Genomic DNA, 385155 nt, shown 5'->3' on the forward strand with positions numbered 1-385155 from the left:
TATCAGGCTTTTTTTGTTAGGAAGGTTTTTTAAAGCTTAGAAAGAATTATTTATGGATAAAGGAGAGATTTGAGATGAATATACGTAAACTGTCAGTAAATGAAACACCTCCGTTAACACTGCTGCTGTCTGCAGATCCTTCTTCTAGTCATATCCATGATTATTTAAGCAGAGGACAATGTTTTGTGGCAGACAGTAATAACACAATAGCAGGTGTATATGTTCTTCTGCCAACACGACCTAAAGTTGTGGAATTAGTGAATATTGCAGTCGCTGAAGCGATGCAAGGACGCGGTATCGGAAAGCTGCTTGTGCATGATGCCATTAATTGGGCAAGACAGCAAGGATTCAGGCAGATAGACGTTGGCACAGGCAACTCGAGTATCGGTCAGCTGGCATTTTATCAGAAATGCGGGTTCCGTATTGTTGGTATCGATTTTGATTTCTTTAAAGATTATGAGGAAGAAATCATTGAAAACGGGATTATATGCAGAGACATGATTCGGCTTTCGCTGGAACTGTAGCAAAAACATACTTGCAAGAAAATTAAGTTGTTCGTCTAGAAAATCTCCTGTTGTTCGGCACATTTGCCCTCCATTTTCATACAATGAATTAGGCTTAAGCTTTAATTTATCAGCTTCAAAAATTATCGCACACTAGTCTCCTATCCCGCATAGGATGAAATGAAAATGAATGAGGAGGTTTCGCTCGAAAATGGGAGAATATAGAGAGATTATTACAAAGGCAGTCGTTGCGAAAGGACGTAAATTTACAAAATCCAACCATACGATCTGCCCAGACAACAGCCCTTCCAGCATTTTAGGGTGCTGGATCATCAACCATACGTACGAAGCGGAAAAGAATGGCAAGACAGTAGAAATAAGCGGTTACTACGATATCAACGTTTGGTATTCCTATAACGACAACACACAAACAGAAGTCGTAACTGAACGGGTTGAATATACAGATATCGTGAAATTAAAATATCGTGATCCAGATTGCCTTGATGATCATGATGTGATTGCACGTGTGCTTCAGCAACCGAACTGCATTGAAGCAGTTATCTCACCAAACGGCAACAAAATCATCGTTCATGTGGAAAGAGAATTTTTAGTGGAAGTAATCGGGGAAACAAAAGTAGTTGTTGAAGTGTTCCCAGAGCATAAAGAACATGATGGCGATGATGTATGGGGCTTGGATGTTGAGGATGAAGAGTTTGAAGATTTGAACCCTGATTTCCTTGTAGGCTCAGAAGAAGAATAGAACTAGGAGGTTCTCCTAGTTCTTATTTTTTAAAAAACAGTCTGCTTTAAGCAATTGCTTAAAGCAGACTGTTTTTTTTCTGGCAGAAGGAACCACCTGAAACAAAGTGTCCCGATATGCTATAATGGTAGAATAATAAATTTGAATTAATGTGAGCAACATCTTTTTGGAGGATTTTATGACAACGTACACGCCCATGATACAACAATATTTACAAGTAAAGGCAGATTATCAGGATGCCTTTTTATTTTTCCGTTTAGGCGATTTTTACGAAATGTTTTTTGATGATGCAATTAAAGCATCACAAGAATTGGAAATCACGCTGACGAGCAGGGAAGGCGGGGGAAATGAACGGATTCCAATGTGCGGAGTTCCCCACCATTCAGCGAAGAACTATATCGAGCAGCTCGTTGAGCGCGGCTATAAGGTGGCAATATGCGAGCAGACAGAAGACCCGAAGCAGGCAAAGGGAGTTGTCCGCAGGGAAGTTGTTCAGCTGATTACACCTGGAACGATGATGGAAGGGCGAAACCTTTCCGATAAGGAAAATAACTATATTGCCACAATCACGGTATTGGATAACCATACATATGGTTTTGCCTATAGTGATCTGTCAACAGGTGAGTGTAAAGCGACTAAAACAACGGGTTTTGATACAGCTTTAAATGAATTGTCCTTGTCAGGAGCAAAGGAGGTCATCATCAGCCCAGATTTTCCAGAAGACAGCAAAAAACGCATGCAGGAGCGTGCTCATTTAACTTTGTCCTATGAAAACGATGCTGCTGTTTTCGAGCAGTATGGTGTGTTGTTGGCTGAAGTCCATGATGAAGCACTGCAATCTACTGTGAGCCGATTGTTTGCTTATCTTTACCGAACACAAAAACGAAGCCTTGATCACTTGCAGCCCGTGTCTGTATATGTGATTGATGACTTTATGAAAATTGATTATTTCTCAAAACGCAATCTTGAACTGACAGAAACAATCCGCTCGAAAGGGAAAAAAGGCTCTTTGCTGTGGCTGTTGGATGAGACGAAAACAGCAATGGGAGGCAGGCTCTTAAAGCAATGGATTGACCGTCCGCTCTTGAACAGAGATAAAATCGCTGAAAGACAAAACATGGTAGAGGTCATGATCAGCCATTATTTCGAAAGAATGGACTTGCGCGAAAAGCTGAAGGAAGTGTACGACCTAGAAAGACTTGCCGGAAGAGTTGCTTTCGGGAATGTGAATGCACGGGATCTTGTGCAGTTGAAGAAATCGCTGCAGCAAATTCCGGCAATTCAAGAGCTTGTCGCTCAATTCGGCACTAATGAAGCAAACTTGCTTGCAAGTGAACTGGACCCTTGTGAAGAGGTTACAGATTTGCTGGAAACAGCGATTGTGGAAAATCCGCCGCTATCTGTCAAGGAAGGCAATATCATTCTTGATGGTTATAATGAAGAGCTTGACAAATACAGAGATGCGAGCCGCAACGGTAAAACCTGGATTGCCCAGCTAGAACGGCAAGAGCGGGAAAAAACAGGGATTAAGTCGTTAAAAATCGGTTATAACCGTGTGTTTGGCTACTATATAGAAGTGACGAGAGCAAATGTGCATTTGCTGCAGGAAGGCCAATACGAGCGAAAACAAACATTGGCAAATGCAGAACGTTATATAACACCAGAGCTGAAGGAAAAAGAGAGCCTGATTTTACAGGCAGAAGAAAAAATAGTAGAGCTGGAATACGACTTGTTCACAATCATCCGTGAAACGGTGAAAGACTATATTCCAAGACTGCAGATGTTAGCGAAAACCGTCAGCGCACTAGATGTGCTCCAATGCTTCGCAACCGTCAGCGAAGACCGCCGTTATGTGAAACCTGCTTTTTCTTCTGAAAGAGTGCTGCACATTCAAAATGGACGCCATCCTGTTGTCGAGAAGGTGATGAATTCACAAAGCTATGTGGCTAATGGCTGTTTAATGGATGCTGACAGAGAGCTGCTGCTCATTACAGGTCCGAATATGTCTGGTAAAAGCACGTATATGAGGCAAGTGGCTTTAACTAGCATTCTTGCACAAATCGGCTGCTTTGTCCCGGCAGAGGAAGCGACATTGCCAATCTTTGACCAAGTTTTCACTAGAATCGGGGCAGCAGATGATTTGATTTCTGGACAAAGTACCTTTATGGTAGAAATGCTAGAAGCTCGCAATGCCTTGCTGCATGCAACAAAGGACAGTTTGATTTTATTTGATGAAATTGGCAGGGGGACAAGCACCTATGATGGCATGGCCCTTGCTCAAGCAATAATTGAGCATATTCATGATATAGTCGGTGCGAAAACATTATTCTCTACCCATTATCATGAGCTCACAGTGCTCGATCAAGAGCTTGCCCGCCTAAGCAATGTTCATGTAAGTGCCATGGAGCAAAACGGCAAAGTCGTCTTCCTTCATAAGATTAAAGAAGGAGCGGCAGACAAGAGCTACGGAATTCATGTCGCACAATTGGCAGAGCTTCCGCCAGAGCTGATTGACAGGGCACAGGAACTTCTGTTGTCACTTGAGCAGAAAGAAGATGGCAAGCAACCTGCTGCACAAGTGATTGTGAAGGAGGAAACTCCAGCAGTTGAGAGTAATGGAGATGCCCAGCTGTCATTCTTTGATGAAATGCAAAACCAAAAACCTGCTGCTAAATTGGCAGGAAAGGAAAAACAAATTCTTCAGAAAATCAAATCACTCGATATTTTAGATATGACACCAATGCAGGCATTAAACACATTATATGAACTGCATAAAAAGATAAAAAACGATTAAGTTCACATAAAAGAAGAGGTGAAGACAGTGGCAAAGATATTTCAACTCGATGATGCACTTTCCAATAAAATCGCTGCAGGAGAAGTAGTCGAAAGGCCAGCCTCTGTTGTTAAAGAATTAGTAGAGAACAGCATTGATGCAAACAGCACCAATATCGAAATCTTTATCGAGGAAGCAGGCCTGCAAAGCATCCGCATTCTCGATAATGGCGCAGGCATTGAGGAAGAGGATGTGCTGACTGCCTTCTCCCGTCATGCTACAAGTAAAATTAAGGATGAAAACGATCTTTTCCGCATCCGCACATTAGGTTTCAGAGGCGAGGCTTTGCCAAGTATCGCTTCTGTCTCCCATGTAGTACTGACAACATCAACTGGAGAAAAAGGTACAATGGTCGAGCTTGAAGGCGGTCATCTTAAGAAGCAAGAGAGCGCTCCAGGACGAAAAGGCACGGAAATCACTGTTTCTAATCTATTCTTTAATACACCGGCACGTTTGAAATACATGAAATCCATTCATACAGAGCTTGGCAATATCACAGATATCGTTAACAGGCTTGCATTATCGCACCCTGAGATCAGCTTCCGCCTTGTTCATAATGACAGGAAGCTGCTTCATACGAACGGAAACGGCGATGTTAGGCAAGTTTTGGCAAGTATTTATGGGTTAAATATAGCGAAAAAGATGATTCCGATAACAGGAAAGTCACTGGACTTTACCCTTTCAGGCTTTATGGCGCTCCCTGAAATAACGAGAGCCTCCCGCAATTATATTTCAACGATGATTAACGGCAGGTTTATTAAGAACTACTCCCTTGTGCGCAGTATTCAAGAAGGCTATCATACATTGCTGCCAATTGGCCGATTTCCAATCGTTCTTTTGAATGTGGAAATGGATCCGATGCTAGTCGATGTTAACGTCCATCCATCTAAAATGGAGGTTCGCTTCAGCAAGGAGCAAGAGCTCAATGAACTGGTGAGTGAGAGTATTAAAGCAGCGTTCAAAAAGAAGGAATTAATTCCAGCCGGCTTTATCCGTGAAAAAGCGAAAGCACCGAAGGACGAGCAAACAGCGTTCTCCTTTGACCAAGCCAGGGAAAATCGTCAGGAAATGCCGAAACAGCAGGCACAGCCATTTGCTTTCTCCAATACAAGCATTGATTATGCACCAGTAGACACAGCTCCGCTCCAAAATGCAGAGCGGCCAGAACTGTTTTCAATGAAAGAGCCTCCGGTTGAGGAGCCACTATACACAGAAGAAACTGCTTTTCCAAATGTTCCAGAACCAGTAGTGGATACCAGCGAAGACACGTGGGAAGAGGAAGTGCTCGAAGATGTGGCAGCGGAAAACCGCGTTCCGCCATTATACCCAATTGGGCAAATGCATGGCACCTATATTTTCGCTCAAAACGAAAGAGGCTTGTACATTATCGACCAGCATGCCGCCCAAGAGCGCATCAAATACGAATTTTACCGCGAAAAAGTCGGTGAAGTTCATAACGAGCTGCAAGAGCTGCTGATTCCACTTACATTGGAATACTCATTAGATGAATGGATGAAGATAGAGGAAAACAAAGCAGAACTAGAAAAAGTCGGCGTCTTCCTCGAGCCATTCGGCCAGCAAAGCTATCTCGTCCGCTCCCATCCGCAATGGTTTCCAAAGGACGAAGAAATAGAAACAATTGAAGAAATGATCGAACAAGTCCTTGCCATGAAAAAAGTCGACATCAAGCTGCTCCGGGAAGAAGCAGCCATCATGATGAGCTGCAAAGGCTCCATCAAAGCAAACCGCCATCTCCGCAATGACGAGATTGAAAGTTTGCTTGAAGAGCTCCGCCACACATCAGATCCTTTCACTTGCCCACATGGCAGGCCGATTATTGTTCATTATTCTTCTTATGAGATGGAGAAGATGTTTAAGAGGGTGATGTAGGAGAACCCCTTGTTAAATATTTTAAAAAAGCCTTTAGTAAAATTCTATTTATAGGTCTTTTTACTTGGAATTAGGAATTTTTTACTATATAATAAATATTGCTGATTAAGTTCAAGTATTATTGCAGACCTTATTCTTATGTAAACTTTACGGGTAAGGTCTTTTTTTTACTTAGTATGTTAAAAGCCCCTAATTAGAGGGGCTTTTTGCAATTACATATCCTATTGATTTAAGGGAAAATACTCAGGCGGAGTTGGCCGGGACTTCGTTATCAAGTGATGGCTAAACCTTGCTGTAAGTAGGGGTTTATATTTCTTTTTTATAAGGGGATATCTTTAAAAAGGAAAGCCAGTTATAGCTTTCTTTACTATTTATTAGAAATAATCTTAATGTGAGTAATAAGATATTAATTTCTGTGTGTTATTCTTCAGATTAGCAAAAAAATTGATGAGCTTAATAACCTTCATTTTCATCCTTCTTTATTCATCACTTATCTTCTTCAAATCTATCGGGACTTTTAGCATAGCGTGCTCCATTAAATTTAGTTATCTTTAATGCAGTTACTTCAGTAATTTTCCGGTCATATTCCAGTACAGATAGTAAAAATAAACTCAAAGAAGAATCTATATAGATTCTTCTTTTGAATACAGCTGTTAATGAGATTACTTTGGTTATATGTTTTCTACTAAACTATCCAATTCCGGCTGCAATTTATTACGCAGAACATACAGCATAAAGGCACCAACAAGAAATGCGACGGCATCTGCAATGACAATCGACCAAACGACCCCTTCAAATCCATATAAATGATTGGCAATAAACAATACAGGAATCAGCGTAATTCCTTGAATAATGGACATAATAAATGCGGCAGTTCCTTGTGCTGTTGCTTGGAAGATGCCTGTAAATAGTGTGGTCATTCCTGTAATGAACAAGGATAGAAACGTTACATGTAAAATATAGCTGCCCATTTCAATTAATTGCGGGTCAGTTGTAAATAAACCGATTAAGTGGTCGGATACAAAGTAAACGGCGATGCCGAACACGACTGCTAATGTCACAATTGCTTTAATCGTAAATCCAATCGTAGTTTTCATACGTAATTTATTTGCTGTGAAAGCGAAGGCAATTAATGGCACGACTCCTTCACATAAGCCCATTACAATAAACTCAGGAAATTGCAATAAACGAGATGAAATTCCGTATGCCGCTACAGCCTGTTCCCCGTAATCGACAAGAAAATGGTTAAAGATAAGCGACATTGCACCTAAAAAGATGCTCATGATAAAGATTGGAATTCCAACTTTACTTACATTGCTCAAAATCTCTTTGGAGGCTTTAAACCATTTTAAAGAGATCGTTAAAAATGGGCTCTTTTTTCCTATATGGTAGGCGAAATAGGCACTCGCAGCCAAGTTAGAAATAACTGTAGCAGTTGCAACACCAATCACGTCCCAATGGAATACGAAGATGACTAAAGCATCAAGAATAATATTTAAAACAACACTGAGAATCATCCCAATCATCGATGTAATTGCTGCACCCTCTGAGCGTACGATATTCTCCAGTGTGAAAAACAATATAACGAATGGGGAACCAATAATCATAACTGTTACATATTCTTTTGTGAATATAAAGGAGTCTGACATTGCTCCCAAGCCATGAACAATTGAATCAATCAACGGAAGACCTACGACTATCATAATAAGACCGAGAATTAAACTGCTGTAAAAGGCAAATGAAGACACATGCAAGACATCATTATATTTTTTCTCTCCTAGCAAACGGGAAATAAATGTACCGCTGCCCATGCCCACTAAATTGCCAAATGCCATTATGATTGCGAATAACGGCAATGTTAATGCGAGTGCAGTTAACATGGCAGTATTATGGAGTGTTCCAAGGAAATAAGCATTAAGAAGGGAATATATAACATTCATTGATGAACCAATCATCATTGGTACTGCAAAGTGAGCTACAGCTTTTGCGACAGGTGCTTTTTCAAAATAATAGAGGTTTTCTGCATCCATGTTTAATCACTACTTTCTTTATAATTAATAAAAAAATTTAAATACTATACAATGACAACTTTTATCCAACAATTTAATAAACGCGTTTTAGTAGGGTTTCTATCTAACAGTGTAAGGTTGCCTCTTACAGTGTTAGATGATATCATCCTTTTATGAACCTGTAAAGCATAAACTTACACTGTTAGATAAAAGGGTGGATAATGATGAAAAAGCAGCAGCCTCAGATTTCAGAGGATAAAATTATAGAAACGTCGTGGGAGCTTCTTGGAGAGGATGGGATAGAAAAATTTAGTATGAGACGCTTGGCCAACCGGCTTGGGATACAGGCTCCATCACTGTATTGGTATTTTAAAAGCAAGCAGAAACTCTATCAACGGCTAGCAAACCATGTATCGAAGGTAATTATGGAAGAGTTCCACTCCGATGGAGACTGGAAGGAGCAACTGACAGCACTTGCGGTAACAACACGGAGCGTGCTCAGCAGATATCCATGTTCCACACAGATGATGATGATGACACTGCCCCATGAACCGGATATCATTCGCTTCACTAACCGCATGCTGCTCTGTGTTGAATCGACGCCACTTGAGCAAGGGCAGAAAATGCAAGTCGTTACGACGCTTGTAAACTATGTTTTTTACTTTGTCCTAGATGATTATCAGCATGAGCGGAATGTTTCCGTTGCCCTTAAGGAACAGGAAACACTTCCAGGTGATGAGCTGATACAACTTCTGGACAGTATGAGCGAAACAGACGCTGGATTGTTTAAGAGAATGTTCACTGGCGGGCTGTTCGAGTTGATGGGAACCGACGGAGCTTTTGAGTTCGGCGTGAAGGTGATAATATTGGGAATTGAGCAAGTAATAAAGGAACAGGAAAAATAATAGGCAAAACCCGCTCATCAGTTATCACGATGGGCGGGTTTAGTTAGGTTTACCATTTATGGGGGAGAAGAATAGCCTTGTTCTTTTCTGTCTAAGACAAGGACTTGCTTTGTCTTAAACTTTGTTGTTATTAATCTAACACTCGTTCATAATAATGTCTTTTTGACTTCACAGTTACAATAAAATGTATGATGATCCCCAATACTAAAAAACTGAAGGATCCTATTATATATACACCACGAAGTTCAAATATTTCAGCAAATAAGCCGATTGTTATCGTAAATAATAGGATTAAACCAGCTTCGAAAATCCTTAAGATACTAGAGAATCTTCCCATAATATCTACGGGTACATTGTTTTGATAGAAAGTTAAAAATCCTATATTGGCGAATGATAAGAAAAAAGTTAATGTAAAGAACCCAATAGATGCCCATATGAAATTAGGTGAAAAAGCAAAGATTATGTAGCCAATAGGGGTAAAGATGGCACCAAGTCCAATTAGAATGTTTAGATTCAATTTGTTGGCAAATAACGCATTTACTAGTGAACCACCAATAATCCCAACTCCTGCAATACTGACTAGAAATCCATATTTGCTTTCAGATAGCGCTAATACTTCTGTGGCAAAAGCTGCTTCTAAGGAATCTAAGGCAGTCATAAACACTGTAATCATACTAAATAGAACATAAACTAGCGTCACATAAATATTTTTTCTACTGAAATTAATGATATTTTTCCAGTCATTTAAGATTAATGTTATATTAATCCGCTGAATTATGATTTCCTCATTCTTTATCTCCACATTTGGAAGTAGCAAAATGACGATTGCTGATAAGGCTAATGCAAAGGAATTCGCAAATATAGCTAGGTAAGGTGACCCAACAATAAAAAGGAACCCAGCAACAGATGGCCCGATTATAAATCCGCATGAATGGATGAAGTTTCTCATTGCATTAAATTTCTGCCTACTTGTTTTAGGAATTAACTTTGTCATGTAAACCATTGAAGTAGGTTCAAAGATTGAACTGGCTATATTAATCATAAAGACTGCCACATAAATCAGAAAAAGAGAATCTACAAAAGGCAAGGTGAAAATTAATATGGCTCTAATTAAGTCTAAAATAATCATTAGATTCCTTTTGTTAAAGCGGTCAATGACAGTTCCAGACCAAAAATTTGTAACTAAGGTGGCAAGAGGTAGAAGTATATATAGTATTGATACGGCTAACGGTGACTTCGTCATATTTAAAATAATTAAGTTTAAAGCGATTAAATAAACCCATGCACCTATATTAGAAATTCCAATACCAAATAACAGTAAACTCGGGTTTTTCCATTTCATTTCAGTAACTCCTAAATATAAGATTAATAAATAAAAAAAATCTCACCTCCAAGGATAATATCCTTGGGGACGAGACTCCTTACAAGTTTAGAAGTTCGTGGTACCACCCCAGTTTATTTCTGTGTTACCATAGAAACCTTTCAAGTACAACACAGCCATTAAATGGAATGTTTATACTATTCTCTTTAACGGGAGAAAACCGGCACATAATCAATATCAGAACGAAATATCCTATATGCTGCTCTAAGGCTTGTTTCAGTGTACCATTACATCCTCCATTTCCAGCAACTGGAGTTCTCTGTTATGCTTTTGCACACTTACTCTTCTCTTCAATGCATTTATTAATGGAGATTATACATTAATTAACAGTATAAAAAAAGCAATTCTTGAAAACAATGGAAATTTTTTTGTTTGAATAAGGAAAGAGTATTTCTAGTAACAAACCGTGCTGGATAGCTAGCGGTAAAAACTTATTGGAGATTCTGCGGAGAGTTTGGCATAAAAATAGCTGCCAAAGGGCAGCCAAAATTGGTATTAATACTTACTGTCGTCATCTTCTTTTAATTTACCTGTTGTTTCCTGTAATTTACCTTTGACTTTATCTTTTTTACCATCAGCTTGCATACTCTTATCGCCTTTCGCGTTACCTATCTGATCCTTCGCTTCCCCTTTAACTTTAGATACACCACTTTTTACTTTATCTGCTATACTTTGTTTATTTTCTGCCATGATTATGCACTCCTTTTTAGTACTTTTTAGTTATATTATTTAGTACCCAGTTCATATTTTTGTTAAACGTTACTATAATCGAATGAGCTATAACGGGTAGTTTACATAGAATTTCTTACTATGTATAACTTATATTAAAATATTGATGCATTCTAATAAGGCGATGAAAGATAGTTTTACCGCTCTGGTACAATAGTAGTAGCTTTCATAGAATAGATTTAAAATAAATGGATAAGGAACAAATCGGGCAGGATTGTCCAAGAAGGTTTTTATCTAATTGGTGAAGAATTCTTTTATTCATATAGTGCAATATATGGGAGGACTAATCATGATTAAAGGAATATATGAAGCACATTTACCTGTCAGTAATTTAATAACATCTATTGAGTTTTATAAAAAATTTGACTTAGAAATAGCCTATCAAAAAGAAAAATTAGCATTTTTTTGGATTGAGAAGGGAAGAAGCTGGTTAGGATTATGGGAAACAGATATGGTAAATACACCTTACCATCCTTCTTTAAGGCATATTGCTTTCCAAATTGATAGAGATAATATGCAGGATATTAAAGAATGGTTAAAAGAAAGAAACATAGATGTCTCAACAAATTTTGGCTTTCCACCTGAAAAACAGCCATTAGTATTACCAAATAATCCACAAGCACATGCCGCAATCTATTTTAAAGATCCAGATGGAAATAGTATTGAATTGATTTCTCCGTTAAGATTGGATTATGAAGAAGAGTTTAAAATGATGACATTAGAAGAATGGTATAAATTCAAATAAATTATCCTTTTTTAATAGTCGAATCTAATAACAGAGATTAAAGCTGAGATTGAATAATAAATTGAGAAGATGTGGAATAATTCTAATAGATATAAACAGAAAGTTAGTAGGATAAACGATTTATGAATGAATACCTCGCTTTTAATAATGAAATACGCAGCAATACTTAATTTTCACTTAGTTATTGCTACGTATTTTTTTGAAGATTGAGGAGAAATTTATTTCTCAAATTCGCAAATAGCCAGACATAAAGCATCTTCGTTTAATTGGTCAGAAACTTTTTGTATATAATCTCCAATAAGGAGCAAATAGCATTATTAACTTGTACTAAAAGACGTATAAGATTGTATGTGTTCTTGTTCACTCCATTAAATAATTGATGAAGTGAATCTATGATATTGGTGGAGTAGAAGAATGTTTGAGCGAATAGAAAATAGGAATTTAAAATGATTATTACCCTCATCTGAAAAGATATGGTATATTAAGAACAAAACTTATTAAACATGTTTAATAAGTTTTGTTCTTAATAGAGAGATTTAACTTCTACAAGGACCCGTACTTTAATGGTGGAAGGATAAAACTACTGGAGGTCAAAGTATGACTATTAAGCTCATAGCAGTTGATATGGATGGTACTTTTCTAAATAATCAAATGGAATATGATAAAGAGCGATTTTTTAAGCAATATAAAAAGATGAAAGAGCTAGGAATACGATTTGTTGTTGCAAGTGGAAATCAATATTACCAGTTGAAATCATTTTTTGATGATATACAAGATGAAATTAGTTATGTTTCTGAAAATGGTGCTTTTATAGTCGATCAAGGTGAAGAAGTATTCTCTGTTGACATTCCAAAAAGCCACGTGAAGGTAATCCTAGAAGAATTGGGGTCACATAATAAATTTACAACTGTGTTATGTGGCAAAGAAAGTGCCTATGTTCTAGAAGAGGTTTCTGATACGTTTTTTAATACGATGAATAAGTATTATCACCGCTTGAAGAGGATTCCAAGTTTTGATAATGTAAATGATCAAATTTTAAAATTTGTCTTATCTTGTCCAGAGGATGAGACGCTTCCGTTAAGAGACTTGCTTCATAGTAGCATTGGGAATTTAGTATCACCTGTTTCTAGTGGGCATGGAAGCATTGACTTAATTGTGCCTGCTTTTCATAAAGCCTCTGGAATTCAATTGTTACAAGAAAAGTGGAATATAAAAGACAATGAAACGATGGCTTTTGGTGATGGTGGAAATGATATGGAAATGTTAAAGCATGTAGAGTATGGGTTTGCTATGGAAAACGGAAGCGCTGAGGTAAAACATATAGCAAAATATTTAGCGCCATCTAATAATAATAATGGGGTATTGGATATCATAGATCAATACTTCGCTAAGCAAGGGCCATTTACATCATAAATATTGTATCGACACTATAGTGGAGCATTTTCTTTAGAAGGAATGCTCTTTTTTGTCTCAACTGTAGTATATTCAGTTTCAATTATTCCATTTAACCATCCAATTTCATATAACGTGTCTTTTTCTGATAAGCCTGAAAGGATTTGTAGATTTGAAAATAAAACTAATCATCGTGAAGAATCGACGATTTTGATAGAATAATATCCAATTTTTATGGAATCTACTAGTACTAAGCTATACAATTTTAATAGGCAAGTAATACTGGTAAATATTAAATTGACAACAAGAAATTACCTATGCTAGACTTACCTCAAGGATTGTTACCGCTTTATTGTGGGCTATACCTAATGTTTGCTTTGATTAATGAATGGCTTTAATTAATGAATTTTAAGATGAATAGGGACTATCGATGAATGTTTATAAAGTAATTAATAATAATATCGTATTGTCAAGAAATCATGATAATCATGAAATTGTCGTAATGGGAAGCGGTATCGGCTTTAAGAAAAAAGTCGGCGACGGTATTGATGAAACTCGAATTGAGAATATTTATCTCAGTTCAAAGGAGTGGAGTGTCAATAAGTTAACCCAGTTGCTTTCTTCCATCCCACTCGAACATATTCAGGTTGCCAATGAAATCATTAGCTTTGCGAAGGTTTCACTTGGAAAAAAATTAAGTGAAAACATCTTCTTAACATTGACTGATCATATTAGTTATGCAATTGAGCGCTATGAGAATGGGATGGAAATTAAAAATGCTCTTCTTTGGGAGATTAAGAGGTTTTATAACCATGAGTTCTTAATTGGCAAAGAAGCGTTATCAATTGTAAGAAACCGGCTTGGGGTTGATTTACCGGAAGATGAAGCTGGATTTATTGCCTTACATATTGTAAATGCAGAACTGGATATGGGACAAATAAGTCGCGTTTCAGAAATAGCGAAGGTTATCCAAAATATTCTAAGTATTATAAAGTTTCACTTCAAAATTGAGTTGGACGAGTATTCCCTTTATTACGAACGATTTATCACGCACTTGAAATTTTTCTTTCAACGTTTGTATAGTGATGTGAAATTGGATGATGCAGGGACAACGAGTTTTATTTTTATGTTGAAGGAAAAATATACAAACGAGTATGCCTGTGCATTGAAAATTAGGGAATATATAAAAAAGGAACTTGGAAAAGATTTAGAAGAAGATGAGTTAATCTATTTAACGATACACATAAAAAGAATAACAAATGACTAGGATTGTTACTGTTTGCAGGCTATACCTAAATGGACCCTCTGTGTTTTGAGGAATTCATTTAGGTATTTTTTTATTCATTTTTTCTAAAACGGAGGATGATAGAGATGAACTATCAAGAGTTAGCGAAATTAATCATCGACAAAGTTGGTGGTGAAGGAAATGTTAAAAGTTTGAATCACTGTGCTACACGCTTGCGTTTCAATTTAAAAGACGACACAAAAACGGATGAACAAGCGTTAAAAAACACATCCGGTATAATGGGAGTAGTAAACAAAGGTGGTCAGTACCAAGTTATTATTGGAAGCGATGTAGGAAATGTTTATAAAGAGATAACTAAGCAAACCAATATTTCAAATGAAGGGGAAGAGGCTAAAGGAGAAGATAAACGTTCTACTTTTGCAAAAGTGATTGATACAATTACAGGTATCTTCACACCGATTCTTCCAGCCATAACAGCGGCAGGGATGCTAAAAGCAGTTTTATCTGTTTTAGTTGTATTTAAGGTTTTAACAACGGAAAGCCAAAGTTATCAAGTTATTAATTTCATGGCAGATGCTGCATTCTACTTTTTGCCTATTTTGCTAGCAGCATCTTCTGCACAAAAATTTAAGACAAATATGTATTTAGCTATAATGGTTGGAGGAATCTTACTACATCCATCTTTTGTTACGATGGTAAATACAGTAAAAGAGTCTGGAGGTAGCATTCATCTTTTGGGACTGCCGATTTCAGCAGTATCTTATTCTTCTTCTGTAATACCAATTATTCTTTCTGTATGGTTTATGTCTTATATTGAACCTATTGCAGATAAACTTTCTCCAAAGGCAATTAAGTTTTTTAGTAAACCATTGATTACGATTTTTATTGTAGGAACAGTTAGTCTTGTGGTATTAGGACCTATTGGTTATTTGATTAGTGATGCTATATCAAATGGAATAACAGCTTTAGAATCTGTTAGTCCATGGATCGTGCCATTGTTGGTTGGTACATTCACTCCATTACTTGTAGCAACAGGTACTCATTATGGTCTAGTTCCAATTGGAATTAACAATCGGATGACAACAGGTTATGATACAGTGATTTATCCTGGAATGCTTGCTTCCAATGTAAGCCAAGGTGCTGCTGCTATTGGGGTTGGTATTAAATCTAAGGATACTAAGATTAAACAATTAGCTTATTCTGCTGGTTTGACTGGTCTATTTGGTATTACAGAACCTGCTTTATATGGTGTTAATTTACGCTTTAAAACACCACTTTACGCGGCAATGATTGGCGGTGGAGTAGGTGGGTTATTCATGGGGATTTTTAGAGTAAGAAACTTTTCTGGTGGCTCACCAGGTCTGCTAACATTACCTAGTTATATTGGAGACAACACATTAAGTTTCTTCTATTTTGCATGTATAGGGGCAGTTATCAGTATTGTAGTAACGTTTATTGCAACATTAATACTTTATAAAGATCCAGTAGAATCAGTAGTTGATGGAGCATCTGAACCAAAAAAACCGGCAGCAAAGGAGAAGCAGCATATAAATGGTGCAACAGTTTTATCTCCGATGCAAGGCACTTTACACGGTTTAAAGCACGTAGATGATGGCATGTTTTCAGAAGAAATATTAGGGCAAGGTGTTGCAATTGAACCATCAGAAGGTACGGTTGTTTCACCGATAAATGGTACAGTAAGCGCCGTGTTTGATTCAAAACATGCAATAGGTCTTACGAGTGAAGATGGTATAGAACTTTTAATCCATATTGGAATAGATACAGTTCAACTAAATGGCGAAGGATATGAGTATCTTATTCAGAAAGGACAAGAAGTTCGAATAGGAGATAAGTTGATTCAGTTTGACCTTGAGGGAATTAAATCAAAAGGATATAAGACAATTACTCCGATTGTGATTACAAATTCGGCAGAAGTTGGAGAAATACTAACAGCAAATGATAACGCAATTAAGTTTGGAGAAGAAATAATTAAAATAATGAAATAGGAGGAAGAATAATGGGATTTAGAAAAGATTTTTTATGGGGCGGAGCTACGGCTGCAAATCAATGTGAAGGCGGATTCGATCAAGGTGGAAGAGGTTTAGCAAATGTAGATGTTATTCCAACAGGTAGTGATCGTAGAAGTATTATTACAGGTAAAAAGAGAATGTTTGAATTTGAAGAAGGGTATTATTATCCTGCTAAAGAAGCGATTGATATGTACCATCATTTCAAAGAAGACATTAGGTTATTCGGTGAAATGGGCTTTAAAACGTATCGTTTATCGATTGCATGGAGTCGCATTTTTCCAAAGGGCGATGAACTGGAGCCAAATGAAGAAGGTTTAAAATTTTATGAAGACCTATTTAAAGAATGCCATAAATATGGAATTGAGCCTTTAGTGACAATCACCCACTTCGATTGTCCAATGCCTTTGATTGAAAATTATGGTGGTTGGCGAAATCGGCAGTTGATAGAATTTTATAAACGCTTATGTACTGTATTGTTTACTCGATACAAGGGTCTAGTAAAATACTGGCTTACTTTCAATGAAATTAATATGATTCTACATGCACCATTTCTTGGAGCAGGAATCTGTTTTGAAGAAGGCGAAAATGAGGAGCAAGTAAAATATCAAGCAGCACATCATGAACTTGTTGCAAGTGCAGAAGCAACTAGAATTGCTCACGAGATTGATCCTGAAAATAAAGTAGGATGCATGTTAGCAGCTGCTAGTTATTATCCTTACAGCTGTCGACCAGAAGATGTGTGGGAAGCAAAGAAAAACGATCGAGGGAATTACTTTTTCATTGACGTGCAATCAAAAGGAGCCTATCCAGCGTATGCGCTAAAAGAATTAGCTAGGAACAATATATCCATTGATATGAAGCCTGAGGATCTTGAAATCCTAAAGAAACACACTGTGGACTTTATTTCGTTTTCTTATTATGCTTCCCGTGTAGCAGCAGCTGAAGATTCTAATGTTGAAAAAACGGCAGGTAATCTATTCCCTACTATAAAAAATCCGTACCTCCATGCAAGTGAATGGGGATGGCAGATTGATCCTTTAGGTTTACGTATTACTATGAATGATTTATATGATCGTTATGAAAAACCTTTATTTATCGTTGAAAATGGCCTTGGTGCTGTAGATATACCAGATGAATCGGGGTATGTAGAAGATGATTATCGAATCGAATATCTAGCGGCACATATTCAGGCTATGAAAGAAGCTGTAGACGAGGATGGAGTGGACCTTCTTGGTTATACTAGCTGGGGGTGCATTGATTTAGTGTCAGCAGGTACTGGTGAAATGAAAAAAAGATATGGTTTTATCTATGTAGACCGAGACAATAATGGTAATGGTACCTTAAACAGAACGAAGAAAAAGTCATTTAACTGGTATAAGAAGGTAATTCAAACAAATGGCGAAGACTTATCGAATTAAAAGTATGATTAAATGGTAAATGAGAATAGATAGTAATATTTGCAGAAGGAGCTACTTAAAAAGTACCTCCTTCTTTATGTTTCCATCAAAAATACTCCGAATTAATCCATACTAACAGCATATTTATTATCCAAAAAAATCCCACTCATTAACAATACCCAATTTGCTCATTAAAGTCTCTAAATCAATAGACATATTGTTTTCTAGCCACCAATTTAACACCCCGAGAATGGCTCCAATATAGGCTTCTGTTCTAATGTGAAGTTCAATCGAATTTTCTTCCATAGCATAGTTTTCAACCAAGTATTTTCTTATCCCTTCTCCCATATCTCTTCGTAATATATTGCTTAGAGAATCCCTCTCTTTATTTAAAAGTTGCGAAAATAACTTATGATGTTTAGTTGCTACCGACAATATCTCTTGAAAGCTTTCAGATGGGGAAAGAGTTTTACCAGCAAGAGGTAACTCTTCTTCGGCAATCTGTCTTATAGCACTGGAAAGTAAATCATATTTATCCTGAAAATGAGTATAGAAAGTGGTTCGATGAACCATGGCTAAATCACATATCTGCTTAACTGAAATAGTTTCAAAGGCTTGTTTTTCCATAAGCTCTAATAAAGCATGGAACAGTAGCTTGCGGGTTCTTCTTATTCGGAGGTCATCTTGTTTCATTTTATCCATACAATTTCCTCTTTCTGTATAGTTATTCAACAGAACGATCATTTCATCGGTTGATGTCTTTAATTATACAACTTAACATATAAACTACAAACGGAAATTAAATATACATGTGTAGAAAAAGGGGAGATATTAATGGTCCATTTAATGACAAATAAAAAGCTCACAGCAATGGAACAGCAGCTATTGGAGAATGCAACGGAGTTAGTTCCGTATCTTCAGCAATTTGGCAGAAGAATCGATGAGGAGAGACATATTCCGGATGAGGTCATTAAAAAAGTATCAGATGCTGGATTATTTAAGCTAGGGACACTAAAAAAATACGGAGGTTATGAAGTTAGTATCCGTGCCATGGTAGAAATTATTTCTGAAGTGGCTAAGGGGAATGGTTCAGTCGGCTGGGTGGTTCAAATAATAAACGGAAATAATTATACAGCTTCTCTGTCTTTACCCACTGAAGTATTAAATACTGTCTTTAATCAAGAAGAGGAAGTGCGTTTTTGTTCTGTCTTGCAAGCAAGAAAGGCAGATATAAAAAAAGTAGAGGGAGGCTATTTAGTAGAGAACGGATTTTGGGGATTTGGTTCAGGATCTAAGCATGCCACTCATGCATTATTAAATTTAAACGACATTAGGACCATACAGCAAGGCAAGGCAATGCAAATGAAGTTGGCAGTTGTTCCGATGAATGACATTAAAATAGTAGATGATTGGTATACGATGAGCCTAAAAGGTTCAGCAAGTAATAGTTTAGAGATGAAAAATGTATTCATACCTGAAAAATACGTCACCGTCCAGGATATGTCCCAAATTATTTCTATAGAAAACCTAGAAGGACGCGACAAATATAGACCTTATGTACAAGTTATCACTAGTATAACTACAGGAATCAGCGCAATCCTTGGACTTGCAAGAGGGGCTATTGAATATTTTGTTGAAAAAGCGCCTAATAAGCCAATTACCATGACAGTTCACACTTCTCAGGCAGAAGTAGGCCATATTCAGTATAAAGTAGGGCTTGCGGCTATGAAGGTTGAATCTGCTCATCTTCATATCAGTCGTACGATTGATAATTTAGAGAATAAAGTACAAACAGGAGAAAAATTCAGTATAAAAGAATTGGCACAACTTCAAATAGATATGACATATGCTTCGATGTTGTGCTGGGAGGCAGTGGATATGCTAATGGCAGAAAGCGGTGGTGGAGTCATAGCTGATTCGAATCGACTGTCGCAGATATTCCGAGATATCCGAGGCGGTTCTAATCATGCGCTTACTACTGCATCCACTGGTCTTGAACTTTACGGAAGGGTCCTTATGGGTATACCTCCACAGCATATCATGACATTAGGTGCAGCATCCATTTTAAAAAAAGATGAATTGATTGGAAATCATTCGTAAAAGTTAGCAAGAATATATCATAAAAAAGAGGGAGCAATGTTTAAAATGGATGATAAACAATTTCGCACAGCAATGGGGAAATTTGCTACAGGGGTAACAGTTATTGCTACAGAAGTAGAGGGCGAAGTACACGGAATGACAGCTAATGCTTTTATGTCAGTATCTCTTGATCCAAAATTGATTGTTATTTCTGTACGGAAACAAGCAAGTATTCTAGCAAAATTGCAATCGAGTCAAACCTTTTCAGTGAATATTTTGGGCGAAGATCAGCAGGAAGTATCCATGATTTTTGCAGGACAACTAAAGGACAAACAAGTTGATTTTAACCGTCTTGATGGGAAACCAGTAATTCCAGGATCAATTGCGCAGATTGCCTGTGAAGTCAGTGGAGAGCATATCGAGGGAGATCATATATTATTCATTGGTAAAGTAACCGATATTTATGTAGAAGATAAGGCGCCGCTTATTTACTATAACGGGAAGTACGGTTCTTTGAAAGAAGAGATGATAGATTAACGGAAAATTGATATACGGATATCATTTAACTTTTTTATTCTAATCACACAAGAAATGCTCTCCCTCTATTAAAGGGAGAGCATTTCTTGTGTGATGAACATGGCAGCTTTTTTATTCAAAAAGAATATTTAAAAATACCAGTTAATAAACGTTTTTTGGTCACATATAACAGCTTCACCATTCATCGTTTGAACAATTTGTTCGATATTTTTATCTTTCGTAAAGAACAAGGTTGTAAAGGATTCATACAAGCTCATAAAAGCGAAATCCATATTTTCATCCGTCACAATTAACTCTTTATCACATAGATTGCATATATCTAAAGGGGTAGCATCATTTATATTTAATATCCCCCTGTTTTCTAAGATTGGGTCTAAATAATATAGTTTGCTAGCACCTCTTGAGCCAAGAACTTTCAGTAAGCTATGTAACAAGAATACAGATGTACTATCATCTGTTGGAAAATAAAGATCTGATTTTAGGTTTGAATTTAACTTGTTAGATAAGTCCACTTCTTTATATTCTTTTTTAAGAGCATAAATAGAGGTTAACAAAGCTAAGGCTAAAGCATTATAAGAATCTAGCCCGCTATAAGACATAATTTCCCGCCAAGAAACAGGCTTTCCAATAGTAAGGGCGTCATTATTACTTGGATAGATATGTTCGCAAGGGGTTTTTCTCATAGATTCCTCCCACCCTAAAGGCATTTGGACAAAAGGGTGTAGTAATATGGCAGCAGATTTAAAGTTGCTTGGAAGTTGTTTTAGAACAGGTGATTGGTCATCAAACCAAATATAATCTAACAAGTATTCTCCTCCTTTAAGCACTAAATTTAGACAAACATTGTCTTTTTACAGAATATATTTACACAGCTGCAGATGATGATAATAAAAGGTAGAATCAATCCTTACTTCAAGGCTTTTCATAGAGTATATATAACTATTAGTTTAAAGTTAATGTATACTATTGGAAAGTAATTCATTCTAAAAAAACATTTTTAGAAATTACATAAACAGTAAAAGGGGATTTTGCAGTGAATCAAAAAGTATTGCTTGTTGAAGATGAAGAGGATATTTCTAATTTATTGGAGATTTATTTGAAGGATCAAGGATATGCAGTGGATACTTTTCATAATGGGCAGGATGCATTAGAGCGTATAAAAACAACAGAATATGATTTAGCGATCTTGGATGTTATGTTACCGGGCATAAATGGATTTGAATTATGCAAAAAAATTCGGGAGCAATATTTTTATCCAATTATTATGTTAACAGCTAAGATTGAGGATATTGATAAAATTACTGGATTAACAATTGGAGCAGATGATTATATAACAAAGCCTTTTAATCCACTTGAGGTAGTGGCAAGAGTGAAAACTCAATTGCGCAGATATAAACGTTACAACGAACAGGCAGGAAGTGTAAAGGATGTAGAGGAGTACGATATTAGAGGATTAAAAATTAATAAATCCACACATCGCTGTTCCTTATTTGAGGAACCAATCGAGTTAACGCCGATCGAGTTCTCTATTTTATGGCACTTATCTGAAAACCAAGGAAAAGTTATTTCAGCTGAGGAGCTATTTGAGAAGGTATGGGGAGAAAAATATATTGAGAATAACAATACAGTGATGGCTCATATTGCTAGATTGCGTGAAAAGCTGAAGGAGCCTGTGAAAAAGCCGAGGTTTATTAAAACTGTTTGGGGAGTGGGGTATAAGATTGAATAAGAAAGCTAAGCAAATCTCCAACTATTTAGCACTGCGCTTTTTCATCATGACCTTATCTTGTTTTGTTATTATTTTTCTTTTGTCTTTTATTCTAGTAAGTGTTAATGATTCACAAGCGTTATCGGGTGTTATAGGAGATGCTGTTAAATGGACAAGTAACCGTTTATTGTTGCTGGCACCAAGTGTATTTATTGCTTGCGTATTTATTATTTTAATCATTCAACGAAGACAGCTGATAACGTATTTAGTTACATTATCAGCAAACCTAGAAACGATCACGATTGAAGAGAAACACGACTTACAGCTTCCGCCTATCTTAAAGGATGCAGAGGAGGGGATGGAAAGACTGCGGTATGAGCTGAAGGAAAAAGAGCGTGCAGCAAAGGAAGCGGAGCAGCGGAAAAATGATTTAATTGTGTATTTGGCACATGATTTGAAAACACCGATTTCCTCGATTATCGGTTACTTAACATTACTGCGAGATGAGAAAAATCTCTCAGACGAGATGTATCAAAAATTTATCCATGTAACAATGTCTAATGCAGAGCGCTTAGATGATTTAATTAATGAGTTTTTTGAGATAACGCGCTTTAATTTATCGGCCATCTCCTTACATTACAGCAAAGTGAATCTGTCATTTATGCTGGAGCAGCTCTTGTTTGAGTTTCAGCCCATATTAAGAGCTAAAAATTTAACATATCGTATCGAAGACTCGCAACATATCGAAATTGCTTGTGATGCAGAGAAAATTCAAAGAGTATTTGATAACTTAGTTAGCAATGCTGTGCATTATAGCTTTGAGGATAGTGAAATTGTTATTTCTATTACGCAGGATGAGGACAGTGCGGTGATTCAATTCAGTAATGAAGGATATCCGATTGAACGTGACAAGCTGGATCGCCTGTTTGAACAATTTTATCGCTTAGATGCAGCGAGATCGACTCGAAGCGGCGGTGCTGGGATTGGATTGGCTATTGCTAAGCAAATTATGGAACAGCATCATGGCACGATAACAGCGAGTTCAAATGGGCAAAAGATTAACTTTACTGTGAAGCTGCCGTTATCGTAAGAATTTTGTAAGATTTTACGCAGAAAAAAAGCAGATAATTGTTATAGAACGCAAATAAAGAAAGCTTTTGGTTTCAGTATGATTAAAGTACTGAAAGCAAAGGCTTTTTTTATTTTTCGGAGGGATAAGTATGGAAATTTTAAAGGTGCAAAATGTAAAAAAGGTTTATCAGTCTCACAAAGGTGCAAAGGTTGAGGCATTGGTTGATATTAACTTCACTGTAAATAAAGGAGAATATATTGCCATTATGGGAGAGTCAGGCTCAGGCAAATCAACACTCTTAAATATTTTAGCTTCTTTAGATGACGTTACAAGAGGGGAAGTACTGCTGGAGGGTGTGAACTACAAACAAATTCAAAATGATGAATTGGCAGCATTTCGCCGGCAGCACTTAGGATTTGTGTTTCAGGATTTTAACTTATTAGATCAATTCACCTTAAAGGATAATATTTTTTTACCGCTAGTCCTTGCTGATCACTCTGTAAAGGAGATGAATGCAAAAATAAAGGATTTAGCAAGCATATTGGAAATTGATCATCTTTTAGAAAAATATCCGTACGAAGTTTCAGGAGGCCAGCAGCAGCGAGCTGCAGTTGCACGGGCGTTAATCACAGCCCCGAGCTTAATTTTAGCTGATGAACCGACTGGCGCACTCGATTCTCGTTCTGCACAGGAGCTGTTGAATTTGTTTGCAAGATTTCATCAAGCGGGCCAAACCATCATTATGGTGACACATAGTGTGTATGCAGCAAGTAAAGCAAGCCGTGTGCTGTTTATTAAAGACGGAAAAATCAACAGTGAGATCCATAAAAGAGATAAGAATGAAGATATCACCCAACAAATTTTTGACATGCAATCAGCAGCAATTGCACAAAGGAGCCGCAGCCTATGAATAAAAAATGGTATGTGAAATTAGCGGTAACGAACATCAAAACCAATGGCTTAATGTTTCGGCCCTATCTATTTACTTGCATGGTCATTATAGCCCTGTTTTATACCATTAACAGCCTGGTCAATGCTCATGCGCTGAAATCCATTTCAGGCGGGAACTTTACCATCGACGTGATGAAGTTTGGCAGTTTATTGTTTACCGTACTATCTCTGTTCTTTTTGATGTATGCCAACAGCTTTATATTTAAGAAACGAAAGAAGGAAATGGGTTTATATAATTTATTAGGTTTGGAGAAAAAGCATATTCGAAAAATATTAATACTAGAAACTGCGCTTATTGCACTATTCACAATGATAGGTGGCATTGCAGTTGGTCTAGTATTAAATCAAGCTGTCGGCATAGCTATGTCCGCCATGATGAAGGTCCCGTTAACAGTCAGTATGATTTCTATACCTGCCTTATTAAAAACGATTGGCATATTCATAATGGTCTTTTCCATTATCCTGGTCTTTAACTTAAAGCAGATTCACTCTGTTTCAGTGATTGAATTAATGAAAGGGGCCAAAATAGGGGAGCGGGAACCGAAGGCGAAGCTTGTGCTGGCAGTGCTTGGTGGTGTCCTCTTATTCACAGGATATCTTCTATCATTTACTGTTAAAGACCCAAAATTAGATATAAATGCGATGATTACAGCAATAGTCCTTGTTGTGGCAGCAACGTACTTGCTTTTTATTGCGGCAAGTATTGTTCTCCTTAAAATGCTGCGCAAAAAGAATAGCATTTATTATAACAAAAACAATTTTACCCTCATTTCAACCATGATTTTTCGGATGAAACAAAATGCGGTCGGATTAGCAAATATTGCTGTGTTAAGCACGGCGACCTTAATTGTTATGACAACTACCATTTCCTTATATTTAGGTGTTAATACGATGCTGAACAATAGCTTTCAGTTCGATGTATCCATTACAAATCCGGCAGAAAACATCCCTGAGCAGCAGCTGCTGCAAACATTTATCGATAACAATAAAAATCGTTATGATGTTGATACTACATCTGCTGCATCATACCGCGGGGGACAGTTTGCTGCTGATTTAACAGGAGATGGAAAGGAAGACTTCTTTCTTATTTTGCCGTTAGAAGATTTTAATACACTAACAAACGAGGATATTTCGCTAGCTGCAGATGAAGTAATGCTTTTAATAGATAAAGAGACTGCAGGATTACAAAGCATCAACCTAAACGAAGAATCATTTAAAGTGAAAAGTATGGTTGAAGATTTGCCAATTGATACAGCCCTTGCTGACAGTGTTGATCGCAATTGGATTTACGTCATTGCTCCGTTAACTGGTGAATTTGCGCAAACACTAGATTTGGAAAACTCACTTACTATGTATCAAGACTTTAACTTACAGGGGGATGCAGACGCAGTGAATGATTTTTCCCATGCGATTGCAGAGGAGGCCGACAAAATTGGCTATTTGGATGTAGAAGCAAAGTCAATTTACAAAGAATCACTGTTAGTTCGTTTTGGCGGATTGCTGTTTTTAGGAATTTTTATTAGTGCGGTTTTAGTTGCCGAGACAGCGTTAATGATTTTCTATAAGCAAATTTCAGAAGGCTATGACGATCGAAATCGCTTTGCCATTATGAAAAAAGTAGGCATGAGTGAAGCAGAAATTATGAAAACCATTAGAAAGCAAACGCTGATTATGTTTTTTGCCCCACTCACCGTAGCACTACTTCATTTAGGAGCCGGTTTGCCGCTTGTAACGAAAATCATTGGTATCGCTGCAATGGATAATTGGCTTGTTGTGTTAGGCAGCGGATTATTTGCAGCAATCATTTTTACAGTCATTTATGGTGCAACCTATCTATTCACCGAAAAAAGCTATAAAAAAATCATTAAGCACTAAAGGAGAATGAAAGTGAAAAAAATAAAAACAGCTTGGATTATTATTGGTGTAATTATTCTATTCCTACTTGGCACTATCTGGAGCAATTCACATGTAACAGTAGACAAAGTGACAATTGCTCATAATCGTTTACCAGCAGCATTTGATAACTTTAAAATTTTGCAGATATCTGATTTAAAAGGAAAGGAATTTGGAAACAATCAAAAAAAACTAGTGAATGTAATAAAAAAACAGCAGTATGATGCAGTTGTTTTCACAGGAGACTATATTTCCGAAGAAGAAGAGAATTTGCAGCCGCTTGAAAGCTTATTAAAGGGAATGCCGAAAAATAACGACATGTATTATATTTTAGGTGATAAGGATGGAGATAACAGTACGGCTGCATTGAAAAAGGGTGACCGTTTTTATGATTTGTTTACAAAATATAATGTCAAGCCACTCTATCCAGGGATGGAGATTAAGAAGGGAGGAGACTCGATTTGGTTAAAAACAAATCCGTATGTTGGCATGAATGAAGTAGGAGCAGGTGATATTTCAAGTCAATTGTTAGAAGAAAAAGAAGAGTTTGAAGCTCGACTTAAGGAGCAGCAAGACCCGTTTACGGTTGAAATCTCCCACCGTGCCACAGAAATTGATTATGAAGATCCGTATCTGCATGAATATCGGACAACAACATTAAATGATGCAGACAAAGAATGGAGACAATGGGATGTCAGTCTTAACGGTCATACGCTTGGAGGACAATTCAAATTGCCGATTATCGGTCCGCTGTATGCTCCGAATTTTGGCTTATTTCCTGGTAAAGTGAACGTAACAGGTGTGCATACGGTTGATAATCATACCCAATATATAAATAACGGATTAGGTGTAAGTGGACCTTGGTTTGCACAATTTCGTCTGTTTAATACACCGAGCATTGGGTTAATCACTTTAAAAGCAAAGTAACCTATAAAAGCTGGTAATTTGGAGTGCAAAGTCCATCTTTTCATTAAAAAAAATAAGAGGGAAACTCCTCTTATTTTTTTATTTTTTCCAGGGCTTAAATATGAGTGCCAGGACGATAATAAGCAAAATCAAAAAATACAGCAAGTTTGGCAGGAATTTTAACAGCCAAATACTAACCATTAATGTCGAAAATGTTAAGAGCTCTAAGTACCGTTTTCTGCCTAATTTTTTCTTATTAGCCATTACAATGAAATAGGCAATTGGCGGTAATATAAAGCACAGCACAAACAATACTTTTTCTTTCAGATACCAAGGCAGTTTATTATCAGTCATCTTTGTATGATTAGTCTCTTTTCCATTTTTCCTCATAATGTGCCCAAGCACTCATCGCAATAGCTGCGATGATCTCCCCCACAAACCGAAACAAACTGAGTGCTAATTCCATTAATATCCACTCCTTTGATTTTAATATTACAAAAAATAGGAACTTATCACAAGTTATATTATTGTCCTATTTATATGCATGAAGAAAAGGATTACACTAGAAAAAACAGGCATAATGGGGAGGAATAAAGATGCATTTAATAGAAATAAGACGGCCGCTCGAGACAGACCGAAAAGAACTGCAGCATTTTTTTGATATCATGCTCAAAAGCACGTTTGATAAGAATGGTATTGCCAATCTTGTCGAGGACAGACAAACGGAGCTTCAAGAAAAGCTGGACCAGCTTAACGAAGATTTTGCGAGCGGCGGAAAGAAGCGATATTTTTTATTGGCAACTGATAAAGCTACTGGAGACTTGCTCGGCTGCATTGCATATGGCCCTGTAAGTGCATTAATAGTAAGAGAAACAAAGGGAGAATTCACTGATATGTTGGAGGTGGGCACAGCGTTTGTTCATCCAGATCATCAGAACAAAGGAATTGGCACACTGCTTTTGCAGGCCATCCTCGAAGTCTTAAAAAGCAAGGGAATAAAAGAATATTGCTTGGACAGCGGCTATCAGCTCGCTCAAAAAGTATGGACGAAAAAACTTGGCAGTCCATACTTATTGTTAGAAGATTATTGGGGAGAGGGAGCGCATCATATGATTTGGCGCAGGCAAATGGATAAGTGAATGGTCTTTTCTGTCTATTTACTAAAATTATCATTAGGTGTGAGTTTAGATGAACTTTGAAGAGCGAGTACATATGTTTGATTATAAGCTTAATGATACGGATGACCAAATAATAGAGTATATTCTTCAGCATAAAAAAGATTTTATCCATCATTCAATTCAAACCTCTGCAGCTGCTTTGTACACTGTTCCTAATACGATTACACGGTTATCTAAAAAGCTTGGCTATGACAGCTTTTCTCATATGAAAAACAGCATGAAGGATGAGCTGCAAGCGGCACAGTCAGAGGAGCATCTTTCATTCGCTTTTATAAAAAAGACATATGATCTTCTTGATGCAGAGTTGCTTGGAAAACTGGCGCGGAAACTTGTTTCTGCTAAAACTATCTTATTTTACGGTGCTGGTGACTCTGCTGATTTTTGTGAAATGATGGTAAGAAATCTTAGAGTAGTCGGCAAAAGCTCTGTCTATTTAAGTCACAGACATGAGCTAATGCATATGCTTAAATCGATGACAAAGCAAGATGTGCTGTTTACAATCAGTCTTTCAGGAGAAACACCGCTTGTTCTTGAAATCGCCCAATTAGCAATAGAGCAGAACATCCAAACGATATCTTTGACTCATTTTAGTCATAATTCACTACAAAAACTAACAGATTACAATTTATACTGTTATTCCCCTAAAAGGTTGAAAAATGGTTATAACATTACAGATAAAACACCTGTTATGATTGTACTTCAAGCGTTGTCAGAACAGTATTGGAGCATAAATTAAGTGAAAAATACACAAAAATTCCATAAACAATTTTTATTTGTGTAAAAACAAGAAGAAAAGCTGCTCTTCTTGTTTTTTTTGTTAGTATTAAACCGAAAAAATGAAATCGATTTCAAAAAAGGAGGTTAGTTCTATGAAGTTAAGAGACTTAACATCTGTCCGCTTATTGTGTACCGACAAAAATTTTGCAACGAAGCAGCAGGCAATTGAGTTTTTGACGAATTTGCTCTACAAGGAAGGAAAGCTATATTCTGAACAAGAATTTCTTAATTCTGTGCTGGAGCGGGAACAATTGTCACCGACAGGTTTTGAGGGGGGCATTGCAATCCCGCACGGAAAATCAACAGCTGTAAAAGAAGCAGCTTTTGCAATTGCTACAGTTAAAGTGCCGTTATTGGATTGGGAAAGTGTCAATCCAGACAATGAAGTAAAATTGGTTATTATGCTGGCGATTCCAGAAGATAAAGCAGGTTCTACTCATCTAACATTACTTTCTGAGTTTATGAAACGTTTATTTGATAACGACTATAAACACCGGTTATTGAATGCGGCAAGCCCTGTTGAGTTATGGCAGCAGCTTGATAACACGGACGAGCAAAAATCTTTTGAACTACCGGGGACTAGCAAAACGATTTTAGCGGTTACTGCGTGTCCAGCAGGCATGGCTCATACGTATATGGCAGCAGAGGCATTAATACAGGCAGGCAAGGAGCTGGGTGTTGCTGTGCTGGTTGAGAAGCAAGGTGCCAATGGTGTGGAAGACATGCATACGAATGCTCATTTAAATAGAGCAGATGCGGTGATTTTTGCAAACGATGTGGCTATTAAAGACGAGCAGCGATACAGCCATTTGCCTAAAGTGAAGACAAATGTTGCTGCACCTCTGAAAAATGCCTCTGCAATCATCACTAAAGCCATTAACATAGCAGAACGGCAGCCAGCAGAAAAAAATAGTTATGCGCAGACAGACGACAGTGATAGCTCAGATAACAAATCCTTTAAAACAGAGGTAAAAGACTCCATCCTGACAGGTATTTCTTATATCATACCTGTTATTGTCGCAGGAGGAATGACCTTGGCTGCTGCTGTATTAATAGCACAAGCATTTGGATTACAGGATGTATATGAGCTTGAAGGCTCATGGCTGTGGCTGTTAAGGCAGCTTGGCGGCGGAATGCTCGGGCAGCTGATGATTCCGATTTTATCAGCGTATATGGCCTATTCTATCGCGGATAAACCGGGACTTGCCCCAGGCTTTGCTGCGGGAATTGCAGCTAATTTAATTGGCAGCGGGTTTTTAGGCGGGATGCTGGGCGGATTTCTGGCAGGATTTTTGCTCAAATGGTTTAAGCACAGATTTAAAACGAATGGAATATTTGCTGGCTTTATTAGTTTTTGGGTTTATCCAGTTGCAGGAACATTAATCGTTGGCGCTGTCATGCTGTTTGTAGTTGGCGAGCCTTTAGCATGGCTGAATCAAGCTCTCAATGCTTGGCTGGAAGATTTATCTGGCGCAAATGCCATTATTTTAGGGGCCATCATTGGTGCGATGGTTTCGTTTGATCTGGGAGGTCCTGTCAATAAAGCTGCTTACACATTTTGTATTGGTGCGATGGCAAGTGGCAACTTTATTCCTTATGCAGCGTTTGCTTCCGTTAAAATGGTTTCTGCCTTCGCTGTAACGGCAGCTACTATTATTGGCAAGAAATTCTTTAATCAGCAAGAACGGGAAATCGGCAAACAAACATGGCTCCTTGGATTAGCAGGGATTACAGAAGGAGCGATTCCGTTTATGATGAACGATCCTCTTCGGGTTATCCCGTCCTTAATCGCTGGTTCCGCAGTTACCGGCGCCGTTGTACAGCTCGCAAATTGGCTTGAACGTCCCTGGAGCAGGGATTTTCTCTCTAGCCTTATTGCAAGGAAAATCAATCTTTATGGCTGGTTTTATTTGGCTTGGCGCAGCATGTGTTGGAGCATGTATTTCAACAGCACTTTTAATCATCAGCAGGCAAAGAAAACTCAGCAAAGAAACAGGAGGGGAAAGATGAAGAAAGTACATATTATCCCACATATGCACTGGGATCGAGAGTGGTATTTCTCAACAGAAGAATCGCGGATCTTGCTTGTAAACAACATGGAGGAAATTTTCGAAATGCTCGAAAACAACCCAGATTATCCAGCATTTCTGCTAGATGGCCAAACAGCTATTTTAGAAGATTATTTAGCAGCAAAACCAGAAAACCGCAACAGAATAACAACGCTTGTGCAAAAGGGGAAGCTGTTCATTGGACCTTGGTATACACAAACAGATGAAATGATTGTTGGAGCAGAGTCGATTGTCCGTAATTTACTTTACGGCTTAAAGGATTGTGCTGCCTTTGGCCAGGCAATGATGATCGGTTATTTGCCTGATTCCTTTGGCCAGTCATCGCAAATGCCGCAGCTATTAAATGGCTTTGATATGAAGCATTTTATTTTTTGGAGAGGAGCTTCTGAACGGCACGGAACGGATAAAACTGAATTTTACTGGGAAAGTGATGAAGGCTCCAAAGTACTTGTTCAGCTGCTGCCGTTAGGATATGCAATCGGCAAATATTTGCCAGAAAACAAGGTGGCACTCCGCGAAAGAATGGATAAATATTTGCCAATATTGGACAAAGGCAGCACGAATGGGAGTGTTATTTTGCCAAATGGCCATGACCAGATGCCAATCCAGAAAAATATCTTTCAAGTTATCGAGAACTTGAAAGAAATCTATCCAGATCGACAGTTTTTATTAAGCAGCTATCAAGATAGTTTTGCAGATTTAGCGCAGCATTTGCCGACTATAAAAGGTGAGTTGCTTGATGGCAAATACATGCGAGTTCATCGCAGCATTTATTCAAGCAGAATGGATATAAAGGCAGCCAATACCCGAATTGAAAATAAGCTAGTCGATATTCTTGAGCCATTAGCAGCTATCGCTTATTCTTTAGGATTTGAATATCATCATGGCTTAATCGAGTTGATTTGGAAAGAAATCCTGAAAAATCATGCTCATGACAGTATTGGCTGCTGCTGTTCTGACAAAGTTCATGCCGAAATAAAAAATCGTTTTTTGCTGGCAGAAGAAAAGACAGACAGATTGATAGAGTTCTATAAGCGGAAAATTACTGATTCTATTGATACAGACCGAGAGGAGGATTTGCTCACAGCCTTTAATCTTCTTCCTTATAGCAGACATGATACGGTAAATGCAGTGATTACAACGATACATCGCTCCTTTATTTTAGAAGATGCAGATGGTTATGAGGTGCCGTTTGAAATGATAGCTAAAGAAATGGTGGACCCTGGCTTGATTGACAGGCAGCTTGTTCATTACGGAAACTATGAACCCTTTTGGCGTTATCATATTCAATTTAAGTCAACTATTCCGTCTATGGGCTACAAAACTTTTTTTGTTGTACCAATGGACAAAGAAAAAGAAGTATCCTTCGTTGAGAAGGATACTGTTGAAACACCATTTTATCGAATTACCGTTAATCTCAATGGGACGTTGACTATTTATGATAAGAGTATGGACAGAACATTTTGTAATGTGCTGCTTTTAGAAACGTCCGGCGATGATGGAGATGAGTATGATTATTCTCCTGTGTTTGCAGAGGAGCCTGTTGTTCATCATCATGCTGTCACTTCTTATGCGATTTCCCAAAATGACTTAGAAGCGCGAATAGATATGAAAGTCAAAATCGCTGTTCCAAAAGACGCTGAGGACAGAAAAAAGCATATAAACAGCTCACTCACAGAGATAACTTGGAAAATAATCATCCCTACTGATCAGCAAATAATCAAAGTGTCTGGAGAAATTAATAATCAGGCAAAGGATTATCGTTTACGGACGTTAATTCCTACAAAGATTGCTGCTGCTTTTTCTGTTGCAGATAATCAGTTTGGGTCTATTAAAAGAGGTGTTAGCGATCCAGCGATGCACAGCTGGGAGGAAGAAGATTGGGATGAGCGGCCTGATGCGATTTATCCAATGCTGTCCTATGTAAGCCTGTATGATAAGCATTATACGGTTAGCGCTATTACAAACAGCATTAGAGAATATGAAATTATAGGAGACCATTTTGACACGATTGCTTTAACGCTCTTACGCAGTGTTGGTTACCTTGGCAAGGAGAATTTAGTAAGAAGGCCAGGACGCCCTTCAGGAATCAAGCTTCCTACACCTGATTCGCAAATGCAAGGCATTCTTAACGTCGAATTTGCTATTTCCATCAGTAAAGGCACACAATATACAGCAAGAATCTCTAAAGAATTCAGAACCCCTATTGAAACATATAATAAAATTCCTTATCATGCGATGAAGCTTAACTCGTCACACAAGCAAACGCCATTATGCTTCAGTTTGCTTCAGGAAAAGGGAACTGGAACGGAGGTGTTAAGTACATTAAAAAAAGCAGAAAACTGCGACGGTTTCATAGTGCGGATGTATAACCCTGCTGCAACCGAAGGCGAAATTTCTGTCAGCTTCAACGCCGCTAGCCTGAAACAAGCCTGGCTCTGTCAATTAAATGAAAATATTGAATCTTTGCTTCCTATATATGACAATAGTTTCTCTCTCTCTATCCGTTCTAACCAAGCTAAAACTGTATTAATAGAAAAATAATCTGAAAAGTCTTGCAGATTTCCCGGGCAATGGCGCAATCGTAGGAAATACACAAAAAACGCCTCGTTTAGGAGGCGTTTTCTTCCCGCTCTTTCACCTTGCCATCTTTGTTATAGATAAATTAGAACAGCGACTACAGTCGTCATGATATTCACCAATTGATAAAGTGTTCATACCTTTTGCTTAAAGCAAAAAAAAGTCCAGCACCGACAATTAAGTTTGTCACTAAGTAAAGAGACAATTTTTATATGTAAAATAGAAGGTAAAAACTGTGCCGACAAGGATAGCCAGTCAAAATGCGATATTTTCTTTAATTATCCACCACTGACAGCGCTTTGTTGTTTGGAAAATACCGGTTAGTACTAAGGAATAGACATTGTATCACCTATAGAAGTGTGGAGAGTATATTGGAGGGAAATAGGACTTGGCGGGATTTGAACCCGCAAAATACGCTAAGCTGTTCTCATGTTAGAACAACCTGGTCGCTCTATCCGTTGAGCTACAAGTCCTGTTTATAGTATGGGCTGATTTTCGTAATTTTATTCTTTTTTTAAAAGCTTGATTCATTTCACCAATTCCTGCTTCTTAGATTGGCCCTTTTTTAGGTTGCTCAGAGAGAAATTTCTCGTTTTCTTTATAGACGATACGGATAAGTCTTCGCCTTTTTATTTCCTGTTTAAGCATTATTGTAAATGCTGGATCAAGCTGTAAACGAAGGGCATGCCGATAGGCGAGAAGCAAGGATTGATTACTTAAGAGTCTCAAGGAAGACATATTAACACCTCTCATAAGTATCATTTATCCCATTTTTCCCTAGCGCCGGCCCCACTAAACATTGTTTTCTACTAATTTTTTGTAAAAAAAAAGAGCTTATAAAGGCTCTGTATTTTTAAGGATGCTTTCTAAGTTTTCCGCAAGTTTTGCATCTATCATTATAATAGTCGAATTTGTGATACCTGCGCATATAGCAAATAAAAGATTTAATCATAGAAATCCTCCTTAAAAATATTTTAAGCATGTCTATGTTTGTATTTTTATTGTAGCTCTTATGAAAGTAGTTGCTAAGGTATTTTTTTCCTGTATTACAAAAAAATGTTATGGGTTTAAAGTACTAAAAAATGATGGAAGAAAAAAAGATACTTTTGCGAAAAAAAAAGGAAATGAATAGCAAATGTCGAAGTGAATATATAGGAGGTGTTTAAATGTTAAAAGAAGACTCTTTTATCAACGAAATGAAGTTATTGGCTAAAGCCCAATTTGAAACAAAGGCCAAGTCGATTTTAATTATAAAACAGCTCCAGCATGATTCAACCAACAAGAGCCTGCAGCAAGAATTAGCCAAACTGAGATTGGAAAGTTATGAACTGCACAATGAGGAAAAGGATTTACGCGTTTTTTTTAGAGAGTATATAAGCGTTATGGGCATTCGTTAAGATGCTCTTTTTTTTTGCATAAATTAGGAAAAGGGAGCTGACATCAGCTCCCTTTTTACACTTAATGAGACATTCTTTTACAGCTAGGGCAAGAAATTTCATGCTCCTGCTTAAATTCAATCCGTTTAAAATCACGTTTTTCAAGTGTTGCATATGGATTATACTTAGAACCGCACATGCAATACTGCCTATCTTTCACGATATGTCGAAGGCTGGTTTTTTCATTAAGAACAGTTGGATAAAACATACTTCTCCTCTTTTCTAATTTATTAAGGCAAATTAGACAGGAAGTGTCGTTCTTTAATAGGCTGCGTAATCAGGGATTTCTATCCTTAATTTTCGCGGCCTCACATTCTTTATCTGCAACCCGGCTGCCATTGCTTTTGCTTTAGGCCCGTGGCTTTGCGTCTTTTACTTTCGTAAAATTTGCCCAAGTCGATTCTATCATTATACGAAGAAATGTCAAGGAAAACGCATGCAGCTCCTGGATTCCTAAGGGGTGACTTTTATCACATATTAATTTTTTGTAAATGTTTTTTTCTTCAACTGAGAAATTATACTCATTTTTAAGTTGGTGCATGTTTTTCTGCTTTTGCTTCCAAACGGCAAATAAATTTGTAGTATTTGACTACGATGATGAGCAGAAAAGGATCTAACAAAATGGAGTACCATATCTTCCACCAGCCATAATGAAAATAGCCCCAAGGCTCTGGCAGCAATGTTACTAGTTCATACAAGACTATGGCACAAGCCCAAACTGCAATGTAAACAGCTTTTGATTTTAGCTTTTTTTTGAATGGATAATAATTCAAAAAAATAATATTAACAGGAGGCACCAATAAAAATAGCTGGGGAATTGCCAGCCAGTCAATCCCTTTTGACAAATACCAATAGGCATGGTATTTCAAATCAATATATACATCAAAAATCAACTGGAACACGATGGTAAACATCCATATATGCAAAATTTGGTTCCAGGTTAAACGCTTTTTTATAAAATAGACGACAGCATTAAAAAGAATAATGGCAGCTAGCATACCAATCATAAATGACTCCTTGTGTAGATGAAGATATTCTTATATTTTCCTATTTCTAGAAGAATATCCATTAGAGGTCATGATGATTATTCATCGTCTTTGAGCAGTTCACTTAGCATCCTTTCTCGGTGCTGTAAAAAATACTTTGTTAACTGGTAATGGTCTGTGTCTTCATACTGTATTTCTTTTATTTCGCCATCGTCGAAGCTTAGGATGGATGCGTTTGGGTATCCAAGCAGGATAGGGGAGTGTGTAGCAATGATAAACTGACAATCTTCATACTCAGCCAAATCATAAAGAATACGGATAAAGGCTAATTGTCTTTGCGGTGAAAGCGCAGCTTCGGGCTCATCGAGTAAATAGATGGCCTGCCCGTTAAAGCGGTTTTGAAAAAGAGCTAAAAAGGATTCGCCATGTGATTGCTCAAGCAAAGATTTGCCGCCGTAAGCTCGGTAGTTAGTACGCGTTAATTTGTCACTTTCCAGTTCATCTTGATATGTCGCGAAATGGTAAAAGGATTCAGCGCGCAGAAAAAAGCCGTTTGTAATTTTAGGCATCCAAGATAACCGAATATAGTCACCTAAATCAGAGTTAGCAGAATGCACTTCATAATAATTGTTTTTCCCACCTCCTGCTGTATGAAAGCCGCATTTATCGGCGATCGCTTCGAGCAATGTCGATTTGCCTGAGCCATTCTCGCCGATAAAGAAGGTTACTTTATTGGTTAATTTCAATTCCCGTAAATTTTTAAGGGCTGGGATGGAAAAGGGATAGCTGCTTTTTGGCATGCTGTCTGCCAGAAGTGAGATTTTTTTTAGGAACATAGCAAGGGTACCTCCTTTTAAAGACTTTGCCATTTTGTTATTTTCGCTGAGCGAACAGGCAATTCCTTTATTTTATATGGCCGCCAAGAAGCTTGGCTCGATGTTTGGCAGTCCCGCCAGAGGTGTAGGAAACAGCACGCAGCAGGGAGGCAGGACCGTAACGGTTGCGGATACTGTCAACCACATAGCCGATTTTTCTCTTTTTCCAGCTGTTTGTATCAAATAAATCGAGCTGAACCTCTGTATCCTTCTCGAGCTTTCCGAGAGAAAGGGAGATTTGCCGCACAGTCTGGCCATTATAGTTCTCCCGCATCAGCTCCAAGCAGACACGGTATATATCCATCGTGATATTAGTCGGCTTGTCAATTGTCCGCGACCGATGGAATCCGCCGCCGAACTCCTCTTTGCTGTAGGCCAGGCTAAAGCTGATAGTTCTTCCTGCATGGTGGTGTGCCCTCGCTCTTTTTGCCACCTCTTCACATATTTCCAGAATGACCGATTTAATTTCGCTCTCATCCTTATAGTCGCGCAGCAGAACTTGGCTTTTTCCGTAGCTGATCTGGCCCTGCATAATCGGTGCACCGACTTCGGATAAATCAATTCCCCAAGCATGGTGGTAGAGCTGATTGCCCATTATGCCAAATTTTTTCTCCAACAAGGCCAAATCATAGCGGGCAAGCTGACCGACAGAAAATATCCCCATACTGTGCAGTGTTTTTTCCACACGGCTGCCAATGCCCCACATTTCCCGGAGCGGGGAAACAGGCCACAGCTTTTCCGGAATGTCTTCATACGTCCAGCTTGCAATGCCGTTCGCTGTCTTTTTTGCAGACAAATCAAGGCAAAGCTTTGCCATCAGCATGTTAGGGCCGATGCCAATCGTTGACGGCAAGCCGAAATCTAAAAGGATATCCTGCTGGATTTGCCTCGCTATTTCCTCTGGTGTGCCCCAAATTTTCTCAAGGCCGGTTACATCCAGAAAGCTTTCGTCCACAGAGTATGTATGAACGGCTGATGGCGGAACATATCGGAAGAACAGCTTCGTAATCTCTGTTGATACACGGACAAACAAGCCCATGCGCGGATTAAAAATTTTAATTTTTGGATCGTCAGGTATCTCGAAAAGCCTGGAGCCGGTTTTAATTTTGAAATCTCGTTTCATGGCAGGAGATGCTGCGAGGACGACACTGCCTGTGCGATCTGTATTGCCGACAACTGCAAGATGGCAGGTGAGGGGGTCCAAGCCTTCATGAACGGCGATAATGCTTGCGTAAAAGCTTTTCATATCCACGCACAGAATCGAGCGGTTTGGAAATTGAGTATAATCAAACACACGAAAGCATCTCCTTTTTTAATCTTTTTGAATGTTTACTAAGCTGCGGAAAGGAATCGGATGAATATTGTCTGAATCATCCTGAATGCGAATTTCCTGTTTCAGATGATCAATATATACGACATGGCCGCTGACATGCCGGATTTCACCATTTTTGAAAACCTCACAATGAAGGCTCCAGCCGTGTTCCATGCTTTCAAGGATAAGCAGCTCCATTTCGCGGATCTGGTCCTCGTCAAGGATAGGCTGGGTTAGTTTCTTATCTTCTGCCAGCGCTTCTTTAACGCTTTGGACATGCTCTGGCAGCATCATTGCTGTCCATTTAATCGCCCCTCTGTCTCGTATCATGAAAATCATCTCCTTATAGTGTTTAATATATCAGAACAAACGTTCGTAATCAAGAAGGCTTCTAAAAAAGTCTTACATGTAATATTAGGAAAGCAGCAGAAATCATGCTGGAAAAGGAAGGAAGCAGCTTGAAAATAATTTTACGCATTCAATGACTAATAAAAGACAGCATCAAAAAAGTTTGCAGCAAAGGTTTCAAAAAAGGAAGTTAACTTCTATAAATAAGCAATTGTTTGTCAAATGGAAAACGAAGGAATGGATAAGCCAGTAATTCACGCCAATTGCTATTAGAAAAGCTGAAGCGTGCTTTCCGTGCCGCTTCCGATGTTAAACAGGTGGAAATTCGTACAGCAGAGGTGAAAAGCCAGCAATATATTTTTTTACCGATTATTGTAAAAACAGGAAGATGTGTTATAATCTTATTAACCGATGGTCAATAAAAGGAGCAGCATATGTCGCCCAGAAAAGCAAGAACACAAGAATTAACGAGGGATATTATCGTGCAAAAGGCAAGGAGTCTGTTTGTGGAAAAAGGTTATCAAGAAGTTTCCATGCGCAGCATTGCAAAGGAGCTTGCCTGCAGTCACGGTGCTATCTACTATCATTTTAAAAATAAGGCAGCGCTTTTTTATGCAATAGTCGATGAAGGGTTTGCTGTATTAAATCAGCTTATTGAGGAAACGTTACATGGAAAGGAACAAGATATGAAAAAGCTGCACAAGCTGATGCTCAGATTTATTGAATTTGGCCTCGACAATCAAAGTCAATATGAAATGATGTTTATGCAGCGGGAGAGGGAAGTGGACAGTTTATCACGGGAAGCTGCCAATCTTTCTTATGAAAAGTTTGCTAAGGCTATTCAAGCTCTTTCAGCCAACAGGCTAAAGTTGAGCGGGATCTGGTCTGTATTTTTGTCACTTCATGGCTTTGTTTCCCATTATCACGGTGTTGTCGGTGGATTTGCAGAAGCAAAAACGGCTGCAGAATATCATGTGCAATTCCTTATACAAGGATTGGAAAGTCATGCATAGTTTTAGCTCTTCCATGAGCTAAAACAATTTTTTTACTTTTAATTGACCAGTGGTTAATAAAACGGTTAAGGGAGAGAAGGGCATGAAAAAAGCGTTAGTAGCAGGAGCAACAGGTGGAATGGGGTATGCACTCGTACAAGAGCTTAGACGCAGAAATATTGAAGTAATTGCCTTTGCCAGAGGCGAGCAAAAGCTTAAAGAACTATTTAACAATATGCCAGGTGTAGCGGTGCGAGCAGGGGATGCTTTATTGGAGAAAGATATCATTCATGCAGCAGACGGTGCTGATGTGTTGTTCCATGCTATTAGCTTCCCTTATCAAGAATGGGAGACGACACATCCGCTCGCACTAAAAAACATGCTGAGAGCAGCAAAAGGTCAAGAAGCTAAATTTGCACTTGTTGATAACATCTACGCTTACGGCAGGCAAACAGACAGTCCGATAGATGAGGCTGCGAAAAAAGAACCGCATACGAAAAAAGGCAGTATTCGTCTGGAGATGGAGAATGTAATCAAGACGAGCGGTGTGCCATATCTGATCGTTCATATGCCGGATTTCTACGGACCAAATGCGGGAAATACAGTGCTTAATGAAACATTAAAAAACGTTGCCTTAAATAAAACCGCCAATTTTATCGGCTCTCCTTCACTAGCAAAGGAATTTCTGTTTACAGAAGACGGGGCAAAGGCAATGATAGAGCTTGCCTTACGGGAGAATGCTTACAATCAGAATTGGAATATTCCCGGCGTGTCCCCAATAACAGGCAATGAAATGAAAGAACTCCTACAAACGGAATGGAATTACAGCAAAAATTTTAGAACTGTATCAAAAACAATGATTAAGTTCATGGCTTTGTTTAATCCGTTCATGAAGGAATTGATTGAAATGATGTATCTGTACGAACAGCCAGTACTATTAAGCGGTAAAAAATATGAAGAACAAATTGGCCCGCTTGCGAGAACCTCTTACAAACAGGGCATAAAAATAACGTTGGACTACATGAAAAGCAATCGTTAACAAGCTAGAAAGGGGCTAAAAAGAGTTTTTCGCACAGCTTTTTTTGCAGTCCCTTTTTTATAAGTTTAATACCACAAAAAATGGCTCTTTCTTTGAAACTTCGACAAGAAATAAAGGCAGAGCACCAGATAATTGTAAACATTTAGTAGCAAGTCAGTGTTTTTTTGCCAGATTTGCTGGAAAAATGGCGGAAAGATTGCGATAAAAGCATATTGACGCTCAAAAAAGAAAGCGTTATCATTAACTCAACATAAAGCCCTTACCCACAAGAAATTACTCATCTTAGTCTCATGTAAGTTCATGCCTCTTCTCTTTTTTCAATTCGTGTACGTTCACAATTTTAACCTTCACTTTATTCACGTTCTCTGTTACCTATCATTTTTTTTGAAAGTATGTTATTAGCACTGGTGATTGTATATGTAGAATGGACATGGTTTTTCGTGTACGTTCACATTTTACATATAAATATTAATCTTAAAAAAGGAGGTAAAAACATAGAACCGCTTTAGCTGTTTGTTCAAACGCCAAAAAATTTATTAGTGGGGGAAAACAAGATGAAAAGATTAGGGTATGGTTTTCTTGCAGCATCACTTGCCGCTCTTGTTTTAGCAGGCTGTTCAAACAAAGAGGAAGAAGCAGCCGTCACAAAGGATGGGAAGCCGCAGCTTACAGCACTTATAACAAAGCATCCATTAACACAGGATGTGAATAAAATTGAATGGCTTCAAGATGTTGAAGAACGCCTCGGTATTGATATTAAATGGCAGGAAGTAACAGCAGATTGGGATCAGAAGAAGGGCGCACTGCTTGCCGGCGGTGATGTACCCGACTTGATCATCGGTCCTAATGCAATTACAGACGCTGATTATGTTCAATTTCCAGGATTGTTTGAGGACTTATCTGATGACGTTGACTCCAGTCTGCCGAACGTAAAGGCAATGTTTGATGCAAAGCCGGAAACAAAAGCGATAGCGACACAGCTTGACGGGCAAATTTACGGACTTCCAAAATATCAGCGATTCTGGCCGGGAACTGCGACAAGGCAATTCATCAACCAAGATTGGCTCGATAATCTCGGCTTGGAAATGCCGACAAATTGGGATGAATTATATATAGTCCTAAAAGCATTCAAAGATGAAGATGCGAACGGTAATGGCGACAAAAACGATGAAATCCCGTTAGACTTTTCACCTACAGGTACAACTGGATTTGGATTCTTTCAGCCGACAGTCCTCTTAGGAAGCTTTGGCATTACACTGACAGATGCCAGCGGTGCAGGCTACTATGCAGAAGACGGCAAAGTGAAGAACTTCCTGACAGACGAGCGCTATAGGGAGCTTGTTGAGTTTTTGCATAAATGCTATGCAGAAGGCTTAATCAACAAAGAAGTATTCACACAAGACTATACGAAATACCAATCTGTTGCCCGAGGCGATAAAGAGACAGCTAGAGTTGGATATACGTTTGGCTGGGAAGTGACAGACAGATTCGGAAATGAGCTGGCACCACAGTATGCTTCTATGGCGCCATTGCAGGTAACAGCAGATGCTAATGAGCAAGTGTCATGGGATTACGACTATAACGGTCTTAATTACGGTGTTAACATGATTACTTTATCTTCCCAGTCGAAGAATAAAGAAGCTGCATTGAAATTTATTAATGAGCTGTACGATCCTAAAGTGAGCATGCAGGTTCTGTTCGGTTCACTCGGAACTAATATTGAGGAAAATGCAGACGGAAGCTACAAAGTTTTGCCGCCTAAGGATGCGAACATGGATCCAGGCACTTGGAAATGGACAACAACATGGGCAGACAACGGACCAATGTATGTGGCAGATGATATTAAGCTGGAGCTTGGCACAGATATGCAGTCAGTCGGCAAGCAAACAGAGCCTCTGCAGCCGGCACTTGATGCTATTGATGTGGAAAATGATGTTCTTCCTAGCATGTTTATTAAATACAGCAAAGAAGACAACTCCAAGCTAAGTCTTAACAATACAAACCTAATGAATCTAGCGATGGCGAAATATTCGCAATGGATTACAAAAGGCGGAATTGAAAAAGAGTGGGACGCTTATTTAGAAAATGTGGAAAAAACAGGCTTGCCGGAAAATCTTGAAATCATGCAGAAATATTATGATGACTACAAAAAGAATCAATAATCACCTATAAAAGAGGAAGGATGCAGATTGCATCCTTCTATAAAGGAGGTACAGCTTGTGGCCGTAGTTAATCCGGAAGCAAAAAAAGCAGCGCCAGGCTTCCAATCGAAGCCGACAAAAAAACGGAATATCTTGCAGAGCTTGAAGCGAGATTACCAATTGTGGATTATGATTCTGCCTGCTATAGTCATCATTTTCATCTTTAATTATATCCCTATGTACGGCGTGCAATTGGCATTCAGAGAATATGACTTTACGAAGGGAATCACTGGCGGTGAGTGGGTCGGTCTTCATTACTTCAAGGAATTTATCAACAGTTACATGTTTGCTGACTTGATGAAAAACACTGTTGTAATCAGTCTTGCGACCATCATCCTTGGATTTCCTGCACCGATTATTCTTGCTCTTATTATCAATCAAGTGATTTGGAAAAGATGGAAGAAAGCAATTCAAACGACCGTTTATTTGCCTCACTTCATTTCCCTTGTAGTTATGGTCGGCCTGCTTAATGTGCTATTGTCGCCAAACTCTGGAGTGGTCGGCCATATTTTGGCGACCTTCGGCTGGGACATTAACCTCCTCGCTTCTGAAAAGGCGTTCGTGCCTGTATATGTTCTTTCTGATATTTGGCAGCATGCAGGCTGGAACAGCATCATTTACTTAGCAGCCCTGGCAAGTGTTGATCCGCAGCTCTATGATTCTGCTAAAATCGACGGAGCCAGCAGATGGCAGACAATCAGATATGTAGATTTGCCGGCGATTGTGCCAACCATGATTATCTTGTTCATCTTAAGTATGGGGAATATTCTTAACACCGGATTTGAGAAAATATTTTTAATGCAGAACCCTCTTAACCTCCCAGTCTCGGAAGTTATTGCGACATATGTATACAAAATCGGGATTATCTCGAATCAGTTCAGCTATTCAGCAGCGATTGGGCTTTTTAATACGCTCATCAATTTCGTATTCTTAATCGCCATGAACTATATCGCCAAGAGATTTTCCAATATAAGCTTATGGTAGGAGGGAAGTCATGAAGTTATTCAGCACAAAAGGCAAAACGAAGAGTGATATCGTTTTTGATACGATCATTTTGATTTTATGTGTATTTATCTTCTTACTTGTCGCTTATCCATTGTATTTTGTTGTCATCGCCTCTGTGAGTGATTCAACCTTAGTTGCCACAGGACAAGTGACTCTATATCCGAAAGGCTTCAGCTTATTCGGTTATCAAGAGATATTTAATGATTCAAGAATATGGATCGGCTACAAAAATACGATTATCTATACGGTTGTAGGAACATTTGTAAATCTCCTGTTTACATTGCCTGCAGCATACGTGCTCTCACGGCAGGATTTCAAGGCAAGACGTTTTTTAATGTTTGTGTTTGTTGTGACGATGTTCTTTAATGGCGGACTTATCCCAACATACTTATTGATGAAGGAGTTAAGTTTAATCAACAATATGTGGGTATTCATCCTGCCGTTTTCAGTCAATGTGTTCAACCTGATTATTACAAGAACCTTCTTTGAAAGCTCACTGCCGAAAGAACTGTTTGAAGCAGCACAAATGGATGGCTGTACACATTTTCAGTTTTTCGGGAAGATAGCGCTGCCGCTTTCAAAAGCAGTTATTTCTGTTGTAGGTCTTTACTATTTGGTTGGCCATTGGAATGATTTCTTCACAGGCTTAATTTATATAAGAGATTATAGTCTGCAGCCGCTCCAAATCGTCTTAAGAGATATTCTCCTATCAAATCAGGTATTTGCCGAAGGAGCAGGCTCAGGCGGTGCTGCCGGCGGCTATGCACAGAAATATGCAGATCAGATTAAATATGGTGTCATAATCGTGTCCACACTGCCAATCTTAATTATCTACCCATTTATTCAAAAATATTTTGAAAAAGGGGTTATGATTGGTTCTGTGAAAGGCTGATAGAGGCAGTTGTTCATGACGATCACTAATAATAAAGATAAGGAGAAATGTAATGGAATTATATGTATAATAGAATGATATAAAAGACAATTATTTGCATAGTTTCCGAGTATGCCAGGCATTCCTTCTAACAGAATGCCTAGGCTGCAAGGAGATAAAATGGAGGCATTATGAGGGTTACTATCAAGGATATCGCCAAGCATTGCGGGGTGTCTTCAGGCACTGTGGACCGGGCATTAAACAATCGTCCGGGTATAAAAGAGAAAACAAAGCAAAAGGTGTTACAGGCAGCAAAGGAATTGAAATATCGTCCAGACTTCACAGCGCGAAGCCTTGTAAAGGGGCGGACAATGACACTTGGGATAGTGCTGTTTGATTTGTACAACCGCTCGTTTGCACAGCTGTTAAACGCAGTCGAACTGAGGGCAAGGCAATATGGTTATTTTTTATACATAGCACTCACAGATAAGGATATGGAAAATGAAAAGCAATGCATTGAGTATTTGGCCAATCATAAAGTCGACGGTATCATCCTTTTCTCGGTCAATAAAGGTAAGGAGTTCGAGGAGTATCTGCAGGGACTGTCGATTCCGATTGTTACGATTTTTAATTACCTGTCGGCAGATTGGGAATATATCGGCATACCAGAGCGGGCAGCGATGAGAAATGGTGTCAGTCACATTATCAGTAAAGGCTATAAGCAGTTTATGTATATCTCGCCTCCTTTAAAATACGCAGGGCTGACTAATATTTACACACAAGAAGAGCGGCTCCAAGGCTTCCTTGAGGCATTGTCTGCGGAAAATCTGACAGAAGCAGAAATTATTAGACATAATGATTATCTTGCAGACTTAGATACAATTGATTTTCGCAGTCAGGCCAAGACAGCGATCGTTTGCTCCTGTGATTTATACGCGCTAGAAGTGATGCGTTTCTTAAAAAAGAAAGGCTACCAGATTCCTGAAGATGTAGGAGTAATGGGCTTTGATAATATTGATGTGCTCAAATATATTACACCGTCGCTCACGACGATTGAATATCCTGTGGAGGATATCGGTTATAAAGCAGTCGAGAGCATTGTTCATAAAATCGAAAATGGCAGTTACATAGGCACAGAGACAACAGAGCTATCGTACAGATTTATCGCCGGAGAATCAACCTAAAGCAAAATTCAAAGAAAAGAGGCTGTTGCTATGAATATTATCGACAGTAAATTTTATGGTGTAATTGATAAACTATCGAATCTCTTCATCCTCAATCTTTTCTGGCTTTTGTCCTGCATCCCGATCATTACAATCGCACCGGCTACGAGCGCTATGTACAGTGTCGTCAGGCAGTGGAAAGTCAACGAAGATAATAGTGTTGTCCGCAATTATTTTCATTATTTTAAAGAGAACTTCAAGCAAAGCATCTCGATTGGTGCCATTATGGCCGTTTTGCTAAGCATTTTGTTTTTTAACTTCTTTTATTTAAACCAAGATGCTACCTTTATGAAAATAGTAATGACCGTTCCAGTATTATTGGTCAGCTTCCTCTTTTTAGCGACATTTTTCTATATCTTTCCGCTGATTTCTCATTATCGCTTGCCGATAAAGGCGGCTTTAAGAAATTCCTTGCTGCTGTCGATGATGAATATTCATATAACTGTCTTGATTCTGGCGATGTTCGGTTTATGCAGTGTTATTCTCTTTTATATTCCGTTTACAGGCATCATCCTCTTCAGCACCGCCGCACTCTTGCATTACAGCTTATGCCACAAAGTGTTTGCGAGGATGGATGAAACGAAAATATTATCATAACATAATGTTTATTTGGGGAGAGGTGACTCTCTCTTTTTTGCATTTTAAGCGTTATAAGCAAATAAGTTTTTTTCAGTTGGGGAAATTGTTACTATAATATAGAATCTATTGTCAGAAAGGATTATTACAATGTCTAACATAAATATACCAGTCTCTGTCTTGAACTTGGCGCCAATTCGCCTTGGGCAGGGAGAAAAAGAAGCAATTGACGCAATGGTTGATTTAGCACAAGCAACAGAAGAAATGGGCTATTCACGCTACTGGATCGCAGAGCATCATAACTCGCCAACATTAGTGAGCTCTGCCACGTCTCTTTTAATTAAACATACATTAGAACACACGAAGAAAATCAGAGTTGGGTCTGGGGGCATTATGCTACCAAACCATTCTCCGCTCGTTGTTGCAGAGCAGTTTGGCACAATGGCTGTTCTTTACCCAGACAGACTGGACTTAGGTCTTGGCCGGGCACCGGGCACTGATATGAAAACAGCCAGTGCATTAAGAAGGTCCGCTCATGATTCTGTCTATACCTTCCCAGATGATGTGCAGGCATTGCTGACATATTTCGGTCCTGAAGAAGAGCAAGGCTATGTGCGCGCATACCCAGGAGCAAATAAAAATATTCCAATTTACATTCTTGGTTCATCCACTGATTCTGCCTACCTTGCTGCACAATTAGGATTGCCATATGTATTTGCATCCCATTTTGCACCAAGACAGATGGAAGAAGCGATTTCCATTTACAGAAGAAGATTCCAGCCATCTGCCTATTTAGCTGAACCATATATGATGGTTTGTTTAAATGTTATTGCTGCAGAAACAGACGAGGAAGCAAAAAAAGAAGCAACAACGATGCAGCAATTTTTCTTAAATGTTGTCAGAGGAACACGGACACCGTTAAGCCCGCCTGTGGAAAGCATGGACGCAATCTGGAGCCAAATGGAAAGAGAAATGGCAACCTCCATGTCCAGCATGGCATTTATCGGCAGCAAAGAATCCGTCAAGGAACAGCTTGAAAGCTTCCAAGAGAAGTATAATGTTAATGAGATTATGGCCGTTTCTTACATGTATGATCTTAAAAAGCAAATCCGCTCCTACGAAATCTTTAAAGAAATCGTGGACGGACGCTAATAAAAAAAAGCAGACCTTCAAGTTAATGAAGGTTTGCTTTTTTTACTTGTTAAACCAAAGCGGTTCTTTATCATCCACATCGCCATTATAATTAATTAATATTTCTTCTCCTGCTGTAATATCCTTATAAGCAAAGAAATCAAATGTATGCTCGTCAAAATTAATTTCATAAATAGCATTTGGTTCATAAGAATGGTTAAACAGCATGCCATAGCCAAGTAATATCGCAGTATGATTTATTCCATATTCAAAGGCATAATCGGCAAGCAGTGTTTTTTCAATATGCTCATGCTGTTCATTCGGATAAGAAATGACGGGAGCCTTATGGATTAGCTCACCTTTTTTGATGTTTTCCGTAGCGAAAACACCTCTGTTGAATTCCCCATCACTTAATGGAGATACTTTTACTTCAATCATAATTGTCTATTGCTCCTTTACAGTTGTCACTTAACTGTACCATTTATTGCTGCTAAAAGAAATCAAGAACGCAAGTAGTGGAGTAATTTTATTCAAAAATGAACAATCCTAGTCCAGATAGATGAACAAATTCTATAATTGCGGTATAAGAATATAATAGTATCAATTAAAAGAAAAACCGTTGATATAAAGGGATTTTACTTCATTTGTAATGAGTGGGAAAAGTGGGAAGATAGATGGATTGTTACCTCAAAAACTAACAGTAGGCTACCCTTCACTTTTAAATTTTAAGAGAAAGATAGCCTACTGTTAAAATTTATGTTTAATCTTGAGATAAATAATTCAAAGAACCTTCTGTTATTTTTTCTAGATTAATAGGATTTTCAGCCATGTTCTCTATTATCCATTGGTAAATAGGAATATTATCTTTCATACAATTCTCTTTCAAATAGTCTTCAGAAAAAGCACTTAATTCTTTTGAAATAAAGAATTCTACTTTATGATTAACTGCTGGCTTAAATTCAATCATAGTACTAGCAAGGAACAGCAACTCTTCCTTTTCTTCAGCAGATATATTTTCATATGTAATGACTCTCGCCACAATTAAATTACGAAAATCATCCCAATCCTCTAAAAAAACAGGATTTAAGAATTCGAAGTCTTTTGGGGTACCGGCTCTTTTCAAATCTTCAAGATATAAATACCCTATTAATCGACCACATCCTTTTTTCTCCTCGTTGATTGCAAAAATTATATGTTGACTCATATTTAATTCTAGCTGAAGATAATATCGTTTATTAAGCAAAAAAAATCCTCCTTTTTAAATCAATAATAAGAATGCTCCCCAAGCTGCAATCGAGCTAGTCGCAAATATAACTAATCCTACCACTGCTACAAATATACCAATAGCAATAATTATATCGGTTGTCTTTTTTAAATTTAGTTTCTTTGATTTTATTTGGGATTTTGCCTTTTGGATTTTTTTGCATCTTCTTGCCCCTTCTTATAATCTTTCAATCCTTTTACCTTTTTTTGGACACTATTTGGAATACCAGAAGAACTCATTGTTTTTTTATGGGATTTTGTACCCAATACGCTTTCTGCCCCTTTAACTCCCTTATTGTTCTCCACATGAACATGAGGTAATCCCTCTCCAGTATGCGGCTTATCTACTCTGGCTCTCCAGCCTCCTCCTAAGTTATGCGTCTGTCCATATCCTCTAGCTAAAGCCATACTTTCATAATCTTCAAGAGTAAAGTATGATGCTGCATCTATACCTAATTTTGCAAGCTCAGTTTCGAGTACTGCAACATCCTCTTCTGAAATGTCTTCTTGATTAACTATACTACTAATATTAATTAATGCTAACTGTTCATCTGTTATTGTAACAGTTGCATACGACCTAGTTGGAGATAAGGCACCTCCAATTGATAGTACAACAAGTAATACTATTACCAATTTTCTAACTCTTTTCATCATAATTTTTCTCTCTCCCTCTTTAAACTTTTCGTAAAAAATTTAATTTACGTGCTTTTGCGAGCGAAAGAGAACTACCTAAACCATTGAATGAGCGTGTTAAATTATTGGAACTCTCCTTTATAGACTGGGAACAGGAAGTAAATGTAAAAATCACACATGTCTATCAAGAGAATAGAACACTCAAAATGGTTATAAATAGCTTAGAAAAGCGATTAGTACAACTAGAGGAACAGCCTAAGCGTAAAGGGTTATTTGGACGGAAAAATTGAGAACGACAAGCCCACAGATTTGGGGCGAGTGCTAAACACAGAGCCCCAAAATCTGTGGGAAGCGTAGGCGGTCGAAAATTTTTCAACACCACCCTCTAACACTAGGTGGAATCTCCTGTAAATGTTGGTTTACAGCAAGTGAGTTTTTGTAAAAACTAAGAAATTAAAAAATGAAAAGGGGGTGATATAAATTGCAACACGAAAAGGATTAATTGCGGTTGTCGATTGGCTACAAATTCAAACAGTTGGAATGGAGCTTAAAAATATTGCTCGCAATATTTTGGGTATACCAGAAGAATATTTCAAGCTTGAAAAAGGGAGGTTGCAACATTACAACTATGACTGTTGCTATCGGTTCGGGGATATTCGTATCTACGATTACCTTGAGGAAGTATATACAGATAAAATGATTGTTCTTAGTGGTAGTGCCTGTGAGTTTCTTCGGGAGGTATGGTTGAAACAAAAAAAGCTATCTTTCAAAACATTCATGAAAAATCTACTAATCTTTGAAGATAGGGTGACTATAACACGAATTGATGTAGCCATAGATGACTTCAATCAAACACCATTTTTTACACCTATACAACTCACTAGAATTTGCAAAAAGAAACAATTCGTTTATGGAAGAAGTACAAGTTACCTCCCTTACGGAGATAAACAAACAGGATCTACTCTATATTTGAAGCCACCAAGTGCCGATGACCGTTTGAAGTTCTACGACAAACAAGCAAAGCTTGCAAAAAAGCAAGGGATAAGAAAGAAGGATTTATCACCACAGATACGAACAGAAACCTTATTCAGACGCGAAAAAGCGCATCACTTCTTTCTAACATATGTGAACGGTGAAAAATCTTTACTTGAATTGTTCCAAGGCTATCTAAAAGTGAAACATCAAAGGTATCATTTGAGTTATTTGTAGAAAATGTTGTTCTTCCTCATTTTAAGCGAGGTTTAAAAAAAGGAACTTATCAGCAAAAAAAAGGTCATTGTCGTCATATAAAAAGATATTTTAAGGGAAAAACGTTTCAAGAGATAGAACAAAAAGATATTGCGAATTTCCGAAGCTACTTGATGGATTTGAAGAATTCACATGGAGAACCATTATCCTCTATGTATCTCAATCTAGTATTAAGTACATTAGGGCAGATTTATGATTTAGCATGTGAACATGATGTAGTGAAGGAGAATATCGCCCAAATATCAAGGGGTTGCGGCAAATAACAAAAAAAAAAGTTCAATATTGGACATATGAAGAGTTTCAACGCTTTCTGTCTGTTATTGAGGGGAATAGCTATCTTGGTTGTTTAAAAAGAACAGGATTCTACTTTTTATTTTTCACTGGTTTACGGATAGGAGAAATGATGGCAAGAAAATGGACGGATATTGATTGGGATAATCAGTCTATTTATGTAGATAGCACTCTCTATTACCGAAATAAGGAAAACTGGTCGGCAAGTACAAAAGATGGAACAAAAACAGCTAGTAGTACAGGTTGGGTCAAATTAACCCCGAAAATTATAGAAATGTTGAAAGAATGGCGTGAAAAACAACGTGATATATTTGGAGACATACCCTATATATTTATGTGTGATGGGACGATGTATACACCGACAAGATGGAATTGTTGGAAAACAACTTTAGTAAAGAAGTGGAATAAGACAGCGAAAGAAAACGAGGTATTAGAAAACATTAGAGTACATGATTTGCGAGATAGTCATGGAATGTGGCTACTAAGCCAAGGGATAGATATTAAAACGATTCAAAAGCGATTGTGTCATGCGAAGGCGACAACAACCATGAATTATTATTTGGATAGGTTACCCGAAAATGAAGAAAAGGTACTCCAAGGATTTAAAAAGTAGATGGTTACTCTTTTTGTTACCTCGTAAGGGGATAGAATCCTTCTAATCATTGGTATTCAAGGATTATTGCGGAAATCGTTAAAATTGCGGTATAATATTATTCGTCTTAGCAATGATTTAGCATTGCTTGAAAGAAGAAATTTACTAAAAAAACGCTTATAGGCATTGATGTGCCGCCCAGAAGTTATCTATAATAGATAATGGATGGAAAAACCAGAAAGAGAGTGTTCAAAATGGGTCGTAAATGGAATAACATTAAAGAGAAAAAAGCATCAAAAGATGCAAATACTAGCCGTATATATGCAAAGTTCGGCCGTGAAATTTATGTAGCAGCAAAACAAGGCGAGCCAGATCCAGAATCAAACCAAGCGTTAAAGGTAGTTCTAGAGCGCGCAAAAACATATAGTGTACCAAAAAACATCATTGATCGTGCCATTGAAAAAGCGAAGGGCGGATCAGAAGAAACATATGATGAGCTTCGCTATGAAGGATTTGGTCCGAACGGATCGATGGTAATCGTTGATGCTCTTACAAACAATGTAAACAGAACAGCTTCAGATGTTCGTGCCGCATTCGGTAAAAACGGCGGAAACATGGGTGTGAGCGGATCTGTTGCTTATATGTTTGACGCAACAGCGGTTATTGGTGTTGAGGACAAAACAGAAGAAGAAGTATTAGAGTTATTGATGGAAGCTGATGTAGATGTTCGTGACATTATTGCAGAAGAAGACTCTGTTATCGTTTATGCAGAGCCAGACCAATTCCATGCTGTGCAAGAAGCATTTAAGACTGCAGGTGTAACAGAGTTTACTGTAGCAGAATTAACAATGCTTGCGCAAAGTGATGTAACGCTTGATGAAGAAGCACAGGCAAAATTTGAAAAAATGATAGATGCTCTAGAAGATTTAGAGGATGTTCGCCAAGTTTATCACAATGTTGACTTAGGAGAATAACAACTTAAGCCTTTCTCGTTATAAGAGAAAGGCTTTTTTATTGCTGCGGCATGCAGCAGTAGTGCATGTAACAATTTGAACTTTCTGTCATTATCGCTAAAGAGATACAAAAAATTTAAGACCATTAAGCAGGCTTTTAAGAGGGAGAGTGAAAATAGTGAACCGTCATTTTTTTGCTTTCGGAAGCGGACCGCCTTTTACAGACAAATTGGCTGAAAAGTATATCGAGCTGACTAGCGGGGGACCGATTGCTATTATTTTAGTAGAACGGGAAGATTGGCAATCTTTTATGCCTAACTATACGAAGCGACTAATAGCAAGTGGTCATGACAGATTTTCCTATATTCCGCTGCCAACTATTCAAGAGAAACAAGCAGTAGCAGAAATCAAAAAAAGCGGAGGTATCATTCTGTGCGGCGGAGAGACTGACCGTTATGCAGACTATATTGTCGATACAGCAATAGGTGCCGCTATTAAAGCAGTGTATGACCAAGGAGTACCAGTTGCGGGATTTTCAGCAGGAGCTTTAATCAGTCCACAACAAACAAGCATATCAGCTAAAGACAATAGAGAGAATGCCTTTGTCGAAAGAAAGGGCATCGGACTATTAGAAAATATTTTTTTAGCAGTTCATTTTTCAGAGTGGGATGAGGAAAGCCATTTACAGCAACTAGCAGCAAAGCATCCATCCTCTATTCATTACGGAATCGATGAAAACACAGGGGTGTATTTTCATAATGGCAGATTGGCGACAACCGAAGGCAGGGGAGTTTATCAAATGGTAGACGGCAAATGCAGGAAGCTGCCTGGATAAAAAAATAGAGAGTACGAATGTACTCTCTAACGATTCTTACTTTTCAGCTGCTTCATTGACCATTTCCAATAATTCATCATAGCTGTTGCCTTCAAATTTTACTCCATTAACATAAATGGATGGCGTGCCGGTAATGTTCAAGCTTTTCACATCATCCATATCATCTTGGAGAGAACTTTTGTATGTTTCATTTTGGAAGGCCTCTGTTACTTTCGTAGCGTCTTCATCAGATGCACCAGCATCCTTCAAACGGTCTGTTAAGAATTCTTCCGTATACGTTTCGACTGTTTCATTGTCAGGCTGATTAGCGTAGACAGAATCATGGAATTTCCAGAATATCTCATCACCAAGTTCATTAAAAACAGTTTCGCCGTACAAGGCAGCAGTCGTAGAATCTGCATGAATAAACGGATAGTTCATGTAATAGAATTTAGCTTTTCCAGTGTCGATCAAGTTTTCCTTTAAAACTGGGAAAAAGGACTCGTTAAAGTTTTTGCAGACAGGACAGCGGTAGTCCCCAAATTCAACGATGCTCACGCTCGCTGATTCTTCACCTATAACAGGCTGATTGTCATAATCAAAATCAAAGCCTTCTTCAGGCAAATTTGCTAAGATGATAAGCCCTGCGATACATGCGACAACGATGCCGATGATCCAATAAATGAAACTAGAAGGCTTGTTTTTTTTAGATTGCATGTTATTTTGTTTTTTCTTCGTTTTTGCCACAATGACTTCTCCTTTTATTTACCAAGCTTTTTAAACATTCTGTTCTTTCCTCTTACTAGATAGTATAACATTTTCTACAGCATATGCCTGTTCTTTATTTAAAACTAATAGCAGAGACATTGCAAGCAAAGCCAAATCGAATTCATATCCGCCGACAAATCCATTTTGCAGATTAACTGTTGCAATTGCGACTACCATGATAGCAGCAAATAATGCAGCAATGATTCTTGTAGCAAGACCAAGAATAATAAGAGCACCGCCGATTAATTCTATACCAGCGACAATGTAAGCAGAGAAGCCTGGTAAACCTAAACTGCTGAAGAAGCCAGCTGTATTTTCCAGTCCTCCTTGGAATTTAGACAGTCCATGAGCGAAAAATATCGCACCTAAAACTACTCGAATAATAGCGATTCCGATATTTGCGTTTTTCATTTTTATTTGCCTCCTTATAATTATTGTATATAAAACACCACAACAGCAGTGTGTATATTAAATAGATTAGATACACTACATTGTGTAGTGTAATAACTTAAAAAAAATTAGTAGCGCAGCAATTGTGCGAAGATTGCATTAAGCAGGACGAAAATAGATAGGGATGCAGCAGCATTTAATAGCGGCCATTTAATTCGATTGCTAGTATTTGGCTCAATCATGTTTTGAATACGGTAGTTTACAGAGCCATCTGCAAAGGAAACAAAACTTGCCGGTTTTAGTTGCGTACTGTTAATCATTTTCAAAAGGGCGCTTGATATATGCAGGCGCTGTCCGCTTTTTTCAATAGCATAATTATCTGCGAGTACTTCTCGAACAATTGAAAATTGCTGTGCCAGCCATTTCAAGATAGGAAGGAACCAAAGCACCTTCGCAAAAAGCTCCATAATAAAGGTTTTTCCTGGGTCTAACTGATTTAAGTGATGAAATTCATGATAAATCACAGACTCAATCTCTTCATCAGATAGAATTTCCCATAAGCCGGTTGACAAGACAATCTTTGGCTTAAAAAACCCAATTGTAATCGCAAAAGGCTGTTCAGATTGGATGACTTGAATACGGTCTGTCTCATACCGATTATTCCATTTACGGCTTAACTCTTCTATTGCCAATCCACTCATTTTCTTTTTAAGGTTGTGCAGCTTTTTTATCTGTATGGTGCAGAACCACAGAGAATGCAGGATGGTAAATAAGACAAATGCAAGGAGAATATACTCTAGAAATGGAACGCCAAACATTTCAAACAGCGCTTGGCAAGCTTGGAACAAGTTAAAACCAACGTCAAAATTACTTGTGAGCGAATAAATATACCAAATCATCTGAATAAGAATACTGCTGCTAATCATTATGCTGATCAGCAGCAGGCCAATAGCATAATTTCTCGTCATCTTATCGATCCTTTTTTAAATCTTTTATTTTTTGTTCCAGTTTTGCTACTAAACCTTCATCGACATTTTGCAGTGCATCAAGCATATGGTTGACAACGACACTAGATCCGAACTCATCCATCAGCTCATGTGTAAGCTCCTTTGATTGCTTATTTAAGAAGTCATCTCTAGTGAGAATCGGCGAATAGAGGGATGTTCTCCCTTCATGGCGCTTTTGCAAAAATCCTTTGTCTGTTAAACGGTTCATGACCGTCATGACGGTATTAAAGCTTACAGTCTTGTCAGGTTCTAAGTATAATTGCACCTTTTTTATGGAAAGCTCATCTTTTTCCCAAAGCAATTCCATAATTTTGGCTTCTAAAGGGCCAAAAAAACGATTTAATCCTTTTTCATGCACTTTGAATTTATTAATTCTCATGATAGTTGCACCTCACACTACATATTGTAGTGCAGTAAATTATGCATAGTCAAGGAATCAGGTGCAGTGTAACAAAACAGTAAATAAATCGTAATAACTAAAAACCTTAAAAGAGCACACCATCAGCAGTGTTTAACAAGATGTGTGCTCATCCTATAGAAGTGATTTACAAAACAAGCTGGAAAAGTGCCTCATCTTGTTCGATGTCTTCTGAATAATTAATTCCTAAGTAAGAGAAGCCAATTCTGCCTAGAACATTTAAAGCATGTCTATTTTCAACACTTGCTTTGGCGATGATACTTTTTGGTTCATACACTTCTGCTGCATATTGAATACAAGCAACAGCTGCTTCAGCTCCGTATCCTTGCCCCCAAACATCTTTAATAAAATGGAAGATAAGCTCGATGTCCTCTGATTTTGCTTCTAAATCAAAACCTGCTGCACCGATGATTCGTCCTGTCGCTAATTCTTCTACAGCATATACAGAAACACCGAAATCCTGGTGTGTTTGTTCATAGAAATGAATAACTTGCGGCAGTAAGGCTGCCTCAATGCTTCCACCTGTATAAGCCATAACTTCTTCACTGCCCCAAAATGACTCGCATGCTTTTAGGTCCTCATCAGTCAAAAAGCGGAAGCCAAGCCTTTCACTTGTATATAGATAACTCATATTTAATACTCCTTCAAACAATAAATGGGATATACATAGAGTAGCAGAAGTCGAACCATTCGTCCAAAGGAAAAGGGCAACCTTAAAGTCAGTAATTTTGGAGGTGGTGAAAAAGAAAAAAATATGTTAGCATTTTGCAGTATGCTCAAGTATCTTATCAGCCAATTCGGTTATGTCGCCTTCATACATGTGAAATTGAAGGGAGGCTTGAATATATTCATTTTGTTTCACTTCGTCATCGCTTAGCTGTAACTCTGCAGACCAATGGATGGTTGGAATTGCTACTATAACTCGTCCATCTTCCGTACGGGTTATATAAAGCTCCGTATCTTTCTGGCCTAAATTTGTGTCTAATACAATAGCCATAGGATTACCTCCTTTTGGGATTACAGACAATTATACGCTTCTTTAAATACCATATCTTGCATATTTGGCAAATTTAATCAAATTGTAAAGGAATTTGCCGAAATATAATAAAACCGATATATTATCCATGTTTATTTTTGCCTGTTTAACAGGTAAAGAGGGAGCAGACAATAAAGTGCTAAAAGATTTGGCCGAAACACCATAACCTAGGCTTTTAGCGGTATCCGGTTGGCGGAGCCGGCCATATAAATATGAAAAAGGTGATAGCTTATAAAAAATTTATGGAAGTTACTTTCTTTTGCCGGAACGGTGTTACTGGTCGGTTTCTTGTTATATGAACTCGAAATTTTTCATGCAATCAGAAACGGGAAGCTGGAGGAATTTACAGCTTATTATCGAAATAACGAGATTTATGCACTTATTTTAAGTTTAATTATCATGATTGTACAAAATAGCTTTACAATCATACCGTTAATTCTTGTCATTACCATTAATTACTATGCCTTTGGCTTTTTTTATGGATTTCTTTGGAGCTGGGTATCAAGTATTATTGCGGCAGTTGTTGTATTTATAGCTGTACGCTATTGGTTTCAGGATTTTGTCCAAAAAAAAGCGCATGGCGAAGCACTTAAGAAGATCGAGGATAAAGGTGGTCATTATGTGTTTTATGCACGGATATTTCCGCTTTTCCCTACAAGCATATTAAATATATTGGCTGCAGTAACAACTATCTCTCTTAAAGGGTTTGTAACAGGAACAGCTATCGGTAACTTTTTGTACTTTTTTGTTTTGTCTTTAATACCATACGGCTTTTTGTCAACCGATATTAATCCGATTTTAATCGTACTGATCATCGTAGTAATTACAGCCGGCCTTTATTTCGTGCAAAAGCAAAGGAAAAATAAAGTAAAAACTTCATCTAATCCAAAATAAGTAAAAGCTGCCGGAAAATTTTCAGGCAGCTTTTTACATTTTTGGTGAAAAAGTTGAAACTATATGAACAGTTAATCCGTATAACAATAAAAGGAGGCTGAAAATTATGTATATTGTTATCTTGTTAGTCATTATTCTGTCAGTTATATCTCTATTTACGAACAGCTCAAAGGCATCCAAGCGTTCCCGATCTTCTCATGCAAGCTATACGCCTTGGGACTTACCTAATAATGGTTTCCATGATGGAGGACATAGCTTTCATTCTTCCAATGATTGTGGTCCATCTTTCGGAGATGGTGGCAGCTGTGGCGGTGACGGCGGCGGAGGAAGCTCGTAATTTACGAAAAAGTCCAGTTTTTACTGGGCTTTTTTTGTTTTTATAAATCCTGTTATTAAATAAGGGGAGGAAAAAGGAACAGCAATAAAGAAGTGTAGTAAGATTACAATCTGTTAGCGGAAAGCAAGAAAAAACAGGCAGGGAAATACCAGAAAAAGCTAATATAAAATAAAAGGATGTGATGTAAGTGACATGGCTGGAAGGATTGCAAAAGGCGCTTGATTATATCGAGGATCATCTTGATGAAGAGCTTTCGACAGCAGCAATTGCTAAGCAGGCTTGTCTGTCTTCATTCCACTTTCAGCGGACGTTCTCTGTACTGACAGACACAACTGTCGGAGAGTATATCCGGAGAAGGCGGTTGTCTGCTGCCGGGCAGGAGTTGATGAATAAAGATTTAAGAGTGATTGATGCAGCAATCAAATATGGTTATGAGTCTCCTGAGGCATTTACGAAGGCTTTTCGCAAGCAGCACGGAATAACACCAAGCGCTATCCGCAGCGGAAAGGGGAAGCTTACGATTTACAATCCTTTTGCTATACAAATCGTTTTGAAGGGAGCAGAACCAATGAATGTAAAGATTGTCCATAAGGATGAGTTTCAAGCAATTGGGAAAAAGCAGTCCTATTCGTATAAAGAGGGAGAGAACCTGAAGGGAATTCCGCTTTTTTGGGAGGAAGCTAATCGTGATGGCACGATTGATTCCCTTGCAGAATGGAATGATGGTTGTGTTAAAGGGATACTGGGAATTTGTGCGGAGATTACTAGCTCAACTAAAGATATGGATTACTGGATTGCAGTAGCCACAACGAAAGACAAGGCAGAAGGATTTGAAACCATCACTATTCCACAATCAAAGTGGGCTGTGTTTGAGGTACATGGACCAATGCCTCATAGTATGCAAAACACGTGGAAGCAAATATATGCAGAGTGGTTCCCGAAAAGCGGCTATATCCAAACAAACTCGCCACAGCTTGAAGTGTATGGAGAAGGAAAGCCGGATAGTGAAGATTATTATTCAGAAATATGGATTCCAGTTGACAGATCATAAACTTTAGAGGAAAAGAAAGGAGAACAGATGTATTCATTATTCCAATATAATTGGCAAGTGCGAGATGAATGGCTGAAGTGGTGTGAAACCTTGCCGGAAGCAGAGCTCCTCCAGAAAAGAACGGGAGGAGTGCAAGGAATTCTCGTAACACTCGTTCATATTATCGATGTAGAATATAGCTGGATAGCAGCTCTTAGCGGCAAGAATGCAGATGAGTTTACGCTGGTTGACTATAACAGTCTTTTGAAGGTAAAGACATTATCGGATAGAATGAAGCAGGAGATAGAGGAGATACTGACAACACAGCTTGCTAAAGACCTGCATGAGCATATTAAAGTACCATGGAATAAGGAGACATTTACAAGAGGCGAAATTATTAACCATTGTATCGCCCACGAGATTCATCATATCGGCCAGTTGTCTGTGTGGGCCCGTGAAATAGGAATAGCGCCAGTTAATCCTAATTTTATCGGCAGAGGATTATTCTAAAATAAAAAGTTAAGTAAAAATTAAGACTCTTAACTCATAATGAACCTACATTATGAATTAGGAGAGAAAATAAATGAAAAAACTACAACATTTCGCCGTAATTGCCGCTATGCTATTATTGCTTGCACAATCAGTACTAGGAATCACATCTTACTTCAGCTCAGGATCTGTTCCAGATGGAGCACAGATGGGAGGACAAGCACCAAGTATGCAAATGAATGGAAGCAGTACCGACACGTCAAGTACTAATACAGCACAAAGCACAGATACAAGCACAACAGATACAGAAGCTTCTACTGACAGCACAACTTCTGGTTTTGATCCAAGTCAGGGAGGAAATATGCCTGCCATGAATGGCACAAATGGTCCTGGAGCAGCAGGTGAGAAGAATATCGGAGAATTAGTACTGAGTATTGCCGGAATAATCTTTTCTGTCGGCGGCTTAAGCATAACTGTGCTTGGGTGGAGAAAGCCGAAAAATATAGCACAAGCACCAATTGTCTAAACAAAAAAGCATTTCGTTCTATATACGAAATGCTTTTTTGTTATGGATTAATGGCGATAATACGGTGGATAGTAAGGATAATAATGGTAAAATGGGTTTGGACTCATATAGGCAGGAAACTGCTTATATGGATAGATAATAGTTGGATTACCTGCACTGAAGCCTGATGTTGGTGCCACAAAGCCAGTCAATGCTCCAGGCGTGTGTGCGGCTACGGGTGCAACATGTACACCTGCTACTACAGGTGCGCCCCCATGCAATCTTGTTGTACGATACACTGTCATTTTCCCCTCCTTTACCGATACTTTATGAAGGTGGTGGATAATGGGTGATAGGTTATCAGATAGAACTTATACTAAGGGAGGGGAAGCCGAATGAGCAATTTTGAAGAATATGAAAATCCTGAACGATACGACGCGGAAAATGAAGCATATAAACCAGAGCTGCCGCTATTATCGGAATATGCCAAGCTTGTCTGTGGTCCAATAACTGATCTTGCATGCGGAACAGGACGAACTGCCATTCCTCTGGCAGAATTAGGGTTTTCGGTGACAGGCATTGATATCCAAAAGAATATGCTAAACCGCGCCAAGGAGAAAGGCGCTCAGCGGAATGTATCAATTAATTGGCTGCATGCAGATTTAACGGACTTTAAACTAGCAGAAAAAAGCAAGCTTCTGTACATGGTCGGCAATTCCTTTCAGCATTTTTTGACAAATGAAGATCAGGATAACTTGCTCAAATGTGTCACAGCTTCCCTCCAAGAAGGAGGCTATTTCATCTTTGATACCAGATTTCCATGCAAAGAAGAATTGCTTCAGCCTGTTACAGAGGAATATTGGAAAACATATAAAGAACACAAAAGCGGTCTGTCCGTCCAGCTTTCTACCATCAGCCATTATGATGATGTAAGACAAATTCAGCATTATGTAACAATCCGTAAATTTATCAAGGAAAACGGGGAAGTGCAAAAAGAAAGCAGAACGAATATTAAGCTCCGCTATGTGTACCCGCAGGAGCTGAAACGACTGTTAGCTAGTCATCAGCTTGAAATGGTTGCTATATATGAGGATTGGAACAAAACCCCTTTAAAAAACGGCAGCCAGAACATGATTTGTATTTGCAGGAAATAACAAGAGGACAGCAACACTGCTGTCCGCCCCTTTTAAAAGTCAGGATTGTTTTGCTTAAAACCAGCCCAAACTTTCGCTGTTTGTTCATCATTTTCTTTAATGGTTGCATGAAGGCGATCAGCAGCTCCTCCGTAAGCAATTTCAGTTAAGCCCAATTCTAATCCTTCAAAAATTCCATTCGCAAAATCGTCAAGCGGAGCACCGAATGTATGAAGTCCCGCCCCTCCTAAATCTGTATTGACAGCTGGCGGCAGCACTTCGATTACTTCAACACCAGCGTCTTCGAATTGAAGGCGCAACGACTTTGTGAAGGACCGTAAACCTGCTTTTGTAGCACTGTATATCGGCACCCATACACCTGGAGTAAGAGACAGTCCAGAAGTGACATTCATGATTGCTGCATTGTCTTTTCTGATTAAATGGTCTGCAAGCAGCAGTGTCAAATGAATCGGAGCGTTTAAATTAGAAGTGATTTCTTTTTCATAATAGCTCCATGACTCTGCTGCATTTTTTAAATTTACTCGCTGCTGGATACCCGCATTGTTCACTAAAACATTCAAAGACGGGTATTCTGTAAGAACCCATTGAGCCAAATCAATCCGGGACTGCTCATCCGTCAAGTCGCAGGATTTCGTTATAAGTACTGGATACGCTTTTTTTGCTTCCTCTAATTTTGCTTCATTTCTGCCCACAATAATGACTGTATTGTCTCGTTTCAGAAAGCGCTCGGCAAAGGCAAGTCCTATACCTGAGCCTCCTCCTGTAAGCAGGATTGTATTACCAGTCAGCTTCATATCCCCCAGACTCCTTTTACAAAAAAATGTTTTCAAAATATACTATACAGCTTTTCCTATATACAGCAAAAATAATTGCTTAGAAGAACTTTTATTTGATCCGATGAATGATAGCGTCGCATGTTACAAGAATAATCGATTTTGTCACGATATCTTGTATTTCCCACAAGCCATTGCCGTGATCATAAAAAAAGTAATGAATTTTATGTTTGTATATTACTTTTTGCCCTAGTTGCATATCCATCACCTGATTCTAAAGAATGTAGTTACTACAAGCTTACTGCAAATATTGGCTATTTTTTAAGGGAGGAAATTACTAATTTGTGACAGTTATGTGACTGTTAATGCAAAAAATAGATGTTATTTAAATCTGCGTTTTAAAAATAAACTTTTTGGCAAAAATGGTCATGATGAATTATTCACAAAACAGACACATTTTTAATGTGAAGCGCTTTATAATTCTGTTAAGATAAAAAGGACTTATTACTATTCGCATAGTGTTTAGTTACCAGCACTTGTGAAAAAAAGAACAAAAGGAGTTAAAAGCATGATACATACGAAAAGAAAGCTAACGGCGTTTTTAGTCGCGTTTGCGGCAGTTTTCTTCATTGCACTTCCAGCGAGCGCACATGTTACCGTAAAACCTACTTCTTCTACAACAGAGGCATGGGAAACGTATACGGTTAAAATACCTGTTGAAAAGGATATTAATACAAATAAAGTTGCTATCAAGATTCCTGATACTGTAGATTTTAAAATGTATGAGCCTGTTGAGGGTTGGAATGTAACTACAGAGACTAATGATGATGATAAAGTAACTACTGTTACATGGGAGGCTGCAAATGATGATGCAGCGATTAAACCGGGCGAATACCGCCAATTCAGCTTTACTGCGCAAAATCCTGCTGAAGCAGGGGACGTTGCATGGGATGCATTCCAATACTATACAGATGGAAGCATCGTTGAATGGACTGGGGATGAGGATGCAGACCTACCGCACTCTGTGACAGAAATTGCTGCTTCAACAGCAACAACAGACAGCCACGGACACACACATGAAGATGAAGCTGAAACGGATGAAGCAGATGCAGGTGATGAGGACCAAGCTGGCTCTTCGACTAGCACAATCTTATCCATTGCTGCGATTGTTATATCAGTGATCGCCATTATCATGACATTTATGAGAAGAAAATAAGCCATCACTTAAAGGGAGCAGACAACTGCTCCCTTTTCTTTAGGTTACTCTTCTTTTACTTGAACAGGCAAAGGGGAGAGAGCCTGCGTTTTATCTACATGAATAAAGCTGTCGTAACGTTCGGAAATGCTGGAGGGCACATAGTTGCCGTATTTTTCATATTCAGGATGATACACGACACCAACTGCTCGATGTCCGACTCGTTCTTCAAAAAGATGCTTGTTTTCATCTGTGAAAATTAGGAATTTATCATGCGCACCTGCCCGATGCAGCAGCTCTTCCCAGCTGCCGCGCATTGCTTTTGGCAACGGCATGATTTCAAAGGGGGCTCCCCATTTTTCGGCAGCAATCACCGTTCCAGTATATGTCCCAAACCCGACTGAAAAGATGTTTTCCTTGCCAAATTTTTCACGAGTGATTTGACCGACATTTTCTAAGCCTTCTAACTCCATGGTTGTTGCCCGGGCATCACCAATATGGGTATTATGCTCCCAGATAATTCCTTTTGCTTCACTGCCATAAAATTTGCTGATGTTTGATAATGCTTCAACCATATGATGATCTCGGATATTCCATGATTCCTGGTCATCTGTAATCATTGTTTTATAATAGTTTTCGGCATTTTTGGAAACTAATGAATTGATTTCAAGACTTAGCTGCTCCTCTGAATGTGACTCACTGTGCTTGCGGATGGATTGCAGCACGTCAAGCACTTCCTGTCGGCAGCTTTCCCCTAAAAGAGCAGCTGACATTCCGTATGTTTGTGGTTTCCGATTATACGGCTCAAAGCATTCAATCGCTTTTAAAGCTTTATCAATATGTGGCGAATTTGTTTTTTGCAGATATTGAATAATGGCCTCCATAGATTCCCACAGACTGTAGACATCCAAGCCATAAAAACCTGCCATTTTGTCTGAATCTTGCTTGCTATTGTAGTTTTTGAGCCATTCAAGGAGTGGGATGATTTCTTGATTGGCCCACATCCAAGTCGGCCAGCGGTTAAAATGGCCTAGCACATCTTCTGCCCGATCGGCTGTTGAACGATTCTTAATATAACTATTAGCCTCAAAGCAAGAGGGCCAGTCTCCTTCAACAGCAACAAAAGAAAAACCGTGGTCTTCAATCAGTTTTTTCGTAATTTCAGCTCGAAGGGAATAAAACTCTGACGTGCCGTGTGTTGCTTCTCCAAGCAAGACATATTTTGCTTTTCCTGCTTCTTTAATTAGTGGGGCGAGATCATCAATAGTGTGAAAAGGTTTACTATGCTTTTGAATATTTTCAATCTGCTTGTTGATTTTTATCAGCATTTCTAACTCCTCCGTATAAGTAATGGTATAGAAATAGCTTGTTCTTTCCTATCAGATGTATGCAATAGGATAGAAACCGAAAATAAAAATAGAAAAAACGGAAAAAAACTGCAAAATTCGCGAAAAAATGAAAGGGTTTTCACTGCGTGAAAGAGAATAATACCATTGTTTGGCATTAAAAAGGGAGGGAGGATGTCCGTACAGATTTACAACGCTTTTCATTTTGAGAAAAGAGGGGATAACGATGAAAAGGAAAGGGAAAAAATTTTCGTTTAAAATTGCTTTACTTGTCCTTGTTGCTTGCTTCTCTACCACTAGCTCAGCGTCAGCCAGCTTTTGGAATTTAACAGGAGATTTGCAAATACATGATCCGTCTATCATAAAAGAAGGCAACACATGGTATACATTTGGAACTGGAAGCCCAAATGGCATTAGAGTGCTTCGTTCAGATAACGGCACAAACTGGTATCAAGCGCCGACGATTTTCCCGACTGCTCCAGCATGGTGGGCTAATTATGTGCCTAACTATGAGAAAAACCAATGGGCACCAGATATCAGCTACTATAATGGAAGATACTGGCTGTATTATTCTGTATCTTCCTTTGGTTCTAACACATCGTTAATCGGATTGCTTTCCACACCAAGTATCTCGTCCGGACAATGGCGCGATGATGGTCTTGTTATCCGTTCCACTTCGTCGAATAATTATAACGCAATCGACGGCGATCTTGTCATTGACAAAGATGGAAATCCATGGATGTCATTCGGATCATTTTGGAGTGGCATCAAGCTGACTCGTCTTGACAAGACAACGATGAAGCCGACAGGCAGTTTGTATTCCATTGCATCAAGGCCGAATAATAATGGTGCAGTTGAAGCGCCAAATATCGTTTACCGTAACGGTTATTACTATTTATTTGTATCCTTTGACAGCTGCTGTCAAGGTGTGAACAGCACATATAAAATGGCGGTTGGCCGTTCTACATCAATTACTGGACCTTATGTAGATAAGAATGGTGTCAATATGTTAAATGGTGGCGGTACAATTTTTGATACAGGCAATGACCGTTGGAAAGGGCCGGGTCATTCTGATATTTTGAACAATAACATCATTGTCCGTCATTCCTATGATGCACTGAACAATGGTATGCCGACAATGCTGATCAATGATTTGTATTGGGATTCAAGCGGTTGGCCAACCTATTAGCGATAATATAACAATATAAAAAGCAGCGGGTTTTGGACAATTGTTTGAAAACCGCTGCTTTTTATAGTATGTTTCCTATTATTGTTGTTGTTTTTAGAGTGAGCATAAAGTATTGACTTATAATTATTGATGTGAAATAATACTAACGAACGGTCGGTAGGTGATTTTGTGAAGGAGGAACAGCAATGAATCGACATTGGATAATGGTGCTTGCCGCAGGCTTAATGGAGGTTGTGTGGGTGTCCGGCTTAAAGCATGCCAACAGCGTAATAGAGTGGGCAGGCACTATTGCTGCAATTATCATCAGCTTTGTCGTGCTAATATATGCGACAAGATATCTGCCAGTAGGAACGGTATATGCTGTATTTACAGGCCTAGGCACAATGGGGACGGTCATTGCGGAAATGGTCTTTTTCGGTGAACCATTCCGCATCATAAAGCTCGTGCTTGTTGTTGTATTACTTGTAGGAGTCGTCGGCTTAAAGCTAGTCACAGACGAAAACAGCACAGAAGGGGAAGGATCATAATGGCTTGGTTAGCATTGGTTGGAGCAGGATTATTTGAAGTGTTCGGTGTCGTGAACATGAAAAGGGCAGCCATGAAAAAATGGGATGCAGTGGTTTTGCTGATTATCGGTTTTGCATGCAGCTTTTCTCTGCTATCATATGCTATGAACACTATTCCGATGGGAACTGCCTACGGTGTTTGGACAGGAATCGGCACAGTCGGTTCAGCACTGCTCGGCATGTTCCTATACGGAGAACCGCGCGAAGCAAAAAGGCTGTTATTCATCGGACTTATTTTAGCAGCGGCAATCGGCTTAAAGTTAATTGGCTAAAGGAGGAGTACGGTGAAAAAAGACGATTTAAAGGTAGCAGCCCTCAAGCATTTCACACAGTCTGGCTATGAAGGAGCTTCCCTTTCGAAAATTGCCGAAGAGGTCGGTATAAAAAAATCTTCCATTTATTCACACTTCAGCAGTAAGGACGCTTTGTTTCTTGAGGTACTTAGAGAGGCGAAAGCAGCTGAAATTGAGATGAAGCAAGCTTATTTCAGCGAGACGGAAAATAGTAGTCCGAAAACATTTTTATATAGCTATTTAGTAGCAGTTAAGCAAATGTTTGAAGAAAACCAAAGCTTGAAGTTTTGGCTGCGCATGAGCTTCTTTCCGCCAAGCCATCTATATGAAACGATTTTAGATGAGGTGCTTGAGGTAGAAGTACTCCAAGAAAACATGCTTGAGCAATCTTTCAGAAAATGGCTGGACGAAGATTTAATTACAGGACCTGACGCAAGGTCGTTGACTATTGCTTATACAGGTATTCTAATGAGTATTATGGTTGAGCTCGTTTATGATCACACAGAAAAAAAAGCAGAAGAAAAGCTCGAGGCTTGCTGGAAGATTTATTGGCAGGCATTGGACAAGAGAGAGGGAATCGCCTGAAAAAGCGACCCTCTCTTTTTATTTTACTGCAAGTGCTTCAACTGTTTCCATAAAGGCTTCCACATGAGCAGGTTTTGTTTGTCTGCCGAATGAAATGCGAATAAATTCTTTTGCACTTCCATCACATAGCCCCATTGCCTTCATTGTTTTGGAAGGAGCTTGTTGTCCTGTTTGACATGCGCTTCCTGTTGAAATCGCAAATCCCCTCCTGTTGCATTCAAGCATTGTCCATTGGCCTTCTAATCCATGAATCCTCATCCCAATAATCGACGGAAGCTGGTGTTCACACTGAAATACAGTTAATGAAATATTGTGTTTTGCCCGTTTTTGCACCATCTCTCTTAATCCTTGATAATGCGCCCTTTCTGCTGCTAATGTACGTACAGATTTTTGTGCGGCTGTCGTCATTGCAGCAATCCCGGCAATGTTCACCGTTCCTGCCCTAAAGCCCTTTTCATGAGTAGAGCCAGGAAGAAAGCCAGTCCATGGAATCAAGGGGGAGACATACGCTAAACCAATTCCCTTTGGTCCATAAAACTTATGGCTTGAAATCGACAAGGCATCCACTGTATTAGAAATGGAGCTTATATCTAATTTCCCAAAGCTTTGAACCATATCACTATGAAAATAGATATCTTTTTCTTTTAAGATTTTGCCGATTGCTGCGATCGGCTGAATTGCCCCAATCTCTGCATTAACATGCTGAATCGACACAAGCACTGTTTCCGGCTTAATAGCAGCTTGCAGCAAATCGGCATCAACCATCCCTTGAGGTGATAGTGGCAAATACGTAATCTCGTATCCTTGCTTTTCCAGCCATTTCATCGTTCCGTGAATAGAAGAATGTTCACTTTCTGTTGTAATAATATGATTGCCTGCCTTTTTTTTCACAGACAAAAGGGCATGGATTGCGAGAAAATTACTTTCTGTTCCGCCGCTTGTAAAGTATATGCCTACTCTTTCAACGCTAAGCAAGCGTGCCATTTCCTCCCGGCAGCTTTCCAATAAATCAGTTGCTTTTCCGCCGATAGAGTGGAGGCTGCTGCTGTTTCCAAAATAGTCGCTTGCTGCCTCGATATAGGTCTTGCCAGCATCTGCATCAAGGGGACATGTTGCTGCATAATCCAAGTAAATCATTTCCTCACCCTTCCAAGACTTTTCTAAAAAAAACTCTTGTCAATAGTGTAAATCTATGTAAATATATGTGTCAAGACACCTGTTGAAACAGGAGGGTTAAAGATGAGGGTAAATGTATTAATAATTGGCAGTGGAATGGCTAGCTTACAGCTGGCACGGAAGCTTTCTCCACATTTAAATGTGATGATTCTCACAAAAGGCACCATTTTCAGCAGCAATTCTTACTTAGCGCAAGGTGGAATTGCCGCAAGCATAAGTGCTGACGATAGTTTTCAGCTGCACTCCCTTGACACCTTGGAAGCAGGCAGATTCCACAACCATGCCGATGCTGTCAAAAAGGTAACCAGCGCGGCACCAATTCTTCTCCATGATTTGGCGGCAGCGGGCTGTCAATTTGATCAAGATGTCACAGGGAGCTGGAATCTCGGCATGGAAGGAGCTCATTCGAAAAAACGAATTGTCCATAGCGGAGGAGATGAGACAGGGAAAAAGGTAATGGAGTTCCTCGCAGCAACGATGCAGCCGCATGTAAAGGTGACGGAAAACGTGTTAGTTCATGAGCTGATTCTGTCAGAATGCGGCAGCTGCATCGGTGCAAAAGGCATTCTGGATGATGGTACAGAGAAAAGCTTTTATGCAGACCAGACAATTATTGCCACGGGAGGCTGCGGCCAGGTTTATGAATATACCTCAAATGCCCAAACTATTACAGGCGACGGCATAGCGCTCGCTTATTTGGCAGGAGCGAATATCGCAGACATGGAGTTTATTCAATTCCATCCGACCTTGCTGTATTTGAATGGCAAAACCGCAGGGCTTGTCTCTGAAGCGGTCAGAGGAGAAGGTGCAGTGCTTGTAAATGAAAAGGGAGTTCGGATTATGGAGGGAGTCCATCCTTTAGGCGACTTAGCTCCAAGACATATCGTTTCACAGGAGATTTATCGATACTTACAAGCAGGGAAATCTGTTTATTTAGATATTTCGACTGTACCAAACTTTACAGCCCGTTTCCCCGCCATCTCCTCTTTATGTCAGCAGCATGGCGTTGATTTGCGACGAAACAGAATTCCGGTTGCTCCAGGCTGCCATTTCCTAATGGGCGGAATTGAAACAGATTTAGGGGGCAGAACATCGATTAACGGCCTTTATGCAATTGGCGAAGCAGCCTGCACTGGCTTGCACGGTGCTAACCGTTTAGCCAGCAATTCTTTGCTTGAAGGACTGTATATGGGCAGCGAGCTGGCGAACCGGCTGAATGAACAGCCCTGTATAACTTCTGCCTGGAAGGAAGCGGCTTCCCGCCAGCACTATGTGACTAAGCTTCCCAGCAGAAAGGAACTGCAAAAAAGAACGATGGAAGCAGTCGGGATTGTGAGGACAGAGCAAAAACTGCAAGACCATTTATTTTGGTTAGAGTCTTTGCTGCGCGGGGAAAAAGGAGAAGAGCATACAACCAATTACACCAAGGAAGAGTATGAGACATACTTCATGGTGCTGACAGCACAGTTAATCACAAAGGCATCTTTGCAAAGGACAGAAAGCAGAGGCGGTCACTATCGCAGTGATTATCCACAAGAATCAGACAGCTGGAGAAAGAAAACAATCATTTTAAATCGATACGAAGAAAAGGGTGTGGCAAATGAATCAGCTAAAATTGCGACAGCAACTTGAACAATTTTTTATGGAGGATATTGGCGATCGGGACTTAACAACAGACATCATTTTTCCAAAGAAACAAACAGGAGAAATTATATTCCTGTCCAAAGCAAGTGGCATTTTTTGCGGAACAGACATAATTGAACAAGGTTTTCTTATTCTTGATAACTCAATCAAGATCCAACTGCATGTAGAAGACGGTCAAAAACTGGAGCCTGGTCAGCCAATTGCAACCGTTAGTGGCGCTGTTGTCCATTTGCTGAAAGGAGAGCGAGTTATTCTTAATCTGATTCAGAGAATGAGCGGTATAGCTACCATTACAAACAAGGCAGTTGAAGCACTTAACAGCGGCTATACAAAAATATGCGATACAAGAAAAACGACACCAGGCCTAAGAATGCTTGAAAAATACGCCGTCACAGTCGGGGGCGGATTTAATCACCGGTTTGGTTTATACGATGCCGTCATGATAAAGGATAACCATATTGCTTTTGCTGGCAGTATTACGGAGGCCGTTCGGGCAGTCAAAAATTCTATTGGCCATATGGTTAAGGTGGAAGTAGAGACAGAATCTTTTGCACAAATGACAGAGGCACTTGCAGCAGGAGCAGATGTAATCATGTTTGACAACCGCACACCTGCTGAAATAGCAGATTGGATTACACATGTTCCGGAAACAGTGACAACAGAAGCGTCTGGCGGCATAACATTAGCCAATTTAGCTTCCTATAAAGATTGTGGTGTTGATTATATTTCACTAGGCTTTTTAACACATTCTGCACAAGCACTAGATATTAGCGTCCAAGTAAAACTGGACTAGAGAAGAAATAGGAGGGGGAGATAGCTTATGAACTTACTAGAGAGCCTTCAGGCAAACAAAAGACAAATACCAGAACATTATTTAACCATGAACGTTACAGAACTGGAAGAAAGAGCCTGGGCTGTAAAACGGAAGCTTGGTGACCGATTGTTTGTTCCAGGACATCATTATCAGAAAGATGAGGTTATCCAGTTTTCCGACGCAACAGGAGACAGTCTCCAACTAGCTCAAGTGGCTGCCGCAAACCGAAAGGCTGAATTTATCGTCTTTTGCGGTGTCCACTTTATGGCAGAAACAGCCGATATTTTGACAACGAATGAGCAAAAGGTGTATTTGCCTGACATGAGAGCAGGCTGCTCAATGGCTGATATGGCAGACATCCATCAAACAAATCGGGCGTGGGAGGCGCTACAGGCCCAATTTGGCGATACGATTATCCCATTAACATACGTCAATTCAACAGCCGCCATTAAAGCATTTGTCGGAGAACACGGCGGTGCGACAGTAACCTCCTCCAATGCCGAAAAGATGGTAGAGTGGGCTCTAACCCAAAAGGAAAGGCTCTTGTTTTTGCCAGACCAGCATTTAGGCAGAAACACAGCATATAAGCTCGGCATCCCCCTTGATAGCATGGCTGTTTGGGACCCGATTCAAAGCAGCTTACAATATGAGGGCGACATAGAAAAAGTAAAGGTAATCCTGTGGAAAGGGCATTGCTCTGTGCATGAAAACTTCACGACAAAAAATATCGAGCAAGTAAGAAAACAGCATCCTGACATGAAAATAATTGTTCATCCAGAATGCAGCCGTGAAGTCGTTGCCCTTTCCGATATGGCAGGCTCAACCAATTACATTATCACCGAAATAGAAAAAGCGGCACCAGGCAGCTCCTTTGCGGTTGGCACAGAAATGAACCTAGTGAACAGAATCATGCACCAACATCCTGACAAGCATATTATCAGCTTAAATCCATATATGTGCGCATGCCTGACCATGAATCGTATTGACTTGCCGCATTTTGTGTGGTGTCTTGAGTCAGTTGAGGACGGATTTGAGAGCAATCGTATTGTTGTGGAAGAAGGGGTTGCAAAACTGGCAAAGCTAGCATTAGACAGAATGCTGAAAATCTAAAAATATCATTCTTCCTAACTGTTTTCCTTCATGCGCGAGGAAAACAGTTTTTTATTTAAAATGTCACAATTTAATGACTTTTCTTTAACCTCCCTATAAAATGGTAATGATGGAATTCTATACAAAACTATCGTTTTAAGAGTTGGAATTGTTTAATAGAAAGGGAGTAGTGGATTGGCGAGTATGAATAAAAAGCAGGCAGAGATCACTTTCCTATATCAAGAGCTTGAAATAATTGCAAGAATGGTGGCGGATGAGGAAGCGGAAGCTGCCTTTTTAATAGAAGAAACAAAAAAGGAAGCAAGAAACGCTCTTTTTCCCATCACGTCTGAACTAACACTGCTAAAACTGTTCTGCAAACAATTAGAAAATACACCATATAAACAGAAAGACCATGATAGGGAATATAGAAAAAACAAGCCTTTGTCCCTGAGTTTGCAGAAAGTGGACAAACCAGCAAGATTGCTGCTCGTGCTGTATTATTATAAAGGTTTTAATATCCGGCAACTTGCGAAAATTATGGGTTGCTCTGAAAAAGAAGGGAAGCAGCAACTAATGACTGTGCTGCCAATTTGGAAGTCTTCTTCGTTTGCAATTGAAAATTCTCAAAATTTGCAGCAACAGTGGCGAAATGAATGGAGAGATATAGAGATATCCTCTTTAAATAATGACGAACAAAAGCATGCTTTCAAGAAAAAACGGCTGCTGTCAGTGGCTGCTGTGCTTTTGTTTCTGTTTCTTGGTGGTACAGTTAATGAGACGCTTAAAGCGGAAGCAGAGGTTAAGCCTGGTCTCGATTTAATGAAGTTATATAACGAGTCAAGCAGAATAACAGAAATAGAAAATGAAATTGCTGAGATAATTAGTGAAGCTGGTTATGAAAATGTGAGTTTTTACATAGATAGTCAGGTCGAATATGCTTATTTGGACATAGAAGGGAAAGAAAACGAAGCGAAGCAAAAGGATATTATCACAATGGTTGAAAATGAAATGAAAGAAAGAAACCTTTCCTATTATTTAGAACCACAATTTTACGTAATGGAGGAAGCGGACATAGAGGAGGTTGACGCAGAGGCAGACGAAGAAACAGACATTTCATCTGAAATAACGGACAAGCTATTAAATAAAATCGATGTAGAAATGGGGGGCTATGGTTCTTGGGTCTTTTGGACAGCTGACGCCTGGTATATCCATATTCCGACGGAACTAGAAGCAGACAAAAAACAAAAAGTTAAAAATATTGCTGAAACTGTGCTGGAGGAGTACGAAGATAAGCGGAAACTAATTTTCGAAGAATACAGCTATAAGGAACAAGAAAAACAAGGCCGCTGGAATAATGTCGGATACTTTATAAACACAGCTTTTCTTATGGAAGAAGAATACTTATTCCAAAATATCAACATATATTCTACTGGCGGAATAATGAAAATAGAAATAAATCTGCAATTGACTAATGCTGACAAGGACAGAGAGAAAATTGCCCGAGAAGTAAAAAGAAGTATTGCTATATTTTTGGAAAACAAAAAAATAAAAGAAGTCACTGGTGATGACCCTTATAAAATTGTTATTCTTGGAACAAATAATAAAGAAATTATCACAGATTAAGCCTCAAATCTTGGTATATTTCCGCAAAACCCAGGCAATAATGGTTAGATGTTAAACTATGGCAAGCATTTATGGTACAATAAACAAAGTCAAGATTACTTGTGCTAAAAAGTTAAAAAAGGCAGTTGAATGGTTTGACAGATAAGGAAAAAATAATCGTATTAATTGGTCCAACAGCTGTTGGGAAAACGAACTTAAGCATTGAATTGGCTAAAAGATTCAATGGAGAAATCATCAGCGGCGATTCGATGCAAATCTATAAAGGAATGGATATCGGAACAGCCAAGATTACAGAGGAAGAAATGGAAGGTATTCCTCACCATCTGATTGATATTGTCAATCCAGATGAAGCCTTTTCTGTAGCTGAGTTTCAAACACTAGTCCGCAGCAAGATTGAGGAAATTAAAAGCCGCGGAAAGCTTCCCTTTATTGTCGGCGGCACAGGCCTATATATTCAATCGGTGCTGTATGACTATCAATTTCAAGAAGCGCCTACAGATTTAGACTATCGGAAATCATTAGAAGCACTTGCCGAACAAAAAGGCACTTTAGAGGTACATAATATGCTCGAACAGGTCGATCCGGCAACAGCAGCAAGCATCCATCATCATAATGTCCGCAGGGTCATTAGAGCGCTGGAAGTTTATCATGTTACAGGCAAACCTGTCTCAGAGCTTCAAGAAAACCAAAGCCCGGAAATGCTTTATGATGCAGCCATTATTGGCTTAACGATGGACAGAGAGCTCCTATACGAAAGAATTAACAGCCGTGTTGATAAAATGATGGCTGAAGGGCTGCTCGCTGAGGTGAAGCATTTTTATGATGCAGGCCTTAAAGATTGCCAATCCATCCAAGCGATCGGGTATAAGGAAATATATAAGTACTTAGAAGATAGATCAACATTGGAAGATGCAATCGCTGAATTAAAGCAAAATTCGCGAAGATATGCCAAAAGGCAATTGACTTGGTTTCGCAATAAAATGAGTGTAAAATGGTTTGATATGACAGATAGTGTCATTTCAAATGACATTTCTAAAAAAATAATGGAAATTTCGCACTATGTAGAAGGAATGCTAAAAAAATAAGCGAATACATAATAACAGAGAGAAAAGAGGAGGATTTTCATGAAGCAATCAGTAAATATCCAAGATCAATTTTTAAATCAATTACGTAAAGATGGTACTAGTGTAACAGTGTTCTTACTAAACGGTTTTCAAATTCGCGGACTTATAAAAGGCTTCGACAACTTCACTGTTTTATTTGAATCTGAAGGAAAGCAACAGTTAGTATACAAGCATGCTATTTCAACTTTTGCACCGCAAAAGAACGTCCAGATTGATCTGGAAGGCACACAAGCATAAGAAAATTCCAGGCGTAAAGCCTGGAATTTTTTTTAAAAAAGCTTGCAGTAATTGTCTTCGCTGTCTCATTTGTGTAAATAGGAGTCTCACTATCCCTTCCCTTCACTCGTCTTTTTCCCCTTAACTTTAGTAAATATCTAAAATTTCACTAATGAATGAGTCAACTCATGAATATATATTACTTATGGAGTAAAAGAAACAGGCGAACATGCCTTATGCCAATTAGGCATATCCACGTTAGGAGGTGTGGCTTTTGGAGCATCCGATCCGGATGAAGAATAATGGACAGATAAGTGTTGTGATCAATTCGCAGAAAAAGAAGGTTCTTCCAAAGGAATTGCCAGAAGCTGAATCGATACCGAAAAAAATGACTAGTGAGCATAGCGCACTTAAGGAAATAGAAGAAGAGTTAAGCAGTCTTGTCGGCATGGACGAAATGAAAAAAATGATTAAAGAAATATATGCCTGGATTTATGTAAATAAAAAAAGAGAGGAGCATGGTCTGAAGGCAGGCAAGCAAGCTCTTCATATGATGTTCAAAGGAAACCCCGGCACCGGCAAAACGACAGTCGCCCGCTTGATTGGCAAGTTGTTTCAAAAAATGAATGTTCTGTCTAAGGGACATTTAATTGAAGCAGAACGAGCCGATCTTGTCGGAGAATACATTGGTCATACCGCCCAAAAAACAAGAGATCTTGTAAAAAAGGCCCTTGGCGGCATCTTGTTTATTGATGAAGCGTACTCCTTAGGCAGGGGTGGGGAAAAAGATTTTGGCAAGGAAGCAATCGATACACTTGTTAAGCATATGGAAGATAAACAGCATGACTTTATTTTAATTCTGGCAGGATACTCACGGGAAATGGACTTCTTTTTATCATTGAACCCGGGACTTCACTCTCGTTTTCCTTTAGTCATTGATTTCCCAGATTACTCGACAGACCAGCTGATGGAAATCGGCAAAAGAATGCTGGTTGAGCGGGAGTATACATTGAGCCATGAAGCAGAAAAATCATTGAAAACACACTTGACCTATGTACGAACTGTGCAAAATGGACGGAGCTTCTCAAACGGCAGGTATATCCGCAATGTTTTAGAAAAGTCTATCCGTGCTCAAAGCATGCGCTTGCTTATGCAGGGCAACTATGACAAGCATGAGCTTATGACATTGAGAAGCAATGATCTTATTTACGAAGGAGCAGCCATTCAAAAAGAAGAGATGCCCTTCATGAATAACGGCTTCTAAACAAGGCTAAAAACAGGAACAGGAAACTTAATGTTCCTGTTTTTCTTATATATATTCGTATTTTTATGTCTGTTTTAATAGGAATAGTTAGGCTGTGAAAAAATGCTGTTTTTCTGACAAGTAATATGCTACTGTAAAGGAATGCGAGTGGCGAAGCGTGTTTATTAAAGGAGAAATAATCGCATACTACTAGTTGCAGGAACAGGAAAGTAAGCGTTATTTTTGCTATAATAATCTTAAAAGGTAGAAAGAGGGTTTTCTTTTGAACGAAACAAAAGAATCGACAGAAAAAGTTATTCTTGTTGGCTGTCAAACGACAGATGACACAGCAAGATTTGAATATTCAATGGAAGAACTCGCTTCCTTGACGGAAACCGCACACGGTGAAGTTGTCGCTTCCTTGACACAAAATCGAGACAGGATTCATCCTTCAACATACATAGGTAAAGGGAAAGTCGAAGAATTGGAGACATTGGCTGAAGAGTTGGATGCAGATATCATTATTTTTAATGATGAACTGTCCCCAAGCCAAGTCCGCAATCTTTCAAAAAACATTGAAGCACGTATCATAGACAGAACCCAATTAATTTTGGACATTTTCGCAGGCAGAGCCCGTTCAAAGGAAGGTAAGCTGCAAGTCGAGCTTGCGCAGCTGCAATATTTGCTGCCGCGCCTTGGCGGACAAGGACTCCAGCTTTCCAGACTCGGTGCCGGTATCGGTACGAGAGGTCCTGGTGAAACAAAACTCGAATCAGACAGACGGCATATCCGCCGCAGAATTGATGATATTAAAAGCCAATTAAATGTCATTGTTGAGCATCGTGACAGATACCGGGAAAGAAGAAAACGCAACAGAACCTTCCAAATTGCGCTTGTCGGCTATACAAACGCTGGTAAATCAACACTGTTTAACCGCGTGGCAGAAGCTGATTCCTTTGAAGAGAATATTCTGTTTGCGACACTTGATCCAATGACAAGGAAGCTGATCTTGCCGAGCGGCTTCAGCGCGCTTATTACTGATACAGTTGGTTTTATTCAAGACTTGCCAACAACGCTTGTCGCTGCCTTCCGCTCCACATTAGAGGAAGTAAGAGAAGCAGATTTGCTACTGCATGTTGTCGACATGTCGAATGAAGAATATTATCAGCATGAAGAAACAGTGCATAAACTGCTTGCAGACTTGGAAATTCCGGCAATTCCGCAAATTACTGTTTACAATAAGCGTGATCTTGTTCATTCAGATTTCGTGCCAAGCTCTAAGCTCGACAGCATTGAAATCAGCGCTTTGAATGCTGACGACAGAATGAGTCTGAAACAGAGAATTGAAGACACGATGATCAAGAATATGGAATATTATGAAGTTGTCGTTCCAGCAAGCAACGGCAAGCTGCTGGCACAGCTGAAAAATGAGACTATCCTAAGAAGCCTTGCCTTTGAAGAAGAGGAGCAGCAATACTCATGTAAAGGCTATTGTTTACATGACAGCAGCTTGTCAGGACAGTTAAAAGCTTATAAAGCAACACGATAGGAGAACAGAAATGTACGATCAATTAACATTTGGCGATAAACTCCGAGTACTTGTCGGAGAGGTAGAGGAACAAGTTAAAGAGGTTCATAAAAAAATCGATGAGCGCATTGATGAAAATCAATTTAGAGTTCTGCAAAGCTTCCAAAATAACAGAGTGAGTGAATCTCATTTCATCCCGTCTACAGGCTACGGCTATGATGATCTTGGCAGAGACACACTTGAAAGAATCTATGCAGAAGTGTTCGGCGGTGAAGCAGGACTTGTCCGTCCTCAAATTATCTCGGGCACTCATGCAATCAGCATTGCCTTGTTCGGTGTGCTTCGTCCTGGGGATGAACTGCTTTATATTACAGGAAAACCTTATGATACTTTAGAGGAAATCGTCGGAATCAGAGGAAATGGCACAGGGTCATTAAAGGAATTCGGCATTTCGTATAACAGCGTTGACTTGAAAGAGGACGGCCGCCCGGATTTTGAGAGTATTGCAGCAAGCATTAAAAGCAATACGAAGATGATCGGCATCCAGCGTTCAAAAGGCTATGCAACAAGACCGTCATTCACGATTGCAGAAATTAAGGAAATGATTGCTTTTGTTAAAGAGCTTAAATCAGATGTAGTCGTATTCGTGGACAATTGCTACGGTGAATTCGTAGAAGCTCTAGAGCCTTGCCATGTTGGCGCTGATTTGATGGCAGGATCGTTAATTAAGAACCCAGGTGGCGGCATTGCCAAAACAGGCGGTTATATCGTCGGGAAAGAGAAGTTTGTAGAAGCCTGCTCTTACCGTATGACATCACCGGGAATCGGAGCGGAGGCAGGAGCCTCTCTATACAGCCTGCAGGAAATGTACCAAGGATTCTTCCTTGCGCCCCATGTTGTCGGCCAAAGCTTAAAGGGTGCCGTGTTTACAGCGGCAATCTTAGAAAAACTCGGCATGAATTCATCGCCGAAATGGAATGTACCGCGCACAGATTTAATTCAAGCTGTGCAATTTGATGATAAGGATAAAATGGTCGCATTCTGCCAGGCCGTGCAGTTCGCATCTCCTGTAAACTCCCATGTTACGCCATATCCTAACTATATGCCAGGATATGAAGACGATGTAATCATGGCAGCAGGAACATTCATTCAAGGTGCGAGCATTGAGCTTACTGCTGATGGTCCAATCAGACCACCATATGTTGCTTATGTGCAGGGTGGATTGACATATTCGCATGTGAAAATCGCTGTTTGTATGGCAGTAAACAGACTGCTTGAACAAAAGCTAATAACAATTTAAAAAAAGAGCTGCATCCAGAGGTTAGAAATTGTAACATTTGTTGACAATAAATCTCTCGAAAACTATAATGAAATTGGGTAAATTTAATCTAAAGGAGCCGAATCGCTATGTCTGGTAGTCAAATTCGTCGGTCGATGCCTCTATTCCCAATTAGTATTGTCATGCAGTTAACGGAGCTGTCCGCTCGACAAATTCGCTACTACGAAGAACACGAATTAATTGCTCCAGCAAGAACGGATGGCAACAGAAGACTTTTTTCCTTAACGGATATTGACAAACTATTGGAAATTAAGGATCTAATCGATCAAGGTGTTAACCTCGCTGGAATTAAACAAATATTCTCAGTGAAGGAAAAGCAAGTACTTACAGAAGATGTAAAGAAAGAAGCTGAAAAGGCTCGCAGAGAGCTTACAGATGAAGACTTGCGTAAACTTTTGCGCAAGGAGCTGTTGAATGCTGGACGTTTTAATAATGGCGGCAATTCAATGGGACAGGGAGGATCTCGATTTTTTCAGAGATAGATATTAAAGGGACTAAGAGGAGGAAATAGCCGTGGCAAAGAACTATACGAAAGAGGATATCAAACGTTTTGCACAAGAAAGCAATGTAAAATTCATTCGACTTCAATTTACGGATATTTTAGGAACTATCAAGAATGTTGAGATTCCAATCAGCCAGCTTGATAAAGCCCTTGATAACAAAATGATGTTTGATGGCTCTTCCATCGAAGGATTTGTAAGAATCGAAGAATCAGACATGTATCTGTATCCAGATTTGAACACATGGGTAGTTTTCCCATGGACAGCAGAAAAAGGAAAAGTTGCACGACTAATCTGTGATATTTACAATCCAGACGGTACACCATTCGAAGGGGACCCGCGCAACAACTTGCGCCGCGTACTTAAAGAAATGGAAGACCTCGGCTTTACTGATTTCAACTTAGGGCCTGAACCAGAATTCTTCCTGTTTAAATTGGATGAAAAAGGGCAACCATCCCTTGAATTAAACGATAACGGAGGCTATTTCGACCTTGCGCCAACAGACCTTGGTGAAAACTGCCGCCGCGATATCGTGCTTGAGCTTGAAGAAATGGGCTTCGAAATTGAAGCATCTCACCATGAAGTAGCTCCAGGACAACACGAAATCGATTTCAAATACGCGGATGCCATCACAGCATGTGACCAAATCCAAACATTTAAATTGGTTGTAAAAACAATCGCACGCAAACACGGATTGCATGCAACATTCATGCCAAAACCATTGTTCGGCGTAAACGGATCAGGAATGCACTGTAACCTTTCCCTATTCAAGAACGGTCAAAACGCATTCTACGATCCAAACACAGAATTAGAAATGAGCGAAACAGCTCTTCAATTCATCGCTGGAATCAATAAGCATGCAACAAGCTTCACAGCTATCACCAACCCAACAGTAAACTCTTACAAGCGTTTGGTGCCAGGCTACGAAGCACCATGCTATGTTGCATGGTCAGCACGCAACCGTTCACCATTAATGCGTATTCCAGCATCACGCGGTCTAAGCACACGCGTAGAAGTGCGCAGCGTAGACCCAGCAGCAAACCCATACCTAGCTATGGCAGCATTGCTGACAGCAGGCCTTGACGGAATCAAAAACGAATTGACTCCGCCAGCACCAGTAGACCGCAACATTTACATCATGAGCAAAGAAGAACGCCTTGCAGAAGGCATCGTTGATTTGCCATCAACACTTGCAGACGCATTAACAGAACTAAAGCAAAATCCAACAATGATTGACGCTTTAGGAGAGCATATTTTCGTACACTTTGTAGAAGCTAAAGAGATTGAGTGGGATATGTTCCGCACACAAGTGCATCCATGGGAACGTGATCAATACATGGAAATGTATTAAGAAAAAAAAGCCTTGACGTTATAGGCGTCAGGGCTTTTTTTAAAGGGGGCATTACAATTAAAGTTAACACGGCATTTAATCAATGCCCCTTTTTTGCCCCCAAATATATTTTTTTATATTAGAAGTATGTATTTATTCTTTTTTTAATTCCCAAATAAATATATATGTCATGTAAAAAAAAAAAATTAATCTCCTGTAGACAATTCTACTGTTATTAATTAGATTCTCTACTTAAGGTTATTACTATTATCTTTAAATTACAGGAGGATATTTTTGTGGCTCATGTGAATACGCCTCGATTGAATGAACGTGTATTAAAGTTAGATGAATGTTTTAATTCTAGTAAAATGGAGTTCTCTTGGAAAAAGTATGTTAAGACTGGTATGAGAGGGCAATCAATCCTGGATTTACATGATTATTTTGATTTTCATAGACATAAAACACAGATATTGCGAAGTATAAGCAAACAAATTAATGAAGGCATATATAGGCCTAAACCACATTATGAAATCATAGTAGAGAAAAAACTAGGGATTTGCAGACATCAATTAATACCATCTCCAGAAGATGCAGTAGTATTACAAACTATTGTTGAGAGTATATCACCAATTATTAAAAACGCTCAACCCTCAGATAGAGCATTTTATAGTCGTAGTCATGGTGGGCCAAAATCCGAGGCTGACATAGATGAGAGTTTTCCTTATGCTTGGTGGGAATTATGGCCAAAATTCCAAGAAAAAATATACGAGTTTTCTCAAACTTTTCCATACATAGTAGTAACGGATATTTCAAATTACTTTGATAATATCATTTTTCGACAACTTAGGAATATATTAGCAAGCTATGGGAAAATTGAAGAAAGTCTTCTGGATTTTTTATTTTTTATGCTTGAGAATTTTGTATGGAGACCGGATTATTTGCCTTTATCGGGATCAGGATTACCGCAGCTAAATTATGATGCCCCCAGGTTACTAGGACATTCCTTTTTGTTTGAAATTGATAAATATTTAGAAGAACAAACAGGAGGGAATTTTGTTAGGTGGATGGATGATATTGACTTTGGAGTAAATGAAATTCACCAGGCAAAAGTAATACTAAGAGGTTTAGATGAATTGTTGCTTACTAGGGGTATAAGGCTTAATATGGGGAAAACAAAGATTTTAAGTATGAGAGATGCCGAAAATTATTTTTTACCTAATGAAAACAGGTATTTGACAATAATGTCCAAGAGGATAAAAAGGCTGCTTGAGGCTGGTATTTCTATTGATACTGAAAAAAAACAAATTAAAAACAGGTTTAGGAAGTTTTTAAAGAAACCTAAGGTTGGAAGATGGGAGAAAATATTAGGGAGATATTTCTCAATTTCCTCATTAACTGGAGATAAATTTTTACAAGATAGGGTTCCGTCTATTCTAAAAGAACAACCAGGTCTAAGAGATCAAGTTTTCCGATATTATAAGAAATTAGGACCTAATAAGAAAAGTTTTAAACAGTTATCTGAATTTTTAGTGAGCATGGATTGTTTTGATGACCCTTCAATATTTGGTGTTGCAAAACTTCTTATTGATTGGAGAATTACACCTGGAAGTAGCATGAGAAATCAAATTGTTAGTTTGGCTTTAAGTACTGCTCATAAATCGCCTACAAATTTTTTAGCAAGTCTGTGGATGATGACCAAATATGCTAATTCAAATGATTTAATTCAGTTTGTCAAAACATATACAAATGTATGGCGTTTTTCTAGTTTTCTTGCTCGGCAGGTTGCAGCAGTTTTACCGAGGATAAAAAATCAATCCAATGACTATAATACAATTAAAACGTTAATAAGTGATTCTGGTCAATTAGATGCATTGAGAGTAATAAGTCATCTTGATGAATTAAGTACTATAACTTCATTAAGTACTGCGGATAGGATGTATGTTCTCCATGGGAATAACAATATAGATGTATATCCACTTCAAAAATATTTAATCGCTTATGAAATATTAAATTCACAACATTTGAATACAGTCTATCGAAAAAATCTTAGAAATGACTTGGTAGCAAGGATAAAGGATCCAATTTATGTCCAAGAACTAAATTCAATTCATATTCCATAATGAATAAAAAAAGCCTTGACTAGTAATTGTCAAGGCTTTTTTCTAGTATATTATTTTTCTAGTAAGTTAGTTCGTAATTTTGCGTACTTCTATCCCAGATATAATATTTTTCGTATGGTTTTCAAAACGCTCAATTGCATCTGTTTCAATCTTTTTACTTACATGTGTGTAAATATCCGAGGTAATTTGCATAGAACCATGCCCTAATGCTTCTTGTATATATTTCATTTCAACATTTGATTCCAAAAGGAGTACTGCGTGTGTATGACGTAAAGTATGTATACTTAGAGCAGGAAGCTCAGCCTTTTTAAGTATTCTACGAAAAGCATTAAATAAAGTGGACTTTGGTAGTGGTGTACCGTTTTCTCTGCAAAAGACCAAGTCTAATTGATCATTATAAGCTTTCTTTAATCGAAAGATATTATCGTTTTGTCTTACCTTGTGTGAACGTAGATCCATAGCTAAACGATTAGTAATAGGTATTTCTCTCACAGAATGGTAAGTTTTTGTATCACTGAATAACTCCTCGTCTGACTCTGCTTCATAATCTAAAGATTGAGCGATACGGATACGATTAGAGTTGAGATCTACGTTACTCCACTGAAGGGCAAGAGCTTCTCCTTTTCTTACACCAGTTTCTATTAAGAAACGAAAGAAAATATAGTATGTATAGTTATCGGAAAGTGCAGCATCTAAAAAAGATTCAATCTTGTCATAAGGGATAAATTTAATTGTTGCTTTATTTTCCTTTTCTCTTTTTTCTTTTGCTGAGTAGATAGACACATCTGTACATGGATTATCATATATCTTCTTTAATATCTTTGCTTTTTGCATTGCACCATACATAGTCCCATGTATTATTTCAACAGTTCTTTTGCTATAGCTACTTTTAATTAATTGGTTAATAAATTGTTGATATAATTTATGGCTTAGTTCATCTAGTTGAATGTTCTGGAAGTAGGGGACTATATGATTTTTTATATTACGTTCATGTAATCTAAAGGTGTTCTTAGAAATTTTTCCTTCCTTATATTCTTTTAACCAATATTCCAGAAATTCAGCAAGCGTCTCATTAGATACTGAGTCAAAACCTAATTGTATATTACGCTTTAATTCTTCATAGGACTTTTCCGCCATAACTTTTGTTTGAAACCCTCGCCTTTTAACTTCTCGTTGTTCTCCAGTAATTTTATCTTTGTATTTGTACCTAAAAGACCAATTACCAGGAGATATTCTTTTAAAACTTGCCATTTTTCTCCCTCCTTTATTTAATTCATATGATATATAGGAATAAGTAACAAATACATCTATTAGAAGGTACTTCTTAGCTTTTTCTAAGAACTTTTGACGCTATGATAATTTAATCTAATGATTTAAACCTTTTCTTATTTGAATTAATCTTTCTTCACATAGCTCTGGAGTAACTTTAAATAGACTTACCATATGTTCTATAACATTTTCATCCTTTAAGGGAATATATGAAATCATATGGTGTGGTATTGCAGCATATTTCGTGAAGTGTTTTGTGTCCCATTCTTGAAGCTCCCTAAATGCTTTATTCATTGTTCCTTGGTTTCCAGAATGCCTTAAAATATGACAAAGCTCATGAAAAAATGTCTCTCTTTGTTTATCTTTTGGTTCCCTAACATCAATTGTAATGCCGGAATATTTACCAACTACTTGAAAGAATGGAGCTATTTTTTTTCTGTGAAGAAAGATTCTTTGCTCTCTTGCAATATAATCTACATTTATATCTTCAGGTATATGAATGTTCATTTTAATATAAAAGTTAGTAACCCAATCTTCTAACGCTGTAGTTTGATAATAAGTCATTTGAGTAATCATAGTGTTGTCCTCCTTTAGACCCATTATACAAACGTATGTTCTTGTTTACAATAAAAAAAATGCTCCTAGGAGACATTTTTTAAGAGATTTAAAATTAAAGATGTAATAATTCTTTAAAAAATTTTACTTTTTGGTATTCTCTGGGTGAATCCATTTTAAACTTCCCATAATAGGTTTTTCTAAATACTTTGATGTAATTGTATACTCAATGTTAAAATCTGTTTCCGCGTGAACAAGTAAGAAGCTTGGAAGTGCCATTCGTCTTGAAGGGTTTAATGATTTAAATTCGTATTGTACGATATCTTGTCCGTTTTCACTGAAATGTTCATAGTAAAATTGTGATTTTAAATGGTCAATGAAATCTTTAGGTGTGTAACTAACGGTTTCAAAAGGTAATTGTATTTTTTTGAATACAGGTAACTTAAAAGAAATTCCTTCATATTCCATTAGACCAGAATCTCTACTCGGAATTAAAAGGTTATTAAATACATTATCATCATGGATAAAATCCTCAATAAATGTATCGAATGGAGCTTTCATTAATTCTGGTGTCACAATTTGTGCTGACTTAGGAAATTTTAGTGTCAGTTGGATTTCTTCATCTGCTAATGTCCCGATGTTTTTTAGGATTATGGGAAGCGGGTAACATTTTTTTAAGTATCTATTATATTCGAGCAAAGTCTGATAACTAAGTAAATAATAATATGCATCTTCCATTGCTAAATATTTTTCTTTTTCATCTTCTGTTCCAATTAAATTATTCTTTGATCCAGTATTTAATAAGTTATCTATAGCTCTTTTTTCAAGACCACCAAAAAAGAAGTCTTCATCAGTTAATTCAATGCCAAGAATATTTTTGCTTAGATTTTTAAAATCTATGATATCTTCCTCAGGCATAGTTACTTTTATGTAACCACTAATAGAGGTGATACTTTTTAATAAATTGCTAATTTCTTCATTTACTTTTGATAAGTCTTGGAGTTTTTTGCTAAGGTTAGGATCAACTGAATTATTATTAGCTTTTGGTTTTTCTGTCTCAATTGTACTTTTAACAATTGGAGGGGAGGGCTTAATTACTATTGCTTTATGTAAGAGTGCTTTTGCCTTGTCTCTATATTCACTAAGTAGGGGAAGTTTATCTAAATTAATACCTACCATTTTGTCACTCTCAGTTACTTTTCCTTTTTCGTAAAATGCTATTGTTAGTTGGGATAAATGATTATTAATGGATTTGACGTTATAAAAACTATTATTTATATGCTTATTTATCAACTGTGAAAATAATATTTTAGGCATTTCTCTTCCACTAAGTGAAAAAGCGAATAATTCATTTACCAATTCACTACAAAGTGTTTTAATGTTTTCAAATTTAGTTTCTTTTCCAATACGTGATAAATATTCTTGCATACGAGTATATGATAATGCCTGTAAGGACTCGAAATCGAAATTAAGTTTATTTACTTTTACGTTTGAGAGATGATTCTTTATTTCCTTTAGTGGATCATCATCTTGAATTTTTGGAATAAGTCTACCTCCATGCAAGTCAGAAATCCATTTATCTGCATTGCGGTCTGTAGTTCCAATTAAAGTAAGCTTATAAATGATAGGGATATTAAAAATACCATATGAAGTTTGGGCATCCTTTACTAATTGAATTACCCATTTTATTAAACTTCCTCTTTCAAAATTATTGATACTAGATTTTACTTGTACAGCATGAATTGATTCAGCATAGACCCACTGGATATCCACTTTATCTTCTTTAGTTGAAGGTTCAATCCTAACACTAATCCATGAATCATCACTTACACTCTCTAATAATGCAGCTAATACTTGATAATAATAACCCCGAATTCCATCATTTCCACTCATAAATTTTTCCTTTCTGCATTTAAATTTTAACAGCTAATCAGAAAGCTAATATTGATAACATAGTCATAATATTAAAATTAATACTCACTTAGGTGTCAAGGATGTTTATTGTTTATCTTGTTCTCGTTCCTTTGCCTTTTGCGTTACCCATTCAAAGTGTCTTCTTAATTCATCGATATCTTCTGGTCTTAGTTTTTTCCATTGTTCAATATCGAAAAATCCAAAGTCTTCAATACCAAATTCCTTTACTAATTTATTTATTTCGGAAAGTGAATCGAAAGTTTTTGTAGGTACATTTATTTCAGGAGCTCTACCAAGTAAATAATCGGTGGAAACTTCCAATATTTTTGATATTTTAACTATTTCATTATCTGTTAAAGGTCTAGTACCTTTTTCAATACGATTCATAACACTTGTATTTATATCTGCTTTTTCAGCTAACTCTTTCTGCTTCATACCTTTATTTTCTCTTAGAAAAGCAATGCGTTCACCAATATTCATTAACTCACCATCTTTCCGTATTAGCAACTAAATTTTATCATCTTTCTATATTAGAAAAAAAAAAATTTCTAAATTAGCAATATATTTGTTGGGTATTGTTGACATTTCTGTTTTAGCAATTTATTATATGGTATATAAGTTGCTAAAACAGAAATTTACTAGGTGGGGTAAAATTGAATGAATTAAACTTAATATTTATTAAAAAGCAAAGGTTAAACTTAGATCTTACATTGCAGGAGATGGCTAATTTCTTAGGATTTAAAAATGCGTCAACATATTTAAAATATGAAAATGGTGACTATTTGTTTAAAGCACAACATTTGCCAACACTAGCTGAAGTGCTAAATTGTAAAATTGATAATTTCTTTTGAGATTGAAATTGCTGAAATAGAAATATATATAAAGTTAACAAAAAAAAAGTAACAATTCTAAAGTGATTTTGTGGCAATAAGTTGATTATTTAATAAAGAACAAAATATGTTGTCTAGCAAAAAGAATAGGGGGAAATGAGATGGCCATTGGCGACTTATTATCAAAAGCAAGGAAACGCCAGGGCATGACGCAAGAAGATTTAGCAGCCGATGTAAATTACAGCCGTGAAGCGATTGCCAAATATGAAACAGGTGCAAGAAAATTGCCGAAGGAGCTTTATCAAGAAGTGACACTATCGGTTGATGACCCACAATTTTATTTTGAAACATGGGAGGCTGCTAGTGGTGTAGTAAGTATCCCATACTTTGATGGTGATTACATAGATCCACATCCTGCTAGTATGCATTACTTAGTAAGAAAAGAAACAATTGAAGCATTGGAACAACTTAATAGTGTGTGTTGGGTAAAACCAGCGAGTGTCCGAACAGAAGATGAAAGAGAGGAAATGAAAAAAGTACTAATGGAAGTTTTAGATGCTGCAGCAAGCATGATTAACTTAGTGGCTTGTGTTTGTAAAGAGTATCGTTTTTCAATGAAAGATATTTTTCGAGCTTGGAACGTAACAATGAAGATTAGAAAATTTAATAAGTAGTGAGGGAGAAAAAATGCTAAGTATTCAAATTGATCAGGAAGAAGTTAAGCAAATGTATATGGAGAAACTAAAAGAAAAAATATCAGAGGTTGATGCTGAACTAGTTTACTGGGATGCCAATGAATTAAAAAGGAGAACTTGTATGTGCTGGAATACAATTCAAAAAGAATTTTTTTTTGATCCAAGATTTCCTAAATATAAAGTTGGGAACAAATGGTATTTTCCTGCTGATAAAGCTAAGCAGTTTTTATTGCAATGGATTTCAGAACGCTAATAGGAGGACATTATGTAACAGTCAATTTTTCTATTTCAAAAACAGAAATCAATGTTAATTAGAGCTATGAATTATAATCGTTCGACCTTACAGGGCATGAATAAAAAGTTATTTGATATTGCTTTTAATAAAGTTAATCAAGAGAATAATCTAGTGGAATTAGACGGAATGGAAATGATTTTAGTTTCTCAGTCATTACATAAATACGGGAAGTTTTTGAGTAATTCTAATCAAATAATAGAATCCAAGCAATTTCGTATTTATGGAGAGATTTTTGAGAAAATACGGACGGATTTTCAAAAGCAGAATGGGCCGAAATTAAAAAAGTTAACAACAGCTTAAACTAAAATTCATTTATAAAAGTTACTCAATTACATTTTACGTAAATATCAGTTTGACAAGTACTTATCGGGCTTGTCGTAATGGCTAGAAAAATGATTATATTTTATTCTTTCTAACTATTACGGTGCGCGCCGATCTACTAAAGAGGAGGGAATTATGCTTTATCAGGTTGATTTTGTAATAAGAATAAAAGAATCATTTCTAGAAATATATCAAGCTATTATATTCGGTCTAAGTATAAGCGAAGTAAAAGACCAAGCCAATGATTTGAAAAGAGAAATACCAGGACAATTAAATCCTCAGCAAATCCAAATTTATATTTGTGAGCTTTAATAGATAATTTGGTTAGTGCTGGACAGTATGAGGGGAGCAAATTTAGGTGGCTAGCAAAACAAAAAAGGCGATTATAAAAGAAGAACTAGTCGAGCTAACTGGGGATTTTAAGCTTGCTATTGTTCTAAATCAAATGATTTATTGGTCTGAACGAAAAGAAGATTCTGAGGTATTTATAAAAGAAGAAATGGCCAGATTACAAAAGTATTCTGATGATGTTAAGGATACAGAGGAATTAGCAGTAAATATATTAGAAAGTTCTGGTTGGATCTATAAGAAAGCAGAAGATTTGTCTGTTGAGACGATGATAAATGTTAAGCCAAAAGCCATGCGAGAATATTTAAAAGTACTTGTTGCTAATGGATGGCTAGATGAAAGACGTAATCCGAAATTAAAAATGGATCGTACACTACAATACCGAGTTAATATCCTTAAAATACAATTGGATTTATATAATTTAGGATACAGCTTAGAAGGTTATCCATTACCAGTAGTATATAGAGAAAAGGAAAATACGTATTTTCTTAAAGAAAATACGATAAGTGAAAAAGAAAATTCAAATGGTGCAAAAGAAAATAGAAAGGTCGAAAAGGAATCTAGAAAGGGCGAAAAAGAAAGAGCAATACCAGAGATTACTTCAGAGACTACTACAGAAATTACTTCAGATAATTTTGAAGAAGAAAAAGAAAGCTTGCCAGATGGAAACCCATTTAATTTTTACGAGCAAAATGGATTTGGAACGATTGGCAGTCATATATCCCAAAAGATTATGCATTGGTGTGGTGATTTAAATACTGAATTGGTACTAAAAGCAATGGAGATTGCAGTTGAACGTGGTGCTAAGTCATTTGCTTACGTAGAACGCATCCTTCGTAACTGGGCAGATAAAAATATTACTTCGGTACAACAAGCTGATGCTTTTATTCAAAAGTACAAGGAGCAGCAAACTAAGCAAAGAACAAGTGGTAACAATCGAAAGCATACTAGAACTGAAAAAATCCCTGACTGGTTTGGTAACACGCAAAACACAGAAGCTGATATGTCTGTAGAAGAGGAAAAAGTACTGTTGTTGGATTTGCAAGAAGAGATTAAAAATCTAAGAAGCTAGGAGTTGTTATTATGGAAAGGCAATTATTAATTAAAGAAGAAAGAAAAGAGTTTGTTATCAGTGAGTTGATCTACTTTGAAGTTACTAAATTGGCAGATGGTAGACAACTATACGAAGCATCACTAGCAGAGTTGGAACTATTGCATATTAGGGAAAAGATTAAACTGGCTAGAAAAGTGACGGTGGAACAGATCATATGACTGTATTAACTTTAGGTCAACTTTACTATTTAGCAAGATATTCAAATGACTATCGGCATCGAGCGCTTGATGAGTTATTCCGGAGGATAAACCATGTTATATAGCCAATGTAGTGGCTGTGGTAAAACGTTTGATGTGAAGGATAATAATTATTTGTTTTGCTCAAATTCTTGTGAAAAAAATCATGATATCTTTCAAATGAATATTACACAAACCTATCTCCTAAAAAGAAAAAAAGCCGAAGCTAGTGCCCGACCATACGTTGTTTGAACCTACCATCATTATAACAAAAATGGAGTGTTCAATGTGAAAAGAACTAAAGAAATTGCTGTTAATCCTGATATGTCCATCCAAGAAATTATAGAACCAGGGAAAGTTAAAGTTCTTGTACTGGACGGTAATAAGGGTACAGCCTCCTACTGTGAAGCTGTACGTCATGGAGAAACGATTATAGAGACGGTTGATGGGAAAAGCCGTCGGATTCACTTCAGGGAAAGTGAATTAATTTAATTAAGTTTTAATTAAGTAATTATCAACTAAAAATAATAATATAAGATATCTTGTACCAATTATAGAGGGTGATTGGTACAAGTAATTAGTTTGAAAGATTCAGTTTTGACTTAAACTAATAAAATTGAATTTTTAGCAACTACTTTGATGGAATAGTTATTTAATGATATGTAATTTTATAATAAATTAAATGTTAATTAACAATAGTATGATTTAGTATCTTATTTATAATATAATTATAATAGTAAAAAAATTAAATAATCATTAAATTAATAATTAGAAGGTTGTGATTTAGATAGAATTGTCAATTGAACAAATAGACCAAGGTAGAAAAATTATATTGAAAACTGTTGAAGAGTTATTGGAAGATGCTATCTTACTTTTCAAAAATGAAAGATTTGCCAGAGCATATACGATTAGTCATTTAGCATTTGAGGAAATTGCCAAAATCTTGATGCTTGCACAAGCTGCAGAAAAGATTAATCAAGAACCGGATTACAACTGGGATAGAGTATTAGAGGAATTAAGGAATCATCGACCAAAATTATTACAATCAATAAATTTTAATCCAGAGCATGAAAGAGCATTTGAAAAATTAACAGGCTTTAAGTTTAATCAGGTAAATAGGATAACAACGAGTATGAACAGAATGAAAAACGAAAGTTTATACACATCCATTAAAAATGGTGTATTTAATTCTCCCTCTCAAGTAATAAGTAAAGAAAAAGCGAATATTATGTATGAAATCGCAAAGTTAACATATGACTTTATTAAATCGTATGAGAAAAATGTAAAAGACAATTACGCATATAATATAAGTGATGAAGAGTTTTTTGAGTTTCTACAACATATGGAATATTTAGATGTGTATGAATTACTTGATGAACATAATTAAAACTATATAAGTCCAAGACCGAAAGCGTGAGGACACTGATATAAACAGCATTAGTTTGTTGTTTTATCGGTGTCCTTTTTTGTTCTTTACTTTGTTCATCTGTTTGGAAACTATAACACCTTCTTATTAAAGGAAATGGAATATTGAATTGAGGAGGAAATCAAGTGGAATTACTGTCTGAAAAATCTTTTCAAAATGATTTAATAGAGCAATATAAAAAATCTCTTTACTCTATTTTAATAAAAAGAAAAGAGATAAAAAGAGGGTTAGAAACTTTAAAGATTGAAGTAGATAACGATAAGCGAATCCTCTTGCAAAATATAACTGAAAAAAGATCAAGTAACATTAATAAAGAGCAAAAGTTAAAAGCGGAAGATAAAATCTATTCTGGAATTCAAGGTGATTTAGAATATGTAATTTCCTGGTTGAAATATGGCCATGCGCCAGGGGTGATTAGAGGAATAGAAAGAAGGGCTGTATACGAAAGAGAAAAACCCTTTGATCCATTAATTATGCAACGTTTCTTTAGAAGCGAGGAAAACGAATATCAATGGGATAAAGAAGAAAAGGAAAGTGTTTTAGGTCTAAATGATAAGACAAGAATTAAAGAAGCTCTTTCAGTTTTGTCTGAAAGAGAAAAGGAAATCTACATTATGGCAAAAGGAAATTCAATTTCTTATGGCCAAATTGCTAAAATTTTAAATATAACCAAATCAACTGTTTCTTCTCACATTTATCGTGCTGAAAAGAAAATAGGTATATATATTGCTGAAGAAAAAGAAGGGCTGGACATATGAAGGTAGTCCAACCAATAAGAGATCTTAATAAATTAGCAGATATTTTAGAATATCTAGAGGCAACAAACAAAAGAAATTTTATTATGTTTATGTTGGGAATACATACAGGATTACGTATCTCCGATATCTTAAAATTAAGGGTATGTGATGTTAAGGGGACACATATTAGTTTAAGAGAAACTAAGAGAAAGAAGAACAATCGACTTCTTATTGTTGATGAGTTGAAAAAAGCATTGAAGAACTATACATCTGCAAAGTTAGATGAAGAGTATTTAATTAAAAGTAGAAAAGGGAAGAACCAACCTATTAGAAGAGAAACAGCTTACCAAATATTAAGGGAAGTAGCCAAGCAATTTAGTCTAAAAGAAATTGGAACGCACACTCTAAGGAAAACCTTTGGTTATCATTTTTACCATGACTCAAAAGATATAGCAGCACTACAAGATATACTTAATCATACAGATCCAGATTATACATTAAGATACATTGGAGTAAATCAAGACGGTAGGGATTTCGCTATGCGTCGTTTTAAGTACAAATTGCGTTCTAAGTAACATAATTTAGCGTATATGTGATTGAAATTAATAAAAATGTTAAAGCTAGTGATAACAATGGTTTCAGAGTATCTTGGAATCTAACAGAATGTGTAATATAAAAGATTCAGAGAAAAAAATAAAAATCTTGTCGTACGATTGCCCACAATAAGTGAGAAGTAAAAATACAAATAACCATAAAAAGCCCAACAAATGCTGTTGTATCAACGTTTGTGAGGCTTTTTGTTTTATTTGAATTAATTTACAACCAACGTAGGTTCTTTGGAGTTTTTAAAACTCCTACGGGTGCTATCGAGCCAAAAACGGTTCTAGTTTCTGGCCAAAATAGTCGATTTCGTTTTCTCATTCGAAAATCTTGGGAAATAATTTTGGAAGGAGGAGAAAACCTTGCCACGTAAGGAATCAGATAATATTCCAAAAGTAGTAACAACAGCTGAAATTAGCGAAATACTAGGTGTTTCTAAGCGAAGAATTCAGCAATTCGCAGACGAAGGGGCCCTGGTTCGGCTGAACAGAGGGTACTATGATTTGGCTGCCTCGATAAATAAGTTTATTGAATATCAAATTTCCAAAGCTTTACCAAACGATTCTAAAATAGATAAAGAAGAAGAAATGGCACTGTGGACAAGAGCAAAAAAAGAAAAGACACAATTAGAAGTTCAAATTATAAAAGGAGAGCTACATCGTTCAGAAGATGTGAAAAGAATTATGAACGATATGCTTATTGCTTTTAGGCAAAAAACTCTTTCTCTTCCATCCAAAATGGCTCCTCAATTAATTATGGTGGAAGATCTTCAAGTGATTAAAGATCTTCTGAAGAATTCCGTTATTGAATTACTAACGGAATTAAAAGATTATGATCCGAGCGTTTTTTATGAAATTAGTAAAGATAAGATGTTCTTGAATGGAGAGGACGAGGACGAAGATGACGAAATGAGTGATCACCGTGTCAACCAGCTCAGATTATAAAAAGACACTAGCGCTCTTTCAACAATTGGCATCAGACATATTAGAACCTCCTCCAGAATTAACAGTCAGCCAATGGGCAGACGCATACAGAAAATTATCAAGTGAAGGATCTGCAGAACCAGGACAATGGAGAACAGACAGAGCACCTTATCAAAGAGGGATTATGGATTCCATTAGTGATCCTGATTGTGAAAAAGTTGTGATAATGTCATCAGCTCAGGTAGGTAAAACAGAATTTCTTCTAAATATGACTGGTTATCATATAGATCAAGATCCATCACCAATCTTAATTATGCAACCGACAGAAAAATTGGCAAAAAGTTTTTCCAAGCAACGGTTAGCTCCGATGATTAGAGACACTCCTGCTATTCGAGGAAAGGTTGCAGATGTAAAAACAAGAAATGGTGGAAACACAACGTTAGAAAAATCATTTCCTGGCGGTTATATAGCTTTGGTTGGTGCAAATGCTCCTGGTGATTTGGCTGGTCGCTCTATTCGAATATTCTTAGCGGATGAAGTAGATCGTTTTCCTGTTTCTGCTGGTGCAGAAGGAGATCCACTATCTCTTGCTGAGAAGCGAACAAACAACTTTCTTAACCGAAAAAAGGTTTTTGTTTCTACTCCGACAAACAAAGGCAGCTCCAGAATTGAGGCTGAGTTTGAATTTAGCACGAAAGAATATTATCACTTACCATGTCCATCATGTGAAGGGCTGCAGCCGTTAAGCTGGGCACAAATCGTGTTTGATAAAAATGATTTAAGCCAGCCTATAACACATGCTTGTAAAGAATGTGGAGCGATGCATTCAGAATATGAATGGAAAAGGCAAATCGGTTTTTGGATTGCGAATGAACCTGAGGCTAATTACAGGGGATTTCATTTAAACGAACTATTAAGCCCGTGGAGAAAATGGAAAGAAATTGTGGATGACTTTCTTAAAGCGAAGGAGAAAGGACCAGAAGCAATGAAAGTTTGGGTGAATACGAGTTTAGGTGAAACGTGGGAGGAAGAAGGGCAGCAACTCGAAGATGACGATTTAATGAAACGTGTTGAAGACTATGGAGAAGGAATTGAGGTCCCTGAAGATGTGAAAATCTTAACTGCCTCAGTCGATACGCAGGATGATCGCTTTGAGATTGAAGTGGTCGGATGGGGAAAAGGAAAGGAAAATTGGGGAATTCAATATCATGTTATATATGGGGATTTAAAACAACAGGATATTTGGGATGAACTAGATGCTTTCTTATTAAGGACATGGAGTAAAGAAAACGGAAAGCAATTTGGCATTATGTGTACTTGTATGGATAGTGGTGGACATTATACACAAGAAGTTTACAAGTTTACTAAGCAAAGAGAAGCAAGAAGGATTTATGCCATTAAAGGGAAATCGACTGGAAAAGGTGAGTATGATCCTTTAGTTGCTGGGACAAGTAGACAAAAACCATCAAAGACTTTGCTAGTACATTTAGGAGTTAATGAAGGAAAATCAAGAGTAATGTCCAGCCTCCAGATTGAAGAATTTGGTCCTAACTATTGTCATTTTCCAAAAGGAAGAGGATATAACGCTGATTATTTCAGGGGGCTAACAGCTGAGAAGCTAGTGACAAGATACGAGCAAGGAGTACCATACCAAGTATGGAAGAAAGTTAGAGCACGAAATGAGCCTTTGGATTTAAGGGTGTATAACACAGCTGCTTTAGAAATTATTAATCCTAATTTGGAGAAAGAATATGCAGCAGGTAATATCGGCAGTAGCAAGAAACGGAAACGAAGAACAGCGTCGAAAGGAGTGCAACTATGATTGATTTAGATAGGGCAAAAACACATCTTAATGCTTGGTTAGAAGCTGAATTGGCTGTTTCATCAGGACAAAGTTATAGCATTGGCACTAGGTCTTTAACAAGAGCTAATCTAAAAGAAATTAGAGAAACTATAACCTATTGGGAAAATAGAGTCTCCAAGTTGCAAGGCAATAAAAGAAAAGCCAGGCGTTATATTCCAAGAGACTTATAAAGGGTGAGGATATGAATTTAATTGATAAAACAATTGCCTTTTTTAGTCCTAAAACTGCATTAAATAGAGTTCGTTCTAGAAAAGAACTGGATATTATAAACAGCGGTTATGATAATCACGGAGCAAGTAGTAAAAAGAAAGCCATGCAAGGCTGGACTGTTGGTTCTGGATCTGTCTTAGAAGATATTGAGATGAATATTCCTACTCTAAGAGAACGCTCACGAGATTTATACATGGGTGCCCCTTTAGCAACTGGTGCAATTAAAACCATGAGGACTAATATTGTCGGAGCAGGATTAAGATTAAATTCTCAAATCGATGCAGATTATTTGATTATGACTACAGAAGAGGCAGATGCTTGGGAAACAAACGTGGAAAGAGAGTTTTCTTTATGGGCTGATTCTATAAGTTGTGATGCTCAGAGAATGAATAATTTTTACGAATTACAACAGTTAGCACAACTTTCTTGGTTGCAAAGCGGTGATGTATTTACCTTGTTGCCAGTTATGCCAAGAATGGGAATGCCATACGATTTAAGGGTGAAAATTATTGAAGCAGATAGAGTGTGCAACCCCTATAACACTACAGTAATTGACTTAGATGGAAAATTAGTTAATGGTGTAGAAATAAACAACTTTGGAGAGGTTATTGCTTATCACGTTGCTGATGAACATCCAAATTCAACAGCATTAACAACAGTGAATAAATGGAAAAGAATTCCGAAATTCGGAGCTAACTCTGGACGCTTAAATGTTATTCATTTGATGGAAAGTGAAAGACCAGAACAAAGAAGAGGGGTTCCAATTCTGGCTCCAGTTATCGAGAGTTTAAAACAAATTGCCCGGTATTCTGAAGCAGAATTAATGGCTGCTGTTATTAACGGTATGTATGCCGTGTTTGTTACAACAGAAACAAAAGAAAACGGCAGTGGATTCTCCAGTATTTCCGAAGAGGAAGAGATTGATGGGAACGACGATTCCAGCATTGAGATTGGAAATGGAACGGTCCACTTTTTAGAGGAGAATGAAAAGATACAAGAGTCTAATCCTGGTAGACCGAATCCAAACTTTGATGGATTTGTAACATCTATCTGCAGACAAATTGGTGCTGCTTTAGAAATTCCATATGAATTATTATTAAAACATTTTACAGCATCCTATTCTGCTTCTAGAGGAGCCCTTTTGGAAGCTTGGAAAATGTTTAAAATGCGTAGAGATTGGCTGGCAAATGATTTTTGCCAGCCTATTTATGAGGAATTTTTAGCAGAAGCCATTGCGAAAGGACGAATATATGCACCAGGATTCTTTACTGATCCAATGGCACGTAAAGCATATTGTGGAGCAGAGTGGAATGGACCATCTCAAGGCCAATTAGATCCTTTGAAGGAGGTGAATGCAGCAGAGAAGCGTGTAGAAAATGGATTCTCCACACGTTCTCAAGAAACGGTGGCTATGGGTAACGGTGATTACTTTAAAAACCACCGATTACGCACCTTAGAGGAAAAGGTAAGGCGGGAGGATGGGTTAGTACCTGAAGCTAAGCAACCAGCAGAAACCAACTCGAAGGAACAGGAAGAAGAGGAGGTGAAAGATGAATGAAATTAAGTATACGCGGACCCATTATTCCAAGTGATAACCAATGGATATATGATCTATTTCGTATGGATGCTGTAAGCCCTAAAAAGGTACAGGATTTTTTGGATAATATTGATCCAAGCAATAACGAAGAAATTGTCCTCGAAATTAACAGTGGTGGTGGCTCTGTTTTTGCTGCATCTGAAATATATGCACTTTTAAAGGAACATCCTAACAATGTAACCAGTAAAGTGTTGGGCCTTGCAGCAAGCGCAGCGTCCTTTCTTATGCTGGCTTCTAATAGGATACTAATGACTCCTACAGGTCAAGTTATGATTCACAATGCCGCATCAATGGCAAGTGGAGATTATCGAGATATGGATCATGCTTCTAATATTCTAAAAAATACAAACATGGCCATAGCGAATGCTTATAAGCTGAAAACTGGTAAGTCCCATGATGAATTATTATCCATGATGGATAACGAAACCTGGTTAACTGCTCAACAAGCTAAACAGATTGGATTAATCGATGAAATTATGTTTGATAACGGGGATATTGCCAATAGTATTGTAGCAAGCTCAAATACATCATTTAACGATGGCATAATTCCACAGGAGATTATCGATAAACTTCGTAACGACATGTTAGGAATGCAAAATCCAAACGGTCCAGAAGCATCTCAACTTACTAATCTAGTAACCAATCAAACTAATATGAATCCAGGACCACAACAACAAAAGGAGGAGCCAAAGAATATGGATTTAGAAACACTAAAAAATGATCATCCGCATTTATTTGAACAAGTAAAAAACCTCGGTTATCAAGAGGGAGTCACTGCAGAAAACAAACGAATTCAAGAGATTGAAGATTTGCAACTGCCTGGCAATGAGGAATTGATCAATAAAGCAAAATTTGAAGATAAGATGGAAGCCAGTGCGCTTGCAGTGGAAATTATTAAAGCGGAGAAAGCTAGAGGTACCAACTATTTAAGCAATGTAAATAAAGATGCTGCTGTTATTAATCAGGTACCAGGTAGTAATGCTCCGACAGATCAAAATAAAGATGCGCAACAAGCAAATGCATTGGATCAAGCATTGAATAACACTCCAACAGAAGGAGACAACGCGTTGAGTAATGCTTTAGAGGGGGCATTAAGATGAACTTAAATGGACAAGTAGGGGAATTTAAATACGATAATCTTTTTGCAGGATCTTCAGTTCCCGTAGATCTTAAAGCTGTGAGATTGAAAAGTGGCCAGGGTTTGTTGGTAAAAGGCACTGTGTTAGGCATAACAAACGATGGTTTAGCAGTCAAAGTAAATAGTGCTGCAACAGATGGAAGTGAAAATGCAGACTGTATTTTAACAGATGATGTAGAGACAACAACAGAAGTAGTTCACACTGCGTATATCTCAGGGTTATTTAACAGACTAGCATTAGTTTTTGGTGGTACTGATACAGCTGCGACACATGAAAAGACATTAAGAACGCTTAATATAATCTTGAAGGATATCTTAGACTAGGAGGGATTTTTGTGAATTTAGATTTGTATAAAACAACTACGATGTTACCAGCAATTAGGAAAATGAACATTCCAACTTCTTTTCTTAAAAGAACGTTCTTTCCGGATGGAGACACCTTTGTAACAGATGAAGTCCTATTGGATTTTCAAAAAGGAAAAAGAAAAATGGCTCCATTTGTAGCACCAAGGGTTGGAGGGATTACCCAAGAGCGGGATGGATTCAAAACAGAGAAGTATCTTGCTCCAAAAATTGCACCTCAACGAATTATTACTATTGATGATCTTGTAACACGTGGCTTAGGAGAGAACGTGATAAGCGATAAAACTCCTGCTCAGCGCCAAGTAGAACTGTTAGCAAAAGACATCCGAGAATTAAATGACCAAATTACCAGAAGACAAGAGTGGATGTGTGCTCAAGCCCTTAGACATGGAAAAATCATTATGAAGGGTTACATTGACCAACGTGATACAAACTATGTGGAGCAAGTTTTAGATTTTGGATTTACAAACAAGGAAGTTTTAGAGGGTACAGATCGCTGGGGACAAGGTGGCAATATTTACGAGGATCTTGAAAACTGGAAATTGGAAGTTACAAAGAAAACGGATGCTATGGTAGATATGGCAATGCTCGGCCGTGGGGCATTGAAGGCCTTTAGAAATGATGAAAAGATTCAAAAATACATGGATATTCGCAACATGAATAATATTGAATATAAACCGCAGTATAAAGGCGATGGTGTTAGCTATATTGGTAGAATTGCAGAGTTAAATCTAGATATTTACACGTATGATTCCTGGTATTTGGATGATGACAAAGTGATGCAACCATACATTCCGGATGATACAGTGATTCTTGCTAAAGCTAATTTAGGTGAAACTTTGTATGGTGCTATTACACAATTGGAAAAGAACGAACAGTTTGTTACCTATGAAGGGAAAATTATCCCTAGATCATGGGTTGATATGAACGCAGAGGCTAGAATGTTACGTTTAGCAAGCAGACCAGTTCCAAAACCAAACGATGCGGACGAATGGTTCGTTGCACAGGTGGTGTAATAATGTTAATCGAGTTTAAATTAAAAAGCAGATATAACGGCAAACGATTTAATCCTGGTGATCTAGCAAATATTACTGAAGATGTAGCAAAGCGTTTAGTGAAATGCGGAGCTGCTTTTTTTATTGAGAAAAAAGAAGTCGTTGATCTTAACGATGGTAAGGAAGTTGAGCAGCTGGGACCTCCTTTAGATCCAGAATTGGATGATCTTGATGATGATAGCAAGGATTATCATAAACTTTTGTATAACAAATTCTATAAAGACATCTTAAAGGAAGCTGCTATGGAAGTAGGTATTTTAGTTCCAGCAATCGAGCAGAAGAAAGATGATCTTATTGCTTTAATCATTGCAGAAGGAAAAGCAGAGGAAGTATTAGCACTTCCAGCAAACTTTAATGAGTAATTTTAAAGATTTCCTTGCAAAAGATGTGAAAAACACTTTCTTTAATGAGAATGAATTTGCTCAGAAACTAGCTGTTAATGGTAAGGAAGTAACCGTAATCTTGGACAATGAACAACTGCAACAAAAACAATTTGGGAATGGTGGAGAGGGACTCGAAAAGGCGGAGGTCCTTTTTTCTGTGCCAAAAATGGAGTTGGATTACAGACCGAGAAACGGGGAAATCATGCAGCTAGGAGGGAAGAAATACCGTGTAATAAGCGTTTCTAGTGATGACGAAATGTATGTCATCACGTTAGGGAGGAATCAATAATGCCTTTAACAGTCGATATTGACCGTGCCTTATTAAACAATGTTCAAAATCGTCTTGGTCCTTTTCCCAAAAAAGCTCCCGATATCATAAGCAGAGCATTAAACAGAGCAATGACTAATGTTGCTGCAAGTGTTTCACGGGAAGTAAGACAGGAATACAACATAAAAGCTAGTGACGTAAAAAACACCTTGAGTAAAACAAGAGCGTCTAAGTCTAGATTGTCTGCCATTGTAACATCTAGGGGGCAAGTAATTCCTATTGACCGTTTTAAAGTGTCTCCTAAAACTGTGCAACCAAGAAGGAAAAAACCAATCAAAATGGCTGTTAAGAAAGGCAGTAGTTTGGTAGCCGTTAAAGGTCCTTTCGTTGTAAATATCAATGGAATTAAGGTATTTAGAAGGGAAGGAGAGAAACGATTACCTGTTAAAAGAGTGATGGGGCCTTCTGTTCCACAAATGATTGGTAATCAAGAGGTTGTTAATAAGATTAATCAATCTGGCTATGAAACATTTTTAAGCCGTATGGATTATGAGATTAATAGAGCCTTAGGAAGAGGATAAGGATTAACATGATACCAGAGAATTTACAGAGCGAGTTAATCAAACGATTCGAAAAAGCATTTAAAGGGCAACTTTTTAAAGGTCCTGACGGAAAAAAAGTTCCTGTTAAAGTTTATGAGCAACATTTGCCCATACCGAAACGAAACGAAAACCCACATGATGAATTTGCAGAAGATGATGATAACTCATCTTTTTATCCTGCAATCGTTGTGCAATTATTTGAAGGCATCCAAGAACAGTGGGATTCTAAACAGATTGTAACTGTTAATGTCATTGTTGGAGTACATGATGATTCTGAAAGTAGAAGTGGATATAAGGATGTAACAGCTATTCTTAGAAAAATCACAATGGATTTAGCGAAGAATCGCCAAATGAAAAAACAGTATTCCTTACCTGTTCCTCCAAGATGGAAAATTCATGACGAGGATACACATCCCTTTTATTTCGGAGCAATGTTATTGGAATTTGAAGAAGCCATACAAATATTAGATGAGGAAGTGAATAAGTTAACATGACGACACGTAAAAAACCTGAAGTTGATGAAACAATTACGTCTGGTGCCGAAGTTCAAGAAACAAAACAATCCATTGTAGAGAAAGAAATTCCACAAGTACAAAAGGTTGTGGCTGTACCACACAAGGCTCATGTGGATATACATGAAATTAGAAAGGCAGAAACGGTTCAGACGCTTATTTATATTGGCCCAAGCCTGCCTGGTAATACATTACCGCAGTATTCTACTTTCACAGATGGATTTCCTATCCAAGTAAAAGCAGAGATGGAGAAATGCCCTTTTATTCAGGAATTAATAGTGCCGGTAAGTAATCTTTCAAAGGTAAATGCCAATTTAGGAATAAAGGGAACAAAAGATCAAGTGATGTATGAAAATACGTTAGCTTTTTACAAGGAGGCTTCTAAATAATGGCATATGAACATGGAATTAATATAAAAGAAAATAGTACGTCCGTAACGCCTCCTGTGCAGAATATAGGAGGCGTTTTAATTGCAGTGGGAACTGCCCCAATTCACTTAGCAGCAGATCCATTAGCAGTAACCAATGTTCCAGTTTTGGCCAACACTTTTGGAGACGCAGAATCTAAACTTGGTTATAGCGAAAATTTTAGTAAATACACACTTTGTGAAGCTATGTATGCAGCCCTTCAAGTCTCTTCTGTTGGTCCTGTAGTATTTATTAATGTTCTTGATCCAACAGTCCATAAAACAGCCGTTACAGATGCAGCGCTAACTATAGCAAAGGGAGCAGCTGTTATCAATGATGAAGGTGTTTTGTTGAGTACTGTAAAAATTAAAAGCTCAGATGGCACTAAAACATATGTTAAAGATACGGATTATACGATCAGTTTTAACGCAGCTGATAAACCAGTAATTACAGTTTTAACAGGAGGCACTATTGGGGCTGCTGCAGCGGCCAAAGTGACATATGACAAAGTAGACGCTTCTAAAGTAACGAAGGCCGATATCATTGGAGGATATGACAGTGCTGCAGGTAAATATAAAGGTCTTGAACTAATCCAACAAGTTTATCCAAGATTAGGAGTTGTTCCAGGCCTATTAATTGCTCCTGGCTTTTCTCAGTATCCAGATGTTTATGCGGTAATGGTGGCGAAAGTACAAAAAATTAATGGCAGTTTTAATGCTGATGTAGCAGCAGATATTGATACCACAGTGGTTACTAAATATGAGGAAGTACCAACTTGGAAAAATGATAATGGCTATACAAACGCACGGAGTGTAGCGTTATGGCCTAAAACAAAAATCGGGACAAGGATTTTACACGCTAGTTCCGTTTATGCTGCTTCTTTGAAAGCACTAGATTCAACAACTGAAGATGTACCAGCAAATTCACCATCTAATAGGGCAATTGCTATTAGTGGCGCTTGTCTAGCGAATGGGACTGAGATTTATTTAGATCCTGTTCAAGCTAACTATTTAAATGGACAAGGCATTGTAACCTTCATTAATTGGGGCGGCTGGAAAGTATGGGGGAACAATACTGCAGCGTATCCAGGTACAACAGATCCTAAAGACAGATTCATTAACTTACGTAGATTAATGAACTGGTGGGGAAATAGCTTTGTTGTTACCTTCTGGAACGACATTGACGATTTAACAAGCACTCGATTAATAGAGGGCATTGTTGACAGTGAAAATATTCGAGCAAATGGATTAGTTGCTGCAGGGTATATTGCCGGAGCTAGTATTGAGTTTAGAGAGGAAGATAACCCTCAAACAGATATCTTGAACGGTAAAATCCAATTCCTGACTAAAATTGGTGGATATACTCCAGCCGAACAAATCGTTAATACTTTAGAATTTGATCCAACATTTATGGTTAATAGTCTATTTGGAGGTGCCTAAACATGATAATACCGGATAAAGTGGCCAATTTTAACGTTTATGATGATAAGAGCAAATTAATAGGAATATCAGGTGAAATAACACTACCTACCTTAGAGGCCATCACTTCTACTGTCAGTGGTGCTGGCGTATTAGGGGAAATTGAAACGCCTAATGTTGGCCATTTTGGAAGTATGTCTATTGAAATTCCTTGGAGAACATTGTTAGATACAACATTTAATTTTGCTTCTCATGCAGGACGATCTTTGGTGCTAAGAGGAGCCATTCAACAAGTTGACTCCAACAATGGTGCCTTATCCTATCTTGGTGTGAAAATTACCATGAAGTATATGTCTAAAGGGCTTGATCTTGGTAAATTATCGCAAAACTCTGGAATGGAATCTAAGAATACATTAGAGGTATTTTATATCAAAGTGGAAATTGGCAGCAAAACAACATTGGAACTAGATAAATTAAACGCTGTTTATAAATTAAACGGCAAAGATCAATTAGCAGCAATCAATAAATTAATCTAAGAAAAGAGGAAATCAACATGACACAATTAGAAAAAACAACAAATAGTGAAGCAACAGCAACAGCAACAGAAGCAAACGTGAAAGGTCTAGTTAAATTTAACAAGCCTTTTTCTTTTGAAGGAGAAGTCCATGCGGAAATTGATTTGAGTGGTATTGAGAATTTAACTGGTCAGGACTTGGATGATGCGGAAAACATGCTGATGCGTGTAAATAAGCCATCTATGGTGCCGGAGATGAGCATGACTTATTTGTTCTTCCTTGCTTCTAAAGCAACAGGAAAACCACAAGAGTTCTTTTTCCAGCTACCTGCAAAAGATAGCTTAAAAGTTAAAAGAACGGTGACAAGTTTTTTGAACTCAGCGGAGTAATTAGCTTTAAAGATGGTAAGTTCAAGAAGAATTATGACCGAAAAACCTTAAATAAAGTCTACATCAAGCTATCTATAGCAACGAAAACACCTAAAACATACTTCCGAAATCTTACTTTTTTAAATCTTTTAAGAGAAATAGAAGATGTTAAAGAGGTGTTAGATGACAAATGAATAACGAAAGAGCCTTTCAAATTGCTTTTCAGCTTGGTGGAAATATTGATCCTTCTTTCCGCCAGGCTTTTTCTACTGCGAATGAAGCTTTAGGAAACACCGAGCAAAGAACCGAATCACTAAGCCATAGCACTGAAAATCTTCAAACTGGTATGAGCCTTTCAACCAAAGCTGCTATTGCTGCTGGTGGAGCCATCGCTGCAGTCGGCGTGGGTTTAGGTGCTGCGGTTATTTCTGCTGACCAATATTCTAATGCCATGAAACAGGTGGAAGCTGGAACAGGTGCAACAGCCGAGGAAATGAAGGAGATAAAGGAGATATCCAAAAACCTTTATAACAAAAACCTTGGAGAAGATTGGAACGATTTAGCACAAGCGATCCAATCAGTTAAGTCAGTTACTGATCTATCAGGCAAGTCCTTAGAAACAGCAACCAAATATGCCATTCAATATAGGGATGTTTTTGGAGAGGATATTGCAGAATCCATAAAAGCCAGTGATACCATGATGAAAAACTTTGGTATTACTGCCGAACAATCCTATAACCTTTTAGCGCAAGGGGCACATGAAGGGCTCAATAAGTCTCAAGAGCTTTTGGATAGTGCCAATGAATATTCCGTTTATTTCAAAACCCTGGGTTACGATGCAAATCAGATGTTCGACATCTTCAATGCCGGATTGGAAAATGGAGCCTTTAATCTTGATAAAGTTGGCGACTTAGTTAAAGAGTTTGGTATCCGGATTAAAGACGGAAGTACAGCAACATCCGACGCGTTAAGCTATCTGTTCCAAGCAGATGGATTCAACGATTACATGACAAAACTCCAAAATGGAGGAGCTTCAACCAAGCAATTCATGGAGCTTTCTGCCAAGGTTGGAAAGGAAAATGCTGCTGCACTACTAAAAGATTTACAGAGTACCGGAAAAGCCTCCGAAAAGGCATATAAAGACATTGAATATACAATGGGCGGAGCAGGTCAATTCCTGGATGCTCTTTCTTCTGGTGCATTAGAAGGTAAAGATGCGATGCAACAGGTTATCCAGAAAATCTCTGAAATTGGGGACACTAGTGTCCAGTCTCAAATGGCTGTGGCGCTTTTTGGTACGCAAGCAGAGGATTTGGAAATGAAAACATTGTTATCCCTTGGTAATGTACAAGAATCCTTTGATATGACCAAGCAAACGATGGAGGAAGTAGGAAAAATTAAATACGATACCATAGGGAATGCCATTAGAGGTATAGGGAGGCAATTTGAAACAGAGTTTCTCATTCCAATTGCTGAAAAAATACTCCCTCATTTAAATGTATTTTCTAACTATATGGCCAATGATTTATCAGACTCTATTAAAAGCTTTAAAGATGCCATGAGCGTCATTGGGCCCATCGTTTTAGGGTTATCTACATCTATCCTGGTTTACAAGGGAACTTTAATGGGCGTTGCTGCATCGCAAGTTGCATTTAATGCTATCCAGAAAGCAAGCATTGTTTTATACCGAGCTCATCGGGCTGCCATGATTGCCTATGCTCTTTATGGTGGAGGATTAAAAGGTATTATTGCCGGTATGAGAGCCGCAATGATCGGTTTAAATGGAGCGATGCTAATCAATCCATTTGTTTTGGTTGCAGCTGCTATTGCAGGTTTAGTGGTGGCTTTTGTCGCTGCTTATAAAATGTCTGATACTTTTAGAAATAAAGTAGATAGTGCTTTTGCGAGTGTAAAAGCAATTGTTGCATCTTCAGTTGCATATGTAACAACAATGGCACCTCAATTATGGCAAGGTTTCCTAGATTTCACGGTGGCTACATTTGCTCAAATCCAATCAGCATACAATCAAACTGCTGATTATATTGGATCTAAAACAAGCGCTGTTGCTCAATGGTTTAATGGATTACAAGGTCCAGCCAAACAAGTAGTGGATTATATAAAGAGCTCCTTTTCAACAATCGGAAACACGTTTGCAACGCTTTCCCCATTGATTGCTAGATTTGGATTGTCCTTTTTAGGAGTAACCGGTCCAATAGGTTGGGTGATTGCCAGTGTAATTTCAATTGGAGCATTTTTATACAAGCTGATCAAGACAAATGATGAAGTACGAGGATCTCTGGTAGGTGCATGGGAATCGATTAAAAGTGCTGTTGCTCCAATTGTTCAGCTATTTGGCGTGTTTGGCCAAACATTACTTTCCATGTTAATGCCTGCTGTTTCAGAAATAGCCACTTCCTTTGCAGCATTAGGTCCTGAATTCCAAAAAACAGGACAAATAATCGTGGATAGCTTTGTTCCACTAGGTCCGGCCTTTGCTGAATTAGGAACAGCATTTGGTCAGTTATTTCAAGCAGTTGGAGGTTTATTTGGTGAATTTGCGCAGTCTTTAATTCCTTTACTCATAGATGGGGTAACGACTTTACTTCCTATTTTGGTTGGTCTTTTCACAACATGGTTTTCTTTAACATCTGAAATAGCCAGCATTATGTTACCGTTGTTGTTAAGTGCAGTTCAACAAATTTTCCCGTTGATTGTCTTATTTATTCAATCAAGTATGCCTTTAATTGTAGAATTACTTGGTTTATTAATACCTGTAATTGTTGAAATTGCAACATCCATTTTGCCACTCCTTTTACAAGGGGCACAGTTGATTTTTCCAGTGATTTTGGCAATTATTCAGGCTGTTTTACCAATAGCAATTCAGCTAATCGGTGCATTGGTTCCTGTTATTCTTTTGATAGCGCAAACTGCTCTGCCTTTGATACTACAAGTGGTCCAAATGGCGTTTCCTTTAATTTTGGCAATTATCCAGTCGGTTATTCCAATAATTACCATGTTGCTTCAAGGAGTGGCAATGTTTTTAACAAATATTGTCGTGCCAGCCATTCAGTTGCTGCTGAAAATAGTCCAATTTGTTTTTCCGTTTATTTCCACAGCAATTAATAATTCGCTAACGTTTATTACTGGCATCCTGAAAACTTTCACTTCCCTGATCCAAGGCGACTGGTCTGGGGCATGGGAAAATATAAAGGAAACAGCCAAAAATATCATGAATAACATTATTGATTTCTTTAAAGCAATCAACCTGTATGATACAGGAAAAGCCATTCTAAATGGTCTGATTGATGGAATAAAGTCGATGGCAAATGCCACGATGAATGCTATTGGTGGAATAGTTAATGGAATTATAAAAGGAATCAATTGGGTGTTGGATAAAGTAGGCGTAGAAGTCTCCTTAAATCAATGGGAAGTGCCGCAATATGCGAAAGGTACTGGAGCCCATCCTGGTGGATTAGCGATCCTTGGAGATGGTGGCGGTCCAGAATTATTCCGTACTCCATCTGGATTTGTTGGTTTAAGTCCTGGAACGGATACTCTTATGAACTTGCCTAAAGGAACACAGGTTATTCCACACACGCAAACACAGCAGATCATGAACAATTACAATGTCCCTGCTTATAAAGAAGGAACGGGCGTGACTGATGCTCTTAAAACTGGCTGGGGTTGGGTGAAAGACAAAAGTTCTGCAGCGTGGGATTGGACAAAGGAAAAGGGCTCTGAAATAAAAGATGCTGCACTTGATGTGTGGAGCTATGTTTCTGATCCTGCTAAACTCATGGATAAAGTTTTAGAACAATTTGGAGTGAGTGCTCCTAACCTTTCTGGAATATTTAACGATGTAATTGGCGGTTCCTTTAAGCTGATCAAAGGCAAAGCGGTGGAATTCGTCAAAGAAAAAATTGAGGGATTCGGCAGCTGGAGCGGTGGAGGTGCTGCCGCATCTGGTGATGTGACAAAGTGGTTAGCAGCCGCAATTAACATTACTGGCGTTCCAATGTCTTGGTTAGGGCCATTACAAACAATGGCCATGAAGGAATCAGGAGGGAATCCTAAAGCCATTAACTTATGGGATAGTAACGCCAAAAGGGGTACTCCTTCCAAGGGACTTATGCAAACCATTGATCCAACATTTAATGCCTATAAGTTGTCAGGGATGGACGATATTTGGAATCCAATTCATAATGCTGTAGCGTCCATTCGTTACACGCAATCAAGATATGGTTCCATTTTCAACACTCCTGGTATTGCTTCGATGGCAAGTGGTGGAGGATATAAAGGTTATTATCAAGGAGGAACCACTCCAAATACCGATTATTATTGGGCTGGAGAGCGTGGTCCAGAGCTTATAAAACTACCTGGAGCAACACAAATTAACTCCAATTCTTCTAGCAGATCCATCCTGGATGGATTACTAAGAAGCTTCATGAGTTTTGGTAGTGATAAATCTAATATTGTTTCTGGCGGAAATGGCGGAGGAAATAAATTTGATATTACCTTTGCTCCGGTCATTCATGTTAATGGCCAAAGTGGTAATTTGTATGAGGAAGTTTTGGAAGCATTGAGAACAGCAAAAGGAGAATTGAAAGAAATGTTAATTCGTTTGCTGCTTGAGATTGAAAATGATAAAGATCGGACGAGTTTATCATGAGTACGTACGTAACAGTGAGTGGAGATACATGGGACAAAATAGCATATGAGCAATTGGGAAGTGAATATCTCTTCCCTTTGCTCCTTACTGCTAATCCTAAATATCGGTTAACCGTTACATTTACAAGTGGAATTGAGTTAATAATTCCTGAATTTGAAATAGAAGAAACTTATGAATCTCAAAGGCCAGCATGGTTGGATGAGGATTTAGATGATGTAACAGAAGAAGAGGAAACATTAGAGTATGCGAGTGAGGAGGATTCGTAATGACAGATGGGAGACGTATCAGTTATGACTTAAAATACAACGGTAAAGATTTCAATTCTGATATCGATCCTTTTGTTACGAGTCTTTCTTATACCGATAATTTCACCGGTTCTGCTGACGATGTAACCATTAATTTAGCGGATAAAAGCAATATCTGGATAGGAGATTGGATGCCTGAAAAGGGTGCTACTATTACGGCGAAATTGATTATTCCGCCTGGTTGGGGAAATGAAAATACGACTAAACGTGATTTAGGCTATTACGAAATAGACGAATCAAGCGGCGGCGGCCCTCCTACAACGGTAAGTATAAAAGCAACGTCCATCCCTCAACAGTCTTCTTTAAAAGGAGAAAAAAAGTCGAGATCATGGGAAAAGACGACGTTAAAAAAAGTACTAACAGACGTAGCGAAAAAGAATGGATTAGGCATTTACTATGATGCCGCAGACAATCCTAGTTTTGATCGATTGGACCAAGAATATGAGTCAGATGGAGCTTTTCTTTATCGACTCTGCAATGAAAATGGATTGGCATTAAAATTGGCCAATAAAAAAGTATATGCCATTGATGAGGAACAATTAGAATCAGAGGATTTCGTCACCACAATTAATCGTACAGATCAATTAATTAAGTCGTGGAGTTATAAAGATACTTTGAATGGCAGCTATAAATCTTGCAAAGTAACTATAAGCTCACTGGTCAATTTTACGCTGGAGAGGGGGATTAAGATGGCATTAACAACAACAGCTCATACTAAGACAAAAAACTTTTTTAAGAGTCTGGTAAAGGAAGGGCGTTATGTAATTGGAGGAGTGTCCTATCCTACGCCTATCTTTCAAACGATACAAAGCGGAGATCAAATAACCTTTTATCTTTATTTCGATGACTCTATATCTGGTTCTATTACGAAATTCCAACTAATTGATGTAGATGGAGATGTATTTGACGATCAGCCAGACAGCGTTTCAAAGAAAGACATAACTGGCGTTTTAGTAGCGTTCCGATATTCATTAAAAAAACTTTAAAGGAGTGACATAAATGGCTCAAAACTATAAACAGGTCGGATGGAAAGACCATGTAAAGGACGGCACCACTGGAGCAGTATTGCAGCAAGGAACTCCTGTAAGTGCAAGCAATTTAAATAAAATGGATGCTGGAATTGAACTTGCTCATCAAAAGCTTGAGGGAGCAAATAGACAGGTTCAAAGCATTGGCCAGGGCATGCAGGTTTTAAATGGTGATGTAAATGCTCCCGTATCCATTCAAATGGACGGACGTACTCTTGTCTCATTACAGAATACAGAGCTGGATGCTTCTAAATTTTACGTCCTTGCGGATAAGAGGACAAAGGTGAAATTTAGTGATAGCTTAATTGTACAAGGCGTTAACAAATTCCAAGGTGTTAATGCGAAACCGCAAATTATCACCAGAATTGCTAACTATGAGAATAAATCTGCTGGTAGTAATACGGATAATCCGCACATCGCAAAGAGTAATAGCCAAAGCGGAGGGACTTGGAACGTTTTGCAAGCACCTTCAGCATTTCAATCTGAATTTAGTGGTGCTTATTCTACTGTTAGCAAGTTAGACGGAGCCTTTACTCAACTAATTCAAACTGTTGCTGGTAATATGGCACAAGGATTATTGTCTTATAACGTAGTGGAAGAAATAGAAAGAAACGTTGGAAGAATTCCACGAAACACTTTTGCCGAAAAAGTTCAATGGATTAAAGAAAATGTTGCTAAAATTATTTGTAATTTACATGGTTATGGGAAAGGACCGTCAGGCTACAAAATTAGCCTCCAAAGATGGACCAGTGGAGCTTGGACAGATTCAACTTCATCCGTTCATACTAGCAGCTCTGTTGCAAAAGTTGCGCAAGGAGCGTCAGATTCTCCTTCCGTAAATACTTTAGTACAATCGGATGGATTTGTGCATTTCATTGCCTTTGCAGAAGCAGCAGATGCTACTTCCCAATCACAAGTTAATATTGATTATGTGGAATTGGAGATTGAATTGAAATCTACAGCTGTTTTACATGCTCCACGAATTCCTTTATATGAGGTATCAAAAGAGCAATATGACAATATTTTAGTTAACTGGAATGAAGAAGAAGTAATTCGCCGTTATCCAATGGTGGAAGGATATCAGCATGTGCAAAACCCTTTCATTATTGCAGAGGGTGATAACTTAATTCCTACCTTTAACGAAGCAAGTCTAAGCATAATTAGCTCTGATTTTGTTATTAAAGGAGATTATGAGATTGATCTTCAAACTACTGGTCCACAAACAAATACAATCGAATGGATTATTAAAGTAATACCGGGACAAAAATATAGTTTCTTTGTAGAGGAAATACAAAAAGGAACTGGTGGTGCTGTAGTTATACGTAGTCAGGATTTAGCCACAACCATTGTATGGCAAACACCTGTTGCTTCGATACAAAATAAACTTACTTTTACAGTACCAGCAGGTATTACAAGAATTTCAGTGCGATTATTCAATAGTAATCAAGTGGCTAATGTGGCCGTTACTTTAAAAAATCCTATGTTAGTGGTAGGAGAAAACATTAAGCCTTTTGTTCCTAGAAATCCATCCTATTTATTTGTGGAGGCAAAGCTTGGTTCCATTGGAAACTATCGTGATTTGCTACTTGAAGAAGATGGCAAAATGATGATGAGAAAGATAATTGAAAAGGATTATGTGGCTGATGGGACATTAGGCTGGTTTTATCGTCCATCTGAAAGTGGAACTGGCTTTAAAACTTTCGGTGGTCCTATCAGTGATGTTGCCAATGTAGCCTATGCTCAATTCATTAAATACAATGGAGCATTACTACGATATACAAGTGCTAATGCTGGCTTTGTAGGCGCTGATATTGGCTATGTTAATAACATAAAAGAATTTAAAGTATCTGTTAGTAATGCAGAAACTGGTTTTGCTGAAACCTATGCTCCAGCTGTTGACGAAATAAAAGCATATTTTAATGGATGGAAAGTTAAAACGTACGATACTACCACTTTAAAGCCTACTGCTTGGACAAGTTTGGTAGACGGTACAGATGCTCCAACACAAACACTGGCTTATGTAGCTGCTAATAAGTCTAATGGTTATATTCCTTATAAGATTTCTTACATGTTAAATAATTTGGTCCTTGTTGAATTAAGATCAGAGGGAGCTATCTCAGTAAATGGCCTTACTCAAGTAGAGGTGGGAAGCGGAAGCATTATTCGTGAGAAAGTTCGAGCCCTACACAACGCGGCTGATAGTTTAACCTATATAAACGCTCTATTTAGCGCAAGTACAGCTCAATTGAAAAATCCTGCTATTGCTATCCTGGCTGTTTATAAAGGGAATATGTTGGAATCAGATTGGAATATACAATCATCGATTAACGCTAATGGAAAAGTCTATGCTTCAAAGAAGACAAGCCTAGTAGATACAAATGCAGAATACTTTGTTTCTTATATAATCTATGACAAAAGCAAATTTTCAACAAATGTTATTGGTGGCTTTGCTACTTTTGCCAATAATATACGCACAGCATTGGATGATAATATCAAGCGTACAGAGGATAACAAACGAGATATCTCTGTGAATACTTTGTTTATTTATGACATGTTAAAAAGATTACAGGCAGGTGGATTGTAAGATGGATAAACAAATTATGGAGCAACTGCTGGAACAGACTCTCCAAAAGATTGGGAAGACTAGAGCAGATTTTGATAAAGAAGTAGAGGAATTGAAAGAGAGCTCAAGTATTGAAGTAATGGGAAACTTAGTTTCCCTAATGATGGAAAGCATGGATGCTACGGCAAACATGCTTTCTTTAGTTATGTTGCAATACGCAGAACTACAAGAAGAAGTTAACCAACTTAAAGGGGGAAACATAAATGCTTAACATGTTATGTACTGCAGTCAGACTTGGATATATGTCTATCGATAAAATTCCTTCTGCATTTCAAGCCGACGTTAAAAAGGAACTAGGAATCCAGGATGTTGTGGAGGAGCAACCTGCTGAAACGGTGGAACAGACTCCAGAACAACCGGTTGGAGAGTCTCCAGTTGAAGAATCACCATTGGAAACAACGCCAGTTGAGGAAACAACCGAACAACCCACTTTAGGCGGAAAATAAGGGGAACAAAGCGTTGCTAATAAGTAGCGCTATTTTATATTAGGGAGAGAATAGCAGTGTTTTCATATAAAGAGATATTTAACATTAGCGAACTATTTAATGTCAAAATCGGTGCCGCAGCATTTCTAGCGAGTGGAGTTGGTGGTTTTTTGACTTGGCTGTATGGGGGAACAACTTACAATTTACTATGCATGGCTGCCTTAACGCTTATTATTGCATTTGATTGGATTAGTGGTTCCGTTGCTTCTAAGAAAGATGGTAGCTATGCCAGTGTTTATGGATTACAGGGGTTAACAAGAACCTTAGTAATGCTTTTATTACCTGTCTTTGGTGTTCTAATGGACCAAATCTTTTCTATGCCTAATCTGATTTTCTTCTTGTTTTGGGGAGGTCTTATGTACCACACATTAAATTCCATGACAGCAAATTTCACAAGGGCAGGATGGGATAAGCTGATTCCAAATTGGGCTATTGATTATGTTGCAAGTGAAATCGAATCCAAAATTAAGCGAGCTAATTCTAGGGTAACAATCCCTGAAAAAACGGAAGATGATTCAATTAAATAAGGAGTGAAGGAACATGCTACAAACATTAAAGAAAATGGACAAAGGCACTGTCATTCGGACAGTGCTTCTTTTAATTGCTTTTGCTAACCAAGGATTAATTATTTTCGGAAAAGAAGCTTTGCCACTCAGCGATGACCAAGTTTCAAGCCTCATTGAAATGATTTACTATGTTGGGAGTTTTATTCTTACTGCAGTTGTTGCTCTGGTTGCTTGGTTTAAAAACAACTATGTGACAGCAAAAGGACAGCGACAGAAGGAAGTCTTAAAAGCAAACAACTTAACAAATGCAAAATAGGGCGCCTGCAGAGGTGCCTTTTTCTATGGAGGTGTCTGCAGTGGTAAAAAAAATTATTTGGTTTTTCAGCAAGGTTGATGCAGTTGAGCAAGACATTTTGTTAAATGAAAAATACTAATTAATTGGAGGAATTAAAAATGAGTGTGGAAATTTTAAAAAACAAAGCTATTAGTCGAATGGGTTCTGGAATGAATGCTGTTGTAAAAGAAAAGGTGTTAGATATCATTGAAAAAGCACACAAAGAAGGCATTTATGTTCTAATTACTTCTGGGTACCGTTCAGTCGCAGCGCAAAACAAGTTATTCGCAAAAGGACGTACAACTGCCAAATTACGCGCATTAGGAATAACAGGAATTGCTGGTGAGCCAAACGCTGACAAAGTAACAAACGCATATGGAACACAATCAAACCATACAAAAGGAATTGCTGTTGACTACTGCCTTACAAATGAAAAAGGAACTAGTGCTTATTGGAAAGTAAATAGTGATTGGAAACGGGTTGCTGCCATTGCTAAATCAATGGGATTTGAATGGGGTGGAGATTGGAAAGGTTTTGTTGATAATCCGCATTTAGAATACACAGGGAAAATCACAGTTTTGCCAGACAAAACGGAGGTTGGTTCTGTAATTGTAACTAACCCTAACAAGCCAGATACTAACGGGGATACTAATATTAAGAAATTTCAAGAATTCCTTAACGGTTATACAAAAAAAGCAAAAGTAACAAAATTAGTTGTAGATGGATATGCTGGCCCCAAAACGCTAACAGCTGCTGTTCGTGTCTTCCAATATTTCGCTAAGGTTACTATTGATGGCGAATTTGGACGGAAATCAAAAGCTGCTTGCCCTGTAGTAGTTCCAGGAACAACATGGAGCAAATGGACAAGATTAGTACAGGGGTTGCTTTACTTCCATGGGTATAATGCAAACGGCTTTGACGGTATTTATGGAAAAGGGTGTACAGATGCAGTAAAGGCATTCCAGAAAGCTAATGGATTAACAGCTGATGGAGAAGCCGGTCCGAATACATTTGCTAAGTTCTTTAATTAAGCGTATAACCCTCCCTTATTGAATCAAAAAGGGAGGGCTATTATTAAAATCTAGCACTAAAGTACAATCCCTTAGTGAGGTTCATAGAGAATTTATACTTTATTACCTAAATAAATATGTTTATTATGGAAATGAACATATTTTTGGGCTATTGGATGTTTTAATATGATTGGTTTGTTATGAAGAGGATTGTTCGGATTTACGTGTACAACTCTCTTCTTTTTCAGGTCAATAGTTATAGCGCCTCTATCAAACAAAGCATGTTCATTTGGACAAAGAACAATCATATTATCTTCTATATCAGGGCCGTTATGAATACCCAATGGATGAATATGATGTACTTCAGAAATGTATTGCCCAATGCTGACTTCTATTTGCTTTTGACATATTTGACAGGTGTGATTATAGATTGTTTTTAATTTTGAGACAAGATTTTGTTTCCTCTTAGTTAGTTGAATCTCCCTTTTCACTTTTTCTGGATTTTCATCGCCTTGTTTCCTATAGTTTTTCGAATAAGATTTTGTAGAAGAATTGGTTTCTTTCTTTTCTATTGGTATTGTTGAACCGACAGGTATCCTTTTTAGATCTATTTCAGGTAAAGATTTGGCTTTTTGTATGAGTTCTGTAGTTGGAGGTATATTTTCAGCAATATCTTCAGTTGCCTGTAATAGACTTTTGTTTATAATAGATTCTGGTTTTATTTCTATTTCTTTACTCAAACCTATAAAATCATTAATTGTAGTATTGAGTGGAATTCTTAAATATTCTTTATTACGCATAAAAGTAAAGTGAACTTTTTCTTGTTCAACTAATGGATGAACAAATTCTTTTAACTCTTCCATTGTGCTATATTTTCTTAATAAAGAACTTACTTGTTTTAATTTAAGTTTAACAGATTTTGTTGGCCTTTTTTCGTAATTATATTCAAACATAAGATGCCCGTTTATGAGAGTCTTAGACTGTTGTTGTTCTGTTATATTTGAAGTTTTAAAGTCACCCTTTTTTTTTTCAGGAACATATAATGAGCTAATTTCATAGACGATTTTCCCCTCAAAACTAACAATTGGTAAGTGTTTATAATTTTTTGGATTTTTATAGTAACTATTTAATTTGCCTCTAACCATAGGCATTTCTTTTGGGTCAGGAACAGGCTGTGTTTCTCCATTATAAAGTACATGAGGTAATTTTCTAAATAGTAATGGCCCAAAGGATACATCCTTAAATAATCGATCTACAACTTTTTTTTGTTTGGTTTTTAAATGCTTAGGGCTAATTCTAATATTCTTTCCTGGTATTTTTATCTTTCTATTAATATCCATTATTAGTTCCTTCTTTATGAAATATTTACTTATATTATATTTATAAAAAATCATTTTTCAATCTTTTATATATGTTTTTACTGCTGATACATAAAAAAAATCTCATATAAAAGATCAGTGGCTAGATAGTAAGTTAAATGAATACAACTATATCTTGTACTACTACTTTCTAAATAGCTCTTCAATTCCTTTTCTTTAAAAGACAAATTTTTTATAAGCTTGGCTAGATGCATCCGTTTCATAAGGCATTTTATCTTCTAAAACATTATTATCCTGTGGATGTATTGTAGAGGCCTGTCCCTTTTATTATAGTCTTACGAAAGAAAGCAGTTACTCATCTTTCTTGAAAATAACCATTTTGTATAATAAATAGTTGTGAAACAAAATAGACAGGAGAAATTTTAAATGAACACGTTTCTTGTATTTCAAAATAAAAGTTACAAAGAAGAACGAAGGGGAGGCTATTTGTGGGCGCCTCAAAAAAATAATGCTGGACAAACGTTTCATCATTGGACGGATATGAAATTGATTAAAAAAAATGATATCATTTTTAATAGTTACAATGGGAAATTAGTGTCTGTTTTAATTGCAAAAGAGAATTGTAAAGAACATGAAAGGCCGACTGGATTAGACCAATTAGACCTTTGGGAAAAAGATGGTTGGTTGGTTAATGCCAAATACATTGATTTACAGGAACCTATTACATACAAGGATTACATGGGGGATATTCTAAAGATTCAAGACAAAAAATATGCTCCATTTAATAAATCTGGACGAGGGAACACCGGTTATCTTTTTAGGGTATCTAAGGATCTTGCAGGCTTTTTCTTTGAACTAATTGAAAAGAAAAATGGTGTTTCACTAAAAATGTTTCAGATAGAGAACGAACTACAAAAAGAAATTGTAAATGAAATAGAAAAAGGTTTAACTGAAGCAATTACTTTAGATAAAACAGAAAAAGAAACAATTATTAAGTCTAGAATTGGTCATTCGGCTTTTAAAAAAGCTCTTTTTGTAACTGAACAAAAATGTAGAATATGCGGTATGAAAGATGAGCGATTTCTAATTGCAAGCCATATCAAACCGTGGAGTGAATCAAATAATCAAGAAAGGTTAGATGTCCATAATGGATTGTTATTATGTCCTAATCACGATGCTTTATTTGACAAAATGTATATTACATTTGATGAAACAGGAAATATTATGGTTAAGCAAAGTTTAGATGAGGCAACGAAAATACTTCTTAATATTAATGAAAGAATGCATATTAATATGAATGAACAACAACAAAATTATATGAACTGGCATAGGGAAAAGTTTTTGGCCAATTAAGAGTATGTCCTTTAATATCTTTTTTAAGAAAGTTTAGTGTTTTTAGTATTTAATATATTTAATATAAATTAAGGTAACCCCCTATTAACGGAGGCTATATTGATGAAAGAGAGTTATTCTTGGTCTAAACCAAAGGAAGTTCTAAACATAATTGGAAGAAAGCATGTTGATTGGTCCATTTTTGAAGGTGGATCTACTATACCTAGTGAATTTCATGAGGACTTTGACAAAGCAAATGGTATCCATGTGAAACGTGGAGAAAAAAGAGAACTTAAATTAATCTATAAGGGTCGAACTTATCAAGCGATATTTCTAAATCTAAATAGAAAAAACATTAAATCTGAAACATATCAAATTAGATATGATAGTAATAAGAAGTTAAAAGAATTATTAACTGAAATTTATTTTTTTAGCTACAAGTATCTAAATGCTGCACGTGAGAAAGCTCGATTAGAAGGTAAAAAGAAAGTTTTTGCTATTGTTCCAAATGAGCAAGCCGAATTTATTGACTTTTGTAGTACAGGTAGACCGTTTGAATATGAAATTATTCTTCACCCTTTTACTGGGGGAATTTTATATGATGAAAACTATCAAGAAGAAATTGAAACTTCTTTTCATAATAAATTAGTAGAATATTTGGATATCCCCAAAAATAAAATTAGTAAAAGATTTTCTAATTCATGTTCTTACAAAAGAGATAAGGTTGTAGGTAGAAATGCAATAATATCGGCTAATTTTCTATGCGAAGTTAATAACAGTCATGAAGATTTTATTTCTAAGGTTACAGGTAAGAACTATGTGGAAGCACATCATCTAATACCAATTGAGTTTCAAGGAAACTTCGAAGTAAGTATAGATGTTGAAGCAAATGTGGTTTCATTATGTTCAAAATGCCATAAGAAATTGCACCATGCTATATTTAATGAAAAACAAAGGATTTTAGGAAACTTGTTTGAACAGAGAAAAGAACGTCTTAAGCTTTGTGGAATTTCATTAAGTGAGGAATTACTTCTTAGTTATTACAGATAAAAACTATACTTCAATTCCTATGCTTTTTAATTTGTATTAACTGGAATTTCTTCTTTGCCTGCCGGATTGTATAACAACTTAACATTAGGCTTGTTTTACGATTTTTTGTTTTATAAAAGTTATTAAAAATGATATTATGTAAAATCAAAATCAAATTCTATTTGTTCCGTACTAAAGTCCAGTTTGTCGAAAGGTAACTTTTACTTTATGTTACAAACAGAGCAAGATGGTGGAAAAGGGAATGTTTGTAACATAAACTAAACAAATACCTAAATAAGGAAAAATCGCTAGAAACATGTATAGTTCAATAATCAAGAGGTAAGGAAATATTTTCTTGTAGGTATGAAAGGTGAAGTTAATATGAGTGAATCAATGCAACGAATTAATCGATTTAGAGATGAGCGCAACTGGAGGCAATTCCATAATGAAAAAGATCTGGCCATTTCAATCTCTTTAGAAGCAAATGAATTATTAGAATTATTTCAGTGGAAAACACCAGAGGAATCTAAGGGAAACCCTGAGCGACTCAAAGAGGAACTGGCAGATGTGCTGATTTATTCTTATATGATGGCCGATAATCTAGGATTTGATATTGATGAAATTATCGCAGAAAAATTGATGAAAAATGCCCAGAAATACCCAGTACCCAAAAACATTGGTCAAAAAAAGAAATATAATGAATTGGATGAGGCGGATTAAGAATGGCTAAGTACAACTGTATAACATTGAAAGTAAAAGATGGAGAATTGGACGGTTTCAATAAACTTCGCCAGCCTGAACAAAATATTCTTAAAAATGGCAATGTCGTTTATATCTACAAAGGCACGAAGTCGAAAAAGGTTTACATCGGACAAACGAAACACTTTACCGAGCGAAATAGGCAGCATTACAATGGTCAAGAGGGAAAATTTAATATAGCAGATTTCGACCAAGTAATTATTCTTATTTCATCCTATTTTAACGGTTCAGCCTTAGATGATGTCGAAAGCCAACTGATAACCTACTTTATGGCGGACAATCCAAAAGCTAAAAAGCAGCTGGTTCAATATGATAATGATGAGATCATTAATCGGACCAATGGCAACAGTGTTAACGACTACCGAGAACGAGAAAGTGTTGCTACAGAAGTCATCTTGCCATTTTGGGAAAAAGAGTTATACCCTAAAGGATGGGTGAGCACACCGACTATAGAGAAGATACGCAATGAAGCACTGGTCAAATATAGCCCAATCAAAGAAATAACAAAACAGCAAATGGACTATATTATAGAGATTGAATCAAATCCTGATAAAAGCTTTGTGATTAATGGTGATGCAGGAACTGGTAAAACGGTTTTGCTGACTCATTTGGTCGCTAAGCTGTTGAATGACAAACCTGATCAACGAATAGGAGTCGTTTTGCAACCTAATTGGATTCAAACGGGAAAAGATATCTTTAGAGTATATGGAATGAACAACAGTAACCTGACACTTGCAACCTCGACACAGCTGATTAACGGCGATGAAAACTATGATGTTGTAATTGTTGACGAATCTCATAAGCTATCCAGAAAATTTTCCAAGCAAATGGCATCTTTTAACAGTGTATATAAAGGAAGATTTAGCCAGGATGATAACCACTTGGAGGCTTTTAAAAAAATAGGTCGCCAAATTGTGTTAATGTATGACGTATTACAAGCTATTCGCCCTGCCAATATTACACGTGCACAATTCAATAAAGCAACTAAAGAATTTGAAAAGAGATACTTAACAACTCAATTTAGAATCCAAGCCCCAGAAGGAAAGAATTATACATCAGAAGATTTTGTAAACGGAATTAAATATCTTTTGTATAAGGATACAGGTCTATTAAAACAAACGAATTTTGACTCGGAATTTGACAGAGCAGTGTTCCATGATAATGATGCGGATGCTTACTTTGGATATTTTGAAACAAAACCTTTAAAGAATTTGATTGATTGGGTAGACGAAGACAGAAATTTTAATCCTGAACACATAAACCGCGTGCTAGGTGGATTAGTTGAACCTTGGAAGCAGGCTGATGGCAAAGATCCATCAATCACTCATTGGCATGAAGGAGATATCAAAAAAAGATGGAATTCCACTCAAGAAAATTGGATTAATTCAGATGATGACGATGCTGAGGAGCAGATTGGCTCCGTCTTTGCAGTTCAGGGGATCGACTTGAATAAAGTTGGTGTTCTAGTCGGCAATGATCTTCAAGTTGATACAAAGGGTCGTTTATTCGGCAATCCAGAGAATTTTCATAATGTAAACGGCAAGTTCTCCAAAGAAGATGAAAGCCCGGAAAATGCACAAGAATTTACCTTGTTTGTGTTGAATATTTACTATATTCTGATGACTAGAGGAATTGACGGGATTCGGCTGGGATTCTGGAAAAACGATGCATTTAAAAGGTATATGAAGGAAATATTGGAGATTAAATAGGTACCTGAAACTTTGCATGCATTAATTTTTAACAAATCTCTACTCGTATCCTCAGGACTTGTCTTCTAGGCTTAGCTGATATTTGACTATGAAATTTATAAAGGGATATTTAAAATTAAACTTCCTTCAAAAAAGCTTAAGAACATGATAAAGTGTAGTCGAGAGCAGTAGTTTAGCATAAAAACAAATAAGCCAAGTCTGTCTACCATAATAACCCTATAGTCACTATACAAGCCCTGCTCTAGTAGAGGAGGGCTTAGTTCTATTTAAATTTAATTGCAAAAAATATTTTACAAGTATTATCTTGGAGACATGGCACCGCCTAAGTAGGTTTTCGGAAAATAAAAGTCCTTACAACCATTATTCTTCGAAACGGTTTGTTTGTGTCTGTAACACTTACTTAGTGATGCGTTATAACTATTACAATGCCCACATCTTTTAAATGAAGTATCATTAGCAATCCATATTTTCGGAGTTGAGAGAACTTTATTCTCCTTAACTATATTTTTTCCTTTTTCACTTTTTTCTTCCTTCCATATTACCTGTTGTTCATTGTTATTAGTTTTTTTGTTTTGAGTATTATAATTTTCTTTCATAAGATAGTTTATTCTATTTTGTTTAATCATTTGTTTTTTTTCTTGCTTTGCTTTCTTACGTTGTTTCTTTTCAGTAGGAGATATAATTTTTTTAGAATTTTTCTTAGAATTGTTTTTTAGGTCAATTACCGAATAAGGAAACTCATATTTTATACCAAAATTAATATCTACAATAGACAATATATAGCTGTGTAAGGTATTTTCTAGTTCATTTATATGAAAGTCCTTTGAGTAACGTATTATGTAACCGTCATGGTTTTTAGATAACGTAGTATGTTTGTTAATTTTAACTGTATTATTTGTATTAATGTTATTAGAAATTCTCAATTCTAACCTTTTAGGAATTAATATCTTAACTAGTATGTGGTGATTGGAATTGTTTCTTTGTTTGCGATTTAATAAAAGTTTATAGTGATCTGGTTCGTTTACCAATTCCTCTATCCTAATTTTACTAATTCTTAAACTGAATCTAAGTATACTATTTGGTAAACTTTTAATCTTTTTATCCATTTCAATGCGCATTATGTGTATACTCCTTTTTTAAAATCTAACAAATTTATGTAAATTATCCCATTTTCTATAAAAAAATATATCATTTTTTGTGTATTTTGTGAACTTGTAGGAATATAAGATTATAAAAAGACTCTTTCCTAATAATGGGGAAGGGGTAATATACCTATAATGTATACTACACGTCAAGTTGCTAATGACAATAAAATTTACTGTAGGCTTGGAAAAAAGTTAAGATCATATGAGAACGTAAAAATCAACACTTTTCATTCTATTATCCATGATAGTTGCGAAGCAATCTAAAATAGACACAGGAAGAGTCAATAAGTTCACCAAGAAGAAATCCGAGTGGTTCCTAGAGTTAGAGATAACTAATTAAAGTGATCTCACCTAAAATAAAAACTCAAAAACTTCTTTGTAATACTCCGCAGATTAGTATTAAAGAAATTTTGAATTATCATGATATCCACGGACATCATCTCTAAATAACTACTGTCAAGCCATAAAGAGTGTGATAAAATTGGTCTTAATATATAAAGAATGGAGTGCACTTTTCGTATGGAATACAAAATAAAGTGGGATAAATTATTAAATGAAACAAGGGAAAAATATAAACATAAAAAGCAAACACCTGAGGAAATTGAACAAGATAAAAATAAAAAAGATACAGATCCTAATGATATAGATGAACATCGTAATCAATTTGAACGTGATTATGATCGTGTAATGAGTTCTTCTTCTTTACGCAGGTTACAAGATAAAGCTCAAGTGTTTCCCTTGCAAGAAAGCGACTTTATCAGAACAAGACTGACCCATTCAATGGAAGTATCAGCTATTGCACGTTCTTTTGGAACATGGTTAGATAAGTGGCTAGTAACTATAAACCAATTAAAGCCAGAACATCTTGGGAAAATCCCAGCAATATTGGCAACTGCTGGATTAGTTCATGATATTGGGAATCCACCTTTCGGTCACTACGGTGAAGATGTGATTAAAAAGTGGTTCAAATCTTATTTTGAAGAAAAAGAAACGTTAAAATTAACTGAAAAACAAAAAAATGATTTTCTTAGTTTTGATGGTAATGCACAGGGAATTAGAGTACTATCAAGACTACAATTTCTAAATGATCAGTATGGAATTAACTTTACATACGGAACTTTGTCTGTTCTGATCAAATACCCTTGGGACTCTTCAGATGATATTGCCAAGAAGAAAAATAAATTTGGGTATTTTCATGAAGATCTTGAATTTGCTAAAGGGATTTTAGAATCAACTGTAGGGATTGATAAATGCAGGAATCCTTTAACTTATTTTTTAGAGGCATCTGATGATATTGCATATTTAGGAGCGGACGTGGAAGATGGTGTAAAGAAAAGAATTATCCCCTGGGAAAAAGTTTTTGAACAAGAAATCTGTGGAAATGCAGCAATTTATGATGCTTATAAAGAGGATATAGAAGATTTAAAACAGAAACATGAAAATGCTAAGAACAATAATTTTCCTGATTATCTTTTAACTAGTGTACAAAACTTTAAAGTATGGGCACAAGGTAAGATGATTCGTGAGGTTAAACAAGTCTTTATAGATAACTATAAGACTATTATGAATGGTGAATTTGGAACAGAAGAGCTACTCGAAAAAACAAAAAATGCAAGCTTGTTACAAAAATTATTTAAAGATCTACTATTCACTTACTGTTTTCCAGATAAAGAAGTTCTTTCTCTTGAATTAATTGGTGACACTATAATAACTGACCTCTTAGATATTTTTGTAAAAGACTGTATTATGGATGAGAGTTATCTCGATGAAGAGAAAAAGAAGTATTCTTTAGAATCCTCCCGTGCAAAATCAGGAAAATTATTCAAAATGATTTCACCTAACTTTGTATTTGTCCATTGCTTGCGAGAAGATAAAGGTGAGTTAAATAAGGGGAACTATAAAAGTATCAAGGAATTAAATCATTATTCAAGATTATTGTTGGTTACTGATTTTATCTCAGGGATGACAGATTCATACGCGGTAGATTTGCATCAAAAGTTAAAAGGTGTTAAAATGCCTTAAATAAGCAAAGGAGTTGATTAGAAATGAATAAGATACCAGAAATTCGAAATAATTTTCTTTCCTTCTTATCTAATCATCCGCAGGCTAAAGAGTTTGTTTTTTATCTGGAACAAAATGCAGACTTAATTTTATTTGGTGGATGCATCCGTGATTATATGGAACATAGATTCACAGAACCCCCTCGAGACTTTGATATTGTTTTAAATAACAATAACCTTGATTTAGAAACTCTTATTTATTCTTCACTAGGTTCTTTAGACTATAGTATATGCAAGAATAAATTTGGTGGTTATAAAATTCATATATCCGATTTAAAGTTTGATATTTGGGAAATTCAAAAAACATGGGCTTTCCAAGAAAAAAAAGTCAGTTATAGTTCTTTTGAAGACCTAAACAAAACTGTGTTTCTAAATATTGATAGTTTATTCTATAATTTAAGCACAGGTATTTTATATGATGAAGGTTATCGAGAAGCTTTAACACGAAGTGAATTAGACATCATATTACAAGAAAATCCATATCCTGAATTAAATTTGGCCAGAGCATTTAGATTTAAATCCAAGTATGGGTTAGATTTTTCTAGTAAATTGAAGGACTTTTTTTATAGCTGGTTAGGTAACTTTGAAAGTGATAAAACTGCACTTAACATTCTTAAAGAAATAGAAATCAAGAGATATAACTCCTCGTTGGTGGAAGATGAATGGGAAACTATTAAAAATAATAATTATACTACTAGTAAAGAGCTAGTAGAATTGTTCTAAATTGTGGTATATCTTAATATAAAGTAAACATTAGATAGTCCATACCTAACAATAGGTATGGACTATAATTTTATGGTTTTCTATATTTTTTATATTTTTTATAACTGAATCGATATCATAATCCAGAGCCATTTTGGACAAAGTTTTTCAGAAATTAAAGAATCAATTGTGCCATTCTCTTAACTGTTATTACGATAATCTTAAATTTTAAACGAGCAGAAATAAAAAAAGTTATGGCCCGTTATTACAAAGATTCTGTTCAGCAGGAAATACAAAAAGGATAGAAATTTTATATTAAGTTAAGATTGTTATACTTGTTTATGTTGTTAAATATTATATTTTTAATTTGTATAATATTAACTAAATAGATGTTTTGTGAACCTCATTAAAAACTGACGAATTTGTTATACGGCTATTTTACTGTTTATAGAAGCTACTATTATAATAAATAGAATGAATGGTTTTTATTAAAATTTATTTTTTTAGATTTTAGTATAAGGATGATGAGTGTGAGTTTAGTAGGTGCTAAGTTAAAAGTAAAAGATATAATTAAGATATCAAATCAGAATACCTTGGATAACAATATGTTAGACGAATTATTATGTGATCTAGAGAAGTTCGTACGAAATATTGGGTATAAGAAAAAGTATAAAGACGATACAAAAGCTCAACGTATGGCATGGGAGAAACAAATTAAATTCTTAGCAGAAAAATTTGAAAGATGGAAGTTGAATACCGAACTCTTTGTTCTATTTGAGTATATGTTGCCAAAAGAAAATACAAAAAGGCCAGATGTTATACTCCTTTTTGAAAGTAAAATAATTTCTTTAGAGTTTAAGACATCGGGTAATTATGTTGATGATAGTTATGCTTTGCAATTTGTAGAGTATGGGAAAATTCTTCAAGAATATCATCAATATAATATTTTAAATAATGTAAAGGTTGAATCATTTTTAATAATGAGTTCAGTTAATAAAGTAGATATAAATTTTGAAACAAGAGTGTTAGATAATTATATCCCAAAGGATTTGGATAGAGTACTTGGTAAAGATTCTTTGGATAATTTATTTGAGTCATTAGCCCAAGAAAATATTATGACTGAAGTTGAAGTGAATAATTGGATTCGCAGTGAACGTGGTAGATCACGCAAAATTTGGGATGAGGCAACAATAATTAAAGATGCTTTAATAAGCGGTGAAAAAGGCGCGTTAAGTAAATTAAATGGGATAGCATATGAATATCTTAAGGAAACAGATGAATTTATTGAAAGTATTACTAAAAATAATAAAAGCAAAAATCTTATATTCGTAAGTGGTGTTCCAGGTGCAGGCAAGACATTAATCGCACTGCTACAATTATTTAGAAATATCGGACAAGGAATAGCATCTAGATATTATACTGGTAATGGTGCGCTTATCAGTGTACTTAAGGGCATAACAGGGTCAAATGATATTGATTATTTTACTGGTTTTAGAAATGATTACATAATTAAAAACGGGATTGTTAATGAAAAAGTAGTTATTTTCGATGAGGCACAGAGATTCTGGACAGCAGAAAAGGCAGAAACGTCTAGAAGTGATGCAAAAGGAATTATAGAAGCAAATTACAGTGACAATATAACTCTAATTGCCTTAATCGGAGATGGGCAGAAACCTTTATATGGCGAAGCGGGAATTGAATCTTGGATAAATGAACTTCGAGATGATAACTCATGGCAAATATATGCACCGACTAATTATAAAGAAAAATTTATAGTAGCAGAGGAAAAAATATCTTTTCATGAAGAATTGTATCTAAGTACATCAGTAAGAGCTGGTTTTACCGATATTTCTAATTTTATTGAGTCTGTTCTAAAGGCAGATCTAATTGAAGCAAGCAAACAATATGATAAAATAAAAAAGAATGGAACTATGGGAGTTGATATAAAAATTTGTCGAGAATTGAATTCTTTATATGAAAAAAAGAACGATTTGACGTATTTAGAAAGATTAAAACAGCGAGGCGAGAAGAATACAGATAACAAATATGTATACGGCATTTTGTGTTCATCAAAAGTTGAAAAAAGTAATTTAATTAAGTATTCTAAAGAGTTAATCAAAGAATCTTATCAAAAAAATAGTCAAGCTTACAGATGGTATACTGAAAAGTGTTGCGATGTTAAAAATATTACAGTGGGAACGGAGACTTTTTGTCAAGGATTGGAATTAGATTTACCAATCGTTTTATTCGCAGGAGATTATTATTTAGAGAAAAAAGATAATTTATTAAAATGGAAAAGCAATCCATCAAAATATAAAAAGAGAAATATCCCTAATGATGAAGAAGAAGAAATAATGAGAGATACTTATAGAATATTATTAACACGTGTTACGAAAGAAATGATGATTATTATTCCAAATGATATAAAATTTAATGAAACCTATAATTTCTTTAAGAAAGTAGGATTAGAGGAATGGCATAGTGATCCTACTACCTCTATTTTATATAATAAGCCACTATCAACACACACCACATTGTGAAGCTGTTGCGTGGTTGGAGTTGTTAAATTATAAAAAAAACTTATTAAATAAATACTTAAGTCGAAGCTAGAGGCTAAATAAGTTTGAGGAAGTTTAACTTCTTTATACAATCTTTGCCCTAAATTGTGCCCCAATTGTGCCCCCAATTGGTGAAAAAGTATGAAATAAAATAAAATAAGGATTGTAATATCTATAGGATATTAAGGTATTTTATAAAGGAATACAAAGCATTTAAAAGACAAAGCATGTTCCGCACACAAGTGCATCCATGGGAGAGAGATCAATACATGGAAATGTATTAAAAGGAAGAAGCCTTGACACTGTTGGTGTCAGGGCTTTTCTTATTTATAAAGTTGTTTTTTGAGCAATTGCTAATATCCTAACCCTGAATATCCAATAAACTAGTGGTCATGAGATGAATACATTTTCAAATCTGTTGAATTTTATCACTTTATTATTCAATATTATCTACAAAATAAATTGGATCGTCACTTTCTAGTAGGATAGTTTTTATTAGTTTCAGAGTAGTAATATCTCTTACTGTAATTATTGTTTTATCATTTACGTATGAACGTGTATATACTTCGGGTTTTGAGTCATCAACATTTAATATTTGTTCATCTGTATTACTAGAAATGATTTGCATCGTAGGTGTAGCTTTATCAAAGTTTAATTTAGCTAGATAGGACTTATCTTCATCATTTAGTTTAAAGTTTATTAGTATTGTGTTATTGTCTATGCTAACATTTTTATTATAAGTTATAATCTTAGGGTTACCAGAAAAGGGAGCGAAAGAATAGAATGGAAATTTTTTGATATTTAAGTCGCTGTCTATACTAACTATATCTCCATTGAACATAAATAAATAAAGTTTTTCATCTGGACTAGTATAAGTAAAATAATTAGGCATATTATCCAAGTGTATTTCTTCTAAAGGTTTAAAGTTACTATCCATTTTTTTAATTTGTAAGATACCTTTTTGATCATTAATTGCAGATTTGTTTATACCTACCGCAATTACATAATTTTCTAGTACGGTTATATCATGTGTTCTGAATGCTTCTGATAAGTAATTGCATTTTTTTAAAGTAATATCGCAATATTCATTCTGATTATTGGAATCAAGAATAGTTATTATATATTCAGAATTACTTTTTTTAAAATACTTTTCTATATATTTTTTTTGTTTTGTTTCTATCAAACTCATTTTCTTTGTTTGGGGATTATAATTAATAACTTTATTGTCATTTGAATATGCACCGCTGGCAAAATAAAAATTGTTATCAAATTTAAATACATCTGAAGGAGCGAAGAGTGAATCTTCTATATTGTACTTTTGAATTTCATTTCCATTTAAGTCAATCTGTTTTATATATCCATCTTGGGTAAAAGGTGTATGGAAATGAAATAGCAAATAACCGTTATTTTTTTCTAAAGAAAACTTTCTTATATCAGTTACAGTTTTTTCTGACTGTATACAGCTACTAAGTGTCAATACAAGTAAAATTAAGCGGAAAAACTTCATATCATTCTCCTCAATTAGGATAATATACAAATACATTTATACAGATAATCGTGTACAGTTATTGCACACGATTATCAAGGTTACTTAGTATGGATTTTTTTTATATGAAACGGTGTCATAATCTGCAGCAATATCGTAAGGTAAAACAGTTATTAATTTTGGTTCACCACCTCCAATACTGTATCCAGCAGACTTCCAAGCTTTATAAACTAATTTAGAGCAATACCACTGTGATTCATTACCTATCGTAGTTTTCAGTTTATAAGGGTCACCTACTTGTTTCATCGCATAATTTACAGCATTGATATATGCTTTATCAGGTGCATTTTTCACATAATATTGTTGTTCATCAGGAACAGTTGACCAATACTTTGAGGCAGATTGATGTACCACTCCTGGTTTAGGGAGAGCTTCAATTACTTTATCTTTCGTAGTACTTAATATCCCTGCATGTCCATGAGCAAAACCACCTGTTTTAGCCCTAAAACTTATCAGGATATCTCCTTTCCCACTCCAACCGCTTATGGCTCTTGAAGCACCTACTTTAGATTCATTAACGAACTCAGTATTTCCTTTTTGGTTTGCAACATCATATAAAAGACTGTCAATTTCATTTAAACTATTAATCATAGTAGAGGTTTTTTCTGCAACCAAATCAGGGTCATTTGCTAAAAATTCTTCAACAATGTCTGTACCTTGTAAACTAAAGTTTTGTTTTTCGTCCTTTGTAATCTGTTTATCGTTCTTTATCTGCTCTTTAATTGAATCAAGTTGTAACATCACTTGATCATAGGATAAATTTTGTTCCTTAGCATTACTGCTTATTGGATTAAAGCTACTTCCAATAATGAATGCAGCTAAGGTAAAAGTAGATATTTTTTTAAACACATTATTTCCCCTCCAACATTAAAAATGTCTAATGAACCGGTTCATGGGAATATTACCATATTATTCAGTTAATTAATTTGGTTTTTGGTTTTTGTTAAAAAGAATTCAAAAATAGAATTATAATACTATTTACATAAATCTATTTAATAATTTTATCTCAGTTAGATAGGTGAAGTGAGAGAGAATTAGGATTAATAGTAAAGTATTGTCAGTTGTTTTGTAACTGGAGAGATTAATAAGTCGATGTGGGAGGAGTCTTTTTCTAAGGCTGGTGTACTAAAGAATAAGGGATATAAGATAATAGATATTGCTGAGGAACAGGGAATTGACCCTGTTCTTTTTGCGTCCATAGCTTTTCTTGAAATAGCACGGGGAACGTCTAAAGCTGTAATAGAAAAGAATAATCCCGGCGGCTTAATGTCCAGTAATGGTTTATTTGTCTTTGTTAGTTTAGATGAAGGGTTAGAAGCAATGGGAGTTACGCTTCATAATCGAATCTTAGTCGACGGTAAAAGTACATTTGAATTGTTAGGACAAGTGTACGCGCCGATTGGGGCAGAGAAGGATCCAACAGGATTAAATGTTCATTGGGTTCCAACAGTATTGGAGATAGTCGGAAAGTTAGGGGGACTAACAAAAAACTGTGATTCATCCAGTTTGGGAACAGGAAGCTATATCGTGCCTGTAGATAATCCCGTTGTTACTTCTGGGTTTGGCATTAGATGGGGAACGCTTCATAAGGGTATTGATTTGGACATCCAATTGGTAGACCAGTAAAAGCAGCTGATGCAGGAACGGTTACAGTTGCGAACACTCGTGTAGTGCCAGGGTATAGTGGCTATGGACATGTTATTCAAGTTCAGCATGGAAGTGAATGGACACTATATGCACATTTAAGTGAAGTGCATGTAATAAAAGTTGGTCAGAAAGTTAAACAAGGTGTGATCATCGGTGAGGTATGGAATACGGGCAAATTGCACAGGTCCTCACTTGCATTTTTTATATTAGTAAAAGGTACTAGGTGGACAAATACATCCTGCACCTTTTATGAGATATTGTAATGAATAACGAAGTTTTAAATATGAACATTAGAAAACGGATGGACATGTAGAACTATAGTATAAGCTAAAGAATATTATATTGTGATGTAATACTATTAATCTGTATAATAAAAAAGAAGAGCCATTTTTTCTTATTGTGATGGTGCAAATAGGATATAAATAAGTTTATCTTAAATACATTATTGTATCTTGATATTTAAACCATTTCGTTTCATGAAAAATTGAACGATAACCCAGCATTAATCTCTGTTAACATCCCGAGATTTACAGAATTATTATAGGAGAGTACTAAAATAAAAATGAACTATTTAATCTTACTTTTAACGACCATCTTTCTTGTTGGATGTACCAACGTAGAAGATGTGTCCATTACAGATGAAAAGACAGATTCACAAGAAGTAACCACAGTTAATACAGATAAAACTAGTGAAAAAGAAGAAGCTGATACTGCGTTGGTTAATGAACCAGTGGAAGAGGAAACACCAACCGAAACAAATAAGGAACTGTTCTCAGGGTACAAACTTATTGAAGTGGATGGTGGTGATTTGTCTGGATATCGTGAACCTAATGTCGTCGTTGACATTGGTTATGGGGACCGTAAATATTGGGCATTTACTAATGAATACGGGCAGCTAGTTCGTGTTATTGCTGATGAAATCACTCTTCAAGATGACGAGAACGAACCTGTATTATCGTCTGGCAGATATTACTCTGATGAGGCAAAGGTTCCTGGTGTCGAAAGTGACGTTTTAGATGAAGGACATATCATTGCTGATTCTCTGGGAGGGGTATCGAATGCTTACAATATTACTCCACAAGATAGTACGCTTAACCGACATGGTGATCAAGCTTATATGGAAGACGCAATCCGTAGAGCAGGTGGAGCCACTAATTTTGAAGCAATAATCACATATCCGGATACGAAAACGCAGATTCCTTCAAGTTATCAGTATACCTATACTTTAATGGGGAACGAGATTGTAGATACATTTGACAATGTGAACCCTGATGAAGTGAACGCATCTCTCGGTTTAACAGGCAGTAAGCCTTCTGATTCAACTAGTTCAAACACAGATGGTGATATTTCTAGTGTTGATACAGACGGTAATGGACAGGTGACGATTAAAGAAGCAAAAGCAGCAGGGTTCAGTATGCCAATAACGAGTGACCATTGGTTATACCCCTATATGCACGATGCTGATAAGGACGGTTTGGTAGGAGAGTAAGCCCTAGAATTATGAGGCAAAATAATATAGGAATGAGAGAACATTTAACTCGTTGGAAGTTTTATAACAATTTGCGAATGGATGTTTGTATATGAACAACTGAAATCAATGGTTGTATCATCTAGATTTGTATGGTTATTATTTTTCGTTAACAAGAGCATCTATCCAAAAAGGATGAATGCTCTTGTTTCTTATGTCTAATATCTCAAAAATAGAAAATAAATGAAACGTTGTTTTGGAATTTATGGTAAAATGTGGATGTTGACTAATTTTGAGGATGGGTGACGTAATGGAATTAGCGGTTTTTAGACCTGTTTTTATTACCATGATTTCGGTTTTGTTATTGTTACTGATTTTAATTCAATTTAAAGAGAAATGGAAGCAACTCAATGGATTTACTGTTATAAGTATTTCATTAGTATGTTTAATAGTGGGTGCTATTAATATCTGGCAAGAAGGTATCGTTGTAGATGAATTTAATTTAGTAGGAGATGCTGTATCATTTGTAATGTTTCTTGTTATTGTAGTTCTATCTTTCCTTAATCCTGTATTGTTTAGTATTAAGAGATAATAATTTTTATTGCTGTTTCTAGATAAGGTGAAATCAGAGTTGAAAAAATCGAAACGAAAAAATCCAACTATTATATACAGAGGTGGATTTTCAACAGCATATAATTTACACCCAACAAAATACAGGTAAAAAGCGTAAAAAAATGTAAGGGTAGTTTTGGAGAAAGAAAAAAATGCATCCCATTAAGAATACATTTTTTATGTAGATTTATCCTTTTAGGTCAATAGAATTACCTAATGTTGGATGTGGAGCTTGAAGCATTTCCATCATTTGTGTTGCAGTTTGCTGAGTATTATCCATAGACATTTTAGTTAATGCTAAGCTTACACTTTGACTAAGTGAAGCTTGGTGCATGCTAACTGATAAAGCTGGAATATCCAAGAAACTCACCTCCCTTATTATTATCGGCAAAATATAAAAAATCTAAATTACTGTATAGAATGAAATGCAGATTGATGTGGAAGGGAAGAGCTAAAAAATGTAATGGATGATTAGCATTTGTCCAGTTAGACGGAAAACTTCTACAAATTCACATCTCCTTTAAGCTAAAATTCAGCCAATTGAGGTGAAGATTTAGGTAGTAATGTAATTGGACAATGAGTATGCTGAGCGAGATAAAATTCCTACAGATTTAACCCATTTGGAATAAAGTAAATGGCTTTAAATCAAGAAAAAAGGGTCTTGGTCAATGGAGTAGACATTTCTACAAATATACTAAATATATTAAAAATGTTAAAAAAAGGTGGTGTTGAAGTGAAGAGATATTCTGCTGCACTTTCTATTGTCTTTACGTTTATAGGTATTAGCCCGTTATTTATCTATGACATTGGCGAATGGTTTTTACAAATATTAATCGTTTCCATGGCAATATCCTTAATATTTGCCTTGTGTGCTGAAAAAAATATTTGGAGAAAGATTGCTCTTTGGTTTCTTGGCTTAGTGTTTCTTGTACTCGTACTATTTTTTCTTGCAATGACTATACTTTGGGATGAACCTTAATTTATAGGAGACGGAAATCGATTGTTAAACTAAATTAACTTATATAAACAATAATAAATTAGTAAGTACATAAACTGACTATTTTAGAAGTATGTAAAAATTCTCCCCCAATAGTTAACATAACTTATTTTGTCTGTCTGCCTTATGGGGGAATATACTATTAGTTGTTATAGGTGTTTCCAGAGTAATCTAACCTTTGGGTAATCTTTAGGGAGGATTACTCTTTCTGCATGTTTAAATGATGGGTATTGTATGTGTCTCAATCGATATTTTTCTATTGTTGAAGTACACCAGCAAAAAGGGAAGAAACCCAGTAATATAGAATAATTAAGGTGAAAATTGTAGCAGGAGGAATTACTACGGCTGTTATTTTGATATAATCCCACCAACTAATGAAAACTTTACCTTTTCTGACGATATGCATCCACATTAAAGTGGCTAGTGTTCCCATCGGCAGCAGTAATGCTCCCATGTCGCTGCCTATTACGTTAGCCAAGTAAGCAACCTTCAATTCAAGCAAACTAAGATCCATATGTGTCAAGGTAAGGGTACCCACCATTAAGGCAGGGTGGTTATTGAAAATATTGGAAAGAACTGTTAGCAGTGTACCCATTAATACACTCGCTTGAAGCAGACTTCCTGAAACGACAGGCTCCATAAAACCAATCAGCCAGTTAGTCAAGCCAATATTATTGAGGCCGTAGATGATGGTATACATACTAAAGGCGAAGACGATGATATACCACGGGGTTTTCTTTAGCATATCAGCAGGGGATATTTTTAAATATATCCATCTCCAGGCTAAAAGAACGAGTGATCCGATGACAGCCATCACAGAAATCGGAATGTGAAGATAGGAGGCAAGAAACAAGCTACAGCGGACAGCAAGAACAAATAATAAAATATTTCTCATAAATTTTGAACGAGCTTTTTCTGATTCGTGTTGGATGACGGATTTTAATGGGTGATAGGAAGATCTAGACAGACCAGAAACTTGTACTGGAATTTTTTCGGGCAGGACTTTTTTAAACCGCAGAAACAGCAGGAAGGTCAAAAATAATAATCCAATACTTGATGGTACAAACATCATCGCTGTATGGAGCCATAAGTCCATATGGACAATTTTTAATGCAATTAGATTGACGATATTGCTTACACCAATTGGAGCACTTGAAGCAGTTGCAATTAGCGCCCCAGATAGTAAATAGGGGATTTTTTGATGATTTTTTAAGCGCATGTTGTTTAACAGCATGAGGAGAATCGGTGTTGTAATGAGTATGCTACCATCATTATTAAAAAATAGTGTCATTAGGAAACATAATAAATTGACATACCAGAATAAACGAATTCCTGATCCTTTTGCCATAGCTGCCAGTTTTTCTGCCACCCAATTAAAAAAACCAAAGCTTTCTAAAACAATTGCCATAACAATTGTTGCCATGATTGTAATAGCGGCGCCGCTGATTGTGTTCAATATGATGCCTAAATCGGAGAATGATACACTGCCGCAAAGCACAACAATAACTGCACCAACAGCTGCAGGCACTGCTTCATTCAATCCTTTAGGTCTCCAAAGTATTAACCCGAGGGTAACCAAAAAAGTGGCAATGGTTATCCAAACGGTGAAGTCGGCCATAAAAATACTCCTTTCATGTGATGAATAGTATGAATCTTTTTTGAAACGAAAGGGCATTTTCTCCGTTTGTAAGTAAATCCACTAATGTCTCTCCGTTTCATTTATCCCTCATGTGGTGCTGTACTATATCTATATGTATCACGATTAAGACAGGCCTTAGGTTTGTACCCTTTTTTCAATAAATCCACTAGAGTCTAAAAAATTCTACTCAATTACACAGAAGTTAACTGATACAAATGTAAAGGATGGAGTTGATGGGTGGTTTTGTTTGTGATTTCATTATGGAGAGATTTTTCTTAGATAAAGAAAAATCAGAAAGAGCATATATGATTGCTTCCTTCATTCTTTAATTTTTTATCTTGAAATTATTAAAAGGTAGAATTAGCTCAATGAGTTGGACAGAAAGTATTAGGGCTTGGAAATGGTAAGTCTATCTTGTTGATATATAATTAAAATCTTATTGGATTTATCTATCACGGATTATATAAATAAGAGTTTCCTTATGTAGTAAATATAGGCTTACAAATAGCAATCTAAATAAGCATGTTAGATGAGAAGGCGAATGGAAGAAAGAATATTTTTTTATCACAACAAATATTGGCCGAGTACTAGTTTTAGCAAAAGGCAGTATTGATGCGAATAATTTATGGAGTGATTATAGAAAGAAGCAAGCTGAAGAGGAGGGAATTTTTTTGAAGATATCCAATAGTTGTTGGCTGATGAAATATGAACTTTTAAAATTAAATTAATGCAAGCATTCGAATAATCTGGTGTTTTTGTTTTAGAAAAAATTTTCAGTCTCACCTTTTTTATGCTCCTGAATAATATGCCTTGAGTTTAAAAAAAGGGGAGATTGGGTATGGAAAACGTTAGAGATTTTGATGAGTCCTCAAGTCAACAGCACCATAAAATGAGTCATCATCATGAGCATCATAAACACAAGCATCATCAAAAATGCCATAAACTTTTATTTCAGTTTGTTCAAATTGAGACAAGAGACGATGAGATTCACCAAGGTATTCTTCACAGTTATGATGATGAGAATGTTTATATATTAGTATCAAACCAAAGTGGGAATGATAACAATCGCTTATTTATTCCATTTGGAGGGTTTGGTCTGTTTGGATTCCCGTTTTATGGTATCAGAAGATTTGGACCTTTTTATCCTATTTGGTGGTAAAAGCTTGCTCACATAGAATAGAGTGAAGCTAATACATTTAATGAAAAAGCCGGATATCTATTTTTAAGATAAAGCATGGCTATATAGAAATTGAAAATCCCTGATGCAGAATCAGGGATTTTTTCAATTTCTAGAAAGGTTTATGACCATAACTGAATTTACTTAAATTCGAATTTCCTATAAAAAATCTCCACCCCAATATCCTTTTGCAAATAGAAATGATATCATAAACAAATGGAAAGAGAGGTGTCTATAGATTTGGTTAAATAGAAGTTAATATGGAATTGTGGGCAATAATAATACAGTATTTTTAACTTTTGCCAAGTCTATTTAGTTATGCAATTTATGGATAAATACTCTGACTTAGTGTTTTTCATTATAGCTGTTTTTTACTTTTATATGCGTGTTGTAAGAGATATAACATTTAACAGCTGGATACAAGTTTTTGTAGATGTAATTATGATTATTGGTGCTGTTATGTTTGCTATTTCTGTGACTCTTACTATCCTCAGACGATTAAGGGAACGAAAAAACAATAAGGTAGGCTGAACAATTACTAGAAACGGAAGCATTCCACAACAACTGTGGATGCTTTTTCTTTTGCTGAATTCTTTATACTTTTTTTATACTTTTCTAGTCTAATTATTTATACCTCTCACTTATTCTAATAACATCTACAATGAAGGGATGAAATTTATGGCAGAAACAATTCTTAAAGCTGCAAATGTTTCGAAGGTATATGGCAAGCATAAAGCGCTTGATAAAGTATCAATTGAAATTAAGCGCGGGATGATCTATGGCTTGATTGGCGAAAATGGTGCAGGTAAATCGACTTTTATGCGGACGGTAATGGGATTGATATCTATTGATAGTGGGGAAATGGAACTATTTGGGCAATCAGGTGTAAAAGGCTTGCAGCGGGCACGAAGGAAGATGGGGCAATCTATTGAAACGCCTGCTCTTTATCCTGAGTTAACGGCACGGGAGAACTTGCGTGTTCAAGCGGCAAATGGCGGTGTGAGTGAACGTGAAATGGATGCTTTGCTGCAGTTAATGAATTTAAGTAATACAGGCAAGAAAAGAGCAAAAAATTTCTCATTGGGAATGCGCCAGCGTTTGGCGATTGCGTCAACACTTATTACTAATCCTGAGTTTCTCATTTTAGATGAACCGACAAATGGATTAGATCCGTCAGGAATTGTGGAAATGCGTGAGATTATTCAACGGTTGGTAACAGAACGAGGGATTACTGTGTTGCTTTCTAGTCATTTGCTTGATGAGCTTTCCCAAGTTGCGACCCATTACGGTATCTTGCATGATGGCAAACTGATTAGTGAATTTTCGCGGGAAGAGCTTGCGAAAGAAACTCGTCAATATATTGAATTAGAAACAACAGAGGTCGAAAAAGCTATTGTCGTTTTAGATGAATTAGGAATAAAGGATTATACAGTTATGAATAGGACAGAGATTAATATTTATGAACAGCTCGATGAAGTTGCTACTATAAATCGTTCATTAGTGCTGGCAAATGTAAATGTTTCACGAATTGGCACAACGAGACAAAAGCTCGAAGATTATTTCTTGCAGTTAACGGGAGGAAATGAAAATGCTTAATCTTTTAACAGCAGAAAAGATAAAATTAGTACGCAGTAAAAAGCTATGGATTGTTCTAGGCATACTTTCCATACTTCCTGTCATGCAAGCTATAAATAGTAAAATGATGGTCCATTATGGTACAGAACTCGTTCAAGCGATTGATACTGTAGTAAATGGTGCATCCAGTGTTTTGATGATCGAGAAAAATGCTTTAACTATTTTGCTTGTTATGAGTGCCTTTATCAGCTTCTTTATCGGCGAAGAATTTCAAAATGGTACGATTCGAAATGCATTATCTTTAGGGCGCAGCCGGACGCATTATTATTTGTCTAAGTTAATTGTAGCAGCACTGCTAGGCGTTATTGGAGTGCTGGCAATGACTGGGTTTGGCATAATCAGCTTTTCAGCTGTATTTGGCTTTGGTGAGCTTGGAGGTATTAGCAATTACAGCGAATACGCCTTTAAGGCTTTTAGTATACTGTACTTATTAATTCTGGCTAATGTGTCTATTTATGTTATGATTACGTTTATGACAAAAAACAGTGGGATTTCCTTGATTTGGAGTTTCCTTTATACGATGGCTACAGGTTTTGGTGCAGGGATTTTTCAGCAAACAACGCACTTTAAACAAGTAACGTTTTGGTTTACAGAATCCTTTCTGTTTTATTCAGATTTCGCCAGCAAAACAGATATCGCAAAATTTCCTGAGATGATATTGGTGAGTCTTATTACAATAATGTTATCATCAGCTATAGGAATCCTTCTGTTTAATCGAACAGATATAAAGTAGGTAGATTAGTGTGGCAGTAATATTAATTATAGAAGATGACACCGCCGTTCATTCTTTGATAAAAGAAACGATGGAAATAAATGGATTTAATACACTAAGTGCTTATTCAGGCACAGAAGGTAAAATGTTAGTCGAAAATAACCAAGCAGATGTCATTCTTTTAGATTTGATGCTTCCTGGTATGAATGGTGAGGAATTTCTACAACATATTAGAAGTACTTCTAGCATTCCTGTCATTGTCATTTCTGCAAAGATTGACCAGCCTTCTAAGTTGCAATTGTTAACGAACGGTGCAGATGATTACATCACGAAGCCCTTTGATGTAAAAGAGCTGCTTGCCCGAATTGATATTCAACTGCGCCATGCAGCAAAGGTTACAGCTGAGCATCGGCAAGAAATTCATTATAAAAATATCAGCCTTAATTTAGATACCCGTGAAGTAAAGCAAAGTGATCGGGCACTACACCTTACTGGTCGTGAATTTGCAATCCTTCAATTACTTATGGAGAATCCCCAAAAAGTTTTCAGTCGTGCTAATATATATGAAAGTGTCTGGAACGAACCTTTTTTCGATAATGATAAAACGATTAACATGCACATAAGTAATTTACGAAATAAGCTTAATAGTAATGGGACCAACTATATTAAAACTGTCTGGGGCATCGGCTTTAAATTTGATTAATGAAAGGGCGTGAATGTTATGTGGATATTGTTCTTCTTCTTAGCATTGGCGCTGCTTGTTTATATATTTTTCTTAAAACGAGAACTGCGAAAATTAACAAGGGAAGTAAAAGAACTATCAACCCGCGCGAGCTTCGGAAGCAGGCTGTATCTTGATTTCCGCGAGAAGGCATTAATTCAATTAGTTGATGAACTAAACCAAATGATAGATGAATTTGAGCATAGGAATCACCAAGCTAAACAGATGGAAGAGAATGTGAAGTTATCAATTGCCGGGCTTTCCCATGATTTGCGAACACCGCTTACTTCCATCAATGGCTATGTGCAACTCTTAAATGTAGCTGCAGATGAAGCTAAGAAAGCCCAATATATTAGTATTATCGAACATTCCGTTCAGCGTTTAATTGAAATGACAGATCAATTTTATGACTTAGCACGAATGGAAACAAACCAAAAAGACATAGAATTAACTACGCTTTCGCTTGTCACTATAGTCGAGGACATCTTTTTGTCTTTTTATGAGCAGCTAGAAGAAAGGAAGATTGAACTTCAATTCTCTGAACATAAACAGGATAATAGGATAATTGCAGATAAATTAATGTTAATACGTGTCATTCAAAATATTGTGCAAAATATCCTTCGTTATGCCAGTAGTCATGCAGTGATTAGCTATCGAATGGAAAAGGAGTATTTTCTATTAACGGTGAAAAATGATATAAAACCAGATAGTAAAATAGCGATTGATAAAGTATTTTCGCGTTTTTATACTGAGGTCTCTAGTCGAACAAATACAGAATCAAGCGGGCTAGGTCTTTATCTTTCGAAAAAGCTCGTGGAAAAAATGAATGGGAAAATGGAGGCGGAGCTTAAAGGGAATTGGTTTATTCTTACCATACAGCTTCCAGTACATAGAACGAATATTAATACTGTTTAGTAGTTTATTATGGAAAAAAGCAAACGATTCTTCTTTGAGGAGAATCGTTTTTTGTATTCTATAATACCTAATTCTTATAATCGTTAACCAAACTTAGGGGTTGTGCCTTCTCATAGATTTAATAACTAGAGTTAGTAGACCTAAATATTATAGGTTTATCCATTATTTTGAAAATGTACTATCAAAGCAGAGGTATGCGCATAAACGGTTTTTTGATTGCTTCATACAATACCTTTGTATTCTAGTTTTTTACAGAAAGGAGAATGAGAATGAGTTTACTAAATTTAATTGGGAACAGTGGTTTTGAAACAGGCGATCTAAGCAGCTGGATTTCAGAGAATGCCTCTGTGACTACCCAGTATTCCCATTCAGGTGCATACTCAGCACTTCTTGAACAAGGAGAAGGATCGACTTATTTAGGGCAGTTTGTTTCAGCATCTGCAGGAGAAAATCTTGAGCTAATTATATCGTTAGCTAAGCTTGATGATCTTCCAGCACCAGCAATGCTGTTACAATTGTTCTTTTTTGATGAGAATTTCCAGCTTCTTAATACAGGATTGTCCAACTATATCCCTCCTGGTAGATTACCAGATGCGGGAGTCAGTATTTGGAAGGAAGTCTACTTGACTGCAAGCAGTGCACCGAGTGAAACACGCCAAGCATATTTATTAATCAGCGTTATTCCTTCGGAGGGAACTTCAAATGTGCTAGTAGATGATGTAGCTCTTCTAACAGCAACCGGCATTATAGGCCCAACCGGACCGACTGGACCAGCGGGAGCAACAGGAGCAACAGGCCCAACAGGTCCAGTGGGAGCAACAGGAGCGACAGGCCCAATCGGTCCAGCGGGGGCAACAGGAGCGACAGGTCCAATCGGTCCAGCGGGAGAAGTAGGTCCAACAGGCCCAGCCGGTCCAGCAGGAGAAGTAGGTCCGACAGGAGCAACAGGCCCAGCCGGTCCAGCAGGAGAAGTAGGTCCGACAGGAGCAACGGGCCCAGCAGGAGAAGTAGGTCCGACAGGAGCAACAGGCCCAGCTGGCCCAACAGGAGAAGTAGGCCCGACAGGAGCAACGGGTCCAGTGGGAGAAGCCGGTCCAACAGGAGCAACAGGTCCAGCGGGAGAAGCCGGTCCGACAGGAGCAACGGGTCCAGCGGGAGAAGTAGGTCCAACAGGAGCAACGGGCCCAGCAGGAGAAGTAGGTCCAACAGGCCCAGCCGGTCCAGCGGGAGAAGTAGGTCCAACAGGCCCAGCCGGTCCAGCGGGAGAAGTAGGCCCAACAGGAGCAACGGGCCCAGCGGGAGAAGCCGGTCCAACAGGAGCAACAGGTCCAGCGGGAGAAGCCGGTCCGACAGGAGCAACGGGCCCAGCGGGAGAAGTAGGTCCGACAGGAGCAACAGGCCCAGCAGGAGAAGTAGGTCCAACAGGCCCAGCCGGTCCAGCGGGAGAAGTAGGCCCAACAGGCCCAGCCGGTCCAGCGGGAGAAGTAGGCCCAACAGGAGCAACAGGCCCAGCGGGAGAAGCCGGTCCAACAGGAGCAACAGGTCCAGCGGGAGAAGCCGGTCCAACAGGAGCAACAGGCCCAGCGGGAGCAACAGGCCCAACAGGTCCAGCCGGCCCAGCGGGAGAAGCGGGTCCAACGGGTCCAGCCGGTCCAGCGGGAGAAGCCGGTCCAACAGGAGCAACAGGCCCAGCAGGAGAAGCCGGTCCAACAGGTCCAACAGGTCCAGCGGGAGAAATAGGCCCGACAGGAGCAACGGGTCCAGCAGGCGAAGTAGGCCCAACAGGCCCAGCCGGTCCAGCAGGCGAAGTAGGCCCAACAGGCCCAGCCGGTCCAGCAGGCGAAGTAGGCCCAACAGGAGCAACAGGCCCAGCGGGAGAAGCCGGTCCAACAGGAGCAACAGGTCCAGCGGGAGAAGTAGGCCCAACAGGAGCAACGGGTCCAGCAGGAGAAGTAGGCCCAACAGGAGCAACGGGTCCAGCGGGAGAAGCCGGTCCAACAGGAGCAACAGGCCCAGCAGGAGAAGCCGGTCCAACAGGTCCAACAGGAGCAACAGGTCCAGCGGGAGAAATAGGCCCGACAGGAGCAACAGGCCCAGCGGGAGAAGCCGGTCCGACAGGAGCAACAGGCCCAGCCGGTCCAGCAGGAGAAGTAGGTCCGACAGGAGCAACGGGTCCAGCGGGAGAAGCGGGTCCAACGGGTCCAGCCGGTCCAGCAGGAGAAGTAGGCCCAACAGGAGCAACGGGTCCAGCCGGTCCAACAGGACCGACAGGCCCAAGCGGTGATCCTTCTGTTTCTGCATTGTTCTTCGACCAAGCTGCCGCAGCATTGGCTTTATCTTTAGATGCGGCAACTGTTGTGAATACTGTTGCTGTTCCTGTCACTGCTGGTAATGAGGTGAAAATTGATACGTCACAGCAGCTGGATTTTGTTACTGCTGCGGATTGGGGTATAGATTTTAATGTAAACATCAGCAGAGATGGAACGGTGATTGATACGCAAGGAATTAGCCGGGACGGAGCAGCTGCCGGGACGCAGCGGTTTATTGCTTCTGTTACTGTTGTCGATGTTCCAGCGGAAACGGGGACAGCTACGTATACGGTAACGATTGAACCAATTACAGCTACAAATGTTACTGCAGCCACTTCGGAAAATCGAAAGACAAATATCATTCGCTTTGTATAAGGATATGTATTTGAAAAAGGAGTAGGTTCGCCTACTCCTTTTTTTATTTGGGCAAGAAAAAGGATGCACTGTTTTGGATTGCATCCTTAAAAGTCTTACTATACATTTATTTTACTAATGTGATGCCTTCAAATATTGACTGCCATAGATGATCGTTTCCGTCCCAAATTTCATCATTTGGTAATTCAAGTACACAGACATTGCTGATGCCCCAGTCCTGCTCGATGATTTCTTTTACTGGTGCATGGTTGACGATTAACAGGCTATAAGAGTTTTTAACTAGTTGGGATAATTCATTATTTAACTCAGTCGCTCCTTCTAATGTTGCTTCTGTTCTAATAAATAATAGGTTTGGGGATGCGGACAAAGCTTCCATGAAACGATTGATTCGTTTTTGATATTTTTCTTGAACTTGCGGCAAACTTCCCAGGTGCTCCAATGTGTTAACATCTTTTTTAAAATCATGATTAAAGCCAATATTATATAGTTTATCATGTACAAGTATGTCATCCTCATTAACATACTGCAGCGGCTCTAGGTTTTCTTCTTTAAGAAAATCGGCGAAATTTGATTGAAATAAGATGATAATCTTAAATAAATTCGGTGTGCCTACCCAATCGAATGGTCCAGCTTGTTGTCTCAAATTAAATTTCCTCAATTTCAAAGCAGGAATGCAGTTTTCTCCTAAACTAAAAATTTGATTATATTCTCCTTTAATATCAGCAAGTTTCATTCGTTTTTCCCCTACGTTCAAATTTTTATAGTTTGTAAACATTTACTTTATACTATATTAAATGGTTATTTTTACAAAAGGCTAAGCTATATGTGGATAATTTTTAAAAAGGGCAATCATCACTAACAACTGGATAAATATGGACAGTTTTTTCTTCTTAAATAGGGGAATGTTTATAAGGAGGTGATAGTGATGGATGAAAAGAAAAAGTCAGGCCTAAATAATGCTCATACAAATATGGACAACCCTGAACAATATCCTACCGAAAACGAAAGCCTATTTGATAAGTTTGAAAGTGAACAAACAGTGGATTCATTGCCGATGGAAGATATAAAAGAAGAATATCGGGAAGAAAAAGCAAAGCATGATACGAAGAATACATCTTCTAGTGAAAAGAAATATAAAACAGGAATGTAATGAAGATAGCAATAGCAGCTGTATGTTTTAACAGCTGTTTTTTTTATTAATAGGAATATAAAAAAGACTCGGCATAATATTGCCGAGTCTAAAGTACGTTATGGCTTAAGTATGACTTTAATTACTTCATCCTGATGATCATTAAACATTTGATAGGCATTGCTGGCGTCATCAAGGGAAATTCGATGTGTAATGATTTCTGTCGGGTCAATTTCTCCTGTTGTTATCTTATCAAACAGCATTGGCATATAGTGAATAACAGGGGCTTGACCAGTTTTTATGTTAATATTTCGTTCAAATATTTGTCCTAATGGGAACATATTGTATTTAGAGCCGTAAACACCTGTTAATTGCATCGTTCCGAATTTACGAACAGCATTTAGTCCGATTTCTATAGCGCTTAATGTCCCGCCCTGGATTTTCAATTTTTGTCCGATTGCTTCCATTGTTGATTTTTTTCCATCCATTCCAACACAGTCAATCACGACATCTGCTCCACCGGCGGTTATTTCTTTGATGAAATTTCCTGCATCCTCATGTTCGTCAAAATTAATTGTTTCGACTTTATTCATGTTTTTGGCATGGTTTAAGCGGTAGGGGATATTATCAACAGCAATGACGCGCTTTGCACCTTTCATCCAGGCGAATTTTTGGGTCATTAAGCCGATAGGTCCGCAACCTAATACGACCACTGTGTCTCCTTTTTTTACTCCAGAGTTTTCGATACTCCAGTACGCTGTTGGCAGTACGTCAGACATAAACAGCAATGCTTCGTCTTCCAATTCGCAGCTTTCAGGAATTACAAATGGCATAAAGTTTCCGTATGGCACACGCAATAATTCTGCTTGGCCGCCTTGATAATCGCCGTAACGTTCTGTGAAGCCAAAGTATGCACCAGTATCGGTAATTTGCTTGTTTGGGTTAGAGTTATCACATTGACTTTCCATATCATGTTCACAATAATAACAATGGCCGCATGAAATATTAAATGGAAGTACAACGCGGTCTCCTTTTTTGACTTTTGTTACCTCAGATCCTACTTCTTCGACTATTCCCATTGGTTCATGCCCAATTACATAGTCCTTCTCAGCAGGAATAGCGCCTTGATAGATATGCAAATCAGATCCGCAAATCGCTGTCGAAGTAATTCTGACAATAATATCGTCCTTTTTATGAAGCTTCGGATCTGCGACCTGCTTTACTTGTACATCTTTTGTTCCTTGAAACGTCACTGCTTTCATGTCAAAGTATCCTCCTCTTTAGTAGGTGTTACTTACTACTTACCCAAACTTTTATATGGCAAACTATTTTACTATAGAAATAGTCTTTATCAAGGAGGACGAAAAAACTGTCCTGTATGCAGGACAGTTTAAATCATTGTTTAAATTCATTCAATCTTTCATATGTTTCCAGCAAAAAGTCATAAAATAATTCCTCTGTTGGCAAAAGCTTTCTTTGCGTCGGATAGATGACACCAACCGTTCTGGTCAGATTGCTGTCTGCAATCGGAATAATAACGGTAGAGCGGGGCGTATTGTCGACCAGCGTCATCTCAGGCATTAATGCAACCCCTAAACCAGCGGACACTAACCCTTTTAATGCATCAATATCCTTGCCTTCAAAGGCAATACTCGGTGAGAAGTGAGCGTCCTTGCATGCTTGTACGACTTGTTCTCGAAAGACGAAACCTTCTGGCAGCACACAAAAGGGCTCATCCTTTAAGTCACGAAGTCTTATAGAGGCTCTGTTTGCTAATGGATGATGGTTTGGAACTAATGCAACAATATTTTCCGTGAAGAGGGTAGCTCCTTTAATCTTCGGCTCTTTTTCCTGATTTGGCATTGGCGCCATCATGGCTAAATTGAAATCACCTTTGATAACACCGTCGATTAAATCATAATAAAGAGCATTGCTCATTTGAAATTTAGCCTCAGGGTATCTTGTCCTAAATGCATAGATGATCGATGGCAATGTGTGTGCTGCCATGCTGATTGGAAAGGCAATTCTGACGGTTCCTTTTTCAGGGTCTAAATATTCCTTTACCTCTCTTTTGGCATCCTCCATCATGTTCCACACCTGTTTCATTCGTTCAAAAAAGATTTTTCCTAAAGGTGTCAGCTTTACACGGCGGCCTTCGCGGATGAACAACTCGATTCCTAATTCCTCTTCTAAATTGAATATTTGCCTGCTGACAGAGGATTGCGCAATATGCAAAGCATCTGCTGCTTCTGTTACATGTTCTCGTTTTGCGACTTCTAAAAAGTATTGAATTTGCCTTGTTTCCATGTTTTCAACTCTCCTAATGCGTTTAACGCATGAATCTCATCCGAAATTAGTATTGGAACTATCAATTATAAAATTATAAAATGAAACCACATTTAAGAAAAGGGAATTTTCTAAAACTTAAAACATCTTTAGGAGCTGAGTTCGAATGAAAGTGGTGGAATATATGGAAGTAGCACAAACAAATGAAGTTGAAATCGCAAAAGACTATGTTAATCATTTATATAAACAGGTAGTGGAGCGTAATCCCCATGAAATAGAATTCCACCAAGCGGTAAAGGAAGTACTGGACTCTTTAATTTCTGTTCTTGCGAAAAACCCTGAATATATAAAAAAATCTGTGCTGGACAGAATCGCAGAACCTGAACGGATGATTAGCTTTAGAGTGCCGTGGGTTGATGATAATGGTAATATCATGGTGAACAGAGGATTCCGCGTACAGTTTAACAGTGCGATTGGTCCTTACAAAGGCGGACTGCGTTTCCATCCGTCTGTTAATGCAAGTATTATTAAATTTCTAGGGTTTGAGCAAATTTTCAAAAACTCTCTAACTGGCCAGCCTATCGGCGGGGGGAAGGGCGGCTCTGATTTTGATCCAAAAGGAAAATCAGATATGGAAATTATGCGCTTTTGCCAAAGCTTTATGACAGAGCTAGCAAGACATATTGGCCCAGATACAGATGTGCCTGCTGGAGATATTGGTGTCGGAGCAAGAGAAATTGGTTATATGTTCGGCCAATATAAAAAACTGAAAGGCAGCTTTGAAGCAGGAGTGCTGACAGGAAAAGGCATCGGTTATGGAGGAAGTCTTGGCAGGAAAGAAGCAACTGGTTACGGTCTAGTTTATTTTGTCGAAGAGATGCTTAACAATAAAGGCTTAGGTTTTAAAGACAGCACTGTAGTCGTATCTGGTTCTGGAAATGTAAGCATATATGCAATGGAAAAGGCCATGCAGCTAGGCGCAAAAGTTGTAGCTTGCAGTGATTCAAGCGGCTATATTTACGACCCAAACGGAATTGACTTAAATACAGTAAAGCAATTAAAAGAAGCAGAATCTAAACGGATTTCAGAATATGTTAACGAGCATCCAAGCGCTACCTATTCTGAAGGCTGTGCAGGAATTTGGCAAGTCCCTTGTGATATTGCTTTGCCAAGTGCTACGCAAAATGAGCTGGACAAGGAAGCTGCCAATATCTTACTAAGTAATGGAGTAAAGGCAGTCGGTGAAGGTGCCAATATGCCGTCCACACAAGAGGCAGTCGATCTTTTTATTGAAAACAATGTTTTATTTGGACCAGCAAAAGCAGCGAATGCTGGCGGAGTTGCTGTGTCAGCATTGGAAATGGCACAAAATAGTGCAAGGCTTTCTTGGACTCAGGAAGAAGTCGATCAAAAGCTCCAAGTAATTATGAAAGATATCTATAGTAAGAGTATGCAAGCTTCTGAAGAATATGATGTACCAGGCAATCTTGTAGTAGGTGCTAATATTGCAGGCTTTAAAAAAGTGGCTGATGCTATGCTCGAACAAGGTGTTATTTAAGTAAAAGTACAGAGATAAAAAAAAGCAGGTCACTTTAAAAATGACCTGCTTTTAGTTATAGGAGGAGAATAACCTGTTCATTGAATTACTGGGAAATTACGGTTCCTCATTAATGTGGAAGAGCAGCTTATAAAGCTTTATTTAAGTTAATAACAGGAGTTTAAATATTAAGATTGAATCAAATAATAACCTTTTATCTTACGAGAAATAATATATTAGAATAGTATTTTTTAAAAGGGTTATGTTTGTTTAGATAGGTTATGGTGTATGCGGTTTTAATAAAATATATTCTTTTTGCATAGAATGTAAGGAAGGAACGTACAAATTGCATTTTTTATGAACGAAGCATATTGACTGATAGAGGAAGGAAAGAGTGCTTTATATAGGGATTTTTTCTTAAATGGCAGGTAGAATTAGAACTTATCCTTTTTAAAATGATGTAAATAGTATATAATTATCAGATAAAAGAAGATATTTTTATCTGTAAATAATTATAATAGATAACAAGAGTGTCATAATGAAAGACAGAAATGGTGTGTTCATATCGAGCGCCAGCATCCTTTCTGCGAATACAATAATGTAAAGGGAAGGTTAATATGAGCGAAAGAGAAACTAACACAGATGTTTTCTTAATTGGTACTGGAATTATGAGCGCAACATTGGGGACACTTCTGAAAGAATTAGTACCTGACTGGAAGATTACAGTATTTGAGAAGCTTGCTAACACTGGAGAGGAAAGTTCAAACGAATGGAACAACGCGGGAACAGGGCATGCGGCACTTTGTGAGCTGAACTATACGGTTGAAAAGCCAGATGGCTCCATCGATATTAGCAAAGCAATTAACATTAACGAACAGTTCCAATTATCCATGCAGTTTTGGTCTTATTTAGTAAACAGTAAGCGCATACATAACCCGAAAGACTTTATTATGCCATTACCGCATATGAGCTTAGTGGAAGGGAAAGAGAATGTAGAATTCTTAAGGAAAAGATTTAAAGCGCTGTCAAACAATCCCTTATTTCAAGGCATGGAGTATTCTGAAGATCCGCAAAAACTGAAAGAATGGATTCCCCTCATCATGCAGGGAAGGAATATAGAAGAACCGATAGCAGCAACTAAAATTGATTCTGGAACAGATGTTAACTTCGGGGCATTAACAAGGATGTTATTTGATCATTTAGGCAGCAATGGTGTAAAGATTAAATACAAACATAGTGTTAATGATATAAAAAGGACTCGTGATGGCTTATGGGAGCTAACAGTCAGAAATCTTGAGCGAGGAACGGTCGAACGCCATAAGGCTAAGTTTGTCTTTATCGGAGGCGGAGGCGGAAGCTTGCATCTTCTTCAAAAAACCGGTATCCCTGAAAGCAAGCATATTGGAGGATTCCCGGTAAGCGGAATTTTTATGGTGTGCAACAATCCAGCTATCGTTGAGCAGCATCATGCAAAAGTTTACGGCAAGGCAAAGGTTGGCGCACCGCCAATGTCTGTTCCTCATCTAGATACAAGATTTATTGATAATAAAAAATCGCTGTTATTCGGACCTTTTGCCGGCTTTTCACCAAAGTTTTTGAAAACTGGTTCTATGTTTGATTTAATCACCTCTGTGAAGCCAGACAACATTATCACAATGTTATCAGCAGGTGCAAAAAATATGGGATTGACTAAATACTTAATTCAGCAAGTTATGTTATCAAAAGAGCAGCGCATGGAAGAACTGCGAGAATTTATTCCGAATGCAAAACTAGAAGATTGGGATTTAGTAGTAGCAGGGCAGCGCGTGCAAGTGATTAAAGATACCGAGGATGGCGGCAAAGGAACACTGCAATTCGGCACAGAAGTTATCACTGCCTCCGATGGTTCGATTGCAGCATTGCTCGGTGCATCACCAGGTGCTTCAACAGCTGTTCATGTCATGCTTGAAGTAATCCAAAAATGTTTTCCGCAGCATTTTAACGAGTGGGAGTCAAAAATTAAGGAAATGATCCCATCCTACGGTCTATCCTTAATGGAAAACCCTATCCTTTTAGAAGAGGTACATCATGCAACAGCAGAGGCACTTCTATCGAGTGCAAAAGAACCTATTCTATAGTTGAAAAGCTAGTAGAGATGCTTTCTATCAGGAAAGCATCTTTTTAGTGGAGTTAAGTACTATTCTGGTATATAATGGAATTCTGATATCAGAAAAGATTATGCCAAGGGAAGTTTGGGTAAAGGATTATAAGCTGCAAAGAAACAAAACATTTCATTGGAGGTTAGAGAGATGCCAAAACTTACAGTTGATACAGTCAATAATGCACCAGTTGTTTTAAATTATGAAGACCATGGAAGCGGAAAACCGATTATTTTAATCCATGGGTGGCCGCTGAGTCTCCGTTCATGGGAACTGCAAGTGCCTGCCCTGATTGAAGCAGGGTATCGTGTTATTGCATATGACCGCAGAGGTTTCGGAGGGTCATCTCAACCTTATGAAGGCTATGACTATGATACTTTTGCTAAAGATTTGCATAAATTAATTGAACATCTAGATCTTCAGGATGTTACACTTGTCGGCTTTTCAATGGGCGGCGGGGAAGTGGTCCGCTATATTAGTACATACGGCGTGGAACGTGTGAAAAAGGCTGTATTAGCAGGTGCGGTGCCTCCTTATCTGTATAAAACAGAAGGTAATCCAGAGGGTGCTCTTGATGATGCAACAATTGAAGAGTTTTTGAATGGTGTGCAAAAAGACCGTATCGCTTTCCTTGATAACTTTACACATAACTTCTTTTCTGCAGGAGAAAGAGATGGCCTTGTTAGTGAACCATTCCGTCTTTATAATCGTGATATTGCCGCGTTCGCATCACCGAAAGGTACGCTTGAATGTATTAAAGCATTCTCCTATACCGATTTCCGTGAGGATGTAGCAAAAATCAACATCCCGACTTTAATCATTCATGGCGATTCAGACAATGTCGTTCCATTCGAAGCAAGCGGAAAGCTGTCCCATGATATGATTGAAGGCTCTGAACTTGCCGTCATTGAAGGTGCCCCGCACGGTTTTAATGCGACACATGCAGAGCAGTTTAATAAAGAATTACTTCAGTTCCTTGCTAAATATAATTAATAGTTAAGACAGCAGATACGTTTATCTGCTGTCTTTTTTTTGCCGCTAGTTAGAAAGCATTCCTGAGCTTTAAGAAATAAACTACAGCAAAAATAAGCTGTGCAAAAGGAGTTTATATATAAAAATATCTAATCAAAAACAAAGATAAAGCGGCAATATCCTTTTAACAACCTACTACTTATCAAAGATATTCAAGAGCTGATAAAGATACAAACATCCTTAATAAAAAGCAGCTAAAATGTTCAGCAATCAGATTAGAGCAGATTATCACCAACTTTGCTAGTGAAAGAAGAATTGGTTCATCAAATTAGCATCTTGCTAAAAGAAATGAAAAGTTAACTTACATAATATAAGACGAAAGAGAGGCATATACTTAAAAATCTGCCTCTCTTTCGTCTTGTTTACCAAATAATCTTGATTTTTTATGTAATTGGAAAAAGAGAATTCTTTCCTAGCAGGATGTAGTGTTTAATTTATTTGCTGTGATGTGTGGGGCAATTGTTAGAGCGGGCTGGTCAGTGATGCTGTTTTTCTTTTCCACATCTTACACATCTGTCGGAGTAATAGCTGTATTTATGGTTTCTTTTAAAAAAGCAAATAATGGACATTAGCTTCACATTAATCACCTGCCCTTTAGCTAGTTTAGTTTCATTCTATGCGGAGAATATGAACAACTTGTTAATGATTCGTTAATAAATTATAAAAAGACAAGAACTAAAAAACAGAGCAATATATTGCAATAAGGTTGCTTTGTTCCTTTGTGCATATATTGAGGGTTTTGAGAGCAGGTTAAAAGATAATATGTTTATCGGGAGGGACCATGGATGTTAAAGGGAGAGAAATGTGAAGGCCTTGCATGTAAAGTGCGTGGCGCTGATAAGCTTTTCCCCTTTACTTCATGGGATAAGCCAGATAAAGTTTATTGGTTTTGCAGTGAACATCTTAAAGCAGCTGCAGCATTTAGTAATAAAGAGAAACAGGCATTTATGCACTATTACTCCGATCCAGAAAAACGAAAATGGCTTCCGGAAAAGTCACGGCAGCTTTATGAAAAATATAGTAAAAATATGTAATCGTCGCGCCTTTTGTTCCTTAAAAATACTCAAAACTGTTTAGTACGATACTTTACGGGTATTTAATGAACAAAAAGGAGTTTTAAGGATGAAACTGAAAAGCAATCGTTCCTATTACGCAGTAGCTGGTATTTCTACGGCCATCGTTATAATAGCTGTATTAACTTTATCCTCTAACTCTACTCCAAAAACAACGGCAGAGTCAGTTTATAAAGAGCCGGAAATTATTACAGAAAATAATAGGAAAGTAATAGAAGATAATGATGAAGCAAAACAAACAATCTCTGCAACAATTATCAGCAAAACACAGGATGGGCAACATTTTTCAGCAGTAAATAATTATGATGAAAAGGATATTGTTCTTATTGATAAAACAGAAGCCTTCCAACAAGGTGATAAAGTATACATCACATTTAAGGAAGAGAAAGTGGATAATATAAAGCTCATTAAACGAGCACCTTAAAATCAGTTCAGCCGATGAGCTGATTTTTCTTTTTACTCTCAAACAAAAAGCATCTTGATATAATAGGAAATATCCACTTAAAGGAGATTAGTATGATGGAAAAGTCTATTATTATTGCAAGAGGCGGAGAACAGCAAAGCAGGCTGGAGACTTACTTTCAGAAGCTAGGAGCAAAGACAATGTCCTTCCCTATTTTGAAAAGCACGGAGCAAGAGTTACCTATTGAGGTATTTTCATTGATTGCGAAGAAACATCGGTTGATTTTTTTAAATCCAACAAGCATCCAAATCTTTTTCAGGCAATATACAAAGAGCGGCATAACAGCAAACCTTCCAGAGCAAATCGAATATTTATCAGAGAAATCAAGAAAGGTATTAGAGGCAAGAGGAATAAAAGCAAATCTTGCTTCCTATCAGAAGGAGCAACACGCTGTTCTCCTTGGGCATGATTATCAGCACAGCAATGTATACTCCGAAGATGATTTACTTATACATACACATCATATCGGACTAGACTTTTCTTTTGAAAAAGAAATGAGTAAAACGCTGAACGAAACAGATTGGCAAACAGTCATTTTCCCTAATATGCTGTCTATTGATTTCTTTGTAAAGTATTGTAAGACGGTAGCAGATTTTGATTATACGCAGCTTGCACTTGCTACAGTTGGGAAAAAGGTGCAGGAGTATGCTTTTGTGCACGGTTTTAGCAAAATTGATTCAGAAATACAGGCTGAACTCTTAAAAGGTGACTGGAAAAATCTATAACAAAAAATGCCCTAGTCTTAAATAGACCGGGGCATTTTTCGCTTACTTCTAATTAGCCTAGATAAGATACACCGATGATGATCAAAAGAATAAATAGAACAACGATTAGTGCAAAGCTGTTGTTATACCCTCCACCATTTTCTTCATAACCTCTTGACATGCCTCTCACCTCCGAACATCAGGTATACAACATCATATGAAGTTCTGTAAAAGAGGAAATGGACAAGAATACAGATTAGGATGAAAAGGAGAAAAATGAGCATTCTAACTAGTAGAACAAAGAGAAATGTGGAATGGAGGTGAACATACTTTGAATTCGGAGCAATCGATAAAAACATTAAATAAGTTTCTACAAGGACAATTCATGGGAATTCATGCATATGAGCATTTTATTGAGAACTTAGAAGATACGTCCTTAAAGCAGTCCTTTTCAGACATATTAACAGAACATACGAAAAATGCCCATATCATTTCAGACAGAATTCACCAACTAGGAGGAGAACCAGTCACGAATGAAGGGGTAGTCGGCAAGGCAGAAAGCTTTATCGGCAATTTATTTGATCCAGACAATGGGGATGAAGTGATTATTAAACATGCCATTAAGGGTGAAAATTTGTACGGAATAAAAATGTCTGAACAGCTTGTTCGCAATAAACTTGATGAGGACAGCCTTCAAATAGTTCATCAAGTTTTAAATAAGGACCGTGAACATGTTGATTATTTAAAATCATTAATACATTAAGCTCTTAAAGAAACACTAGAAGGCAGCGAACTGCATTTTAGTGTTTCTCCTGTTTTACAGTGAAATTTTTATCAAGGAATATTTGGAAGCCATAGTTCAGCATAGAATAAGCAAAGGCCGTATAAAACAAAAATATTGGTTTCACTTTTTTTAGTTTATATAATCCGATTTTATCCAGAAAATAATGTAAAGGATAAGCAAACAGTAAATCAAACACTAAGTTGAAAATGGTATAGATCCAAAACCTTCCGTAAGTAAAATGAAACGTCCATAAATTTGCTGCGAAAAATGGACCGAGAATAAACGTCAAGGCATTGTTCGTTGCTGATTTTTTCCCGCCTTTTACCTTCCACAATTTATATGTTCGGCCAATCATGTCTTCAATTAACAGGACGGCAGTAGAAAAAATCGTTACTGGCAAAAATTTAAGAAAAGATTTTCTTGGCAAAAAAAAGATTGTTGACCATGACAAGAGTATCATGCCGCATCTTATAAATAGCGTGACCATATGAAAGACTCCTTTTTTCACAAAAAATGTATAATTAATTTGGTAAAAAATCCATCTTCTAAGCATTAGCTTTTGTCAGCACGTCCTTCTTTATGTAAATTATGAAGGTTTTTTGTAAAAATAGTGATAGCTGTTCCTAATCACCTCATAACATTTTATAATAAGAGAGGAAGAGTCCGTTTATTAAGTAAGGGGGAATTTATGATGAAAAGAGTAGCAGTGTTTTGTGGTTCAAGCAATGGCAGTTCTCCTATTTACGTACAAGCAGCAAAAGAATTAGGAATGGAGCTAGCCAAAAGAAAGATAGAGCTAGTTTATGGAGGTTCAAGCATCGGATTAATGGGCAGTGTTGCTGACGCTGTATTAGAAGCAGGAGGTACAGTGATTGGCGTGCTTCCTGAGTTTCTTGAAAACAGAGAAATTGCACATAAAGGATTAACCGAATTGATTACTGTGCAATCGATGCATGAGAGAAAAGCAAAAATGACCGAGCTGGCGGATGGATTTATCACATTGCCAGGCGGTGCTGGAACAATGGAGGAGTTTTTTGAAATTTTCACATGGGCACAGCTTGGATTGCACCAAAAACCATGCGGCATTTTGAATACGAATCATTATTATGATCCATTAGTCAAGCTTATTAACCATATGGCTGATGCGGAGTTTCTGCAGGAGAAATACAGAAGTATCACTATAGTCGAAGAGGACCCTGCTGTAATAATTGACAGGTTTCTTACATATAATCCCCCTAGTATTAAGACATATATTACGGAAAAACAAACTTGAATTCAGCAGTTAAGAGGTGAAATAATGACAGATTTACGATATCCAATTGGACAATTTACTTGGAATGATGAATACACAGAAGATGTGATTGCCTCCTGGCTTGATGATATCGAGCAGTTGCCTGCACAATTGCATCAAGCTGTAATTGACCTTACTGATGAGCAATTAAATACACCGTATCGTGAAGGAGGCTGGACAATACGGCAAGTTGTCCATCATGTTGCAGACAGTCATTTAAACGCATATACTCGCTTTAAGCTTGCTGTAACAGAGGATAGACCGGTCATTAAACCGTATGCCGAGGATAAATGGGCTGAAACGCCTGATTCATTTTTGCCGGTTGATATTTCCTTACAATTACTAGCTTCCTTGCATTTGCGGTTAATACAATTACTTCGGTCTTTATCACAAGATCAGTTAGACAGAGCCTTTCTTCATCCAGAGTCTGGCGAAGTAACATTAAAAAGAAATATCGGAATTTATGCATGGCACGGTAAGCACCATCTTGCCCATATCACAAGCCTAAAGAAGCGGCTAGGCTGGTAAATGAAAAAAGGATGCAAAAGCCATGAGCTTTTGCATCCTTTCTATATTTTTTTATCTGTTGTCCACTTTTTCTGGATACAGATCGTGGTTCATAAGACGGTGTGTAGCCATTTCTTCAAACTTCGTGCCAGGCTTGCCGTAATTGCAGTATGGATCGATTGACAATCCACCTCTTGGTGTGAATTTGCCCCATACTTCGATATATCTAGGATCTAATAATTTAATTAGATCGTTCATAATAATATTAACACAGTCTTCGTGGAAGTCACCATGATTGCGGAAGCTGAACAAATACAGCTTCAATGATTTACTTTCCACGATTTTTTTGTCCGGAATATAGCTGATATACATTGTAGCGAAATCCGGCTGTCCAGTAATTGGCTCTGCGATAAAACGCAGGTGGACTATATCATATACATATATTCTTACGGTCGAATATAAGCATCCTCGCGCTTCCATCCTGATTGGATGTACTCTACTTCCTTCTTCAAGCAGTACTTTTACCCGATTCCTGTTTGAATGGTTTCGATAGTCTCTGCACCTTCCTCTAGTTTTTAGAGGCTTGGCTCAGGATTAGAATTTCCTTCCTTCCCTGAGTTCACGAGGTTTAAGCGACAGTGTTTCCACTGAAGTGTGCCCTTATTGACACAAGCTAGTAAATTCTGGACAGTTGAACTTAACGAAATAATCTCTGTTGACATGCAAGTTGTCTACAGACTCTAATATTTCTGGATTGTATTCGTAAAGATAGGTTGTTCCTTGGTTACCAAGTAAAGTTAAATCCTCAAGACCTTCTTCATGTTTTCTGCCTGACATTTTTCATCTCTCCATTTCATTTATGCGTTACACTCGAGAATAGCAATCTATAGATATGGCCGGTTTTTTAAGCAAAATAAAAGCCACATCCTTATGGACATGGCAAGCTCACCTGTATCCATAGTTTTTTATAGAGGGTATCTGCTATGAACCTCTTGGATTATCATGTACAGCCATATATTATAGCAAAATCACAATAACGTCAATATAACTGCCGAAACACTGCATGAAGCAAAATCAAACTCCATTTTATTAATTTTTTCAGTAAATTGTTCATATACATTAGTGACTAGATGGGTAGAGACGTACAAATTACTGCCTTTTCTTAAAGGAGGTATAAAATACTTGCATATAATTGGAAAGAGCGTATTGCGTAAGGAATCGAAAAGCAAAGTCACCGGTTATGCCCACTATACTGCTGATACAACAACAGGAGAAGCGTTGTTCGTAAAGCTTGTCAAAAGTAAATATGCACATGCCAATATATTAAAAATAGATGAAACGAAAGCGTTGCAGCAAAAAGGAGTGCGTGCAATAGTCTTGGGAAAAGGCTTGCCTTATGTCGGAGAGGAAGTCCGAGACAGGCCGCCGCTTGCGTACAGCAAGGTTCGTTACGCTGGTGAAGTGGTTGCCCTAATTGTTGCTGATTCGTATGACGCAGCAAATAATGCTGAGGTGCTGCTTGATATTAAGTATGAGCCGCTTACAGTCGTAAATTCGCCGCTCACAGCCATTCAAGCAGATGCTCCGCTCATTCATGAGGGCATAGATAAATACGATAAAGATCCAGGAATATATCCAATTACAGGGACAAATATCATTAATAAAACGAAAATCCGCAAAGGCAATATGGAAAAAGGCTGGGCCGATTGTAGTGAAATAGTGGAAGCGTCTTTTTCTATCCCAATTTCAGACCATAGTGCGATGGAAACAAGAAGCGCCACTTGTGAAATTATGCCTGACGGAGACGTACGGATTATGACGAGTTCCCAGGCACCGTATATGGTCAAAAAAATCCTCAGCAGAGACTTTCATATCCCAACAGGAAAAATTGTTGTGCAAACTCCATTTGTCGGGGGCGGCTATGGGGGCAAGGCCTCGGTGCAGCTTGAAATATTTGCTTATCTTGCAAGCAAAGCAGTTGGTGGCAGGCTCGTTAAGTTAGTTAATACAAGAGAAGATGATTTTCTTGTATCTCCTGTTCATATCGGTTTAGAAGCAAAAGTAAAACTTGGCTGTTCTGCAGACGGGAAGCTGCAAGCGGCCGAGCTTGAATATATTTTTGATGGCGGAGCTTACGGAGATAAATCTCCTCATTTGACAACGGCAGGGGCAGTTGACTGCACTGGGCCGTATAAAATAGACAATATATTTTGTGACAGCTTATGTGTGTACACAAACCATCCATATGCAGCACCATTTCGCGGTTTTTCACATGGTGAGGTTCATTTTGCCTTCGAGCGGGGAATGGAATTACTGGCGAAAAAGCTGAAGATGGACCCACTGATGTTCAGGCAGATTAATGCGATTCGCCCAGGAGATCAAACGCCAACAAGAGTGGTGTTAAACAGAAGTACTGTCGGCAATGTGGAAGCATGTATTAGTCGCTTGAGACCATTGATTGGCTGGGAAAAGGGGCAGGTTGAACGAATAGGGGAGCATGTGCTTAGAGTAAAAGGAATCAGCTGCAGCTGGAAAAACTCCACTATTGGTCCTGATGCAGCATCAGGTGTTGTGCTTACCTTTAACTCTGACGGCAGCATTAACCTTATGTCAGGTATAGTAGAGATTGGCACAGGCACGAAAACGGTGCTGGCACAAATACTGGCAGAAGTGATGAAGATGGATATAAATGATATATATGTGCGAATGACAATTGATACACAAACAGAACCAGAGCATTGGAAGACAGTGGCAAGCAGAGGAACATTGATGGCAGGCAGAGCAGTGCTAGCTGCTGCAAATGATGCTATTCAACAGTTGAAATCCATTGCTGCAACAGTAATGCGTGTGCCTGCAGATGATCTCGAGGTCGGTTATAAAAAGGTGTATCTGCGAGATAATCCTGATTCCTTCTTGGATTTCAAAGATATTGTGTACGGTTATGTTTATCCGAATGGCAATGCAATCGGCGGGCAAATTGTAGCAAGAGGAAAATATATTTTGAGAGGCTTAACAAATTTAGATCCAGAGACTGGGGCAGGAAACCCGGGCCCTGAATGGGCAGTTGCAGCTCATGGAGTCGAAGTGGATTTTAATACGAGAGAGTGTACATATCGAATTCGCAAGGCTGTAACTGTAATGGATATTGGTGAAGTTCTAAATTTCAAGGCCGCAGTCGGCCAAGTAAAGGGAGCCATGAGTATGGGGCTGTCATGGGCAGCCAGGGAGGCATTTTATTTTGACAAAAACGGCAGGATTCTTAATCCCCAATTGCGGACATATCGGCCCATCCGGTTTGGTGAACATCCAGAATATATCGCTGACTTTGTCAAAACTCCTCATTTAGAAGCACCATTTGGAGCAAGGGGAGCAGGCGAGCATGGACTTATTGGCATTCCTGCAGCTTTAGCTAATGCGCTGTCATTGGCTGCAGGAGTAGAGCTAGTTAGACTTCCGCTCATTCCTGAGGAAATTTGGAGAACAAAAAGGGAGACTGCCAAAAATGATCTTTGATTATTTCAGACCAGAGCGATTGCTGGAGGCGACGGAATATTTCACAGAAAGGCGGAAGGAAGGAGGAATTCCGCTGTTTTTTGGGGGCGGCACAGAAATAATAACGATGCAGCGCCTGCATGAGATAACACTTGACACAGCGATAGATATTAAAGCTATAGATGCTGTCAACATCCATGATATAGTGGAAGGCTATGTTGCGATTGGGGCGGCAGTGACACTGACAGAAATTCAGAACAAAAACCTTTTCCCTCTGCTGACAGAGGTCAGCAAAGAGGTTGCAGACAGAACAGCACGCAATAAAATTACGCTCGGCGGCAATATTTGCGGCAATATCTTTTATCGGGAAGCTGTACTTCCCCTTCTTTTAGCAGACAGTCTGATTGTAACAGCAAAAGAGCGGGACATTAGGATGGAATATATTTCGGCAAAATTTAAGCAGAAAATGCTATTAGAGGAAGGGGAAGTCTTTGTCCAAGCCTTTGTGGAAGAAAAGTATCGAAAGCAGCCGTTTTATACTAGAAAGAAACGACAGCAATGGGAAACTGGTTATCCGTTGATTACAGCTGCAGCATTAAAGGTCGACCAAAAAATACGGGTTGCTTTCAGTGGATTATGTGCATTTCCATTTCGTTCAAATGAAATGGAGGCTGCACTAAATGAAGCAGAATTAAGTGCAGAGCAAAAAATAAATAAAGCAATTCAAACTGTGCCAGGCGAAATTCTCGATGATGTGGAAGGTTCTCGTGAATACCGGTTATTTGTGCTTAGAAATCTGCTCGAGGAAATCTTACAAAGCTTGGAGAGGATGTAGCATGCATATACCAGCAAAAAAAACATTAATAAAGCTGTTTGTTAATGGGGAGGAAAAACAGGTCGCTATTGTTCCAAATAAAACACTTTTGATGGTGATCAGAGAGGAGCTTCATTTAACAGGCAGCAAACCAGGCTGTTTAAATGGTGATTGTGGTGCATGTACGATGCTTGTCGACAATGAGCCTATGAAATCATGTCTTATGCTTGGAGTTGAAGCAATCGGCAAGGAAGTTGTAACAGTAGAGGGTCTGCATGAAGCTCCTATCCAAAAAACCTTTATGGAGCAATTCGCCTTTCAATGCGGTTATTGCACCACAGGGTTTATTATGAATGCCCATGCCCTGACACTTGTGCCTGATCCTTCAAAAGAGCAGATACGTGAATGGCTGTCATCCAATATTTGCCGTTGTACGAGCTACGAGGAAATAGAGCAGGCAGTTATTCGAGCGATGAACATAACAAGGGGAGGGCAGTAGCCCTCCCTTGTTTTTATGGAAGTCCGATCTCATTTAGCGGATATATGCGCAAAACAACCTTGCCAATAACAGATTTGTCACTTATAAAGCCGAAATCTCTGCTGTCTTTACTTTTAAGCCGGTTATCTCCGAGCACAAACAGACTGTTGTTCGGAACAGTTTTCTCACCAGTTTCCTCTTCAAGTGTAAAGTCGCCAGTCAGCTTTGCTGTGGTTGCTCCTAGCTTATTTTCCTTTAAATAGAATTCTGTGTATGCCTTGCCGTTAATGTATAAAACGTCGTCTTTCATTGACACCGTGTCTCCTGGAAGGCCGATAACCCTTTTGATGTAATTTGCATCCTGGTCAGGTGCATGAAATACTATCATATCAAAATGCTCAATATCACTGATTTTGCTCAAGATAACTTTATTGCCGTCCTCGAAAGTCGGAGACATGCTTTCACCATGAACTACACTTGGACTAAACAGAAAGTTCCTGCAAATTACTACAATAATAAAGGCAAAAACAAAGCACTTTAGCAAAGAATAGAGTTCTTGCTGCCATCGTTTTTTCATCTATATTCTCCTAATATTTGTTATATATATATTCTAACTAGAAAAGAATTGGAAATCAATGATATGATAAAGAGTAATGATAACAATAAAGATTGGACGAGCGTGTTATGACAGAAGAATGGTTGAAAGTATTTGACGAGAACTATGCAGCAAAGGGGGTAGCAACAAGAACAGATATTCATACGCAAGGACTATGGCATGAAACGGTTCATTTCTGGCTGATGACGAAAATCAACAGCAAACATTATGTATTTCTGCAAAAGAGAAGCAAAAGCAAAAAGGATTATCCTAATCTTTATGATATTACAGCTGCTGGACATTTATTAGCAACAGAAAGCCCGGCAAATGGAGTGCGCGAGCTTCAAGAGGAATTAGGCTTTTTTAGTGTAAATAAGGATCAGTTACATAAGCTCGGAATTGTCAAGAATATCATTCATACAGACCGATTAACAGATAATGAATTTAGTCATATTTATGTATATTTCGTGAATGATAATATTTCTTTCCATTTACAAGAAGAGGAAGTTTCAGAAATGGTAATAACCGAGTTTGAATGCTTTTATAATTTTTGTACAGGTACAAGAGCAGAAATGGAAATTTACCCTTGGCAAGCTGGAGCAACTAAAAGCAAGGAGAGTTTAAAAATAGGGAAAGACAAGTTTGTTCCCCATCAAGATTCTTATTTTAAGGAAATTGCAGCATTGCTTAAGGGGTATTTACACAAATAAAAGGTCAGCTTACAGCTGACCTAAAGGGAAGAATTGTTAAGATTGCAGCATTTCTCTACCTTTATCACGGAAGGAAGGATCTGCAGTATGTTCCACTGTAAACTTCCCATTTTCATAGGAAACTACAGACACACAGCAATTATCATGATGTGGGAAGGTTTCTAATTTTGCAACAGACATGATAAAGTAACCAATTGTCACACCATGAGAAAATAGCAGGATGTTACCGCCTGTGTCCTTATGTTTTGCAATGATTTCTTCTACCGCGGCTTTTGTTCTTGTTAATAAATCGGTAAATGATTCTCCTTTTGGTACTCTGAAGTCAATATCAGACATAGAGAATATTCTCTCTAATATATTGCCGTGCTCTGAAATGATCTCTTCCTCTAACAATGATTCGAGAACACCGAAATTCATTTCCTTCAGACGTGCATCTGTTGATACAGAAAGCTCTCTTTCACCTAATGCAAATTTAGCTGTGTCAAGCACTCGCTGGCTTTCACTCGCATAGACCGCTTTAAAATCAATGGAAGCAAGACCGGCACCTACTGCTTTCGCCTGCTGTATACCTTTGTCGGTTAAAGGGGAATCACAAAACCCTTGCATTCTTTTTTCGATATTGTATTGTGTTTCTCCGTGACGTACGAAGTACAGAGTTAATTTAGTCATTTAGTATGTATTCTCCTATCATTATATTTCAAACATAATCTTACTGTTCATATATTCTTTATATCAGAGCAGAATACCTTCCATTACCGAAATATTTGCAGCAAAAAAACAAGAGTTCTATAAAAAATGGAGATAGAACTCTTGTTTTTAACAGGTCTTATTTGTCTTTTTTATGAAGCATATCCTCTTCTTTTGTTTCCAGCATACCCCATAAGCCATTTATTTCTTGCTCATCCATATCAACGCCTAATTCTGCTTGCTGTCTCGCCAGTTTTTGTTTTAATTCTTCATTTTGGCTGTTATTGTTGTTTTCCAAAACAAATCACCTCGATTGTAGGATGCCAGCTTTTTATCATTTATATGCACTCGCTATGTGCTGTCTTTTAAGCTCTGGATTAGCTCCTTTTTTATCCCTAAAAATAATAGTCGTAAAAATATGCCGAGGAAGATAAAGCCGAAAAAAGAATAGCTATGTTTCCAGACAGGTCCAAGCATAAACATTTTCCAAGCAACAAATAACGGTTCAAATATGTATGAAAACAAGACAGCCCAAATGATGGTACCCGCAATAAACGTTTTCCATTTATTTGTATACTGATATACAAGCATAGCAGTAATCGGAATCATCACAAGATCCGCTGGTATTAATGGCGGTATCCATGGGAGTAGCTTGTCCGGATAGCTCCAAAGCATCATTTCAGTCCCAATAATATCTAAGACAATAGAAAAGAACCCGCATAAAAGCCCATATGTGAAAATTTCGTAAAAACGGTTTTTATTCACTAATTTCCACCAAATAAAATAGGGAAGTATGGTGGCACAAACAAGTATCCACCACTGAATAGAAAATAGATCATGGTGAAGCCAATGGTTTAATGTCATATCGGCGAGATTTTTTTTCGCCTCATTAATCTCTGTATGTGTCGGCATGTCATGAATAAGGAATATCATGTTCACTCACCACTCATATAGTTTAGTAAGCCAGCTTATCAGTTACCAGGAAAATTAAATTAGGCGTGTTAAGCCAATTTACAGCGTGAATATTTTTTTATTATTGCTCTTACCTCTGTAAATTATGATTCTAATTGGGAAAAACCTTTTTACTGCATATAAGAATATGGCATTGGAAAAGATATGCAAAAAAGGGAGTGAACGAAATGAAACTTGGAAAACAGATGAAGACCTATCTGCAAGGTGCATTTTTTCTAATGTTTATGGGCTCCATTGTTATTCTCAGCTACGTAATCGGTTTTAAAGATTTTAAGGAAGTGCTTGGTTTATAGACTAAGCACTGATATCTCTAGTCTGTAATGAGATAAGTCACCTGCTAATATGATGGAATATAGGAGGTGAGAGTCATGGGTATCATTAATTCGACATCTGCAGATATTGATTTGCTTGCAAGACTTCTCAGGGCAAAAAGCAGAATGCGAAAATATCTACAATACTTTTGTTTGAAATAGAAAGAGCGGAGCCAATTGCCGGCTGCGCTTTTTTTATATAGAAGTTTGACGTTTGAAAAAAAGGGGCACAGAATGGTATATTTGAATTTATTGATAAATGAAAAAACTTTGGGGGATTTATATGTCATTAGAGAATGTTGTAACACACTTTGCAAAGTGGGAGAAAGAAAAGGAAATCATGGAATTTCAAACATCAAGCGCAACCGTGCAAGAGGCAGCAGATACTTTAAATGTAGAGCCTGCCAGAATTGCTAAAACACTTTCCTTTCGAAAAGGAGAAGAGGGTGTGCTTATTGTAGCTGCAGGTGACGCTAAAATTGATAATAAAAAATTCAAGGCTGCTTTTTTAGAAAAACCTCGCATGCTCACAGCTGATGAAGTGTTCCAAAAAACAGGCCATATGATTGGCGGTGTCTGTCCGTTTGGACTGACAACAAACATGGACGTTTACTTAGATGAATCATTACAGCGTTTCTCTTCCGTATTCCCTGCGTGTGGCAGCAGCAATTCGGCAATTGAACTGACATGTGATGAGTTGTTCCTGTATGGAAACGGGAAAGGCTGGGTAGATGTCTGCAAAGGTTGGAGAGAAGAATGAGAGAGATAATAATGAACAAGCTGAAAGAGCTCGAACAAGAGCATGCTATTAAAATTTTGTACGCCGTGGAAGCTGGCAGCAGAACACAGGGTTCATTTTCTTCTGACAGCGATTATGATGTTCGGTTTATCTATATGCACAAGAAGGAATGGTACTTGTCATTAGACAAAAAAAGGGACAGTCTGGAAGATAAGACTGGAAATTTGGATATAAGCGGCTGGGAGCTGGCTAAAACTTTAAGACTTTTGCGCAAATCAAATATATCACTTGCTGAGTGGCTTCAATCGGATATCGTGTATATAAGAGATAATCAATTTGAAAGCGAGCTGCTGGATTTATACAAAAAGGCATTTAATACAAAAACAGCCTTTTATCATTATCTCCAGCTCGCAAAGAATAACCGGAAAGACCTTGAACAAAAGCCGGGGACAATAAAGCTTTATTATTATTGCTTGAAATCAATTCTTGCATGCAAGTGGATTGACAGAAATAAAGAAATGCCTCCAAATGATATCCAGCAACTGCTCTTAGAGGTTAACGACAATGGCGTACTTCATTCTGAAATCACTAAGCTGATTAATAAGAAAGCCAGTGGAGATAAGCAAGAAGTTATTTATCCCATTCTTAATCATTTTATAGCAGAAGAATTAAAGCTTCTTCAATTAACAGCAGATACAATGCCTGTAAGCATCTATAATGAAAGAGAAATCACTTTAACACTGGACAGCTTCTTTCGAAAAATACTCAACATCCATGATTGGCATTAATAAAAATTAAAGGAGACTATTCATAAATTAGTAATTAGAAATAGTCTCCCAAATAATATCCTTGTGCCTGCTAAACAAGGCTCAGTATTACAGGCAGCTCTATTTTTACAGCCTTTTAACACACTATGGAAAAAAGATTGAGGGTCTTAACAGTCACTTTAGACTAGTTTATATAACAGCAGGCAGGACAGAAATCAACAAGAGGATATCGGACAGTATCAGCTTTTTGACTGTGGGGTTATTACAGACAAGATATTCGCGGTTCAAATGCTGCAGCTCTTTAACGAACATCCTAATCTCTAAATCATGCATTACATCACCTTTTATCATTTGATAGTAGAAATTTACCCCCATTTACAGAGAGTAAACACTAATCAGCGGGAACATATCCAATAAAAAGAGATGTCGACCACTAAGGACGACATCTCTTTTTATTGGATATGGCGGTATACGCCAATAACTTTTCCAAGGATGCTTACATGACGAAGGACAATTGGCTCCATCGTAGAGTTTTCCGGCTGAAGACGAATCGAATCTTTTTCTTTAAAGAAGCGCTTGACTGTCGCCTCGTCATCTTCTGTCATTGCGACAACAATTTCTCCGTTATTAGCGGAATTCTGTTGCCTTACAATTACATAGTCACCGTCAAGTATCCCTGCTTCAATCATACTTTCTCCCATAATTTCCAACATAAATACTTGTTCATCACTTGGAGCAAGTCTTTCAGGAAGAGGAAAATACTCTTCTACATTCTCAATCGCTGTGATTGGTAAACCTGCAGTTACCTTACCGACAACAGGAACATTGATAATGTTGTATTTTGGTATATTGTTTTCTTCCAAGTCTAGTATTTCAATTGCACGTGGCTTTGTAGGGTCTCTTCTGATTAGGCCTTTGCTTTCCAATCTTGCCAAGTGCCCGTGTACAGTTGAACTTGAAGCAAGTCCGACAGCTTCCGCAATTTCTCTTACGGATGGCGGATAGCCTTTGAGGCGGACTTCTTCTTTTATGTATTCCAATATATCTAGTTGTCTTTTAGATAGCTTTTGCATTGTATGCACCTCGACTATTATTTCTTACAGCTAGTATAACATGGAATAAATATCGATACAAACATAAGTTCTGATTTTTTTGTTGACACAAAACATCTGTTCGTATTAAAATGCAAATATAAGCGAACGTACATTCTAAATAAAGGGTGATTTACAATGGTCGAAAAAATTTGGAGAAAACATTCATACTCTATCATACTTATAATATTCAGCTTAGTGACATGCTTTATCATCGCATTAAAGTCCAGTCATGCAGATACAGATAAATACATAAAGGTAACAGTTAGCAAAGGGGATTCCCTATGGGAGATTTCTGATCAATATGAGGGTTTATACAGCATGCCAAAAAAACAGTTTATCAAATGGGTGGAAGACCATAATGACATTGCCAGTAATCAGATTCAAACAGGAGAAGAGCTGGTTATTCCAGTCCTGCTAGAAAAGCAGAACACAATGCTTGCAGCAGACTAAAGCAGTAATAAACAATATTATGTTAATATGGATTGCAGATGCCGCTTGCTTATAAATTGCAGGCGGCATCTGTGTATTAAAAACTTGTTAATGGTGGTTATAAAATGGACGTTGTAATATATTGCAGAGTATCTACAGACAAAGAGGAACAGGCAACCTCTTTAGTAAGACAGGAAGAAGAGCTCCTCCAGCTCGCCAAAGAAAAGAATTTTCGTGTCTGTCATATCATTAAAGAACAGGCAAGCGGTTTCGACCTCGAAAGAGATGGCCTGCTAGAGCTGCTTGAAATCATAAAGGAAGAGAATATCGCAGCCGTCTTGATACAGGATGAGACAAGACTGGGGAGGGGGAATGCAAAGATTGCTATACTGCACTGCATCTTGCGTGAAAAGGTAAAGCTTTACAGCATATCACATGCAGGTGAGCTGGTTTTATCTGATGCAGACTCCATGGTGCTGCAAATCGTTAGTCTTGTGGAAGAATACCAAAGAAAGATACATAATATTAAGATTAAAAGAGGTATGAACAGAGCGATTGAAAACGGCTATAAGCCAGCAGAAAACCTGAGGAATCAAGGTGTTCATTCAGGAAGAAGCCGCTTGGAAGTTCCAGTAGAAGAAGTGGTTAAGTTGAAGAAGAACGGACTAACCTTCGCAGAGATTGCGTCTACCCTTCGTGGTTTAGGCTATGAATTTTCGAAAGCGACGATTCATAGAAGATATCAAGAGTTTATGGATGAGAACAAAGACGCTGCCAAATAATGCTGATAAATGTAAAGCTGCACTTCTTTATGTTATAATGAATTTTTCATAAATAACTTAACTATGTTTCCATATATATTTCGGGGATTTCCGTAATGGAAGAAGGAAAGGAGAAAATGCAGATGATTTCAAATGAAAAGCTTAATCGCATAAACGAGTTGGCAAAAAAGAAAAAAGAACAAGGCTTAACTGAAGCAGAAGCAAAAGAACAAACTGCATTAAGAGCTGAATACTTAAAAACATTCCGTTCTAACATGCTTACAACACTAGAAGGTGTTAAAATCTATGACCCAAATGGTGATGATGTAACTCCTCAAAAAATTAAAGACATTCAAGAAAAGAAAAAATTGCACTAAAAAATCATGGCTTAGTTTGCCATGATTTTTTTTATTTCTGACGATTAACGGAATTTGTTAAAAAGTTGAAGATTTCACTTTCAATAAAAGATGGTTAATGGAATCACAAGAGGTGAGAATGGAATGGATCAAACAGAAATCAAGGTGTACTTTAAAATCTACGCAGATGATTTTCCATTGGAGCAGGTTACAAAACGCTTGGATATATACCCAACAAAAATTTATAAAAAAGGTGACTTCATTAGAAAGATAAATGAAACGAAAAACTTAACTAGAAGCTATACATCTTGGGAACTCAGTACCGGGTATCAAGAATCTCTTGATACAGGAGAACTGATATCGCAAATTATAAGACAATTACAGGGGAAAACTACTGTTATAAATGATCTTAGAGAGGAATTTGGCTTAGAATGCAGTTTCGTTATCGTGATAAAAATTAATGATGGATATTCACCAAGTTTGCATTTAGATAGCCATTTAGTAGAATTCGCTTCCAAAATTGAAGCAGATTTTGATATCGATTTATATGCCAATCCTTACTAGAAAACATAAAATTTCTTTGTATGAAATTCAAAAAAATTTTAGGATTTTTTGTGAATTTGGTTAAGATATAATGAAAGAATTGGTAAACAGGGAGATTAAATAGTCATCATGGTATTTTTTTTTACCGAAATTGGGTTTATACTATAAAAGTCAGACATCTTATAATCTAATGAGTTGTGTTATAAAGCCGAGACATTTATTATAAGTATGTACGATTTATAAATGAGAGGATGTTAGTGAATGACAGAAACAATTGATAACTTAGCTATTAGTTCAATCCGCACATTAGCGATTGATAGTATTGAAAAAGCTAATTCCGGCCATCCTGGAATGCCAATGGGTGCAGCTCCGATGGCATATAAATTATGGACTTCTTTCATGAACCATAATCCAAAAAATCCAACTTGGTTTAACCGCGATCGCTTTGTTCTTTCTGCAGGCCACGGTTCTGCATTGCTATACAGCATGCTGCATTTATCCGGTTATGATTTATCAATCGAAGATTTAAAGCAATTCCGCCAATGGGGAAGCAAAACTCCTGGACATCCAGAATACAAGCACACAGCTGGTGTTGATGCAACAACAGGTCCACTAGGTCAAGGTATTGCAATGGCTGTTGGTATGGCAATGGCTGAAAGACATTTGGCTTCTGTTTATAACAGAGATTCATATCAAGTGGTAGATCACTTTACATACGGCATTTGCGGCGACGGCGACTTAATGGAAGGTGTTTCTGCAGAAGCAGCTTCACTTGCAGGTCACTTAAAGCTTGGAAGACTAGTTGTTCTTTATGATTCAAACGATATCTCATTGGACGGAGACTTGGACAAGTCCTTCTCTGAAAGTGTAGAACAACGCTTTAAGTCTTATGGATGGCAATACTTGCGTGTTGAAGATGGAAACGATCTTGCAGAATTGACAACTGCTTTGGAAGCAGCTAAATCAGATGAAAACCATCCAACATTGATTGAAGTGAAAACAGTTATCGGATTCGGTTCTCCAAACAAATCTGGTAAATCTGCTTCACATGGTGCTCCACTTGGTGCAGACGAAATCAAATTGACGAAAGAAGCATACAAATGGACTTTCGAAGAGGATTTCTATGTTCCTGAAGAGGTTTACGAGCATTTCAAAAAAACAATCGCTGAAAATGGTGCGAAAAAAGAGCAAGAGTGGACAGAACTTCTTAAACAATATGAAGGTGAATATCCAGAGCTTGCTAAACAATTCAAGCTTGCAATCGATGATAAATTGCCAGAAGGCTGGGATAAAGATATTCCTGTTTATGAAGAAGGCAAGAGCCTTGCAAGCCGTGCTTCTTCTGGAGAAGTGCTTAACGGTATCGCTAAAAACGTTCCTTCCTTCATTGGCGGTTCTGCTGACTTGGCAGGAAGCAACAATACAATGATTAAAGGAGAAAAAGATTTCACTCCTGAAAACTTTGCAGGCAGAAACATCTGGTTCGGAGTAAGGGAATTCGCAATGGGTGCTGCTATGAATGGTATCGCTCTTCACGGCGGATTAAGAATATTTGGAGGAACGTTCTTCGTATTCTCTGATTACCTTAAACCAGCAATCAGACTTGCAGCAATCATGGGCTTGCCTGTAACTTATGTCTTTACACATGACAGTATTGCAGTAGGTGAGGATGGTCCTACACATGAGCCGGTTGAACAGCTTGCTGGTTTGCGTGCATTGCCAAACCTTTCCGTAATTCGTCCAGCTGATGGTAATGAGACAGCAGCTGCTTGGAAGCTTTCTTTAGAATCAACGGACAAACCAACTGCTTTAGTATTGACTCGTCAAAACTTGCCGACTATTAAAGGGACGGATGTTAACGCATACGAAGGCGTTTCTAAAGGTGCATATGTCATTTCACCTGCAAGCAAAGAAACTCCAGATGCACTTCTAGTAGCAGCTGGTTCAGAGGTAGGACTTGCGGTTGAAGCACAAAAGGCATTAGAAACAGAAGGTATTTCTGTATCTGTTGTCAGCATGCCATCATGGGATCGCTTCGAACAGCAATCTGCTGAGTATAAAAACAGCGTTCTTCCAAAAACAGTGAAAAAACGTCTTGCAATTGAGATGGGTAGCTCACTAGGCTGGCATAGATATGCTGGAGACGAAGGCGAAGTATTGGCAATCGATACTTTCGGAGCTTCTGCACCAGGAAATAAAATTCTAGCAGAATATGGCTTTACAGTAGAAAATGTTGTAGCACGTCTAAAAGCAGTGCTTGATAACAACTAATATATACAGAAAAAAGAAGAGCAGATTGCTCTTCTTTTTTTTGAACATAATCTCTCGAATATGCCAATAAATTTCGAATTCGACAAAACTAGTCTGTTTTTTTAACAGCTTGAGACACAACTTGTATATTTGCTTCCTTATAATAGAAGAAAAGAATGCAAATAGGCGGGTGTGCAAAGGGTATGAGAAAATATTATTTGTATTTGATTAAAGAGGATATAGCAACTGATTATCTTGGGAAAGAAAGAATGTTTTACAAATTATTTTCTGAGCATACTAAAACAGATGATTCCTTGCTTAAATTAGAGACGGCAAAGCAAATCGACTATATCACACTTCCTATATCTGTGTGGAGACTCCAGAAGCTATTGTTTGGCGATCTGCAAAAAAACAAAAGCTTCAAGCAGCAGGACAGCCATACATATTACATAGAAAACGGCAATTTAAGCAGTGCGCAGCTGAGGCTCACCAAACAATACATAGTTATTGAAGCAGAAGGATATTATGATGCTGAGTCGATTTTCTTTGAAATTTTGCGAAAAAATGAACCGTCCTTTTTGGCGATTGACGTGGAAAATGCCCGATTTGGCTGGTTAAAACCAATAAAAGAAAGAAATTTGATATGAACATGAGAAATTATTGGACAAATATTGTATAATATTCTTTGGTCTAGTACACTAAGTAATAGACAACATGAAGGAGGAAAAGATATATGCTATGGCTTTATATTCTAATTGGTGTTTTGGCACTGATTGCTGGACTAGCTATTGGGTTCTTCATCGCGCGTAGATACATGATGACTTACTTGAAGAACAACCCGCCAATTAACGAGCAAATGCTTAAAATGATGATGATGCAAATGGGAATGAAACCATCCCAAAAGAAAATCAATCAAATGATGGCTGCAATGAACAAACAACAAGGGAAATAAACCTTTGTGGTTGTAGGTTCTACGCTGTTACATAGCGTTTAATAGATAAAGGTTTCCCTAAAAATGCCTTGTAGAGTGAATCTTTCATCTAGAATTTACATCGCATTTGGTTTAACCTTCTGGTGTAACTTTCATCAAACTAATTTAAAACCACTTTTCCTGTGAAAACATAATCATAGGGAAAGTGGTTTTTTCATTGGAATTTGAAGATGTATTAAACGAGTATTTATATCATTGTGAAGCAATGGGTTTTACCCCATAGACCATGGTAAATAAACGTCAAGAGTACAAACAACTCAAACAGTACTAATGAAAAGCGTGGAATTGAACAATTAGAAAACATAACAATATTTGATTTAAAGTCCTATGTACGGCTAAAACAGAAGGATGGATTAAAGCCACAGAGTATAGTGTCTATGTTTAAGATGGTATCAGCTTTCTTTAGTTGGTGTGAGAAAGAAGGTTATATAAAGGAGAATATTGCGAAAAAAAGTCGCTACTCCTAAAGTACCTAAAAAGTTAATACAAGGGTTTTCTGTAACTGAAGTACAAGCAATGATAGATGCTTTCAGTTATAAGAACAATCTTGAGACGAGAAATAAGGCAATTGTGGCTATGCTTGCAGATTGTGGTTTGAGATCAATTGAGATACGTGGATTATTAAGTGAAAATGTAAATGGCATTACTATCTTGGTCAATGGTAAAGGGAATAGAGAGGAATGTTTTCATATCCCCAGCACTGAAAAGGATATTAAATGACTTTTCAAATGTTGCACAATCAAAAATAGATAAATTGAATGTTGTTCCTAGTAAGTATCATATTCACCATGCAATTACAGAATTTATTGAGTATATCGATACGCTTCAGGCTAAAACTTTAGAAGAGTGCATTACTTTATATCATACTAATAGGAGACATAGAGAAAGAATAGAAGCAATATTATGATGTACAAGATTCAGTTGCTGATATGCACGACGATATGAGATCAATGAGCAATGAAATGCGTGATATTGAAAGAAACTTCAGATATTAAATAAATACATAAAATACAACCTTCAATTTTAATTGGGTGTTTTATTGATAAATACAGACTTTTTATTAGTAATAATATAAGTGAAATTGAACACTAATAATAGGAATGGTATAATTTTTACTTGTACTGTATTAAGAGGGAGATGTAATAACCATCATGGATGTCATAATTGTTGATCTAGAAAATCAAATTACATTCAACAAAGGGGAAAAACAATACATTATAGAGATTGGAGCTGCAAAAGTTAGAAACTCCAAAGTCATTTCTACTTTCAGGCGCATTGTTTTACCAAAGACAGGACACATAAGAAAATCATCTAGAAAAATGATCGGTATTACAGAGGCTGAAATGCGCAAGGGAATCCCTTTGGCTATAGCGATGAAGGAGTTTGAAAAGTGGATAGGTGAAGATGATTACTATATATGTACGTGGAGTCCATCTGACCTCAATATATTAATTAATAATTATTCAATTGACGCATATCCTATTTCCTGGTTAAAAAACTACACTGACATACAAAAACCAATTTCTAAAGTATTAGGAAGTCATCATCCTGTTAGCTTAAAAAAGGCTTTAGAATTTGCAAATATTAATCATGAAGGAAAGTTACATTCTGGACTGGATGATTCTATAAATACTGCACACTTATTTATTAAGTATGAAAATAAGATTCACTTATTTGAAAATAATATCAATGAATTATTAGTAAGTAATCTATATAAGAAGTGTCGAGAATGTGGGAAAATCGTATACCATAACGAAATTGAAAAAGGCAAATGTAAGCATTGTAGTAGTAAAGTAAGAAAATAGGTGACTTTATAAAACAGGGAATTTAAAATGAAATTAGCCCATTATAGGGCTTTTTATTTTATAATAATGTAAAAGTAAATGGGGATTATTATGATTACAGAAAAGTATAACTTAAATCAATCAACGTTGGATTTTTTAATGGAATACACTAAATTGGTTAAATCAGGTGTAGTTATTAGTAATCAGGAACTTATAGATATATTCAAAACGTCTAAGTTTTATAGTGAAGAAGTGGAAACATATTATCCAACTGCAATTAGTAAGTCATTATGGTATGCAATACATAGAAGTGACCAGTGGTTAAAGTTAGGGAAAGGTAAATACAAGCGAATGGAAGTACAGTAATGGGCTTTTTATTTTGGATAAGCGTATAAAATAAAAAGCCTTCACTTGTCCTTAGTGAAGGTTAGATCGGTGTATAACTTACTTCGCTTAATTATGTAAGTTACAGTAAAGTATATTATGGGATTTTATGGTATGTAAACGAAGAACAAACACTATTTTTATTAATTCTTTTGTAAATAAACAGAGATTTAAAAAAAGGGACATCGTTAGCTATTGAAACTGTTTATACATGACAGAAGGTGAGAAGTTTATCTACTATTGGTGGCTTTGGCTTTCTATTATTTTTGTTGGTGTGATTATAGTGGGAATATTTGAGTTTAGAAAAGAGAGACGATGAATAGTGAGTATGAATGAAATGGTTTGTGAACTATTGGCTAAAAAGATTTAAGCTTGTAATTGAAGATATAGCTAATCTACTTAATAAGGCGAGAATACCGCCAAGTTATAAAATTTTTAGTAAGGTGTTCGTTATTAAGAAGGAATTGTTTGTTATATCACCGAATACTAATAATAGTGGAGGTGTATTCAATATGAAAGAATATATTGTTTATTTTACTTATGGAAATGATGAAAAAAGAAGCTTGGTTATTCGGCACAATCATTTAAGCAATGCTACAGGCTTTATTTTAAAGAATCAGTGGATTCAGGATTCAGTTACAGGAGAATATTTTAATTTTGATAAAGTGTTAAGCTTCTCTGTTGAAGAAGCACCTAATGATTTTACGAGAGAGATGTATTAAGATAGAAAATTAGTACAAGGCATCCTGTTGGATGTCTTTTTTATATATAAAGATTATTAGCAATGGTGAAAAACCAATAAATTTGTCGTTTTTTGCGATTGCCGGGGGAATAATTGAATATATTATTCCTCAAGAAAATCCCCCTCTTTTCATAAAGTGGGGGATTTTTTATTTAGAAACTTTTTTGGGATTAGCGGTAGTTTCCATTAATTTATTTATAAGTATATCTAGTTCCTGACTGCAGCTGATTACAATGGGTGAAGCAAAACCATGTTCTTTTGCAGCTTCAACTAATTTTTGTCTTTTTATTTCTATTAAGTAAACCAATTGCTGATTTGACATGGTATTAGTCCTTTCTAGCTTTATGATTCGTCGAACATCCTTGTTACTTAAATCATGTACATGCCGCCGAAATCTTATGCATCAAAAGTGTTATCTATTTCTTAAGCTATTAAAAAACTTTTACTATGCATGTCTATATCTTGATTATAGCGATTTATGGAATTTAATGCAAAAAATCTGTAAATATCATATTAAGGAAAGCTTGTCATATAGTATATGGATGGACATAAACAGGAGGGATTTGATGAGTGATATTAATTTGTTTATATCCTTAGGAGCAGGCTTCTTAAGCTTTCTATCTCCATGCTGTCTTCCGCTTTATCCGGCATTTCTCTCCTATATTACAGGAATGTCTGTTGGCAGTATGAAAAATAATGCTGTACTTCTACAAAGAACAAGCATTTTGCATACAATCTTTTTCCTGATAGGGTTTTCTTCGATTTTTTTTGCTTTAGCATTTAGCACTACGTTAATAGGGACATTATTTGAAGAGCATATGGAGTTGTTGAGAAAGGCAGGATCGATTATTATCATTGTTTTTGGTTTGTTTATATTAGAAATAATCAGACCGAAACTTTTAATGAAGGAACGGAGAATCACATTCCGTGAAAGGCCAGCTGGTTTTTTTGGTTCCTTTTTAATCGGAATAAGTTTTGCAGCAGGCTGGACACCATGCTCTGGACCAATTATAGGTGCTGTTCTTTACTTAGCGAGCACAAATCCAGCCTCGAGCATTCTCTATATGTTTGCCTATATTTTAGGGTTTGCGATTCCCTTTTTGCTGCTTTCCTTTTTCATTGGGAGTATGCCTGTCATTCAACGATACAGCAGGTCTTTTATGAGAATAGGAGGAGTTTTTATGATAATTATGGGAATTATTTTGTATTTTAATGGGCTAAATGTCATAATTCGAGCTCTTTCGCCAATCTTTGGAGGCTTCAAAGGCTTTTAAATTTTTTACTTTCCTGTATAATAATAGGTAAGGGAAATGCCCGCAAACTTATCAAAAAATAGTGATTGAAAAGATCACAAAGATTCGATATATTGTTTAAGGTGCTAATTTATAGATGGAAAAGTATTTGTCCGTTTTTTGTTGAGGAGGAACAACTATGGCAAGAATATTAATAGTAGACGATGCAAAATTTATGAGATTGACACTCTTTAACATACTAACCAAAGCAAACCATGAAGTGGTTGGTGAAGGAGAAAACGGGAAAGATGCTATTCGCCTGTATAGGGAATTAGATCCAGATCTAGTCACTATGGACATTACAATGCCAGAAATGAGTGGACTTGAAGCAGTCAAAGAAATAAAAAAAGAATTCCCAAATGCTAAAGTTGTTATGTGTTCAGCAATGGGACAGCAAAAAATGGTAGTAGAAGCAATTGAAGCAGGAGCAAAGGATTTTATTGTTAAGCCGTTTGATGAAAACAGAGTTTTAGATGCTGTCAATAGAGTATTGAGCTAATGTATAATGGAGTTTTTAGGGTATGATGCAAATCATATCCGTTTTTTAATTCTTTTAAAAAAAGCTAAATTTTGTTACTATATAATAGGATTAAATGATAATAGCCAATCGGCTGGCTTAAATAAAAAGGAGAGATGAGCAATGACATCAGTCATTCTATCATCAATTGTAGCTATTTTCATGGGGACATTTTTTATGGTCGTCCGAATGAAAGCGGCAAAAAAACCAGTATCAGCAAAAAAAATTATCTTGCCTCCAGTCATGATGAGCACAGGCGCGCTCATGTTCGTTTTTCCAATGTTTGCGGTAACGACAACGGAGATATTGGAATCTTGTATTATAGGTATGCTTTTTTCTATCTTGTTGATTAAAACCTCAAGTTTTGAGATAAAGGAAAATGATATATACTTGAAAAAGTCGAAAGCCTTTATTTTTATTTTATTTGGACTTCTTGCTGTTCGGATTGTCGCTAAATTAATCTTAAGCAGCTCCATAGATGTGGGAGCACTAAGCGGAATGTTCTGGATTCTTGCTTTTTCGATGATTGTACCTTGGAGAATAGCGATGTTAGTTAACTATAAAAAACTAGAAGCACAGCTTAAAGCTAGTTAAAGCCTTATCCTTTTTGGATAAGGTTTTTTATTATAGCAGGCTTTTCAAAAAAAAGACGAGAACTAATACTAGGAAAGGGAGGGCGATGCAGGTGGATGGAGTATATTATGTTTATCATCTAGTTACAAGAAAGAAAATGGCGCTTGGCCAAGTTCTGAACTTTGATAAGAATGAAGCTAATAATCTTTATCGATTCTTTTTCGAAAGAGACTGGAAAAATTCTCAAGGAGAAGACTTTATGAGAATTTTCTATAATAACTTTTCAGCAGATGAACTGAACTTAAAGGACGAAGATGCAAAAGTTGCCTTTGAATATGTTGGCCAAACCGTTCGCGCTATTAGAGAAGTAATTGTAGAAATGGTAAGGCTTCAAGAATTTCCCGAATATCCTTCACGATTGTCTTGTTTGTATGCTGCCAAAAGCTATGAAGATGCATTAAAGTGGAAAGTATTATTTGATTCTTTTAACCGCAATGTTTTGCAAATTGTTAAATTAAAGGTTATAGGCAGTTGTTTTGAAGGTGATGGCAGTCTTCTGCCAAAAGAAGATGGGGCAACATTTGCACATAAGATCAAGGAAGCAAGAGAATATTGGAAAGAAAATATAGGAAATGAGCTTCCAGAACTTTTAATAAACGGCAGGATAGAAGTGGTAGAAATAGTAGATGATTATACATCCGAAGCATAGCTGCATAAAAATTTTTATAGTAGCAAATTACATGTTTTCCTCTATGGTTTGTGTGTTAGTAAAAACACCTCCCATTTCTGCAAAACAGGAGGTGTATTAAATCCTTCTAGTGAGGATAGTTATTCCGATTTTTCCAATCTTCATAGAAATTCTTCAATGTGCCGTGGATGCCATGTAAAGCTAATAATATTAAGTACAGCATCATAACAGTAGCAATCTCTCTTGTGATAAATGCAATCGCAGCAATTAACAGAGTGGAAAAAGTAAATAGCAATTTGTTATTCATCGTTTACCTCAAAAAGTATATGTATTTGAACACTAAGCGTGAACTAATTCATTTTAACATAATATTTACCATATAAGTCTAAGATTCTCATGACTTTTTTATATCTTATAGAAGTAAGCTGAAGTATAATGAAAGCGTATACTTATAATTGGGAAAATAGGAGGTAAATGGAATATGGGTAATTTGCTTCTCGATGAAAAGTTTGAAAATACAAAGTTGAACAGCTTGCTTCAGTGGCGGTGTGAGCCGCGAAAATGGTACGTCGATGAAAAAAGCTCGCAATTAGTGTTAGAAACAGATCAGGAAACAGATTATTGGCAAAAAACACATTATGGCTTTCAAGCAGACAATGGGCACTTTCTGTTTATAGAAACAGATAAGAACTTCAGGATGACAACAAAGGTAAAAACATACCCAAAATCAAAGTATGATCATGCAGGTTTGATGATTCGCTATTCACAAGATGTCTGGGTTAAAACTTCTTTAGAATATATCACAGATGAGCTCAGTAAATTAGGAGCTGTCGTTACTAATCAAGGGTACTCGGACTGGTCGACTCAAAAAGCGGAATCTAATGAGACAAATCTGTACTTCCGAATATCGAGAATAGCTCAAAACTGCTATGTTGACTTTTCGTGGAATGGTAATGACTGGTCGCAAATACGTTTAGCTCATTTGGATATTCCCAATGACGCACCAATTTCTGCTGGAGTATTCGCATGCAGTCCTCAAGGAAAGGAACAAACTGTGCAATTTGAATTTTTGACAATAGAAGAGCTTTCAGCAGATCCGAACGAAGCTTACCTTTAAAAGTTGCCAATAGGCAGCTCTTTTTTTTACTTACATCCAGTCTGCTATTAGACTTTTACCTCCATCGTTTTTCTTTTTTCTATGAATCTTAATCCTTCATCTATTACAAAAAATAAAATAGAGCTGATTAATGAAAATAACGTAAAAAACCATAATAGAAAGAAGGGAAGGAAACCAAATAAAATATGTAATCCAAAGGTAAATGCCATTCTTCCTTCAGGAAGTTTGTTTGCTATTTTTTCGATAAGGATGGAAACAGGGAGACCGTAAAGCAATAATCCTAACCCTATATAAACGGAATACATAAATAAATCACCAATAAAGTCTGATTGCATTTCCATTTCAGAAAACCATAAATTTGCAGGCAATAATATTGTAATGAATGAAAGAGATAAAAGGAAGGTAAACATGCAAGCAAGTAATTTTCTTTTTAACATAGTTTCTGCTCCTTATATTTCTGAAAAGATATTTCTTTTGTATTTGTTTTAGAAAATTATACCATATCCATATACACTTTATTCCACTTTCTGTTAAAGTAACAATAAATACAAAAGGAGGAGGTCTATATGAAACAAGTTCCCCGCTTTACAGATTATTATGATAATCAACTTCTCGAAATTGATGAACAAATTTGTTCTTTATTACAACAACGTAAAATCCTTTCCAACGATAATCCAGGTGTACCACCTGAAGAAATTCTTTCTAGCTGGGCAAATCAGTACGAACTTTATCCGAACTTTTTATATCAATTATTTGGAGCAATGAATTATGATCACATATTTAAATCGACAATAGAACCAGTTGGTTTCAGAAAACAGATTGCTGTGCAAAAAGTAAAGGAGATAGCTGGCCGTTTTTATTCCTTAACCGTTATTCGCCAGTATGAGAATACTAGTGTCATAAAGCTTCATGTTGACTGGGAAGAGTCTGAAGAGACGCCAATTATGACCAGAATCAAGAAACAAAATCCTACCTACGCTTTAAATATTACCGACAAGCAATATGAGTGCCGAAACAATCGATCAGGCGGTTCAATAGGACATTATACATATAGTTTTATTGTTTCTCCAGCCCTACCAGATGATGTTTCAGGCATTCGTTTAGTATTTAAAGAATATAGAGATTTTTTAATGGATGAACCAACAGGGCTTGAAATAAAAATGAATCTATAGAACTGTGAAGGTGCTTATCAGCAGAGCCTTACTGTATCTTCGTTTACCAAAATTAGGGGAGGCAGAGCTTGTATCAAGTGTGATATGGAAATATCAGATAGCGGTAAGGCGATGAAATACTATAAGTTGTATTTCTTGCGTTTCACCATTAATGAACAAATAATAAGCTCACTAGTTCCTTTCTTCACCAATAACAAGAAAAAAGAAAACCAGTAAAGGGGTTTAATAATGGCTAATAATACGCTCATAATTTCCATGATTGTTAATTTATTTCTGCAATTAATACCTATTATCATTATAGGAGCTATCGCTTGGATTAGTCTTTCCCGAATAGCCAAAAGACTCGAACAAAAAGCGGAGGAAAGACTAATGCTAGAAAGGGAAAATTCAGCAAGAATAAACCAAAGATTAGATGAATTGAATCAAAGATTAGTAGTTATAGAGAAGATGCTTAAAGAAGTTGAATAACTTAAGAAATGATGACAAACAGCTTCCTAATCCTGGGAAGTTGTTTTTCATCATATTTTACAAGGTAAGAAGAGGGATTGAGGTGCGCTTATGAAACTCGGGTTGAGAAGAAATGAAGTGAAACTAAGTCAGTATTCGATGCAATGGGATAAAGAATACATAAAAATAAAGCAGGCTATTCTGCATGTGCTTCCACAATTAAGGAATAGAGTGGAGCATATTGGCAGTACAGCAATCAAAGGAATGACAGCTAAACCAGTACTGGATTTAGCAGTAGGAATAGATGATTTAACAAAAGTTGACCAAAAATTTTGTTATACATTAAAAAAATTAGGTTTTTTCAGGCTGCGTGTTGAAAGGCCGGAGGAAATCGTACTAGCAAAATTTACAGACGATACCTTTGAAGAAAAAACTCATTATCTCCATCTTGTTGAATATAATAAAGACCTTTGGAATAATTTCATCTTTTTTAGGGATTATTTAAATTCAAATAAAACAGCACGAGACATGTATACAAACCTTAAGACTAGTTTTATAGAGAAATATCCTACTGCCGGTATTGATAAATATACGGACTATAAGGCGCAATTTGTAGAAGATATTTATAAACGGAGAAAGGATTAATCGGTGCATGAACACTATTGTTGGAGGCGATTATGTCAAAAATAATAAAGCTCAAAGCGGCATTGAAATTAAGGATTATGATGAAAAATGGGAAGAGAGTTTTGGTCTTATTAAGCATGTTATAAAATCAGCTCTTGGTGACCTTATACTCTGTGTGGAGCATGTCGGAAGTACAGCAGTAAGAGGGCTTGGAGCGAAACCGATTTTAGATATTGATATCGTCATCGAAGATTATCGTATTCTTCCTGCTGTAGTCAAAGGACTGGAGGAAATAGGCTATTATCATCAGCAAGAATGGAGCTTTGAAGGCAGAGAAGCGTTTGGGAGAAGAGATTGTTTCGTTCCATGGGATAATCATTGTACAGATTGGCTGGAACATCATTTGTATGTATGTGATAAAGGAAGTGAAGAATTAGCTAGGCATCTTGCCTTTCGCAACTACCTTCGTAAGAATGCAGAAGCAGCAGCCGAATATACTAAATTAAAAAAAGACCTTGCAAGAACGGCAAAAGACAGGCAAGCATATACAAATTGCAAAACGGAATTTATCAGAGACATATTAAATAAAGAATGAAAGTGGAAAGGACTGTAAAAAAGGTCTAGTAGTAGTTTTTACAGTAAATTAATAACGTTTTAGAAACTTTTCCCAAATGAGTCCGTAAAGATACATGTAATAATTCAGGAGGTGTCTATATGAAAGAAAATAGAAGGGTCACACCAGAAGAATTCGCACATAAATTTTTAGATGGAGATTTTTTAAGCATTTATTCTCAAACAACAGAAGAATTTAAACAGGAAGTATCATTTGAACAATTAAAGGAACTCGGAGAATCCTTCAATAGCGGAGTAGACTGCTTTTCCTTAGAAATGAAAACAAATTTGAATAGAGATTTAACACAATATTTGTGGTTAGACAGCAGCCGAGACAAGGCTATGGTGGTTTTCTTTGCCCCGGATAATGTCATACATGGAATAAGACTTGCCCCCTTTATTTCCTATCCAGAAAGTGACCGTCAATTTAGCCGAAATGCTTATATAATGCCAATTAAAGAAGAATGGTTTGTTTTTTGGGGCGGCACTAATCAATTTATTAACTATCATTATCCTTATGAAAATCAAAGATATGCATATGATTTAGTCATTATGAAGGATGGTCTATCCTACCATGATTCTAGAAACAATCTGAGTAATTATTATGCCTTTAATAAAGAAATAACTGCACCAGCAGATGGCAAGATTTTAAAAATTGTAGATGGTATGAAAGACAATGCTATAGGTGAATTGAATTCGGAATATCCTGAAGGAAATTGCGTAATCATGGAACACCGCAATAATGAGTTTAGTATGCTTGCCCATTTAAAACAGGATTCCATTGTTGTAAAAGAGGGAGATTCAATAACGAAAGGTCAATTAATTGCTTTATGCGGTAATTCAGGTAATTCAACAGAACCTCATTTGCATTTTCAAGTTATGAATTCATCAAACTACCGAGAGGGTTCATCCATTCGTATTCGGTTTGAGAAAGGGTTAGATCCTATCCAAGGAGATTTTATTAGTCCTGCTTTCTTTTCCTAAAATAGAAAATGTTAATTGCTGCAATACAGCCATTTTTGTATTACGCCTAGTACGTTATTCGGTCGGAGGAGAAAATAATGAATTTAGGGAATCCAATAGCTACAGGCAATACAGCCAATCTATATTTATTGGACAGTAAAATAATGAAAGTTTTTAAAGATTTTTTACCGCAGGGTGAAGCTTATTATGAAGCTGAAAAACAACAGTATGCTTATTCTAAAGGGCTTAATGCTCCTAAAGTACTGGAAGTGAAAAATATAAATGACAGTCAGGCAATCGTTATGGAGTATATTTACGGGGAAACATTGGGGCAGCAATTATTAAATGATTTAGAGCATGCGGAGCGATACATGAAGCTTTTAATTAACGTACAAACATCCATTCATGCAGTTATAGTTGAAGCCGATGCATTAGAGCCTCTGCCAGAAAGACTCAAATCTAAGCTTCAAGCGGTTTCTTGTTTAAATGACATACAAAAGCAAGCCTTGCTTCTAAAATTGAAGAGTTTAAAGCATGAACACAGACTTTGTCATGGAGATCTTCATCCGTTTAATCTAATTGCAACAGACAAGGAAGTTTATATCATTGATTGGGTGGATGCTAGTGCTGGTGATAGGCAGGCAGATATATGCCGAACTTATTTATTGTTTTTGTCATTTTCTATAGAGTTAGCCGAGCTTTATATAGATATGTATTGTAAACATACAACCATTCTTAAAGGTGAATTACTCGAGTGGTTGCCAATAATCGCAGGCGCAAGGTTATATGAAAATGTATCTGCGGAAGAAAACAAACTATTGATGAAAATGGTAAACGAATACTGCAGCAGATAAAGCTGATTTTTACAGGATATACGTAAAAAATAAACTTAGAAATGGAGGATAATGGTGAGTGAAAAACTAATAAGAGTAGGCACAACTTATATCCCAGTTACTAATGTAGACCTTTCTGCAGAATGGTATGTACGGAATTCAGGTGCGGAGTTGAGTTATAAGGATGCTGATAAGGCTATCCTAAACCTGGCAAACCAAAGCTTATTTTTAGTTGCATCCCAACCTAACCAAACTGCAAACTTTTTGGATATATATGGTCAAGAACATTTCTCCATGACATTCGAAGTTAATGGATTACGCGAATTAGAAGCATTACATAACGAGTTTGTTTATAAAAAAATCCAAGTTGGTGACATAGAAGATAGAGGACACTCAGGACGTAACTTTGTATTTTCAGATATTGATGGCAATAAATTTGATGTTTGGAGTGAATGTAGTCCCAGTTTTAATATTTAGGTGAGTAGTTGAAATGTTAAGGCTGCAGTCTAGCAAATAAGAGATTAACAGCGCATATCGTTTATGATAATGAGTATATTTGTGGTCTATTAGATGATGGTCTTTTTAATGAAGGGCATGTTGAGGATATCGATGAGCTTAATACAAATACAGCAAATTCTGTCATACAAGCTTCTAGATTATTTGCACAAGCTCTTAAAAAGCTTTACCAGCCGGATTGTATAACGAGATGCCAAAATCGCGGCATCTTTAGCGAGTTATCTCATTTTCATATGCATGTTGTACCACGCTATAAGCATCAATCTTTTGCAGATTTTTACTTGGATACCTATCACAATAGCCATTTACAGAGAAGATTAGCAGAAACAAAGGAGAAACTAAAAGAAACCATTAAAAAATAGAGAAGGAAGATTTATGGCCCAATACTTTATAGATAGAAAATGCGAAGCAGAGAACTGTGATTCAAGGGGAAATCGTCCATTGAAAAATTGGGAAGGAACAGCATTAAACTGGTATTGTGAGGAGCACTTAAAAGTATATTGGCTGCGAAGAAACACTATGTTAGAAGCATTCATTCAATTAAATAGAGATATCGAGAAACGGAAAACGCTCAGTGAGAGGCATTTAAAACTATATAAATTATATACAGAGGAAAAGTCTTAAAAGTTGCTAGAAGGACAGATAATTAAATAGGTCGGTACCTTTCTATCCCAGTTGGATACTCCGATCAAAAATCAATAAATATTAGTCTAACTAGATGAAGGGTGATTAACATAAAACGGATAGCTAAAAAGGGTCACTGGCTTTTGTTCATATATGTTTGTTTTTCTTTTTTGAAAGATATTACTTCTGCTGTAAACATATCGGTAAAAATACTTTCAGGTCTATGTTTATTGGCAGGATTATTTGTTGTATTAGTTATAGAAAAAGGATAGTTAAGGAATAAAAAATTTGTTGTGCTTAAAACGCAAAATGAAAGGCAGGTGCGCACCTCCCCTTAAGGGATGCTTTGCACCAGCCTTTTTTATATATAAAAGATGTTTAATATCATCTGAATGGGTTGTGTTGAATGATTTGATGTCCTAATACAGCTACACCTGTTACTAATACTCCATTTATGATGGCTGAAAGGTTAAATCCATAAGCAAAAGTTCCAAGAATGATGGAGAATGCTAGTAAAATCCAAATAATTAGCCAATTAGGGATTTTGGGTGTTTGTTTAAGTGCATATCCAATCACCCATAGAACTGGTATGAAAACATAATAATTTTCGTTTATAAATGCCTTTAGTAGCTCCAATTCCATGTAGGTTCCCTCCTTTAATCCTCTTATGCTTCCATTCTATGAAAAAATCCTTTCTTTCGTTTGTTTGCATACCTATGAATAAAATATTTATAAAAATAACGGTGCATTCCCCCTGTCCTTTTTAGCACCATATGTCTATATAGAAAGGGAAAGGAGGTGATGTTAATCATGGCACAAATTGTGTTGAAAGAAACTAGTATTAAGCTGCATTTTCAAAACGGTGTTAAGGAAAATGGTGACCCCCAGTTAATCAGCAAAACCTTTAATCTCGTCAAGCCAACTGCTTCTGCTGATCAGATTCTGCAGGCAGCCGACTCTATTGAAACGATTGTGAGTTTCCCTGTTTATTCTGTAACAAAGCATGAAAGCTATGATATTTCAAGATAAAGAAATCTTGCATAGAAAGGTGGTGAAAAGAATGGCGAAAACACTTGAATTGACCTTTAGCGCCGCAAATGGCAAACAGTCTAAACTAACTTTAGGTGAGCCGCAGGAGCCAATAGATTTGGAAGCTATGAAAACGGCAATGGACAGCATTATTGCAGCCGACGTTTTTACTACAGCTAATGGTGATTTAATTTCCCCGAAAGGTGCACGGGTAATTGAACGAAATGTTACCGAGTATGAACTGTAGCAGAAGAAGGGGCAGTTTTTTTCCTGTCCCTTTTTAACTAAAAGAAGAGGTGAAGGCAATGACTGAATGGATGGCAGTAATCAGTGAAGCTGGCTTTCCAATCGCTGTCAGTATGTATTTACTGTACAGGATTGAAATAAGATTAGACTCGATGATTCAGTCAATTGATAGTCTGCCAGATAGGATGAAATAATAGTAATAAAATTTCTGGGGTAATTATCTGAAAAATGAAAGGGTTTTCTATTGACAATAATAACTAAAAATGTTAAATTTACATTAACCGTTAGTTAACGTATTTACGTGTTACAGCCTTTTTTTCATAGTTTTAAAGATTGGCATTCGTAATAAAAATGCGGGATAAAATGGTAATTTTAAGGGAAGCTTTTTAGCTAATAGGAGGATATTTTCATGAACAACGGCAAAGTAAAATGGTTTAATGCAGAAAAAGGTTTCGGATTTATTGAACAAGAAAACGGAAACGACGTATTTGTACACTATTCTGCTATTCAAACAGAAGGCTTCAAGTCTTTAGAAGAAGGACAAGAAGTTGAATTTGAAGTAGTAGAAGGCGCACGTGGCCCTCAAGCTGCTAATGTTAATAAAAAATAATATACTAACATAAATATATTAGGGGATGCTTCCACAAGAAGCATCCCCTAATTTGTATTGTCAAAAAATCTCATAAACTGCAAAACTCAATTGTTTGCTATAATGAAGGATAGTCTCCATAGTAATACTAGATAACGAAATTTTAATATATATAGTTTTTTGAGGTGATAGATTTGAAATTCATTCATACTGCAGATTGGCATTTAGGAAAGCTTGTTCATGGTTTGTATATGACAGAGGACCAAAGGCATATGCTTAATCAATTTGTTGAGCTTGCGAAGGAAGAACAGCCGGATGGCATTATTATTGCCGGGGATTTATATGATCGCTCCATACCTCCTACAGAAGCAGTGAACCTGCTTGATGAGGTGTTATATACCATTAACGTTGAATTGAATATTCCGATTCTAGCTGTTTCTGGCAATCATGACAGTGCAGAACGATTGTCTTTCGGAAGCTCATGGTATAAACAAAACAAATTTTTCTTAAACGGCAAAATCGAAAATAGCCTTGCGCCAATTCATATGAAAGGCGTTAACTTTTATTTAGTTCCTTATTGTGAGCCGGTAACTGTAAGAGAATTTCTCGGAGATTCTTCCATCGTTAATCACCATGATGCAATGAAAGCAATCGTCGGCAAAATAGAAGCTCAATTGAATGCGAGCGAACCGAATATCCTTATAGGACATAGCTTCGTTCTAGGCGGGAAAACAACAGACTCAGAAAGAGTCCTGTCTGTTGGTGGTTCAGGCTGTGTCGGTGCAGAAGTGTTCGCGCCTTTTTCGTACACTGCTTTAGGCCATCTTCACAGTCCAGATGCTTTAAATCATCAATCAGTTAAATATTCAGGCAGTTTAATGAAGTATTCCTTTTCAGAAGCAAAACAGCGTAAATCTGTATCTATTATCGAAATGGATGATAAAGGCAACTTCACAGAGCGTTTCCATACCTTTACACCAAAAAAAGACATGCGAGAATTAGAGGGATATATGGAAGAATTGCTCGATCCAAGCTTTTATGGGCAGCAAAAAATAGATGATTATTTAAAAATAACGATTTTAGATGAAGGAGCCATTTTGGATCCTATTCAAAAGCTGAGACAGGTGTACCCAAACGTTCTTCATCTTGAACGTAAATTAGAAAATATTGATAAAAAGAAAAAGTCATCTTTAACAGAAAAAGACCAGAAGCGAAAAACAGAGCTTGATTTATTTATGTCCTTTTATGAAGAGATGACAACAGCTGAGTTTACAGAAGAAAAGCGCCAGATGATTAGTGATGTCATCAATCAGGTCAGAAGGGAGGAAGCGTTGAAATGAGGCCTCTAAAATTGACAATGCAGGCCTTTGGGCCGTATGCAAAAACAGAAGTAATCGATTTTACTAAGCTTGGAACTCGGACAATGTTCGTTATTTCAGGCAAAACAGGTGCAGGGAAAACGACGATTTTTGATGGCATAAGCTATGCTATCTATGGAAAAGCAAGCGGAGAAGACCGGAATGGCCCTGAATTGCGAAGCCAATTTGCAAGTGACTCTTTATCAACAGAAGTGAGCCTTGATTTTAAATTAAGGGATAAACGGTATCTTATCACAAGGTCACCACAGCAGGAGAAGAAGAAAGAAAGAGGCGACGGCTTCACAACAATTGGCGCAAAAGCAGAGTTATATGTGTATGACGAAAATGGGGAATTAAAGAATATTGCGTCTTCCATTCGTGATGTTGAGGAAAAAATTAAAGAGATAATGCAAATTGACAGCAATCAATTTCGCCAAATTCTTATGATACCACAAGGAGAGTTCAGAAAGCTTCTCACTTCAGACAGCAAGGAGAAGGAAGCGATTCTTCAGCGTCTCTTCCATACCGAAATATATAAATATATGGAGGAAAAGCTGAAGGAAAAATCCTCTCATCTAAAGAAGAATGTGGAGCAGCAACTGTTAATGCGCGCATCTGCTCTTTCCAATATTACTAGCCTATTTGTAGATGAATTGAAAGAATTGCTTCTGCAAGGTAATGATAATGATGTTGTCCTAATGCCGCTTCTTCAAAAGGAATTACAAGCAATGGCGCAAACAGCAGTTCAGTTAAAAACAGAATTGGAAGCAAAGCATAAAGAACGGGATGACCTTAACAATAAAGTGTTTGAGGCAGAAGCTGTTTTAAAGCAAATGAAGCTAAGGGAAGAATTGAAAGAGCAAAAAGATAAGCTCGAACAACAGCGCGAAGCTGTCGAAACGAACGAAAAGACAGCATTATTGGCCCAAAAGGCTGCATTGCTTACCCAACAGGAGGAAATTTGCCATCATTTAAAAAGACAGCTGGACAGATGTGAGCAACAAAAAAATGATTTGACTGCTATTCTTGAAAAAATTTCCGAAAATATAATCCAAGCAGAAAAAGCTTTTCACCAGGAAGTGGATAAAGAGCCGGAACGAAAAAAGCTGTCTGAATATATTGCTTATCTAAAAACAATCCAGCATGATGTGGAGCAGTTTTCTAAATTAGAAGAAGCCGTAGTCAAGGCGTCTGCGCAAATAAGCCAGCAAGAAGCAAACAAGCAGTTTCTAGTAAAAGAAAAAGCCCAGCACGAAAAAGACGTTCAAGCATTAAAAGCAAACAAGCAAGAACTTGAAAAAAATAAACTTACCCTTTTGGAAAACAAAGGAATATTAGCAGATAAAAGATACTTATTGGAAAAGCTTGAAAAGCTTATATCCGTTGAAAATAAAATTGCAGAACGCACAGTAGAAGTCCAAAACAAAACGAAATTGGCAGCCCATAATACGGCCCGCTTCGAGGATGCTAAAGCGCTTGTTGAGAAACTAGAGGAGAACTGGCTTGCAGCACAAAGCTACCATTTAGCTCAAACACTTGAACAAGACAAGCCATGTCCTGTCTGTGGCAGCACGCATCACCCTAACCCTAAAAACAACCATGGAACAATGCCGACACAGGAAGATATTAAAAGTGCGAAAGCAGATTTAGCTGTCATTGAGAAGGAAAAGATTGCTGCAGAAAATGACTTGCTGCAGACAAATTCGCAAATTAGCTTCCTAGAAGAGCAGAAGACGGCAACAAGAGTGGAACTAGAAGAGGTTAGACAGGATGCTGTAAGTAAATCTGCTGCAGACATGAAGCAAATAGTACTACAGGAAACAGAAGAATTAGAGCGTGAGCAGCGCAAGTTAGAGCATTCTGCAAGCAAGCTCGAAAAGCTTAATAGTACGATTACAGAGCTGGAAAAGGCAATGGATGTAAATACTGCTCGTATGGAAAAGACAACAGAGCAAATTCATCTGTTAACCTTAAAAAAGACAGAATCAGAATCAGCCCTTAATACAATGAGGAATGCAGTCCCAGAAAATCTGCGGAACAGTGCTAGCTTTAAACAGGAGCTCTCAGCCTCTGAGTCTAAGCTTGCTCTTCTGGAGGAAGCATACAGCAAATCACAGGCTGCCTTGCAGGAAATGAAAACGAAACAGCAAAAAGAACTTGGCATTATGGAAAGCTTGGACAAGCAGCATAAGGATATTGCTGCGAACCTGCAAACAGAACGGAAAATTTTCTTGGATAAGATGACAGGAGAAGGTTTTTCCACATACGGACAATTTCATCAAGCGAAGCTGCCTGCAAGTGAGATTGAAGCATTGCTGGTTAGCATACAGCAATATAAGGAACAATACCGTTCAATTAGGGATCGCTATCATGATTTGGACGAAATACTTCGGGATGTGAAAACACCTGATATGGAATCACTGTTGGCAAGACGGAAAGACTTGGATGAAGTCATCAGCCAGAAGCAGCAGGAGCATACAAATCTGCTCATAAAAGAAAATGATAATAAAGAAATTATGAGCAAGGTGGAGAAAATCAATCAAGAAATTAAAGAACTAGAAGAGAGCTATAAGCTTATCGGTCATTTATATGATATTACAAGAGGGCAGAACACATACAGAATGACGTTTGAGCGTTATGTATTGGCGGCATTCCTTGATGATATATTAAAAGAGGCCAACAGCAGGCTTGTGAAGATGACAAGCGGAAGATATCAGCTCATGAGAAAGAAGGACAGATCGAAAGGAAATGTTCAAAGTGGGCTTGAGCTGCTTGTCTTTGACCAATATACTGGACAAGAACGGCATGTTAAAACTTTATCAGGCGGAGAAAGCTTTAAAGCTGCCTTGTCGTTAGCATTGGGACTTGCAGATGTTGTTCAAGCATATGCTGGCGGTGTTTCTTTGGAAACCATGTTCATTGATGAAGGATTTGGAACATTAGATCCTGAATCATTAGATCAAGCAATTGAAACATTGATGGAAATTCAAAGCTCCGGCAGATTGGTTGGAATTATTTCTCATGTGCCTGAGTTAAAGGAAAGAATTGATGTACAATTAGAAGTTATTGCAGGACAAAGCGGAAGCACCACTCAGTTCCATCATTTGTTTTAATAGACAGATAAAGTAGCAATACACTAGGGATATACTCCTAGTGTATTGCTTTTTTTGCTTTGCGCTTTCTTTCTTTTATATGGTAATACAGTAATCATCCGGAAAAATACTAGGCTTAATATACTGTTTTCTGTGAACGTTTATAGTATTTTTATACTTGCTGCTGCAAAAAAGGAAATGAACACCAAAACATCCAGCTTTTACGCATAGGAATCTAGCAGGTTAGTTATTAGAATAAAAGTCAGATAGACAACAACACACCAAAAGGAGAATGCTGCTACATGAAAAAACAGCTGCTAACTGTTTGTGCAACAGCGACTATATTTTTTGCCGGATTTCAAACAAATGCAAGTGCTCATGAAAAGAAGTATGTAGTAAAATCAGGAGATACATTATGGAAGATTTCTGCTGCCAATAATGTTTCTGTTGCGAATCTTACTGCTTATAATAATTTAAATGGTTCTATTATTAAGGTAGGACAAGAGCTGACATTGCTTCCGACTCATATTCATTACACGGTGAAAAGCGGTGATGCATTGTCTAAAATTGCTGTCACGTATAATACGACAGCAGCAAAGATTAAAGAATGGAACGGTTTGACAAGCGATATCATTAAAGTTGGTCAATCATTAATGATCGTCACGTCTCAAGGTACAGCTACGAATACTACTGAAACAGCTTCAACAGTGACAACGTACAAGGTTGCCAGCGGAGACTCGTTATGGTCGATTGCAACAAAGTTTAAGATTACAGTCGATCAATTAAAAACGTGGAATAAGTTAAGCACAGACACCATTTATGTTGGACAAGCCTTAAATGTTAAGGCACCTGCATCTGGCGAGTCAACTGCTCCCACTCAAAACACAGCTAGTAAAGCTGATGCATTAATTGCTGAAGCACAAAAATATATTGGTGTTCCGTACGTATGGGGCGGAAGTACACCATCTGGTTTTGACTGCAGCGGGTTCATTAATTATGTTTTCTCAAAAGTAGGTCTTTCTATTCCTAGAACAGTTGCAACAATTTGGAATGCTGGAACTCAAGTTTCAACACCTGAAGTAGGCGATATCGTGTTTTATGAGACAACTTCTGGTCCATCACATGCTGGTATTTATATGGGGAATAATAAATTTATTCATGCTGGATCTTCAACAGGTGTTACAATTACAGATATGAGCAATTCATACTGGAAACCACGTTATTTAGGCGTAAAATCATATTTCTAATAAATAGAGAACTCCTTTCTATATCAGTATTGCTCGGAAATCTCGAGGAGCTTTAATTGCTAATAAAGAAAGAGGCTTTCTAAGATAATTAGGGCATGGCTTTTTATCACAAAAGTGATTTTTAGCACATGTCCTTTTTGGTTGTCCTGCTATAATGGACGGTGAATAAGCGTCCTATATTTTTTTTATTATTTGACTTCTGAATAATAAGAAAAATAAAAAAATACAACGAAATGGAAAATTTGTAGTACTATTTTGATAAAAAGCGACTTAAACATAGTTTCAAAATAGATTTTTAGTTAGTACACATGTTTAATTAGTATATAGGACAGTTGCGAATAGCTGCAAAATCTGGCCATTATTAGTAAAATGGAAAAAGGGGCATAATGCATGAGATTTTTTTTAGTAGATGATGATGGAGCAATCCGATCTGTAATGAGGCATATCATTGAGGGTGAAAAGCTTGGCTCTGTTATTGGAGAAGCGGAAACAGGCTGTAAAGTGACAAGCAATGTATTGCAATTTAATGATATCGACATTGTCATCATGGATTTACTGATGCCAGAGCGTGATGGTATTGAAACAATAAAGTCCTGGAACAGAGAGTTTAAAGGCAAAGTTATCATGCTTTCTCAAGTTGAAACAAAAGAATTAATCGGCGATGCCTATGCTGAAGGCGTTGATTATTATGTGACAAAACCAATTAACAAAAAGGAATTAGTTGCTGTTATAAATAAAGTGATTCAATCCATTCAGCTGGAGAAAACCGTTAATGATATTCGCTGTTCACTTAACAGTTTATTGACTTCAAATGGGAAAAACACCGCAGACGGTACAGCAGTTGCTCAAGCAAGTGTAAAAATTGTCGAATCAGCAGAGTTTTTGCTGTCAGAACTTGGTATCATCGGGGAAAACGGCAGTAAAGATTTACTGGAAATGGTTCAATATTTATATGAACATGAAATAAATGATGGGTTTGATCTTCATTTTCCTTCTTTAAAGGAGCTGTTTGAAAAGCTGTCATTTATGAGACTTGGCGAAGCAGCATCACCACTTGAGCTGAACAGAGAGACGAAAGCTAGTGAACAGCGGGTGCGGAGGGCCATTTATCAATCGATTACCCATTGGGCGAACATTGGTTTAAGTGCGTCAACTAATGCAAAATTTGAAAATTACGCGACAAAGTTTTTTGATTTTTCAACTATAAGGTGTAAGATGACAGAGCTCAGCAATGAACAGGAAGTTTCACCAAAGCAAGTGAAAATTCACACGAAAAAGTTTATCCAAGTGCTTTATTTTGAGGCGAAAAAGTTAAGCAGCAGCAGGTGATATAAATATGTGTTGCTATTTGTTAACTAAGCAATAATATTATAGAAGAAACAAGGAGAGAATTATTGAAAAAAACAAATAAAAGAAAGAGCAGGAATATTGCCAGCTTCCTTTTAGTTTGTCTGATTTTATGTCTATTTGTTGTTGTGTACTGGCAGGAAAAGCAGCCTGTAAAAAAAGAAAATGTTCCAATGCCGACAGAACTAAATGAGACCGTTGCTAAAAAAAGAGATGAGCTAATAAGCTTAGCAGCAGACAAAGGAATCAATGTGGTTATAACGGCAGATTTCAGAAGCGCAGAGGAACAGGATGAACTGTATGCCCAAGGCAGGACTGCAGATGGAGATATTGTGACAAATGCTAAGGGCGGCGAATCCTATCATAACTATGGATTGGCAATCGATTTTGCCTTAATGAATATAAATGGGGAAGTCATTTGGGATATGGAATATGACGGAAACGGCAATTCAAAAGATGACTGGTCGGAGGTTGTCGAAATAGCTAAATCCTTAGGATTTGAGTGGGGCGGCGATTGGATCAGCTTTAAGGATTATCCACATTTTCAAATGGACTTCGGTTTATCGATTGAAGACTTGCAAAATGGGGAACGTCCATAAAAAAACAGCAGCAAAATGACATTGCCGCTGTTTTTTTTTATGAATAATTTAAGTTATTTAACCATTTCACTCCATACATAAGCATAAATTAAGTTTGCCGTTGCCTCAATCGAGGAAAAATGCGTTCTTTCATACGCATGAGATGAATCAATTCCAGGACCAATTAATCCATGTATAATATCATGTCCTGATCGGATGGCAGCAGAAGCATCGGAGCCGTAATAGGGGTAAATATCAAGCTGGTATGGAATACTGTTATCTTCTGCGAGCTTCACCAGCTTTTTACGGAGCCCTAAATGATAAGGACCGCTTGCATCTTTTACGCAAATGGAAACAGTATACTCATCTGTTGATTGGCCATCACCCATTGCACCCATATCAACTGCCAAATACTCAACCGTTTCTGCTGGTATATTGGAATTTCCGCCATAGCCAATTTCTTCGTTATTGGAAATAAGGAAATGAGTTGTATAGGGTAGAGTATCTGTTGCAGCTTGCAGTTTCTTTATAATATGCAAAAGAATTGCAACACTAGCTTTATCGTCTAAGTGACGAGATTTAATAAAGCCTGATTTAGTCATTTCTACCCTTGGATAAAACGATACAAAATCACCTACAGCAATTCCTAATTTTTTAACATCCTCTGCAGTAGAGACACGTTCGTCGATTCTGACTTCCATGTTTGCCTGGTTTCTTTCGGCCTTGGCTGCATCTTTATATACATGAACAGATGCTTGATGAAGCAGAATGGTTCCTGTGTATACATCGCCTGTTGCCGTTTCGATGCGGCAGTTTTCTCCTTCAATGCTGTTGTAGGTGAAGCCGCCTATTAAGTCAAGACGAAGCCTTCCATTTGCTTTAATTTCCTTCACCATTGCTCCTAGTGTATCGACATGTGCAGTCAGCATCCTATGTTTGTCTGAGCTTTTACCACCAATGGTTGCAATCAAGCCGCCTTTATTATTTCTTTTCGTGCTGATTCCGTCAGCTTGCAGCTGATGTTCTATGTATTCAATAATGGTATCGGTATTGCCAGAAGGGCTGCTTATATTTAATAAGCCCTCTAGTGTCTCAAAGAACTCCTCTTTGTTCCAGTTATTCATGCTAATTCCTCCTGCTAAAGTATCTATTTTATTATACTTGAAAAATTCTGGAAGATATAGTTTAAAGAAATCCCTGAAATAGGAGGGAAAAATTAATTTGATTAACGAAGTATTTTGATTCTTTTTACTTATAGTATTTCACTAGCATTTTTTTTGTAATTAATGTAAGATGGGTTTAATTTGAAGAATTTATATGCTTTTTGTAAACACTATGTGAAGGATATTAGTGGAAAAGAAGGCATATTTATTTATTTCTCTTTGAATCATCCTGTGTTATAATTTTAAACGGTATTTTGATGTAAAGGCAAAACACATCTCGATTAAGGCTGAACATAGGCTTTTACTAATTGTATTAGGATTAGACAATAAAATTTACAAAAAAAAGGCTAAGTAAGAAGCCGATGAAATCAGTATTGGATTTTTTGCTACAAACTTGAATTGAGGTGAATATGATTGAAAGGTACAGCGGAATTAATGAAGAAATTTTTCTCTAAACATTCTTCTTTCTTTTTAATCGCCATTATTTTATTTTGGATGAAAACGTATATTGCTTATAAGGTTGAGTTCAGCCTTGGAGTCGAAGGTGCACTGCAGCAATTCCTTCTGTTCTTAAACCCGTTAAGCTCTGCTTTATTCTTTATAGGACTTGCTTTGTTTATTAAAGGAAAAGCACAATCAATCATGATAGTTGTCATAAGTGGAATCATGTCTGCATTGCTTTATGCAAATATCGTGTACTACCGATTCTTTACAGACTTTATCACCGTTCCTGTTGTTATGCAGGTGAAGGTGAACGGTGGCCAGCTCAGCGACAGCATCAACTCGCTGATGAGCATATTTGATATCCTGTATTTCCTGGATGTGATTATACTAATAGTATTGCTGGCAACGAAAGTTTATAAACCTAAAGTTCAAAAAAATAGAAGAACTGCCAAATCTGTGTTTGCTCTTGCAATCTTGGTGTTTATCATCAACTTAGGTCTTGCAGAAGCAGATCGTCCACAGCTTTTAAGCAGATCATTTGACCGAAACTATTTGGTGAAATATTTGGGCGCATATAACTTTACGATTTATGATGTCGTGCAGAATGCCCGCTCAGAAAGCCAAAGAGCTCTTGCTGACAGCAGTGATATAACGGAAGTGCAAAACTATATCAACGCTAACTTCGCAGAGCCGAATTCCGTTTATTATGGAAAAGCGGAAGGCAAAAACGTCGTTTATATTTCTCTTGAATCACTGCAAAGCTTTATTATTAACTACAAGCTTAACGGAGAAGAAGTTACGCCGTTCTTGAATTCTCTTGTTGGTAACCAAAACACATTCTATTTCGAAAACTTCTTCCATCAAACAGGCCAGGGGAAAACCTCTGACGCTGAGTTCATGATGGATAACTCTTTGTATGGAATGAGCCAAGGCTCAGTGTTCGTGAACAAAGCGCAAAACACATTGCAGTCTGCTCCAGCTATCCTGAAGACAAAAGGCTATGTTTCTGCGGCGTTCCACGGTAACTACAAGACTTTCTGGAACAGAAATGAAATGTACAAATCAATTGGTTATGATTATTTCTTTGATGCAGAATACTATGATATGTCCGAAGAAAATACAAAGAACTACGGTATGAAGGATATTCCTTTCTTTAAGGAAAGCATGCCGCTCTTAAAATCATTGCAACAGCCGTTCTATACAAAATTCATCACATTGTCTAACCACCATCCTTTTGAAATGGATGAAGGAGATACGGACTTCCCTGCTGGTGATTTTGGCGATTCTGTTGTAAACGACTATTTCCAATCTGCTCATTATCTTGATGAGTCGATTAAAGAATTCTTCAGCTACTTGAAAGAGGAAGGTTTATATGACGACACAATGGTTGTCATGTACGGAGACCATTATGGTATTTCTGAAAACCATAATACTGCAATGGCAAAGGTTATGGGTGTTGATGAAATTACACCGTTAATGAATGCGCAGCTGCAACGTGTCCCATTATTCATTCACGTTCCTGGTGCTGAAGGAAAAGTTGTCAGCGAGTATGGCGGCGACGTTGATGTTATGCCGACAGTGCTTCATTTATTAGGCGTAGACACAAAGGATTATCTGCAAATCGGATCTGATTTGCTGTCAAAAGATCATCGTGAAACAATACCGTTCCGTAACGGAGACTATGTGTCACCGACCGTAACAAAAATCGGAGACAATTGTTATGATACGAATAGTGGTGATTTATTAGACAGCAAAGAATGTGCACAGCAAGCAGAAAGTGCAGCAGCAGAGCTGCAAACATCTGATGCTATCGTAAATAAAGATTTGCTGCGTTTCTATACGCCAAAAGGGTTCACGCCAATTAATCGAGATGATTACAGCTATGTAAAAAATGGTGAAGATTCAACAGAGTCTGAAACAGAAACAAATGCAACAACAGATAGTGGCGAATAAAAGTAAAGCCGTTTATCCAATTGGATAAACGGCTTTTTTATTTGCAAACAACAGCTTTTATTCCTTTTATATAAGCTTTATAAAAATTGTACTTTTATTTCTCAAAAAGTACTTGTAACAGCGATAGGATGGGAGTATTATTACTAGTGGAAAAGTTCAGAATTCGAAATAAATTTTGATAGGAAAAACTATTCGATAAAAGGATGGATTCAATAATGGATGAGCATGAACAGGTGAATAGCGCTAATGAAAAATGGAGTATTAAAAACGGGATTTATACTACTCTCATTCTTAATATCTCTAATAATTATTTTCCTCTTTTCGCTATTAGTGTTCTTGGTGTTAGTAACTATGAGCTTGGACTGATCGGCTCATTGCCGCAATTTGTTGGAATGTTTGCGATGATTATAGGTTCCGTCATCATGAACAGGCTTCAAAGTAAAAAAATGTTTACAGTATATTCCTTTATGATGGCGCGTATCTTTCTAATTGGGATGGCATTAGTTGTTTTCCTGCCAGAGACAATGCAAAGCTGGACATTTATTCTCCTTGTCGCTTTGATGAATCTGCCTTTTTCCTTTGCTAATTTATCATGGCAGGCTTTAATTGCTGATATCGTTTCAGAAACGAGGCGAAATATATTTTTTAGCACGCGCAATAAGGTTATGACAATTGTAGCAATGATATCAAACTTTCCTTGTCGGTTTGTTTCTGCAGCTGTTTGATTCAAGCAATCCGTTGCCATACCAGCTGTTATTTATCGCTGCCTTCCTTTGCGGGATAGTTGAAATTATCTATTTAAAAAGACATGTCGAACCGATAAAAGAAAAACCAAAAACAGCTGTTAAAAAATCATTGTTTGGTTTAACAGTTTTTAAGCATAAACCTTTTTTATATTTTCTGCTATGCAGTTTGTTTTTTAATTTTGCATGGCAAATGTGCTGGTCATTATTCAGCATCTATCAAATAAAGTACGCTGGAGCTACTGGTTTATGGATCAGTTTGTTTGCTGTCGCCAACTCCATCGGACAAATTGTCAGCTTTAAATGGTGGGGCAGGATGGCTGAAAAGCATTCCCATTCTAAAATGCTTGTCCTTGTATCGTTAGGGATGGCAACAACTCCATTTATGACGGTGCTATCCACTAATTTACCTTATATAGTTGCTGTTAATCTCCTTGCTGGACTATTCGTGTCAGGAACGGTTCTGCTATTGTTTAATCAGCTGCTGGACAGCACCAATGAAGAAACAAGAAGTCAAAGTATATCAAATTATAATATCCTTTTGGCACTTGTTGCATTTGTAGCACCCCAAGCAGGTGTAGTGCTGCTGGAAATGACGAATATATACAGTGCGATGAATATATCATCTGTTTTGAGAGCGTTAAGCGGTGTATTTTTCTTTGCTTATTACGTATACTTAAAGAGAAAAGATACGCTTCTTTTGAAAAGAACCGCGGCGAAGATTTAAAAAATGAAAACGCAAAAAATCCCATGCTTCTTATTAGCATGGGATGATTTCTATAGATATGTAAAGAAAATTATGATATACTTGAAAAGTTATAAATAACAACATATAAAAATATTTATAACTATCTAATATTATATTATCATAAAAAATCCTGCTTGTCAAATAGTAAAGTACAAGGAGTGGTAGAAAAAATGAGCAAAAAGGATATAGAAGAAATCTCAACAGAGCAACAAAGAGCAGATATGGTAATACAGGAAATCGGCAAAAAAATAAATAAATTAGAAGCAAACAGAAAAGAAGTTGGCGGTGATGCAGGACACCTTCGTGAAACTTTTTGGGAAGATGTCACGGTTAACCTTGACGAGCCTGATGACGTCTTAGAGACGCATATCAGTCTTAGACAGCAGGCAGAACTGTTGGGTGAAAGAGAGCGAAGCATCGGCCAAATACATAAGCAGCTAAAGACATTAGAGAAACTGCAGTACTCACCATACTTTGGCCGAATTGATTTTAAGGAAGAAGGCGAAGAAGCAGAAGCCATTTATATTGGCATTACTTCCTTGATGGACCAAAACGAAGAAAATTTCTTAATATATGATTGGAGAGCGCCTATTTCCAGTGTCTATTATGATTATTCGCCAGGTGCGGCTGCATATATGACACCAGAAGGAGAAATTGGCGGAGAGCTTTTATTAAAAAGGCAATTTCTGATTCGTGATGGAAAAATTCTAAATCTTTTTGATACTGGCGTAACGATCGGTGACGAATTGCTCCTTGAGGTGCTCGGCACTAATGCAAGCTCGATGATGAAAAGCATTGTCGCCACCATTCAAAAGGAGCAGAACAAAATCATCCGCAATGAAACGAGCAAATATTTAATCGTTCAAGGCGTCGCAGGCAGCGGCAAAACTTCGGCTGCACTGCAGCGTGTCGCATTTCTCCTTTACAGGCACCGTAAGACACTTAAATCGGATAATATCATGCTGTTTTCACCCAATCCGTTATTTAACAGCTATGTCTCCACCGTTCTTCCTGAATTAGGAGAGGAGAATATGCAGCAGACAACTTGGCATGAGTATATTGTCAATCGTGTTGGAAAATCATTAGAAGTGGAAGATCCCTTTTCCCAGCTGGAAGCTCTTCTTTCCGATGAGGATGTGCAAAGCCATAAGCTCCGTCTTGCAGGGATTCAATATAAGAGCAGTCTTTCCTTTAAAAATGAGCTTGATAAATATGTAGAAGGATTAATGCAGGAAGGGATTGTTTTTAAAGATATCTCTTTCCGAAAGAAAGTCCTGATTTCTAAGGAAGAATTAGAACGGAAATTTTATGAGTCCGAAGAGCATATCACTATACCTAATAGAATGCAGCTTCTAAAGGACTGGGCACAAGCAGAAATGCGCAAGCATGCGAAAACAGAAAGAAAACAGAGCTGGGTCGATGAGGAAATGATGCTTCTGGATAAAGAAGATTATTTAAATGCCTTTAAAGAAGCACAGAAAAAAAATAATGACTTAGATGAGTTTACTTATTTTGACAAAGAAGAAGTTGTTCTTCGCAGGGTAATTGTGAACAAACGGTTTAAATCAATTTATAAAAGGATAAAAAATCTCCGGTTTATCGATTACAGCCAAATATACAAAAACGCATTAAGGGAGATTACGCCAACGCCAGCAGAGCTGTCAAACACAGACTGGGACAAAATTATCACTGATACATCGGAGAATCTAGAAAAGAGATTGCTTTGGAATGAAGATGGAACACCTTACTCCTATTTGAAGGATAAGCTTGAAGGGAAAAAAGCAAGCACAAGCATCAGGCAAGTGTTTATCGATGAGGCACAAGACTATTCCGCTTTCCAAATCAGCTATATAAAAGAGCTTTTCCCGTACAGTAAAATGACATTTTTAGGTGACTTAAACCAGGCTATCTTTGCACATGGAAATGATGAATTTATACGGGATGGCAATGAAGACGTCGAGAAAATTACTCTAACGAAAAGTTATCGTTCCACGAAAGAAATCATCGAGTTTACTAGAAGTTTAACTCATAATGGGGATGACATTGAGCCATTTAACCGTCATGGAAATAAGCCAGTCGTTAAGGAAGCTGCTGATAAAGCAGTAATCTTGGCTAATTTGCAAGGAGATTTGCAGACATTAAAAGAGGCGGGTCATAAAACAATTGCAGTCATCTGTAAAACACAAAAGGAAAGTACAGAAGTATATGACTCCTTAAAAGGATTAGGCGGTGTCCGCTTATTAGAAAAGGGAACTATTTCTTACGAAAAGGGTATTTCTGTTGTTCCTGCCTACTTGGCAAAAGGAATTGAATTTGACGCTGTTATCCTTTATAACAGCTCAGCATATGTGAATGAGCTCGAAAAAGAACTTTTTTATACTGCCTGCACAAGAGCAATGCATGAATTGTATGTTTATAAAGAAAAAGATAAACCTAGTCCATTCCTAAATAATATTGCGGAAGATACTTACACATATATAAAAATTTCAAATTAATCTTAATCGCTGCTTAGACATAAACCTAAGCGGCTTTTTTATTACTTTTGTGCATAATATTGAAATATCGTATTAAATAATGTAAAATTACACATTATGTACAAAATGATCATAAGGGGTTAATAGAAATGACAGAAAATCCATTTTTGACTAAGCTTGCACTGCTTAAATCGCGTGGATACATACGGGAACAAACGTATGATGAAGTGTTAGGCGGCTATACCAGCTATGTTGATGATGAAAAATTAGCAGCAGCAGAAAAGGCTAAAACGGCGGTTTCAACCTATACAGAGAAACAAGTAAACTCCAAGCCGGTTCAACCGAAAAAACCAAAAAAAATCCGCAGCAAAGAAGAAATACGCGAAAGAAATATTTCGTATCTTTTGTATATCGGCGTCTTTCTGCTTATAATTGGCGGGCTATTTGTTGCTACAAGCAATTGGAGCACAATGGCAGATTGGATGAAGGCTGCGAGCATCTTCTTTGTGTCTATTTTGTTTTTCGGCTTTGGCTATGTAGCCAAAGTATTTGTGAAGATTGAAAAAACTGCTTTTGCCTTTACTGTGCTAGGCGGTTTGTTTTTACCAATTGGATTTCTGTCAGTCAGCTATTTTCGCTTGGCAGGCCTGTATCTTTCAGTCACCGGGGATGGCAAATATTTATTTGGTGTCATGGCAGGAATTATCCTTGTTCCTGTCTATCATAAATGTGCACAAATAACAGAATCGCTCATTTTTCGCATATTAGTATTAATCGCTGTCTCAGCAGCTTTTGCCTTTGCGTTTGCAGCATTGTATGTGCCGCTTGATGTATTTGTCTTGCTGATGGTTATTTTTTATTTAGCAGTCATTCTGTTTATGGGAATAAAGAAGAAATACAAATGGGCTTCAAGCTACTATCGTTTGCTTCCAGTATATTTGCTTGTTCATATGGCAGTTACAACCCTTTTTCTAAGCTTTTTCTATGAATCTGCTGTTTTTCAAGGTTGGAACTTTTTGTTAATGAGTGCAGTTTATTTCTTATTTTTATTACAAACGAAAAAAAAGGACTATCATTTTTTTGTTACAGTGACCGCTGTTGCCGGGACATATCAGCTTTTTTCAAATGATCTTATTTTCAATTTCCAGCCATTAGCCTTTGCTGCTTTAGGAGCTGTATTCCTTTTGCTCAAATTGGTGAGGAATGACTTGTACTTAGGGAAAACATGGGAATACACAAGTATTGCTGTCGGCTTGGCGTCACTGCTGTATAGTGCTGTTTTTCATTTAGAACTATTTTGGTATGGTTCTCTTATAGTTTCCTGTACGTTTTTACTGCTTGGAGCACAATTTGTTTATTTATCTCGATTCTATCATGGCATCATTGCCTATTTCCCAGCAGTACTTTGGGGAAGCAGTCTGTGGCAGCTTGCAGTAAAATGGGATTTTGTCACCAATTTAAACAGTTTTTTAGTGACTTGCTATGTCATTGCCTTTTTCCTTTTGCTAGTTTTAGGGATATTTAATAAGTTTTCCATGCTTCAGTTAATTAAAAGAAGTTCAACAAATATCTCCATTTGGGCACTTGCTGTTTGCGCATATGGAAGCGGGATGTTTTTCTTTGGAGGATGGGAAGTAGTATTTATGCTTATCCTTCTTGGAGTAATATTATTGTATATCCAATATAAAAAGGTAGATATGATTGGTTTTTCATTACTGGACATTGTTATTCCTATTGTCGGATATTTTGCGTTTGCAGCATTATACACAGCTGTCCCAGTCATTAGAGAGCTTGGGATAGCATGTCCAACTGCACTTGGCAGTATCACATTATTAGCGGTGTGCAAATGGTATTCTAATAAAAATCAAAAACTAGGCATAAATGGTTTTTATATTAGCCAAATCATGTATATGGTCTCAATCTTGCTGACTGTTACATCACCATCTACTCATGATTTCGCACGAACAGCAGTATATGCTGCAGGCATCTTTGTCTTTTACCTGTTTTATAGGAAAAAACGGGAAAAACCATTGGCTTGGCTTGTATCAGCAGTAGCTTGTTTTACTTATTTTTCGGCCATTGACCTATTATTTGATTCATCTGACTGGTTATTTGAAAAAGCAGCACTATATGGCTGGATATTCCTAATGACTGCCGCCGTGCTTATAAAAAACAAAGACTTTAAAATGCCTTTAAGTTTTATTGGTCATTTGTATTTGCCATTTGCATTACTATTGGATGTTTGGTTTAACCATAGTGACGCAAGCATTCATTTTGTTTTTAGCTTTTTTGCTTATGCGGCAAGTGCTTATTTTGTTAAACAGAAGTATTTTAACGTGCTGCTGCAATATGGGGCTTATCTATCTTTCTTTTTATTTTTTACTTTAGAAAAGCTGCTTGTAATTGACAGTGTCCCTGCCGTATCACAAGCCTTTATATTTACAAGTATACTTTTGCTCCTGCACAGAGTTGTTTTAAGCGCGAGCAGCAGATCATTGCTCCTGTTTTTTATCCCATTTAGCATCATTGGAATCATTTCGTGGCAAGTGCTTACAGTATTTTCTTATTCAGTCTTTTTTGCCACACTGTTTTATCTGATTATATACTTAGTTATTACGCATCTGGACAGGAAGCATTTTCTTGTCGCACCTGCAATGCTGCTCCTGTTCATTAGTGCAGAACGGTTAATATACGCAAAAGGGTTTCTGCCAACAGACCGCTTTATTCTCTACACTTTAATTGGTGTCGCACTTGTCTGTATTGGTATGTATCTTTATAAAAAAATCCTTCTCATTGAAAATGGAAAAGTGTTATCCATTGATTTCTACACTATCAGTGGCTTTATAGCCTTCCTTTTCTTGGTGTTTTCGCACGTGGATGTATGGTGGATGAAGGCAGTGCCTGGATTGCTTATGGCATTAACTGCATACATCCAGAAGGGAAGAGTTAGCATTAAATTTACGTGGACAGTAAAAATGCTTGCTTTGCTGTTGTTGCTGCAGCCATATTATATATTGCTCCATGAATGGCAGATATCAGTTTATTATCGAATGGAGCTTCTGCTTTTCCCATGGTTTTTACTATTTTGGGCAAGCAAAAAAATCATGGCGCCATTTAAGCAATTCATCATACGAGCAGAATGGGGCTTCCTGCTTATTGCTGCCGTTAGTTTATGTGTTGACGGATTAAGAACCTCTGCTATAACAGATGCTATCATTTTAGGGACACTTTCCTTACTGTCTGTTATCGGCGGATTTTATTTCCGGTATAAATCCTACTTTTTCATCGGCATAGGGGTGCTTCTATTAAATGTACTTCTGCAAACAAGACCATTTTGGGGTGTTATGCCATGGTGGGCGTACTTGCTTATCGCAGGCACAATCTTAATTGCGTCTGCCAGCCTGTATGAAATGCAAAAGCAAAAAAGCGGAAGAAATATTAGTTTATATTTAAAAGAATGGAAAAATAAACTAGCGGCCATTTTAACGAAATGGAATTAAAAACCATGCATTTGCATGGTTTTTTGCTTGGATAAAGGATATTTTGCTTATATCAAGAATATAAACAAAGGATAAAAAAGGTGAGGGAGGCTTAAGGATGAAAACAGAATTACGGAAGGTATTCGATGCTTTATCCACTATTTATGAAACACAAGTGGATAGTTCTAGTTATTATAATGCAGAATACGAAAGACCGGGAATGCTTGCTGAAATCGCGGAGAACCTAAGCGATAAGAGCATACTGGATGCCGGTTGTGCAGCAGGCTGGTATACAAATGAACTGCTTGTTAGAGGCGCTAGCGTAACTGCGATTGACATCAGCCCGCAAATGGTTGAAGCGGCACGAAGGAGAATTGGTGAAAGGGGTAAAATTTACTGTGTGGATTTAGAGCAAGCACTGCCATTTGCGGATGCTTCCTTTGATATCATTGTCAGCTCTTTAACCCTCCATTATATCCGAGATTGGAGCAGCACATTTAAAGAGTTTAACAGGATATTAAAAAAGGGTGGTGAGATAATCTATTCTGTTCATCATCCATTTATGGATATAAAGAATGCAGGCGAACAAGGCTATTTTGAAACGGAAGCTTATGTAGATTCTTGGCATAAAGACGGACAAAAATTTGAGGTTCCGATGTACCGCAGGCCGCTGCATGCTATTATTAATGAAACAACAAAAGCATTCAAGCTAAATGCAGTAAAAGAGCTAAAGCCTACAGAGCAGCTAAAAGAATTGGCTAGGGGAAGTTATGATTACTTGATGAGTCATCCGCATTTTCTTGTTGTAAAAGGAACGAAAGAATAGCCAAGATAGTAGCATCTTGGCTTATTTATTTATTTCCTGTTTTATTAAATCTGCCGTTAAAATATACCGATCAGGCGCATCGCCTATATAGGAAAAAGGGAAACAAGTCGTTAACGTTAAAATCGGTCTGCTTTTAGGTGTTAATATATTATCAGCCGAAGCAGAAACAATATCGGTTTTTCGGATACGGTAGGTGAAAATCCCTTTTTTTGTTTGGATAATAATTTTATCATTTTTTGATACATCCTTCAAAAAACGGAAGTACGTATCACGATGTCCTGATATAATTGTATTATCACTGTGTTCAGGAGAAGCGCTGGCTGAATAATGACCAGCCCCTTTCGATAAAATATCGCTGCTTGTGCCTTCATAAATGGGCACCTTTTTATTTTGGCTCGGTGCAATTAAAACACCGAACCATTCGCCTTCTTTTAATGGTAGATCCTTTTTATCGAAAGAGGGAATGTCTGTGCTGTCCTGTACAGGTATCTGCTCATGTGTTCTTAACAGAATAATGGAATTAAACACGATGAATGTCATTCCAATAATCACTAGGAAGTAGGCAAGTAAAGATAGGCTATTGACAGCTTTACTTTTCATAAAGCTTTTTGCTCTTTTTACCAAGAAGGATAAAGCAGCCGATTAATACAAGCAAATAGCCGATAAATAAGTATAACGGGACTTTTGACGCTGTGTTTGGCAGCTGAGACTCATAAAGGGTTGTTAAGTTACCGCTTAATTCAGCAAGATTTACGACTTTGTCAGCAGCGGCAACAGCAAAGTTGCTTGTTAATTTCTCTGGAGAAATGACAGTATCGACAAGCAAGTCGTTATTGTTGTCGAATACTTCAAGAGCGACAGTGTCATACTGCGGTGCTTGGAGAAACTCATCTAAAGCAATTTTTTCCCGCTTGCCATTGTCATCAACAGAGTAGAAAACAGGTGTCAATTCGAGCTGTTCACTGACACTTTTCCACATCGACAGCAATGTCTCTTTGCTAGAAGCAGATAATTGCTCTTCCTGATCCATCGCAGCGAATCCTTGCAGTAATTCCTTCCAGGCTGAAATATTTTCGGCAAGTGTTTGTTTATCCAGCTTTTTAAAATGGTGGTAAAGATTTGCCGTTTCTTCTTCCGTCATTCCTGCATTGAGAAGGAATACCTCTAGACTTTGCATTTGCTCTTCGTGATTCTGGTAAAAATCAATCGCAACGTCTAAATCCTCAATAAACCAGTAATCTTGAACATTTTCATTAAATCCTGTCAGAAGAATATCAAGTTCTTCCCTTGTCATATTATAGTTTTTTAATAAGGCATCTAAGTTATTTGGCGTAATTGGTGTGCCGAGATAATCCTTCAATTCCTTAATGGAATCAAACTCCTCTACAGAGAGCTCTTTATCGCTTAAGTAGTTTTCTAAATCATCAACTGTCCAGCCGAGGGAGTCGGCAAGCTGACTGACTTCTTCACCAGTAGGAGCAGCAAACGCATCGAGCGGGTACATAACAAACAAACAGCAGGCAAGCAGTGCAAGAGTATAACCTTTAAACATAGGAAAGACCTCCAATAACTCTAATTATTGGTATTATTTGTCGTTACGAGAAAAAAATACAGTCTTTCCAAAAAAAGTGCTTAAAGTTGATTTTTTCCTTGTATTTATTCAGACAGGAAGATGAAGAAGAGAAGGGTTTTAATTGACAATGATAATCTTTATCAATAAAATATATGTATATATAAGTTGGAAAGGGGATAGAGTTATGTTTGTTGTTACACGAAATATGGTCGTAAAGGAAGGAACATCACATCTTGTTGTGGACAGGTTCAGTAAAGGGGGAATAATTGAGGAGCAGGAAGGCTTTGTCGACATTAGCGTATATGTAAAAAAAGTCCGCCGCGGTGACGAAGAAGTGCTGATATTAATCAGATGGGAATCAGAAGAAGCATGGAAAAATTGGGAAAAGAGCCCGGCACATATTGAAGGACACCGCAAAAATCTTGGTAAGCCAAAGCCGGATCATATAATCTCTGTCACTGTCGGCAAATATGAATTAAAAGCAGTTAAAAAAGGGAAGCAATCTACAGAAGCAAATTAATAAAAAATGGGGCTGATTGGTTTTAAACACACAAAGAGCCCAAATTATGTACAGTTAAAAATTAGTGATAGAACTGTCGGTGCAAACAATCGTTAGTGTCGCATTTTTCGGGAGGGGCTCTGCTGCTCTCGTGGCGACATCAAGATCATTATTCACTGCTAGTAATGTTGCACCTAAAGAAAACACACCAAGTGCAGCGTCTTTATATGTAATCCATTCTGGCTTGGCTTTTATTTGATGCCAGTCAGAGCCTCTTTCATTTGACAGAAGATCATTAAACAGAGTCGCACTTCCAGAATGCAGACATTCTCTGGAAAATAGCAGCCCGACAGATTCATAGGAATAAATGAAACGTTCTACATTCGCATGTTTAAAACGCTCCTTATGTGCTGCTTTACGAATTTCAACAGTAGTATGCATATTTACATGATAAGCACTGGATAAATCCTCAACGCCTAATGCAATCAGCGCAGTTGTTCCATCCGCTGCTAAATCATCCTCTATCCTTTCATCTGAGAAGATAAACACCCGTTCAGCCACAGGCAAATTTGCTTTCAGTAATGTTTTATCTTCGGCTGGATTTCCACTTATAAAGAAAACATAATCATTATCATATGGGTTTTTGGCAAGCTTGCTGTCAATCAGCACAATTGCCATCTCAGGGCTGGCGTTTTTTATCTCTTTCAGCGCTATCATTGTCTTTTTTCCATAACCAATAAAAATAATATGACCTGATTTTTTGTAGTCCAGCTTTCCTTCCTCCTTTAATCTTTTATAGTCAGAAAGCATTTGCTGCATTTTTCCGATAAAAACAGTCAATGTCATAATACCGTATAAGAAAAAGACCATTGCAAATAAGCGGCCTGGCACACTTTGAGGATAATAGTCTCCATAACCAACGGTTGTAGAAGTGACCATTGTAAACCACAAGCTATCAAAATAGGTTGGGAATGTAGCAGGCTCTAAAAAGTGAAACACCCATGCAGCACTTATTAGAACAATAATGGTAACGAGCAGTATCGCTGAAAAGCTGAAGCTGATGATCACTTTCCAAATTCGGCCAAAGAAATACATGCAAAGCCTCCTTTCTTCAAATAAAAAAACTATCAAATAATGAATATTCCCGCGAATGGCCGTTTATCCATTCCTTGCGAAAAATATATCATTAATGATAGTTTTTTAAATTAATTAGTTTTGATTAGACCATTCTTCCACATTCCAAACCTTTGTAACCCAATCTTCATAGAAATCAGGTTCATGGCAAACAAGAACAACAGTGCCTTTATAAGCTTTCAGCGCTCGTTTTAATTCTTCTTTTGCCGTCACATCTAAGTGATTCGTAGGCTCGTCAAACAATAGCCAGTTGCTTTCTTCCATCAATAGCTTGCATAGGCGCACCTTTGCTTGCTCGCCTCCGCTCAGCTGGTTTAATGGTCTTGAGATATGCTCGTTTTTCAACCCGCAACGTGCAAGGGCAGCACGTACTTGGTGCTGATCCATGCTTGGAAATGCATTCCAAACATCCTCGATTGGTGTTAAGTTTCCTGCTTTAACCTCTTGTTCAAAGTAAGAAGGGTACAGGAAGTCACCTCGTTCAATTTTTCCGCTTAACGGCTGTATTTTACCAAGCATTGTTTTCAGCAACGTAGATTTTCCGACACCATTACAGCCGACTACAGCAATCTTTTCGCCGCGCTCAATTGTAATGGACATTTTCGGCAATAGCGGAGATCCATAGCCAATTTCAAAATCTGACCCTTCAAAAACATAACGGCTGCTGCCGCGTGATTCTTTAAAGTCAAATGTCGGCTTTAAGGCAGTTTCCGGACGGTCAATGCGCTCCATGCGGTCCAATTGCTTTTGACGGCTTTTTGCACGTCCTGTTGTTGAGTATCTCGCTTTGTTTTTCGCGATGAAATCCTCTTGTTTTTTAATAAATTCCTTTTGCTTTTCGTAAGCATTCAAATGCTGGTTTTTATTAATTTCAGCAAGCTCAAGGAATTTATCATAGCTTGCAGTATATCTCGTCAGCTTCGAGAATTCGAGATGGAAGATAACATTTGATACTTGGTTCATAAACTCTGTATCATGAGAAATCAAGATAAAAGCATATGGATATTCTTTTAAATAAGAAGCAAGCCATTTAATATGCTCTACATCCAGATAGTTCGTTGGCTCATCAAGCAATAGCACTTGCGGCTGTTCAAGGAGTAATTTTGCGAGTAAAACTTTTGTTCTCTGTCCACCGCTTAGTGCTGTTACGTCACGGTCTAGTCCGATTGCATCAAGACCAAGCCCGCGCGCTGCTTCTTCAATTTTTATATCAAGTGTATAAAAGCCGCCGGCATCAAGTTTATCTTGAATAACTCCCATTTCATCAAGCAGAGCTTCCAGCTCTTCTGGAGTGGCATCGCCCATTTTCGCCGTTACTTCATTCAGCTTCTCTTCTTCCTTAAATAGAGGAAGGAATGCGTCCTTTAATGCATCGCGAATTGTTTTTCCAGGTGTAAGAACTGTATGCTGATCTAAATAGCCGTAATGAACAGAAGGAATCCACTCTACTTTGCCTGAGTCATGAATCAGCTGTCCTGTAATAATATTCATCAGTGTTGATTTTCCAACCCCGTTTGCACCAACAAGACCGACATGATCTTCCGCTAATAAACGGAAAGACACATCTTTAAATAGGGTGCGGTCTCCAAATGTATGGCTTAAATTTTCCACATTCAATAACATATTTTTGTATCCTCACTTCATTATAAAGTACATGTAAGATGACAGTTTGCTATTTCTAAAATCAATAAATAGCAGTATCCATTTCTTCATAATACTAAAATAATGAACAGAAAACTAGACTAGTTCCTTCATTTCTATTATTTTCATCTTAAATCCATTGAAATCGTTCGTCCTAGCGAGAATTTTGTCTTTGCATCAAGTGGATTTTCCTTGCCCGTTATCGTTGTTGGGTAAAGTTTATAAATGGCTGTTTTGCTGCCTAAAGAAGACCGATATTTTTCTAAATGAGACGAAGCAAGAGGTTTGTTATAGTAATCTGGTACATATTTGTTCAGCATTTCCTGCATGATATTCCTAGCTTCCTCCATTTCACTTACCTTCTTTATTTCTCCGAATGCCATGATACTCCAATAAGCAGTATCCGTTTTTGCAGGAACAGGATTGCTCATTGTGCCAAGCTCTTCGCAAATGGTGAAGCAGCCTGCGGGGTTTGCTTCGATAATGCGCACCTTTCTGCCTTCATCAGCACCGTGAAAGTAAATGGCCTTGTTATACCAAACATAATTAAGGGGAATAACATAAGGTTCAGTGCCATCACTCAAGCCAAGATAACCGGTGCGGCAACTTGTTAAACAGCTGTTGATTTGTTCATCATCGGTCCATTCCATTTTTTTCTGTCTCATTTGTTCCATCCTATCCATCTCCTTCAGTGTTATGTTAGAATCATTGTAAAAAAATAGTGTCATAGAAAAAAGTGCCAGTTTGCGAAAAAAACATTGGGACAGAATGGAGAGGGAAGATGGTTTCCTGTTTTATTGAAAAAGACAAAAAAACACCAATTTATAAACAGCTGTACGATTTCTACAAAGAAGAAATGCTCAATGGGAACATAAAAGAAGGCACAAAACTTCCTTCTGTCAGATCCCTTTCTCAAACGTTAAGCATAAGTAAAAATACAGTAAATGAAGCATATCAGCAGCTTTTGGCAGAAGGATTTATTGAAAGCAGAGTCAAAAAAGGGTATTGGGTTGTCCCTAATCTTGAATATTTACCTGATACAAAGCAGGAAGTACTTCAAGAGGAGAATAAAACTATTGCAGCGAAGGAATTTACCATTGACTTTCAATACGGAGATATTGATCTAGAGCATTTCCCAATGAAAACCTGGAAAAAATGCTTACAAGACAGCTTACAGGAAAATGATAAAGAAATCCTGCTATACGGAAATAAATTAGGCAGCATTTCATTGCGAAAACAGATAGCCACATATCTTTACAAATCGCGGGGAATTCATTGCACATATGAAGATATCGTAATATCAGCAGGAACAAATCAGCTTGTCAGAACAGTTATTTCCCTTCTTCAAAAGGATAAACTAGCTGTTGCCATGGAGAGCCCTGGCTATGATGGGGTAAAAAATACTTTCTTAACAGAAGGCTGTATGATTGTTGACATACCTGTTACAGCAGACGATGGGTACGATGTCCAAGCATTAAAAAGCAGTGGCTGCAATGCCGCGTATATCACACCATCCCATCAATTCCCCCTCGGATGTATCATGCCAGCTGCCAAAAGGTTGGAGCTGTTAAAATGGGCTGAAGAGACAAATGCTTATATTATTGAAGATGATTATGACAGTGAGTTTCGTTATGAAGGGGCACCGGTTGCAAGTTTAAAAGGCTTAGACCGGCAGGACAGAGTTATTTATGCAGGGACTTTCTCAAAATCATTTTTGCCTTCTGTTCGGATTAGCTATATGGTATTGCCAAAAAAATTATTGGAGAATCTGCATGAAGGGTTCATTGATTCCCAAAATGCTTCACCCATTTTTCAGCATGCATTAGCACTATTTATGGAAAGAGAACACTATGAGAGGCATCTAAGAAAAATGAGGAAAATCTATAAAGAAAAACATGAGATGCTGCTGTCATCCCTAAATGAGTATATGGGGGGATTTGTTAACATAATCGGTGAAAAGGCCGGATTGCATCTGCTTATAAATGTTGAAAATAAGCAGCATTCCCAATTGATTGAGGCAGCAGCACACCAGTCTATTGGCATATATTCTACTGCAAGCTATTATTCCAATAAATCAGTAGATGATTGTCCAATCATATTAGGGTTTGGAGGATTAACACTGCATAAAATAGACGAATACATAAAGCAGCTTGCGAAAGTTTGGTTTAATTAGAAGAGAAGAGGGTGGGTGCTTTTGACAGTTATATATGTAACAGCAATCATTATGCTTACAGCGATTCTATTTTTACGATTACTTGCTTATCATTTCGAAAAAAAATCACGGAGCAGCAAGTGGATAGAAACGTATTTGCGGCTTAGAAAACATAACCCGTATTATGGCTATATTTATGCCCTTGCTAATAAGGATGACAAAGCTGTTATTGCCAATTATCGCAGAGCTGTGAAACGCCCTAATCTCAGAAAGTATTATCCGCTTTTGACCATTCTATTTTGCTTTTATTTTCACAGTACGAAAGGAGTGAATGAAGAAATAGCAAAACTTAGCAGTGATAACAATAAAAAATTTTTTATGCAGTGGTTAAAAATCAGACAAAACAACGATGAATTTAATGATTCAAGCTTAGCGTCCGATCATAAATGGATGGAATATACGATCGCTGCATTAGATTATCAAGAGCAGGGGAAATGTGATTCAGCAAATAAGCAGTTGATGAAGGCGTGCAACCATTCAAACGGAATCATATACTATATATTAGAGAAAGAACGATTAACACTGAAGTATTCCTAATTTTTAAAGATTTTTACTTCTAAAATATTGTCGGTAAAGGCGGAAGTAATAGCATTATTTTCAATTTTTTGAGGGAAATAAACTGTCCTTGATTTAATGTGATTGTCTAAAGTACGAACCCTTACAGTCAGGTAGTTGTCTTTTACAAAGATCTCCATACTATTAGGAGAGATGTATGGCAGAAGGCTTTCAGCTAAATAGTAAGAATCTGCTTCATATAAATCGACAGGAAATTCTGTTTCATCTAAATAGCTGCTAATAGAGTTATATCCTTCCATCAAGGGAAATAATTGCTCATCACTCATTGTGAATTGCTCCTTTTTGATGACAAGATATTCGCAGCTGCCGTAACCTGTGCATAGAAAATTTTTTAGCAGGCTGATGATATATCATCAGCCTGTGTTTATCTATTTATTAAAAGTCGTGTCCGCTGTTGTGCTTCTGTCTAGTATGGTTGCGGTTTTTCACTTTTTTGCTCCCGCTGAGAGGCTCAGGCTGTCCGCCGTGATGGCCTTTCGGTGAATTTTTGCGCATATCTTTACCGTCGTTTTTATTCAAGACCTTCATCTCCTTTGCCATTTGAAAAGCAGTTTGCTCTTCACTGTTTAGAATGGGAGAAATATCTCTTGTTTATACAGAATATTTTTTTGTGTCTTTGAGCAATTTAACTGTAGGATTTCTTTCCTGCTTACAACCACGATTCTTATGCAAAAATAGATAGGAGGAAATACAGTGTTTTATCACAGCAATAAACAAGAAGCTTTCCAAGCTGCCCAAAATAACATGCGTGAAACGCAGACATTATATGAAGATATTGTAAAGGATTCTGCAAGCTACGGTCATCAGCTGAAGCATCTGAAACAAGAAATTAACGAAACATATGAACAAATCGAAAATGCTTTAGAAACTGCGTCTGAACATCAGCGCAAACAGCTAGAGACATTCCAGCAAGATTTAAAAACGATTGTCAGTGAGGTAAATGATCTTTCGTAACTTTAATAGCTGCACCTTTTCTTTTGGAAAGGGTGCTTTTTTAATTAGGTCATAAGTAGCGCTTATTATAAATGATAACTTTCTTATTATTTACTTATCAAAGCTACTGTATTAAAATGAATGAGGAAATAAAAGACTAAAAAGATAGAAAGTACGAAATATTCGACTATTTTTCTATTTTTGGTATATGATTACATGGAGGGGGTAATACATATGGCAAAAGATACTTACAATGCACGTAAATCATTCGAGGTTGATGGGAAGCGTTATCATTATTATCAATTGGATGCATTGGAAAAAGCGGGAATCGGCAATGTTTCCAAATTGCCGTACTCTATCAAAGTTCTATTGGAATCTGTATTAAGACAAATGGATGGTTTTGTCATTAAAGACGAACATGTGGAAAACCTTGCAAAATGGGGAACAGATGAACTGAAAGAAATTGATGTGCCATTTAAGCCTTCAAGGGTTATCCTACAGGACTTCACAGGAGTTCCTGCAGTTGTTGACTTGGCTTCATTAAGAAAAGCCATGGCTGATCTTGGCGGAGATCCAAGCAAAATTAACCCGGAAAAACCGGTCGATCTTGTTATTGACCACAGTGTGCAGGTTGACAAATATGGTACGCCAGATGCGTTGACTGCAAATATGGATCTTGAGTTTGAACGAAACGCAGAGCGTTACCAATTTTTGAGCTGGGCTCAAAAAGCTTTTGATAATTATCGTGCCGTTCCGCCTGCTACAGGAATCGTACACCAAGTAAATTTAGAATATTTAGCAAATGTTGTGCAAGTAGTCGAAAATGAAGATGGAGAGTTAGAAACTTTCCCTGATACATTAGTAGGAACAGACTCACATACGACGATGATCAACGGAATCGGCGTACTTGGATGGGGTGTCGGCGGTATCGAGGCAGAGGCTGGCATGCTTGGACAACCATCATATTTCCCAGTTCCAGAAGTTGTGGGTGTGAAGCTTATTGGTGATATGCCTAACGGTTCAACAGCAACAGACCTTGCTTTAAAAGTTACACAAGTGTTGAGAGGTGAAGGGGTAGTAGGCAAGTTCGTTGAATTCTTCGGACCTGGTATCTCCCAATTGCCGCTAGCTGACCGTGCGACAATCGCTAACATGGCTCCAGAATACGGAGCAACTTGCGGATTCTTCCCAGTTGATGAGGAATCATTGGCTTATATGAGATTAACAGGCAGATCAGAAGAGCAAATCAAAGTGGTAGAAGAATATTCTAAACTTAATGGACTGTTCTTTGATCCTAGTATTGAGCCAGTTTATACAAAAGTAATTGAAATTAATCTTTCAGATATTGAAGCAAACCTGTCTGGACCAAAACGTCCGCAAGACTTGATTCCATTATCGCAGCTGCAAAAAGCATTTGTTGATTCTGTGACTGCACCTGAAGGAAATCAAGGCTTCGGCTTGAAGAAAGATGAGTTTGATAAATCAGTAGATATCAAGTTTGCTAACGGGGACTCAACGACAATGAGGACAGGTTCTGTTGCAATCGCTGCTATCACTAGCTGTACAAATACATCCAACCCGTATGTGCTTGTTGGTGCTGGCCTTGTTGCCAAAAAAGCAGTGGAACTTGGCATGGAAGTGCCTAAATTCGTTAAAACTTCTTTGGCGCCAGGTTCAAAAGTAGTAACTGGTTATTTAAGAGATTCCGGCTTGCTGCCATACTTGGAACAAATCGGCTTTAACCTTGTTGGTTACGGCTGTACGACTTGTATCGGAAACTCTGGTCCATTGCGTGATGAAATCGAAATGGCAGTTGCTGATTCTGATTTGCTTGTTACTAGTGTGCTTTCCGGTAACAGAAACTTTGAAGGTCGTATTCATCCGCTTGTAAAAGCAAACTACTTGGCATCACCGCCGTTAGTTGTGGCTTATGCACTTGCGGGAACTGTTGATATTGACCTGCAAAACGAGTCAATCGGCAAGGATAAGGATGGCAACGATGTATTCTTCAAGGATATTTGGCCATCAACTGAAGAGGTTAATGAAGTGGTAAACCGCACTGTAACTCCTGAACTGTTTAAGAAGGAGTATGAGCGTGTGTTCGACGACAACGAGCGCTGGAATGAAATTCAGACTAGCAGCGATTCATTATACACATTCGATGATTCAAGCACTTATATTCAAAACCCTCCATTCTTTGAAGGGCTGAAGCCTGATCCTGAGAAGGTGCTTCCGATTAAAGGGCTTAAAATTGTCGGCAAGTTTGGCGACTCTGTTACAACAGACCATATTTCACCAGCCGGAGCAATCGGTGTCAACACTCCTGCAGGTAAATATTTAAAAGCAAACGGAGTAGAGGTTCGCGATTTCAACTCTTACGGTTCTCGCCGCGGTAACCACGAGGTCATGATGAGAGGAACATTTGCGAATATCCGTATCCGTAATCAGATTGCTCCTGGTACAGAGGGCGGGTTTACGACATACTGGCCGACAGGTGAAGTGACATCCATTTATGATGCTTGTATGCAATATAAACAAGATGGAACTGGCCTAATGGTTCTTGCCGGCAAAGATTATGGCATGGGATCTTCTCGTGACTGGGCAGCAAAAGGTACGAATCTCCTTGGAATTAAAACAGTTCTTGCTGAAAGCTTTGAGAGAATCCACCGCTCTAACCTTGTGTTAATGGGTGTGCTTCCATTGCAATTCAAGGATGGAGACAGCGCAGAATCTCTTGGTTTAACAGGTAAAGAGACGTTTAACATATATGTCGATGAAACAGTTAAACCTCGTGATTTCATTGAAGTTACTGCGACAGATGAGGATGGAAACAAGAAGACATTTGAAGTGCTTGTACGCTTTGATTCTGAAGTAGAGATAGACTACTACCGTCACGGTGGAATCTTACCGATGGTGCTTCGAGATAAATTGAAGAACTAATGATAGAAAGAGACTAATGAGTGACTAATGACTCATTAGTCTCTTTTTCTTTTAGTGAGCGTACATTCTGCTAGGTAATTAAGGAAAAGTTTGCTACTATAGATATGTAGGAAATTACCATGAAGGAGTGATTGGAATGGCGTTGACATTCGGAAAATTATTAGAAGAAGCAAGAAACAATGTGAAAGGCATCTCATCAATTGAAGCAAAAAAACAAATGGAAGACAAACCTAATACATATGTAATTGATGTGCAGGATGCTGAGGATGCAGGAGCTTGCGGATTAATTCCAAGCAGTGTAAACATTTCACTAGGCATGCTGCCGATTCGTGCTGATTTGGAGCTTCCTGAAGAGCTTCGCAATCCAGAATTAGCTGATCGCAACAGACCGATTCTAGTAACATGCGGTTTAGGCGGACAAGCTGCTCTTGGCGCTTATTTGCTTAAACAAATGGGATTTGCTGATGTAGCTTTCATTGAAGGCGGAACAACAGCTTGGAAACAAGAAGGCTACGAAACAGTTTAATATCGAAGGAAAAGAGGAGCGCTAAATGGTCGCTCCTCTTTATATTTTAATAGCCAAGCTCTTTATTAACCAAATTAAGTAGCTCTTTGCCTTCTTTAAATCTAGTGACATTCTCTAAAAATATATCCATATAACGATCCATGCTTTTCGGAGAATAATAGGCATTATGGGGAGATATTATGACATTCTCCAATGCCCAGAAGGGGGACTCGCTTGGTAACGGCTCCACCTCAAATACATCAAGAGCAGCACCTTTAATTCGCTGAGCTGTTAACACTTCCAGCAAATCAGCTTCTGCAATTGTATTGCCTCTGCCGATATTAATCAAGTAAGCAGATGGTTTCATAAGCTTTAGCTTCTCTTTATTTATGAATTGGTACGTTTCCTTTGTTGAAGGCAAAGCGAGAACAAGAAAATCAGCATTTTTAATGACATCATCGACTTGTTCAAGTCCAACCACCTCATCTGCAGGATCATTACTTGTTGTAATGGAAGGTCTCTTTCGGCAGCCGACTACATGCATGCCAAGAGCTTTGCATCTTTTCGCAATCTCTTTGCCAATCTCTCCATATCCGATAATTCCTATAGTGGCGCCGTCTAAGTCTTGAATATCCGTATTGCTCCAGATTCGCTTGTTTTGATTACGCAGCATGGTTGGCAGCCCTCTTGCAAACCCAGAAATCATGGCAACAGTATGTTCGGCAATCGGTATAGAAGTGCAGCCCTTTGTATTGGTAATCAGTAGATTACTTTTAATTGTTTCCTCATGAAGCAGAGCATCCAGTCCAACACTTAATGATTGTACCCATTTAAGCTTTGGGGCGTTGTTCCTAATGGTAAGAGGGTCCATTAAACCTAAGGTAAGGATAATATCACACTCACTTAAATCGAAGTTCACTGCTGGTTCTTCTTTACCAAATTGCCAAGGATCAAACAAAACGGTTGCACCTAAGGCTTTTATTTTTTCGATATACTTTTTTGGTATATTGTACCTAACATAAATGACAGGGGATGATGAATCCATCAGTTAGCTTCCTCCATCGGCAAGGTGCGGATATATTGGAAGTAAGTATCCGCAAGCCGTTTAATCGCCTCTTTAATTTTCTCCTCACTACAGTATGTGAAACAAAGTCTCATTGTGTTAAAGCCTTCGTCTTCAAGGAAGAAATGCTGTCCATCCAAATAGGAGACACCAGCAATCATTGCAGCTTCCACAAAGTCGCTTGTATTTATGCCAGCAGGGAATGTGAGCCAGAGAAAGAAGCCTCCTTCTGGTGAAACAAAGCTGACCTCGTCGCCGAAATGCTCGTTAATGGCTTCAACCATTGCCTCTTTTCTTGATTTATACGTATTGCTTAAATACTTGATATGTTCTTCGATATCCAGCTGGTCTAACACATTGTGAACAACTTCCTGTACATAAACGCTAGTCAGCCCGTCTGTTTTCAAAATACGCATCTTAGTGATAATCTCACTTAATCCAATTGCCCAGCCTAAACGGATCCCAGGTGCAATTACTTTAGAAAAGGTGCTTAAATAGATGACGCGCTCAGGACCGAAGGAGTGGATAGAAGGGAGATAAGTGCCATCAAAGGAAAGCTCCACATAAGCATCATCTTCCAAAATGAAGAAATTATATTCATAAGCAAGCTCTGCGAGTTTCCTTCGTCTGTCTACAGAGAGATTGACACCGCCTGGATTATGGTAATTGGGCATGATGTACAGAAGCTTCGGAATTGGCTTTTGCTGAAGAGTGGCTTCTAATAACGCTTTTTCCACATAGTCAACCATTATTCCATTCTCATCAATCGGAAATGACCGTAATTTTACCTGCGCCAAATTAAATGTCCGAATTGCACCAAAAAAACAAGGAGCTTCAATCCAAATTTCGTCACCAGGGTCAGTGAGTGTTCGTGCCACTAAATCGATTGCCTGCATGCTCCCGGCAGTTACAAGGATTTGGTCCTCTTTTGCATGTACGTCACGGAGCTTTGATCGTTCGAGAATCCAGTTAACAATATGACTTGTGCCTGTTCCGCCGCTATAAGACATAGCACCAAACCCTTGCGTTTTCATGGCAGCTTGTGTTGCAGCTACCATCGTTTCTAATGGAAAAGACTCTGGAGCAGGAAAACCATAAGACAATGGAATAACATGGTCTAGTGAACCGGCGAAGGAGGAGCCGATAATCGGCATGTTCGGAAATCTTTTACTAAATGTAAATTGCTTTAATGAATTCATACTATAAACACCATCCTCTTAAAAAATAATTTATTTTAAAAATTAACACTATTCAAATAATTTATAAAGTAATTTATTTCAAAAACTGCTTTTAGTAGAAAAGGATTGCTTGTTAAAGGCTAATCATAAATCCTTGATTCACTACCTCCATGTACTGTTTTGCAAATTCCTGATTTATCTTCCATGAATTGCTAATAAGCGAAGAAAATCTGACAAGATTAATGGTGCAGACATTCCTAATGGGAAAAGAAGCTGCCGATAGCAAAACTGCATGAAGCCAAGCCAGTTTGCTCCTTTCGTCAGTAAAACGTTTGGAGAATTACTGAATATAGAGCCAACTATATGCTATTTATTTCGAATATGGAAATATTAAAAGACGGCGAAAAAACGAGCATTCAAAAGAAAATAAGCAGTTAATTTCATTTTTTACAGAATTTTCGGATTTTTATAAAAAATAAACCAAACATAAATACAAAAGGATGTAAACGCTATCTTATAAAATATTTAAAAAATTTTAAAAAAGATATTGTATAACTATAAATAATTTCTTATAATGAATTCAAGTTAGATAATAGAACATGAATTGTGAGGTAAATTGACATGGCTGAAATTACATTAGAACAGATTCAAAGTATCATTAAAGAAAAAAATGTAGAATTATTGCATATGCAATTTGTAGATATTGAAGGGATTTTGAAAAATATCACAATTACAGCAGCTCAATTAGATGATGCAGTAGAAGGGAAAATCATGATTGATGGTTCTTCCATCAAAGGTTTCTCACCTATCAATAAATCAGATTCTTATTTAGCCCCAGATTTAAACACATTTGTTGTGTTGCCTTGGACAGAAGAAGAAGGATATTCAGAAGCACGCTTCCTTTGCTCTGTAACAAATCCAGATGGTACATTATTTGAAGGTGACACACGTAATGTTCTTAAGAAGACAGTGGCACGTGCAGCAGAACAAGGATATACGATTTCTGTAGGTCCTGAATTGGAATTCTTCTTGTTTGAAACAGATGCACAAGGTTACCCAACGACAGTCCTAGGTGACAGAGGCGGATACTTTGAGCCATCTCCTAAAGACTTAGGTGAAAAGGTTCGTGTTGAAATCTTCAAAACTTTGCGAGCAATGGGCTTTACAATTGAAGCATTGCACCATGAAGTAGCAGAAGGCCAGCATGAAATTAACTTTAAATATGCAGATGCTCTAGGAGCTGCAGACCTTGCGACTACTTACAAATGGGTAGTTAAAACAATCGCAGCACAATATGGCTTGCATGCAACATTTATGCCAAAGCCAGTATTCGGCATCAACGGTTCAGGAATGCATGTTAACATGTCGTTCTTCAAGGATGGCGAAAACATTTTCTTCGATCCGTCTGATGAACTGCAGCTTTCAAGTGAAGCTTACTCTTTCATCGCTGGTATCCTTGATAATGTTAAGAGTTTCGTAGCTGTTACAAACCCGCTAGTAAACTCTTACAAACGTCTAGTACCTGGCTATGAAGCACCAGTATATCTTGCTTGGTCTGCTTCAAACCGTTCAGCTTTAATCCGTATTCCAGCTAAAAAAGGCATGGCAACTCGCGTAGAATTGCGTTGTCCAGATCCAGCATCAAATCCATATTTGACATTTGCAGTAATAGCATCTGCTGGTCTTGATGGAGTGGAAAAAGGATTGCAAGCTCCAGCACCTGTTAACGAAGATATCTTCCACATGACAGATGCACGCCGCGAAGAGTTGGGCATCGACAGCCTACCAGGTGGCCTAGAAGCAGCTATCGCTGAACTAGAAGCAGGAGAAATCGGTCTTAAAACACTTGGCGAGCACGTATTCTATGAGTATGTTGCAGCGAAAAAAGAAGAGTGGGATAACTACCGTACACAAATCCATGCTTGGGAAATTGAAAACTACCAATTTAAATTCTAATAGTTTGATAGATAGGAGAGGGCATCAGCCCTCTTTTTTTTGTTGTGCTATCTTAGTAGTTTATGTCAAATGCTTCTTCGCAAAAATACAATTCCGATAAAATAAGAAGGAGATTTTGTCTATCGATTATTTATTTTTGCTAGCGATATGATACAATAAATACATTGGATAACAAGTGCATCCTTGTTTATCTATGTCAATAATTTCAGTTACAAGGAGAATTAAAGAATGGGAAAAGTTTTAGTTTTTGGTCACAAAAATCCTGATACGGATACGATTTGTTCTGCTATCGCTTATGCAGAATTGAAAAAAGCTTTAGGTGTAGAAGCGGAAGCTGTTCGCCTGGGAGAAATCAATGGCGAAACAAAGTTCGCTCTAGATTACTTCAAAGCTGAAGCTCCAAGATACATACAAAAGGCGTCAGAGGAAACAGATTCTGTAATTCTTGTAGATCACAACGAATTCCAGCAAAGTGTGGAAGACATTAAAGAGGTTTCTATTCTGGAAGTTATCGACCACCACCGTATTGCTAACTTTGAAACAAGCGATCCTTTATATTATCGCGCTGAGCCTGTTGGCTGTACTGCTACAATTCTTAACAAGCTTTACAAAGAGAACAATGTTGAAATCAAAAAAGACATTGCAGGTTTAATGGTTTCTGCAATTATTTCCGATTCATTATTGTTTAAATCTCCAACTTGCACAGATCAGGATGTTAAAGCAGCACAAGAGCTTGCTGAAATTGCTGGCATTAATTTGGACCAATATGGTTTGGACATGCTTAAAGCTGGTGCAGATTTAAGCGACAAAACAGTAGAGCAACTAATCAGCCTTGATGCAAAAGAATTTCCAATGGGGTCATATAAAGTGGAAGTTGCTCAAGTTAATGCAGTGGATACAAATGATGTACTTGCTAAACAAGGCGAACTGGAAGATGCATTAAATAAAGTGATTGCTGACAAAGGGCTTGATTTATTCTTGCTTGTTGTAACAGATATCTTAAACAATGATTCTGTTGCCCTCGCACTTGGAACGAAAACTAGTGCAGTGGAAGCGGCATTTGGCGTAAAACTTGAAAATAACACAGCCTTGCTTAAAGGTGTTGTATCACGCAAAAAACAAATCGTTCCTGTATTAACAGAGGAATTATCAAAATAATCCATAATAGTAAAAAGAACTTGCTTGTGTAAGTTGATCATAAAGATCACTTATTCAAAGGCAAGTTCTTTTTTTATGTGCGTGTTTACGATAATATCAAAGTAAAGATATGACTAAAAAACATTTCCCCCAGAGATGTAATAGGGAGCTGAGGAAGTTTGCCAAAGGATAAAATTCTTGTTATTGAAGATGAACAAAAAATCGCAAGAATCATTACGATGGAGCTCGAATACGAAGGTTATGAAGTTCACGCAGAGCATTCCGGTGTTAAAGGTTTAGAGAAAGTGCTTGAGGGAGGCTGGAGTCTTGTCTTGCTTGATGTAATGCTGCCAGAATTAAGCGGTTTAGAGGTCTTAAGAAGAATCCGCAATGCAGCTGTGCATGTTCCGGTTATTCTTTTGACTGCAAGAGATTCTATTCCAGACAAAGTAGCAGGCCTTGATTTAGGGGCAAACGACTATATGACAAAGCCATTCCAAATAGAGGAGCTGCTTGCCCGAATTCGGGCAAGCCTTCGCGTCAGCAAGATGCAATGGAAACAAGAGCAGGAAAAAGTGCTAGAAGTGGATGATTTAAAAGTATTTGTCAAATCTTATTCCGTAAAGCGTGCAGACATCGATATTGAACTGACACCAAGGGAATTTGAGCTGCTTCTTTATTTAATGGAAAATAAAAATATTGTGTTAAGCAGAGAACAAATTATGAATCATGTTTGGGGTTATGATTTTATGGCAGATACAAATGTGGTGGATGTTTATATAAGATATTTACGCAAGAAAATCGATTATCAATTTGATAGACAGCTGATTCAAACAATTCGCGGGGTTGGCTATGTCATTAAGGAATCTTCTATATGAGAGTCAGAACGCGCATCCAAGTTTTTTCAACATTGCTGCTAATCATAATGATGGTTTGTCTTAATACGACCATTTACTTCGTTTTTCAAAAGGAAATCCTTAAAAATGAAGTGAACGAAACAGCAGGCAAGTTGATGCAGGCAGCAGGAAATCTTGACAGTGCAACAACAGAAATGACGAGAAATTCCCTCCTGCGTGCCTTCGTCCCGGCAAATGGAATGATTCGTGCAATTGACGAAAATAATGCAGTGATTTTTACAAGCACGAAAGAATCAAGCTATGCTGATATAGACCATTCCTTTTCAGCTGGCCAATCGGAAAACGTTCTAAAACAAGATGGAAGCTCGTTTGCCGTTGCTTCACTGCCAGTCATCTGGAATGACGGCAGTGTAGTAAAGCTGGAGATGGCTGAAAATATCGACAGCTCACTGCGTATATTGGATGTATTAAGACTGATTCTGATAATCGGGACTGTTCTCGTTATATTGCCGACTTTTTTGGCTGGAAGATTGCTATCAAGTTTCATATTGACACCAATTCAGTCTCTTATAAAAACAATGGAGGAGATCCAGTCAAAGGGCAGTTTTCAAAAGCTTGAATTGCAAGACAGAAGTAAGGATGAATTGTATCAGCTTGGGAACACCTTTAACAAAATGATATCTATATTAGAATTGCAATATGATAAGCAAAAACAATTTGTCTATGATGCCTCGCATGAATTGAAAACTCCGCTTACTGTAATTGAAAGCTATGCCAGCATGCTGAAGCGCTGGGGAAAGAATAAGCCCGATGCTTTAGAGGAAGGAATAGATGCCATTTTATCAGAGGCGGTGCGTATGAAGGAAATGACAAATGAAATGCTTGAGCTGGCAAAAGCCGATGATCATCTTGTCTTGCATTTGGAAGACTTTGAGCTGAATAAGCTTTGCATCAAGACTGCGAAGAATATGGAAATGGCGACAGGACGGATCGTGTTAGTTGAAAAGGCAAGCACGCCAGTCATTCTGTATGGTGATAAGCAAAAAATAAAGCAGCTTCTTCTTATTCTCCTTGATAATGCCTTTAAGTATGGAGCAAATACAGTGAAATTGGCAGTGAACACTACACAAGAGAATATTATTTTAAAGGTTGAAGATGATGGCATCGGTATTGATAAAAAAAAGCAGCCGTTAATATTTGACCGCTTTTACCGTGCTGATATGTCGAGAAATCGGGGAAACGGCGGTGTTGGGCTAGGACTGTCGATCGCAAAACTTATCATGACTGCTCATGATGGTATGATTGAAGTGGAAAGTGAGTTAGATAAAGGAACAACGTTTACATGTATGTTCCCTGCAGGACAAAAGGCGGTGGACAAATGATGAACAAGAAGAAACTTCTCCTCATTAGCAGCTTCCTCCTGATTATTGTCCTATTGGTTTTAGGGTATTTTATCTTCTTCGCCGATGAAAGCAGTACTTTAACAGAGGATGCGGCAAAAGATTTTGTCTTGTCTAATTATGGAGGCACAGTAAGTAGTGTTTCACAAAGGGATGGAGAATCAGGACCTTCTTATCAAATCATTTTTGAAACAGACAGTGGTGTATACAATATAGTGCTTAACAAAAAGACAGGCAAAGTGGAGACCTTAATTCAACAATCTGTGAAGGATACTACCGACAAAGCTAGTCTCATCCAAGAAGAAGAGGCAAAAACGTTGATACAAGAGCAGATAAAAGGTGATTTATTGACAATTGAAGAAACAAACCAAGATAGTATTTCCTATTATTCTTTTATTATCAAAACAGAAGCTAAAGACACAGCCTATTTGCTAGACAGGGAAACTGGAGAAATTAAAGAAGATGCGGCAGACGGAACTACAGAATATATCTCAAAGGAAAAAGCAGAGGAAATAGCTTTACAGGAAATCGCAGGAACTGTTTCAGAAATCGATATGGAAGAGGATGAAGATTTCGGTCTCGTTTATGAATTGGAAATAGAAGCGGAAGGCGATAAAGAAGTAAAAATGTATATTAATGCCTATACAGGTGCCATTGAATCAATTAATTGGGACAATGATTAAAACGCTCCGATGAATTCTCATCAATTTCTCATATTTCTGCTAAAGTCTTATCATTTTCTCAGGATAGGATAGAAGTATAAGAAAAAGGAGGAATTTAAAATGAATACAATAAAAAAAGCGTGGAGCAAAATTATACAAACTAAATGGTTAAAATACGGTATCGGTGCAGCAATCATCGGTTTTGGCGGAGCAGCTGCATATGACCTGATTGATGACAGAGATGTCTATGCAAACGGTGGTATTGTAAAAAGCTTTACAGCAGAAACGGCGGCTGTATCAAAACAAGAGGCTGCTGAAATTGCTTCAAAAGAAAAGAATAGTGCTGTAGAAGAGGTAGAGCAAGAGTATACGGAAACTGGAGCAGGTGTATACCAAGTAGAATTCGCTGATGACCAAGATGATATATATGTCGATTCAGAAGACGGCACCATCATTACAAAGGAAATGCTTGCTGATAAAATTAAAGTAACAGAAGAGCAAGCGAAAGAAATAGCATTAAAAGAAGCAGATGGCACCATTACAGAATTTGAGTTAGATGATGATAACGCTCAATTCATTTATGACCTAGAAGTAACAGCAAAGGATGGCATGGAAACAGAGCTGAGCATTTCAGCAGAAACAGGAAAAATATTAAGTAAAGAGCAAGACAGGTTTTAATCTGACTATAAGAAGCAGCCTCATTTAGGCTGTTTTTTTATTTTAATCCTAATTTATGACAATATTCGCAACATTTATTATATCCTATATATTTTTCTGTCTATACCTGATAAGGTGTAAGGGACAGGAAACAAATGAGTTTTAAATGACGACGTGTCAGGCATGAAATATTTTGCTGATTTTACTCATTCCTATAACCTTATAATTTTACGCATTCAGCGTCCCTTCCAAAAATAAACATCGTAATTAAAATAAAAATGGAAAACTTAAATGTAAGAAATGATTATAGGAGTGGTCTTGATGAAAAAAATAATCGTATTTTTATGTATCCTTGTTAGTGTAAGCCTTTTACTTGTTGATATACAAAAAGCTTCTGCCGAAGGCACTGGAAAAAATATTGGAGTGAATATTGGAAATATCGCGCCTGACTTTATTTTGAAGGATATGAAAGGGCAAAAAGTGCGGCTTTCTGATTTAAAAGGTAAAAAAGTAATGATCAATTTCTGGGCAACATGGTGTCCGCCATGCAGACAGGAGATGCCGGAAATCGAGAAGTTTTTTCAAGAACAAAAGGGAGATATAGAGATACTGGCAATAAATATTGATGGCGGAGCTCCCAAAAACGTTGCTGATTATATAAAAAAAATGAAGCTTACTTTTCCTGTCGTGCTGGATGAACAAGATAAGGTAAATGAAATGTATAAGGTAATCACTATTCCCACTACTTTTTTAATTGATGAGAAAGGAGTTATTGTCAATAAATACTATTCTGTCATGTCATTAGAGATAATGAGGGAGTTAATAAGGAAGAAATAATTTCTGAAAGCGCTTTACAACTATATGGACATCACGTATAATGAGAGCGTATCAAAAGTATACATATGAGTATTGTTTTCAGAAAACAATGACTTTTCAAACTTTTAAAAGAATTTCTTCAAATGCGTATTAAAAACAGGCAATTTTGGGAATTATGAAAATATAAAAGGATAAAGGAGATAAAAGAGATGAGAAAACCTCGTAAACGGTCATTTCAGGAACTAGTGTCAGAAAATAAACTGCAATTGCTTCGAGACAGAGAAGCAATTGAGAAAATTGAAGAGCGCATTGAAAAAAAACATTTGAAAAAAGCAAGATAATCAATTAGTGAAAAATTTTGCCACACATCATCCATTCCTTTATAGTGCAAACTTTATATAAAGGAGGGGATGAATGATGAGCAATCCAAAAAAAGACAGCAAGCATTTTGTGCCTAGCCATATTGGAACTAAATCGAGAGGTTTCGGCGGCAATAAAGGCAAAAAAATGCAGGATACTTCAGGTCAGCATGCCCAAGTGATCCAAACAAAAGGTGAATAAACTTTTTAGCTTCTGTACATATGTGCAGAAGCTTTTTGTATGTATAAACGAAGGAAAACAGCTTAAATCATTAACGAATATTCACGATTATGATACTATAAGAAGATGTAAATAAACTTATATGTAAGTGAAGTGAAAGTAGATAATGGAAAAGAAATTCGAAAATACAGTCAGTCAAACAATTGCTTCTCTTGAAGAGGAATTTAAGAATACAGGTACTATTAACAACGAAAAAGCAGTTTTGTCTGCGATACAATCATTAAATGAAGCCGAGAAGCCAGAGATTGTCTCCCGATTGCTAACAATGGCGGCAATCTCCCGATTAAAAGCAAATGAAAAGGATTCAATTGCAACAGCATGGCTTAAAAAGGCGAAAGATTTAGATTCAAGTAATAAAGAGGCAAATAAATACCTTTCCCAAAACGACTGGAAAAACTATGAAGGCCTGTTGGACATGCTTAATTTCCCTGCGATTAGAGAGACAGATAACCGGACAGCGAAAAGGAAAATTGCTGAACAGTATATTAATAACTGCCGGAAGTTTCTTGATATGATTGATGATGAAAACGATAAATTAACAGAAAACAGTGCAGCAGCATCTATTTTTAATAATACACTTGCTGTGACTAAGTACAAAGAAATTATTACATTGCTGGATGAAGTAACGCAAAAAACATCTCAGCTTCTGCAATCATCTGAAGAATATGAAGAATCCATAAGCGGTGTTTTTCATACATCTATTTATTATGACAGTGTTAAAAAGCTGATTGAAGAGCTTAATGAGTTAAAGGCTGCTTGGTTGAACATTTTTAAAGAGGAAGACTCAAGCGAGGCAAAAGCGGAAACAACCTCAGCCTTAGAACAGCTTCAACAAATGATTGGCTTAGAGAAAGTTAAAAATAGAGTAAAGGATTTTTATCAATTCTTAAAGTATCAAAACTCAAGGAAAAAGCTCGGTTTCACCATTCAGGATGAATTAAGTCTTAATATGATTTTTACAGGAAATCCTGGTACAGGAAAAACGACATTGGCACGGTTAATGGCTAAAATTTATTATGAATTAGGTGTGCTGCCTAGTCAGGAGGTTGTTGAAACAGACCGATCCCAGCTAGTCGGAGGCTATATGGGGCAGACAGAGGAAAATGTGCGCAATGTTGTAAAGCAATCTCTTGGCGGTGTGCTGTTTATTGATGAAGCCTACAGCTTAAACAGAGATGGACAAGGCAATGATTACGGACAAACAGCGATTGACACATTGGTTTCCTTAATGACTAGTTCTGAATTCGGCGGGAAGTTTGCTGTTATATTAGCAGGCTATCCGGAAGAGATGAGACAGTTCCTTGACGGCAATCATGGATTAAGCAGCCGTTTTCCATCATCTAACTTTATTCATTTACCTAATTATTCTGCAGAGGAACTTGTTGCTATCGGAGAAAAAATTGCCAATGACAATGATTATGTCATCAGTGAAGAAGGCAAACAGCAATTAGAGCTGCGCCTTGAAAAGGAACAGGTTGATGAAAGCTTCGGCAATGCCCGTGCAGTTAAAAATATTGTCCTAGATGCGATTTTTAACAAAGGTTCTCAAGCACAATCAAACAAGCAGTTCCTCACATATACCTTGCTTGACGGCAATGATTTTGCTGCGTCAGAGGAGGAGGCTTCAGAAAATCCAGCGGAAGAACTTGATTCTATGATTGGTCTGACAAAGGTAAAGGATGAAATGAAAAAAATTATTTCATTCGTTAAAGTTCAGCAAGTCAGACGAACGAATTCTAAAAAGAACTTGCCTATCCAGCTTCATGCTGTATTTACGGGAAATCCAGGTACAGGAAAAACGACAGTTGCTAAGCTTTATGCCCAGTTCTTAAAGGATTGCGGGATTTTAAAGCGTGGGCATCTCGTAGTAGCAAGCAGAGCGGATTTTATAGCAGGATTTGTGGGCCAAACGGCGATTAAAACGAAAAAGAAGATCAGAGAAGCATTAGGCGGCGTTCTATTCATTGATGAAGCATATTCTCTATTGTCAGGATCTAATCAAGATTTCGGCAAAGAAGCTATCGACACACTTGTGATGGAAATGACAAAGCATAATGAAAATCTTGTTGTCGTCTTGGCCGGTTATCCTGATGAAACAAAGGCATTGCTTGAAAGCAATCCAGGTTTAACATCACGCTTCAAGAAGTTTATCCATTTCGAGGATTATAATAGTGAAGAATTGATTCAAATAATGGAAGGTTATGCGGCAAAATATGACTATCAGTTAGAAAATAATGCAAAGCTTGCCCTTCAGACAAAGCTTGCTTCATTTAACTCAAATGGAAATGGACGATTTGCGACTAATCTTGTAGATGAAGCTGTCCAGATGCAAGCATTGCGAATCATGGAAGCTAATGATGATAGCCTTGATTATTCTATTCTTACAGAAGCAGATATGCTTCATGCACTAGATTCCTTCAGCAACAGTGCAAACACAAAGCAATCATAATAGTAAACAAAAGGGGCTGTCTTTACAGCCGCTTTTTTATATAAAAAAGGACTATCCCATAAGGATAGTCAAAATCAGCAGTTTTTATCTCAGGTGTGTAGTTTATGTGAAAAACTGCAGACTTTATTGTACTTTTTTTAAAAGCAAATAACAAAGGTAATTTAAACCAACAACTGTTGGTGGTGTGGGGATTAGCGTTGTTTATATCATGTTTTGAGAGGTTAAAAATGCACTGTATGAGGTCTGACTAATAGTGAATGCTAACATTTTCACAAATTCAGCTTATTTTTGCTCCAATAGTTCACCGAAGAAATAAATCTCATCTGTTATTTTGCTTTTTATCTCGTAATCTTCACATTTTTTACACTCATTCACTAGAAAATATATATGTCTAATGAATAAAAGCATTTCATCATCTTTAATCATCATTCTAACTCCTTGTAGATAGATAGTACCAAAAATAACGATATAACCTATAAAATATTGTTTTTTATTTCCATTAAGTGGGTATTTATAATTATAACAAAATAAACTACTAGGAGTAAAGAATTATGGGTCTCATTGAAAAGCTGCAGAAGAAAATAGTAGAAACAGATTGGACAGAGCTAGTTGCAGAAGGGAAAGTGGAAGATGAGAAAAGAGAGGAAAACAGCAAAGAAAAAAGTGGAGAAGCTCCCTAATACTTAAAGCTTTACATAATAGTGCGAGCTAAGGTATATTCGGGAAATAAAAAACACCATTTTGGTGTTTTTTATTTCGAATTATTAAGGTAATATTAATAAGTAAAAATGTCAAACGTATCTACATAAAAATCGTATGAAGCTTATAAAAAAAATAGGTGAAAGAAATCATTACAGCTGTCTAAGAGAACTTAAAACTATCTAAGTTCGATGGACTTCTCTCCATTAAAATATGGTAAAATGGATAAATATAACATTTGTCCATGGGGAAAGAGTTCGTTTTTTTGAGAAAAAGATTGACGCTATGTATCGTATTTAGCTGTACATTATTATTATTATATGGAAACAGCGTAAAGGATAGTAATAGTAATAGTAATAGTAATGTCGAACGGCGAGAACTGGATACTGTAAATGTTTCTGACACTGAATTATTGTCTGTTGCTGAAATAAAAGATATTAGCGAGAAATCGTATAAGCTGGCAGAATTGGCCAAAGACTATGCAGAACAGAATCAGCACCTTAATATGGAACCCTTTAAACAGGCATTGCAGCCTTACTTTACGGAAGCTTTCATAAGTAAGCTTAATTCAGTAGAATTTACTGTCCCTACAGGTGGTAATTTCCCAGCAGATTTTGATTATCAGCAGCATTTCATCGTGAAAGATCATTCGAAAAATAAGATTATCGTGGAGACGGCACAAACGTCATACAATAATATGCCCCTAATCTATACAATAGAGGCAGAAAAAGAGCAAGGTCAATGGAAGATTAACAATCTTGACTATATGGAACATACAGATTCTTCTAGTAAGGCAATGAATACTGCAAAAATCACAGAGAAAGAAGCAGGTAAATTAGTTGGCGGTTATTTGCTGGGAGACGAATATATAATTGAATCAGTCAAGCGGGGAAAAGAGAATGTTTTTTACATTAATGCATTTGTAGAAGTAAGTTCTACACAAATGATTGGGGTTTCACTGAAAATGGATAGACTTACTGGAAAGATAACAAGCTTGATGGCAGTAAATACATAACAAGCTATGCTGTTTAAAACGCTTAACATGAATACATATTAATAACTGTAGAAACAAGGTAGATAGATTTGATTAGTTATATGGAGGGGAATATGACTGATTTAGATACAGAGTATAAGCTCTTGCAAATGGAGATTAAAAAGCTTTCCATTCAGATGGAGAACATGCCTGTAATGGCAAAAGGATATAAAGAGCTGTTGCGGAAAGAAGTAAAATTGACAAAAAAAATGCAAGAGCTCATTAATAGGATGGTTGCGGAGTAATGTTGAAGGTGGCACTTTCCTTGATTAGTTGCTGAATTAACCATAATATTAATAAGGAAGAAATAATACAAAGGAAGTGCAAGCAGATTTGGAATACGTACATAAACTAGATTTAAAGATCGATTATGCAGATACCGACATGATGGGTGTCGTGTATCATGCGAATTACTTAAAGTTTTTTGAGCGCGGCAGAACAGCGCTGATAGAGGATATTGGATATAGCTATGTAGCGATGGAGGATGCTGGGTACTTCGCTCCTGTCTATGATGTACAGGCTACGTATAAGAAGCCGTTAAGATACGGAGAAAAAGCGTATGTGAAAACATGGATAGACTTAAATGATGGCATTAAAACGGTTTATGGATATCAGATTGTAAATGAGCAAGGAGATCTTTGTGTAGAGGGTACGACTACCCATATCATTGTCAGTAAAGATAGCTTCCGCCCTAAATCATTTAAAAAGACCTTTCCGGAATGGTTCCAAAAGTATGAGGAGCTAAAAAAGAAATAACCGTTTTTTAAGGAGACTAATACTATGGCGTTTGGCATCAACCGAAAGGAATTGGCAGACTGGAAAAGAAAAATAGATGAAGGCCAGATTGCTTTTTTGACTCATTATTGGCTTGATGACCGCTTTCCAGGCTGCAAGACAGTCACGAAGGTTGGCTGTGCGGATTTGAAAAGGCTCGAGCAATGGGGAGCGAAGTATGGATTAAAAAAAGAGTGGATACATAAAAGGAAAGATGGCTATTCTCATTTTGATCTTCTTGGCGATACCCAAAAAAATATTTTGGAGAAGGAAGGAATCGATATTCTTCTCAAGTAAAAAGCAGGCTAATTAAGCCTGCTTTTCTGTGTAATGATATTCCGGTTCCTGTGCAGCTTCATTGAAGTTTGCGTATAAATCATTGTTATCAAAATACCAAAGATCTTTTTCTTCAATATAATAACGGATGCCGTCTTTTTCTGTGCTAACTGCTGAGTTCACAGGCTTTTCGTTAGAAATTCCTAGTGAAAATCCCTGTTGGACAGTGCTGCATCCTCCGTATCGGGCGAAAAATCGCACATAATCTCCTTCGTTTAGAAGCATTTCATCTTTATACCATTCTGCTGCTTTATCGCTAACTACTATTTTCATTTCAAGCACCTCTTTTTTGAGATTAGATTAACCCTCACTTTTATTATAAAGGATAAACATATACTATGCACATAATTAAACTGTCTGTAAGTTTATTTAGGCTGCACATTTTTCAGCATATGTGTCATGATCTCCTTATAGCTTTCCTCACTGTCAGGCATTCCAAGACTACCAGCTTCTTCTAGAGGAACCATTTTATAGTCTTTATCATTTTTACTGTAGACATATGTTGGGTAAAAGGATGGAACCTCTATTTTTTTCGTCACTTTACCGCCCAGTTCAGTTTTTGTCACTTTGACAGTGGCCATTCCACCAATATCTCGATAATCATCTGCTTGTCCTGACAGGAAATTGCCGAGAGAATAGACGACTAAGGACTTTTCTCCGTTTTTGTCATACATCCATTCCATTGGCTGCAGAACATGTGGATGTCCTCCGAAAATAATGTCGACACCTTCATTAACGAGATATTGGGCGAGAGTTTTTTGTTCCACATTTGGCTTCCGTTCATATTCTGTGCCCCAATGTATGCCCATTACCACAAAGTCAGCTTGTTTTTTTGCCTGCGCTATCTCTTTTTGCATTTTTTCCTTATCAATAAGATTGACGATATAGTCGTCCTTTTTGGGAACAGTAATACCATTCAAACCATATGTGTAAGAAAGATAAGCAATTTTTATGCCGTCATGCTCCATTATGCGGAGCTTTTGTTGGTCTTCTTTATTTTCAAATGTACCAACATAAGGAAGCTTGATTTTTTTTAAGTACGCAAGAGACTGCTTTTGGGCATCAACACCTCTGTCTAAAGAATGATTATTAGCAGTTGTCACAATGTCGACACCTGCATCAATTAGCGCATCTGCGACTTCATGTGGACTATTGAAAGCAGGATAGCTGGATAAACCAATTTTCTCGCCTGCCACAATGGTTTCCTGATTAGCCAGAAGGATGTCCGGCTTTTGTAAGATTGGCTTCACTTCTTCAAGCATAGGCCTAAAGTCAAAACCGTCTTTTACTTTTGCTTCATTATATACCCTATCGTGAATTAGAATATCCCCGACAGCACCTAAAGTGACTTCTTTGCCAATGCTTTTTGTGCTGAGTTGTGTTTTTTTTGAGGGCTGATTGCTGCTTGTATTGCTGTTTTGCTTGATTAATGTTGCTTCATCAAGCTTAAAAATAAAAAAGGCTGTGATCGAAATACCGATAAAAGCAAGCAATAGATAGAGCTGGATTTTTTTCATTATTCATTCCTGCCTTTAATTGCGTTTTCCTAAAAAAGATAAGTTCCTTTATAGGATAACAAAAAAGCACGGTCGATTCGACTAATTTCGCAAAATGGAAAAATAATGAAATTTCTGATAAAGGATGACAGAATTGCTTAACAGATAGGCAGTTTTACAATAAATTCTGTTCCTGCGTCAAGTTCGGAGTGAACAGTGATTTGACCGTTAGCTTCATGAATAATTGATTGACATATGCTCAAACCTAGTCCTGTTCCAGTCCGTTTTGTTGTGAAATAAGGTGTAAATAGCATGTCTAAAGCTTCTGGCGGAATACCAGGTCCATTATCCTTAATGGAAATAATGCCAAATTGTCTTTCTGTGTAGGCACTAATAGTAATCCTGCCATTTGCTCTGCTTGCTTCAATGGCATTTTTTAAAATGTTTGCAAGCACCTGTGCCAGCTGCTGTTTTGGTATTTGTACATTAAAGTTGCCCGCAAAAAATGTTTCAAGCTGAAGGTTTTTAAATTGAATGGCTTGCTCAAAAAGAAGGGTAGTTTTCGTAATCGCTTCCTTCATATTAGTTGTTTCCTGCCTGTTAGCTGGTGGATTGTTGTGCACCATTTCATAGAGCAGACCATTTGCTCTGTCGAGTTCTTCTATGGCGATTTCTGTATATAGAGATCTTTTTAATGCAGGTAAATCTGGATTGGCAAGAAGCTGAAGAAGGCCGCGGACTGCGGTTATTGGATTTTTGATTTCATGAGCATAGCCAGCCGCTGTTTTGTGAGGATTGTTTAGAAGTTTGTGGTTATCTGACATAAAGTTCAACCGTCCTTTTCGCATTAGTTAGTAAACTTTATGACGAAATTAAGCTATATATGTCAAAAAACCAAAAAAACCATCGCAAGGATGGTTTTAATTATTTACAGCCAAGTAATTTTCGGCTCTGTCTTATTTATGATTCGTTTAATATTTGCCCGATGTCTATATACAACAAATATAGTTAGAATAGCAAGGATGGCAATCAGAAGCTTGTCATCCCAAAGGATAATTGAATAAACCAACCCGGCAGCTCCTGCAATCATGGATGACAGAGAAACATACTTTGATAAGTATAGTGCCAGGAAAAAGACAGCAATAATTATAATAAATAACAGCGGTTCATGCCCTAGCAGAATACCGGCAGATGTTGCGACTGCTTTACCGCCTTTAAAGCCTGCAAATATTGGATACATATGGCCGATTACCGCAACTACTCCGAAAATTAAGGGACTTACACTGACATCTATATCTGTGAACAGACCAAGCAAAACAGGCAGGCATGTTGCCAGCGTTCCTTTTAAAATATCAGAAAATGTCACGACAAAGCCCGCTTTTTTGCCAAGCACCCGAAACGAATTCGTTCCGCCTAAGTTTCCGCTTCCGTGTTCTCGTATATCTATTTTATAAAAAGCCTTACCAATAATTAACCCGGAAGGAATGGATCCTATCAGGTAGGCTAAAATAATTAAAATGGCAATGATCAATGCTAACTCTCCTTCGTTCTATGTATATGGATATTGTACCACGTATTTATAAATTCTCACTCTTTTTTCGAAAAAATCTTCTAGTCATTAAGTTTATCGCTTCCTGCATAAAGGGAAAAAGATTATTATTATTTTTTTGTAAACTTGGGGGAAATGAAATGAGAATAACAAAAAAGTTAGCAGCAAATATACTTGTCGTATATTTCGCCGTCTACATAAGCGTAATAGTATATCATACACTTAAACCATTGCCTCAAGGGCTGTCATATGAAGGTGAGATACATTTAGTAGAGGATAAAGATATTGAGTTTGTGGAGGATACAACCTATAAGGATAAGAAGGGCAACCAACATTTGAATCAGGAAATAATTGCCCGAATGCTTGATGAGGTAGATAAAGCAGAGCAATTTATTGTGATAGACATGTTTTTATTTAACAGCGATACGAACGATGATCAAACATATCCAAAAATTACAGAAAAGTTCTTGGACAAGCTTGTGAAGAAGAAACAAAAGAATCCTGATTTAAAGCTTATCTTTATAACAGATCCTGTAAATACCACGTATCATTCCTACCCGTCTCCTGAGCTCGAAAAACTTAAATCTATCGGCGCGCAAGTGGTGGAAACGAATATGGAAAGCCTGCGTGATTCGAACCCACTGTATTCTGCTTTCTGGAGGATGTCGATGAAATGGTTCGGACACGGTAAGGATGGTCATCTTCCTAATCTTTTAGCTGATAGCGGACCAGATGTGACATTGAGGTCTTATTTAGATTTGCTGAATGTTAAGGCAAATCATCGCAAGGTGTTAATTACGGAAAAATCAGCCATCGTTTCATCAGGTAATATTCATGATGCGAGCGGATATCATTCTAATATTGCCTATACAGTTAAAGGAAATATTATTAACGATTTGTTAGAAACGGAGGAGAGTGTTTATCAATTAATGGATAAGACTACTTTTCCTGTCGCCAAAAAAACAGAGGAAAAAGGCGATATTAAACTACAGCTTTTGACAGAAGGAAAAATAGCCAAACATGTTATACGAGAGATTCACAATACAGCTGCCGGTGATACTATTTGGATTGGTATGCTTTATCTTGCCGACAGACCAGTAATGGAAGAGCTGATAGCTGCATCAGCAAGGGATGTTAATATCCGGCTGATTCTTGACCCTAATCAAAACTCCTTCGGAAATAAGAAGGCAGGCCTTCCCAATGTTCCAACTTCTGCTGAGTTGATGAAAAAAGGCAATGGTCATATTGCGATAAGATGGTATAACACTGGGATGGAGCAGTACCATTCTAAGCTGATGCTTATAGAAAGAGATAAGGAAAATGTCATAATAGCAGGATCGGCCAACTATACAAGAAGAAATCTTCATGATTTAAATTTAGAAACAAATATAAAAATAGCAGCTGCTCCAGACAAAGATATAATGAAAGAAACAAAAAGTTATTTTGATAAACTTTGGTCTAATAAAGACGGAGAATATACAAAAAATTACAGCACAGAAGCGGAACTTCCTGCATTTCGTTATTTGCTGTACCGCCTGCAGCGCCTGCTTTGGTTTACAACTTATTGAAAGGTTCTTCGGTCGGGCAGTTTCATATACAAGTAACAAAGAGTCCTTTATAATAAAAAGGAGAGAGTCAGACAGTATATAACAAGAACTTTTAGTGCGGGAGATGAAAAAAGGTGACTGCGAATTTTTCACAGATGAAGGAACTTGGCGAAAGACTGGAAGCAATGGAAAGGTTGGCAGTTAAGTTTTCAGAAAGAGCAAGGGAAGTGGATGAAAATGGAACTTTCCCATATGAAAATATTAGCGAACTTCAAAAGAGCGGTTATACATATTTAACAGTGCCAAGTGAATATGGCGGCAAGGAGATATCTGTTTATGAAATGGTACGGCTGCAGGAGGCAATTGCCATCGGTGATGGCTCAACAGCCTTATCCATTGGCTGGCATATGGGCGTTATCCGCAATATGTACGAAAATAACTGGGAGCCGTCGCTTCTTGAAGAAATGTATACAGCAATTAAGGGTGGAGCACTTATAAATAGTGCTGCTACCGAGCCTCAGACTGGGAGTCCAACTAGGGGAGGGAAACCTCAAACGACAGCAGAGCAAAACGGAGATACTTGGGTAATTAATGGACGCAAATCCTTTACATCCATGTCACCGATGCTTGATTACTTCATTGTCAGTGCATCTATTAAGGATTCAGACGAGGTAGCCAACTTTTTAATTGCAAAGGATAACCCAGGCTTAAAAATTGAAGAAACTTGGGACAGCATCGCTTTAAGAGGAACAGGCAGTCATGATGTGTACTTCGAAAATGCAATCATAGAGAAGCGTTTTTTAGTGGAGAAACTAGGGGGAGCAAGAAAGATTAATCCATGGCTGCTTCATATCCCTGCTTGTTATTTAGGGATTGCTGGGGCAGCTCAAAAAGAAGCGGTCAGATTTGCAAAAAGCCACTCGCCCAACAGCATAACAGGAACAATCAGCGACCTTCCGAATGTGCGCACGAAAATCGGCGAAATGGAGTTGAAAATGCAGACTGCCAAGCATTTCCTTTATTCCGTCAGCAAAAAATGGGATGCTGCACCAAAGGAGGAGCAGCAAGCTTTAGTTCCTGAAATGAGCGCTGCCAAGCATTTTGTAACAAACACAGCGATTGAAGTAGTCGACTTGGCTATGCGTATTGCAGGAGCACGAAGTCTGTCAGCAAGCAGCTCGCTGCAACGATATTACCGCGATGTGCGGGCAGGACTTCATAATCCTCCGATGGATGATATGACAATTTCTCAGCTAGCAGAGAAATCATTAAGAGAGATTTAACATAAAAAAAGACCCAAGGTTTTCTTGGGTTTATTTGTATTAGACTTAGGCTGCATGGTTCTCTGGCCGTTTTTTTCTGCGTAGAAGAGACATTCTCTGTTTCAGAAACAACTCCCATCTTGCTGGTCCATGTAAATAGCGCTTTACACTAAAAATAATGGTTTCCTCCAATAAAAAGAAAAAAAGCAATCCCCAAAGCAAATATTTAATGATAAGCCCTCCCTTGTTGGCTACATAAATCACCTAAGCTTTGTAAATATGTTATTTATTTAATTATCTGTAATATATATCCATTGTATCATGAAATAGTAAATTTATGTTTAAAAGAACCTAAACCTAAATTTACCATTTCAATTATTTTAGGAACGATTTATGCTAAATTAGATAAAATATAAAAAACTGATGCAAAACTATTGAAAACAGACAAAAAATGACGCATAATCTATTCTTGTAACTTTCAATGAAGTACCAAAAAATTTTTTTGTTAAAGGGAGATGGAAGATGAAAATAAGAGTTTCTGCCGTGCAGTATATGCTGAAAAACATTAAGTCATTTGAAGATTTTGCAAAGCAATGTGAACACTATGTCCGAACGGCACAAGAATTTGGCGCTGAGTTTGTTTTGTTTCCTGAATTTTTTACAACACAATTATTGTCAATGGGCGATGGTCAAAATCCGTTAACCATTAATGAGTTGCCTGGGTTTACAGAACAGTACCAAAATCTGTTCCGCACATTTGCTGTACAAACTGGCATGCATATTATCGGTGGAACTCATGTTATCCGCAGGGATGACAAATTATTTAACGTCGCCCATTTATTTTATCCAGATGGAAAAATAGAGGAGCAGGCTAAGCTTCATATTACTCCAACAGAAATTGATGAGTGGAATATGGAAAAAGGCGACAGCTTCCGTATTTTTGAAACAGATAAAGGGAAAATTGCAATTTTGACATGCTATGATATAGAATTTCCGGAAATTGTCCGGATGGCAAAAGCAAAAGGTGCTGATGTTATCTTTTGTCCTTCTTGTACAGATGATCGTCACGGTTTTCATCGTGTTCGTTACACTTGCCATGCAAGAGCAATTGAAAACCAAGTGTATGTAGTCGTAACAGGAACGGTCGGCTCCTTAACTAATGTTGACTTCATGCGTGCGAATTTTGGCCAGGCGGCTGTCATTACTCCAAATGATATCCCATTTCCTCCAAAAGGGATCATGGCAGAAGGCGAGCTTAATGATGATATAATCATCACAGCAGATCTTGATCTATCTCTATTATACGAGGTGCGTGCTAAAGGTTCTGTGACAACTTGGAGAGACAGACGTACTGATATGTATACAGATTGGGAAACAATAGAGGGCTGATATGTATTACAGCAGCAGCTTTTATATATATGAAGGAAATAAATTGAAAAAATGCAGGGTCCGTAATTATCAGGAAGCAGATTTTGCTGAATTGATCAAAATTCAGGAAGAATGCTTCCCACCTCCGTTTCCGTCAGAGCTTTGGTGGACGAAGGAGCAATTGGCGAGTCATATAGCTATTTTTTCTGATGGAGCCATTTGTGTGGAAGTTGACGGAATATTAGCTGGTTCCATTACCTCTTTATGTGTGGATTATGACGAAAAGCATCCGCATCATACTTGGAGTGAACTGACAGATGACGGAAATATTACTACACATAATCCAAATGGGAATGCTATTTATATTGTGGATATAAGTATCAGGCCAGCTTTTCGCTCTCTAGGATTAGGGAAAATTATGATGCAAAGCATGTACCAGATAGTTATTGAAAAAAATCTCGATCGACTTCTTGGCGGCGGCAGAATGCCAGGTTATCGAAAATGGGCAGATCAGCTTACTCCTGAAGCTTATATAAAGGATGTTATTGCAGGTGAAAAGAAGGACCCTGTCATTTCCTTTTTGCTGAGATGTGAAAGGACTCCTGTAGCTGTATTGCAGGACTATTTGGAAGATGAGGATTCTTTAAACTATGCTTTGCTGATGGAATGGAGAAATCCGTTTAAACATAATTAGCTAAACCTCTGTTAAGTATACAGAGGTTTTTTTTTGGCATGATAACAAAGGGAAAATGCACTTGTATTTCGCAAAGCAAAATACTTTATTCCCAGGACATATTATGAGAAAATAGCAGCGTACATATTAGGAGGGATTAGGGATGAATTTACAGTCAACGGTAAAGTTAAATAATGGTGTGGAAATGCCTAGATTCGGTTTAGGTGTTTTTAAAGTGGAAGAAGGTCAAGAGGTTATCGATTCTGTAAAATCAGCCATTAAAGCAGGTTACATAAGCATTGATACAGCGGCTGTATATAAGAACGAAGAAGGTGTTGGCCAAGGCATTAAAGAGTCTGGCGCCAACAGAGAAGATTTGTTTATTACGACAAAAGTATGGAATGCAGACCAAGGCTATGAGTCTACATTAGCAGCATTTGAAACGAGTATTCAAAAGCTTGGCCTTGATTATATTGATTTATATCTTGTGCACTGGCCAGTAAAGGGCAAGTATAAGGAAACGTGGAAAGCACTTGAGAAATTATATAAAGATGGAAAAGTGAAAGTAATCGGTGTCAGCAACTTCCATCAACATCATTTAGAGGATCTGTTGGAAGAGGCAGAAATCGTGCCAATGGTGAACCAAATTGAGCTTCATCCATTGTTAAGCCAAGTAGAGCTACGTGATTTCTGTAAGGAAAAAGGCATTGTTGTAGAAGCATGGTCTCCGCTTGCACAAGGAAAGCTGCTTGATAATCCTGTTCTTGCTGAAATTGCTGGGAAATACAATAAGTCTACCGCGCAAATTATCTTAAGATGGGATCTGCAAAATGATATTGTGACAATACCGAAATCCATTAAAGAACACAGAATCATTGAAAATGCTGACATTTTTGATTTTGAATTAACGAATGAGGACATCGACAAGATCAATGCCCTTAACAAGAATGAACGAGTAGGTCCAGATCCTGATAACTTCAACTTTTAATTTTTAGAACAGGGAGTATTGCTCCCTGTTTTTTGCTGTTTGAAAGGATAAATGCATCATTTTACTAAAATTAGGCGAATGCATTTAGCTCTTTTAGTTGTACTTGCTATAATAAATAGTATACTTTTTAAAATTTAACCGCATCAGCAGCAGTGATGGACAGAAAGCAGGGGTAATAAATGAAAATCATCTGTTTTGGGGACAGTCTGACTAGAGGCGTGACCTTTGTAAAAGGAAGACCGCGCATACTCAAGGATAATTATCCTTCTATCCTCAACAGTCTCTTACAGGCAAATGGTCATACTGCAGAGGAGCTGCTTGTTCTTAATAAAGGGGTCTTTAATGACGACTCCACTTCTCTGATGAACCGTCTCGATAAAGATGTTCTTTATGAAAAACCGGACATTTGTATAATTGGGGTAGGCGGAAATGATTGCAACTTTAAATGGGAAGAGGTTGCTGAGTTTCCTGAACTCGAACATATACCAATTGTACCACTTCATGATTACACGGAAAATGTAAAAGCAATTGTCCTTAAAGTGAAAGAATACAATATCATACCTGTAATCTTGACATTGCCGCCATTGGAACCAGTTAAATACTATAAGTTTCTTGCAAGCAAATATGGAAACTCCATTGGCCATTGGATAAGCCTGTGCGGCGGAATTGAACATTGGCATGGACTGTATAACAATCAGCTTCAGAAACTGGCGAAGAAACTTGACGTTTTTACAATTGATGTCCGGACTAATTTAGAAAAGGCAGGGGATGTTTCTGATTTTATGAGTGACGACGGTATCCATTTGAACGCAGATGGCTATAAGGAGATGGCAGCCACTGTGTTCTTAGAGTTGAACAAGCTAATAAACGGTGAGTAGGCAGAGATAAATAAATGTATGAATTTTAATGTTGGCAACTACCATACTTTTGTTATACTAGAAAGAGAGTTTTCCCAGAAGGAATATGTCATAAAAATCTAGCGAGGAATTAGTAATGGGCAATATGTATGAAAAAATCATTGAGGTTTTGGAAGAGAATGGTCCAATACCAATCAGCACCATTTATGAAAAGATGGTGTCATCAACTAATATTTCAGCTGATAACAATAAGGAAATTCAACTTTCTTCTGTTAAATCAGTGATCAGCCGCAAAAAAGACTTATTTTCCGTCCATAATAATATTGTTTCCATCCATCCTGAGAAAGAAATAAGCCAAATTACATTGGATGTAAAAAAAGGAAATCATTTTTATCGGCTGAAGGTAGACTTTCTTTTTGAAATTTATCATATTCAGTCATGGACGTTATTTTCTGATAATCAAGGCTTTACTCCTAAGAATGTCTTATTTCCGTATTTCTCTTATTCAGATTTGAAAAAGGATCTCTATAAATTAAAAATTTGGGATTGGGAAAGCGACGAGGGAGCGTATGGCAGAGAGAGCCTCTATACGATTCAGCTTAAAACAACGAACAAAAGCTATGTATACAGTTTTATTGATATAAAGGCAAAAGAATGGAAGCAAATGACGAAGACATTATCGAAATACATGGATCTAAGTAACATCTTTCTAGACTAAAAAGACGATCTCCTTATGCTTTACTGGAGGTCGTCTTTATTTATTGAAGTTACCGATGCATCGCCCATAAACCTATCTCATTAAACCCGATTTTTGTATAAATTCTGCCTGCATCAGGATTATCATAAAAAAGACAGACACTCTGCTTTTCCTGAAGTAAAATGTTAATCATTTCCGACAGCAATCCAGTAGCATAACCTTTGCCCCGATAATCCTTATGTGTGCAAACAGCAACAATCATAGCAGAATCAGAGGTTTCTGCTGTGGTAGAAGCCGAGCAGACGATTTCTCCAAAATTATTCTCGAGATAAAAGCTGCGGCCAGTATTTGTTGCGATCGCTTTATAAAGCATGTCACGGCTGTTCTTACTTTGCTTAAATTCGGATATGCCGTAACGCAAGTCCATAATTCTGTCTACGTCTGCTGTTGTTGCTTGTTTAATCGGCAATGTGTTTGTCTTCATCTTAACTGAGTTCGTACATTCTGCAAAAAATTGTACGTTTTTGGATGCAAGTCTGCCTCCAAGCTTGTCTTCAAGCTTAGCGACAATATTCGCCTTGCCAGACAGCTTGATGATGCTATCAGTGGATGTTAACAAGCTAGCAAAAGCATCCGCATCATAAGCTTCATCTTGAGCGGTGATTATATAGCTGTCATAGAACTTCAGTAGAATAGCTTTAAGGATTGAATTAGTAAATTCGCCCCATAAAGATTGAAAGGAAGTCTCATATCCGAACCCTTCTATATCACCAATAATGAAAAGGTTTAGAGAAGGGTCTTGATTTAAAAACTTCATCACTTGTTGGTGGTCTTTAACCGTAAGCTGCCGAAGCATCAGCATACCCTCCTTTACAGGTTTGTAGATGGCAAAAAATTCAGGACATGTAAGTCCTGAATTTTTTTATTAAATATAATGAAGTTCTACTGTTTTCTTTAATGCAGCTTCAAAGTCTGCAATTAAATCCTGTGGATTTTCTAAGCCTACTGACAGGCGAAGTAAGGCGTCGCTTATTCCTCTTTCTTGACGGGCTACTGGATCCATTGCCGCATGCGACATTTTAGCAGGGTAGGAGAGGATGGACTCGACAGCTCCTAAGCTTACTGCAAACACTGGAAGCTCTACATTTTTTACAAAAGTTCGCATCGCTTCTTCACTGTGAAGCTCAAACGAGAATACCGCGCCAGGGCTTGTAGCCTGCTCTTGTTGGATATCATATTGCGGATGATCTGCAAACCCTGGATAATAGACTTTTTTAATGGCCGGATGATTGTTAAGATAGGTAGCAATCGTTTCGGCAGCCTCACTAGAATGCTTCATGCGCACATGTAGTGTTTTAAGTCCTCTCATTAACAGCCAGCAATCTTGAACTCCAAGTACTGCTCCAAAGGAATTTTGGATGGAGCCGAGCAGTTTGCCAAGCTCTTCATCTTTGACAACTGCAAGACCGGCAATAACATCACTATGGCCAGACAAGAATTTAGTGGCGCTGTGCAGAACAATATCTGCACCAAGATTTAACGGTTTTTGCAAAGCAGGTGTTAAGAAGGTATTATCAACAAACGTCCAAGCATCGTTTTGTTTTGCCAATGTGCTGACTGCCTTGATATCCGTAACCTTCATAAGCGGATTAGATGGAGTCTCGATATAAAAAACCTTCGTATTAGGCTTCACGGCATTTTGAACTGCAGCAAGATCGGTCATATCGACAAAAGTATGTTCAATACCGAATCTATTGAGCACTGTTGTTACCATGCGATAAGTTCCGCCATAGACATCCTCAGAAATTAACACATGATCTCCTTGGGAAAGGAGGAGGAAGGCGCTAGAGATAGCGGCCATTCCTGATGCAAATGCAAAGCCTTTTGTACCATCCTCTAAATCTGCAATAATCTCTTCCAGTGCTTCTCTTGTAGGATTAAGACTTCTTGCATAATCATATTTTCCAAAACTATCAATCTCCTGTTGATGGAAAGTAGAAGCATGCTGAATCGGCACACTTACTGCACCTGTGGCAGGGTCGAATTTATGTTTGTTGTGAAGCAGTTTCGTTTCAAAGGAATATCGTTCGCTCATTTTATTACCTCCTTGGCAATCGTAAAGGCTTTATCCAAATCTTTAATTAAGTCTTCAATGTTTTCAATGCCGACAGAGAAGCGAAGCAGACGGTTGCAGACACCTGTTTCCAGTCTGATTTTTTCTGGAATATCTGCATGTGTTTGAGTAGCAGGGTATGTAATAAAGCTCTCAACACCGCCTAAGCTTTCAGCAAATGAAATTAATGTAAGGTTTTGCAAGAATGGATTTACCCATGCTTCATCATGGACTCTAAATGAAATCATTCCACCTCTGCCTGGATACAGGACATCAAGCACTGCATCATGACCTTGCAGGAATGTTTGAAGTGCTTTCGCATTTTCTTCATGCTTTTCCATTCTAAGGGCTAATGTTTTCATTCCACGCATTAACAGCCAAGAATCAAATGGGCTCAAGACAGCTCCTGCAGCATTATGATGCAGAGCAAGCTCCTGGCAGATTTCCGCGCCTTTTGCTACGATCAGCCCTGCAAGCACATCATTATGACCACCAAGATACTTAGTGGCACTATGAATGACAATGTCTGCGCCAAGGCGTATCGGCTGCTGGATAAGAGGAGTATAGAAAGTGTTATCCACAATCAGCAAAATATTATGCTTTTTAGCAAGCTCTGCTGCTTTGGCAATATCTGCTGTTTCCATTAGAGGATTAGTAGGTGTTTCGATGAAAATAGCTTTTGTGTTTTCCGTAATGGCTGCTTCAATGTCCTCAATGTTTGAAGTATTTACATAACAACATCGAAGGCCCCATTTTTTAAACCCTTGTTCAAGCAAACGATAAGTTCCGCCGTACAAATCTTTCGATATAATCCATTCATCGCCGCTTTGGAATAAAGCTAAAATCGTTTGAATAGCAGCCATACCTGAGCTGCAGGCAAAACCGCGGTCGCCCTCTTCCAAGTCAGCAATTGCCTGCTCAAGGATTTCTCTAGTCGGGTTGCCTGTGCGTGTATAATCATATCCAGTAGATTCGCCGATTCCTGTATGTCTGAAAGCCGTTGAAAAATATACGGGCGGATTGACTGTTCCTGTTGTTTTTTCACTTCTGTTGCCGATTTGGGCTAATTTAGTTTCTACATCATACATATTGATACACTCCTTCTTGTTTCACGGACAATTTGAAATATATAGTCTATTTTTAATAGTTTGATATTGTCCGAGAGTATTATCTTTCAAGGAATAGAAGGAAGGCGAAGTGAATTTTAGCAATAAAAAAGTCCTCTTCCTAAAAATAAGAAGAAGACGTAATGTGTTATCATTATGGCCATTCTTCTTATCTTTCAAGCATTCATTGCTTGATGGAATTAGCACCTTTTCAGTCTTGGTATACAAGCTGAAGGTTGCTGAGGTTTCTTCGGGCCATTCCCTCTACCTCTCTTGATAAGAAAATACTTATGTAATTTGAATTTAATTTACTATACCTTTCCATAAATTGCAACATTTTTTTTGGTTTTTCACTATTTTTTGAATAAAAAGGTATTTATTGCTCTTCAATAAGTTGCAGCACATCTACTTCTAATTCTTGGTCTGGATTGTTCTTCGTATAAATTCTTGCTGTTCTTGCATCCTCATCGACATTTTGAATGAAAATCTGTTCTCCTTTATAGCTTACATGCACTATTTCACCAGCATTCATAATTTCAATAGCTCTTCCAACATTCATCTTATATCCTCCTAATCCTTGCTAGCTTATCCTTTTTTAGCTCACCCCAATTGGTTCGATTAGTAGCTTTCGTAGTTTTAAAAAAAATATTCAGCTGAAAACGCGTTCTAATGTTTTTTTAATGTTTCTCTCATTGGATTTTTTGAATAGGGGTGTAATTTAACAATAAGAAAAACAAATGCAACTTGGAAATAGGGTTAATCATTAACCTACACTACGGATTAAAGGAGGAAAAGTGATGGTATTTCGATATGCGATGATTATTTTTTCATCCTTAACTGCTGCTTCATTGTTCGGAGTTCAAATTGTGGGCATAACACACGCTATAAAAGACACATTTATGTATAGAAAAAACAAATGATAATATAATGAATGAGGCGGGGTGGGACACATCCCGCTCCTTCTTTTTGTATACAATAGATCTGCACACTTTTTGTCTTTATACATTGCATGATAAACTAGAAGTATGCTTAATTTGGGATGTGAGTGGTGTAAATGAAGAGAATTCTTATTATTGAAGATGAAAAAAATCTTGCTCGGTTTATTGAGCTGGAATTAAATTATGAAGGCTATCATACAGAAGTTTGTGCAGATGGAAGAAGCGGCTTGAATAAAGCGATCGCAGAGCAATGGGATGTTATTCTTCTTGACCTAATGCTGCCAGAACTGAACGGGATGGAAGTTTGCAGAAGAATTAGGCAAGTGAAAAATACGCCGATTTTAATGATTACAGCAAGAGATAATGTTCTTGACAGAGTATCAGGTTTGGATAGCGGAGCAGATGATTATTTGGTTAAACCGTTTGCAATTGAAGAGCTTTTGGCAAGATTGCGAGCATTGTTCAGAAGAATAGATACTATATCGAGTGAACAAGCAGAGCCGGCACCAAAAATGACTGTTCTTACATATAAGGACATAGTACTTGAGCTAGAATCACATATAGCCAAAAAAGGAAATGAGGTTATTGCTTTAACAAAAAGAGAATATGATCTTCTCAGCATGTTTATGAGCAATATCAATATTGTACTGACTAGGGATGTGCTCTTAAATAAAATTTGGGGTTATGAGTCAGAAGTCGAAACGAATGTTATTGACGTTTATGTTCGCTATTTACGCAATAAATTGGATCCGACGGGGCAGGAGCAATATATTGAAACAGTAAGAGGAATAGGGTATGTGATGAGATGAATATCGTAAAAAGACTATCTCTCCTTCCTTGGAAATGGAAGCTAACACTCGGGTTGTCAACCAGCATTTTTTTGACTTACAGTATTTTTACATTTTTTGAATTCCATACTGTCTCTACTTGGCTGATGAACCAGGAGGAAAATGACGTCAGACAAACGATGGATGAGTTTGTTGCCTATTTGGAATCAGAAGATAAGTCAATTACGGAAAAGGATGTTAAAAACAGTCTTTCGACATTAGAAAAGCTGAACACAAAGAATCAGCTGATTCGTGTCGTTGACGATAACGGAAATGTGATTATATCTCATCTTAACGGTGATTTTCCCATACTTGAACCTGACATAATCGACAGTAAACAAGAGCTGAAATACATTTCCATTGGCGAGGAGCAATCATTAGTATACAGTTACCCGATAAAGGGAAAGGCATTTTCGGGAGAAATAGAAATTATCAGGCTGCTTGATTCCTATAAACTCGTAATGAAGCATCTGGCCTTTGCGATGATGCTTTTTGCAATTGCGGCCATCTTAATCAGCGCGATTATCGGCTACTTATTATCAAGAGAACTGTTAAAGCCACTGAGCATTATGACAAACACAATGAAGAAAATAAAAAGTGCAGGCTTTAAAGAAAGAATGCCTGTGTACCCGCAAAAGGACGAAATTTCCGAACTGTCGACGATATTTAATCATATGATGGATCGGATAGAGCTATCCTTTCAAGCACAAAAGCAATTTGTAGAGGATGCTTCTCATGAACTGCGCACCCCGATTTCTATATTGGAAGGTCATCTTTCCATGCTGAACAGATGGGGTAAGCATAACCCGGAAATATTAGAAGAATCTTTAAAGGCATCCCTTGATGAAACAGAAAAACTAAAAAAACTTGTTCTCAATTTGCTGGATTTGACAAGATTGGATCAGCAGCGGCTTGAAAATGATATGTCACCAGACAAGGTGGAGGAGATTATTAGCGGGGCCGTTAAGGACTTCCAAATGCTTCACCGTGAGTTTAAGTTTCATGTTAATCTGCAGTCTAATGAGCTTTACGGTGTAGCTGAACAGCATTTCCAACAAATACTGACAATATTAATAGACAATGCTATTAAATACTCAGGAGCTGTTAAAGAAATTTCCATTTCCACAGCAAAAAAGGACAAGCAGTTCTGCTTAGAAATAAGTGATAAAGGGATAGGAATTCCCCATGATGAGCTCGATAAAGTTTTTGACCGCTTTTACAGAGTAGATAAAGCACGCAGCAGAGAGCGGGGCGGCACAGGACTCGGTTTGGCCATCGCTAAAAAAATCGTTGATTATTATTCTGGAACAATCGAAATTAAAAGCAAGCTTGGCGAGGGTACAAAAGTAATAATTACATTGCCTGATCCAAAGACTTTAATAGAAAAATCTGCTGCCCCCTTTTAAAAAGAGTAGTGGCAATGAATTAAGGAAAACCCAAAATATCATATACATGATTACATTCTAAACTGCTTTTATAAGGCAGTTTTTTTTATAATTTAATCCATTTTTCAATAATAAAATTAATGTACATTATCCGAAAATCCCTGGCATATTTATTAATATAAAAGGTTTTTAGCCCAATTAAAAACAATGTGAAAAAAATTTACAATATTTTTACTATTAAAACGGGGAAATCTTTTGTAACGAAGGCAATACCGTGTTAAAATAGAAATGTAAACGTTTTATTTTTTATCAGACAAGCGCCTAGAAAAGTGTAAAAGGCGAGCATATGGGGAATATAGTTGTTACTAATTATGGTGGAGGGAAATTTTCATGGGAAAGCCAGCTAGTGGTAAAAGCTCCTATCAGCCAGCATTTTATGGACCAAATCTCGGGGTCGCAATGGAGCTGTACGACAAATACTTAGAAAATCCTGATTCTGTTGATGAGGAAATGCGAGATTTTTTCGCAACATGGGGTTCACCAATAGAGCAGGAAGTCACAGAACGAAAACCAGCAGTAACCTCAACTAACCAAATGGACATTGAAAAAGTCATTGCAGCAGTCACATTAGTGAATAAAATCAGAGCTTATGGCCATTTAGCTGCAGATATTTACCCTTTGGGAGATGTACATAGGCAAGAGGAATTGTTCGATTTGTCCCGCTATCAGCTAACAAAAGAAGATCTAGAAAAAATGGATGCATCATTGCTTTGTCAAGATGCACCAAGCACAGTTAAAAACGCCTATGAAGTTGTTAATTACTTAAAGGATGTTTACATGAAGAAAATCGCTTTTGAATTTTATCATGTAAACGATATTAACGAAAAAAACTGGCTCCAAAAAAAGGTAGAATCAGGAAGCCTCAAACCTGCTTGCAATAAAGAGCTGAAAAAGAAGCTGTTAAAGCGAGTAGTAGAGGTTGAAGAGTTTGAAAATTACTTACATAAAACTTTTGTCGGCCAAAAGCGTTTCTCGATTGAAGGACTAGATACAATGGTGCCATTGCTTGATGAGATTATTTCCCAGTCTGTTGTTAATGGTGCAAAAAATGTACATATCGGGATGGCGCATAGAGGAAGGCTGAACGTATTGGCGCATGTCCTTGAAAAGCCATATGAGATGATTTTTGCTGAATTTCAGCATGCTCCAAATAAGAATCTTGTTCCATCAGAAGGATCAATCGGAATCAGCTTCGGCTGGACTGGTGATGTGAAATATCATTTAGGCTTGAACAGGCAAATAAAGAAAAGCAGCACGTCAAATGTACGGTTGACACTAGCCAATAATCCAAGTCATCTTGAGTTTGTCGGCTCCGTTGTCGAAGGATTTACACGTGCATCTCAAGATGATAGAACGGCACCAGGCTTTCCAGAAGAAAACCATCAATCAGCACAGGCCATTCTCATCCATGGCGATGCAGCATTCCCAGGCCAAGGAATTGTTGCAGAAACACTTAATCTGACTGGGCTGAAAGGCTACCGGACAGGTGGAACAATTCATATCATTGCCAATAATACAATTGGCTTTACGACTGAATCAAGCGATTCTAGATCTACAAGATATGCAAGTGACCTGGCTAAAGGCTTTGAAATACCGATTATACATGTAAATGCAGATGATCCAGAGTCTGTCATCCAGGCTGCTAAGCTAGCTTGTGAATACAGAGCAGCTTTTAACAAGGATTTCTTGATTGATTTAATCGGCTATAGAAGATACGGTCATAATGAAATGGATGAGCCGATGACAACCAATCCATTAATGTATAAGAATATTAAAGAGCATCCTACGATTACAGCAAGCTATTTCCGCCAATTACAAGCAGAAGGAGTATTGTCTGAAATAGAATTCCATGGGTTCAAAAACGAAGTAGTTGCCAAGTTGAAGCAGGCGTATGAAAAGGTGCCAACAAAAGAGGAAATGGACGAAGAAGCACTGCCGCCAAACTCTGTGGAAAGAGATTTGCCATTGATTGATACAACTATTTCAGCTGAAAGACTGAAAGAAATCAATCATGAACTTATTTCGTTCCCAGACAACTTTCAAATTTTCGATAAACTCGGGAAAATTTTAAAACGGCGTGAAGCTGCAATTGAAGATGGCAAAATTGACTGGGGAATGGCAGAAACCTTAGCATTTGCCAGCATAATTCAAGATGGAACGCCAATTCGCTTGTCAGGACAGGATTCAGAACGAGGCACGTTTGCTCACAGAAATATTGTCCTTCATGATAGTGAAACAGGAAGGGTTTATTCACCGCTTCATTTGCTGTCAACTGCCCAAGCATCATTCGCTGTCCATAACAGCCCCCTTTCTGAAGGTGCCGTTCTTGGCTTTGAATACGGATATAATGTGTTTGCACCAGAAACACTCGTTCTGTGGGAGGCACAGTTTGGTGATTTCGCGAATGCTGCACAAGTAATTTTTGACCAATTCATCTCTGCTGGTAGAGCAAAATGGGGTCAAAAATCCGGTTTGGTTATGCTGTTGCCTCATGCATATGAGGGGCAAGGTCCAGAGCATTCCAGCGGCCGAATGGAGCGTTTCTTGTCTTCTGCTGCCGAGAACAACTGGACGGTTGCAAATCTTACGACATCTGCACAATATTTCCATATTCTGCGCAGGCAGGCAGCTATCCTGAATAAGGAAGAAGTCAGACCGTTAGTAATCATGACACCTAAGAGTCTACTGCGAAATGCTGATGTGGCATCTAGCACTACTGCATTTAGCAATGAAACATTTCAATCAGTGGTAGAGGATGAACTTACTGGCAAAAATCCGCAAGCCGTTAAAAGGATTGTTTTATCTACAGGTAAAATAGCGATTGACCTTCATCAAGGAATTAAGCAGCTCGAGGATTCTGATTGGGTGCATAGTGTGCGCATAGAAGAACTTTATCCTTTCCCTTCGAATAAATTGAAGGAAATCATAATAAAATATCCTAATTTAGAAGAAATCAGATGGGTGCAAGAAGAACCGCAAAATATGGGAGCATGGAGCTTTATGGAACCACGTGTGAAAAAGCTGCTCCAAGATTCTGTGTCCTTCGATTATATCGGACGCCGCAGAAGATCGAGTCCTGCAGAAGGGGATCCAATTGTTCACCGCAAAAATCAAGCAAAAATTATTAATAAAGCATTGACATGGACTGAATAGAGGGGGATTTTTAAGATGGGTGAGATTAAAATACCAGAACTAGCAGAATCAATCACAGAAGGAACCGTGGCACAGTGGCTTAAGAAAACAGGTGAATATGTAGAAAAAGGCGACTACATAGTAGAATTGGAAACAGATAAAGTAAATGTTGAAATCATCTCTGAAGAAAGCGGCATCCTGCAGGAACTCAAGGCAAATGAAGGCGATACAGTTCAGGTAGGGGAAACAATCGCAATCGTTTCTGAAAATGCTGCACCAAGCAGCAAACCAGCTGAAGGTCCAGCAGCTGTAATCGAAACAGAAGCAACAAAGGAAGCACCGCCTGTTAAAGAACAGCCGCAAGTAAAACCAGAAGCAAAAGGCTATCCAATTGCTTCACCATCTGCCAGAAAGCTGGCTAGAGAAAAAGGCATTGATTTGAATCAAGTTTCTTCCATTGATCCTTTAGGAAGATTGCGTGCACATGATGTTATCGAGCATGACCGTAAGAAAGACCAGCCTGTCCAAAAGGCTCCAATTGAAAAAGAAGCACCGCAGCAGGCTAAACAAGCAGCAGACCCAGGAAAACCGACTGAGCGCGTTAGAATGACGCGCAGACGGCAAACAATTGCTTCAAGGCTTGTTGAGGTACAGCAAAATACGGCAATGCTTACAACCTTTAATGAAGTGGATATGACTAATATTATGAACCTTCGCAAAAAACGGAAGGATCAATTCCAAAAAGAAAATGATGTAAAGCTTGGATTTATGTCCTTTTTCACAAAAGCAGTTGTAGCATGCTTAAAGAAATCACCGCTTTTAAATGCTGAAATCCAAGGGGATGAAATTGTCCTTAAGAAGTTTTATGACATTGGTATTGCGGTGTCAACAGATGAAGGGCTAGTTGTACCAGTTCTTCGCGATGCAGATCGCAAAAATTTTGCAGAGATCGAAAGTGATATTTTAACGTTCGCTGATAAAGCACGTAATAATAAACTGTCGTTATCAGACCTGCAAGGAGGCACATTTACAATAACTAATGGCGGTGTGTTTGGTTCGCTACTGTCAACACCTATCTTAAATGGACCTCAAGTCGGGATATTGGGAATGCATAAAATCCAAATGCGCCCTGTTGCGATCGATAATGAAAGAATGGAAAACAGGCCGATGATGTATTTAGCACTTTCTTATGATCACCGTATCATTGACGGCAAAGAAGCAGTAACCTTCCTAGCAAGAGTTAAGCAATTGCTGGAAGATCCAGAATCCTTACTGTTTGAAGCATAATAATTAAGGGGATGCTTAAAAATAAGCATCCCCTTTTTGTTTATTCAGACATTATATTTGGCTTAAGTCCTCGTTTGTCCATTTCTTCCTTTAAAATAAGAATCCATTCCTCTTCATTTCCGGCCTTTAATGCATCTCGATAAGAAAAAATCAGCTGTTCATTGCTCATAATCTTCATTTTGCATCCTCCTTAAATAAATGGATTGAATATTCTTACAATGTTTATACTAACGCAATGCTTGGACAATGAAAAGCGATAAGGTGGAGCTGGATAAATTTAACGATATAGGAGTGGTATGGAATGAGACATGTTATAGTTATGGATAAAAAGGATATAAGTTATATAAAGAATTAGGAGAGGAGTAGCAGGCTATGATTCACAAAAGATTGGAAACAAAAGAGCACACGATGTTGTATGAAATAACAAATGATATTCAACAAGCAGTCACTGAATATGGAATGAAGGAAGGAATAGTCATTGCGTACTGTCCGCATACGACTGCTGGAATTACTATAAATGAAAATGCAGATCCAGATGTAGTACGTGATATGATTCGTCGTTTTGACGAAGTATATCCTTGGACTGTCAACGAAGACAGGCATATGGAAGGGAATACAGCAGCACATATGAAAGCAAGTACTGTCGGAGCATCTGAGCTTGTTATAGTAGAAAGTGGGCGTTTATGCTTAGGAACATGGCAGGGGATTTATTTTTGTGAATTTGACGGACCAAGACACAGAAGCTATTCACTTAAATTTATGCCGAGCTAAAAGCTTTAAGGAGAAGAGATAAAAATGAAGATTTATCTATTTGTTTACGGCACTTTAAGGAAGCAGCAAATCAATCACTATATGATGAGAAATTATCCTTGTATTGCTGAAAATATGTGGATTTATGGCAAGCTGTATGATGCAGGGGTAGGCTATCCTTTTTTAAGTTTAGATAAAGGTAACGAAAGGGTGCGTGGTGAAGTATTTGAAGTCCCGGCTGCAGATTTGCATCTATTAGACGAGTTTGAAGATTATACACCAGGAGACCAAAACAGCCTCTATATAAGAGTTGAGGTAGAGGTTTATGGACAAGAAAAACCTTTAATGGCTTTTACATATGCTTGCAATAAAGAGGAAATGCTTTTGGAGGAAATTGAAGGCCATGATTGGACTGCTTTTTCAAGATTCAGCCAATAAAAAATAGGCTTAATCATGTTTAACGGACAATTTGCCAGTGGTATATATATTCTATACGACATCATAGAAAGAAGGTCATATATGATGAATATACAGGCAAATAACATATTATATTCGATTAAACAGGAAAATCAGACATATGAAGCAATGGAATTTAAAAGGATGGACTGGATAAATAAACAATGCTATATCACTTTTCAACAAGCTTCGACAGGAAAATGGTATACGTTCAACCGAAGCAGCATTAATTTTCTTTTCGATAATGAAAAGAATTTAGTGTCTTAAGCTAAGGATTTGTTGCGTTGAAGGGCTTACTGGCTATATACTAAAGTAGTATATAAGTGAAAGGGGCTTTATCAATTGATACATGAAATTTGGAATGACAAAAACACTGTTAAAAAAGTAAAGTGCATACATACAGATGCAAGCAAGTATATTGTTAATAGAGTATTGACTGTCGGTCAAACATATGAAGTTAAAAATGAAACAGAAGAGTTTTACTTCATTGTTGATAACTCAGGAAAAGTCGGCGGTTTTTATAAGGATTATTTTCAAGATTTATAAAAGCGGGAACGGGAGAAAGCAGCTGATGTTTTCTCCTTTTTGAATGGAAAGAAGGGATTACTTCATGATTTATTTGTATGTAGGAATAGGCGGCATAATTGGCAGTGTCGCCAGATTTTTATGCAGCATAGGGCAGGGAAGCTTTCCGTTACATACATTATGTATTAATATAGCAGGCTCTTTTCTTCTCGGTGCTTTAACAAAATATGCTGCTGGCCGAGTCAGCTTTCCGCCAGAACTTGCAACAGCGGTCGGCACAGGCATTCTCGGTTCATTCACGACCCTTTCGACCTTCAGTCTCGACACACTGAACCTTTTGCAATCAGGTAAAATACTGCAGGCATTTATGTATATGGCAGCAAGTGCATCTCTCGGCCTAGCAGCTGCCTATATCGGAATGAAGACAGGATCAAAGCTTGCAGAAAGAGGGCAGAACGATGGTTAACATGATTGGTGCAGTCGCCATCGGCGGATTTATCGGCGCAATCAGCCGATTTTGGTTAATACAATACATAAAGTCAAAAATCACTACTGTTTTGCCAGTTGCCACTCTGATAGTTAATTTAGTTGGTTCTTTTTTATTAGGATTACTTTCAGGACTGCATGTGAGTGAAATGGTACATTTGTTGTTTGCAGTCGGGTTTTTAGGGGCATTTACGACCTTTTCTACATTGGCTGTTGAGGCAGTTCAGTTGTGGAAGGAAAACAACAAAATAACCTTTTATAGGTATATAGTGCTCTCGTTTGGCGGAGGACTTGTTTTTGTGTGGTTTGGTTATTTAACTGCGAATATTGGGTAAATAAAAAAGCAGACGGACTAAGGTCCGTTCTGCTTTTTTCCTTATTGTTTAACTTCTTTCGTGCTTTCAGTCACTTTGGCAGGCGGATACAGCTTTCTTCCAAGCATAGACTGGAAGATAAGGAAGATTCCGCCGACTGTCCAATATAACGGCAGGGCAGCTGGAGCATTAAGAGAAACCATAACAATCATGATTGGGGAAATTAATCCCATAAATTTCATTTGTTTTTGTTGTTCAGCAGTCATCGTGTTTTGAGTAACACGGAATTGTAAATAATAAACAATACCAGCGATAGCTGTTAAAATAAGGTCTGAATGGCCAAGATTAAACCATAGGAATGAATGGCTGGCAATTTCCTGTGAGCCTCTTATCGCGTAATAGAAGCCCATGAGAATCGGCATCTGAATAAGCATAGGCAGACAGCCCATTGATAATGGATTGACACCGTGTGTCTTATAAAGATCCATCATTTCCCGTTGTAGGTTTTGCTGTTCTTTCTGGTCTTTCGTCGCTTTTATTTTCTTTTGGATTCTGTCCATTTCCGGCTTGATTATTTCCATCTTTTCTTTCATCTGCTGCTGCTTTTTGTATTGTCTTAACATAAGCGGCATCAATAGAAGGCGAATAATAAGGGTAATCAAGATGATGGCAAGACCGAAGTTGCCGTTAAACATCATTGCCATTCCATGTATTAAAGAAGCGAAAGGCTCTACGACCGTGTTATGGAACCAGCCACCGCTGTTCCCGCTTCCGTTTCCTGCTGTTGAACATGCGCTAAGCATAACGGCAGTTAATATTGTCATAAATACTAATAAAAGTTTTTTTGCTGATTTTGTCATTTCGACTCCTCCTAGTTCGTTGAAAAAATTTTGTTTAATTCAGGAGGAGAAGCGGTTTTTCCGGATCATCAGCGGAACTTTCCATTCTTTTGCGGATATTCTTGCATATCCATTGCAAAATAGGAGTATTGTATTTTTGAACATTAAAATTTACCGTCGTGACGACTCTTTGCAAGTAAAGGCCGTCTGATGCGATAAAATCATCATTAACAGTGATTTGCAGGTTGATATCCCAAAAATATTTAACCATTAATCCAATCATTACGGTAATGTAGATGGTTTGATAGCTTGGAATGTTTGTCAAATCTATTAAGAATTCGAACATTTATACACCTCAGGTTCGTTATCAACAAATAAATTATATCGAAAATAAGCCTAAATGGCAATCGTGTTCTATTACCAGTCATACTTTGTACATAATTTACTCAAATGACTGAAACGGTGATTGACAGGGGGAAATACCTAATTTTTATTAAAAATTTGTCTCAATCTAAAAACTTTCCTTAATAATTGTCATAATTAGGTGTATGATAGAGTTAAAAATACATCACTTACAAAATGGAACAAGTTTAGTTTATGGTAAAATGAAACGAAGTTCGGTATAATGTGTTCACATATTTTGGCGTAACCTTAGGAGGCTGCTCATAAGTGAAAGCACTAATAAATATAGATTATACTTTCGATTTTATTGAGGGAGCTCTGCCTTGCGGAGAATCTGGAATGAAAATAGAAAGCACTATTTCTGCTATTACCAAACAATTTATTGAAGAAGGTCATTTTACTGTTTTTGCTATTGATTTACATACGGAAAAGGATCAATATCATCCTGAGACAAAGCTGTTTCCGCCTCATAACATTAAAGGAACAAAAGGCAGAAACCTTTATGGTTCATTAAAGGAAGTGTATGAGAAAAACAAGGAACTGGAGCATGTATACTGGATGGACAAAACTAGATATAGTGCCTTTGCCGGTACTGATCTTGAATTAAAGCTGAATGAAAGAAACATAAAGGACGTGCATTTAGTAGGTGTCTGTACAGATATTTGTGTACTTCATACAGCTGTAGATTGTTACAATAAAGGATTCAACCTTTTCATTCATGAGAATGCGACCGCATCCTTTAATGAACCAGGTCATATTTGGGCCATTGATCATTTTAAAAGCACATTAGGTGCAGTCATTTTGTAAGGCGAATTGGTTAAACCGCAGGAGGAAAAGCATGAGTTTTAATTTTCGTGATGACAGCTTAATGCTGCATACAGATTTATATCAAATTAATATGGCAGAAACATACTGGGAGGATGGCGTTTCGGAAAGAAATGCTGTATTTGAGGTGTACTTTCGCAAGCTTCCTTTCAATAATGGATACGCTGTTTTTGCAGGATTAGAAAGAATAATTCAGTACATAAAAGAATTGCATTTCACAAGCAGTGATATTGAATATTTGAGAGAGAGCGGCTTTAAAGAGGACTTTCTGGAGTATTTAAAGGATTTTCGTTTTACCGGGAACTTGCGTTCAGTAGAGGAAGGAGAAATCGTTTTTGCTAATGAACCATTGTTAAGAGTGGAGGCCCCGCTTGCTCAAGCCCAAATAATTGAGACGGCATTGCTAAATATTGTGAATTACCAAACATTGATTGCGACAAAAGCATCTCGCATTAAGCATGCTATCGGTGAGGGAGTCGTAATGGAATTTGGCAGCAGACGCGCCCATGAACTGGATGCGGCACTTTGGGGTACAAGAGCAGCGTTTATCGGCGGATTTAGCTCCACGTCCAATGTTAGAGCAGGCAAGCTGTTTGGCATCCCTGTATCTGGAACGCATGCTCATAGCATGATTCAGGCTTACAGAGATGAATATACGGCATTTCATAAGTATGCACGACGTCATAAAGACTGTGTCTTTTTGGTTGATACGTATGATACTTTGCGTTCAGGAGTTCCCAATGCCATTAAAGTGGCAAAGGAACTTGGTGATGCTATTAATTTTGTCGGCATCAGATTAGACAGCGGCGACCTTGCTTATCTTTCCAAAGCTGCGCGAAAAATGCTTGATGAAGCAGGTTTTACAGATACGAAAATTGTAGCAAGCAATGATTTGGATGAATATACGATTATCAACTTGAAGGCTCAAGGAGCTCAGATTGATGTATGGGGCATTGGCACGAAGCTGATTACTGCTTTTGACCAGCCTGCTTTAGGCGGAGTATACAAGCTTGTTTCAATTGAGGATGAAGAGGGTAATATGCAAGATACAATCAAAATCAGCGGAAACCCAGAAAAGGTGACAACACCTGGCATTAAAAGGGTATACCGCATCATCAACAGCATCAACCATAAATCCGAAGGTGACTATATTTGTTTGGAAACGGAGCATCCAGAAGAAGAGGAGCGCTTAAAGATGTTTCATCCAACACATACTTATATCAGTAAATTTGTTACTAATTTCCATGCGAAGGATATTCATAAGGATATTTTCCAAAATGGAGAGCTTATCTATAAGTCACCGACAATTTTTGAATCACAAAAATATGCGGAGGATAACTTGGATGTGCTGTGGGATGAATACAAGCGTTCACTCAATCCGGAGGAATATCCAGTTGATTTAAGCCCGCTTTGTTGGGAAAACAAGATGAATCATTTAGAAAAAGTAAAAAGCAACATTAAAAATAAGGAATAACAGGAGGAATGCTGACATGAGCATACAAAATCAAATTATCGCTGAACTAAACGTGAAACCTGAAATTGATGCTAAAGAAGAAATAAGACTGCGCATTAACTTTCTGAAAGAATACTTGAAAAAGACAAAAGCAAAAGGATTTGTATTAGGAATAAGCGGGGGCCAGGATTCATCTCTTGCAGGCAGATTGGCTCAGCTTTCTGTGGAAGAGCTTCGCAGTGAAGGCTATGATGCTACATTTGTTGCAGTAAGATTGCCATATGGTGTGCAAGCAGATGAAGACGACGCTAACAAAGCACTGAAGTTTATTGCAGCAGATAAAGAGCTTGAATTCAATGTTCGTGGTCCTGTTGACGAATTTAAGAGAGTTTATGATGAAATGGCCGATACTCCACTAGCTGATTATCATAAAGGAAATATCAAGGCTAGAGCGAGAATGATTGCGCAGTATGCAATTGGCGGTCAGTTAAATTTACTAGTAATTGGTACAGATCATGCTGCAGAGGCAGTTACAGGCTTCTTCACAAAATATGGAGATGGCGGAGCAGATGTACTGCCGTTAACTGGTCTTACAAAGCGCCAAGGGAAACAGCTGTTAAAGGAACTTGGAGCAGAAGAAAGAATTTACTTAAAAGTACCGACTGCTGACTTGCTTGATGAGAAACCAGGTCAAGCAGATGAAACAGAGCTTGGAATTTCTTATGATCAGTTGGATGACTACTTAGAAGGTAAGGAAGTCCCACAAGAAGCAGCTGAAAAAATTGAAGCTCGTTACTTAATTACAGAACATAAACGACAAGTGCCTGCATCTATGTTTGATGATTGGTGGAAGAAATAAATGGATTAACCTCTCGTTATAAAACGGGAGGTTTTTTTGGTGTGAATAACCAAAACTGGTTATTCACACAGGCATGTCCTAGATGTTTTACATAAGTTAGCAGTGTAAGTAAAAAAGATGCTCACTTTTTAAGTGAAGAAATAGGCAGGAAAAATAGTAAGAGGGAGGGAAAAACTATGACATTATTTGGTGTGAACTTAAGCATGCTGCTGCTGAACGTACCAGTTAACTTTACATGGGGATTATCAGTAGGAAAAGGTAAAGTTGAAGATTCTAAAGAAGACGAAGAATATGGAGAAGACGAAGAATAATCACATTAGCTGTCTTTTGGCAGCTGTCATAAATATAAAGCCTCGAGCTAATGATTCTATTTTGCTTGAGGCTTTTCTCTGTCGAAAAATCATCTTAATTATTTATTTGAGAGCCTGTAAGCATGTTATATGCGAACTGGACAGAGGCTTCACTTGGAGGTTCAATTCCTTTTAATGGGTATTCTAGACCAAGCGATTCCCATTTATAAACACCTAGTTTATGGTAAGGAAGGATTTCAACTTTTTCGATATTAGACAATGTCGCAATAAAATCTCCAAGCATACTCAAGTCTTCTCGACTGTCATTAATAGTTGGTACGAGAACATGCCGTATCCAAACAGGTATCTGTTTTTCAGACAGAAAGGTAGCAAAGGCAAGGATATGGTCATTTCCCATTCCTGTTAATTTAATATGTTTTTTACGGTTGATATGCTTTAAATCTAGTAAAATTAAATCTGTAAAGGAAAATAGCTCTAGTAGCTGTTCTTGAAAATGAGGTGCTGTTGAATAGCAGCCTCCTGATGTGTCAATTGCTGTATGAATACCTATTTTTTTACATTCTTTAAACAGTTCGATTAGAAAGGGGAGCTGCAGCAGCGGTTCACCTCCGCTTACTGTTATTCCTCCTCCTGATGCATGAATAAAAGGGAGGTAGGCTGTTAAATCGTCGATGATTTCCTTTACTTCAACTTCTTTGCCAACATTCATTTCCCAAGTATCTGCATTGTGGCAAAATTGGCAGCGCAACAAACAGCCTTGCATAAATAATACATATCGTATGCCTGGTCCATCAACGGTTCCAAATGTTTCAATGGAATGGATATTGCCTTTCATGATTATGCTCCTTTCTGTGTGTGGGGCAATTTATTAGGCATACAAGGGAAAGAAGGGGTCTCACTTTTCCTTGTATGCCGGCTTTTTATAAAAGCAATCTTCTCAGGCTAGCAGCAATTCTTACTGCAAGCCTGAGAGGGGATAAATTACATAGATTCGTGGAATGTTCTGTTAATGACATCCAATTGCTGTTCACGTGTCAGTTTAATAAAGTTGACGGCATAACCTGAGACACGAATAGTCAACTGCGGATATGATTCTGGATGCTTCATTGCATCTAGAAGTGTTTCTCTGTTAAATACGTTTACATTTAAATGATGACCGGCCTTTACTCCGTAACCGTCTAATATAGATACAAGATTGGATGCACGGTCTTCTTCCTCTTTGCCGAGTGCTTTAGGAACAATAGAGAAAGTATTAGATATACCGTCCAAAGATGAATCATAAGGAAGTTTAGCAACAGATGACAGAGAGGCTAATGTGCCTTTTGTATCCCGGCCATGCATTGGATTTGCTCCAGGTGCGAACGGTTCGCCGGCACGGCGCCCATCCGGTGTGTTTCCTGTCTTTTTACCATACACAACATTCGAAGTAATCGTCAGGATGGACATTGTGTGCATAGAGTTGCGGTAAGTCACATGTTTCCGCAGCTTTTTCATAAAGCTTTCGACAATAGAAACGGCAATGCTGTCAACTTTATCATCGTTGTTTCCGTATTTCGGATAATCTCCTTCTGTGGCAAAATCAACGGCAATGCCGTTTTCATCCCTGATTGCTTTCACTTTTGCATATTTGATAGCGCTCAATGAGTCTGCCACTACGCTTAGTCCAGCAATTCCAGTTGCCATCGTCCGTAATATTTCTGTATCATGCAAGGCCATTTCTATTCTTTCATAGCTGTATTTGTCATGCATATAATGGATGACGTTTAATGTATTGATATAAAGACCTGCCAGCCATTCCATCATTTGATCGAATTTCTCCATCACTTCGTCATAATCCAAATACTCAGAAGCAACAGGGCTGTAGTCAGGGCCGACCTGTACTTTCAATTTTTCATCTTTGCCTCCGTTAATTGCATATAGAAGACATTTTGCAAGATTCGCACGAGCGCCGAAGAACTGCATTTGCTTGCCTATTTCCATCGCAGAAACACAGCAGGCAATTCCGTAATCATCACCCCAGTGAGGTTTCATAATGTCATCATTCTCATATTGAATCGAGCTTGTTTGAATGGACATTTGAGCACAGTACTTTTTAAAATTCTCCGGTAACTGGGTGGACCAAAGAACTGTTAAGTTCGGTTCAGGCGCAGGTCCGAGATTATCAAGTGTATGGAGAAAGCGGAATGAGTTCTTTGTCACAAGCGGCCGTCCGTCATTAGCCATACCCCCAATTGACTCAGTTACCCATGTAGGATCGCCGCTGAACAGTTCGTTATAGTCTGGCGTTCTGGCGAACTTAACAAGGCGCAGCTTCATGATGAAATGATCGACAATCTCTTGGACTTGTTTCTCTGTTAGTAATCCCAGCTCTAAATCTCGTTCAATATAAATATCAAGAAAAGTGGAAACACGTCCAAGACTCATTGCTGCCCCGTTTTGCTCTTTAATTGCTGCCAGATAAGCTAAATACAGCCATTGAAACGCTTCTTGTGTATTAGCAGCTGGTCTGGACAAATCGAAGCCGTAGCTTTCTCCCAGCTCCTTCAGTTCAGCTAAAGCACGGATTTGCTCTGAAACTTCCTCTCTAAGACGCATAACATCTTCTGTCATAATTGAGCTTGTTGCTTTTTTGTCTTTTTGTTTTTCTTTTATTAAGAAGTCAATACCGTATAAAGCTACACGGCGATAATCGCCGATAATCCGACCCCGTCCATATGCATCAGGGAGCCCTGTGATAATTGCTGCTTTTCGTGCAAGGCGCATTTCATCTGTGTATGCATCAAAGACGCCGGCATTATGTGTTTTTCGGTGTTTAGTAAAGAACTCTTCTAATTTTTCGTCTGCTTTATAACCGTAAGACTCACACGCTTGCACTGCCATTCTGATGCCGCCGTTAGGCTGGAAGGATCTTTTGAATGGCTCATCTGTTTGAACACCGACAATCTTTTCCTTTGTTTTGTCCAAATAACCAGGACCATGCGATGTAATTGTAGAAGGGATGTCAGTGTCGAGATCATAAACACCGCCTCTGTCTCTTTCTTTCTTAGAAAGCTCAAGAACTTGTTCCCACAGCTGCGTTGTCTCCACAGTCGGACCGCTTAAAAAAGAAGAGTCGCCGTGATACGGTTTGAAATTCTTTAAGATAAAGTCGCGCACATTCACTTCCTTTTCCCAACTGCCGCTTTTAAATCCATTCCAATAATTTGTTTCCAGCTTTTCCATTACTAGTCACCTCTTTTTTTGTATAACAGATATTAAAAATATTTCTAAATTAAATATAACAGATAATAATGTGATGTATTTCACAAAATTATGTATAAGTTAAGGCAATTCTGTGACTAATCTGTGAACTGTTGATATGACAAGACTTGGGGAGGGGGGAGAAAAGTGAAATAGCATAAAATCTTCGTATTTTAAAGTGTATAACAAAATTGCTTTTTGTTAACTGTTATATAATAGAAAAGCAAAATAGTAAATCTGTTTTAATGGGATTTTAAATTACCAGTGAACTATAGGATTAGCAGTAATGTGACTTGTGCATAATTTTACTAATGGAAAATGCATGTAAAAAAGTTAATTTTTATTTTCCGCACAGCCGATTTAAGATATGATAGGGGAGTATGTATTTTTTTCTCCTGGTTTGTATTCTTATTTTTATCTGCCATTCATTGGTCTTTCATGTAAGTCAAAGGCAATGATGGACATGCTTTAATGATTACTAAATATCAATTGAAGCGCAAAAAATTTTTTGAGGTGTTTTAATGTCGTTTATAACAAAAGACCGAATAATGCTGCTGCTGAAAATACTATTTCCAGTAACCTTGCTGCTGCTTGTTTCATTGGAATTCAGGGATATGTTCCTTACCATCGATTTCGGGCTGTTAATGAAATATATTGATAAATTGGACTTTTTGGAGCTAGTCCTCATCGTTGTTTTTGGATTTATAGCGTTATCGCCAATGTATTTTTATGATCATTTTTTAAGCAAATATTTAAATGCACAAATATCAGTGAAACAGCTGACCAAGTATTCTCTTATCAGCAATTCCTTTTCTAATCTGCTTGGATTTGGCGGATTAATTGGTATCGCCTTAAGAACTTATTTTTATAAAGAATATGAGCAAGACAAGAAGAGGCTGATGAAGGGTATTGCTTTTATTACGATGTTTTACTTAACTGGAGTTAGTTTTTTAACTTGGGTGATTTTATTTGACAGCTGGAAGATGCCGCTCATACAGAATCATCATTGGCTGATGGTGACAACCTTAGTCGTTTCGGCCATACTGCCAACCCTTATCCTCAGCTATTTCATAAAGAAAACCAATTTACATAAGATTATTAAATCCCGTACCATGGCAGCTTCGCTGCTCGGTGCATCTATTTTAGAGTGGAGCTTCATTTATTTCTACTTATATTGGCTCGCATGCCTTGTTGACCTCCCTGTAGGAGGCTGGGACTTTCTGAAGATTTTCCTTATTGCTGTCGGTGCTGGGATTGTCAGCATGATTCCTGGTGGAATCGGAGCATTTGACCTTGTATTTCTATGGGGCCTTGAATATATAGGTGTCTCTACAGAAAAACTGCTTGTTGTGCTTCTCCTGTACAGAATAGGCTACTATTTTATACCGTTCTTCACTGGTTTGATTTTGCTTATTCGCGATTTATGGAAAAAGTGGAATAAATATTGGAACAATATCCCGCGTGCAGTTGTGCAGAATATCAGTCATTTCTTTCTGACAATTCTTGTGTTTCTTTCAGGAATTTTGCTGTTAATCTCAGGTGCAGTACCAGGGATTTTAGAAAGACTGCGCCTTACAGAGCAATTTATCAGTTTGCCTGTCATGAACATTTCCCATCACGTATCCGTCGGAGCAGGTCTTGTCCTTTTAGGTCTTGCTAGAGGGATAGAATACAGGGAAAAGAGGACCTATCATCTCACTTTATTCGTTTTGGCGATTGCGGCTGTTACGACATTTTTAAAAGGGCTTGATTATGAAGAAGCAACAATCATCGTTGTTGTGTTAATCCTTCTGCTGCTCTCAAGGGGCAAGTTCTACCGGGAGAGCTTTGTCCTAACCTGGGGGAAAATTTGCTTTGACATAATTGTTATATCCTTTTTTTCATTTGGTTATTTGACGCTTGGTTATTTAAATTTGCCAACAAGCATTGCAAGTGTCCCTAAATTTGTGAAGCCCTATATTATTTCAGATGCAAAAAGTCTGTTTTGGAGTGCATTTGTTTCTTTATTTATTGCTCTTATCATCATCCTTGTAGGCTATTGGATTAAGAAGCCGAAGAGCTTAACAAAATTGCCATCTAGAGAAATGGAAGCAGAGATAATGGAACATTTGGAAAAGTATAATGGCACCACTTTAGCACATCTTATCTTTTTGCATGATAAATATATCTTTTGGAATAAAGAGCGGAATGTGCTGTTTGCATATGAAACATATGCAGACAAACTGATTGTTTTAGGAGACCCTATCGGCGAAGAGAAAGACTTTGTAAAAGCCGTGGAGGAGCTTTATGAAAAAGCTGATATTTATGGATTTACGCCCGTCTTTTACCAAACGAGCCGAAATATGCTGCCGATTCTACATGCTAACGGATATGATTTTTTTAAGCTTGGTGAAGAAGGGCATGTAGACTTGAACAGCTTTTCACTGACAGGTAAAAAAATGAAAAATTATCGAGCGATAAAAAATAAATTTGAAAGAGAAGGCTATACTGTGCAAGTTTCTTTGCCAGAACATGATCTAAAACTTTTAAATGAACTGGAGAATATAAGCTACAGATGGCTTGGAGGAAGAAGAGAAAAAGGCTTTTCATTAGGTTTTTTTGAAAGGGATTATATAAATTCATGTAAAATAATCTACGTAAAAGATCCTGATGGTAAAATAATTTCATTTTTAACACTGATTCCTTCCTATCAACAAAAACAAATGTGGTCGATAGATTTAATGAGAAGTTTGCCTGGCGCTCCATCTGGATCGATGGATTTTCTGTATTTGCATACCTTTGAGTATTTGAAGGAAGCAGGGACGGAAAGCTGTAATTTAGGAATGGCTCCATTATCCAATCTTGGGATTTCACGCTTTTCCTTCTTAAGTGAAAAGGTGGCCGCGCAAATCTTTAAGCACGGACATGTTTTTTATCATTTTCAAGGATTGCGGAATTTTAAAAACAAATATTGTGACATATGGGAGCCAAAGTATTTAGGGTATAGAAGGAAGTCATCCCTGCCGTTTACATCAGCACAAGTAACAATGCTTGTTGCTAAGGGTAAAAGGAGCTGAAATATTATTCAGCTCTTTTTTCTATTGTAAATTAAATAATTCTACGCATTCAAATAAGATAATAAAAAACAAATTTGGTAATAAATTGGATTTTAAGTTAAAATAAAGTATATTCAAATGCTAGAATAGGAGGAAAATATGTTTTATGTTTTTATAATCGTAATAGTAAGCGGAATAGCTGTACTTGTTAATATGTATTATTCGCGGAAAAGGAAAAAGCTTATTTTAAGTTTATGGGACAAGAATGAGAAATTAGATCATACAGAAAATTTCCATGAAACATTTACATATCTCTATGAAAATGTGAACTTAAATAAAGAAAAGAATGCTGTCGTCGATCATATTACCTGGCATGATCTAAATTTGACTAAAATTTTTAAGACGATTAATTTCACCTTTACATCAATCGGTGAGGAATTGCTGTACTATCGATTAAAAGCACCACATGAAACGCATTTGTTTGAAGAAAAAAAGATAGAAAAAATAAGTTTAAACAAAGAATACCGCACGAAGTTATCACTGATTTTATCAGCATTAGGAAAAGCACCGTATGCTAACTCTTCCAAATATATTTATGCAAAACCTGATAGTAGTTTCAATAAAATATATATATTGCTAGGTTTGCTTCCGATTATAGGATTAGCAATCATTGGATTTTCCCTTCAAATTGGTTTAGGGTTATTTTTTATTAGCATATTAGTGAACAGTTTTTTATTCTACATAAACCGTTCTAAAAACGAAGCTGAATATGAAAGCTTGTTTTATTGCCTAACTATCCTGCTTACCTCCAGAAATATCGCGAAGCTAAATCAGGACACTGACTTTTTAAAAAAGACAAGTAAACTAAAAAGTGCTCCTTTTATCAGTGTTTTTTTATTGAAAGATGATCCGACGGGTACAAATTTAATACTGCAACTATTTACGATGTTGAAATCAATTTTTCTTATAGATTATTTTGTTTTTCATTACATCGTTTATCTTATAAACAATAACAGTCAAACATACGAGTTGGCATGGAGAAAAACAGCGGAAATTGATTTGTATTATTCGATTGCTTTGTGGAGAAAAACATTGCCATATTATTGTTTGCCAGAATACACTGATAATGATTCTTTGACAATTGTTAATGGCTATCATCCTTTAGTAAGCAACCCTGTTGGCAATGACTTTGAATTCACGCAAAATAGTTTGCTGACAGGTTCGAATGCTTCAGGAAAATCGACCTTCATCAAAACTATTGCTGTAAATATTATATTTTCACAAGCTTTAAATACAAGTACTAGCCATAAAATCAGACTTACAAGAGGGGAGGTTTACTCTTCCATGGCAATGTCTGATGATATCGAAAAGGGACAAAGCTATTTTTTAAGTGAAATTAAGGCATTGAAAAGAATCTTTGACAGAAGAAACAATAGCAGTGATATGTTATTGTATGTATTTATGGATGAGATTTTTAAAGGCACTAATACAATGGAGAGGGTTGCTGCCGCCGAATCAGTACTGGAATATTTAAATCATTGCAGCAATACAAAAATCATGGCGGCAACTCATGATATAGAATTAACAGAGATGCTTAATCATAAATACAAAAATTATCATTTCAGAGAACAGATAGTAGACGATGAAATCATCTTTGATTTTTTAATAAAAGAAGGTGCGTCCAACACAAGAAACGCAATCGAACTGCTGAGGATTACGGGTTTTCCAGAGAAAGTGTATCTTCATGCCGTTAATAAAGCAAAGGAATTAAATAACAGCTTAATCTAATGACAGGAAACACCGCTGACTTGGTCAACGGTGTTTGCTGTCATTTAAACGTTAGTTTGAAAAAATTTTCTAATAAATTATCCAAATATAGAAAATGATAATGAATTGAAACATATGATCGCTGTGCAATCAAGAGTAAAATCTGGTAAAATAGTCATGGTAATTGAAAAGAGACGAAAAATTAGGTGATTTACAGATGAAGATTAGTATTGCCGCACTTGTTCTTTTGAGCTTTCTTTTTGCGTCAACTGCATCAGCTGCAGGAAAAGAGGAGAAAGAACTCGAGTTAAAGAGCGAGTCGGCACTTTTGCTTGATGAAAAAACAGGTGCAGTACTATTCCAAAAAAACGGCTATAAAAAAATGTATCCAGCGAGCTTGACGAAAATCGCTACGGCCATATACGCATTAGAAAAAGGTTCTTTAGACGATATGGTAATGGTAAGCAAACATGCAGCAGAAGAAGAGGGAACCAGTGTTTATTTAGAGACTGGGGAAAAAGTCAGTCTGGAAAAACTGCTGAATGGTATGCTTGTCAATTCAGGCAATGATGCTGCAGATGCAGTTGCAGAATATCTAGATGGAAGTCCTGCGCAATTTGAACAAAACTTTAATGACTATTTGAAAACAGAAATAAAAGTAAAGTCGACTCATTTTACGAATCCAAGTGGTTTGTTCAATGAAAACCATTATACGACTGCTTATGATATGGCGCTTATCACAAAGTATGCGTTAAGAAATGAAGCCTTCCGAGCTATTTTCGGTACGAAAGAGTTGAACTGGGATGGATTATCTTGGGATACGACGCTTGTTACCCACCATCTTATGTTAAAGGGAGAACTGCCGTATGAAGGTGTCAACGGTGGGAAAACCGGCTATGTAGATCAATCCAAACAAACATTAGCAACGTCTGCTGCCAATGACGGGCTAAACTTAATTGCAATTGTCCTGAAAGGTGATTGGAAAGAGGATGTTTATGAAGATACAGAAGCAATGTTTGATTATGGCTTCAAAAATTTTATAAATGACACGTTTCCGCCAGGTATGCAATATCCAGTTGCAGGTAAAGTCTTTCAAACAGAAAAGACCGAGCTTGTCACTGTTCCGAAGGATAACAGCACACCAGTTATCACACCGAATGGAGAGCTGTTGATGCAGACAAAAGCTGGCGATACTATTCAATCACTTCAGCTGAAGGAAAAGGTGCCTCTCGATGTGCTTCAAGCTGGTGACACTTTAAGTAATAAGGAAGAAAGCGATAGTTCTTATCTTTCTATTAAGGTCATAGCTGGTGTCCTTGTTATTGGTATCATAGCAGCTGCTGTTATATACAAAAAGAAAAGATGGCAAAAGAAGACTGTTTGATAATAAGCTTGATAAATTTATTGGTAAACTAGGGATGTTGATTAGCACTGCTGTGGTTCGCTTTCCAGTGGGACAAGGCTGTTTCGCTATTCTTGTAGGAGTCTCACCACTTTGCTCTAATTCCATCCTTTTTTTGAATGAATAATTATCTTTTACTTACAAACTAACCCTCCACGGCAAATGGAGGGTTAGTTCTTACTGTTTTAGCAGACAAAAAAACTATTTTAACTTTGCACCAGCTTCATCTCTCCAACGTAAAATCTTATTTTCAACCCAATCTTTTTGCCTGCACCTAATTTTGAATTTATCCGCTTCGATTAGAGCTGCATTCGTATATGTAGAAGTTGTTATAAAGTCAGCTAGTATACATTGGTGGTTCCTTTTAGCTGCATGCAATTCTCTTATTTCTTTAACTGTAATTTGCTTTCCTTTTTGATAGTGCTTTATCTGAATAGCTACATCTGCCTGATGCTGTTTATCATAAATAATTAAATCTACACCGCCATCTGCTCCATTGGGAGTTTCACGAGGATTACAACCTTTAGCTTTATAATACAAGTAGCATAAGCGTTCAAAGTCTCTCCATGTTAGTTCAGTAAAAGGAAGTGTCATAATTTCATTGTCTTTATGTTGCAAAGCATGTTTAACAGATGTGTTATTGACTTTTTTAGTGGATGAAGCTGTTTTATTTTTAGTATGTTGTGTCTTTGATTTTGCTTTTGCTTTGTTTTTTGGTTTCTTTTTCTTAGAAGGCAAAAGATTAATTATGAATAATCCTATGAAAATACCAATAAATATGGAAGAAAACAGATAAATGATTGCATTCTCAAAAATTGGCGAAATACTTATGACTGTATCTCGAACTTGCCACAAGCCAATGACAATTAACAAAGCTAGAAAAGATCCTACCGAATGTTTTTCTTTCTCTTTCATAAATAAAATACTCCTTTATAACTTTTTATAACTTAAAAAATTTTTTTTAAACCTAGCGGAATCATATAGGTTAATTATACTATAAATTAATTTTTATGGGTATTTTGTATCACTTTAACAAATAAGTTAAAAATACCTACTAACCCATTATCAATATTATAGTGCAATAAAAAATGGGCCCTGCAACAAGCTGGGCCCATTTTTTTGTACTTATTTATACATTTCAGCTACTTGCTTTTGCAGCTGTGCATCTTCCAAGTACTCATCATAAGTTACTTGTTTGTCTACTAGGCCGCTTGGTGTAATCTCAAAGATTCTGTTTGCGATTGTAGAAACAAACTGATGGTCATGTGATGCGAACAGCAAGGAGCCTTTAAAGTTAATAAGGCCGTTGTTTAATGCTGTAATGGATTCAAGATCCAAGTGGTTTGTTGGTTCATCCATAAGCAGCACGTTGGAACCGCTAAGCATCATTTTGGAAAGCATGCAGCGGACTTTTTCTCCTCCGGAAAGAACGCTAGGTTTTTTCATTACTTCTTCACCAGAGAACAGCATTCTGCCAAGGAAACCTCTCAAGAAGCTTTCTGTCTGATCATTTGGTGAGTATTGGCGCAGCCAATCAACTAGGCTTTGCTCGTCACGTGCGAAGTATTCAGAGTTATCTGCAGGGAAGTAGCTTTGTGTTGTCGTAATTCCCCATTTGAAGGAACCGCTGTCTGGCTCAATTTCTCCCATTAAAATGCGGAATAGAGTAGTTTTTGCCAGTTCATTTTTTCCAACAAGAGCAATTTTGTCATCTTTGTTCATGATAAAGTTGATGTTATCTAGAACTTTAACGCCATCAATTGTTTTTGACAGATTCTCTACACGCAATAGGTCATTTCCTATTTCTCTTTCAGGTGTAAATGCAACATATGGATATTTTCTAGAAGATGGTTTAATATCGTCCAGAGAAATTTTATCAAGCAATTTTTTTCTTGATGTTGCCTGCTTGGATTTTGATGCATTTGCACTGAATCGTGCGATAAAGTTTTGCAGCTCTTTAATTTTTTCTTCTTTTTTCTTGTTTGCATCATTTGCCATTTTAGAAGCTAATTGGCTTGACTCATACCAGAAATCGTAGTTACCAACATAAATCTGAATTTTGCTGTAATCCAAATCAGCAATATGAGTACATACTTTGTTCAAGAAATGTCTGTCATGGGAAACAACAATAACAGTATTCTCGAAGTTGATTAAGAATTCTTCTAGCCACTGGATTGCGCCGATATCAAGATGGTTTGTAGGCTCATCAAGCAAAAGAACGTCTGGCTGACCAAATAGTGCTTGTGCAAGAAGTACCTTAACTTTTTCTGATCCGCTGATGTCTGCCATTTTTTTATTGTGCAGATCTTCATTGATTCCTAATCCTTTTAATAGGATTGCCGCCTCTGATTCAGCTTCCCAACCATTTAATTCAGCAAATTCACCTTCAAGTTCAGCAGCTTTCATACCGTCCTCGTCAGAGAAGTTTTCTTTCATATAAATAGCATCTTTTTCCTTCATTACTTCATACAGTCTTGTATGACCCATGATGACTACTTGCAGCACTTCATGCTCCTCGTACTCAAAATGGTTCTGTTTCAGGATAGCAAGCCTTTCTCCAGGGCCTAATGAAACATGACCGGATTGAGCTTCCAGTTCACCGGAAAGAATTTTAAGGAAAGTTGATTTACCGGCACCATTTGCCCCGATTAAACCATAACAATTCCCAGGTGTGAATTTAATATTAACATCTTCAAATAATTTACGATCACCATATCGAAGACCAACATTGCTAACTGTTATCATTTATATTTTTTCCTCCAAAATACAATATCCATAAAATTATACCATCATTAACAGGGAAGAGCGAATTTTTCTTAGAAAAACTTACTCAATCTCCGCGTTTTCCTTATGTAAGATTTGAGATTTTTTATAAAAAAAGGAGGAATTGTTTAATCTTAAGCGAATATGATTTGTAAGCGTTAAAATGACTAAAACGAGTTTTAGGTGCTTGGATTGGGGAATACGTAAAATATCAATAAAATTTTATTAAATGTTCATATTTTTTTCATATATTTTCTGTACACTACATATAACAGGACATAAAGGAGTAGATATAAATGGCTAGAAAACAGCTTGTTGATTTAGTAAATAAGATGAAAAAATCAGGGATCAAAATAAGCTTCACTAAACCTAGATCACATTTAATCGTTCCCATCCGCCAACCTAATAAATTGACTTCCTCTACAACACATTAAATTACACTGCTAAAAACATGTTCCGTTGTACATTATATGCTGTTTCCATCGTATGAATAGGAAAAAAGGCAATAAATGCTACAATTTTGTGAAACATGTTTTTTCTTTGTCATTCTCTCAAAAAAATAATATATAATGTCATTGATTGTTCAATAGTGAGCAAACTGTTGATTGAGAGAGGGTGAACACAAAATGGAACAGGAACCAATTAAGAAGGCGGTTGCCTATGCTTTAAAAAAGAAAGAGCTGATTGATTGCTCCTTTCTCCGGTATTTTACAAAAGCAATTTTAGCAGGTATGTATATTGGCTTTGCCCTTGTGATTTGTTATAAGCTGGCACAGCCTTTTTATGATGTACATTCGCCCGGAACTTATATGATGACAGCTATGTTTTTCGGCCTGGCACTAGTGCTTATCATGTATGGGGGTGGGGAGCTTTTTACCGGAAATACAATGGCCTTTACAATGAGCACAATTGCCGGCAGAACAACCTGGAGTGATACGTTTTATAACTGGGTTACCGTATATTTAGGCAATTTTGCCGGCGCTGTACTTTTTGCGGTTCTTATTTACTATTCCGGGTTGTTTCATTTGGAGGAAAAAACAACTTGGCTGATGGAGGTCGCAAACAGCAAAATGAGCGCAACAACATTAGAGCTGTTTATACGGGCTATACTGTGTAACTGGCTTGTTTGTTTGGCAATTTGGATTCCAATGAATATGAAAGAAGATGTGGGAAAAGTATTAGCTACCATGCTTATTGTTTTCGGCTTTATGGTCTCAGGCTATGAACACAGTATTGCCAATATGGGACTGTTTTCCATTGCATTAATTGTTCCCCATCCTGAATTTATTACAATAGGAAACGCGCTTCATAATCTTATTCCGGTGACTATTGGCAATATTATTGGCGGAGGCTTGTTTGTCGGAGCAGTAAATATGTACATCCTTTCCGGAAAAAAAGGGAAGCTAAAAGACGTAAATGTAACTAGCAGTCAAAAGAAGATCGCTAAATAAGATAGCAGAATCTTAGGTCAGTCCAAGAGCAATCATTAAGCCGATACAGCTGATAAACCCAACGACCGGACCAGCCTTTTGGTAAGCTTCAGGCAGCATAGTGGAACAAACCATTGCAATTAGTCCTCCAGCACCAAAAGCTTCAATACTCGCAATAACTATTTCGGAGGCATTTGCCATAAATGAGTAGCCGATTAAGCTGCTTAGTGCGGATATACCTACAACACTTGCCCATAGAAATAAAATCTTTCTTTTTTTGTAGCCATCTTTTTTTAAGCCGACAGTAGAAGAAAGGGCCTCCGGAAAATTGCTGATTAAGATGGCGACAATAAACAGAATGTCGACATGGTTGGTTGCGATCAAGCTTAAACCGATAATTAACGATTCGGGAATAGCATCCATTAAAGTTCCGATGAATATGGCTATGCCGGAATGGGAAGCAATATTTCCGGTTGACCGTTTTCTGTTTGTACCGCCTTTCATATACAAGAAAACTTCAATTAAAGTAAACAGAAGGGCCCCTCCAAGAAAAGAGACAGAAGTCATCAAAAGCCCGCTCTTTTCCATTGATTCGACAAGCAGGTCAAAGGCAGAAGCACCGATAAGCACTCCTGTTCCCAGTGCCATCAAATAGGCATTCACTTTTGCAGGTACCTCAAAACAAAGGCCGATTATACTTCCGATAAACAAAGACAGACTAGCGATAGCTCCCCATATTGCAGCCTCCAGCATAAATATAAGCTCCTTATTGGTTTTTTTCTGTAAATTCATTTCATGTATTCAGATGCTGATATATAATGGTAAAAGCAAAGGAGACCGGACTTAAATGAAAACACAAAAACAACTTTTTATCCTGCAATGCTTTTATTTTTTTGCCTTTTTTGGCAGCGGCAGCATAGCTCCGCTGCTTAGTGTCTATTTAAACAATTCGATTGGTTTATCTGGTTTTGAAATTGGCATTATCATGTCGATTGGCCCTGTTGTCACCATATTTTTTCAACCCTTTTGGGGAATTCTTTCTGATAAGACAAATGCGCCCACATCTATCCTTAAATTATGCGCATTTTTTGCTGGATTATGTGGTCTAGGGTATTTGTTTATGGACCAGTTTATCTGGATTTTTGTGATTGCGACATTGATTGCCGTATTCCAAAGTGCAATCGTCCCGATTTCTGACAGCATCACGATAAAATACACGAGTGAACATAATCTTGATTACGGAAATGTGCGGATGTACGGAGCTTTAGGTTTTGGGATTGCTGTCTTTGTAATGGGCAGGATTTCAGAAGTTTCCCCGAGCATTATTTTTATTTCCTTTTTCGCTGCATTGCTGATTTGCTCGCTTACAACAGTTAAGATGCCCCGTGAAAAAGCTGCTGCAAACAGCAATCCCCTTAAAGGAGCAAGCAAGCTGTTAGCCCATAAAAAGTACATGCTGTTTTTAATCATCACGTTTATGATTTTTAGTCCGAATCTGGCTAACAACACTTTTTTTGGTTTGTTTGTGGAAGGAAGCGGAGGTACATATACCGGAATAGGGATAGCCTTTTTAATAGCGGTCCTGTCAGAAGTCCCTTTTATGCGAATTGCAGGGGCATGGATAAAAAAATTCGGCCTGTTAGAAATTACATTATTTTCGGGAATACTCTCCTTAATCAGATGGATTTTTTATTTTACAGAACCGAATTTAACACTCGTTTATGCCACTGCTTTTCTGCAAGGATTTGGTGTGGGGCTGTTTATTCCGGCAGGTCTACAATATATTAGAAGAATAGCGCCAGTCCATTTAATTGCAACATCAATCACCTTCTATTCGGCGATTGGCAATGGGCTTGGCAACTGGTTCAATACTTTTATCGGCGGCATTATTTTTGATCATTACAGCATCTTTCATGTGTATTTATTTTTCAGTGTCTTAACAGTGATTGGTCTAGGGCTGAATATATTCTTGCTTCGTCTGGAAAAACAGGAGGCTGTTTTAAAAAAACAATGGAATGAAAGTCCGTCATAACTCTATAAAGTCAGCACTTGCTAAAAATAAATTAACTTATAAGCAGGGCTGACTTTTTGCTGTTTTTAAGGGAGCTTTTTATTTTCCGCTAATGTCATAGGAAGGCTGTCCATACTTTTTTATAGCTTGGACATAAGATATAAGGAAATAAGTGGAGGTGGAAAGCGCGATGAACAATTATTATAATCAATGTTCGAAAGGTGTTGGAAAATGTGTCCGTATTCGTACACATAACGGCACAGTTCATACAGGAATCATTGATCGAGTTACTCCTAACAAAGTTTACATTAGGCCATTAGGCGGCGGCAGAAGAGGTTATGGCGGATTTGGATTTGGTTATTACCGCGGCTATGGTGGCTATGGCGGCTGGGGCTGGGGTGCAGCAGCAGTTGGTTTTTCTTTTGGCTTGATTGCAGCACTTGCATTCATTCCTTTTTTCTAGTTCGGACGATAGGCAATTTTCCTTTTCAAAGGAAGATTGCCTATTTTTATGATAATTAATAAAAATGGACAAAAATAAAAAAAAAATAAAAATGTGCCCATTCGAGACAACCTGTATCTACATATGATGCTTATGTGCATGAGGGAGGTGGATTAAATGGGTGGTGAACAAACAGCAGGATTCGGCGGAGGCTTTGCTCTGCTTGTAGTGCTATTCATTTTATTAATCATTGTAGGATCTAGCTACGTTGGTTATGGTTATTAATTAAATTAATATAAAAAGAGGGAGTGTTTTATAAATGGCATACGGTTATGGTGGTTACGGTTCTTGTGGTTGTGGAGGATACAGCTATGCAGCTCCAGTATCTGGTGGATATGGTAGTGGCGGATTCGTATTGATTGTTGTTCTATTCATTCTATTGATCATTGTTGGAGCAGCTTGGCTGTAAAAACAGCATCAAAGGCATAAGCGATATCGCTTATGCCTTTTTGTTATTGTTTTAGATTAGATGAAATGAAGCTAATGTGTCGGTAATTTGTGCACGTGCTGATGATTTATCATATAGAGAATTGTTTAGCATGTACTTCTTGATTGTCAGCTGTTCATAAATTTCCAATTCTAGTTCTTTCCTTCTTTTTAGAACTTCCACTGTACCATTTAGACCAGTATGATGATGTTTTTTTCCGTAGCCTTGCTTTGTATAATACTCAATAAATTCGTTTCTCCATTCCTCTGGTCTGTCGTTGTATGCTTTACGGAATGACTTTGGAAGATTATCTTGGTCTACATAAAGTAACACTGGGTTGAGCTTGCGAATTATTTTTTCTAAAGAAAGTACATGCTCTACCACGATTTCCTGCGGGATTCCCCATTTTATCATGCCGATTGTTAATGGATTTTGGATGAAGCAGCATTCGAATATATAAAGCTTATCATCTTGCAGCGCTTTTTCTGTAAATTCAGCCCATTTTTCAGCAGCTAGCATAGCATGCTGTTCAAATGGCAATTCATAAATATCATGCTTATAAATATCGTTCAGCTGTTCTTTAGAAAAAAACATGCTGTCTTGATTGATTATTTTTCTGTAAGGCAAAAGGATATTGTCTCCTTTTTGCTGACCATACGAAACTAATGCATCCCATTGTTGATTGGTGTTCAAAAGCTGTTCCCATTCAGAAAGAGAAAAGCTGGCGACACCGTCATAATCAGCTGGATGGTCAAGATTACCCTCAAGATATAGCTCGCTATTTATGTTGTTATTTCTTACTATTTCGTGTAATGCAGAAGCGGTTGTCGTTTTGCCGCTTCCAGGCAAGCCTTCTACTATAACAAGTTTTGTTCGCATATCATCAAGCCTTTCCATAATAGGCTAAAATCTAAACCTTCTAGTTTACATTAATAGACTACTCCATCGTACTCACCCTAATATGTTGATAATAGGAAGTTCTCTAAAAGAATAGGTAATTCCTTCATAAGTTTTGATTAGTGCAAAAAAATAATCTCTGAAGGCTGAAAATCCTATAAAATTGTCGACTTTTTACATGCAAAAAAAATGTTACAATGGAAAGGACTAAGTTTCGGTTTATTAGGAGGATTAATATAAATGTTTGACAAGGCTTTATCTATTTTAAAAGAATATTTTGGCTATGATACTTTCAGAAATGGTCAGGAGGAGGTAATCCGCCAAATCCTCCAAGGCGAAAACGTTGCGTGCATTATGCCAACAGGAGGAGGAAAATCAATTTGTTATCAAGTTCCGGCGATGATTTTTCCTGGTGTAACGCTTGTTGTCTCACCGCTGATTTCCTTAATGAAGGATCAGGTCGATGCTTTGACAGAAGCGGGCATACCGGCAACTTTTCTAAACAGCACGCTTGACTCTTATGAAGCTTCTAAAAGAATGGAAGACTTAAAATCAGGCAAATACAAGATTTTATATGTTGCTCCTGAAAGACTTGATGGAGAGTTCTTTATTGACATGCTTAATGACTTGGAAATTCCGTTTATCGCAATCGACGAGGCACATTGTATTTCCCAATGGGGACATGATTTCCGTCCGAGTTATTCGAGATTAGGCCAATTAATTAGACGGCTGGAGAAAAAGCCGATTGTTGCTGCCCTTACGGCTACAGCAACCCCAGTAGTTAAGGAGGATATTTGCGCTCAATTGGATATTTCTGTAGATAACACGGTTATTACCGGGTTTGAAAGAAGTAATCTGTCCTTCTCTGTCGTCAAAGGAGAGGACAGGCATCGGTATATTGAGAGATTTCTTAAGAAAAACAAAGAAGAATCAGGAATTATCTATGCTGCCACAAGACAAGATGTGGAACGGCTATATGAACGATTAACAAACAAAGGCTATTCATTGGCAAAATATCACGGCGGCATGACAGACAAGGCAAGAGAAGAGGAGCAGCAGAAATTTATCACCGATGATTGTCAGCTTATGGTGGCAACAACTGCCTTTGGGATGGGTATTGATAAAAGCAATATAAGATTTGTGATTCATTACCAGCTCCCGAAAAACATGGAAGGTTATTATCAGGAAGCCGGCCGTGCTGGGAGAGATGGTCTGCCGAGTGAGTGCATCCTCTTATATTCTGCACAAGATATTCGTATTCAACGGTTTTTGATTGATCAGACTACACATGATCCTGATAAACAAGCACAGGATTTATCAAAGCTGCAAGCAATGATTAATTATTGTCATACAGAGGATTGCCTTCAGAAATACATCCTTCATTACTTCGGGGAGGAAACAACGGAAACTTGTGAACGCTGCGGAAATTGTAAGGATGAAAGGCATGTTGTAGATGTAACGGTTGAAGCACAAAAGGTGCTTTCCTGCATGATGCGCATGGGAGAGCGGTTCGGAAAAACAATGGTTGCCCAAGTGTTGACTGGCTCTAAAAATAAGAAAATAATTGATTTTTCATTAGATAAGGTAAAAACATACGGAATTATGAAGGAGCAGTCAGCGAAGGCTGTAAGTGACTTCATTGAATTTCTAATCTCAGAAAATTATATAGCTGTCAGCAGCGGTTCCCTGCCTGTTTTGAAGGTCACAGCAACAGGAAAAGAAGTGTTGCTTCAGCGCAAACAGGTGCTGAGAAAAGAGCAGGTGCAAACGAAGGCACTTACAGAAGATAACGGATTGTTCCAGCGTTTAAGAGCAATGCGAAAAAGTCTGGCTGATAGTGAAGGTGTCCCTCCGTTTGTTATCTTCTCCGATCAAACGCTCAAATTAATTTCCAGTCATAAACCGGAAAACGTAAATGAGCTGTCGGCGATAAAAGGGATAGGAGAGCATAAGCTCAACAAATACGGCGGCATTATCCTGGAGACACTGATTTCTTATAAACAAGAAAATCCGCAGGACTGGGAAAAAGGGCAAGAGGTAGGAGGAACAGAATCTAGTTCATTGCCAAAGAAAAAAGGCAAAACAGAAAACTCTCACTTAATTACACTCGAAATGTTGAATACTGGCTTAAATCTTAAAGAAATCGCAGAGAAAAGAGACATGACAACTATAACTATCGAAAACCATTTGCTTAAATGTGAGGAAGAGGGGCACTCCATTGATTGGAGCCAATTTTTATCACAGGAAGAGCAGCAACAAATTGAGGCAATGATCGAAAAGGTAGGGGGAGAGAAGCTAAAGCCAATTAAAGAAGAACTGGACCCCCATATCAGCTATTTTCAAATAAAGATTGCTCTTGCCCTGTATGTAAGAAAGCAGACAATATAACAAAGGAGAAGCTGTTAGGCTTCTCCTTTGTTATATTGAGCTAATTAAGCTGTCCATTGCTTTTTTCAAGTCTTGTTCACTGTCAAAGGTTGCTTGGGCTTGAGTGTTATTGCCGCCGCCTTTGCCGTTTATTTCGGCAAGCACTTCCTTCAGCAGTGCTCCACAGGAAATAGACTGACTGCCATTATGCTGAATTAATAATTTCTTATCTGATTCAGAAGCCAGGATTGCTATATAATCCTTTTCTTTAATTATGGTCTTAGCAAGAAGCTGTAAGTCCTTTAGTGGTTTATGTGCAAATGAAGCAGAAATGACAATGCTGTCTGTATTGCTTGTCAGCTTTTCAGCTAAAAAAGCGGCATTTTCTAATTTGGCTGCTTCCAGCTCACTATTTAATATTTTCTTTTCCTTCTCCAGCTTGTCAATTCTGTCTGCCAGCATTTCCTTATTAGTTCGGAATTTGTCGCTGAGCGCCGTTAAGATTGTTTGGGAAACTTGGTAATCCTTCATTGCCCTGTGACCGCATAAGAAGAACAGCCTGGTTTGATTGCGATGCTTTTCTGTTTTAAGCAGTTTAATAAAACCTAATTCACCAGTCCTGGAAACATGTGTGCCTGCACATGCTGAATAATCAATTTGGTCAATTTCCACTATTCTAAGCTTGCCTGTAACACTTGGAAGCTTCCGCAAAGGTAATGCTGCAGCCTCTGTTTCTGTTACAAAATATGTTTTTATTTCTTTATTTGCAAATATGTATTTACTGCATAATGCTTCAATTTCCAGTAAATCTGATGCTGTAAGCTCTTCTATGTCTATATCTATTGTTGTGTAATCTGTTCCAAGGTGGAAGCTTACTGTTGCAATATCTTTCCACTCATGCAATACAGCTGACAGCAAATGCTGGCCAGTATGCTGCTGCATATGGTCATATCGTTTCTCCCAGTCAACTATGCACTCTGCAGTTTGCCCGGTTATCTCTTGCTCGACTAAGTGTAAAATGGTGCCGTCATCTTCCTTTTGAACATCCAATACAGTAATGCCGTTAATGGTACCTGTATCGCTTGGCTGTCCGCCTCCTTCAGGATAAAAAGCTGTTTCTGCTAATACAACATATTCTTTACCATCTTTATGAAGTGTTTTTACGATATTTGTTGTCCAAGAAGACATGTAGGGGGACGAGTAATACAATTGGTTTGTCATGTTTGATTTCTCCTAAGGATACGTATTTGTTAGACAATCATCATAGCATAATTTCAACCCTTATCGCGATTCAGTGAACTTTAGAATAAGCATTTCATTTATGTGACGGAAAGAAAATTCTAAAAAATCGTCAAAATACCTATAAAAACGAGTCTTTATGTTCATAATAAACAAAAAAGGGGGCTAACAGCATGTTTTTTAACAGAAAAGGAATGGATGATAAGCCTGAGGAAGTTTTATTGAATTTGGAAGTGTATGCTTGCAATTCCTGCAACGGTTGGATGAGGAAGGATTTTGCAACTGATGATTTGAAATGTCCGTTATGTGGAAATGAGACAACGATGGAAATGAGAGAATTGCCACAAATAAATAACTAATAAAACAAGACCCCATATTCGGGGTCTTGTTTTATTAAAAATAATTGTCTATTTCATCTTGATACATTTGGTTATAAGCATTTTCAGCATCTGATTCCGAGTGAAAGAGGGCATCATCATCTTCAATTGTATGGAATGTGTCGTTCAAAAAAAGTGCTAATGCATTTGGATCTTTTGGATGCTGAACGATTTCTGCCGGTTTTACATTAGATACAGATGGTGTATGGGGATTATGGTAAATGACATATACTTCATCACCTAATTGCAGATCTTTTGGATCAAGTGTGTCCATTGGGTTGTTCTCCTTTCTATTATAAATTTTCGTTCTGCTGACCAATTTCCTTTTCCGCTATCATGCTGTTGGCAGCTTCTAATTTTTGAAGCTGGTCGATAGAGTCTCCTCGGTCATCTGCTGAACGCTGCTTGTTGTTCATTTTAGTGTCTTTTGAGTTCTTCATCATACTCTCTCCTTTAAAAACAGTGTTTGCTTGTGCGCAAAAAAATATGATGGAAAATAAAGCAAAAAAGGCATCTATCAAAGGATAGATACCTTCTTTATTTAAGCAAAGCTGTCTGTTAATTCATCGACAAGTGTGCCGACATATGCGACGGCCTGTTTTATTGCATTTGGATTAGACATATCCACTCCTGCGTCCTTCAATAACTCAAGCGGAGTTTTTGTTCCGCCAGCGCGAAGGACATCAAGCCATTTATCGACTGTTTCTTGACCATTTTCACGAATACTAGCCGCAACGGCTGTCGAAGCTGTTAACCCTGCTGAATAGGTGTAAGGATATAATCCCATATAGTAATGAGGCTGACGCATCCATGTCAGATAATCCTGTTCTGTAATCTCGACAGAATCTCCCCAAAATTCCTTCAATACGTTTCCTTTTACTTCATTAAAAACCCTGGCTGTTAAAGGTGTTCCTTCTTCAGCCAGCTTATAAACACGGCGTTGAAATTCTCCTTCAAGCAAATGTGTAACAAAATTATGATAGTAAGTGCCAAGGAGCTGAAGGATAGTCCAGCGTCTCATTCGGTTGTCATTTGTTTTGGCCAGCAAATAGTCAGCAAGCAGCATTTCATTCATTGTAGAAGGTGCCTCAATAAAATAGGTTGACGGTCTTGTATTGACAATACGTTGATTTTTATTTGCCAAATAGAAGTGACCGGCATGTCCTAGCTCATGTGCTAACATAAAGGCGCTTCGCATCGTATTACCCCAAGTAATTAAGATAAATGGATGAGAGCCATACGGACTAGAACAGAAAGCACCAGTTGATTTTCCAACATTATCAGCTATATCAACCCATCTTTCTGTTAAAGCTTTTTTCATGATTTCAGAGTATTCAGGTCCCATCACCTTTAATGCCTCTAAAATAATATCGCTTGCTTCTTCAAATGTTGTTTCAGGATTGAATTCATGATCAAGCGGTGCCTTTAAATCACAGAAAAGCATCTTTTCTAAACCTAACTGTTCTTTTTTCAAGCTTGCAAACTTTCTCATATGTGGGGCTAGTTCATTGAAAATAACGCTTAGCTGGTTATGATACATTTCGGTAGTTACTTCTTGTGACTCTAACAGCATGTCTGTAACAGAAGCATATCCGCGAATATTAGCTAAAGTTACTTGTTTTTTTACTTCGGTGCTGTAAGCTGCAGCAATTGTATTGTTGTAACTTGCTAAAGTGTCTGTAAACGATTTATAAGCATTTCTTCTTATTTCCGGATCTGGTGAAAACTCATAAACATCTTCAAATAATGCAAAAGATACAGGAAGTTCTGCTCCGTTATTATCTTCAATGGAAGCAAAGCTCATATCAGCCAGTTTGCTGCTTTGGTACACTAAATAAGGAGAAGCATGAATTTGGCCTAATGATGCCAGTACTTTTTCTGTTTCACTCGATAATGCATATTTTTTTGCAGCTAAGATTTTCTGAATGTTGCGGCTGTAAACGGCAAGCTTCTGTTCTTCTTTCAAGAACTGAGCAATCAGCTCCTCTGGCATTTCTAAAATTTCTGATTGAATAAAGGACATTGTGCCGGCTGCCTTAGCATTAAAAGCTGCAAACAGGGAAGAGTTTGCTTGGTTTTCAGGATTAGTGCCATCTTCAGACTGCTTTAAGGAGGCATATGTACTGATAAGTACGATACTCTCAAGCAACGCTTCCTGTGCTTGCAAGCATTCCAATAATACAGAACTGCTTGTAGCAAGTTTTCCTTTATATTGATCAAAAGCTGCCAAGCTGTTTTCTGCTTGTACTAATGCAGCTTTCCACGCATTGCTATCTGCAAACAGGTCTTCCACCTTCCATTTTAATTCTTCTGGCACCTCATGGCGGTAGGGCCTTGTTTGTTTAGTTATTTGCAATCTGATTCCTCCCCTTATTAAAGGTATTTAGTGATACGAAATGATTATATCATATTATTTTGAATAGTAAGTATATTTTTGTTTCAAAAATATATGACTAATAGAGGATAGATTATTAATGAGAAAGAATCATTTCCATGACATAAATAAGAAAAATACTTTCATCTATATTACATTTCCATTACAATCATAAGTGTTGTTATTTTGTCATAAAATTTTCATTTTTGTTTTTTAAAATGGTATGGGAGGATCTATTTTGTATAACTCCATTCTAGTCATTATCAGTATTATTTTAATTTATATGGCCAGCTACACTTCTTTTGATTTATTTCAGCTTGTTAAAGCCTCTGAAAAGAACAGCCGCTTTTTATTTTTAGCTAGCACCTTCTCTCTTGGCTTTGGGTTTTGGGTAATGAGTTTTGTTGCATTAATGGCCGATAATATATACGCAACTTCGAGCTACGATATTCCCATTGCCACCTTATCCATGCTGATCGGAATTTGCTTTGCCGGAATGGCGTTTTATTCTATGCTGGATAAGGAGAATAATAAGCATCGGATATATGTAAGCAGCTTGTTTTTCAGTTTTTCCATGCTGGCAGTATTCATATTAGGGCTTTATTCAATCGGTAATTCGGTGCAAGCTGAGAATATGCCTGCTCTATTTTTCAGCTTTCTGTTGCTGTTCAGCGGTTTTTCCTTTTCCGTGAAGCTGTCTTTTTATCCTGCTAAAAAGACAAGAATAGCTAAAGGTATCGTTAGACCGTTATGCAGCTTCATCATTACAGGTGTATGTTTTTTAAGTCATTTCATTCTTTTGCACAGCATGACACCGATTGAATATGAACCGAGCCACTATGATGACAGCTTTATTGTTTATGTCGTTTTATTCATTACTATATTAATCTTGGGCGGCCTTATTGGGACTAGTACATTGATAAGGGAGAAGCTTGCTGTCAATGATATAAATGTTCGCGATATGCAGTATGCGCTGGATGAGTCCTCGATTGTCGCCTTTACAGACAAAAATGGGATGATTACATATGTAAATGATAAATTTGTGGAAATATCGAAATACAGCCGTTCTGAATTAATTGGCCAAAATCACCGCATAATTAATTCCGGCTATCATTCGCCAGAGTTTTTTAAACAATTGTGGAAGACTATCAGTTCAGGGAATATATGGAAAGGTGAAATCCGCAATAAAGCAAAGGATGGTAGCTTTTACTGGGTGGATACGGTTATTGTTCCTTTCGTTAACAAAAAAGGAGAACCATATCAGTATGTTTCCATAAGAAGAGACATTACAGATCAGAAGCAAGACCAAATAAAGATGCAAGAAATGGTGCAAGAGGTGAGCGATATAAAGTTTGCCCTCGACCAGTCAAGCATTATTGCGTTTACAGATAAGCAAGGAGTCATCACCAATGTAAATGATAAGTTTTGCCGGATTTCAGGTTATTCGGAAGAAGAGTTAATCGGTCAGACACATCGAATCGTTAATTCCGGCTATCATTCGGCCGCCTTTTTTCAAGAATTATGGCATTCTATTGCCAACGGAGAGGTGTGGAAGGGAGAGATTCGCAACAAAGCGAAGAACGGATCGTACTATTGGGTAGATACCACTATTATTCCTTTCTTGGACAGTCAGAACAAACCATATAAATATTTAGCCATTAGAAATGATATAACGGAAAGAAAACGAACAGAAGAAATACTGCACAGAAAGGACAAACTAGCGGCAGTTGGTCAGCTTGCTGCAGGTATAGCCCATGAAATTCGCAATCCGCTCACCTCTATAAAAGGATATACAGAATTCTTGAGTATGGATGAAACAGAAACAGACAGGCAGGAATTGTTTTCCATTGTATTAGAAGAGATTGAACGGGTTAATTCCATTGTCGAAGAGTTTATGCTCTTGTCCAAGCCGACTTCTGCCAGCCTGGAGAAGAAGGAAATCATACCAATCATCGCAAATGTTCTTTCCATATTAGACTACCAGTTAAGAAAGAGCAAAGTGCAAGTAGACTTTACTTTTGATGACAGTGAGGCTCGTCTAGAATGTGATGAAAACAAGCTAAAGCAAGTCTTTCTTAATTTTATTAAAAATGCAGTAGAAGCAATGCCGAGTGGAGGCAGCTTAAAAATAGCAGTGAAAACTACTGCCAAGAGTATTGATGTGCTGCTTCAAGATACGGGGATTGGGATGGACAAGGACCAGCTTCAAAAACTGGGAGAGCCGTTTTTCACTACAAAAAAAGAAGGAACAGGGTTAGGATTATTGGTGAGTTTTAAGATTATCGAGAACTTTAAAGGGAAAGTATATATAGAAAGTGAAAAAAACAAAGGAACATCTTTCCATTTAACTTTTCCGAAAGCAGGAAATGATGTAGGTTAAAAGACTTAGTTATTTCCAATATAGTCCTAAAATACTAAGAGCAAGGATATAACAATACGTACTATTCTGACAATTAGACTTTTAACTGTTAAAGGTTTGTCATATTAGTAACGGAATTGCTATCTCCTTGTTCTTTTTATTTGCGCTTTTCATGTTAAGATAATACCCGTTAGCTTGTTTAAGCTAGTTAGGAGGTAAAGATAAATGAAAAAACTATTATCATTTATTGCATGCGCAACAATTGCCACTTCCATAGGGACAGAAGCGAAGGCGGCAGAAGTCACTGTAAAAAAAGGAGACACACTTTGGAGCATTTCCCAAGACTATAATGTTTCCACAGGTGACATTAAAGATTGGAATGACCTTGATTCTGACATAATTAAAGTTAACGATACATTAGATCTCCAAGTGGAGAAAAAATATAAAGTCAAATCTGGCGACACTCTTTGGAGCATCGCAAGGGAAAATGACAATTCAGTAGAGGATTTAATGGAGTGGAATGATCTATCTTCAGAAAAAATCTATGCTGGTGAAAAAATAATCGTCGATAACGGAATCGACAAAAAAGATTCCGGTAAGAAGGAAAAAACAAAAGAGTCAGCTGCAAAAACAGTTAATAAGGATGATTCAGGAAATGCCGAGACATTGACTGTTTCTGCAACTGCCTACACAGCAGATTGTAAAGGCTGCTCTGGTGTTACTGCGACAGGGATTGATTTGAATGAAAATCCAAATCAAAAGGTCATCGCAGTTGATCCGAAAGTTATTCCGCTAGGCTCTACCGTTTATGTGGAAGGTTACGGTAAGGCTATTGCTGGAGATACAGGCGGAGCTATTAAAGGGAATAAAATAGACTTGTTTATGTCTTCAGAGAAGCAAGCACTGAAATGGGGAAGACAGCAAGTCGAGGTTAAAATCATTGATTAATCATGTCAGAGATGGAAGGATAGCATTTTGCTATCCTTTTTTTTGGCTTTCTTATTTATTTTCCTTATCATTCGCCTTCACAAAAAATTGGTGTACAGGCATAACAAGTGATTTCATATTGTCCTCTAGCTTAGTTGCTAGAAATTGAATTCTTTCAAAAACGATGCCTTTAAGCTGATCCATTTGTCTTGTTAGTTTACCGACTTTCGCATCTGTATCTTCCATTTTCTCTAGGATTGTTTGCTGGAAAACCTCTTGAAGGTCTAATTTTTCTTCGATTTTTTGCTGCGTTTCTTCATTTTCACTTATTTTTGCTGTTAAGGAGTCAGAGCTCTGCTTAAATGTTTCTAATGTTTTAGTAAGTGTATGAAGCGCAGTTTCTTGGATAGTGAACTGATCGAGTATGGCTGTATGAACGAGCTGCTCTTCAATGAGCTTTTGTTCGGTGTCTGCAGCCAATCTTTCTGTTTGCTGGGTGGTCTGGAGAATCGTTTTTATGTCATCTTGGTTTCGTTTTGCTTCTTCAAGAATATCTTTAGACAAAGCTTCCTGCACAAAAAGTAATTCCTCCAAATGCTGTATTTTTTCTCCTTGCGCATTGCTGTTTCTATTTCCTTGAAGTAAAAGCTCCTCTAATTGCAATGCAAGCTGCTCGTTTTTTATCTGCTGGTTTGCTAAAACAGATTGCAGATAGTTATGATGATATACCGATTGGCACGTATCTGCGGTTATATTTGTCTCTGGCAAATACACAGATGTATTTCGATTATCATATTCAGGCAATTTACTTCCTCCTTTTTTATCTATTCCTTACAGCTTATGTGCTTCTTTGCAAAAAGGTTGCTATTGCTAAACAGCATTCTATCCGAGATAAAATTTAACATTTCTCGAGATTGTCCGATAAAAATATGTATTAATATTTTTGGAGGTTACTTATGTCATTAAAAAACAAAATGATTGGCATTACGAGCTTAATCATTATTGTGCTCATAGCAGCATCAAGTCTTGTGCAATTTGTGGAAACAAATCGCATGAAAAAGGATACAAAGGCAGTAATGGAAGAATTGGATGCCAACTCAACAAAAGATGTGGAAGAAAAGCTAACAGAATTATCAACGCAAATTTCACAGCATGTAGTAGTTTTAGAGGAGCAGTTAGACCAAGCAATGGCAAATGCTGCTTATACGCTTCAACAAATAGATGCGCAAAAAAATATCTCTAATCAAGATTTAAAGGAGATAGCAGAACAAACAGGGATGAATGATTTCTTAATTACGGATGAAAAAGGGGTTTTTACTCATTCAACAGATAAAGCATCCATTGGCTTTGATTTGCTTGCCATTGATCCAACCGTTAAGGGACTTCTGTCAGGTGAACTTAAAATCATGGAAGGTCCGCTGACAATAAAAAAAGAAAGTGGTGAAATCTTTAAATTTACCTCTATTCCAAGACTAGATGGAAAGGGGATAGTAGAGGTCGGTCAAAATGCCGAAGTTTTTGAAGAGTCTCTTTCTAAATTTATTCAAGATGGAAACGGTGTTCAGTCACTGTACTTAATTAGCAGCAGTGGTATTGTTTTGACGGAAACCTTGAGAGAAGGACAAGAGCAAGTGTTTGAAAAGGGTTCAACGATTAAGGATGAAACAATTCAATCAGTTATAGATTCAAAAAAACCGGCCTTATCCATAAAAGATGGAAAAGCTGAAACATATTATCCAGTTATCGTTAATGATGAAGCGAGATATGTGCTAATGGCGCAAGTGGATACAGCCTCTTATTTTGAGAATGCAAATATCGCAAGTGCGGCTTTGACGGATGTTCAAGACAGCTTGACAAAAACGAATATGACTTCCCTTATTTTGTCACTAATCCTGTCAATTGGCTTGATTGCCGCATTGGTTTATATTATTAGAAAAAGCTTACAGCCATTGGATCATATTAGATTGCATGCTCAAAAAATAGCAGAAGGCGACCTGCAAAGTGATGATGTGATTACGAACTCTAAGGACGAAATTGGCGAACTTGCCGCTTCCTTTCGTGTAATGACCGACAACCTCAGGGAGGTTATCCAAAAGGTGAGAATCAGCTCAGAACAAGTCGCAGCCTCAGCTGAAGAGCTGACAGCAGGCACAGAAGAAATGAATGCAGCATCAGAGCATATTTCAACAACTGTCCATGAAGTGAGTGCAGCAATGGATAACCAAGTTGTTGAATTGACAAAAACAGATCAGTCTGTAGCTAATATGCTTAATTATGTACAGAAAATTTCAGTCAGCTCTGATGGAGTTGCAAAACGGTCAGTGGATGCATCTGCAAAGGCAGCAGACGGAAACAAAGCAATTGATACTGTTGAAGCCCAGATGGATACGATTAACACTAGTGTTAGAGAGACATCAAAGGTTATTAAAGAGCTTGGCAGCTATTCAAGTGAAATTGGAGAGATATCGAAAGTTATTACTGGCATTGCTGACCAAACGAATCTTCTTGCCTTAAATGCAGCGATTGAAGCAGCAAGAGCTGGCGAACAGGGTAAAGGCTTTGCGGTTGTGGCAGAAGAAGTCCGCCAATTGGCAGAGCAATCCTCTGAATCAGCAGGCAAGATAAGTAATCTTATCGGCAGAATCCAAACAGAAACAATAAAAGCAGTTGAATCGATGAATAATGCGACTGCAGAGGTGGATGGCGGTATTAAAGTAGTCCATCAAACAGGAGAAATATTTGGTGAAATAAAATCTGCGGTAGATGAAGTCAGTGGTCAAATTACGCATGTTTCTCATTCTGTTAAAGAATTGAACAATGGCATGGAACAAATGGTTCTAGCAATCAATCTTGTCAAACAAATGGCAGAGCAAACAGATCAAGGAACACAGAATGTTTCGGCAGCTACAGAAGAACAAATTGCATCCATGCAGGAAATTTCTGCATCTGCACTCTCTTTAAGTAAAATGGCGGAAGAATTAATGACATTAATTAGCAGATTTAAGCTGTAAATAACAACAAAGCCCTCGAGCGTACTCGAGGGCTTTGTTTAGGAAATAATCAGATTTTTCGTAAGAAAATGAGAGAAAAGAGGGAGATATAAGATTTATTTTCACTAAAAAAACTTATGTAAATAATAAATAAGCATTTTGTTAACTGGAAATTAATAAAAGAATGGAGAAGGCATTTTTAATTAGCAATAGAAGGAAAAAAGAAGGGGAGAGCAAAGTTGATAAGAAGAGCAAATTATTTGCCCCTCTTGTTTTGCTCGTTTTACATGAATGGAGGGATGCCTTTACTAAATTCAGAGATAATAGTAGTGATGGACTGTATGTCTTGATCATCTATGTTAAATGCCGTCTTCACCTTGTTCTCAAGCTCCTTGCTGACATTTCTTTTACCTACTTCCACAAGTGCAATTAACGCAAAGCTGCAATTGACAACCTTAGCAAAGTCTCTCTGTGTCATCTCATAGTTTTTTCGAATAAATTTAATAATTTCTTTGTTCATTTCGTTCACCTCGGTTTTACAAGCAAATACATCTGAACCTGGACATAAATCACCCCAGATTCTAAACATTTCTTCTCAACTATCTATATATCGGATAGATTGCTACATTCATAATAAAAAAACTAAAGAAATTATTCAACAGGTATTTCGCATCTGTAAATAAAATATCTTCATTTTGGTCTTATCTTAAAGAAAAATTAATAATAATTGTGTAAATTTATTCTAATCATGTATAATTTACTTGGTTGAAAATTACAGTTAAATAGTAAAAACAGACAGAGGGTGTAAATTTGCTAGTTTTGTATTTCATTTCCGCTTATCTACTCGGAAATCTTTTATTTGGTGTCATCATTGGGAGAATTCTGTCAGGGACAGATATACGTTCAGAAGGCAGCCAAAATGCTGGGGCAAGGAATGCTGGCAGGCTGTATGGTAAAAAAGCTTTTGTACTTACGTTTTTAGGAGATGCCTTAAAAGGTGCGGCTGTTATTATAACAGGAAGATTACTTGGTTACTCGACTGCAGTGTTGCTTGCCGGCTTGCTGTTTGTTTGTATCGGGCATATTAAGCCGCTTGTTTTTCGGTTTAAAGGCGGAAAAGGAATCTCCACATTAATCGGCGGACTAATCGCGATTCATTGGCTGTTTGTCCCGATCATCATTGTCAGCTTCTTTGTTTTTTATCTTCTATACCGAGGTTTTACTGTACCAGGTTTGCTGAGTTTAACTGTTTGTGCCTTCGCTTTTTTCTTAATGGAAAAGGACGTTTGGTCAGGCTGCCTTGCTCTGCTGCTGGTAGCTGTGATTATACTCGCCCATCGTGTCAGCTGGAGGGAGTTTCTAGTTAGAAAAACTAAATAATAAGCTTATATTTCTTGGAGAGGGGTATTTTAATGGCGAAAAAAACTTCCTATTTATTCAAAATTGCTTCACATCCACAGGAATTCGAACAGATTTTTCGGTTAAATCATGAAACCTTTGCTGAGGAAATTCCCCAGCATGACAGAAATGAGCAAGGAATGCTAATTGATTCTTTTCATTACCAAAATACATATATCATTGCCTTAAAGGATCATCAAGTAATTGGCATGATTTCTCTGGCAGATAAGCGGCCTTTTTCCTTAGATAAAAAGCTGGGAGATATTGGTTTTTACTTGTCTGACATAGTGAATGTAAATAAGCTTTGCGAAATCAGGCTGCTCTCTATTAGGAAGGAGTACCGGAAAACAAAGGTTTTCGTTGGCTTATTGCGCCTGCTTCACCATGTCTTTATCGAGAAAGGCTACGATGGAGCTGTTATTAGCGGCATTCTCCGTGAGGAAAAACTGTATAAGCATATCGGGTTTATTCCGTTTGCCCATCAAGTTGGCAGTCATGGAGCAATCTATCAGCCTATGTATCTGTTAAAGGATAGAATTTTGCTTTCAGAAAAAGTATTGCCGGCAACGGTTTCTTTTTTGCCAGGCCCTGTTTTAGTAACAGACAATGTCCTTGATGCGTTTTGTCGCCAAGGTTTCTCCCATCGTGACAACTTATTTATGGAGATGATGGAACGAGTGCAGACAAGGCTGACAGATCTTACGAAAGCTAAATATGTTCAAGTAATGCTCGGAACAGGAACGCTCGCAAACGACGCTGTCGCCGCCCAGCTGTCTCTATTAAACGGTAAAGGGCTAATCTTAAGCAACGGAGAATTTGGAGAGCGTTTGGCGCAAAGGGCAGCAAGATTCCAGCTTCATTGCCAAGTTTTAAAGAAAGAGTGGGGCGAGCCGTTCTCAGAGGAGGAATTGAGAACAGCACTCAATGGAGGAGTGGAATGGATATGGTATGTTCATTGTGAAACCTCTACGGGCACTGTCATTCCGATTGAACATATAACCAAGTTAATAGGTGACAAGCCGATTAAACAGGCAGTAGACTGTATCAGCACGATAGGAGCACTGCCAGTCAGCCTTAAAAATGTATATTTAGCAACAGCTGTGAGTGGAAAAGGAATTGAATCAGTCTCAGGATTAGCTCTCGTATTTCATAATCATGCTGTTAAGCCGAATGAACAGCTTCCACCGTATTTAGATTTAGGACTGTACCATTCACATAACAGTGTCCCATATACCCATTCTTCCCCATTGCTTGCTGCATTAGAGCAAGCGCTCACAAAAGATTTCACAAAAAAGTTTAGCGATGTTGCCGACTGGTTTGCATACACATATAAAAGACTGACAGATGCTAAGTTTTATGTGTTGCCGGCAGCAAATTTGCACTGTTCCCCAATCCTGACAGTATGTCTTGATCCCGCTCTTTCCTCTGTTATGATTGGTGATTGGATGAAAAAGCAAGGTTTTCATCTCCATTATCAAAGCAGCTACTTGCAAGAGAGAAACTGGATTCAAATATCAATGTTAGCAAATGTGTCAATTGAAAATACCGAGGCAATGCTGCAAATATTTTTTAGCATTTGTTCTTATCTGCAACAATTACTAGACGACAACAGAGAAGCGCTGGCAAACTGATTTTTTACAATATATTAGCAGGTTAAATAGTTGTGCAATTTAGCTAATTCTAAATATTTTTATTATATAAATTCAACAATGACATTTTTTATGGAGAAAGATAATATTTTTTAATAACAAATGATGTTATATTTATTAACACGAGGGCGGTTATAAGCCCTCTTTCTTTAAATAGTTAGAGTTGTTTCTATCCCAGAATAGCCACCCATTTAGGAGGTTAACATGATGTCTTCAGATGAGTATGCTGTTATACACGCTGTTGCAGCTAGTTGCTCTGGCGGTTTTTTAACGACAATCATTGATGTAACAGGTTCTGCATACCGCAGAGAAGGAACAATGATGTTCTTTTCAGAGGATAACTGGGAAATGGGTTTGTTGAGCGGCGGCTGCGTCGAGCAAGATATTTTAGCAAGAATGGAAATCGAGGAGCATGATAGAAGATCATCCTTTTCCCTTATATATGATTTGCGTTCAGAGGATGATTTATCTTGGGGACAGGGCGCAGGCTGCGACGGCAGCATAACTGTATTGATGGAATATGTGAGCAGTGAGCTTAAGAATAATCTCACCTTGGTGAGGCAATGGCTCGAAAATGGCGATACAGTAGAGCATATTAAGGTGCTTGATGATGATTTAAACGTCATTTCAAGTGTGTTTATCAGTGAAACAGGAGAGAATGCTGGCAATTTTGACACTCATTTTGTGCACTCTGTTCCAGTGAATAAGCTGTATGCTGACGAAAAGACAGGCAGATATTATTTTCGCCAAACCTTCTTACCACAGCCAAGATTGATTATATATGGTGCAGGAGCTGATGCACGGCCAGTTTGTGAAAGAGCCAAACAGGCAGGTTTCCAAGTAATTGTTGCTGATTGGCGCCAAAGCTATTGCACAAAAGAGCATTTCCCCCATGCTGACCTGCTTGTTAATGGCAATCCTTTGTCTGTGCTGGAGGAAGTTCATGTTAGAAGCAGCGATTTTATTGTTATCATGACACATAACTTTACGAAGGATAAAGAGCTGATGAACTATTTACTTGGTGGAGAGTATGCTTTTGTCGGTATGCTCGGCTCGAAAAAACGAGCAGATCGGCTGTTGGGCAATAAAGGCAAACCAGACTGGTTTTATTCTCCTGTGGGGCTGAGCATAAATGCAGACGGTCCTGAACAAATAGCAATCAGCATTGCAGCACAATTAATTGCAGTCAAAAACAGCAATACGGAAAGCTCGAAAGTGGTGAAAAGTTGAAGGTAATTTACCTCGCTGCTGGGCAAAGCAAAAGGATGGGCTGCAAAAAAATGGCACTTCACTTTGGAGGAGAAGCGCTGGGAATGAGGGCGTTAAAAACAATCCTTCATAATCCAAAAACCTATGTGTATGTTGTCGTGCATCCACAAGATAACTTAGATTGGATTTCTGCAGATGTGCAGCAACAGCTATCAGCTGGAAGAGGGGAATTAGTTGTCTCTGAAAAAGCCCATTTAGGGCAATCCTGCTCCTTAATTGCAGGCGTAAAAAAAGCAGAAAAGCCTAAGGCAGACAAAGTGCTGATTTGCTTGGCAGATCAGCCTTTCATCCCTAAATCTATGCTGCAAACCTTGCTGTGCCAGTCATTGGAGAAAGACGAAAAATATATTGCTTGCTTAAATAACGGAGTCATTAAACCGCCCGTAGTGTTATCCTCTTTATTGTTTGATCGAATTTATGAATTGACTGGAGACACAGGAGCAAGAACTATTCTAAAAGACTCAAGTTTAAAAGGGAAGTTGCTTGAATTTATTGATGATGACTTTTTCGCAGATATCGATACAATGGCTGACTATCGAAATTATTGCCGTGTTTTAGAAGATAGGGGGGCAGATGATGAAAAGTTCACTACAAAATGATGATACAGCTGTTGATGCACCTGCGGGCTTAGGAGAGGTTTTTTCATTAAGACAGGAAGGTTCTATGTTTATTGCCGGAGGCACTCTTTTACAATTGAACTGGGAAGCTGGTCAGCAAAAACCACATCATTTGATCAGCACCCACCGGTTAGAAAGCTTACAAGGTATAGAAGAAGAAACAAATTTTTTGCGAATCGGTGCATCAGCTTTATTGTCTGATTGTATCCTCGACTCAAATATTCAGAAAAGAGCGAAAATTTTAGCGGAGGCCTGTACAAAAATTGCTGCACCTGCTGTTCGGAACAGGGGTACATTAGGCGGAAATATTTGCAGCAGAGTAGGAGATTCTATCCCTGCTTTACTTGTTTTAGATGCACAGCTGCATTTTTTTAATGGCGTTTCAACGTATGTTGTTCCATTATCACAATGGATTAAAGCTGGTCCGCTAACAGAGCCTGATTTGCTGGTTTCGGTAAATATCCCGCTATCCACCGAAAGCCGGAGCATATCCTTTTTTCAGAAGATAGGACGCAGAGAAAGCTTCACTGCTGCCATTATTTCTTCAGCAGGCAGGATAGAGATGGAAAATGGCGTCATTACAGATGCAAAAATGGCCATAGGCGGCGGTGCTCACCAGCCGCAAAGACTGTCAGACGCGGAAAGCTATGTACTGCAGAAAAGCTTAAAAACGATGGAGTGGCAAGTGTTACGCTCTATGATTGAACATGGCTTCCATTCTTATTCTGACCCTTTTGTTACAGACAGCTACAGAAGAAAAGCGGCTGCCAATATTATTGTTGCCAATCTTTATAACCTGCTAAATTCGGAGTATGTAAAGGAGGATGAAGGATGCGATTGACTAGAGCAGGCTCTCGAAACAGGTGGAAGGCAAGAAGAGATGGGATTCAAAAAGTAACGGGTGAATTGAAGTATCTTTCGGATATGTCCTTCCCGAACATGCTTTATGGAACTGTGCTCCGCAGTGAATATGCCTTTGCAAAAATAAACAGTATTGATACTTCAGAGGCTGAAAAACTTCCAGGTGTTAGTGCGGTTCTGACATCAAAAGATATTCCTGGCTTAAATGGCTTTGGCATTGTTATTCAAGACCAGCCTGTTTTTTGTGAGGATACAGTCAGATATGTGGGAGATGCCATTGCTGCAGTTGCTGCAGAAACACAGGAAATTGCCGAAAAGGCGGCAGCGCTTATTAAGGTCGAATACACTCCTTTGCAGCCCATTACAGATCCGGAAGTCAGCCTGTTAGCAAAAACGCCTAAGCTCCATGAAAATGGCAATCTTTTGCATAATGCCTTTTACAAACAAGGAGCTGATGTAGAAGAAGCGTTTGCAAACTGTGCTTGTATCGTGGAAGAGGTCTACTATACACCAAGGCAAATGCATGCATATATGGAAACAGAAGGTGGAGTTGCTGTTCCTCATGAAGATGGCTTAACGATATATGCTCCAACCCAGCATGGCTTTAAAGATCAGCTGCAGCTATCCAGAATACTAAATATGCCAGAGAGCGATATAAGAGTCATTTCAAGTCCGATTGGCGGATCTTTTGGCGGAAAAGATGAATTAAATATCCAGCCCTTTATTTGTTTGCTTGCAAGAGCAACTGGAAAACCAGTTAAAATCCATCAATCGAGAAGAACGTCTGTTAAAGCAGGCCTAAAAAGACATCCGATGAAAATAACCATGAAAACTGGCGCAGATAAGGATGGCAACCTGCTTGCACATAAGGTGAGGATATTGGCTGATACAGGTGCATATGCCACATTGGGACCTGCTGTACTTGACTTTGCTGTTGAGCATAGTACCGGACCTTATAGGATAAAGCATGTTGAGGTAGAAGGCTATTCTGTGTACACAAATAACGGTGTTGCTGGAGAATTTAGAGGTTTTGGCGGTAATCAAGTCACCTTTGCACTAGAAAGCCAAATCGAAAAGCTGGCTGAGATGTTAAACATAAGCAGCACAGCACTGCGCCGTAAGAATTTACGGAAAACAGCAGATCCTGGGCCAGTGAATCAGCAAATCGTTCCAACCGCCGGAGCGGAGCAAGTATTAGATGAAATACTGAAATCACCGATTCTTCAAGACAAACCTCCTAACAATGAAAGTCAGCCATTTATTTTAAAAGGGAAAGGCTACAGCATAACCATGCATGGTGGAGGGCTTGGTTATGGCCGCTCCGATCCTTCAGGAGCTAGATTGTCCTTAAATGAAAAAGGTAAATTAGAGATTTCGTTTGGTTTTGAAGAATGTGGTCAAGGTCTGCTGTCAACGATTGAAATGATTATGACAGAGTCTTTTGCTTGTTCTGCAGATGATGTTGAAATAACAATCGGCGATACTGCAAAAGTACCTCACTCCGGTTCTTCGACTGCCTCTAGGGCTACAAATATGGTTTGGACCGGCATCAACAAAATGAAAGGTTCGTGGTGTGATAAGGTTAATTCTTTTGTTTCCCAACAGTCAGGAGTGCCCCTTGAAGTCTTAAAGACGGGACATGGAGGGATCTGGGAATATCAAGAAAATGGTAACTCAGCCCTCGTTATGACTTATAAAGAAGTAGCAGACAAAATTTCCGAGCTCCCAGTTGTTACGGCAAGCTATCACTTTCCGACAACTCCAGAAAGCATCGATGGCGGACATTTTCTATATTCCTTTGCTGGAGCAGCTGCAGAAGTAGAAATAGATGCACTGACAGGAAGAGTATATGTCAGTAAACTCGATCATGCCATTGCTGCCGGACCTGTCGTCAACCCGATGGGCTACTTAGGGCAGATTGAAGGTGGCGGGAGTATGGCACTCGGCTTTACATTGATGGAAGATGCCGTTATGGATAATGGCAGGTATATGACGGAAAACTTTGATTCTTACTTAATTCCAACCATTCTGGATATCCCCAAATCCACGAATGTGTCAGCTATCGAAGAGTTAGAGGACGGCGACGAGTATGGACCGCGCGGCGTTGGGGAAATTGGGACAGTAGCAGTAGCTCCTGCTATTGTTGCTGCCATTCATGATGCTACAGGCCACTGGGTTAACAAGCTGCCTATCTGTCCAGAAGAGATTATGGAGTTTGCCTTTACAAAAATCAGCAAAGAAAATCAAAATGGATGGTTAGGAGGGGACAAAGGATGAAGGAGCAGCTGCAAGCTGGAAAGACAATCCGCTTTAATGTGAATGGCAGCTCAGTAGATTTATCTGTCCCTGCCACTTATAGATTAGTAGATATCCTTCGCAAGGAATTAAACCTGACAGGCACAAAAATATCTTGTGAAGTCGGCAGATGCGGAGCATGTTCCGTTATCTTGAACGGAAAGCTTGTCAATTCCTGTTTAGTCATGGCTTACCAGCTGGAAGATGCAGTGGTGCAGACAATTGAGAGTGTTAGTGCAGATGCATTACATCCGATCCAGGAAGCCTTTTTGCAAGGAGGCGCCTTGCAATGCGGATATTGCACACCAGGGATGATTATGGCACTAAAGGGCTTATTGGAACGTGAAAGCCAGCCGACGAAAGAAGAAGTTCTGCAAGGACTTTCAGGGAACTTGTGCAGATGCACAGGATACGAAGGGATTTTACGGGCGGTGGACATCTTGGCAAATAGAGCAGAGTAACTAGCATAGTAAGGAAGGGTCGATGAAATGTATACAATAGCAGCAATAAATGCGATGTCAAAAAATGAGTTTATTGAAAAAATAGGCTGGGTTTTTGAACACAGTCCGTGGGTCGCAGACAGAACTTGGGAAAGACAGTCAACTTTTGAGTCCCTGCAAACATTGCACCACGAAATGGTCAAAGTCGTTAGAGAAGCGGCAAGAGAAGAGCAGCTAGATTTAATTCGGGCCCATCCTGATTTAGGAGGAAAAATAAAGATGACACAGTCCTCGGTGAATGAACAAAAGGGGGCAGGACTAGATACGTTATCGAAAGTGGAATATGAAAGCTTTCTCCAATTAAATAACGAATATCGCACTAAATTTCATTTCCCATTCATTCTGGCAGTGAAAGGACATACGAAGGATTCTATTTACGAGGCGATGAAAGGGCGTATCCATCATACAATGGAGGAAGAGTTCGAAACAGCATTATCTGAAATATTCACTATCACTTTTTTTAGACTGGAAGGAGTCGTCCAAAAAGTGCTCGAAGCATAATTGATAGAAAGGAGATTGTGAAATGAAGACAGGAATAACGACACATGTATTGGACCTGGTAAAGGGAGTGCCAGCAAGTAATATCCTTGTAGAACTGTGGAAATACAGCGGAGCGAATCAATCTGAGCTCATATCCAGCGGTTATACAAACGATGATGGCAGAGTCGAAACGCCGCTTTTGACGGAGCTTGTGCATGGAGAATATGAACTAGTTTTTTATGTAGAGGATTATTTTAAAAACGGAGAGATGCAAAACGTGTTTTTTCGAAGAATACCGATACGGTTTTTAGTGGCTGAAGGAGAGTCCCATTACCATGTGCCACTTCTTTTATCGGCATGGGGTTATCAGACATACCGAGGCAGTTAACGGTTTTTAATAAAGGAGGCAAGCGAATGGGTCAATATGATGTCGTCATAAAGGGTGGAATGATCGTATTAGAGACAGGTGAGATTCAAGCGGATATTGCCATTAAGGATGGTAAAATCGCAAATATCGCCACTGATATTGATATCGACAACGATGCTCAAATAATTTCCGCTTCTGGTTTGCATGTGTTTCCAGGTCTGATAGACACACATGTTCATTTCAATGAACCAGGACGAACAGAGTGGGAGGGGTTTGCAACAGGCAGTAAAAGCTTGGCAGCAGGAGGAGTGACGACATTTTTTGATATGCCATTAAACAGTCATCCACCTACTGTCAATAAATATGGATTCGAAGCAAAGGACATGTTGGCAAACGAAAAATCATTAGTTGATTATAAACTTTGGGGCGGACTTGTTCCGCAAAATCTTAGCGAGCTAGAAGAGCTGCATGCTTGCGGTGTCATTGGCTTTAAGGCATTTATGTCAAACAGCGGCATTGAAGATTTCGAAGCAGCAGATGACAAGACCTTATTTGCTGGTATGAAAAAGATAGCAGCCCTTGACAGTATTCTTGCTGTTCATGCTGAAAGTGATGTTATTACAGAAGAGCTAAGCAAGATGCTCGGAGCAGAGGATGGCGGGGCATTTTCTGCATCAAGACCAATCTATTCTGAATTAGAAGCAGTAAATCGCATTCTTTCTTATGCTGAAGCTACAAATTGCAAAGTTCATATTGTACATATTAGCAGCAGTGAGGTGCTGCAGCCGATATTAGCTGCCAGAAGAAAAGGGATTAACGTATCTGTTGAGACATGCCCTCATTATTTATCATTGACTGTCAATGATTTGAATCAGCTAGGCGCTGTTGCCAAATGTGCGCCGCCATTACGAAATAACCAAGAAATAGAGGGGCTTTGGAAGGCGATTGAGGAAGGAGCAATTGATATAATCGGCTCCGACCATTCCCCATCTTTAGTGGAGATGAAGCAAGGAAGTCTTAAAGAGGCATGGGGAGGCATTTCTGGCTGTCAGTCTACATTGTCTATTCTGCTGGAGGAAGGTTATTGGAAACGAGGTATACCGCTCTCCGTGATTGCGAGGATAACAAGCACCAACCCTGCAAAGCGGTTTGGATTATATCCTAATAAAGGGAATATAACAGTTGGCAGTGCTGCAGACCTTTGTTTAGTTAATATAAGTGAGAAATATACATTAACAAAAGAAGATCTTTATTATCGAAATACTCAAAGTCCTTATATTGGAAAAACATTTCGTGGAAAGGTGAAGCAGACAATGCTAAGAGGAAGAACTGTTTTTCAAGATAAGTGAATGGTTAAGAAACACTTTTGAAGACTTCTATTTGATTGATTTGAAAGCAACTAAACTAATTAAATCGCTATCCTCCAAAGAGTGCCGATAAGCACTCTTTTTTATTTTTCTTCTAATCGGAAAAACCGAACTATATTTATATAACTTTATAAAATGTTCGTTATTTTTATAAAAAAACCTTGAAATTGATAGGTGAAGTACGTTATTATGCTCAATAAAGGAACGAACAATAGAGGGGGTTGTTTATATGTTCGGTGCAATAAATTCCAAACATACGAAAAAGATAATGCTTCTAGGAGCAGGAGAGTTAGGAAAAGAAGTGATTATTGAGGCACAGAGACTAGGAATTAACACGATTGCTGTTGACCGCTATGCAAATGCACCAGCAATGCAGGTAGCACATAAATCGTATGTGGTCGATATGCTTGATGGCCAAGCACTTAAAGAAATCATTATCAGAGAAAGGCCTGATTTCATTGTGCCTGAGATTGAAGCCATTGCAACTGAAATGCTCGTTGAATTAGAAGGAGAAGGCTTTAATATTATTCCGACTGCAAATGCTGTCCATTTGACGATGGACCGGGAAGGAATTAGACGACTTGCAAGTGAGAAACTGAATTTGCCTACAGCGAAGTATGAATTTGCAGACAGTTTAGCAGAATTGCAGAATGCCGTTGTTACTATCGGTGTACCGTGTGTAATTAAGCCGATAATGAGTTCTTCTGGTAAAGGGCAAAGCATCTGCCGCAGTCTTGATGATGTAAAGAAATCATGGGAAGAAGCGGTAGGGGGAGGCAGAGGGAAAAAAACACGAGTAATTGTAGAGGAATTCATCTCCTTTAATTCAGAAATAACATTGTTAACGGTCCGCTCTATCAGTGGCACGCACTTTTGTCCGCCGATTGGTCATATCCAAAAGGATGGGGATTATATCGAGTCATGGCAGCCTCATCAGATGACCGCCGAACAGCTTGAACAGTCAGAGCAAATTGCCGCACAAATAACAGACGCTTTAGGAGGCTACGGACTTTTTGGCGTAGAGCTTTTCCTAACAGATAATGGTGTGTATTTCAGTGAAGTGTCGCCAAGACCTCATGACACTGGAATGGTAACATTAGCAACACAGGATTTATCAGAATTTGCCTTGCACATCCGTGCTGTATTGGGCTTGCCTATACCGCAAATCAGGCTGAACTCGCCTGGTGCAAGTAAGACTTTAAAGGCATCACGAGAAAGTGCGGATTATGAAATCCATGGCGTTCAAGAAGCATTAGCATCTAAAGACAGCCAGATCCGAATTTTTGGAAAACCGAATGCAGTTGTCGGCAGACGCTTAGCTGTTCTTTTGCAAAGAGGAGAAACAGCAGAAGCAGCACTTGCTGATGCAAGAGAGGCTCACGCTAAGCTGTCGATTACTTATGGGAAGTCCGAACAATAGATTTTATTTAAGCCCAGAAAAACTAGACTAAGAAGCAAGGGAGACTGTTATGAAAACAAAAAATCGCTGGTTAATTGCCCTTTCAGCAGTTGGCATTCATATTTCTATTGGCTCTGTTTATGCGTGGAGTGTTTTTACAAAACCATTGGAAGAAACGTACAATTGGAGTTTAACAAGCATTTCCTGGACATTCAGTATCGCTATATTATTTTTAGGTCTCTCTGCAGCCTTTTTAGGACATTTCGTGGAGAAATTCGGTCCCCGTGCTGCTGGAACACTCTGCGCCACTCTATTTGGATTAGGAATGGCAGGGTCAGGGTTTGCGGTAAGTATTGAATCCTTGCCTCTTTTGTATATCACTTATGGAGTATTTGGCGGAATTGGTCTTGGAGTAGGCTATATTACGCCAGTATCAACATTGGTGAAATGGTTCCCTGATAAACGAGGGCTGGCAACAGGGCTGGCTATAATGGGGTTCGGCTTTGCTTCCATGATCAGCAGTCCGATTATGAATAAGTTGATTAGCTCTGTTGGTATACCTTCTACATTTTATATTTTGGCAATCATCTATTTTATAATAATACTAGCTTCAGCTCAATATTTGGCTCCGCCTCCAAAAGGCTATGTACCTGCTGGCTACAAGAAGGCATTGGAGACAGGGGCTGCTGCTCCGAAAGCTGATTTAGCTCAATCGACAGCCAATGAAGCAATAAAAACAAAAAGATTCTGGGCTTTATGGACAATGCTTTTCATTAATATTACGTGTGGAATTGCCATATTGGCTGTTGCATCTCCAATGGGACAAGAGCTTGCTGGAATGTCCGTTACAGGAGCCGCCGTATTAGTCGGTATTATGGGTGTATTTAACGGATTAGGAAGAATTGCATGGGCATCTGTTTCCGATTATATTGGTCGTCCTAATGTATACACATTGTTTTTTGCGATTCAAATTGCTGCCTTTTTTGTATTGCCTCATTTACAAGACGCTATTACTTTCTCTATAATAGTATGTATCATAATGTCTTGTTACGGGGGAGGATTTGCATCGATCCCTGCGTATATTGGAGATATGTTCGGAACGAAACAGCTTGGTGCCATTCATGGCTATATACTGACAGCGTGGTCTGCAGCAGGGATTGCTGGTCCTAGGTTTGTCTCATGGATCAGAGACACGACAGGAAGCTATCAGGAGACGTTGATTGTCTTTTCCTGTATGTTCATCGTTTCACTGACAATCTCCTTATTAATCCGTTTGGATATTAAAAAGATTAAGTTGATGAATAAAGAAATTAGTAGAGGCAACAGCATTTAATAGGTTGGGGGTAAACCCCTGACCTTTTTTTGAGTTTTCCTCTTATGATTGGAGATTAGCAATATGGAAAACTTTAATAATCAGTTTATCATTTCCTTCATTATAATTGCCCTAGGCTATTGTTTGAAGAAGTGGCAGATCCTCAAGGAAAAAGACGGGGAAGCGATGGCACGCCTTATTTTTAATGTTACGTTGCCAAGTTTAATCATCGTAACATTTCATCGTATAACAATCGATTCCTCCCTGATGATGCTGATGGTCCTAGGCTTTGTATATGGTATCATTGTCGCAATATTAGGCTTGTTTTTATTCAGGAAGGAAGAGCGGAGAGATAAAGGGATGCTTGGCATGCTGATCCCTGGGTTTAACATAGGCTTGTTTGCTTATCCTTTAGTTCAAGGTATCTGGGGAGAAGCAGGATTAAAGTATTTCGGCATGTTCGATATTGGTAATGCTATTATTACATTTGGAGTCAGTTATTTAATTGGAAGCTATTATGCAAAGGAAGGCGTTGTGCTGAACTTCAAGCATGTTGCCGGCAAAATGGGCAAATCAATCCCGTTAATGACATATGTGGTCATATTTATCATTAATATTACCGGCTTGCCACTGCCGACTGCTGTTATAGACATCAGTTCTGTCATCTCTCAGGCTAATATGCCTCTGTCTTTACTGCTTCTAGGAATCTATTTGAATTTTTCATTTGAAAAAAGCCACTGGAAGGGCATTGGAAGGGTATTGGGGTTGCGCTATGGTGTCGGTTTACTTGTTGGAACATTAGGGTTCTTCCTTCTGCCAGTCGATGATATGTTCCGCTATACAGTCCTGATTGGACTTATTCTGCCGATGGCCTCCTCTGTATTACCTTACAGTGTAGAGTTTAAGTATAATCAGAGATTTGTCGGCACAGCAGCAAACCTGTCTATCCTTATCAGCTTTGTCTTGTTATGGGTAATAGGAAATATGATTGTGTAAACAAACAAGGCTATTCCTTTTGCAGGATAGCCTTGTTTTTATTTTGTAATAAAGTTTTCCGTATAATACGGCTGTGATTTTTCATTGAAAGCAACACCGACACCTAGGTAAGTAAAGCCTTCCTGCAGAATATTCTCCCGATGTCCTAAAGAGTTCATTAAACCTTCATGTGCAAAAATACTGCTGTATTGCCCGTAAGCAAGATTTTCACCAGCCATTGTATACTTAATGCCGTCAGAGAGCATCCGGTCAAATGGGGACTCACCATCGAGGTTTGTATGGTCGAAATAGTTGTTTTTCGCCATATCCTCACTGTGCTTCCTTGCGGTTACCTTTACATTATCTTCCCATGTCAATACGCCAAGACCGTTGTTAACCCTGCTGGCGTTCGTTAAATCAAACAGCTGGAATTCAAAGCCCTCTTCCAGTTGGGCGCTTCCGTCTGTATAGAAATCACTTCTGTCCTCTTCAAGCTCAGTTGTCACAATCTGCATTGCCGTTACTGTATTGTTTTCATGCTTATCAAAAAATACGGTGACATAACTGCCGTCCATCTCAAAAACTTCATAATCTCTGTCTTCTGGAAATTTATAACGGACAAAGCCTTTTGTCAGTTCATCGAGGGGATTTCCTAACGTCTTCAAGACACTGTCTTTACTGCTGCCTTTTTTCACTCCGTTTGTAGAGGAAATCAAATCTTGATTTGTATACAGCGCTGCTACCTTTTTATTGGAATCAAATCCTACCATAACAAAATTTTGATAGTTTTCGTGGTACGTATTCCATGATATGCCGTACTCATTCATAGATGTACGCTGCGGTTTACCTAATTCCTGCTCAACTGCTTCCTCCGAATCACCCATTTGAATATTATAAATGGAAAAGGTCTGATGAGCTGGTGTCTCTAATTCCGGTTTTTCTGCCTGCTTCGTCTGTTCCGTTTCCGCACCAGTATCCCAGTCTGGGAGGATATCTTGTGTATCTTGGAAAATCTGTTTACTTTGCTCAATAAATTTTTCAATAAAATTAGCAGCTTCCTGCTCGTTCACTTCGGCTTTTGCATAATCAATCGCATTCGGTATCGTTTCCGTGCCAAATTTATGCTGTATATATTGCACTCCGACGTAGACAATTAAAATGAGCAACGCCAGTTTTATAAGCCTTCTCAAAATTAAATCCCTCCATTTCCTCTCCATGATTGCCTGAATCAGGAAAAAACATAAGCAAATGATTAATTTTTGCTAGAAATTAACGAATATAGACAGACGTTTGAAGGGAATATATAGTTTCAAGTATACCATCTTCCAATAAGTGAAACATCTTTTGAGTAAGAGGAAAAACTTGCTAATCTATTGGCGAAAGACAGTATTACAGGCTGTAATGTTCATGTAATTTGGGCGTAATGGGCTAATTGATAAAAACATGCTATAATGAGCATGTAAAACAACAGCATGGATATAGTTTCCAAGCTATAAAGTGCTACATACTTGTAATGCAGCAATGTAATAACTAGAGAAATAGTCGTTTAAGAATTGTTTCAAGGGGGCATTACTAAGCATGATTAGGCACTAAAGGAGGCTACAAAATGCAATTAATTAGAGCCGATATAGACCAGCTTCTGCAAGACACGCTGGATCTGGCTAGCTGTGTCAGTGAATGGAACATCAAAACTATTGAGATTGATGATCTGCTCGAAGATACGAAAAACTGGAATTAAACTTATCTAATAAAGTCTAAATCACTTTTGAAAAGACGATCTTTCTTTTCCGAACTGATTTAGATTTTTTTTGTGACTAAAATTATTTTTTTAATTTATAAAATATTTTGAAAAATAGCAGGTTTTTTTCTTCGGTTGGCGAAACAATAGAGTATCTAAATATAAAGGAGCTGGCAATATGGAAAAAATGGATTTACAAGCAATTGAAACGAAGACAAAGGAAAATTTAGAACAATCCTTTGCTATTTTAGAACAATATTTACAGTTAGAAACAGTATCTGCGCAAAACAAGTTCATTCCAGAAACAGTGGAGTATATTTCTAATGTGATAAAGGATTTCGGAGGTGACGTTCAGGTGCTAGATGATCTTGGTGGAAACCCAGTTGTTTATGGATTTTTCCCAGCAGGAGAGAAGGGGGATTCGACTAGTACGCTTCTTTATTATAACCATTATGATGTGCAGCCTGCCGATCCTCTTGATGAATGGGTGACTGAACCGTTTGTACCTACCGTGCGCGACGGAAAACTGTTTGCAAGGGGAGTTTCTGATAATAAAGGGGACACAATCGCGAGACTTACAGCCATTAAAGTGCTACAGGAAACAGAAGGCGGTCTTCCCTGTAATATTAAGTTCCTTATTGAAGGAGAAGAAGAGATAGGAAGCCCTAACTTGACTCCTTATTTAGAAAAGTATGCTGAATTGTTTCAAGCTGATGCCTGCATTTGGGAATTTGGCGGAAAGGATGAACAAGAGCGGATCAGCATGGTAGCAGGCATTAAAGGGATGGCTTATATGGAGCTAACAGCAGTAGGTGCTGACATCGATATGCACTCCTCGGTAGGAGCGTATGTCGACAATGCAGCGTGGAGACTTGTTCATGCCTTAGCCTCTATGCGCAATGAACACAATGAAATTATTGTCGAAGGTTTTTATGATGGAATAACACCACCAACTCCTGCAGAGGAGGAGGTCGTTCAGTCATTGCCGTTCAATGAAGAAGCCGTTCAGGAGCTGTATGGGTTAAAAAGGCCTTTAATAACAGAGGCTTTAGGAAAGGACCCTCGTTATGCAATGGTTTTTGAACCGACAATGACAATTTGCGGGATCGAAAGCGGCTATACAGGGGAAGGAGCAAAAACAGTTCTGCCAAAAAGCGCAAAAATGAAGCTGGATTGCCGCCTTGTGCCTGGTCAAGATCCGAACCATATTTTTGAATGTGTTGTGAATCATTTGAAAAAGCATGGTTTCGATGATGTGTCTGTAAAGTTGATTAACGGTCAGAAAGCGTACCGCTCGGATTTCAGTCATCCGTTTATCAGTCATGTACAGCAGTCAGCTAAAGAGGTTTACAATAGTGATGTTGTGCTCGCACCAAACTCGGCAGGAACAGGACCGATGTTTGATTTTGGCAGAATTTTGAATTTGCCGATTGTCAGCACAGGAGTTGGCTGGGTCGGCAGCAAGGCTCACGCACCGAATGAGAGCATCCGCACATCAGATTATGAACAAGGAATTGTTTATATGGCCCATATGCTTAAAGGTTTTCCGGCAGCACTAAAGCAAGAGAAAATAGAACTGTAAGCAAATATTTTTTGGAAAGAAATATAGCGCCAGTCCATTTTGTGGCGCGTATTTCTTTTTATTTGTGCTATAACAATAAGATGGTTAAGCAAAAAAAGTTTTTAAAAAAATATATATTCCTCTTTTCCTCCAGAAAAGTTACGTTATAATAGATAGAAATAATAATTTACATATGAAGGAGTTTTTCAACGTGAGTGAACAAACAATCACAGTAACATTAGCTGCAGAAAAGAAACCGAAGCCAGATCCGTCTAAATTGGAATTCGGTAAAGTATTTACGGATCATATGTTCATGATGGACTATACAGTAGAGAACGGCTGGCATAATGCTCAAATTCTACCATATCAGCCAATCACGTTAGATCCTGCTTCAGTTATTTTCCACTACGGGCAAGCAGTTTTTGAAGGTATGAAAGCATATTTGACAAAAGAAGAAAAAGTATTGCTTTTCAGACCGGAAAAAAATATGGAACGTCTGAACAAATCAAATGAGCGTCTTTGCATTCCAGAAATTGATGAGGATTTCGCTCTTGATGCTTTAAAGCAGCTGATTAATATTGATAAAGATTGGATTCCATCAGGAGAAGGAACTTCCCTGTATATCCGTCCTTTCGTTATTTCTACACAACCATTTTTAGGTGTTGCGGCTTCTATCAGCTATAAATTCATGATCATCTTGTCACCGGTTGGTTCATACTACAAAGAAGGTGTTAAACCTGTAAAAATCTTTGTTGAAAATGAGTATGTCCGTGCCGTTGCTGGCGGAACTGGCTCTGCAAAAACAGCTGGTAACTACGCAGCAAGCTTAAAAGCGCAGCAAATCGCTACACAAAAAGGCTATTCTCAAGTATTATGGCTTGATGGAGTCGAAAAGAAATATGTAGAAGAAGTAGGCGCGATGAACGTATTCTTCAAGATTGGTGATGAAGTTATTACACCAGCATTAAACGGAAGCATCCTTGAAGGTGTGACAAGAAGAAGCGTCATGGATCTTCTTAAACATTGGGACATCCCTGTAGTTGAACGCAGAATTTCTGTTGAAGAGATTTTTGAAGCTCATAAAAATGGTGAGTTGAAAGAAGCATTCGGTACAGGAACAGCAGCGGTTATTTCTCCAATTGGTGAGTTCTTATGGAATGAAACATCCATTACTCTTAATAACGGAGAAACTGGCGAGCTTGCGAAAAAAGTCTATGATACATTGACAGACATCCAAAACGGAAGAGCAGAAGATCCGTTTGGCTGGACAGTCGAAGTATAAAATAAAAGAGCCGCTGTCAATCATGGCAGCGGCTCTTTTAATTATGTTGTCTGTGTTTCCCTGTACAAAGGAAGTGTGCAGCAGCGGAAGGCTCCGCCTGACTTAATGATTTCCGTTATATCAACCTCAATCACTGTAAAACCGCGTTTGCGCAGCTCACTATTTACACCTTTATTAATGGGAAGACTGATGACTTTTTTATGACCGATAGATAGTACATTTGTTCCGAGTGTTGCTTGCTCTTCCTTTGTCACCTCAATGAGAGAATACCGCTTCTTTAACAATTCCAATTTATCTTTATCAATTTCCCCAGGATAAATCAGCGCATCATGCGGCGAAAGAATATTGAATACACAATCAAGATGTAAAAAGCTGTCTGTGAATGGAACAGCAATCACTTCATAGTTAGGCAGCAAGCTTTGAAGATGATTAATGGCTTGTTCATTTGTGCGATTGCTGACACCGACATAAATGGTCGAGCCGTCAATCAGCACATCACCGCCTTCAATCTTGTCACTGTTTAATTTCGTAAAAGAAATTTCCTGCTCGTTCAGCCAGTTTAACAGAACATGCTCTTCTCCTTTACGGACATCATGCCCCATTTTCGCAACGAACATTTGATCACCAAGTGTAAAGCCGATATCCCTAGTAAATACCTGTTCAGGGAATTGCTTCTCAGCAGGAAGGAGCACAACTTCAATGCCTTCAGCTTTCAAAGCTTCAACAAAGCCTTGATGCTGTTTAACAGCTAATTCTGTATCAATATTTTCTTTCATATACTGCTTTTGGATCGCATTTATTGGTTCTTTAATAGTCATATATAATGGAGATGTTAAAATCACTTTTTTTAATGGGGCATATTCGCTGTGGCTCCCAATCAACAATTGATCATTCTTCATATTAATCCTCCATTTTTTAAGTTTTGGGCAATCCATTCACAAGCTGACAAAATAAGCTTTTAAGCGTTTAAAATAAATTTTTCGACCGCTTTGGCAACTCCGTCATTATTGTTTGTATCTGTTACATAATCGGCTATTAGCTTAATGTCGTCAGGAGCGTTGCCCATTGCAATGCCAAGACCTGCAAATTCAATCATTGCGGCATCATTATAGCTGTCTCCCATTGCGATAACTTCTTCTCTTGTGATGCCAAGGCGATCAATCAATAATGATAGGCTTGTGCCTTTAGTAACACCTTTCTCCGTGAATTCAAGGAAAAAAGGTTTGGAGCGCATAACACTCAGTTGCTCTGAAAGTTCTGTCTGTAATACTTTCTCCACATTTTTCAGAATATCCTCTTCTTTAACCATTAATACCTTTACAACAGGGTCTTTTATGTAATCAACAAAGTTAGGCACAGCTTTGATTGGCAGCCCAGTTATTTGTGCTTCAATCTCCGTAAATGGATTGTTTTCTTCTGTCACAATAGTATCGCCAACATATGTATGAAGCCAAACCTTTTCTCTTTTACTCAATTCAAACAGCTGGTGTACAACCTCTGGTAAAAGCGTACTGCTGAAAATCTCTTCATTCGTTCGGCAATTGGTGATTTTCGCGCCGTTAAATGAAAGGATATAGCTGCCATAATCAGACAGATGTAGTTCTCTTGCAGTATCCCACATCGCAAACGTAGGTCTGCCTGAAGCAAGAACTACCTTAACCCCTTGTTCCTGTGCTTTAATCAATGCTGCCTTTGTCGCTTCTGAGACCGTATGGTCATCCTGAAGCAATGTGTCATCCATGTCTAGTACAATCATTTTATATTTCATTTGTATCTCCTTAAAAAAATTTATTCTACATCTTAAGAATACATGAATATCAGTTGAGATTATAGCGGAAAGGGAGATTTTTTTCTTATTAGAAAAAGGGAGAAATTACCTCGAAAAAGTATTTGAATTATCAGAAAATTGTTGCTATAATATAAAAAAGCAAAGGGGTTGATTCAAATGGAAAAGTATTTATTAAATGCACCACAACAGTCTGAAGGAAATGTAGTTGATTCTTTATTAGCTGAAATGGTCTTGGAGAAAGCCCTTTATAATTTCAAGAAACAGAGTCTAAAAAAGCAGATTGATGCAACATTAATCGCTGGTGATAAGCCTGAGTTTCTTCGTTTAACAGAAGAACTAAACAAGTTGATCTCCTAAATAGTTTTTATAATAGTCGTTATATATCAAAGCATGGAGATGCAAATCTTCATGCTTTTTGTTGTTCGTTTGAAAAAAATGAAAAAGGACACCAAAAATGGTGTCCTTACGTTATTGAGGCAATAAACTGTGCTCCACATAGCACATTAGCGTTTATTGACTTATTCAATAGAGCTCATCGCAGAAATAAATATACCATATCTATTAATTTGTTGCAAGCTATTATTTTTTTATAGTCAAATTAGCTGCAATAAAGACGGAATATTTCTCCCAAAACCGCCCTTTTTTGCGTTATAATCTAGTTATACTATTGGGGTAAAGGGTGGGAATGATATATGACAACAATGTGTAAAGTGGCTGAGTACATAGAGGAAAATACAGAAGTCCTTGCTCATAGAATAGTAGAGGGAGTTCTCAGCAGTTTAGATTTAAGCATCCCTGATGACGAGAGAAATAATGCATTTCTCATGTATAAAGAGTTTTTAGGGTTTTTAGGCAAGTCACTTAATACAGGTGTGTCAGGAGTGCCAGCGGATTTAATTGCTTGGAGTAAGCACAATGCTGAACAGCAATTGAACGCAGGAGGAAGAATTTCAGAAATCGTTATCCGCTACCAGCCGACAAGGAAGATTTTTAATGAGCTGCTGACAGAGTTAAGCATTAAGTTTGGACTAGCTCTTAGTGAGAATGCTTTTTTAATAAAAATGGTTGACGATATACTCGACACTAGCTTAAGTGAAACAGTCTCCACTTATGAATGTTTATCAGAAAGTTACCGAAAGAAAGCCCAGCAGGAATTGGCGGAGCTGTCTGCCCCAGTTGTGCTTGTAAAAGAAGGTGTAGCTGTTCTGCCGCTTGTTGGCTTAATCGATGCCTACAGAGCTTCGTATATAATGGAAAAAGTAGTCCCCCATATAGCTGGGCTTCAGCTTGAATATCTTATTACAGATTACTCTGGCATTAAAAATATAGATTCGGAAATCGCTTCTTATCTGTACCAATTAGGCGAGGTGCTTCAGCTCCTTGGCATCAAGGTCATTGTAACCGGCTTGCGTCCGCAGCTTGCTCAAACAGTTGTGGAAACAAGATTAAATATGGCGGCAATCAAGGTTTATGCTAATCTTAAGCAGGCACTGGAGTCTTTGAAGTAACCGATTTAAAGTTATTTTTATATAAGTACAGCACCGCTTGGTAACACCAAGGGTGCTTTTTTGTTTTTGGCCGAGTTCAATCGTTTGACTATTTAAGTGCGAGAATATTAAGATGACATTACTTCAATAATTCACCCTGATAAAGGCATACTACAGGAGTGAAGCAGAAGTTCATTTAATCAAGAAACATTATGTAAATATAATTTAAAAGGAGTGTTAATTTTGAGCAATCAATCCGAAAAGCTTTTCCAACCATTGAACTTGGCAAATAAGCTGGAACTGAGAAATCGTTTAGTAATGGCGCCAATGACTAATTTCTCATCAAACGAGGACGGCACAGTTACCAAAGCTGAGGTTGACTATTATGCTAGACGTTCTAAAGGTGTCAGCATGGTTATTACTGCATGTACATATGTAACAGAAAACGGCAAAGGCTTCCCGGGAGAATTTGCTGCATATTCTGATGAATTCATTCCGTCTTTAAGAGAACTTGCATCTGCAATAAAAAAAGAAGGGGCGAAAGCAATTCTGCAAATCTTCCATGGCGGCAGATCTTGTCCTCCAAACCTAGTGCCTAATGGTGAGCTTGTAAGTGCCAGCGATGTTGCACAAGACAATAATCCAGCTCCTAGACCTTTAAAAGAAGAAGAGATTCTTGAAATTATCACAGCGTTCGGTGAAACAACAAGACGTGCTGTGGAAGCAGGGTTTGATGGTGTTGAAATCCATGGCGCAAACGGATATTTGCTTCAGCAGTTTTATTCACCGCACACAAATAGACGCAACGACAAATGGGGCGGTACTCTAGAGAATAGAATGGCATTCCCGCTTGCTGTTGTTGATGCTGTGAAAAAAGAAGCAGAAAAAGCAACAGAGCCATTTATTGTTGGTTATCGTTTCTCTCCAGAAGAACCGGAAACTCCAGGTTTAACGATGGAGGAAACATTTGCCTTGATTGATGCACTTGCAGACAAAAACCTAGATTATTTGCATGCTTCCTTACAAGAGTTCTGGTCAGCACCAAGACGTGGCGCTGATGATAGCAAATCCAGAATTGAATGGATTATCGAGCGTGTCAATGGACGTGTGCCAGTGATTGGTGTCGGCAGCGTGTATACAGCAGATGATGCAAAAAAAGCCTTTGAAACAGATATTGATCTTTTAGCTATTGGCCGTGAGCTCATTATCGATCCTGATTTTGTTCAAAAAATCGAGGAAGGCAGAGAAAGTGAAATTGTTTCTGTATTAGATAAAAGCAAGCAGAAGGAACTGGTAGTGCCAGATCCGCTTTGGAATGCAATTATCAACTCTCCTGGCTGGTTCCCAGGAGTATAAGCAATTCTTGCCCCCCCGGCGATTATCTCCGGGGGTCTTTCTTTAACAGCGCAAAAGATTCATGACAAATTAGTTTCCTGCATAAACTAATCATCTAAAGCAGAAAATTTTTCTGCTAAAACAATAGTGTTAATTTTTGGACAGGAGTAAATGCTATCCATTATGATGGAATAAACTTAATCAAATGAGGAGGCTGCAGATGATTTCTTATAAAGACAGAAATGAAGTAAAAGACATAGAGAAATGGAATCTTAGTGATCTGTACGAAACAGAGCAAGCTTGGAAAGCAGATTTGGACATAGTCAGTGAAAAGGTTGGCGAGATTGCTACCTACAATGATAATATAAACGATGCCAAAAGCTTGCTTGCCTATCTAAAGCTATCTGAAGAAATCGGTTACATATATAGGAAGGTTTTCGCTTACGGCATGCTGCTGCTTGATACAGATACCAGAAATAACAGCGCTCAAAGTCTTGTAGACCAAGCGAGAAGTGCAGGGCAAAAATGGAGCAGCGCAAGCTCGTTTTTTATGCCGTATCTTTTAAGCCTGGAAGAGAGCCAATTAAAAGCATATATTGCGCAAGAAGAAGGCTTGAAATATTTTGAAAAGGATTTGCTTGAGTCGTTTGCCTATAAAAAGCATGTTTTAAGCAAAGAAAAGGAAGAGATCTTATCAGAATTAGGGGAGTCCCTGTCTGTTCCAAGCCAAGTGTTCGGGATGATTAATAATGCAGATATTAAGTTTGGTGAGGTGACAGATGAGAACGGAAACAAAGTAGAGCTGACAAGAGGTATGTATTCAAAGCTGATGGAAAGCGATGATAGAGAAAAAAGAATCGAGGCCTACAAGGCATACTATCAACCTTATCTCGGACTCAAGAATACAATTGCAGCAACTTTTTCATCTGCAGTCAAAAATAATGTTAAAACATCCAAACTGCGCAATTATCCTTCAGCCCTTGAAAAAAGTTTGTTTGGTGATCGGGTTCCAAAGGAAGTTTACGAGAACCTGATAGAATCAACTAGAAATAATTTAAAATATATGGATGAATATATGCAATACCGCAAGCAAAAATTAGGTGTCGATGAGCTGCATGCATATGACTTAAGTGTTCCCCTTGCAGGCGAGGCAGCGAAGCAGGAAATCTCATTTGATGAAGCCTATGATATTATGCTGAAAAGCTTAGAGCCGCTTGGGTCTGAGTATATTGATGTTTTGAAAAGCTTTAAGGAAAAACGTTATTTTGATGTGAGAGAGACACCGGGGAAAAGGTCGGGAGCTTATAATCTAGGAGTATACGGGGTACACCCATTCATCCTGTTGAATCACCGAGATGACCTTGACAGTCTTTTTACATTGGCGCATGAGTGCGGCCATGGGATGCATTCTTATCTCAGCAATAAGCATCAGCCGGCAATCAGTGCAGGATACAGCATTTTTGTAGCTGAAGTTGCATCAACAGTCAATGAAGTCTTGCTGATTCGGTATCTGTTAAAAACAGAAACAGATCCGAAAAAACGGGAGCATTTATTGAACCACTTTATCGACAGCTTTAAAGGGACTTTCTTCACGCAAGTAATGTTTAGCGAGTTCGAAAAAGAGGTACATGAGAAAGCAGAAAAGGGAGAACCGCTAACACTTGATTTTTTCAATGAGACTTATGAGACTCTTTTTAAAGCTTACAATGGCAGCGAGCTAGTCCTTGATGATGAAGTGAAGCACGGGTGGTCAAGAATTCCGCATTTTTATCGTCCGTTCTATGTTTATAAGTATGCAACAGGCTTTGCTTCTGCTATTACAATTGCTGATAAGCTTTTGGAAGGCAAACAGGAAGACTTGGATAGCTATTTAGAATTCTTAAAGAGCGGCAGCTCAGAATTCCCATTAGACTTGCTGAAAAAAACAGGTGTTGACTTAACTACTCCAGAACCAATAGAACATGCAATGTCTATTTTCCACTCTCTTGTAGAAGAGATGACAAAAAAGGGTTAAAAATTGGTTAAAGCCGTATACTTTGTATACGGCTTTCTTGAACCGTTAGGAACAAGTTGCATAAAAATTAATTATTTTGCATAAAATTTTTATTGGTATTTTTCTAGAATGGAGAAAAACTCAATCACGTAATGATAGAAAGTTTGTACAGACGGCGGCAGCTCTCGGTTTTTGGGAATGATAATACCGACCGTACGGCTGATTGCAGGATTCTCAATTGGCACCCTTGCTGTGAATTTTGGAACATTATCATAAAAGGTGCTTTCAGGAAGCAATGTCACTCCCATTCCAGCTGAAACTAACCCTTTAATAGCATCTAAATCCTCTCCCTCAGAACTTATATTCGGCAAAAAACCTTCTTGTTTACAAGCATCATAAGCTATTTTTTGCAAAATATAACCTTTCGGAAACAATACAAATGATTCATTTCGTAAATCCCTTAGCCGAAGTGTACGTCTTTCGGACAACGGATGATTGCTTGGGAGAAGGGCAAAGATTTTTTCTGTAAATAATATATTCCCTTTTAAATCAAAATCATCTGTCGGTACAGGGCCTAATAACGCTAAATCCAGATCTCGATTTTTTACCGCATCGATTAAGAAACTGTATGAGCCTTGTCGCAATTGAAAGGCTATGTTCGGATGCCTTTCTTTAAAAGCGGAAATTATCGTCGGCAGCAAATGACTGGCAAGGCTTGTCGGAAACCCGATTTTAATGGAGCCTCTTTCTGGATCTAAATAAGCATCAATTTGTTCTTTAGCACGATCTACTGCTTTCATAATCGCAAGGGAATGAGTTAAAAATATTTTACCAATTGATGTCAATTTGACATTTCGTCCTTCTCTTTCAAATAGAGGGACACCTAGCTCGTCTTCCAAATTAGCAATTTGTCTGCTTATAGCGGATTGCGCTACATGTAGGCGTTCAGCAGCTTCTGATACATGTTCTCTTTCTGCAACTTCGATGAAATATTTCAGTTGTCTTAATTCCATTTTTTAGGTTAATCCTCCTATTCATCTCAATATTAGATTACTTCTATCCAAATAATATATTGTATATATGAATTTGCATAGTATAATTGGGTTATCTGAACAAAAAAAAGTGTTAGAAAATCTGACAGGGGTGGTTGAAATGACGTACAACCAATTAGCTAAAGCACAAGGTCTATACCGACCTGAATTTGAACATGATGCGTGTGGAATCGGGTTATTTGCTCATATTAAGGGGATGGCAACTCACGACATCGTTTCAAAGGGACTAAGCATGCTATGTAAATTGGATCATCGCGGTGGTCAAGGCAGCGATCCGTTGACCGGAGATGGATCCGGATTAATGGTTCAAATTCCAGATGCATTTTTCCGCAAGGAGATTACGGATTTTGAATTGCCAGAGCGCGGACAATATGGTGTCGGAATGGTTTTCTTTTCAAAGGACGATCCAAACAGACATGAAATTGAAAATAAGATAAATGAATATATCGAGCTTGAGGGCCAAGAGCTACTCGGCTGGCGTACTGTACCTACAGATGTCAGAAAAATCGGAAAAGTCGCTCAAAAGAGCTGTCCTGTAATTCGACAAGTGTTTATTAAAAATAATAATGGTTTAGAGAAGCTTGGTTTCGAACGCAAGCTTTATATTATCCGTAAATTATCTGAAAATTGGGGCAAGGCAGAAGAAAGAGAATTTTACTTTGCGAGTCTGTCTACGAGCACCATTGTATATAAAGGGCTGTTAACTTCTGATCAAGTAGAAACATTCTATCTTGATGTGCAAGACCCAGAATTCGTGTCCGCATTTTCTATTGTGCATTCACGTTTCAGCACAAATACTTTTCCAAGCTGGGAAAGAGCCCATCCAAACCGTTATTTGATCCATAACGGAGAAATTAACACATTGCGCGGTAACTTCAATTGGATGAAGGCAAGAGAACAGCAATTTGTGTCAGAAGCTTTCGGTGATGACCTGCAAAAGGTTCTGCCAATTCTTGATGCAAATGGAAGTGATTCATCTGTTTTCGATAACGCCTTGGAATTCTTCATTCTTGCAGGCCGTAAGCCGGCTCATGCAGCAATGATGCTTATCCCGGAGCCTTGGACAGAGAACCCTCACGTGACTGGCGAGAAAAGAGCATTTTATGAGTTTCATAGTGCAATGATGGAGCCATGGGATGGTCCGATGGCCATCACATTTACAGATGGTAAGCAAATCGGGGCAATATTAGACCGAAACGGTTTACGTCCTGCTCGTTATTATGTGACAAAAGATGATTATATTGTGTTCTCCTCCGAAGTAGGTGTTGTACCGGTAGAAGAAGAAAACATTCTATATAAAGACCGTTTAAGCCCAGGAAAAATGCTGTTAATAGACTTAGAGGAAGGCAGAATCGTTTCTGACGATGAGCTGAAAAGCGAAATTTCATCACAAGAGCCGTATGCAGAATGGCTGGAGGAAGTTGTTAAGCTAGAGCAATCGGAAAACGATGAAGCAGAGTCTTTCCAAGATTTACTGACACGCCAGCGTGCTTTCGGATACACGTATGAAGATATCCAAAAAAACTTGCTGCCTGTTGTAACAGAAGGCAAGGATCCAATCGGTTCAATGGGGAATGACACGCCGCTTGCTGTATTGTCTGAAAAGTCCCAATCATTATTCAACTACTTCAAGCAGCTGTTCGCCCAAGTAACCAATCCTCCTATTGATGCAATCAGGGAGCATGTGGTCACATCAACATTGACTTGGTTAGGAGCTGAAAGCAACCTGCTGCACCCGACGGCTGAGAATTGTCGCCGCATTCAGTTGGAAGGTCCAATCCTTTCTAATGCTGAAATCAATCAGCTGAAAGCAAATGAGCTGTACGGATTTACAGCACAAAGCTTTGCAGCGACTTTCACAGATAACTTGGAGATGAGTCTTCAAAGCCTGTTGAAGCAAGCAGAAAATGCCATTGCTGAAGGTGTTAGCCTGTTAATTGTAACGGATAGAGGAATGAATCAAGAACAAAAAGCTATACCTGTCCTGTTAGCAGTCAGCGCACTGCACCAGCATTTAATTGAAAAAGGACTTCGATCAAAGGTTAGTATCATCGTAGAATCAGGTGAAACACGAGAGGTTCATCATTTCGCGAGCTTAATCGGTTTTGGTGCAGATGCTATCAACCCGTATTTAGTGTATGCGACTTATCAGAAGACAATTGAAGATGAATTGCTGAACATTTCCTACGAGGAAGCTGTAGCACGCTATAATCTTGTAATTACTGAAGGTGTCGTTAAAGTAATGTCCAAAATGGGTATCTCTACCGTGCAAAGTTACCGCGGAGCCCAAATCTTTGAAGCAGTCGGCATTGGCCAAGAGGTTATCGATAAATACTTCGCTGGAACTGTATCACAATTAGGCGGAATAGGTATAGAAACGATTGCAAAAGAAGCTGCTGACAGACATGATGCAGCATATGCAAATATTCTGGATGAGACTTTAGATTCTGGAAGTGAGTTCCAATGGAGAAAAGGCGGAGAACATCACGCGTTCAATCCAAAGACAATTCATACATTGCAATGGGCATGCCGAAAAGCTGATTACAGCTTATTTAAGCAATATTCAGAGGCAGCAAATGAAGAGAGATTAAACTTCTTGAGAAATTTGTTTGCCTTTAATGCTAACCAGAATCCAATTGATCTAGAAGAAGTCGAATCAGTTGAATCCATTGTAAAAAGGTTTAAAACAGGAGCTATGTCCTTTGGATCGCTTAGTAAGGAAGCGCATGAAACATTGGCAATTGCAATGAACCGTCTAGGCGGCAGCTCAAACAGCGGGGAAGGCGGAGAGGATCCAGCCCGTTACGAGCTTGATGTGAATGGCGACAATCGAATCAGCGCCATTAAACAGATTGCATCAGGACGTTTTGGTGTAAAAAGTCATTATTTAATAAATGCCCGCGAATTGCAAATCAAGATGGCGCAGGGTGCAAAGCCTGGGGAAGGCGGACAGCTGCCAGGAAACAAAGTATATCCTTGGGTTGCAGACGTAAGGGGCTCTACTCCGGGAGTTGGCTTAATTTCACCTCCGCCGCATCATGATATTTATTCTATTGAAGATTTGGCACAGCTTATTCACGATTTGAAAAATGCGAACCGTGATGCTCGAATCAGTGTGAAGCTTGTTTCAAAAGGCGGAATCGGCACGATTGCTGCAGGTGTGGCAAAAGGTGCGGCAGATGTTATTGTTGTTAGCGGCTATGATGGCGGTACGGGTGCATCACCAAAAACAAGTATCAAACATACTGGTCTTCCGTGGGAGCTTGGATTAGCTGAAGCACATCAAACATTAATGCTTAACGGTTTGAGAAGCAGAGTTGTCCTAGAAACAGACGGAAAGCTGATGACAGGTAAAGATGTTGTGCTGGCAGCATTGCTTGGCGCAGAAGAATTTGGCTTCGCAACAGCACCGCTCATCGTCTTAGGATGTGTAATGATGCGTGCTTGCCACTTGGACACATGTCCAGTCGGGATTGCCACACAAAATCCAGATCTTCGTTATAAATTTGCTGGAGATCCAGATCATGTTGTCAACTTCATGCGTTTTGTCGCAGAAGAAGTAAGAGAGATTATGGCACAATTAGGCTTCCGCACTGTTGATGAGATGATTGGAAGAACAGATGTATTAACTGTCGGTGAGAATGCTAAAAACCACTGGAAAGCAAAAGATCTTGATTTAACTAAGCTTCTTTACCAAGTGGATGGAATTAGAACATTCCAAACGCCGCAAAACCATAAAATTGCAGAAAGCATTGATATGAGAAAAATCCTGCCTGCAGTAGAAAAAGCGATTCAAAATGGCGAAAACATTGACCTGCACTACCATGTACGCAATACAGATCGTGTTATCGGTACAATTGTCGGCAGTGAAATTTCTAAAAAGTATGGAGAGCAGGGATTGCCTGAAGATACAATCAATCTGCATTTATCAGGGTCTGCAGGCCAAAGCTTAGGTGCATTTATTCCAAAAGGATTGACAATCCGCTTGAACGGCGATGTGAATGACTATGTTGGAAAAGGCTTATCCGGCGGTAAAATCGTCATTAAGACTCCATCAGTTGAATCGTTTTCTGCTCAAGATAATGTTATTGCAGGAAATGTTGCATTCTATGGTGCAACTAGCGGTGAAGCCTTCATTAACGGTAAAGCAGGAGAGCGTTTTGCAGTCCGAAACAGCGGAGCTAGCATTGTAGTTGAGGGTATTGGTGATCATGGTCTGGAATATATGACAGGCGGGGAAGTAGTCATCCTTGGTGAAGTCGGCAAAAACTTCGGTGCAGGTATGTCTGGAGGAATTGCTTATGTATTGCCAAGCGACAAGGACAGCTTTAAGGATCTTTGCAATATGGAAATGATTCTGCTTGAAGAATTGACAGATAAGGCAGAGTTGGAGAGAGTAAGGACTTTAATCAGTAAACATGCGGAACAAACAGACAGCTTCTCAGCACAGCAAGTGTTAAACAGCTGGGAGAAAAATGCTGCTAAATTCGTAAAAATAATCCCTAAAGATTACAAACGGATGATCAGCCAAATCCAAGAAGGCATTGACCATGGATTAACGCAAGAAGAAGCGGAAATGAAAGCTTTTGAGAGCAACTCAAACCAAGGCAAAAAAAAACAGCAAACTACTAAGATGACTTTAGCAGTTCGGTAAGAAAGGAGAGAAAACAATTGGGCAAAGCGACGGGTTTCATGGAATATAAAAGAGAGGAAGCGGAAGAAAGGTCTCCCCTCTCCCGCATTAACGATTTTAAGAAGTATTCTGCTCCTTTCTCTGACGAGGTGCTAAGCAGACAAGGTGCACGATGTATGGATTGCGCCACACCATTTTGCCATATCGGGATGGAAATCGGAGGAAGCACCTCCGGTTGCCCGATTCATAACTTGATTCCTGAATGGAATGATTTAGTTTATAAAGGAAGATGGAAGGATGCACTTGAAAGATTGCTGAAAACAAACAACTTCCCTGAATTTACAGGAGCAGCATGTCCTGCCCCTTGTGAAGGGTCTTGTGTCCTTGGCATTTCCGATCCAGCTGTAGCGATTAAGAATATTGAGAAAACTATTATCGATAAAGGGTTTGAAAACGGCTGGATTTCACCAAGAATACCATCACACCGTACAGGCAAGAAAGTAGCGATTGTCGGTAGCGGTCCTGCTGGCCTTGCCAGCGCTGATCAGCTTAACCAGGCGGGGCACTCTGTCACTGTATTTGAGCGCTCTGATCGTCCTGGCGGGCTGTTGATGTACGGTATCCCTAACATGAAGCTGGAGAAAAAGGATGTTGAAAGAAGAGTTAACCTCCTGACACAGGAAGGAATTGATTTTGTCACAAATACGGAAATCGGTAAAGACATTACGGCTGAAGAGCTAAAAGCTCAGTTTGATGCAGTTATCCTTTGTACTGGAGCGCAAAAGCAAAGAGATTTAAATATCGAAGGCAGAGAAGCAAATGGCGTTCATTTTGCAATGGATTATTTGACACAATCAACGAAGAGCCTGCTTGATCCAAGTCTAGGTAAACCGAGCATTGATGCAGAGGGCAAGGATGTTATCGTGATCGGCGGCGGTGATACTGGGGCAGACTGTGTTGCAACAGCACTTCGTCAAAAATGCAAAACAGTTGTTCAGTTCGGAAAACACCCACAGCTAGGATTAGCTCGTGCTACTGATAATATGTGGCCTGCTTTCCCTCATGTTTTCACACTTGATTATGCGTATGAAGAAGCACAAAAGCAATTTGGTAAAGATCCTCGTGAGTACAGCATCCAAACAACGAAAATGGTGCATGACGAAGAGGGGAACCTGAAGGAGCTTCATACAGTGCAAATGGAGAAAATCAGACAAGAGGACGGCAGATTTTTATTTAAAGAGATTCCTGGCTCAGAAAAGGTTTGGCCTGCTCAGCTAGTGTTTATTGCGATTGGATTTGAAGGTCCAGAACAATCTGTTCTTTCTCAGTTTGGTGTAGATACACGCAATAACAAAATTGCCGCTAAATATGGCGAATTTGAAACAAATGTAGATGGCGTTTTTGCAGCAGGTGATGCAAGAAGAGGCCAAAGCTTAATTGTATGGGCAATAAATGAAGGCCGAGAAGTTGCGTATAAAGTAGATCAATATTTGATGGGTGTAACTTGTTTGCCAACCGTTAATGCATAATTATTTTCTGGTATCCTAAAGGATGCCAGTTTTTTTTATGGAAGAAGAATAAATCATACATAAAATGGGTAAAAAAATGAAAATGTGTTTACCCTTTTTATTATCTTTTTTCATCTAATAGTATATAATGGGTAAAAATCAAGGGCTGTCCTCGTAATAGAGCAATTAATATTTAAGTTTTTTGGACATTGCCTGCAACAATTCAAGGGGAGTGTCGGAGATGAGAGATGTAAGACTGACAGATATTTTTAAACACCATATTGCGCAGAAGTATATTACGCGATCAGGATTAGCTCATGCTCTGGCCGTAGCTTATCATGCTTTTGAGTTGGCTAAAGAAAGAAATATAGATGTGGATAATGCCGCTAAAGCAGGATTTCTTCATGATATGGGACATTATACGTGGTATAAGGACGGTAAATGGGATTATCAGCTGTATAAAAAAAATGATATTCATCCTATTAAAGGGGCAGAAAGAGCACATAAACTCCTTATCAGACTCGGTGAAAATCCGGTTAAAGCAAAAGAAATTGCATTAGCTGTTTTGTTTCATACAGACAGTTTCATTCCTGGAGGAAATGTCATCCTAACACCGCTGCAGGAAATTGTTAAAGCAGCAGACGAAAAGGATGAGGAGCCAGGCGGGCATCACCATTACCGGACGATAAGTATTAAAAGAGCAATAGAGAGCTTGGAAAGACTAGACGAAAAAATTGATAAATATATCACCCAAGACGAAGATAAAACGGAAGGAAAGTAGGCAATTATGCCCCTTTTCCTTCCGTTTTTTTGCATTATTGCATAATTGCAAAGAGCGGAAAAATAATAAAGGGAAATTAACGAATAGGAGTATTATCATGACAGCTAAAATGATACTTTATATAAGTTTGCTTCTCCCGTGGTTTTCCTTGCTGTTTGCTAATAAGAAGCGCATTAAAAAGTATATACCTGTAATAATTTTAACGGTTTTTTTAATGACAATCATTTTTCAAATAGCGTTTCATTATAAATGGTGGATTATTCATACATATATTGTTCCATGGGGATATATGATTGATGTTAGCTTCGCATATGGGCTATTTCCGGTAGGAACGTTTTGGATATTTTATTTCACAAGCAGCCGCTTTATTATTTTTACGATTACGAACATCATCATGGATACATTAATGGCATTTGCAGTGCTGCCAGGCTTAAGTAAGCTTCATATTGCTGAATATAAAGGGATTGCTCCATGGCAGTATTTTTTAATCATGTACGGACTTTCGTTTATCATATATGGTTATTATGTTTGGCAGCAGAGGATATACAAGGAAGACCCTTGAGTCTTCCTTTTTTCATTCATGATGACAATTTGGTGCTATAATAAAAAAATCATTAAGAAGTTAGAAGGGAATACAATGATAAGCACCTCTAGATATATAAAAGAATGGCAGCTTGCTCTTCAGCAGGAAATAAATCATTTAAAAAGGTTCTCCAGTACGAAAATAGCGTTATTTAATGGCCAACATCTTCAAACAGAGGAGAACTATACATATTATTTTGAAAGCATTTCTTTCGTTAAAATACCTATCGGTTCATCGGTTGTCCTTACTTGGGGGAAAGCCAAGATTAACGGCCGCATACTGTCTTCAGATGGTAAAAGCTTAATCCTCCAGATTGACAAATCAATCGGCGATTATGTGTCAGAAGCTTTTGTTAGCCACGATCCTTGGGAGCTTTTGGAGCAGCTGATGATCCGGTTTGATGCGATTAAGGAAAATAAGACGAAAAGAATGCGAATTAAAAGGCTGATGAATCCTTCCATGCCTGCGAAGCATCCCCAGGATATGATTAAAAACCATGTTCATGATCTTTCCTTGAGAAGCAAGTATAATCCCATCACCTTTGTATGGGGACCGCCGGGAACAGGTAAAACATATACATTAGCAAGAGTTGCCCTCCAAAAATATTGGAAGGGAAAAAGGATTCTTCTCCTGTCTCAAAGCAACCAAGCAGTAGATGTGCTCATGAAGGAAATAACGAAAACAGCACAAAACAAAAAAAGATTTAAAATTGGCGATATTCTCCGGTATGGAGGCAATGCAGCAGAAATGGATATGCACGATGAAAAAATAACAACAAGTGCACTTCTTGACGAGAAGGACAAAGCTTTAGCTGTTCAAAAACAAGAATTGTTAGATGAAAAGATTAAATTAAAAAGAGATTTAGCGAGATCCTTCAGTAGCAGAGATTCACAAGCTCTACTTAAAATGGAGGAACAGATTGCAAGAGTATTAGAAAAAATACGAAAAAAAGAATTGCAGTTTATTAAAAAGGCGATGGTAGTTGGCACTACACTTGCTAAAGCTGCGACAGACCCAGCTATTTATGAGGATGAATATGATCTTATTCTCCTTGATGAAGCAAGTATGGCCTATGTGCCGCAAACAGCCTTTGCAGCTTCACTTGGAAAGCGATTGATCGTTTGCGGCGACTTTAAACAATTGCCTCCGATTGCAGCAAGCAGAAGCGAAGCAGTGAATAAATGGCTGAAAGAGGATATTTTCCATGCGTCAGGCGTTGCCGACAGTGTAGCATCTGGGTCCCTTCATCAGCATTTGCTGTTACTGAATGAACAGAGAAGGATGCATCCAAGCATATCGTCTTTTACTAATAAGCATATTTATCACTCACTTGTTTCCGATCATCCAACCGTTTCATCATCGCGAAAAGCGATCACAGAAAAAGGTCCTTTTCCGAAAGAAGCCAATATCCTCTTGGATACAAGTAATTTTGGCTATTATGGCGGCTTTGAAAAAGGTACAAAATCACGTATTAATCTCATGCATATGCTGCTCTCCTTACAGCTGATTGTCGAAGCATGGAAAAGCGGAATAAGAAGCATTGGCTATGTGACGCCATATAGAGCTCAAAGTGAACTGATGGACGCTGTTACCGCTGAACTGTTCCCTAAGCAGCTTGCTGATAGCAGTATTCAGATAGCGACAGTCCATCGTTTCCAAGGCAGTGAAAAGGATATGATTATATTTGACAGCACAGAAGGGTACCCTCATGAGCGGCCGGGAATGCTGCTGCTTGGAAAAGACAGTGACAGATTATTGAACGTGGCAATTACGAGGTCTAAGGGTAAGTTTATTCATATTGCTAACTGTGATTTCATCAAAAGAAGAGTAGGCAGAGATAAGGCTGTAAGAAAGCTTGTGGAGCATCAATGGAGTGAGAATTTACTAGTTGAACAGCAGAAAATCGGCACATGGATTAATTCCAGCCACCCGTATCTTAAATGGCAGCATGCAAAAAACACGAAAGATATATGGGAAGATATGAAGAATGGAAAAACCGTTGTTGCTGCAATGCCGGATATAGTTCAAGTTCCACAAGACTGGCTGCAGCTTTTAGAAGCAATTGCTGCAAACACATTATGCAAAGTATATGGTCCAGTAAAGAGTTTTAAAAATAAACGTGTCGATAGTATGGAATATGACGCTCCCTTTCCGTTTGTCATTGTAGATGAACACATCGTATGGATTGGTCATCCACTGCAGCTCGTGCCAGGAGCAAAGCCACCTTCCATAGCAGTCAGAATAGAATCGAAACAGCTTGCCGCCTATTTGCTTAAACAGCTGTCGTAAAATTTACGATGGTTGTTTACAGCCTTAAAGGAAACAGGGTATCATTTAATAGTAGTTTGTAAATTTTTCTGGAGGGATTGCTAAATGACTTTAAAAGAAACGGTTGGGCAAGTGCTCACAACAGAAGATGCTGTAAATAAAGCACTCGAAACATACGATAGTGAAGGGTATATTACTGTCACTGACAAGGAAGCACAAGAGCAAATCCTTGCTAAGCTTGAAGATAATGGATTTTATGTGTATGATGAACAATTTATTGATGGAGTTTACCGTATCTATATTGAACTGTAAGTACATTTGACTGTTTTAGATTTGTTTATTTTTATCTCTTTATGTACAATTAATTCGTCAAGTATATAGGGGGTGTAATATGGAACAGAAGAAGAAATTCCGACAAAACAGATTATTGCTTGCATGTTTGTTGTTGCTAACGATGGGACTTGCAGCATGCGGCAGTACGAATGAAGCGGAGGATTCAAAAAGCTCTACATCTAATTCTCCAACTATTGAGGTAAATCCAATTGTGACCATTACCATGGAAGATGATTCAAAGATTGAAATCGAATTATATCCGAAAAAAGCGCCGAATACTGTCAACAACTTTGTTACACTTGTAGAAAAGGGTTACTATGATGGATTAACATTTCATCGAGTTATTCCTGACTTCATGATCCAAGGCGGAGATCCAGCGGGGAATGGCACAGGTGGTCCTGGCTATGCGATAAATGGGGAGTTCTCAGACAATGGATTTGACAATGATCTGAAGCATGAACGAGGCGTAATCAGCATGGCAAGATCAGGCGATCCAGATTCAGCAGGCTCTCAGTTTTTCATTATGACTAAAACGACAGAAAGCTTGGATGGCCAATATGCTGCATTTGGTAAAGTCATTAGCGGCATGGAAGTAGTCGACAAAATCGTTGCCGTTGACAGAGATGCTAATGATAAACCGAAGGAAGATGTTATCATGAAGAAAGTAAGTGTGGATACGAAGGGCGTTAATTTTCCAGAGCCGCAAAAGGTAGAATAGCACTAGCTTTTTTTTAAGGACAAGCAATACATTTTATTTCTTGATAGAATGTATGGTATGATAAGTTGAAACATTTGTCCCAACAAAATAGGGACAAAGATTAAAGGAGATGTAAATAATGGCAGAAAATGGATACATACTAATGCAAAACGGTGAAAAGATCGAATTCGAACTTTATCCGAACGAAGCACCAGGAACAGTAGAAAACTTCACAAAACTTGCTAAAGAAGGCTTTTATGATGGATTGACTTTCCATCGCGTTATCCCAGGCTTCGTAAGCCAAGGTGGAGACCCTAACGGCAACGGTACAGGCGGTCCTGGTTACACAATCAAATGTGAAACACAAGGCAATCCTCATACACACCAAGAAGGCTCATTATCAATGGCTCATGCTGGTAAAGACACTGGCGGTAGCCAATTCTTTATCGTACATGATCCTCAACCGCATTTAAACGGAGTACATACAGTATTCGGTAAAGTAACATCTGGAATCTCTGCTGTTAAAGCGATGAGAAACGGCGATGTTATGGAGAAAGTTGTAATCGGAGAATAATTATAGCAATACTTAGACAAACCCCTATCGAACAAAAGGATCGATGGGGGTTTGTCCTATTCTAACTGTAATTATAGATTTTACGCATCCAAATAATCACTTTTTTATTTATTTAAAGAAGTAAATAATGATCAACAATATACTGAACTATAAGCGGTCTGTACATTGCCTCAATGACCTGCATTTCTGCAAGCATCTGCTGTTGGTATTTAGTCGTACCAGATTCAGAATGGGAGCGGAACTGTGTCAATGACTCTTCCAAGTAAACAATATGCACCCCTTTAGACAGTAAACGAAACCACATTTCATAATCATGTGTATATACCATTGCAGGGTTAAAGTCTCCATATTTTTCAAAAATGGTTTTTTTGATTAAAATGGTACATCCGTTTATTGGGTTAGAGTATAAATAACCTTCATATACTGCCTTCATAGTTGAATAGTTGGCACCATTAGATGGGATTCGTACATTATTGTTACTGTCGATAATATCATAGTTTGTAAAGCTTGCGTCTAATCCTCTTTCCAACATAAATTCCATTTGCCGCTTAAGTTTTTCGGGCTTGAAAAGATCATCTGAGCTAAGCCAGGCTATATACTCACCGGTCGCTTCTGCAATGCCCCTGTTCAAAGCTGTTGCAGTACCACCATTTTCTTTTCGAATATACTTTATTCGTGACCTATATGGCATAATTTTTTCTCTGTATTTAACGGAGCCATCGTCAACTAGAACTATTTCTACATTCGGATAGGTTTGATTCAAGGCACTCCTGATGGCTTGATCTACATAAGCGCAATTATAAAAAGGGATGATGATTGATATTTTCGGATACAACTTACTTCCTCCTTCTTTTTATTCCTCTGTTTGTGTAGAAATTCTTTTCAGTAATAGTAATATATGTATATCTCCTGCTTGCTGTATAGGTATGTGCTTGACTGAATTACATCATTCATCAAAGTTTTTTCTCCCTAAAAGACAAAAAAGAGGTCAAATTGGAGCACTTTTCCATATCCTATTAGAAGCATGTTAAAAAATAATGATATGAAGGGATGCTGGAAAACAACAATGAATATTCTATTTGTCTATTATGTGCCGAGCGGCGGGGTGGAAACATTAAATCGCCAACGTTCAGCTGCCCTTAAACAGGCTGGTATTAACAGCCATTTCCTATATTTCCGCAAAGCAAGAGATTTAGTTAATGACCATGAAGGACCAACATTTATCACAGATGATGATACAGAAATTAAAGCAATTTTAGATAAAGGCAATTATCAATGGATGGTAATCATTTCAGACTATAAATCGATTCCGCGCTTTCGGAATTTCGGATACACTGGCCCTATTATTTTGGAGATACAAGGGTATGGACCAAAGCATGTGGCCAGAACCGAAATGACGAACGCAATTCCATATGTGACAACACCAAAAGTTGGGTTACTCAATCCTAAGACACCCCATATTTCTCAAATTTTCAGTGAATTATTTCCGTCCATACCAACCTACCAATTTAATAATTGTTTCGACAGCAAAAAATTCGCATATAAGCGCCTGCCAAAATCGGAGAAACCGATTGTAGCTTGGATTGGACGACTGGAGGACAATAAAAACTGGAGAGAGTTTCTGCAGATAGGAAAACAGCTCTTAAATGATGTTAATAATGGTATTCAGCTTTATATGTTTGAGGATCCTACATTATCGACACAAGAGGAGAGAGCAGCCTTTCAACTTTTAGTGGAACAGCTCCAGCTAGCTGAACATTTGACAGTATTGCCGAATATCCCGAATGAACAAATGGCAGATTATTATTCGATGATTGGAGATTCGGGCGGTTTTCTATGCTCTACATCTAAAGTGGAAGGTGCACCTTATTCTGTGCTCGAAGCATTCAGCTGCAAATGTCCTGTACTTACAACAGACTCTGATGGGGTGAGAAGTTCTATTATCCATAATGTAACTGGAAAGTATTATCCGCTAGGAGATATTGAAGCGGCGTGTAAGGAAGCGAAGGAGTTGATGTTCTCCGTACCATTGAGGGAACATATCCGAACAAGTGCTTACTTGCATTTGAGACGTGAATTCAGTCCAGAGCAGTACTGCCAGAACTTTGTTTCCATGATGAGTCATTTTGGTGTAAAACCACAGAACTAGAGAAATCAACTGGTAACTACTAAAGAGAGTCGCGCATTTCATGCACGACTCATTTTTTATCCTTGATAATAATTGATCATATCAACTAAAGAAGATGTCAGTGACCTTTCCTGCTGCCAGCCTAACCCTTTCAGTTTAACAGGGTATATCACAGGAGCAGTATCGGAAGCATCAGAACAAGCTGATTTTATATCAATAGTTCTTCCTGTTAATTGTTCCAGATGCGCTAAAACATTTCCTAACGACTGGCTAACACCTGTTGTAATATCATACACTTCGTTTTTGCTTCCTTTAAGCAAGATATATTCATATGCAGACACAACATCGCGAACGTCGATAAAATCCCTTGTTGCATTAATATTTTGAACCTTGATAACTGGTGTTTTTCCATCTTTTGAAGCCTCGAGAATATTTTTAATAAAAATTGCACAAACGCCGTTAGAATTACCAGGGCCAATCAAGTTTGTTGGTTTTGCGACTCTAATGTCCATATCATACAGATTAGCCCAAGATAGAGCAATCATTGTTTGGATTGTTTTGCTTAAACTGTAAGGGTGCGGGATAGCGGATATATCCTGTGGATTGGTCTGCAAGGCTGAACCGACAATTAGAATTTTACAGTCTGGCCTGTGATTAGCTGCTGCCTGAAGCAAATAGGCTGTTGATAGCGCATTTATTTCCAGTGTTTTAACAGGATTATCCCAGGAGTCTCCGACATGATTTTGTCCTGCAAGATGCAGCAAGTAATCCGGCTTGCATGTTTCAATTAATTTATCCACATCCTGTTCGTTAGCTAAATCACATAGTAGGAGCTGTTTAATGCCAGGAATGAGGGAATTTGGATTTTTAGCTGCTCCATAAACATGGTAGCCTTTTTCTGCAAAAAATCTGCAAGCGTGGATTCCTGTAAACCCGCTAGCACCGGTAATTAAGATTGTTTTATTCATTTGCTTTCATCCAAGTTTTCATTTCCTTTAGCATATCCAAGTATGAGGGGGGAGTGTAGACATAATCTGTCCTCGTATTTACGATTGTCCTGTCAAGTTTATTTTCCTTATCAGGAAGGATTTTCACATCCTTTTTGTCAAACACTGTTTGGAACAGCTTTAGCAATTCGTACTTTGAAATTTTTTCTTTTACACATAAATGATAAAGACCTGTTACATTATTTTCAATCATCTTTTCAGTTGCTTTCGCCAGCTCTATGGTTGTTACACCATTCCAATATACGTGCTCATATCCATTAATTTCACCAGTCTGCTTCATAAACCACAAGAAGAGGCCAATTCCATGTTCTTTTTGTTCAGGGCCAATTATCGAAGTTCGAATAGTCAGGTTTTCATCATCTTTAATTTCCCCGTATTGCTTTGTTTTGGAATATTGGGTAGTACCATCTGGAATACTGTCCTCTGTATAATCTCCTTCATCGCCGGAAAACACACAATCTGTACTAATATGAATCAATTTTCCGCCGTTTCTTTTCGCTAGTTTGACGAGCTGATGCGGTAAAAAGCTGTTAACTTGCATGGCAATAAAAGGATTTTTCTCGGCATCTTCGTTTAAGATGCCGATACAGTTAATGATTATATCTGGTTTTATAGATTCAATGATTTTCTCCAAAGAAATCAGATCGGTCACGTCCAGATAAATACTATCTTTATCCTGCTTATCCCTTGATGTGTAATAGACTTTAAATTTCGGATTTTTTCTGAAATAAGCTACCATTACATGTCCTGCCATCCCTTTGCCACCAAGGACTAAGAGCTTCATTTAGATAAGACCGCCTTTCGATAGCATCTCCTTGATTTCCTCTTTGCTGATTAAGCCGATGCCAGAATTATACTCATCCAGGTCAACAGGAGAGCAATTTTCATAATGCTCTTTTAACCCATCAATATGAATGGATGGCAAGATAACATAATATTCCTCATCATAAATGCATGTTGTAGTACACTCATATTTGGACAGCAGCAGCTCATGAATTTTCTCCCCTGGGCGGATTCCGAGTATTTCGGTTTTTACATTTTCTACTTGTGAAAGTTCGACTATTACATCTGCTAAGTCTATAATTCGGCATGCAGGCATTTTCATGACAAAAATCTCGCCGCCAAAGCTTTCAAATGTTGCTTTAAATACTAGTTTGATTGCCTCTTGTACGGTCAAAAAGAATCTTGTCATTTTTAGATCTGTGATGCCGACCGTTTGCTTATCACGAATTTGCTTTTTGAAGACATGGATAACACTTCCGTTTGTTCCGAGAACATTACCACCGCGAATGCAGACGAATTTCGTATCTGTATTAAGTGTGTTCGCATGAATGATTAATTTTTCTCCCATCGCTTTTGATAAACCATAGAAATTAGACGGATCAGAAGCTTTGTCTGTTGAAATATAGACGACCTTGTGGACATTTTGTGCAATCGCAGCATCTATGACATTCTGGGTGCCAATGACGTTTGTTTTTAATGCTTCAAGAGGCTGGTGTTCACAAATTGGCACGTGCTTTAAGGCTGCTAAATGGAATAAATAATCGATATTTTGGCATGCATCCATCAAGGTTTCTTTTTCTTTAATGTCACCAATAATAAAATGCAGCTTAGGATGATTGTCAAACTCTTGTTTCATCATGAATTGCACAGATTCATTTCTGGAAAAAATGCGAATTTCCTCTGGATTTTCATTGAGCAGCTGCTTCACCAGCTCATGTCCCCATGAACCAGTTCCACCAGTAATTAAAATCTTTTTATTTTCAAACAACTTTCATTCCTCCCAATACAATTTTTACTATTTTATCTGATACATTCACATGATCATAGCCTTCAGGAAAAGACCATTTTCTTGATTGATTAACCATTGCCTGCACACAGCTTGTGATGTGTTTGCCATTCAGCCCGGACAGGATATTACTTCCGCATTCAATTGTTTCCATCCGTTCTGTAGTCTTGCGGATTGTTACAGTCGGAACATGGAATAAGCAGCATTCCTCCTGGACAGTTCCACTGTCAGTAAGCACACATAGGGCGTTTTGTTCTAGCTTCACAAAATCAAAAAATCCAAATGGCTCATAAAATTCAATTAAAGGATCAATCTTCAGCTCTTTGTTTTGTTCTATACGAGCTCTCGTGCGGGGATGTATGCTGCAAATAATCCTTTTTTTATACAATTTTGCTATCGAATTGATGCCAGTAATGATTTCCTTTAACCGATCTTTATAATCGACATTTTCCGCTCTATGTGTGGTCACAAGGAAATAATCTTGTTCTTTAAGGGAAAGTTTTTCTAATATCCCACTAGAATCAATTTGTTCGCCATAATGAAGCAGTACCTCGTAAATGGGATTTCCAGTCACAAGTATTCTGCTCGATGGGAATCCTTCCTGCATAAGATTCTGCTTGCTTTGTGGTGTGTATGGGAGATTAAAGCTAGAGACACTGTCAATTAGCTTTCTATTTTTTTCTTCTGGAACTTCCAAATCAAAGCATCGGTTTCCAGCTTCCATATGATAGACTGGAATGCCCATTCTTTCTGCTAAAATGGAGCTTAAACCACTGTTTGTATCACCAAGTACCAACACTTTATCCGGCTTTTCTCTATTTAATATCAGTTCTAATTCTTTGAATATGACGGCAAGCTGTTCTCCCAACGACTGATGCTTTTCACTAAGCACATAATCTGGCTTTCTTATTCCCATTTCCTGAAAAAATATTTCACTTAATGACGAAGTGAAGTTTTGTCCGGTATGCACAAGGATATGTTTATCTGCCAATTGATCGAGTTTGCCAATTATCAAACTAAGACGTATGATCTCTGGCCTTGTCCCCAATATTGTCAATACTTTCATTTCTCACCTCTCGTAAAGCCTGTAATGAAGAATCTCTATAACATATGCATGTCCGTACCGCATGTTCTAGGCAGCAATCCTTTTTTATAGAAAATTATGTTAATAAATGTTCATAAGTAAAAAAAACTTCCCGCTAATAAAGTGGGAAGCATAAACAGTTATTTTAGTTACAGTGCAATTACTTCGTTAACCGTAACCTGTCCTAAATAATTTCCAGTGCCTGCTGCGCCTGATGTTACTGTTGAAGTAATAGTCAAAACTGCGTTAGTGCCGAGAAGCTGCAATGCAAGAAGGGCATCGCCGGATGCGATTTCTACACTTAAAGGTCCACCTGCATTCACAACATTCGTAAATACCGGTATTGTCGCAATAACAATGCCTAGTAGGTTGACGACTTCTAATATTCCGCTAACGATGACTGTTTCTGTTCCAGAAAAGGCATAGTTGACACTGACTGGCAAAGCAACATTTAAAAGACCTAACGGAAAAGTGAATCTGCTTACGAAGGTTACTGTTTGGTTCGTTGCACTATTAGGGGCCCAAATATAAGCATTGCTCCCGTCAATGAATGGGGCAGTGGCAGATGGTGTTACCACAACTGGTATTTGTGGAAATGTTCCGCCAGCAGTATTTGCGACAATAGTTGTATTGGCCGGAGTAGTATAACTTTGTAAAACGATTGGCATTTTTTCACCTCCTAGTTTTAATCTATCAGTTAGTTTTTAGGTTTAGACAATTGTTTGAACTGTGATTTCTCCTAGATAACGGCCAGTGTTGACTGGTTCGTAAGGAGTCGTTATAGGTGCAGTCACAACAGCATCAATTGTAATGTTTATCGTGCCGCCTAGTATACTTGCTGCCAATAGAGTATCAGCTGCAATTGTGCTTACGTTTAACGGATTTCCTAAATTCGTATCACCTGAGAATAAAGGAACTGTAAGGACAATGATTCCTAATACATCCAGTACCTGTAATGTTCCTGTAACAGACACAGTTTGATTTCCAGCATATGCATAAAATACTGTTAATGGCAAAGCTAGACCTAACGCTGGAGCACCTAATGAAAAGACACTGCGGAATGTTACTGTTTGGCCAGAAACACTGACTGGAGACCAAATGTAGGAGCTGTTTCCATCAATTAACGGAGTTTGTGGGCCTACAGTAACAACAGGACCAGGTGCTGTAGCAGAGTCTGCAATTCGGACAGTGTTTGTTGGATTTGTAAAGGCTTGTAATGCAACAGGCATTTATTTCACCTCCTTTCAATTTCTCGGAAGTTACAAAATAGCTTATGTGCAAAATACTAAGAAGCTTGGACAAATATTATGGGTAAAATATGGATTTTTTTAGAAAGTCCACCCATTTTACAGGCAACAGCCTATACTAGTTTTATTTATTTAAATATGAATAAAGAGACAAAGCGGAAAGGGGCTGTATATATGAAAATCCTGCTTGCGACATACTGGATCGTTCCACATGTCGGAGGAGTATGGAATTATATGAACCAATTAAAAAAACGACTTGAGGTATTAGGACATGAAGTAGATTTATTAGGGTACGGAGAATTGCATAAGTACACATATTTTGTATCAGAAGAAAAAAAGATTTTTAATGATGATTTACAAGTAGAAATAAACAGCCGTTTAGCAAGCATCCAGCATAAACCGTATATGGCAGATCCAGTTGTCACTTATTGTGAAAAACACCGGATTGGATATGAAATTGCCATTTCCAGTCTCGATTTGCTTAAGTACGATATCATTCATACACAGGATGTATTTTCAACAACTAGCTTTGGGAAGCTGCAGTTGAATGGACCTAAGTTAATTGCAACCTTGCATGGTTCAGTTGCACACGAAATGAAAGATCATCTTCTCTATGAACATGTTACAGCAACTTCCCAAATAGGCTGTACGTATTTCGATGAATTGGAGTATTTAGGAGCAACTTCTGCTGATGTAACAATTGTTGCAAACAATTGGCTTAAGGATATTCTCATCAATGAATTTCATGTACCAGCAGAGCAAATGACTGTCCTCCATTATGGATTTGATATAGAAGCTTTTTTGAACAGAATCGATCCGCAGGATAGGAGCATAACAAAACCAATTGGGAAACAAGTAATTCTTTTTACTGGAAGACTAGTTGCATTGAAAGGTGTGCACGTATTAATTGAAGCATTAAAACAGCTCAGAGGTTCTTTATCGAATTGGGTATGCTGGATTGTAGGAGAAGGTGAAAAGCTGAATGAACTTAAGCTTCAAGCTGCAGAAGCTGGTTTGGGAGATATGATTGTATTCTTTGGAAAACGAGAAGACATCCCGCAGTTTCTATCTAGGGCAGATGTCTATGTTTTGCCAAGCATGATCGAAAACCAGCCATTATCTGTTATTGAAGCACAGATTGTCGGCAAAGCATGTATTGTGAGCGATGCAGGGGGACTCCCTGAAATGATTACACATGGGTTAACAGGATTGATTGTTCCAAAAGGGAATGTCGAAGAGCTTCGGAACAGTCTTTATATGCTTTTAGTAAATAAGCAATACCAAACGTTTCTTGGAGCTAACGCCAAGCAATGGGGACTAAAGCATTGGTCCTTAGAAACTGGAGTGGAGAATATTATGGCGATTTATCGCCAAGCAACCACCCCTTAAGACTTAGAAATATTACAGTAAAGGAGAATCGAAAAATATGAAAATACTATTAGCAACCTATTGGCCCATTCCCCATGTCGGGGGAGTCTGGCATTATATGGAACAACAAAAAAGAGAATTAGAAAAACTCGGGCATGAAGTAGACCTGCTCGGGTTTAATGAAGATACAAGTGTTGTATATATCTACAATAAAGATATCTCCATTGAGAAAGAAAAAATCATGCCATTGCTCGAAGCGAAGCTGACAGAAGAAGCATATCCAGAGATCCATGCTAATGCACTAGTGAAATACACTGAATTTCAGCGTTATGTTTTTGAGCTTTCAGCGGCTTATCTTGGACTTGCAGAATACGATGTCATCCACACACAGGATGTCATTGCAACTGCAAGCCTTGCAAGGGTGTTGCCAGAGGGAACCGTGTTAGTTGCGACACTCCATGGTTCAGTGGCGCATGAAATTAGACACCAGCTGAAAGGAATGCATAAATCATCTACCGGTTATATGGCTCGAGCCTATTATGATGAAATGGAAAAGGTTGGTGCTACTGCTGCGGCGTATACAATTGTAGCAAACAACTGGATGAAAAAAATTCTAACAGAGGAGTTCCAAGTGCCAGAAGAGCAAATAAAGGTGCTGCACTATGGTTTTGACACTGATACATTCCTTTTGGAAACACAAAAGGTAAATGAATCACTGTTAATTCCTGAAGATAAAACAATTATTACCTATACGGGGCGCCTTATTGAAATGAAAGGTGTACATCATTTAATTGCTGCCTTAGGTAAGCTTAAGGAAGACAGAGACGATTGGGTTTGTTGGATTATTGGGGAAGGCGATAAACAGAAGGAATTGGAAAAACAAGTAATAGAACTAGGATTGGAGGATGATGTATTTTTCTTTGGGAATCGGAGTGATGTCCCGTATCTAGTTTCCCAGTCCGATATTTATGTATTTCCTAGTCTATTGGAAAATCAGCCACTGTCACTGGTAGAAGCACAAATTGCCGGAAAGCCTGCCATTGTAAGTGATGCAGGAGGACTTCCTGAAATGGTTGAGGACGGGGTGACAGGTTTGATCTATCCGGCTGAAGATGTAGATGCATTATACGGTTTGTTGCAGCTGCTGTTAAGTACGCCTGAATTTCAATCCATTATTGGAAATAATGCAAGAGTATGGGGACTGGAGCATTGGTCATTATCTAAAGGAGCTAAAAGTATTCTGGAAGTGTATGAGCTTGCGTTAGCAAAAGGGAGGGAGGAAGGAAGGTAATGAAGTTTCCTTGGAAACAGAACATCCATAAAATTCTCCCCTTTTCTGTAAAAAAGGAAGATGTGGACAAGACGAATGATCTTAATAAAGAAGAAAACACAAATAATCATACAGATGAAAAGAAGGCTAAAAAAACACAAAGACCGCTGCAATGGCGTCAACATCAACAGTGGCAGAATTATCAAAAATGGTTCGAACAGCAGCGAGAGCAGGAAAAGCAACGAAAATTAGAACAGCAAAAAAGACTAGAACAGTACCAGAGAGTAGTAGAGCAACAAAGACTTGAAACACAACAAAGATTAGAGGCACAACAAAGTCGTAAGAACCAGCATAAGCTCGAAACTCAACAAAGGCTTGAGGCACAGCAGAAGCTGGATACACAGCAAAAGCTTGAGAAACAGCAGAAGCTCGAAACACAGCAGAAGCTTGAGGCACAGCGGAAGCTGGAAACACAACAAAAGCTCGAGACACAGCAAAGACTCGAAGCACAGAAAAAGCTTGAAGAGCAGCAAAAACTCGAAGCGCAGAAAAAGCTAGAGGAGCAGAAAAGGCAGGAAGAACGGCAAAGAGTGTGGGAAAAAATCGATTCTGTTCTTCCTTCGGATTACAACATACCAAACGAAAAATCGATATCTGTTTTTCAGCCGATGAAGGTAGATGCGTATCAACATTTATTTATTAGGAACTCCCCTGCTAATACCGCAGCAAAGCCGTTATTTATTGATAATCATATTATGGACCGACTTGGTGAAGTGCTACCTCAAGACTATCTTCTTCCTAATATCGGAACATTAGAGGTTTTCTCTAAGATGTCAAGTGACGTTTATAAATCTCTTTTTGTTAAAAAGCCGGGAGCAAAGCCGTTCTTTGTGGACCGGACAATATTTGATAAAATCGTAGCAGCTTTACCAGCTGATTATCACCTTCCTAACTCCCGCATGATAAAAATATTTGATGAGATGTCAAGTGACAACTATGATGATTTGTTTGAAAAAAGGGGACATACAAAAAAAGCCTTCGTGGATAGACGTTATGTAGATGAAATAACTTCGGCATTACCAATTAATTATAGAATCCCTGACACAACGGCAATCAACAAGATACCATCAGAAAAATTATGAGTTTTTTAGCGGATGGTTTGTCGCCATTCGCTTTTTTCTTATAAGGAGATGTCCATTTTTGGCTCAGTATGGGCACCCGCCATATACACGGAACACTCGAATATCATAAGCTATTAAAAATGAGTAGAGGAGCAGAAGGATGAAAGTAGCAGTTACTGGTGGAGCAGGGTTTATCGGCTCTCATTTAACAGATTATTTATTAAAAGAGGGATATGAAGTTCATATACTGGATAATTATTCGTCAGGCCATTATTTCCCTGAACATCCCAATGTGGTATTGCATGAAGTGGATATCCGCAGTGAAAGGGCACAAGCAATAATCGAAGCCGAAAAGCCTGCATTCGTATTCCATCTAGCAGCACAGGCAGATGTTACAAGGTCGATTAACAATCCATGTGAAGATGCAGATATCAATATCAACGGCACTATTAATATATTGGAAGGATGCCGGAAAGCAAATGTGAAAAAAATTATTTTTTCCTCTACATCTGCAGTGTATGGCAATCTTCAAAAAGAAACGATTGAAGAACACGATCGTACATCACCAATTTCCTATTATGGATTATCTAAATTATCTGCTGAACAATATATTCAACTTTACCAAGTATTATATGGACTGGATTTCACCATCCTGCGCTATGGAAATGTATACGGTCCAAGACAAACTGCCAAAGGAGAAGGCGGTGTTATTGCCGTTTTTATGGACAGGATTAAAGAAGGAAGCTGTTTAAAAATCCATGGAGATGGAAAACAGACACGAGATTTCGTATTTGTTGAGGATGTTGTGAAAGCAAACATCGCAGCAATGACAAGCGGCAGCAATGATATTTTTCATGTAAGTACAAATAAGCCAACAAGCATTAATCAACTTGCTGAGATTCTATTAGAACTTCATCCAGACAGTCTAGAAACCATTCATGTTACCAGCCGGACAGGTGATATTAAACACAGCTGTCTTTTAAATGAAAAATGCTGTGAACAGCTTGGATGGAAACCGGAGTACAGCATAAGTGAAGGCTTACAAAAAACCTATCATTATTATAATAATTAATAACCATTCTCCATATTGTGTTTCCTTTTCCTTGTAAAATTCAGTTTATAGTCGTATGCTGCTAGCCCCCTCTTCCATCACCTGTTTGCCTCTATGAGTTTTCATTTTGATAATGGCACACTAGTGTTATTAAAAGGAGTATGTACATGAAGCTTCATGAAATTAAAGGTGAATATGATGCTATTTATAGTTTAGGTGAAAACTGCCTGCCAGCCATGAAAATGAGACAGTTTCATCTCAGGCCATTTGCCGGTCCACTAGATTGGGTAGGGATTAGGTATGTGCACAATGTAGCCAAGCTGATTCGCACTTATTTTACCGGTTTTCTTGCAGAAGAGAACCTAGTCACTACCGGATATGCTTCAGACTCCGATTTGCTTGTATATGATATTGATAATATCATCAGCTTTAACCATGATTTTAAAACAGACAGGAATACGATTGATAATCTGATGGATTTGCCGTTTGTTAAGGAGAAGTACTACAGAAGAATCACCAGATTCATTCAGAGTGTACAGACTGATAAACGTATCTTATTCATTCGGTCAGTAGCATCCATTGAAGAAATTATTGAACTCCAATCCGCACTTCGTGAGGTTGTCAAAGGTGACTTTACACTATTAGTCGTTAATCACTATCCAGTTTCTGATCTTATTGAGCAAGAATGCAATATTGATAATGTTTGTTCTATATGGCTGCCAAATGAAGATATATGGGATGGAAATAATCATCTCTGGCAACAAATTTTCGATGGAATTTCTATTCGTCCGAAATGAAGGCATGAATAAAGGAGACTTAGAGTATATGAGTGTACAAGATATGAAAGGAACATATGACGCTATTTTCAGTTTAGGAGATTTGTGCTTAGCAAGCATCCAATTGCGTAAATTTAATTTGCGTCCATTTGCAGGGCCGCTGGACTGGATGGCTTCAAATAACCTGCCAGATGTTACTAGACTGCTGGCTAACAGATTTTCAGGATATATGGAACTTCATAACCTAAAAGCAACTGGAGAGTACTCGACAGGCATCAACTCTACAGATCCACATTTAGTCATTACAGATACCGCTTACAATATTGTTTCCAGCCATGATTTTCGAGCAGACAGCAATACATTTACAAACTTTCCGGAATATTCAAAGGTAAAACAGAAGGTAGATAGACGTGTGGAAAGAATGTTAAAATTTTTTGATGAAGGAGAACGCCTGTTATTTGTTAGGACAGAAGCATCATTTTCAGATACACTTCAGCTGCAAGCTGTCTTGTCTGATATTGTGAAAAATCAGTTTCATATACTGGTCGTCAATCATAATGACAGAGAGGATATGGAAGTGAAAAGCTGGCCAATCAAAAATGTTACAGTAGTGGAAATGCCTGAATACGAAAAGTGGACAAACAATGATGATTATTGGGAAGCTTTGTTTGAAAACATTAGTGTTAAAGAACTAGATGAATAAAAAACGCTCCATTATATGGAGCGTTTTTGCTTACTTTTTTTAATCTCCTGCAGGTAAATGCCCTTGTTAGTACGATAAGTCTAAGTATCTAATCGCAGGTAATTTAATTTTAAAGTGTTAATTTTTGAAATGTCTGGATTCCTTTATTACAATAATAATGAAATGTAAAAACTAAAATGGATGGGAACAAAAAAGGATAAAGGAGACAGCGATGAAATTTTCAAATCAAGTCGTCATCGTAACAGGCGCAAGCAACGGAATCGGTCAAAGCATTGCAGAGCACTATTTAAAGGAAGGTGCTAAGGTTGTTTTTGCAGATGTGGATGAAGCTGCGTCTAATAAAATAATTGAAGCGTCAGCTTATTCTGAAAATGCAGCTTTCATTAAAACAGACATAAGGCAGGAGCAGGATATTATTCGGCTGATGGAAGAAACGAAACAGAGGTTTGGCAGGATTGATATTTTAGTCAATAATGCAGGCAAGTCTCTGTTTAAATCTTTTTATAATCTAACAGTGGAGGAATGGGATGACATTATAAATACAAATTTGCGGAGTGTATTTTTATGCTCCCGCGAGGCAGCTAAGATAATGAGGCACAATGCAAACGGCGGCGCAATTGTGAACATGTCATCGACAAGGGCATATATGTCTGAACCGAATACAGAAAGCTATAGTGCAAGCAAAGGTGGAATTATGGCAATTACCCATGCATTGGCGAACAGTCTTGCAGATGACCGGATTGCTGTTAACAGCATTGCTCCTGGCTGGATTGAAACGAAGCATTATGATTCATTAAGGGATGTGGATCATGAGCAGCATTTATCCAAAAGAGTTGGTAAACCTTCTGATATCGCTAGAGCATGTCTATTTTTGACAGACAGAGAGAATAATTTCATCACAGGAACAAATCTTACAATAGACGGCGGGATGACGGTTAAGATGATTTATGAAGAAGATTGATTTCTAAAAAAAGCAAGGAGGGTGCAATAATGCTTAATAATTTTGATGAAGTAGTAAACAGGCGCAATACATATTCGGTTAAATGGGATGGCGGCAAGCTCATTAAGGAGATGGGTCTCACTGAGCGCTATGATGAAGAGACGATTCCCTTATTCACTGCTGACATGGACTTGCCAGTACCACAGGCTCTTGTTGATGCCTTGCATAAGACAGTTGAAAACAGAATTTACGGCTACTCCATTTTTCCAGATGAATATTATAAAGCCATCCAGCATTGGTTCAAAAAAAGACATGATTGGGACATCGATAAAGAGCATATTGTGTATAGCCCTGGCACTGTTCATGCAATTAATATGGCAATCCGTGCCTATACAGAGCCTAACGACGGCATTATTATTCAGCGTCCTGCTTATCCGCCCTTCACAACAGCAATTGAGGGGAACGGCAGAACAGTTTTGAACAACGCTCTTCTATATGATGAGCAGAGCTATTATACGATTGATTTTGCAGATTTTGAGGAAAAGGCAAGTCAAGACAGCACAAAAATGTTTATATTATGCAACCCTCATAATCCAACAGGCAGGATTTTCCGCGAAGATGAACTGAAAAGATTAGCGGAGATTTGCAAAAAGCATCAAGTATTGATAGTTGCTGATGAAATTCACGGTGATTTGATCAGAAAAAATGAAAAGTTCATTCCAATGGCGAAAATCGCTGATAATGAGATGTTAATTACTTGTACAGCCATCAACAAGACCTTCAATGTTGCTGGTCTTCATTGCACAAATATGGTCATTCCGAATTTAAAGCTGCGCAAACAATTTATAAAAACAATGGGTCACCAAATGGCATCACCGTTTACCATATCTGCGCTTATTGCTGTTTATAACGATGGAGAAGAATGGCTCGAAGATTTGAAAACATATATTGACGGCACGATGGAAATGGTGAAAGAATTTATCGACAAAAAAATGCCGAAGGTGAAAGTGGTCATACCAGAAGGCACTTATATTATGTGGATGGATTTTTCCGCCTATAATATTACACCTGAAGAAGTCCATGATCGCATCTATAACAGAGCGAATGTCCTGTTAGAGGATGGAAGTATGTTCGGAGAAGAAGGCACAGCCTTTCAGAGAATTTGTATTCCATCGCCGCGTTCACTCATTCAAACAGCGTTAGATCGAATAGCAAAGGAATTTGAAGATTTACAATAGTATATAACAGCATCATTACAAGGGCTAAGCTTCCAAATACTGTTTAAAGGTTTGCAGTTGTGTATTTTTAGGAGTATAATATTTTCATTATCGAAATTACATTACTTATATTTGGGGGCTTTTTCATTGGACATACTACATCAAATACTTTCCACTTATGCTTCCTTTTTTGATTGGGACATGTGGGTAGAAGTATTATCAGATCCAGTTTCGTGGGGATTGATTGGTTCATTAATCATCCTTGAAGGACTACTTTCTGCAGATAACGCGTTAGTACTTGCCATTATGGTCAAGGATTTGCCGAAGGACAAGCAAAAAAAAGCACTCACTTACGGATTGTTTGGAGCGTATTTCTTCCGCTTTCTATTTATCGGACTTGGGGTATATTTAATCAAGTTCACATGGATTAAAGTCCTTGGTGCCGCTTATCTTGCGTGGATTGTTATTAAACATTTCTGGCTTGACAACAAGGATGAGGACGCTAAGGGAATAAAAAAAGACAGCTGGACTGTCCGGATGTTTGGTTCATTTTGGGCTACGGTCATTTCTGTTGAATTGTTGGACTTAGCATTTTCAGTTGACAGTATTCTCGCATCATTAGCTGTTTCTGAAGAAATTTGGATTCTGCTTCTCGGTGGAATGCTTGGAATCTTAATGATGAGAACAGTAGCGAAGCTATTCCTTGTATTAATTGATAAAGTGCCTGAATTGGAAAACACTGCATTTGTGCTAATTGGCATTATTGCTCTTAAAATGTTTGCAAGTATCTTTGGCTTTGAATTAGATCATTATATCTTCTTTGCTATATTGATTCTTGCGTTCATTATTACGTTTATCATCCACTTCATCAACAAAAACAAAAAGATGTCAGAAGAAGTGGCATCAACAAAAGAATAACAAATTAAGCCTTGTTCCAGTTTGGGACAGGCTTTTTTTATGTAAAAAATTATTTCGTATATTTATTAGCATAACTAGAGGCTACAAACGAATCAGGCTTAATCTTCGGTTCAACTCCAATTGATTCAATTCTTGCAACCATTTCATTAACAAACTCACTCGTTTTATTTCTTGAGCCGCTGCCAATATCTATATGTCCTTCCATTGAAAATGTCGCTCCACTATATATAAATGGCAGAACAATATCAATCAGTTCGTTTTTCCGTTCTTCTGTAAACAGAGACACCACTTCCTCTGTTAAGGTTGTTTCATAAGAAATTTTTTCGTGCAACGCCAGCATTTTGCGGGGAACGATTATTTTTCTAATGCATGCCCAAGCTCCTTTACCCTTGTTCTGGATTACAATGCCCGTTATAAAGGTAGTATGCTTAGGGTGAACCTGAGAATCAGTGCCAATCATCAACCGATAATTTCCCCGTGGATTTCTTCTCATAAAATTGGAAATGCGCTGAAAAACAACATCAAATGTCATCGACTTTTCTTGAAGATTCTGAAATGACATCTCTGACCATCTTTTCGCCGCCATTCATTAGCTCCTCCTTCAAACGTCTAAACACAAGCAATGAAGTACTTACCATTAACTATTGTATGAGCACCCCTGAAAAATAGCACCAAGCATAACCATGTCATATTGTATGCAATGCTTTACATTTGGAGTTGGCGGAGGCCTAGTAAAACTAAGAGGAAAGGAAAAATAAATGAATGGAGTGTTAATAACAGCTATTTTAAATATAATCAACTAGAGAAGTAATATAAGTAGATAAAGCACCGTTTCAAAACGAAAAAGATAAATAAACTATTATTTCCACATAAAATTTTCACGAAACAGGTTTAAAAAAATGAAAAACAGTGTATATAAGCTAGGTGAATATAACAATAATAGAGAAAAGAAAAATGGACGGAAAAAGGGGATTTACATGAGCAATAATTCTATTCATATTGGTGGTTTACACTTTGAGTGGGAATTAGAAAAGGGCAGGTTTTTGTTTGAAGAGCAAGATGCTGTTCTTTTTTGGATTTCTAGTGCGATGAAAACTTTTTTTGATACGATTGAAGAAATATCTGGTGAAGAGGCTTCAAACTTAGTGTTTGAGGCAACCGGTTATCGTCAAGGTCTAGTCGTTGGCGAGTATTTTGAAAAAATGAAGGATGTAGATGTGAGGGAGGCGGCGAATCTTATTACCGCTACATATGCATCGGCAGGCTGGGGTGTGGCTGAAATTTTTGATTTGAATTATCAAACGAAAACTTTAACCGCTCATATTAAAGACAGCTGGGAATATAAAATAAATGTAGAGCAAGGAAAAAAGAAGGGCGGATGTTATTTAGCTGCCCATTATGCTGGTATATTTACCAGATTACTCGGCACAAATATTTGGTACAAAATTATTCAAGAGCAGCTTGAAGGCAATGAGTGCAGCATTATTGAATACTTCCCATCAGAAATTACTGTTACGAATAATATCCATGAGCTCGCGAGGAAAAAAGAATCCGAACAGATTGCTCGATTAGAACAGGTTGTTGAGGAAAAAACGAAAGAGCTGAAGGAATTAGTCAAAAGAATTTCTTCTCCGATTATTCCCGTTCATGATGACATCGTAATTGTTCCGCTCCTTGGAAAGTATGATGAAGACCGTTCTGAACTGCTTGTTACTAATACACTAAATAATTTACCTCAATATAAGGCAAGCTATTTAGTATTAGACTTAACTGGTTTGGACCGGGATATCAGTCAGCATACTGCAAGTCTTTTGGAGAAAATCGGTTCGGCTGCAAATCTTATTGGCATTCAAACGATTTTAGTAGGAATTTCCCCAGAACTGAGTATTGTCGTATCACAGGCAAATATTAATTTATCTCAATTTGATTGTTTCCAAACGTTAAAGCATGGCATTCATTATGCATTGGGACAGCTAGGCAGGAAAATAATATAAGAAAACTCCTTATCGTTAAGATAAGGAGTTTTCTTTCTTTACAAAATCCTGAACCATTTTAATTGTAACGATTTTTCGTGTTGGAATAGTTCCTTGTTTTGCTAATTCATTAATTTGCTCTGTGACTGCATTAATATTATCGACAGTGAAGGGATATTCGTTTTTGCAGAGAGCAATTGCTTCTTCAATAATGAATTCTCGCTGCTGATCTAATGCTTGGAACTTTTTACACGAACATTCACTTTATTAACATGTTTGGTAATGGCTTTATGTACATTCATGATTAAAGCTCCTTTAACAGTAATTTAGTTTTTTTTATATACTCAGATAAAGAGTGAAAAATACTAGTTTACATAATATTATTATATTGCACTTTAATTACGTATGAAATCCAAGTTAGATGGACAGCGAAAATACTTGCATATAATAACAGGGGAACAATGAGAATAATCGTCCATGTTTTTACATGTTTTGTTGAAAAAGTATAAGCGAAAATAAAGAGTAAGATTGATAAGAAGAATTTCAAAGCTAAAAACAAAAAAGGAGATATCTCCCAGACAGAACTCATTAACGGGTTTGCTTCATCTATTAGCTCAAGCTGTATCCCAATATAGGTTAATAACCCATCTGCTAAATTTAAAAAACTGATTATTAAAAAGAGTATTTTCACAAAAAAACACCTCTAGTTCTAGTAGTTAACAGCTAGTTATTCTTACTAATTATCCCAATAAATAGCAACAAATTAAATAGGTCATAACACGGAGAAGATAATTTCATTCTTTTGTAGCAGTTTTGACTGCATTACCGCGCATAATATCTCTTATGTGCGGTTTATTAAGGAATATAGTATAATAAATAATAGATAAAAGTCGAAGATTGGTGGATTATAGAGATGGATAATAATTTATTAGCAAGTTGGTATGAGGATGAAATTACTATCTTTCAAACAGAGATGGACAATAAAGATTACAGCAAATTTACAATAGAAAACTACATACGTGATATTTTCTTATTTTTAGAATTTATAACAAGAAAAAAGGCAGCAAAAGTAGAATTAGGGGATGTAAAAAAACTTCATATAACTCTATTTATGAATGAGCTTAAAACGAAAAGAGGCAACAGTGCTGCATCAAGAAATAGACGGCTGACAGCATTGCGCTCTTTCTTCAAATGTTTAATGGACTATGAACTTCTCGATAAAAACATTGCCGCTGAACTGGTAAGTGCAAAAGAACAAAAAGGAAAGCTGCCGAGTTATTTAGAAAAGGATGAGTTGAAAGCATATTTTGAAATGGTCGGCATTGTTTCCCAAAAGCAGCATCAGCGCAGAAATAAAATCATGATGGGCTTGATGGCTTTTGCTGGTTTGCGGGTTTCTGAGATTCATATTCTGAACATATCCTCGATTCAATCTGGCAAAAGAGGGTTGCACGTCTTAGGTAAAGGTAATAAAAATAGATATATTCCTTTGCCAGCAAAGCTTTATGATGAGCTGGCGGCCTATATTAAGGAAGATAGAATTCTGCCAATGAAAGGCTATGAAGATGCATTATTCATTTCCAGAAGAGGGAAAAGGATCTCAAGAAGAAGGATTCAGGAAATAACAGAGCGTATATGTGCTTCGATTGAAAGCGAATATCCAGAATATAACTGGAAACAAAAATCTATCTCCAGCCATAAGCTTCGCCACAGCTTTGCAACACATCTTGTCAGGGACGGCAGAGATATCAGAACAATTCAAGAGTTGTTAGGACATACAAATTTAAATACAACCCAAAAATATACACATGTCTCTGATGCGCAAAAAGAAAAAGCGATGGAGATGGAGCTGTCAGATTACTTTAATTAATTTTACGATAATAATATTATGTAAACTAATAAAATTATTGTCAGTATACATACTTTCTTCCTATATGAATATGCATAATAATAGACATATGGAGAAGGAAGTGTTCATGTAAATGCCAAGCAGAAAACATAGCGTTATAGTAAAAGCACCAATGGAGAAAGTATGGGATTTTGTTCGCTCAATGGATAATTGGGCTCCGCTTGTGCCAGGGTATATACAGCATCAACTTATCTCAGAAATGGTGTCAACATGGGAATTCAAGACGGATCTAGGCATTCTAAAGAAGAAAATCTCGTTAAGAGTAGATATTCTTAAATGGGAAGAACCTTCTGAGGTTTCTTTTAAATTAACTGGTATAAATGAAAAGTTTATGGGAAACGGGTATTTTTCAGCCGAGCAAAGCGGAGTGAATGAGACGAGGATGACTGGCTACTTGGAAATCAATGCGTTTGGAACGTTTGCACCAATGGTAAATAGTGTTCTCCAGCCGAAGCTCGATGAAATCACTCAAGAATTAACGATTGAAGTGTGTAAGGCAATTGAAAATGGTTAAATATAATATTATTATGTTAACTAGGTAAAGATGTGTTGTAACTAAACACATCTTTTTTTTGTTGTTTCTTCCTTTATAACCATATTTTACATTTAACAACTATGATAATAGTAGTAGGAAAATAGATTGAGAAAAGCTATAATATAGGTAACTAAATTACATCTGAAAAGGGCAAACTTGTTGAAAAGCAAGGACGCAAAGCTATGGGCCTAACCGTTAGTAAAAACGAATGGCTGCCAGGCTGCCAGACTTCTCCTTTGGATTAGTCTAGGCTTTTCTAAAAGGAGAAGTATATATATGAAGAAACTAGTCATTCTTTTTCTGGTGGTGGGATTAATGCTGCCTGCTATTAATGCAAATGCTGCAGAAAGCAGTAAAACAAATGCTACTTGGATTTGGAATCCATGGTCATTAACATCAGCAGCTGGTCAAAATAAAATCATTAGTTTCCTAGTGAAAAATCAGGTAACGGATGTTTATTTGCAGGTTGACCAAGAGGTTGCACGGAAGGTATATCAACAATTTATTACTAAAGCGACTAATAATAAAATTAGTGTTCATGCATTAGATGGTGCACCGAAATGGGCGTTGGACGGCGGTCAAAGTTATGCTGACAGCTTGTTTCAATGGGTGAAAAGCTATCAAAAAAACAGTACGGAAAATCAACGTTTTACAGGTGTTCATCTAGATGTAGAACCATATATTTTGAAAGAATGGAATACAGACAGAGCTGACGTTGTATTAGCATATCAAAAATTAATCAAACGCAGCGGACAACTAAGCAATAACTTAAACCTTGAGTTTAGTATGGACATTCCTTTTTGGTTTGATGAAATAACATTTGCCAATACGTATGGGAAAAGCAATCTTGCAAAATGGGCTATTAAAAACAGTGATTTTGCCACAATCATGGCATACAGAAATGCAGCAGCAGGAATCAATGGTATTAATGCTCTTGTAAAAACAGAGGTGCAATATGCGAAAGACTTTGGCAAAGCAATCAATATTGGTGTTGAAACAGGAGAGTCTTCTGAAGGAGCAAATATAAGCTTTTATGAAAAGGGTAAGTCTTATATGAAAGGTGAGCTTGCGAAGGTAGCTAAAGCGTATCCACAAGAAAATATAAACTTTGCAGTCCATTATATCGAAACATGGATGCAAATGAAATGAGAAAAGGACCTTGAAGGTCCTTTTTTTATCCTTTAATGTTAACAATTATTCTTCCGCGTACAGAGCCTTCCAAGATGGTTGGCAAGACAGAAGGAAGCTCTTCGAGCGTTACTTCACTTGAAATAAATTGGGTTAAATCAGCTGGTTTTAAGTCTGTAGCGATTCGGTTCCAAACCTTTTTTCTTGTTTCCATCGGGCAGTAGACAGAATCTATCCCCAGTATATTAACACCTCTTAAAATAAAAGGATATACTGTTGCCGGGACATCACCGCCGCCTGTTAAGCCGCTCACAGCTACCGAGCCGTTATAAAGAAGCTTGCTTGTGATCGCAGCTAATGTGCTTCCACCAACAGGGTCGATGGCAGCAGCCCACTGTTGTTTATCAAGGGCTTTCAACTTGCCGTCATAAATATCTGTGCGGGAAATGATGCTGTCAGCACCTATAGTTTGTAAATATGTATGCTCCGATTGCTTGCCTGTACTTGCATCGACCTTATAGCCCAGCTTTGCAAGCATTGCCACACCAAAGCTTCCGACACCACCTGTTGCACCTGTTACGAGTACTTTGCCATTTTCAGGAGTCAAGCCGTTTTCTTCAAGTCGTTGAATGCTTAAGCCTGCAGTGAAGCCTGCTGTCCCAACAATCATTGCTTCTTTTAATGTAAGGCCATCTGGAAGGGGCACAATCCAATCTGCAGGGATATTTGCATATTGACTGTATCCGCCGCTGTGCGATACGCCAATCTCATAGCTTGTGGCAATAACTTTATCGCCTTTTTGATAGCGTTCATCATCAGATGAGACTACAATGCCTGCTAGATCAATGCCTGGAATATGTGGAAAGGAACGGACGATTTTGCCGTTTGATACACTTGCAAGTCCATCTTTATAATTTATTCCAGAATAATGAACCTCAATAAGAACATTTCCTTCTGATAAGTTATCTAGGCTGACTTGGTCCACTTTTAAAGAAAAATCCTCGTCTTTTTTATCTACAACTACTGCTTTAAATGAATCTATCATTGTCGTTTCACCTCGTTGCCATCTTAACACTTTTTCTCCAGATTGGTCAAAACATCCATTTTGAATAAGTGAACCTGTGCTAGAATAGCTTGGTTTGTTTAATTAGGAATGCTGAACTTTGGCTTTTTTTTCAAAATACAAGAACAGATTTGTCATCCATTTTGCTGTTAAGGCAACAATAACATAGCCAATAAATAGATGAAGGTAATTTGCACCTTTGCCAAACTCGAACATGCCAATAGCAACAAACAAAGGTTTTAAAACAAATGCGAAAACAGCAGATAATATTATTGACCATACATAATAATTCTTTTGTTTTGCTTGAGACCACTGATATATGAAGCTAAAAAACACCGGTACAAATGAGGCGTCCAATGCAAAGCTGGATGGAAGGATTGGCAGCACCTTATAAGGATAAAACCAATAACCATTATTAGCGCCATATAAATCGATATAGGTAAAGAACACATGAACATTGTATCCATAGAAGCCGAGCTGGAGGGCATTACGCTTATTTATCAATAGAAAAAAAGCAATTAACGGCACTATTAAAAGAGCAAGTCCAATCCAAAACTGCCAGTGATCTGGTCCTGAATAGCCGAGCCAATATTCAAACCACTCTTTAGAGTGACTCCATTCATCTTTTTTTAATTCTTCAAGCAGACTTTTTTGCTGTGTATTCATTTAAAGCATCTCCATTAAGTGTTTAAGTTTAGTGTTCGCTTTAACGGAAAATTACATGTATCCCTGAAAAAAATAAATCGAATTACAGTGTCAGAACAAAAATATTGGCAACAATAATAGGAAAAAGGAGAATCGAACATGAAAATAGCCACAGATGTATATGGATACAGAACAGCTATCGCAAATATCGCATTCATTTCTGGACTAGGCAAAAATAAAGATGAATGGGTACTGGTTGATGCAGGGGTGCCGTATTCTGCTAAATTTATCTTGAAATATGCTTCCACGTTATTTGGCAGCAAGAAGCCAAAAGCAATCGTATTAACACATGGCCACTTTGACCATATCGGGGCATTGCCGGTTTTGCTTAAAGAATGGGATGTACCAATATATGCCCATCACGAGGAGATGCCATATTTAACAGGAGAGAAGGAGTATCCAAGACCAACACCATTTATTGTTAAAGGACTAATGTCGTTTTTATCGCCGTTTTATCCCCGTGATGGTATTGGGCTTCACTCTAATTTACGTGAAATAGAAACTGGCACAGAGTTAGAATTCATGCAGGGCTGGGAGGGCATTCATACACCAGGGCATACGAAAGGACATATATCGTTATACAGAAAAGAAGATGGACTGATGCTGGCAGGAGATGCTTTTGTTACCGTTAAACAAGAGTCATTACTTGCTGTATTAACGCAGAAAGAAGAGATACATGGACCTCCTGCTTACTTTACACCAAACCGTGCAGAAAGCAGAGAATCAATCATTAAACTGGCAAAACTAGAGCCAAGCACCATTTATACAGGTCATGGAAAACCGCTATACGGTAAAGAGCAAATTGCTAAAGGTCTTTATCAGCTTATTCGCCATTATGATGTTGGTTTTGCTGAATCGCCAACCGTTGTATAAACGGCAATCTTATCCCATGCTCATATCAGCAACAGGGATAAGATTTTTTTGTGTTTAAATTGGAAAAAGGATATTACTTTATTGATTGCTAGTTTCATGGTAATCTATTAATTTAGAATGATTATTATTAATAAGGAGCATTACAGATGAAATTAGTAACATGGAATGTGAACGGCATAAGAGCATGTGTAAAAAAGGGCTTCTTAGACTTTTTTCATGAAATAGATGCAGATATATTTTGTATACAAGAATCAAAGCTGCAGGAAGGCCAAATACAGTTAGACTTAGAAGGCTATCATCAGTTTTGGAATTATGCGGAGCGAAAAGGCTACTCCGGCACAGCTGTATTTACAAAACAGGAGCCAATCAGTGTCACTTACGGCATTGGGGAAGACTTTGAGGAATTAGAAGGAAGAGCTATTACACTAGAATTCCCTGAATTTTTTTTGCTGAACGTGTATACACCCAACTCGAAAAGAGACTTAAGCCGACTTGGATATAGAATCGAATGGGAAAAACAGCTAAAAACCTATATAAAAGAACTTGATGCCGTTAAACCGGTTATCTACTGTGGGGACTTAAATGTGGCCCATCAGGAAATCGATTTAAAAAACCCAAAATCAAATCTCGGCAATTCCGGCTTCACAGTGGAGGAGCGGGGAGAAATGACGAGCCTGCTTGATTCAGGCTATATTGACAGCTTCCGCTATCTGTATCCAGACAGAGGTGATGTTTATACTTGGTGGTCTTATATGGCAAAAGTAAGAGAGCGGAATATCGGCTGGAGAATCGATTATTTTATCCTGTCTGAACGTTTAAAAGATAGACTGATAGATACAGAAATTCATTGTGATGTCATGGGCAGTGATCATTGTCCGGTAATGTTGCAAATAAATATTTGATGAAAGCCCAAGCTGAATGCTTGGGCTTTTCGCTGGCCATTTTTCCTGCTCGATTATATGTATGTCTGCAGAAATCGAGAAGATAATAGTTTAAGACATACAATAAATTCATAAATAATCCAATTTTTAAGGTAAAAGTATTTGACGAAATATCAGTTTAGTTATAAACTAAGATTATAAGTTTACCGCTAAACTCATAATTAGGTGAATAAAAATGACGAAAACAAACAGAAATGTAAAGCTAGGCGTATTGTTATGGTTCCGGCTTTCCCGGTTTTATAACAAAAGCAACAGAAAAAGCAACCAGCACTTGAAAGAATTCGGACTGAATGTTGCACAGCTGGATTTGCTGGCGCAAATTGGTCATAATAAATCTATTTCCCAGCAAGAGCTTGCAGATAAATTACTTGTTTCAAAAGGGAATATTGCTCAGCTTTTAAAGAAGATGGAGGAGCAGAACCTGATTGAAAGAAAACAGGAATGGAAAACGAAATACGTATCGCTCACAGAAAAAGGATCTAAGCTGTACAGCGAAGTGATTCCTCAACAAGAGATGTTTCAAGCGGCTCAATTTGATGCATTAACAGATACGGAAAAAAAGCAGCTGCTTCATCTGCTAAAAAAAATTCAGAAATAGAAAGAAGGAGTTAAGATGAACTTTAAAGGCATTCATCACGTGTCAGCCATGACAGCAAAAGCAGCGCAGAACTATGATTTTTACACAAAAACTTTAGGCATGCGCCTTATTAAAAAAACAGTAAATCAAGATGATCCATCTGTTTATCATCTATTTTATGGTGATGAAAAGGGCAATCCAGGGACAGAGCTTACCTTCTTTGAAATTCCAAATCTTGCTCCGAACAAAGAAGGTGTCAGCAGTATCTCTGCACTTTCTTTACGTGTGCCGAGTGATGCATCCTTACAATATTGGGTGAACCGTTTTGATGAGTTGCAAGTCACTCATGGGGACATTCTGGAAAGAGCGGGACGGAAAACACTTGAGTTCAGAGATTATGAAAACCAGCGTTTCTTCCTTGTTTCTGATGAACAAAACAGTGGGGTAGCAGGAGGAATACCATGGAAGAACGGACCAATTCCGCTAGAGCATGCAATTATCGGCCTTGGACCAGTTCAGCTGACCGTCCGCCGAACAGAATCAACCGTACGTGTGCTTACAGAGCTAATGGGGTTCCGTTTAAAAGGACAATTTCCTTCCACTATTAAAGATCAGCCTGATGTGTTAGTGTTTGAAACGGGAGAAGGGGGAACTGGCGCAGAAGTTCATATTGAGGAAAGAACCGATTTGCCTGTACAGCGGCTAGGCAGAGGCGGAGTCCATCATGTTGCCTTCCGTGTCGATGATGAAGAAGAGCTGTATGCATGGATCAATAAAGTCAATGAATCAAGATTCCAAAACTCAGGCTTCGTAGACCGTTTCTATTTCAAATCTCTCTATTTCAGAGAACCAAACGGTATCTTGTTTGAATTGGCAACAGATGGTCCTGGCTTTGATACAGATGAGCATATTGATCATCTTGGAGAGTCATTGGCACTTCCGCCGTTTTTAGAGCCGCAGCGTGAACAGATTGAAGCAAGATTAAAACCCCTTGATACAAAGCTAGATGCATAATAAGGAGTGAGCTTTAGCTCTCTCCTTATTTTTTGTGAGGCAAAAAGGCTGTCTATTAGAGAAACGAAAAGTTATAATACTAAGAGTATAGTACTTAAGGGGGCAAACAGAATGAAATGTGTATCCATTGATCTAGACGGAACTCTGTTAGATGACCAGCATCTGATTTCCGAGAATAATAGAAATGTTATTAAACAAATGAAGGACAATAATATAGAAGTAATTCTAAATACAGGCAGACAGTATGCAGACGTTATTAAAGTTGCTGGTGTCGCTGAATTGGAGCTGCCAATTTTCTGTTTGAACGGAAGTATGATGTATTCAGAAACAGGGGAGCTGCTTTATGAAACTACTCTTTCCAAAGAATTGTACTTTGAACTTTTAGAAAAACTAAAGCCGTTAAACGTCGGTATTCTTGTTTATACAAATAGAGGAGGATTCCCAGGTACTTTACCTTCCTTAAGAGGGAAATCATGGGACCAAATTGAAGAAATGTTCAGCAGCCAGGATTATGAAGGCATTGTTGACATGGAAGATATTAAGCTATATAAATTGATAGCTGTAGTAAATGAAACGGAAATTGAGCGAATTGATACAGTTAAAAATAGTTTAAAAGAGATTTCCAGCGTATCCTTTTCATCCTCTTTCCCAAATAACTGTGAAATCACTTCAAGTGCTGCTCAAAAAGGCAAAGCAATTAGAAGATATGAAAACATGAAGAAAATGGTATTCGATGAAATTTACTCATTTGGAGATGGCGGCAATGATTTAACACAGTTCGAAGTGTCTACAAGATCATTTGCAATGGAAAATGCTCCTGATGAAATAAAAAGAAGAGCAAGTGATATAACTAAGAGCAACAATGATGATGGTGTAGCTTATGCAGTCACCGAAATTCTAAAGTTGGTCTAAGCAATGCCAGGAGCATAGACTAAGGTCTATTGCTCCTTTTCTTTTGAGAAATTTACAAAGAAACAGAGGTTTTCAGTCAAGAATTCTTCACATATACTTGCTATTTTCATCATAAAAAGCCAAAATAAAGAATGGTTGGCTACATTAAGTCAGCCAGTAGAAAGTAGGGATATGAATTGACAGATTTTAAAAGCTTAGGAATCAATGATAATGCAATAAACCTTTTGCGAAATAGAGGTATAATAGAACCTTCTCCTATTCAAAAAATGGTTATTCCATCCATTTTAGAAGGAAAAGATGTGATAGCACAAGCCCAGACTGGTACAGGTAAAACATATGCATTTGCTTTGCCAATCGTACAAAAGCTAAAAAAAGATGCAGACTATATTCAAGCATTGATTGTCAGCCCAACAAGAGAGCTAGCGATCCAAATCGCTGCCGAAATAGAGAAAGTGAAACCAGATTATGCAGAGGTGCTCACTGCTTACGGCGGGCAGGATGTAGAGAAGCAGCTGCATCGGATGAAGGATAATATCTCCATTGTTGTTGCAACACCAGGCAGACTAATCGATTATATGAAACGCGGCCACATTAAGCTCGACCGCTTGAAAGTGCTAGTGTTAGATGAGGCAGACCAGATGCTTCATATCGGCTTCTTAGAGGAAGTCAAATACATAATGCGTAAATCAGCAGCAAACAGACAAACTTTAATGTTCTCTGCAACGATATCAGATAATATTAAAATGCTTGCCAAGAAATATATGAAAGAAGCTGAATATATAACAGCAGAGAAAAAACAAGGTCCTGCTGTAACGGTAAAACAGTTTTCGATGCACTCAACAGACAGAGCGAAACAAGGAACATTAATGAGTCTAATTACATCCTTTAATCCTTATATGGCTGTTGTCTTTTGCCGTACGAAACGACGTGTAAGCAAATTGTATGAAGTTCTCCGAAACAATGGCTTTGAGTGCCGTGAATTACACGGTGACCTTTCCCAAGCGAAACGTGAACAAGTGATGAAAGATTTCCGTAATGTAAAGTTTCCAATTTTAATTGCTACAGATGTTGCAGCAAGAGGGTTGGATATTGACGGGATTTCACATGTATTCAATTATGACATCCCAGCAGATGCAGAAAGCTATGTGCACAGAATCGGACGTACAGGAAGAGCTGGCTTAGAAGGATTTGCGATTACTTTATATACTTCTGATGACAGACAAACATTGGATATGATAGAAGATGAGCTTGGCATTCGTATTGAAAAAATGCAGCAATTAAAAAAGACGGATGATAAAAAAGTTCAGGAGAAAAAGGCCCCAGACAGTAAACGGAAAACTGGCTTCCGTGCTGCGCAAAAAGCAAAAGCTGTTCAAGGAAGAAAAAAACAGTCTTCGAATGAAGATAAAAAGCAAGATAGTGGAAAAAGAAACAGCAATAGTGGAACAAGACAGGAAAAAGGGCGCACGAATGGTTCAAATGCAAGCAGGCATACAGGCAGTGCTGTCTATAAACCAAAAAGATCTAAAAAGAAATAATAAGGTAAAGGAGCTATCAGGAACGTGATTAAAGCAAACATGATGAAATACATTGAAAAAAATGCAACTAACAGTAAAATCTCCGTTCTTCCATTAGAAAGAGCATACGTACTTGAAAATGAGTTGGCAAAGGAAGAAAATATCGCTGTTAGCGAGTTAACTGACCGACTTGGTCAAACTTATATGGAGCTTGCCAATAAAGAGAGTGATGAAATTGTTAAGGACAACTTGCCTGCCTCTTTTTTGAATGACAAGATTTCACTATTAAAAGCAAATCTTGAGGAATACTTATACATCGAGTCTGATTTATTTGACATTATTCAAGTGGAAGGACTGACATTGGAAGTAGATTCTGTATTTCGCAAGTATGATGCATTGTTCGGCTTCAAAGCACCTAAAAAACAGGAAGCCGTAATCCGTGCCTATTTTGCTGAACAGCTGGGAGAAGAGAATTCTTACAGCTTGATGTTTAACGGACAGGACGGACTTTGGGATGTAAACCTTCCGATTGAAAATGCAGCTGGTTTTACAGAGGATTTAACAATCGCACAAGCGTTAGAGCTGTTTTACCAATTCATGTTTGGGTTAGGAAAAAAGCTGGAAGAGAAATAAAAAGGGGAGAGAGTAGCGATGGGTGACTCTATTATACGTACACAGGTTGATTCAACTGTGTTTACTTGGGATAAAGAAAAAGGTGTATTTACATTTGACGGAGCCCCATCTATGCTGTTTTGGGACTCCGCGATAGAATTATTCATCAGCACGATCATTGAGATATCAGGGGAAGATGTGTCTAATACCGTTTTAGAGGCAACTGGATTCCGAATGGGCGAGCTGGTGAGCAGTTATTACAAAGATAGAATTGATACACGAAATGTACTTACGCAATATATCGATATTTATCGGAATGCAGGCTGGGGGAAAATTAATGTCCGCCATTTTTGTCTGGAGGAGAAACGAATTATCCTGCAGCTTGAAAACAGCTGGGAGCATCGCATCTATCAATCTCTCAAAAAAGAGCAGGCGCTCGTTCTTTTACCAAGCCATTGGGCCGGAGTGTTTACAGGCTTATTGAAGGAAAACATGTGGTATAAAGTCAATAAATCGCAGCTGTCTGGCAGTGAATATGATGAGATTGAAATTTTCCCATCCTCTATTACACCTAATGATAATATCCATGAGCTTGCACGACAAAAAGAACAAGCATATATCAGTGAGCTGGAACAAAAAGTAGCGGACAGAACGCATGAGCTGACAGATCTTGTCAAACATTTGTCTACACCGATTATGCCTGTGTTAAAAGGGATATTAGCAGTCTCCCTTGTCGGGAAATTTAATGATGAGCGATTTGAAGGACTGCTCCAAACAACCTTATTTGAGTTTTCCAAAAAAAGAGCTAGTTATTTGTTGCTGGATATGACGGCAATCAGTGAATTTGACGAGTATATTGTTTTTCGCCTGCAGGGCTTAGTAAAGGCAGTGTCCCTTTTAGGCGGGGAATGTATCCTTGTTGGCATCAGTCCGACATTAGGTGTGCAAATTGTTAACTCAGGAGTAGATTTAAGTACTATTCCAACCTTCTCAACATTAGAACAAGGTATTGAGCATGCAGTCGACTTGCTTGGCTATGAAATCGTAAAAAAACGGTAAGCATTCTGCTCCATCTTTGCAAAGTCAAAGATGGAGCTTTTTTTGTGCATGAAAAGAGCAGCAGAGTCAGATGATAACAAGCAAATACTAATTTAGGAGGCTCCATAAATGCCTGAATTACCAGAAATGGAAAACTATAAGCGCAATCTAAATCAGTTGATTCAAGGTAAAGTCATATCTAATGTAATAGTTAACAGAGAAAAATCTATTAACGTTGATCCGCAAACTTTCATACAAGCAGTTCAGGGAAATACTGTTAGTCTTGTTCAGAGAAGAGCTAAGCATCTGCTGTTTCGGTTAAGCAACGGTAAAGTACTGCTGCTGCATTTAATGCTGGGAGGCTGGATGTTTTATTCAGAGGAAAAAGACAAGCCAAAGCGAACGGTTCAAATCCAGCTTTCATTCGGAAATATGCATCTGTATTTTATTGGACTTCGGTTAGGCTATCTTCACCTATATACAAACGCTGAAGCAGAAGCCGAGCTTGCTGATTTAGGACCTGAACCACTTGACTTAAGCTTTACTAAAGAGGATTTTCTGGCATATATAGAAAAAAAGCGCGGCACATTAAAGCTCAAGCTAGTCGATCAGCATTTCTTATCAGGCATCGGAAACTGCTATTCAGACGAAATCTGTTATCATGCAAAGCTGCTTCCTGAAAGAAAGCTGGAGGACTTAACTTCTGAAGAAAAAACAGCATTATATACGGCTATTCAGACTGTACTTAAAGAAGCGACTGATATTGGTGGCTATATGGAACATCCTCTATTCACTAACGATAACAAAACAGGCGCATATAATGACCTTTGCCGTGTTTATGATTGCGAAGGCCAACCATGCCAAAGATGCGGTACAAAGATTGTTCAAACAGAGATTTCCTCTAAAAAAACCTTCTATTGCCCTAACTGTCAGCACTAAGTGTCTAAACAGCTGCTCTTGTGGTCATAATAGTCTTTTATAAATGCATCTGCCAAGGAGTGAAGTTGGATGTTGAAAAGACGTAAATTCGTACTGCTTCCTGTTATGATTGGAATGATTGTGTTACAACTGAGCGGAACCATTTCCTTTTATGTGGAAGCAAATGCTAAAGGAAATGAGGGCGAGTTGAACAGTCAAATGAACAGCTTGCTCAACACCATCCCTGAATTAAAGGGAAGTCTCGCTGGTATCAGCATTCGTGATCAAAACAGCGGCCAAGTGTTGTTTGAACAAATGGCTGAAACGAGATTAGCTCCTGCTTCGAATTTAAAGCTGTTAACAGCAGCTGCTGCTCTTTCGGTTTTAGGTCCTGACTACCGTTTTCAGACAGAGATTTACACAGACGGAAAGCTGGAAGATGGGGTGTTGAGTGGGAATGTCTATCTGAAAGGAAAAGGAGATACAACATTACTGGCAAGTGATTTAGATAAAATTGCTGAACATTTGCATGCTAAAGGGATTAATCAAATTAATGGCAGTATTATTGGAGATGCGAGCTGGTATGATGATGTGCCGTACTCAGTTGATTTAGCCTGGAGTGATGAATCCACCTATTATGGAGCACCAGTTTCTGCTTTGACTATGTCACCAGATAAAGAATATGATGCAGGCACTATAATGATGAAGGTGAAACCTGGGGCAAAAGCTGGAAGCAGGGCAATCGTCAGTGTTTTGCCTTCTTCACTTAAGCTTGAAATGAACAATAAAACCACAACTGCCGCACAAGGAGCAAAAGAGGATATAGAGGCAGAAAGGGAGCATGGCGGGGAATCTATCAGCTTAAAGGGAAATATCCCAATAGGTGCAGAGGAAACAAAGGTTTGGGTAGCAGTAGAAAGTCCTCCGGATATGGTGCTGGATGTCTTTACGCAAGCATTGGCAAAACAGAACATTACTTGGACAGGTCAAGTTAAGGAAGGGAAAACTCCAGATTTGTCCACTCCAATTATTGTGCATAAATCCATGCCGCTGTCAGAACTGCTTATTCCATTTATGAAGCTCAGTAATAATACGATAGGAGAAACACTCTTAAAGGAAATGGGCAGAGTGGAAAAAGGGGAAGGCAGCTTTGATGAGGGAATTGCTGTTTTGCGGGACCAATTGACACAATTTGGTCTAGATAAAAACAAAATACTTCTGCGCGATGGTTCTGGCATTTCGCCAATTGATTTAATAACAGCAAACGATTTGTCAACATTGCTTTTCAACGTGCAAAAGCAAGCCTGGTTTCCGATTTATGAAAAGGCACTGCCTGTCTCCGGCAATAAAGATAGAATGATTGGCGGCACACTGCGCAACCGTCTTTTTTCTGAAAATACAAAAGGGGCAGTTAAAGCAAAAACAGGTACATTATCTGCAGTCAGCTCCCTGTCAGGCTATGTTAGAAGTAAAAGCGGCAAAACATACATATTCTCGATTTTGTTGAATCACTTAATGGATGAAAAGCAGGGCAAGGTCATAGAAGATCAAATTGTGGAATTGTTAGCATCCCAATAAAAAGAAGCCAGGAAGGGGAAGCCTTCCTGGCAATTCATGTTTACGTAAACACTATCCCATCTATTTCCGGCCAAAATCAGCTTTAATCTCGCCGTGAAGATGGGTTTCCCACTTGATAATTTTGTTTTCATAGCTGTTTTCCTTCAGCCATGCTTCTGCACGTTCAATCATTTGCCAAAGCTGTTCTGTACGGCTGTCTCGAGTGAGACTTGTATTGGCTTTTTTATTGCGCACCCATGACAGTGCAGTCATGCTGTCACTGTATATGGTTGTGTTTTTTCCTTGTTTTTTAAGCATCACAAGGGCATGGACAATTCCTAGAAATTCGCCAATATTATTTGTGCCAAACACAGGACCGTAATGGAAGATTCTTTCACCAGTTTTTGTGTCGACGCCTTGATACTCCATCATGCCAGGATTTCCGCTGCATGCTGCATCTACTGAAATGCTGTTTTCGTCAATCGGCAGAGAAGAACTGCTACTAGCTGCATTGCTGCTTTTTCCTGCTGCGGAGGACGAACTGAATCCGCCTTGCTTATATGCTTGCTCTGCTTCTGCCAATGTCGGAAACGATTTAAAGGACGCACCTTGAAAGCCCTTTGTCTGCCTTTCGCATTCAGCCCAGGTTTTATAAATCCCCGGCTTACGACCTTTCCACACGACATAATATTTTTGTTTTGCCATAAAGAAGTTGCCTCCTCAAACTAAAGTCATTTCCTAATCATAACACAGCTTGTCACAAAAAGAACTTGCTAAAAGTATTAGCAAGTCCTAAATAAAGCTTTAGTTTGGAACTCCGTATTGTTTTTGCAGTAACCCCTGCAAATATTCAGCAAGCTGCAGCATCCCGAATATACCAGCTTCTTTTTCAGCATCCGCATTATAATTAGTGTTTGTGTTGATATCGTACGTATACAAGTTTCCATCTTTATCTTTCATAAATTCAATTCCTGCTACTTTAATTTTTTGTGCTTGCAGAAACTGTTCATACTTTTCAATGATAGGCTCATTAAACTCTGTTTGGATGGTGAAGCTTGGCTTGTCTTCCACCTGTTCGCCGACAGGGCAGAAGAGATCATTGATCTGGCACGCATCTGCCGGGCACAGTTCAAAGCCGCCTGCTGTGTCAACCTTCACTGCATACACAAACTTGCCGCCGACAAACTCGCAGCGTGTAATGCTTTGGTCAGGTGTTTCAATATATTGTTGAATAAGCGTGATTCCATCAACAGGCTCTTCAAATTCAGGGCCATACACATATCTTTCCAGCTCTTCGATTGAATGGAACAGGCGGACACCTAAGCCTTTTCCTGCTCTGTTATGTTTCGTAATAAAAGAAGGATCGCCTAGTTTTCTAGCAGCTTGGATAATTTGCTCACTTCCTGTAGCCACAAGCGTTCTAGGTGTTTTAATACCATGTTTGAACAAGGCCGCGTATTGGGCCGCTTTGCTCACTTCAAGTCGAAGTGCGCCCGTTCCATTTATCACAGTTCTGCCGTATGATTCCAGCCATTCGAGCACAGCAGAAGTATATTCTGCCGCATAGCGGTGGCCTCGCGTATGGGAGGAAGCGCTCATACGGCTGTAGAAAATTCCTTCAGGCGGTTCTTCAGTTAAGTCAAAATTGCCTTCTGACAAATCCCATTCCTCAAATGGAATATTAAGCTCCTCCAAACGTCTCGTTAAATGAACAGTCCATTCACTGTTTTCATGGATAACATAAACTTTACTCATCACTTCGTCACTTCTCTTTCTTTTTTTAATGATGCGACAAGGGGCATAACTTGTTCTGAAAATCGTTGCATTTCTTCGAGCTGAGGAGAGAATTGCAGCAAGAGCAGCGTAATGCCGGCATCTTCGTATTCAACAATTTTTTTAGCAATTTGCTCTGGAGTGCCGATAAGTCCTGGTCTCAAGCCTCTGTTAGAAACAGAATAATCTTGCAATTTAATTTGCTGTTCTAGCTGTGATTTATTTACAAAATCATCAAAGCCTGCATAGGCAGAGGATTCTTTCACATCTGTAATTCTAGCAAGCTCTTCTTGTGCTTCTTCCTCTGTATCACGGCAAATAACATAGGCAGCCATTCCAAAGGACGTAAACAAATCTTTTCCAAACTCTTTCCTTTTCTTCTGCATATCTTGAATTTTTAGAGAAATCTCATCGACTGTACCGCCATGCATCACATAAGCATCGCAGGTTTCAGCAATGACTGCTTTGCCTTTCGGGCTTTCTCCGCCTGCATAAAGGATTGGATTAGGCTTCTGCACAGGTTTAGGAGAAAGCTTTGCTTCTTTAATGTCGTAGAATTTCCCTTTATAACTGAATGTTTCTTCTGTCCATAATCCTTTTAAAACAGCTAAGAATTCCTCTGTACGCTCATATCTCTCATCGTGCTCTGTGAAGATCCCGCCATACTGCCTAGCTTCTTCCTCCCACCATGCAGACACAACGTTTAAGGTGAATCGGCCGTTGCTAATATGATCGATATTGGCGGCCATCTTAGCAGCAACTGCAGGATTGTGAAACCCAGGACGGATCGCTGTCATAATTTCTATTTTATCGGTAACTGCTGCAAGTGCAGCGGCAGTTGACCAGGCTTCTAATGAATCTCTTTCAGGGCCTTTAATATCATTTAAGTATAGTTCTGCAATCAACGTTGTATCAAAGCCCCAACTTTCTGCACTTTGAATGACCTTTTTTGCATAATCGAATGTAGGCGGCATGTTTTCATTTTCTACATTTCTAAGCCATCCGCCAAAAATAGGCAGCCAAAATCCATATTTCATGTTGATTCTCCTTTTTATGTAATCTGATATTTTAGGACGCTAAAGTTTTTAGAATATTTATAATGTTATTATAGAGATATACTAACTGTCAATAGAGTGGACACTTTAAATCCTATATAAATACTCAGATTGCTTTGAAACTCGTATAAATTCACAAAAAAAGCATTTTCTTATGCATGAAAATACAGATATTTTCAGGAAGGAAGAGTAAATCAAGATTAAACAACCAAACTATAAAAAAGGGGGAATTTGTTTGTCTTGGTTAATTTATGCTATTCTTTCAGCCGTTTGTGCAGCATTAGTTGGTATCTTTGGAAAAATTGGCTTGCAAAATGTTGATGCTAATACAGCAACAGCTGTCAGAGCAATGATTATGGCAGTTTTTCTCTTCATCATTGTAGCGATAGAAGGCAACCTGCATAAAATTCCGAGCATTATTTCTGATAAAAAGAATTTCATGTTTATTGTATTGAGCGGCATTGCAGGGGCTACTTCGTGGCTGTTCTACTTTCTAGCATTAAAAACAGGAAAGGTCACACAAGTAGCGCCAATTGATAAATTGAGTGTCGTTTTGGCTGCACTTATCGCTATCATTTTCTTAGGAGAAAAGATTAGTCTTCTGAACGGTGTAGGGATTGGATTAATTACAATAGGTGTTATTTTAGCAGCACTTCATTAATTTATTTTCAGGAAGGATATCCTTCCTGATTTTTTTATTGTTATCGTAGTGAAATCCTCTCAACAAAATACGGAATTGTACCGATATAAGAGTGTAAATAGGGTGCAAAATCCTTATTTTCCTTCTTATTAAGGAGGTACATGAGACGATTGGAGAGAGCAACAATGATCTATAAAAACAGTCAAACGAAATGGATCATTACCCTTTGTTTATGTGTTGTTCTATCAATGCTTGTAAATATCTTTTATCACTTTCTAAATCATGTTGTATTCATTTTACTGCATCTTCTTTTCAGCCTTATTTCCATCTTTTCCTTGATGGTGCTGTTAAAGAACATTTCTGCCCTTATAATGGAGCTGAAAAACAGCAGCACTAAATTGCAGACTATTTTTGAAACGATGGATATGGCAATTTGGTTTCACGATTATAAGATAGGAACATTATTCATCACTTCGGGAATGGAAAGAATTTATGGTCGATCAACAGCAGAATTTTACCAAAATATTGATTTATGGAAAGAAGTAGTTCATGAAGACGACCGAGGTCTGATAACGGAAAGACTGGAAGCATTAAAGACCGATAAAGAAGTCACAAGCATATACCGAATTATACGGCCAGACGGTCAAATCCGCTGGATTAAAGACAAGGGCATTCCCTTATATGACGGTAATGGCAAAATGATAGAATTCACTAGCATTTTTTTTGATATAACGGAAAGTAAAGAAAATGAAGACCGTTTTAGTACACTTGTGGAAATGTCGCCTGACATAATTGCTGTTGTCAGTAACTACGAAATGCTTTATATCAACTTTGCAGGCAGTAAGCTCATTGGTGCATCCAATCCATTAGAGCTCGTTGGCAACACCGTGTATGAGTTGCTGTCAACGGAAGACTATGAAAAGATTAATCACGAGTTTTCCATTAACGGCGCTAAAAATTTGAGAGTAGAAGTGCAAATTAAAACATTACAGCAAAAAGTAATGGATGTTGAGTTGTCCTGCATGCCAATTTTATTCGCGGGAAGTCATGCCGTGCTTGTTGTTGGGCGAGACATTACAGAACGAAAGAAATCTGATACTTTAATTAAGCGTTTGGCATATAATGACACGTTAACCGATTTGCCGAATAGAAACAGCTGTATGGTCTATTTGCATGATCGTATCCACTGTCTTGCTGTTGAAAGCTTGTATGTGCTGTTTTTGGATCTTGACCAATTTAAGCGGATAAATGACACGAGGGGACATTCAACAGGAGATATGATTCTAAAGGAGGTAGCTAATCGCCTGAAATCTTCTCTTGAAGAAGGTGATTTCGTCGCAAGGCTTGGCGGAGATGAATTTGTCATAATCCTCGAAAATGCAGACTTACAGGAAATAAAAAGTAAAGCAGACAAAATTCTGGAGGCTTTCACGCAGCCGCTTTTCATTAAGATGGAAGAGTTTTTCGTCACACCAAGCATAGGCATCAGCCATTATCCATCTGATGGTAAAGACCAGGAAACATTAATTAAAAATGCAGATGCGGCAATGTATTTGGCTAAGGATAATGGCAAAAACAATTATCAGTTTTATTCCCACGCACTGGAGGAAAGCAGTTCGAGAAAAATGGTGCTGGAAATGGCTTTAAGAAAAGCGATTAAGCTTAATGAGCTTTCTTTAGTTTATCAGCCTCAATTTAACATTATTACAGGTGAGATTTTTGGGGTGGAAGCATTATTGCGCTGGAAGCATCCCCAATTTGGATTTGTTTCTCCAGCCGAATTTATTCCAATCGCTGAGGAAACAAACTTAATTATTCCAATTGGAGACTGGGTTATAAAAGAAGCATCCAGGCAGATGATGGAATGGAACAAGCAAGGCATAAATGATATTAAAATGTCGATTAATATATCGCCAAGACAATTTCATTGTCAAGATTTTGCAGAGATTATCAGTAATTTTGCAAAAGAGTACAGCTTGAACACAAAAATGTTTGAATTAGAAATTACAGAAAGCACGCTGCAAAATATTGATTTATCTTTGAATATCCTGCATAAGCTGAAAAGTTTAGGTTTTAATATTTCAATTGATGATTTTGGCAAAGGCTATTCTTCTTTAAGCTATTTAAAGTATTTGCCGATTGATACGATTAAAATAGACAAAACATTTGTCGATGATATAACAGATCCAGTTCATAAAGGGTCGTTAGTAAAAGCAATTATTGATATGGGTCATAATATGAATTTTTCTGTTATTGCCGAGGGGATAGAGAACGAAGAACAGCTAGATTTCTTAAAAGTTAATCATTGTGTACTTGGACAAGGCTTTTATTACAGCAAGCCGTTGCCGAGACAGGAAATAGAACAACTGCTGTTTGCACAGGCTTCTGCAGGAAAATCAGAAAGGTCTTGAATAAATTCAAGTCCTTTTTGTTAGGATAATAACCAAACTTGGCGATTGTTTCCATTCATATTGTATAGTATAAGTATATAGAAGTCCGCTATATTTAAGTGGAAGTTTATTTCTTTTCGATAAGGAAATAAATAAGGAAATGAATTGAAAGAAGTTGGTGATGATGTATGCCCTGTAAAACAGTAGATGAATTGAAAGCAGTTCTAGAGGAAGCAAAGGTATATACGAAAGATGGAAAAGTCGCTGACTACATACCAGCATTGAGCCGAGCAAATGGTGATGATTTGTCGATTGCGGTCTATTATCCGAACGGTACATGTTATTCAGCAGGGTGTATTAAGGAAAAAATCACCTTGCAAAGTATCTCAAAGGTGCTTACTTTAGCACTTGCATTAATGGAGTCCGGAGAAGACACTGTTTTCCAAAAGGTAGGCTATGAACCGACAGGAGACCCCTTTAATTCCATTGTTAAATTGGAAATGAGCAATCCGTCGAAGCCGCTTAACCCTATGATAAATGCAGGTGCATTAGCGGTCACAAGCATGATTAAAGGAAATTCTGTCGAGGAGCGTTTAACACGTATTGTAGATTTTGTGAAAAAACTGGCAGGCAATGATGACATCAGCTATTCAGAAGAGGTTGCCCGCTCTGAGTTTGAAACATCTCATCTAAACAGAGCTTTATGCCACTTTATGAAACAGCACGGCATCATCAATGAAAATGTGGAAGAACTGCTGGACCTTTACACGAAGCAATGTGCCATTGAGGTTAATTGCCTGGATCTTGCAAGAATAGGGATTATTTTTGCAATGGATGGTGTAGAGCCAGTAACGAATAACCGGATAATGCCAGCGCATGTGGCCCGAATCTGCAAAACCTTTATGGTAACATGCGGAATGTATAATGCATCTGGGGAGTTTGCAGTTCGTGTCGGCATTCCGGCAAAAAGTGGTGTTTCCGGCGGAATTCTAGGCGCTGTTCCTAATCGTTTTGGTATCGGCATTTCCGGTCCTGCCCTTGATGACAAAGGAAATAGTGTGGCAGGAGTCAAGCTGCTTGAAATCTTAGCGAAGAAATATTCTTTAAGTATGTTTTGATTGAGTTGTCGCCATCTGAGTAAATGATATGATCCATTCTATTTCTGCTTTTGGTTATTTTCAAATAGATAGGGGTAACATAAAACTATTTGAGAGACTAGTTTAAAGCAGAAATAGGGGGAATACAAACATGAGCTTAACACCTGAGCAGCGTATAGAATTGCATGGCTTTAATAACCTGACAAAATCGCTGAGCTTTAATATGTATGATATTTGTTATACAAGAACAAAGGAAGAACGAGAAAGCTATCTGCAATACATTGATGAGCAATATAATGCCGATAGGTTAACAAGTATTTTAAAAAATGTCTCCGATATTATTGGGGCACATGTTCTAAATGTCGCAAAGCAGGATTATGAACCGCAAGGAGCAAGTGTCACCTTATTAGTTTCAGAAGGCCCTGTGGCGGAAGCTCCTAAAGAGGTATTTGAAGAATCACCAGGGCCGCTGCCTGGTTCTGTTGTAATGCATCTTGATAAAAGCCATATAACTGTTCATACTTATCCTGAATACCATCCTGATGAAGGAATCAGCACATTCCGCGCTGATATAGATGTCTCCACCTGTGGAGAAATCTCTCCATTGAAGGCACTCAACTATTTACTTCATTCTTTTGATACAGATATCATGATTATTGATTACCGCGTCAGAGGCTTCACCCGTGATATTCATGGACATAAGCTGTTTATAGATCATGACATTAACTCAATTCAGAATTATATTCCCGATGAAGCGAAAAAAACCTTTGATATGATTGATGTAAATATTTACCAAGAAAATATTTTTCATACAAAATGTAAGCTGAAGCAGTTTGATTTAAACAATTACTTGTTTGGATATACAGCTGATGAATTAAGTGAAAAAGAGCAGGCAGACATAACAGAAAAGCTGACAGTAGAAATGAACGAGATTTTCTATGGAAAAAATATCAACAACTAATACAGGGACAGGCGTTTAGCCTGTTCTTTTTTTGTATAAATATGCTTGAAATATAATTTTTAATCATTTTATAATGTTAATAGCCAAAAATTTTGGTAAGATAGTATCATAATAGGGAGAAGGGAAAGGTTTACTTGAAACAAACAATCATCGATGCAATTGATCAGCATAAAAAAACATTTGAAGAAATCAGCATATATATCGGCGAAAACCCTGAGCTTGGCCATGAGGAATTCAAGGCAAGTGCAGTCTTAATAAAAACATTATTAGAACATGATTTCAAAGTAGAAAGAGATTTTTGCGGACTGCCAACTGCGTTCCGTGCCGTTTTTGACAGCGGGAAGGAAGGTCCAGTCATTGGCTTTATGTCAGAATATGATGCATTGCCAGAAGTTGGCCATGCATGCGGCCATAATTTAATCGGCACGATGGGAATTGCGGCAGGTATTGGTCTGAGCAAAGTCCTGGCTGAGACTGGCGGTAAAGTTATCGTTTATGGAACGCCTGCAGAGGAAACAAAGGGCGGCAAGGTTACCATGGCAGAACAAGATATCTTTTCTGAACTGGATGTAGCCATGATGGTCCATCCTCTTGATAATAATATGAAAAGCGGATCTTCCTTAGCGATGGATGCGATCCAATTTGAGTTCTTCGGGAAAGCAGCCCACGCTGCTGCAAGCCCTCATATGGGAATTAACGCATTAGATGCAGTACTGCAAACATTTAACAGCATCAATGCCCTTCGCCAGCATGTTACTTCAGATGCACGCATTCATGGCATCATTCCAGAAGGCGGCAAGGCAGCCAATGTTGTCCCTGATTATGCAGTTGCCCAATTCTATGTACGTGCAGCCAGACGAGACTATGTGAACGAGCTTGTTGAGAAGGTGAAAAAATGCGCAGAAGGTGCTGCATTGCAGACTGGTGCAACATTAACAGTGTCTAACTATGAATTCTCTTATGATGATATGATTACAAACGATACGCTTTCTGAAGCATTTAATAAGGAATTAGTTTCACTTGGCATACCTGCACAGGAAATCTATGAGCAAAGAGACGGATCTGGTTCCCTTGATATGGGTAATGTCAGCCAAGCTGTGCCTTCGATTCACCCATATATTAAAATTTGCAACGAAGCATATGCATGCCACACACATGAATTTAGAGAGGCTGCAATGACAGATCAGGCGAGAGAAGCAATGATTGTTGGGGCTAAATCGATGGCGTTAACAGGCTATGAAGTATTAACAAACAAAGAGCTGCTTCAACAAATTAAAGATGAATTTAACCGCAATAAATAACAGAAACCTCCTGGTGCGCTTGCCAGGAGGTTTTTTTTAAGAAACGCTTTTCCATAGTTTTCGTTTTTTGCTTGTGTTTAAGGCTATAAAAATAATACACACTGTTGAAGCAATCAATGACCCATGAAATATCCAAACCATCTGCTTTAGTGAGGTTGCTTCAAGGATGAATGGAGCTATAACGAAACCTAATGCAAATCCAAGAGATTTGAGGAGCATGCCAACACCAAAGATTCTTCCTCTAATATGATTGTCTGTTTTTTGAAGCAATACAGCATGCAGGGTAGTAAAGGTTGCATCAAAAATTCCTGTGACAAATGCAAATATTAAGATAATCCAGCTGTTTGTGTTAGAAAAGAATGTAATAAAACCTGCTGACATCAACATAGCAGACACGAAACAGGCATAATAAATGCTTCTTTCCGTCTGGAATTTAATTTTCGGCATAATCATTGTTGCAAAAACAGAACCAATTCCCCAAGCACCCCATATCAACCCATAATAAAGACTTTGTTTTTCTCCATTAATCACCTCAGCAAGCAAGGGAATTCCTAAATTATGAGAAGCACCTGCAAAGGAGCCGATTAAGAAAACAAGATTAACTAAAAGCAGCATTGGTGCTAATAAAATGAACGCATTGACTTCTCTCAGGTCATTGCCAAGACTTGTTAATACGCTTTTCATACTGCTAGCAGCAAGAGGAGTTTTCGTTTGTGCGGACGTTTGCCACTTCATCCGCATTAAGATAAAGGCAGACAATATATACGTTGCCCCATCAATAATTAGTGTGGCTTGATAACCGATAAGCTCCGTGATTATACCTGCGCCAATAAATCCAAACACAAGACTTACAGAAGTAAGCCGTGCGATTAAGGCGTTTGTATTAATCACTTTATCCTCCCCGAAAATTTGCGGGATTTCCGCACTGTAGCTGACAGCAAACAGGCTGGTCGTTAAGCCGATCAGAAAGCATACAGTCACAATCATAACTGGATTTGGGTAAATCAACAGCAAAAGAATAATAGCTGCCCGCAAAACATCTGCTGTTATCATGATTTTCCGCCTGTCAAAACGGTCAGCAAGTACCCCTGAAAATAGGCTCGAAAGCACGCCGCCGAGTGTGCGGAACGCCATTGTCGCTGCTAGCCAACCAGTAGATCCTGTAGCAGCATACATTAAGACATTTATAGCGATTAAATCCATAAAGGTCCCTAAGTCGGAGAATGCCTTCACATATAAAAAAACTTTCTTATTCATCGCTGCTCCTTTAATATCAGTTATTTTAGACTATTCAGTTTTATTGTATAAGCAATACACTTATTTCGCAATGCGAAATTCAATCGCGAAAAAAATTTTCTTAATAACCTGCTAAGTGCTTTAAAAAAACAAAAATTGGGGTACTTATTACTCATAATCTTAAACTTTAAAGGAGTGTTATTATGGAAAATAAAACGATTATGCAGTTTTTTGAATGGCATTTAGAAGCAGATGGGAACCATTGGAAAAGATTAAAGGAAAGAGCTGGTGAACTTAAGGAAGCAGGAATTGATGCTGTCTGGATTCCTCCAGTAACAAAAGGAATCACTGGTGATGATAACGGATATGGAATTTATGATTTGTATGACCTTGGTGAATTCGACCAAAAAGGAAGTGTCCGGACAAAATACGGAACTAAAGACGAATTAGTAGAGGCTATCCAGGCATGTCATAATGTTGGAATCGCTGTTTATGTTGATATAGTAATGAACCATAAGGCAGGCGCTGATGAAGCGGAAACCTTTAAAGTGGTTGAAGTGAATCCAGAGAACAGAGAAGAAGATATTTCTGAACCATATGATATCGAAGGCTGGACAAAGTTCACCTTCCCAGGAAGAAATGGTAAATACTCTGATTTCCAGTGGAATTACAACCACTTTAATGGAACAGATTATGATGCGAAAGAAGAGAAGGAAGGCGTCTTCCGCATTCTTGGTGAGAATAAATATTGGAATAAGAATGTCGATAAGGAACTAGGAAACTATGATTTCTTAATGTTTTCTAATATAGATTTTAATAATGAGACTGTCAGGGAAGAGATGTTTAAGTGGGGGAAATGGATCAGTGAAACATTATCGTGCAACGGCTTCCGTCTTGATGCGATAAAACATATAAATCATGAATTTATTAAAGATTTCGCCCTTGAGTTAAAGAAAGAACGAGGCGACGAATTTTATTTTGTCGGTGAGTTTTGGAAAGGTGATATTGAAGAGTGTCAGCAGTTTTTAGAAGAAATGGATTTCACTATTGATTTATTTGATGTTCCGCTTCACTATAAATTACATACTGCTTCCATCCAAGGCAGTGAGTTTGATCTATCCACCATTTTTGAGGATACTCTTGTAAACCTCCATCCAACACATAGTGTTACATTTGTCGATAATCACGACACACAACCGAATGAATCGCTAGAATCATGGGTAGAGGATTGGTTTAAACAGATTGCATACAGCTTAATTTTGCTTCGTAAAGATGGGTATCCATGTGTGTTCTACGGCGATTATTACGGTATCAACGGTCCAGTGCCTGTTGATGGCAAAAAAATAGCAATTGATCCACTGTTATATGCTAGAAAAAGAAAAGCATACGGAAAACAAGACGATTATTTTGATGATAAAAATGTCATCGGTTGGGTTCGCCATGGCGATGAGAACATCGAAAAATCCGGCTGTGCTGTAGTTATATCCAATAATGTAGAAGGCAGCAAAAGAATGTTTGTCGGTCAAGAGCGTGCTGGAGAAACTTGGATAGACTTAACAAATACAAGAGAAGAGCAAATTGTCATTGAAGAGGATGGTTTTGCCGATTTCCCTGTTAATGGGCAAAGCGTGTCTGTTTGGGGATTGGCGGATTAAGTTTAAATTGATAAGTCGATGGATAATCGGATTCAACTGTTGATTTATAAGATTACTAAAAATTTTCTAGCTGTTGTGTAGGAAGGAGGCGAACTTGTTTAGTTCGTCTTCTTCTATTTTCAGTGATATTCAAATAGTACCTGCGGTTGTTTTTATTGTTTTGTGTCTACTTGTGGCCGGAGTAGTTTCCTAAGTAATGAAAAGATAATAACCTCTTCATTTTGCTTAACACGAACATTTTTTTATGTATGTGACAAGTTTTGCTCAGTATTATTGCCCGCTTAAATGTAAACGCTCTATAAAAAAAGTATACAGTTGAATCTTTTGCAAACTATTGGAGTCCTATTAGTAAAAAGGGGGTTAGTACTACGGTTTGTGGGTGAAAGGTGCTTCAAATACAAAATGATATAGATTCAAGCCTACTTATTAACAATACTTAAAGATATTGAGGTGGCTTTAATTATGAAAAGTTTTCCTGTATGCGGAGTTTTAATTTTATGTTGTACCATTTTACTAACCTCTTGCTCAAGTGATGATAGTACTATAGATAATTTTAATAAAATGGATGAAGCGGAATACTCAGTATCTTTTTCAAATTTATTTACGACTAAAGGGTATTTGGCAACATTTAATAAAATAGCTAGAATTTACTCAATACAGGAGTCAAGTAAGTTTTTAAGTAAACTAAAGTTCAGAAGGCTTATTGGTGATATCCAAATTGAACAAAATAAAATATATTATCTTTATCAATATCAAGTAAGTAAAAAAAATCAAGGAGAAATTCATAGCTATGCATTAGAAGATGGTAAAAAATAGGGAAGACAGTTCTAGAAATGGATAAAGATTGGGAGGATATGACGTTTGTTCTAGTGGATGGAGATGGAATGCTACTAGTAAGAAAGGAATGGCTTTATACGCCATTCCTTTTTATCGTTTAAAAAAGACTGTCAATTCCTTGATAAGCAAAGTAGGCACCGAATAATAATAAGGTGATGCCAGAAATGATAGAAATCATTCTTAATGTTGTGAGATTTAGGAATCTCCTAAAACTTGAGGTTAGTGCAGCGACAATAACATCCCAAATTATCAGCCCTAAAAATATCATACTGCTGTACACTAGCAGCATCCCTGTACCGTTTTCACTTGCTGTTTTCGCTAAAATAGACCCATAAATTCCAAGCCAAAACAATATAGATAACGGGCTAGTTGCAGACATAATGAAGCCAGTAATAAAGCATTTGAACAAGGAATCTCTTCCTCTTAACGAATCAAGGGTAATGGAATTGGAGCCTTTAATACTTTCTATGCCTGTATAAATGAGGATAAATCCGCCGAAGAGCCAAAGAAATACTTGAATGAATGGTATTTCCAGAAAATTGACCATGCCAATATAGACCATTAACATAAAAAGCCCATCAGCAACCATTGATCCAAAACCAACAATATAGGCATGCCAAAACCCATTTTTAATACCTTTATCAAGACGAGCAGAATTAACTGGTCCTATTGGGGCAGCTAATGTTAACCCTAAAAGAATATAGCTGAATAAAATACTTAGGCTCAATCCTTTTCCTCCCATCACAACTGCTTGTACATCCATTATTATGTTTTATTGGAGACAAATATGTTTCATGCGAGCATTTATCTGAATCTGCTTTTTTACAGAAAAGTTTAATCAGCATATGCTTTTGTCTGGCAGTCTGCTATTCTATAAATAATAAAATAGAAAGCGGTGACAAAATGATACGTTTTGGAATTGTTGGGTCTAATTGGATAACGGAGAGATTCATTAAAGCAGGTAGACAGCATGCAGATTTTACAGTAACGGCTGTTTACTCACGGACAGAAAAAAAAGCAAAAGAGTTTGCTTGGAAGCATCAAATAGAAAATGCATTCAATAGTTTAGAGGAGATGGCGCAATCTAGTGAGATTGACGCAGTATATATTGCAACACCGAACAGCCTTCATTGTGAGCAAGCAGTGCTGTTTATGAACAACAGCAAGCATGTGCTTTGCGAAAAACCATTTGCTGCAAATAAGCTGGAAGCAGAAATAATGATTACAGCTGCAAAGGATAATGGGGTTACACTAATGGAAGCAATGAAATCAACGCTCATGCCAAATTTTCTTGCGGTGAAGGAAAATTTACATAAAATCGGTAAGATTCAATCGTATTTCTCCACGAATTGCAGATTATCGCCTTTTTATGAGCAATATAAACAGGGAGAGCTGCCGAATCTTTTCAACCCTAAGCTTGCTGGCGGATCTCTAATGGATTTAGGTGTATACACAATAGCCCCAATCGTAGATTTATTTGGTGTTCCAAAAGCGGTGGATGCAAGCGGTAACGTGCTAGATTCGGGTGTGGACGGAAATGGGCAAATTACCCTTCACTACAGTAATTTTAAAGCGAATGTTATGTTTTCTTGTATTTCAGAATCTACGTTGCCGACAGAAATTCAAGGCGAGGACGGAACAATCCTTGTTCATCATATTTCTAGTCCTAAAAAAGCAGAAATCCTTTTTTCAAGTGGGGTAGCAGAGGATATAAGCGAACAGGAGCAATTTGATCCAATGTACTATGAAATCGAGGAGTTTATTGATCTAATCAAGTCTGAGTGTCTCGAATCACCACGCAATACATGGTCGAACACGATGGCTGTGATGGAAATTCTAGATGATGCAAGAAGACAAATGGGTGTCGATACGGTAACGACTGACTAGAAAGGAGCTTCTTAAAAAGTGTATGAATTGAAGACAAAAGAAACAGATAACAGTGTTATTGAATTTATTGAAACTGTGGAAAATCCGAAGAAAAAAGAGGATGCCTATAAATTGCTGGATATCTTTACTGAAACAACTGGTTTTCCAGCCAAGATGTGGGGACCAAGCATCATTGGCTTTGGGTCGTATCATTATAAATACGCTTCAGGTCACGAAGGGGATGCACCGTTAGTAGGATTCTCACCTCGCAAGGCCAAAACGAGCCTTTATTTTGCGCCTGGAGAATCAAAGCGGGCTGAAATGTTAGAGCGGTTTGGCAAACATACAACTGGCAAGGCATGTGTCTACATAAACAAAATTGCAGACATTGATATAGCTGTTTTACAAGAGCTGATTATTGCTTCTGTTGATTTTTTGAAAGAAACGTATCCAGAGAAGTAACAGCAGGATAGAAACCTAATCCTTATTAGGGGATATATTTTACTAAAAAAATTTGTTAAACTATAATAATAACGTTTAAATGGAATAAAATGCGTTAGAAGAAACAAAGAGGAGTAAGTATATGATTGTTAAAAATGAACAAGACATCAATGGTCTAAAGGAAATTGGAAAAATAGTAAGCTTAATTAGGGAAGAATTATATAGAAAAACTGTTCCTGGCATTACAACAAAGGAACTGGATGAGCTTGCAGGAAAGCTATTTGCTGAACATGGTGCTGTATCTGCACCACAGGATATGTATGATTTTCCAGGATATACATGTATTTCTGTAAATGATGAAGTAGCTCACGGCATTCCAGGCAGCCGCATTATTCAAGAAGGCGACTTAGTAAATATTGACGTTTCTGCCAGCAAAAACGGCTATTTTGCTGATACAGGCAAATCTTTTGTTGTCGGCAATGGTGATCCAAACTTAGTGAAGCTGTGTGAAGTTGCGAAGGAAGCTTTTGAAGAAGGACTAAAATGCTTTAAACCAGGCGGCAAAAAGAACAGAATCGGAAAATTTGTTTATAATACCGCTAAAAAACATGGATTTACAGTAATCAAAAACCTTACTGGCCATGGAATCGGTACATCTCTGCATGAGGAGCCTGAGCATATTCTCAACTATTTTGATGCATGGGATAATGACCTTTTGAAAGAAGGAATGGTTATTGCATTTGAACCATTTATTTCGACAAGTGCTGAAGAAGTATATGAAAAATCCGATGGCTGGACTTTCTCAACGAAAAACAAAAGCTTCGTAGCACAGTATGAGCATACAGTAATCATTACAAAAGATAAGCCAATTATTACAACACTATAAATAGTACAGCCAGCAGATTTTTCATTTCTGCTGGCTGTATTTTTTTGTGTGTAAACAACTTTTTTCAACTGTTTTTTTCAGAATATTTTAGTACTTTAGCAGAGTAAACTTTATGGTTGACATCACTAGTAACCTTCCCGTATTGTATATATATACCGCCCGACGTATTTTGATTTATGGGGGAAATGGCTGTCGTATTAATACAGCCATTAGTGCTGCTTTTCGGATATTACTATTGAATCGGCTGGTTTTTAAATTAGTCTACACCAAACTATAACAGGTGTTTTTTTTATGCGTTTATCGTCAAACATCAGCTGTATTCACAGCTTATACAAGCTATAAGTAATCTCCCAACTTCAACTAGACAATTAACTTTTAAAGGAGAGAACACTTACATCATGAGCAATGGTAATAAGCTCGGACTAGCCATATTGACATCACTTGTTGTCGGCAATATGGTCGGTTCTGGAATTTTTATGCTTCCTCGCACATTAGCAGAGGTAGCAAGCCCTGCTGGGGTTATACTTGCATGGGTTTTAACTGGTTTAGGAGTATTAGTCACAGCCCTTGTCTTTGGGAATTTAGCAATCAGGAAGCCAGAGCTGACTGGCGGGCCGCAAATATATGCAAAGCAGCTGTTTAAAGAAGGATCAAATCTATCCTTGCTTTCCGGTTTTATGTCGTCATGGGGATACTGGATTGGTAATCTTGCAGGAAATGTTGCAATCATCACAACATTTGCTGGTTATTTATCCACGTTTTTCCCTATTTTAACGAGTGAAGCTGTTCTCTTTACAGCAGGATCCTTTACGTTAAAAGTCGGCAATGCATTTACATTCGCAGTTTGTACGCTTTTATTATGGGGAACACATTTTATTATTTTGCGTGGGCTTGAAAATGCAGGGAAACTGAATTTCCTTGCGACTGCAGCGAAAGTGGTCGGTTTCTTGCTGTTCATTATTATTGCACTGTTTGCTTTTGAATCAAGCAATATATTGCCATTTGCAGAAGCAAAAACAGATGCTGCCGGCAATTCAGTAGGTCTACTTGGGCAAGTTAATAATGCAGCTGTAACCACACTGTGGGCATTTCTCGGTGTTGAATCTGCGGTCGTGTTTGCAGGCAGAGCGAAAAGGAAAATAGATGTGAAGCGTGCTACGATTTTAGGATTGTTGCTTGCACTTGCGATTTACATTGGGATAAGCACATTGGTTATGGGACTGTTAAATCAGGAAGCACTTATTTCCTCGCAGAAACCATTGATTGATGCTATCGAGGTCGTGCTTGGACCAATTGGCGGAAAAGTTCTAGCAGCTATTGGATTGATCAGCTTGTTCGGTTCAACAATCGGTTGGGTCATGCTAAGTGCAGAGATACCATACCAAGCTGCAAAGCAAGGTATCTTCCTGACACCTTTTAAGAAAGAAAACAAACAGGGCATTCCTGTGTTTTCCTTAGTGCTGACAAATATCCTTGGACAGCTATTTATATTTTCAACCGTGTCTAACAGCATTTCACAAGCATTTGATTTTGTCATTTACATTGCGACACTAGCATATCTTGTTCCATATTTAATTGCCTCGTTGTTCCAAGTGAAACTTACTTTCACTGGAGAAACTTATGGTCAAAGAAAAGGACGAGTTACAGACATGATCATCGGTTTGCTTGCCTCTGTTTACTCTATTTGGGTAATAATTGCGGGGACAGCAGATATTAAGACATTTATGTTCGGAATCATTCTCCTTGCTAGCGGAATCTTGTTTTATGCAAAAGTCCCCCGCAATCAGAGTTTGTCTGATAAATAAAAAGAGCGAAGCAGCTATTAAGCTGCTTCGCCTTTTTTTATAGAGAAGAAGAAGGATTATCCTTTTCCTCCCACTCGACATTATGTTCCTCTGCAAGTTTATCAATTTCATTTTGATATTCACGAAGTAAAGACCGAGCTTCCTCCAGCATGCCATTCGCTTCTTCTATTAATAATGGGTCTTGGGTTTCAAGGGCCCTTACAATTTTCACGAACGCATTATACTGAAGATCTGCTCCTTCTATATATTTTTCATGAACAGCTCGTAACTCCTCTGTATCAATCGGAACGGAATTCAATTCTTTAATGAATTCATTATAAGTGGGGATGACAGTAATCACTAACGCATCATACATTGTCACGTCATCCGTATAGTTAATGCCAGATACTTGGTCATATGCACTAACAGCTGTTGCTTCAAGCTCAAATGCTGTTGTCATTTCACTGTTCACATAATTCATTAAATCATCTTGAATTGGATCATTAAAGCATGCAGATAAAACGAAGATAATGGGTAAAATGGTGCAAAAAATAACTTTTTTCACTTAATAACCTCCTTTACCTCAATTTATGAAAGAGTGGAAGTCCACTATGTATAGCAGAAAAGCCCATTTATTCTAATTCAGGAAAATAATTACCAGAACTATCTTGTAAAGCAAAATAGTGTATGATATCCTCTAAATATAAGCTATATTGCAATGCAAAATAGCGATTAAGGTTACGTGAAGGGAAAGAAACAAATGTCTTCAAGTCAAATGCTTAAAGGAGTGCTGGAAGGGTGCTTATTGGCAGTCATTTCAAAAGGAGAAGTATACGGATATGAAATGATTGAAAAGCTCGAAGCGTATGGCTTTACTATGATAAGCGAAGGCAGTATTTATCCAGTACTGTTGCGTATGAAAAAAGAAAAGCTCGTCCATGTAGAAACAAAAGCATCCCCATCAGGTCCTAAACGAAAGTATTATACATTGACAGAGGAAGGACACCACCAATTACAGCAATTCGAAGAAAGGTGGCTGCTGCTTTCCAACAGTGTCAACGAACTATTAAAAAAAACATAAAGGAGGACATAAAAAAGTGGAACTGTCGGCAAAAAGTCAGGAATTTATTGATAACCTTCACTTATACCTTATGACAAGCGGTAAAAAGGATGAGGAAATAAAAGAAATAGTAGAGGAACTGACAGATCATTTATTAGAAGCAGAAAAGGATGGCAAAGACATATCTGAAATCACAGGTGCTTCCCCGAAAAGCTATATGGAAAGCCTTGCACAGGAGATGAAAACAGATTATGGGGAGTGGCTTAAGTATATTCCGTTGCTTTTTTTAAGCATCATCTCCTACCAGGTTAATGGTGATGCCTTATTAGGTGAGTTAAGTTATACGTTAACAGTCATTATCGGTCAGCCAATTGTCGTTGCTTTTATGCTTCTGTTATATGTTTTAACCTTTAAAAAATTTTGCATCCCGTACGAAAGCATTGTCAAAAAGAATGGCCATTGGTATATTCGTACTCAATGTACTGTCT

399 protein-coding genes, 1 tRNA gene, 3 pseudogenes, 3 riboswitches and 1 other annotated feature are annotated in these 385155 nt (G+C 37.8%); of the genes and pseudogenes, 294 read left to right on the top strand and 109 right to left on the bottom strand.

Going from position 1 to position 385155, the window contains the following annotated elements; translation table 11 throughout:
- Positions 1 to 74 precede the first annotated feature (74 nt).
- The 4 genes from ACLIJJ_RS11665 to mutL all read left to right on the top strand — a co-directional run bounded on the left by ACLIJJ_RS11665 (position 75) and on the right by mutL (position 5986).
- Positions 75 to 524: a GNAT family N-acetyltransferase gene (locus ACLIJJ_RS11665; RefSeq protein ID WP_233314236.1), complete on the top strand. Its 450-nt coding sequence runs from the start codon at positions 75 to 77 to the stop codon at positions 522 to 524.
- Between the two features lie 190 nt (positions 525 to 714).
- Positions 715 to 1263 (top strand): outer spore coat protein CotE, encoded by a 549-nt coding sequence (locus tag ACLIJJ_RS11670; protein WP_233314235.1) that lies wholly within the window; start codon positions 715 to 717, stop codon positions 1261 to 1263.
- A gap of 178 nt (positions 1264 to 1441) precedes the next feature.
- Positions 1442 to 4057, top strand: coding sequence for a DNA mismatch repair protein MutS (gene mutS, locus ACLIJJ_RS11675; RefSeq protein ID WP_411410914.1), 2616 nt, complete (start codon positions 1442 to 1444; stop codon positions 4055 to 4057).
- Positions 4058 to 4084: 27 nt separating this feature from the next.
- Complete coding sequence (gene mutL / locus ACLIJJ_RS11680; RefSeq protein ID WP_411410915.1) at positions 4085 to 5986, top strand: DNA mismatch repair endonuclease MutL; 1902 nt, start codon at positions 4085 to 4087, stop codon at positions 5984 to 5986.
- Positions 5987 to 6657: 671 nt separating this feature from the next.
- Here mutL and ACLIJJ_RS11685 read toward each other — a convergent pair.
- On the bottom strand, positions 6658 to 8016 hold the full coding sequence (locus tag ACLIJJ_RS11685) for an MATE family efflux transporter (protein WP_233314232.1): 1359 nt from the start codon (positions 8014 to 8016) through the stop codon (positions 6658 to 6660).
- 203 nt (positions 8017 to 8219) lie between these two features.
- On the opposite strand from ACLIJJ_RS11685, the gene ACLIJJ_RS11690 reads away from it, so the two are divergent.
- Positions 8220 to 8900, top strand: a complete 681-nt coding sequence (locus tag ACLIJJ_RS11690; protein WP_233314770.1) for a TetR family transcriptional regulator — start codon at positions 8220 to 8222, stop codon at positions 8898 to 8900.
- A 130-nt stretch (positions 8901 to 9030) separates the two neighbouring features.
- Here the strand turns inward: ACLIJJ_RS11690 and ACLIJJ_RS11695 are convergent, their stop codons facing one another.
- Complete coding sequence (locus tag ACLIJJ_RS11695) at positions 9031 to 10242, bottom strand: MFS transporter (protein ID WP_411410916.1); 1212 nt, start codon at positions 10240 to 10242, stop codon at positions 9031 to 9033.
- A 62-nt stretch (positions 10243 to 10304) separates the two neighbouring features.
- Positions 10305 to 10584 (bottom strand) — a binding site (T-box leader).
- 192 nt (positions 10585 to 10776) lie between these two features.
- The gene (locus ACLIJJ_RS11700) at positions 10777 to 10971 is read right to left on the bottom strand and encodes a CsbD family protein (protein ID WP_237941251.1); all 195 of its coding nucleotides are present in this window, start codon (positions 10969 to 10971) and stop codon (positions 10777 to 10779) included.
- 328 nt (positions 10972 to 11299) lie between these two features.
- Here ACLIJJ_RS11700 and ACLIJJ_RS11705 point away from each other — a divergent pair, with 328 nt between their 5' ends.
- The 5 genes from ACLIJJ_RS11705 (at position 11300) to ACLIJJ_RS11725 (ending at position 17841) form a co-directional block, all read left to right on the top strand.
- Entirely contained in the window at positions 11300 to 11755 is a 456-nt protein-coding gene (locus tag ACLIJJ_RS11705) for a VOC family protein (protein ID WP_411410917.1), read from the top strand.
- A 597-nt stretch (positions 11756 to 12352) separates the two neighbouring features.
- A complete protein-coding gene (locus ACLIJJ_RS11710; protein WP_411410918.1) occupies positions 12353 to 13168 on the top strand; it encodes a Cof-type HAD-IIB family hydrolase in 816 nt (271 codons plus the stop codon).
- A 409-nt stretch (positions 13169 to 13577) separates the two neighbouring features.
- Complete coding sequence (gene licT, locus ACLIJJ_RS11715) at positions 13578 to 14414, top strand: BglG family transcription antiterminator LicT (RefSeq protein ID WP_237941252.1); 837 nt, start codon at positions 13578 to 13580, stop codon at positions 14412 to 14414.
- 104 nt (positions 14415 to 14518) lie between these two features.
- Positions 14519 to 16399: a beta-glucoside-specific PTS transporter subunit IIABC gene (locus ACLIJJ_RS11720; RefSeq protein WP_233314226.1), complete on the top strand. Its 1881-nt coding sequence runs from the start codon at positions 14519 to 14521 to the stop codon at positions 16397 to 16399.
- Between the two features lie 11 nt (positions 16400 to 16410).
- The gene (locus ACLIJJ_RS11725) at positions 16411 to 17841 is read left to right on the top strand and encodes a 6-phospho-beta-glucosidase (protein WP_411410919.1); all 1431 of its coding nucleotides are present in this window, start codon (positions 16411 to 16413) and stop codon (positions 17839 to 17841) included.
- Between the two features lie 126 nt (positions 17842 to 17967).
- On the opposite strand, the gene ACLIJJ_RS11730 is transcribed toward ACLIJJ_RS11725, so the two are convergent.
- Positions 17968 to 18522, bottom strand: coding sequence for a TetR/AcrR family transcriptional regulator (locus ACLIJJ_RS11730; RefSeq protein ID WP_411410920.1), 555 nt, complete (start codon positions 18520 to 18522; stop codon positions 17968 to 17970).
- A 132-nt stretch (positions 18523 to 18654) separates the two neighbouring features.
- Here ACLIJJ_RS11730 and ACLIJJ_RS11735 point away from each other — a divergent pair, with 132 nt between their 5' ends.
- Together ACLIJJ_RS11735 and ACLIJJ_RS11740 are read left to right on the top strand one after the other, a co-directional pair.
- Positions 18655 to 19920 (top strand): acyl-CoA dehydrogenase family protein, encoded by a 1266-nt coding sequence (locus tag ACLIJJ_RS11735; protein ID WP_411410921.1) that lies wholly within the window; start codon positions 18655 to 18657, stop codon positions 19918 to 19920.
- A 45-nt stretch (positions 19921 to 19965) separates the two neighbouring features.
- On the top strand, positions 19966 to 20436 hold the full coding sequence (locus ACLIJJ_RS11740; RefSeq protein ID WP_233314223.1) for a flavin reductase family protein: 471 nt from the start codon (positions 19966 to 19968) through the stop codon (positions 20434 to 20436).
- 128 nt (positions 20437 to 20564) lie between these two features.
- On the opposite strand, the gene ACLIJJ_RS11745 is transcribed toward ACLIJJ_RS11740, so the two are convergent.
- Entirely contained in the window at positions 20565 to 21263 is a 699-nt protein-coding gene (locus ACLIJJ_RS11745; RefSeq protein WP_311315941.1) for a DUF2711 family protein, read from the bottom strand.
- A gap of 206 nt (positions 21264 to 21469) precedes the next feature.
- Between ACLIJJ_RS11745 and vanR the strand changes: the two genes are divergently transcribed.
- The 5 genes from vanR (at position 21470) to ACLIJJ_RS11770 (ending at position 26987) form a co-directional block, all read left to right on the top strand.
- Entirely contained in the window at positions 21470 to 22165 is a 696-nt protein-coding gene (gene vanR, locus ACLIJJ_RS11750) for a VanR-ABDEGLN family response regulator transcription factor (RefSeq protein ID WP_233314221.1), read from the top strand.
- Positions 22158 to 23234: a sensor histidine kinase gene (locus ACLIJJ_RS11755; RefSeq protein ID WP_411410922.1), complete on the top strand. Its 1077-nt coding sequence runs from the start codon at positions 22158 to 22160 to the stop codon at positions 23232 to 23234. Before vanR ends, ACLIJJ_RS11755 begins: the two co-directional genes overlap by 8 nt.
- Positions 23235 to 23364: 130 nt before the next feature.
- A complete protein-coding gene (locus ACLIJJ_RS11760; protein ID WP_233314219.1) occupies positions 23365 to 24126 on the top strand; it encodes an ABC transporter ATP-binding protein in 762 nt (253 codons plus the stop codon).
- Positions 24123 to 26042: an FtsX-like permease family protein gene (locus ACLIJJ_RS11765; protein ID WP_411410923.1), complete on the top strand. Its 1920-nt coding sequence runs from the start codon at positions 24123 to 24125 to the stop codon at positions 26040 to 26042. The genes ACLIJJ_RS11760 and ACLIJJ_RS11765 overlap by 4 nt, the downstream gene beginning before the upstream one ends.
- 12 nt (positions 26043 to 26054) lie before the next feature.
- Positions 26055 to 26987 (top strand): metallophosphoesterase, encoded by a 933-nt coding sequence (locus ACLIJJ_RS11770; protein WP_411410924.1) that lies wholly within the window; start codon positions 26055 to 26057, stop codon positions 26985 to 26987.
- A gap of 78 nt (positions 26988 to 27065) precedes the next feature.
- On the opposite strand, the gene ACLIJJ_RS11775 is transcribed toward ACLIJJ_RS11770, so the two are convergent.
- Positions 27066 to 27320 (bottom strand): hypothetical protein, encoded by a 255-nt coding sequence (locus tag ACLIJJ_RS11775; protein WP_411410925.1) that lies wholly within the window; start codon positions 27318 to 27320, stop codon positions 27066 to 27068.
- A gap of 242 nt (positions 27321 to 27562) precedes the next feature.
- Between ACLIJJ_RS11775 and ACLIJJ_RS11780 the strand changes: the two genes are divergently transcribed.
- The 3 genes from ACLIJJ_RS11780 to mngB all read left to right on the top strand — a co-directional run bounded on the left by ACLIJJ_RS11780 (position 27563) and on the right by mngB (position 33534).
- Positions 27563 to 28105, top strand: coding sequence for a GNAT family N-acetyltransferase (locus tag ACLIJJ_RS11780; RefSeq protein ID WP_233314215.1), 543 nt, complete (start codon positions 27563 to 27565; stop codon positions 28103 to 28105).
- Between the two features lie 49 nt (positions 28106 to 28154).
- A complete protein-coding gene (locus tag ACLIJJ_RS11785; protein WP_233314214.1) occupies positions 28155 to 28880 on the top strand; it encodes a MurR/RpiR family transcriptional regulator in 726 nt (241 codons plus the stop codon).
- A gap of 133 nt (positions 28881 to 29013) precedes the next feature.
- A complete protein-coding gene (gene mngB, locus ACLIJJ_RS11790) occupies positions 29014 to 33534 on the top strand; it encodes a mannosylglycerate hydrolase (protein ID WP_411410926.1) in 4521 nt (1506 codons plus the stop codon).
- 419 nt (positions 33535 to 33953) lie between these two features.
- Here mngB and ACLIJJ_RS11795 read toward each other — a convergent pair.
- Positions 33954 to 34043, bottom strand: a tRNA-OTHER gene (locus ACLIJJ_RS11795).
- 76 nt (positions 34044 to 34119) lie between these two features.
- Positions 34120 to 34308: a sporulation histidine kinase inhibitor Sda gene (gene sda / locus ACLIJJ_RS11800; protein WP_233314211.1), complete on the bottom strand. Its 189-nt coding sequence runs from the start codon at positions 34306 to 34308 to the stop codon at positions 34120 to 34122.
- Positions 34309 to 34736: 428 nt separating this feature from the next.
- Here sda (ACLIJJ_RS11800) and ACLIJJ_RS11805 point away from each other — a divergent pair, with 428 nt between their 5' ends.
- Positions 34737 to 34967, top strand: coding sequence for a hypothetical protein (locus tag ACLIJJ_RS11805; RefSeq protein WP_233314210.1), 231 nt, complete (start codon positions 34737 to 34739; stop codon positions 34965 to 34967).
- 358 nt (positions 34968 to 35325) lie between these two features.
- A riboswitch (cyclic di-GMP riboswitch) is annotated at positions 35326 to 35408 on the bottom strand.
- Between the two features lie 125 nt (positions 35409 to 35533).
- Here ACLIJJ_RS11805 and ACLIJJ_RS11810 read toward each other — a convergent pair.
- The 4 genes from ACLIJJ_RS11810 to ACLIJJ_RS11825 all read right to left on the bottom strand — a co-directional run bounded on the left by ACLIJJ_RS11810 (position 35534) and on the right by ACLIJJ_RS11825 (position 38509).
- On the bottom strand, positions 35534 to 36013 hold the full coding sequence (locus tag ACLIJJ_RS11810; protein WP_233314209.1) for a hypothetical protein: 480 nt from the start codon (positions 36011 to 36013) through the stop codon (positions 35534 to 35536).
- Between the two features lie 77 nt (positions 36014 to 36090).
- Positions 36091 to 36828, bottom strand: coding sequence for an AAA family ATPase (locus tag ACLIJJ_RS11815; protein WP_233314208.1), 738 nt, complete (start codon positions 36826 to 36828; stop codon positions 36091 to 36093).
- 67 nt (positions 36829 to 36895) lie between these two features.
- A complete protein-coding gene (locus tag ACLIJJ_RS11820) occupies positions 36896 to 38113 on the bottom strand; it encodes a Y-family DNA polymerase (RefSeq protein ID WP_245399960.1) in 1218 nt (405 codons plus the stop codon).
- A 66-nt stretch (positions 38114 to 38179) separates the two neighbouring features.
- Positions 38180 to 38509: a YolD-like family protein gene (locus ACLIJJ_RS11825; protein WP_233314206.1), complete on the bottom strand. Its 330-nt coding sequence runs from the start codon at positions 38507 to 38509 to the stop codon at positions 38180 to 38182.
- A 281-nt stretch (positions 38510 to 38790) separates the two neighbouring features.
- Here ACLIJJ_RS11825 and ACLIJJ_RS11830 point away from each other — a divergent pair, with 281 nt between their 5' ends.
- The 9 genes from ACLIJJ_RS11830 (at position 38791) to ACLIJJ_RS11870 (ending at position 47586) form a co-directional block, all read left to right on the top strand.
- Positions 38791 to 38949 (top strand): hypothetical protein, encoded by a 159-nt coding sequence (locus tag ACLIJJ_RS11830; protein WP_237941264.1) that lies wholly within the window; start codon positions 38791 to 38793, stop codon positions 38947 to 38949.
- Between the two features lie 12 nt (positions 38950 to 38961).
- Entirely contained in the window at positions 38962 to 39540 is a 579-nt protein-coding gene (locus tag ACLIJJ_RS11835) for a TetR/AcrR family transcriptional regulator (RefSeq protein ID WP_411410927.1), read from the top strand.
- A gap of 82 nt (positions 39541 to 39622) precedes the next feature.
- Positions 39623 to 40558, top strand: a complete 936-nt coding sequence (locus ACLIJJ_RS11840; protein WP_233314204.1) for an NAD(P)H-binding protein — start codon at positions 39623 to 39625, stop codon at positions 40556 to 40558.
- Between the two features lie 554 nt (positions 40559 to 41112).
- Positions 41113 to 42720 (top strand): extracellular solute-binding protein, encoded by a 1608-nt coding sequence (locus ACLIJJ_RS11845; RefSeq protein ID WP_233314203.1) that lies wholly within the window; start codon positions 41113 to 41115, stop codon positions 42718 to 42720.
- 168 nt (positions 42721 to 42888) lie between these two features.
- Positions 42889 to 43743, top strand: coding sequence for an ABC transporter permease (locus ACLIJJ_RS11850; protein WP_233314768.1), 855 nt, complete (start codon positions 42889 to 42891; stop codon positions 43741 to 43743).
- 10 nt (positions 43744 to 43753) lie between these two features.
- Complete coding sequence (locus tag ACLIJJ_RS11855) at positions 43754 to 44656, top strand: carbohydrate ABC transporter permease (protein ID WP_233314202.1); 903 nt, start codon at positions 43754 to 43756, stop codon at positions 44654 to 44656.
- Positions 44657 to 44826: 170 nt separating this feature from the next.
- Positions 44827 to 45819: a LacI family DNA-binding transcriptional regulator gene (locus tag ACLIJJ_RS11860; protein WP_233314201.1), complete on the top strand. Its 993-nt coding sequence runs from the start codon at positions 44827 to 44829 to the stop codon at positions 45817 to 45819.
- A gap of 30 nt (positions 45820 to 45849) precedes the next feature.
- Entirely contained in the window at positions 45850 to 46455 is a 606-nt protein-coding gene (locus ACLIJJ_RS11865; RefSeq protein WP_233314200.1) for a YesL family protein, read from the top strand.
- Positions 46456 to 46584: 129 nt separating this feature from the next.
- Positions 46585 to 47586 (top strand): LLM class flavin-dependent oxidoreductase, encoded by a 1002-nt coding sequence (locus tag ACLIJJ_RS11870; RefSeq protein WP_233314199.1) that lies wholly within the window; start codon positions 46585 to 46587, stop codon positions 47584 to 47586.
- Positions 47587 to 47628: 42 nt separating this feature from the next.
- Here the strand turns inward: ACLIJJ_RS11870 and ACLIJJ_RS11875 are convergent, their stop codons facing one another.
- The 3 genes from ACLIJJ_RS11875 to ACLIJJ_RS11885 all read right to left on the bottom strand — a co-directional run bounded on the left by ACLIJJ_RS11875 (position 47629) and on the right by ACLIJJ_RS11885 (position 49482).
- Positions 47629 to 48003, bottom strand: a complete 375-nt coding sequence (locus ACLIJJ_RS11875) for an SET domain-containing protein (RefSeq protein WP_233314198.1) — start codon at positions 48001 to 48003, stop codon at positions 47629 to 47631.
- 322 nt (positions 48004 to 48325) lie between these two features.
- Positions 48326 to 48808, bottom strand: coding sequence for a hypothetical protein (locus ACLIJJ_RS11880; protein WP_233314197.1), 483 nt, complete (start codon positions 48806 to 48808; stop codon positions 48326 to 48328).
- A 149-nt stretch (positions 48809 to 48957) separates the two neighbouring features.
- Positions 48958 to 49482: a hypothetical protein gene (locus tag ACLIJJ_RS11885; protein WP_411410928.1), complete on the bottom strand. Its 525-nt coding sequence runs from the start codon at positions 49480 to 49482 to the stop codon at positions 48958 to 48960.
- Positions 49483 to 49565: 83 nt separating this feature from the next.
- On the opposite strand from ACLIJJ_RS11885, the gene ACLIJJ_RS11890 reads away from it, so the two are divergent.
- From ACLIJJ_RS11890 to ACLIJJ_RS11915, 6 genes are all read left to right on the top strand, one after another.
- Positions 49566 to 49751, top strand: coding sequence for a hypothetical protein (locus tag ACLIJJ_RS11890; RefSeq protein WP_341076364.1), 186 nt, complete (start codon positions 49566 to 49568; stop codon positions 49749 to 49751).
- Positions 49752 to 49962: 211 nt separating this feature from the next.
- Positions 49963 to 50670, top strand: coding sequence for a replication initiation factor domain-containing protein (locus ACLIJJ_RS11895; protein WP_411411063.1), 708 nt, complete (start codon positions 49963 to 49965; stop codon positions 50668 to 50670).
- Positions 50613 to 50972 (top strand): phage integrase SAM-like domain-containing protein, encoded by a 360-nt coding sequence (locus ACLIJJ_RS11900; protein ID WP_341079477.1) that lies wholly within the window; start codon positions 50613 to 50615, stop codon positions 50970 to 50972. Before ACLIJJ_RS11895 ends, ACLIJJ_RS11900 begins: the two co-directional genes overlap by 58 nt.
- Entirely contained in the window at positions 50960 to 51613 is a 654-nt protein-coding gene (locus ACLIJJ_RS11905) for a site-specific integrase (RefSeq protein ID WP_411410929.1), read from the top strand. The genes ACLIJJ_RS11900 and ACLIJJ_RS11905 overlap by 13 nt, the downstream gene beginning before the upstream one ends.
- Before the next feature lie 233 nt (positions 51614 to 51846).
- Complete coding sequence (locus ACLIJJ_RS11910) at positions 51847 to 52566, top strand: YebC/PmpR family DNA-binding transcriptional regulator (RefSeq protein WP_237941266.1); 720 nt, start codon at positions 51847 to 51849, stop codon at positions 52564 to 52566.
- Positions 52567 to 52723: 157 nt separating this feature from the next.
- A complete protein-coding gene (locus tag ACLIJJ_RS11915) occupies positions 52724 to 53380 on the top strand; it encodes a Type 1 glutamine amidotransferase-like domain-containing protein (RefSeq protein WP_233314192.1) in 657 nt (218 codons plus the stop codon).
- A 36-nt stretch (positions 53381 to 53416) separates the two neighbouring features.
- On the opposite strand, the gene ACLIJJ_RS11920 is transcribed toward ACLIJJ_RS11915, so the two are convergent.
- From ACLIJJ_RS11920 to ACLIJJ_RS11945, 6 genes are all read right to left on the bottom strand, one after another.
- Positions 53417 to 54106: a DsbA family protein gene (locus ACLIJJ_RS11920; RefSeq protein WP_233314191.1), complete on the bottom strand. Its 690-nt coding sequence runs from the start codon at positions 54104 to 54106 to the stop codon at positions 53417 to 53419.
- A gap of 30 nt (positions 54107 to 54136) precedes the next feature.
- Positions 54137 to 54538, bottom strand: a complete 402-nt coding sequence (locus ACLIJJ_RS11925) for a DoxX family protein (protein ID WP_233314190.1) — start codon at positions 54536 to 54538, stop codon at positions 54137 to 54139.
- 107 nt (positions 54539 to 54645) lie between these two features.
- Complete coding sequence (locus tag ACLIJJ_RS11930; protein ID WP_251647125.1) at positions 54646 to 55485, bottom strand: M56 family metallopeptidase; 840 nt, start codon at positions 55483 to 55485, stop codon at positions 54646 to 54648.
- Position 55486: 1 nt separating this feature from the next.
- Entirely contained in the window at positions 55487 to 55903 is a 417-nt protein-coding gene (locus tag ACLIJJ_RS11935) for a BlaI/MecI/CopY family transcriptional regulator (protein ID WP_233314188.1), read from the bottom strand.
- A gap of 166 nt (positions 55904 to 56069) precedes the next feature.
- On the bottom strand, positions 56070 to 56573 hold the full coding sequence (locus ACLIJJ_RS11940) for a GNAT family N-acetyltransferase (protein WP_411410930.1): 504 nt from the start codon (positions 56571 to 56573) through the stop codon (positions 56070 to 56072).
- Positions 56574 to 56699: 126 nt separating this feature from the next.
- Positions 56700 to 56939, bottom strand: a complete 240-nt coding sequence (locus tag ACLIJJ_RS11945; RefSeq protein WP_233314186.1) for a YueH family protein — start codon at positions 56937 to 56939, stop codon at positions 56700 to 56702.
- A gap of 309 nt (positions 56940 to 57248) precedes the next feature.
- Here ACLIJJ_RS11945 and ACLIJJ_RS11950 point away from each other — a divergent pair, with 309 nt between their 5' ends.
- From ACLIJJ_RS11950 to ACLIJJ_RS11970, 5 genes are all read left to right on the top strand, one after another.
- The gene (locus ACLIJJ_RS11950) at positions 57249 to 57872 is read left to right on the top strand and encodes a TVP38/TMEM64 family protein (RefSeq protein WP_233314185.1); all 624 of its coding nucleotides are present in this window, start codon (positions 57249 to 57251) and stop codon (positions 57870 to 57872) included.
- Positions 57873 to 57978: 106 nt separating this feature from the next.
- Complete coding sequence (locus ACLIJJ_RS11955; RefSeq protein ID WP_233314184.1) at positions 57979 to 58209, top strand: hypothetical protein; 231 nt, start codon at positions 57979 to 57981, stop codon at positions 58207 to 58209.
- A gap of 187 nt (positions 58210 to 58396) precedes the next feature.
- Positions 58397 to 59260, top strand: a complete 864-nt coding sequence (locus ACLIJJ_RS11960) for an effector binding domain-containing protein (RefSeq protein WP_411410931.1) — start codon at positions 58397 to 58399, stop codon at positions 59258 to 59260.
- 27 nt (positions 59261 to 59287) lie between these two features.
- Positions 59288 to 59749: a DinB family protein gene (locus ACLIJJ_RS11965; protein ID WP_411410932.1), complete on the top strand. Its 462-nt coding sequence runs from the start codon at positions 59288 to 59290 to the stop codon at positions 59747 to 59749.
- Between the two features lie 73 nt (positions 59750 to 59822).
- Positions 59823 to 60254, top strand: a complete 432-nt coding sequence (locus ACLIJJ_RS11970) for a hypothetical protein (RefSeq protein ID WP_411410933.1) — start codon at positions 59823 to 59825, stop codon at positions 60252 to 60254.
- Positions 60255 to 60301: 47 nt separating this feature from the next.
- Here the strand turns inward: ACLIJJ_RS11970 and ACLIJJ_RS11975 are convergent, their stop codons facing one another.
- Entirely contained in the window at positions 60302 to 60538 is a 237-nt protein-coding gene (locus tag ACLIJJ_RS11975; RefSeq protein ID WP_411410934.1) for a hypothetical protein, read from the bottom strand.
- Positions 60539 to 60628: 90 nt separating this feature from the next.
- Here ACLIJJ_RS11975 and ACLIJJ_RS11980 point away from each other — a divergent pair, with 90 nt between their 5' ends.
- Positions 60629 to 61387, top strand: a complete 759-nt coding sequence (locus tag ACLIJJ_RS11980; protein ID WP_411228589.1) for a class I SAM-dependent DNA methyltransferase — start codon at positions 60629 to 60631, stop codon at positions 61385 to 61387.
- Positions 61388 to 61419: 32 nt separating this feature from the next.
- Here ACLIJJ_RS11980 and ACLIJJ_RS11985 read toward each other — a convergent pair whose 3' ends face one another.
- Both ACLIJJ_RS11985 and ACLIJJ_RS11990 read right to left on the bottom strand, forming a co-directional pair.
- Positions 61420 to 62181, bottom strand: a complete 762-nt coding sequence (locus ACLIJJ_RS11985) for an SDR family oxidoreductase (RefSeq protein ID WP_411410935.1) — start codon at positions 62179 to 62181, stop codon at positions 61420 to 61422.
- 91 nt (positions 62182 to 62272) lie between these two features.
- Positions 62273 to 62425, bottom strand: a complete 153-nt coding sequence (locus ACLIJJ_RS11990; protein WP_411410936.1) for a hypothetical protein — start codon at positions 62423 to 62425, stop codon at positions 62273 to 62275.
- A gap of 303 nt (positions 62426 to 62728) precedes the next feature.
- Between ACLIJJ_RS11990 and ACLIJJ_RS11995 the strand changes: the two genes are divergently transcribed.
- On the top strand, positions 62729 to 63376 hold the full coding sequence (locus ACLIJJ_RS11995; RefSeq protein ID WP_251647119.1) for a YcnI family copper-binding membrane protein: 648 nt from the start codon (positions 62729 to 62731) through the stop codon (positions 63374 to 63376).
- A gap of 44 nt (positions 63377 to 63420) precedes the next feature.
- Here the strand turns inward: ACLIJJ_RS11995 and ACLIJJ_RS12000 are convergent, their stop codons facing one another.
- Complete coding sequence (locus tag ACLIJJ_RS12000; RefSeq protein ID WP_411411064.1) at positions 63421 to 64680, bottom strand: erythromycin esterase family protein; 1260 nt, start codon at positions 64678 to 64680, stop codon at positions 63421 to 63423.
- Between the two features lie 247 nt (positions 64681 to 64927).
- On the opposite strand from ACLIJJ_RS12000, the gene abnA reads away from it, so the two are divergent.
- The 4 genes from abnA to ACLIJJ_RS12020 all read left to right on the top strand — a co-directional run bounded on the left by abnA (position 64928) and on the right by ACLIJJ_RS12020 (position 67334).
- Positions 64928 to 65890: an arabinan endo-1,5-alpha-L-arabinosidase AbnA gene (abnA, locus tag ACLIJJ_RS12005; protein ID WP_411410937.1), complete on the top strand. Its 963-nt coding sequence runs from the start codon at positions 64928 to 64930 to the stop codon at positions 65888 to 65890.
- Positions 65891 to 66075: 185 nt separating this feature from the next.
- Positions 66076 to 66417, top strand: coding sequence for a DMT family transporter (locus ACLIJJ_RS12010; protein WP_233314175.1), 342 nt, complete (start codon positions 66076 to 66078; stop codon positions 66415 to 66417).
- The gene (locus ACLIJJ_RS12015) at positions 66417 to 66728 is read left to right on the top strand and encodes a DMT family transporter (protein WP_245399861.1); all 312 of its coding nucleotides are present in this window, start codon (positions 66417 to 66419) and stop codon (positions 66726 to 66728) included. Before ACLIJJ_RS12010 ends, ACLIJJ_RS12015 begins: the two co-directional genes overlap by 1 nt.
- Before the next feature lie 12 nt (positions 66729 to 66740).
- Positions 66741 to 67334, top strand: coding sequence for a TetR/AcrR family transcriptional regulator (locus tag ACLIJJ_RS12020; RefSeq protein ID WP_237941273.1), 594 nt, complete (start codon positions 66741 to 66743; stop codon positions 67332 to 67334).
- Between the two features lie 18 nt (positions 67335 to 67352).
- Here ACLIJJ_RS12020 and ACLIJJ_RS12025 read toward each other — a convergent pair whose 3' ends face one another.
- Entirely contained in the window at positions 67353 to 68471 is a 1119-nt protein-coding gene (locus ACLIJJ_RS12025) for an IscS subfamily cysteine desulfurase (RefSeq protein ID WP_411410938.1), read from the bottom strand.
- Positions 68472 to 68573: 102 nt separating this feature from the next.
- Here ACLIJJ_RS12025 and nadB point away from each other — a divergent pair, with 102 nt between their 5' ends.
- From nadB to ACLIJJ_RS12085, 12 genes are all read left to right on the top strand, one after another.
- Positions 68574 to 70142, top strand: a complete 1569-nt coding sequence (gene nadB / locus ACLIJJ_RS12030) for an L-aspartate oxidase (RefSeq protein ID WP_411410939.1) — start codon at positions 68574 to 68576, stop codon at positions 70140 to 70142.
- Complete coding sequence (gene nadC, locus ACLIJJ_RS12035; protein WP_251647114.1) at positions 70111 to 70947, top strand: carboxylating nicotinate-nucleotide diphosphorylase; 837 nt, start codon at positions 70111 to 70113, stop codon at positions 70945 to 70947. The genes nadB and nadC overlap by 32 nt, the downstream gene beginning before the upstream one ends.
- 27 nt (positions 70948 to 70974) lie before the next feature.
- Positions 70975 to 72078, top strand: a complete 1104-nt coding sequence (gene nadA / locus ACLIJJ_RS12040; RefSeq protein ID WP_233314170.1) for a quinolinate synthase NadA — start codon at positions 70975 to 70977, stop codon at positions 72076 to 72078.
- Positions 72079 to 72261: 183 nt separating this feature from the next.
- A complete protein-coding gene (locus ACLIJJ_RS12045; protein WP_237941276.1) occupies positions 72262 to 73683 on the top strand; it encodes a hypothetical protein in 1422 nt (473 codons plus the stop codon).
- Between the two features lie 134 nt (positions 73684 to 73817).
- A complete protein-coding gene (gene miaA / locus ACLIJJ_RS12050) occupies positions 73818 to 74768 on the top strand; it encodes a tRNA (adenosine(37)-N6)-dimethylallyltransferase MiaA (protein WP_233314168.1) in 951 nt (316 codons plus the stop codon).
- Positions 74769 to 74807: 39 nt separating this feature from the next.
- Positions 74808 to 75044 carry an RNA chaperone Hfq gene (gene hfq, locus ACLIJJ_RS12055; protein ID WP_127742850.1) on the top strand — a complete coding sequence of 79 codons (237 nt, stop codon included), beginning with the start codon at positions 74808 to 74810 and terminating at the stop codon, positions 75042 to 75044.
- A gap of 253 nt (positions 75045 to 75297) precedes the next feature.
- On the top strand, positions 75298 to 76287 hold the full coding sequence (spoVK, locus tag ACLIJJ_RS12060; RefSeq protein WP_233314167.1) for a stage V sporulation protein K: 990 nt from the start codon (positions 75298 to 75300) through the stop codon (positions 76285 to 76287).
- Between the two features lie 262 nt (positions 76288 to 76549).
- Positions 76550 to 77815, top strand: coding sequence for a GTPase HflX (gene hflX / locus ACLIJJ_RS12065; protein WP_237941277.1), 1266 nt, complete (start codon positions 76550 to 76552; stop codon positions 77813 to 77815).
- A 10-nt stretch (positions 77816 to 77825) separates the two neighbouring features.
- A complete protein-coding gene (locus ACLIJJ_RS12070) occupies positions 77826 to 79094 on the top strand; it encodes a methionine gamma-lyase family protein (RefSeq protein WP_233314165.1) in 1269 nt (422 codons plus the stop codon).
- A 107-nt stretch (positions 79095 to 79201) separates the two neighbouring features.
- Positions 79202 to 79615 carry a MerR family transcriptional regulator gene (locus ACLIJJ_RS12075; protein ID WP_233314164.1) on the top strand — a complete coding sequence of 138 codons (414 nt, stop codon included), beginning with the start codon at positions 79202 to 79204 and terminating at the stop codon, positions 79613 to 79615.
- A gap of 31 nt (positions 79616 to 79646) precedes the next feature.
- Positions 79647 to 80984 carry a type I glutamate--ammonia ligase gene (glnA, locus tag ACLIJJ_RS12080; protein WP_233314163.1) on the top strand — a complete coding sequence of 446 codons (1338 nt, stop codon included), beginning with the start codon at positions 79647 to 79649 and terminating at the stop codon, positions 80982 to 80984.
- 275 nt (positions 80985 to 81259) lie between these two features.
- The gene (locus ACLIJJ_RS12085) at positions 81260 to 83083 is read left to right on the top strand and encodes an RNA-directed DNA polymerase (RefSeq protein WP_411410940.1); all 1824 of its coding nucleotides are present in this window, start codon (positions 81260 to 81262) and stop codon (positions 83081 to 83083) included.
- 66 nt (positions 83084 to 83149) lie between these two features.
- Here ACLIJJ_RS12085 and ACLIJJ_RS12090 read toward each other — a convergent pair whose 3' ends face one another.
- The 4 genes from ACLIJJ_RS12090 to ACLIJJ_RS12105 form a co-directional block, all read right to left on the bottom strand.
- Positions 83150 to 84334 carry a tyrosine-type recombinase/integrase gene (locus tag ACLIJJ_RS12090; protein WP_411410941.1) on the bottom strand — a complete coding sequence of 395 codons (1185 nt, stop codon included), beginning with the start codon at positions 84332 to 84334 and terminating at the stop codon, positions 83150 to 83152.
- 114 nt (positions 84335 to 84448) lie between these two features.
- Positions 84449 to 84928 (bottom strand): ImmA/IrrE family metallo-endopeptidase, encoded by a 480-nt coding sequence (locus ACLIJJ_RS12095; protein ID WP_411410942.1) that lies wholly within the window; start codon positions 84926 to 84928, stop codon positions 84449 to 84451.
- A gap of 123 nt (positions 84929 to 85051) precedes the next feature.
- Positions 85052 to 86800 carry a V-type ATP synthase subunit I domain-containing protein gene (locus ACLIJJ_RS12100; protein WP_411410943.1) on the bottom strand — a complete coding sequence of 583 codons (1749 nt, stop codon included), beginning with the start codon at positions 86798 to 86800 and terminating at the stop codon, positions 85052 to 85054.
- 105 nt (positions 86801 to 86905) lie between these two features.
- Positions 86906 to 87301, bottom strand: coding sequence for a helix-turn-helix domain-containing protein (locus tag ACLIJJ_RS12105; protein WP_411410944.1), 396 nt, complete (start codon positions 87299 to 87301; stop codon positions 86906 to 86908).
- Between the two features lie 173 nt (positions 87302 to 87474).
- Here ACLIJJ_RS12105 and ACLIJJ_RS12110 point away from each other — a divergent pair, with 173 nt between their 5' ends.
- The 36 genes from ACLIJJ_RS12110 (at position 87475) to ACLIJJ_RS12285 (ending at position 115967) form a co-directional block, all read left to right on the top strand.
- Entirely contained in the window at positions 87475 to 87672 is a 198-nt protein-coding gene (locus tag ACLIJJ_RS12110; RefSeq protein WP_411410945.1) for a helix-turn-helix domain-containing protein, read from the top strand.
- 140 nt (positions 87673 to 87812) lie between these two features.
- Positions 87813 to 88325: a helix-turn-helix domain-containing protein gene (locus ACLIJJ_RS12115; RefSeq protein WP_411410946.1), complete on the top strand. Its 513-nt coding sequence runs from the start codon at positions 87813 to 87815 to the stop codon at positions 88323 to 88325.
- 13 nt (positions 88326 to 88338) lie between these two features.
- Positions 88339 to 88599: a group-specific protein gene (locus tag ACLIJJ_RS12120; RefSeq protein ID WP_411410947.1), complete on the top strand. Its 261-nt coding sequence runs from the start codon at positions 88339 to 88341 to the stop codon at positions 88597 to 88599.
- Between the two features lie 96 nt (positions 88600 to 88695).
- A complete protein-coding gene (locus ACLIJJ_RS12125; RefSeq protein ID WP_411410948.1) occupies positions 88696 to 88941 on the top strand; it encodes a hypothetical protein in 246 nt (81 codons plus the stop codon).
- A 156-nt stretch (positions 88942 to 89097) separates the two neighbouring features.
- Positions 89098 to 89274 carry a hypothetical protein gene (locus ACLIJJ_RS12130; protein WP_411410949.1) on the top strand — a complete coding sequence of 59 codons (177 nt, stop codon included), beginning with the start codon at positions 89098 to 89100 and terminating at the stop codon, positions 89272 to 89274.
- Positions 89275 to 89320: 46 nt separating this feature from the next.
- A complete protein-coding gene (locus ACLIJJ_RS12135) occupies positions 89321 to 90382 on the top strand; it encodes a DnaD domain-containing protein (RefSeq protein ID WP_411410950.1) in 1062 nt (353 codons plus the stop codon).
- A gap of 11 nt (positions 90383 to 90393) precedes the next feature.
- Positions 90394 to 90582, top strand: a complete 189-nt coding sequence (gene fbpA / locus ACLIJJ_RS12140; RefSeq protein ID WP_411410951.1) for a Fur-regulated basic protein FbpA — start codon at positions 90394 to 90396, stop codon at positions 90580 to 90582.
- Positions 90583 to 90888: 306 nt separating this feature from the next.
- Positions 90889 to 91092: an XtrA/YqaO family protein gene (locus ACLIJJ_RS12145; RefSeq protein WP_233314150.1), complete on the top strand. Its 204-nt coding sequence runs from the start codon at positions 90889 to 90891 to the stop codon at positions 91090 to 91092.
- A 301-nt stretch (positions 91093 to 91393) separates the two neighbouring features.
- Complete coding sequence (locus ACLIJJ_RS12150) at positions 91394 to 91987, top strand: AbiV family abortive infection protein (RefSeq protein WP_411410952.1); 594 nt, start codon at positions 91394 to 91396, stop codon at positions 91985 to 91987.
- Between the two features lie 164 nt (positions 91988 to 92151).
- On the top strand, positions 92152 to 92784 hold the full coding sequence (locus ACLIJJ_RS12155) for a sigma-70 family RNA polymerase sigma factor (RefSeq protein WP_411410953.1): 633 nt from the start codon (positions 92152 to 92154) through the stop codon (positions 92782 to 92784).
- The gene (locus ACLIJJ_RS12160; RefSeq protein ID WP_411410954.1) at positions 92781 to 93338 is read left to right on the top strand and encodes a tyrosine-type recombinase/integrase; all 558 of its coding nucleotides are present in this window, start codon (positions 92781 to 92783) and stop codon (positions 93336 to 93338) included. The genes ACLIJJ_RS12155 and ACLIJJ_RS12160 overlap by 4 nt, the downstream gene beginning before the upstream one ends.
- A 387-nt stretch (positions 93339 to 93725) precedes the next feature.
- Entirely contained in the window at positions 93726 to 94307 is a 582-nt protein-coding gene (locus ACLIJJ_RS12165; RefSeq protein ID WP_411410955.1) for a hypothetical protein, read from the top strand.
- Positions 94285 to 96108, top strand: coding sequence for a phage terminase large subunit family protein (locus ACLIJJ_RS12170; RefSeq protein ID WP_411410956.1), 1824 nt, complete (start codon positions 94285 to 94287; stop codon positions 96106 to 96108). The genes ACLIJJ_RS12165 and ACLIJJ_RS12170 overlap by 23 nt, the downstream gene beginning before the upstream one ends.
- Positions 96105 to 96320, top strand: a complete 216-nt coding sequence (locus tag ACLIJJ_RS12175; protein ID WP_411410957.1) for a DUF6148 family protein — start codon at positions 96105 to 96107, stop codon at positions 96318 to 96320. Before ACLIJJ_RS12170 ends, ACLIJJ_RS12175 begins: the two co-directional genes overlap by 4 nt.
- 11 nt (positions 96321 to 96331) lie before the next feature.
- Positions 96332 to 97918 (top strand): phage portal protein, encoded by a 1587-nt coding sequence (locus ACLIJJ_RS12180; protein WP_411410958.1) that lies wholly within the window; start codon positions 96332 to 96334, stop codon positions 97916 to 97918.
- Complete coding sequence (locus ACLIJJ_RS12185) at positions 97915 to 99057, top strand: head maturation protease, ClpP-related (RefSeq protein ID WP_411410959.1); 1143 nt, start codon at positions 97915 to 97917, stop codon at positions 99055 to 99057. The genes ACLIJJ_RS12180 and ACLIJJ_RS12185 overlap by 4 nt, the downstream gene beginning before the upstream one ends.
- Positions 99054 to 99419 carry a head decoration protein gene (locus ACLIJJ_RS12190; protein WP_411410960.1) on the top strand — a complete coding sequence of 122 codons (366 nt, stop codon included), beginning with the start codon at positions 99054 to 99056 and terminating at the stop codon, positions 99417 to 99419. The genes ACLIJJ_RS12185 and ACLIJJ_RS12190 overlap by 4 nt, the downstream gene beginning before the upstream one ends.
- A gap of 11 nt (positions 99420 to 99430) precedes the next feature.
- Positions 99431 to 100474 carry a major capsid protein gene (locus ACLIJJ_RS12195; RefSeq protein ID WP_411410961.1) on the top strand — a complete coding sequence of 348 codons (1044 nt, stop codon included), beginning with the start codon at positions 99431 to 99433 and terminating at the stop codon, positions 100472 to 100474.
- Between the two features lie 2 nt (positions 100475 to 100476).
- On the top strand, positions 100477 to 100875 hold the full coding sequence (locus ACLIJJ_RS12200) for a hypothetical protein (protein WP_411410962.1): 399 nt from the start codon (positions 100477 to 100479) through the stop codon (positions 100873 to 100875).
- Positions 100868 to 101185: a hypothetical protein gene (locus ACLIJJ_RS12205; RefSeq protein ID WP_411410963.1), complete on the top strand. Its 318-nt coding sequence runs from the start codon at positions 100868 to 100870 to the stop codon at positions 101183 to 101185. The genes ACLIJJ_RS12200 and ACLIJJ_RS12205 overlap by 8 nt, the downstream gene beginning before the upstream one ends.
- Positions 101185 to 101745 (top strand): phage tail protein, encoded by a 561-nt coding sequence (locus ACLIJJ_RS12210; RefSeq protein ID WP_411410964.1) that lies wholly within the window; start codon positions 101185 to 101187, stop codon positions 101743 to 101745. The genes ACLIJJ_RS12205 and ACLIJJ_RS12210 overlap by 1 nt, the downstream gene beginning before the upstream one ends.
- 8 nt (positions 101746 to 101753) lie before the next feature.
- Positions 101754 to 102260 carry a hypothetical protein gene (locus ACLIJJ_RS12215; protein ID WP_411410965.1) on the top strand — a complete coding sequence of 169 codons (507 nt, stop codon included), beginning with the start codon at positions 101754 to 101756 and terminating at the stop codon, positions 102258 to 102260.
- On the top strand, positions 102257 to 102667 hold the full coding sequence (locus ACLIJJ_RS12220; protein ID WP_411410966.1) for a hypothetical protein: 411 nt from the start codon (positions 102257 to 102259) through the stop codon (positions 102665 to 102667). Before ACLIJJ_RS12215 ends, ACLIJJ_RS12220 begins: the two co-directional genes overlap by 4 nt.
- Positions 102667 to 104124 (top strand): phage tail sheath family protein, encoded by a 1458-nt coding sequence (locus ACLIJJ_RS12225; protein ID WP_411410967.1) that lies wholly within the window; start codon positions 102667 to 102669, stop codon positions 104122 to 104124. The genes ACLIJJ_RS12220 and ACLIJJ_RS12225 overlap by 1 nt, the downstream gene beginning before the upstream one ends.
- A gap of 2 nt (positions 104125 to 104126) precedes the next feature.
- The gene (locus ACLIJJ_RS12230; RefSeq protein ID WP_411410968.1) at positions 104127 to 104639 is read left to right on the top strand and encodes a phage major tail tube protein; all 513 of its coding nucleotides are present in this window, start codon (positions 104127 to 104129) and stop codon (positions 104637 to 104639) included.
- Positions 104640 to 104656: 17 nt separating this feature from the next.
- Complete coding sequence (locus ACLIJJ_RS12235) at positions 104657 to 105007, top strand: phage tail assembly protein (RefSeq protein ID WP_411410969.1); 351 nt, start codon at positions 104657 to 104659, stop codon at positions 105005 to 105007.
- 169 nt (positions 105008 to 105176) lie between these two features.
- On the top strand, positions 105177 to 109655 hold the full coding sequence (locus tag ACLIJJ_RS12240; RefSeq protein ID WP_411410970.1) for a phage tail tape measure protein: 4479 nt from the start codon (positions 105177 to 105179) through the stop codon (positions 109653 to 109655).
- Positions 109652 to 109921 (top strand): tail protein X, encoded by a 270-nt coding sequence (locus tag ACLIJJ_RS12245; protein WP_411410971.1) that lies wholly within the window; start codon positions 109652 to 109654, stop codon positions 109919 to 109921. Before ACLIJJ_RS12240 ends, ACLIJJ_RS12245 begins: the two co-directional genes overlap by 4 nt.
- On the top strand, positions 109921 to 110946 hold the full coding sequence (locus tag ACLIJJ_RS12250) for a phage late control D family protein (RefSeq protein WP_411410972.1): 1026 nt from the start codon (positions 109921 to 109923) through the stop codon (positions 110944 to 110946). Before ACLIJJ_RS12245 ends, ACLIJJ_RS12250 begins: the two co-directional genes overlap by 1 nt.
- Positions 110947 to 110959: 13 nt before the next feature.
- Entirely contained in the window at positions 110960 to 113572 is a 2613-nt protein-coding gene (locus ACLIJJ_RS12255; RefSeq protein ID WP_411410973.1) for a hypothetical protein, read from the top strand.
- 1 nt (position 113573) lies between these two features.
- Positions 113574 to 113822, top strand: coding sequence for a hypothetical protein (locus tag ACLIJJ_RS12260; protein WP_411410974.1), 249 nt, complete (start codon positions 113574 to 113576; stop codon positions 113820 to 113822).
- A complete protein-coding gene (locus ACLIJJ_RS12265; protein ID WP_411410975.1) occupies positions 113815 to 114057 on the top strand; it encodes a hypothetical protein in 243 nt (80 codons plus the stop codon). Before ACLIJJ_RS12260 ends, ACLIJJ_RS12265 begins: the two co-directional genes overlap by 8 nt.
- A 56-nt stretch (positions 114058 to 114113) precedes the next feature.
- Entirely contained in the window at positions 114114 to 114623 is a 510-nt protein-coding gene (locus ACLIJJ_RS12270; protein ID WP_411410976.1) for a phage holin family protein, read from the top strand.
- 13 nt (positions 114624 to 114636) lie between these two features.
- Entirely contained in the window at positions 114637 to 114918 is a 282-nt protein-coding gene (locus tag ACLIJJ_RS12275; protein ID WP_411410977.1) for a phage holin, read from the top strand.
- The gene (locus ACLIJJ_RS12280) at positions 114908 to 115036 is read left to right on the top strand and encodes a hypothetical protein (protein WP_411410978.1); all 129 of its coding nucleotides are present in this window, start codon (positions 114908 to 114910) and stop codon (positions 115034 to 115036) included. Before ACLIJJ_RS12275 ends, ACLIJJ_RS12280 begins: the two co-directional genes overlap by 11 nt.
- 19 nt (positions 115037 to 115055) lie before the next feature.
- Positions 115056 to 115967 carry a peptidoglycan-binding protein gene (locus ACLIJJ_RS12285; protein ID WP_411410979.1) on the top strand — a complete coding sequence of 304 codons (912 nt, stop codon included), beginning with the start codon at positions 115056 to 115058 and terminating at the stop codon, positions 115965 to 115967.
- A gap of 92 nt (positions 115968 to 116059) precedes the next feature.
- Here the strand turns inward: ACLIJJ_RS12285 and ACLIJJ_RS12290 are convergent, their stop codons facing one another.
- The gene (locus ACLIJJ_RS12290) at positions 116060 to 117286 is read right to left on the bottom strand and encodes an HNH endonuclease (protein ID WP_411410980.1); all 1227 of its coding nucleotides are present in this window, start codon (positions 117284 to 117286) and stop codon (positions 116060 to 116062) included.
- A 405-nt stretch (positions 117287 to 117691) separates the two neighbouring features.
- Between ACLIJJ_RS12290 and ACLIJJ_RS12295 the strand changes: the two genes are divergently transcribed.
- From ACLIJJ_RS12295 to ACLIJJ_RS12310, 4 genes are all read left to right on the top strand, one after another.
- Positions 117692 to 118618 carry an HNH endonuclease gene (locus ACLIJJ_RS12295; RefSeq protein WP_411410981.1) on the top strand — a complete coding sequence of 309 codons (927 nt, stop codon included), beginning with the start codon at positions 117692 to 117694 and terminating at the stop codon, positions 118616 to 118618.
- 102 nt (positions 118619 to 118720) lie between these two features.
- On the top strand, positions 118721 to 119647 hold the full coding sequence (locus ACLIJJ_RS12300) for an HNH endonuclease (protein WP_411410982.1): 927 nt from the start codon (positions 118721 to 118723) through the stop codon (positions 119645 to 119647).
- Between the two features lie 360 nt (positions 119648 to 120007).
- Complete coding sequence (locus tag ACLIJJ_RS12305; RefSeq protein WP_411411065.1) at positions 120008 to 120346, top strand: nucleotide pyrophosphohydrolase; 339 nt, start codon at positions 120008 to 120010, stop codon at positions 120344 to 120346.
- Positions 120347 to 120348: 2 nt separating this feature from the next.
- Positions 120349 to 122094 carry a DUF2075 domain-containing protein gene (locus ACLIJJ_RS12310; protein WP_411410983.1) on the top strand — a complete coding sequence of 582 codons (1746 nt, stop codon included), beginning with the start codon at positions 120349 to 120351 and terminating at the stop codon, positions 122092 to 122094.
- A gap of 299 nt (positions 122095 to 122393) precedes the next feature.
- On the opposite strand, the gene ACLIJJ_RS12315 is transcribed toward ACLIJJ_RS12310, so the two are convergent.
- On the bottom strand, positions 122394 to 123212 hold the full coding sequence (locus ACLIJJ_RS12315) for a hypothetical protein (RefSeq protein WP_411410984.1): 819 nt from the start codon (positions 123210 to 123212) through the stop codon (positions 122394 to 122396).
- Between the two features lie 546 nt (positions 123213 to 123758).
- On the opposite strand from ACLIJJ_RS12315, the gene dgt reads away from it, so the two are divergent.
- The 3 genes from dgt (at position 123759) to ACLIJJ_RS12330 (ending at position 128541) form a co-directional block, all read left to right on the top strand.
- Positions 123759 to 125261 carry a dGTP triphosphohydrolase gene (dgt, locus tag ACLIJJ_RS12320; RefSeq protein WP_411410985.1) on the top strand — a complete coding sequence of 501 codons (1503 nt, stop codon included), beginning with the start codon at positions 123759 to 123761 and terminating at the stop codon, positions 125259 to 125261.
- Positions 125262 to 125284: 23 nt separating this feature from the next.
- Positions 125285 to 126022, top strand: a complete 738-nt coding sequence (locus ACLIJJ_RS12325; RefSeq protein ID WP_411410986.1) for a nucleotidyltransferase family protein — start codon at positions 125285 to 125287, stop codon at positions 126020 to 126022.
- Positions 126023 to 126531: 509 nt separating this feature from the next.
- Positions 126532 to 128541, top strand: a complete 2010-nt coding sequence (locus tag ACLIJJ_RS12330) for a DNA/RNA helicase domain-containing protein (RefSeq protein ID WP_411410987.1) — start codon at positions 126532 to 126534, stop codon at positions 128539 to 128541.
- Between the two features lie 454 nt (positions 128542 to 128995).
- On the opposite strand, the gene ACLIJJ_RS12335 is transcribed toward ACLIJJ_RS12330, so the two are convergent.
- Positions 128996 to 130066 (bottom strand): hypothetical protein, encoded by a 1071-nt coding sequence (locus ACLIJJ_RS12335; protein ID WP_411410988.1) that lies wholly within the window; start codon positions 130064 to 130066, stop codon positions 128996 to 128998.
- An 84-nt stretch (positions 130067 to 130150) separates the two neighbouring features.
- Entirely contained in the window at positions 130151 to 130954 is an 804-nt protein-coding gene (locus ACLIJJ_RS12340) for a YiiX/YebB-like N1pC/P60 family cysteine hydrolase (protein WP_411410989.1), read from the bottom strand.
- A gap of 243 nt (positions 130955 to 131197) precedes the next feature.
- Here ACLIJJ_RS12340 and ACLIJJ_RS12345 point away from each other — a divergent pair, with 243 nt between their 5' ends.
- The 4 genes from ACLIJJ_RS12345 (at position 131198) to ACLIJJ_RS12360 (ending at position 133812) form a co-directional block, all read left to right on the top strand.
- Entirely contained in the window at positions 131198 to 131731 is a 534-nt protein-coding gene (locus ACLIJJ_RS12345) for a hypothetical protein (protein WP_411410990.1), read from the top strand.
- Entirely contained in the window at positions 131716 to 132015 is a 300-nt protein-coding gene (locus tag ACLIJJ_RS12350) for a M23 family metallopeptidase (RefSeq protein WP_411411066.1), read from the top strand. Before ACLIJJ_RS12345 ends, ACLIJJ_RS12350 begins: the two co-directional genes overlap by 16 nt.
- A 299-nt stretch (positions 132016 to 132314) precedes the next feature.
- Entirely contained in the window at positions 132315 to 133241 is a 927-nt protein-coding gene (locus tag ACLIJJ_RS12355; protein WP_233314105.1) for a DNA/RNA non-specific endonuclease, read from the top strand.
- Between the two features lie 289 nt (positions 133242 to 133530).
- Positions 133531 to 133812 carry a hypothetical protein gene (locus ACLIJJ_RS12360; protein WP_233314104.1) on the top strand — a complete coding sequence of 94 codons (282 nt, stop codon included), beginning with the start codon at positions 133531 to 133533 and terminating at the stop codon, positions 133810 to 133812.
- Between the two features lie 207 nt (positions 133813 to 134019).
- Here the strand turns inward: ACLIJJ_RS12360 and ACLIJJ_RS12365 are convergent, their stop codons facing one another.
- Positions 134020 to 134193 (bottom strand): YjfB family protein, encoded by a 174-nt coding sequence (locus tag ACLIJJ_RS12365; RefSeq protein WP_233314103.1) that lies wholly within the window; start codon positions 134191 to 134193, stop codon positions 134020 to 134022.
- 273 nt (positions 134194 to 134466) lie between these two features.
- On the opposite strand from ACLIJJ_RS12365, the gene ACLIJJ_RS12370 reads away from it, so the two are divergent.
- Entirely contained in the window at positions 134467 to 134811 is a 345-nt protein-coding gene (locus tag ACLIJJ_RS12370; protein WP_411410991.1) for a hypothetical protein, read from the top strand.
- Positions 134812 to 135085: 274 nt separating this feature from the next.
- Here ACLIJJ_RS12370 and ACLIJJ_RS12375 read toward each other — a convergent pair whose 3' ends face one another.
- Positions 135086 to 136447 (bottom strand): arsenic transporter, encoded by a 1362-nt coding sequence (locus ACLIJJ_RS12375; RefSeq protein WP_233314101.1) that lies wholly within the window; start codon positions 136445 to 136447, stop codon positions 135086 to 135088.
- A gap of 859 nt (positions 136448 to 137306) precedes the next feature.
- On the opposite strand from ACLIJJ_RS12375, the gene ACLIJJ_RS12380 reads away from it, so the two are divergent.
- The 6 genes from ACLIJJ_RS12380 to ACLIJJ_RS12405 all read left to right on the top strand — a co-directional run bounded on the left by ACLIJJ_RS12380 (position 137307) and on the right by ACLIJJ_RS12405 (position 144312).
- On the top strand, positions 137307 to 137627 hold the full coding sequence (locus tag ACLIJJ_RS12380; protein WP_233314100.1) for a hypothetical protein: 321 nt from the start codon (positions 137307 to 137309) through the stop codon (positions 137625 to 137627).
- Between the two features lie 696 nt (positions 137628 to 138323).
- The gene (locus ACLIJJ_RS12385) at positions 138324 to 139241 is read left to right on the top strand and encodes an ATP-binding cassette domain-containing protein (protein ID WP_411228599.1); all 918 of its coding nucleotides are present in this window, start codon (positions 138324 to 138326) and stop codon (positions 139239 to 139241) included.
- Positions 139234 to 140013 (top strand): DUF2705 family protein, encoded by a 780-nt coding sequence (locus ACLIJJ_RS12390; RefSeq protein ID WP_237941288.1) that lies wholly within the window; start codon positions 139234 to 139236, stop codon positions 140011 to 140013. The genes ACLIJJ_RS12385 and ACLIJJ_RS12390 overlap by 8 nt, the downstream gene beginning before the upstream one ends.
- Before the next feature lie 10 nt (positions 140014 to 140023).
- On the top strand, positions 140024 to 140695 hold the full coding sequence (locus ACLIJJ_RS12395) for a response regulator transcription factor (protein ID WP_411410992.1): 672 nt from the start codon (positions 140024 to 140026) through the stop codon (positions 140693 to 140695).
- An 18-nt stretch (positions 140696 to 140713) separates the two neighbouring features.
- The gene (locus ACLIJJ_RS12400; RefSeq protein WP_411228600.1) at positions 140714 to 141628 is read left to right on the top strand and encodes a sensor histidine kinase; all 915 of its coding nucleotides are present in this window, start codon (positions 140714 to 140716) and stop codon (positions 141626 to 141628) included.
- A gap of 269 nt (positions 141629 to 141897) precedes the next feature.
- Entirely contained in the window at positions 141898 to 144312 is a 2415-nt protein-coding gene (locus ACLIJJ_RS12405; protein ID WP_411410993.1) for an NTTRR-F1 domain, read from the top strand.
- Positions 144313 to 144418: 106 nt separating this feature from the next.
- Here the strand turns inward: ACLIJJ_RS12405 and ACLIJJ_RS12410 are convergent, their stop codons facing one another.
- Complete coding sequence (locus ACLIJJ_RS12410) at positions 144419 to 145045, bottom strand: DUF1796 family putative cysteine peptidase (RefSeq protein ID WP_411410994.1); 627 nt, start codon at positions 145043 to 145045, stop codon at positions 144419 to 144421.
- 192 nt (positions 145046 to 145237) lie between these two features.
- Here ACLIJJ_RS12410 and ACLIJJ_RS12415 point away from each other — a divergent pair, with 192 nt between their 5' ends.
- Positions 145238 to 145462 (top strand): hypothetical protein, encoded by a 225-nt coding sequence (locus ACLIJJ_RS12415; protein ID WP_237941293.1) that lies wholly within the window; start codon positions 145238 to 145240, stop codon positions 145460 to 145462.
- Between the two features lie 98 nt (positions 145463 to 145560).
- Here the strand turns inward: ACLIJJ_RS12415 and ACLIJJ_RS12420 are convergent, their stop codons facing one another.
- Both ACLIJJ_RS12420 and gltC (ACLIJJ_RS12425) read right to left on the bottom strand, forming a co-directional pair.
- The gene (locus ACLIJJ_RS12420) at positions 145561 to 146703 is read right to left on the bottom strand and encodes a zinc-dependent alcohol dehydrogenase (RefSeq protein WP_341076465.1); all 1143 of its coding nucleotides are present in this window, start codon (positions 146701 to 146703) and stop codon (positions 145561 to 145563) included.
- Between the two features lie 133 nt (positions 146704 to 146836).
- The gene (gene gltC, locus ACLIJJ_RS12425; RefSeq protein ID WP_233314091.1) at positions 146837 to 147748 is read right to left on the bottom strand and encodes a glutamate biosynthesis transcriptional regulator GltC; all 912 of its coding nucleotides are present in this window, start codon (positions 147746 to 147748) and stop codon (positions 146837 to 146839) included.
- A 145-nt stretch (positions 147749 to 147893) separates the two neighbouring features.
- Between gltC (ACLIJJ_RS12425) and gdhA the strand changes: the two genes are divergently transcribed.
- The 7 genes from gdhA to ACLIJJ_RS12460 all read left to right on the top strand — a co-directional run bounded on the left by gdhA (position 147894) and on the right by ACLIJJ_RS12460 (position 154695).
- A complete protein-coding gene (gene gdhA, locus ACLIJJ_RS12430) occupies positions 147894 to 149285 on the top strand; it encodes an NADP-specific glutamate dehydrogenase (protein ID WP_411410995.1) in 1392 nt (463 codons plus the stop codon).
- Between the two features lie 596 nt (positions 149286 to 149881).
- Positions 149882 to 151381, top strand: a complete 1500-nt coding sequence (locus ACLIJJ_RS12435; RefSeq protein WP_233314089.1) for a malate:quinone oxidoreductase — start codon at positions 149882 to 149884, stop codon at positions 151379 to 151381.
- 171 nt (positions 151382 to 151552) lie between these two features.
- Complete coding sequence (locus ACLIJJ_RS12440; protein WP_233314088.1) at positions 151553 to 152395, top strand: alpha/beta fold hydrolase; 843 nt, start codon at positions 151553 to 151555, stop codon at positions 152393 to 152395.
- Positions 152396 to 152859: 464 nt separating this feature from the next.
- The gene (locus ACLIJJ_RS12445; RefSeq protein ID WP_233314087.1) at positions 152860 to 153006 is read left to right on the top strand and encodes a hypothetical protein; all 147 of its coding nucleotides are present in this window, start codon (positions 152860 to 152862) and stop codon (positions 153004 to 153006) included.
- A 213-nt stretch (positions 153007 to 153219) separates the two neighbouring features.
- Entirely contained in the window at positions 153220 to 153468 is a 249-nt protein-coding gene (locus tag ACLIJJ_RS12450) for a hypothetical protein (protein ID WP_233314086.1), read from the top strand.
- Between the two features lie 88 nt (positions 153469 to 153556).
- Complete coding sequence (locus ACLIJJ_RS12455; RefSeq protein ID WP_233314085.1) at positions 153557 to 153931, top strand: hypothetical protein; 375 nt, start codon at positions 153557 to 153559, stop codon at positions 153929 to 153931.
- Positions 153932 to 154023: 92 nt separating this feature from the next.
- A complete protein-coding gene (locus tag ACLIJJ_RS12460) occupies positions 154024 to 154695 on the top strand; it encodes a hypothetical protein (protein WP_233314084.1) in 672 nt (223 codons plus the stop codon).
- A 52-nt stretch (positions 154696 to 154747) separates the two neighbouring features.
- Here the strand turns inward: ACLIJJ_RS12460 and ACLIJJ_RS12465 are convergent, their stop codons facing one another.
- Positions 154748 to 154855, bottom strand: coding sequence for a YjcZ family sporulation protein (locus tag ACLIJJ_RS12465; protein ID WP_233314083.1), 108 nt, complete (start codon positions 154853 to 154855; stop codon positions 154748 to 154750).
- Positions 154856 to 154981: 126 nt separating this feature from the next.
- On the opposite strand from ACLIJJ_RS12465, the gene ACLIJJ_RS12470 reads away from it, so the two are divergent.
- Entirely contained in the window at positions 154982 to 155437 is a 456-nt protein-coding gene (locus ACLIJJ_RS12470) for a DUF2383 domain-containing protein (protein WP_411410996.1), read from the top strand.
- Between the two features lie 37 nt (positions 155438 to 155474).
- Here the strand turns inward: ACLIJJ_RS12470 and ACLIJJ_RS12475 are convergent, their stop codons facing one another.
- The gene (locus tag ACLIJJ_RS12475; RefSeq protein ID WP_233314081.1) at positions 155475 to 155945 is read right to left on the bottom strand and encodes a hypothetical protein; all 471 of its coding nucleotides are present in this window, start codon (positions 155943 to 155945) and stop codon (positions 155475 to 155477) included.
- Positions 155946 to 156149: 204 nt separating this feature from the next.
- On the opposite strand from ACLIJJ_RS12475, the gene ACLIJJ_RS12480 reads away from it, so the two are divergent.
- Together ACLIJJ_RS12480 and ACLIJJ_RS12485 are read left to right on the top strand one after the other, a co-directional pair.
- Positions 156150 to 156731 (top strand): LOG family protein, encoded by a 582-nt coding sequence (locus tag ACLIJJ_RS12480; protein WP_233314763.1) that lies wholly within the window; start codon positions 156150 to 156152, stop codon positions 156729 to 156731.
- Positions 156732 to 156755: 24 nt separating this feature from the next.
- A complete protein-coding gene (locus tag ACLIJJ_RS12485; RefSeq protein ID WP_411410997.1) occupies positions 156756 to 157277 on the top strand; it encodes a YfiT family bacillithiol transferase in 522 nt (173 codons plus the stop codon).
- 51 nt (positions 157278 to 157328) lie between these two features.
- Here the strand turns inward: ACLIJJ_RS12485 and queF are convergent.
- Together queF and ACLIJJ_RS12495 are read right to left on the bottom strand one after the other, a co-directional pair.
- Positions 157329 to 157658 (bottom strand): annotated as a pseudogene (gene queF / locus ACLIJJ_RS12490) (preQ(1) synthase); the annotation flags it as partial.
- A 264-nt stretch (positions 157659 to 157922) separates the two neighbouring features.
- A pseudogene (locus tag ACLIJJ_RS12495) lies at positions 157923 to 158093 on the bottom strand (preQ(1) synthase); the annotation flags it as partial.
- A 345-nt stretch (positions 158094 to 158438) separates the two neighbouring features.
- Here ACLIJJ_RS12495 and ACLIJJ_RS12500 point away from each other — a divergent pair.
- The 3 genes from ACLIJJ_RS12500 to ACLIJJ_RS12510 are packed head-to-tail and all read left to right on the top strand — an operon-like array spanning position 158439 to position 162061.
- Complete coding sequence (locus tag ACLIJJ_RS12500; protein WP_411228605.1) at positions 158439 to 160769, top strand: xanthine dehydrogenase family protein molybdopterin-binding subunit; 2331 nt, start codon at positions 158439 to 158441, stop codon at positions 160767 to 160769.
- Complete coding sequence (locus ACLIJJ_RS12505; RefSeq protein ID WP_233314078.1) at positions 160759 to 161583, top strand: FAD binding domain-containing protein; 825 nt, start codon at positions 160759 to 160761, stop codon at positions 161581 to 161583. The genes ACLIJJ_RS12500 and ACLIJJ_RS12505 overlap by 11 nt, the downstream gene beginning before the upstream one ends.
- A gap of 1 nt (position 161584) precedes the next feature.
- Positions 161585 to 162061, top strand: a complete 477-nt coding sequence (locus ACLIJJ_RS12510) for a (2Fe-2S)-binding protein (protein WP_411410998.1) — start codon at positions 161585 to 161587, stop codon at positions 162059 to 162061.
- A 13-nt stretch (positions 162062 to 162074) separates the two neighbouring features.
- Here the strand turns inward: ACLIJJ_RS12510 and lepB are convergent, their stop codons facing one another.
- Positions 162075 to 162617, bottom strand: coding sequence for a signal peptidase I (gene lepB, locus ACLIJJ_RS12515; RefSeq protein ID WP_233314076.1), 543 nt, complete (start codon positions 162615 to 162617; stop codon positions 162075 to 162077).
- Positions 162618 to 162724: 107 nt separating this feature from the next.
- Between lepB and ACLIJJ_RS12520 the strand changes: the two genes are divergently transcribed.
- Positions 162725 to 163345 (top strand): NUDIX hydrolase, encoded by a 621-nt coding sequence (locus ACLIJJ_RS12520; protein ID WP_233314075.1) that lies wholly within the window; start codon positions 162725 to 162727, stop codon positions 163343 to 163345.
- Between the two features lie 36 nt (positions 163346 to 163381).
- Here ACLIJJ_RS12520 and ACLIJJ_RS12525 read toward each other — a convergent pair whose 3' ends face one another.
- The 3 genes from ACLIJJ_RS12525 to ACLIJJ_RS12535 form a co-directional block, all read right to left on the bottom strand.
- A complete protein-coding gene (locus tag ACLIJJ_RS12525) occupies positions 163382 to 164014 on the bottom strand; it encodes a histidine phosphatase family protein (protein WP_233314074.1) in 633 nt (210 codons plus the stop codon).
- 157 nt (positions 164015 to 164171) lie between these two features.
- Positions 164172 to 164330, bottom strand: coding sequence for a DUF4021 domain-containing protein (locus ACLIJJ_RS12530; RefSeq protein ID WP_233314073.1), 159 nt, complete (start codon positions 164328 to 164330; stop codon positions 164172 to 164174).
- 53 nt (positions 164331 to 164383) lie between these two features.
- Positions 164384 to 164965 carry a CBO0543 family protein gene (locus ACLIJJ_RS12535; protein WP_411410999.1) on the bottom strand — a complete coding sequence of 194 codons (582 nt, stop codon included), beginning with the start codon at positions 164963 to 164965 and terminating at the stop codon, positions 164384 to 164386.
- Positions 164966 to 165171: 206 nt separating this feature from the next.
- Between ACLIJJ_RS12535 and ACLIJJ_RS12540 the strand changes: the two genes are divergently transcribed.
- The 3 genes from ACLIJJ_RS12540 to ACLIJJ_RS12550 all read left to right on the top strand — a co-directional run bounded on the left by ACLIJJ_RS12540 (position 165172) and on the right by ACLIJJ_RS12550 (position 166842).
- Positions 165172 to 165297, top strand: coding sequence for a hypothetical protein (locus ACLIJJ_RS12540; RefSeq protein ID WP_267913293.1), 126 nt, complete (start codon positions 165172 to 165174; stop codon positions 165295 to 165297).
- Between the two features lie 301 nt (positions 165298 to 165598).
- The gene (locus tag ACLIJJ_RS12545) at positions 165599 to 166075 is read left to right on the top strand and encodes a YbaK/EbsC family protein (protein WP_237942282.1); all 477 of its coding nucleotides are present in this window, start codon (positions 165599 to 165601) and stop codon (positions 166073 to 166075) included.
- Positions 166072 to 166842 carry a nucleotidyltransferase domain-containing protein gene (locus tag ACLIJJ_RS12550; RefSeq protein WP_411411000.1) on the top strand — a complete coding sequence of 257 codons (771 nt, stop codon included), beginning with the start codon at positions 166072 to 166074 and terminating at the stop codon, positions 166840 to 166842. Before ACLIJJ_RS12545 ends, ACLIJJ_RS12550 begins: the two co-directional genes overlap by 4 nt.
- A gap of 168 nt (positions 166843 to 167010) precedes the next feature.
- On the opposite strand, the gene ACLIJJ_RS12555 is transcribed toward ACLIJJ_RS12550, so the two are convergent.
- Both ACLIJJ_RS12555 and lexA read right to left on the bottom strand, forming a co-directional pair.
- Complete coding sequence (locus tag ACLIJJ_RS12555; protein WP_237941305.1) at positions 167011 to 167172, bottom strand: hypothetical protein; 162 nt, start codon at positions 167170 to 167172, stop codon at positions 167011 to 167013.
- Positions 167173 to 167273: 101 nt separating this feature from the next.
- Positions 167274 to 167894 (bottom strand): transcriptional repressor LexA, encoded by a 621-nt coding sequence (gene lexA, locus ACLIJJ_RS12560; RefSeq protein ID WP_233314068.1) that lies wholly within the window; start codon positions 167892 to 167894, stop codon positions 167274 to 167276.
- Positions 167895 to 168050: 156 nt separating this feature from the next.
- Here lexA and yneA point away from each other — a divergent pair, with 156 nt between their 5' ends.
- The 11 genes from yneA (at position 168051) to ACLIJJ_RS12615 (ending at position 176135) form a co-directional block, all read left to right on the top strand.
- Complete coding sequence (yneA, locus tag ACLIJJ_RS12565; RefSeq protein WP_233314067.1) at positions 168051 to 168365, top strand: cell division suppressor protein YneA; 315 nt, start codon at positions 168051 to 168053, stop codon at positions 168363 to 168365.
- A 104-nt stretch (positions 168366 to 168469) separates the two neighbouring features.
- Positions 168470 to 169126: a YneB family resolvase-like protein gene (locus tag ACLIJJ_RS12570; RefSeq protein ID WP_233314066.1), complete on the top strand. Its 657-nt coding sequence runs from the start codon at positions 168470 to 168472 to the stop codon at positions 169124 to 169126.
- 122 nt (positions 169127 to 169248) lie between these two features.
- Entirely contained in the window at positions 169249 to 169482 is a 234-nt protein-coding gene (locus tag ACLIJJ_RS12575; protein ID WP_233314065.1) for a DUF896 domain-containing protein, read from the top strand.
- Positions 169483 to 169605: 123 nt separating this feature from the next.
- Positions 169606 to 170025, top strand: a complete 420-nt coding sequence (locus ACLIJJ_RS12580; RefSeq protein ID WP_233314064.1) for a DUF4279 domain-containing protein — start codon at positions 169606 to 169608, stop codon at positions 170023 to 170025.
- Between the two features lie 240 nt (positions 170026 to 170265).
- Positions 170266 to 172275 carry a transketolase gene (gene tkt, locus ACLIJJ_RS12585; protein ID WP_233314063.1) on the top strand — a complete coding sequence of 670 codons (2010 nt, stop codon included), beginning with the start codon at positions 170266 to 170268 and terminating at the stop codon, positions 172273 to 172275.
- 182 nt (positions 172276 to 172457) lie between these two features.
- Positions 172458 to 172901, top strand: a complete 444-nt coding sequence (sirA, locus tag ACLIJJ_RS12590) for a sporulation inhibitor of replication protein SirA (protein WP_233314062.1) — start codon at positions 172458 to 172460, stop codon at positions 172899 to 172901.
- 86 nt (positions 172902 to 172987) lie between these two features.
- The gene (locus ACLIJJ_RS12595) at positions 172988 to 173206 is read left to right on the top strand and encodes a YneF family protein (RefSeq protein ID WP_127741347.1); all 219 of its coding nucleotides are present in this window, start codon (positions 172988 to 172990) and stop codon (positions 173204 to 173206) included.
- Positions 173207 to 173686: 480 nt separating this feature from the next.
- Entirely contained in the window at positions 173687 to 173965 is a 279-nt protein-coding gene (locus ACLIJJ_RS12600; protein WP_411411001.1) for a hypothetical protein, read from the top strand.
- 431 nt (positions 173966 to 174396) lie between these two features.
- Positions 174397 to 175050 (top strand): 3'-5' exonuclease, encoded by a 654-nt coding sequence (locus tag ACLIJJ_RS12605; RefSeq protein ID WP_411411002.1) that lies wholly within the window; start codon positions 174397 to 174399, stop codon positions 175048 to 175050.
- A 90-nt stretch (positions 175051 to 175140) separates the two neighbouring features.
- The gene (locus tag ACLIJJ_RS12610) at positions 175141 to 175395 is read left to right on the top strand and encodes a hypothetical protein (protein ID WP_233314059.1); all 255 of its coding nucleotides are present in this window, start codon (positions 175141 to 175143) and stop codon (positions 175393 to 175395) included.
- Positions 175396 to 175925: 530 nt separating this feature from the next.
- Entirely contained in the window at positions 175926 to 176135 is a 210-nt protein-coding gene (locus tag ACLIJJ_RS12615; protein WP_233314058.1) for a hypothetical protein, read from the top strand.
- 168 nt (positions 176136 to 176303) lie between these two features.
- On the opposite strand, the gene ACLIJJ_RS12620 is transcribed toward ACLIJJ_RS12615, so the two are convergent.
- Entirely contained in the window at positions 176304 to 176477 is a 174-nt protein-coding gene (locus ACLIJJ_RS12620; protein WP_233314057.1) for an aspartyl-phosphate phosphatase Spo0E family protein, read from the bottom strand.
- A 244-nt stretch (positions 176478 to 176721) separates the two neighbouring features.
- Here ACLIJJ_RS12620 and ACLIJJ_RS12625 point away from each other — a divergent pair, with 244 nt between their 5' ends.
- The 4 genes from ACLIJJ_RS12625 to ACLIJJ_RS12640 all read left to right on the top strand — a co-directional run bounded on the left by ACLIJJ_RS12625 (position 176722) and on the right by ACLIJJ_RS12640 (position 179246).
- Positions 176722 to 177429 carry a cytochrome c biogenesis CcdA family protein gene (locus tag ACLIJJ_RS12625; protein WP_411411003.1) on the top strand — a complete coding sequence of 236 codons (708 nt, stop codon included), beginning with the start codon at positions 176722 to 176724 and terminating at the stop codon, positions 177427 to 177429.
- A gap of 157 nt (positions 177430 to 177586) precedes the next feature.
- Positions 177587 to 177946, top strand: a complete 360-nt coding sequence (locus ACLIJJ_RS12630; protein WP_233314055.1) for a response regulator — start codon at positions 177587 to 177589, stop codon at positions 177944 to 177946.
- Positions 177947 to 178087: 141 nt separating this feature from the next.
- On the top strand, positions 178088 to 178558 hold the full coding sequence (locus ACLIJJ_RS12635; protein WP_233314054.1) for a CcdC family protein: 471 nt from the start codon (positions 178088 to 178090) through the stop codon (positions 178556 to 178558).
- Positions 178559 to 178649: 91 nt separating this feature from the next.
- Positions 178650 to 179246, top strand: coding sequence for a DUF2441 domain-containing protein (locus tag ACLIJJ_RS12640; RefSeq protein ID WP_489685863.1), 597 nt, complete (start codon positions 178650 to 178652; stop codon positions 179244 to 179246).
- Between the two features lie 106 nt (positions 179247 to 179352).
- Here ACLIJJ_RS12640 and ACLIJJ_RS12645 read toward each other — a convergent pair whose 3' ends face one another.
- Positions 179353 to 179532 carry a hypothetical protein gene (locus tag ACLIJJ_RS12645; RefSeq protein WP_233314053.1) on the bottom strand — a complete coding sequence of 60 codons (180 nt, stop codon included), beginning with the start codon at positions 179530 to 179532 and terminating at the stop codon, positions 179353 to 179355.
- Between the two features lie 174 nt (positions 179533 to 179706).
- Here ACLIJJ_RS12645 and ACLIJJ_RS12650 point away from each other — a divergent pair, with 174 nt between their 5' ends.
- The gene (locus ACLIJJ_RS12650; protein ID WP_233314052.1) at positions 179707 to 180342 is read left to right on the top strand and encodes a DUF1349 domain-containing protein; all 636 of its coding nucleotides are present in this window, start codon (positions 179707 to 179709) and stop codon (positions 180340 to 180342) included.
- A 47-nt stretch (positions 180343 to 180389) separates the two neighbouring features.
- Here ACLIJJ_RS12650 and ACLIJJ_RS12655 read toward each other — a convergent pair whose 3' ends face one another.
- A complete protein-coding gene (locus tag ACLIJJ_RS12655; RefSeq protein ID WP_411411004.1) occupies positions 180390 to 180779 on the bottom strand; it encodes a hypothetical protein in 390 nt (129 codons plus the stop codon).
- Positions 180780 to 180908: 129 nt separating this feature from the next.
- On the opposite strand from ACLIJJ_RS12655, the gene ACLIJJ_RS12660 reads away from it, so the two are divergent.
- The 10 genes from ACLIJJ_RS12660 (at position 180909) to ACLIJJ_RS12705 (ending at position 186133) form a co-directional block, all read left to right on the top strand.
- On the top strand, positions 180909 to 181514 hold the full coding sequence (locus tag ACLIJJ_RS12660; protein WP_233314050.1) for a hypothetical protein: 606 nt from the start codon (positions 180909 to 180911) through the stop codon (positions 181512 to 181514).
- Between the two features lie 84 nt (positions 181515 to 181598).
- On the top strand, positions 181599 to 181730 hold the full coding sequence (locus ACLIJJ_RS12665; RefSeq protein WP_341076536.1) for a hypothetical protein: 132 nt from the start codon (positions 181599 to 181601) through the stop codon (positions 181728 to 181730).
- 12 nt (positions 181731 to 181742) lie between these two features.
- Complete coding sequence (locus tag ACLIJJ_RS12670; protein WP_233314049.1) at positions 181743 to 181982, top strand: hypothetical protein; 240 nt, start codon at positions 181743 to 181745, stop codon at positions 181980 to 181982.
- A 90-nt stretch (positions 181983 to 182072) separates the two neighbouring features.
- Entirely contained in the window at positions 182073 to 182606 is a 534-nt protein-coding gene (locus tag ACLIJJ_RS12675) for a GrpB family protein (protein WP_411411005.1), read from the top strand.
- A gap of 7 nt (positions 182607 to 182613) precedes the next feature.
- Positions 182614 to 183180 carry a GrpB family protein gene (locus ACLIJJ_RS12680; protein WP_411411006.1) on the top strand — a complete coding sequence of 189 codons (567 nt, stop codon included), beginning with the start codon at positions 182614 to 182616 and terminating at the stop codon, positions 183178 to 183180.
- A gap of 119 nt (positions 183181 to 183299) precedes the next feature.
- Positions 183300 to 184181 (top strand): M23 family metallopeptidase, encoded by an 882-nt coding sequence (locus ACLIJJ_RS12685; protein ID WP_411411007.1) that lies wholly within the window; start codon positions 183300 to 183302, stop codon positions 184179 to 184181.
- A 77-nt stretch (positions 184182 to 184258) separates the two neighbouring features.
- Entirely contained in the window at positions 184259 to 185014 is a 756-nt protein-coding gene (locus tag ACLIJJ_RS12690; protein WP_411411008.1) for a phosphotransferase, read from the top strand.
- Between the two features lie 54 nt (positions 185015 to 185068).
- A complete protein-coding gene (locus tag ACLIJJ_RS12695; protein WP_411228694.1) occupies positions 185069 to 185470 on the top strand; it encodes a VOC family protein in 402 nt (133 codons plus the stop codon).
- Between the two features lie 128 nt (positions 185471 to 185598).
- Positions 185599 to 185871, top strand: a complete 273-nt coding sequence (locus ACLIJJ_RS12700; RefSeq protein WP_411411068.1) for an HIT family protein — start codon at positions 185599 to 185601, stop codon at positions 185869 to 185871.
- 79 nt (positions 185872 to 185950) lie between these two features.
- Positions 185951 to 186133, top strand: a complete 183-nt coding sequence (locus tag ACLIJJ_RS12705) for a hypothetical protein (protein ID WP_237941317.1) — start codon at positions 185951 to 185953, stop codon at positions 186131 to 186133.
- A gap of 384 nt (positions 186134 to 186517) precedes the next feature.
- Here the strand turns inward: ACLIJJ_RS12705 and ACLIJJ_RS12710 are convergent, their stop codons facing one another.
- Positions 186518 to 186775: a phage holin family protein gene (locus tag ACLIJJ_RS12710; RefSeq protein ID WP_233314042.1), complete on the bottom strand. Its 258-nt coding sequence runs from the start codon at positions 186773 to 186775 to the stop codon at positions 186518 to 186520.
- 168 nt (positions 186776 to 186943) lie between these two features.
- Here ACLIJJ_RS12710 and ACLIJJ_RS12715 point away from each other — a divergent pair, with 168 nt between their 5' ends.
- The 9 genes from ACLIJJ_RS12715 to ACLIJJ_RS12755 all read left to right on the top strand — a co-directional run bounded on the left by ACLIJJ_RS12715 (position 186944) and on the right by ACLIJJ_RS12755 (position 195640).
- Positions 186944 to 187162 carry a DUF1659 domain-containing protein gene (locus tag ACLIJJ_RS12715; protein WP_233314041.1) on the top strand — a complete coding sequence of 73 codons (219 nt, stop codon included), beginning with the start codon at positions 186944 to 186946 and terminating at the stop codon, positions 187160 to 187162.
- A 31-nt stretch (positions 187163 to 187193) separates the two neighbouring features.
- Entirely contained in the window at positions 187194 to 187409 is a 216-nt protein-coding gene (locus ACLIJJ_RS12720) for a DUF2922 domain-containing protein (protein WP_233314040.1), read from the top strand.
- A 58-nt stretch (positions 187410 to 187467) separates the two neighbouring features.
- Positions 187468 to 187602: a YvrJ family protein gene (locus tag ACLIJJ_RS12725; RefSeq protein ID WP_233314039.1), complete on the top strand. Its 135-nt coding sequence runs from the start codon at positions 187468 to 187470 to the stop codon at positions 187600 to 187602.
- A gap of 215 nt (positions 187603 to 187817) precedes the next feature.
- Positions 187818 to 188018 carry a cold-shock protein gene (locus tag ACLIJJ_RS12730; protein ID WP_233314038.1) on the top strand — a complete coding sequence of 67 codons (201 nt, stop codon included), beginning with the start codon at positions 187818 to 187820 and terminating at the stop codon, positions 188016 to 188018.
- Between the two features lie 173 nt (positions 188019 to 188191).
- Complete coding sequence (locus ACLIJJ_RS12735; RefSeq protein ID WP_237941319.1) at positions 188192 to 189337, top strand: exonuclease SbcCD subunit D; 1146 nt, start codon at positions 188192 to 188194, stop codon at positions 189335 to 189337.
- Positions 189334 to 192468 carry an AAA family ATPase gene (locus tag ACLIJJ_RS12740; protein WP_411411009.1) on the top strand — a complete coding sequence of 1045 codons (3135 nt, stop codon included), beginning with the start codon at positions 189334 to 189336 and terminating at the stop codon, positions 192466 to 192468. Before ACLIJJ_RS12735 ends, ACLIJJ_RS12740 begins: the two co-directional genes overlap by 4 nt.
- Positions 192469 to 192749: 281 nt before the next feature.
- Positions 192750 to 193694: a C40 family peptidase gene (locus ACLIJJ_RS12745; protein WP_233314035.1), complete on the top strand. Its 945-nt coding sequence runs from the start codon at positions 192750 to 192752 to the stop codon at positions 193692 to 193694.
- 390 nt (positions 193695 to 194084) lie between these two features.
- Positions 194085 to 195023 (top strand): response regulator, encoded by a 939-nt coding sequence (locus ACLIJJ_RS12750; RefSeq protein WP_233314034.1) that lies wholly within the window; start codon positions 194085 to 194087, stop codon positions 195021 to 195023.
- A 65-nt stretch (positions 195024 to 195088) separates the two neighbouring features.
- The gene (locus ACLIJJ_RS12755) at positions 195089 to 195640 is read left to right on the top strand and encodes a M15 family metallopeptidase (protein ID WP_233314033.1); all 552 of its coding nucleotides are present in this window, start codon (positions 195089 to 195091) and stop codon (positions 195638 to 195640) included.
- A gap of 53 nt (positions 195641 to 195693) precedes the next feature.
- Here the strand turns inward: ACLIJJ_RS12755 and ACLIJJ_RS12760 are convergent, their stop codons facing one another.
- Complete coding sequence (locus ACLIJJ_RS12760; RefSeq protein ID WP_233314032.1) at positions 195694 to 196743, bottom strand: M42 family metallopeptidase; 1050 nt, start codon at positions 196741 to 196743, stop codon at positions 195694 to 195696.
- 474 nt (positions 196744 to 197217) lie between these two features.
- Between ACLIJJ_RS12760 and ltaS the strand changes: the two genes are divergently transcribed.
- The 6 genes from ltaS to ACLIJJ_RS12790 all read left to right on the top strand — a co-directional run bounded on the left by ltaS (position 197218) and on the right by ACLIJJ_RS12790 (position 207449).
- Positions 197218 to 199179, top strand: coding sequence for a lipoteichoic acid synthase (gene ltaS, locus ACLIJJ_RS12765; protein ID WP_411411069.1), 1962 nt, complete (start codon positions 197218 to 197220; stop codon positions 199177 to 199179).
- 203 nt (positions 199180 to 199382) lie between these two features.
- On the top strand, positions 199383 to 199904 hold the full coding sequence (locus ACLIJJ_RS12770; protein ID WP_411411010.1) for an MFS transporter: 522 nt from the start codon (positions 199383 to 199385) through the stop codon (positions 199902 to 199904).
- Positions 199885 to 200649 carry an MFS transporter gene (locus tag ACLIJJ_RS12775; RefSeq protein WP_411411011.1) on the top strand — a complete coding sequence of 255 codons (765 nt, stop codon included), beginning with the start codon at positions 199885 to 199887 and terminating at the stop codon, positions 200647 to 200649. Before ACLIJJ_RS12770 ends, ACLIJJ_RS12775 begins: the two co-directional genes overlap by 20 nt.
- A 191-nt stretch (positions 200650 to 200840) precedes the next feature.
- The gene (helD, locus tag ACLIJJ_RS12780) at positions 200841 to 203165 is read left to right on the top strand and encodes an RNA polymerase recycling motor HelD (RefSeq protein ID WP_233314030.1); all 2325 of its coding nucleotides are present in this window, start codon (positions 200841 to 200843) and stop codon (positions 203163 to 203165) included.
- 128 nt (positions 203166 to 203293) lie between these two features.
- Positions 203294 to 206644 carry a hypothetical protein gene (locus ACLIJJ_RS12785; RefSeq protein ID WP_411411012.1) on the top strand — a complete coding sequence of 1117 codons (3351 nt, stop codon included), beginning with the start codon at positions 203294 to 203296 and terminating at the stop codon, positions 206642 to 206644.
- 97 nt (positions 206645 to 206741) lie between these two features.
- Positions 206742 to 207449: a class I SAM-dependent methyltransferase gene (locus ACLIJJ_RS12790; RefSeq protein ID WP_251646994.1), complete on the top strand. Its 708-nt coding sequence runs from the start codon at positions 206742 to 206744 to the stop codon at positions 207447 to 207449.
- A gap of 21 nt (positions 207450 to 207470) precedes the next feature.
- Here the strand turns inward: ACLIJJ_RS12790 and ACLIJJ_RS12795 are convergent, their stop codons facing one another.
- Both ACLIJJ_RS12795 and ACLIJJ_RS12800 read right to left on the bottom strand, forming a co-directional pair.
- Positions 207471 to 208049: a class D sortase gene (locus ACLIJJ_RS12795; protein WP_411411013.1), complete on the bottom strand. Its 579-nt coding sequence runs from the start codon at positions 208047 to 208049 to the stop codon at positions 207471 to 207473.
- Positions 208039 to 209001, bottom strand: a complete 963-nt coding sequence (locus tag ACLIJJ_RS12800) for a processed acidic surface protein (protein ID WP_251646990.1) — start codon at positions 208999 to 209001, stop codon at positions 208039 to 208041. Before ACLIJJ_RS12800 ends, ACLIJJ_RS12795 begins: the two co-directional genes overlap by 11 nt.
- A 205-nt stretch (positions 209002 to 209206) precedes the next feature.
- Between ACLIJJ_RS12800 and ACLIJJ_RS12805 the strand changes: the two genes are divergently transcribed.
- Complete coding sequence (locus tag ACLIJJ_RS12805; RefSeq protein ID WP_233314025.1) at positions 209207 to 209542, top strand: antibiotic biosynthesis monooxygenase; 336 nt, start codon at positions 209207 to 209209, stop codon at positions 209540 to 209542.
- A gap of 54 nt (positions 209543 to 209596) precedes the next feature.
- On the opposite strand, the gene ACLIJJ_RS12810 is transcribed toward ACLIJJ_RS12805, so the two are convergent.
- From ACLIJJ_RS12810 to ACLIJJ_RS12820, 3 genes are all read right to left on the bottom strand, one after another.
- Entirely contained in the window at positions 209597 to 210616 is a 1020-nt protein-coding gene (locus tag ACLIJJ_RS12810) for a potassium channel family protein (RefSeq protein WP_411411014.1), read from the bottom strand.
- A 114-nt stretch (positions 210617 to 210730) separates the two neighbouring features.
- Positions 210731 to 212278 carry an ABC-F family ATP-binding cassette domain-containing protein gene (locus ACLIJJ_RS12815; protein ID WP_233314023.1) on the bottom strand — a complete coding sequence of 516 codons (1548 nt, stop codon included), beginning with the start codon at positions 212276 to 212278 and terminating at the stop codon, positions 210731 to 210733.
- A 143-nt stretch (positions 212279 to 212421) separates the two neighbouring features.
- Positions 212422 to 212970, bottom strand: a complete 549-nt coding sequence (locus tag ACLIJJ_RS12820; protein ID WP_411228618.1) for a pyridoxamine 5'-phosphate oxidase family protein — start codon at positions 212968 to 212970, stop codon at positions 212422 to 212424.
- Positions 212971 to 213077: 107 nt separating this feature from the next.
- On the opposite strand from ACLIJJ_RS12820, the gene pdxR reads away from it, so the two are divergent.
- Together pdxR and ACLIJJ_RS12830 are read left to right on the top strand one after the other, a co-directional pair.
- Positions 213078 to 214469 (top strand): MocR-like pyridoxine biosynthesis transcription factor PdxR, encoded by a 1392-nt coding sequence (gene pdxR, locus ACLIJJ_RS12825; protein WP_233314021.1) that lies wholly within the window; start codon positions 213078 to 213080, stop codon positions 214467 to 214469.
- Positions 214470 to 214490: 21 nt separating this feature from the next.
- Positions 214491 to 215045 (top strand): hypothetical protein, encoded by a 555-nt coding sequence (locus ACLIJJ_RS12830; protein ID WP_411411015.1) that lies wholly within the window; start codon positions 214491 to 214493, stop codon positions 215043 to 215045.
- Here the strand turns inward: ACLIJJ_RS12830 and ACLIJJ_RS12835 are convergent.
- Together ACLIJJ_RS12835 and ACLIJJ_RS12840 are read right to left on the bottom strand one after the other, a co-directional pair.
- A complete protein-coding gene (locus ACLIJJ_RS12835; protein ID WP_237941333.1) occupies positions 215042 to 215350 on the bottom strand; it encodes an Hsp20/alpha crystallin family protein in 309 nt (102 codons plus the stop codon). The two genes, ACLIJJ_RS12830 and ACLIJJ_RS12835, sit on opposite strands and share 4 nt — an antisense overlap.
- 109 nt (positions 215351 to 215459) lie before the next feature.
- Positions 215460 to 215612, bottom strand: coding sequence for a small acid-soluble spore protein P (locus ACLIJJ_RS12840; protein WP_233314759.1), 153 nt, complete (start codon positions 215610 to 215612; stop codon positions 215460 to 215462).
- 165 nt (positions 215613 to 215777) lie between these two features.
- Here ACLIJJ_RS12840 and ACLIJJ_RS12845 point away from each other — a divergent pair, with 165 nt between their 5' ends.
- The 3 genes from ACLIJJ_RS12845 (at position 215778) to ACLIJJ_RS12855 (ending at position 219483) form a co-directional block, all read left to right on the top strand.
- Positions 215778 to 216038: a hypothetical protein gene (locus ACLIJJ_RS12845; protein WP_233314018.1), complete on the top strand. Its 261-nt coding sequence runs from the start codon at positions 215778 to 215780 to the stop codon at positions 216036 to 216038.
- Between the two features lie 213 nt (positions 216039 to 216251).
- The gene (gene acnA, locus ACLIJJ_RS12850; RefSeq protein WP_233314017.1) at positions 216252 to 218957 is read left to right on the top strand and encodes an aconitate hydratase AcnA; all 2706 of its coding nucleotides are present in this window, start codon (positions 216252 to 216254) and stop codon (positions 218955 to 218957) included.
- Positions 218958 to 219093: 136 nt separating this feature from the next.
- A complete protein-coding gene (locus ACLIJJ_RS12855; RefSeq protein WP_411411016.1) occupies positions 219094 to 219483 on the top strand; it encodes a rhodanese-like domain-containing protein in 390 nt (129 codons plus the stop codon).
- A 46-nt stretch (positions 219484 to 219529) separates the two neighbouring features.
- Here ACLIJJ_RS12855 and ACLIJJ_RS12860 read toward each other — a convergent pair whose 3' ends face one another.
- Both ACLIJJ_RS12860 and ACLIJJ_RS12865 read right to left on the bottom strand, forming a co-directional pair.
- A complete protein-coding gene (locus ACLIJJ_RS12860; protein ID WP_233314015.1) occupies positions 219530 to 220507 on the bottom strand; it encodes a D-2-hydroxyacid dehydrogenase in 978 nt (325 codons plus the stop codon).
- Positions 220507 to 221724 (bottom strand): aminotransferase-like domain-containing protein, encoded by a 1218-nt coding sequence (locus tag ACLIJJ_RS12865; protein ID WP_411228621.1) that lies wholly within the window; start codon positions 221722 to 221724, stop codon positions 220507 to 220509. Before ACLIJJ_RS12865 ends, ACLIJJ_RS12860 begins: the two co-directional genes overlap by 1 nt.
- Positions 221725 to 222324: 600 nt before the next feature.
- Between ACLIJJ_RS12865 and ACLIJJ_RS12870 the strand changes: the two genes are divergently transcribed.
- From ACLIJJ_RS12870 to ACLIJJ_RS12915, 10 genes are all read left to right on the top strand, one after another.
- Entirely contained in the window at positions 222325 to 223659 is a 1335-nt protein-coding gene (locus ACLIJJ_RS12870; protein WP_237941336.1) for a glutamine synthetase family protein, read from the top strand.
- Between the two features lie 228 nt (positions 223660 to 223887).
- Positions 223888 to 224817, top strand: coding sequence for a manganese-dependent inorganic pyrophosphatase (locus ACLIJJ_RS12875; RefSeq protein WP_233314012.1), 930 nt, complete (start codon positions 223888 to 223890; stop codon positions 224815 to 224817).
- Positions 224818 to 224975: 158 nt separating this feature from the next.
- Positions 224976 to 225674 carry a response regulator transcription factor gene (locus ACLIJJ_RS12880; protein WP_237941337.1) on the top strand — a complete coding sequence of 233 codons (699 nt, stop codon included), beginning with the start codon at positions 224976 to 224978 and terminating at the stop codon, positions 225672 to 225674.
- Positions 225671 to 227035, top strand: a complete 1365-nt coding sequence (locus tag ACLIJJ_RS12885) for a sensor histidine kinase (protein WP_411411017.1) — start codon at positions 225671 to 225673, stop codon at positions 227033 to 227035. The genes ACLIJJ_RS12880 and ACLIJJ_RS12885 overlap by 4 nt, the downstream gene beginning before the upstream one ends.
- Entirely contained in the window at positions 227032 to 227736 is a 705-nt protein-coding gene (locus tag ACLIJJ_RS12890) for a PepSY domain-containing protein (protein WP_237941338.1), read from the top strand. Before ACLIJJ_RS12885 ends, ACLIJJ_RS12890 begins: the two co-directional genes overlap by 4 nt.
- A gap of 99 nt (positions 227737 to 227835) precedes the next feature.
- Positions 227836 to 228393, top strand: coding sequence for a PepSY domain-containing protein (locus ACLIJJ_RS12895; protein WP_233314008.1), 558 nt, complete (start codon positions 227836 to 227838; stop codon positions 228391 to 228393).
- A 300-nt stretch (positions 228394 to 228693) separates the two neighbouring features.
- Positions 228694 to 229209, top strand: a complete 516-nt coding sequence (locus ACLIJJ_RS12900) for a TlpA disulfide reductase family protein (RefSeq protein WP_233314007.1) — start codon at positions 228694 to 228696, stop codon at positions 229207 to 229209.
- Between the two features lie 188 nt (positions 229210 to 229397).
- On the top strand, positions 229398 to 229529 hold the full coding sequence (locus ACLIJJ_RS12905) for an FbpB family small basic protein (protein ID WP_233314006.1): 132 nt from the start codon (positions 229398 to 229400) through the stop codon (positions 229527 to 229529).
- A 76-nt stretch (positions 229530 to 229605) separates the two neighbouring features.
- Positions 229606 to 229749, top strand: a complete 144-nt coding sequence (locus ACLIJJ_RS12910; RefSeq protein ID WP_127741263.1) for an acid-soluble spore protein N — start codon at positions 229606 to 229608, stop codon at positions 229747 to 229749.
- 145 nt (positions 229750 to 229894) lie between these two features.
- Positions 229895 to 232237 carry an AAA family ATPase gene (locus tag ACLIJJ_RS12915; protein ID WP_237941340.1) on the top strand — a complete coding sequence of 781 codons (2343 nt, stop codon included), beginning with the start codon at positions 229895 to 229897 and terminating at the stop codon, positions 232235 to 232237.
- A gap of 282 nt (positions 232238 to 232519) precedes the next feature.
- Here the strand turns inward: ACLIJJ_RS12915 and ACLIJJ_RS12920 are convergent, their stop codons facing one another.
- A complete protein-coding gene (locus tag ACLIJJ_RS12920) occupies positions 232520 to 232666 on the bottom strand; it encodes a hypothetical protein (protein WP_411411018.1) in 147 nt (48 codons plus the stop codon).
- 122 nt (positions 232667 to 232788) lie between these two features.
- Here ACLIJJ_RS12920 and ACLIJJ_RS12925 point away from each other — a divergent pair, with 122 nt between their 5' ends.
- The 5 genes from ACLIJJ_RS12925 (at position 232789) to ACLIJJ_RS12945 (ending at position 235040) form a co-directional block, all read left to right on the top strand.
- Entirely contained in the window at positions 232789 to 232917 is a 129-nt protein-coding gene (locus ACLIJJ_RS12925) for a hypothetical protein (protein ID WP_267913291.1), read from the top strand.
- 284 nt (positions 232918 to 233201) lie between these two features.
- On the top strand, positions 233202 to 233951 hold the full coding sequence (locus tag ACLIJJ_RS12930) for a hypothetical protein (RefSeq protein WP_411411019.1): 750 nt from the start codon (positions 233202 to 233204) through the stop codon (positions 233949 to 233951).
- A gap of 92 nt (positions 233952 to 234043) precedes the next feature.
- Positions 234044 to 234214, top strand: a complete 171-nt coding sequence (locus tag ACLIJJ_RS12935; protein WP_411411020.1) for a hypothetical protein — start codon at positions 234044 to 234046, stop codon at positions 234212 to 234214.
- Between the two features lie 88 nt (positions 234215 to 234302).
- The gene (locus ACLIJJ_RS12940; protein WP_267913290.1) at positions 234303 to 234725 is read left to right on the top strand and encodes an acyl-CoA thioesterase; all 423 of its coding nucleotides are present in this window, start codon (positions 234303 to 234305) and stop codon (positions 234723 to 234725) included.
- A gap of 24 nt (positions 234726 to 234749) precedes the next feature.
- Positions 234750 to 235040, top strand: a complete 291-nt coding sequence (locus tag ACLIJJ_RS12945) for a hypothetical protein (protein WP_251647701.1) — start codon at positions 234750 to 234752, stop codon at positions 235038 to 235040.
- A gap of 12 nt (positions 235041 to 235052) precedes the next feature.
- On the opposite strand, the gene ACLIJJ_RS12950 is transcribed toward ACLIJJ_RS12945, so the two are convergent.
- The 4 genes from ACLIJJ_RS12950 to plsY form a co-directional block, all read right to left on the bottom strand.
- A complete protein-coding gene (locus ACLIJJ_RS12950; protein WP_233313999.1) occupies positions 235053 to 235352 on the bottom strand; it encodes a HesB/YadR/YfhF family protein in 300 nt (99 codons plus the stop codon).
- A gap of 92 nt (positions 235353 to 235444) precedes the next feature.
- Positions 235445 to 236596 carry a CapA family protein gene (locus ACLIJJ_RS12955; protein WP_233313998.1) on the bottom strand — a complete coding sequence of 384 codons (1152 nt, stop codon included), beginning with the start codon at positions 236594 to 236596 and terminating at the stop codon, positions 235445 to 235447.
- 137 nt (positions 236597 to 236733) lie between these two features.
- Complete coding sequence (locus ACLIJJ_RS12960; protein WP_251647699.1) at positions 236734 to 237399, bottom strand: two-component system sensor histidine kinase NtrB; 666 nt, start codon at positions 237397 to 237399, stop codon at positions 236734 to 236736.
- 104 nt (positions 237400 to 237503) lie between these two features.
- Entirely contained in the window at positions 237504 to 238106 is a 603-nt protein-coding gene (gene plsY / locus ACLIJJ_RS12965; RefSeq protein WP_233313996.1) for a glycerol-3-phosphate 1-O-acyltransferase PlsY, read from the bottom strand.
- A 158-nt stretch (positions 238107 to 238264) separates the two neighbouring features.
- On the opposite strand from plsY, the gene ACLIJJ_RS12970 reads away from it, so the two are divergent.
- The 7 genes from ACLIJJ_RS12970 to ACLIJJ_RS13000 all read left to right on the top strand — a co-directional run bounded on the left by ACLIJJ_RS12970 (position 238265) and on the right by ACLIJJ_RS13000 (position 245537).
- Positions 238265 to 239692, top strand: coding sequence for a phospholipase D family protein (locus tag ACLIJJ_RS12970; protein ID WP_251647697.1), 1428 nt, complete (start codon positions 238265 to 238267; stop codon positions 239690 to 239692).
- A gap of 113 nt (positions 239693 to 239805) precedes the next feature.
- The gene (locus ACLIJJ_RS12975; protein ID WP_396953837.1) at positions 239806 to 240954 is read left to right on the top strand and encodes an acyl-CoA dehydrogenase family protein; all 1149 of its coding nucleotides are present in this window, start codon (positions 239806 to 239808) and stop codon (positions 240952 to 240954) included.
- A 501-nt stretch (positions 240955 to 241455) separates the two neighbouring features.
- Positions 241456 to 242322, top strand: a complete 867-nt coding sequence (locus ACLIJJ_RS12980; RefSeq protein ID WP_411411021.1) for a carbon-nitrogen hydrolase family protein — start codon at positions 241456 to 241458, stop codon at positions 242320 to 242322.
- A 1-nt stretch (position 242323) separates the two neighbouring features.
- Positions 242324 to 242995: a GNAT family N-acetyltransferase gene (locus ACLIJJ_RS12985; RefSeq protein WP_411411022.1), complete on the top strand. Its 672-nt coding sequence runs from the start codon at positions 242324 to 242326 to the stop codon at positions 242993 to 242995.
- Positions 242996 to 243137: 142 nt separating this feature from the next.
- Positions 243138 to 243962: an aldo/keto reductase gene (locus ACLIJJ_RS12990; RefSeq protein ID WP_411411023.1), complete on the top strand. Its 825-nt coding sequence runs from the start codon at positions 243138 to 243140 to the stop codon at positions 243960 to 243962.
- Positions 243963 to 244141: 179 nt separating this feature from the next.
- Positions 244142 to 244840 carry an SGNH/GDSL hydrolase family protein gene (locus ACLIJJ_RS12995; RefSeq protein WP_237941348.1) on the top strand — a complete coding sequence of 233 codons (699 nt, stop codon included), beginning with the start codon at positions 244142 to 244144 and terminating at the stop codon, positions 244838 to 244840.
- Between the two features lie 115 nt (positions 244841 to 244955).
- Complete coding sequence (locus tag ACLIJJ_RS13000) at positions 244956 to 245537, top strand: hypothetical protein (protein ID WP_251647695.1); 582 nt, start codon at positions 244956 to 244958, stop codon at positions 245535 to 245537.
- Positions 245538 to 245586: 49 nt separating this feature from the next.
- On the opposite strand, the gene ACLIJJ_RS13005 is transcribed toward ACLIJJ_RS13000, so the two are convergent.
- The 4 genes from ACLIJJ_RS13005 to ACLIJJ_RS13020 all read right to left on the bottom strand — a co-directional run bounded on the left by ACLIJJ_RS13005 (position 245587) and on the right by ACLIJJ_RS13020 (position 249294).
- Positions 245587 to 246372 (bottom strand): GNAT family N-acetyltransferase, encoded by a 786-nt coding sequence (locus ACLIJJ_RS13005; RefSeq protein WP_411411024.1) that lies wholly within the window; start codon positions 246370 to 246372, stop codon positions 245587 to 245589.
- 69 nt (positions 246373 to 246441) lie between these two features.
- Complete coding sequence (gene metC, locus ACLIJJ_RS13010; RefSeq protein ID WP_411411025.1) at positions 246442 to 247611, bottom strand: cystathionine beta-lyase; 1170 nt, start codon at positions 247609 to 247611, stop codon at positions 246442 to 246444.
- Positions 247608 to 248717, bottom strand: a complete 1110-nt coding sequence (locus ACLIJJ_RS13015) for a methionine biosynthesis PLP-dependent protein (RefSeq protein ID WP_233313987.1) — start codon at positions 248715 to 248717, stop codon at positions 247608 to 247610. The genes metC and ACLIJJ_RS13015 overlap by 4 nt, the downstream gene beginning before the upstream one ends.
- Before the next feature lie 184 nt (positions 248718 to 248901).
- Positions 248902 to 249018, bottom strand: a riboswitch (SAM riboswitch).
- Between the two features lie 93 nt (positions 249019 to 249111).
- Positions 249112 to 249294 carry an H-type small acid-soluble spore protein gene (locus ACLIJJ_RS13020; RefSeq protein ID WP_233313986.1) on the bottom strand — a complete coding sequence of 61 codons (183 nt, stop codon included), beginning with the start codon at positions 249292 to 249294 and terminating at the stop codon, positions 249112 to 249114.
- 238 nt (positions 249295 to 249532) lie between these two features.
- Here ACLIJJ_RS13020 and ACLIJJ_RS13025 point away from each other — a divergent pair, with 238 nt between their 5' ends.
- The 5 genes from ACLIJJ_RS13025 to odhB all read left to right on the top strand — a co-directional run bounded on the left by ACLIJJ_RS13025 (position 249533) and on the right by odhB (position 256364).
- Positions 249533 to 249655, top strand: a complete 123-nt coding sequence (locus ACLIJJ_RS13025) for a hypothetical protein (protein ID WP_267913289.1) — start codon at positions 249533 to 249535, stop codon at positions 249653 to 249655.
- Positions 249656 to 249789: 134 nt separating this feature from the next.
- Positions 249790 to 250482 (top strand): response regulator transcription factor, encoded by a 693-nt coding sequence (locus ACLIJJ_RS13030; protein WP_233313985.1) that lies wholly within the window; start codon positions 249790 to 249792, stop codon positions 250480 to 250482.
- Positions 250479 to 251906 (top strand): HAMP domain-containing sensor histidine kinase, encoded by a 1428-nt coding sequence (locus ACLIJJ_RS13035; RefSeq protein WP_411411026.1) that lies wholly within the window; start codon positions 250479 to 250481, stop codon positions 251904 to 251906. The genes ACLIJJ_RS13030 and ACLIJJ_RS13035 overlap by 4 nt, the downstream gene beginning before the upstream one ends.
- Positions 251907 to 252275: 369 nt before the next feature.
- Positions 252276 to 255098: a 2-oxoglutarate dehydrogenase E1 component gene (locus ACLIJJ_RS13040; RefSeq protein WP_411411027.1), complete on the top strand. Its 2823-nt coding sequence runs from the start codon at positions 252276 to 252278 to the stop codon at positions 255096 to 255098.
- 15 nt (positions 255099 to 255113) lie between these two features.
- A complete protein-coding gene (gene odhB, locus ACLIJJ_RS13045) occupies positions 255114 to 256364 on the top strand; it encodes a 2-oxoglutarate dehydrogenase complex dihydrolipoyllysine-residue succinyltransferase (RefSeq protein ID WP_237941352.1) in 1251 nt (416 codons plus the stop codon).
- 40 nt (positions 256365 to 256404) lie between these two features.
- Here odhB and sda (ACLIJJ_RS13050) read toward each other — a convergent pair whose 3' ends face one another.
- A complete protein-coding gene (sda, locus tag ACLIJJ_RS13050) occupies positions 256405 to 256542 on the bottom strand; it encodes a sporulation histidine kinase inhibitor Sda (protein WP_233313981.1) in 138 nt (45 codons plus the stop codon).
- Between the two features lie 194 nt (positions 256543 to 256736).
- Here sda (ACLIJJ_RS13050) and ACLIJJ_RS13055 point away from each other — a divergent pair, with 194 nt between their 5' ends.
- The 6 genes from ACLIJJ_RS13055 (at position 256737) to crcB (ACLIJJ_RS13080) (ending at position 258916) form a co-directional block, all read left to right on the top strand.
- A complete protein-coding gene (locus ACLIJJ_RS13055; protein WP_411411028.1) occupies positions 256737 to 257135 on the top strand; it encodes a secondary thiamine-phosphate synthase enzyme YjbQ in 399 nt (132 codons plus the stop codon).
- Between the two features lie 24 nt (positions 257136 to 257159).
- Positions 257160 to 257552, top strand: coding sequence for a gamma-glutamylcyclotransferase family protein (locus tag ACLIJJ_RS13060; protein ID WP_233313979.1), 393 nt, complete (start codon positions 257160 to 257162; stop codon positions 257550 to 257552).
- An 81-nt stretch (positions 257553 to 257633) separates the two neighbouring features.
- A complete protein-coding gene (locus ACLIJJ_RS13065; protein WP_233313978.1) occupies positions 257634 to 257837 on the top strand; it encodes a hypothetical protein in 204 nt (67 codons plus the stop codon).
- A gap of 75 nt (positions 257838 to 257912) precedes the next feature.
- Entirely contained in the window at positions 257913 to 258116 is a 204-nt protein-coding gene (locus tag ACLIJJ_RS13070; RefSeq protein WP_233313977.1) for a DUF6501 family protein, read from the top strand.
- A 43-nt stretch (positions 258117 to 258159) separates the two neighbouring features.
- Positions 258160 to 258561 carry a fluoride efflux transporter CrcB gene (gene crcB / locus ACLIJJ_RS13075; protein ID WP_237941355.1) on the top strand — a complete coding sequence of 134 codons (402 nt, stop codon included), beginning with the start codon at positions 258160 to 258162 and terminating at the stop codon, positions 258559 to 258561.
- The gene (crcB, locus tag ACLIJJ_RS13080; protein WP_233313975.1) at positions 258554 to 258916 is read left to right on the top strand and encodes a fluoride efflux transporter CrcB; all 363 of its coding nucleotides are present in this window, start codon (positions 258554 to 258556) and stop codon (positions 258914 to 258916) included. The genes crcB (ACLIJJ_RS13075) and crcB (ACLIJJ_RS13080) overlap by 8 nt, the downstream gene beginning before the upstream one ends.
- Positions 258917 to 258957: 41 nt before the next feature.
- On the opposite strand, the gene yidC is transcribed toward crcB (ACLIJJ_RS13080), so the two are convergent.
- Together yidC and ACLIJJ_RS13090 are read right to left on the bottom strand one after the other, a co-directional pair.
- The gene (gene yidC / locus ACLIJJ_RS13085; protein ID WP_233313974.1) at positions 258958 to 259755 is read right to left on the bottom strand and encodes a membrane protein insertase YidC; all 798 of its coding nucleotides are present in this window, start codon (positions 259753 to 259755) and stop codon (positions 258958 to 258960) included.
- 34 nt (positions 259756 to 259789) lie between these two features.
- Positions 259790 to 260080 carry a hypothetical protein gene (locus tag ACLIJJ_RS13090; protein WP_233313973.1) on the bottom strand — a complete coding sequence of 97 codons (291 nt, stop codon included), beginning with the start codon at positions 260078 to 260080 and terminating at the stop codon, positions 259790 to 259792.
- A gap of 323 nt (positions 260081 to 260403) precedes the next feature.
- Between ACLIJJ_RS13090 and ACLIJJ_RS13095 the strand changes: the two genes are divergently transcribed.
- From ACLIJJ_RS13095 to ACLIJJ_RS13110, 4 genes are all read left to right on the top strand, one after another.
- The gene (locus ACLIJJ_RS13095; RefSeq protein WP_233313972.1) at positions 260404 to 260943 is read left to right on the top strand and encodes a cysteine hydrolase family protein; all 540 of its coding nucleotides are present in this window, start codon (positions 260404 to 260406) and stop codon (positions 260941 to 260943) included.
- A gap of 31 nt (positions 260944 to 260974) precedes the next feature.
- Positions 260975 to 262435, top strand: a complete 1461-nt coding sequence (locus ACLIJJ_RS13100) for a nicotinate phosphoribosyltransferase (protein ID WP_233313971.1) — start codon at positions 260975 to 260977, stop codon at positions 262433 to 262435.
- A 16-nt stretch (positions 262436 to 262451) separates the two neighbouring features.
- Positions 262452 to 263273: an NAD(+) synthase gene (gene nadE, locus ACLIJJ_RS13105; protein WP_233313970.1), complete on the top strand. Its 822-nt coding sequence runs from the start codon at positions 262452 to 262454 to the stop codon at positions 263271 to 263273.
- A 176-nt stretch (positions 263274 to 263449) separates the two neighbouring features.
- Positions 263450 to 263584: a hypothetical protein gene (locus ACLIJJ_RS13110; RefSeq protein ID WP_267913287.1), complete on the top strand. Its 135-nt coding sequence runs from the start codon at positions 263450 to 263452 to the stop codon at positions 263582 to 263584.
- A gap of 94 nt (positions 263585 to 263678) precedes the next feature.
- On the opposite strand, the gene pflA is transcribed toward ACLIJJ_RS13110, so the two are convergent.
- Together pflA and pflB are read right to left on the bottom strand one after the other, a co-directional pair.
- Complete coding sequence (gene pflA, locus ACLIJJ_RS13115) at positions 263679 to 264419, bottom strand: pyruvate formate-lyase-activating protein (RefSeq protein WP_251647689.1); 741 nt, start codon at positions 264417 to 264419, stop codon at positions 263679 to 263681.
- 146 nt (positions 264420 to 264565) lie between these two features.
- A complete protein-coding gene (gene pflB / locus ACLIJJ_RS13120) occupies positions 264566 to 266806 on the bottom strand; it encodes a formate C-acetyltransferase (protein WP_233313968.1) in 2241 nt (746 codons plus the stop codon).
- Positions 266807 to 267345: 539 nt separating this feature from the next.
- On the opposite strand from pflB, the gene mprF reads away from it, so the two are divergent.
- From mprF to ACLIJJ_RS13135, 3 genes are all read left to right on the top strand, one after another.
- Positions 267346 to 269880 carry a bifunctional lysylphosphatidylglycerol flippase/synthetase MprF gene (mprF, locus tag ACLIJJ_RS13125; protein WP_411411029.1) on the top strand — a complete coding sequence of 845 codons (2535 nt, stop codon included), beginning with the start codon at positions 267346 to 267348 and terminating at the stop codon, positions 269878 to 269880.
- 138 nt (positions 269881 to 270018) lie between these two features.
- Positions 270019 to 271647 (top strand): MutS-related protein, encoded by a 1629-nt coding sequence (locus ACLIJJ_RS13130; RefSeq protein WP_411411030.1) that lies wholly within the window; start codon positions 270019 to 270021, stop codon positions 271645 to 271647.
- A gap of 196 nt (positions 271648 to 271843) precedes the next feature.
- The gene (locus tag ACLIJJ_RS13135) at positions 271844 to 273010 is read left to right on the top strand and encodes a D-alanyl-D-alanine carboxypeptidase family protein (protein ID WP_411411031.1); all 1167 of its coding nucleotides are present in this window, start codon (positions 271844 to 271846) and stop codon (positions 273008 to 273010) included.
- A gap of 219 nt (positions 273011 to 273229) precedes the next feature.
- Here ACLIJJ_RS13135 and ACLIJJ_RS13140 read toward each other — a convergent pair whose 3' ends face one another.
- Positions 273230 to 273943: a restriction endonuclease gene (locus ACLIJJ_RS13140; RefSeq protein WP_411411032.1), complete on the bottom strand. Its 714-nt coding sequence runs from the start codon at positions 273941 to 273943 to the stop codon at positions 273230 to 273232.
- Between the two features lie 210 nt (positions 273944 to 274153).
- Positions 274154 to 275773, bottom strand: coding sequence for an ABC-F family ATP-binding cassette domain-containing protein (locus tag ACLIJJ_RS13145; RefSeq protein WP_233313964.1), 1620 nt, complete (start codon positions 275771 to 275773; stop codon positions 274154 to 274156).
- 314 nt (positions 275774 to 276087) lie between these two features.
- Here ACLIJJ_RS13145 and ACLIJJ_RS13150 point away from each other — a divergent pair, with 314 nt between their 5' ends.
- Both ACLIJJ_RS13150 and ACLIJJ_RS13155 read left to right on the top strand, forming a co-directional pair.
- On the top strand, positions 276088 to 276225 hold the full coding sequence (locus ACLIJJ_RS13150) for a hypothetical protein (RefSeq protein ID WP_233313963.1): 138 nt from the start codon (positions 276088 to 276090) through the stop codon (positions 276223 to 276225).
- A 192-nt stretch (positions 276226 to 276417) separates the two neighbouring features.
- The gene (locus ACLIJJ_RS13155) at positions 276418 to 277242 is read left to right on the top strand and encodes a formate/nitrite transporter family protein (protein ID WP_251647685.1); all 825 of its coding nucleotides are present in this window, start codon (positions 276418 to 276420) and stop codon (positions 277240 to 277242) included.
- 12 nt (positions 277243 to 277254) lie between these two features.
- On the opposite strand, the gene ACLIJJ_RS13160 is transcribed toward ACLIJJ_RS13155, so the two are convergent.
- Complete coding sequence (locus ACLIJJ_RS13160) at positions 277255 to 277974, bottom strand: ZIP family metal transporter (protein WP_233313961.1); 720 nt, start codon at positions 277972 to 277974, stop codon at positions 277255 to 277257.
- A 94-nt stretch (positions 277975 to 278068) separates the two neighbouring features.
- On the opposite strand from ACLIJJ_RS13160, the gene ACLIJJ_RS13165 reads away from it, so the two are divergent.
- The 4 genes and pseudogenes from ACLIJJ_RS13165 to ACLIJJ_RS13180 form a co-directional block, all read left to right on the top strand.
- Positions 278069 to 279253, top strand: a complete 1185-nt coding sequence (locus ACLIJJ_RS13165) for an MFS transporter (protein ID WP_233313960.1) — start codon at positions 278069 to 278071, stop codon at positions 279251 to 279253.
- Positions 279254 to 279422: 169 nt separating this feature from the next.
- Positions 279423 to 279695 (top strand): hypothetical protein, encoded by a 273-nt coding sequence (locus ACLIJJ_RS13170; RefSeq protein WP_233313959.1) that lies wholly within the window; start codon positions 279423 to 279425, stop codon positions 279693 to 279695.
- Between the two features lie 156 nt (positions 279696 to 279851).
- A complete protein-coding gene (locus ACLIJJ_RS13175) occupies positions 279852 to 279959 on the top strand; it encodes a YjcZ family sporulation protein (protein WP_233313958.1) in 108 nt (35 codons plus the stop codon).
- A 100-nt stretch (positions 279960 to 280059) separates the two neighbouring features.
- Positions 280060 to 280143, top strand: a pseudogene (locus ACLIJJ_RS13180) (YjcZ family sporulation protein); the annotation flags it as partial.
- 51 nt (positions 280144 to 280194) lie between these two features.
- On the opposite strand, the gene ACLIJJ_RS13185 reads toward ACLIJJ_RS13180, so the two are convergent.
- A complete protein-coding gene (locus ACLIJJ_RS13185; RefSeq protein WP_411411033.1) occupies positions 280195 to 281040 on the bottom strand; it encodes a P-loop NTPase family protein in 846 nt (281 codons plus the stop codon).
- 258 nt (positions 281041 to 281298) lie between these two features.
- On the opposite strand from ACLIJJ_RS13185, the gene recQ reads away from it, so the two are divergent.
- Positions 281299 to 283446: a DNA helicase RecQ gene (gene recQ, locus ACLIJJ_RS13190; RefSeq protein ID WP_411411034.1), complete on the top strand. Its 2148-nt coding sequence runs from the start codon at positions 281299 to 281301 to the stop codon at positions 283444 to 283446.
- Positions 283447 to 283476: 30 nt separating this feature from the next.
- Here recQ and ACLIJJ_RS13195 read toward each other — a convergent pair whose 3' ends face one another.
- A complete protein-coding gene (locus ACLIJJ_RS13195; protein ID WP_411411035.1) occupies positions 283477 to 284646 on the bottom strand; it encodes an alanyl-tRNA editing protein in 1170 nt (389 codons plus the stop codon).
- Positions 284647 to 284837: 191 nt separating this feature from the next.
- Between ACLIJJ_RS13195 and ACLIJJ_RS13200 the strand changes: the two genes are divergently transcribed.
- Positions 284838 to 285023, top strand: coding sequence for a cold-inducible protein YdjO-related protein (locus tag ACLIJJ_RS13200; RefSeq protein WP_233313953.1), 186 nt, complete (start codon positions 284838 to 284840; stop codon positions 285021 to 285023).
- A gap of 34 nt (positions 285024 to 285057) precedes the next feature.
- Here the strand turns inward: ACLIJJ_RS13200 and ACLIJJ_RS13205 are convergent, their stop codons facing one another.
- The 3 genes from ACLIJJ_RS13205 to pepF (ACLIJJ_RS13215) form a co-directional block, all read right to left on the bottom strand.
- On the bottom strand, positions 285058 to 285315 hold the full coding sequence (locus tag ACLIJJ_RS13205) for a transcriptional regulator SplA domain-containing protein (protein WP_233313952.1): 258 nt from the start codon (positions 285313 to 285315) through the stop codon (positions 285058 to 285060).
- A 19-nt stretch (positions 285316 to 285334) separates the two neighbouring features.
- Positions 285335 to 285484: a hypothetical protein gene (locus ACLIJJ_RS13210; RefSeq protein WP_233314797.1), complete on the bottom strand. Its 150-nt coding sequence runs from the start codon at positions 285482 to 285484 to the stop codon at positions 285335 to 285337.
- Positions 285485 to 285582: 98 nt separating this feature from the next.
- Positions 285583 to 287397 (bottom strand): oligoendopeptidase F, encoded by a 1815-nt coding sequence (pepF, locus tag ACLIJJ_RS13215; protein ID WP_233313951.1) that lies wholly within the window; start codon positions 287395 to 287397, stop codon positions 285583 to 285585.
- A gap of 301 nt (positions 287398 to 287698) precedes the next feature.
- Here pepF (ACLIJJ_RS13215) and ACLIJJ_RS13220 point away from each other — a divergent pair, with 301 nt between their 5' ends.
- Entirely contained in the window at positions 287699 to 289795 is a 2097-nt protein-coding gene (locus ACLIJJ_RS13220) for a PAS domain S-box protein (RefSeq protein WP_411411070.1), read from the top strand.
- A 204-nt stretch (positions 289796 to 289999) separates the two neighbouring features.
- The gene (locus ACLIJJ_RS13225) at positions 290000 to 290722 is read left to right on the top strand and encodes a LysM peptidoglycan-binding and 3D domain-containing protein (protein WP_233313949.1); all 723 of its coding nucleotides are present in this window, start codon (positions 290000 to 290002) and stop codon (positions 290720 to 290722) included.
- A gap of 51 nt (positions 290723 to 290773) precedes the next feature.
- Here the strand turns inward: ACLIJJ_RS13225 and ACLIJJ_RS13230 are convergent, their stop codons facing one another.
- Positions 290774 to 291505 carry a hypothetical protein gene (locus ACLIJJ_RS13230; RefSeq protein WP_411411036.1) on the bottom strand — a complete coding sequence of 244 codons (732 nt, stop codon included), beginning with the start codon at positions 291503 to 291505 and terminating at the stop codon, positions 290774 to 290776.
- A 152-nt stretch (positions 291506 to 291657) separates the two neighbouring features.
- Between ACLIJJ_RS13230 and ACLIJJ_RS13235 the strand changes: the two genes are divergently transcribed.
- On the top strand, positions 291658 to 293712 hold the full coding sequence (locus ACLIJJ_RS13235; RefSeq protein ID WP_237941370.1) for a methyl-accepting chemotaxis protein: 2055 nt from the start codon (positions 291658 to 291660) through the stop codon (positions 293710 to 293712).
- A gap of 262 nt (positions 293713 to 293974) precedes the next feature.
- On the opposite strand, the gene ACLIJJ_RS13240 is transcribed toward ACLIJJ_RS13235, so the two are convergent.
- Positions 293975 to 294280: a helix-turn-helix transcriptional regulator gene (locus ACLIJJ_RS13240; protein ID WP_411411037.1), complete on the bottom strand. Its 306-nt coding sequence runs from the start codon at positions 294278 to 294280 to the stop codon at positions 293975 to 293977.
- A 221-nt stretch (positions 294281 to 294501) separates the two neighbouring features.
- Here ACLIJJ_RS13240 and ACLIJJ_RS13245 point away from each other — a divergent pair, with 221 nt between their 5' ends.
- The 13 genes from ACLIJJ_RS13245 (at position 294502) to ACLIJJ_RS13305 (ending at position 308201) form a co-directional block, all read left to right on the top strand.
- Complete coding sequence (locus ACLIJJ_RS13245) at positions 294502 to 295071, top strand: glycerol-3-phosphate acyltransferase (RefSeq protein ID WP_233313945.1); 570 nt, start codon at positions 294502 to 294504, stop codon at positions 295069 to 295071.
- Positions 295072 to 295103: 32 nt separating this feature from the next.
- Entirely contained in the window at positions 295104 to 296720 is a 1617-nt protein-coding gene (locus tag ACLIJJ_RS13250) for an aminotransferase class V-fold PLP-dependent enzyme (protein ID WP_411228636.1), read from the top strand.
- 222 nt (positions 296721 to 296942) lie between these two features.
- A complete protein-coding gene (locus ACLIJJ_RS13255; RefSeq protein WP_411411038.1) occupies positions 296943 to 297968 on the top strand; it encodes an XdhC family protein in 1026 nt (341 codons plus the stop codon).
- Entirely contained in the window at positions 297965 to 298606 is a 642-nt protein-coding gene (locus ACLIJJ_RS13260; protein WP_411411039.1) for an NTP transferase domain-containing protein, read from the top strand. The genes ACLIJJ_RS13255 and ACLIJJ_RS13260 overlap by 4 nt, the downstream gene beginning before the upstream one ends.
- On the top strand, positions 298581 to 299465 hold the full coding sequence (locus ACLIJJ_RS13265; protein WP_411228638.1) for an FAD binding domain-containing protein: 885 nt from the start codon (positions 298581 to 298583) through the stop codon (positions 299463 to 299465). Before ACLIJJ_RS13260 ends, ACLIJJ_RS13265 begins: the two co-directional genes overlap by 26 nt.
- Complete coding sequence (gene pucD / locus ACLIJJ_RS13270) at positions 299456 to 301762, top strand: xanthine dehydrogenase subunit D (protein WP_411228639.1); 2307 nt, start codon at positions 299456 to 299458, stop codon at positions 301760 to 301762. The genes ACLIJJ_RS13265 and pucD overlap by 10 nt, the downstream gene beginning before the upstream one ends.
- Entirely contained in the window at positions 301759 to 302241 is a 483-nt protein-coding gene (locus ACLIJJ_RS13275; RefSeq protein ID WP_411228640.1) for a (2Fe-2S)-binding protein, read from the top strand. Before pucD ends, ACLIJJ_RS13275 begins: the two co-directional genes overlap by 4 nt.
- A 27-nt stretch (positions 302242 to 302268) precedes the next feature.
- The gene (gene uraD / locus ACLIJJ_RS13280; protein ID WP_233313938.1) at positions 302269 to 302781 is read left to right on the top strand and encodes a 2-oxo-4-hydroxy-4-carboxy-5-ureidoimidazoline decarboxylase; all 513 of its coding nucleotides are present in this window, start codon (positions 302269 to 302271) and stop codon (positions 302779 to 302781) included.
- Positions 302782 to 302803: 22 nt separating this feature from the next.
- Complete coding sequence (gene uraH / locus ACLIJJ_RS13285) at positions 302804 to 303148, top strand: hydroxyisourate hydrolase (protein WP_233313937.1); 345 nt, start codon at positions 302804 to 302806, stop codon at positions 303146 to 303148.
- Positions 303149 to 303174: 26 nt separating this feature from the next.
- On the top strand, positions 303175 to 304476 hold the full coding sequence (locus ACLIJJ_RS13290; protein WP_411411040.1) for an allantoinase: 1302 nt from the start codon (positions 303175 to 303177) through the stop codon (positions 304474 to 304476).
- Between the two features lie 247 nt (positions 304477 to 304723).
- The gene (purT, locus tag ACLIJJ_RS13295) at positions 304724 to 305914 is read left to right on the top strand and encodes a formate-dependent phosphoribosylglycinamide formyltransferase (protein WP_411411041.1); all 1191 of its coding nucleotides are present in this window, start codon (positions 304724 to 304726) and stop codon (positions 305912 to 305914) included.
- 49 nt (positions 305915 to 305963) lie between these two features.
- Entirely contained in the window at positions 305964 to 307226 is a 1263-nt protein-coding gene (locus ACLIJJ_RS13300) for an L-lactate MFS transporter (protein WP_237941381.1), read from the top strand.
- A gap of 63 nt (positions 307227 to 307289) precedes the next feature.
- Entirely contained in the window at positions 307290 to 308201 is a 912-nt protein-coding gene (locus tag ACLIJJ_RS13305) for an AEC family transporter (RefSeq protein ID WP_237941382.1), read from the top strand.
- Between the two features lie 38 nt (positions 308202 to 308239).
- On the opposite strand, the gene ACLIJJ_RS13310 is transcribed toward ACLIJJ_RS13305, so the two are convergent.
- Positions 308240 to 309370: a CAP domain-containing protein gene (locus ACLIJJ_RS13310; RefSeq protein WP_237941383.1), complete on the bottom strand. Its 1131-nt coding sequence runs from the start codon at positions 309368 to 309370 to the stop codon at positions 308240 to 308242.
- Positions 309371 to 309786: 416 nt separating this feature from the next.
- On the opposite strand from ACLIJJ_RS13310, the gene ACLIJJ_RS13315 reads away from it, so the two are divergent.
- The 3 genes from ACLIJJ_RS13315 (at position 309787) to ACLIJJ_RS13325 (ending at position 312761) form a co-directional block, all read left to right on the top strand.
- A complete protein-coding gene (locus tag ACLIJJ_RS13315; protein WP_267913281.1) occupies positions 309787 to 309918 on the top strand; it encodes a hypothetical protein in 132 nt (43 codons plus the stop codon).
- Between the two features lie 187 nt (positions 309919 to 310105).
- Positions 310106 to 311500 carry a M20/M25/M40 family metallo-hydrolase gene (locus ACLIJJ_RS13320; RefSeq protein ID WP_411411071.1) on the top strand — a complete coding sequence of 465 codons (1395 nt, stop codon included), beginning with the start codon at positions 310106 to 310108 and terminating at the stop codon, positions 311498 to 311500.
- A 190-nt stretch (positions 311501 to 311690) separates the two neighbouring features.
- Positions 311691 to 312761: a branched-chain amino acid aminotransferase gene (locus ACLIJJ_RS13325; protein WP_233313931.1), complete on the top strand. Its 1071-nt coding sequence runs from the start codon at positions 311691 to 311693 to the stop codon at positions 312759 to 312761.
- A gap of 41 nt (positions 312762 to 312802) precedes the next feature.
- Here ACLIJJ_RS13325 and ACLIJJ_RS13330 read toward each other — a convergent pair whose 3' ends face one another.
- Positions 312803 to 313660: a dimethylarginine dimethylaminohydrolase family protein gene (locus ACLIJJ_RS13330; protein ID WP_233313930.1), complete on the bottom strand. Its 858-nt coding sequence runs from the start codon at positions 313658 to 313660 to the stop codon at positions 312803 to 312805.
- Positions 313661 to 313719: 59 nt separating this feature from the next.
- Positions 313720 to 314529, bottom strand: coding sequence for a Cof-type HAD-IIB family hydrolase (locus tag ACLIJJ_RS13335; protein ID WP_233313929.1), 810 nt, complete (start codon positions 314527 to 314529; stop codon positions 313720 to 313722).
- Positions 314530 to 314706: 177 nt separating this feature from the next.
- On the opposite strand from ACLIJJ_RS13335, the gene ACLIJJ_RS13340 reads away from it, so the two are divergent.
- The 4 genes from ACLIJJ_RS13340 (at position 314707) to pepF (ACLIJJ_RS13355) (ending at position 319386) form a co-directional block, all read left to right on the top strand.
- Positions 314707 to 314907 carry an IDEAL domain-containing protein gene (locus ACLIJJ_RS13340; RefSeq protein ID WP_233313928.1) on the top strand — a complete coding sequence of 67 codons (201 nt, stop codon included), beginning with the start codon at positions 314707 to 314709 and terminating at the stop codon, positions 314905 to 314907.
- Positions 314908 to 315242: 335 nt separating this feature from the next.
- Positions 315243 to 316058 carry an STAS domain-containing protein gene (locus ACLIJJ_RS13345; RefSeq protein ID WP_237941384.1) on the top strand — a complete coding sequence of 272 codons (816 nt, stop codon included), beginning with the start codon at positions 315243 to 315245 and terminating at the stop codon, positions 316056 to 316058.
- A 219-nt stretch (positions 316059 to 316277) separates the two neighbouring features.
- Entirely contained in the window at positions 316278 to 317393 is a 1116-nt protein-coding gene (locus tag ACLIJJ_RS13350) for an NADH-dependent flavin oxidoreductase (protein ID WP_233314755.1), read from the top strand.
- A 199-nt stretch (positions 317394 to 317592) separates the two neighbouring features.
- Complete coding sequence (pepF, locus tag ACLIJJ_RS13355; protein WP_411411042.1) at positions 317593 to 319386, top strand: oligoendopeptidase F; 1794 nt, start codon at positions 317593 to 317595, stop codon at positions 319384 to 319386.
- A gap of 89 nt (positions 319387 to 319475) precedes the next feature.
- Here the strand turns inward: pepF (ACLIJJ_RS13355) and gltC (ACLIJJ_RS13360) are convergent, their stop codons facing one another.
- Positions 319476 to 320378, bottom strand: a complete 903-nt coding sequence (gene gltC / locus ACLIJJ_RS13360) for a glutamate biosynthesis transcriptional regulator GltC (protein WP_233313925.1) — start codon at positions 320376 to 320378, stop codon at positions 319476 to 319478.
- Between the two features lie 139 nt (positions 320379 to 320517).
- On the opposite strand from gltC (ACLIJJ_RS13360), the gene gltB reads away from it, so the two are divergent.
- From gltB to ACLIJJ_RS13400, 8 genes are all read left to right on the top strand, one after another.
- Positions 320518 to 325071 carry a glutamate synthase large subunit gene (gltB, locus tag ACLIJJ_RS13365; RefSeq protein ID WP_251646183.1) on the top strand — a complete coding sequence of 1518 codons (4554 nt, stop codon included), beginning with the start codon at positions 320518 to 320520 and terminating at the stop codon, positions 325069 to 325071.
- Between the two features lie 17 nt (positions 325072 to 325088).
- A complete protein-coding gene (gene gltD, locus ACLIJJ_RS13370) occupies positions 325089 to 326579 on the top strand; it encodes a glutamate synthase small subunit (protein WP_233313923.1) in 1491 nt (496 codons plus the stop codon).
- A 220-nt stretch (positions 326580 to 326799) separates the two neighbouring features.
- Positions 326800 to 327339, top strand: coding sequence for an HD domain-containing protein (locus ACLIJJ_RS13375; protein ID WP_233313922.1), 540 nt, complete (start codon positions 326800 to 326802; stop codon positions 327337 to 327339).
- 97 nt (positions 327340 to 327436) lie between these two features.
- The gene (locus tag ACLIJJ_RS13380; RefSeq protein WP_237941387.1) at positions 327437 to 327901 is read left to right on the top strand and encodes a hypothetical protein; all 465 of its coding nucleotides are present in this window, start codon (positions 327437 to 327439) and stop codon (positions 327899 to 327901) included.
- A gap of 75 nt (positions 327902 to 327976) precedes the next feature.
- Positions 327977 to 330211 carry a DEAD/DEAH box helicase gene (locus ACLIJJ_RS13385; RefSeq protein WP_341076744.1) on the top strand — a complete coding sequence of 745 codons (2235 nt, stop codon included), beginning with the start codon at positions 327977 to 327979 and terminating at the stop codon, positions 330209 to 330211.
- Positions 330212 to 330295: 84 nt separating this feature from the next.
- Positions 330296 to 330502 carry a hypothetical protein gene (locus tag ACLIJJ_RS13390; protein WP_233313919.1) on the top strand — a complete coding sequence of 69 codons (207 nt, stop codon included), beginning with the start codon at positions 330296 to 330298 and terminating at the stop codon, positions 330500 to 330502.
- 79 nt (positions 330503 to 330581) lie between these two features.
- Positions 330582 to 331241 (top strand): peptidylprolyl isomerase, encoded by a 660-nt coding sequence (locus ACLIJJ_RS13395; RefSeq protein ID WP_233313918.1) that lies wholly within the window; start codon positions 330582 to 330584, stop codon positions 331239 to 331241.
- 118 nt (positions 331242 to 331359) lie between these two features.
- A complete protein-coding gene (locus tag ACLIJJ_RS13400) occupies positions 331360 to 331794 on the top strand; it encodes a peptidylprolyl isomerase (protein ID WP_233313917.1) in 435 nt (144 codons plus the stop codon).
- Between the two features lie 112 nt (positions 331795 to 331906).
- On the opposite strand, the gene ACLIJJ_RS13405 is transcribed toward ACLIJJ_RS13400, so the two are convergent.
- Complete coding sequence (locus tag ACLIJJ_RS13405) at positions 331907 to 332629, bottom strand: glycosyltransferase (RefSeq protein WP_233313916.1); 723 nt, start codon at positions 332627 to 332629, stop codon at positions 331907 to 331909.
- 189 nt (positions 332630 to 332818) lie between these two features.
- Here ACLIJJ_RS13405 and ACLIJJ_RS13410 point away from each other — a divergent pair, with 189 nt between their 5' ends.
- A complete protein-coding gene (locus tag ACLIJJ_RS13410) occupies positions 332819 to 333943 on the top strand; it encodes a glycosyltransferase family 4 protein (RefSeq protein ID WP_411411043.1) in 1125 nt (374 codons plus the stop codon).
- Positions 333944 to 333999: 56 nt separating this feature from the next.
- On the opposite strand, the gene ACLIJJ_RS13415 is transcribed toward ACLIJJ_RS13410, so the two are convergent.
- From ACLIJJ_RS13415 to ACLIJJ_RS13440, 6 genes are all read right to left on the bottom strand, one after another.
- On the bottom strand, positions 334000 to 334890 hold the full coding sequence (locus tag ACLIJJ_RS13415) for an NAD-dependent epimerase/dehydratase family protein (RefSeq protein ID WP_411411044.1): 891 nt from the start codon (positions 334888 to 334890) through the stop codon (positions 334000 to 334002).
- A complete protein-coding gene (locus ACLIJJ_RS13420) occupies positions 334883 to 335713 on the bottom strand; it encodes a dTDP-4-dehydrorhamnose reductase family protein (RefSeq protein WP_233313913.1) in 831 nt (276 codons plus the stop codon). The genes ACLIJJ_RS13415 and ACLIJJ_RS13420 overlap by 8 nt, the downstream gene beginning before the upstream one ends.
- The gene (locus ACLIJJ_RS13425; RefSeq protein ID WP_233313912.1) at positions 335714 to 336700 is read right to left on the bottom strand and encodes a polysaccharide biosynthesis protein; all 987 of its coding nucleotides are present in this window, start codon (positions 336698 to 336700) and stop codon (positions 335714 to 335716) included.
- On the bottom strand, positions 336693 to 337784 hold the full coding sequence (gene wecB / locus ACLIJJ_RS13430) for a non-hydrolyzing UDP-N-acetylglucosamine 2-epimerase (RefSeq protein ID WP_341076754.1): 1092 nt from the start codon (positions 337782 to 337784) through the stop codon (positions 336693 to 336695). Before wecB ends, ACLIJJ_RS13425 begins: the two co-directional genes overlap by 8 nt.
- Before the next feature lie 167 nt (positions 337785 to 337951).
- The gene (locus ACLIJJ_RS13435; RefSeq protein WP_233313910.1) at positions 337952 to 338470 is read right to left on the bottom strand and encodes a hypothetical protein; all 519 of its coding nucleotides are present in this window, start codon (positions 338468 to 338470) and stop codon (positions 337952 to 337954) included.
- Positions 338471 to 338512: 42 nt separating this feature from the next.
- A complete protein-coding gene (locus tag ACLIJJ_RS13440) occupies positions 338513 to 339031 on the bottom strand; it encodes a hypothetical protein (RefSeq protein WP_233313909.1) in 519 nt (172 codons plus the stop codon).
- 156 nt (positions 339032 to 339187) lie between these two features.
- Between ACLIJJ_RS13440 and ACLIJJ_RS13445 the strand changes: the two genes are divergently transcribed.
- From ACLIJJ_RS13445 to ACLIJJ_RS13485, 9 genes are all read left to right on the top strand, one after another.
- A complete protein-coding gene (locus tag ACLIJJ_RS13445) occupies positions 339188 to 340438 on the top strand; it encodes a glycosyltransferase family 4 protein (RefSeq protein ID WP_341076760.1) in 1251 nt (416 codons plus the stop codon).
- Positions 340439 to 340475: 37 nt separating this feature from the next.
- A complete protein-coding gene (locus ACLIJJ_RS13450) occupies positions 340476 to 341708 on the top strand; it encodes a glycosyltransferase family 4 protein (RefSeq protein ID WP_341076761.1) in 1233 nt (410 codons plus the stop codon).
- Positions 341708 to 342829: a hypothetical protein gene (locus tag ACLIJJ_RS13455; RefSeq protein WP_411411045.1), complete on the top strand. Its 1122-nt coding sequence runs from the start codon at positions 341708 to 341710 to the stop codon at positions 342827 to 342829. Before ACLIJJ_RS13450 ends, ACLIJJ_RS13455 begins: the two co-directional genes overlap by 1 nt.
- A gap of 139 nt (positions 342830 to 342968) precedes the next feature.
- Entirely contained in the window at positions 342969 to 343880 is a 912-nt protein-coding gene (locus ACLIJJ_RS13460) for an NAD-dependent epimerase/dehydratase family protein (RefSeq protein WP_233313905.1), read from the top strand.
- A 146-nt stretch (positions 343881 to 344026) separates the two neighbouring features.
- Positions 344027 to 344656, top strand: coding sequence for a DUF1796 family putative cysteine peptidase (locus tag ACLIJJ_RS13465; protein ID WP_411411046.1), 630 nt, complete (start codon positions 344027 to 344029; stop codon positions 344654 to 344656).
- Positions 344631 to 345338, top strand: a complete 708-nt coding sequence (locus ACLIJJ_RS13470) for a DUF1796 family putative cysteine peptidase (protein WP_411411047.1) — start codon at positions 344631 to 344633, stop codon at positions 345336 to 345338. Before ACLIJJ_RS13465 ends, ACLIJJ_RS13470 begins: the two co-directional genes overlap by 26 nt.
- Before the next feature lie 211 nt (positions 345339 to 345549).
- On the top strand, positions 345550 to 346299 hold the full coding sequence (locus ACLIJJ_RS13475; protein ID WP_411411048.1) for a glucose 1-dehydrogenase: 750 nt from the start codon (positions 345550 to 345552) through the stop codon (positions 346297 to 346299).
- Positions 346300 to 346328: 29 nt separating this feature from the next.
- Positions 346329 to 347516: a MalY/PatB family protein gene (locus tag ACLIJJ_RS13480; RefSeq protein WP_411411049.1), complete on the top strand. Its 1188-nt coding sequence runs from the start codon at positions 346329 to 346331 to the stop codon at positions 347514 to 347516.
- Positions 347517 to 347642: 126 nt separating this feature from the next.
- Positions 347643 to 348413: a TerC family protein gene (locus tag ACLIJJ_RS13485; RefSeq protein ID WP_233313900.1), complete on the top strand. Its 771-nt coding sequence runs from the start codon at positions 347643 to 347645 to the stop codon at positions 348411 to 348413.
- A gap of 49 nt (positions 348414 to 348462) precedes the next feature.
- Here the strand turns inward: ACLIJJ_RS13485 and ACLIJJ_RS13490 are convergent, their stop codons facing one another.
- The gene (locus ACLIJJ_RS13490; RefSeq protein ID WP_411228655.1) at positions 348463 to 348999 is read right to left on the bottom strand and encodes a ribonuclease H-like YkuK family protein; all 537 of its coding nucleotides are present in this window, start codon (positions 348997 to 348999) and stop codon (positions 348463 to 348465) included.
- A 391-nt stretch (positions 349000 to 349390) separates the two neighbouring features.
- Here ACLIJJ_RS13490 and ACLIJJ_RS13495 point away from each other — a divergent pair, with 391 nt between their 5' ends.
- Positions 349391 to 350407 (top strand): STAS domain-containing protein, encoded by a 1017-nt coding sequence (locus tag ACLIJJ_RS13495; protein WP_411411050.1) that lies wholly within the window; start codon positions 349391 to 349393, stop codon positions 350405 to 350407.
- A 15-nt stretch (positions 350408 to 350422) separates the two neighbouring features.
- On the opposite strand, the gene ACLIJJ_RS13500 is transcribed toward ACLIJJ_RS13495, so the two are convergent.
- Together ACLIJJ_RS13500 and ACLIJJ_RS13505 are read right to left on the bottom strand one after the other, a co-directional pair.
- Entirely contained in the window at positions 350423 to 350599 is a 177-nt protein-coding gene (locus ACLIJJ_RS13500) for a DUF2533 family protein (protein ID WP_411411072.1), read from the bottom strand.
- Positions 350600 to 350756: 157 nt separating this feature from the next.
- Positions 350757 to 351077, bottom strand: coding sequence for a DUF5658 family protein (locus ACLIJJ_RS13505; RefSeq protein WP_411411051.1), 321 nt, complete (start codon positions 351075 to 351077; stop codon positions 350757 to 350759).
- Between the two features lie 222 nt (positions 351078 to 351299).
- On the opposite strand from ACLIJJ_RS13505, the gene ACLIJJ_RS13510 reads away from it, so the two are divergent.
- The 3 genes from ACLIJJ_RS13510 to ACLIJJ_RS13520 all read left to right on the top strand — a co-directional run bounded on the left by ACLIJJ_RS13510 (position 351300) and on the right by ACLIJJ_RS13520 (position 353979).
- Complete coding sequence (locus ACLIJJ_RS13510) at positions 351300 to 352256, top strand: tyrosine-type recombinase/integrase (protein WP_233313895.1); 957 nt, start codon at positions 351300 to 351302, stop codon at positions 352254 to 352256.
- Positions 352257 to 352368: 112 nt separating this feature from the next.
- Complete coding sequence (locus tag ACLIJJ_RS13515; protein WP_237941399.1) at positions 352369 to 352809, top strand: SRPBCC family protein; 441 nt, start codon at positions 352369 to 352371, stop codon at positions 352807 to 352809.
- Positions 352810 to 352969: 160 nt separating this feature from the next.
- Positions 352970 to 353058, top strand: a riboswitch (cyclic di-GMP riboswitch).
- Between the two features lie 48 nt (positions 353059 to 353106).
- A complete protein-coding gene (locus tag ACLIJJ_RS13520) occupies positions 353107 to 353979 on the top strand; it encodes an amidase (protein ID WP_233313893.1) in 873 nt (290 codons plus the stop codon).
- 25 nt (positions 353980 to 354004) lie between these two features.
- On the opposite strand, the gene ACLIJJ_RS13525 is transcribed toward ACLIJJ_RS13520, so the two are convergent.
- Complete coding sequence (locus tag ACLIJJ_RS13525) at positions 354005 to 355003, bottom strand: NADPH:quinone oxidoreductase family protein (protein WP_411411052.1); 999 nt, start codon at positions 355001 to 355003, stop codon at positions 354005 to 354007.
- Positions 355004 to 355105: 102 nt separating this feature from the next.
- A complete protein-coding gene (locus tag ACLIJJ_RS13530) occupies positions 355106 to 355687 on the bottom strand; it encodes a CBO0543 family protein (RefSeq protein ID WP_233313891.1) in 582 nt (193 codons plus the stop codon).
- 138 nt (positions 355688 to 355825) lie between these two features.
- Between ACLIJJ_RS13530 and ACLIJJ_RS13535 the strand changes: the two genes are divergently transcribed.
- The 10 genes from ACLIJJ_RS13535 to dacB all read left to right on the top strand — a co-directional run bounded on the left by ACLIJJ_RS13535 (position 355826) and on the right by dacB (position 365706).
- On the top strand, positions 355826 to 356599 hold the full coding sequence (locus ACLIJJ_RS13535) for an MBL fold metallo-hydrolase (RefSeq protein ID WP_233313890.1): 774 nt from the start codon (positions 355826 to 355828) through the stop codon (positions 356597 to 356599).
- 146 nt (positions 356600 to 356745) lie between these two features.
- Entirely contained in the window at positions 356746 to 357501 is a 756-nt protein-coding gene (locus ACLIJJ_RS13540; RefSeq protein WP_233313889.1) for an exodeoxyribonuclease III, read from the top strand.
- A gap of 214 nt (positions 357502 to 357715) precedes the next feature.
- On the top strand, positions 357716 to 358138 hold the full coding sequence (locus ACLIJJ_RS13545; RefSeq protein WP_411411053.1) for a MarR family winged helix-turn-helix transcriptional regulator: 423 nt from the start codon (positions 357716 to 357718) through the stop codon (positions 358136 to 358138).
- 15 nt (positions 358139 to 358153) lie between these two features.
- Positions 358154 to 359131, top strand: a complete 978-nt coding sequence (locus ACLIJJ_RS13550) for a ring-cleaving dioxygenase (RefSeq protein ID WP_411228660.1) — start codon at positions 358154 to 358156, stop codon at positions 359129 to 359131.
- Positions 359132 to 359242: 111 nt separating this feature from the next.
- Positions 359243 to 360043, top strand: a complete 801-nt coding sequence (locus ACLIJJ_RS13555; protein ID WP_341076791.1) for an HAD family hydrolase — start codon at positions 359243 to 359245, stop codon at positions 360041 to 360043.
- Between the two features lie 176 nt (positions 360044 to 360219).
- A complete protein-coding gene (locus ACLIJJ_RS13560; protein ID WP_233313885.1) occupies positions 360220 to 361581 on the top strand; it encodes a DEAD/DEAH box helicase in 1362 nt (453 codons plus the stop codon).
- Positions 361582 to 361620: 39 nt separating this feature from the next.
- A complete protein-coding gene (locus tag ACLIJJ_RS13565; protein ID WP_411411054.1) occupies positions 361621 to 362193 on the top strand; it encodes a branched-chain amino acid aminotransferase in 573 nt (190 codons plus the stop codon).
- A gap of 18 nt (positions 362194 to 362211) precedes the next feature.
- The gene (locus tag ACLIJJ_RS13570) at positions 362212 to 363231 is read left to right on the top strand and encodes an STAS domain-containing protein (RefSeq protein ID WP_233313883.1); all 1020 of its coding nucleotides are present in this window, start codon (positions 362212 to 362214) and stop codon (positions 363229 to 363231) included.
- 108 nt (positions 363232 to 363339) lie between these two features.
- Positions 363340 to 364149: a bifunctional DNA-formamidopyrimidine glycosylase/DNA-(apurinic or apyrimidinic site) lyase gene (gene mutM / locus ACLIJJ_RS13575; RefSeq protein ID WP_411411055.1), complete on the top strand. Its 810-nt coding sequence runs from the start codon at positions 363340 to 363342 to the stop codon at positions 364147 to 364149.
- A 69-nt stretch (positions 364150 to 364218) separates the two neighbouring features.
- Positions 364219 to 365706 (top strand): D-alanyl-D-alanine carboxypeptidase/D-alanyl-D-alanine endopeptidase, encoded by a 1488-nt coding sequence (gene dacB, locus ACLIJJ_RS13580; RefSeq protein ID WP_411411056.1) that lies wholly within the window; start codon positions 364219 to 364221, stop codon positions 365704 to 365706.
- Between the two features lie 60 nt (positions 365707 to 365766).
- Here the strand turns inward: dacB and ACLIJJ_RS13585 are convergent, their stop codons facing one another.
- The 3 genes from ACLIJJ_RS13585 to ACLIJJ_RS13595 all read right to left on the bottom strand — a co-directional run bounded on the left by ACLIJJ_RS13585 (position 365767) and on the right by ACLIJJ_RS13595 (position 368495).
- The gene (locus tag ACLIJJ_RS13585; RefSeq protein WP_233313880.1) at positions 365767 to 366390 is read right to left on the bottom strand and encodes a ribonuclease H1 domain-containing protein; all 624 of its coding nucleotides are present in this window, start codon (positions 366388 to 366390) and stop codon (positions 365767 to 365769) included.
- A 99-nt stretch (positions 366391 to 366489) separates the two neighbouring features.
- Positions 366490 to 367440: an ATP-grasp domain-containing protein gene (locus ACLIJJ_RS13590; RefSeq protein WP_251646135.1), complete on the bottom strand. Its 951-nt coding sequence runs from the start codon at positions 367438 to 367440 to the stop codon at positions 366490 to 366492.
- Complete coding sequence (locus ACLIJJ_RS13595) at positions 367440 to 368495, bottom strand: LLM class flavin-dependent oxidoreductase (protein ID WP_233313878.1); 1056 nt, start codon at positions 368493 to 368495, stop codon at positions 367440 to 367442. The genes ACLIJJ_RS13590 and ACLIJJ_RS13595 overlap by 1 nt, the downstream gene beginning before the upstream one ends.
- Positions 368496 to 368748: 253 nt before the next feature.
- Between ACLIJJ_RS13595 and ACLIJJ_RS13600 the strand changes: the two genes are divergently transcribed.
- The 5 genes from ACLIJJ_RS13600 (at position 368749) to ACLIJJ_RS13620 (ending at position 374902) form a co-directional block, all read left to right on the top strand.
- Entirely contained in the window at positions 368749 to 369174 is a 426-nt protein-coding gene (locus ACLIJJ_RS13600; protein WP_411411057.1) for an EamA family transporter, read from the top strand.
- Positions 369175 to 369314: 140 nt separating this feature from the next.
- Positions 369315 to 371564: a sensor domain-containing protein gene (locus ACLIJJ_RS13605; protein WP_341076804.1), complete on the top strand. Its 2250-nt coding sequence runs from the start codon at positions 369315 to 369317 to the stop codon at positions 371562 to 371564.
- 167 nt (positions 371565 to 371731) lie between these two features.
- Positions 371732 to 372661, top strand: coding sequence for a glutaminase A (glsA, locus tag ACLIJJ_RS13610; protein ID WP_411411058.1), 930 nt, complete (start codon positions 371732 to 371734; stop codon positions 372659 to 372661).
- 130 nt (positions 372662 to 372791) lie between these two features.
- Positions 372792 to 373601, top strand: a complete 810-nt coding sequence (speD, locus tag ACLIJJ_RS13615) for an adenosylmethionine decarboxylase (RefSeq protein WP_233313874.1) — start codon at positions 372792 to 372794, stop codon at positions 373599 to 373601.
- Between the two features lie 134 nt (positions 373602 to 373735).
- Positions 373736 to 374902, top strand: a complete 1167-nt coding sequence (locus ACLIJJ_RS13620; RefSeq protein WP_233313873.1) for a M20 family metallopeptidase — start codon at positions 373736 to 373738, stop codon at positions 374900 to 374902.
- Positions 374903 to 374938: 36 nt separating this feature from the next.
- On the opposite strand, the gene ACLIJJ_RS13625 is transcribed toward ACLIJJ_RS13620, so the two are convergent.
- On the bottom strand, positions 374939 to 376159 hold the full coding sequence (locus ACLIJJ_RS13625) for an MFS transporter (protein ID WP_411411059.1): 1221 nt from the start codon (positions 376157 to 376159) through the stop codon (positions 374939 to 374941).
- A gap of 179 nt (positions 376160 to 376338) precedes the next feature.
- On the opposite strand from ACLIJJ_RS13625, the gene ACLIJJ_RS13630 reads away from it, so the two are divergent.
- Together ACLIJJ_RS13630 and ACLIJJ_RS13635 are read left to right on the top strand one after the other, a co-directional pair.
- Positions 376339 to 377793: an alpha-amylase gene (locus tag ACLIJJ_RS13630; protein WP_237942290.1), complete on the top strand. Its 1455-nt coding sequence runs from the start codon at positions 376339 to 376341 to the stop codon at positions 377791 to 377793.
- Positions 377794 to 378255: 462 nt separating this feature from the next.
- Positions 378256 to 378609, top strand: a complete 354-nt coding sequence (locus ACLIJJ_RS13635; protein ID WP_411411060.1) for a hypothetical protein — start codon at positions 378256 to 378258, stop codon at positions 378607 to 378609.
- Between the two features lie 118 nt (positions 378610 to 378727).
- Here the strand turns inward: ACLIJJ_RS13635 and ACLIJJ_RS13640 are convergent, their stop codons facing one another.
- Positions 378728 to 379357 (bottom strand): LysE family transporter, encoded by a 630-nt coding sequence (locus ACLIJJ_RS13640; protein WP_237941416.1) that lies wholly within the window; start codon positions 379355 to 379357, stop codon positions 378728 to 378730.
- A 176-nt stretch (positions 379358 to 379533) separates the two neighbouring features.
- On the opposite strand from ACLIJJ_RS13640, the gene ACLIJJ_RS13645 reads away from it, so the two are divergent.
- The 4 genes from ACLIJJ_RS13645 to ACLIJJ_RS13660 all read left to right on the top strand — a co-directional run bounded on the left by ACLIJJ_RS13645 (position 379534) and on the right by ACLIJJ_RS13660 (position 383628).
- The gene (locus ACLIJJ_RS13645; RefSeq protein ID WP_411411061.1) at positions 379534 to 380517 is read left to right on the top strand and encodes a Gfo/Idh/MocA family protein; all 984 of its coding nucleotides are present in this window, start codon (positions 379534 to 379536) and stop codon (positions 380515 to 380517) included.
- Positions 380518 to 380535: 18 nt separating this feature from the next.
- Positions 380536 to 380958 (top strand): DUF1801 domain-containing protein, encoded by a 423-nt coding sequence (locus ACLIJJ_RS13650; protein ID WP_233313868.1) that lies wholly within the window; start codon positions 380536 to 380538, stop codon positions 380956 to 380958.
- A gap of 121 nt (positions 380959 to 381079) precedes the next feature.
- Positions 381080 to 381823 carry a type I methionyl aminopeptidase gene (map, locus tag ACLIJJ_RS13655; protein ID WP_233313867.1) on the top strand — a complete coding sequence of 248 codons (744 nt, stop codon included), beginning with the start codon at positions 381080 to 381082 and terminating at the stop codon, positions 381821 to 381823.
- Positions 381824 to 382221: 398 nt separating this feature from the next.
- The gene (locus tag ACLIJJ_RS13660; RefSeq protein ID WP_233313866.1) at positions 382222 to 383628 is read left to right on the top strand and encodes an amino acid permease; all 1407 of its coding nucleotides are present in this window, start codon (positions 382222 to 382224) and stop codon (positions 383626 to 383628) included.
- 37 nt (positions 383629 to 383665) lie between these two features.
- Here ACLIJJ_RS13660 and ACLIJJ_RS13665 read toward each other — a convergent pair whose 3' ends face one another.
- Positions 383666 to 384172 (bottom strand): hypothetical protein, encoded by a 507-nt coding sequence (locus tag ACLIJJ_RS13665; protein ID WP_233313865.1) that lies wholly within the window; start codon positions 384170 to 384172, stop codon positions 383666 to 383668.
- A gap of 195 nt (positions 384173 to 384367) precedes the next feature.
- On the opposite strand from ACLIJJ_RS13665, the gene ACLIJJ_RS13670 reads away from it, so the two are divergent.
- Both ACLIJJ_RS13670 and ACLIJJ_RS13675 read left to right on the top strand, forming a co-directional pair.
- A complete protein-coding gene (locus ACLIJJ_RS13670) occupies positions 384368 to 384688 on the top strand; it encodes a PadR family transcriptional regulator (RefSeq protein WP_237941418.1) in 321 nt (106 codons plus the stop codon).
- A gap of 16 nt (positions 384689 to 384704) precedes the next feature.
- A partial coding sequence (locus ACLIJJ_RS13675; protein WP_411411062.1) for a DUF1129 family protein occupies positions 384705 to 385155 on the top strand: 451 nt, incomplete at its 3' end.

It is taken from the genome of Niallia laureatilytica, assembly GCF_046613985.1.
Taxonomy (GTDB): Bacteria; Bacillota; Bacilli; order Bacillales; family Cytobacillaceae; genus Niallia.

Excerpts from the sequence above, each read along its gene's own strand:
- ACLIJJ_RS13255 (WP_411411038.1), top strand. The coding sequence starts at position 296,943 with ATGATGTCTTCAGATGAGTATGCTGTTATACACGCTGTTGCAGCTAGT.
- ACLIJJ_RS13550 (WP_411228660.1), top strand. The coding sequence starts at position 358,154 with ATGAACTTTAAAGGCATTCATCACGTGTCAGCCATGACAGCAAAAGCA.
- ACLIJJ_RS12380 (WP_233314100.1), top strand. The coding sequence starts at position 137,307 with ATGGAAAACGTTAGAGATTTTGATGAGTCCTCAAGTCAACAGCACCAT.
- mngB (WP_411410926.1), top strand. The coding sequence starts at position 29,014 with ATGAAGTTAAGAGACTTAACATCTGTCCGCTTATTGTGTACCGACAAA.
- ACLIJJ_RS12805 (WP_233314025.1), top strand. The coding sequence starts at position 209,207 with ATGTTTGTTGTTACACGAAATATGGTCGTAAAGGAAGGAACATCACAT.
- licT (WP_237941252.1), top strand. The coding sequence starts at position 13,578 with ATGAATGTTTATAAAGTAATTAATAATAATATCGTATTGTCAAGAAAT.
- ACLIJJ_RS12555 (WP_237941305.1), bottom strand. The coding sequence starts at position 167,172 with ATGATAAAAGGTGATGTAATGCATGATTTAGAGATTAGGATGTTCGTT.
- ACLIJJ_RS11760 (WP_233314219.1), top strand. The coding sequence starts at position 23,365 with ATGGAAATTTTAAAGGTGCAAAATGTAAAAAAGGTTTATCAGTCTCAC.
- ACLIJJ_RS13055 (WP_411411028.1), top strand. The coding sequence starts at position 256,737 with ATGATTCACAAAAGATTGGAAACAAAAGAGCACACGATGTTGTATGAA.
- ACLIJJ_RS12745 (WP_233314035.1), top strand. The coding sequence starts at position 192,750 with ATGAAAAAACAGCTGCTAACTGTTTGTGCAACAGCGACTATATTTTTT.
- ACLIJJ_RS12955 (WP_233313998.1), bottom strand. The coding sequence starts at position 236,596 with ATGAAAAAAATCCAGCTCTATCTATTGCTTGCTTTTATCGGTATTTCG.
- ACLIJJ_RS13475 (WP_411411048.1), top strand. The coding sequence starts at position 345,550 with ATGAAATTTTCAAATCAAGTCGTCATCGTAACAGGCGCAAGCAACGGA.
- ACLIJJ_RS13220 (WP_411411070.1), top strand. The coding sequence starts at position 287,699 with ATGGCCAGCTACACTTCTTTTGATTTATTTCAGCTTGTTAAAGCCTCT.
- ACLIJJ_RS13625 (WP_411411059.1), bottom strand. The coding sequence starts at position 376,159 with ATGAATAAGAAAGTTTTTTTATATGTGAAGGCATTCTCCGACTTAGGG.
- nadC (WP_251647114.1), top strand. The coding sequence starts at position 70,111 with ATGAATCAGCTAAAATTGCGACAGCAACTTGAACAATTTTTTATGGAG.
- ACLIJJ_RS12120 (WP_411410947.1), top strand. The coding sequence starts at position 88,339 with ATGCTAAGTATTCAAATTGATCAGGAAGAAGTTAAGCAAATGTATATG.
- ACLIJJ_RS13400 (WP_233313917.1), top strand. The coding sequence starts at position 331,360 with ATGGCAGAAAATGGATACATACTAATGCAAAACGGTGAAAAGATCGAA.
- ACLIJJ_RS13225 (WP_233313949.1), top strand. The coding sequence starts at position 290,000 with ATGAAAAAACTATTATCATTTATTGCATGCGCAACAATTGCCACTTCC.
- ACLIJJ_RS13165 (WP_233313960.1), top strand. The coding sequence starts at position 278,069 with ATGAAAACACAAAAACAACTTTTTATCCTGCAATGCTTTTATTTTTTT.
- ACLIJJ_RS12815 (WP_233314023.1), bottom strand. The coding sequence starts at position 212,278 with ATGTTATTGAATGTGGAAAATTTAAGCCATACATTTGGAGACCGCACC.
- hfq (WP_127742850.1), top strand. The coding sequence starts at position 74,808 with ATGAAGCAATCAGTAAATATCCAAGATCAATTTTTAAATCAATTACGT.
- wecB (WP_341076754.1), bottom strand. The coding sequence starts at position 337,784 with ATGAAAGTATTGACAATATTGGGGACAAGGCCAGAGATCATACGTCTT.
- ACLIJJ_RS12525 (WP_233314074.1), bottom strand. The coding sequence starts at position 164,014 with ATGACTAAATTAACTCTGTACTTCGTACGTCACGGAGAAACACAATAC.
- mutM (WP_411411055.1), top strand. The coding sequence starts at position 363,340 with ATGCCTGAATTACCAGAAATGGAAAACTATAAGCGCAATCTAAATCAG.
- ACLIJJ_RS13130 (WP_411411030.1), top strand. The coding sequence starts at position 270,019 with ATGTTTTATGTTTTTATAATCGTAATAGTAAGCGGAATAGCTGTACTT.
- mprF (WP_411411029.1), top strand. The coding sequence starts at position 267,346 with ATGTCGTTTATAACAAAAGACCGAATAATGCTGCTGCTGAAAATACTA.
- ACLIJJ_RS13140 (WP_411411032.1), bottom strand. The coding sequence starts at position 273,943 with ATGAAAGAGAAAGAAAAACATTCGGTAGGATCTTTTCTAGCTTTGTTA.
- ACLIJJ_RS12680 (WP_411411006.1), top strand. The coding sequence starts at position 182,614 with ATGAACACTATTGTTGGAGGCGATTATGTCAAAAATAATAAAGCTCAA.
- ACLIJJ_RS13205 (WP_233313952.1), bottom strand. The coding sequence starts at position 285,315 with ATGGACACACTTGATCCAAAAGATCTGCAATTAGGTGATGAAGTATAT.
- recQ (WP_411411034.1), top strand. The coding sequence starts at position 281,299 with ATGTTTGACAAGGCTTTATCTATTTTAAAAGAATATTTTGGCTATGAT.
- ACLIJJ_RS12355 (WP_233314105.1), top strand. The coding sequence starts at position 132,315 with ATGAACTATTTAATCTTACTTTTAACGACCATCTTTCTTGTTGGATGT.
- ACLIJJ_RS12605 (WP_411411002.1), top strand. The coding sequence starts at position 174,397 with ATGGATGTCATAATTGTTGATCTAGAAAATCAAATTACATTCAACAAA.
- tkt (WP_233314063.1), top strand. The coding sequence starts at position 170,266 with ATGACAGAAACAATTGATAACTTAGCTATTAGTTCAATCCGCACATTA.
- ACLIJJ_RS12710 (WP_233314042.1), bottom strand. The coding sequence starts at position 186,775 with ATGGAATTGGAGCTACTAAAGGCATTTATAAACGAAAATTATTATGTT.
- ACLIJJ_RS12475 (WP_233314081.1), bottom strand. The coding sequence starts at position 155,945 with ATGGTCACGCTATTTATAAGATGCGGCATGATACTCTTGTCATGGTCA.
- uraH (WP_233313937.1), top strand. The coding sequence starts at position 302,804 with ATGAAGACAGGAATAACGACACATGTATTGGACCTGGTAAAGGGAGTG.
- ACLIJJ_RS12125 (WP_411410948.1), top strand. The coding sequence starts at position 88,696 with ATGAATAAAAAGTTATTTGATATTGCTTTTAATAAAGTTAATCAAGAG.
- ACLIJJ_RS12100 (WP_411410943.1), bottom strand. The coding sequence starts at position 86,800 with ATGAGTGGAAATGATGGAATTCGGGGTTATTATTATCAAGTATTAGCT.
- ACLIJJ_RS13470 (WP_411411047.1), top strand. The coding sequence starts at position 344,631 with ATGGAATTTCTATTCGTCCGAAATGAAGGCATGAATAAAGGAGACTTA.
- ACLIJJ_RS12285 (WP_411410979.1), top strand. The coding sequence starts at position 115,056 with ATGAGTGTGGAAATTTTAAAAAACAAAGCTATTAGTCGAATGGGTTCT.
- ACLIJJ_RS12190 (WP_411410960.1), top strand. The coding sequence starts at position 99,054 with ATGAACTTAAATGGACAAGTAGGGGAATTTAAATACGATAATCTTTTT.
- ACLIJJ_RS13155 (WP_251647685.1), top strand. The coding sequence starts at position 276,418 with ATGGAACAGGAACCAATTAAGAAGGCGGTTGCCTATGCTTTAAAAAAG.
- ACLIJJ_RS11665 (WP_233314236.1), top strand. The coding sequence starts at position 75 with ATGAATATACGTAAACTGTCAGTAAATGAAACACCTCCGTTAACACTG.
- pucD (WP_411228639.1), top strand. The coding sequence starts at position 299,456 with ATGCGATTGACTAGAGCAGGCTCTCGAAACAGGTGGAAGGCAAGAAGA.
- ACLIJJ_RS13465 (WP_411411046.1), top strand. The coding sequence starts at position 344,027 with ATGAAGCTTCATGAAATTAAAGGTGAATATGATGCTATTTATAGTTTA.
- ACLIJJ_RS12570 (WP_233314066.1), top strand. The coding sequence starts at position 168,470 with ATGGACGTTGTAATATATTGCAGAGTATCTACAGACAAAGAGGAACAG.
- ACLIJJ_RS12895 (WP_233314008.1), top strand. The coding sequence starts at position 227,836 with ATGAATACAATAAAAAAAGCGTGGAGCAAAATTATACAAACTAAATGG.
- ACLIJJ_RS11955 (WP_233314184.1), top strand. The coding sequence starts at position 57,979 with ATGTATATTGTTATCTTGTTAGTCATTATTCTGTCAGTTATATCTCTA.
- ACLIJJ_RS12665 (WP_341076536.1), top strand. The coding sequence starts at position 181,599 with ATGGAAATATCAGATAGCGGTAAGGCGATGAAATACTATAAGTTGTAT.
- ACLIJJ_RS12800 (WP_251646990.1), bottom strand. The coding sequence starts at position 209,001 with ATGTTTAAAGGTTATACTCTTGCACTGCTTGCCTGCTGTTTGTTTGTT.
- ACLIJJ_RS13240 (WP_411411037.1), bottom strand. The coding sequence starts at position 294,280 with ATGTTTAGAATCTGGGGTGATTTATGTCCAGGTTCAGATGTATTTGCT.
- ACLIJJ_RS12810 (WP_411411014.1), bottom strand. The coding sequence starts at position 210,616 with ATGTATTTCTTTGGCCGAATTTGGAAAGTGATCATCAGCTTCAGCTTT.
- ACLIJJ_RS12235 (WP_411410969.1), top strand. The coding sequence starts at position 104,657 with ATGACACAATTAGAAAAAACAACAAATAGTGAAGCAACAGCAACAGCA.
- ACLIJJ_RS12225 (WP_411410967.1), top strand. The coding sequence starts at position 102,667 with ATGGCATATGAACATGGAATTAATATAAAAGAAAATAGTACGTCCGTA.
- ACLIJJ_RS11740 (WP_233314223.1), top strand. The coding sequence starts at position 19,966 with ATGGATGATAAACAATTTCGCACAGCAATGGGGAAATTTGCTACAGGG.
- ACLIJJ_RS11865 (WP_233314200.1), top strand. The coding sequence starts at position 45,850 with ATGAATATTATCGACAGTAAATTTTATGGTGTAATTGATAAACTATCG.
- ACLIJJ_RS12255 (WP_411410973.1), top strand. The coding sequence starts at position 110,960 with ATGGCTCAAAACTATAAACAGGTCGGATGGAAAGACCATGTAAAGGAC.
- ACLIJJ_RS13265 (WP_411228638.1), top strand. The coding sequence starts at position 298,581 with ATGATGAAAAGTTCACTACAAAATGATGATACAGCTGTTGATGCACCT.
- ACLIJJ_RS12630 (WP_233314055.1), top strand. The coding sequence starts at position 177,587 with ATGGCAAGAATATTAATAGTAGACGATGCAAAATTTATGAGATTGACA.
- ACLIJJ_RS12690 (WP_411411008.1), top strand. The coding sequence starts at position 184,259 with ATGAATTTAGGGAATCCAATAGCTACAGGCAATACAGCCAATCTATAT.
- ACLIJJ_RS12790 (WP_251646994.1), top strand. The coding sequence starts at position 206,742 with ATGAAAACAGAATTACGGAAGGTATTCGATGCTTTATCCACTATTTAT.
- ACLIJJ_RS13035 (WP_411411026.1), top strand. The coding sequence starts at position 250,479 with ATGAATATCGTAAAAAGACTATCTCTCCTTCCTTGGAAATGGAAGCTA.
- ACLIJJ_RS12485 (WP_411410997.1), top strand. The coding sequence starts at position 156,756 with ATGACAGATTTACGATATCCAATTGGACAATTTACTTGGAATGATGAA.
- ACLIJJ_RS13605 (WP_341076804.1), top strand. The coding sequence starts at position 369,315 with ATGAGACGATTGGAGAGAGCAACAATGATCTATAAAAACAGTCAAACG.
- ACLIJJ_RS13025 (WP_267913289.1), top strand. The coding sequence starts at position 249,533 with ATGGTATTTCGATATGCGATGATTATTTTTTCATCCTTAACTGCTGCT.
- ACLIJJ_RS12655 (WP_411411004.1), bottom strand. The coding sequence starts at position 180,779 with ATGTTAAAAAGAAAATTACTTGCTTGCATGTTTACCTTCCTTTTATCT.
- ACLIJJ_RS12420 (WP_341076465.1), bottom strand. The coding sequence starts at position 146,703 with ATGAAAGCAGTGACGTTTCAAGGAACAAAAGATGTACAAGTAAAGCAG.
- ACLIJJ_RS12840 (WP_233314759.1), bottom strand. The coding sequence starts at position 215,612 with ATGAAGGTCTTGAATAAAAACGACGGTAAAGATATGCGCAAAAATTCA.
- ACLIJJ_RS12550 (WP_411411000.1), top strand. The coding sequence starts at position 166,072 with ATGAGAGAGATAATAATGAACAAGCTGAAAGAGCTCGAACAAGAGCAT.
- ACLIJJ_RS11990 (WP_411410936.1), bottom strand. The coding sequence starts at position 62,425 with ATGGATATGCAACTAGGGCAAAAAGTAATATACAAACATAAAATTCAT.
- ACLIJJ_RS11810 (WP_233314209.1), bottom strand. The coding sequence starts at position 36,013 with ATGATTGGTATGCTAGCTGCCATTATTCTTTTTAATGCTGTCGTCTAT.
- ACLIJJ_RS12855 (WP_411411016.1), top strand. The coding sequence starts at position 219,094 with ATGGCGTTGACATTCGGAAAATTATTAGAAGAAGCAAGAAACAATGTG.
- ACLIJJ_RS13395 (WP_233313918.1), top strand. The coding sequence starts at position 330,582 with ATGGAACAGAAGAAGAAATTCCGACAAAACAGATTATTGCTTGCATGT.
- ACLIJJ_RS11835 (WP_411410927.1), top strand. The coding sequence starts at position 38,962 with ATGTCGCCCAGAAAAGCAAGAACACAAGAATTAACGAGGGATATTATC.
- ACLIJJ_RS12535 (WP_411410999.1), bottom strand. The coding sequence starts at position 164,965 with ATGATATTCCTTATTCATGACATGCCGACACATACAGAGATTAATGAG.
- ACLIJJ_RS13495 (WP_411411050.1), top strand. The coding sequence starts at position 349,391 with ATGAGCAATAATTCTATTCATATTGGTGGTTTACACTTTGAGTGGGAA.
- ACLIJJ_RS11975 (WP_411410934.1), bottom strand. The coding sequence starts at position 60,538 with ATGACAGTGTATCGTACAACAAGATTGCATGGGGGCGCACCTGTAGTA.
- ACLIJJ_RS11885 (WP_411410928.1), bottom strand. The coding sequence starts at position 49,482 with ATGATGAAAAGAGTTAGAAAATTGGTAATAGTATTACTTGTTGTACTA.
- ACLIJJ_RS13335 (WP_233313929.1), bottom strand. The coding sequence starts at position 314,529 with ATGAAATATAAAATGATTGTACTAGACATGGATGACACATTGCTTCAG.
- ACLIJJ_RS13515 (WP_237941399.1), top strand. The coding sequence starts at position 352,369 with ATGCCAAGCAGAAAACATAGCGTTATAGTAAAAGCACCAATGGAGAAA.
- ACLIJJ_RS12950 (WP_233313999.1), bottom strand. The coding sequence starts at position 235,352 with ATGAAAATAGTAGTTAGCGATAAAGCAGCAGAATGGTATAAAGATGAA.
- ACLIJJ_RS13305 (WP_237941382.1), top strand. The coding sequence starts at position 307,290 with ATGGAAAACTTTAATAATCAGTTTATCATTTCCTTCATTATAATTGCC.
- ACLIJJ_RS12670 (WP_233314049.1), top strand. The coding sequence starts at position 181,743 with ATGGCTAATAATACGCTCATAATTTCCATGATTGTTAATTTATTTCTG.
- ACLIJJ_RS11840 (WP_233314204.1), top strand. The coding sequence starts at position 39,623 with ATGAAAAAAGCGTTAGTAGCAGGAGCAACAGGTGGAATGGGGTATGCA.
- ACLIJJ_RS12720 (WP_233314040.1), top strand. The coding sequence starts at position 187,194 with ATGGCGAAAACACTTGAATTGACCTTTAGCGCCGCAAATGGCAAACAG.
- ACLIJJ_RS12290 (WP_411410980.1), bottom strand. The coding sequence starts at position 117,286 with ATGGATATTAATAGAAAGATAAAAATACCAGGAAAGAATATTAGAATT.
- ACLIJJ_RS13345 (WP_237941384.1), top strand. The coding sequence starts at position 315,243 with ATGACAACAATGTGTAAAGTGGCTGAGTACATAGAGGAAAATACAGAA.
- helD (WP_233314030.1), top strand. The coding sequence starts at position 200,841 with ATGAGCAAAAAGGATATAGAAGAAATCTCAACAGAGCAACAAAGAGCA.
- ACLIJJ_RS12890 (WP_237941338.1), top strand. The coding sequence starts at position 227,032 with ATGATGAACAAGAAGAAACTTCTCCTCATTAGCAGCTTCCTCCTGATT.
- ACLIJJ_RS12210 (WP_411410964.1), top strand. The coding sequence starts at position 101,185 with ATGCCTTTAACAGTCGATATTGACCGTGCCTTATTAAACAATGTTCAA.
- ACLIJJ_RS13490 (WP_411228655.1), bottom strand. The coding sequence starts at position 348,999 with ATGGCGGCGAAAAGATGGTCAGAGATGTCATTTCAGAATCTTCAAGAA.
- ACLIJJ_RS13040 (WP_411411027.1), top strand. The coding sequence starts at position 252,276 with ATGGGAAAGCCAGCTAGTGGTAAAAGCTCCTATCAGCCAGCATTTTAT.
- ACLIJJ_RS13520 (WP_233313893.1), top strand. The coding sequence starts at position 353,107 with ATGAAGAAACTAGTCATTCTTTTTCTGGTGGTGGGATTAATGCTGCCT.
- ACLIJJ_RS12620 (WP_233314057.1), bottom strand. The coding sequence starts at position 176,477 with ATGTCAAATCAGCAATTGGTTTACTTAATAGAAATAAAAAGACAAAAA.
- sda (WP_233314211.1), bottom strand. The coding sequence starts at position 34,308 with ATGTCTTCCTTGAGACTCTTAAGTAATCAATCCTTGCTTCTCGCCTAT.
- ACLIJJ_RS12315 (WP_411410984.1), bottom strand. The coding sequence starts at position 123,212 with ATGCGCATTGAAATGGATAAAAAGATTAAAAGTTTACCAAATAGTATA.
- ACLIJJ_RS13460 (WP_233313905.1), top strand. The coding sequence starts at position 342,969 with ATGAAAGTAGCAGTTACTGGTGGAGCAGGGTTTATCGGCTCTCATTTA.
- ACLIJJ_RS12770 (WP_411411010.1), top strand. The coding sequence starts at position 199,383 with ATGGATTCAATAATGGATGAGCATGAACAGGTGAATAGCGCTAATGAA.
- ACLIJJ_RS13340 (WP_233313928.1), top strand. The coding sequence starts at position 314,707 with ATGGAAAAGTATTTATTAAATGCACCACAACAGTCTGAAGGAAATGTA.
- ACLIJJ_RS12370 (WP_411410991.1), top strand. The coding sequence starts at position 134,467 with ATGGCTTTAAATCAAGAAAAAAGGGTCTTGGTCAATGGAGTAGACATT.
- ACLIJJ_RS13060 (WP_233313979.1), top strand. The coding sequence starts at position 257,160 with ATGAAGATTTATCTATTTGTTTACGGCACTTTAAGGAAGCAGCAAATC.
- ACLIJJ_RS11730 (WP_411410920.1), bottom strand. The coding sequence starts at position 18,522 with ATGGATAAAATGAAACAAGATGACCTCCGAATAAGAAGAACCCGCAAG.
- ACLIJJ_RS12415 (WP_237941293.1), top strand. The coding sequence starts at position 145,238 with ATGGATGAAAAGAAAAAGTCAGGCCTAAATAATGCTCATACAAATATG.
- sda (WP_233313981.1), bottom strand. The coding sequence starts at position 256,542 with ATGAAGATTATGAGCAATGAACAGCTGATTTTTTCTTATCGAGATGCA.
- pepF (WP_411411042.1), top strand. The coding sequence starts at position 317,593 with ATGATTTCTTATAAAGACAGAAATGAAGTAAAAGACATAGAGAAATGG.
- ACLIJJ_RS12715 (WP_233314041.1), top strand. The coding sequence starts at position 186,944 with ATGGCACAAATTGTGTTGAAAGAAACTAGTATTAAGCTGCATTTTCAA.
- ACLIJJ_RS11985 (WP_411410935.1), bottom strand. The coding sequence starts at position 62,181 with ATGAAGCTGACTGGTAATACAATCCTGCTTACAGGAGGAGGCTCAGGT.
- ACLIJJ_RS12995 (WP_237941348.1), top strand. The coding sequence starts at position 244,142 with ATGAAAATCATCTGTTTTGGGGACAGTCTGACTAGAGGCGTGACCTTT.
- ACLIJJ_RS12905 (WP_233314006.1), top strand. The coding sequence starts at position 229,398 with ATGAGAAAACCTCGTAAACGGTCATTTCAGGAACTAGTGTCAGAAAAT.
- ACLIJJ_RS13015 (WP_233313987.1), bottom strand. The coding sequence starts at position 248,717 with ATGTATGATGTAGAAACTAAATTAGCCCAAATCGGCAACAGAAGTGAA.
- ACLIJJ_RS12980 (WP_411411021.1), top strand. The coding sequence starts at position 241,456 with ATGAAAATAAGAGTTTCTGCCGTGCAGTATATGCTGAAAAACATTAAG.
- crcB (WP_237941355.1), top strand. The coding sequence starts at position 258,160 with ATGGAAAGAAGGGATTACTTCATGATTTATTTGTATGTAGGAATAGGC.
- ACLIJJ_RS12010 (WP_233314175.1), top strand. The coding sequence starts at position 66,076 with ATGAATCGACATTGGATAATGGTGCTTGCCGCAGGCTTAATGGAGGTT.
- ACLIJJ_RS13200 (WP_233313953.1), top strand. The coding sequence starts at position 284,838 with ATGTTTTTTAACAGAAAAGGAATGGATGATAAGCCTGAGGAAGTTTTA.
- ACLIJJ_RS13450 (WP_341076761.1), top strand. The coding sequence starts at position 340,476 with ATGAAAATACTATTAGCAACCTATTGGCCCATTCCCCATGTCGGGGGA.
- ACLIJJ_RS12090 (WP_411410941.1), bottom strand. The coding sequence starts at position 84,334 with ATGGCAAGTTTTAAAAGAATATCTCCTGGTAATTGGTCTTTTAGGTAC.
- ACLIJJ_RS13380 (WP_237941387.1), top strand. The coding sequence starts at position 327,437 with ATGACAGCTAAAATGATACTTTATATAAGTTTGCTTCTCCCGTGGTTT.
- metC (WP_411411025.1), bottom strand. The coding sequence starts at position 247,611 with ATGAGCGAACGATATTCCTTTGAAACGAAACTGCTTCACAACAAACAT.
- ACLIJJ_RS12360 (WP_233314104.1), top strand. The coding sequence starts at position 133,531 with ATGGAATTAGCGGTTTTTAGACCTGTTTTTATTACCATGATTTCGGTT.
- ACLIJJ_RS12275 (WP_411410977.1), top strand. The coding sequence starts at position 114,637 with ATGCTACAAACATTAAAGAAAATGGACAAAGGCACTGTCATTCGGACA.
- ACLIJJ_RS11820 (WP_245399960.1), bottom strand. The coding sequence starts at position 38,113 with ATGAAAAGCTTTTACGCAAGCATTATCGCCGTTCATGAAGGCTTGGAC.
- ACLIJJ_RS13065 (WP_233313978.1), top strand. The coding sequence starts at position 257,634 with ATGATGAATATACAGGCAAATAACATATTATATTCGATTAAACAGGAA.
- gltC (WP_233314091.1), bottom strand. The coding sequence starts at position 147,748 with ATGGAAACAAGGCAAATTCAATACTTTTTAGAAGTCGCAAAACGAGAA.
- ACLIJJ_RS12260 (WP_411410974.1), top strand. The coding sequence starts at position 113,574 with ATGGATAAACAAATTATGGAGCAACTGCTGGAACAGACTCTCCAAAAG.
- ACLIJJ_RS13555 (WP_341076791.1), top strand. The coding sequence starts at position 359,243 with ATGAAATGTGTATCCATTGATCTAGACGGAACTCTGTTAGATGACCAG.
- ACLIJJ_RS12400 (WP_411228600.1), top strand. The coding sequence starts at position 140,714 with ATGTGGATATTGTTCTTCTTCTTAGCATTGGCGCTGCTTGTTTATATA.
- ACLIJJ_RS11765 (WP_411410923.1), top strand. The coding sequence starts at position 24,123 with ATGAATAAAAAATGGTATGTGAAATTAGCGGTAACGAACATCAAAACC.
- ACLIJJ_RS12470 (WP_411410996.1), top strand. The coding sequence starts at position 154,982 with ATGTGGAATGGAGGTGAACATACTTTGAATTCGGAGCAATCGATAAAA.
- ACLIJJ_RS13385 (WP_341076744.1), top strand. The coding sequence starts at position 327,977 with ATGATAAGCACCTCTAGATATATAAAAGAATGGCAGCTTGCTCTTCAG.
- ACLIJJ_RS13005 (WP_411411024.1), bottom strand. The coding sequence starts at position 246,372 with ATGCTTCGGCAGCTTACGGTTAAAGACCACCAACAAGTGATGAAGTTT.
- ACLIJJ_RS12015 (WP_245399861.1), top strand. The coding sequence starts at position 66,417 with ATGGCTTGGTTAGCATTGGTTGGAGCAGGATTATTTGAAGTGTTCGGT.
- ACLIJJ_RS12375 (WP_233314101.1), bottom strand. The coding sequence starts at position 136,447 with ATGGCCGACTTCACCGTTTGGATAACCATTGCCACTTTTTTGGTTACC.
- ACLIJJ_RS12645 (WP_233314053.1), bottom strand. The coding sequence starts at position 179,532 with ATGAATAACAAATTGCTATTTACTTTTTCCACTCTGTTAATTGCTGCG.
- ACLIJJ_RS12440 (WP_233314088.1), top strand. The coding sequence starts at position 151,553 with ATGCCAAAACTTACAGTTGATACAGTCAATAATGCACCAGTTGTTTTA.
- dgt (WP_411410985.1), top strand. The coding sequence starts at position 123,759 with ATGGAATACAAAATAAAGTGGGATAAATTATTAAATGAAACAAGGGAA.
- glsA (WP_411411058.1), top strand. The coding sequence starts at position 371,732 with ATGCCCTGTAAAACAGTAGATGAATTGAAAGCAGTTCTAGAGGAAGCA.
- ACLIJJ_RS12175 (WP_411410957.1), top strand. The coding sequence starts at position 96,105 with ATGATTGATTTAGATAGGGCAAAAACACATCTTAATGCTTGGTTAGAA.
- ACLIJJ_RS12185 (WP_411410959.1), top strand. The coding sequence starts at position 97,915 with ATGAAATTAAGTATACGCGGACCCATTATTCCAAGTGATAACCAATGG.
- ACLIJJ_RS11970 (WP_411410933.1), top strand. The coding sequence starts at position 59,823 with ATGAAAAAACTACAACATTTCGCCGTAATTGCCGCTATGCTATTATTG.
- ACLIJJ_RS12860 (WP_233314015.1), bottom strand. The coding sequence starts at position 220,507 with ATGGATTCATCATCCCCTGTCATTTATGTTAGGTACAATATACCAAAA.
- ACLIJJ_RS13135 (WP_411411031.1), top strand. The coding sequence starts at position 271,844 with ATGAAGATTAGTATTGCCGCACTTGTTCTTTTGAGCTTTCTTTTTGCG.
- ACLIJJ_RS12220 (WP_411410966.1), top strand. The coding sequence starts at position 102,257 with ATGACGACACGTAAAAAACCTGAAGTTGATGAAACAATTACGTCTGGT.
- ACLIJJ_RS12230 (WP_411410968.1), top strand. The coding sequence starts at position 104,127 with ATGATAATACCGGATAAAGTGGCCAATTTTAACGTTTATGATGATAAG.
- ACLIJJ_RS13585 (WP_233313880.1), bottom strand. The coding sequence starts at position 366,390 with ATGGCAAAACAAAAATATTATGTCGTGTGGAAAGGTCGTAAGCCGGGG.
- ACLIJJ_RS12920 (WP_411411018.1), bottom strand. The coding sequence starts at position 232,666 with ATGATGATTAAAGATGATGAAATGCTTTTATTCATTAGACATATATAT.
- purT (WP_411411041.1), top strand. The coding sequence starts at position 304,724 with ATGTTCGGTGCAATAAATTCCAAACATACGAAAAAGATAATGCTTCTA.
- ACLIJJ_RS13390 (WP_233313919.1), top strand. The coding sequence starts at position 330,296 with ATGACTTTAAAAGAAACGGTTGGGCAAGTGCTCACAACAGAAGATGCT.
- ACLIJJ_RS12390 (WP_237941288.1), top strand. The coding sequence starts at position 139,234 with ATGCTTAATCTTTTAACAGCAGAAAAGATAAAATTAGTACGCAGTAAA.
- ACLIJJ_RS13660 (WP_233313866.1), top strand. The coding sequence starts at position 382,222 with ATGAGCAATGGTAATAAGCTCGGACTAGCCATATTGACATCACTTGTT.
- ACLIJJ_RS12685 (WP_411411007.1), top strand. The coding sequence starts at position 183,300 with ATGAAAGAAAATAGAAGGGTCACACCAGAAGAATTCGCACATAAATTT.
- ACLIJJ_RS12465 (WP_233314083.1), bottom strand. The coding sequence starts at position 154,855 with ATGTCAAGAGGTTATGAAGAAAATGGTGGAGGGTATAACAACAGCTTT.
- ACLIJJ_RS11930 (WP_251647125.1), bottom strand. The coding sequence starts at position 55,485 with ATGACGAGAAATTATGCTATTGGCCTGCTGCTGATCAGCATAATGATT.
- nadA (WP_233314170.1), top strand. The coding sequence starts at position 70,975 with ATGAACTTACTAGAGAGCCTTCAGGCAAACAAAAGACAAATACCAGAA.
- ACLIJJ_RS13565 (WP_411411054.1), top strand. The coding sequence starts at position 361,621 with ATGATGAAATACATTGAAAAAAATGCAACTAACAGTAAAATCTCCGTT.
- ACLIJJ_RS13150 (WP_233313963.1), top strand. The coding sequence starts at position 276,088 with ATGGCTAGAAAACAGCTTGTTGATTTAGTAAATAAGATGAAAAAATCA.
- uraD (WP_233313938.1), top strand. The coding sequence starts at position 302,269 with ATGTATACAATAGCAGCAATAAATGCGATGTCAAAAAATGAGTTTATT.
- ACLIJJ_RS13275 (WP_411228640.1), top strand. The coding sequence starts at position 301,759 with ATGAAGGAGCAGCTGCAAGCTGGAAAGACAATCCGCTTTAATGTGAAT.
- ACLIJJ_RS12410 (WP_411410994.1), bottom strand. The coding sequence starts at position 145,045 with ATGAAACTTGCTGATATTAAAGGAGAATATAATCAAATTTTTAGTTTA.
- ACLIJJ_RS13525 (WP_411411052.1), bottom strand. The coding sequence starts at position 355,003 with ATGATAGATTCATTTAAAGCAGTAGTTGTAGATAAAAAAGACGAGGAT.
- ACLIJJ_RS12795 (WP_411411013.1), bottom strand. The coding sequence starts at position 208,049 with ATGAAAAGTAAAGCTGTCAATAGCCTATCTTTACTTGCCTACTTCCTA.
- ACLIJJ_RS13415 (WP_411411044.1), bottom strand. The coding sequence starts at position 334,890 with ATGAATAAAACAATCTTAATTACCGGTGCTAGCGGGTTTACAGGAATC.
- ACLIJJ_RS12725 (WP_233314039.1), top strand. The coding sequence starts at position 187,468 with ATGACTGAATGGATGGCAGTAATCAGTGAAGCTGGCTTTCCAATCGCT.
- ACLIJJ_RS13510 (WP_233313895.1), top strand. The coding sequence starts at position 351,300 with ATGGATAATAATTTATTAGCAAGTTGGTATGAGGATGAAATTACTATC.
- ACLIJJ_RS12325 (WP_411410986.1), top strand. The coding sequence starts at position 125,285 with ATGAATAAGATACCAGAAATTCGAAATAATTTTCTTTCCTTCTTATCT.
- crcB (WP_233313975.1), top strand. The coding sequence starts at position 258,554 with ATGGTTAACATGATTGGTGCAGTCGCCATCGGCGGATTTATCGGCGCA.
- mutS (WP_411410914.1), top strand. The coding sequence starts at position 1,442 with ATGACAACGTACACGCCCATGATACAACAATATTTACAAGTAAAGGCA.
- ACLIJJ_RS13210 (WP_233314797.1), bottom strand. The coding sequence starts at position 285,484 with ATGATGAAGAACTCAAAAGACACTAAAATGAACAACAAGCAGCGTTCA.
- ACLIJJ_RS12545 (WP_237942282.1), top strand. The coding sequence starts at position 165,599 with ATGTCATTAGAGAATGTTGTAACACACTTTGCAAAGTGGGAGAAAGAA.
- ACLIJJ_RS13000 (WP_251647695.1), top strand. The coding sequence starts at position 244,956 with ATGGGCAATATGTATGAAAAAATCATTGAGGTTTTGGAAGAGAATGGT.
- ACLIJJ_RS13100 (WP_233313971.1), top strand. The coding sequence starts at position 260,975 with ATGAGTTTTAATTTTCGTGATGACAGCTTAATGCTGCATACAGATTTA.
- ACLIJJ_RS13590 (WP_251646135.1), bottom strand. The coding sequence starts at position 367,440 with ATGAGTAAAGTTTATGTTATCCATGAAAACAGTGAATGGACTGTTCAT.
- pflA (WP_251647689.1), bottom strand. The coding sequence starts at position 264,419 with ATGAAAGGCAATATCCATTCCATTGAAACATTTGGAACCGTTGATGGA.
- ACLIJJ_RS12265 (WP_411410975.1), top strand. The coding sequence starts at position 113,815 with ATGCTTAACATGTTATGTACTGCAGTCAGACTTGGATATATGTCTATC.
- ACLIJJ_RS13595 (WP_233313878.1), bottom strand. The coding sequence starts at position 368,495 with ATGAAATATGGATTTTGGCTGCCTATTTTTGGCGGATGGCTTAGAAAT.
- gdhA (WP_411410995.1), top strand. The coding sequence starts at position 147,894 with ATGAAAGTGGTGGAATATATGGAAGTAGCACAAACAAATGAAGTTGAA.
- ACLIJJ_RS12480 (WP_233314763.1), top strand. The coding sequence starts at position 156,150 with ATGAAAAGAGTAGCAGTGTTTTGTGGTTCAAGCAATGGCAGTTCTCCT.
- ACLIJJ_RS11785 (WP_233314214.1), top strand. The coding sequence starts at position 28,155 with ATGAACTTTGAAGAGCGAGTACATATGTTTGATTATAAGCTTAATGAT.
- lexA (WP_233314068.1), bottom strand. The coding sequence starts at position 167,894 with ATGCAAAAGCTATCTAAAAGACAACTAGATATATTGGAATACATAAAA.
- ACLIJJ_RS12335 (WP_411410988.1), bottom strand. The coding sequence starts at position 130,066 with ATGAAGTTTTTCCGCTTAATTTTACTTGTATTGACACTTAGTAGCTGT.
- ACLIJJ_RS12180 (WP_411410958.1), top strand. The coding sequence starts at position 96,332 with ATGAATTTAATTGATAAAACAATTGCCTTTTTTAGTCCTAAAACTGCA.
- ACLIJJ_RS13480 (WP_411411049.1), top strand. The coding sequence starts at position 346,329 with ATGCTTAATAATTTTGATGAAGTAGTAAACAGGCGCAATACATATTCG.
- ACLIJJ_RS12625 (WP_411411003.1), top strand. The coding sequence starts at position 176,722 with ATGAGTGATATTAATTTGTTTATATCCTTAGGAGCAGGCTTCTTAAGC.
- ACLIJJ_RS13635 (WP_411411060.1), top strand. The coding sequence starts at position 378,256 with ATGAAAAGTTTTCCTGTATGCGGAGTTTTAATTTTATGTTGTACCATT.
- yidC (WP_233313974.1), bottom strand. The coding sequence starts at position 259,755 with ATGACAAAATCAGCAAAAAAACTTTTATTAGTATTTATGACAATATTA.
- ACLIJJ_RS13545 (WP_411411053.1), top strand. The coding sequence starts at position 357,716 with ATGACGAAAACAAACAGAAATGTAAAGCTAGGCGTATTGTTATGGTTC.
- ACLIJJ_RS11780 (WP_233314215.1), top strand. The coding sequence starts at position 27,563 with ATGCATTTAATAGAAATAAGACGGCCGCTCGAGACAGACCGAAAAGAA.
- ACLIJJ_RS13300 (WP_237941381.1), top strand. The coding sequence starts at position 305,964 with ATGAAAACAAAAAATCGCTGGTTAATTGCCCTTTCAGCAGTTGGCATT.
- ACLIJJ_RS12575 (WP_233314065.1), top strand. The coding sequence starts at position 169,249 with ATGATTTCAAATGAAAAGCTTAATCGCATAAACGAGTTGGCAAAAAAG.
- ACLIJJ_RS11775 (WP_411410925.1), bottom strand. The coding sequence starts at position 27,320 with ATGACTGATAATAAACTGCCTTGGTATCTGAAAGAAAAAGTATTGTTT.
- gltC (WP_233313925.1), bottom strand. The coding sequence starts at position 320,378 with ATGGAATTAAGACAACTGAAATATTTCATCGAAGTTGCAGAAAGAGAA.
- ACLIJJ_RS12960 (WP_251647699.1), bottom strand. The coding sequence starts at position 237,399 with ATGTCAGATAACCACAAACTTCTAAACAATCCTCACAAAACAGCGGCT.
- ACLIJJ_RS13530 (WP_233313891.1), bottom strand. The coding sequence starts at position 355,687 with ATGAATACACAGCAAAAAAGTCTGCTTGAAGAATTAAAAAAAGATGAA.
- ACLIJJ_RS13030 (WP_233313985.1), top strand. The coding sequence starts at position 249,790 with ATGAAGAGAATTCTTATTATTGAAGATGAAAAAAATCTTGCTCGGTTT.
- ACLIJJ_RS11700 (WP_237941251.1), bottom strand. The coding sequence starts at position 10,971 with ATGGCAGAAAATAAACAAAGTATAGCAGATAAAGTAAAAAGTGGTGTA.
- ACLIJJ_RS13175 (WP_233313958.1), top strand. The coding sequence starts at position 279,852 with ATGGGTGGTGAACAAACAGCAGGATTCGGCGGAGGCTTTGCTCTGCTT.
- ACLIJJ_RS12075 (WP_233314164.1), top strand. The coding sequence starts at position 79,202 with ATGTCTGGTAGTCAAATTCGTCGGTCGATGCCTCTATTCCCAATTAGT.
- nadE (WP_233313970.1), top strand. The coding sequence starts at position 262,452 with ATGAGCATACAAAATCAAATTATCGCTGAACTAAACGTGAAACCTGAA.
- ACLIJJ_RS11725 (WP_411410919.1), top strand. The coding sequence starts at position 16,411 with ATGGGATTTAGAAAAGATTTTTTATGGGGCGGAGCTACGGCTGCAAAT.
- ACLIJJ_RS13435 (WP_233313910.1), bottom strand. The coding sequence starts at position 338,470 with ATGCCAATCGTTTTACAAAGTTATACTACTCCGGCCAATACAACTATT.
- ACLIJJ_RS12610 (WP_233314059.1), top strand. The coding sequence starts at position 175,141 with ATGATTACAGAAAAGTATAACTTAAATCAATCAACGTTGGATTTTTTA.
- ACLIJJ_RS12595 (WP_127741347.1), top strand. The coding sequence starts at position 172,988 with ATGCTATGGCTTTATATTCTAATTGGTGTTTTGGCACTGATTGCTGGA.
- ACLIJJ_RS12935 (WP_411411020.1), top strand. The coding sequence starts at position 234,044 with ATGACTGATTTAGATACAGAGTATAAGCTCTTGCAAATGGAGATTAAA.
- odhB (WP_237941352.1), top strand. The coding sequence starts at position 255,114 with ATGGGTGAGATTAAAATACCAGAACTAGCAGAATCAATCACAGAAGGA.
- ACLIJJ_RS12760 (WP_233314032.1), bottom strand. The coding sequence starts at position 196,743 with ATGAATAACTGGAACAAAGAGGAGTTCTTTGAGACACTAGAGGGCTTA.
- ACLIJJ_RS12345 (WP_411410990.1), top strand. The coding sequence starts at position 131,198 with ATGTGGGAGGAGTCTTTTTCTAAGGCTGGTGTACTAAAGAATAAGGGA.
- ACLIJJ_RS13535 (WP_233313890.1), top strand. The coding sequence starts at position 355,826 with ATGAAAATAGCCACAGATGTATATGGATACAGAACAGCTATCGCAAAT.
- ACLIJJ_RS12635 (WP_233314054.1), top strand. The coding sequence starts at position 178,088 with ATGACATCAGTCATTCTATCATCAATTGTAGCTATTTTCATGGGGACA.
- ACLIJJ_RS12305 (WP_411411065.1), top strand. The coding sequence starts at position 120,008 with ATGAGTGAATCAATGCAACGAATTAATCGATTTAGAGATGAGCGCAAC.
- ACLIJJ_RS12160 (WP_411410954.1), top strand. The coding sequence starts at position 92,781 with ATGAAGGTAGTCCAACCAATAAGAGATCTTAATAAATTAGCAGATATT.
- ACLIJJ_RS11710 (WP_411410918.1), top strand. The coding sequence starts at position 12,353 with ATGACTATTAAGCTCATAGCAGTTGATATGGATGGTACTTTTCTAAAT.
- ACLIJJ_RS12405 (WP_411410993.1), top strand. The coding sequence starts at position 141,898 with ATGAGTTTACTAAATTTAATTGGGAACAGTGGTTTTGAAACAGGCGAT.
- ACLIJJ_RS13315 (WP_267913281.1), top strand. The coding sequence starts at position 309,787 with ATGCAATTAATTAGAGCCGATATAGACCAGCTTCTGCAAGACACGCTG.
- ACLIJJ_RS13090 (WP_233313973.1), bottom strand. The coding sequence starts at position 260,080 with ATGTTCGAATTCTTAATAGATTTGACAAACATTCCAAGCTATCAAACC.
- ACLIJJ_RS12200 (WP_411410962.1), top strand. The coding sequence starts at position 100,477 with ATGTTAATCGAGTTTAAATTAAAAAGCAGATATAACGGCAAACGATTT.
- ACLIJJ_RS12985 (WP_411411022.1), top strand. The coding sequence starts at position 242,324 with ATGTATTACAGCAGCAGCTTTTATATATATGAAGGAAATAAATTGAAA.
- ACLIJJ_RS12295 (WP_411410981.1), top strand. The coding sequence starts at position 117,692 with ATGAACACGTTTCTTGTATTTCAAAATAAAAGTTACAAAGAAGAACGA.
- ACLIJJ_RS13670 (WP_237941418.1), top strand. The coding sequence starts at position 384,368 with ATGTCTTCAAGTCAAATGCTTAAAGGAGTGCTGGAAGGGTGCTTATTG.
- ACLIJJ_RS13445 (WP_341076760.1), top strand. The coding sequence starts at position 339,188 with ATGAATAAAGAGACAAAGCGGAAAGGGGCTGTATATATGAAAATCCTG.
- ACLIJJ_RS11690 (WP_233314770.1), top strand. The coding sequence starts at position 8,220 with ATGAAAAAGCAGCAGCCTCAGATTTCAGAGGATAAAATTATAGAAACG.
- ACLIJJ_RS12540 (WP_267913293.1), top strand. The coding sequence starts at position 165,172 with ATGAAACTTGGAAAACAGATGAAGACCTATCTGCAAGGTGCATTTTTT.
- ACLIJJ_RS12900 (WP_233314007.1), top strand. The coding sequence starts at position 228,694 with ATGAAAAAAATAATCGTATTTTTATGTATCCTTGTTAGTGTAAGCCTT.
- ACLIJJ_RS13330 (WP_233313930.1), bottom strand. The coding sequence starts at position 313,660 with ATGAAGAATGATCAATTGTTGATTGGGAGCCACAGCGAATATGCCCCA.
- ACLIJJ_RS13290 (WP_411411040.1), top strand. The coding sequence starts at position 303,175 with ATGGGTCAATATGATGTCGTCATAAAGGGTGGAATGATCGTATTAGAG.
- ACLIJJ_RS12205 (WP_411410963.1), top strand. The coding sequence starts at position 100,868 with ATGAGTAATTTTAAAGATTTCCTTGCAAAAGATGTGAAAAACACTTTC.
- ACLIJJ_RS11670 (WP_233314235.1), top strand. The coding sequence starts at position 715 with ATGGGAGAATATAGAGAGATTATTACAAAGGCAGTCGTTGCGAAAGGA.
- dacB (WP_411411056.1), top strand. The coding sequence starts at position 364,219 with ATGTTGAAAAGACGTAAATTCGTACTGCTTCCTGTTATGATTGGAATG.
- ACLIJJ_RS13540 (WP_233313889.1), top strand. The coding sequence starts at position 356,746 with ATGAAATTAGTAACATGGAATGTGAACGGCATAAGAGCATGTGTAAAA.
- nadB (WP_411410939.1), top strand. The coding sequence starts at position 68,574 with ATGAGGGTAAATGTATTAATAATTGGCAGTGGAATGGCTAGCTTACAG.
- ACLIJJ_RS12945 (WP_251647701.1), top strand. The coding sequence starts at position 234,750 with ATGGCGTTTGGCATCAACCGAAAGGAATTGGCAGACTGGAAAAGAAAA.
- ACLIJJ_RS11910 (WP_237941266.1), top strand. The coding sequence starts at position 51,847 with ATGGGTCGTAAATGGAATAACATTAAAGAGAAAAAAGCATCAAAAGAT.
- ACLIJJ_RS13440 (WP_233313909.1), bottom strand. The coding sequence starts at position 339,031 with ATGCCTGTTGCATTACAAGCCTTTACAAATCCAACAAACACTGTCCGA.
- ACLIJJ_RS12915 (WP_237941340.1), top strand. The coding sequence starts at position 229,895 with ATGGAAAAGAAATTCGAAAATACAGTCAGTCAAACAATTGCTTCTCTT.
- ACLIJJ_RS12385 (WP_411228599.1), top strand. The coding sequence starts at position 138,324 with ATGGCAGAAACAATTCTTAAAGCTGCAAATGTTTCGAAGGTATATGGC.
- ACLIJJ_RS12250 (WP_411410972.1), top strand. The coding sequence starts at position 109,921 with ATGACAGATGGGAGACGTATCAGTTATGACTTAAAATACAACGGTAAA.
- ACLIJJ_RS11850 (WP_233314768.1), top strand. The coding sequence starts at position 42,889 with ATGATTCTGCCTGCTATAGTCATCATTTTCATCTTTAATTATATCCCT.
- ACLIJJ_RS12660 (WP_233314050.1), top strand. The coding sequence starts at position 180,909 with ATGAAACAAGTTCCCCGCTTTACAGATTATTATGATAATCAACTTCTC.
- ACLIJJ_RS12740 (WP_411411009.1), top strand. The coding sequence starts at position 189,334 with ATGAGGCCTCTAAAATTGACAATGCAGGCCTTTGGGCCGTATGCAAAA.
- ltaS (WP_411411069.1), top strand. The coding sequence starts at position 197,218 with ATGAAGAAATTTTTCTCTAAACATTCTTCTTTCTTTTTAATCGCCATT.
- yneA (WP_233314067.1), top strand. The coding sequence starts at position 168,051 with ATGGTCGAAAAAATTTGGAGAAAACATTCATACTCTATCATACTTATA.
- ACLIJJ_RS11940 (WP_411410930.1), bottom strand. The coding sequence starts at position 56,573 with ATGAGTTATCTATATACAAGTGAAAGGCTTGGCTTCCGCTTTTTGACT.
- ACLIJJ_RS11695 (WP_411410916.1), bottom strand. The coding sequence starts at position 10,242 with ATGAAATGGAAAAACCCGAGTTTACTGTTATTTGGTATTGGAATTTCT.
- ACLIJJ_RS13375 (WP_233313922.1), top strand. The coding sequence starts at position 326,800 with ATGAGAGATGTAAGACTGACAGATATTTTTAAACACCATATTGCGCAG.
- ACLIJJ_RS12820 (WP_411228618.1), bottom strand. The coding sequence starts at position 212,970 with ATGGAACAAATGAGACAGAAAAAAATGGAATGGACCGATGATGAACAA.
- ACLIJJ_RS12025 (WP_411410938.1), bottom strand. The coding sequence starts at position 68,471 with ATGATTTACTTGGATTATGCAGCAACATGTCCCCTTGATGCAGATGCT.
- ACLIJJ_RS12450 (WP_233314086.1), top strand. The coding sequence starts at position 153,220 with ATGTTAAAGGGAGAGAAATGTGAAGGCCTTGCATGTAAAGTGCGTGGC.
- ACLIJJ_RS13235 (WP_237941370.1), top strand. The coding sequence starts at position 291,658 with ATGTCATTAAAAAACAAAATGATTGGCATTACGAGCTTAATCATTATT.
- ACLIJJ_RS13160 (WP_233313961.1), bottom strand. The coding sequence starts at position 277,974 with ATGCTGGAGGCTGCAATATGGGGAGCTATCGCTAGTCTGTCTTTGTTT.
- fbpA (WP_411410951.1), top strand. The coding sequence starts at position 90,394 with ATGGAAAGGCAATTATTAATTAAAGAAGAAAGAAAAGAGTTTGTTATC.
- map (WP_233313867.1), top strand. The coding sequence starts at position 381,080 with ATGATTGTTAAAAATGAACAAGACATCAATGGTCTAAAGGAAATTGGA.
- ACLIJJ_RS11860 (WP_233314201.1), top strand. The coding sequence starts at position 44,827 with ATGAGGGTTACTATCAAGGATATCGCCAAGCATTGCGGGGTGTCTTCA.
- ACLIJJ_RS12455 (WP_233314085.1), top strand. The coding sequence starts at position 153,557 with ATGAAACTGAAAAGCAATCGTTCCTATTACGCAGTAGCTGGTATTTCT.
- ACLIJJ_RS12730 (WP_233314038.1), top strand. The coding sequence starts at position 187,818 with ATGAACAACGGCAAAGTAAAATGGTTTAATGCAGAAAAAGGTTTCGGA.
- ACLIJJ_RS12215 (WP_411410965.1), top strand. The coding sequence starts at position 101,754 with ATGATACCAGAGAATTTACAGAGCGAGTTAATCAAACGATTCGAAAAA.
- ACLIJJ_RS12910 (WP_127741263.1), top strand. The coding sequence starts at position 229,606 with ATGAGCAATCCAAAAAAAGACAGCAAGCATTTTGTGCCTAGCCATATT.
- ACLIJJ_RS12675 (WP_411411005.1), top strand. The coding sequence starts at position 182,073 with ATGAAACTCGGGTTGAGAAGAAATGAAGTGAAACTAAGTCAGTATTCG.
- ACLIJJ_RS11925 (WP_233314190.1), bottom strand. The coding sequence starts at position 54,538 with ATGAAAAACGCAAATATCGGAATCGCTATTATTCGAGTAGTTTTAGGT.
- ACLIJJ_RS12580 (WP_233314064.1), top strand. The coding sequence starts at position 169,606 with ATGGATCAAACAGAAATCAAGGTGTACTTTAAAATCTACGCAGATGAT.
- ACLIJJ_RS12300 (WP_411410982.1), top strand. The coding sequence starts at position 118,721 with ATGAAAGAGAGTTATTCTTGGTCTAAACCAAAGGAAGTTCTAAACATA.
- pdxR (WP_233314021.1), top strand. The coding sequence starts at position 213,078 with ATGGTTTCCTGTTTTATTGAAAAAGACAAAAAAACACCAATTTATAAA.
- ACLIJJ_RS12865 (WP_411228621.1), bottom strand. The coding sequence starts at position 221,724 with ATGAATTCATTAAAGCAATTTACATTTAGTAAAAGATTTCCGAACATG.
- ACLIJJ_RS11875 (WP_233314198.1), bottom strand. The coding sequence starts at position 48,003 with ATGATTGAAGTAAAAGTATCTCCATTAAGTGATGGGGAATTCAACAGA.
- ACLIJJ_RS12510 (WP_411410998.1), top strand. The coding sequence starts at position 161,585 with ATGCATATACCAGCAAAAAAAACATTAATAAAGCTGTTTGTTAATGGG.
- ACLIJJ_RS12460 (WP_233314084.1), top strand. The coding sequence starts at position 154,024 with ATGATGGAAAAGTCTATTATTATTGCAAGAGGCGGAGAACAGCAAAGC.
- ACLIJJ_RS11995 (WP_251647119.1), top strand. The coding sequence starts at position 62,729 with ATGATACATACGAAAAGAAAGCTAACGGCGTTTTTAGTCGCGTTTGCG.
- ACLIJJ_RS12875 (WP_233314012.1), top strand. The coding sequence starts at position 223,888 with ATGGGAAAAGTTTTAGTTTTTGGTCACAAAAATCCTGATACGGATACG.
- ACLIJJ_RS13320 (WP_411411071.1), top strand. The coding sequence starts at position 310,106 with ATGGATTTACAAGCAATTGAAACGAAGACAAAGGAAAATTTAGAACAA.
- ACLIJJ_RS12990 (WP_411411023.1), top strand. The coding sequence starts at position 243,138 with ATGAATTTACAGTCAACGGTAAAGTTAAATAATGGTGTGGAAATGCCT.
- ACLIJJ_RS13455 (WP_411411045.1), top strand. The coding sequence starts at position 341,708 with ATGAAGTTTCCTTGGAAACAGAACATCCATAAAATTCTCCCCTTTTCT.
- ACLIJJ_RS13645 (WP_411411061.1), top strand. The coding sequence starts at position 379,534 with ATGATACGTTTTGGAATTGTTGGGTCTAATTGGATAACGGAGAGATTC.
- ACLIJJ_RS12520 (WP_233314075.1), top strand. The coding sequence starts at position 162,725 with ATGACAGAAGAATGGTTGAAAGTATTTGACGAGAACTATGCAGCAAAG.
- ACLIJJ_RS12870 (WP_237941336.1), top strand. The coding sequence starts at position 222,325 with ATGGCTGAAATTACATTAGAACAGATTCAAAGTATCATTAAAGAAAAA.
- ACLIJJ_RS12070 (WP_233314165.1), top strand. The coding sequence starts at position 77,826 with ATGTACGATCAATTAACATTTGGCGATAAACTCCGAGTACTTGTCGGA.
- ACLIJJ_RS12925 (WP_267913291.1), top strand. The coding sequence starts at position 232,789 with ATGGGTCTCATTGAAAAGCTGCAGAAGAAAATAGTAGAAACAGATTGG.
- ACLIJJ_RS11845 (WP_233314203.1), top strand. The coding sequence starts at position 41,113 with ATGAAAAGATTAGGGTATGGTTTTCTTGCAGCATCACTTGCCGCTCTT.
- ACLIJJ_RS12435 (WP_233314089.1), top strand. The coding sequence starts at position 149,882 with ATGAGCGAAAGAGAAACTAACACAGATGTTTTCTTAATTGGTACTGGA.
- ACLIJJ_RS12835 (WP_237941333.1), bottom strand. The coding sequence starts at position 215,350 with ATGAGTGATGAGCAATTATTTCCCTTGATGGAAGGATATAACTCTATT.
- ACLIJJ_RS13250 (WP_411228636.1), top strand. The coding sequence starts at position 295,104 with ATGGCGAAAAAAACTTCCTATTTATTCAAAATTGCTTCACATCCACAG.
- ACLIJJ_RS12970 (WP_251647697.1), top strand. The coding sequence starts at position 238,265 with ATGAGAATAACAAAAAAGTTAGCAGCAAATATACTTGTCGTATATTTC.
- pflB (WP_233313968.1), bottom strand. The coding sequence starts at position 266,806 with ATGGAAAAGCTGGAAACAAATTATTGGAATGGATTTAAAAGCGGCAGT.
- ACLIJJ_RS13570 (WP_233313883.1), top strand. The coding sequence starts at position 362,212 with ATGGGTGACTCTATTATACGTACACAGGTTGATTCAACTGTGTTTACT.
- ACLIJJ_RS13145 (WP_233313964.1), bottom strand. The coding sequence starts at position 275,773 with ATGATAACAGTTAGCAATGTTGGTCTTCGATATGGTGATCGTAAATTA.
- ACLIJJ_RS13110 (WP_267913287.1), top strand. The coding sequence starts at position 263,450 with ATGACATTATTTGGTGTGAACTTAAGCATGCTGCTGCTGAACGTACCA.
- acnA (WP_233314017.1), top strand. The coding sequence starts at position 216,252 with ATGGCAAAAGATACTTACAATGCACGTAAATCATTCGAGGTTGATGGG.
- ACLIJJ_RS12105 (WP_411410944.1), bottom strand. The coding sequence starts at position 87,301 with ATGAATATTGGTGAACGCATTGCTTTTCTAAGAGAAAATAAAGGTATG.
- ACLIJJ_RS11805 (WP_233314210.1), top strand. The coding sequence starts at position 34,737 with ATGTTAAAAGAAGACTCTTTTATCAACGAAATGAAGTTATTGGCTAAA.
- ACLIJJ_RS11965 (WP_411410932.1), top strand. The coding sequence starts at position 59,288 with ATGTATTCATTATTCCAATATAATTGGCAAGTGCGAGATGAATGGCTG.
- ACLIJJ_RS13410 (WP_411411043.1), top strand. The coding sequence starts at position 332,819 with ATGTTAAAAAATAATGATATGAAGGGATGCTGGAAAACAACAATGAAT.
- ACLIJJ_RS11855 (WP_233314202.1), top strand. The coding sequence starts at position 43,754 with ATGAAGTTATTCAGCACAAAAGGCAAAACGAAGAGTGATATCGTTTTT.
- ACLIJJ_RS12130 (WP_411410949.1), top strand. The coding sequence starts at position 89,098 with ATGCTTTATCAGGTTGATTTTGTAATAAGAATAAAAGAATCATTTCTA.
- lepB (WP_233314076.1), bottom strand. The coding sequence starts at position 162,617 with ATGAAAAAACGATGGCAGCAAGAACTCTATTCTTTGCTAAAGTGCTTT.
- ACLIJJ_RS12115 (WP_411410946.1), top strand. The coding sequence starts at position 87,813 with ATGGCCATTGGCGACTTATTATCAAAAGCAAGGAAACGCCAGGGCATG.
- ACLIJJ_RS12885 (WP_411411017.1), top strand. The coding sequence starts at position 225,671 with ATGAGAGTCAGAACGCGCATCCAAGTTTTTTCAACATTGCTGCTAATC.
- ACLIJJ_RS12280 (WP_411410978.1), top strand. The coding sequence starts at position 114,908 with ATGCAAAATAGGGCGCCTGCAGAGGTGCCTTTTTCTATGGAGGTGTCT.
- ACLIJJ_RS12240 (WP_411410970.1), top strand. The coding sequence starts at position 105,177 with ATGAATAACGAAAGAGCCTTTCAAATTGCTTTTCAGCTTGGTGGAAAT.
- ACLIJJ_RS11980 (WP_411228589.1), top strand. The coding sequence starts at position 60,629 with ATGAGCAATTTTGAAGAATATGAAAATCCTGAACGATACGACGCGGAA.
- abnA (WP_411410937.1), top strand. The coding sequence starts at position 64,928 with ATGAAAAGGAAAGGGAAAAAATTTTCGTTTAAAATTGCTTTACTTGTC.
- ACLIJJ_RS12615 (WP_233314058.1), top strand. The coding sequence starts at position 175,926 with ATGAAAGAATATATTGTTTATTTTACTTATGGAAATGATGAAAAAAGA.
- ACLIJJ_RS13195 (WP_411411035.1), bottom strand. The coding sequence starts at position 284,646 with ATGACAAACCAATTGTATTACTCGTCCCCCTACATGTCTTCTTGGACA.
- ACLIJJ_RS12045 (WP_237941276.1), top strand. The coding sequence starts at position 72,262 with ATGAATAAAAAGCAGGCAGAGATCACTTTCCTATATCAAGAGCTTGAA.
- speD (WP_233313874.1), top strand. The coding sequence starts at position 372,792 with ATGAGCTTAACACCTGAGCAGCGTATAGAATTGCATGGCTTTAATAAC.
- ACLIJJ_RS13170 (WP_233313959.1), top strand. The coding sequence starts at position 279,423 with ATGAACAATTATTATAATCAATGTTCGAAAGGTGTTGGAAAATGTGTC.
- ACLIJJ_RS11685 (WP_233314232.1), bottom strand. The coding sequence starts at position 8,016 with ATGGATGCAGAAAACCTCTATTATTTTGAAAAAGCACCTGTCGCAAAA.
- ACLIJJ_RS11935 (WP_233314188.1), bottom strand. The coding sequence starts at position 55,903 with ATGAGAATTAATAAATTCAAAGTGCATGAAAAAGGATTAAATCGTTTT.
- gltB (WP_251646183.1), top strand. The coding sequence starts at position 320,518 with ATGACGTACAACCAATTAGCTAAAGCACAAGGTCTATACCGACCTGAA.
- ACLIJJ_RS12245 (WP_411410971.1), top strand. The coding sequence starts at position 109,652 with ATGAGTACGTACGTAACAGTGAGTGGAGATACATGGGACAAAATAGCA.
- ACLIJJ_RS12785 (WP_411411012.1), top strand. The coding sequence starts at position 203,294 with ATGACAGAAAATCCATTTTTGACTAAGCTTGCACTGCTTAAATCGCGT.
- ACLIJJ_RS11720 (WP_233314226.1), top strand. The coding sequence starts at position 14,519 with ATGAACTATCAAGAGTTAGCGAAATTAATCATCGACAAAGTTGGTGGT.
- sirA (WP_233314062.1), top strand. The coding sequence starts at position 172,458 with ATGAGAAAATATTATTTGTATTTGATTAAAGAGGATATAGCAACTGAT.
- ACLIJJ_RS12750 (WP_233314034.1), top strand. The coding sequence starts at position 194,085 with ATGAGATTTTTTTTAGTAGATGATGATGGAGCAATCCGATCTGTAATG.
- ACLIJJ_RS12095 (WP_411410942.1), bottom strand. The coding sequence starts at position 84,928 with ATGATTACTCAAATGACTTATTATCAAACTACAGCGTTAGAAGATTGG.
- ACLIJJ_RS11870 (WP_233314199.1), top strand. The coding sequence starts at position 46,585 with ATGTCTAACATAAATATACCAGTCTCTGTCTTGAACTTGGCGCCAATT.
- ACLIJJ_RS12650 (WP_233314052.1), top strand. The coding sequence starts at position 179,707 with ATGGGTAATTTGCTTCTCGATGAAAAGTTTGAAAATACAAAGTTGAAC.
- ACLIJJ_RS11705 (WP_411410917.1), top strand. The coding sequence starts at position 11,300 with ATGATTAAAGGAATATATGAAGCACATTTACCTGTCAGTAATTTAATA.
- ACLIJJ_RS11825 (WP_233314206.1), bottom strand. The coding sequence starts at position 38,509 with ATGATACGAGACAGAGGGGCGATTAAATGGACAGCAATGATGCTGCCA.
- ACLIJJ_RS13420 (WP_233313913.1), bottom strand. The coding sequence starts at position 335,713 with ATGAAGCTCTTAGTCCTTGGTGGCAAAGGGATGGCAGGACATGTAATG.
- ACLIJJ_RS12310 (WP_411410983.1), top strand. The coding sequence starts at position 120,349 with ATGGCTAAGTACAACTGTATAACATTGAAAGTAAAAGATGGAGAATTG.
- ACLIJJ_RS11815 (WP_233314208.1), bottom strand. The coding sequence starts at position 36,828 with ATGTTCCTAAAAAAAATCTCACTTCTGGCAGACAGCATGCCAAAAAGC.
- ACLIJJ_RS11945 (WP_233314186.1), bottom strand. The coding sequence starts at position 56,939 with ATGGCTATTGTATTAGACACAAATTTAGGCCAGAAAGATACGGAGCTT.
- ACLIJJ_RS13020 (WP_233313986.1), bottom strand. The coding sequence starts at position 249,294 with ATGAATGTTGGAAGAGCTATTGAAATTATGAATGCTGGTGAAATAGTG.
- ACLIJJ_RS11735 (WP_411410921.1), top strand. The coding sequence starts at position 18,655 with ATGGTCCATTTAATGACAAATAAAAAGCTCACAGCAATGGAACAGCAG.
- ACLIJJ_RS13185 (WP_411411033.1), bottom strand. The coding sequence starts at position 281,040 with ATGCGAACAAAACTTGTTATAGTAGAAGGCTTGCCTGGAAGCGGCAAA.
- ACLIJJ_RS12505 (WP_233314078.1), top strand. The coding sequence starts at position 160,759 with ATGATCTTTGATTATTTCAGACCAGAGCGATTGCTGGAGGCGACGGAA.